409 protein-coding genes, 6 tRNA genes, 1 other RNA gene, 1 pseudogene and 2 riboswitches (2 of these 419 running past the window's edge) are annotated in these 461,373 nt (G+C 30.0%); of the genes and pseudogenes, 181 read left to right on the forward strand and 236 right to left on the reverse strand.

Translation table 11 applies throughout. From position 1 onward, the window contains the following. Both Lupro_RS04505 and Lupro_RS04510 read right to left on the reverse strand, forming a co-directional pair. Nucleotides 1-651, reverse strand: the 5' portion of a protein-coding gene (locus Lupro_RS04505) for a potassium channel family protein (protein WP_068206666.1). The gene continues 345 nt to the left of window position 1, outside the view; the window shows 651 of its 996 coding nt (coding positions 1-651); it begins with the start codon at nucleotides 649-651; its stop codon lies off the left edge, out of view. Between the two features lie 6 nt (nucleotides 652-657). Next, complete coding sequence (locus tag Lupro_RS04510; protein ID WP_068206668.1) at nucleotides 658-885, reverse strand: PspC family transcriptional regulator; 228 nt, start codon at nucleotides 883-885, stop codon at nucleotides 658-660. A 105-nt stretch (nucleotides 886-990) separates the two neighbouring features. On the opposite strand from Lupro_RS04510, the gene uvrA reads away from it, so the two are divergent. The 9 genes from uvrA (at nucleotide 991) to Lupro_RS04555 (ending at nucleotide 13,859) form a co-directional block, all read left to right on the forward strand. Further along, on the forward strand, nucleotides 991-3,816 hold the full coding sequence (gene uvrA, locus Lupro_RS04515; RefSeq protein WP_068206670.1) for an excinuclease ABC subunit UvrA: 2,826 nt from the start codon (nucleotides 991-993) through the stop codon (nucleotides 3,814-3,816). A gap of 55 nt (nucleotides 3,817-3,871) precedes the next feature. After that, entirely contained in the window at nucleotides 3,872-4,582 is a 711-nt protein-coding gene (locus Lupro_RS04520; RefSeq protein ID WP_068206672.1) for an LOG family protein, read from the forward strand. A gap of 92 nt (nucleotides 4,583-4,674) precedes the next feature. Then, complete coding sequence (locus tag Lupro_RS04525; protein WP_068206674.1) at nucleotides 4,675-7,410, forward strand: gluzincin family metallopeptidase; 2,736 nt, start codon at nucleotides 4,675-4,677, stop codon at nucleotides 7,408-7,410. Between the two features lie 148 nt (nucleotides 7,411-7,558). Continuing rightward, nucleotides 7,559-10,009, forward strand: a complete 2,451-nt coding sequence (locus tag Lupro_RS04530; RefSeq protein ID WP_068206675.1) for an alpha-ketoacid dehydrogenase subunit alpha/beta — start codon at nucleotides 7,559-7,561, stop codon at nucleotides 10,007-10,009. Between the two features lie 202 nt (nucleotides 10,010-10,211). After that, nucleotides 10,212-10,442, forward strand: coding sequence for a 4Fe-4S dicluster domain-containing protein (locus Lupro_RS04535; protein ID WP_068206677.1), 231 nt, complete (start codon nucleotides 10,212-10,214; stop codon nucleotides 10,440-10,442). A gap of 19 nt (nucleotides 10,443-10,461) precedes the next feature. After that, nucleotides 10,462-11,541, forward strand: a complete 1,080-nt coding sequence (locus Lupro_RS04540; RefSeq protein WP_068206680.1) for a 3-methyl-2-oxobutanoate dehydrogenase subunit VorB — start codon at nucleotides 10,462-10,464, stop codon at nucleotides 11,539-11,541. Continuing rightward, complete coding sequence (locus tag Lupro_RS04545; protein ID WP_068206681.1) at nucleotides 11,541-12,314, forward strand: thiamine pyrophosphate-dependent enzyme; 774 nt, start codon at nucleotides 11,541-11,543, stop codon at nucleotides 12,312-12,314. The genes Lupro_RS04540 and Lupro_RS04545 overlap by 1 nt, the downstream gene beginning before the upstream one ends. Nucleotides 12,315-12,320: 6 nt before the next feature. Then, the gene (locus Lupro_RS04550) at nucleotides 12,321-12,890 is read left to right on the forward strand and encodes a 2-oxoacid:acceptor oxidoreductase family protein (protein ID WP_068206683.1); all 570 of its coding nucleotides are present in this window, start codon (nucleotides 12,321-12,323) and stop codon (nucleotides 12,888-12,890) included. A gap of 69 nt (nucleotides 12,891-12,959) precedes the next feature. Next, a complete protein-coding gene (locus Lupro_RS04555; protein WP_068206685.1) occupies nucleotides 12,960-13,859 on the forward strand; it encodes a TIGR01777 family oxidoreductase in 900 nt (299 codons plus the stop codon). A 52-nt stretch (nucleotides 13,860-13,911) separates the two neighbouring features. Here Lupro_RS04555 and dnaK read toward each other — a convergent pair whose 3' ends face one another. After that, nucleotides 13,912-15,822, reverse strand: a complete 1,911-nt coding sequence (gene dnaK / locus Lupro_RS04560) for a molecular chaperone DnaK (RefSeq protein ID WP_068206687.1) — start codon at nucleotides 15,820-15,822, stop codon at nucleotides 13,912-13,914. Nucleotides 15,823-16,043: 221 nt separating this feature from the next. On the opposite strand from dnaK, the gene Lupro_RS04565 reads away from it, so the two are divergent. Both Lupro_RS04565 and Lupro_RS04570 read left to right on the forward strand, forming a co-directional pair. After that, entirely contained in the window at nucleotides 16,044-17,468 is a 1,425-nt protein-coding gene (locus Lupro_RS04565; protein ID WP_068206688.1) for an L-serine ammonia-lyase, read from the forward strand. A 78-nt stretch (nucleotides 17,469-17,546) separates the two neighbouring features. Continuing rightward, the gene (locus Lupro_RS04570; RefSeq protein WP_068206690.1) at nucleotides 17,547-17,882 is read left to right on the forward strand and encodes a DUF2853 family protein; all 336 of its coding nucleotides are present in this window, start codon (nucleotides 17,547-17,549) and stop codon (nucleotides 17,880-17,882) included. 75 nt (nucleotides 17,883-17,957) lie between these two features. Here Lupro_RS04570 and yaaA read toward each other — a convergent pair whose 3' ends face one another. From yaaA to Lupro_RS04590, 4 genes are all read right to left on the reverse strand, one after another. Further along, on the reverse strand, nucleotides 17,958-18,716 hold the full coding sequence (yaaA, locus tag Lupro_RS04575) for a peroxide stress protein YaaA (RefSeq protein WP_068206692.1): 759 nt from the start codon (nucleotides 18,714-18,716) through the stop codon (nucleotides 17,958-17,960). Between the two features lie 95 nt (nucleotides 18,717-18,811). Next, on the reverse strand, nucleotides 18,812-19,438 hold the full coding sequence (locus Lupro_RS04580; protein WP_068206694.1) for a CatA-like O-acetyltransferase: 627 nt from the start codon (nucleotides 19,436-19,438) through the stop codon (nucleotides 18,812-18,814). A gap of 1 nt (nucleotide 19,439) precedes the next feature. After that, nucleotides 19,440-20,459, reverse strand: a complete 1,020-nt coding sequence (locus Lupro_RS04585) for an RluA family pseudouridine synthase (RefSeq protein WP_068206696.1) — start codon at nucleotides 20,457-20,459, stop codon at nucleotides 19,440-19,442. Next, complete coding sequence (locus tag Lupro_RS04590) at nucleotides 20,459-21,049, reverse strand: PASTA domain-containing protein (protein ID WP_068206698.1); 591 nt, start codon at nucleotides 21,047-21,049, stop codon at nucleotides 20,459-20,461. The genes Lupro_RS04585 and Lupro_RS04590 overlap by 1 nt, the downstream gene beginning before the upstream one ends. 237 nt (nucleotides 21,050-21,286) lie before the next feature. Between Lupro_RS04590 and Lupro_RS04595 the strand changes: the two genes are divergently transcribed. The 5 genes from Lupro_RS04595 to Lupro_RS04615 all read left to right on the forward strand — a co-directional run bounded on the left by Lupro_RS04595 (nucleotide 21,287) and on the right by Lupro_RS04615 (nucleotide 26,891). Continuing rightward, entirely contained in the window at nucleotides 21,287-22,714 is a 1,428-nt protein-coding gene (locus Lupro_RS04595) for a hypothetical protein (RefSeq protein WP_068206700.1), read from the forward strand. Between the two features lie 148 nt (nucleotides 22,715-22,862). Further along, nucleotides 22,863-23,840 (forward strand): D-alanine--D-alanine ligase, encoded by a 978-nt coding sequence (locus tag Lupro_RS04600; RefSeq protein WP_068206702.1) that lies wholly within the window; start codon nucleotides 22,863-22,865, stop codon nucleotides 23,838-23,840. Between the two features lie 2 nt (nucleotides 23,841-23,842). After that, nucleotides 23,843-24,298: a pantetheine-phosphate adenylyltransferase gene (gene coaD / locus Lupro_RS04605; RefSeq protein WP_068206704.1), complete on the forward strand. Its 456-nt coding sequence runs from the start codon at nucleotides 23,843-23,845 to the stop codon at nucleotides 24,296-24,298. A gap of 10 nt (nucleotides 24,299-24,308) precedes the next feature. After that, the gene (locus tag Lupro_RS04610; protein ID WP_068206706.1) at nucleotides 24,309-26,048 is read left to right on the forward strand and encodes a M14 family zinc carboxypeptidase; all 1,740 of its coding nucleotides are present in this window, start codon (nucleotides 24,309-24,311) and stop codon (nucleotides 26,046-26,048) included. Nucleotides 26,049-26,072: 24 nt separating this feature from the next. Further along, nucleotides 26,073-26,891, forward strand: a complete 819-nt coding sequence (locus Lupro_RS04615; protein ID WP_068206708.1) for a DUF1853 family protein — start codon at nucleotides 26,073-26,075, stop codon at nucleotides 26,889-26,891. A 12-nt stretch (nucleotides 26,892-26,903) separates the two neighbouring features. On the opposite strand, the gene Lupro_RS04620 is transcribed toward Lupro_RS04615, so the two are convergent. The 3 genes from Lupro_RS04620 to lpxD form a co-directional block, all read right to left on the reverse strand. Further along, on the reverse strand, nucleotides 26,904-27,566 hold the full coding sequence (locus tag Lupro_RS04620; protein ID WP_068206710.1) for a metal-dependent hydrolase: 663 nt from the start codon (nucleotides 27,564-27,566) through the stop codon (nucleotides 26,904-26,906). 127 nt (nucleotides 27,567-27,693) lie between these two features. Continuing rightward, nucleotides 27,694-27,996: a hypothetical protein gene (locus Lupro_RS04625; protein ID WP_068206712.1), complete on the reverse strand. Its 303-nt coding sequence runs from the start codon at nucleotides 27,994-27,996 to the stop codon at nucleotides 27,694-27,696. Between the two features lie 39 nt (nucleotides 27,997-28,035). Continuing rightward, on the reverse strand, nucleotides 28,036-29,028 hold the full coding sequence (lpxD, locus tag Lupro_RS04630) for a UDP-3-O-(3-hydroxymyristoyl)glucosamine N-acyltransferase (protein WP_068211443.1): 993 nt from the start codon (nucleotides 29,026-29,028) through the stop codon (nucleotides 28,036-28,038). A gap of 211 nt (nucleotides 29,029-29,239) precedes the next feature. On the opposite strand from lpxD, the gene Lupro_RS04635 reads away from it, so the two are divergent. The 8 genes from Lupro_RS04635 to Lupro_RS04665 all read left to right on the forward strand — a co-directional run bounded on the left by Lupro_RS04635 (nucleotide 29,240) and on the right by Lupro_RS04665 (nucleotide 37,892). Next, a complete protein-coding gene (locus Lupro_RS04635; protein ID WP_418001097.1) occupies nucleotides 29,240-30,937 on the forward strand; it encodes a DNA topoisomerase 3 in 1,698 nt (565 codons plus the stop codon). After that, the gene (locus tag Lupro_RS13930; RefSeq protein ID WP_418001098.1) at nucleotides 30,922-31,590 is read left to right on the forward strand and encodes a hypothetical protein; all 669 of its coding nucleotides are present in this window, start codon (nucleotides 30,922-30,924) and stop codon (nucleotides 31,588-31,590) included. Before Lupro_RS04635 ends, Lupro_RS13930 begins: the two co-directional genes overlap by 16 nt. Beyond that, the gene (locus Lupro_RS04640; protein ID WP_068206714.1) at nucleotides 31,571-32,158 is read left to right on the forward strand and encodes a pseudouridine synthase; all 588 of its coding nucleotides are present in this window, start codon (nucleotides 31,571-31,573) and stop codon (nucleotides 32,156-32,158) included. Before Lupro_RS13930 ends, Lupro_RS04640 begins: the two co-directional genes overlap by 20 nt. Before the next feature lie 129 nt (nucleotides 32,159-32,287). Continuing rightward, nucleotides 32,288-32,749 carry a (2Fe-2S)-binding protein gene (locus Lupro_RS04645; protein WP_068206716.1) on the forward strand — a complete coding sequence of 154 codons (462 nt, stop codon included), beginning with the start codon at nucleotides 32,288-32,290 and terminating at the stop codon, nucleotides 32,747-32,749. Continuing rightward, a complete protein-coding gene (locus Lupro_RS04650; protein WP_068206719.1) occupies nucleotides 32,746-34,935 on the forward strand; it encodes a xanthine dehydrogenase family protein molybdopterin-binding subunit in 2,190 nt (729 codons plus the stop codon). Before Lupro_RS04645 ends, Lupro_RS04650 begins: the two co-directional genes overlap by 4 nt. A gap of 6 nt (nucleotides 34,936-34,941) precedes the next feature. Continuing rightward, the gene (gene xdhC / locus Lupro_RS04655; protein WP_068206720.1) at nucleotides 34,942-35,703 is read left to right on the forward strand and encodes a xanthine dehydrogenase accessory protein XdhC; all 762 of its coding nucleotides are present in this window, start codon (nucleotides 34,942-34,944) and stop codon (nucleotides 35,701-35,703) included. Further along, nucleotides 35,693-36,322: an NTP transferase domain-containing protein gene (locus tag Lupro_RS04660; RefSeq protein WP_068206722.1), complete on the forward strand. Its 630-nt coding sequence runs from the start codon at nucleotides 35,693-35,695 to the stop codon at nucleotides 36,320-36,322. The genes xdhC and Lupro_RS04660 overlap by 11 nt, the downstream gene beginning before the upstream one ends. 73 nt (nucleotides 36,323-36,395) lie before the next feature. Then, the gene (locus Lupro_RS04665; protein ID WP_068206723.1) at nucleotides 36,396-37,892 is read left to right on the forward strand and encodes a M20/M25/M40 family metallo-hydrolase; all 1,497 of its coding nucleotides are present in this window, start codon (nucleotides 36,396-36,398) and stop codon (nucleotides 37,890-37,892) included. Here Lupro_RS04665 and Lupro_RS04670 read toward each other — a convergent pair. Both Lupro_RS04670 and Lupro_RS04675 read right to left on the reverse strand, forming a co-directional pair. After that, nucleotides 37,885-39,489: a SulP family inorganic anion transporter gene (locus Lupro_RS04670; protein ID WP_068206725.1), complete on the reverse strand. Its 1,605-nt coding sequence runs from the start codon at nucleotides 39,487-39,489 to the stop codon at nucleotides 37,885-37,887. The two genes, Lupro_RS04665 and Lupro_RS04670, sit on opposite strands and share 8 nt — an antisense overlap. Before the next feature lie 137 nt (nucleotides 39,490-39,626). Then, nucleotides 39,627-40,208, reverse strand: coding sequence for an NUDIX hydrolase (locus Lupro_RS04675; RefSeq protein WP_068211446.1), 582 nt, complete (start codon nucleotides 40,206-40,208; stop codon nucleotides 39,627-39,629). A 7-nt stretch (nucleotides 40,209-40,215) separates the two neighbouring features. On the opposite strand from Lupro_RS04675, the gene pyrE reads away from it, so the two are divergent. After that, nucleotides 40,216-40,857: an orotate phosphoribosyltransferase gene (gene pyrE, locus Lupro_RS04680; RefSeq protein WP_068206727.1), complete on the forward strand. Its 642-nt coding sequence runs from the start codon at nucleotides 40,216-40,218 to the stop codon at nucleotides 40,855-40,857. A 10-nt stretch (nucleotides 40,858-40,867) separates the two neighbouring features. Further along, entirely contained in the window at nucleotides 40,868-41,257 is a 390-nt protein-coding gene (locus Lupro_RS04685) for an orotate phosphoribosyltransferase (RefSeq protein ID WP_068206729.1), read from the forward strand. A gap of 10 nt (nucleotides 41,258-41,267) precedes the next feature. Here Lupro_RS04685 and Lupro_RS04690 read toward each other — a convergent pair whose 3' ends face one another. Further along, a complete protein-coding gene (locus tag Lupro_RS04690; protein ID WP_068206731.1) occupies nucleotides 41,268-42,005 on the reverse strand; it encodes a biotin--[acetyl-CoA-carboxylase] ligase in 738 nt (245 codons plus the stop codon). 86 nt (nucleotides 42,006-42,091) lie between these two features. Between Lupro_RS04690 and rsfS the strand changes: the two genes are divergently transcribed. Genes rsfS through Lupro_RS04725 form a run of 7 tightly spaced genes read left to right on the forward strand, consistent with a single transcriptional unit; the run spans nucleotide 42,092 to nucleotide 47,493 of the window. After that, complete coding sequence (gene rsfS, locus Lupro_RS04695; protein WP_068206734.1) at nucleotides 42,092-42,463, forward strand: ribosome silencing factor; 372 nt, start codon at nucleotides 42,092-42,094, stop codon at nucleotides 42,461-42,463. 32 nt (nucleotides 42,464-42,495) lie between these two features. Then, nucleotides 42,496-44,487 (forward strand): ATP-dependent zinc metalloprotease FtsH, encoded by a 1,992-nt coding sequence (gene ftsH / locus Lupro_RS04700; RefSeq protein WP_068206736.1) that lies wholly within the window; start codon nucleotides 42,496-42,498, stop codon nucleotides 44,485-44,487. Between the two features lie 43 nt (nucleotides 44,488-44,530). After that, nucleotides 44,531-45,118 (forward strand): LUD domain-containing protein, encoded by a 588-nt coding sequence (locus Lupro_RS04705; RefSeq protein WP_068206737.1) that lies wholly within the window; start codon nucleotides 44,531-44,533, stop codon nucleotides 45,116-45,118. A gap of 3 nt (nucleotides 45,119-45,121) precedes the next feature. Beyond that, complete coding sequence (locus Lupro_RS04710) at nucleotides 45,122-45,937, forward strand: phosphatidate cytidylyltransferase (protein ID WP_068206739.1); 816 nt, start codon at nucleotides 45,122-45,124, stop codon at nucleotides 45,935-45,937. A gap of 2 nt (nucleotides 45,938-45,939) precedes the next feature. Next, nucleotides 45,940-46,590 (forward strand): phosphatidylserine decarboxylase family protein, encoded by a 651-nt coding sequence (locus Lupro_RS04715; protein ID WP_068206741.1) that lies wholly within the window; start codon nucleotides 45,940-45,942, stop codon nucleotides 46,588-46,590. A 12-nt stretch (nucleotides 46,591-46,602) separates the two neighbouring features. Continuing rightward, a complete protein-coding gene (locus tag Lupro_RS04720; protein WP_068206743.1) occupies nucleotides 46,603-46,863 on the forward strand; it encodes an acyl-CoA-binding protein in 261 nt (86 codons plus the stop codon). A 15-nt stretch (nucleotides 46,864-46,878) separates the two neighbouring features. Next, nucleotides 46,879-47,493 carry a YceI family protein gene (locus Lupro_RS04725; RefSeq protein ID WP_068206745.1) on the forward strand — a complete coding sequence of 205 codons (615 nt, stop codon included), beginning with the start codon at nucleotides 46,879-46,881 and terminating at the stop codon, nucleotides 47,491-47,493. Nucleotides 47,494-47,648: 155 nt separating this feature from the next. On the opposite strand, the gene Lupro_RS04730 is transcribed toward Lupro_RS04725, so the two are convergent. The 5 genes from Lupro_RS04730 to Lupro_RS04750 form a co-directional block, all read right to left on the reverse strand. Continuing rightward, nucleotides 47,649-49,652 carry a DUF349 domain-containing protein gene (locus Lupro_RS04730; protein ID WP_082703856.1) on the reverse strand — a complete coding sequence of 668 codons (2,004 nt, stop codon included), beginning with the start codon at nucleotides 49,650-49,652 and terminating at the stop codon, nucleotides 47,649-47,651. A gap of 126 nt (nucleotides 49,653-49,778) precedes the next feature. Next, nucleotides 49,779-50,531, reverse strand: a complete 753-nt coding sequence (locus tag Lupro_RS04735) for a shikimate dehydrogenase family protein (RefSeq protein WP_068206747.1) — start codon at nucleotides 50,529-50,531, stop codon at nucleotides 49,779-49,781. Continuing rightward, nucleotides 50,509-51,540 carry a DUF368 domain-containing protein gene (locus Lupro_RS04740; protein ID WP_068206748.1) on the reverse strand — a complete coding sequence of 344 codons (1,032 nt, stop codon included), beginning with the start codon at nucleotides 51,538-51,540 and terminating at the stop codon, nucleotides 50,509-50,511. Before Lupro_RS04740 ends, Lupro_RS04735 begins: the two co-directional genes overlap by 23 nt. Before the next feature lie 2 nt (nucleotides 51,541-51,542). After that, on the reverse strand, nucleotides 51,543-52,478 hold the full coding sequence (locus Lupro_RS04745; RefSeq protein ID WP_068206751.1) for a polyprenyl-phosphate transporter: 936 nt from the start codon (nucleotides 52,476-52,478) through the stop codon (nucleotides 51,543-51,545). Between the two features lie 37 nt (nucleotides 52,479-52,515). Continuing rightward, nucleotides 52,516-53,913 carry a tetratricopeptide repeat protein gene (locus Lupro_RS04750; RefSeq protein WP_227807480.1) on the reverse strand — a complete coding sequence of 466 codons (1,398 nt, stop codon included), beginning with the start codon at nucleotides 53,911-53,913 and terminating at the stop codon, nucleotides 52,516-52,518. A gap of 137 nt (nucleotides 53,914-54,050) precedes the next feature. Between Lupro_RS04750 and pyrR the strand changes: the two genes are divergently transcribed. The 9 genes from pyrR to Lupro_RS04795 all read left to right on the forward strand — a co-directional run bounded on the left by pyrR (nucleotide 54,051) and on the right by Lupro_RS04795 (nucleotide 59,636). Next, complete coding sequence (pyrR, locus tag Lupro_RS04755) at nucleotides 54,051-54,590, forward strand: bifunctional pyr operon transcriptional regulator/uracil phosphoribosyltransferase PyrR (protein ID WP_068211455.1); 540 nt, start codon at nucleotides 54,051-54,053, stop codon at nucleotides 54,588-54,590. A 7-nt stretch (nucleotides 54,591-54,597) separates the two neighbouring features. Then, a complete protein-coding gene (locus tag Lupro_RS04760; protein ID WP_068206753.1) occupies nucleotides 54,598-55,527 on the forward strand; it encodes an aspartate carbamoyltransferase catalytic subunit in 930 nt (309 codons plus the stop codon). A gap of 5 nt (nucleotides 55,528-55,532) precedes the next feature. Continuing rightward, nucleotides 55,533-55,865 (forward strand): hypothetical protein, encoded by a 333-nt coding sequence (locus Lupro_RS04765; RefSeq protein ID WP_068206754.1) that lies wholly within the window; start codon nucleotides 55,533-55,535, stop codon nucleotides 55,863-55,865. A gap of 16 nt (nucleotides 55,866-55,881) precedes the next feature. Beyond that, on the forward strand, nucleotides 55,882-56,241 hold the full coding sequence (locus Lupro_RS04770) for a T9SS type A sorting domain-containing protein (RefSeq protein ID WP_068206757.1): 360 nt from the start codon (nucleotides 55,882-55,884) through the stop codon (nucleotides 56,239-56,241). Next, a complete protein-coding gene (locus tag Lupro_RS04775) occupies nucleotides 56,238-57,155 on the forward strand; it encodes a ribonuclease Z (protein ID WP_068206760.1) in 918 nt (305 codons plus the stop codon). Before Lupro_RS04770 ends, Lupro_RS04775 begins: the two co-directional genes overlap by 4 nt. Nucleotides 57,156-57,174: 19 nt before the next feature. Continuing rightward, nucleotides 57,175-57,801 (forward strand): class I SAM-dependent DNA methyltransferase, encoded by a 627-nt coding sequence (locus tag Lupro_RS04780; protein ID WP_068206763.1) that lies wholly within the window; start codon nucleotides 57,175-57,177, stop codon nucleotides 57,799-57,801. 2 nt (nucleotides 57,802-57,803) lie between these two features. Further along, nucleotides 57,804-58,322, forward strand: coding sequence for a GNAT family N-acetyltransferase (locus Lupro_RS04785; RefSeq protein WP_068206764.1), 519 nt, complete (start codon nucleotides 57,804-57,806; stop codon nucleotides 58,320-58,322). A gap of 139 nt (nucleotides 58,323-58,461) precedes the next feature. After that, nucleotides 58,462-59,358: a J domain-containing protein gene (locus Lupro_RS04790; RefSeq protein ID WP_068206766.1), complete on the forward strand. Its 897-nt coding sequence runs from the start codon at nucleotides 58,462-58,464 to the stop codon at nucleotides 59,356-59,358. Further along, a complete protein-coding gene (locus Lupro_RS04795; protein ID WP_068206767.1) occupies nucleotides 59,355-59,636 on the forward strand; it encodes a chaperone modulator CbpM in 282 nt (93 codons plus the stop codon). The genes Lupro_RS04790 and Lupro_RS04795 overlap by 4 nt, the downstream gene beginning before the upstream one ends. Before the next feature lie 32 nt (nucleotides 59,637-59,668). On the opposite strand, the gene Lupro_RS04800 is transcribed toward Lupro_RS04795, so the two are convergent. Further along, entirely contained in the window at nucleotides 59,669-60,028 is a 360-nt protein-coding gene (locus tag Lupro_RS04800) for a CoA-binding protein (protein WP_068206769.1), read from the reverse strand. Between the two features lie 87 nt (nucleotides 60,029-60,115). Between Lupro_RS04800 and Lupro_RS13830 the strand changes: the two genes are divergently transcribed. Beyond that, complete coding sequence (locus Lupro_RS13830) at nucleotides 60,116-60,244, forward strand: hypothetical protein (protein ID WP_257721006.1); 129 nt, start codon at nucleotides 60,116-60,118, stop codon at nucleotides 60,242-60,244. Between the two features lie 131 nt (nucleotides 60,245-60,375). Here the strand turns inward: Lupro_RS13830 and Lupro_RS04805 are convergent, their stop codons facing one another. The 4 genes from Lupro_RS04805 to Lupro_RS13910 all read right to left on the reverse strand — a co-directional run bounded on the left by Lupro_RS04805 (nucleotide 60,376) and on the right by Lupro_RS13910 (nucleotide 63,790). Beyond that, nucleotides 60,376-61,383: a 3-oxoacyl-ACP synthase III family protein gene (locus Lupro_RS04805; protein WP_068206771.1), complete on the reverse strand. Its 1,008-nt coding sequence runs from the start codon at nucleotides 61,381-61,383 to the stop codon at nucleotides 60,376-60,378. Nucleotides 61,384-61,499: 116 nt separating this feature from the next. Continuing rightward, nucleotides 61,500-62,201 carry a nitroreductase family protein gene (locus Lupro_RS04810; RefSeq protein WP_068206773.1) on the reverse strand — a complete coding sequence of 234 codons (702 nt, stop codon included), beginning with the start codon at nucleotides 62,199-62,201 and terminating at the stop codon, nucleotides 61,500-61,502. A 4-nt stretch (nucleotides 62,202-62,205) separates the two neighbouring features. Then, nucleotides 62,206-63,474, reverse strand: coding sequence for a GMC oxidoreductase (locus Lupro_RS04815; RefSeq protein WP_335339133.1), 1,269 nt, complete (start codon nucleotides 63,472-63,474; stop codon nucleotides 62,206-62,208). Beyond that, nucleotides 63,458-63,790, reverse strand: coding sequence for an FAD-dependent oxidoreductase (locus Lupro_RS13910; RefSeq protein ID WP_335339134.1), 333 nt, complete (start codon nucleotides 63,788-63,790; stop codon nucleotides 63,458-63,460). Before Lupro_RS13910 ends, Lupro_RS04815 begins: the two co-directional genes overlap by 17 nt. 133 nt (nucleotides 63,791-63,923) lie before the next feature. On the opposite strand from Lupro_RS13910, the gene htpG reads away from it, so the two are divergent. The 5 genes from htpG to Lupro_RS04840 all read left to right on the forward strand — a co-directional run bounded on the left by htpG (nucleotide 63,924) and on the right by Lupro_RS04840 (nucleotide 68,078). Next, complete coding sequence (htpG, locus tag Lupro_RS04820; RefSeq protein WP_068206775.1) at nucleotides 63,924-65,813, forward strand: molecular chaperone HtpG; 1,890 nt, start codon at nucleotides 63,924-63,926, stop codon at nucleotides 65,811-65,813. Nucleotides 65,814-65,944: 131 nt separating this feature from the next. Beyond that, entirely contained in the window at nucleotides 65,945-66,619 is a 675-nt protein-coding gene (locus Lupro_RS04825; RefSeq protein WP_068206777.1) for a hypothetical protein, read from the forward strand. 9 nt (nucleotides 66,620-66,628) lie between these two features. Next, nucleotides 66,629-67,012, forward strand: a complete 384-nt coding sequence (locus Lupro_RS04830) for an NUDIX hydrolase (RefSeq protein WP_068206779.1) — start codon at nucleotides 66,629-66,631, stop codon at nucleotides 67,010-67,012. Nucleotides 67,013-67,552: 540 nt separating this feature from the next. Then, nucleotides 67,553-67,792: a ribbon-helix-helix domain-containing protein gene (locus Lupro_RS04835; protein WP_068206781.1), complete on the forward strand. Its 240-nt coding sequence runs from the start codon at nucleotides 67,553-67,555 to the stop codon at nucleotides 67,790-67,792. Continuing rightward, the gene (locus Lupro_RS04840; RefSeq protein WP_068206782.1) at nucleotides 67,785-68,078 is read left to right on the forward strand and encodes a type II toxin-antitoxin system RelE/ParE family toxin; all 294 of its coding nucleotides are present in this window, start codon (nucleotides 67,785-67,787) and stop codon (nucleotides 68,076-68,078) included. The genes Lupro_RS04835 and Lupro_RS04840 overlap by 8 nt, the downstream gene beginning before the upstream one ends. Nucleotides 68,079-68,852: 774 nt before the next feature. Here the strand turns inward: Lupro_RS04840 and Lupro_RS13660 are convergent. Next, a complete protein-coding gene (locus tag Lupro_RS13660) occupies nucleotides 68,853-68,993 on the reverse strand; it encodes a hypothetical protein (RefSeq protein ID WP_227807481.1) in 141 nt (46 codons plus the stop codon). Between the two features lie 55 nt (nucleotides 68,994-69,048). Here Lupro_RS13660 and Lupro_RS13120 point away from each other — a divergent pair, with 55 nt between their 5' ends. After that, complete coding sequence (locus tag Lupro_RS13120; RefSeq protein WP_227807492.1) at nucleotides 69,049-69,663, forward strand: RluA family pseudouridine synthase; 615 nt, start codon at nucleotides 69,049-69,051, stop codon at nucleotides 69,661-69,663. Between the two features lie 10 nt (nucleotides 69,664-69,673). Here Lupro_RS13120 and Lupro_RS04850 read toward each other — a convergent pair whose 3' ends face one another. Beyond that, complete coding sequence (locus Lupro_RS04850) at nucleotides 69,674-70,462, reverse strand: S1/P1 nuclease (protein ID WP_099092392.1); 789 nt, start codon at nucleotides 70,460-70,462, stop codon at nucleotides 69,674-69,676. A 111-nt stretch (nucleotides 70,463-70,573) separates the two neighbouring features. Here Lupro_RS04850 and Lupro_RS04855 point away from each other — a divergent pair, with 111 nt between their 5' ends. From Lupro_RS04855 to Lupro_RS13125, 5 genes are all read left to right on the forward strand, one after another. After that, the gene (locus Lupro_RS04855; RefSeq protein ID WP_068206787.1) at nucleotides 70,574-71,434 is read left to right on the forward strand and encodes an SPFH domain-containing protein; all 861 of its coding nucleotides are present in this window, start codon (nucleotides 70,574-70,576) and stop codon (nucleotides 71,432-71,434) included. Nucleotides 71,435-71,515: 81 nt separating this feature from the next. Next, nucleotides 71,516-71,701, forward strand: a complete 186-nt coding sequence (locus Lupro_RS04860; RefSeq protein WP_068206789.1) for a DUF4177 domain-containing protein — start codon at nucleotides 71,516-71,518, stop codon at nucleotides 71,699-71,701. Next, nucleotides 71,698-72,210 carry a hypothetical protein gene (locus Lupro_RS04865; RefSeq protein WP_068206790.1) on the forward strand — a complete coding sequence of 171 codons (513 nt, stop codon included), beginning with the start codon at nucleotides 71,698-71,700 and terminating at the stop codon, nucleotides 72,208-72,210. Before Lupro_RS04860 ends, Lupro_RS04865 begins: the two co-directional genes overlap by 4 nt. Further along, entirely contained in the window at nucleotides 72,200-73,147 is a 948-nt protein-coding gene (locus tag Lupro_RS04870; RefSeq protein ID WP_068206791.1) for an alpha/beta hydrolase, read from the forward strand. The genes Lupro_RS04865 and Lupro_RS04870 overlap by 11 nt, the downstream gene beginning before the upstream one ends. Nucleotides 73,148-73,151: 4 nt before the next feature. Further along, nucleotides 73,152-73,322, forward strand: coding sequence for a type II toxin-antitoxin system antitoxin (locus Lupro_RS13125; protein WP_082703858.1), 171 nt, complete (start codon nucleotides 73,152-73,154; stop codon nucleotides 73,320-73,322). 14 nt (nucleotides 73,323-73,336) lie between these two features. On the opposite strand, the gene Lupro_RS04875 is transcribed toward Lupro_RS13125, so the two are convergent. Next, a complete protein-coding gene (locus tag Lupro_RS04875) occupies nucleotides 73,337-75,541 on the reverse strand; it encodes a S46 family peptidase (protein ID WP_227807482.1) in 2,205 nt (734 codons plus the stop codon). A gap of 103 nt (nucleotides 75,542-75,644) precedes the next feature. Here Lupro_RS04875 and Lupro_RS04880 point away from each other — a divergent pair, with 103 nt between their 5' ends. The 4 genes from Lupro_RS04880 (at nucleotide 75,645) to Lupro_RS04895 (ending at nucleotide 79,049) form a co-directional block, all read left to right on the forward strand. Further along, nucleotides 75,645-76,946, forward strand: a complete 1,302-nt coding sequence (locus Lupro_RS04880; RefSeq protein ID WP_068206792.1) for a DUF819 family protein — start codon at nucleotides 75,645-75,647, stop codon at nucleotides 76,944-76,946. A 43-nt stretch (nucleotides 76,947-76,989) separates the two neighbouring features. After that, nucleotides 76,990-77,688, forward strand: a complete 699-nt coding sequence (locus Lupro_RS04885; RefSeq protein ID WP_068206794.1) for a DUF4369 domain-containing protein — start codon at nucleotides 76,990-76,992, stop codon at nucleotides 77,686-77,688. 227 nt (nucleotides 77,689-77,915) lie between these two features. Then, the gene (locus Lupro_RS04890) at nucleotides 77,916-78,410 is read left to right on the forward strand and encodes an RNA polymerase sigma factor (RefSeq protein WP_068206796.1); all 495 of its coding nucleotides are present in this window, start codon (nucleotides 77,916-77,918) and stop codon (nucleotides 78,408-78,410) included. Nucleotides 78,411-78,413: 3 nt separating this feature from the next. After that, nucleotides 78,414-79,049, forward strand: a complete 636-nt coding sequence (locus tag Lupro_RS04895) for a hypothetical protein (protein WP_068206798.1) — start codon at nucleotides 78,414-78,416, stop codon at nucleotides 79,047-79,049. A 39-nt stretch (nucleotides 79,050-79,088) separates the two neighbouring features. Here Lupro_RS04895 and Lupro_RS04900 read toward each other — a convergent pair whose 3' ends face one another. Beyond that, nucleotides 79,089-79,889 (reverse strand): TIGR00266 family protein, encoded by an 801-nt coding sequence (locus tag Lupro_RS04900; RefSeq protein ID WP_068206799.1) that lies wholly within the window; start codon nucleotides 79,887-79,889, stop codon nucleotides 79,089-79,091. Nucleotides 79,890-79,903: 14 nt separating this feature from the next. After that, complete coding sequence (locus Lupro_RS04905) at nucleotides 79,904-80,365, reverse strand: DUF4442 domain-containing protein (RefSeq protein ID WP_068206802.1); 462 nt, start codon at nucleotides 80,363-80,365, stop codon at nucleotides 79,904-79,906. Nucleotides 80,366-80,520: 155 nt separating this feature from the next. On the opposite strand from Lupro_RS04905, the gene Lupro_RS04910 reads away from it, so the two are divergent. The 5 genes from Lupro_RS04910 to Lupro_RS04930 all read left to right on the forward strand — a co-directional run bounded on the left by Lupro_RS04910 (nucleotide 80,521) and on the right by Lupro_RS04930 (nucleotide 85,799). Beyond that, a complete protein-coding gene (locus tag Lupro_RS04910) occupies nucleotides 80,521-80,892 on the forward strand; it encodes a DUF4870 domain-containing protein (protein ID WP_068206803.1) in 372 nt (123 codons plus the stop codon). Between the two features lie 34 nt (nucleotides 80,893-80,926). Then, nucleotides 80,927-81,268 (forward strand): PadR family transcriptional regulator, encoded by a 342-nt coding sequence (locus Lupro_RS04915; RefSeq protein ID WP_068206805.1) that lies wholly within the window; start codon nucleotides 80,927-80,929, stop codon nucleotides 81,266-81,268. Next, complete coding sequence (locus tag Lupro_RS04920) at nucleotides 81,265-82,998, forward strand: PspC domain-containing protein (RefSeq protein ID WP_082703859.1); 1,734 nt, start codon at nucleotides 81,265-81,267, stop codon at nucleotides 82,996-82,998. Before Lupro_RS04915 ends, Lupro_RS04920 begins: the two co-directional genes overlap by 4 nt. A gap of 97 nt (nucleotides 82,999-83,095) precedes the next feature. Further along, nucleotides 83,096-83,818: a head GIN domain-containing protein gene (locus Lupro_RS04925; protein ID WP_068206807.1), complete on the forward strand. Its 723-nt coding sequence runs from the start codon at nucleotides 83,096-83,098 to the stop codon at nucleotides 83,816-83,818. Between the two features lie 187 nt (nucleotides 83,819-84,005). After that, nucleotides 84,006-85,799 carry a hypothetical protein gene (locus Lupro_RS04930; RefSeq protein ID WP_068206809.1) on the forward strand — a complete coding sequence of 598 codons (1,794 nt, stop codon included), beginning with the start codon at nucleotides 84,006-84,008 and terminating at the stop codon, nucleotides 85,797-85,799. Between the two features lie 49 nt (nucleotides 85,800-85,848). Here Lupro_RS04930 and Lupro_RS04935 read toward each other — a convergent pair whose 3' ends face one another. The 39 genes from Lupro_RS04935 to rpsL all read right to left on the reverse strand — a co-directional run bounded on the left by Lupro_RS04935 (nucleotide 85,849) and on the right by rpsL (nucleotide 110,979). Then, a complete protein-coding gene (locus Lupro_RS04935) occupies nucleotides 85,849-86,265 on the reverse strand; it encodes an RrF2 family transcriptional regulator (RefSeq protein ID WP_068206811.1) in 417 nt (138 codons plus the stop codon). A 30-nt stretch (nucleotides 86,266-86,295) separates the two neighbouring features. Further along, on the reverse strand, nucleotides 86,296-87,231 hold the full coding sequence (ctlX, locus tag Lupro_RS04940; RefSeq protein ID WP_068206813.1) for a citrulline utilization hydrolase CtlX: 936 nt from the start codon (nucleotides 87,229-87,231) through the stop codon (nucleotides 86,296-86,298). Between the two features lie 12 nt (nucleotides 87,232-87,243). Further along, nucleotides 87,244-88,200 (reverse strand): arginase, encoded by a 957-nt coding sequence (locus Lupro_RS04945; protein WP_068206815.1) that lies wholly within the window; start codon nucleotides 88,198-88,200, stop codon nucleotides 87,244-87,246. Nucleotides 88,201-88,315: 115 nt separating this feature from the next. Beyond that, nucleotides 88,316-89,602, reverse strand: a complete 1,287-nt coding sequence (locus tag Lupro_RS04950; RefSeq protein WP_068206818.1) for a citrate synthase — start codon at nucleotides 89,600-89,602, stop codon at nucleotides 88,316-88,318. A gap of 161 nt (nucleotides 89,603-89,763) precedes the next feature. Then, on the reverse strand, nucleotides 89,764-91,092 hold the full coding sequence (locus tag Lupro_RS04955; protein ID WP_068206820.1) for a citrate (Si)-synthase: 1,329 nt from the start codon (nucleotides 91,090-91,092) through the stop codon (nucleotides 89,764-89,766). Between the two features lie 257 nt (nucleotides 91,093-91,349). Then, entirely contained in the window at nucleotides 91,350-92,636 is a 1,287-nt protein-coding gene (gene eno / locus Lupro_RS04960) for a phosphopyruvate hydratase (RefSeq protein WP_068206821.1), read from the reverse strand. A gap of 144 nt (nucleotides 92,637-92,780) precedes the next feature. Further along, nucleotides 92,781-93,887 (reverse strand): glutamine-hydrolyzing carbamoyl-phosphate synthase small subunit, encoded by a 1,107-nt coding sequence (gene carA / locus Lupro_RS04965; protein WP_068206822.1) that lies wholly within the window; start codon nucleotides 93,885-93,887, stop codon nucleotides 92,781-92,783. 105 nt (nucleotides 93,888-93,992) lie between these two features. Beyond that, entirely contained in the window at nucleotides 93,993-94,460 is a 468-nt protein-coding gene (gene rplQ / locus Lupro_RS04970; RefSeq protein ID WP_068206823.1) for a 50S ribosomal protein L17, read from the reverse strand. 38 nt (nucleotides 94,461-94,498) lie between these two features. Continuing rightward, nucleotides 94,499-95,491, reverse strand: a complete 993-nt coding sequence (locus Lupro_RS04975) for a DNA-directed RNA polymerase subunit alpha (protein WP_068206825.1) — start codon at nucleotides 95,489-95,491, stop codon at nucleotides 94,499-94,501. A 22-nt stretch (nucleotides 95,492-95,513) separates the two neighbouring features. Further along, a complete protein-coding gene (gene rpsD, locus Lupro_RS04980) occupies nucleotides 95,514-96,119 on the reverse strand; it encodes a 30S ribosomal protein S4 (RefSeq protein ID WP_068206828.1) in 606 nt (201 codons plus the stop codon). 84 nt (nucleotides 96,120-96,203) lie between these two features. After that, a complete protein-coding gene (rpsK, locus tag Lupro_RS04985; protein ID WP_068206830.1) occupies nucleotides 96,204-96,587 on the reverse strand; it encodes a 30S ribosomal protein S11 in 384 nt (127 codons plus the stop codon). 12 nt (nucleotides 96,588-96,599) lie between these two features. Further along, the gene (gene rpsM / locus Lupro_RS04990; RefSeq protein WP_068206832.1) at nucleotides 96,600-96,974 is read right to left on the reverse strand and encodes a 30S ribosomal protein S13; all 375 of its coding nucleotides are present in this window, start codon (nucleotides 96,972-96,974) and stop codon (nucleotides 96,600-96,602) included. 2 nt (nucleotides 96,975-96,976) lie between these two features. Beyond that, a complete protein-coding gene (ykgO, locus tag Lupro_RS13130; protein WP_010137061.1) occupies nucleotides 96,977-97,093 on the reverse strand; it encodes a type B 50S ribosomal protein L36 in 117 nt (38 codons plus the stop codon). Nucleotides 97,094-97,103: 10 nt separating this feature from the next. Further along, on the reverse strand, nucleotides 97,104-97,319 hold the full coding sequence (gene infA / locus Lupro_RS04995) for a translation initiation factor IF-1 (protein ID WP_068206835.1): 216 nt from the start codon (nucleotides 97,317-97,319) through the stop codon (nucleotides 97,104-97,106). 4 nt (nucleotides 97,320-97,323) lie between these two features. Further along, nucleotides 97,324-98,658 (reverse strand): preprotein translocase subunit SecY, encoded by a 1,335-nt coding sequence (secY, locus tag Lupro_RS05000; RefSeq protein ID WP_068206837.1) that lies wholly within the window; start codon nucleotides 98,656-98,658, stop codon nucleotides 97,324-97,326. 12 nt (nucleotides 98,659-98,670) lie between these two features. Continuing rightward, on the reverse strand, nucleotides 98,671-99,123 hold the full coding sequence (rplO, locus tag Lupro_RS05005; RefSeq protein ID WP_068206839.1) for a 50S ribosomal protein L15: 453 nt from the start codon (nucleotides 99,121-99,123) through the stop codon (nucleotides 98,671-98,673). A 14-nt stretch (nucleotides 99,124-99,137) separates the two neighbouring features. Continuing rightward, nucleotides 99,138-99,320 (reverse strand): 50S ribosomal protein L30, encoded by a 183-nt coding sequence (gene rpmD / locus Lupro_RS05010; RefSeq protein ID WP_068206841.1) that lies wholly within the window; start codon nucleotides 99,318-99,320, stop codon nucleotides 99,138-99,140. Between the two features lie 12 nt (nucleotides 99,321-99,332). Beyond that, complete coding sequence (rpsE, locus tag Lupro_RS05015) at nucleotides 99,333-99,857, reverse strand: 30S ribosomal protein S5 (protein ID WP_068206843.1); 525 nt, start codon at nucleotides 99,855-99,857, stop codon at nucleotides 99,333-99,335. A 4-nt stretch (nucleotides 99,858-99,861) separates the two neighbouring features. After that, the gene (gene rplR, locus Lupro_RS05020; protein WP_068206845.1) at nucleotides 99,862-100,215 is read right to left on the reverse strand and encodes a 50S ribosomal protein L18; all 354 of its coding nucleotides are present in this window, start codon (nucleotides 100,213-100,215) and stop codon (nucleotides 99,862-99,864) included. Between the two features lie 17 nt (nucleotides 100,216-100,232). Further along, nucleotides 100,233-100,778, reverse strand: coding sequence for a 50S ribosomal protein L6 (rplF, locus tag Lupro_RS05025; protein WP_068206847.1), 546 nt, complete (start codon nucleotides 100,776-100,778; stop codon nucleotides 100,233-100,235). Between the two features lie 17 nt (nucleotides 100,779-100,795). Further along, nucleotides 100,796-101,194 carry a 30S ribosomal protein S8 gene (rpsH, locus tag Lupro_RS05030; RefSeq protein ID WP_068206849.1) on the reverse strand — a complete coding sequence of 133 codons (399 nt, stop codon included), beginning with the start codon at nucleotides 101,192-101,194 and terminating at the stop codon, nucleotides 100,796-100,798. Nucleotides 101,195-101,256: 62 nt separating this feature from the next. Beyond that, nucleotides 101,257-101,526 carry a 30S ribosomal protein S14 gene (gene rpsN / locus Lupro_RS05035; protein WP_068206851.1) on the reverse strand — a complete coding sequence of 90 codons (270 nt, stop codon included), beginning with the start codon at nucleotides 101,524-101,526 and terminating at the stop codon, nucleotides 101,257-101,259. A 2-nt stretch (nucleotides 101,527-101,528) separates the two neighbouring features. Further along, entirely contained in the window at nucleotides 101,529-102,080 is a 552-nt protein-coding gene (gene rplE, locus Lupro_RS05040) for a 50S ribosomal protein L5 (RefSeq protein WP_068206853.1), read from the reverse strand. Nucleotides 102,081-102,082: 2 nt separating this feature from the next. Beyond that, nucleotides 102,083-102,388: a 50S ribosomal protein L24 gene (gene rplX / locus Lupro_RS05045; RefSeq protein WP_068206855.1), complete on the reverse strand. Its 306-nt coding sequence runs from the start codon at nucleotides 102,386-102,388 to the stop codon at nucleotides 102,083-102,085. Between the two features lie 15 nt (nucleotides 102,389-102,403). Next, on the reverse strand, nucleotides 102,404-102,775 hold the full coding sequence (rplN, locus tag Lupro_RS05050; RefSeq protein ID WP_068206857.1) for a 50S ribosomal protein L14: 372 nt from the start codon (nucleotides 102,773-102,775) through the stop codon (nucleotides 102,404-102,406). A gap of 2 nt (nucleotides 102,776-102,777) precedes the next feature. After that, nucleotides 102,778-103,035, reverse strand: coding sequence for a 30S ribosomal protein S17 (gene rpsQ / locus Lupro_RS05055; RefSeq protein WP_068206859.1), 258 nt, complete (start codon nucleotides 103,033-103,035; stop codon nucleotides 102,778-102,780). Nucleotides 103,036-103,055: 20 nt separating this feature from the next. Beyond that, complete coding sequence (gene rpmC / locus Lupro_RS05060; RefSeq protein WP_068206862.1) at nucleotides 103,056-103,247, reverse strand: 50S ribosomal protein L29; 192 nt, start codon at nucleotides 103,245-103,247, stop codon at nucleotides 103,056-103,058. Nucleotides 103,248-103,261: 14 nt separating this feature from the next. Continuing rightward, nucleotides 103,262-103,690 carry a 50S ribosomal protein L16 gene (gene rplP, locus Lupro_RS05065; RefSeq protein ID WP_068206863.1) on the reverse strand — a complete coding sequence of 143 codons (429 nt, stop codon included), beginning with the start codon at nucleotides 103,688-103,690 and terminating at the stop codon, nucleotides 103,262-103,264. Nucleotides 103,691-103,713: 23 nt separating this feature from the next. Continuing rightward, a complete protein-coding gene (gene rpsC, locus Lupro_RS05070) occupies nucleotides 103,714-104,436 on the reverse strand; it encodes a 30S ribosomal protein S3 (RefSeq protein WP_068206865.1) in 723 nt (240 codons plus the stop codon). 13 nt (nucleotides 104,437-104,449) lie between these two features. Next, nucleotides 104,450-104,854 (reverse strand): 50S ribosomal protein L22, encoded by a 405-nt coding sequence (gene rplV, locus Lupro_RS05075; protein WP_068206867.1) that lies wholly within the window; start codon nucleotides 104,852-104,854, stop codon nucleotides 104,450-104,452. A 9-nt stretch (nucleotides 104,855-104,863) separates the two neighbouring features. Further along, entirely contained in the window at nucleotides 104,864-105,142 is a 279-nt protein-coding gene (gene rpsS / locus Lupro_RS05080) for a 30S ribosomal protein S19 (RefSeq protein ID WP_068206869.1), read from the reverse strand. Between the two features lie 9 nt (nucleotides 105,143-105,151). Then, the gene (gene rplB, locus Lupro_RS05085) at nucleotides 105,152-105,976 is read right to left on the reverse strand and encodes a 50S ribosomal protein L2 (protein ID WP_068206871.1); all 825 of its coding nucleotides are present in this window, start codon (nucleotides 105,974-105,976) and stop codon (nucleotides 105,152-105,154) included. Between the two features lie 12 nt (nucleotides 105,977-105,988). After that, nucleotides 105,989-106,279 (reverse strand): 50S ribosomal protein L23, encoded by a 291-nt coding sequence (rplW, locus tag Lupro_RS05090; RefSeq protein WP_068206873.1) that lies wholly within the window; start codon nucleotides 106,277-106,279, stop codon nucleotides 105,989-105,991. 10 nt (nucleotides 106,280-106,289) lie between these two features. Then, the gene (gene rplD, locus Lupro_RS05095; protein ID WP_068206876.1) at nucleotides 106,290-106,919 is read right to left on the reverse strand and encodes a 50S ribosomal protein L4; all 630 of its coding nucleotides are present in this window, start codon (nucleotides 106,917-106,919) and stop codon (nucleotides 106,290-106,292) included. Next, complete coding sequence (rplC, locus tag Lupro_RS05100; RefSeq protein ID WP_068206878.1) at nucleotides 106,919-107,536, reverse strand: 50S ribosomal protein L3; 618 nt, start codon at nucleotides 107,534-107,536, stop codon at nucleotides 106,919-106,921. Before rplC ends, rplD begins: the two co-directional genes overlap by 1 nt. Nucleotides 107,537-107,682: 146 nt before the next feature. Further along, nucleotides 107,683-107,988, reverse strand: coding sequence for a 30S ribosomal protein S10 (rpsJ, locus tag Lupro_RS05105; RefSeq protein WP_068206879.1), 306 nt, complete (start codon nucleotides 107,986-107,988; stop codon nucleotides 107,683-107,685). A 17-nt stretch (nucleotides 107,989-108,005) separates the two neighbouring features. Continuing rightward, complete coding sequence (gene fusA / locus Lupro_RS05110; RefSeq protein ID WP_068206881.1) at nucleotides 108,006-110,096, reverse strand: elongation factor G; 2,091 nt, start codon at nucleotides 110,094-110,096, stop codon at nucleotides 108,006-108,008. A 7-nt stretch (nucleotides 110,097-110,103) separates the two neighbouring features. Beyond that, a complete protein-coding gene (gene rpsG / locus Lupro_RS05115) occupies nucleotides 110,104-110,580 on the reverse strand; it encodes a 30S ribosomal protein S7 (RefSeq protein ID WP_068206883.1) in 477 nt (158 codons plus the stop codon). Between the two features lie 24 nt (nucleotides 110,581-110,604). Beyond that, the gene (gene rpsL, locus Lupro_RS05120; RefSeq protein ID WP_068206887.1) at nucleotides 110,605-110,979 is read right to left on the reverse strand and encodes a 30S ribosomal protein S12; all 375 of its coding nucleotides are present in this window, start codon (nucleotides 110,977-110,979) and stop codon (nucleotides 110,605-110,607) included. 163 nt (nucleotides 110,980-111,142) lie between these two features. Here rpsL and Lupro_RS05125 point away from each other — a divergent pair, with 163 nt between their 5' ends. The 10 genes from Lupro_RS05125 to rlmB all read left to right on the forward strand — a co-directional run bounded on the left by Lupro_RS05125 (nucleotide 111,143) and on the right by rlmB (nucleotide 130,578). Further along, complete coding sequence (locus Lupro_RS05125; RefSeq protein WP_144439110.1) at nucleotides 111,143-112,831, forward strand: BamA/TamA family outer membrane protein; 1,689 nt, start codon at nucleotides 111,143-111,145, stop codon at nucleotides 112,829-112,831. 451 nt (nucleotides 112,832-113,282) lie between these two features. After that, on the forward strand, nucleotides 113,283-116,492 hold the full coding sequence (locus Lupro_RS05130) for a SusC/RagA family TonB-linked outer membrane protein (RefSeq protein WP_068206890.1): 3,210 nt from the start codon (nucleotides 113,283-113,285) through the stop codon (nucleotides 116,490-116,492). A gap of 11 nt (nucleotides 116,493-116,503) precedes the next feature. After that, nucleotides 116,504-117,898: a SusD/RagB family nutrient-binding outer membrane lipoprotein gene (locus tag Lupro_RS05135; RefSeq protein ID WP_068206892.1), complete on the forward strand. Its 1,395-nt coding sequence runs from the start codon at nucleotides 116,504-116,506 to the stop codon at nucleotides 117,896-117,898. Between the two features lie 169 nt (nucleotides 117,899-118,067). Next, nucleotides 118,068-121,169 carry a SusC/RagA family TonB-linked outer membrane protein gene (locus tag Lupro_RS05140; RefSeq protein WP_068206894.1) on the forward strand — a complete coding sequence of 1,034 codons (3,102 nt, stop codon included), beginning with the start codon at nucleotides 118,068-118,070 and terminating at the stop codon, nucleotides 121,167-121,169. A gap of 17 nt (nucleotides 121,170-121,186) precedes the next feature. Then, entirely contained in the window at nucleotides 121,187-122,656 is a 1,470-nt protein-coding gene (locus Lupro_RS05145; RefSeq protein WP_144439111.1) for a RagB/SusD family nutrient uptake outer membrane protein, read from the forward strand. 298 nt (nucleotides 122,657-122,954) lie between these two features. Further along, nucleotides 122,955-126,179, forward strand: a complete 3,225-nt coding sequence (locus Lupro_RS05150; protein WP_068211461.1) for a SusC/RagA family TonB-linked outer membrane protein — start codon at nucleotides 122,955-122,957, stop codon at nucleotides 126,177-126,179. A gap of 25 nt (nucleotides 126,180-126,204) precedes the next feature. After that, nucleotides 126,205-127,914: a SusD/RagB family nutrient-binding outer membrane lipoprotein gene (locus Lupro_RS05155; RefSeq protein ID WP_068206898.1), complete on the forward strand. Its 1,710-nt coding sequence runs from the start codon at nucleotides 126,205-126,207 to the stop codon at nucleotides 127,912-127,914. Between the two features lie 15 nt (nucleotides 127,915-127,929). Next, complete coding sequence (locus Lupro_RS05160) at nucleotides 127,930-128,829, forward strand: hypothetical protein (protein WP_068206900.1); 900 nt, start codon at nucleotides 127,930-127,932, stop codon at nucleotides 128,827-128,829. 145 nt (nucleotides 128,830-128,974) lie between these two features. Continuing rightward, on the forward strand, nucleotides 128,975-129,670 hold the full coding sequence (locus tag Lupro_RS05165) for a hypothetical protein (protein ID WP_068206902.1): 696 nt from the start codon (nucleotides 128,975-128,977) through the stop codon (nucleotides 129,668-129,670). Nucleotides 129,671-129,834: 164 nt separating this feature from the next. Then, on the forward strand, nucleotides 129,835-130,578 hold the full coding sequence (rlmB, locus tag Lupro_RS05170; protein WP_068206905.1) for a 23S rRNA (guanosine(2251)-2'-O)-methyltransferase RlmB: 744 nt from the start codon (nucleotides 129,835-129,837) through the stop codon (nucleotides 130,576-130,578). Nucleotides 130,579-130,754: 176 nt separating this feature from the next. Here rlmB and Lupro_RS13665 read toward each other — a convergent pair whose 3' ends face one another. After that, nucleotides 130,755-130,973 carry a rhomboid family intramembrane serine protease gene (locus Lupro_RS13665; protein ID WP_237049956.1) on the reverse strand — a complete coding sequence of 73 codons (219 nt, stop codon included), beginning with the start codon at nucleotides 130,971-130,973 and terminating at the stop codon, nucleotides 130,755-130,757. Nucleotides 130,974-131,011: 38 nt separating this feature from the next. Continuing rightward, entirely contained in the window at nucleotides 131,012-131,419 is a 408-nt protein-coding gene (locus Lupro_RS13670) for a rhomboid family intramembrane serine protease (protein WP_227807483.1), read from the reverse strand. Nucleotides 131,420-131,526: 107 nt separating this feature from the next. Here Lupro_RS13670 and Lupro_RS05180 point away from each other — a divergent pair, with 107 nt between their 5' ends. Continuing rightward, a complete protein-coding gene (locus Lupro_RS05180) occupies nucleotides 131,527-132,801 on the forward strand; it encodes a replication-associated recombination protein A (RefSeq protein ID WP_068206906.1) in 1,275 nt (424 codons plus the stop codon). Here the strand turns inward: Lupro_RS05180 and Lupro_RS05185 are convergent. Both Lupro_RS05185 and Lupro_RS05190 read right to left on the reverse strand, forming a co-directional pair. After that, the gene (locus Lupro_RS05185; RefSeq protein WP_068206908.1) at nucleotides 132,798-133,694 is read right to left on the reverse strand and encodes a hypothetical protein; all 897 of its coding nucleotides are present in this window, start codon (nucleotides 133,692-133,694) and stop codon (nucleotides 132,798-132,800) included. The two genes, Lupro_RS05180 and Lupro_RS05185, sit on opposite strands and share 4 nt — an antisense overlap. Before the next feature lie 78 nt (nucleotides 133,695-133,772). Beyond that, nucleotides 133,773-134,453 (reverse strand): YjjG family noncanonical pyrimidine nucleotidase, encoded by a 681-nt coding sequence (locus tag Lupro_RS05190; protein ID WP_068206910.1) that lies wholly within the window; start codon nucleotides 134,451-134,453, stop codon nucleotides 133,773-133,775. Between the two features lie 76 nt (nucleotides 134,454-134,529). Here Lupro_RS05190 and Lupro_RS05195 point away from each other — a divergent pair, with 76 nt between their 5' ends. The 5 genes from Lupro_RS05195 to Lupro_RS05215 all read left to right on the forward strand — a co-directional run bounded on the left by Lupro_RS05195 (nucleotide 134,530) and on the right by Lupro_RS05215 (nucleotide 137,724). Continuing rightward, nucleotides 134,530-135,657: a glycosyltransferase gene (locus Lupro_RS05195; RefSeq protein WP_068206911.1), complete on the forward strand. Its 1,128-nt coding sequence runs from the start codon at nucleotides 134,530-134,532 to the stop codon at nucleotides 135,655-135,657. After that, nucleotides 135,654-136,373 carry an MATE family efflux transporter gene (locus Lupro_RS05200; protein ID WP_068206913.1) on the forward strand — a complete coding sequence of 240 codons (720 nt, stop codon included), beginning with the start codon at nucleotides 135,654-135,656 and terminating at the stop codon, nucleotides 136,371-136,373. Before Lupro_RS05195 ends, Lupro_RS05200 begins: the two co-directional genes overlap by 4 nt. Nucleotides 136,374-136,528: 155 nt before the next feature. Continuing rightward, nucleotides 136,529-136,921, forward strand: a complete 393-nt coding sequence (locus Lupro_RS05205; protein ID WP_144439112.1) for an MATE family efflux transporter — start codon at nucleotides 136,529-136,531, stop codon at nucleotides 136,919-136,921. Next, nucleotides 136,918-137,172 (forward strand): hypothetical protein, encoded by a 255-nt coding sequence (locus Lupro_RS05210; RefSeq protein ID WP_068206917.1) that lies wholly within the window; start codon nucleotides 136,918-136,920, stop codon nucleotides 137,170-137,172. Before Lupro_RS05205 ends, Lupro_RS05210 begins: the two co-directional genes overlap by 4 nt. Before the next feature lie 24 nt (nucleotides 137,173-137,196). Then, entirely contained in the window at nucleotides 137,197-137,724 is a 528-nt protein-coding gene (locus tag Lupro_RS05215) for a class I SAM-dependent methyltransferase (RefSeq protein WP_227807494.1), read from the forward strand. Here Lupro_RS05215 and Lupro_RS05220 read toward each other — a convergent pair. The 3 genes from Lupro_RS05220 to radC are packed head-to-tail and all read right to left on the reverse strand — an operon-like array spanning nucleotide 137,705 to nucleotide 140,619. Beyond that, the gene (locus tag Lupro_RS05220; RefSeq protein WP_068206921.1) at nucleotides 137,705-138,598 is read right to left on the reverse strand and encodes a hypothetical protein; all 894 of its coding nucleotides are present in this window, start codon (nucleotides 138,596-138,598) and stop codon (nucleotides 137,705-137,707) included. The genes Lupro_RS05215 and Lupro_RS05220 overlap by 20 nt on opposite strands. Then, the gene (locus tag Lupro_RS05225) at nucleotides 138,598-139,893 is read right to left on the reverse strand and encodes a DUF7033 domain-containing protein (protein WP_068206923.1); all 1,296 of its coding nucleotides are present in this window, start codon (nucleotides 139,891-139,893) and stop codon (nucleotides 138,598-138,600) included. The genes Lupro_RS05220 and Lupro_RS05225 overlap by 1 nt, the downstream gene beginning before the upstream one ends. Nucleotides 139,894-139,920: 27 nt before the next feature. Next, a complete protein-coding gene (radC, locus tag Lupro_RS05230) occupies nucleotides 139,921-140,619 on the reverse strand; it encodes a RadC family protein (protein WP_068206925.1) in 699 nt (232 codons plus the stop codon). A gap of 55 nt (nucleotides 140,620-140,674) precedes the next feature. Here radC and trkA point away from each other — a divergent pair, with 55 nt between their 5' ends. Both trkA and Lupro_RS05240 read left to right on the forward strand, forming a co-directional pair. Then, nucleotides 140,675-142,021 carry a Trk system potassium transporter TrkA gene (gene trkA / locus Lupro_RS05235; protein WP_068206927.1) on the forward strand — a complete coding sequence of 449 codons (1,347 nt, stop codon included), beginning with the start codon at nucleotides 140,675-140,677 and terminating at the stop codon, nucleotides 142,019-142,021. A gap of 3 nt (nucleotides 142,022-142,024) precedes the next feature. Beyond that, nucleotides 142,025-143,524 (forward strand): TrkH family potassium uptake protein, encoded by a 1,500-nt coding sequence (locus Lupro_RS05240; RefSeq protein WP_068206929.1) that lies wholly within the window; start codon nucleotides 142,025-142,027, stop codon nucleotides 143,522-143,524. 14 nt (nucleotides 143,525-143,538) lie between these two features. Here the strand turns inward: Lupro_RS05240 and Lupro_RS05245 are convergent, their stop codons facing one another. From Lupro_RS05245 to Lupro_RS05260, 4 genes are all read right to left on the reverse strand, one after another. Continuing rightward, nucleotides 143,539-143,856, reverse strand: a complete 318-nt coding sequence (locus Lupro_RS05245) for a metal-sulfur cluster assembly factor (protein ID WP_158499553.1) — start codon at nucleotides 143,854-143,856, stop codon at nucleotides 143,539-143,541. Then, nucleotides 143,849-145,138, reverse strand: coding sequence for a hypothetical protein (locus Lupro_RS05250; protein ID WP_068206933.1), 1,290 nt, complete (start codon nucleotides 145,136-145,138; stop codon nucleotides 143,849-143,851). Before Lupro_RS05250 ends, Lupro_RS05245 begins: the two co-directional genes overlap by 8 nt. A gap of 3 nt (nucleotides 145,139-145,141) precedes the next feature. Continuing rightward, a complete protein-coding gene (locus Lupro_RS05255; protein ID WP_068206934.1) occupies nucleotides 145,142-145,684 on the reverse strand; it encodes a DUF2249 domain-containing protein in 543 nt (180 codons plus the stop codon). Nucleotides 145,685-145,759: 75 nt separating this feature from the next. Further along, nucleotides 145,760-147,130, reverse strand: a complete 1,371-nt coding sequence (locus Lupro_RS05260) for a UDP-N-acetylmuramate--L-alanine ligase (protein ID WP_068206937.1) — start codon at nucleotides 147,128-147,130, stop codon at nucleotides 145,760-145,762. 114 nt (nucleotides 147,131-147,244) lie between these two features. Here Lupro_RS05260 and Lupro_RS05265 point away from each other — a divergent pair, with 114 nt between their 5' ends. Beyond that, nucleotides 147,245-153,931, forward strand: a complete 6,687-nt coding sequence (locus Lupro_RS05265) for an alpha-2-macroglobulin family protein (protein WP_068206938.1) — start codon at nucleotides 147,245-147,247, stop codon at nucleotides 153,929-153,931. Here Lupro_RS05265 and Lupro_RS05270 read toward each other — a convergent pair whose 3' ends face one another. Continuing rightward, a complete protein-coding gene (locus Lupro_RS05270; protein WP_099092393.1) occupies nucleotides 153,932-155,515 on the reverse strand; it encodes a beta-N-acetylhexosaminidase in 1,584 nt (527 codons plus the stop codon). It abuts the gene before it with no gap. Nucleotides 155,516-155,666: 151 nt separating this feature from the next. On the opposite strand from Lupro_RS05270, the gene kdsA reads away from it, so the two are divergent. After that, entirely contained in the window at nucleotides 155,667-156,485 is an 819-nt protein-coding gene (gene kdsA, locus Lupro_RS05275) for a 3-deoxy-8-phosphooctulonate synthase (protein WP_068206942.1), read from the forward strand. A 48-nt stretch (nucleotides 156,486-156,533) separates the two neighbouring features. Here the strand turns inward: kdsA and Lupro_RS05280 are convergent, their stop codons facing one another. Together Lupro_RS05280 and Lupro_RS05285 are read right to left on the reverse strand one after the other, a co-directional pair. Then, on the reverse strand, nucleotides 156,534-156,911 hold the full coding sequence (locus tag Lupro_RS05280) for a DUF1801 domain-containing protein (protein ID WP_068206944.1): 378 nt from the start codon (nucleotides 156,909-156,911) through the stop codon (nucleotides 156,534-156,536). A gap of 60 nt (nucleotides 156,912-156,971) precedes the next feature. Further along, a complete protein-coding gene (locus Lupro_RS05285) occupies nucleotides 156,972-159,521 on the reverse strand; it encodes an adenosylcobalamin-dependent ribonucleoside-diphosphate reductase (protein ID WP_068206946.1) in 2,550 nt (849 codons plus the stop codon). Between the two features lie 168 nt (nucleotides 159,522-159,689). Between Lupro_RS05285 and Lupro_RS05290 the strand changes: the two genes are divergently transcribed. After that, on the forward strand, nucleotides 159,690-160,250 hold the full coding sequence (locus Lupro_RS05290) for a hypothetical protein (protein ID WP_068206947.1): 561 nt from the start codon (nucleotides 159,690-159,692) through the stop codon (nucleotides 160,248-160,250). Between the two features lie 26 nt (nucleotides 160,251-160,276). Here the strand turns inward: Lupro_RS05290 and Lupro_RS05295 are convergent, their stop codons facing one another. Both Lupro_RS05295 and Lupro_RS05300 read right to left on the reverse strand, forming a co-directional pair. Further along, nucleotides 160,277-160,495, reverse strand: a complete 219-nt coding sequence (locus tag Lupro_RS05295; protein ID WP_068206950.1) for a DUF3820 family protein — start codon at nucleotides 160,493-160,495, stop codon at nucleotides 160,277-160,279. Continuing rightward, nucleotides 160,485-161,687 carry an NAD(P)-dependent oxidoreductase gene (locus tag Lupro_RS05300; protein WP_068206952.1) on the reverse strand — a complete coding sequence of 401 codons (1,203 nt, stop codon included), beginning with the start codon at nucleotides 161,685-161,687 and terminating at the stop codon, nucleotides 160,485-160,487. The genes Lupro_RS05295 and Lupro_RS05300 overlap by 11 nt, the downstream gene beginning before the upstream one ends. A gap of 125 nt (nucleotides 161,688-161,812) precedes the next feature. Here Lupro_RS05300 and ssrA point away from each other — a divergent pair. Both ssrA and Lupro_RS05310 read left to right on the forward strand, forming a co-directional pair. Further along, nucleotides 161,813-162,206, forward strand: a transfer-messenger RNA (tmRNA) gene (gene ssrA, locus Lupro_RS05305). A gap of 87 nt (nucleotides 162,207-162,293) precedes the next feature. Then, the gene (locus Lupro_RS05310) at nucleotides 162,294-163,562 is read left to right on the forward strand and encodes an MgtC/SapB family protein (RefSeq protein WP_068206954.1); all 1,269 of its coding nucleotides are present in this window, start codon (nucleotides 162,294-162,296) and stop codon (nucleotides 163,560-163,562) included. A 15-nt stretch (nucleotides 163,563-163,577) separates the two neighbouring features. Here Lupro_RS05310 and nagB read toward each other — a convergent pair whose 3' ends face one another. Further along, on the reverse strand, nucleotides 163,578-165,515 hold the full coding sequence (gene nagB / locus Lupro_RS05315; protein WP_068206956.1) for a glucosamine-6-phosphate deaminase: 1,938 nt from the start codon (nucleotides 165,513-165,515) through the stop codon (nucleotides 163,578-163,580). Nucleotides 165,516-165,756: 241 nt separating this feature from the next. On the opposite strand from nagB, the gene Lupro_RS05320 reads away from it, so the two are divergent. The 11 genes from Lupro_RS05320 (at nucleotide 165,757) to Lupro_RS05370 (ending at nucleotide 182,863) form a co-directional block, all read left to right on the forward strand. Next, the gene (locus tag Lupro_RS05320; RefSeq protein WP_068206958.1) at nucleotides 165,757-166,506 is read left to right on the forward strand and encodes a DeoR/GlpR family DNA-binding transcription regulator; all 750 of its coding nucleotides are present in this window, start codon (nucleotides 165,757-165,759) and stop codon (nucleotides 166,504-166,506) included. A gap of 133 nt (nucleotides 166,507-166,639) precedes the next feature. Continuing rightward, the gene (locus tag Lupro_RS05325; RefSeq protein ID WP_068206959.1) at nucleotides 166,640-169,582 is read left to right on the forward strand and encodes a TonB-dependent receptor domain-containing protein; all 2,943 of its coding nucleotides are present in this window, start codon (nucleotides 166,640-166,642) and stop codon (nucleotides 169,580-169,582) included. Nucleotides 169,583-169,592: 10 nt separating this feature from the next. Next, complete coding sequence (locus Lupro_RS05330; protein ID WP_068206961.1) at nucleotides 169,593-170,918, forward strand: RagB/SusD family nutrient uptake outer membrane protein; 1,326 nt, start codon at nucleotides 169,593-169,595, stop codon at nucleotides 170,916-170,918. 186 nt (nucleotides 170,919-171,104) lie between these two features. Further along, nucleotides 171,105-172,562 (forward strand): sodium:solute symporter, encoded by a 1,458-nt coding sequence (locus Lupro_RS05335; protein WP_068206963.1) that lies wholly within the window; start codon nucleotides 171,105-171,107, stop codon nucleotides 172,560-172,562. Continuing rightward, nucleotides 172,552-173,373 (forward strand): N-acetylmuramic acid 6-phosphate etherase, encoded by an 822-nt coding sequence (gene murQ / locus Lupro_RS05340; protein WP_068206965.1) that lies wholly within the window; start codon nucleotides 172,552-172,554, stop codon nucleotides 173,371-173,373. The genes Lupro_RS05335 and murQ overlap by 11 nt, the downstream gene beginning before the upstream one ends. A gap of 1 nt (nucleotide 173,374) precedes the next feature. Further along, entirely contained in the window at nucleotides 173,375-174,439 is a 1,065-nt protein-coding gene (locus tag Lupro_RS05345) for an anhydro-N-acetylmuramic acid kinase (protein ID WP_068206967.1), read from the forward strand. A 13-nt stretch (nucleotides 174,440-174,452) separates the two neighbouring features. Next, nucleotides 174,453-177,368, forward strand: coding sequence for an FAD-binding and (Fe-S)-binding domain-containing protein (locus tag Lupro_RS05350; protein ID WP_068206970.1), 2,916 nt, complete (start codon nucleotides 174,453-174,455; stop codon nucleotides 177,366-177,368). Further along, nucleotides 177,365-178,378: a dipeptide epimerase gene (locus Lupro_RS05355; RefSeq protein ID WP_068206972.1), complete on the forward strand. Its 1,014-nt coding sequence runs from the start codon at nucleotides 177,365-177,367 to the stop codon at nucleotides 178,376-178,378. The genes Lupro_RS05350 and Lupro_RS05355 overlap by 4 nt, the downstream gene beginning before the upstream one ends. A gap of 13 nt (nucleotides 178,379-178,391) precedes the next feature. After that, entirely contained in the window at nucleotides 178,392-181,313 is a 2,922-nt protein-coding gene (locus Lupro_RS05360; RefSeq protein ID WP_068206974.1) for a glycoside hydrolase family 3 N-terminal domain-containing protein, read from the forward strand. A 233-nt stretch (nucleotides 181,314-181,546) separates the two neighbouring features. After that, the gene (locus tag Lupro_RS05365) at nucleotides 181,547-181,780 is read left to right on the forward strand and encodes a uroporphyrinogen decarboxylase (RefSeq protein ID WP_068206976.1); all 234 of its coding nucleotides are present in this window, start codon (nucleotides 181,547-181,549) and stop codon (nucleotides 181,778-181,780) included. A 12-nt stretch (nucleotides 181,781-181,792) separates the two neighbouring features. Then, nucleotides 181,793-182,863 carry a glycosyltransferase gene (locus Lupro_RS05370; RefSeq protein ID WP_068206978.1) on the forward strand — a complete coding sequence of 357 codons (1,071 nt, stop codon included), beginning with the start codon at nucleotides 181,793-181,795 and terminating at the stop codon, nucleotides 182,861-182,863. Nucleotides 182,864-183,135: 272 nt separating this feature from the next. On the opposite strand, the gene Lupro_RS05375 is transcribed toward Lupro_RS05370, so the two are convergent. Together Lupro_RS05375 and Lupro_RS05380 are read right to left on the reverse strand one after the other, a co-directional pair. Further along, on the reverse strand, nucleotides 183,136-183,735 hold the full coding sequence (locus Lupro_RS05375; protein WP_068206980.1) for a glycosyltransferase family 2 protein: 600 nt from the start codon (nucleotides 183,733-183,735) through the stop codon (nucleotides 183,136-183,138). A gap of 1 nt (nucleotide 183,736) precedes the next feature. Then, nucleotides 183,737-184,429, reverse strand: coding sequence for a cell division ATP-binding protein FtsE (locus tag Lupro_RS05380; protein WP_068206982.1), 693 nt, complete (start codon nucleotides 184,427-184,429; stop codon nucleotides 183,737-183,739). A gap of 250 nt (nucleotides 184,430-184,679) precedes the next feature. On the opposite strand from Lupro_RS05380, the gene Lupro_RS05385 reads away from it, so the two are divergent. The 5 genes from Lupro_RS05385 to Lupro_RS05405 all read left to right on the forward strand — a co-directional run bounded on the left by Lupro_RS05385 (nucleotide 184,680) and on the right by Lupro_RS05405 (nucleotide 193,209). Next, a complete protein-coding gene (locus tag Lupro_RS05385) occupies nucleotides 184,680-187,697 on the forward strand; it encodes a tetratricopeptide repeat protein (RefSeq protein ID WP_068206984.1) in 3,018 nt (1,005 codons plus the stop codon). Nucleotides 187,698-187,719: 22 nt separating this feature from the next. Continuing rightward, nucleotides 187,720-189,450, forward strand: a complete 1,731-nt coding sequence (locus Lupro_RS05390; RefSeq protein ID WP_068206988.1) for a TonB-dependent receptor — start codon at nucleotides 187,720-187,722, stop codon at nucleotides 189,448-189,450. 63 nt (nucleotides 189,451-189,513) lie between these two features. After that, nucleotides 189,514-190,917, forward strand: a complete 1,404-nt coding sequence (locus Lupro_RS05395) for a M20/M25/M40 family metallo-hydrolase (protein ID WP_068206990.1) — start codon at nucleotides 189,514-189,516, stop codon at nucleotides 190,915-190,917. Then, nucleotides 190,914-192,530 carry an amidohydrolase gene (locus Lupro_RS05400; RefSeq protein WP_068206992.1) on the forward strand — a complete coding sequence of 539 codons (1,617 nt, stop codon included), beginning with the start codon at nucleotides 190,914-190,916 and terminating at the stop codon, nucleotides 192,528-192,530. Before Lupro_RS05395 ends, Lupro_RS05400 begins: the two co-directional genes overlap by 4 nt. Then, nucleotides 192,505-193,209, forward strand: coding sequence for a M15 family metallopeptidase (locus tag Lupro_RS05405; RefSeq protein ID WP_099092394.1), 705 nt, complete (start codon nucleotides 192,505-192,507; stop codon nucleotides 193,207-193,209). The genes Lupro_RS05400 and Lupro_RS05405 overlap by 26 nt, the downstream gene beginning before the upstream one ends. Before the next feature lie 22 nt (nucleotides 193,210-193,231). Here Lupro_RS05405 and trpA read toward each other — a convergent pair whose 3' ends face one another. The 12 genes from trpA to Lupro_RS05465 form a co-directional block, all read right to left on the reverse strand. Further along, entirely contained in the window at nucleotides 193,232-193,999 is a 768-nt protein-coding gene (gene trpA / locus Lupro_RS05410; RefSeq protein ID WP_068206995.1) for a tryptophan synthase subunit alpha, read from the reverse strand. Beyond that, on the reverse strand, nucleotides 193,992-195,176 hold the full coding sequence (trpB, locus tag Lupro_RS05415; protein ID WP_068206998.1) for a tryptophan synthase subunit beta: 1,185 nt from the start codon (nucleotides 195,174-195,176) through the stop codon (nucleotides 193,992-193,994). Before trpB ends, trpA begins: the two co-directional genes overlap by 8 nt. Further along, nucleotides 195,173-195,820: a phosphoribosylanthranilate isomerase gene (locus Lupro_RS05420; RefSeq protein ID WP_068207001.1), complete on the reverse strand. Its 648-nt coding sequence runs from the start codon at nucleotides 195,818-195,820 to the stop codon at nucleotides 195,173-195,175. The genes trpB and Lupro_RS05420 overlap by 4 nt, the downstream gene beginning before the upstream one ends. 229 nt (nucleotides 195,821-196,049) lie before the next feature. After that, complete coding sequence (trpC, locus tag Lupro_RS05425) at nucleotides 196,050-196,835, reverse strand: indole-3-glycerol phosphate synthase TrpC (RefSeq protein ID WP_068207004.1); 786 nt, start codon at nucleotides 196,833-196,835, stop codon at nucleotides 196,050-196,052. Between the two features lie 143 nt (nucleotides 196,836-196,978). Then, entirely contained in the window at nucleotides 196,979-197,182 is a 204-nt protein-coding gene (locus Lupro_RS05430; protein WP_227807484.1) for a GIY-YIG nuclease family protein, read from the reverse strand. 42 nt (nucleotides 197,183-197,224) lie between these two features. Beyond that, the gene (gene trpD / locus Lupro_RS05435) at nucleotides 197,225-198,235 is read right to left on the reverse strand and encodes an anthranilate phosphoribosyltransferase (protein WP_068207007.1); all 1,011 of its coding nucleotides are present in this window, start codon (nucleotides 198,233-198,235) and stop codon (nucleotides 197,225-197,227) included. A gap of 181 nt (nucleotides 198,236-198,416) precedes the next feature. Then, on the reverse strand, nucleotides 198,417-198,992 hold the full coding sequence (locus Lupro_RS05440) for an anthranilate synthase component II (protein ID WP_068211466.1): 576 nt from the start codon (nucleotides 198,990-198,992) through the stop codon (nucleotides 198,417-198,419). A 150-nt stretch (nucleotides 198,993-199,142) separates the two neighbouring features. Next, complete coding sequence (locus Lupro_RS05445; protein ID WP_068207019.1) at nucleotides 199,143-200,534, reverse strand: anthranilate synthase component I family protein; 1,392 nt, start codon at nucleotides 200,532-200,534, stop codon at nucleotides 199,143-199,145. A 197-nt stretch (nucleotides 200,535-200,731) separates the two neighbouring features. Next, nucleotides 200,732-202,315, reverse strand: coding sequence for an aspartate:alanine exchanger family transporter (locus Lupro_RS05450; protein ID WP_068207021.1), 1,584 nt, complete (start codon nucleotides 202,313-202,315; stop codon nucleotides 200,732-200,734). A 287-nt stretch (nucleotides 202,316-202,602) separates the two neighbouring features. Beyond that, nucleotides 202,603-203,550, reverse strand: coding sequence for a thioredoxin-disulfide reductase (gene trxB, locus Lupro_RS05455; protein WP_068207024.1), 948 nt, complete (start codon nucleotides 203,548-203,550; stop codon nucleotides 202,603-202,605). A gap of 101 nt (nucleotides 203,551-203,651) precedes the next feature. Then, on the reverse strand, nucleotides 203,652-205,391 hold the full coding sequence (locus Lupro_RS05460; protein WP_068207026.1) for a thiamine pyrophosphate-binding protein: 1,740 nt from the start codon (nucleotides 205,389-205,391) through the stop codon (nucleotides 203,652-203,654). 5 nt (nucleotides 205,392-205,396) lie between these two features. Beyond that, nucleotides 205,397-207,022, reverse strand: a complete 1,626-nt coding sequence (locus tag Lupro_RS05465) for an FAD-dependent oxidoreductase (RefSeq protein WP_068207028.1) — start codon at nucleotides 207,020-207,022, stop codon at nucleotides 205,397-205,399. A 148-nt stretch (nucleotides 207,023-207,170) separates the two neighbouring features. Between Lupro_RS05465 and Lupro_RS05470 the strand changes: the two genes are divergently transcribed. From Lupro_RS05470 to Lupro_RS05505, 8 genes are all read left to right on the forward strand, one after another. Beyond that, nucleotides 207,171-207,509, forward strand: coding sequence for a thioredoxin family protein (locus tag Lupro_RS05470; protein WP_068207031.1), 339 nt, complete (start codon nucleotides 207,171-207,173; stop codon nucleotides 207,507-207,509). A gap of 150 nt (nucleotides 207,510-207,659) precedes the next feature. After that, nucleotides 207,660-207,734, forward strand: a tRNA-Pro gene (locus tag Lupro_RS05475). 54 nt (nucleotides 207,735-207,788) lie between these two features. Further along, nucleotides 207,789-207,865, forward strand: a tRNA-Thr gene (locus tag Lupro_RS05480). 193 nt (nucleotides 207,866-208,058) lie between these two features. Further along, entirely contained in the window at nucleotides 208,059-208,664 is a 606-nt protein-coding gene (udk, locus tag Lupro_RS05485; protein ID WP_068207035.1) for a uridine kinase, read from the forward strand. Between the two features lie 33 nt (nucleotides 208,665-208,697). Continuing rightward, a complete protein-coding gene (locus Lupro_RS05490) occupies nucleotides 208,698-208,988 on the forward strand; it encodes an FtsB family cell division protein (protein WP_227807485.1) in 291 nt (96 codons plus the stop codon). 39 nt (nucleotides 208,989-209,027) lie between these two features. Then, the gene (locus Lupro_RS05495; protein ID WP_068207040.1) at nucleotides 209,028-210,383 is read left to right on the forward strand and encodes a methylmalonyl-CoA mutase subunit beta; all 1,356 of its coding nucleotides are present in this window, start codon (nucleotides 209,028-209,030) and stop codon (nucleotides 210,381-210,383) included. Then, nucleotides 210,373-212,433 (forward strand): methylmalonyl-CoA mutase, encoded by a 2,061-nt coding sequence (scpA, locus tag Lupro_RS05500; RefSeq protein ID WP_068207043.1) that lies wholly within the window; start codon nucleotides 210,373-210,375, stop codon nucleotides 212,431-212,433. Before Lupro_RS05495 ends, scpA begins: the two co-directional genes overlap by 11 nt. A 19-nt stretch (nucleotides 212,434-212,452) precedes the next feature. Then, nucleotides 212,453-213,028 carry a peroxiredoxin gene (locus Lupro_RS05505; protein WP_068207045.1) on the forward strand — a complete coding sequence of 192 codons (576 nt, stop codon included), beginning with the start codon at nucleotides 212,453-212,455 and terminating at the stop codon, nucleotides 213,026-213,028. On the opposite strand, the gene Lupro_RS13795 is transcribed toward Lupro_RS05505, so the two are convergent. After that, nucleotides 213,025-213,735 (reverse strand): MFS transporter, encoded by a 711-nt coding sequence (locus Lupro_RS13795; protein ID WP_250635751.1) that lies wholly within the window; start codon nucleotides 213,733-213,735, stop codon nucleotides 213,025-213,027. The two genes, Lupro_RS05505 and Lupro_RS13795, sit on opposite strands and share 4 nt — an antisense overlap. Next, nucleotides 213,621-214,259, reverse strand: coding sequence for an MFS transporter (locus Lupro_RS13800; protein ID WP_250635752.1), 639 nt, complete (start codon nucleotides 214,257-214,259; stop codon nucleotides 213,621-213,623). The genes Lupro_RS13795 and Lupro_RS13800 overlap by 115 nt, the downstream gene beginning before the upstream one ends. Before the next feature lie 252 nt (nucleotides 214,260-214,511). Here Lupro_RS13800 and Lupro_RS05515 point away from each other — a divergent pair, with 252 nt between their 5' ends. Then, complete coding sequence (locus Lupro_RS05515) at nucleotides 214,512-215,138, forward strand: DUF1684 domain-containing protein (protein ID WP_068207048.1); 627 nt, start codon at nucleotides 214,512-214,514, stop codon at nucleotides 215,136-215,138. A 160-nt stretch (nucleotides 215,139-215,298) separates the two neighbouring features. Here the strand turns inward: Lupro_RS05515 and Lupro_RS05520 are convergent, their stop codons facing one another. The 6 genes from Lupro_RS05520 to Lupro_RS05545 form a co-directional block, all read right to left on the reverse strand. After that, nucleotides 215,299-216,303 (reverse strand): outer membrane beta-barrel protein, encoded by a 1,005-nt coding sequence (locus tag Lupro_RS05520; protein WP_068207051.1) that lies wholly within the window; start codon nucleotides 216,301-216,303, stop codon nucleotides 215,299-215,301. A gap of 335 nt (nucleotides 216,304-216,638) precedes the next feature. Beyond that, on the reverse strand, nucleotides 216,639-217,880 hold the full coding sequence (locus Lupro_RS05525; protein ID WP_068207055.1) for an ammonium transporter: 1,242 nt from the start codon (nucleotides 217,878-217,880) through the stop codon (nucleotides 216,639-216,641). Between the two features lie 38 nt (nucleotides 217,881-217,918). Then, complete coding sequence (locus Lupro_RS05530) at nucleotides 217,919-218,257, reverse strand: P-II family nitrogen regulator (RefSeq protein ID WP_068207058.1); 339 nt, start codon at nucleotides 218,255-218,257, stop codon at nucleotides 217,919-217,921. A 305-nt stretch (nucleotides 218,258-218,562) separates the two neighbouring features. Next, nucleotides 218,563-218,934 (reverse strand): fluoride efflux transporter CrcB, encoded by a 372-nt coding sequence (gene crcB / locus Lupro_RS05535; RefSeq protein ID WP_068207062.1) that lies wholly within the window; start codon nucleotides 218,932-218,934, stop codon nucleotides 218,563-218,565. Between the two features lie 7 nt (nucleotides 218,935-218,941). Further along, nucleotides 218,942-219,904 (reverse strand): DoxX family protein, encoded by a 963-nt coding sequence (locus Lupro_RS05540; RefSeq protein WP_068207065.1) that lies wholly within the window; start codon nucleotides 219,902-219,904, stop codon nucleotides 218,942-218,944. A 2-nt stretch (nucleotides 219,905-219,906) separates the two neighbouring features. After that, nucleotides 219,907-220,449: a DUF1599 domain-containing protein gene (locus Lupro_RS05545; RefSeq protein ID WP_068207069.1), complete on the reverse strand. Its 543-nt coding sequence runs from the start codon at nucleotides 220,447-220,449 to the stop codon at nucleotides 219,907-219,909. A 65-nt stretch (nucleotides 220,450-220,514) separates the two neighbouring features. On the opposite strand from Lupro_RS05545, the gene Lupro_RS05550 reads away from it, so the two are divergent. The 4 genes from Lupro_RS05550 (at nucleotide 220,515) to cdaA (ending at nucleotide 223,531) form a co-directional block, all read left to right on the forward strand. Further along, complete coding sequence (locus Lupro_RS05550) at nucleotides 220,515-221,099, forward strand: LOG family protein (protein ID WP_068207071.1); 585 nt, start codon at nucleotides 220,515-220,517, stop codon at nucleotides 221,097-221,099. 71 nt (nucleotides 221,100-221,170) lie between these two features. Then, nucleotides 221,171-222,001, forward strand: coding sequence for a dihydropteroate synthase (folP, locus tag Lupro_RS05555; protein WP_227807486.1), 831 nt, complete (start codon nucleotides 221,171-221,173; stop codon nucleotides 221,999-222,001). Beyond that, nucleotides 222,001-222,711 carry a hypothetical protein gene (locus tag Lupro_RS05560; RefSeq protein ID WP_068207074.1) on the forward strand — a complete coding sequence of 237 codons (711 nt, stop codon included), beginning with the start codon at nucleotides 222,001-222,003 and terminating at the stop codon, nucleotides 222,709-222,711. Before folP ends, Lupro_RS05560 begins: the two co-directional genes overlap by 1 nt. 46 nt (nucleotides 222,712-222,757) lie before the next feature. Next, nucleotides 222,758-223,531, forward strand: coding sequence for a diadenylate cyclase CdaA (cdaA, locus tag Lupro_RS05565; RefSeq protein ID WP_068207078.1), 774 nt, complete (start codon nucleotides 222,758-222,760; stop codon nucleotides 223,529-223,531). Between the two features lie 149 nt (nucleotides 223,532-223,680). On the opposite strand, the gene Lupro_RS05570 is transcribed toward cdaA, so the two are convergent. The 5 genes from Lupro_RS05570 to truA all read right to left on the reverse strand — a co-directional run bounded on the left by Lupro_RS05570 (nucleotide 223,681) and on the right by truA (nucleotide 231,148). After that, nucleotides 223,681-226,350 carry a carboxypeptidase-like regulatory domain-containing protein gene (locus Lupro_RS05570; RefSeq protein WP_068207081.1) on the reverse strand — a complete coding sequence of 890 codons (2,670 nt, stop codon included), beginning with the start codon at nucleotides 226,348-226,350 and terminating at the stop codon, nucleotides 223,681-223,683. Continuing rightward, nucleotides 226,337-227,095: a GLPGLI family protein gene (locus Lupro_RS05575; protein ID WP_068207084.1), complete on the reverse strand. Its 759-nt coding sequence runs from the start codon at nucleotides 227,093-227,095 to the stop codon at nucleotides 226,337-226,339. The genes Lupro_RS05570 and Lupro_RS05575 overlap by 14 nt, the downstream gene beginning before the upstream one ends. Before the next feature lie 75 nt (nucleotides 227,096-227,170). After that, entirely contained in the window at nucleotides 227,171-227,518 is a 348-nt protein-coding gene (locus Lupro_RS05580; protein ID WP_068207087.1) for a hypothetical protein, read from the reverse strand. Between the two features lie 1,082 nt (nucleotides 227,519-228,600). Then, nucleotides 228,601-230,364: an ABC transporter ATP-binding protein gene (locus Lupro_RS05585; RefSeq protein WP_068207090.1), complete on the reverse strand. Its 1,764-nt coding sequence runs from the start codon at nucleotides 230,362-230,364 to the stop codon at nucleotides 228,601-228,603. Then, nucleotides 230,357-231,148, reverse strand: coding sequence for a tRNA pseudouridine(38-40) synthase TruA (gene truA / locus Lupro_RS05590; RefSeq protein ID WP_335339135.1), 792 nt, complete (start codon nucleotides 231,146-231,148; stop codon nucleotides 230,357-230,359). The genes Lupro_RS05585 and truA overlap by 8 nt, the downstream gene beginning before the upstream one ends. Nucleotides 231,149-231,175: 27 nt before the next feature. Between truA and Lupro_RS05595 the strand changes: the two genes are divergently transcribed. Beyond that, nucleotides 231,176-231,670 carry a metallophosphoesterase family protein gene (locus Lupro_RS05595; RefSeq protein ID WP_068207096.1) on the forward strand — a complete coding sequence of 165 codons (495 nt, stop codon included), beginning with the start codon at nucleotides 231,176-231,178 and terminating at the stop codon, nucleotides 231,668-231,670. Here the strand turns inward: Lupro_RS05595 and Lupro_RS05600 are convergent. The 3 genes from Lupro_RS05600 to Lupro_RS05610 form a co-directional block, all read right to left on the reverse strand. Further along, nucleotides 231,667-233,376, reverse strand: a complete 1,710-nt coding sequence (locus tag Lupro_RS05600; protein ID WP_068207099.1) for a tetratricopeptide repeat-containing sensor histidine kinase — start codon at nucleotides 233,374-233,376, stop codon at nucleotides 231,667-231,669. The genes Lupro_RS05595 and Lupro_RS05600 overlap by 4 nt on opposite strands. Nucleotides 233,377-233,395: 19 nt before the next feature. Then, nucleotides 233,396-234,106 (reverse strand): response regulator, encoded by a 711-nt coding sequence (locus tag Lupro_RS05605; protein WP_227807487.1) that lies wholly within the window; start codon nucleotides 234,104-234,106, stop codon nucleotides 233,396-233,398. Between the two features lie 100 nt (nucleotides 234,107-234,206). After that, entirely contained in the window at nucleotides 234,207-234,641 is a 435-nt protein-coding gene (locus tag Lupro_RS05610) for a DUF4293 domain-containing protein (protein WP_068207102.1), read from the reverse strand. A 220-nt stretch (nucleotides 234,642-234,861) separates the two neighbouring features. On the opposite strand from Lupro_RS05610, the gene rho reads away from it, so the two are divergent. Next, on the forward strand, nucleotides 234,862-236,592 hold the full coding sequence (gene rho, locus Lupro_RS05615; RefSeq protein ID WP_068207105.1) for a transcription termination factor Rho: 1,731 nt from the start codon (nucleotides 234,862-234,864) through the stop codon (nucleotides 236,590-236,592). 85 nt (nucleotides 236,593-236,677) lie between these two features. Here the strand turns inward: rho and Lupro_RS05620 are convergent, their stop codons facing one another. The 7 genes from Lupro_RS05620 to Lupro_RS05650 form a co-directional block, all read right to left on the reverse strand. After that, nucleotides 236,678-238,840, reverse strand: a complete 2,163-nt coding sequence (locus Lupro_RS05620; RefSeq protein WP_068207108.1) for a peptidylprolyl isomerase — start codon at nucleotides 238,838-238,840, stop codon at nucleotides 236,678-236,680. 121 nt (nucleotides 238,841-238,961) lie between these two features. Continuing rightward, complete coding sequence (locus Lupro_RS05625) at nucleotides 238,962-240,227, reverse strand: hemolysin family protein (RefSeq protein ID WP_082703862.1); 1,266 nt, start codon at nucleotides 240,225-240,227, stop codon at nucleotides 238,962-238,964. Further along, nucleotides 240,228-240,416 (reverse strand): hypothetical protein, encoded by a 189-nt coding sequence (locus Lupro_RS05630; RefSeq protein WP_068207111.1) that lies wholly within the window; start codon nucleotides 240,414-240,416, stop codon nucleotides 240,228-240,230. A 3-nt stretch (nucleotides 240,417-240,419) separates the two neighbouring features. Further along, a complete protein-coding gene (gene lptC, locus Lupro_RS05635) occupies nucleotides 240,420-240,980 on the reverse strand; it encodes an LPS export ABC transporter periplasmic protein LptC (protein ID WP_082703863.1) in 561 nt (186 codons plus the stop codon). Nucleotides 240,981-241,012: 32 nt separating this feature from the next. Beyond that, entirely contained in the window at nucleotides 241,013-242,383 is a 1,371-nt protein-coding gene (locus Lupro_RS05640; protein ID WP_068207113.1) for a tetratricopeptide repeat protein, read from the reverse strand. Nucleotides 242,384-242,400: 17 nt separating this feature from the next. Continuing rightward, the gene (locus tag Lupro_RS05645; protein ID WP_068207114.1) at nucleotides 242,401-243,684 is read right to left on the reverse strand and encodes a BamG family beta-barrel-assembly machinery protein; all 1,284 of its coding nucleotides are present in this window, start codon (nucleotides 243,682-243,684) and stop codon (nucleotides 242,401-242,403) included. A 3-nt stretch (nucleotides 243,685-243,687) separates the two neighbouring features. Next, entirely contained in the window at nucleotides 243,688-244,410 is a 723-nt protein-coding gene (locus Lupro_RS05650; protein ID WP_068207116.1) for a type III pantothenate kinase, read from the reverse strand. Nucleotides 244,411-244,506: 96 nt separating this feature from the next. On the opposite strand from Lupro_RS05650, the gene Lupro_RS05655 reads away from it, so the two are divergent. Next, nucleotides 244,507-244,579, forward strand: a tRNA-Phe gene (locus tag Lupro_RS05655). A gap of 56 nt (nucleotides 244,580-244,635) precedes the next feature. Here the strand turns inward: Lupro_RS05655 and Lupro_RS05660 are convergent. From Lupro_RS05660 to Lupro_RS05685, 6 genes are all read right to left on the reverse strand, one after another. Next, nucleotides 244,636-244,923: a hypothetical protein gene (locus Lupro_RS05660; RefSeq protein WP_068207118.1), complete on the reverse strand. Its 288-nt coding sequence runs from the start codon at nucleotides 244,921-244,923 to the stop codon at nucleotides 244,636-244,638. Between the two features lie 153 nt (nucleotides 244,924-245,076). Next, nucleotides 245,077-245,982 carry a pseudouridine synthase gene (locus tag Lupro_RS05665; RefSeq protein WP_068207120.1) on the reverse strand — a complete coding sequence of 302 codons (906 nt, stop codon included), beginning with the start codon at nucleotides 245,980-245,982 and terminating at the stop codon, nucleotides 245,077-245,079. Between the two features lie 56 nt (nucleotides 245,983-246,038). Further along, nucleotides 246,039-246,974, reverse strand: a complete 936-nt coding sequence (locus Lupro_RS05670) for a geranylgeranylglycerol-phosphate geranylgeranyltransferase (protein WP_068207123.1) — start codon at nucleotides 246,972-246,974, stop codon at nucleotides 246,039-246,041. A gap of 55 nt (nucleotides 246,975-247,029) precedes the next feature. Continuing rightward, complete coding sequence (locus Lupro_RS05675) at nucleotides 247,030-247,956, reverse strand: mevalonate kinase family protein (RefSeq protein ID WP_068207125.1); 927 nt, start codon at nucleotides 247,954-247,956, stop codon at nucleotides 247,030-247,032. A gap of 9 nt (nucleotides 247,957-247,965) precedes the next feature. Then, nucleotides 247,966-248,328 carry a four helix bundle protein gene (locus Lupro_RS05680; protein WP_227807496.1) on the reverse strand — a complete coding sequence of 121 codons (363 nt, stop codon included), beginning with the start codon at nucleotides 248,326-248,328 and terminating at the stop codon, nucleotides 247,966-247,968. Between the two features lie 27 nt (nucleotides 248,329-248,355). After that, nucleotides 248,356-249,525 (reverse strand): diphosphomevalonate decarboxylase, encoded by a 1,170-nt coding sequence (locus Lupro_RS05685; protein WP_082703864.1) that lies wholly within the window; start codon nucleotides 249,523-249,525, stop codon nucleotides 248,356-248,358. Between the two features lie 849 nt (nucleotides 249,526-250,374). Here Lupro_RS05685 and Lupro_RS05695 point away from each other — a divergent pair. Together Lupro_RS05695 and Lupro_RS05700 are read left to right on the forward strand one after the other, a co-directional pair. Beyond that, on the forward strand, nucleotides 250,375-250,983 hold the full coding sequence (locus tag Lupro_RS05695; RefSeq protein ID WP_068207135.1) for a thiamine diphosphokinase: 609 nt from the start codon (nucleotides 250,375-250,377) through the stop codon (nucleotides 250,981-250,983). Between the two features lie 12 nt (nucleotides 250,984-250,995). After that, nucleotides 250,996-251,232, forward strand: coding sequence for a hypothetical protein (locus Lupro_RS05700; protein WP_068207138.1), 237 nt, complete (start codon nucleotides 250,996-250,998; stop codon nucleotides 251,230-251,232). Nucleotides 251,233-251,356: 124 nt separating this feature from the next. On the opposite strand, the gene Lupro_RS05705 is transcribed toward Lupro_RS05700, so the two are convergent. The 4 genes from Lupro_RS05705 to Lupro_RS05720 all read right to left on the reverse strand — a co-directional run bounded on the left by Lupro_RS05705 (nucleotide 251,357) and on the right by Lupro_RS05720 (nucleotide 255,431). Beyond that, nucleotides 251,357-252,568 (reverse strand): BaiN/RdsA family NAD(P)/FAD-dependent oxidoreductase, encoded by a 1,212-nt coding sequence (locus Lupro_RS05705; protein WP_068207141.1) that lies wholly within the window; start codon nucleotides 252,566-252,568, stop codon nucleotides 251,357-251,359. A 124-nt stretch (nucleotides 252,569-252,692) separates the two neighbouring features. Then, on the reverse strand, nucleotides 252,693-253,622 hold the full coding sequence (locus Lupro_RS05710) for a GYDIA family GHMP kinase (protein WP_068207146.1): 930 nt from the start codon (nucleotides 253,620-253,622) through the stop codon (nucleotides 252,693-252,695). A gap of 109 nt (nucleotides 253,623-253,731) precedes the next feature. After that, nucleotides 253,732-254,064, reverse strand: a complete 333-nt coding sequence (locus tag Lupro_RS05715; RefSeq protein ID WP_068207149.1) for a GIY-YIG nuclease family protein — start codon at nucleotides 254,062-254,064, stop codon at nucleotides 253,732-253,734. Between the two features lie 92 nt (nucleotides 254,065-254,156). Further along, nucleotides 254,157-255,431 (reverse strand): hydroxymethylglutaryl-CoA reductase, degradative, encoded by a 1,275-nt coding sequence (locus Lupro_RS05720; RefSeq protein ID WP_068207151.1) that lies wholly within the window; start codon nucleotides 255,429-255,431, stop codon nucleotides 254,157-254,159. Nucleotides 255,432-255,580: 149 nt separating this feature from the next. Here Lupro_RS05720 and Lupro_RS05725 point away from each other — a divergent pair, with 149 nt between their 5' ends. The 5 genes from Lupro_RS05725 (at nucleotide 255,581) to Lupro_RS05745 (ending at nucleotide 263,611) form a co-directional block, all read left to right on the forward strand. Further along, complete coding sequence (locus tag Lupro_RS05725) at nucleotides 255,581-257,746, forward strand: S9 family peptidase (protein ID WP_068207154.1); 2,166 nt, start codon at nucleotides 255,581-255,583, stop codon at nucleotides 257,744-257,746. A gap of 15 nt (nucleotides 257,747-257,761) precedes the next feature. Beyond that, nucleotides 257,762-259,255, forward strand: a complete 1,494-nt coding sequence (locus Lupro_RS05730) for a peptide MFS transporter (protein WP_068207157.1) — start codon at nucleotides 257,762-257,764, stop codon at nucleotides 259,253-259,255. A gap of 82 nt (nucleotides 259,256-259,337) precedes the next feature. Beyond that, on the forward strand, nucleotides 259,338-260,816 hold the full coding sequence (locus tag Lupro_RS05735; protein ID WP_068207160.1) for an MFS transporter: 1,479 nt from the start codon (nucleotides 259,338-259,340) through the stop codon (nucleotides 260,814-260,816). Between the two features lie 120 nt (nucleotides 260,817-260,936). After that, entirely contained in the window at nucleotides 260,937-262,967 is a 2,031-nt protein-coding gene (locus Lupro_RS05740) for a peptide MFS transporter (RefSeq protein ID WP_068207163.1), read from the forward strand. A gap of 80 nt (nucleotides 262,968-263,047) precedes the next feature. Beyond that, complete coding sequence (locus tag Lupro_RS05745; RefSeq protein ID WP_068207166.1) at nucleotides 263,048-263,611, forward strand: thioredoxin family protein; 564 nt, start codon at nucleotides 263,048-263,050, stop codon at nucleotides 263,609-263,611. On the opposite strand, the gene Lupro_RS13780 is transcribed toward Lupro_RS05745, so the two are convergent. Further along, on the reverse strand, nucleotides 263,608-264,552 hold the full coding sequence (locus Lupro_RS13780) for a ComEC/Rec2 family competence protein (protein ID WP_237049962.1): 945 nt from the start codon (nucleotides 264,550-264,552) through the stop codon (nucleotides 263,608-263,610). The genes Lupro_RS05745 and Lupro_RS13780 overlap by 4 nt on opposite strands. A gap of 40 nt (nucleotides 264,553-264,592) precedes the next feature. Next, complete coding sequence (locus Lupro_RS13785) at nucleotides 264,593-265,660, reverse strand: ComEC/Rec2 family competence protein (protein ID WP_068207171.1); 1,068 nt, start codon at nucleotides 265,658-265,660, stop codon at nucleotides 264,593-264,595. A 98-nt stretch (nucleotides 265,661-265,758) separates the two neighbouring features. On the opposite strand from Lupro_RS13785, the gene Lupro_RS05760 reads away from it, so the two are divergent. Then, the gene (locus tag Lupro_RS05760) at nucleotides 265,759-266,646 is read left to right on the forward strand and encodes a hypothetical protein (protein WP_068207174.1); all 888 of its coding nucleotides are present in this window, start codon (nucleotides 265,759-265,761) and stop codon (nucleotides 266,644-266,646) included. Between the two features lie 162 nt (nucleotides 266,647-266,808). On the opposite strand, the gene Lupro_RS05765 is transcribed toward Lupro_RS05760, so the two are convergent. The 4 genes from Lupro_RS05765 to surE all read right to left on the reverse strand — a co-directional run bounded on the left by Lupro_RS05765 (nucleotide 266,809) and on the right by surE (nucleotide 269,594). Beyond that, complete coding sequence (locus Lupro_RS05765) at nucleotides 266,809-267,246, reverse strand: universal stress protein (protein WP_068207177.1); 438 nt, start codon at nucleotides 267,244-267,246, stop codon at nucleotides 266,809-266,811. Nucleotides 267,247-267,415: 169 nt separating this feature from the next. Continuing rightward, on the reverse strand, nucleotides 267,416-268,519 hold the full coding sequence (gene lpxB / locus Lupro_RS05770) for a lipid-A-disaccharide synthase (RefSeq protein ID WP_068207179.1): 1,104 nt from the start codon (nucleotides 268,517-268,519) through the stop codon (nucleotides 267,416-267,418). 9 nt (nucleotides 268,520-268,528) lie between these two features. Next, a complete protein-coding gene (locus Lupro_RS05775) occupies nucleotides 268,529-268,813 on the reverse strand; it encodes a hypothetical protein (RefSeq protein WP_068207182.1) in 285 nt (94 codons plus the stop codon). A gap of 16 nt (nucleotides 268,814-268,829) precedes the next feature. After that, nucleotides 268,830-269,594 (reverse strand): 5'/3'-nucleotidase SurE, encoded by a 765-nt coding sequence (surE, locus tag Lupro_RS05780; protein WP_068207184.1) that lies wholly within the window; start codon nucleotides 269,592-269,594, stop codon nucleotides 268,830-268,832. Between the two features lie 261 nt (nucleotides 269,595-269,855). Here surE and Lupro_RS05785 point away from each other — a divergent pair, with 261 nt between their 5' ends. The 14 genes and pseudogenes from Lupro_RS05785 to Lupro_RS05845 all read left to right on the forward strand — a co-directional run bounded on the left by Lupro_RS05785 (nucleotide 269,856) and on the right by Lupro_RS05845 (nucleotide 295,006). Next, entirely contained in the window at nucleotides 269,856-271,973 is a 2,118-nt protein-coding gene (locus Lupro_RS05785) for a carboxy terminal-processing peptidase (protein WP_068207187.1), read from the forward strand. Nucleotides 271,974-272,190: 217 nt separating this feature from the next. After that, nucleotides 272,191-272,970, forward strand: a complete 780-nt coding sequence (locus tag Lupro_RS05790; RefSeq protein WP_068207190.1) for a prolipoprotein diacylglyceryl transferase — start codon at nucleotides 272,191-272,193, stop codon at nucleotides 272,968-272,970. A gap of 4 nt (nucleotides 272,971-272,974) precedes the next feature. Then, complete coding sequence (locus Lupro_RS05795) at nucleotides 272,975-273,658, forward strand: putative metal-binding motif-containing protein (RefSeq protein ID WP_068207193.1); 684 nt, start codon at nucleotides 272,975-272,977, stop codon at nucleotides 273,656-273,658. Nucleotides 273,659-273,766: 108 nt separating this feature from the next. After that, on the forward strand, nucleotides 273,767-274,201 hold the full coding sequence (locus Lupro_RS05800) for a hypothetical protein (protein WP_068207196.1): 435 nt from the start codon (nucleotides 273,767-273,769) through the stop codon (nucleotides 274,199-274,201). A gap of 192 nt (nucleotides 274,202-274,393) precedes the next feature. After that, nucleotides 274,394-277,339 (forward strand): sensor histidine kinase, encoded by a 2,946-nt coding sequence (locus Lupro_RS05805; protein WP_068207199.1) that lies wholly within the window; start codon nucleotides 274,394-274,396, stop codon nucleotides 277,337-277,339. Continuing rightward, nucleotides 277,332-278,078, forward strand: coding sequence for a LytR/AlgR family response regulator transcription factor (locus Lupro_RS05810; RefSeq protein ID WP_068207202.1), 747 nt, complete (start codon nucleotides 277,332-277,334; stop codon nucleotides 278,076-278,078). The genes Lupro_RS05805 and Lupro_RS05810 overlap by 8 nt, the downstream gene beginning before the upstream one ends. A gap of 563 nt (nucleotides 278,079-278,641) precedes the next feature. After that, complete coding sequence (locus Lupro_RS05815; protein ID WP_068207207.1) at nucleotides 278,642-280,339, forward strand: hypothetical protein; 1,698 nt, start codon at nucleotides 278,642-278,644, stop codon at nucleotides 280,337-280,339. An 11-nt stretch (nucleotides 280,340-280,350) separates the two neighbouring features. Continuing rightward, a complete protein-coding gene (locus Lupro_RS05820) occupies nucleotides 280,351-286,383 on the forward strand; it encodes a hypothetical protein (RefSeq protein ID WP_068207210.1) in 6,033 nt (2,010 codons plus the stop codon). A gap of 11 nt (nucleotides 286,384-286,394) precedes the next feature. Beyond that, nucleotides 286,395-288,467 carry a fibronectin type III domain-containing protein gene (locus tag Lupro_RS05825; protein ID WP_068207213.1) on the forward strand — a complete coding sequence of 691 codons (2,073 nt, stop codon included), beginning with the start codon at nucleotides 286,395-286,397 and terminating at the stop codon, nucleotides 288,465-288,467. 1,820 nt (nucleotides 288,468-290,287) lie between these two features. Continuing rightward, nucleotides 290,288-290,509, forward strand: a pseudogene (locus Lupro_RS05830) (HU family DNA-binding protein); the annotation flags it as partial. A gap of 57 nt (nucleotides 290,510-290,566) precedes the next feature. Further along, entirely contained in the window at nucleotides 290,567-292,282 is a 1,716-nt protein-coding gene (locus tag Lupro_RS13835) for an HU family DNA-binding protein (RefSeq protein ID WP_082703930.1), read from the forward strand. A 14-nt stretch (nucleotides 292,283-292,296) separates the two neighbouring features. Beyond that, nucleotides 292,297-293,712 (forward strand): agmatine deiminase family protein, encoded by a 1,416-nt coding sequence (locus tag Lupro_RS05835; protein WP_068207217.1) that lies wholly within the window; start codon nucleotides 292,297-292,299, stop codon nucleotides 293,710-293,712. Nucleotides 293,713-293,814: 102 nt separating this feature from the next. After that, nucleotides 293,815-294,393 (forward strand): hypothetical protein, encoded by a 579-nt coding sequence (locus tag Lupro_RS05840; RefSeq protein ID WP_068207220.1) that lies wholly within the window; start codon nucleotides 293,815-293,817, stop codon nucleotides 294,391-294,393. Nucleotides 294,394-294,553: 160 nt separating this feature from the next. Continuing rightward, nucleotides 294,554-295,006, forward strand: coding sequence for an acyl-CoA thioesterase (locus Lupro_RS05845; RefSeq protein ID WP_068207224.1), 453 nt, complete (start codon nucleotides 294,554-294,556; stop codon nucleotides 295,004-295,006). Here Lupro_RS05845 and Lupro_RS05850 read toward each other — a convergent pair. Next, nucleotides 295,003-295,701 carry an MORN repeat-containing protein gene (locus Lupro_RS05850; RefSeq protein ID WP_068207227.1) on the reverse strand — a complete coding sequence of 233 codons (699 nt, stop codon included), beginning with the start codon at nucleotides 295,699-295,701 and terminating at the stop codon, nucleotides 295,003-295,005. The genes Lupro_RS05845 and Lupro_RS05850 overlap by 4 nt on opposite strands. Before the next feature lie 153 nt (nucleotides 295,702-295,854). On the opposite strand from Lupro_RS05850, the gene Lupro_RS05855 reads away from it, so the two are divergent. Further along, a complete protein-coding gene (locus Lupro_RS05855; protein ID WP_068207229.1) occupies nucleotides 295,855-296,463 on the forward strand; it encodes a hypothetical protein in 609 nt (202 codons plus the stop codon). A 116-nt stretch (nucleotides 296,464-296,579) separates the two neighbouring features. On the opposite strand, the gene Lupro_RS05860 is transcribed toward Lupro_RS05855, so the two are convergent. Then, nucleotides 296,580-296,661, reverse strand: a tRNA-Leu gene (locus Lupro_RS05860). A 123-nt stretch (nucleotides 296,662-296,784) separates the two neighbouring features. On the opposite strand from Lupro_RS05860, the gene Lupro_RS05865 reads away from it, so the two are divergent. After that, complete coding sequence (locus tag Lupro_RS05865; protein WP_068207232.1) at nucleotides 296,785-298,173, forward strand: dipeptidase; 1,389 nt, start codon at nucleotides 296,785-296,787, stop codon at nucleotides 298,171-298,173. A 209-nt stretch (nucleotides 298,174-298,382) separates the two neighbouring features. On the opposite strand, the gene Lupro_RS05870 is transcribed toward Lupro_RS05865, so the two are convergent. From Lupro_RS05870 to Lupro_RS05890, 5 genes are all read right to left on the reverse strand, one after another. Next, nucleotides 298,383-298,964: a PhnA domain-containing protein gene (locus Lupro_RS05870; RefSeq protein ID WP_068207235.1), complete on the reverse strand. Its 582-nt coding sequence runs from the start codon at nucleotides 298,962-298,964 to the stop codon at nucleotides 298,383-298,385. A gap of 345 nt (nucleotides 298,965-299,309) precedes the next feature. After that, a complete protein-coding gene (locus Lupro_RS05875) occupies nucleotides 299,310-301,550 on the reverse strand; it encodes a carboxypeptidase-like regulatory domain-containing protein (RefSeq protein WP_068207238.1) in 2,241 nt (746 codons plus the stop codon). A gap of 368 nt (nucleotides 301,551-301,918) precedes the next feature. Then, the gene (locus tag Lupro_RS05880; RefSeq protein WP_068207241.1) at nucleotides 301,919-303,235 is read right to left on the reverse strand and encodes a S28 family serine protease; all 1,317 of its coding nucleotides are present in this window, start codon (nucleotides 303,233-303,235) and stop codon (nucleotides 301,919-301,921) included. A 38-nt stretch (nucleotides 303,236-303,273) separates the two neighbouring features. After that, nucleotides 303,274-304,515, reverse strand: a complete 1,242-nt coding sequence (locus tag Lupro_RS05885; protein ID WP_068207244.1) for an NAD(P)/FAD-dependent oxidoreductase — start codon at nucleotides 304,513-304,515, stop codon at nucleotides 303,274-303,276. A 707-nt stretch (nucleotides 304,516-305,222) separates the two neighbouring features. Continuing rightward, nucleotides 305,223-306,809, reverse strand: a complete 1,587-nt coding sequence (locus tag Lupro_RS05890; protein WP_068207247.1) for an aldehyde dehydrogenase (NADP(+)) — start codon at nucleotides 306,807-306,809, stop codon at nucleotides 305,223-305,225. 799 nt (nucleotides 306,810-307,608) lie between these two features. Here Lupro_RS05890 and Lupro_RS05895 point away from each other — a divergent pair. Then, nucleotides 307,609-308,451 carry an AraC family transcriptional regulator gene (locus Lupro_RS05895; protein WP_068207250.1) on the forward strand — a complete coding sequence of 281 codons (843 nt, stop codon included), beginning with the start codon at nucleotides 307,609-307,611 and terminating at the stop codon, nucleotides 308,449-308,451. On the opposite strand, the gene Lupro_RS05900 is transcribed toward Lupro_RS05895, so the two are convergent. From Lupro_RS05900 to hemW, 4 genes are all read right to left on the reverse strand, one after another. Continuing rightward, complete coding sequence (locus Lupro_RS05900; RefSeq protein ID WP_068207253.1) at nucleotides 308,448-308,804, reverse strand: MmcQ/YjbR family DNA-binding protein; 357 nt, start codon at nucleotides 308,802-308,804, stop codon at nucleotides 308,448-308,450. The genes Lupro_RS05895 and Lupro_RS05900 overlap by 4 nt on opposite strands. Before the next feature lie 15 nt (nucleotides 308,805-308,819). Continuing rightward, nucleotides 308,820-309,416: a DUF4230 domain-containing protein gene (locus Lupro_RS05905; RefSeq protein ID WP_068207256.1), complete on the reverse strand. Its 597-nt coding sequence runs from the start codon at nucleotides 309,414-309,416 to the stop codon at nucleotides 308,820-308,822. A gap of 84 nt (nucleotides 309,417-309,500) precedes the next feature. Further along, the gene (locus Lupro_RS05910; protein WP_068207259.1) at nucleotides 309,501-309,878 is read right to left on the reverse strand and encodes an OsmC family protein; all 378 of its coding nucleotides are present in this window, start codon (nucleotides 309,876-309,878) and stop codon (nucleotides 309,501-309,503) included. Between the two features lie 73 nt (nucleotides 309,879-309,951). After that, nucleotides 309,952-311,085 (reverse strand): radical SAM family heme chaperone HemW, encoded by a 1,134-nt coding sequence (gene hemW / locus Lupro_RS05915; RefSeq protein ID WP_068207262.1) that lies wholly within the window; start codon nucleotides 311,083-311,085, stop codon nucleotides 309,952-309,954. Nucleotides 311,086-311,197: 112 nt separating this feature from the next. Here hemW and Lupro_RS05920 point away from each other — a divergent pair, with 112 nt between their 5' ends. Continuing rightward, nucleotides 311,198-311,485 carry an antibiotic biosynthesis monooxygenase gene (locus Lupro_RS05920; RefSeq protein ID WP_068207266.1) on the forward strand — a complete coding sequence of 96 codons (288 nt, stop codon included), beginning with the start codon at nucleotides 311,198-311,200 and terminating at the stop codon, nucleotides 311,483-311,485. Here the strand turns inward: Lupro_RS05920 and ruvC are convergent, their stop codons facing one another. Beyond that, a complete protein-coding gene (gene ruvC, locus Lupro_RS05925; protein WP_068207268.1) occupies nucleotides 311,486-312,040 on the reverse strand; it encodes a crossover junction endodeoxyribonuclease RuvC in 555 nt (184 codons plus the stop codon). Nucleotides 312,041-312,064: 24 nt separating this feature from the next. Here ruvC and Lupro_RS05930 point away from each other — a divergent pair, with 24 nt between their 5' ends. Continuing rightward, on the forward strand, nucleotides 312,065-313,027 hold the full coding sequence (locus tag Lupro_RS05930) for a lysylphosphatidylglycerol synthase transmembrane domain-containing protein (RefSeq protein WP_068207271.1): 963 nt from the start codon (nucleotides 312,065-312,067) through the stop codon (nucleotides 313,025-313,027). Then, nucleotides 313,024-314,151 (forward strand): glycosyltransferase family 2 protein, encoded by a 1,128-nt coding sequence (locus Lupro_RS05935; RefSeq protein WP_068207275.1) that lies wholly within the window; start codon nucleotides 313,024-313,026, stop codon nucleotides 314,149-314,151. The genes Lupro_RS05930 and Lupro_RS05935 overlap by 4 nt, the downstream gene beginning before the upstream one ends. A gap of 1 nt (nucleotide 314,152) precedes the next feature. Here the strand turns inward: Lupro_RS05935 and Lupro_RS13590 are convergent, their stop codons facing one another. Both Lupro_RS13590 and mnmC2 read right to left on the reverse strand, forming a co-directional pair. Continuing rightward, nucleotides 314,153-314,293 (reverse strand): hypothetical protein, encoded by a 141-nt coding sequence (locus tag Lupro_RS13590; RefSeq protein ID WP_169792337.1) that lies wholly within the window; start codon nucleotides 314,291-314,293, stop codon nucleotides 314,153-314,155. A gap of 19 nt (nucleotides 314,294-314,312) precedes the next feature. Next, complete coding sequence (gene mnmC2 / locus Lupro_RS05940) at nucleotides 314,313-314,972, reverse strand: tRNA (5-methylaminomethyl-2-thiouridine)(34)-methyltransferase MnmC2 (protein ID WP_068207277.1); 660 nt, start codon at nucleotides 314,970-314,972, stop codon at nucleotides 314,313-314,315. Between the two features lie 257 nt (nucleotides 314,973-315,229). Between mnmC2 and Lupro_RS05945 the strand changes: the two genes are divergently transcribed. The 3 genes from Lupro_RS05945 (at nucleotide 315,230) to nadB (ending at nucleotide 319,025) form a co-directional block, all read left to right on the forward strand. After that, nucleotides 315,230-316,282, forward strand: coding sequence for a branched-chain amino acid aminotransferase (locus tag Lupro_RS05945; RefSeq protein ID WP_068207280.1), 1,053 nt, complete (start codon nucleotides 315,230-315,232; stop codon nucleotides 316,280-316,282). Between the two features lie 122 nt (nucleotides 316,283-316,404). After that, entirely contained in the window at nucleotides 316,405-317,400 is a 996-nt protein-coding gene (nadA, locus tag Lupro_RS05950) for a quinolinate synthase NadA (protein WP_068207283.1), read from the forward strand. Between the two features lie 29 nt (nucleotides 317,401-317,429). Beyond that, nucleotides 317,430-319,025: an L-aspartate oxidase gene (gene nadB / locus Lupro_RS05955; protein WP_068207286.1), complete on the forward strand. Its 1,596-nt coding sequence runs from the start codon at nucleotides 317,430-317,432 to the stop codon at nucleotides 319,023-319,025. 218 nt (nucleotides 319,026-319,243) lie between these two features. Here nadB and Lupro_RS05960 read toward each other — a convergent pair whose 3' ends face one another. The 5 genes from Lupro_RS05960 to Lupro_RS05985 all read right to left on the reverse strand — a co-directional run bounded on the left by Lupro_RS05960 (nucleotide 319,244) and on the right by Lupro_RS05985 (nucleotide 324,191). After that, nucleotides 319,244-319,636: a pyrophosphohydrolase domain-containing protein gene (locus Lupro_RS05960; protein ID WP_068207288.1), complete on the reverse strand. Its 393-nt coding sequence runs from the start codon at nucleotides 319,634-319,636 to the stop codon at nucleotides 319,244-319,246. A 23-nt stretch (nucleotides 319,637-319,659) separates the two neighbouring features. Next, nucleotides 319,660-320,241, reverse strand: coding sequence for a hypothetical protein (locus Lupro_RS05965; RefSeq protein WP_068207290.1), 582 nt, complete (start codon nucleotides 320,239-320,241; stop codon nucleotides 319,660-319,662). Between the two features lie 40 nt (nucleotides 320,242-320,281). Then, nucleotides 320,282-321,001, reverse strand: coding sequence for an SDR family NAD(P)-dependent oxidoreductase (locus Lupro_RS05970; protein ID WP_227807488.1), 720 nt, complete (start codon nucleotides 320,999-321,001; stop codon nucleotides 320,282-320,284). Nucleotides 321,002-321,281: 280 nt separating this feature from the next. Next, nucleotides 321,282-322,148, reverse strand: coding sequence for a cation diffusion facilitator family transporter (locus tag Lupro_RS05980; RefSeq protein WP_068207300.1), 867 nt, complete (start codon nucleotides 322,146-322,148; stop codon nucleotides 321,282-321,284). Nucleotides 322,149-322,157: 9 nt separating this feature from the next. Next, nucleotides 322,158-324,191, reverse strand: coding sequence for a dipeptidyl-peptidase 3 family protein (locus Lupro_RS05985; RefSeq protein ID WP_068207302.1), 2,034 nt, complete (start codon nucleotides 324,189-324,191; stop codon nucleotides 322,158-322,160). A 93-nt stretch (nucleotides 324,192-324,284) separates the two neighbouring features. Between Lupro_RS05985 and Lupro_RS05990 the strand changes: the two genes are divergently transcribed. After that, nucleotides 324,285-325,295, forward strand: a complete 1,011-nt coding sequence (locus Lupro_RS05990; protein WP_068207305.1) for an SRPBCC family protein — start codon at nucleotides 324,285-324,287, stop codon at nucleotides 325,293-325,295. Nucleotides 325,296-325,305: 10 nt separating this feature from the next. On the opposite strand, the gene Lupro_RS05995 is transcribed toward Lupro_RS05990, so the two are convergent. Further along, nucleotides 325,306-325,869, reverse strand: coding sequence for a DNA-3-methyladenine glycosylase I (locus Lupro_RS05995; protein WP_068207308.1), 564 nt, complete (start codon nucleotides 325,867-325,869; stop codon nucleotides 325,306-325,308). A gap of 81 nt (nucleotides 325,870-325,950) precedes the next feature. Here Lupro_RS05995 and Lupro_RS06000 point away from each other — a divergent pair, with 81 nt between their 5' ends. Next, nucleotides 325,951-326,373: a DUF6146 family protein gene (locus tag Lupro_RS06000; RefSeq protein ID WP_068207311.1), complete on the forward strand. Its 423-nt coding sequence runs from the start codon at nucleotides 325,951-325,953 to the stop codon at nucleotides 326,371-326,373. Between the two features lie 157 nt (nucleotides 326,374-326,530). Here Lupro_RS06000 and pckA read toward each other — a convergent pair whose 3' ends face one another. Both pckA and Lupro_RS06010 read right to left on the reverse strand, forming a co-directional pair. After that, complete coding sequence (gene pckA, locus Lupro_RS06005) at nucleotides 326,531-328,153, reverse strand: phosphoenolpyruvate carboxykinase (ATP) (RefSeq protein WP_068207313.1); 1,623 nt, start codon at nucleotides 328,151-328,153, stop codon at nucleotides 326,531-326,533. Nucleotides 328,154-328,461: 308 nt separating this feature from the next. Then, on the reverse strand, nucleotides 328,462-328,827 hold the full coding sequence (locus tag Lupro_RS06010; protein ID WP_068207315.1) for a DUF423 domain-containing protein: 366 nt from the start codon (nucleotides 328,825-328,827) through the stop codon (nucleotides 328,462-328,464). 62 nt (nucleotides 328,828-328,889) lie between these two features. Here Lupro_RS06010 and Lupro_RS06015 point away from each other — a divergent pair, with 62 nt between their 5' ends. Both Lupro_RS06015 and Lupro_RS06020 read left to right on the forward strand, forming a co-directional pair. Beyond that, nucleotides 328,890-329,120, forward strand: coding sequence for a putative signal transducing protein (locus Lupro_RS06015; RefSeq protein ID WP_068207318.1), 231 nt, complete (start codon nucleotides 328,890-328,892; stop codon nucleotides 329,118-329,120). A gap of 76 nt (nucleotides 329,121-329,196) precedes the next feature. Beyond that, nucleotides 329,197-330,564, forward strand: coding sequence for a saccharopine dehydrogenase family protein (locus Lupro_RS06020; RefSeq protein ID WP_068207321.1), 1,368 nt, complete (start codon nucleotides 329,197-329,199; stop codon nucleotides 330,562-330,564). Between the two features lie 30 nt (nucleotides 330,565-330,594). On the opposite strand, the gene Lupro_RS06025 is transcribed toward Lupro_RS06020, so the two are convergent. Then, nucleotides 330,595-331,254, reverse strand: coding sequence for a tRNA1(Val) (adenine(37)-N6)-methyltransferase (locus Lupro_RS06025; RefSeq protein WP_227807489.1), 660 nt, complete (start codon nucleotides 331,252-331,254; stop codon nucleotides 330,595-330,597). 200 nt (nucleotides 331,255-331,454) lie between these two features. Between Lupro_RS06025 and Lupro_RS06030 the strand changes: the two genes are divergently transcribed. Continuing rightward, nucleotides 331,455-334,016 carry a M14 family zinc carboxypeptidase gene (locus Lupro_RS06030; protein WP_068207326.1) on the forward strand — a complete coding sequence of 854 codons (2,562 nt, stop codon included), beginning with the start codon at nucleotides 331,455-331,457 and terminating at the stop codon, nucleotides 334,014-334,016. Between the two features lie 41 nt (nucleotides 334,017-334,057). Here Lupro_RS06030 and Lupro_RS06035 read toward each other — a convergent pair. The 3 genes from Lupro_RS06035 to Lupro_RS06045 all read right to left on the reverse strand — a co-directional run bounded on the left by Lupro_RS06035 (nucleotide 334,058) and on the right by Lupro_RS06045 (nucleotide 335,361). After that, nucleotides 334,058-334,142, reverse strand: a tRNA-Ser gene (locus Lupro_RS06035). Between the two features lie 95 nt (nucleotides 334,143-334,237). Beyond that, nucleotides 334,238-334,765 (reverse strand): ribosome maturation factor RimM, encoded by a 528-nt coding sequence (gene rimM / locus Lupro_RS06040; RefSeq protein WP_068207329.1) that lies wholly within the window; start codon nucleotides 334,763-334,765, stop codon nucleotides 334,238-334,240. An 11-nt stretch (nucleotides 334,766-334,776) separates the two neighbouring features. Further along, nucleotides 334,777-335,361: a 30S ribosomal protein S16 gene (locus tag Lupro_RS06045; protein ID WP_068207331.1), complete on the reverse strand. Its 585-nt coding sequence runs from the start codon at nucleotides 335,359-335,361 to the stop codon at nucleotides 334,777-334,779. Between the two features lie 291 nt (nucleotides 335,362-335,652). Between Lupro_RS06045 and dnaE the strand changes: the two genes are divergently transcribed. The 4 genes from dnaE to Lupro_RS06065 are packed head-to-tail and all read left to right on the forward strand — an operon-like array spanning nucleotide 335,653 to nucleotide 343,153. Further along, complete coding sequence (gene dnaE, locus Lupro_RS06050) at nucleotides 335,653-340,173, forward strand: DNA polymerase III subunit alpha (RefSeq protein WP_068207334.1); 4,521 nt, start codon at nucleotides 335,653-335,655, stop codon at nucleotides 340,171-340,173. 13 nt (nucleotides 340,174-340,186) lie between these two features. Then, on the forward strand, nucleotides 340,187-341,287 hold the full coding sequence (locus Lupro_RS06055) for an acyloxyacyl hydrolase (protein ID WP_068211484.1): 1,101 nt from the start codon (nucleotides 340,187-340,189) through the stop codon (nucleotides 341,285-341,287). 10 nt (nucleotides 341,288-341,297) lie between these two features. Then, nucleotides 341,298-342,401, forward strand: a complete 1,104-nt coding sequence (locus Lupro_RS06060) for an acyloxyacyl hydrolase (RefSeq protein ID WP_068207337.1) — start codon at nucleotides 341,298-341,300, stop codon at nucleotides 342,399-342,401. Between the two features lie 8 nt (nucleotides 342,402-342,409). Next, nucleotides 342,410-343,153 (forward strand): head GIN domain-containing protein, encoded by a 744-nt coding sequence (locus Lupro_RS06065; protein WP_068207340.1) that lies wholly within the window; start codon nucleotides 342,410-342,412, stop codon nucleotides 343,151-343,153. Here Lupro_RS06065 and gldA read toward each other — a convergent pair. Then, nucleotides 343,146-344,039: a gliding motility-associated ABC transporter ATP-binding subunit GldA gene (gene gldA / locus Lupro_RS06070; RefSeq protein ID WP_068207342.1), complete on the reverse strand. Its 894-nt coding sequence runs from the start codon at nucleotides 344,037-344,039 to the stop codon at nucleotides 343,146-343,148. The two genes, Lupro_RS06065 and gldA, sit on opposite strands and share 8 nt — an antisense overlap. Nucleotides 344,040-344,129: 90 nt before the next feature. Between gldA and Lupro_RS13140 the strand changes: the two genes are divergently transcribed. Next, the gene (locus Lupro_RS13140; RefSeq protein ID WP_082703867.1) at nucleotides 344,130-344,288 is read left to right on the forward strand and encodes a YqaE/Pmp3 family membrane protein; all 159 of its coding nucleotides are present in this window, start codon (nucleotides 344,130-344,132) and stop codon (nucleotides 344,286-344,288) included. Further along, nucleotides 344,288-344,980, forward strand: coding sequence for a lipoyl(octanoyl) transferase LipB (gene lipB / locus Lupro_RS06075; RefSeq protein WP_068207345.1), 693 nt, complete (start codon nucleotides 344,288-344,290; stop codon nucleotides 344,978-344,980). The genes Lupro_RS13140 and lipB overlap by 1 nt, the downstream gene beginning before the upstream one ends. A gap of 205 nt (nucleotides 344,981-345,185) precedes the next feature. Here lipB and Lupro_RS06080 read toward each other — a convergent pair whose 3' ends face one another. Continuing rightward, the gene (locus Lupro_RS06080) at nucleotides 345,186-346,238 is read right to left on the reverse strand and encodes a nucleoid-associated protein (protein ID WP_068207348.1); all 1,053 of its coding nucleotides are present in this window, start codon (nucleotides 346,236-346,238) and stop codon (nucleotides 345,186-345,188) included. A gap of 55 nt (nucleotides 346,239-346,293) precedes the next feature. Beyond that, nucleotides 346,294-346,896: a ribonuclease HII gene (locus Lupro_RS06085; protein WP_068207350.1), complete on the reverse strand. Its 603-nt coding sequence runs from the start codon at nucleotides 346,894-346,896 to the stop codon at nucleotides 346,294-346,296. Between the two features lie 158 nt (nucleotides 346,897-347,054). Here Lupro_RS06085 and Lupro_RS13805 point away from each other — a divergent pair, with 158 nt between their 5' ends. After that, nucleotides 347,055-348,371, forward strand: a complete 1,317-nt coding sequence (locus Lupro_RS13805; RefSeq protein ID WP_068207353.1) for a putative porin — start codon at nucleotides 347,055-347,057, stop codon at nucleotides 348,369-348,371. After that, on the forward strand, nucleotides 348,371-349,315 hold the full coding sequence (locus Lupro_RS13810; RefSeq protein WP_257721009.1) for a putative porin: 945 nt from the start codon (nucleotides 348,371-348,373) through the stop codon (nucleotides 349,313-349,315). The genes Lupro_RS13805 and Lupro_RS13810 overlap by 1 nt, the downstream gene beginning before the upstream one ends. Before the next feature lie 165 nt (nucleotides 349,316-349,480). Here Lupro_RS13810 and Lupro_RS06100 read toward each other — a convergent pair whose 3' ends face one another. Continuing rightward, the gene (locus tag Lupro_RS06100; protein ID WP_068207359.1) at nucleotides 349,481-351,208 is read right to left on the reverse strand and encodes a Na+/H+ antiporter NhaC family protein; all 1,728 of its coding nucleotides are present in this window, start codon (nucleotides 351,206-351,208) and stop codon (nucleotides 349,481-349,483) included. A 108-nt stretch (nucleotides 351,209-351,316) separates the two neighbouring features. Further along, complete coding sequence (locus tag Lupro_RS06105; protein ID WP_068207363.1) at nucleotides 351,317-352,516, reverse strand: aminotransferase class I/II-fold pyridoxal phosphate-dependent enzyme; 1,200 nt, start codon at nucleotides 352,514-352,516, stop codon at nucleotides 351,317-351,319. Between the two features lie 155 nt (nucleotides 352,517-352,671). Between Lupro_RS06105 and Lupro_RS06110 the strand changes: the two genes are divergently transcribed. After that, nucleotides 352,672-353,145 (forward strand): Lrp/AsnC family transcriptional regulator, encoded by a 474-nt coding sequence (locus tag Lupro_RS06110; protein ID WP_068207367.1) that lies wholly within the window; start codon nucleotides 352,672-352,674, stop codon nucleotides 353,143-353,145. A gap of 2 nt (nucleotides 353,146-353,147) precedes the next feature. Here Lupro_RS06110 and Lupro_RS06115 read toward each other — a convergent pair whose 3' ends face one another. From Lupro_RS06115 to Lupro_RS06160, 10 genes are all read right to left on the reverse strand, one after another. Next, nucleotides 353,148-354,350: a T9SS type A sorting domain-containing protein gene (locus tag Lupro_RS06115; protein WP_144439113.1), complete on the reverse strand. Its 1,203-nt coding sequence runs from the start codon at nucleotides 354,348-354,350 to the stop codon at nucleotides 353,148-353,150. A 328-nt stretch (nucleotides 354,351-354,678) separates the two neighbouring features. Next, on the reverse strand, nucleotides 354,679-355,263 hold the full coding sequence (locus Lupro_RS06120; RefSeq protein WP_068207374.1) for a YceI family protein: 585 nt from the start codon (nucleotides 355,261-355,263) through the stop codon (nucleotides 354,679-354,681). Between the two features lie 95 nt (nucleotides 355,264-355,358). Continuing rightward, complete coding sequence (locus tag Lupro_RS06125) at nucleotides 355,359-357,365, reverse strand: DUF3857 domain-containing protein (protein ID WP_068207377.1); 2,007 nt, start codon at nucleotides 357,363-357,365, stop codon at nucleotides 355,359-355,361. Nucleotides 357,366-357,408: 43 nt separating this feature from the next. Further along, a complete protein-coding gene (locus tag Lupro_RS06130; RefSeq protein WP_068207379.1) occupies nucleotides 357,409-359,277 on the reverse strand; it encodes a DUF3857 domain-containing protein in 1,869 nt (622 codons plus the stop codon). A 51-nt stretch (nucleotides 359,278-359,328) separates the two neighbouring features. Further along, nucleotides 359,329-359,781 carry a D-aminoacyl-tRNA deacylase gene (gene dtd, locus Lupro_RS06135; protein WP_068207383.1) on the reverse strand — a complete coding sequence of 151 codons (453 nt, stop codon included), beginning with the start codon at nucleotides 359,779-359,781 and terminating at the stop codon, nucleotides 359,329-359,331. A gap of 5 nt (nucleotides 359,782-359,786) precedes the next feature. Further along, nucleotides 359,787-360,725 (reverse strand): ribosome small subunit-dependent GTPase A, encoded by a 939-nt coding sequence (rsgA, locus tag Lupro_RS06140; RefSeq protein ID WP_068211487.1) that lies wholly within the window; start codon nucleotides 360,723-360,725, stop codon nucleotides 359,787-359,789. Nucleotides 360,726-361,088: 363 nt separating this feature from the next. Then, nucleotides 361,089-362,165: a bifunctional 3-deoxy-7-phosphoheptulonate synthase/chorismate mutase type II gene (locus Lupro_RS06145; protein WP_068207385.1), complete on the reverse strand. Its 1,077-nt coding sequence runs from the start codon at nucleotides 362,163-362,165 to the stop codon at nucleotides 361,089-361,091. A gap of 154 nt (nucleotides 362,166-362,319) precedes the next feature. Then, nucleotides 362,320-363,168 (reverse strand): prephenate dehydrogenase, encoded by an 849-nt coding sequence (locus Lupro_RS06150; RefSeq protein ID WP_068207388.1) that lies wholly within the window; start codon nucleotides 363,166-363,168, stop codon nucleotides 362,320-362,322. Nucleotides 363,169-363,171: 3 nt separating this feature from the next. Further along, nucleotides 363,172-364,329: a pyridoxal phosphate-dependent aminotransferase gene (locus Lupro_RS06155; RefSeq protein WP_068207391.1), complete on the reverse strand. Its 1,158-nt coding sequence runs from the start codon at nucleotides 364,327-364,329 to the stop codon at nucleotides 363,172-363,174. After that, nucleotides 364,329-365,147: a prephenate dehydratase gene (locus Lupro_RS06160; protein WP_068207394.1), complete on the reverse strand. Its 819-nt coding sequence runs from the start codon at nucleotides 365,145-365,147 to the stop codon at nucleotides 364,329-364,331. The genes Lupro_RS06155 and Lupro_RS06160 overlap by 1 nt, the downstream gene beginning before the upstream one ends. Before the next feature lie 463 nt (nucleotides 365,148-365,610). On the opposite strand from Lupro_RS06160, the gene Lupro_RS06165 reads away from it, so the two are divergent. Together Lupro_RS06165 and Lupro_RS06170 are read left to right on the forward strand one after the other, a co-directional pair. Then, entirely contained in the window at nucleotides 365,611-366,993 is a 1,383-nt protein-coding gene (locus tag Lupro_RS06165; protein WP_068207397.1) for a capsule assembly Wzi family protein, read from the forward strand. Nucleotides 366,994-366,998: 5 nt separating this feature from the next. Next, nucleotides 366,999-367,736 carry a tyrosine-protein phosphatase gene (locus Lupro_RS06170; RefSeq protein ID WP_068207400.1) on the forward strand — a complete coding sequence of 246 codons (738 nt, stop codon included), beginning with the start codon at nucleotides 366,999-367,001 and terminating at the stop codon, nucleotides 367,734-367,736. A 332-nt stretch (nucleotides 367,737-368,068) separates the two neighbouring features. Here the strand turns inward: Lupro_RS06170 and Lupro_RS06175 are convergent, their stop codons facing one another. The 31 genes from Lupro_RS06175 to rfbA form a co-directional block, all read right to left on the reverse strand. Next, entirely contained in the window at nucleotides 368,069-369,259 is a 1,191-nt protein-coding gene (locus Lupro_RS06175) for an ATP-binding protein (protein ID WP_068207402.1), read from the reverse strand. 402 nt (nucleotides 369,260-369,661) lie between these two features. Further along, nucleotides 369,662-372,025 (reverse strand): GumC family protein, encoded by a 2,364-nt coding sequence (locus Lupro_RS06180; RefSeq protein ID WP_068207405.1) that lies wholly within the window; start codon nucleotides 372,023-372,025, stop codon nucleotides 369,662-369,664. Between the two features lie 11 nt (nucleotides 372,026-372,036). Further along, the gene (locus Lupro_RS06185) at nucleotides 372,037-372,798 is read right to left on the reverse strand and encodes a polysaccharide biosynthesis/export family protein (protein ID WP_068207408.1); all 762 of its coding nucleotides are present in this window, start codon (nucleotides 372,796-372,798) and stop codon (nucleotides 372,037-372,039) included. 127 nt (nucleotides 372,799-372,925) lie between these two features. After that, a complete protein-coding gene (locus Lupro_RS06190; protein WP_068207410.1) occupies nucleotides 372,926-374,821 on the reverse strand; it encodes a polysaccharide biosynthesis protein in 1,896 nt (631 codons plus the stop codon). A 1-nt stretch (nucleotide 374,822) separates the two neighbouring features. Continuing rightward, nucleotides 374,823-375,935, reverse strand: coding sequence for a DegT/DnrJ/EryC1/StrS family aminotransferase (locus Lupro_RS06195; protein ID WP_068207413.1), 1,113 nt, complete (start codon nucleotides 375,933-375,935; stop codon nucleotides 374,823-374,825). Nucleotides 375,936-378,223: 2,288 nt separating this feature from the next. Then, nucleotides 378,224-379,168, reverse strand: coding sequence for an MraY family glycosyltransferase (locus Lupro_RS06200; protein WP_068207416.1), 945 nt, complete (start codon nucleotides 379,166-379,168; stop codon nucleotides 378,224-378,226). Nucleotides 379,169-379,428: 260 nt separating this feature from the next. Further along, nucleotides 379,429-380,565, reverse strand: coding sequence for a glycosyltransferase (locus Lupro_RS06205; protein ID WP_068207419.1), 1,137 nt, complete (start codon nucleotides 380,563-380,565; stop codon nucleotides 379,429-379,431). Nucleotides 380,566-380,582: 17 nt separating this feature from the next. Next, nucleotides 380,583-381,449: a glycosyltransferase family 2 protein gene (locus Lupro_RS06210; RefSeq protein ID WP_068207422.1), complete on the reverse strand. Its 867-nt coding sequence runs from the start codon at nucleotides 381,447-381,449 to the stop codon at nucleotides 380,583-380,585. Continuing rightward, the gene (locus Lupro_RS06215) at nucleotides 381,449-382,528 is read right to left on the reverse strand and encodes an EpsG family protein (protein WP_082703869.1); all 1,080 of its coding nucleotides are present in this window, start codon (nucleotides 382,526-382,528) and stop codon (nucleotides 381,449-381,451) included. Before Lupro_RS06215 ends, Lupro_RS06210 begins: the two co-directional genes overlap by 1 nt. 6 nt (nucleotides 382,529-382,534) lie before the next feature. Next, nucleotides 382,535-383,665, reverse strand: coding sequence for a CapA family protein (locus Lupro_RS06220; protein ID WP_068207428.1), 1,131 nt, complete (start codon nucleotides 383,663-383,665; stop codon nucleotides 382,535-382,537). A 1-nt stretch (nucleotide 383,666) separates the two neighbouring features. Beyond that, a complete protein-coding gene (locus Lupro_RS06225) occupies nucleotides 383,667-384,827 on the reverse strand; it encodes a glycosyltransferase (protein WP_068207432.1) in 1,161 nt (386 codons plus the stop codon). Beyond that, entirely contained in the window at nucleotides 384,828-385,601 is a 774-nt protein-coding gene (locus Lupro_RS06230; RefSeq protein WP_068207435.1) for a class I SAM-dependent methyltransferase, read from the reverse strand. A 17-nt stretch (nucleotides 385,602-385,618) separates the two neighbouring features. Continuing rightward, nucleotides 385,619-386,557, reverse strand: coding sequence for an ATP-grasp fold amidoligase family protein (locus Lupro_RS06235; protein ID WP_068207438.1), 939 nt, complete (start codon nucleotides 386,555-386,557; stop codon nucleotides 385,619-385,621). A 4-nt stretch (nucleotides 386,558-386,561) separates the two neighbouring features. Continuing rightward, nucleotides 386,562-387,554: a glycosyltransferase family 2 protein gene (locus Lupro_RS06240; protein WP_158499554.1), complete on the reverse strand. Its 993-nt coding sequence runs from the start codon at nucleotides 387,552-387,554 to the stop codon at nucleotides 386,562-386,564. 45 nt (nucleotides 387,555-387,599) lie between these two features. Beyond that, nucleotides 387,600-388,766: an ATP-binding protein gene (locus Lupro_RS06245; protein WP_068207443.1), complete on the reverse strand. Its 1,167-nt coding sequence runs from the start codon at nucleotides 388,764-388,766 to the stop codon at nucleotides 387,600-387,602. A 235-nt stretch (nucleotides 388,767-389,001) separates the two neighbouring features. Continuing rightward, the gene (locus Lupro_RS06250; RefSeq protein WP_068207445.1) at nucleotides 389,002-389,982 is read right to left on the reverse strand and encodes a glycosyltransferase family 2 protein; all 981 of its coding nucleotides are present in this window, start codon (nucleotides 389,980-389,982) and stop codon (nucleotides 389,002-389,004) included. A gap of 1 nt (nucleotide 389,983) precedes the next feature. Then, nucleotides 389,984-390,631, reverse strand: coding sequence for an acetyltransferase (locus Lupro_RS06255; protein ID WP_068207448.1), 648 nt, complete (start codon nucleotides 390,629-390,631; stop codon nucleotides 389,984-389,986). Further along, nucleotides 390,625-391,707: a DegT/DnrJ/EryC1/StrS family aminotransferase gene (locus Lupro_RS06260; RefSeq protein ID WP_068207451.1), complete on the reverse strand. Its 1,083-nt coding sequence runs from the start codon at nucleotides 391,705-391,707 to the stop codon at nucleotides 390,625-390,627. Before Lupro_RS06260 ends, Lupro_RS06255 begins: the two co-directional genes overlap by 7 nt. Continuing rightward, nucleotides 391,704-393,143, reverse strand: coding sequence for a lipopolysaccharide biosynthesis protein (locus tag Lupro_RS06265; protein WP_068207455.1), 1,440 nt, complete (start codon nucleotides 393,141-393,143; stop codon nucleotides 391,704-391,706). Before Lupro_RS06265 ends, Lupro_RS06260 begins: the two co-directional genes overlap by 4 nt. A gap of 835 nt (nucleotides 393,144-393,978) precedes the next feature. Then, nucleotides 393,979-395,040 carry a PDDEXK nuclease domain-containing protein gene (locus Lupro_RS06270; RefSeq protein WP_068207457.1) on the reverse strand — a complete coding sequence of 354 codons (1,062 nt, stop codon included), beginning with the start codon at nucleotides 395,038-395,040 and terminating at the stop codon, nucleotides 393,979-393,981. 254 nt (nucleotides 395,041-395,294) lie between these two features. Further along, on the reverse strand, nucleotides 395,295-396,263 hold the full coding sequence (locus Lupro_RS06275) for a Gfo/Idh/MocA family oxidoreductase (RefSeq protein ID WP_068207460.1): 969 nt from the start codon (nucleotides 396,261-396,263) through the stop codon (nucleotides 395,295-395,297). A 1,303-nt stretch (nucleotides 396,264-397,566) separates the two neighbouring features. Beyond that, on the reverse strand, nucleotides 397,567-398,688 hold the full coding sequence (locus Lupro_RS06280; RefSeq protein ID WP_068207464.1) for an ATP-binding protein: 1,122 nt from the start codon (nucleotides 398,686-398,688) through the stop codon (nucleotides 397,567-397,569). Nucleotides 398,689-399,403: 715 nt separating this feature from the next. After that, the gene (locus Lupro_RS06285) at nucleotides 399,404-400,387 is read right to left on the reverse strand and encodes a Fic family protein (protein ID WP_068207467.1); all 984 of its coding nucleotides are present in this window, start codon (nucleotides 400,385-400,387) and stop codon (nucleotides 399,404-399,406) included. Between the two features lie 995 nt (nucleotides 400,388-401,382). Continuing rightward, on the reverse strand, nucleotides 401,383-402,579 hold the full coding sequence (locus Lupro_RS06290; RefSeq protein ID WP_068205741.1) for an IS4 family transposase: 1,197 nt from the start codon (nucleotides 402,577-402,579) through the stop codon (nucleotides 401,383-401,385). A 468-nt stretch (nucleotides 402,580-403,047) separates the two neighbouring features. Next, nucleotides 403,048-404,373, reverse strand: a complete 1,326-nt coding sequence (locus Lupro_RS06295) for a UDP-glucose dehydrogenase family protein (protein WP_068207470.1) — start codon at nucleotides 404,371-404,373, stop codon at nucleotides 403,048-403,050. A 102-nt stretch (nucleotides 404,374-404,475) separates the two neighbouring features. Then, nucleotides 404,476-404,691, reverse strand: a complete 216-nt coding sequence (locus Lupro_RS13145) for a four helix bundle protein (protein ID WP_227807497.1) — start codon at nucleotides 404,689-404,691, stop codon at nucleotides 404,476-404,478. Nucleotides 404,692-404,876: 185 nt separating this feature from the next. Further along, entirely contained in the window at nucleotides 404,877-406,160 is a 1,284-nt protein-coding gene (locus tag Lupro_RS06300) for a nucleotide sugar dehydrogenase (protein ID WP_068207472.1), read from the reverse strand. Between the two features lie 314 nt (nucleotides 406,161-406,474). Beyond that, nucleotides 406,475-407,485, reverse strand: a complete 1,011-nt coding sequence (gene rfbB, locus Lupro_RS06305; RefSeq protein WP_068207475.1) for a dTDP-glucose 4,6-dehydratase — start codon at nucleotides 407,483-407,485, stop codon at nucleotides 406,475-406,477. Nucleotides 407,486-407,728: 243 nt separating this feature from the next. Continuing rightward, complete coding sequence (rfbD, locus tag Lupro_RS06310) at nucleotides 407,729-408,589, reverse strand: dTDP-4-dehydrorhamnose reductase (RefSeq protein ID WP_068207476.1); 861 nt, start codon at nucleotides 408,587-408,589, stop codon at nucleotides 407,729-407,731. After that, nucleotides 408,590-409,156: a dTDP-4-dehydrorhamnose 3,5-epimerase gene (rfbC, locus tag Lupro_RS06315; protein WP_068207479.1), complete on the reverse strand. Its 567-nt coding sequence runs from the start codon at nucleotides 409,154-409,156 to the stop codon at nucleotides 408,590-408,592. Between the two features lie 163 nt (nucleotides 409,157-409,319). Then, nucleotides 409,320-410,195 (reverse strand): glucose-1-phosphate thymidylyltransferase RfbA, encoded by an 876-nt coding sequence (rfbA, locus tag Lupro_RS06320; protein WP_068207482.1) that lies wholly within the window; start codon nucleotides 410,193-410,195, stop codon nucleotides 409,320-409,322. A gap of 719 nt (nucleotides 410,196-410,914) precedes the next feature. On the opposite strand from rfbA, the gene Lupro_RS06325 reads away from it, so the two are divergent. Next, a complete protein-coding gene (locus Lupro_RS06325) occupies nucleotides 410,915-411,094 on the forward strand; it encodes a hypothetical protein (RefSeq protein WP_068207484.1) in 180 nt (59 codons plus the stop codon). A gap of 373 nt (nucleotides 411,095-411,467) precedes the next feature. Here Lupro_RS06325 and Lupro_RS06330 read toward each other — a convergent pair whose 3' ends face one another. From Lupro_RS06330 to thrA, 16 genes are all read right to left on the reverse strand, one after another. Further along, entirely contained in the window at nucleotides 411,468-412,085 is a 618-nt protein-coding gene (locus Lupro_RS06330; protein WP_068207487.1) for a hypothetical protein, read from the reverse strand. A gap of 249 nt (nucleotides 412,086-412,334) precedes the next feature. Further along, nucleotides 412,335-412,408: transfer RNA gene (locus Lupro_RS06335), tRNA-Asp, on the reverse strand. Nucleotides 412,409-412,473: 65 nt separating this feature from the next. Further along, nucleotides 412,474-413,397 carry a DUF58 domain-containing protein gene (locus Lupro_RS06340; RefSeq protein WP_179945748.1) on the reverse strand — a complete coding sequence of 308 codons (924 nt, stop codon included), beginning with the start codon at nucleotides 413,395-413,397 and terminating at the stop codon, nucleotides 412,474-412,476. 97 nt (nucleotides 413,398-413,494) lie between these two features. Next, nucleotides 413,495-413,812: a thioredoxin gene (trxA, locus tag Lupro_RS06345; protein ID WP_068207493.1), complete on the reverse strand. Its 318-nt coding sequence runs from the start codon at nucleotides 413,810-413,812 to the stop codon at nucleotides 413,495-413,497. A 116-nt stretch (nucleotides 413,813-413,928) separates the two neighbouring features. Further along, a complete protein-coding gene (gene metF / locus Lupro_RS06350; RefSeq protein WP_068207496.1) occupies nucleotides 413,929-414,882 on the reverse strand; it encodes a methylenetetrahydrofolate reductase [NAD(P)H] in 954 nt (317 codons plus the stop codon). A gap of 225 nt (nucleotides 414,883-415,107) precedes the next feature. Then, nucleotides 415,108-417,786 carry a methionine synthase gene (gene metH / locus Lupro_RS06355; protein WP_082703932.1) on the reverse strand — a complete coding sequence of 893 codons (2,679 nt, stop codon included), beginning with the start codon at nucleotides 417,784-417,786 and terminating at the stop codon, nucleotides 415,108-415,110. Nucleotides 417,787-417,852: 66 nt separating this feature from the next. After that, nucleotides 417,853-418,845 carry a homocysteine S-methyltransferase family protein gene (locus Lupro_RS06360; protein WP_068207501.1) on the reverse strand — a complete coding sequence of 331 codons (993 nt, stop codon included), beginning with the start codon at nucleotides 418,843-418,845 and terminating at the stop codon, nucleotides 417,853-417,855. A 213-nt stretch (nucleotides 418,846-419,058) separates the two neighbouring features. Continuing rightward, nucleotides 419,059-419,163: riboswitch (SAM riboswitch) on the reverse strand. A 77-nt stretch (nucleotides 419,164-419,240) separates the two neighbouring features. Next, nucleotides 419,241-419,816 carry a precorrin-2 dehydrogenase/sirohydrochlorin ferrochelatase family protein gene (locus Lupro_RS06365; protein ID WP_068207505.1) on the reverse strand — a complete coding sequence of 192 codons (576 nt, stop codon included), beginning with the start codon at nucleotides 419,814-419,816 and terminating at the stop codon, nucleotides 419,241-419,243. A 10-nt stretch (nucleotides 419,817-419,826) separates the two neighbouring features. Continuing rightward, a complete protein-coding gene (gene cobA, locus Lupro_RS06370) occupies nucleotides 419,827-420,597 on the reverse strand; it encodes a uroporphyrinogen-III C-methyltransferase (protein WP_068207509.1) in 771 nt (256 codons plus the stop codon). After that, nucleotides 420,575-422,677 (reverse strand): nitrite/sulfite reductase, encoded by a 2,103-nt coding sequence (locus Lupro_RS06375; RefSeq protein ID WP_068207513.1) that lies wholly within the window; start codon nucleotides 422,675-422,677, stop codon nucleotides 420,575-420,577. The genes cobA and Lupro_RS06375 overlap by 23 nt, the downstream gene beginning before the upstream one ends. A gap of 88 nt (nucleotides 422,678-422,765) precedes the next feature. Then, complete coding sequence (locus Lupro_RS06380) at nucleotides 422,766-424,013, reverse strand: sulfate adenylyltransferase subunit 1 (protein WP_068207516.1); 1,248 nt, start codon at nucleotides 424,011-424,013, stop codon at nucleotides 422,766-422,768. 100 nt (nucleotides 424,014-424,113) lie between these two features. Further along, the gene (gene cysD, locus Lupro_RS06385; protein ID WP_068207519.1) at nucleotides 424,114-425,013 is read right to left on the reverse strand and encodes a sulfate adenylyltransferase subunit CysD; all 900 of its coding nucleotides are present in this window, start codon (nucleotides 425,011-425,013) and stop codon (nucleotides 424,114-424,116) included. Between the two features lie 10 nt (nucleotides 425,014-425,023). Beyond that, nucleotides 425,024-425,641, reverse strand: coding sequence for a phosphoadenosine phosphosulfate reductase domain-containing protein (locus tag Lupro_RS06390; RefSeq protein WP_068207522.1), 618 nt, complete (start codon nucleotides 425,639-425,641; stop codon nucleotides 425,024-425,026). 11 nt (nucleotides 425,642-425,652) lie between these two features. Then, nucleotides 425,653-425,922: a DUF2061 domain-containing protein gene (locus Lupro_RS06395; protein WP_068207526.1), complete on the reverse strand. Its 270-nt coding sequence runs from the start codon at nucleotides 425,920-425,922 to the stop codon at nucleotides 425,653-425,655. A 121-nt stretch (nucleotides 425,923-426,043) separates the two neighbouring features. Beyond that, nucleotides 426,044-427,213, reverse strand: coding sequence for a trans-sulfuration enzyme family protein (locus Lupro_RS06400; RefSeq protein ID WP_068207529.1), 1,170 nt, complete (start codon nucleotides 427,211-427,213; stop codon nucleotides 426,044-426,046). A 333-nt stretch (nucleotides 427,214-427,546) separates the two neighbouring features. Further along, complete coding sequence (gene thrA / locus Lupro_RS06405; protein ID WP_418001099.1) at nucleotides 427,547-430,939, reverse strand: bifunctional aspartate kinase/homoserine dehydrogenase I; 3,393 nt, start codon at nucleotides 430,937-430,939, stop codon at nucleotides 427,547-427,549. Nucleotides 430,940-431,042: 103 nt separating this feature from the next. Next, nucleotides 431,043-431,143, reverse strand: a riboswitch (SAM riboswitch). Nucleotides 431,144-431,406: 263 nt separating this feature from the next. Here thrA and metK point away from each other — a divergent pair. The 4 genes from metK to Lupro_RS06425 all read left to right on the forward strand — a co-directional run bounded on the left by metK (nucleotide 431,407) and on the right by Lupro_RS06425 (nucleotide 436,087). After that, on the forward strand, nucleotides 431,407-432,663 hold the full coding sequence (gene metK, locus Lupro_RS06410; protein WP_068207537.1) for a methionine adenosyltransferase: 1,257 nt from the start codon (nucleotides 431,407-431,409) through the stop codon (nucleotides 432,661-432,663). Between the two features lie 27 nt (nucleotides 432,664-432,690). Beyond that, a complete protein-coding gene (locus Lupro_RS06415) occupies nucleotides 432,691-433,938 on the forward strand; it encodes a mechanosensitive ion channel family protein (protein WP_068207540.1) in 1,248 nt (415 codons plus the stop codon). Nucleotides 433,939-434,106: 168 nt separating this feature from the next. Beyond that, entirely contained in the window at nucleotides 434,107-434,784 is a 678-nt protein-coding gene (locus Lupro_RS06420) for a Crp/Fnr family transcriptional regulator (protein WP_068207542.1), read from the forward strand. A gap of 64 nt (nucleotides 434,785-434,848) precedes the next feature. Then, nucleotides 434,849-436,087, forward strand: coding sequence for a spondin domain-containing protein (locus Lupro_RS06425; protein WP_068207545.1), 1,239 nt, complete (start codon nucleotides 434,849-434,851; stop codon nucleotides 436,085-436,087). A 230-nt stretch (nucleotides 436,088-436,317) separates the two neighbouring features. Here the strand turns inward: Lupro_RS06425 and gltA are convergent, their stop codons facing one another. From gltA to Lupro_RS06455, 6 genes are all read right to left on the reverse strand, one after another. Beyond that, a complete protein-coding gene (gene gltA, locus Lupro_RS06430; protein WP_068207548.1) occupies nucleotides 436,318-437,811 on the reverse strand; it encodes an NADPH-dependent glutamate synthase in 1,494 nt (497 codons plus the stop codon). 33 nt (nucleotides 437,812-437,844) lie between these two features. After that, the gene (locus Lupro_RS06435; protein WP_068207551.1) at nucleotides 437,845-438,690 is read right to left on the reverse strand and encodes a sulfide/dihydroorotate dehydrogenase-like FAD/NAD-binding protein; all 846 of its coding nucleotides are present in this window, start codon (nucleotides 438,688-438,690) and stop codon (nucleotides 437,845-437,847) included. A gap of 306 nt (nucleotides 438,691-438,996) precedes the next feature. Next, nucleotides 438,997-439,320 carry a TraR/DksA family transcriptional regulator gene (locus Lupro_RS13695; RefSeq protein WP_068207554.1) on the reverse strand — a complete coding sequence of 108 codons (324 nt, stop codon included), beginning with the start codon at nucleotides 439,318-439,320 and terminating at the stop codon, nucleotides 438,997-438,999. A gap of 97 nt (nucleotides 439,321-439,417) precedes the next feature. Then, nucleotides 439,418-440,380, reverse strand: coding sequence for a YitT family protein (locus tag Lupro_RS06445; protein ID WP_068211490.1), 963 nt, complete (start codon nucleotides 440,378-440,380; stop codon nucleotides 439,418-439,420). A 324-nt stretch (nucleotides 440,381-440,704) separates the two neighbouring features. After that, on the reverse strand, nucleotides 440,705-443,371 hold the full coding sequence (locus tag Lupro_RS06450) for a carboxypeptidase-like regulatory domain-containing protein (RefSeq protein ID WP_068207559.1): 2,667 nt from the start codon (nucleotides 443,369-443,371) through the stop codon (nucleotides 440,705-440,707). Between the two features lie 18 nt (nucleotides 443,372-443,389). Next, a complete protein-coding gene (locus Lupro_RS06455) occupies nucleotides 443,390-444,250 on the reverse strand; it encodes a GLPGLI family protein (RefSeq protein ID WP_068207561.1) in 861 nt (286 codons plus the stop codon). Nucleotides 444,251-444,374: 124 nt separating this feature from the next. Here Lupro_RS06455 and Lupro_RS06460 point away from each other — a divergent pair, with 124 nt between their 5' ends. The 3 genes from Lupro_RS06460 to Lupro_RS06470 all read left to right on the forward strand — a co-directional run bounded on the left by Lupro_RS06460 (nucleotide 444,375) and on the right by Lupro_RS06470 (nucleotide 447,209). Then, nucleotides 444,375-445,844: a sensor histidine kinase gene (locus tag Lupro_RS06460; RefSeq protein ID WP_068207564.1), complete on the forward strand. Its 1,470-nt coding sequence runs from the start codon at nucleotides 444,375-444,377 to the stop codon at nucleotides 445,842-445,844. Continuing rightward, nucleotides 445,837-446,517, forward strand: coding sequence for a response regulator transcription factor (locus Lupro_RS06465; protein ID WP_068207566.1), 681 nt, complete (start codon nucleotides 445,837-445,839; stop codon nucleotides 446,515-446,517). Before Lupro_RS06460 ends, Lupro_RS06465 begins: the two co-directional genes overlap by 8 nt. Nucleotides 446,518-446,594: 77 nt before the next feature. Next, nucleotides 446,595-447,209: a deoxynucleoside kinase gene (locus Lupro_RS06470; protein WP_068207569.1), complete on the forward strand. Its 615-nt coding sequence runs from the start codon at nucleotides 446,595-446,597 to the stop codon at nucleotides 447,207-447,209. A gap of 81 nt (nucleotides 447,210-447,290) precedes the next feature. On the opposite strand, the gene Lupro_RS06475 is transcribed toward Lupro_RS06470, so the two are convergent. The 4 genes from Lupro_RS06475 to Lupro_RS06490 all read right to left on the reverse strand — a co-directional run bounded on the left by Lupro_RS06475 (nucleotide 447,291) and on the right by Lupro_RS06490 (nucleotide 453,958). Further along, the gene (locus Lupro_RS06475) at nucleotides 447,291-449,717 is read right to left on the reverse strand and encodes a sodium-translocating pyrophosphatase (RefSeq protein WP_068207572.1); all 2,427 of its coding nucleotides are present in this window, start codon (nucleotides 449,715-449,717) and stop codon (nucleotides 447,291-447,293) included. 108 nt (nucleotides 449,718-449,825) lie between these two features. After that, the gene (locus Lupro_RS06480; RefSeq protein WP_068207575.1) at nucleotides 449,826-450,353 is read right to left on the reverse strand and encodes an inorganic diphosphatase; all 528 of its coding nucleotides are present in this window, start codon (nucleotides 450,351-450,353) and stop codon (nucleotides 449,826-449,828) included. A 66-nt stretch (nucleotides 450,354-450,419) separates the two neighbouring features. After that, nucleotides 450,420-452,915, reverse strand: a complete 2,496-nt coding sequence (locus Lupro_RS06485) for a DUF5686 and carboxypeptidase-like regulatory domain-containing protein (RefSeq protein ID WP_068207578.1) — start codon at nucleotides 452,913-452,915, stop codon at nucleotides 450,420-450,422. 62 nt (nucleotides 452,916-452,977) lie between these two features. After that, complete coding sequence (locus Lupro_RS06490) at nucleotides 452,978-453,958, reverse strand: pyruvate dehydrogenase complex E1 component subunit beta (protein ID WP_068207582.1); 981 nt, start codon at nucleotides 453,956-453,958, stop codon at nucleotides 452,978-452,980. Nucleotides 453,959-454,133: 175 nt separating this feature from the next. On the opposite strand from Lupro_RS06490, the gene Lupro_RS06495 reads away from it, so the two are divergent. The 8 genes from Lupro_RS06495 (at nucleotide 454,134) to Lupro_RS06530 (ending at nucleotide 459,860) form a co-directional block, all read left to right on the forward strand. Next, nucleotides 454,134-454,880 carry an electron transfer flavoprotein subunit beta/FixA family protein gene (locus Lupro_RS06495; RefSeq protein WP_068207585.1) on the forward strand — a complete coding sequence of 249 codons (747 nt, stop codon included), beginning with the start codon at nucleotides 454,134-454,136 and terminating at the stop codon, nucleotides 454,878-454,880. Nucleotides 454,881-454,975: 95 nt separating this feature from the next. Beyond that, nucleotides 454,976-455,938: an electron transfer flavoprotein subunit alpha/FixB family protein gene (locus Lupro_RS06500; RefSeq protein WP_068207588.1), complete on the forward strand. Its 963-nt coding sequence runs from the start codon at nucleotides 454,976-454,978 to the stop codon at nucleotides 455,936-455,938. Nucleotides 455,939-456,028: 90 nt separating this feature from the next. Next, nucleotides 456,029-456,634 (forward strand): bifunctional nuclease family protein, encoded by a 606-nt coding sequence (locus tag Lupro_RS06505; RefSeq protein ID WP_068207590.1) that lies wholly within the window; start codon nucleotides 456,029-456,031, stop codon nucleotides 456,632-456,634. A 3-nt stretch (nucleotides 456,635-456,637) separates the two neighbouring features. Further along, entirely contained in the window at nucleotides 456,638-457,879 is a 1,242-nt protein-coding gene (locus tag Lupro_RS06510) for a nucleoside permease (RefSeq protein ID WP_068207592.1), read from the forward strand. A gap of 37 nt (nucleotides 457,880-457,916) precedes the next feature. After that, entirely contained in the window at nucleotides 457,917-458,741 is an 825-nt protein-coding gene (locus Lupro_RS06515; protein ID WP_068207595.1) for a thymidylate synthase, read from the forward strand. 29 nt (nucleotides 458,742-458,770) lie between these two features. Continuing rightward, nucleotides 458,771-458,983, forward strand: coding sequence for a hypothetical protein (locus Lupro_RS06520; protein WP_068207598.1), 213 nt, complete (start codon nucleotides 458,771-458,773; stop codon nucleotides 458,981-458,983). Nucleotides 458,984-458,994: 11 nt separating this feature from the next. Beyond that, on the forward strand, nucleotides 458,995-459,369 hold the full coding sequence (locus Lupro_RS06525; protein ID WP_068207601.1) for a 2TM domain-containing protein: 375 nt from the start codon (nucleotides 458,995-458,997) through the stop codon (nucleotides 459,367-459,369). 8 nt (nucleotides 459,370-459,377) lie between these two features. Next, nucleotides 459,378-459,860 carry a dihydrofolate reductase gene (locus Lupro_RS06530; protein WP_068207604.1) on the forward strand — a complete coding sequence of 161 codons (483 nt, stop codon included), beginning with the start codon at nucleotides 459,378-459,380 and terminating at the stop codon, nucleotides 459,858-459,860. Here the strand turns inward: Lupro_RS06530 and sppA are convergent. Further along, a protein-coding gene (sppA, locus tag Lupro_RS06535; protein WP_068207608.1) for a signal peptide peptidase SppA crosses the window boundary here: on the reverse strand, nucleotides 459,857-461,373 show its 3' portion. Its footprint extends 238 nt past the window's final position; 1,517 of the gene's 1,755 nt are visible here — the last part of the coding sequence; the start codon falls outside the window, past its right edge; it ends in the stop codon at nucleotides 459,857-459,859. The two genes, Lupro_RS06530 and sppA, sit on opposite strands and share 4 nt — an antisense overlap.

Raw genomic sequence — 461,373 nt, forward strand, 5'->3', positions numbered from 1 at the left:
TGCAATCATTAATTTACTACACGAAGATTCATTTGAAGCTCTACTAATTATTGTAAAATCTTTATTTATTTGTCTCGCCGAGAGTACAACAAACAAATTATCAGCATCAGACGGTAACGCTGTAATTAAACTTTTAGCATTTTCGAGTGCTGCTTTTTCAAGTGCTTCATCTCCTGTAGCATCTCCTTCTATATAAAGTATATTATTGCGGTCTAACTCCTCCAACAATTCCTTGTCTTTTTCAATTACAACGTAAGGCATATTAAATTTTTTGAGTTTTACAACCGCCTGCCTACCATTACGCCCATAGCCGCACACAACAGTATGATTCTTTAATTTTTGAATTTTTTGTTGCATTTTTTTATATTTTAAAAGTTGGAAAAAATTATCTTTTGCTAAATATTCTGTTAAAGCTGTTACTGAATATCCATAAACAGCAATACTTAAAATAATCAATATAATTGTAAATATTTTTTCATTTTGGTTTAATTCGTGAAGTGTACCAAACCCAACGGTTGACATTGTAATTATTGTCATATAAATTGAATCTACAAGTGTCTCATTTGAAATAATTACAAAACCTATGATACCTATAGCTAATACGGTGATTAACAATAATATTGAAATATATAATTTTGTTTTTACAACCATAATTATTTATAAATCAAAAACAGAATTCCTCTTGGTGTAAATCATATCTTTCAAACGCAATAAAAAAGCCAATGTTAAGTAAATTCCGAAGGAAAACCCTAAAGTAACAAACGAAATATAAATAAAAAATAAGCGGACATTTGAAACACTTATCCCCAACTTATCTGCAAATCTAGAAGACACCGCAAAACCGTGTTTCTCAAAATAATGTCGTAAAGAATCTATCCATTTCATCTCAAAAAAATTTAACGCAATATACTAATTTTCAAAATAAAGAAGTACGTGTTTTACCTAATTTGTAGTTTCTATTTTTTAACTTTGCAACTTTCTAAAAAATAAATGGCAAAACCCAATGAATATATTGAAATTCAGGGAGCACGAGTTCACAATTTAAAAAATATTGATGTTCGTATTCCTAGAGAGAAGCTTGTTGTTATTACAGGCTTAAGCGGTAGCGGAAAATCTTCATTAGCATTTGACACAATATACGCTGAAGGACAACGTAGGTACATTGAAACTTTTTCTGCTTATGCTCGTCAGTTTTTAGGAAGTTTAGAAAGACCCGATGTTGATAAAATTGATGGGCTTTCTCCCGTTATTTCAATTGAACAAAAAACCACAAATAAAAGTCCGCGCTCTACAGTAGGTACTATTACTGAAATTTACGATTTCTTAAGATTGTTTTACGCCCGTGCAGCTGATGCTTATTCTTACAATACCAATAAAAAAATGGTAAGCTACAGTAATGAGCAAATAAAAGAACTTATTTTAAATACTTATCAAGAAAAAAAGATAGTAATTCTTGCTCCAGTAGTAAAATCTAGGAAAGGACACTATCGAGAACTTTTTGAGCAAATAGCAAAGCAGGGGTTTGTACGAGTACGTACCGATGGTGAAATAAAAGAAATTGAAAAAGGAATGCGCTTAGATCGCTATAAAACACATGATATTGAAATTGTAATTGATCGTTTGTCCGTAAATAAGTCTTCAGAAAAAAGACTTGAAGAAACCATTACAACTGCTTTATACTCAGGTAATAATGTATTAATGGTTTTAGAGCACAATACAAACATCCCTCGTTACTTTAGTAGTGATTTAATGTGCCCTGAAACTGGTATATCATATCCAAATCCTGAACCAAATAATTTCTCATTCAATTCTCCTAAAGGAGCTTGTAAAGTATGTAACGGACTTGGGAAGGTAAATAAAATTAATATTCAAAAGGTTATTCCTAATAAGTCTATTTCCATTAAAAGTGGAGGAATTATACCGCTTGGAGAACAAAAAAACAGTTGGATTTTTAAACAACTACAATTAATTGCAGAACGTTACAAATTTCAATTAAGTGATGCCATTTCTAAAATACCAACTGAAGCTTTAACCATAATTTTACACGGAGGGAATGAAAAATTTAAGATTGCTTCAAAAACAATGGGTATTACAAGAAGTTATGAAATTGATTTTGAAGGAATTATTAGTTTTATAGAAAATCAATATAAATTAAGTGAATCTACTTCCATAAAACGCTGGGCTAAAGACTTTATGGATGAAGTGCCTTGTGAATCTTGCCAAGGTAAAAGACTTAAAAAAGAAGCTTTGTTCTTTAAAATTAATGATAAAAATATTTCAGAATTAGCACAACTTGATATTTCTGAACTTGCTTTTTGGTTTCATACAATTGAAGAAAAATTGACCGAAAAACAACTTAAAATAGCCTCTGAAATAATAAAAGAAATTCGCACCAGAATTCAATTTTTATTAAATGTAGGTTTAGATTATTTAACATTAGACAGAAGTTCAAAATCACTTTCTGGTGGTGAAGCTCAACGCATAAGGCTTGCAACTCAAATTGGTTCTCAATTAGTTGGAGTTCTTTACATTTTAGACGAACCAAGTATAGGACTTCATCAACGAGACAATAAAAAGTTAATTAATTCACTATTAAATTTAAGAGATGTTGGTAATTCTGTAATTGTTGTAGAACATGACAAAGAAATGATAGAACATGCAGATTTTGTACTTGATATAGGCCCTGGAGCAGGACACCATGGTGGAGAAATAGTTAGCGAAGGCACTTTTGAAGAACTTAAACAACACAATACATTAACTGCTAATTATTTAAATGGCACAAAAAAAATTGAAATTCCTAAAAAAAGAAGAAAAGGAAATGGGCATACAATTACATTATCTGGTGCAACAGGAAATAATTTAAAAAACATTAGTGTCGATTTCCCTCTAGGGAAACTTATTTGTGTTACAGGGGTTTCAGGAAGTGGAAAATCAACACTAATAAATGAAACGCTGTATCCAATTTTAAACAAATATATCTATAGAGGCGTTAAAAAACCTATGCCCTATAAATCAATTAAAGGATTAGAACACATAGACAAAGTAATTGCTATTGATCAATCACCAATTGGAAGAACACCACGCTCAAACCCAGCAACTTATACAGGTGTTTTTAGTGAAATTAGAAACTTATACGCTAAAACAAGTGAAGCAGCAATAAGAGGTTATAAACCTGGGAGGTTTTCTTTCAACGTTAAAGGTGGAAGGTGTGAAACCTGCCAAGGTGGTGGTGTAAGAGTTATTGAAATGAGTTTTTTGCCCGATGTTCACGTTGAATGCGAAACCTGCCAAGGAAAGCGTTTTAACAGAGAAACATTAGAAATTAGATACAAAGGAAAATCAATTTCAGATGTATTAAATATGACCATTGATGATGCTGTATCTTTTTTTGAAAATATCCCTAAAATTCACAGGAAATTAAAAACCATTCATAGTGTTGGTTTAGGATATATAACACTTGGGCAACAATCTACAACTTTATCAGGGGGTGAAGCGCAGCGCATAAAGCTAGCTTCAGAATTATCTAAAAGAGATACTGGGAATACATTTTATATTTTAGACGAGCCAACAACTGGGCTACATTTTGAAGATATACGCGTTTTAATGATAGTGCTAAATAAACTAGTCAACAAGGGAAATACCGTACTTATAATTGAACATAATTTAGACGTTATAAAGCTAGCGGATTACGTGATTGATATTGGTATGGAAGGTGGGAAAAATGGTGGACAACTAATTTGTTTTGGAACCCCAGAAAAAGTTAGTAAGCATAAAAAAAGTTATACTGCACAATTCTTAAAAAAAGAATTAAATTAGCCAATTATTTAATACTTAATATTTTTACTCAGTTTAACATTGACAATCAAAATATATGACTCCTAACGAAGATAAAAAAATACGAGAAAAGTTTAAACAAAAAACTTGGAATGAAATTAAAACCAATGATTCTTGGGCTATATTTAAAATTATGGCCGAATTTGTTGAAGGATTTGAACGTTTAGGAAAAATTGGCCCATGCGTAACCATCTTTGGTTCTGCACGCACAAAGCCAGATCATAAATATTATAAATTAGCTGAAAACATCGCTTTTGAATTAACCCAAAATGGTTACGGAGTAGTAACTGGTGGTGGACCTGGAATTATGGAAGCTGGTAATAAAGGTGCTGCACGTGGAAAAGGAATTTCTGTAGGTTTAAACATTGAATTACCTTTTGAACAACATGACAATCCGTATATAGATTCTGATAAAAGCTTAGATTTTGATTACTTTTTTGTACGCAAAGTAATGTTTGTAAAATACTCTCAGGGATTTGTTGTTATGCCTGGAGGTTTTGGAACAATGGACGAACTTTTTGAAGCAATAACCTTAATTCAAACTAAAAAAATAGGGAAATTTCCTATTGTTTTGGTTGGAAGAAAATATTGGGCTGGATTAATGGATTGGATTAAAAACACATTAATTGAAGAAGGAACTATTAGCCCAAAGGATTTAGATTTAATCTCAATTGTTGATACTGAAGATGAGGTTTTAGAAGTAATTGATACTTTTTATAAAAAATATAGTTTAAGCCCTAACTTCTAATTTTAAGTCTTTTGAAAAAAAATGTATTTATAAGTATACTAACTTGTATTATTTGTTTGAATATTTCCTATTCTCAAACCAATAATATTAAAATGTCAGTAACTTTAAATACAAATACTAATGTACTTAATATTACTCAAAAAACAGTTTTTTATAATAAATCTGATAGTATTCTAAACGTTATTTACTTCCATAATTGGGCCAATGCTTATAGAGATAAACAAACACCTCTAGCCAAACGTTTTGTTGAAAACTATTCAAAATCCTTTCATTTTGCAAAAGAGAAACAACGTGGCAGTACAACAATAAATAACATTTCAATAAATTACAATATTGCTAGTTGGGAAATTTCCAAAGAAAATCCAGATATCCTAAAAATTAATTTAACTGAATCTCTAAAACCAACCGATTCCGTAAAAATAATTGCAACTTATTCTGTGAAACTCCCAAAAGATAAGTTTACCAAATACGGCGCTAATACTGTTAGCTATAATTTAAAATATTGGTACTTATCTCCTGCTATTTTCAGCAATGAAGCAGGATGGAAAACATATAATAATTTGGATATGGATGATTTGTATATCAATTACACAAATTATTATATAAAAATTAACGTACCAAAAGAATATGTTGTAAATACTGATTTAAAATCAACGAATAAAATCAATAACAATTTTAATAGTTATATTTTAACAGGGAAACAAAAATTAGATGTTGAATTAAACATTACCAAAGAAAATGATTTTACTACATTCCATTCAAATCCTGTTTCTATAACAACCAACCTTGACTCAGATAAGTTAAACGGAGTTCTTAAAACTCTTATCATAAATAGAGAATTAAATTTTATTCAATCTTACTTAGGTAAATTCCCTTACAAAAAATTACTTATCAATAAAATTGAATACGATAAAAATCCTGTATATGGATTTAACCAATTACCAGCATTTTTAGCTCCATTTAGTGATACTTTTGAATGGGATATAAAGTTCTTTAAAGTGCTTTCTAAAAAATATATTCATACCATTTTTTTGTTTAACCAACGAGAAGATGCTTGGCTAGCTGACGGTTTACAGACATATTTAATGATGAAATATGTTGAAAAATATTATCCCGAAATAAAAGCTCTTGGCAATATTTCAAACCTTTGGGGTATTAAAAATTTTAGTTTAGCAAAACTTCATTTTAATGATAAGTATCATTTTGTTTATCAATTTGCTGCACGTAAAAATTTAGACCAGACTTTAACAACTCAAACAGATTCACTATCTAATTTCAATCGGAAAATAGTTAATAAATACAAAGCTGGTTTAGGAATAAAGTTTTTAGAGAATTATTTAGGCGATACAACTATAACAAATGCAATTATTAATTTTTCAAAAAAATATGCTCATAAAAAAGTCAATAGTTCCCAATTTATAAATTCCATTACAACAACAAAAGATATTTCATGGTTTAAAAATGATTATTTAAAAACCAGTAAAAAAATAGATTATACTATAAAAAAAATAATTAAAAAAGGTGATTCACTCCAAGTAACTATTTCAAATAAACGAAATTTTACAGCTCCAATTGAATTATACGGAATTAAAGACAAAAAAATAGTTTATAAAAAATGGCTTACAAGTATTGATTCAATTTCAAAAGTTATGATTCCTAAAAATGGTTTTGATAAACTTTCTCTAAATTATGAATCACTTTTGCCCGAATACAATTTAAGAAACAACTGGAAAAATATTGACAAAAAATTATTTAACAAACCTATTCAGTTAAAGTTTCTAAAAGATGCTGAAGACCCTTATTACAATCAACTTTTTTATACTCCTGTTTATAGGTATAATTATTACGACGGTTTAGTTTTAGGCTTGGCAGTTTCAAATAAAACAATTTTAAGAAAAACCTTTTCATATAAACTTACCCCATCATATAGCACAAAAAGTAAGTCTTTTTCTGGGTCATACTCCTTTCTCTATGAATATTTGCCCGAAAACAAAAAAGTAAATAAATTTTCGTTTGGGGTAGCAGGAAGCAATTATCACTATGCAAAAAATTTAACTTACAATACCGTAAAACCATTTGCATATCTTGAATTTCGCAGAAAAAGCCTAAGAGATGTTGGAAATAATGCCATTGTAGCCTCTTATACTCTTGTAGATAGAGAAAAATTACCCACACAAACAGAAAACCTTGAAACTTATAACTATAAAGTATTTAGTTTAAGTTATGGCTATTCAAGACCTGAGATTATCAATGATTTTAGATTTTCAACCGGATTACAAATTTCAAGGAAGTTTAGCAAGCTTTCATTAACAGCAAGATATCGAAAACTTACAGACACCAATAGGCAATTTGACTTTCGATTTTTTACTGGAGCTTTTTTATCAAATAATACAGAATCCTCTTTTTTTGATTTTTCTTTAGATAGGCCAAGTGACTATTTATTCCAATATGATTATTTGGGCAGATCTGAAACTTCAGGTTTTTTTAGACAACAAATTATTATCAATGAAGGAGCTTTTAAATCAAGATTACCCGTTACCTACGCTAATCAATGGATGACAACTATGAATATGAGTATTGGAATGTGGCGATGGGTAGAAGTATACAGTGATGTAGGCTTTGTTAAAAACAAAAACACTAAAGTGTATTTCGCCTATGGAAATGGCGTTAGACTTAATTTTATTCAAGATATTTTAGAAGTTTATTTTCCTTTTTATTCTAATTTAGGATGGGAAATTTCTCAACAAAGTTATAGCTCTAAAATTAGATTTGTTTTAGTAATAAAACCTAAAAGAATTTTTAATTTTATAAAAAGGGGATTTTACTAATATTATAGATTCTATTTCTGCTTTTTGAATTATTCCTATTATTATTGAGTTTTTTATATTAAATATCTATTATATTTCATTCATACAACTCCATTTTTAAATATCATTTAAAAACAGTAACTTTGCAAAACTAAAAAACATCAAAAATATGAATGTAAAACCTTCATCTACAAACTTAGAACCATTATCATTTAAACAATTTAAAGATGAAGTATTGCATGATTATAAAATTGCCGTTTTAAGCAGAGAATGTAGCCTTTTAGGTCGTAGAGAAGTTTTAACAGGCAAAGCAAAATTTGGTATTTTTGGTGATGGAAAAGAAGTACCTCAACTAGCTATGGCAAAAGCCTTTAAAAAAGGTGATTTTAGATCTGGTTACTACAGAGATCAAACCTTTATGATGGCTATTGGAGAATTAACTCCTCAACAATTTTTTGCAGGTCTTTATGCCAATCCTAATATAAAAGATGATCCAATGTCTGGTGGCCGACAAATGGGTGGACATTTTTCAACACATAGTTTAGATGAAGATGGGCATTTTAAAAATTTAACAGAACAATACAACTCGAGTGGAGATATTTCTCCAACAGCAGGTCAAATGCCACGCATGCTAGGCATTGCCTATGCTTCAAAACTTTTTAGAAATCTTTCTGAATTAAAAAATTCGAAATTTTCTAATAATGGAAATGAAGTGTCTTGGGGAACTATAGGAAATGCAAGCACTTCAGAAGGAGTATTTTTTGAAACTATTAATGCCGCAGGCGTTCTACAAGTACCTATGGTTATAAGTGTTTGGGATGATGCTTATGGTATTTCAGTACCGGCTAAATACCAAACAACAAAAGAGAGTATCTCTGAAATTTTAAAAGGATTTCAAAGAGAAAAAAATGTAAAAGGATATGAAATTTTTATAGTTGAAGGTTGGGACTATCCAAATTTAATAGAAGTATATAACAAAGCATCAAAAATAGCACGCGAAGAACACGTTCCCATATTAATACACGTAAAAGATTTAACACAACCTCAAGGGCATTCAACTTCAGGCTCCCATGAACGTTATAAATCTAAAGAACGTTTAATTTGGGAAAAACAACATGATTGTATTGTTAAAATGCGTGATTGGATTCTTGAATTTGAATTATCTGATGAAAATAATAACAAACTTAGATTTGTAACTTCTGAAGAAGAATTAATAAGCCTTGAAAAAGAAGCTAAAAGAGAAGTAAGTAAAGCTAAAAGAGAAGCTTGGAACAGTTTTCTAAATCCAATAAAAGAAGAAAAAAATACACTTATTAAATTACTTCAAAACCTTTCAGAAAAAAGTAATAATAAAGCCTTTATTTTAAAATTAAAAAGTGATTTAACAACAATTCTTGAACCAACAAGAAAAGATATAGTATCTACTGCTAAAAAAGCTATTATTTATGTTAGAAATGAGGTTTTTACTGAAAAAACTCAATTGCAAAATTGGATAACTAATTATATTGAGCTACAACAACCTAAATTCAGTTCACACCTATACAGCCAAACAGATAATAATACAAGTTCCGTTAAAGAAATTTTACCTACTTATGATGACAATGCTGAATTGGTAGATGGTAGAATTATTATTAAAGATAATTTTGATATGCTATTTTCTAAATTTAACAATGTGTTTATTTTTGGTGAAGATACAGGCAATATTGGAGATGTTAATCAAGGCTTAGTTGGGCTTCAAGAAAAATACGGTAAACTTCGAGTTTCTGATACAGGAATAAGAGAGGCTACAATTATTGGGCAAGGTATTGGAATGGCTTTAAGAGGCTTACGACCAATAGCTGAGATTCAATATTTAGATTATTTGCTATATGGATTACAAATTTTAAGCGATGATTTAGCAACACTACATTACAGAACTGTAGGTAAACAAAAAGCTCCACTTATAGTTAGAACACGTGGACACAGATTAGAAGGTATTTGGCACTCTGGATCTCCAATGGGTGCTATAGTACATCTTTTACGAGGAATGAATATTTTGGTTCCAAGAAATATGACAAAAGCTGCTGGATTTTATAACACATTACTAGAATGTGATGAACCTGCGTTGATTGTAGAAAATTTAAATGGGTATAGATTAAAAGAAAAATTACCTAATAATTTAGGTGAGTTTAGAACTCCTATTGGTGTTGTTGAAACAGTAAAGAAGGGAACTGACATTACAGTTGTTTCGTATGGATCTACTTTAAAAATTGTTCAAGATGTTGTTCAAGATTTAGCTGAAGTTGATATTGATATTGAAATTATTGATGTACAAAGTTTACTTCCTTTTGACAAGAAACATGAAATTGTAACTAGCGTTAAAAAAACAAACAGATTAATTGTTATTGATGAAGATGTACCAGGAGGAGCCTCTGCTTATATACTGAATGAAATACTTGATAAACAAAATGCGTATAACTTTTTAGACAGTAAACCTACCACCTTAACTTCTAAACCTCACAGGGCTGCTTATGGTACTGATGGTGATTACTTTTCTAAACCCAATGCAGAAGCTATTTTTGAAGCTATTTATAGCATTATGAACGAAGTAAATCCTTCCAAATACAAAAAATTATATTAACACCACTTACATACTACAGAAAGTAAACATTAAAATAGCTAAACAGTTGTTTTTGCAACAATTGTTTCCTTCATAAAAAAAATTACTTAAATTTTATGATAATTATCACAGATTGATAAATATCATAGTTATTTTAATAAATAAGCAATAACTTTGAGGATAATAAAATTACAAGGTTATATTCATATATAAAATTATTAAAATGGCAAAAGTTAAAGGTGCAATTGTAGTTGATACTGAAACTTGTAAAGGTTGTGAAGTTTGTATACCTGTTTGTCCTGAAAACGTGATAAGTATGTCTACAGAAGTTAACAGAAAAGGTTATCATTATGCCTATATGAGCAACCCTGAAGTTTGTACTGGGTGTACAAATTGTGGTATAGTTTGTCCTGATAGGGCAATATCAGTATACAGAGTTAAAGTATCTGCATAATCTAATTAAATTATTTACAATGTCGGAGTTAAAATTAATGAAAGGAAATGAAGCATTAGCTGAAGCTGCAATTAGATGTGGAGCAGATGCTTATTTTGGTTATCCTATTACACCTCAAACAGAGGTAATTGAATATTTAATGACTGAACAACCTGAAAAAAGAACAGGGATGGTTGTTTTGCAAGCTGAAAGTGAATTAGCAGCCATAAATATGGTTTATGGTGCTGCCAGCACAGGAAAAAGAGTAATGACCTCTTCTTCAAGTCCTGGAATTTCACTAAAATTAGAAGGTATTTCATATTTAGCAGGTGCAGAACTACCTGCCGTAATTGTTAATGTTGTACGTGGTGGGCCTGGACTAGGAACCATTCAACCATCACAAGCAGATTACTTTCAATCTGTAAAAGGTGGTGGTCACGGTGATTATAAATTATATGTTTTAGCCCCTTCGTCTGTACAAGAAATGTCAGATTTTGTTGAAGATGCTTTTGATATTGCATTTAAGTATAGAGCTCCTGTTTTAATTCTTTCTGATGGATTGATTGGTCAAATGATGGAAAAAGTTAATTTAAAAGATCAAAAAGAAAGAATGTCTAACGAAGAACTTATTGAAAAATATGGAAGTTGGGCAACAACAGGTAAAAAAGGAAGAGAGCGAAATATAATTACATCTCTTGATTTACAATCTGAAAAAATGGAAGCTAGAGTTCATAGATTGATGAAAAAATATGAGCAAATGGAAAAAGAAGATCTTCGGTATGAAGAAATATTATGTGATGATGCCGAATACTTAATTGTAGCTTATGGATCAAGTGCTCGTATTTCCCAAAAAGCAGTTGAATTAGCTCGTAAAAAAGGAATAAAAGTTGGATTATTACGTCCAATTACGCTGTTTCCATTTCCAAAAAAGCAATTATTCCAACTAGCTGATCAAGTAAAAGGAATTTTAAGTGTAGAACTAAATATGGGACAAATGGTAGAAGATGTTAAACTTTCTGTTGAATTTAAAGTACCCGTAGAACACTTTGGACGAACTGGAGGAATTATTCATACTCCTGAAGAAATTTTAGAAGCTTTAGAACAAAAAATTATAAAATAATGGATGTATTAGACATTATAAAACCTGAGAATCAAGTATTTTGTAAAACAAAATTAATGACAGATACTCCACTGTCGTACTGTCCAGGTTGCGGTCATGGTACCGCTCATAACTTAACCATGGAAGTTATTGACGAGATGGGAATTGCAGAAGATACAATTGGTGTTGCACCTGTTGGATGTTCAGTACTAGCATACGACTTTATGAATATAGATATGACACAAGCAGCTCATGGACGTGCCCCTGCTGTTGCAACTGCAATTTCAAGGTGCTGGCCTGAAAAATATGTGTTTACCTATCAAGGTGATGGCGATTTAGCTGCTATAGGTACAGCCGAAACCATACATGCATGTAATAGAGGTGAAAATATTGTAATTATATTTGTGAATAATGGGATTTATGGTATGACAGGTGGACAAATGGCTCCTACTACTCTAGAAGGAATGAAATCGTCAACCTCTCCTTATGGCCGTGAAATTGCAACAATGGGATCTCCCTTAAAAATTACTGAATTAATTGCAAATCTTCCTGGAGTTTATTACGTTACTCGACAAGCTGTACATACACACAAACATGCACGCAAAGCAAAAAAGGCAATTAGAAAAGCTTTTGAAAATATTAAATTGAAAAAAGGGATTTCTTTTGTTGAGATTGTTTCAAACTGTAATTCAGGTTGGAAAATGACACCTAACGATGCCAATATTTGGATGGAAGAAAATATGTTTCCTTATTTTCAACTTGGTGACATCAAAGTAAATGGTAAATTAAAATAAAATATTATGACAGAAGAAATTATTATAGCAGGTTTTGGTGGTCAAGGTGTATTATCAATGGGTAAAATCTTAGCTTATTCTGGTATAATGCAAGATGAAGAAGTGAGTTGGATGCCTTCTTATGGCCCTGAAATGCGTGGTGGGACAGCAAATGTTACGGTTATTTTAAGTGACGAAAGAATAAGTTCTCCTTACTTAAAAATATTTGACACTGCAATTATTTTGAATCAACAGTCTATGGATAAGTTTGAAAAAACAGTTAAACCAGGAGGCATTTTAATTTATGATCCAAATGGAATTACACATCACCCAACACGAAACGACATACAAATTTTTCAAATTGAAGGAAATAAATTAGCCTCTGAAATGGGAAATAAAAAAATATTTAATATGATTGTATTGGGAGGTTTTTTAAAAATTAAACCTATAGTTAAATTAGAGAACGTTATTGAAGGTATTAAAAAATCATTACCTGAACGTTATCACCACTTGATACCATTAAATAAAGAAGCTATAAAAAAAGGAATGAGTAGTATAAACCCCTATAAAGTTGAAGAGCAACTACAGAACACTTAGTTTAACTATTCAACATTTTTAAACTCGATTATTTTTTCTATATTCTAAAACAAAATAATCGAGTTTTTTATGTATTCAATTTTAATTACTGGTGGTACAGGGTTGGTGGGTAAACACCTCGGCCTTTTATTACAATCCAAAGGCTATCATGTTAATATTTTAAGTAGAAAACACAGTGAAAAAACCAATGTGTTTTATTGGAATGTAAACAAAAATCACATTGATGCCGAAGCAATTACAAACATAGATTACATTATTCATTTAGCAGGTGCAGGAATTGCAAACAAACGCTGGAGTAAATTAAGAAAAAAAGAATTAATTGATAGTAGAGTAAAAACCACAAATCTTTTATATCAAAAAGTAAGAGAATTAAATCCTCATCTAAAAGGTTTTATTGCTGCATCTGGTATAGGTTATTACGGTGCTACTACCTCCTCTAAAATTTTCACAGAAAAAGATGAGAATGGAGATGATTTTTTAAGTTTAATCTGTAAACTTTGGGAAAAGGCTTCAACTAAATTCAATACACTAACTATCAGAACTATTATTTTTAGAACTGGAATTGTATTTTCAAAGAATGATGGAGCTCTTCAAAAAATTAAAAAACCTTTAAAACTAGGGTTCGGTTCTCCAATTGGAAGTGGCAATCAATTTATGCCTTGGATACATATTGATGATTTATGTAATATGTATATTGAAGCTATTGAAAACCCTAAATTAAATGGTATTTATAACGCAGTAGCTCCCGAACACATCACAAATACATTTTTAACACTAGAACTTGCTAAAATACTTAAGAAGAAAATTTGGCTGCCAAATATACCTAGCTTAGTATTCAAAATTTTATTTGGCGAAATGTCTATAATTTTGCTGAAAGGAAGTCGTGTTTGCTCAGATAAAATATCAAAAACAGAATTTAATTTTAGGTTTCCAAACTTAAAATCTGCTCTACTTAACCTATCTAAGTAAAAAAAACGCCCCCAATATGAGAGCGTTTTTTAAATATTTCTAAAAAAGAAGTTTATTCTTCTTTTACTTCTTCAAAATCTACATCTTCAACATTATCACCTTCATCTTTTGATTCTGTACTACCAGCATCACCTGCAGGAGCTCCTTGAGTTTGTGCTTCTTGTTCAGCTTTATACATTTCTTCACTAGCTGATTTCCAAGCTTCATTAATTTTTTCCATTGCAGCATCAATTTGTGCAACATCTTTACTTTCATGAGCTTTTTTCAACTCAGTAAGCGCAGCTTCAATTGGATCTTTTTTATCAGCTGATAATTTATCACCAAACTCTTTTAATTGTTTTTCTGTTTGAAAAATCATAGAGTCTGCTCCATTAATTTTATCAGCAATTTCTTTTGCTTTTTTATCAGCTTCAGCATTTGCCTCAGCATCAGCCTTCATTTTTTTAATTTCTTCCTCAGTTAAACCTGATGAAGCCTCAATTCTAATTTCTTGAGATTTCCCAGTTGCTTTATCTGACGCAGATACCTTAATAATACCATTAGCATCAATATCAAAAGTAACTTCAATTTGAGGAACACCTCTTTGTGCTGGTGGAATTCCATCTAAATGAAATTTACCAATTGTTTTATTATCTGCTGCCATAGCACGATCACCTTGTAATACGTGAATTTCTACTGATGGCTGATTATCTACCGCAGTTGAAAATACCTGAGATTTTTTTGTAGGTATAGTTGTATTTGCATCAATCAATTTGGTCATAACACCACCCATAGTTTCAATACCTAATGAAAGTGGAGTAACATCTAACAACAATACATCTTTTACATCACCTGTTAAAACTCCTCCTTGAATTGCTGCTCCAATTGCTACAACTTCATCTGGATTTACACCTTTATGAGGTTCTTTTCCAAAATATTTTTTCACATCCTCTTGAATAATTGGAATACGTGTTGAACCTCCAACTAAAATAACTTCATCAATATCGGCAGTAGTAAGTCCTGCATCTTTCAATGCTTTTTCAACTGGTGCCATAGAACGTTTAACCAAACTATCTGATAATTGTTCAAATTTTGCTCTTGTTAAAGTTCTAACTAAGTGTTTTGGCCCACTTGCTGTTGCAGTAACATAAGGTAAGTTAACTTCTGTTTTAGTAGCTGACGATAGTTCAATCTTTGCTTTTTCAGCAGCTTCTTTTAAACGTTGTAAAGCCATTGGATCTTTACGTAAATCTATATTTTCTTCTTTATTAAATTCGTCTGCTAACCAATCAATAATCACTTGATCAAAATCATCTCCACCTAAATGCGTATCTCCATTAGTAGAAAGCACTTCAAAAACACCATCTCCAACTTCTAATATTGAAATATCAAAAGTACCACCACCTAAATCGTAAACGGCTATTTTTTCATCTTTTCCTTTCTTATCAATCCCGTAAGCTAATGCAGCTGCAGTAGGTTCGTTTATTATACGACTCACTTTTAATCCAGCAATTTCACCTGCTTCTTTAGTTGCTTGACGCTGTGCATCATTAAAATATGCTGGTACTGTTATTACCGCTTCGCTAACAGTTGTTCCTAAATAATCTTCAGCTGTTTTTTTCATTTTTTGAAGAACCATAGCTGAAATTTCTTGAGGCGTATATAATCTTCCATCAATATCTACACGTGGAGTATCATTATCTCCTTTAACTACTTTATATGGAACTCTATCTGCTTCCATTTTAGACTCAGAATATTTATTTCCCATAAAACGTTTTATTGAATAAATCGTTTTTAAAGGATTGGTAACAGCTTGACGTTTTGCTGGATCACCAACTTTTCTTTCTCCACCTTCAATAAATGCAACAATTGATGGTGTAGTTCTTTTACCTTCTGCATTAGGAATTACCACTGGCTCATTTCCTTCCATTACAGAAACACAAGAGTTGGTTGTTCCTAAATCAATTCCTATAATTTTACTCATAATAATATATTTTTAATTTTATTTTTTATTTTTTATTTAACAGTATCAATTATTCAATGATTATGCCATTAAAAAAAATATGTCAAGTTGTCACAATGTATAAGATTCACCAAGTAGTTTGTCATAAAAAAATACTTATATAGTAATAAACTTATTAATTTGGCATTTATCATCTAATTCAAAAGTATATATTTACACACTTAAAACACAAAAACTAACTAATGGAATGTATTTCTGTTTTTGATATGCTTAAAATTGGAATTGGCCCCTCTAGTTCCCATACTTTGGGACCATGGAGAGCTGCTGAAAGGTGGATTAATCATTTAAAAAAAGTAAATCTTTTTAATAATATCACCACTGTTAAAGTAGATTTGTATGGTTCTTTGTCGTTGACTGGAAAAGGGCATGCATCTGATTTGGCGATATTATTAGGGTTATCAGGATATGATCCTGAATACATTAAAACTGACGAAATAAATTCTATTATAAGTTATATTAAAAAAACTAAAAAAATTGATTTTGGAAAATTGAATAGTATTGATTTCAATCCTGATACTGACATTATATTTAATGAAGAATTTTTACCCTTTCATCCAAATGGTATAACTTTTACAGGATTTAAAAAAAATGTTAAAATATCATCTGACACCTACTATTCAATAGGAGGAGGTTTTGTTGTTCGTTCAGCTTTAATTCACTCAAAAGAAAACATTAAAATTCTCCAAACATTTCCATTTCCTATACAAACAGCTAAAGAACTGGAAGTTTATTGTAAAAAAGAACAATTAAAAATTTCAGAAATTGTATTAGAAAATGAAAAATCATTAAGAACAGAATCTGAGATTAATTGTGAAATAAAACGGATATGGAATGTAATGTTAGAAAGTATGTACACTGGCTGCCATACAGAAGGTTCACTACCTGGCGGATTGAATGTTAGACGAAGAGCATTTGATATTCATAAAAAATTAATAGGTAATTCCGTATACAATTGTTCATCTGAATGGATAAAAACTATTAGAAATACACAAGTTAAATTTCGGCAAATTTTAAAATGGGTAAGCTGTTTTGCCTTAAGTGTTAACGAGGTAAATGCTTCATTGGGAAGGGTTGTTACTGCTCCAACTAATGGAAGTGCCGGTGTAATTCCTGCCGTATTAATGTATTATCTTGTTATAGAAAATCATAAAGCAAGTTTTAAACACATTAAGCAATTTTTGTTAGTTGCAGGAGAAATAGGAAGTATTTTTAAGAAAGGTGCTACTATTTCTGCAGCTATGGGAGGCTGCCAAGCAGAAATTGGAGTTTCATCTGCAATGGCTGCAGGAGCTTTAACTGAACTTTTAGGTGGCACACCTGAACAGGTTTTAATGGCTAGTGAAATTGCAATGGAGCATCATTTAGGGTTAACTTGTGATCCCATTGGAGGTTTGGTACAAATACCCTGTATTGAGCGTAATGCTATGGGGGCAATTAAAGCTATAAACGCAGCTGAATTAGCTTTAGAATCTGATATTCAACATGCAAAAGTGCCTTTAGATAATGTAATTTCTACTATGTGGCAAACTGCAAAAGATATGAATGCGAAATACAAAGAAACTTCAAAAGGGGGCTTGGCAGTAAGTGTAAATATATCAGATTGTTAAAATAAATTTCCTGCTACTATTAATATTCTTTATATTTGAATATATAAACATATTTATTAATAAAAAAATTCGTTACTCATGAGTAAATTTGATGAAAAAATAGCACTTTATCAAGGTGCAATGAAAGACTTAGGAATTAGCTTTGATGCTGATTTATTTGCTAAAGTTACTAAAGGATTAGGACCTTCTATATATAAAAAAGATGCTGAAACTGTATCTGGATCGGATGCTAAAGAATTAGGAACTGTAAAAAATAATTTTCTAATTAAAAAATTAGGACTTTCAGATGGCGTAAAATTAGATAATGCTATTGACACAGTTATGGAAAAAATGGGGAAATCTAACAGAAACAAATACAGAGCTATTGTTTACTATTTATTAGTGAAAGAACTAGGACAAGAATCTAAATATTAAAAAAATAACATTCTTACTAACAAAAAAACCTGTGAAAAGCAGGTTTTTATATTTCTAAAAGGTAATATTTACAAATTATCGTGTAAAAACTAATTCACTTTCTGAAGATAAATTAGCATCAAAAGCATAACCTTCATAATTGAAACCTTTTAAATCTTCTGTCTTCTCAATATTATAATCTATAATATAACGAACCATTAATCCTCTCGCTTTTTTAGCAAAAAAACTAATTATTTTTAATTTTTCATTTTTATAATCTTTAAAAATGGGTGTAACAACTGGTACTTTTAACAGCTTAGGTTTTACAACCTTAAAATATTCGTTACTTGCTAAATTTACAAATACCTCATCATCAACTAATTCTTTATTTAAAGCATTGGTTATTGTTTCACCCCAAAATTGATATAAACTTTCTGTTTCCCCAACTTTTAATTTTGTTCCCATTTCTAAACGATAGGGCTGTATCAAATCTAAAGGTTTTAGTAAACCATATTGACCTGATAAAATTCTTAATTTATTTTGAAGTTGTATTATTTGTTCTGGCAAAAGAGAATACGCATCTAATCCTAAATATACATCTCCTTTAAATGCAAATACCGCTTGTTTGGCATTTTCCAATGAAAATGGCAATTGCCAATTTTGATTTCGCTCCCAGTTTAATTCTGCTAGTTTTGGAGATATTTTCATTAACTCTGATAGCTCTTTAGGAGATTCTTTTTTCAAAACTTTATTTAATTTTTCAGCTTCATTTAAAAAAATTCCTTGTGTGAATTTAGCTGTTGGAACTTTTGTTTGAAAATCAAGTGATTTGGCAGGAGATATTACTATTTTCATTTTAAATTTAATTTACACGATAAAATTAAAATTATTTATTAAAATATTTACACAATTTAAATACTTTAAAATTATTTTACAATAACAAAACTCTATTATAAGTTTTGAATGTAGTTTTCCATTTTTTCTAGAAGTAACGCAACATGATAACCATCCATTAGAGCATGGTGAACTTCAACAGAAAAAGCTATTTTTTTTCTATCTCCATCCTTAAAAAATTTCCCAAAAACTAATTTCGGAATTCCTTTTTCCCCTTCATCTCCTTTCCTTGCATGCTTAAATCCGGTAAATGATATCCATGGTAATGTTGAACAATGTACTAAATCTAAAGCATTTAATGCGGGATTAAAATCTATTCCTTTTTGGTGATTTTCAATTACTTTTTTCCCTCTTTCAACAAATATTTCTAGAGATTTTTCAGCGTTAAAATAACAAAAGGAGAAGGTATTATCATCATTTAAAACTGTAGAGCCAATATTAATTTCATCAAATTTAACAACTTTATTATTGTAAATTCTTAATTTGAATTCTTCAATTTGGTTTACACATTTTACGGCTATAAATATACAGGCTAATGAAAATGATAATTGATTTTTCTTACAATAGTTATACAGGTTTGTAACATCTAAATTTGAAGTAATATTAAAAAAGGGGTCTTTATACGTTTTAAAAAATTGATATTGCGATTTACGATACCAATTATCAACATCAAACTCTTTCATATTAATCTTTTTGATTTATAGTATAATTCCTCCATTTTTCAATGCATTGCCTCATATCTTCTGGAATTTCAGAATTAAATTGTATAAATTTTTTAGTTATTGGATGCTCAAATCCTAGTGTTTTTGCGTGTAATGCTTGTCGTGGCAAAATTTTAAAGCAATTATCAACAAACTGCTTGTATTTTGTGAAAGTTGTTCCTTTTAAAATTTCATTTCCTCCATAGCGCTCATCATTAAATAAAGTATGACCAATATGTTTAAAATGAGCTCTAATTTGATGAGTTCTTCCTGTCTCTAATTTGCATTGCACTAACGTAACATAACTAAAACGTTCTAAAACTTTATAATGTGTTACTGCATGTTTTCCAAATTCACCATTTGGAAAAACACTCATTTGCAACCTATTTTTTAAACTTCTTCCTATATTTCCTTCAATAGTTCCTTCGTCTTCATCAATACTTCCCCAAACTAATGCGTAGTACAATCTTTCCGTAGTTCTGTCAAAAAATTGTTTTGACAAATGAGCCATAGCATATTCTGTTTTTGCAATCACTAACAAACCACTGGTATCTTTATCAATTCTATGAACTAAACCAGGGCGTTCATTAGAATTATTAGGTAAATTTTCAATATGATAAATCAATCCATTTACCAATGTACCAGAGTAATTACCATGACCGGGATGTACAACCATTCCGGCAGGTTTATTAACTACCAATACTTGGTCATCTTCAAATAAAATATCTAATGGAATATTTTCTGCAACTAATAAATTTTCATGAGGCGGATGTGCCAAAACAACACGTACTATATCTTTTGGTTTTACTTTATAATTAGATTTTACAGGAATCTCATTTACCAAAACATTCCCTGCTTTTGCTGCTAGTTGAATTTTATTTCTAGTTGTATTTTCAATAAAATTCATTAAAAATTTGTCAACACGCAATGGTTCTTGCCCATCATTTGCAACATATCTAAAGTGCTCATAAAATTCTTCTTGTTGTGGTTCTTCAGTATTCATTAATTTTCTCTCTTCATATTTTGTATATATCTCCCTGTACCTCTACCATCACCTAATTTTAAATTGATTACTGAGTTTTTAGGTATTTTATCTCCAGCCTTTAATTCTTTCCCTTTAAATCTTAATCCTCTAATTACATCTTTAGCTATGTCTGAAACATACATTGCTTTTGGGCTAATTTTAAATCCAATTGCTAATAATTGTGATGTTGCCTGCCTTTTTGTTTTTCCATATAAATCTGGAATTTCAACATTTGCATATCCTGATGGATTTAAGGTTAAGTATATTTTTCTATTTTCTTTTACAAAATCACCTACACTAGGGCTCTGTTCAATAACTGATTTTTTAGGGTAATTAGGATTATAACTTGCAGAATCAACAACTACATAATTTAAATCGAGTTCTTGCAACTTAGTTTCAACCTTCTCCAAACTCATTTTCTCTAAATTGGGTACTTCAATTTTTTGGTTGTGATTTGTTATCATCGTTAACCATTTCATCATCACAAAAATTAACACAGCTATACTCAAAACTGCAATCACTAGTTGCTTTAAAAATAGTTTAGATTTTAAAAATTGAAATAGACTCATTTTCTTTTTTTAAGATTTTCAGCAAAGATACTTTATAATAATCAACTTACAAAAACGTAAATAATTGCTTAAGATTACAAATTATTCATTCAAAAAAATTAAAAATACTCATAAAATAAGAGATTCCTTAAATTAATAGCAAATTGAGATGAAATATAAAAACCATTTTTTTGTAAGTATTCATTTATTTGAGCGACTCAAACAAGGATTAACTAAATATCTAAAACTCAAATTTACATGAAAAACAAACGTAATTATGTTGCTGTTAACCTACTAACTATTGGAGTATTAGCAACTTTAATGGCTTGCTCAAATGACAATTCAACTTTAATTCCTCAATTTCAATCAAAATCGGTAAATAGTACCGCCAACTATACTGACATGACTTTATTTAGAGGAAGCAAAAGTTCTACAACTGGTGCTATATATGAAGTTTTACCAGGACCTGCAGTTATTAACCCAGCAATGAGTCCAACTCCCTTTTCTAACAATATTCAAAGTACTGAAGGTGCTTATGAAATAGAAGTAGATGATATTGTTGATGTAGATGCTACAACATCTACCGATGCTGTAAAATTTGTTAATATAACATTTACTGCAAACGATGGAAAAAAATTTAAAATTGACCAAATTAATATCATTCATAAACCTGAAGGTGCTGGAGATCATTCCTTTTTTGGAGGTGTAGGTTTAAATAAAATGATGCACGGAGATACTGGAATTGGCACAGCATTAATGCCTAAAATGCTTGCATACATTACACTTTGGGGACTTGTTGACCTCAAAGATGCCTCAACTGGTGAAGTAGTTGCTTCTAATAGAATTATTCACATTATGACCGCCTCAAATGTTAGAAACTCTAATTTAGAAATGATTCCAGAAGTTGTGTTAGATAAATCTGACCACGATACTTGGATGTCTCAAACACATGTAATTCTTATACCGCAAGATATGGACGGGAATTTTTCCCCTGTTCCAGGAACTGATCACGGTTTTATTCATATGATGTGGGAAAATGTAGAGCTCACAAAAGAAACAAGAGATTGGAAAAAAGTATATGAAATATTACCTGGACCTGCAGTAATAAACGAAGCAATGAACCCTACTCCTTTTTCAAATAAAGTTGCTTTTGGAGCTGGTTCATACTCTTTTAATGTTATTGATAATTCTGAAGAAGATTCAGAAAACTCTGAAGATTTAATAAAAAATGTTGCTATTAAATATCAAAGACCAAACGGTGAAATGTTTATAATTGATGATATTCAAATAATACATAAAACCAATGGTAGTGGAGACCACCCTTATTTTGGAGGTGTTGGACTTGATAAAGTTATGCATGGAAATACAGGAATTGGAACCAACTTAATGCCAAAATTAACCTCTTATATTACTTTATGGGGTATTGCAGATTTAAAGGATGGAAATGGAAATGTAATTGCACCTAATAGACTAGTTCATATCATGGTGTCTTCAAGATCAAGAAGCTCAGACTTAAAATTATCTACATCTACAGATATTGATTCAACTGATAAATCTCCTAACAATATTGAAACTCATATTATTATACCTCCATTAGATTTAGAAGGAAATATGTCTCCCGTATCAGGAACTGGACATGGCTTTTTACACCTTATGTTTGAAAATGTAAACCTAACAGAAAACTAATATATCCAATACTACTAAGAGAATACAACCTCCGAAAGAGCTTTTAGTCTTTCGGAGGTTTTTTTATGTTTTAATAATCCTGTACCAACATTTTCTAGAACCTAAATAGATTTTATGTAAGTTTGTAATTACAAGTTATAAACATAAAATGAAAAAAAATATTGCCATAATAATGGGCGGTTATTCTTCAGAAGCTAATATTTCATTGAAGAGTGGTACCGTTGTTTATGAAAACATTTCAAAAGAAATCTACAATACATACAAGGTTCATATACTCAAAAACAAATGGGTATTAGTTGATGATAACAATCAGGAATTCCCTATAAACAAACACGATTTCACCGCTGAAATTAATCGTAAAAAAATAAGCTTTGATTGTGTTTTTAATGCTATTCATGGGCATCCTGGTGAAGATGGAACTCTTTTAGCCTATTTTAAGTTAATTGGTTTAAAACATACATCTGCTCCATTTTACCAAATGGCTTTAACTTTTAACAAGCGTGATTGTTTAAGCGTGGTAAAACAATATGGAATTAAAACGGCAACTTCGTATTATATTGATAAAGGTGATGAAATTAACATCCATGAAATCGTTTCCAAAGTTGGTCTACCTTGTTTTGTAAAACCTAACAATGCTGGCTCTAGTTTTGGAATTTCTAAGCCTAAAACAACTGAAGAAATAACACCTGCCATTGAAAAAGCATTTAAAGAAGATACACAAATTTTAATTGAAGAATTTTTGGATGGTCCTGAAATTACTATTGGTGTTTTAAATTTCAAAGGGGAAATTAAAGTATTACCAATGACCGAAATTGTAACCGAAAATGATTTTTTTGATTACGAAGCAAAATATTTAGGGAAAAGTGAAGAAATTACACCTGCAAGAATTTCAGATGAAATACATAAAAAATTAAAAAAAACAGCATCTCAAGTTTATAAAATATTAAATATGAGTGGTTTTTCCCGTGCAGAATACATTTTAGTAAATAACGAACCTTATTTTTTAGAAATAAATACAGTTCCCGGTTTAACAGATGCAAGTTTAATTCCGCAACAAGCTGCTGCGGCAGGTATTAGTTTAGAAGAACTTTTTCATAACGCCATTGAAATGGCTTTAAATAATTAAGTATGAGAAGAGCAATTTTCCCAGGATCATTTGATCCAATTACCCTAGGCCATGTTGATATTATTAACAGAGCATTGCCATTATTTGATGAAATTATTATTGCAATTGGTATCAATGCAGATAAAAAATATATGTTTTCTCTTGAAAAACGTATATTTTTTATCAAAGAAAATTATAAGAATGAACCAAAAATTAAAGTTGAAACATATTCAGGTTTAACTACTGAGTTTTGCAAAAAATTAGATGTTGATTTCATTTTAAGAGGATTACGAAATCCTGCAGATTTTGAATTTGAAAAAGCAATAGCACAAACCAATAGAAAAATGTCAACCATTGAAACTGTCTTTTTACTAACTTCTGCAGAAACATCATATATAAGTTCAAGTATAGTACGTGACATTTTAAGAAATGGTGGAAATGTTAAAGACTTTGTTCCTAAAAGTGTTACTACCAACTAATTTTTAGTTTATGAAAAAAATTGGTTTCCTTATTTTAGTGCTTCTGCTTTCTTGTGCTAATCCATCTCCATCAAAAAAAAATGATTTTATAACTACATTTGAAAAATCAAATGGAACAGAAACAGCAACTTATTTTGAAACTATTGCATATTACAAAAAGTTAGCAAATTCATACCCGGAAATTTCAATCCAAGAAATTGGAACTACAGATAGTGGCTACCCTTTGCATCTAGTAATTTTTAGCTCCTCCAAAGAGTTTGATTTTAACAAACTTCAACAAAAAAATAGTATCTTAATCAATAATGGAATCCACCCTGGAGAATCTGATGGTATTGATGCAACAATGCTTTTACTTAGAGATATTGTTCAAAACCCTGATAAAATAAAACGATTGAAAAACATAATTTTAGCAATTATTCCCATTTATAACGTAGGTGGTTCACTAAACAGAAATAGCACTACACGTACAAATCAAAATGGACCAAAAGTATATGGTTTTAGAGGAAATGCACGGAATTTTGATTTAAACAGAGATTTTATAAAAGCCGATACCAAAAACGCCAAATCTTTCGCTGAAATTTTTCATAAAGTTAACCCTGATATTTTTATAGATAATCATGTAAGTAATGGAGCCGATTACCAATACGCCATTACACATTTATTTACACAACACAACAAACTAGGCAATGATTTAGGTACTTTTATTGAACAAAAAATGAGACCCAAAATTGAAGCTTCCTTATTAAAAAAAGGTATTATTATAACACCATATGTAAATGTTTGGGGAAGCACACCCAAAAAAGGTTTTAGTCAGTTTTTTGATTCACCGAGATATTCAACTGGTTATACTACTTTATTCAACACTTTAGGAATGATGATTGAAACACATATGTTAAAACCATATAAACAACGTGTAGAACAAACCTATGCTTTAATGGAAACTTTGATAGATTTTACTCTTAAAAATGGTAGTAAAATAAAAAAACTCAGAAAAAATGCTACTGCCAAAATTTTAGAAAAAGAAATGTATCCTATCTCATATGAAGTAGATAAAAGCACTTTTGAAACTTTTCAATTTAAGGGATATGAATCAAGTTATATCAATAGTAAAGTTACTACAGGCAAACGTTTATTTTATAACCAAACAAAACCATATACAAAACCCGTAAAATATTACAATCAGTTTATAGCTTCAACTAAAATTAAAATACCAAAAGCATATATTTTAAAAAATGGTTGGTGGAGAGTTTTAGAGCGTTTAAACAATAATAACATTAAATATACTCGTTTTAAAAAAGATACTGTAATTTCAGTAAGTGAACAACTTATAAAAAATTATAAAACTCGTAAAACTGCCTACGAAGGCCATTATCCTCACTACAACACAACAACAATAACCACCAAAAAACAGGTGCAATTTAACAAGGGTGATGTTTATATTCCTACAAACCAAAATGGTATTCGCTATATGATAGAAACTTTGGAATCAGCAGCTACTGACTCTTTTTTTAATTGGAATTTTTTTGATACAATACTTCAACAAAAAGAAGGGTATTCTCCTTATGTTTTTGAAGATATTGCTGAACAATTTCTGATTGAAAATCCATCAGTTCAAAAAGCATTGGATCTAAAAATATTGAACGATGAGGATTTCGCAAAAAATGTGCAAGCACAATTAAATTTTATTTATAAAAATTCTCCTCATTACGAAACTGCACACTTAAAACTACCTATATATAAAGTGTTTTAATTTATTTTTTAACTTGTAGGTTCAATGGATTTAAATTCTAAAGAAATACAATTACAATATGAAGGGTTTTTACAAACTCCTTTATTATGGGAATCTGAGAATGTTTTCAACTTAGAACAGTTAAAACTCTTCAAAAAAAAGGTGTCTGTTTTTGAAGGAAATATTCAAAAAAAATTACGCCTAGGTAAACGAGTGGAACGTTTTGTTAGCAACGAACTAAACCAGTATAAAGCTATTACAATTTTAAAAGAAAACATTCAAATACAAGATGGCAATACAACTATTGGAGAAATTGATTGCCTTTTAAAACAACAGGAACAACCTATTCACCTTGAAATAGTTTATAAGTTTTATTTATATGATAAAACCGTTGGCTTAACCGAATTAGAGCATTGGATTGGTCCAAACAGGAAAGATAGCCTAGTAAAGAAACTAACAAAACTAAAAGAAAAACAATTACCGCTTCTTTTGAAACCTCAAACAAAACCAACTTTAGAAAAACTTAAAATTTACGTAAAAGAAATAAAACAATTGGTATATTTTAAAGCACAACTATTTATTCCTTATCAACTAAAAAATAATACATTTAAATTAATAAATAACAACTGTATTAAAGGTTTTTACATCTATTTTCAAGAACTTTCACAATTTTCAGAATGTAAATTTCACATGCCAACAAAAGTAAATTGGTTGCAAGAAACTCAAACATACGTAAATTGGCTTTCTTTTGAGAAGTTTGAACAAGCTATTGAAGTTTTTATGCTAAGTAAAACATCTCCATTGTGTTGGATGAAACAACCCAACGGAAAAATCTATAAAATTTTCATTGTGTGGTGGAGATAATGCTTAACCATTTTACACTCTCTTTTTATCAACAAAATAAGCTATTAATGCAAATAGGGCGTAACTAAACAACGCTGAAACAGTTAAAGATTTTAAATCTTCATTTGCAGGCAATACAAATATATTTAAGTAATTTATCAGCAGTAAAAATAATACAAAAACAATAGACACATAGCTACCTAATTTTGAAGTTGATTTTGTTTTTTTGAGGTAATAAAACAAGCCTAAAACCAATAAAAAAGCTTCAGAAAAATAGGTTAAAAATTTATTACTCCACAATCCCAAGCCAAATTTTGGTTCTCCATTTATCAATGGCAAATCAGGTGTGTGAACAATCAAATCTAAAAACCAATGGGATAGAACCGCCAATGCCATTATAAATGCAATACGCTTTTTATTCAATTTTTCCTTTGCAAAAACAAAAAAATACAACAGATAAAATACTATTGCCCATAGTAAAGAACCTAAAAGCCCATGTGTAAAAGGATAATAATCCATATAAAAACTATTAACGGCTGTAAAACCTTTTACAAACTTCAAATTTTCGATTCCCACTAAAGCAAAAGGGAAAAATAAAATATCCACAAACTGTACAGCAATAAAAAGCATTCCAAGTGAAGCATCTTTTTCTTTTCCTTTTAATGCAAACGCTGCTGCATAATGACCTACGAACATAATCTTAATTTTAAATTATACTTTTTATAGGGTTCAACGGGGTTTTATAAGATTTGTAAAATTCCATTTTTGAATAAAATATTCAGAAAATAAATTCAATTCTCATAATTGTTCAAATTTTAATTAATTAAGAATTGATTATAATAATAACTAAAATAATACTACTTAAGGTTGAAATTGAAAACCCTTTAATTAAATCATTTCTTTTTCTAATAATTGAAAGAATTAAAAGAGGTAATGGTATAATCAATAGTATTCCTAGAATGATGGAATAAATATTGTGAGTGATAAAAAAACTAAAACTGTAAATTATTTTAAATATTTCAAGCTGTCCTTGAGTTTCTTTTTCGATTATTATATTTACGATTATTATAAATACGATTATTAAAATAATGTGAATTACAGGTATTTTAATTTCTAATTTTTTCATTTCTTTTTCACATTCTATTATTTACAACTATTAGTAAAATTAACTTTTAATCATTTTTCTCAAAAGCACCCACTGTTTAAACATATCTCTAGCATCTGCTGCAGGATAACCAACAACCGTTTTACCAGCAGCAACATCATTCATAACTCCTGAACCTCCACCTACTACAGCGCCAGTATGAATAGTAACATGGTCTTTTATTGAAGAACTTCCTCCAATAATAACTCCATCACCTAAAGTAACCGAACCTGCCAAACCACTACTACCTGCCATAATACAAGAACGTCCTAATACACAATTATGTGCAATTTGCACTAGGTTATCTATCTTACAACCGTCACCTATTATTGTTGAACTAAATTTTGCCCTATCTACAGCAGAATTAGCACCAATTTCAACTTCATTTCCAATTATTACATTACCTATATGAGGTATTTTTATTAAACCTCTACCATCTTCACTTGGTCTATACCCAAATCCATCAGCTCCAATACTTACATTCGTATGAAAAATACAAAGACTTCCAATTTCACAACGTTCACGAATTACTGTGCCCGACCAAATAACAGTATTATTTCCAATCTTAGTTTCATCAAAAATGCAAACATTTGGGTATAAAACAACACCATCACCCAAAATAACATCTTTTCCCAAATAACAATTTGCGCCTATTTTACACCCACTACCTATAATGGCTGATTTATGAATAACCGCTGTTTCATGTATTTCAGTATCAAAATGTGGTGGACTAGGATTAAATAACTCTAAAATTTTTGCCATTGCTAAATCGGCATTTTTCACTTTAATCAACGCACGATTTTCTCCCGGCTCAACAACTAAATTATCATTAACAACTGCCACAGATGCATTTGATTTCTCCCATAAATGAAGATACTTTTTGCTTCCTATAAAAGTTATTTGATGTATACTTGCCTTTTGTAATTCTTCTGGCCCACTAATTTTTTGATTGGTTACTCCAATAATTTCACCTTTTAAAATTTCGTTGATTTCCTGTATTGTAAATAATTTCATTAATTTTAAATTGTTTTTTAAATCCAAAAACTGGACTTGTAAATTGCATTTGCTAAATATATTAATAATTTTATAGTGAAAAGCTATTTCTTCTTATCTAAATTATTAAGCTCTCTTAAAAAAATAAAAAATTGAACAAAAAATTCAACTATTCTAGCTACTTCATTTACGTCAAAATTCCGTATTTTGCAATTCTCAAATTAAATTTTAAATGAAGGTATGTATTGCTGAAAAGCCTAGTGTTGCTCGTGAAATTGCCACCGTATTAGGAGCTACTACTAAACGAGATGGTTATTTTGAAGGAAACGGTTATGCTGTAACCTACACCTTTGGACATTTATGTACCTTATTTGAACCTAATGATTACAAACCACATTGGAAAAGTTGGAATTTAAATAATTTACCAATGCTTCCTGAGATATTTCAAACCAAAGTTTCTGACAATCAAGGAATTCAAAAACAATTTAAGATTGTAAAAAACCTATTTGAAAAAGCCGATGTTATTATAAACTGTGGTGATGCGGGTCAGGAAGGTGAATTAATTCAACGTTGGGTTATTAATGAAGCCGGTTATAGAGGTAAAGTTGAGCGTTTATGGATTTCTTCACTTACTACAGAAGCAATTAAAGAAGGGTTTCAAAATTTAAAGCCTTCTGAAAATTATGATAATTTATACTATGCTGGATTCTCTAGAGCCATTGGAGATTGGCTTTTAGGAATAAATGCAACTAGATTATACACGCTAAAATATGGTGGTTATAAACAAGTATTATCTGTTGGAAGAGTTCAAACGCCTACGTTAGCAATGGTAGTGAACAGGTTTAAAGAAATTAATAATTTTACACCACAACATTATTGGGAATTACAAACATTGTATAGAGAGGTACTTTTTAATTATGAAGAAGGTCGTTTTTTTAAAAAAGAAGATGGTGAAATTTTAGCAAATAAAGTAAAAGAAAACAATTTTGAAATAGTCTCTATTACTAAAAAAGCAGGGAAAGAATATGCTCCTAAGTTATTTGATTTAACAGGTTTACAAGTATATTGCAATAATAAATTTGGTTTTTCAGCTGATGAAACCTTAAAAATAGTTCAGAAATTGTACGAGCAAAAAGTGGTTACATACCCAAGAGTTGACACCACTTTTTTACCAAATGACGTATATCCTAAAGTTGAAGGTATTTTAAAAAAATTAACAAATTACAGCACTTTAATTCAACCTTTATTCGGTAAAAAAATAAGGAAATCAACCAAAGTATTTAACGATAAAAAGGTGACCGATCATCACGCTATTATTCCAACAGGTGTACAAATTAATTTACAATACAATCAACAGCAAGTTTATAACATTATCACCAAACGCTTTATTGCCGTTTTTTACAATGATTGTAAGGTTTCAAATACTACCGTAATTGGTAAAGCTGCTGATATTCATTTTAAAACTACTGGAAAAGAAATTTTAGAAAAAGGGTGGCGAGTTGTATTTGATACCTCAACTTCACTTAGTACAGGTTCTTCCACTTCTAACAGCAATACAAAACTAGAAGAAAAAACAGAAAAAGGAATTTTACCAACATTCATAAAAGGTGAAAAAGGACCTCACAAACCTTCATTTTTAGAAAAACAAACAAAACCTCCAAATCAATTTTCAGAAGCAACACTTTTAAGAGCAATGGAAACTGCAGGTAAACAAGTTGATGATGAAGCTTTACGAGAATTGATGAAAGAAAACGGTATTGGGCGCCCTTCTACCCGAGCCAATATTATTGAAACACTGTTTAAACGAAATTATATTGAACGAAAAAAGAAACAATTATTGCCAACTCAAACAGGAATTCAATTGATTGAAATTATCCAAAATGAATTATTAAAATCGGCTGAATTAACTGGAAGATGGGAAAAAGATTGAAAGAAATTGAAAAAGGAACTTTTAATGCAGGAACATTTATCAAGAATATGAAAAAAATGGTAGATGATTTGGTTTATGAAGTTCGTTCAGAAACAGTAAAAATTAATATTTCTTACAACACTACCAGTAAATCCTCTTCTAAAAAAATAACTAAAAAAACTCTAGGAATTACATCTTATAAATGCCCAAAATGTAACAAAGGAAATATTTTAAAAGGCAATACCGCTTATGGTTGTAGCAACTTTAAAAACGGCTGTACTTTTAGGCTTCCTTATCGTTATTTAGATAAAAAAATATCTGAAAATCAATATGTACGGTTGCTAAATAAAGGATGCACTGTAAATTTAAAAGGCTTTAAAAAAGAAACTTATAAAGTTGAAGGATTGCTTAGATTTGATGAGAACTTCCAATTAAAATTAGAAGAAAAGAACACCTCAACTTCGCTCAGTAACCATAACGTTCCTGAAAAAATTAGCTGTCCTAAATGTAAAAAAGGAACAATATTGAAAGGTAAAACCGCCTATGGTTGCAGCAATTATAAAAATGGATGTGAATTTATTTTTCCTTTTGATAAAATTAGAGAAAAAGCAGGTGAAAAATCTCTTACTAAAGAATTGGTTTATAAAATTTTAAATGGAGAATACAAACAATAAACATCAACATTTTATTATCTTCAAACCGTATGGCTATTTAAGTCAGTTTACAAATAACCAAACCAAACGGACAAATAAAAAATTATTGGGTGAATTATATAATTTTCCTAAAAACACAATGGCAATTGGGCGTTTAGATGAACATTCAGAAGGATTATTACTACTTACTACTGATGGAAAAACAAGTGAATTTATTAGAAGTTCAAAAGTTGAAAAAGAATACTTTGCGCAAGTAGACGGAAATATTACCCAAGAAGCCATTCAAAAACTAAAAAATGGTGTAGAAATTAGTACTGAAACTGGTAAATACACAACAAAACCATGTTTAGTTTTTAAACTTGCACAATTACCACAACTTCCAAAAAGAGCAAAAAAGATTAGAGATGAGCGACACGGACCTACAAGTTGGATTTCTATTACACTTAAAGAAGGTAAATTTAGACAAGTACGCAAAATGACTGCTATTGTTGGTTTTCCAACCCTTCGTTTAGTTAGAATTAGAATTGGAACAATTCACATCAATAATATGATTGCAGGTAAAGTAATAGAAGTAAACTCTTTTAAATAACAACAAAAAACAATACTTTCCTTTTACAACTCATTATTAGTTAAATTTCTGTTAAACAAAAATTCAAAAAACACATTTGTAAAATAATTCTTAAATTGTTAAACTATTTAACAACTAATCAATTTTAACATGGTTACACTTCAAATTAATGGAGAAAAGTACACTATTGATGTAGCTCCAGATATGCCTTTACTTTGGGCAATTAGAGACGTTATTGGGCTTACAGGCACAAAATATGGCTGTGGAAAAGGTTTGTGTGGCTCTTGTAAAGTTTTATTAGACAATTCTCCTGTACAATCTTGTGTAATACCTGTTTCAGCTGCTGTTGGGAAAAACATTTTAACCATTGAGGGGACTTCTAAAAATTTACAATTATTACAAGAATCTTGGGTGGAATTAAACGTGCCTCAATGTGGATTTTGCCAACCCGGACAATTAATTGCTGCAACCGCTTTATTAGATAAAAATAAAAATCCTACCGATACAGATATTGAAGATGCTATGATTGGCAATATTTGCCGATGCGGCACCTACCAACGCATTAAAAAAGCGATTCACAAAACTGTTGAACTTAAAAACCAACACTCATGAATACTATAAAAAATATAAGTCGTAGAGCTTTTGTAAAAAGTATTGGTTTGGCTTCAAGTGGATTAATTTTAGCTTGCAATACTTCTGTTTTTTCTAATAAAGATGCTACTCAAAATAAAAATTTAACAGACTTTAATCCAAATTTATTTGTACAACTTAATTCTGACGGAAGTTTAATTTTAATTGCTTCACGATCTGAAATGGGAAATGGAGTTAGAACTTCATTAACATCAGTTATTGCCGATGAAATGGAGGCAGATTGGAGCAAAGTAACTGTAAAACAAGCAACTGGAAATGCTAAATATGGCGATCAAAATACCGATGGCTCTCGCAGTATTCGTTATTTATACGAAACTATGCGAAAAATGGGTGCTACAGCTAAAGCCATGTTAATTTCTGCGGCAGCAAAAAAATGGCAAGTTCCAGAAAGTGAATGCATCGCTGAAAATCATTTTATTATCCATACAAGTGGTAAAAAAATTGGTTACGGAGATTTGGTTGAAATTGCAAAAACTTTAGAAACCCCAACCAATTTAACACTTAAATCTTCTAAAGATTTTAAATACATTGGTAAAAACTTAAGAAGTATTGATGCCGAAGATTACGTACAAGGGAAAGCTATTTTTGGATTAGATAAACGATTGCCAAATATGAAATTTGCAGCAATAGCTCGTTGTCCAGTTACTTTTGGCACGGTAAAATCTTTCGATAAATCAGAAGCTTTAAAAATAGCTGGTGTTGAAGCTGTAATTGAAATTCCTAGAATTGAAAAAGCATTTGGTGCTCTTGGAGGTGTTGCAGTAATTGCTTCTAACACTTGGGCTGCATTTAAAGGGAAAGAAGCTTTAAAAATTGAATGGGATTTTGGCAATAACAAAAGTTATGATTCTAAAAAATATATGGCTAAAATTACTGCCAATGTTCACAAACAAGGCAAAGTAGCTAAAGATGTTGGTGCTATTAATAGTGCATTTAAAAATGCTGATAAAATTGTTGAAAGCACTTACCAATTACCTCATTTATCTCATGCTCCAATGGAAGTGCCAAATGCTGTAGCTTGGGTTCAAGGTGATAGTTGTGAGGTTTGGGCACCAACCCAAGCTCCACAAACAACCAGAAAAGAAGTGATTGACTATCTACAAACTTCTGAAGAAAAAGTAACCATTAATGTAACTTTATTAGGTGGTGGTTTTGGCAGGAAATCTAAACCCGATTATGTTGTAGAGGCTGTAATGCTCTCTAAGAAATTAAATACTCCAATTCAAGTAGTTTGGACACGTGAAGATGATATTAAACACGATTATTACCATACAGTAAGTGCACAATACTTAAAAGCTTCATTAGATAAAAATGGAAATGTAACAGGTTGGTTACACAGGTTTGCATTGCCTTCAATTGTATCAACATTTTCACCTAGAGTAGATTATGCTGCTGGATTTGAAATTGCAAGCGCTTCCAATGTCCCGTTTGATATTAAAAACATGAAAATTGAAGTGGGCAAAGCTCCTGCTATGGTTAGAATTGGATGGTTGCGTTCAGTTATTAATATCCCTCACGGATTTTCAGAAAATGTTTTTGCCGATGAATTAGCTATCGCCGCCAACAAAGACCCGCTTGAATTTAGATTAAATTTAATTGGAAAAGACAGGATTGAAGATACTCCAAACGAAATAAAATACAATACAGCACGACTTAAGAATGTGTTAAAAATTGCAGCTAAAAATGCTGAATGGGGTAAACCACTTCCTGAAAATCATGCATATGGCTTAGCAGTACATTACAGTTTTTATAGCTATGTAGCTTCTATAGTTGAAGTATCCGTAATTCATAAAAAAGTAAAAGTACACAATGTTTTTACTGCTATTGACTGTGGTACCGTGGTTAATAAAGATACTGTAAAAGCACAAATGGAAGGGTCAGCAATTTTTGGCATGTCATTAGCTTTTTACGGTAAAATTACAGCTAAAGATGGTGCTATTGAACAAAGTAATTACAACGATTATAAAATGATTAGAATGCATGAGATTCCGAAAGTTCATGTTGAAATTATTGAAAGCTCAGAAAAACCAACCGGTGTTGGAGAACCTGGCGTACCCGTAATTGCACCCGCAATAGTTAATGCCATTTTCAAGGCAACAGGAAAAAGATACCACAATTTACCGTTATCTGATTACGGATTAGTTTAGTATTTTATGAATAATTGGATAGAATTACTTTACAAATTTAAACAGAAAAAGCAACCCGTTGCATTGGTAACTATTACCAAAGTTCTTGGCTCTGCCCCTTGCAAAATATCATCAAAAATGATTGTTACCAAACAAAAGGAAATTTTTGGAACCATTGGTGGTGGTAAATTAGAGTTTCAAGTTATTGATGAGGCTGTAGTTGCAATTAACGAAAATAAAATAAAAGAATTTTCATATACTTTAGGCCCTGAGTTTGAACAATGTTGCGGTGGTAAAGTTGAATTAATTATTGAACCTATGAACCAAACTCCTGAATTATTTTTATTTGGTGCCGGGCATATTGGCATTGAATTATGTACTATTTTAAAAGATACTCCATTTAATATCACCTTATTAGATACTCGTAAAAACTGGAGAAATAATATTCAAATTGATAACAACATCACATTTTCTGATATTCCTTTTGATTTGTACAAACATAAAGTAAATTGGGGAGAAAACTGTTATGTTGTTATTATGACTCACGATCATAAACTAGATTTTGAAATAACAGCTTTAGCCTTACATTCTAAAACCAATTATATTGGCTTAATTGGGAGTAAAACCAAGAAGAACAAGTTCAATAATTTATTAAAAAAAGAGTTGAATTTTGAAGCTGGAATTTCACCTGTTCACTGTCCTGTTGGGTTAGATATTGGTGGTCATACTCCCAAAGAAATTGCCATAAGTATTGCAGCTGAATTATTGAAAGAGTACTATGAAAAATAAGACCACTTTTGTATTATTAGCTGGGGGGAAATCAGAAAGAATGGGCGTTGATAAAGGTTTACTAAAATACCAACAAACGTTTTGGATTTTAGAACAACTGTATAGAGTTTCAAAAACATCAATTTCTGAAGTTTATATTGGTTTAGGCTTTAATTATCAACATTATTTTGAAGCAATTCCTTGGTTAGAAAATGCGTTATTGAACCCTGTTAGTTTTAATAGTATAAACATAAGAGTTGTAATAAATAAACATCCTGAGTTAGGTTCATTTTCTACATTACAGACTATTTTAAAAATTTTGAATTCAACATCTAGCATTCTTTTAAATCATATTGATATTCCTATACTAAATACTCGTGAACTTGAACAAATTATTGACACTCAAAATTTAGTGGTAATTCCAACCTATAACACGGAAAGAGGTCATCCTGTTAAACTTCATCCTTCATTTTGGAGGACTTTAATTCCTATAAATTTAAAAAGTAAAAATGCCAGATTAGATTATCAACTTAAAAACCTTCCTGCTAAAGACATTTCATTTATAAAAGTTAATGATTGCTCTATAATTCAAAATTTAAACACCAAGAAAGAATGGATTTCATTTTTAAATAAAAAATAAAAACACAATTAAACAATGCTCACAATTTAAAATTATGTTGTAGTTTTAAATTCTAATTTTCAACCTTCACTCAATGAAAAAACTTGTTATTGCTTATTTTATATTAAGTGTCTTTTCTGGTTTTGCACAAGAAAGTACCCAGTTAAATACCCAACTAAAAAAATCTATTGAAGAACTTAAAGATTTTGTATCAATTCCAAATGATGCTTTAAATGAAAATGACATTCAACAAAATATAACATGGCTTACTACTAAATTTAAAGCGAGAGGTTTTAACACAAAAGTATTATCTACTGAAGGGTTACCTTTGTTTTTTGCTTCGTTGCCAATACAAGAAAATAAGCCAACCGTATTGTTTTATATGCATTTTGATGGGCAATCAGTAGATACATCTAAATGGGAACAAGATAATCCTTATGAAATAGTTTTAAAAAAACAAAGTAAAAATGGATGGGAGAAGCTGGATTGGAGTGAGTTAAACAAAACTGTTAATTATGATTGGAGGCTTTTTGGAAGATCTACTTCAGATGACAAAGGCCCTATTGTTATGTTACTTAATGCCATTGATTTACTCAAAAAAAATAACAAGAAAATTCCTTTTAACGTAAAAGTTATTTTAGATAGTGAAGAAGAAAAAAGTAGCAAACCTCTACCCAAAGCAGTAGCTGAAAATCGTGCTCTTTTAAATGCTGATTTTTTAATTATAAACGATGGTCCAGTACACCCTTCAAAAAAACCTACATTAGTATTTGGATGTAGAGGAATAACAACATTAACACTTACCACTTATGGGCCAATTACGCCACAGCATAGTGGGCATTACGGTAATTACGCTCCAAACCCTGTTTTTAAAATGGCGCACCTTTTAAGCAGTATGAAAGATACAAATGGAAAAGTTATTATCAATGGTTATTATGACGGTATTGCAATAGATAAAGCTACAGAGAGAATACTCAAAAGTGTACCTGATGATATTGTAACTCTACATAATACACTCGCCATAAAATCTCCTGAAACTGTTGGCCATTTTTACCAAGAATCTTTACAATACCCATCTTTAAATGTTCGAGGAATTTCATCAGGTTGGGTAGGAAAAAAATCAAGGACTATTGTACCCAATAAAGCAACTGCAGAAATTGATATACGGCTAGTTCCTGAAACAGATGGAAATAACTTAAAAAACTTAATAAAAAAACATATTAAAAATAAGGGCTATTATATTACTTCCAATGAACCTACACTAGATGAACGGAAAAAATATGCAAACATTATAACTATTAAAGAAGGCTCCGTTACCAAACCTTTTAGAACAGATTTAAATAACCCTTATGGTGTTTGGATTGATAACATTTTAAAATCAACTTTTAAAAAAGACGTTGTTAAAATTCGTATTATGGGAGGAACTGTACCTATTTCTCCGTTTATAAATGAATTAAAAATTCCTGCTTTTATTGTTCCTTTAGTAAATCCAGATAACAACCAACATAGCCCAAATGAAAATCTTGAAATTGGACAAATTGCTTATGGAATACAAACATTTTACGCTATTTTAAGCTCACCCATTAATTAAATGCTTCAGGGTTTTCTACAACGTGATATCTTGGGTCGTCAATATCATTTATAATAACCTCTTTAAATTTGGGATTGCTTTTATACAACAACTGTTTACTCTCTTCACTTAAATGTTTTAAATGAATTGTTTTCCCTGCTGATTGGTATTTTTTAACAATATTAGAAACAGCTTCTAATGCAGAATGATCACTAATTCGTGATTCAATAAAATCTATTTCAACATGCTTAGGATCATTTTTAATATCAAATTTTTCATTAAAGGCAGCTATTGAGCCAAAAAATAACGGCCCCCAAATTTCATACACTTTTGTACCATCATCTTTTATAGTTTTACGGGCTCTAATTCGTTTTGCATTTTCCCAAGAAAAAACCAATGCACTTACAATAACCCCAGCAATTACAGCAATTGCTAAATCAAAAATAACTGTTAATGCTGAAACCAATATCAACACAAATAAATCTGTTTTAGGGATTTTATTTATAATTCTAAAACTACTCCAAGCAAAAGTTCCAATTACAACCATAAACATAACTCCTACTAACGCAGAGATAGGTACTTGTTCAATATATGATGAACCAAATACTACAAAAAACAATAGCATTAAAGCAGCTACAATACCCGACAATCTTCCTCTACCTCCACCTTTAATATTTATAATAGACTGTCCAATCATAGCACAACCTCCCATTCCTCCAAATAAACCTGTAATAATATTTGCGCTACCTTGTGCAACACATTCCTTATTTCCATTACCACGAGTTTCAGTTAAATCATCAATTAAATTTAATGTCATTAATGATTCTATCAAACCTATTGCAGCTAAAATTAAAGCGTAAGGAAAAATAAATGTGATAGATTCCCAAGTAAATGGAATTTTTGAAAATGTCTCTAAATGTGGTGTTGGTAAGCCTCCTTTCAAGCCTTCTCCCCCACCATCTTTTATAAATGAACCAACAGTTGCAACATCTAAATTGGCTAAAATTGCAATAGTACTTACTACAATTATTGCTATTAACGCTTCTGGTAATTTTTGAGCTTTCTTAATTTTTGGTAATCCCCACATAATAATCATGGTTAAAGCAACCAATCCAATCATAATAAATAATTGATTTCCTTGTAGCCAAGTTTTATTTCCATTTACTGTTTTTTTAAACATTCCTAACTGGGAAACAAAAATAACAATAGCCAAGCCATTAACAAACCCCATCATAACAGGATGCGGTATTAAACGAACAAATTTACCTAATTTCAAAAGCCCGGCTAAAACCTGTATAATTCCCATTAAAATTACAGTTGCAAATAAATAATATAGCCCTAAATTCTCATTTGGATTTCCCATAGCATTTCCTTCTGCTACTAAACTAACCATTACAACAGCCAAGGCACCTGTAGCACCAGAAATCATTCCAGGTCTACCGCCAAAAATAGCCGTAATTAAACCAACCATAAATGCGGCATACAAACCCACTAAAGGGTCTACACCTGCCACAAAGGCAAAAGCAACCGCCTCAGGAACCAGTGCTAATGCTACTGTTACTCCTGAAAAAATATCATTTCTAACATTGGAAACTCGCTTTCTAATAAATTTAGCCATAGGTGTTTATTTACAAAAAGCGGCAAATATAGGCTAATTATATGAATTGATATAAAATAATTATGATTGATAACTATTTCATTTATTTCCGCTTAATTATCTGTAAATCTATTACATATAAACAATTAATATTTGTTTTAAAACAACTGTTTTATATTCTCGTATGTATTAAGAAGTGCTTTTTCTGTAGCAATTTCATCTTTAAAAACAACTTTTGTTATACCTTCCTCTGTTTGAGGAGTTAATTTACCCGTATAATTTGAATGCATTAAAAACCAATAGGTAATTTTTAAAATAAATTTTTCTTCTCTAACAAAAATATGATACGTAGTTTGTAATTGTTTTTCAATTTTTAAATCTGTAATTCCACATTCTTCTTCAACTTCTCTAACAGCGCATTGCTCAATAGATTCACCTTTTTCTAATTTTCCTTTTGGTAAATCCCATTTATTAAACCTGTAAATAAAGAGCACATCTTTAGTTGTATTTAAAACTTTACCTCCTGCAGCTTCCTGAATTGTAAAATTTAATTTAAATTGTTCCCAACATTTTTCAACATTATCACATAACAAGTAAATTTCTTTACAATTATCTTGAAAAAAATCTTCTACAATTTTTAAAACAGTAATACTTTTGAACTCTATTTTTTGAAAACCTGTTGAAATCTTCTTATTATCTGTCAAAATAATTGGACAGTCATTCACAAAAACTTTATACATTTGCATTATGGTTATGAACAAAGATACTGCAAAAAAAACTGCTGAAATTTTATTGCAAATAAAAGCTATTAAGTTGCAGCCAGAAGATCCATTTACTTGGGCATCAGGATGGAAATCGCCTATTTATTGTGATAATAGAACAACGTTATCTTATCCTAAAATAAGAACTTATTTAAGAGAAAATTTAGCTAAAATTATTGAAGATCAATACGGAAGACCTGATGTAATTGCTGGAGTAGCTACAGGTGCAATAGCTATTGGGGCTTTGATTGCCCAACAATTAAATATCCCTTTTATTTATGTAAGACCCGAACCCAAAAAACACGGTAGAAAAAATCAAATTGAAGGTTTTTTAGAAAAAAATAAAAATGTTGTTGTAGTTGAAGATTTAATCAGTACCGGAAAAAGCAGCCTAAATGCTGTTGCTGCTTTAAAAGAAGAGGGTGCTAATGTTAAAGGAATGGTTGCTATTTTTTCATACGGATTTGATTTTGCCGTAAATAACTTTAAAGCAGCTAATGTAAAATTAAATACTTTAAGTGATTTTAATCATTTATTGGAACAATCAATTGATAGTAACTATATTTCAAAAAATGAGTTAGAAACTCTTCAGCAGTGGAGAGAAAACCCGAGTAAATGGAAACAATAAACAGTTAAACATGAATTTAGAGAGCAAAAAATCAACTATTAACAAATCTCAAAAAGAATTCTTTGAATTTTTAAGCAATTTGGAAAATTTCAGACAACTAATGCCCGAGAATATCGAAAAATTTGAGGTAGATGGCGAATCATTTATTTTTAGTTTAAAAGGTATGCCAGAGATACGACTAGTTGTTAAAGAAAAACAAGAATTTGACAAAATTATTTTAGGAGCTGCAAGCAGTAAGTTAAATTTTACGTTAACAGCATTAATAAACAAAATTTCAGATAGTAGTTGTGAAAGTCAATTATTATTTGAAGGAGATTTTAACCCTATGATGGCTATGATGGTTAAAAAACCGCTTCAAAAATTTATAGACACTTTATCTGAAAAAGCTACAAATTTATAACAATGGTTTTTTAACGACTTGCAAATTTAATTTCTTTTAAGTCAAATTTGCAAGTTTTTTTGTTTGCTAACTCAACTAAAATTCTACCACTTTTACAAATATCAACTATTTTCCCAATAAATAATTCTCTTTTATTATTTTCAAATGTTGTAGGTTTTTGGTAATTAAAAAGTGATTGTAAATATATTTTTTTTAACTTTTTAAATTCTTTTTTTTCGACATAGTTAACATAAAACTTAATAGTTTGGACTAAGTTTTCTAATAAATCATCCATATTATAATCATTTCCTGATATATTTTTTAAAGAAGTAACATTCCCTATACTTTTAGAAAATACTTGTTGATGAACATTTAAACCAATACCAATAACTGATTGTTTAATAAAATTACCACTTAGTACGTTCTCAATTAAAATCCCAGCAACTTTATGATTTCCTGACAAAATGTCGTTAGGCCATTTAATTTTTAGAGGTGAACTAATACCCTTGTTTATAGATGCTAAAACACCCAAAGATACAGCCATACTTAAATAAAATTGATTTTCGACTTTAAAATCATTAAATTTAATTAAAATACTGAATGTTAGGTTTTTACCATTTTCAGACAACCAACTTGTACCCAATTGGCCTCTCCCTTTAGTTTGGTGTTTAGCTACTACAACAGTATAACTATCAAGAGCTATTTCATTTGCCAGCTTCTTAATGTAAGAATTTGTTGAATCAATGGCATTAAGTTTGATTATATTCATATAGAAATTAAAAATTTAACAAAGTTACTTAAATCTAAATTTATCATAAAAAAGTAATAACTTTGCAGCAATCTAAATAAAAATTAATGACAAAAAAAAATGTAAGTGCAGACGGCTTAATTGCAGTAATATTAAAGGCTATAGATGAAGTAAAAGGATTAGATATCCAACTATTAGATTTGAGAGAAATAGAGAACACTGTTTGTGATTATTTTATTATAAGTACAGGAACATCCAACACACATGTTAACGCCATTTCTAGTGCTATTCAAAAACAGGTTGGTAAAATAAGTAAAGAAAAACCTTGGCATGTTGAAGGGGAAGGAAATGCAGAATGGATTTTAATAGATTATGTTAACGTTGTGGTACACGTTTTTCAAAAACAAATACGTGACTATTATGATATTGAAAGTCTTTGGGGTGATGCCAAAATAACTGAAATAGCTTCAGCTAATTAAAAAGTTTTAAAAAAATTATTGAAATAAAAAATATGAATCCAAATAAAAAGAATACATCAAATAATAAAAACATAAAAACACCCAAATTTAATTTCTATTGGATATATGGAATTATTTTTGTGCTGTTTATTGGTTATCAGCTTTTTAATGATGGCAATATGTCTTCAAGAAATTTAAGTCAGAATGAATTTAAAACAATTCTTGATGCCAATGATATTGAGAAAATAATGATTGTTAATAGAGATATTGCAAATATTTACATCAAAAAAGAAGCATTAGAAAAAGAAAAATACAAAAAAGATAAAGGCTCTTTATATACTAGCAATTCTCCCTTATATTTTTATGACTTTGGAGATTTACAAAATTTTGAAAAAGAGTTAAAGGCTGAAAAAGAAGCTAAAAACCTCGATTTTGATACCTCTAACGTTGAGAGAACAAACCTTTTAGATCAAATATTCATGTATTTACCTTTTATTTTTTTAATTGGGTTGTGGATTTATTTTATGAGAAGAATGTCAGGTGGAGGCGCTGGTGGAGGTGGTCAAATTTTTAGCATTGGAAAATCTAAAGCAAAATTATTTGATCAAGATCAAAAGGTAAAAACTTCATTTAAAGATGTAGCAGGTTTAGAAGGCGCAAAAGAAGAAGTACAAGAAATTGTTGACTTTTTAAAAAGCCCTGATAAATACACATCACTTGGAGGTAAAATTCCAAAAGGAGCATTATTAGTTGGACCTCCAGGAACTGGTAAAACCTTATTAGCTAAAGCTGTAGCTGGGGAAGCACATGTCCCATTTTTCTCACTTTCTGGATCAGATTTTGTTGAAATGTTTGTTGGTGTTGGAGCGTCAAGAGTTCGTGATTTATTTAAGCAGGCTCAACAAAAAGCACCTTCTATTATTTTTATTGATGAAATTGATGCCGTTGGTAGGTCACGTGGAAAAAATAATATTACAGGAGGTAATGATGAACGAGAAAACACTTTAAATCAATTATTAACTGAAATGGATGGTTTTGGTACAGATACAAATGTAATTGTACTTGCAGCTACCAACCGAGCTGATGTATTAGATAAGGCATTGTTAAGAGCTGGGCGTTTTGACCGTCAAATTTATGTAGATTTACCAGATTTAAATGAACGTGCTGCTATTTTTAAAGTACATATTAAACCTTTAAAACTTAGTAAAGATGTTGATATAGATTTCCTTTCTCAGCAAACTCCGGGATTTTCTGGTGCTGATATTGCAAATTTATGTAATGAAGCTGCCCTTATTGCTGCTCGAAAAAGTAAAAAAGCTGTACATCATCAAGACTTTTTAGATGCTGTTGATAGAATTGTTGGAGGGCTTGAAAAGAAAAATAAAATTATAGCTCCAAAAGAAAAGAAGACTATTGCTTACCATGAAGCAGGCCATGCAACTGCCAGTTGGATGTTAGAGCATGCTGCACCACTAGTAAAAGTTACTATAGTGCCAAGAGGGCAATCATTAGGAGCTGCTTGGTATTTACCTGAAGAACGCCAAATTGTTCAATCTGAGCAAATGCTAGATGAAATGTGTGCAACACTTGCTGGTAGAGCTGCTGAGAAATTAATGTTCAATAAAATATCTACTGGAGCATTAAACGATTTAGAAAAGGTTACAAAACAAGCAAGGGCAATGGTTACAATTTATGGACTAAATGAGAAAATTGGTAATTTAACTTACTATGATTCATCTGGTCAATCAGACTATAATTTCACCAAACCATATAGCGAAAAAACAGCTCAAATAATTGATAAAGAAATTTCTAAAATTATTGAAGAACAATTTGAAAGAGCAGTTCAAATTCTATCTAAAAATAAAGACAAACTAACTACTTTGGCAGAATTATTACTTGAAAAAGAAGTAATATTTAAAAAGGATTTAGAAGTTATTTTTGGTAAAAGGCCCTTCAAAGAAGAAGAAAAAGAAATTATTGATAAAAAAACTGAAAATACAATTGATAAGACAAACTCTGAAAATTCATCAAAAACACAGGAGTAAATCCATATCTTTTTTATAATTTTGAAATTATTCAAAATAAATAATGAGTTTTTTAAAAAAATTATTTAATACCCCTAAAGAAAAAAAGGCTGAAGATCCAACTTTGGATTTAGAAAGTTTATCACTTGATCAACTATTTGTGAGAAATTTTTTAAAAAATAATGGTAAATTTCTCTATTGTACAACTTTAGATGAAGTGACTTTAAATTTAGCAAACATAATTGAAGAAAACTCTTGGGAAACTATTATTTGTAATGATTATGATTTACTAAAACTCACTAAAGCAATACCAATAAACATCGTTGAAACTAACAAAACCTCATTCCCTTTTTTTGTAAGTTGTGAACATTTAATTGCTGAAAATGGTAGTATCTTGTTTTCATCAAATCAACTAAAAGAATGCAAAATTTCTGAGTTAACTAAAAATTTTATTGTTTATGCAACTACAAGTCAATTAGTTAAAACAAACGGTGATGGCTTAACGGGTATTAAATCTAGATATCAAGGCAATATTCCAAGTAATATTAGTGCAATAAAAAATTACAATCCTAATTCTAAAAATATAGATTTCATGAATTATGGGAATACCAATGCAAAAAACTTATATTTGCTTTTGTTTGAAGATTTATAATTTATGGAAAACCTTTTAAAACGCGCACTTTCAGGACTTGTTTTTGTTAGTGTTTTAATATTCTCTATTTTATATAGTAAAATATCATTTATAGTACTTTTTTTTATTTTAATGATACTTTGCCTCTATGAATTTAAAAAAATGATTCAGCTTAAAAGCATCTTTCCATATATAATTGGAATACTCTTTTTTGTTTTCGGAAATATTTTGAACGTAGAAGATGTTCCTTCTAAAATGATTTTTGAATATGCAGGGGTTATGCTATTTTTAACTATTTTCATAACTTTTGCTTCTATATTATTTGCAAAAAAGGAAGAGGTTATAATTCATTTAGGAAAAATATTTTTATCAGTAATCTATATAGTGGTCCCCTTCACTTTAATTGTTCAAATACCATTTTTAAACGTTACATTTCATTATGTAAATACTACAATTTTAGGAGTTTTTATTTTAATATGGACAAATGACACCTTTGCTTTTTTGGTTGGGTCAAACATAGGAAAACATAAACTTTTAAAACGAATATCTCCCAATAAAACTATTGAAGGATTTGTTGGAGGCATGATTTTCACTTTCATTATGAGTTTAATTTTAGCAAAACAATTTATTACACTTTCATTAATACAATGGATTGTTATTGCCGGAATAGTTAGTATTTTTGGTGTTTTAGGAGATTTAATTGAGTCTATGTTCAAACGTCAGGCTGGAGTAAAAGACAGTAGTGATTTTATACCAGGACATGGTGGATTTTTAGATAGGTTTGATAGTGTTATTTTTGCTGCTCCGTTTATATTTATTTATTTACAATTAGTTCAATAATTATGTTTCATAAAGAAGGTTTTAAAATAATTTTGGTTGCCACTTTTACCCTCGCCATTGGGGTTATTTTGTTAGAAAATTTAATTTCAGTTGATTGGTTGAATAAATTATTGGCATTTACACTATTAATTTTCTATATTTTAATTTTACAATTCTTCAGAAACCCTAAAAGGAATACTATTTTAAATGATAATACCGTTATAGCTCCTGTTGATGGCAAAGTTGTTGTAATTGAAGAGGTTTTTGAAAGCGAATATTTTAAAGATAAAAGAATTCAAATTTCTATATTTATGTCACCTCTTAATGTCCATGTAACTAGGTATCCAATTAGTGGAAATATAACCTTTAGCAAATATCATCCAGGTAAATATTTAGTTGCCTGGCATCCAAAAGCTTCAGAAGAAAATGAGCGAACAACTATTGTTATTGATAACAACGTAATAGGTAAAATATTATACCGCCAAATTGCTGGAGCCGTTGCAAGAAGAATTGTTAATTATGCAAAAATAAACAACCAAGTTACACAAGGTGAAGATGCTGGATTTATTAAATTTGGATCAAGAGTAGATTTATTTTTACCATTAAATGCTAAAATTAATGTAAAACTAAACGACAAGGTTAAAGGTGGTGAACAAGTAATTGCTACGCTTTAATATTATTATATTATGAAAAAAAAATTAGATATTGAATTTAAAAAGGCATATAAAATTGCTTGCAATACAAAAATAAAACTTCCTCCAGATGTTATGCTTGCTTTTTACGCCAACTATAAACAGGCTACTAAAGGTAATAATTATGAACAACCATCAGGGAATATTGAATTGAGAAACTCTTTTAAATTAAATGCTTGGTTTCAATTAAGTCATGTCTCAGAGGATGAAGCAAAACAAGAATATATAAATCTCGTAAATAAATATTTAATTTAAACTATACTAACTATCATGAAAAAATTACATTTAATCAGTCTCTTATTACTAACAATAATAACTATTTCTTCTTGTAAGCAAAATGAAAAAAAAGCATCAGAACCTTCCAAAAAAGGGTATACTGTTGATTCTGGAAAAACAACTATTAATTGGATTGCTTACAAAACTACTAGCAAAACTCCAGTAAAAGGGCAATTTACAAAAGTAACGATTGAACAAGAAAAGAAAGCTACAACAGTTCTAAGTGCTCTAAATGGTTTAAAATTTAGCATTCCTGTAAATAGCCTATTTACAAAAGATACCATTAGAGATAAAAAATTAAAGAAATTCTTTTTTGGAACCATGAAAAATACGCTTGAAATTACAGGAGTTATAACCACTACTAATGAAAATTCTGGTACTGTAAGTTTAACTATGAATGAAATTACACAAGTATTACCAATAAGATATACTATTAATGACCAAACGGTTACAATTGAAGCAGTCATGAATCTAGATAATTGGAAAACTCAGTTAGCTCTAAAAGCTTTAAATGCTGCATGTAAAGATTTACATTCTGGTGATGATGGTATTTCTATGACGTGGAGCGAAGTTAAAATTGAAGTAACTACCAATTTAAAATATCAATAAAAATACGACACTACCCTAAAAGAGGCTGTCTGAAAAGCAATTATACTTGTCATTTTGAACAAAGTGAAAAATCTCAACATCTTGATATATAAGTGTTTAATTTCAAGAAGATTCTTCATTTACATTCAGAATGACACTTTTTAGACAGCCTCTTTTTAATAATCTAGTTTCTTCAAATACGCCAATTTAGATTTCCAAATTTCTAATTTTTCTTTATAAGCTCGAATGTTTTCCATTACGTTTTTTAATAGCGGATTATCTTTCGTCGCGTTTGAAATAAAACCTATATTATTTTCTAATTGTTGAATTTCTCTTATTGTTTCATCAATCTTTTTTCTAACAAAAAGCTGTTCGCCATTTAATTTTTTATAATTTTTTTGTTCTAAATAACTATTAATTAAATTCTCGAACTTAATCATTTCAACCTCTTTTACATCAATAGGATTTTCAGCTACAATTTTATCAATCAGTTTATTAAACTTAATTTCAATATGTTTCATTTCAAAGGGTACTCTTCCCAGTTTTCTCCAACTATTTACATATTCCTTAAGTTTATCTAATGTTATTTCTACTTTGTTTTCAATACTTTCTTTAATTTGCTTTAAAAGTTCTTTCTTCTTATTAAAAACTTCTAATTCTTCTTTACTTCCGGCGTCTTGTTCAGAATGTAGCCTGTCAAAATAATAATTACAGGCATCTTTAAATTCTTTCCATAATTTATCAGAATATTTACGAGGTACATGACCAATATTTTTCCAATCGGCCTGTATTTTTTTCATCACTTCTGTTGCAACATCCCAATCTTCACTATCTTTTAGTTCAAGAGCTTTTTCAATAAGTAATTTCTTTTTATTTAGATTTTCTAAATGCTCTTTTTTTACATCCTTAAAAAAATTATTCTTTTCAATATTAAATTTTCTTGTTGCAGCTTTAAACTTTGCCCAAATATCGTTGCTCTTTGCTCTTGGAACTTGACCAATTTTAAAAAACTTATTACGTAATTCTTCAATTTCATTTATACTTTTTTGCCAATCGCTTCTATTTTTGTTTCCTGAAGTATCAACAGCTTCAATTTCAGAAATAATTGACAACTTTTTTTCTGTATTTTCATCAAACTTACTTCTCAAATTTTTGAAAAAATCATGTCGCTTGTCATGTACTATTTTAGTTGCAGCACTAAAGCGTCCCCAAACCTCTTCTCTATGAGCACGATCAACAGGACCTATATCTTCTTTCCACATTTTATGCAGAATTTGTAACTCATTAAAGGCTAAATTTATATCGTCTAACTCAGCCAAAGCTTCTGCTTTAACAACTAATTTTAATTTTTCTTCATAATTATGCTTAAAATCTAAATCTCTTAAATCATTATTTAAATGTAATAAATCATAAAATCGCTCAACGTGGTGTTGGTATGTTCTCCAGGTATCATTATACTTTGCCTTAGGTATAGGGCCTGTAGAACGCCATTTATCTTGTATTTCTCTAAATCTTTTATACATTGTAGATCCATCAGCATTATCAATTAGCATTTTTAAATTTTCAATCAATTCTAATTTAACCTGTAAATTTTCATTTAATTGATTTTCTTGTTTTGCATAAAATTCATTCTTTTTTACTTTGTAATCGTAAAGGATACTATTATAAGTAGATTTTATTGGATTATCATATTGAAAATCAACAACATTACCTCCTTCTTCAATAAATTTAGATTTTTCATTTTTTAGAAGTGTCCCAAATTTAACATTGAAAGTGTTTTTAATTTTATTAACATTACTATGAATGCTTTGCACAGGATTTTCTTTAACTAATTTACTCAATTCTGCAACTAAATCTTCCAAACTAAAATTATCGTAATCTTTCATCTCAACACGTACATGCTCAATCGTTTCAGAACTTTCAGCAATTTTAGTATCTATCTCATCAATTGCTTTATTGGATACAATGGGTACTTCATTTTTAGTTTCTACAGATTCTAATATTTTTTCTGATTGAGAATCTGCATTATTATCATTATCTGTAGTATCAGCAACTTTCTCAGGTAATACTGCATCTTCTCTCTTTAGCTCATTTTTTGCTAAAGTTTCTTTAATTTCAGAATTTTGCAGTGTTAAATTACTCTTTTCTTTATTTGGTAATTTGTTGGTCTCGTCTAACATATAAGAATGTTTAAGGTTCGTTTAATTATAATCATTAATAATTTAAAATAGTAATTTGTTTGTAATTACTACTTCTTAATAAGATGATAAAACTTTTAAAAGTTGCGTAAATTTAAGGAATTCTTTTTATGAATTCCATATTTCCCAAGACTTTTCAGCTTGGAGTTCTAACATTTCATATCCGTTTTTTATAATGGCTCCCCTTTTTTTACCTTCTTTCAAAAATTTAGTTTCAGCAGGGTTATAGATTAAATCAAATAACAAGTGCTTATTTGTTATGTACTTATATGGAATATCTGGTAAATCTTCAATATTTGGGGAAGTACCTAAGGGTGTACAATTTATTATCACCGTATGCTTTGCCATTATATTTTCATTCAAATCTGAATACAAGAAATTATTTTCTAATTCTTTTCTAGAAACAAATTTATTTTCTATTTCCAATTTATTCAAAGCATAAGAAATTGCCTTAGAGGCTCCTCCTGTTCCTAAAATTAGTGCTTTTTTATGATGCTGCTTCAATATAGGTTTTATTGATTTTTGAAACCCATAAACATCTGTATTATAACCTATTAATTTATTTTCTGGAGTTACTTTTATGGTGTTAACAGCTCCAATTATTTGAGCTTCTTCTTCAACCTCATCTAAATATTTTATAATTGATTCTTTATAAGGAATTGTAACATTAAATCCTATAAAATCATCTTCTCTTTGGTACAGAATGAATGGGAATTCTTCAATTTCAGGAAGATCATAATTGTGGTATTTAAACGTATTTAAACCTAACTTCTCAAATTTTTCAGTAAAATATTTTTTTGAAAAAGAATAAGAAATATTCTTTCCTATCAAACCAAATTTATAACGTTTGTTCATCTTCATACTCTTTACGTTTTTGTCCAAATTTATCAATTAACAAAATAATTCCGAAGCCAATCAAAATATAAAAAATGGCAATCCAAGTTTCTTTTAGCGAAAAATCTGGAAAATATCTTTTAAAATTTTCAACAACTTCATTTCCTCTTGCATCTAATAATATTCTACCATTTACAACTTTATAAACAACTTTCTTCCAAGGCCAAACTATTCCTAAGGAACCTGTAATAAAACCAATAATAATTGCAGTAACAATTTGATGCCAACGCTTAAGTACATACCCTAAAATATGTGATGTAAATACCAAGCCAAAAACCGAACCTGCAGTAAATGATGTAATAATTTTTAGATATCTAATGCGCTCATCACTATTTATGAAACTAAAATCACCCGTAATTATTTCTGCAAAAGTTTTATATAACATGGTGACAGAATCAACTAATAGCAATACATAATTACCCAATAAAATTAAAATAAATGAGCCTGAAAGCCCTGGTAATGTCATTCCAGAAACACCAATAATTCCACAAGCAAATACAAACCATAAATTGTCATTTTCTTTTGCTGGATTCATAAAACTAATTGCAATACCTAATGCCGCTCCAATTGCCATTGCAACAATATTACTTATTTTCCAATCCCTAAAATCTTTTGAAATATAATAGATTGAACCCAGAATCATTCCAAAAAAAGAACTCCAAACATACAATTCGTAATATTCTAACAGATAATCTAGAACAAGAGAAACACTAAAATAGCTAAACGTACTTCCTCCAAAAACAAGCAATAAAAAAGTAGCATTTGTATAATAATAGAAACTTTTAAATCTGCCATTAATTAGTAATAAAAAGGCCTTATAATTTATTTTTCTAAAAGAGTAAATCATTTCTTCATAAAAGCCTAAAACAAAGGAAACTGTACCACCTGACACCCCTGGAACTTTATTAGCCGCACCCATAGAAAGTCCTTTTAAAAAAAGAAAAAACTTATCTAATATGGTACGTTCTCTAGCCATAATTATATATTATTTGAACTCTTATCGGCAATTTTTTCTAACAGAATAATTGTTAAAAAACCTACTATTACTAATATTATAGCTGCCAATATTTGAGAATTTCCTTCAAAAGAAAAAGGAGAAACACTTTGCTCATTAAATGGAACTTTAATTCCGTGAGAGTTAATACGCCAAGTTAATGTCTCTTTCCAAGGCCATATTTTATTTAATGAGCCTAAAATAAATCCTGTTAAAACAGCTAAGGTATAATTTCTATAATGATTAAATAACCACCTTAATACTTTTGAAAATGATAATAATCCAACTATTGCTCCAAAGGCAATTATTAATAATAATTTAAAATCTCTAGTATGAATTGCTTCTAGCACTGGTTTATAAGCTCCCAATAAAACCAGAATAAATGCGCCAGAAATTCCAGGTAAAATCATAGCACAAATTGCTAATGCTCCAGCCAAAAACATAAATAATGGAGAGGAGTTTTCAGAAATTAGAGGTTGTAATGTAGTTATGTAATAAGCTATTCCAGTACCCATCAATAAACTCACAATTGCCACACTATTCCATTTGTTAATTTGTCTTCCCACATACAAAATACTAGCTAAAACTAATCCAAAAAAGAATGACCAAACCATAATTGGTTTATGTTCTAACAACCAAGATATTAGTTTTGCCAATGATACAATACTAATAAAAATACCTGTGAGTAATGACGCTAAAAAATTTCCATTAACAGCATTCCATGCGGCTTTTACTCCTTTTGTTTTTAAGAGTTTTAATGTGCCTATATTTACTGAGCTAATTGAAGTTAATAACTCTTCGTAAATCCCTGATATAAAAGCAATTGTACCTCCTGAAACTCCTGGAACAACATCGGCTGCTCCCATTGCTATTCCTTTTAAAATAATTATAAAATAATGTCTAAATTTTCGTTGCTTCATTTGTCTTCAAAATGTTAATGTGACAAATGTAGTATTTTTATTGTGAAGTTTTTTTGAAACTATTTATAATGTTTTTTACCTTTTTCATTTTGTAAACTTCAGGAAAAAGTTCCTTTAATATTATTTGTTCTTCAAAATTAATAAACAGTGCTGAAGTTAAATAATTTTTACCTTTTATATCATTTTTAAATTTAAAACACAAGCCACTTAGCCTATATTCTATTTCAGCAAAATTTTTAAAATATGATTTTGATTTCAACAAGTATTTTAGTGCATCATCATATTCTCCTAAATAACATAGTACATCACTTAAACCCAGCCATATTGTAAGGTCAAAATCTTGTAGTAATAAACATTGTTTAAATGCATTTTCTGCTTCTTCAAAAAGATCAATATTCAAACATATCTCAGCATATTTGCGCCAATATTTTGAATTTTGTTCATCTATTTCTAGTGCTTTATTGATATGAAATAATGCCTTTCTGTACTTTTTTTCTTTTATATTTAAATTGGTAATTGCTATCCATCCTTTATCTAATAGAGGGTCTTCATGAACTGCTTTTTTATAAAATTGAATTGCTTGTGTTGATTTATTTAAATTTTCATAACATTCACCTATTCGCAAAAAAACGAATGATGTTGGGTCATCCAACTCTATCGTTATTTTATAATTGTCAATGGCTTCTTCAAAATTATTAAGTTGTTCTAATGTTTTTGCTTTTTCTAAATATGCTCCAACAAAAAATTCATCAATAAGTACCGCAAAATCAAAAGCTCGTAAGGCCTCTTTGTAGTTTTCTACAATAAAATATTGCCGTCCTAATTGATGCCAGGCAACTTCACTGTACGGGTCTTTATTTATATAATTATCTAAATAATCAATAGCTTCATTATGTTTATTTTGCATATCAAAACAATAAATGATGTTGTAAAGAGATGAATAATCTTCGAAATCAACTTCTAAACATTTTGCAAAATTCAGCCTAGCTTCATTAAAATCGTCTAAATACAAATATTCCATTCCAATCATTGATAAAATATCGGCCTCATCATCTGTATAAGTTAATGCAATTTTCAATAAATTTATTGCCTTTTTATGATTGTCACTTTTAGAGTATATTGCTGCTTGTTGCACATATATTTCATCATTGGTAGGTTCAATTGCCTGTAATTCTTTTAATAAACTTGAAGCACTTTCTGTTTCACCATCAAAAATCATTAGTTCGGCTTGTAGCAACTTTAATAAAACCGATTTAGGATGCTGGGTTAGTCCTAATTTTATGGCTTTTTTAGCTAAAGATATTTTAGCTGAGTCTATATAATAATGTATAATTTGTTCAAACTCTATTGAATCAAAAAAATAAACGCTATCAGTTTTAAGCATTGATTCAAATTTTAATAAGGGCATATTATTTTCTCTTGGAGTTAATGACATATAAAAGATATAGACAATTACTATAAAATAAAAGTACAAGAAGTTTCTAATGATTTTAGAATTAACTTCTAATGTTTTTAACAAATTAATTAACAAAATGCTGTATATTTGTATTCCGAACAATGTTTGGTATTACCATGAGTAAAAAAACACTACTTAACTCTAAAGAAATTCACATTATCTTACACCGATTAGCTTGTCAGTTAATTGAAAATCACAACAGCTTTGAAAAAACTGTTGTGATTGGAATTCAGCCAAGAGGAGTACATTTAGCGAAACGTTTAGTTTCTATTTTACAAAATGATTATAATATCTCTAAAGTTAAATTGGGGCAATTAGATATCACTTTCTACAGAGATGATTTTAGACGGCGTGAAGCCCCTTTAGAAGCTAGCAAAACAACGATCGATTTTATTATTGAAGGTAAAAACGTTGTTTTTATTGATGATGTGCTCTATTCAGGGCGAAGTATACGTGCAGCATTAACAGCCATTCAATCTTTTGGGAGACCTGAAAATATTGAACTTTTGGTATTAATTGATAGAAGATTCAGTCGCCATTTACCTATTCAACCAGATTATACAGGAAGGCAAGTAGATGTTATAAATAAAGAAAAAGTAACCGTTCATTGGAAAGAAAACGATAAGAAAGATGCAGTATATATTATAAATAATTAATTACACTATGAGCCAGTTAAGCGTACAACATCTTTTAGGAATAAAGCATTTAAAAGTTACTGATATTGATTTAATTTTTAAAACGGCTAATCACTTTAAAGAAGTTATCAATAGACCTATAAAAAAAGTACCTTCACTTAGAGACATAACCATAGCTAACTTATTTTTTGAAAATAGTACACGTACAAAACTATCTTTTGAACTAGCTGAAAAAAGATTATCTGCCGATATTATTAATTTCTCAGCCAGTCAGTCTTCTGTAAAAAAAGGCGAAACACTTATAGACACAGCCAACAATATACTATCTATGAAAGTTGATATTATTGTTATGCGACATCCCAATGTAGGCGCTTGTGATTTTTTATCAAAAAATGTGCACGCTAAAATAATAAATGCAGGAGACGGAACCCATGAACATCCAACACAAGCACTTTTAGATTCATACTCAATTCGTGAGAAATTAGGAACTGTTAAGGATAAAAAAATTGTAATTATAGGTGATATTTTACATTCTAGAGTTGCTCTTTCAAATATTTATGCCTTAAAATTACAAGGTGCAGAAGTTAAAGTTTGCGGCCCTAAAACTTTAATTCCAAAACACATTGAAAGTTTGGGAGTTAGTATTGAGTATAGTTTAAAAAAAGCTTTGGATTGGTGTGATGTTGCAAATGTTTTAAGAGTCCAAAATGAACGTATGAAAATTAATTATTTCCCTTCTACTAGAGAATATTCACAACTTTTTGGCATCAATAAAAAAATACTAGATTCACTAGATAAAAAAATTGTAATTATGCACCCTGGCCCAATAAACAGAGGGGTTGAGATTACAAGCGATGTTGCTGATGCTGATCAATCAATCATTTTAAATCAGGTTGAAAATGGCGTTGCCATACGTATGGCTGTTATCTATTTACTAGCACAACAAATAGTTCAATAAAATTTATGACAATAACTAAAACTGAAAAATACACACACATAAAACCAACCCAAAATTTGGTTAAAGACTTTCTTGTAGCGTTTGAAATTCGCTATCCTGAATTTAAAAAAGAACATTTAATTATTGATTTTTCTGAAAATTTTAACATAAAAATTGAAGAATTAACCTTATTTTTGAAAGTAAGTGTACAGCATCAAAAGAATGGCACAAGTTTTGTGCTAGTTTGTAGTGGAATAGATGTAGATAAAATTCCAGATGAATTAAGTGTTGTTCCAACATTAGCAGAAGCGATAGACATACTAGAAATGGATGCTATTGAACGAGATTTAGGATTTTAAAACAATTTGCTTATTGATGAAAAAACTACTTTTAATAACTTTTTTATTATTTTTTTCTTTTTCTTTTGCGCAGCAAAATAGGGAAAGGAGTATTGTTGTTTCTAAAAACGAACCTACACTAACATTATCATCCGTTACAGCATATCCAAATCCATTTAGATTAACTACTAGAATTAATTTTCGCTCTACTAAAAATCAATTAATTGAATTTAGTTTAAAAAATTTATTAGGGAAAACCGTATATCTTGAACAAATTAACGGTAAAATAGGCTATAATACAATACCTTTTAACCGTGCTAATTTAACCAAGGGCATGTATATTTACACACTCCAAACCGAAACTGAAATTATTTCAAAAAGATTAATTATTAGATGAGTTTAAAACTCACAATTTTAGGTTGTCATTCTGCTACACCAAGAGTAAACGCACATCCAACCTCTCAATTTTTAGAAATTAAAAATCATAATTTTTTAATTGATTGTGGAGAGGGAACACAAGTGCAACTTAGAAAACACAGCATTAAATTTTCTAAAATTAAACATATTTTCATATCTCATTTACATGGTGATCACTTTTTTGGACTAATTGGTTTAATTTCAACATTTAGATTGTTAAATCGTGAAACAGAATTGCATATTTATGCCCCTAAAGGATTGAAAGAAATTATTACCTTACAACTAAAACTTTCAAATTCATGGACAAGTTACCCTCTTTATTTCCATGAATTAACCTCTTTAAAAAGCAAACTAATTTTTGAAGATTCAAAAGTAGAAGTACATACAATTCCTCTAAACCATAGAATATATACTAATGGCTTTTTATTTAAAGAAAAATTAGGAGAACGCAAATTAAATATGACTGCTATAAATAAATATCCTGAAATTCAAATATGTGACTATCAAAACCTAAAAATAGGAAGAGATTATACACTACTTAATGGAAACATTATTAAAAATGAAGTTTTAACCTTAGCACCTTCAAAACCTAAAAGTTATGCTTTTTGCAGTGATACTTCGTATTTTCCTGAAATTTTACCTATTGTAAAAAATGTAAACTGTTTATATCACGAGACTACGTTTTTAAAAGATAAAGAAGAATTAGCAGAAACAACTAAGCATTCAACTGCTGAACAAGCGGCAAGTATTGCCAAACAAGCACACGTAGAACAATTAATGATAGGTCATTTTAGCAGTAGATACAAAGATAAAACCAATTTCTTACAAGAATCTAAAGCTATTTTTCCAAATACTATTTTAGCTGAAGAAGGTAAAACATTTGAAATTACATAAATTATACTTTTAAAATATTATGCAACATTTTGATAAGCAAGCCAAAAATTGGGATAATGACCCAATGAAAGTAAAAAGAGCTGAAATTTTCGCTAAAGAAATTCGAAATTATATTCATCCAAAAACAACTTGGAATGCTTTAGAATTTGGTTGTGGAACTGGATTACTAAGCTACCAATTAAAAGATGATTTTAAAACAATTACACTTGCTGATAATTCAAAAGGAATGATTGATGTCTTAAAAAATAAAATTGAAAAACAATCTCTTACAAATTTTAAACCTCTTTTAATTGATTTGCTAAAAGATGATTTAAATATTGGGAAATTTAATGTAGTTTATATGTTAATGACACTTCATCACATACTCGATTTGAACAAAGTTGCTAAAATATTTCATGCACTCATAAAAACTGATGGATATTTATGTATTGCAGATCTAGTTCAAGAAGATGGTTCTTTTCATGCTAACATCCCTAGTTTTGAGGGGCATAATGGGTTTGACAAAAACCAATTGTCTGAGCTCTTAAAAAATAGCGGATTTAAGATAGAATATTACGAAATATGCCACGTGATTGAAAAAAAAATAAATTCGAAAATTAAAAAATACCCGTTATTCTTAATGATTTGTAAAAAAGCACCTCTTTAGTAATGAGTTCTTATAAATCTTATAAAACGGAGAGGTTAATACTTGAACCGACTTCTAATAAAGATGCTGAATTTATTTTAGAACTGCTAAACACTCCAAAATGGATTAAATATATTGGAGATAGAAATGTTCATTCAATTGAAGATGCTAAAAATTATATTCAACATAAAATGCTTCCTCAATTGAAAAAACTAGGCTACGCCAACTATACAGTTATTACAAAATCAGCTAAAATAAAAATAGGCACTTGTGGTCTTTATAATAGAGAAGGTATAGATGGTATAGACATTGGATTTGCCTTTCTTCCAAAGTATGAAAATAATGGGTTTGCTTTTGAAGCTGCAAATAAGCTTATTAAAACAGCATTTGAAGAGCTTGCTATTCCAAAAATTAATGCAATTACCACAAAAAAGAATTTTCGCTCTCAAAAACTACTACTAAAACTAGGTCTTAAATTTAATGAAATTATAAAACTCCCAAATGACAATGAAAAATTACTACTTTATACATTAAACAAATGAAATTTACAATAGCATAAAAAAATTAAATTTTTGTAAAATTTTAAGATTTAAAGTGAATAGATAAACAAAATTTAATTTGTAACTTTCGACTAATTTCTTATTAAAAATTATTATAAATAAATTATAGACACATACTAAAATGGCATTTATAGATTATTATAAAATATTAGGTTTAAAAAAAAATGCAACAGAAAACGAAATAAAGAAAGCATATAGAAAACTAGCGAGAAAATACCACCCAGATTTAAATCCAAATAACAAAGAGGCAGAAAAAAAATTCAAAGCAGTTAATGAAGCTAACGAAGTTTTAAGCCATAAAGAAAATCGTAAAAAATATGATAAATACGGAAAAGATTGGGAACATGCTGAACATTTCGAAAAAGCACAAAAACAACAGCAACAATATCAAAGAAGTTCTCAGCAAAAGACCTATAGCGACTTTTCTGGTAGTGATTATTCCGATTTTTTTGAATCTATGTTTGGAGGAGGTTCTTCAAAAAGAAGTTCTGGCTCTGTAAAATTTAGAGGTCAAGACTATAATGCTGAATTACAACTAGATTTAAGAGATGTTTATAAAATCCATAAACGAACTTTAACTGTTAATGGTAAAAATATTAGACTTACTATACCTGCCGGAGTTAAAAATGGTCAAATTATCAAAATTAAAGGCCATGGAGGAGAAGGCATAAACGGCGGACCAAGAGGTGATTTACATATTAAATTTGTAATTAAAAATAATACAAAATTTAAGTTGGATAATCACAATTTACACCTAACTGTTGATTTAGATTTGTATAAAGCAGTATTGGGAGGTGAAGTTACTGTTGATACATTTGATGGAAAAGTAAAACTCAAAATAAAACCAGAAACCCAAAATGGGACAAAAGTAAAACTGAAAGGAAAAGGTTTTCCTATTTATAAAAAAGAAGGCTCTTTTGGTGATTTGTATATAACTTATCAAATAAAAATTCCAACCAATTTAACAAAAAGAGAAAATGAATTATTTACTGAACTTTCAAAATTAAGAACATCATGATTAAAGAAGATTTTATAACACTCGATAAATTGTGCTCTCTTTACAAAGTTAAAATGTCTTTTTTTAGCGATTTAAATGAAATAGGATTGATTGATATTTTAACTATTGAACGCACTCAGTGCATTCACCAAGATAAAATAGTGGATATTGAAAAAATGATACGAATGCATCACGATTTAAATGTTAATATAGAAGGGATAGATATTGTTTTTAACTTACTACAAAAAATTGAAGATTTGCAAAATGAATTAATTGCTGTAAAAAATAGATTATACTAGTCTATATTCTTTTTTTTAAAAGGCATTCTAAATTAATATGCTCCTATACTCAATAACACCAAGGTACAGGCTCTTTCAAAAGCAATATTATTTAGAGAAAGTATTTCTTCCAGCTCACTATTTTCAGTGCCAGGATTAAACAAAACACGTTTAGGGTTTAATTTCAATATGTAATCGTAATATTCAACCTGATTTTTTGCGCCTAAATATAAACTTACGGTATCAATATTCTTAAATATTTTTTTAGTTTTAAAAATATTAACACCACATATATTACCTTCTCTCCTTCCAACAGCCCTAACTTCATACTTATGTTCTACAAGTCTTTGGATTGCTATATATGAATATCTATTAGGGTTAATTGAGGCTCCTAACACTAAAGTTCTTTTCATTTGTTAAAATTAGTTAAAGTATGTAACACAATAATCCGTTTAGAGTCTATTAAGTAGAACAAAGCTAACATTTATAAAAATAAAATTATGAAATTACTCAACACACAAAACAATAAAATAGGCTATACCTATTTTGAATTATTAAATACTCCAGCACGTATTAACTGGAATAACAGAAGGCGCTATTCTAATTCAACACAGCATAAATTTATTTAATATTAGGTAGTAAAATAAAATATTAAAAAGGGTATACTTTGGTAATTATTTGAATTAATCAATCAAAATAATCCTTTTAAAAAAGCCTCTAAACTTGCATTTTGAGGCTTTTTATTATTTTATTTATTTGGTTACCATCTAATAATAACGCTACCCCAAGTAAATCCACTTCCAAAAGCTGCTAAAATAACTAAATCACCTTCGTTAATTTTTCCTTTTTCCCAAGCTTCAGTAAGAGCTATTATAATTGAAGCTGCTGTGGTATTACCATATTTCATAATATTATTATAAATCTGGTCATCAGTCAATTTAAATTTTCGTTGAACAAATTGAGATATTCGTAAATTTGCTTGATGAGGAATTAACATATTAATATCTGCTACGTCTAAATTATTAGATTTTAAACCCTCCATTATTGTTTCAGAAAAGCGAACAACAGCATGTTTAAATACAAATGTTCCGTTCATATATGGAAAATAACTTTCATCATTTTTATCATTGGCTGCAATTATTGCTGGAACCCAGTGCTTAATACTTGGTGCTAACACCGTTAATTCTTCCGCATGTTTTCCTTCTGAATGTAAATGAGTTGATAAAATTCCCTTAGTATTATCTTCTGTTCTTGACAACACAGCGGCTCCTGCCCCATCGCCAAAAATTACAGAAACTCCTCTACCTCTAGTAGTTTTATCTAAACCACCCGAATGGTATTCAGCACCAACTACTAGTATATTTTTATACATTCCTGTTTTTATAAACTGATCGGCTACTGACATGGCATAAATAAATCCTGAACATTGATTCCTAACATCCAATGCTCCAATGGTTCTCATGTCTAACATATCTTGCAATTGAACTCCTCCTCCAGGAAAATAATAATCTGGACTTAATGTTGCAAAAACTATAAAGTCTATATCATCTTTGGTTAACCCAGCTCTTTCAATAGCTATTCGAGATGCTTTAGCACCCATAACAGCAGAAGTATCTTCACTCCCCTCTTTTATCCATCTTCTTTCTTTAATACCAGTTCTCTCCTCAATCCATGCATCATTTGTATCCATTAGTTTGGATAAATCTTCATTTGTAACAATGTTATCAGGTACATAATAGCCGAGCCCTGTTATTTTTGAATTATACATACTACAATTTTAAAATTTATCTCAAACATACAAAATATACAAGTATTATCAACTATTAAACGTTGTATTAACATTCATTATTTTATTGATTTTATTAAATAACTTTTACAAGTTATTTAGTATACTTTCATTACTTCTTTGAGCGGTTTTCTTCCTATGTTAGGGACATAAGTTTTTTTAGCTATAAAACCTACTGGTAGTAACAAAAATGCTCTTTCATTATCTGGTCTTTCTAATATTTTTTCTAAAAACCGCATTGGGCTAGGCGTATGTGTTAAAGTTGCCAAACCTGCATTGTGAATTGCTGATATTAAAAACCCACATGCTAAACCAGCAGATTCATTCACATAATAATTTTGATGTTTATTACCATATTTGTCATATTCAAAGGGTCTTTTAAATACGGCTATTAAATAGGGTGCAGTTTCTAAAAAAGGTTTATTGGCATCAGTCCCTAAGTGTTTTAAATCTTCCAGCCATTCATCACTCATTCTAGCTTCATAACTTTTCTTTTCTTCTTCTTCAGCAGCAATTCTAATTTTCTTTTTCAAGGCTTCATTTTTAATAACACAAAATGTCCAAGGTTGTTTATTTGCTCCTGAGGGGGCGGTAGAGGCTGTTTTTATAATGTTTTCAATAACTTCTATAGGTACTTCTTTGTCTGAAAAATGACGTATAGATCTTCGCTTATTAAAATAATTATAATATTTCTTTGATCTATTAATTAGTTCTTCATTGGTATAAACTTCTTGCGTATATTTAACATGTTTAAATCCATCAACTAAAATGTAATCTTCTTTATTTATTTCATTATTCATAACTCTACTCTTTTTGTTCTTTTTTACTTTTATTAGGGATTTTACTCATGGCATATTCTGCTATTGCTGTAATTGTAAGTGATGGATTTACACCTGGATTAGCAGAAATCATTGAGCCATCACAAATTAGCATATTTTTATACCCAAAAACTTGACAATTTTTATCAATTACTCCAATTGTACTATTTTTACCCATAACAGCTCCGCCTAAAATATGTGCTGTTGTTGGTGTTCCCATAAGTACATCTGTAAAGTTAGCATACGTTAACCCATTAACTAATTCACCGTACTTTTTTCCCAATGAAATAGCTTCAGGAATAAAAGAGGTGGGCACTTCTCCTTCTTCCTTTTCTGTTTTCATTTTAGTGAATTTCCCTAATTTTATACGTAATGTACTATCTAACGTTTGCATAAATAATAAAACCGTTGTTCGTTGAGAGTAACTTGTTGTAAAAATAGTTTTTAATAATTTAATAGGATGTTTAAACAGTACACTTATAGTACCAAATACTCTTCCAAAGAAATATTTATGAGGAACATACGGTATTGTTAATATTCTAAAAAAACTTGAACCTTTACCATATCTAACAGCTTCTAAATGACTATTTTTATCAGTATGTAGAATTGAACCTATTGCGATTCCTTTTGAGTAATCTTTACTTTTTTTATTTGTTGAAGTAACTAATAATAAAGATTCACTGTTGGTACGTACATTTTTCCCAACACAGTTTGATAATTTTGGCAATGATTTTTCTTTCAATTTTAATAATAAAGGAACCGTCCCTAAAACACCTCCAGAAAAAACAACAGCTTTAGTAGTCACATTTCCTTTTTCTTTTTTACCAATGCTTGATTTATATTCAATTTTATAACCTTTACTACCATCATTAGTATCTAAAGTAGTTACATTAAACACTTCTTTCTCTGCAATAATTTTAACCCCTAACTGCTGAGCAAAATATAAATAATTTTTATCCAAGGTATTTTTTGCATTGTGGCGACAACCAGTCATACAAGCTCCGCAATAAATACATCCTGTTCTATTTGGCCCCTTCCCTTTAAAATAAGGGTCGTTAACTGTTGTTCCTTCTTCTCCAAAATAAACAGCTACTTTGGTTGGTTCAAATTTAGATTCTTTGTTAATTTCTTTCGCCACCTGTTTTAGTGATTTATCTGCTTCAAATAATGTAGGATTTACGGTTGCCCCTAACATTTTATATGCCGTTTTATAGAACGGATTTAACGTTGTTTTCCAATTATTTAAACTTGCCACTGCCCGAATTAAAAAAATTGGTTTTAGGAATAGGTAATGTATTTGCATACGTTAAAGAACCTCCACCAACACCAACACCTGACAGTATGGTTACATGATTTAAAAATGTCATTTTAAAAAATCCTTTTAACCCTAATTTAGGTTCCCATATCCATTTTTTAATTTGCTTATTCGTTTTTGGAAAATCACTTGATTTAAACCATTTCCCCTTTTCAATAACTAAAACTTTATATCCTTTTTCAGCCAATCGAAGAGCACTTACTGAACCTCCAAAACCACTACCAATTACCACGTAATCATAATCAAGCTTATTCATAAATACAACTACTTTTTGAATAAATGAATATATTATTTTTTTAAAAACATATGCCAGTTTGTCATAAATTTTTGTTTGGTATTTTTTTTGACTATCAATTAATATAAATTATTAAAATTAAAAAACTTAAAATATGGCAACAGGAAATATTAAAGTAACGGCTGAAAATATTTTTCCAATTATAAAAAAATTCTTGTATTCAGATCACGAAATATTTTTACGTGAACTAATTTCAAACGCAACCGATGCAACTTTAAAATTAAAACACTTATCAACCATTGGTGAAATAAAAGGTGATATTGGAGAACCAATAATTGAAATTAAAGTTGATAAAGACAAAAAAGAAATTAGAATTATTGACCAAGGGGTTGGTATGACTGGAGAAGAAGTTGAGAAGTATATTAATCAAATGGCTTTTTCTGGAGCTGAAGAATTTCTTGAAAAATATAAAGACAAAGTTGAAGATTCTGGAATTATTGGTCATTTTGGTCTCGGTTTTTATTCTTCATTTATGGTAGCTAAAAAGGTAGAAATTTTTACCAAATCTTACCAAAAAGGGGCAAAAGCAGTACGTTGGGAGTGTGATGGGAGTCCAGAATACACACTAGAGGAAACTAAAAGAAAAGAAAGAGGAACAGAAATAGTTTTACATATTGATGATGATTCTACAGAATTTTTAGAAGAACATAAAATTAATGAACTTTTAAATAAATACAATAAGTTTATGCCTATTCCAATTAAATTTGGAACACGTGAAGAAACTTTACCATTGGCAGAAGATGCACCTAAAGATGCAAAACCTGAAAAAATTACAGTAGATAATATTGTAAACAACCCTAATCCAGCTTGGACAAAAAGTCCGAATGATTTAAAAGATGAAGATTATAAAGCTTTTTACCGAGAATTGTATCCAATGCAATTTGAAGAGCCTTTATTTCACATACATTTAAATGTTGATTATCCGTTTCACTTAACAGGTATTTTATATTTTCCTAAACTTAGTAAAAATTTAGACCCTACAAAAGATAGAATTCAATTGTACCAAAATCAAGTATTTGTTACTGATAATGTAGAAGGAATTGTACCCGATTTTTTACAAATGTTACGTGGTGTAATTGATTCACCAGATATTCCTTTAAATGTGTCTCGCTCGTACTTACAATCAGATGCAGCGGTTAAAAAAATTGCAAGTTACATTACTAGAAAAGTAGCAGATAAATTAACTAGTTTATTTAAAAAAGATAGAAAAGCATTTGAGGAAAAATGGAATGATATTAAAGTTATTATTGAATACGGAATGCTTTCTGAAGATAAATTTTTCGAAAAATCAGATAAATTTGCTCTCTATCCAACTGTAGATAAAGAATATTTTGTTTGGAGTGAATTAGAAGAAAAAATTAAACCATCTCAAACAGATAAAGATGATAAATTAATTGTTTTATACGCTTCTGATGTTAAAGCGCAACACAGTTATATTGATGCTGCGAAAGAAAAAGGTTATACGGTATTATTATTGGATTCTCCTATTGTTTCTCATCTATTACAAAAATTAGAAGGAAGCAAAAAAGATGTTCAATTTGTTCGTGTAGATGCTGATCATATTGATAATTTAATTAAAAAAGAAGATACCAAAATAAGTAAACTTTCAGATGAGGAAAAAGAAAAGTTAAAACCTATTATTGAAAAAGTAATTCCTAAAGAAACTTATACCGTTCAATTAGAAGCTTTGGATTCTAATGCCAATCCTTTTATTATTACGCAACCTGAATTTATGCGACGTATGAAAGAAATGCAAGCAACTGGTGGAGGAGGAATGATGGGAATGGGTAATTTCCCTGAAATGTACAATTTAGTTGTTAATACCAATAACGATTTGGTTAGTGAAATTTTAAGCACTAAAACTAAAAAGAAACAAGAGCGTTTAATTCAACAGGCTTTTGATTTAGCAAAACTATCTCAAGGTCTTTTACAAGGTGAAGAATTAACCAATTTTATAAAACGCAGTTTTCAAATGGTAAAATAACCTTAAAATTAAACTATTTAACAAACAATTAATAAAAAGTCTCAATTAATATTGAGACTTTTTTTAGTATTTTTACTGCTTATAAAATTATTGGCATTTTTTTTGCACTAAAGTACCCAATGTAAATAGTTATGACGCAAAACTTCAAAATAGCAACTCTAGCCTTTTTAATTACGCTACTAAATTCTTTTGCCCTATTTTCTCAAATTGATAGTACAAAAACAATAAACAACGAAGTTGGTGTTACTATTTCAACAAACCAATTAAAAGCGAATCCATCAACCACAAAAACAAACCCAAATATTAATTTTAATATTAATAAAAAAATAAATACCAAAGCAATAAATCAACATTTAAAGAAATATTCTAATAACAACAACTCTAACATGCTTCTTGAAAATCGCCCTGAAGATAAAGACATTATAGGAGTAAAATATTGGAAAGGTAAAGATGTAACTCACAAAAGTTTAGCGAGCACTTATGGTTTAGGAACTGTAACCACCACTAGCCGAATTGTTAAAATTGAAACAAGAGATCACAGTTATATTGATGGTGATCGTATTAAAATTTATTTGAATGAACAGGTTATAAGTAATAATGTTGGTTTAAAAGGAAGCTATTTTGTAATTTATGTTAAACTAAAAGATGGCTATAACAGAATTGATTTTCAAGCATTAAACCAAGGTTTCTCAGGACCTAATACCGCTGAATTTAGTTTGTATGATGCCAATGGAAATTTACTATCTGATAGAGAATGGAATTTAACAACTGGGCAAACCGCTACATTAGGAGTTATAAAACAATAAATTATTTATATGGTTTTAGCTGCCTCAGGAATTATCATTCAAAATAAAAAAATTCTTCTTTTACAGCGCTCAAATTACACTGAAAATTACCCTGAATATTGGGGTTGCCCTGGTGGAAGAGCTAATAAAGGTGAAACTGCGGAACAAAATGTAATTAGAGAAGTAAAAGAAGAGTGCAATTTAAACTTCTATCCTACTTCAATTTTAAAAAAAGGTATTTGGCAAGACAGAAATTATTATCGTTTTTTGGGAAACTGGTCTGGAAAAATAAAAATTCAGGAATTAGAAGTGTTAGATTATAATTGGTTTTCTTATAATGAAGCCATCAAACTTCAATTATCCTTTGATTATAAAGAAGTTATAGAATTACTTTATAAAAAACAATTACTATAAGCTGTTATGTATGAATTAATATAAAACTAGGGTTTTAAGCCAATTTTAGTTAATTGTTTTATACTTGCGTTGGTTAAAATAAAAATAGCCGTTAAATAGCAAACTTAAAACTTGACACTTAACTACTATTTTCTTGTATTAGATGTGAGTTTCTTATTTAATCTACAGGAATCAATTCAGTTCCTCCTCCTGTTGTGCTTGGAAGTACATCAAACAATCTATATTTCCAATCGCTACAACCACATTCATTAATTGCTTTAACTCCAATGTTTAATTGCCCACTTTAATATGGTTTAACATCTTTATATGCAGAATAACTCTAATTTCTAACTTGACTATTGGGTATTAGCCATTCAAAAGTGAAATTAAAAGCGCTAATAGACCCTGCATTTTCTATATTTGTTGCGTTAAGTTCTTGAATTCAGAATCTATTATTTTAAAATTCATGTTGGCAACAATAATGATTGACATTCTAACTAATTTAATAAAATTTGGAGATGATGTTGTTTTGGTGTATATTTACATCAAAAATATAAAATTATGACAAGACAAAGTATTTCATTTACTGAGCCGAATGATAATTGGTTAAAGGCTCAAATTGAAAATAAAGAATATTCGAGTAAAAGTGAATTAGTTAATGATTTGATTAGACAAGCAAGAAAACAACAAGCTCAAATTGATTGGATTAGTTCCAAATTGGAAAGAGCTGAAAAAAGTGGATTTACTACAGATTCTAAAGAACATATTTTGGCTCAATCAAAATCCTTATTGAATGACTAATTTTAGGCTGAGTAATACGGCAAAAGAAGATTTAATAAGAATTCATCATTACGGAGTAAAAACATTTGGAGAAAAACAAGCGGATAAATACTTTGATTCGTTTTTTGAATATTTTGATAGAATATCAAAAAGTCCATATTCATTTGAATCCGTTGATTATATTAAAATAGGATATAGAAGATGTGTTTGTGGTTCTGATTCAATTTATTTTAGGATAAATGAAAATGATAAAGCTGTAGAAATTATGACAATAATTGGACGACAAGAGTTGAAAAATTTACTTTAAAAATTACAGTTGACAACAAATCATAAAATTTATGCTTAAATTTAGATTTAGTACGAACCGACAAACATTTTAACAAACCGAGGTTGCTATATTCGTGTAGCAACTTTATTTTTTTAAACTGTTTATTTTCATAAGAGTTGTTTTTAAATGTTACTATTTTTTTCTAAATGGATTTAAAAACCATTTCTATAGTAAACATATCTTCTATAAAAACAGCCGTTTTTTTAGTATATGACTGAATTAGGTTTCTACATTTACTTCTACTAAGTTCAGCAACCATACAGAAGTACTATTTAATAGTATATAAAAGGAAATTTATAGCAATTATTTAATTTTCATATAAGCAATTTACAGGTTTGGGGTTACAATCTTTTTCTCAGGTTAAATGTAAAAAAAAAAGACTTGTCAAAATTTTACACTATTTTTTTATTGAATTTTTAAAGTTTATGGTTTTTCCTTACTTTTAATCCTACAAATATGTACACTTTAACAATTAATTAGTAAATTAAAGCCTATGTAAGTGTAACTTTTTTATTTTAGTATCGTCTTTTAAATATAATAATGCTACAAAGTCTTAGTTTTACATAAGAGAAAACTATGTCAAGTTGAGTAAAATTATGAAAGGTTTTTAAATTGAAATCCCGTAATTTTCTAATATATAATTAAGATTATAACTAGCCAAAACTACATTATTAAAACTATTTATTCTCATACCGTACCTGAGGGAATTGAAAATATTCGATTACAAGAATATGCTCCTAAAATTTTTTACAACTACATCCCTTCAAATGCTGGAGTTAAAAAAGCTATTAAACAAGGTCGGTTTTTAGTTAATAAAAGTAAAGGTTTTACAGCAACTTGGATAAACTCTGGACAAGTAATAAAATTAATTGAAAATTCATCAACTAAACCCAAAGTTTATGAATTTAACTTAGATGTTATTTTTGAAGATGATTTTATAGCTGCAATAATAAAACCTGCCGGAATTACGGTTAGTGGTAATGCATTCAAAACAATAGCAAATGCATTAGCTTTTAACTTGAAAAAAAGCTCTCAACAAGACGCTTTAGACATTCCAACACCTGTTCACAGATTAGACAATCAAACTTCTGGGATATTGCTAATTGCCAAAACCAAAACGGCACAAATTGAGTTAGGAAAACAATTTACCAATCAAACTATTCAAAAAAAATATTATGCTATTTCCATTGGTAAAGTAACTAAAAACCAAAATATTACCTTAAGTATTGATGGTAAATTTGCTGAAACAAGTTTTGAGATTGTAAAGGTTGTGAAATCCTTGAAATTTAACGCATTAACTTGTCTAAAAATCTCTCCAAAAACAGGAAGAACACATCAAATTCGCATTCATTTAGCATCTATTGGTCATCCTATTTTAGGCGATAAATTGTATGGAAATAAAGAAACCCTTCACAAGGGTAAAGGGCTTTTTTTATGTGCCTCAGAAATACAATTTTCACATCCAAAAACATCAAAAATAATTCACCTAAAAATTAATATACCTCATAAATTTAAATCGGTATTCATTCGTGAAAGACGCCGTTGGAAAACTTACAATAATTAATAACAAATCATTAAGAAAACAAATCGTCTAAAACTTTTGCCAAACGAATTCCTCCTTTTTGTAATTGAGAGCGCACTAAAGCAAAATGATTGTACATATAAGCATAACGCAAATTTTCACCAACTTTAACAGAAGCATATGTTTTTATACTTAATTTATGAGTTTCGTTCACCCAATCAATAATGGATCCTTCTTCTAAAAATTTCACTTGCTCTTTTGAAATTTTATCAGCATTATCAGCAAGTTCCGTATAAGCCATACCAAACTGATTAATCATTTTAGTGTCCCAAACTGCATGTAAATTGGTGCCCGCGCCAAACCATTGAACTTGAATCATATTTCCTCCCTTATCTTCTTTTCTTCCAGCATGCATTGGCTGATGCAAATCTCCTATTAAATGAACCAATAGTTTTAAATAAAAAGCTTTTTCCTCTTTAGTACTGTTTTTATCCTTAATTACTTCTTTGCATTTTGCAATTCCAGTAACTAAATCTCCTTTTTTGTTTTTTATAGAATGCTGATAATCAACGTTAAAAGGCATATTTACATAATGCCAAGTATAAAATTCATCATAATGTCTATCTGATTTAATATCATCAGCAAAAGTTGAAACAAGCGCCAAACTTTGCCCATTTAATAATTCAGCTATTTTATGTTTCGTTTTATTTTTCAAATACTGATTGGCAATTTCTCCAATTGTTCTATGTCCTGTTTTTCCCCAATATGGATTAGCAGTACTAACCTGTGTAGTAACAATTAAAAGAACGACTATAAAACTAATTTTTTTTACAATTTTCATTTTTATAAATTTTTACAAAGTTACTTATAAAGTTTGTTAAAAATTTGGTAAAATTTAAAAAAAATTATATATCTTTATGATATTATTTTAATATCATTTAAATTCATTATTATGAATAAAGAAAAAATTATAAAAGTATCTAACGGTTATTTTATGCTTTCCCTTCTGGTTCTATTAATTGCTGGAGGTATTTTTAATATAATCAACTCAATCATCTGGTTATTTTTTAGTTGTTTTATCCTATCAATTATTCTCCTTCCTGGTTTCTTTTTGGTAAACCCAAATACTTCAAAAGTAATTTTACTTTTTGGCAAATACATTGGTACCGTAAAAGAAAATGGTTTTTACTGGGCAAATCCATTATATCGCAAAAGAGGAATTTCATTAAGAGCCAGCAACTTTGATAGTGAACGTGTAAAAGTTAATGACAAACTTGGAAATCCAATTATGATTAGTACCATTTTGGTTTGGAAAGTAAAAAACACTTTTAAAGCTGCATTTGATGTAGATAATTATGAAAATTTTGTACGTGTACAATCTGATGCTGCCGTTAGAAAATTAGCAAGTTTATATCCGTATGACAATTTTGAAGATGAAGGTATGGAAGAAGAAATTACGCTTAGAGCAAGTGTAAATGAAGTTAGTGAAGCCCTAGAAAAAGAACTTTCTGAACGATTGGACATGGCTGGAATTGAAGTTTTAGAAGCACGTATTGGATACTTAGCCTATGCCCAAGAAATTGCAGGCGCTATGTTAAAACGTCAACAAGCAACAGCTATTGTAGCTGCACGCCATAAAATAGTAGAAGGTGCAGTTAGTATGGTTGAAATGGCTTTAGATGAATTAAGCAAAAAAAATATTGTTACATTAGATGAAGAACGAAAAGCTGCAATGGTAAGCAATTTAATGGTAGTTCTTTGCTCTGACAAAGACACCATTCCAATAGTTAATACAGGAACTTTAAATCATTAACATGGTTGTTCAAGTTCTAACGGTGATTATTTTATTAATACTAAAATTGTCATCAATCTTTTTAATTTAAATTTACCATAAATGAAAGAGTATAAAATTGTGAAGCCTGAAAGCAGGTGGACTACTAAAGATAAAACTTTCGAAGATTTATTTAACAAGTATGCTTCCCAAGGTTGGCAAATTATTAGTATTTCTTATGCGCAATCTGGAAATATTCAAAAAGCGGTTTTGAAAGAAATAAAAATAGATAAACTTACTATATTATGAAAGTTTACTTGGAAAAACAACGGTTTAATCAACCACTAGTAATTGTAGGGTTATCAATAGCCTTTATTGTTATTGGTTTTTCTACTATGAAAGAATGGGAAACCATAGCGCAAAATAGCTTTACTGAAAAAATTGGAACATTAAGTGGCTTACTCATAATTATATTAGTTTCCTTACTTTTTCTAAACTTAAATCTTAAAACTAGAATTGATGAAAAAGGGATCTATTATCAATATAAACCACTACATTTTTCATTTAGACTAATTACTTGGGAAAGTATTTCTAAATGTTACATAAGAAATTATAATGGTATTTCTGAATATGGTGGATGGGGAATAAAATTTAGTTTTAGAAAAAATAGTGGACGAGCATTCACTACAAAAGGAAATATTGGGTTACAAATAGAATTGAAAGACGGACGTAAAATTTTGATTGGAACTCAAAAAAAAGAAGAATTACAAAGAGTTATTAATACATACCAACATAAAATCACAAGTAATGAAGCATAAATTTCACATCATAATTTTTAGTTTAGTTTCTTTTTTATCATTTGCTCAGGAAAAAAATTATAAAGAAACTTCCATTAACATTCCTACAAAGTCTGTAACACTAAAAGGAACATTATTAACAGCTATTTCAAATAAAAAAACTCCTTTAGTTATCATAATTCCAGGTTCTGGTCCAACAGACAGAGATGGCAATAATGCACAAATGAAAAATAATTCATTGAAGTTTTTAGCTGAAAGTTTAGCTAAAAATAATATTACTTCCTATAGATATGATAAAAGTGTACTTTCTTTCACCCCAAAAGATAAAACTCTTATTGATTCATTAACTTTTGAAACTTTTATTAATGAAGCTAAATCTGTGATTAAATACTTTAAAAAAAATAAAAATTATTCAAAAATAATAGTTGCAGGTCACAGTCAAGGAAGTTTAGTTGGTATGATTGCTACACATAATATTGCTGATGCATTTATTTCGTTGGAAGGTGCAGGAAGAACAATTGATAAAATTATTACAGAGCAAATAAATAAACAAGCTCCCTTTTTAAAAGATGAAACTGCCAGCGTTTTAAGTGAATTAAAAAAAGGAAATGTTGTTGAAAAATTTAACCCAATGCTAAATTCATTATTCAACAAACAAGTACAGCCCTTTTTAATTTCTTGGATAAAATACAATCCTCAACAAGAAATTAAAAAATTAACCATTCCAGTTTTAATAATAAATGGAACTAATGATATTCAAGTTTCTATTTCAGATGCTGAATTATTGCATAAAGCAAACTCTACATCAGAATTAGTATTAATTAAAAACATGAATCATATTTTTAAAGAAATAAATGGAGACATAAACGAGAACATGCTATCCTATACAAACCCTAATTTACCTATTATGAAAGAATTAGTAAATTCAATAACAACTTTTATAAAAAATAGCAACTAAAGATATGGCTAAGAAAAAAGCATTTGCCTTACGTATTAATGAAGATATGCTTAAAGCTATTGAAAAATGGGCAGCCGATGAGTTTAGATCCACTAACGGTCAGTTAGAATGGATGCTAAATAAGTGCCTAAAAGAAGCCAAAAGGCATCCTAAAAAACCTCTATCTAAAGAATAATTTGAATAATTATCTTATTTTTTTGGATGCACTAAAGTCATTTCGTCAATTAAATTTTTAGCACCTGCATATTTATCTATAATAAATAGCACATACCTAATATCTACCATAATGTTTCTACAAATAGCAGGGTCATAATTCATATCACTCATAGTTCCTTCCCAAACCCTATCAAAATTTAAACCTATTAAATTCCCATAAGCATCAATTGTTGGACTACCTGAATTTCCTCCTGTTGTATGATTGGTTCCTAAAAAATTCACAGCCATTTTCCCATTTTCACCATATTGTCCATAATCTTTTGATTTGTATAAATCTTGTAATTTTTGCGGCACATCAAATTCGTAATCATCTGGAACATACTTTTCTATTACACCTTCTAAATAACTAACTGGTTCATAATAAACAGCATCTCTTGGTTTGTAACCTCTAACTTGCCCGTAAGTTACTCTAAGTGTACCATTAGCATCTGGAAAAAACCTTTTAGTTGGAAATACTTCCATCAAGGCTTTCATATACTTTTTTTGAACTGCTGAAATTTGCATATTTAGCTGTTGAAATTTAGGTTCAATTTTATTATAAAAAGTAGTGTGTAATTCTTTTCCAAATTGATAACCTATATCTGCGTTTAATTTTTGTGAGACTTCTTTTCCTGAGCCAGATAATAATTCTTTAACACCTTCAAAAGATGTTATTTTAGAATTTGTATAAATATTATTTGTAATTTTTGTAAAAGAAGTATCTTTCATAACTGAAGGCACAAACTCTTTTGGTGTTTTTTTAGCGTATAAGCTAACTAATTTTTCAAATACTGGTTTATCTACCTCTGCACTATAATTTTTGAAAATTCCTTTTAGTTTGGCTAAAGTAGCTTCTCTTGATTTTTCAAAACCTTGTTCCCCACCTCTTAAGTAAGCTTGTTCAACTTGAAACATCCTGAAGGAAATACCCAATAATTCAACATTTCTATAAACAACTTCTACCCAGTAATCTCGAGCTAATGAGACGCTTTCAATTTCTTTATATAATTGTTTAAAATCAGGAAGCAATGTTTTGTAACCTTCTAAATCTTTTTCAATAACTATTTTAGAAAATTCTTTTTCCAGTTCACGCTTTTTTTCAATGGCGTTTGATTTTTTAATCCCTTGATTTTCTCCAATCCATTTTTTCCAATAGTTAGCAATTGAAGCAAATTTAGATGCGTATTTTATTTTTACAGCCTCGTTTTTACGCATATATGAATCTACTATTTTTAGAGCATTTTCTCTTATTTCAATTTTTGCAGGGTTTAAAACATTTACAATTTGGTCAATTCCTACTGCTGGTAAATACTCATTTGTACGACCAGGGAAACCAAAAACTAGTGTAAAATCGCCTTCTTCAACACCATCTAATGAAATTGGTAAATAATGATTGGGTGTATATGGCACATTCTCTTTTGAATATACTGCGGGTCTATTATTAGCATCCGCATAAATTCTAAACATAGAAAAATCACCTGTATGCCTAGGCCACATCCAATTATCTGTATCTGCTCCAAATTTACCAATTGCTGTTGGTGGAGCGCCTACCAAGCGTATATCTTTGTACACTTCAGTTATAAACAATAAATATTGATTGCCTTTATAAAATGACTTTACGTTTGCTTTTTGCCAAGTTTCTTTTGTTGCATTTGCAGTTACCTTATTAATATTTTGATTGATTAACTTCATTTTTGAAACTTCATCCATAGTATCTGAAACCCCTGCAAACACTTCTGAAGTTACATCATCTATTCTTTTAATAAAAGTAACCGTCATATTAGGGTTTGCCAATTCTTCCTTAAAACTCTTTGCCCAAAAGCCATTTTTTAAATAATCATTTTCAATAGATGAGTGTGACTGGATTGCTCCATAACCACAGTGATGATTTGTTAACAACAACCCTTTAGGTGAAATTATTTCAGAGGTACAACCTCCATTAAAATGTACAATTGCATCTTTTAAACTTGAATTGTTTACATCATAAATATCTTTTGCCGTTAATTTACTGCCTAATTGTTGCATTTCTTGCTCATTAATTCCTTCTAATAATGAAGGAATCCACATACCACCTTGAATATTTCTTGCATCTTGAACTATTGGTTCAACAGGGCTTATAACTATTTGTGTTGTTTCTTGTACAGTTTTACAAGAAACTGCCATAATGGCTATTAATAAATAAAGTTTTAAATTTTTCATTTCTTTATAATTTTACGTAACAAATATAGTTAACCATTCTCATATATTTAAGTTCAATATTCATTAAAAAAAATAGTATTTTAGCCAAAATTTTTAAACCCGTATGGATACAACGCCTTTTATTACACAAGATACAATTGCTTTTGGAATTATAATGCTAACTCTTGGTTTTGTTTTTTACACTTCTTCTAGCAAAAATAGCTTTTGGTTAAAATTTTATAAGATAATTCCTGCTCTTTTAATGGCGTATATGCTCCCTGCTATTTTTACATCAATAGGAATTATAGCTCCTGAATGGGAAACGATTAATGAAGCTGGAGTTATGGTAGATCACAAATCAAAATTATACTATGTAGCTAGTCGTTTTTTATTACCTGCATCTTTGGTATTAATGACTTTGAGTATGGATTTAAAAGCAGTTTTTAACTTAGGGCCAAAAGCTTTAATTATGTTTTTAACAGGTACCGTTGGAATTATTATTGGAGGCCCAATTGCAATTTTATTAATTTCATTAGTGTTTCCTGAAACTGTTGGAGGTGCTGGCCCTGATGCTGTATGGAGAGGATTAGCAACATTGGCAGGAAGTTGGATTGGCGGTGGGGCAAACCAAGCAGCCATGCTTGAGATTTATGAGTACAACCCTAAGAAATATGGAGGAATGGTACTGGTAGATATTATTGTTGCAAACTTATGGATGGCTATTTTATTAATTGGAATTGGAAAATCTAAAGCCATTGATAAATGGTTAAAGGCTGATACTTCTGCTATAGAAGAATTAAAAGAAAAGGTGTCTGCATATGCCTCAAAAGTTACTAGAAACCCTACTTTATCAGATTTAATAATTATTTTATCTATCGCATTTACCGTTGTAGGTTTTTCTCATTTTGGAGCAAACTCAATCTCGTCATTTTTAAAAGATAATTTTGAAGCTGTAAGTGACAAAAGTTCTGCCTTATCTTCTTTTGGTTCTCAATTTTTTTGGATGATAAGTATTGCAACTTTCATTGGAATTTTACTTTCATTTACAAAATTTAAAAAGTATGAAGGTGCTGGAGCAAGTAAAATTGGAAGTGTGTTTATTTACATATTAGTTGCAACCATAGGTATGAAAATGGATTTAGGAAAAATATTAGAAAACCCCGGTCTAATATTAATAGGGCTAGTTTGGATGACCATTCATGCGCTGTTATTAATTACAGTTGCAAAAATAATTAAAGCGCCTTTCTTCTTTTTAGCTGTTGGAAGCCAAGCAAATGTTGGTGGAGCTGCCTCTGCTCCTATTGTTGCTGCAGCTTTTCACCCTGCTTTAGCTAGTGTTGGAGTGCTACTTGCTGTTTTTGGCTATGTAGTTGGTACTTATGGCGCCATGTTAACCGCCGAATTAATGCGCATTGTTGCACCTTAAATTCATATAAAAAGTAGATATTTGTAAGTATAAAATAATTTTGATGAAAAAAATAATTAGTTGCATTGTTATTGTTAGCCTTTTAATTTCTTGCGGAGAAAGTAAAAAAGGAAGTTTAACTGTTAAAGGAAACATTCGTGGTTTAAAAAAAGGAACTGTGTATTTACAAAAATTCAAAGATACGTTACTGGTTTCTGTAGATTCAGTTCAATTAAATGGCGATAGTAATTTTATACTTGTTGATAATATTGAGAACCCTGAAATATATTACGTTACACTTAATAAAAATGCCAATCAAAAAATTCCCTTTTTTGGTGAGAAAGGCGAAATTACAATCACATCAAAACTTGATAAATTCCAAACTGCAGCTAAAATTTCAGGTTCTTTAAATCAAGAATTGTTAGACGAATATAATGCAATGGCAAAAAAATTTAGTGGAAAACAATTAGACCTAATTAAAGAGAAGTTTGAAGCACAAAAAAACAATGACACCGCCTTAATTTCAAAAATCAAGAAAGAGGAAACTAGTTTAATTAGACGAAAATATTATTACACTACAAACTTTGCCGTAAATAATGCTAAATTTGAGGTAGCTCCATACATTGCTTTAACTGAACTTTACTATGCAAACATTAAATTACTTGATACAGTGAACAATTCACTATCAAAAAAAGTAAAAGCTTCTAAGTATGGTAAAGAATTAAACGAGTTTATTGAAGGCATTAAAAAAAATGAAAAATAATAGTTGATACATAAAAATATAGGAGGCTGTCTAAAAAGTGTCATTCTGAATGTAAATGAAGAATCCCTTTGAAATTAAACACTTATATATCAAGATGTTGAGATTTTTCACTTTGTTCAAAATGACAAGTATAATTGCTTTTCAGACAGCCTATTTTTTATTTATATACTCAAACTGTAACATTTTAATCATAAAACACACCTATCAATAGCATACAAATTAACCTTGTGACCAAAGACCTTGAACATAAATTTATTTCTGAGTTTCAACAGCATCAGAATATAATTCATAAAGTTTGTAGAATTTACACAAATAATCAAGAAGCTCACAATGATTTGTTTCAAGAGATTGCCATACAACTTTGGAAAGCATATCCAAAATTTAGAGGAGACTCAAAAATAAGCACTTGGATGTATAGAATTGGTTTAAATACCGCAATTACATTGTATAGAAAATCTAAAAGAACTATAAAAACTCAAGATTTTGATAATGTTTTATTTCGTATCCAATCAACTAGTTATGATGATACAGAAGAAGAACAATTGAAGTTAATGTATAAAGCCATTTATCAATTATCAGATATCGATAAAGCATTGATTTTCTTGTACTTGGAGGATAAAAACTATAAAGAAATATCTGATACAATTGGTATTTCAGAAGTGAACGCAAGGGTGAAGATGAATAGAATTAAAACTCGATTAAGAACAATATTAAATCCGTAAATTATGGATGAATTAGATTTATTGAAAAAAGATTGGAAAAAGCAGGGTGAAAAATTTAATGAATTATCTTATAGTGAAATCTATAATTTAATTCATAAAAAATCATCTTCTGTTGTAAAATGGATCTTTATTATTTGTATTGCCGAATTTGTTTTTTGGGGACTAATTAGCTTACTAATTCCAGATAGTTTTTTAGAAATTTATGAAAAGTTACATCTTAAAACAATACTAAATATATTTTATGTTATCCATTATGTAGTAAGTGGTGTATTTTTATATTTATTTTATAAAAACTACAACTTAATATCTGTTATTGACAATACACGTTTATTAATGAAAAAGATAATAAAAACACGTAAAACTGTAAATTATTATGTGTATTATAATATTATTATGTCGGTCATCTTGTCACTTATTGTCAACTTTGTTATGTTTTCTAAACCTGACCTCTTAATGCAAGTTATGAATCCTAAAAATCTTGTAGTTAATACTGACAAATTTTTTACTATTATGCTAATTGCCCAAATTATTGGTTTAGCTGTAACCATTGGTTTGCTATGGCTCTATTATAGAATTATTTATGGTATTTTACTTCGGAAATTAAATAAAAATTTTAAAGAGTTAGAAACTTTAGAATAATATTTAACATACTAAAATATTTACTAATTTTAAAACTTACTATATTCTATTATCTCCATCTAATAAACTACCTATTCCTCCTAAAATACTACCTTCTCCTCTCGTTTTATTCCCCGTTTGAGGAGCTAAAGCTAAAATTCTGCCCGCCAACCTGCTAAAAGGTAAAGATTGCACATACACAATTCCTGGGCCTTTTAAAGTTGCGAAAAACAAGCCTTCACCTCCAAAAACTGTATTTTTAATTCCGCCAACAATCTCAATATCATAATCTATATCTTTTGTGAAACCAACTACACAACCGGTATCAACTTTTAAAACCTCTCCTGTTTTCAATATTTTTTTAGACATATTTCCTCCTGCATGAATAAAAGCCATTCCATCTCCTTCTAATTTTTCCATAATAAAACCTTCTCCTCCAAACAATCCTCTTCCCAAACGTTTTGAAAATTCAATACCTACACTAACTCCTTTAGCTGCACATAAAAATGCATCTTTCTGGCAAATAAACTTCCCTTCAACTTCACTTAAATCAATAGGTATAATTTTACCAGGATATGGAGCTGCAAATGAAACTCTCTTTTTGTTACTGCCAACATTTGAAAAAAGGGTCATAAACAAACCTTCCCCTGTTAATAACCTCTTACCTGCTGAAAATAGTTTACTCATAATCCCTTCTTCTTTATTAGAGCCATCTCCAAAAATAGTTTCCATCTCAATGGCATCATTCATCATCATAAAACTACCAGATTCAGCAATAACACTTTCTTTTGGGTCTAGTTCAATTTCAACAAATTGCATTTCTTCACCATAAATTTTATAATCTATTTCATGTGCATTCATAATTTTATTCTAGGTTATTTTTTAGATTTTAATTTTAAGCTCCACTCATATTTATAAGCTGAAACTTGATCGCCTTTTTCATCGATACCAACAGAATTCATTGAAATTGTTTGTCCTTCTCCTGTTTCAATAGTTCTTTTAAGAGCCTCATCAATCAAATTACCATCATTACAAGTAAATGTGATTAAACCAACCGCCTTCTTTGTAAAAGTTCCTGAATGATTGGTCACAAGCATAGAAATTTTTTGACCACTTTCACTAATTTTCTTGATAACAATAGCTCCTGTTGAAAGCTCTGAAGCCATTGATTGTACAGCAAAATACATAGAATTAAATGGATTTTGATTTATCCATTTGTATTTTACAGTTACAACTGCTTTTTCATTATCAATCTCTTTTAATTTCACTCCACACAAATACGCTGATGGTAATTTAAACATCAAAAATCGCTTCATATTTTTTACAGTAACTTCCATATAAGTTTGTACTAATTTTTCGACAAGTTAATTAAAATAATTGAGCGTAAATAACTATTTTTTTGTTAAAATTATGTTAAATTATAGTACTATGTATTGCACATTACTATCTTTTATACATATATTTGCATAGGAGATTACCATAATCGAAATTTATGATTACACAAAACGATAAAAATTATAGTTCATTAACTCATCTTAGTAGTTTTTCAGGGTGGTTTTTCCCATTTGGAAATATTATTGTACCACTAGTATTGTGGTCTGCAAAAAAAAATGAAAGTTCATACATTGACACTCATGGGAAATCAGCTGTTGACTTTCAGCTAAGTTTACTTTTATATGGATTTTTACTTACTTTATTATTCATACCAATTGTTATTTTTACTTTAGGATTGGGTTTAATAGCAATTATTGTAGGTGTTATACCTGCAATACTCTTAAAAATTGCCTTAATTATTATTGCAAGTATGAAAGCGAGTAATGGAGAGTTTTACAAATACCCATTTACCATAGAGTTTATTAAATAACTATATGCTTTTAAATTATTAAATCTCAAAACTTATGAAGATAGAAAACACAAAAGCTCAAATGCGAAAAGGAGTTTTAGAGTATTGCATACTTTCAATATTACAACATGGAGATGCTTACACTTCTGAAATTATATCGCATTTAAAAGATGCAAAATTACTGGTTGTTGAAGGAACTGTTTACCCTTTACTAACTAGATTAAAAAATGCAGGTTTACTCAGTTACCGCTGGGAAGAATCAACATCAGGACCACCAAGAAAATACTATGCATTAACAGAAACAGGTAACTTTTTTTTAAAAGAATTAAACACTACTTGGAGTGAACTTGTAAAAGCCGTAAACTTAGTAACTACCAATAAACCAACTACAAAATGAACAAGACAATAAATATAAACTTAGGAGGTATCTTTTTTCATATTGATGAATTAGCTTATCAAAAATTAAAACTTTATTTAGATGCCATTAGACGATCTTTAAGTGATGACCCTCAAGGAAGAGATGAAATTTTAAATGATATTGAACATAGAATTGGTGAATTGCTTTCAGAAAGAATTAAGAATGAACGTCAAGTTGTTAATGAAAATGACATAGATGAAATCACTAAAATAATGGGGAAACCTGAAGACTATATGGTTGATGAAGAAATTTTTGAAGAGGAACCAACATATCGTTCTAAAACTTCTTCAAAAAAATTATTTAGAGATGGTGATGATAAATTTTTGGGAGGTGTATGTTCTGGATTAGCACATTATTTTGGTATGGACGTAACCTGGATGCGCATTATTTGGCTTATTTTATTTTTTGGTTTTGGAGTTGGATTTTTAATATATCCATTATTATGGATATTAATTCCGGTAGCTGAAACTACAGCTGAAAAATTACAAATGAAAGGAGAACCTGTAAATATTAGTAATATTGAACGTAAAATTAGAGAGGAGTTTCAAGATGTTACATCACGTGTTAAAGAGGGTGTTAGCAACGTAACCCATAAAGTTAATAGCGAAGAATTTAAAAATAAAGCAAAATCTGGTATGCAAGAAATGGTAGATACATTGGGGAAAATTATTCTTGCTATTTTAACTATTTTTGGTAAAATTATTGGTGCACTTTTAATTTTTATTGCTTCAGCAACTTTAATTGGGTTAATATTTGGAGCTTTTTCTTGGGGTAGTGTAGAAATATTAGGCTTTGGAAAAGATTATGTAAACTACCCTCCATTTTTTTATAACTCTGTTGTTCCCTCTTGGATTTTAATCTTATTTACTTTTATTGCTATTGGAATTCCATTTATAATATTGTTTATGCTTGGATTAAAAATTATTTCAAACAACGTAAAATCATTTAGCACAACCACAAAATTATCGTTATTAGGAGTTTGGATTATCTCTTTACTAGGCTTAGGCTTTGCAGGTATTAATTTTGCAACACAAACAGCATATGATGGTGTTTTTATCCAAAAACAAGATTTAACAATAGCAACTGACACACTAGTTGTAAAAATGATTGGTGATGATAACCTTTCGAATAAAAGTGAGTTAAGAAGACGTTATGATTATGAAACGGTATATGATAATGACGTACAAAAACTTTATTCAACTAGAATAAATGTAGCTATTAAACCTACCGATAAAACAATTGCCTATATTAAAATAAGAAAAGAGTCTGAAGGTAAAAATCGTTTAGCTGCAAACAATGACGCAGAAACAATTGAATACCAATTCAATTTAGAGGGTAAAAACCTATTACTGAATGGTTATTTCTTATCAGATTTCAAAAATAAGTTTAAAAGTCAATCTGTTGATGTTATTATTTACTTACCTATTAACTCAATAATTTATTTAAATAATTCTACGAAAACTTATTTAGATGATGTAGATAATATTCAAGACATACTCAATAGAGATATGCCAAAACATTATTTTAAAATGACTGAGAATGGATTAGAATGTTTAGACTGTAACCTGGCTATTTATGGAAATAATTTTAAAAATAAAAACAACCATTTTAAATTAGACATTGATAAAAATGGTTTAAATATAAAAGTAAAAGACGGTGATAAAAATGCAGAAATTAAAATTGATGAGAACGGAATTAAAATTGAATAATTACAGTTCATACTCCTAATTCAACAACTCATATAAAAAAATTATGTATCTCTTTCACTTTAAAATACTTTTGAAGTAACAAACAAAATAACTCTATATGAAAACTTTAACAAAAATAACAGCATTACTTGTAATTTTATTGACAACTTCTTCATGTTTTTTAGATGGAATAACAGGTATTCGAGGAAACGGAAAAGTAATTTCTGAAGAACGCACAATTAATTCTGATTTTGATAAGATTAAAGTACAGCAAGGAATTAATTTATACATAACACAAGGAAATTCAACAGGTTTAGAGGTTGAAGCAGATGAGAATATAATTGGCTTGTTGATTACTGAAGTAAAAGACAATGAATTAAACATCTATTTTGAAAAAAATGTTTACAGAGCAAAAGCACGTGATGTTTATGTAACAGCTACTAATATTTCTAAAATAAAAACATCTAGTGGAGCTTCAGTAAAATCTGATGACATACTGCAAGTCAACTCATTAAATCTTAATGCCAGTAGTGGAAGTTCAATTAAAATCTATGTAAATGCTGAAGAAATAACTAGTTCAGCCTCAAGTGGTGCAAACATAGATATTTTTGGAAAAACGACATCTTTTTCAGCAACAGCCAGCAGCGGTAGTTCAATTGATGCTGACGAATTAAAAACTGTTATCGCTTATGCAAAAGCAAGTAGTGGAGCAAATATAGATTTAAATGTTTCAAAGAAACTTACAGCAAAAGCAAGTAGTGGTGGTGATATTGATTATGAAGGCAACCCTACTGATGTTAACAAAGACACCTCTTCAGGAGGTCGTGTTTCAGGAAGCTAATTCCAATTTATATATTAAATTGTTAAGCCAATTTCATTATTATAATGAGTTGGCTTTTTTTGTTTAAATTTGTAAAACTTAACCTCCATAATAAAAAAAATGTTAATATTGATAAAATATTAACAAAATTTAACTGCAAGTTGCATACATTTGCATTTAATTATTTTTATAAAATGTATAAAATATTATGCAAAAAAGAAACACTACACATTCATTTCATATCCCTGTTATGGGAATTGCCTTTACAATAGATAGTCCTATTAAAATAGCTAAATATGGTATTTCATCTGTTATTTCAATTGTAGACGACTTTCTAGTAGAAAAAATGAATGAATATTACTCAAATAAATTTAAGATTCCATACAAAGCTATCTCAACAAAAGATGAAGACTATAGAGCCAAAAGAATTACTTCATATTTAAATACTGTTGACACAATAGCAAAACGCACATTTGACAATCTAAAACAAAGTTTTGAAGACAAGAGCAGTGAGTTTGAAAAATATATTGATTTGCTCCCAGATTTTTCTGACTTAAAACAAAGTTTTATCAAAAAGTATGAAAAGAACACTTTAAAAGAAGATGTTAATCAATGGATTGAAAACAATTTGAAACTTGGTAGTATTGATGTAAATATCATGACAAAGCTTGATAAAGTAAACTATCATAAAAAAGAACAATTACCTTCAGAATTTAACGATGCGCATGCTGCTTTAAGAGGTTTTGCAAATAGTACCTTGGAATCATCTGTTGTACTTTCTGCTGGAATGAATCCAAGATTATACAGTTATTTTGAAAAATTTAACGACTTTTTCCCAAACAAAAACAATATTCTAAAAAAGAAAATTATTTTAAAGGTTAGTGATTATAGATCTGCACTAATTCAAGGTAAATTTTTAGCAAAAAAAGGATTATGGGTGTCGGAATACAGAATAGAATCTGGTTTAAATTGTGGTGGTCATGCATTTGCTTCTGATGGCTATTTAATGGGACCTATTTTAGAAGAGTTTAAAAACCATAAAGATGATTTAATAAATGAAGTTCATACTATTCTGGTTTCAGCTTTAGAAAACAAAGAAAAACATGTTCCTAATACTCCTTTAGATTTAAAAATTACCGCTCAAGGTGGTGTTGGCACATCGGAAGAACATGAATTTTTATTAGATAATTACAATATTGATTCTGTAGGTTGGGGAACTCCATTTTTATTGGTTCCTGAAGTAACTACTGTTGATTCTGAAACTATTAAAATATTAGAAAAAGCTACGGAGAAAGACTTGTACCTGAGTGATGTATCTCCTTTGGGTGTTCCTTTTAACAGCTTAAAAGGAAGTACAAACGAAATTATTAAACACCATAAAATTAAAAACAACAACCCTGGTAGCTCTTGCCCTAAAAAGTTTTTAGTTTCAAATACAACTTATACAAAACAGGCAATTTGTACTGCTTCAAAAAAATATCAAACAATAAAATTGAAGGAATTAAATGAAGCTTCAGATTCTAGTGATTATAAAGAACAGTTCAATAAAATTACAGCAAAAACTTGTTTATGTGAAGGTTTATCAAATGCTGCTCTAATTAAAAATAATATTGAACACAAAGGTGAAAAACAAGGTGTAGCAGTTTGCCCAGGCCCAAATATGGCTTATTTCTCTAAAGAACTCTCTTTAAAAGAAATGGTAAACCATATTTATGGGAAAGCGAACGTTATTGCTACTAATAATCGCCCACATATGTTTATTAAAGAGCTAACAATGTATATTGATTATTTTTCAAATAAAGTTGATGAGGTTAAAGACTCTGTTTCTAGAAAGCAAGAGAAATATTTAACTACTTTTCAAAATAATTTAAACGACGGTATTGAGTACTATCAAGATTTATTTTCCACATTTGAATCTAATAAAGATACTTTATTACATGAATTAGAGACTTTGAAAAAAGAATTATTTAATATTAAAATACCCATTTTAGTTAAAGTTTAAACAAAAAAGGTCTTTCAAATGAAAGGCCTTTTTTGTTTAATACAATTTGTTATTCTCCACAATGAAAGTTGGCAAGTGTTTTATTTTCAAGTATTTTTAAAGTACTATCTCTAACTTCTGCCATTAAAATACTTAAACTACAAAGTTCTTCATTAACACAATCATCACATTTTTCATAATAATTTAAACTAACGCAAGGCAACATAGCTATTGGACCTTCAAGCACCCTCATAATGGTCGCTATTTTTATTTCTTTTGGATCTTTTAATAAGTAATAACCTCCTCCTTTTCCTTTTTTAGAGGACAGAATCCCACTCTTTTTTAAAGTTAATAAAATACTCTCCAAGTATTTTTGAGATATGTTTTCAGCCTTTGAAATATCAGAAATTAATACAGGAACATTTTTTTCCTGCTTTGTAAGGTAGCTTAGTGCTTTAAGTCCGTATTTTGTTTTTTTAGAAAGCATTTATAAAAATACTAAATGTAAATTAGATTATCATGTTTTTGGTAAAAATACTTCAGCCATCATACATCTGGCACTTCCTCCTCCACACGCTTCAATAGTATCAAGAGAGCTTTGTATTATTTCTCCATGTTTTTTAAGTCTATTCATTTGTTGTTTTGTTAAACTTTTGTAGGCAGAACTTGACATAACCATATAACGTTGATTATTGCGTCCTATAACTTGCAACATGTTACCCGTAAAATAATGTACTTGATCTTCTGTAATTGTTATAATTTCTTTACCATCATCTTTCAAATGTTTAAGCAAGTTTTTACGTTCTTTTTTATCATTAATGCTATCAGCACAAATTACTGAAAAATTTTCACCTAAACACATCATAACATTTGTATGGTAAATGGGCACTCTTACATTTTCAATTGTTTGATAAGATATAAAAGGCACAGGTGTATATTCAAAATCTTCACAAAATTCTATTAATAAATCTTCAGAAGCACGGGGTGATAATGCACAATAGGCTTTTCTGTTAACGCGGTCTAGCAATAAACTACCCGTACCTTCTAGAAATAGTTTTTCGTCTTCAGCTGAAGTGTAATCAACAATATTTTCAATGTTAAAACCTTTCTGCTCTAAAATATCTAAAATATCTTCTCTTCTTTCTAAACGCCTGTTTTCTGCAAACATTGGATATAAGCCAATGTCACCATTTTCATGAAAAGAAATCCAATTATTAGGAAAAATTGAATCTGGTGTATCAGTTTCTTTTATATCTTCAATTAAGATTACTTGTACTCCAATTTCTCTTAATTTTTCTACAAAGTTATCAAATTCCTGTAATGCTTTAAGTTGTATGGTTTCAGGTGTTAAATTATCCAATACTTTTTGATAGTAATTATTAACTGAGGTTTGTTCATTCATTCTAAACAAAATAGGGCGAATCATCAAAACAGTATTTGTAATTTGCTGCATAACAAATGTTAATTAAAGCGTTTTTTTAATGGCTTCCGTTGTTTCTTTTAGAACTTTAAAAGCAGTTTCAGCCATTTTATTTCCTTTATTATCTAATGTCGGATTTATTTCTACAACTTCAAAACATGAAACTTTTTTGGTTTTAACAAAGGCTTTAATAATGTCTATAATTTCAAATTCATCAAATCCCTTTGATACTGGTGTACCTGTTCCTTTTGAAATTAAATCACTATCCATACTATCAACATCAAATGAAATATAAATATGGTCACAGTTACTTAATTTGTTAATAGCTTCATTTAAACAATTATCAAATCCTCTATATCGCATCTCAGAAACTGTATAATTTTTAATATTATGCTTTTTAATAATCGCTTCTTCTTCTTCTTCAATATCGCGTACTCCAAAATAAATAATATCGCTATGTTTTACCTTAGAACCGTTAACACCAATGTTTTTCATTTGATTCCAATAATTTTTGGTTTGCTCAACAACATCATTTATTTTGTAATCTAAATTATCATCATTCAAAGCTGCAGCTAATGGCATTCCGTGGATATTACCTGTGGGAGATGTATATGGAGAATGAATATCTGCGTGAGCATCTATCCAAATTACTCCCAACGTTTTTTCTGGAAATGCAATTTTAATTCCACTAATGGTTCCTAAAGCTGAGGAGTGATCTCCAGAGAGAATAATTGGGAAATTATTACTGTTTAAGTTTTTGGCAACACTTGTACTTAAACGTGTACAAACTTGTAAAACACTTCCAATTCTTTTAGCGAATGAATTATTTTCTTTATTATAAATTGTTTCATTTTCTGTTTCAATATCTTCAAACGGATAACAATTAAAATAATTATCATTCATATTTATAGCTGCAATTTCTATTGCATCAACTCCCATATCTGAACCACGAGTTCCTGCTCCAATATCAGATCTATTTTTAATAAGTTTAATTGTTTTCATTCAATATTTGTTTTACGAAAGTACTTAAAATTAAATTTATAATTAATTTTCAAAAAAACAGTCTTACTTTTTAGCAAGACTGTTTAATGGTTTATATATTATTAATATCGTAAGATTAACGTTCTTCAAATGATTTAAAAGGCCGTAAAGTTTCTCCAATATATAATTGACGTGGACGTCCAATTGGTTCTTTATTTTCACGCATTTCTTTCCATTGAGCAATCCAACCTGGTAAACGACCAATAGCAAACATTACAGTAAACATTTCAACAGGTACTCCTAAAGCTCTATATATAATTCCTGAATAAAAATCTACATTTGGATATAATTTACGTTCAGCAAAATATGGATCTTTCAATGCTACTTCTTCTAGATGTTTTGCAATTTCTAGAATAGGATCATTTAAGTTTAAGTCTTGAAATAACTCATCGGCTGCGTTTTTAATAATACGAGCTCTTGGATCAAAGTTTTTATAAACTCTATGTCCAAATCCCATTAAGCGAAATGGGTCATTTTTATCTTTAGCCTTATTTATAAATTTCTCAACATCACCACCGTCTTTTCTAATTTGCTCTAGCATTTCTAAAACTGCCTGATTTGCACCTCCGTGCAATCTCCCCCACAATGCAGATACTCCTGCTGAGATTGAAGCAAACAAACCTGCTTCAGAAGATCCAACAATACGCACTGTTGAAGTTGAGCAGTTTTGCTCGTGATCTTCATGTAAAATTAATAACTCATCCAATGCTTTAACTGCAATTGGATTAATTTTATATTCTTCAGTAGGTATTCTAAATAATAATTGCATTAAATTAGATATATAATCTAAAGAGTTGTCTGCATAATTTAATGGCAACCCATCATTTCTCCTATGTGCCCAAGATGCAAGAACAGGAAACTTTGCTAGTATTTTAACAATGGCCTGATACATTTCTTCTTTAGAATTTATATCAACAGTATTTGAGTTAAAAGCAGTCAATGCACTTGTTAAAGAGGATAGCATTCCCATTGGGTGAGCAACTTTAGGGAAACCATCTATAATATTTTTCATCTCTTCATTAATAAGTGAATGTGATTTTATATCATCTTCAAATTTTTTGAATTCAGATTTCGTAGGTAATTCTCCAAAAATTATTAAAAAGGCTACTTCTAAAAAACTTGCCTTTTTTGTTAATTCTTCTATTGCATATCCTCTATGGCGCAAAATTCCTTTCTCTCCATCTAAAAATGTAATTTTACTAGTACATGAACCTGTATTTTTAAATCCTGGATCAATTGTAATTACTCCTCCTGTAACTGTTCTTAATGATTTAATATCTATGGAAACCTCATTTTCAGACCCTCTAATAATAGGAAATTCATAAATTTTACCATCAAGTTCTAATTTTGCTATATCTGACATATTTTTATTTTATACTGTTTTGAATTTAATGTTTAAACTTACCAAATTTACGAAATATAATTGTGTTCAAAAAGTTTTTTTAAACAGTATTTACCCTAAAAAAACCTTGATGTTTATGGTTAAAACATCAAGGTTTTTTCTTGTTTATAAAACTATTATTTCTACTCTATTTCAGCCATCTCTTTTTTAATTCCAACCATTTCTTCAAGCATATCTGTTGTAACAGATTTAGGTCTTTCAAGTGCATAACCTAACGCCCTATCCCAAATAATATTTGATAACACACCAAATGATCTTCCTATTGAAAATAATACGGTGTAAAAATCATATTGAGTTACGCCATAATGCCATTGAACAACACCTGATTGAGCATCTACATTTGGCCATGGATTTTTTGCCTTTCCTTGTTCTCTCAAAATATCTGGTACAACTTTATAAAGAGCATCAACATATTTAAATAAATCATCATCTGGTAAGTTTTTTAAACAAAACTCTCGTTGAACAGTATATCTTGGATCGGTTTTACGTAAAACCGCATGTCCGTAACCAGGAATGACTTGACCTTTATTTAAAGTATCCCAAACATATTTTTTCATTTCTTCTTCTGAAGGTATTTTACCTCCCATTTGATCTTTAAGCCCTTGTAACCAACGTAATACCTCTTGGTTTGCTAAACCGTGTAATGGGCCTGCTAAACCATTAATCATAGCTGAAGTTGCATAATAAACATCTGACAATGAACTAGCCACTAAATGACCTGTATGTGCACTAACATTTCCGCTTTCGTGATCGGCATGTATTATAAAGTACATACGTGATACATCATCATACGGTTTATCTTTACCCATCATATAAGCAAAATTTCCACCTAAGTCTAAGTTAGGATCAGGGTATCTATGCCCATTTTCAGGATGATATAATTTGTTATAGATATAGGCTCCAATTAATGGCATTTTTGCAATTAGGTTTGTTGCATCTTCATAAGTAGAATCCCAATAATCCATTTTACTCATCCCTTTTCTATATTTAACATTAAAATGAGATTCTCTTTCTAAACTCATTACTGCTGCTGATAATATTGCCATTGGATGACTATTGCTAGGGAAGGCATCTATAACATCCCAAACATAATGAGGTACTATACGTCGATTTTTAAAATCAACTTTTAATTCTTCAACTTCTATTTCTGTAGGAATTTCCCCCGTTAATAGTAAAAAATATAAACCCTCTACATATGGCATATCTGCGCCTTCTGGTTTTGGTAATTTTTCCAAAACTTCTGGTAATGTAAAACCTCTATAACGTATCCCTTCAAATGGGTCTAAATAAGAAATATCTGTAACCAAACTTTTAATACCTCTCATACCTCCAATTGCTTGAGATACTGTCACTTGATCAATAACCTTATCTCCATATTCTTTCACTAACTTGGTAGTTCGTAATCGGTGTTCTTGAATTTTTTCATACAACTTATCTTTCAATGTACTCATGATATTTAATCTTTTAATAATTAATTTCACTCAAATTTACGACCCAAACACTCGAATAAAACTGATATTTATCATATTCATTTTGTAATGTAACAATAATCACTCTGAAAAACAGCAGTTTGCAACTTAACATACTGATTTAAATTTGATATTCAGGTATCTTTTATTCAAAAAAAAACCAGCAAAGAAAACTTCACTGGTTTTAAAATTTTATGAATCTTAACTTAAATTAAGATTAAAAATATGTTTTACTAATATTAAATTTTAAATGCTTTCATTTGAGGAAAAAAAGCTGTACTACCTAATTCTTCTTCAATACGAAGTAATTGATTATATTTTGAAATTCTATCGGTTCTAGATGCAGATCCCGTTTTAATTTGCCCCGTGTTTAATGCAACGGCTAAATCTGCAATAGTAGTATCTTCTGTTTCTCCAGAACGGTGTGAAATAACACAAGTATATCCTGCATTATGAGCCATATTAATAGCTGCAATAGTTTCTGTTAGGGTTCCAATCTGATTTAATTTTATTAAAATAGAGTTTGCTGATTTTTCCTCAATACCTCTTTCTAATCTTTCAACATTTGTTACAAATAAATCATCTCCTACTATTTGAACTTTTTCTCCAATAGCTTCTGTTAACAATTTCCATCCTTCCCAATCGTCTTCAGCCATACCATCTTCAATAGAAATTATTGGATATTTTTCAGATAATTCTTTCAAGTATGCAACTTGTTGTTCTGAATTTCTCACTGCTCCCTTTTCACCTTCAAATTTTCTGTAGTCATATTTTCCATCTACATAAAACTCTGATGATGCAGGATCTAAGGCAATCATAACTTCTTCACCAGCTTTATAACCCGCTTTAGTAATTGCTTTTATTACAGTTTCTAAAGCATCTTCAATATTTTCAAAATTTGGTGCAAAACCACCTTCATCTCCAACAGCAGTACTCAAACCTCTATCTTTTAATATTTTTTTAAGATTGTGGAAAATTTCAGTCCCCATCTTAATGGCTTCTGTAAAGTTATTAGCCAATACTGGCATAATCATAAATTCTTGAAATGATATAGGGGCATCTGAATGTGAACCTCCATTAATAATATTCATCATTGGAACTGGTAACGTATTTGCACTTACCCCTCCAACATATCTATACAATGGTAAGTCTAATTCATTTGCCGCAGCTTTAGCAACTGCTAATGAAACACCTAAAATTGCATTTGCTCCTAATTTTGATTTATTTGCTGTACCATCTAATTGAATCATTGCATTATCAATTAGATTTTGTTCAAAAACTGAAAATCCTAAAATTTCTTCAGCAATAATTTCATTTACATTTTTTACAGCTGTTAAAACTCCCTTTCCCATATAATCATTTCCACCATCACGTAATTCAACAGCTTCATGTTCTCCTGTTGAGGCTCCTGAAGGTACTGCTGCTCTACCTAAAACTCCGTTTTCTGTCACTACATCAACTTCTACTGTTGGATTTCCTCTTGAATCAAATATCTGACGTGCATGAACACTTATAATCATACTCATTTTACTATAATTTTAATGGTTATTTTCTTATTCAAAGTTACAAATAAAAAGGTTAAATTATCTTAGTTACAAAACCTTTTATACGATAACGTTTTCGTTTTAAAATTAAAAAACCACTAAGATACTATATTAGTGGTTTTTTATTTATTTTTTTGATTTTTTAATATTCTCTATGAACTGATCAAACAGATAGGATGAATCGTGTGGGCCTGGACTGGCTTCTGGGTGGTACTGAACTGAAAAACAATTTTTATTTATCATTTTCATACCTGCCAAAGTTTCATCATTTAAATGAATATGTGTTATCTCAAAATCTGGATGGTTTTCAACATCTTCTTTTTTCACTACAAAACCATGGTTTTGAGAGGTTATTTCTCCTTTTCCTGTTATTAAATTTTTAACAGGATGATTAATACCCCTATGTCCGTTATGCATTTTATAGGTGGTAATATTACTGGCCAAAGCAATTACCTGATGCCCCAAGCAAATACCAAATAAAGGTAAATTTCTTTTTATAATTTCTTTTGCTAAATTTTGAGCTTCTTTTAAAGGTTCTGGGTCACCTGGTCCATTTGACAGGAAAAATCCATCAGGGTTAAAGTCATTCATCTCTTTAAAAGAAGTATTAAATGGAAATACTTTAATATAACAATCTCTTTTTGCTAAATTTTTTAAAATATTCTTTTTTATACCTAAATCAAGTGCTGATATTTTATAGCTAGAATTTTCATCTCCAAAAAAATAAGGCTCTTTTGTAGAGACTTTCGAAGCTAATTCTAACCCTTTCATTTTAGGAGTTAATTTTAACTGTTCTTTTAAATTCTCAATATCAGTCTCTGTAGATATTACAGCATTCATAGCTCCTTTATCTCTAATGTATCGAACAACTGCTCTAGTATCTACGTTAGAGATGGCCATTATATTTTGTTTTTCAAAATAATTTTTAAGTGAATCTTGGGAGCCATATCGTGAATAATTGAAACTGAAATTTTTACAAACTAATCCTGAAATTTTAATTGTATCAGATTCATTTTCTTTTTCATTTACACCATAATTACCAATATGTGCATTTGTTGATAACATTATTTGTCCGAAATAGGATGGGTCAGTAAATACCTCTTGGTAACCCGTCATAGCAGTATTAAAACAAATTTCACCAAAAGAGGTACCATCTTTACCTATTGACATACCTTCGAACACGGTTCCATCAGCTAATAATAAAATTGCTTTTTTGTGTTTTGTATAGTTCATATATAAATTTACACTTATTAGTAATTAATAACTTCGTTTTCAAATATAAAAAAAAGGATAAACTATTTAAAGTCTATCCTTGTTAATGTTATTAAAGAGTTTTCATTAATTTGTTTCTTTATTTTCCTCAGTAGTTTCAATAGCTTTTTCAGATTTCTTAGTTTTACCTCTACGAGTGGTTTTCTTTTTCTTAGTCCCGTTAGGATTGTAAGTTGTATTATAATCAACTAATTCTACCATTGCCATAGGTGCATTATCTCCCTGACGATTTCCTAACTTAATAATACGAACATAACCTCCTGGTCTTTCAGCAACTTTAACAGAAACTTCTTTAAATAATTCAGTAACTGCATATTTATTTCTTAAGTAACTAAAAACAACTCTACGGTTATGGGTAGTATCATTTTTAGATTTTGTAATTAAAGGCTCAACAAATTGACGTAAGGCTTTTGCTTTAGCAACTGTTGTATTAATTCGTTTATGCTCAATTAAAGAACAAGCCATATTAGCAAACATAGCTTTTCTATGAGCTGTTTGTCTTCCTAAGTGATTAAATTTCTTTCCGTGTCTCATTTTCTATATCTTATCTTAATTAAAACTTTCGTTTTAAATTAATCTTTGTCTAATTTATATTTACCCAAATCCATTCCAAAGTTTAAACCTTTATTATGAACCAATTCATCTAGTTCGGTTAAAGATTTTTTACCAAAATTACGGAACTTCATCAAATCATTTTTGTTGAAAGATACTAAGTCTCCTAAAGTATCAACTTCAGCAGCTTTTAAACAGTTTAATGCTCTAACTGATAAATCCATGTCAACCAATTTAGTTTTAAGTAATTGGCGCATATGTAATGATTCTTCATCATAGGTTTCTGTTTGAGCTATCTCATCTGCTTCTAAAGTAATACGCTCATCTGAGAATAACATAAAGTGATGAATTAATATTTTGGCTGCTTCTGTTAAAGCATCTTTAGGTGTTATTGAGCCGTCAGTAGTAATATCAAATACTAATTTTTCATAATCTGTTTTTTGTTCTACACGAAAATTTTCAACAGCATATTTAACGTTGATTATTGGTGTAAAAATTGAGTCTGTAAAAATTGTACCCAATGCAACACCCGATTTTTTATTTTCTTCAGCAGGTACAAAACCTCTACCTTTCTCTATTGAAATTTCAAAATCTAATTTAACTGATTTTTCCATATTACAAAGAACTAAATCATGATTTAGTACTTGAAATCCTGAAATAAATTTCTGTAAATCACCAGCAGTTAATTGTTCTTGATTAGAAATAGAAATATTCACTATTTCTTTATCAGAATCCTCTATTTGTTTTTTAAAACGTACTTGCTTTAAATTCAGTATAATTTCAGTTACATCTTCAACAACACCTTTAATTGTTGAAAATTCATGTTCAATACCTTCAATACGAAGTGATGTTATTGCAAAACCCTCTAATGAAGATAGTAACACTCTTCTTAAAGCATTACCAACAGTTAAACCAAACCCAGGTTCTAACGGTCTAAATTCAAATCTACCACTAAAATCGGTAGAATCAATCATAATTACTTTATCGGGTTTCTGAAAATTTAAAATTGCCATAATTGAATTGGTATCTTTAAAATTATTTAGAGTATAACTCTACTATTAATTGTTCCTTAATATTTTCTGGAATTTGCATTCTTTCTGGTACACTTACAAAATTACCTTGTTTAGTCTCAGAATTCCAAGAAAGCCATTCGTAAACATCATTTCTATTAGCTAAAGAATTTTCAATAGCAGCCAATGATTTTGATTTTTCTCTTACAGCAACAACATCTCCAGCATTTAATGAAAATGAAGGAATATTTACTAACTCACCATTTACTGTAATATGACGATGAGAAACTAATTGGCGTGCTGCACTACGACTAGGTGCTATACCCAATCTATATACTACATTATCTAAGCGAGATTCACAAAGTTGTAATAAAATTTCACCTGTAATACCTTTACTACTAGATGCCTTTTTAAATAAATTTGAAAATTGTTTTTCTAAGATACCGTAAGTATATTTTGCTTTTTGCTTTTCGGCTAACTGGATTGCGTATTCAGATTTTTTTCCTCTACGTCTATTGTTTCCGTGTTGTCCTGGAGGATAGTTTCTTTTTTCAAAAGATTTATCTTCTCCAAAAATTGCTTCTCCGAATTTACGGGCAATTTTAGTTTTTGGTCCTGTATATCTTGCCATTTTTTATAGTTAAGTGATAGGGATTATGAATTAAGGCTAATCCTTCGATAATCTAAATCCTATCTGTTAAAATTTAAATAATTATTATACTCTTCTTCTTTTAGGAGGTCTACATCCATTGTGCGGTGCAGGAGTTACATCAATAATTTCAGAAACTTCAATTCCAAAATTATGAATAGATCTAATTGCTGATTCTCTTCCATTACCTGGTCCTTTCACATATACCTTTACTTTTCTCATTCCTGCTTCATGTGCTACTTTTGCACAATCTTCAGCAGCTAATTGAGCGGCATAAGGAGTGTTCTTCTTAGAACCCCTAAATCCCATTTTCCCAGCTGATGACCAAGAAATTACATCTCCTTTTTTATTAGTTAAAGATATAATTATATTGTTGAATGAAGCTGTGATATGTGCCTCACCAACTGTCTCAACAATAACTTTACGTTTTTTTGAACTTGCTTTCGCCATAATATTTAGTTATTATTTAGTTGCTTTTTTCTTGTTAGCTACAGTTTTACGCTTACCTTTTCTAGTTCTAGAATTATTTTTAGTTCTTTGACCTCTTAAAGGTAATCCAGATCTATGACGAATACCTCTATAACATCCAATATCCATTAAACGTTTAATGTTTATTTGAATTTCAGAACGTAATTCACCTTCAATTCTGTACTCTCCTACTTGCTCTCTAATGTCGTGAATTTCCTGATCAGTCCAATCTTGAACTTTTGTACCTTCATCAACTTTTGCTGTAGCTAAAATTTCTTTAGCTCTACTTTTACCTATTCCAAATATGTATGTTAAAGCTATTACACCTCTCTTGTTTTTTGGAATATCAATACCTGCTATTCTTGCCATAACTATCCTTGTCTTTGTTTAAATCTAGGATTCTTTTTATTGATTACATATAATCTGCCTTTTCTACGCACAATTTTGCACTCGGCACTTCTCTTTTTTATTGATGTTCTAACTTTCATCGTTTATACTTTAATATCTGTAAGTAATTCTTGCTTTTGTTAAATCATATGGGCTCATTTCTAACTTCACTTTATCACCTGGTAATAATTTAATGTAATGCATACGCATTTTACCTGAGATGTGAGCTGTTACAATATGCCCATTTTCCAACTCTACACGAAACATTGCATTTGACAATGCTTCTGTTATTGTACCATCTTGTTGTATTGCTGGTTGTTTTGCCATTTTATTATGCTAATGATTTTCTTTTAGTTCCTTTTTTCATTAAACCATCATAATGTCGATTTAATAAATGTGAGTTAATTTGTTGAATAGTATCAATAGCTACACCAACCATAATTAACAATGATGTTCCTCCATAAAATAAAGCCCAAGATTGTGTTAACCCAAAATTAATAACTATTGATGGTAAAATTGCCACTAAAGCTAAAAATAAAGATCCTGGAAATGTAATTAAAGATAAAATTCTATCCAATAACTCCCCTGTATCTTTCCCTGGTCTAATTCCAGGTATAAAACCTCCACTTCTTTTTAAATCATCTGCCATTTTATTGGTAGGTATTGTAATTGCGGTATAAAAATAACTAAATATTATAATTAAAAAAGCAAACAATAAATTATACCATAGGCCAAACATATTGGAAAACTCAATTCCAATAGTTTTTACGGTTTGATTGTCAGATCCTGCCATCAATGCAGGTGCAAACATAATTGCTTGTGCAAATATAATTGGCATTACACCTGATGAATTTAATTTTAGTGGAATATAATCTCTTGCCCCAGCTACATTCTTAATATTACCGGCTACAGTTTTTCTTGCATATTGAACCGGTATTCTACGAACTGCTGTAACTAAATAAACTGAAACTAGAATTACTAAAAGCCAAACTATTATTTCAATCAAAATCATTATTAATCCACCATTGGATGCTGTAACTTTTGAAACAGCTTCTTGTATAAAAGCACCTGGAAAACGAGCAATTATACCAATCATAATTAACAATGATATACCATTACCAATACCTTTATCTGTTATTTTTTCACCCAACCACATAGCAAAAATAGTTCCTGCAGTTAATACCACCATAGATGTTATCCAAAACATACTTCCGCTAATATAAAATGCTGATTCAGGAATTAACCTATATATATTAGCAATATAAGTAGGCCCTTGAACCATTGTAATAGCAATAGTTAACCAACGTGTAATTTGATTTATTTTTTTTCTTCCACTTTCACCATCTTTTTGTAGTTTTTGTAAATATGGAACCGCAATTCCCATTAATTGCACTACAATTGAAGCAGAAATATAAGGCATAATACCCAATGCTACTACTGATGCTTTTGCAAAAGCTCCACCAGTAAACATGTCTAACAATCCTAATATTCCACCACCGCTGGTTTGGTTTTTAAGAGCTGCCTGAGCAACAGAAATATCAATACCTGGAAGTGGTACCTGTGCGGCAAAACGATAAATTGCCATAAATCCAAGTGTTAATAGAATCTTATTTCTAAGTTCTTCTATACTCCAAATGTCTCTAATGGTTTGAATTAATTTTTTCATCTATAATAATTATTATAACGTTTCAGCTGAACCACCTGCTTTTTCAATAGCAGCCTTTGCAGTTGCAGTATATTTATGAACAGTTACATTTAATTTTGCTTTTAATTCTCCATCTCCTAGAATTTTAACTAGGTCATTTTTACCAGCCAAACGGTTCTCAATTAAAACATCTAATGTTACAGTATCTTTAATTATATTTTTATCAACCAATTCTTGTAATTTATGTAAGTTTACTCCTACATATTCTTTACGATTAATATTTGTAAAACCAAATTTAGGAACACGTCTTTGTAAAGGCATTTGACCTCCTTCAAAACCAACTTTTCTAGAGTATCCCGAACGAGATTTAGCTCCTTTATGACCTCTTGTTGCCGTACCTCCCTTTCCTGAACCTTGTCCTCTACCTACACGCTTACCTTGTGTTTTAACCGATCCTTTTGCAGGTTGTAAGTTATTTAATGTCATCTTTTTATAAAATATTATTTAATTTCTTCAATAGAAACTAAGTGTTTAACCGTATTTACCATTCCAATAATTGCTGGAGTAGCATCATGTTCAACAACTTGATTCATTTTATGCAAACCAAGCGCCTCAAGAGTTCTTTTCTGATTTTGAGGTCGTCTAATTTTACTTCGTACTTGTGTTACTTTTATTTTCGCCATCGTAATACTTTTTTAACCATTAAATACTTTTTCCAAAGAAATTCCTCTCTCTTTGGCAATCATACCTGCACTACGAAGCTGCAATAACGCATCAAATGTTGCTTTTACAACATTATGAGGGTTTGATGAACCTTGTGATTTTGAAAGTACATCATGTACTCCTACAGACTCCAGTACGGCACGTACTGCTCCACCAGCAATAACTCCAGTACCATGTGAAGCAGGCTTTAAAAACACTCTTGCTCCACCATATTTACCTTTTTGTTCATGAGGTAATGTTTTCTTGATAATTGGAATTCTAACTAAGTTTTTCTTAGCGTCTTCAATCGCTTTTGCAATTGCAGATGCCACATCTTTAGATTTACCTAATCCTTGGCCTACAACTCCATTCCCATTTCCAACCACAACAATAGCTGAGAAACCAAAAGCTCTACCACCCTTAGTTACTTTTGTAACTCTTTGCACACCAACTAGGTGATCTTGTAGTTCTAACCCGCTAGGTTTAACTCTTTCTACGTTTTTGTATTTATGATACATAATATTAAAATTTTAAACCTGCTTCTCTTGCAGCTTCTGCTAGAGCTTTAACTCTACCGTGATACAAAAATCCATTTCTGTCAAATGCAACTGTTTCAACACCTGCTTTAATTGCTTTTTCAGCGATATTTTTACCAACTAATTTTGCAACTTCTGACTTTGAACCTACTGATTCAATTTCTTTATCTCTTGATGATACAGATATTAAAGTAACACCCGATTTATCATCTACTAATTGAGCATACATTTCTTTATTACTTCTAAATACAGACAATCTAGGTCTAGAAGCTGTTCCAAAAATAATTTTTCTAATTCTATGCTTAATTCTTTGTCTTCTTTCAAGCTTTGATAATGCCATAATACTTTTCTATATTATTATGCAGATTTACCTGCTTTTCTTCTTAATAATTCTCCAACAAATTTAACTCCTTTTCCTTTGTAAGGCTCTGGTTTACGTAAAGAACGAATCTTAGCCGCAACAGCTCCTACAAGTTGTTTATCAAATGAAGTTAATTTAACAATTGGGTTTTTTCCTTTTTCTGATATAGTTTCAACTTTAACTTCAGGAGCAACATCTAAAACTATATTGTGTGAAAATCCTAGGGCTAAATCTAAAACTTGACCTTGATTACTAGCTCTATACCCTACACCAACAAGTTCTAATTCTTTAGTCCAACCTTTTGAAACACCAATAATCATATTGTTCAATAAAGCTCTATATAAACCATGCTTTGCTTTATGGCTTTTACTATCAGATGGCCGTTGTAAAGTAATTTTACCTTCTTCAACTTCAACCTTAATATCATCTGTAATTTCTTGAGATAACTCTCCCAATTTACCCTTTATAGTAACAATGTTCTCATTAATTTTAAATGTAACACCTTCTGGTAACGTAATTGGGTTATTTCCTATTCTTGACATCTTTGTTTAGTTCTTTATTAATATACGTAACATAAAACTTCTCCCCCAACATGTTCTTGACTAGCTTTTTTACCGGTCATAACACCATGTGATGTAGATACAATTGCTATTCCTAATCCGTTTAATACGCGAGGCATCTCATCTGCACCTACATATCTACGAACTCCTGGTGTACTTACACGTTGTAATTTTTTTATAACTGAAGCTTTTGTTGCTCTATCATATTTCAAAGCTATTTTAATTGTACCTTGTACATTATCGTCATCAAATTTATAGCTTAGTATATAACCTTGTTCAAATAAAATCTTGGTTATTTCTTTCTTAACTTTCGAAGCAGGAACTTCAACTACTCTATGCCCTGCCATTATAGAATTTCTAACTCTAGTTAGATAATCTGCAATTGGATCTGTAATCATATATATTAATTTACGGTCTTGGTTTTCAATAGTTATATTGAACCTAAAACCAATTTAAAATTTTACCAACTAGCTTTTCTTACTCCAGGTATTAAACCTTGGTTGGCCATTTCACGAAATGTTACACGTGATATTCCAAACTGTCTAATATACCCTTTTGGTCTTCCTGTTAATTTACAACGGTTGTGTAAACGTACTGGTGATGCATTTCTCGGAAGTTTTTGTAATGCTTCATAATCACCAGCTTCTTTTAAAGCTTTGCGTTTTTCAGCATACTTATCAACTAACTTTTGTCTTTTTACCTCACGGGCTTTCATTGATTCTTTAGCCATCCTTAATTCTTTTTAAACGGTAAACCTAATTCACTTAATAATGATTTTGCTTCTTTATCAGTTGAAGCAGATGTTACAAATGTAATATCCATACCACCTATTTTATTTACTTTATCAATATCAATTTCTGGGAAAATGATTTGTTCAGTAATACCTAAGTTGTAATTTCCTCTACCATCAAAACCATTTGCTTTGATTCCGTTAAAATCTCTTACACGAGGTAAAGATGCAGTTACCAATCTATCTAAAAATTCATACATTTTTACACCGCGTAAAGTTACTTTTACGCCAATTGGCATACCTTTACGTAATTTAAAAGCTGCAACATCTTTTTTAGATATGGTTGATATTGCTTTTTGACCAGATATTTTAGTCAATTCATCAACGGCATAATCAATTAATTTCTTATCAGCTACTGCAGCACCAACTCCTTTGCTAATTACAATTTTCTGTAACTTAGGAACTTGCATTACATTTTTATAACTGAATTCTTCAGTAAGAGCTTTTATAACTCTATTCTTATATTCTTCTTTAAGTCTTGGTATAATAGCCATAACTAAATTGCTTTATCAGTTTTTTTAGAAATCCTAACTTTTTTTCCGTCTTCCATTCTATAACTCACTTTTGTTACTTCTCCACCTTCTAGTAACATTAAATTTGAGATATGAATTGAAGCTTCTTTTTTCACAATTCCACCTTGTGGGTTTTGTGCGCTAGGTTTTGTATGCTTCGATATCAAATTGACACCCTCAACAATTGCTCTGTTTTTACTAAGGAAAATTTGAACTATTTTCCCTTCCTCTCCTTTATGGTCTCCCGCCATAACTCTAACTGTGTCTCCTGATTTTATCTTTAACTTCATCTTTATTATCGTTTATTAAAGCACTTCAGGTGCTAGTGATACAATTTTCATAAACTGTTTTTCCCGAAGTTCTCTAGCAACAGGTCCAAAAACACGTGTTCCTTTCATTTCACCAGAAGTTGCATCTAACAATACACAGGCATTGTCGTCAAATCTAATATAAGATCCATCTTTTCTTCTAATTTCTTTCTTCGTTCTAACAACTACTGCTTTAGAAACTTGACCTTTCTTAACAGTTCCGTTTGGTGTAGCATCTTTAATGGTTACAACAATTTTATCACCAATAGACGCATATCGTCTTTTAGTTCCTCCTAAAACGCGGATAACTAAAACTTCTTTTGCTCCAGTATTATCAGCTACTCTTAATCTTGATTCTGTTTGTAACATAATTATTTAGCTCTTTCTAGGATTTCTACTAATCTCCAACGTTTAGATTTACTCATTGGACGAGTTTCCATTATTCTAACAGTATCTCCAATATTGCAATCATTTGTTTCATCGTGCGCCACATATTTTTTTGTGCTTAACACGAATTTTCCGTACATAGGGTGTTTTACCTTCTTAACTTCAGAAACAACAATAGATTTCTCCATTTTGTTACTAGAAACTACACCTATTCTCTCTTTTCTAAGATTTCTTTTTTCCATCTTTATACTTCTGAATACAATTATTGTAATTCTCTTTTAGTTAATTCTGTAGCTACTCGTGCAACAGTTCTTCTAAGTGTTCTCAACTGCATTGGCGTTTCCAATGGTGAAATTGAATGAGCCATTTTTAGATCTGTATAACTTTTCTTTAAACTTCCAAGTTTTTCTTGTAACTCTTCAGTTGATAATTCTATAATTTCAGATTGTTTCATTATTAAATCAATTATTAAACGTTATCAAAATCTCTAGCTACTACAAGTTTCGTTTTAACAGGTAATTTTTGTGCTGCTAAACGTAAGGCTTCCTTTGCTATATGAGCGGGAACTCCTCCTACTTCAAATATTATTCTTCCTGGTTTAACTACGGCTACAAAATATTCTGGAGCTCCTTTACCTTTACCCATACGTACTTCTAAAGGCTTTTTGGTAATTGGTTTATCTGGAAATATTTTAATCCATAATTGACCTTCCCTTTTCATATGACGAGTTGCAGCAATACGAGCTGCTTCTATTTGTCGAGATGTAAGTAAGTTTTGATCTAAAGATTTGATACCAAACATTCCGTTTGAAAGTCGGTGTCCTCTTTGAGAATTTCCAGTCATATTCCCTTTCCCCTTCTGTACTTTACGATATTTAACTCTCTTTGGCTGTAACATTTTAACTTCTAAATATTAAAAATTTATTTTCTTCTACGATTTTGAGGTCTTTTTGAATTTCCTCTATCGCCGCCTTTTCCTTGTTTTTTAGAAAGGCCAACAAGTGGTGATAATTCTCTTTTACCATAAACTTCACCTTTCATAATCCATACTTTAACACCCAATCGGCCGTAGGTAGTATGAGCTTCTACAAGCGCATAATCAATGTCAGCTCTAAAAGTTGATAAAGGAATCCGTCCATCTTTATAATGTTCTGATCGTGCCATTTCTGCACCATTTAAACGACCTGAAATTTGTACCTTAATACCTTCTGCATTCATACGCATTGTAGCTGCAATTGCCATTTTTATAGCTCTTCTATATGAGATTCTATTCTCAATTTGTCGAGCAATACTAGCTGCTACTAAACGTGCATCTAGTTCTGGACGTTTAATTTCAAAAATATTAATTTGAACTTCTTTACCTGTAATTTTTTTAAGCTCTTCTTTTAACTTGTCTACCTCTTGCCCGCCTTTCCCAATAATAATACCGGGTCTAGCAGTAGTGATAGTAACGGTTACAAGTTTAAGTGTACGCTCAATAATTACATTTGAAACACTTGCTTTAGATAATCGGGCATGTATATACCTTCTTATTTTATCGTCTTCAGCAATTTTATCACCGTAGTTTCTTCCTCCATACCAGTTAGAATCCCATCCTCTGATAATTCCTAAACGATTTCCTATTGGATTTGTTTTTTGTCCCATTTTCTACTTATGATTAATTGCTAACATTTTTACTTCCTAAGATTAAAGTTACATGATTAGAACGTTTTCTAATACGATGTGCACGCCCTTGAGGTGCTGGTCTTAATCTTTTTAACATTCCTGCGCTATCTACATAGATTGATTTAACAAACAAACCTGCATCTTCAATATTTGCATCTTCATTTTTAGCTTGCCAATTTGCTATGGCACTCAATAATAATTTTTCTAAATTTATTGATGCTTCTTTTGAGTTAAATTTTAAAATTTGAAGTGCTTTTTCAACTTCAACTCCTCTAACCAAATCAGCAACTAAACGCATTTTTCTTGGTGATGTAGGACAACCTGTAAGCTTAGCAAAGGCTATTTGCTTCTTCTCCTCTTTTATCTGCTGTGCTCTTATTTTTTTACGAACTCCCATGATTACCTACTATTTTTTACCTTTATTTTTTGCACCTGCATGTCCTCTATAAGAACGTGTTGGTGAAAATTCTCCTAATTTATGCCCTACCATATTTTCAGTTACATATACTGGTACAAATTGACGACCATTGTGTACTGCTATAGTTTGACCTACAAAATCTGGTGTAATCATAGTGGCTCTAGACCAAGTTTTGATTACTGATTTCTTTCCTGACTCTAAATTTGTTAGAACTTTCTTTTCAAGTTTATGAAAAACATAAGGTCCTTTTTTTAATGAACGTGCCATATATATCAATTATTTTTTTCTACGTTCTATAATATATTTATTACTCGCCTTGGTCTTAGATCTTGTTTTGAATCCTTTAGCAGGTATTCCGTTTCTAGATCTTGGATGACCTCCTGAAGATTTACCTTCTCCACCTCCCATTGGGTGATCAACAGGGTTCATCACTACAGGTCTCGTTCTTGGTCTTCTTCCTAACCAACGAGTTCTACCAGCTTTACCTGAAACTAACAATTGATGATCTGAATTAGACACTACTCCTATTGTTGCACTACAAGTAACAAGAATTAATCTTGTCTCTCCTGAAGGTAATTTAATAGTTGCATATTTCCCATCTCTTGCCATTAACTGAGCAAAAGAACCTGCACTACGCGCTAAAACTGCTCCTTGTCCAGGGTGTAATTCTATACAAGAAATTGTTGTTCCTAATGGAATTTCACTCAACAACATCGTATTTCCAACATCAGGAGTAGCTCCTTCACCAGAAATAACTTTTTGTCCAACTTTTAATCCATTTTGTGCTATAATATATCTCTTATCTCCATCAGCATAATACAATAATGCTATAAACGCTGTACGATTTGGATCATACTCTATAGATTTTACTGTTGCTGGAACACCACTTTTATCTCTTTTAAAATCGATAATACGGTATTTTTGTTTGTGACCACCTCCCATATAGCGCATGGTCATTTTCCCACTATTATTTCGACCTCCAGATCTTTTTTTCGGAGCTAATAAACTTTTCTCCGGCTTATCAGTAGTAATGGTGTCGAACCCATTTACTACTCTAAAACGCTGACCTGGTGTTACTGGTTTTAATTTTCTAACTGACATTTTTACCTTATCTTATATATTGCTATAAAAATCAATATTATCTCCTTCTGCTAACTGAACTATCGCTTTTTTATAAGCACCTTTCATCGCATGTACCATTCCACTTTTAGTGAATTTAGTATTCCGTTGAACTGGATAGTTCATAGTTCTTACACTTTCAATCTCAACACCATATGCTTTTTCAACAGCGTTTTTAATTTCAAGTTTATTCGCTTTTTTATTCACAACAAAAGCATAACGATTGAATAACTCACTATCGTTTGTTGCTTTTTCCGTTATAATAGGTTTAATTAAAATATTCATACTCTGTTACCTATTTGCTTAAATTAGATTCAATACCTTCTAAAGAACTTTCTAAAAGGATTATTTTATTTGCATTTAATAATTCATAAGTGCTTAAACCTGTGTTTGTTACAGTTTTAGAACCTTTTAAATTACGCGATGACAAATATACATTTTTATTTGGTTCAGCAAACACAAATAAAGATTTTTTGTTTTCAATTTCAAAAGCTTTCAAAACTGCCGTAAAATATTTTGTTTTAGGAGCTTCAAAATTAAAATCTTCAACAACTACAATATTCTTATCATTTGCTTGAATACTTAGGGCCGACTTACGTGCCAATCTTTTTAAATTTTTATTCAATTTAAAAGAATAGTCTTTTGGTCTAGGCCCAAAAATTCTACCTCCACCTCTAAAAACAGGAGATTTTATACTACCTGCACGAGCTGTACCAGTACCTTTTTGCTTCTTAATCTTTCTGGTACTTCCAGAAATTTCTGCTCTCTCTTTAGCCTTGTGAGTTCCTTGTCTTTTATTAGCTAAATATTGCTTTACATCTAAATATACCGCATGTTTATTTGGCTCTATTCCATATACAGCATCAGAAAGTTCAACTTTTCTGCCTGTATCTTTTCCTTGTATGTCTAAAACTGCTACTTTCATTATTTCTGAACGATTACATAAGTGTTTTTATGACCCGGAATTGCTCCCTTAACCACAAGTAAATTCTTCTCAGGAACTACTTTTAAAACTCTTAAATTTTGAACTGTAACTTTATTTCCACCCATTCTTCCTGCCATACGCATTCCTTTAAATACTCGAGCAGGGTATGATGCAGCACCTATTGATCCTGGAGCTCTTAAACGGTTGTGTTGACCGTGAGTTGCTTGACCGACACCAGCAAAGCCGTGACGTTTTACAACACCTTGAAAACCTTTTCCTTTTGAAGTTGCTGATACATCAACAAATTCTCCTTCAGTAAAAAGATTAACTGTTATTTGATCTCCTAAATTGTACTCCTCATCAAAACCTTGAAATTCGATAACTTTTCTTTTGGCAGTAGTTCCAGCTTTTTTAAAGTGGCCATCTAAGGCTTTGTTGGAACTTTTTGCCTTTTTGTCATCGAAACCAAGTTGAAGGGCTGTATATCCATCAACTTCTTCGGTTCTGACTTGGGTAACTACGCATGGACCTGCTTCGATTACTGTACAAGGAATATTTTTCCCGTTTTCATCAAATAAGCTGGTCATTCCGATTTTTCTTCCTATTAACCCAGACATGTTTATTGTTTATTAATTAATTATTCTATTTTATTTCAAAAAAACAGGGTTAAAATACTTCAACCCTGAATGTATTTTTCCGTTTTTCCTTCGTCAATCGCTCCGGACATGTTATCAGAAGTTTTCTTCTGACATTGTTAAAGTTGTTAAACTTTAATTTCCACCTCAACTCCGCTTGGCAGTTCTAACTTCATTAAAGCATCAATAGTTTTTGATGATGAACTATAAATGTCTAATAATCTTTTATAAGAACACAATTGGAATTGTTCTCTAGATTTTTTGTTTACGTGTGGTGAACGCAACACCGTAAAAATCTTTTTATGAGTAGGTAATGGAATTGGCCCGTTTACTGATGCTCCTGTATTTTTTACAGTTTTTACGATTTTTTCAGCAGATTTATCTACTAAATTGTAATCGTACGATTTTAATTTTATTCTAATTTTTTGACTCATCGTTTATAATTTAGAGATTAACCCTTTGCTTTTTCAATTACTTCTTCAGAAATATTAGATGGAGTTTGAGCATAATGTGAAAACTCCATTGATGATGTTGCCCTACCTGATGATAATGTTCTTAGCGTTGTAACATACCCAAACATTTCTGATAGTGGTACAGTTGCTTTCACAACTTTAGCTCCAGATCTATCATCCATAGAGTTCACTTGTCCTCTACGACGATTTAAATCTCCAACAATATCACCCATATTTTCTTCAGGAGTTACAACTTCCAATTTCATAATTGGTTCAAGTATAACAGGTTTTGCCGCTTTTGCTGCTGCTTTATACCCCATCTTAGCTGCTAATTCAAAAGATAATTGATCTGAATCTACTGCGTGAAATGAACCATCAAATAATTCTATTTTTAAGCTATCCATTTCATAACCTGCTAATGGACCATTCTTCATTGCTGCTTTAAATCCTTTTTCAACAGAAGGAATAAATTCCTTAGGAACGTTACCTCCTTTTATAGAATTAACAAATACCAATCCTGGCTTATCATCGTCTGCAGGTCCAATTTTAAATTGAATATCAGCAAATTTACCTCTACCACCAGATTGTTTTTTATAAACTTCACGATGTTTTGTTTCAGTGGTAATAGCTTCTTTATATTCAACTTGAGGTTGCCCCTCATTAACTTCTACCTTAAATTCACGTTTTAAACGATCTACTAAAATTTCAAGGTGTAATTCACCCATACCTGAAATAATGGTTTGACCTGAAGCTTCATCAGTTTTCACTTGAAAAGTAGGATCTTCTTCAGCTAATTTTGCTAAAGCCATTCCTAATTTATCAACATCTGCTTTAGTCTTAGGTTCTACTGCTATACCAATTACTGGTTCAGGAAATGTCATAGATTCTAACACAATTGGGTGTTTTAAATCTGACATTGTATCTCCTGTTTTAATATCTTTAAAACCTACTGCTGCGCCTATATCACCTGCTTCAATTTTTGAAATTGGCTCTTGCTTATTAGAGTGCATCTGATATATTCGTGAGATACGTTCCTTTTTACCTGACCGCACATTTAACACATATGAACCTGCATCCAACACACCAGAATATACTCTAAAAAATGCCAATCTTCCAACAAATGGATCTGTTGCAATTTTAAAAGCTAATGCAGAGAAAGGTTCATTTACATTTGGCTTTCTAAAAGCAGGCTCTCCAGTATCTGGATCAGTCCCCTCAATAGCCTCTATATCTAAAGGTGATGGCAAGTATCTCATTACGGCGTCTAACATTGTTTGAACACCTTTATTCTTAAATGCAGAACCACACATCATAGGGATAATAGACATATCAATAGTTGCAGCACGTAATGCAGCAATTATTTCATCTTCGGTAATTGAATCTTCATCTTCAAAGAATTTCTCTAATAATTCTTCATCATATTCAGCTACAGCTTCAACTAGTTCACCACGACGTTTGTTAACCTCTTCAACTAACTCTGAAGGAATTTCAATTTCTTCATAGGTCATCCCCATATCTTCCTCATTCCAAATAATTGCTTTCTTTGAAATTAAATCTACAACACCCTTAAACTCATCTTCATCTCCAATAGGGACTTGTAAAGGAACAGGATTCCCACCTAACATTTCTTTAACTTGTTTACAAACGTTAAAGAAATCTGAACCTTGACGATCCATTTTATTCACAAACCCAAGTCTTGGAACTTTATACTTATCAGCTTGCCTCCAAACAGTTTCAGATTGTGGTTCAACACCATCAACAGCGCTAAACAAAGCAACCATCCCGTCTAAAACACGTAAAGAACGCTCTACCTCAACAGTAAAATCAACGTGACCTGGAGTATCAATAATATTTACTACATATTTTTCACCTCTATACGGCCACTCACAATGTGTAGCTGCAGAAGTAATTGTAATACCTCTTTCTTGTTCTTGCTCCATCCAATCCATAGTTGCAGCACCATCATGCACTTCTCCTATTTTATGTGAAACACCTGTATAATAAAGGATGCGCTCTGTACATGTTGTTTTACCAGCATCAATATGAGCCGCAATCCCTATATTTCTCGTATAATTTAAATCTCTTGCCATTATCTAATTAAAATCTAAGGTGAGAGAATGCTTTATTAGCATCAGCCATTTTATGAACATCAACCCTTTTCTTAACTGCAGCACCTTCTTCTTTTGCGGCAGCTAAAACTTCAGCTGCTAATCGTTGAGCCATTGATTTTTCATTACGTTTTCTTGAAAATTGAATCAACCATTTAATTGCAATAGACACTTTACGATCTGGTCTAATTTGCGATGGAATTTGAAAAGTTGCCCCACCAACTCTACGGCTACGAACCTCAACTTGTGGCATTACATTACTTAATGCATCTTTCCAAATTTCTAATGATGTTTTTTCCTCGTCTTGTTTTTTTTGCTCTACAATGTCCAATGCATCATAAAACACTTTAAAAGCTACAGACTTTTTACCATCCCACATTAAGTTATTTACAAAACGTGTTACCAATTGATCGTTAAATTTTGGATCTGGTAAAAGCACTCTTTTTTTCGCTGCTCTTTTTCTCATTTCTTTACATTAAAGTTCTTAAAATTACTTTTTAGGTGCTTTTGTACCATATTTAGAGCGACGCTGTGTTCTTCCATCAACACCTGCAGTATCTAATGCTCCACGAACAATATGATACCTAACTCCTGGTAAATCTTTAACCCTTCCACCTCTAACTAATACTATCGAGTGTTCTTGTAAATTATGTCCTTCTCCTGGAATATACGCATTCACTTCATTACCATTTGTTAACCTTACCCTTGCTACTTTACGCATTGCTGAGTTAGGTTTTTTTGGTGTAGTTGTGTATACACGTGTACATACTCCTCGTCTTTGAGGACAAGAATTTAAAGCAGCCGATTTACTCTTCTTAGTTATTTTGGTTCTTCCTTTTCGTACTAATTGCGAAATTGTTGGCATACTAAAATTTTGTTATTTATTACTTTTAAATTTATTAGCTCTTTTCAAAGAGTTTGCAAATGTACAAATATTTTTTTCTTAATCAAATATGATTTTATTTTATTTTTTTAAATGATTTTACACCGTTTATATCATGTATATTCACACCCTAAATTTTAATGATTTGAAAGCTATTTTTAAACTCTTAAACTTTACACTAATTTTTATCACTTCTTTCACTTCTGTTTATACTCAAAATTTTGAGCTAATAATTCAACCGAAAGACAGTACAAACACTTCTGTATTCAAATCTATGCCGTACGTCAAAACTCATAACACTTATAAAAATATGTTAGAGGAGATTAACAATATATCGGAAAAGTTAGCTGCTAAAGGTTATATAAACAATAGTTATAACTTAAATAGAAAAAAATCTACTTTTATATGTACATACACATTAAATAGTAAAATTAATACTATTAAAATTTATTACTCAAATAAATTTATTGATGAAACTATTTTAAAAAATTTAACTACCAACTACACTAATTTCTATTTTGAAATACCTATAAATACTGTTGAAAATTCTTTGAATTTTATCGTTGATTATTTTGAAAATAAAGGAGCTTCTTTCACTACAGCTTCATTAAGTAATTTTTCTCAACATGAAGATAAACTTATAGCAAGTCTTCAATTAAACATTTCACAAGAACGAAAAATTAATGCGACAGTAATAAAAGGGTATGAAAATTTTCCAAAAAAATACTTAAATCACTATTTAGATTTAAAACAAAATTATCCTTTTAGCTTAAATACTTTAAATAAAATAAGTGAGTTATTAAATACCATACCCTTTGTAACACAACTAAAAAACCCTGAAGTTCTTTTTACGAAAGATTCAACTACGCTATTTATTTATTTAAAAAAGAAAGCAACCAGTAAATTTGACGGCGTTATTGGTTTCTCTAATAAAAAAAATAGCAACAAAATAAATTTTAATGGTTACCTAGATTTTTATTTTGGAAATATCTTTAACAAAGGTGAATACATTGCTTTAAAATGGAGAAATAACGGAGATGACACACAAGCTCTAGATCTCAAATTTGAGTTACCTTATATATTCAACACTCCATTTACTATTGGTAGTAATTTTTCTATTTTCAAACAAGATTCTACATTTGTAAATACAAATTTAGATCTTAATATTAACTTTAGTATTAACAGGAATAATTTTGTAAATGCTGTACTGAGTAATCAAAGTTCAAATTTAACGTTACCTTTCAATACGTCAGATGAAATCAAAGCGTTTAAAAAAAAATTTGTTGGACTATCATACACCTACAAATTATCTAATCAATTACAACAATTTACCGCTAACAAACTTTTAATAAACTTGGGGTATTCTTTCGGAAAAAAAACAATTAAAAACGCTAAGGAAAATCAAAGAGTATTTCAACTTCACATTGAATATATTTTTAACATTGATAATAAAAATTCAGTTCTTGTAAGAAACAATAGTGAAATATTAAATGCAACAAATTTATTAGAAAACGAATTATATAGAATTGGAGGAACAAATTCTATAAGAGGCTTTGATGAGCAAAGTATTTTCACCTCTAAATACAATATTTCAAATATTGAATATCATTACAAACTTAACCAAGAATCATATATATATACTATTTCTGATATCGCTTTTGCAAAAGATGATATTCTAAATTCAAACTTAAAATTATATAGCTTTGGCTTAGGCTATTATTTTACTACCAATAACAGCATTTTAAATTTAAGTTATGCAGTTGGCAAAAGCAATTCAACACCCTTTAATTTTAATAATTCCAGAGTACATATTAAAATTACATACCCTTTTTAACTTTTGTCTAATCTTAAAAATGTGTATTTAACTAAAAAATAAACTAGTATTCTCTGATTTGTTTTTTTTAAACAATCAAATAGTACATCTCTACAATTTATTTTCTACAATTCAAAAGCCTCTATTTACAATTTTTAAATATATAATTTTACGCATTTATCTCTTCTTTTTATACTGATATTCCATGTCCCTTTTTTAATAAACTCACTACCTCATTAAAAGATAAAATATGTTTCCTAAGGTAACTCATGCTTTTTCTTTAGTTTCTTTTAGTAAATTGATTGATTTTCAATTAATAAACCACAAAAGTAAAACATCAGAATATTAAAGTATTACTTTATTTATATGGTAGTAATACTATCTTTTCTAGCTTGATACTTTAACATCAAAAGTTTGGAATATTAAGGTATTATTAAGAATTTTACGCCAATTAATTCAAATCACATTTATAATGAAAACAAAGTTAAATGGCTTTTTAACGCTATTATTAGCGTTATTGGTGCAAATTGCTTTTGCACAAGAGAAAACAGTTAGCGGTGTAGTTTCCGACGCGAGCGGACCACTACCAGGTGTAACTGTTTTAGTAAAAGGTACCACAATTGGTACACAAACTGATTTTGATGGAAATTATTCAATCCAAACAACCGTAGGAGCTACGCTACAATTTAGTTTTGTAGGTATGACTACCGTTGAAAAAGTGGTTGGCTCATCAAACTCTATCAACGTTACTATGGTTGAAAACGCTGAAATGCTTGACGAAGTTGTAGTAACTGCTTTAGGCATCAAACGTGACGAAAAATCATTGGGTTATTCAACTCAAAAAGTTGGTGGTGACGATATTAACACTGCTAAAAAAAACAACTTCGTAGATGGTTTATCTGGTAAAGTTGCAGGTATCCAAATTAAAAGATCTACAAATATGGGTGGTTCTACCAACGTAATTATACGTGGTATCACTTCATTAACAGGAAATAACCAAGCTTTATTTGTAATTGATGGTGTTCCTATTGATAACTCTAACACCAATGGAGGTGGGCAACAAACTGCAAGAGGTGGTTATGATTTTGGTAATGCTGCTTCTGATATCAATCCAGATGATATTGAATCTGTAAACGTATTAAAAGGTGCAGCAGCATCAGCTTTATACGGTTCTAGAGCTGCAAATGGTGTAATTATGATTACTACTAAAAAAGGAGCTAAAAAAGGAGAAAAGTTCAATATTACAATCAATAGTAATATTACTACTGGTACTATTGATAAATCTACTTTTCCTGAATATCAAGATCAATACGGTGCTGGTTACGGTCCTTTTTATGGCTCAACTGGTTACTTTGAAGATTATGATGTAAATGGTGACGGGGTTCTAGATTTAGTTACTCCATTAACAGAAGATGCTTCTTTTGGTGCTGCATTTGACCCTAATTTAATGGTATATCAATGGAATTCTTTAGATCCTGAATTACCTACTTATAAATTTGCATCTCCTTGGGTAGCGGCTAAAAACGGCCCAAGCACTTTCTTTAATACTGCTGTAACTGCTGTTAATACGCTAAGTATTAATGGTAATACTGAAAATGGAACTTACCGCTTCTCATATACTAATTTTGATCAAACTGGTATTATGCCAAATAGTACTATTGGTAAAGATAACTTTAGCTTTTCTGGATCATTTGATTTAAACGACAAATTAACTGTTACAGGTTCTGCAAACTACATTAAAACAAGAGCTATAGGTAGAAACCTAACAGGATATAGTGATAATATTAATACAAGTTTTAGACAATGGTGGCAAGTAAATGTTGATGTACAAGAACAACGTGATGCTTACTTCCAAACAAGAAGAAACGTTACTTGGAATTATAACAGTCCAACTAACTTAACTCCTATTTACTGGGATAACTTCTACTGGCAACGATATGAAAACTATGAAAATGATAATAGAAATCGTTTTATAGGTAACCTGTCTTTAAACTACAAATTAAATGATTGGATTAGCGTTTACGGTAGACTATCTGTTGATACTTACAATGAAATGCAAGAAACAAGAATTGCAATTGGAAGTTTAAATGTTCCTGAATACACAAGGTTTAACAGAGACTTTACAGAATACAACTATGACTTAATGTTAAATATTGATAAAGATTTAACAGATGACTTAAATTTAAAAGGTATTTTAGGTGCTAATATTAGACGTAATATCATAAATTCAATTTATGCTGCAACCAATGGTGGTTTGGTAGTTCCTAAATTATACTCTTTATCTAATTCTGTAAATTCAATTTCTGCACCAAGTGAATATGCAGGACGAATTGGTGTTGACGGTTATTATGGAAGTTTATCTCTTGGCTATAAAAATTTCTTATACCTAGATATAACCGGAAGAAATGATACTTCTTCAACATTACCTGCTGATAACAATAGTTATTTCTATTCTTCTGTTTCTTCAAGTTTTGTATTCTCTAAATTTATTGAGGCTGATTGGTTATCTTTTGGTAAATTTAGAATTAACTATGCAGAAGTTGGTAACGATGCCCCTTTTAATAGTTTAACAGATGCTTATGTTAAACCAGATCCATTTGGAACTGCAACATTATTCTCTGTATCTAGCACTAAAAGAAATGCCAATTTAAAACCTGAACAAACTACAAGTATTGAAGCTGGTTTACAAATGAAATTCTTAAGAAACAGATTAGGGTTCGATTTCTCTTACTATAAAACAAACACAAAAAATCAAATTGTACCAGTTGCAACAACAGGTGCTTCAGGATATACAAATAAATATGTAAATGCTGGAGAAATTGAAAATAAAGGTATTGAGTTTAGTTTAAATGCTACTCCCGTTAAAAATGATAATTTCTCATGGGGTATGAATATTAACTTCTCAAGAAACCGCAATAAAGTATTATCTTTATTTGAAGGTGTAGATAACTTACAACTAGGTAGTTTCCAAGGTGGTGTTACTTTAAATGCAACCGTTGGTGAACCTTATGGTATTCTTAAAGGTAGAGATTTTGTTTACTTAAATGGACAAAGAGTTATTGATGCTACTACTGGTAGATATGAAAGATCTGCAACATCAGACCAAAACATAGGTGATGTTAATCCTGACTACAATGCAGGTATTAGCAATATGCTTAAATATAAAAACTTAACTTTTAGCTTCTTAATTGACATTCAAAAAGGTGGAAGCTTATTCTCACTTGACCACTGGTACGGTGAAGGAACTGGTATTTACGCAAGCTCTGTAGGTACAAATGATTTAGGTAATCCTATCCGTGCCGATTTAGCAGATGGTGGTGGAATTATTTTAGATGGTGTAAATCCTGACGGATCTGTTAACACAACTAGAACTTATATGGGATGGTATGCAAATGCCTTTGGTTGGGCAAGAGCTCCACAAGCATTGCATGTTTATGATGCCTCTTATGTAAAGTTAAGAGAAATTGCTTTAACTTATGATTTACCTAGCGATATTCTAGCAAACTCTTTCTTTAAATCTGTGCAGTTCTCTATAACTGGATCAAACTTATGGATTATAAGTAAAAATTTACCTTATGCTGATCCAGAAACTGGTTTAAGTTCTGGTAATTTACAAGGATACCAAAGTGGTGTGATGCCAACTACTAAAGATGTAGGATTTAACGTTAAATTACAATTTTAATTAATAAAAAAATGAAAAAACTAATTTTTATATTAACACTAGTTGTCACATTTTCTTGTTCTTCAGACTTGACTGACATGAATATTGACACTAAAAATGCTACTACAGTGCCAGGGGAAACATTATTCTCTAACGCACAAAAGAACCTAGTAGATTATATGGTTAGCACAAACGTAAATGTAAATATTTATAAAATGTTTGCTCAGTATTGGACAGAAACAACTTATACTGATGAAGCTAACTATGATGTTCAAAACAGAGCTATTCCTAGAAATACTTGGAATAGATTATACAGAGATGTATTAAAAGATTTAGATGAATCATCTAAAATAATTACTGAAGAAGGAGACGGCGGGTTACCTACCGTAAAAGCTAATAAATTAGCCATTATTGAAATTATGAAAGTGTATACTTTTAAAGTATTGGTTGATACTTTTGGCAATATCCCTTATTCTGAAGCTTTAGATGCAGACAACGTAAATCCTGTTTATGATGATGCAGCTGGTATTTATTCAGATTTATTAGCAAGGTTAAATGCTGCAATTAGCGGTTTAAGTGCTAGTGCAGGTAGTTTTGATGGTGCCGATTTAATATACAATGGAAATGTTTCTAACTGGATTAAATTTGGAAACGCCATTAAATTAGAATTTGGTATTATGATGAATGATGCTTCTACTACAGCTTCAGGAGCTGCTGGTACATTCACATCAATTGCAGACAATGCTAATTTCCAATATTTAGATGCTACTCCTAACACAAACCCTATTTGGGTTGATTTGGTTCAAAGTGGCCGTTCAGATTTTGTTATTGCAAATACACTAGTTGATAAGATGATTGCCTTAAACGACCCTAGAATAACAGCTTATATGGCAGAAAATTTAGGTGCTGGAGTTTTTGTAGGTGGTCCTTATGCTGATAACAATAGCTTTTCAGCGTATACACATGTTAGTGATAAAGTACAGGCTCCTGATTTCCCAGGAACAATTTTTAGTTATTCACAAACCGAGTTATTAAAAGCAGAAGCTGTAAAAAAAGGATTATTGAGCGGTAGTGCCCAAACTTTTTACAATAACGGCGTAACTGCTTCTATTGAAACTTGGACAGGTGATTCTAGCTTAGCCGCTAGTTACTTAGCTAATGATGCTCCTTATGATGATGCCAACTGGCAAAATTCTATAGGAACACAAGCTTGGTTGGCTTTATACAATAGAGGTTTTGAAGCTTGGACAACTTGGAGAAGATTAAATTACCCAACCTTAAACACAGCGGTAATTTCAGGTCTTCCTGTACCAACAAGATTAACATACCCTGTGTCTGAACAAACACTAAATGGTGCAAATTATACCGCTGCTGCTGCTGCAATTGGAGGAGATAATTTAAGTACACCGTTATTTTGGGACAACTAGAGATTTAATCTATAACAACACTTAAAAGAGAGTATTTTTCAATACTCTCTTTTTTTTTACGCAACTATTTAAAATTAATCGCATCTTTAATAAGATGGTCAAACACTATCTTAATGTAAAAACTTGTAAAATAAGATTTTTACATCAATTAATTCAAACAATTTATATAATGAAAACAAAGTTTAATGGTTTTTTAACGCTTATTCTAGCGTTACTAGTGCAAATCACATTTGCACAAGAAAAAACTGTTACTGGTACAATTTCCGATGCAAGCGGGCCTTTACCTGGAGTAACAGTTATTGTAAAAGGTACCAATGTGGGTACACAATCAGATTTCGATGGGAATTACTCAATTCAAGTAAATTCTGGAGCTGTATTAAAATTCAGTTTTATGGGTATGCAAACTATTGAAAAAGCGGTAGGCTCTTCAAACGTTATTAATATAACCATGAAAGAAGATGCTGAAGCCTTAGATGAAGTTGTTGTTACTGGTGTGGCTGGGGCTACTTCAAAAAAGAAATTATCTGTAACCGTAGCAACTGTTACTGCAGAAGAGTTACAAAAAGTACCTGCAGGTTCTGCTGCAAGTGCATTACAAGGAAAGGTAGCTGGTATCACAGTAACAAATTTAGGGCGTCCTGGCCAAGGAGCTACAATACTATTACGTGGAGCAGCTAATTTTTACGGTTCTCAAGCACCATTAGTAATTTTGGATGGTATTTTTGTCGAAGGAGGTTTAGCTGATATCAACGTTGATGACATAGCATCCTTTGAAATTGTAAAAGGAGCATCTGCATCTTCTTTATATGGTTCTCGTGCAGGAAATGGTGTTATTGTAATTACTTCTAAGAGAGGTAAAATTGGAAAAACTCAAGTTACGTTTAGATCAGAAATTGGATATTCTGAAATAACTAATTTTGTTAAAACCAATCAGTCACACGGTTATGAATTAGCTTCAGACTGGGAGCAATTTAAAGGTCAGTACACAAAATATGAAGGCGTAACTTATGGTCCAAACTACCAAGGTGTTTATGCTGCTTCTGGTGATAACGCTGTTTTAGGCTCTAGAATAGAATCTGCAGACGGGTATGCTGACAATCCTTTTGGGGTTTACAATAATTTCCAAGATTTATTTTTTAAAAAAGGAACTAATTTAACCAATTATGCTTCTGTATCAAATGGTAATGACAAAGCTAGAGTTTTCTTCTCTTCTGAAAATACTGAAGTTGACGGTGTATTAGCTGAAACTGGAGGTTACACAAGAAATAGTGTTCGTTTAAATGCTGATTATTATATTAATGATTGGTTAAAGTTTAGTACAAGTAACTCATTTATTAAATTAAATGACAACAGTCCTGGTGGTGGTAATGATATTTACAGAATAGCTTCTCGTATATCTCCAGACGCCAATGTTACTCTTCCAAATCCTGATGGACAACCTTATTATTTTAAACCAGACCCTTGGGAAAGTGAAATTGACAACCCTTTATATGACTTATATTCCAGAGATGCTGCATCAAAACAGCAACGTTTCTTAGGTGGGTATAAATTAAATATTAATCTAACAAATAACTTAAGTGCTGAATTAGAATATTCTTTTGAAAATAACAATTACAGATATACTCGTAATAATAAATATGAAACATATACTACAACTGGGGATCCAATAGGTTTTGGATATAGTAAAGGTTCTTTATATAAAACAAGTTCTTTAGAGTTTTCTCAAAAAGCTCAAGCAACATTAAATTTTGTTGAACAATTTGGAGAACTAGACGTAAAAGCTAAATTGAGTTTCTTAGGTGAAGATAGAAACTATGAACAATTCAATGCTGCGGGTAATAATTATCTATACTCAGGACTTCCTACATTAGATAACTTTAACAATACTGATGTAACTGCTGGCTCTCACCAAGAAGATGAAAGAGCTCAAAACGTATTTGCTATTGCTGGTTTTGTTTATAAAGATCGTTATATTTTTGATGGTTTATTTAGACGCGATGGTTCTTCATTATTTGGTGAAAATCAAAGATGGAATAACTATTACAGAGTCTCTGCTGCTTATAGAATTACAAAGGACATAGAAATTCCTGGTGTTCAAGAATTAAAAATAAATATTGCTAGAGGTACATCTGGTCAACGCCCAGGTTTTTCATGGCAATATGAACAAACTGGAATTTCAGGAGGTGTTCTATCTACCAACAGAATTAAAGGAAATCCAGATTTAAAACCTTCTCTTACAACTGAAACTGAAATTGGATTAAATGCTTCTTTCTTAGATATATTTAATTTAGAATTTGCCTACTCTAATCAAGTGTCTTCAGATCAGTTTATGATTGTAAACCTTTTTGCTCCTGCTAACGCCGGTAAGAACAGACAATGGCAAAATGTTGGAGATTTAGAGTCTGACACTTATGAATTTACCTTAAGATCTAAGATTATTAATCAATCTGATATCACATGGAATGTAGGGGTTAACTTCACAAAATCAGATTCTAAAATAACCAAATTAAACGCTCCCGAACAACTTGTTGGTCCTAGTGGCTTATTCTTGCTTAGAGAAAACACTGAGTTTGGATCTATGTTTGGTAGAAAATTTGTTACTGATTTAGCAACAATGGAAAATCAATTACCTAGTGGTAGTAGCATTTCTGATTATAGTGTAAATAGCGATGGAGTTGTTGTTAAAACTTCAACAATTGGAACTGTTGATGAAGCTGCAATTATTGAAGTAGATGAAGATGGTGTTGCCGTATTTGAAAAAATTGGAAATCAAAATGCTGATTTTAGAATTGGTATTACTTCAAACTTCTCATATAAAGACTTCGACTTTTATATGCTTTGGGATTGGAAAGGTGGTGGAGATATCTATAACAGAAATGGACAATGGACAACTATTAGTGAACGTAACGCTATTGTTGACCAAGCAGGAAAACCAGATTCTGAAAAGAAAACAAGAGTTTACTATGGTTCTTTATATGATGTTAACCAAAATAATGCATTTTGGGTAGAAGATGGAACTTTTGTTAAATTAAGAGAAACTTCACTTGCTTACACATTAAATTCAACTAAATTAAAAAGTTTAGCAAATGGTTTCTTTAATGAAATTAAAATTAGCCTAATTGGTAGAAACTTATTAACTTTTACTGATTACAAAGGCTGGGATCCTGAAATTGCAAATTACGATAGTGCTACACAACAATATTTTAGTGTTGATTATGGTGTTTATCCAAACCAAACCTCATATTCATTATCCTTTCAATTTAAATTCTAATTAAAAACAATTAAAAAATGAAATATCTAAGAAAAATATTTTCTATCATGACATTGCTACTTATAATAGTATCTTGTCAAGATTTTTCTACGGACTTAAATGTAGAAAATTTAGAAAACCCGAATGATTTTATTCTTACTTCAGACCCTGTTGCTCTTTCTGCCACAGCCGGAAGTATTATCCAAAATTGGTTTTTGAGTGTACATAACTATGCCGGTCCAGGTGCAGCGTTAGCAACTATGGCAGATGTTTCTACTTGTTCTTGGGGTAACTTTGGAATGAGAGATACATCAAGCGAGCCTAGAGTTGCTTTTAATAACACTAGTTCATACAGTTACGCATACATAACTAATTCATATTTTAACGCTTTGTACTCTGTCCTTTCAGATTCAAATACAATCGCCTTAGCAATACAAAACGGAACGCAGTTCGAAAATCCTGAACAAATTGAAATGGTAGCTAAATTAGGACAAGCTTTATCTATTGGATATCTAGCATTAGTCTTTGATAAAGTATGGTTATCTGATGAAAATGGTTCTATTGAAGGTAGTGCTGGTGACGGAGCTTCTACGTATAGTGAAGCTATGACATTTGCTTTAGCAAAATTAGACCAAGCTATTGCTGTTGCACAAGCAAATAATGTCTCTATTCCTGAAACTTGGTTACCTGGTGGGGGTGGTAATAGTAGTTCTTTATTAGCTTTCATGAATAGCATGGGTGCTCGTATGTTAGTTGGTAATGTACGTAATAGCTCCCAAAAAAGTGCTATTGACTGGAATAGAGTACTTAACTATACAAACAATGGGCTAACAAGTGATTTCGAAATTTATATGGATGATGTTACTTGGTATGATTTAATCCCAAAAACTTATTTAGTTTACCCAGGTTGGGCTAGAGTTGATATGAGAGTTATCAATATGATGGATCCTAATACTCCTGATTACTGGGAGGATGATGTTACTTTTCAACCTGAATCAACTTCTAATGATGCAAGACTATTAACAGACTTCGGCTACTTAGGTTCAAATAACTTTAGACCTGAAAGAGGTATTTACCATTACAGCAGCTACAGGTATAGTAGATACGATAACTATATTACCGTGTGGACTACCAATGTTGTTGAATATTCAACTGCTGAAAATGATATGTATAAGGCTGAAGCCTTAGTTAATACAGGTAATGTTGCTGGTGCTGCGGCTATTATAAATGCAGGTACCAGAACCACTAGAGGTGGCTTACCTAATGTTGCCGCTGATATTGATGCTGTTAAAGATGCTATCCATTATGAAAGAATGATCGAATTTTCTTTCACAGGAATGGGACTTGGTTTCTTTGAAATGAGAAAAGAAGACCTTTTACAAAAAGGAACTCTTCTCCATTTCCCTGTGCCTGGTAAAGCTTTAGAATCTATCCCTGCTGAGAACTATACTTTTGGCGGTACTACAGGTACCCCTGGAGAAGACTATTCTACTGGAGGATGGAGATAATTAAATTAATATAAATTATACATAAAAACCACTTCAATTGAGGTGGTTTTTTATTTTTAAATTTTATTGTTAGTTTTTTGTAAGTATTTGTAAGTAATGGTATACTATAACAACTAATTCTTGTGGGGCATCCTACAACTAATTAGAGATGAACAAACTCCTTTTTTATAACTTTAAATTAACACTCATATAACTAAACACCTTATATTTTAACTAAATTCTTATTTTTTTATCTTTAAATTAGGATATATACTATAATTTTATGATTTTTGGAACAATTAATTCAAATAATTATACAATGAAAACAAAATTTAATGGTTTTTTAACGCTTATACTAGCGTTACTAGTGCAAATTACGTTTGCACAAGAAAAAACTGTTACCGGTACAATTTCCGATGCAAGCGGACCTTTACCTGGAGTAACAGTTATTGTAAAAGGTACCAATATGGGTACACAATCAGATTTCGATGGAAATTATTCAATTAAAGTTAACTCTGGGGCTGTACTACAATTCAGCTTTATGGGTATGCAAACTGTTGAAAAAACCGTTGGAACTTCTAATGTGATGAACATTACTATGCAAGAAGATGCACAAGCCTTAGAAGAAGTTGTTATTACTGGATTGGGTATCAAAAGGGGTAAACAAGCTTTAGGATACGCTGTATCAAAAGTTGACGCTAAAGACATTGAAGAAAAAGCCGAAGGAGACATTGCACGTGTTTTAACTGGAAAAGCTTCTGGTGTACAAATAACACAACAAAGTGGTATGTCAGGTTCTGGTACAAACATTATTATTAGAGGTATGAACTCTTTTAGTGGTAGTAACCAACCTTTATTTATTGTAGATGGAATTCCTTTTAGTAGTGATACTAATGCACAAGGAGATTTTATTGATGGTAATAATGGATCAAGTCGTTTCTTAGATCTTGACCCAAACAATATTGAAAGTGTAAACGTTTTAAAAGGTTTAGCCGCTGCAACACTTTACGGTACGCAAGGACGTAATGGTGTAATTCTTATTACTACCAAATCGGGAAGTAGTAAAGGGGCTGGCGCTAAAAAAACAGAAATTACAGTTTCAAGCTCATTATTTGCGAACGAAATTGCTTCAATGCCAAATTATCAAAATGAATATGGTGGTGGTTTCGATCAATCTTTTGGTTGGTTCTTTAGTAACTGGGGTCCTTCATTTTCTGAAGATGGTCCTGCTGGTTGGGGTAACCAAGCCGCAATTGATGAAAATGGAACATTAGCACATCCATACTCTACTGCAAGTGCAGCAACAGGAATTCCACAGGCTTTCCCTGAATTTGCAAATGCTCGTTATGAATGGAAACCTTATGATGGTGTTAAAGATTTCTTTAGACAAGGTATTATTAAAAGTAACAATGTAAATGTACGTGGTGCATCTTCAGATGGAAATGTTAGCTATAATGTAAATTACGGTAACTTAGACGATCAAGGTTTTACACCTGGTAACAGATTAAGACGTAATACATTTAGTATTGGTGGATCTGCTAAATTGTCAAATAAATTTACAGTAAATGGGACAATGAATTATACTAAAACCAACTTTAAAACTCCACCTGTTGCGGCAAGTTATGGTAGTAATGTTGGTGGTGAAAACGCTTCTATTTTTGGTAACTTATTTTATACACCAAGAAGTATTGACTTAATGGGGTTGCCATACCAAAACCCAATAACAGGAGAGTCTGTGTACTATAGACAAAACAATAGTATTCAACACCCTCTTTGGACGGTAAATAATGCTGGAAACACTCAAAATACAAATAGGGTTTTTGGAGGAATTTCTTTACTCTATGAATTAAATGACAATGTTCGTGTTAACTATAGATATGGATTTGATGTTTATAGTGAAAACAACTCAAATTATTCAAATAAAGGCGGTAAAACAGGTAGTGTTGCAAATCAATCTGGTATTTATCAAACTTGGAATAATACAAATACTATTGATGATCATAACTTAAGTGTTAGTGGTAATTATGATATCAATGATGATTTAGATATCTCTTTTTCAGTTGGTATAACATCAAGACGTGATGTGTATAATAGAAACGGAGTAAAAAGTGTAGGTCAACAAGTTTTTGGCGTGTTAAGACACTTTAACTTTGCCTCTCAAGATGAAATTCAATACTTTGAAGAGAGAAATATCTTAGGTGCTTATGCACAAGCTGAAATAGGTTACCAAGATTATTTATACTTAACATTAGCAGGTAGAAACGACTGGGTTTCTAATTTAACCGAAGCAAATAGATCTATTGGTTATCCTTCTGCAAGTATTTCATTTTTACCTTCTAAAATAATAGAATCATTAAGAGAAAGTACTGTGGTTAACTACTTAAAACTTAGAGCTGGGTACGGTACTTCTGCAAACTTCCCAACAGGATACCCTGTATCATCTACATTAAGTTTAGATACACAAGATTTTCAAGATGGTAGCGGTGTAGATGTAGTTACAAATTCAACAGGAGCTGTTTTAGGGAATACCAATTTAAAACCTGAGAGAATTGATGAAATAGAATTTGGTGTTGAAACTAGAATGTTTAATAATAGATTATCATTAGATTTTTCTTTATATTCTAAAAAAACAAAAGACCTTATAGTTTCAAGACCTTTAGATCCTTCTACAGGTTACACTTCAACAAGAACAAATGTTGGTGAAGTTAAAAATGACGGTGTTGAGGTTGATTTAGGGTATGATTGGTTTAAAAGTGATGATAGAGCTGGATTTAATTGGAATACCACTTTAAACTTTTCCGCAAATAAAGCAGTAGTAACTGATTTAGGATTGGATACTGACATTGTTGTATACGCAGGTTTTTCAACTCGTGGAAATGCTGCAATTAAAGGTGAACAGTTAGGAACAATGATTGGTTCAGCAATTGCTCGTGATGAAAATGGTAATTTAATGGTAAATTCAGCAGGTAGTTATGTTATCCAAAATGGAAATAACATTATTGGTAATGCAAATCCTGATTTTACTATGAACGTAGCTAACTCTATTGGTTATAAAAACTTTTCATTAGGTTTCTTATTTACGTGGATTCAAGGTGGAGATATGTATTCACAAACAATACAAACTTTAATAGGTAGGGGTGTTGTTAATGCTGATAACGTTGATCGTGCAAATTCTTTTATTTTACCAGGTGTTAATCCTGCTGGAGAACCTAATACTACTCAAATTAATAATTCAACTTATTTCTTTAGTAATGTGTTATACGGTCCAGATGAATTAGGGGTTTATGATGCAACAGTTTTTAGATTGCAAGAACTTACTTTAAGTTATAAATTACCAACAAAATACTTAGAAAAAACACCTTTTGGTGCTTTAAGTATTGCATTTACAGGGAATAACTTATGGTTTTATACGCCAAATATGCCGAAAAATACAAATTTCGATCCTAACGTAGCTGGACTTGGTGTAGGTAACGGTGCTGGTTTCGAATATTTAAACGGTCCTAGTGCAAGAAGATATGGTATGAGTATTAAAGCTTCTTTCTAATCAACAAAAAAAAAGATTTTATATTATGAAACAAATAAATTATTTAATTAAACTTATGTTTTTTTGCGGAGCGTTATTCTTAACCTCTTGTGAAACAACTGAACTGGATTTGACTGAAAATCCAAACGCGCTTACGCCAACGCAGGCAAATCCTGATTTCTTTATGAATGCTATTCAAGAAGATTTTGCAAGATTTGTTGAAACTTTTGGACGTAGAGGTGCTGAACTAACTCGTATAGATTACATGAACGGACGAGATTATACAAATGCTTATTCTCCTGCAAATTTTGATGGAGTTTGGAGATCAGCTTACACTGGAATGATGCAAGACATTAAAGTAATGAATGAAATAGCAACAGAGTCAAACTTAACACACCATATTGGTATGGGGCAAGTTTTTCAGGCTTACATTATGCTAACATTGGTTGATTTCTTTGGAGATGTTCCTTATACTGAAGCTCTTCTTGGTTCAGAAAATCTAAACCCTATCGCAGATTCAGGTGAAAGTGTTTATACTGCTGCATTAGGATTATTAGATGCTGCAATTGCTAATTTTGGTAGTGAAGCTGCTGCAGATCCACAATATGACTTTTTCTATGATGGTAATTGGTCACAATGGATAAAAGCGGCTAATACTATTAAAATGAAAGCATATATGGCTACAAGATTGGTAGATGGTAGTGCTTTAAGTAACTTTAATGCTATTGTAAGCTCAGGAAACTACATTTCAAATAAAGCAGATGATTTTCAATTTACTTGGGGAACCAATGAAATTCAACCAGACACTCGTCACCCTCGTTATTCAGGAAGTTATACTCCAACAGGTGGTGGAGACTATATGTCTAACTCTTTAATGGATTATATGACTGGAAAAGACGATGCTGCTTATAGTAACCCAATAAATTTTGATATCCGTACCTTATTTTATTTCTACAGACAAGTTAGTCAAACTCCTGGAATAGGTGGAGCACCTGCTGATGAAGAAACACTTGAGTGTGGTTTATATACAGCTCCTGCACATTATGATGGATACACTTATTGTGGTGTTCCTAAAGGATGGTGGGGTAGAGACCACGGAAATGATAACGGTATTCCGCCAGATGGATTCTTAAGAGCTTTAGTTGGTGTATACCCTGCTGGAGGTGCTTTAGATGATTTATCTTATGACTCTAAGAAAAACGGAGATGGAAATGGTGGTAATGGTATTACACCTGTAATGTTATCAAGCTGGACAGACTTTATGATTGCTGAAACTAAAATGTTTAATGGTGATGCGGCTGGAGCAAAAACAAGTATGTTTAATGGTATTGATAAATCTATTGATAAAGTAATTAATTTTGCACCTACTTCTGCTAGATTCAACTGGATTTTTGGTACTGCTGATGGTGGACCTGCTCTTGCACTTGCAAGTGATTATATTAGCTGGTTTAAATCTGATCTTGAAGCTGATTGGAATGCTGCTGATGCAAGTGGAAAATGGGACATTCTTGCCATGCAATACTTTGTTGCTTCGTATGGGAATGGTATTGATTCTTACAATTTTTATAGAAGAACAGGTTATCCAACAACATTACAACCTAATATAGAGCCTAACCCAGGAGGATTCATAAGATCATTCTTTTATCCTGCAAACTATGCAAATACAAATGCAAACGCATCTCAAAAAGATGGCGTAGGAGTACAAGTTTTCTGGGATACAAATGCCCCTTCACCTGGATTCCCAATTGCTAACTAATAAAAACTATTTAAAATGAAAAAAATAATAAATAAACTATTAATTATTGCGTTGGTTTTCTCAACAGTAATGAGTTGTAAAGATCCAGACAATGCAATATATGATGTTTTTGATGGCGTTTCTTACGGAGCTGTAATTAGAACACTTGATCGAGTTAGTACTAACTATAATATCTTTGATTTAAACTCACGTTTTGAAATTGTTGTTGAAGAACAAGATGAAGAATATGGAGGCCTTTTAGATAAGGTTAATGTATATGTAAGTTATACCGATAAAACTGATGACGGTGTAAATAACAGCAAAGCTGAAATATTACTTAAATCTATAGCTGCATCTGAATTTACTACAAGTGCAAATGGACTACCTTCTACCACTATTGCTGCAACATTTTCTGAAGCTTTAGCTGCATTAGGATTTACTATTGGTGATGGAAATTACAACGGTGGAGATGAATTTGATTTTAGATTGGAAGTTGTATTAACTGATGGTAGAAGTTTTAGTGCTGATGATGCAAGTGGAAGTTTGCAAGGCTCGTACTTTAAATCTCCATATGCGTATAATGTAGGAATCTTATGTATTCCAGATTCTCCAATTACAGGAGATTATGTAATAAACATGCAAGATTCTTACGGTGATGGATGGCAAGGTTCAAAAATAGTTTGCACTATTGATGGTGTTGAAAATTATGCTTTCCTTCCTGATTACTGGTCAACAGGTCTTGGACCATTCACAGATGGAACTGCAACAATTACAGTACCTGCTGGAGCATCTACAGTTGTATGGTCTTTTGTTGCTGGAGATTGGCCTAGTGAAGTCTCTTTTCAAATTATAGGCCCTAATAGTGGTAATGTAATTGGAGACTTTGGACCAAGTCCAGTTGAAGGTGAATTAGCTTTAAATTTATGTAACGAATAAAACATAAATTATATAAAATTTAAAAGACCACTTGCTAAAATACAAGTGGTCTTTTTTATTGTATAATAAACTTATTTACAGAACAATATCTTATTTTAACAATTTTATCATATATTTACCTTATAACCTTTTATTACCGTTAATAATGAAATCAAAATATTTATATTTGCTTCTTTTTATCTTTCCATTTATTTTAAATGCTCAAATAGCTTTTACATCAGCTTCTAGTTCGCAAGTTTATGATGGTAGGGCTAATGCCTCTGAATGGGATTATAGATTTAGAGATGCGCTTACAGATATGAGGTATAACACCAATAGAACATTCTCAGATTCTGAAAAGAAGTATATTATAGGTAATTCATACTATAATAAAATATTTATTTCGGGAAATATTTTATACGAAAATAAAGTCGCCTCAAAAGTTTATGCACTAAGGTATAATGCTTTTAGAGATGAAATTGAGGTAAGTAACGGTGACAAAATAGAATATGTAACTAGAGATCCTAAAATAAGTTGCATTATTGGTATACAGAAATACACCTTTCAGCCCTTTTTAAAAAACAAAAAGACTAAGGTTGGGTATTTAGTGACTATTTACCAAGGGAAAGATTTTACACTATTTGAACGTAAGGTTAAAAAATATAAAGCAGAAAAAAAAGCCAAAAATTCACTTACCACATCTATACCAGCTAAAATAGTTGACGTAGCAGAATTATACTTTTCAAATTCTAAAAGAATTGCTACTTATGTAAAACCTAAGAAGAAAGTATTACTTGAAAAAATTGCTGTTGAACAACGCTCTAAAATGAATACTTTTATAAAAAAAATAAATTTAATCTAAAATCTAAAAAGGATTTAATTTCTTTTTTCAAATACTATAATTCACTAATTTCAACCAATACCGCAACTATTGAATTATAACTACAGTTAACTTTTTAACTTATTTTCCTAGTTAGCTTAAAACTAATTTAGATGAATGTTGAAAAAATTATGTAGGTTTGTAACATGGAAAATGAAGTTTCAAAAATTTTTGGTTTAAGAGCAGTTATAGAGGCCATAAATTCAGGAAAAACAATAAGTAAAGTTTATTTACAAAAAGACTTAAGTGGTCATTTATTCTCTGAATTAAACACCCTTATTAAGCGACATAATATCGCCGTAAGTCATGTCCCTATCGAAAAATTAAACAGGCTTTCAAAAAATAGTAATCACCAAGGTGTTGCTGCTCAAATATCACCTATTGAGTTTGCTGATTTAGACACGCTAATAACAACAACTTTAGAAAAAACAGAAACTCCTTTATTCTTATTATTAGACCAAATTTCAGATGTTAGAAATTTTGGTGCAATTATACGAACTGCTGAATGTGCTGGTGTACACGGAATAATAATTCAAAAACAAGGAAATGCACCAATAAGTGCAGATACTGTTAAAACTTCAGCAGGTGCTGCATTTAAAATTCCAATTTGTAAAGTAGATCATATTAAAGATGCTATTTTTCAATTTCAAGCTGCTAATATTCAATTAGTTGCAGCTACAGAAAAAACTGAAAATTTAATTTATAATGTTGATTTAACGGTACCTACAGCAATTGTTATGGGGTCGGAAGAAAGAGGCATAAATCCGTCAATCTTAAAAATTGTAGATTCTAAAGCCAAACTTCCATTACTTGGTGAAATTGAATCTTTAAATGTATCTGTTGCCTGTGGCGCATTTTTGTATGAAACACTAAGACAACGTTTAGCATAATAAAAGCAGCGGTGATTCTCAAAATTTCACCTGAGCAAATTTAATTTTCTACTAAGCTTTTTTAATTTTCACCTGTGTAAAATTCATGTTTATAAAGCTAATTAACTCTTCATATATCTTAATAGTAGCCTTACTATTGCATAATTTAAACAATCATTAAAGCAACTTATTCTAATCTATTTAATATCTTCTTCAAAAACTTCCTCTGGAGGCGGATTATAATTTCCTTCATCATCAAATAAACTATCAAATTCATCATTCTTAGTAAAAACAAATTGTTTGGGCTTAGGTCCTTTATTTTTATAGATATAAGCTACTGCAAATCCAATTAAAAAGCCAGATAAATGACCTTCCCAAGATATTTTTTGCTGAATAGGAAAAATATACCATACCATACTTCCATATAAAAAAACCACTGTTAATGATAGAGCTATTAGTCTATAATATTTTCTAAAAACACCGCTAAAAAAATAAAACTAACCAAAAAATAAATAACACCACTTGCACCAATATGATAGGCAGGTCTTGCAAAAGTCCAAGTTAGAATACCCGTTAAAAAAAATCCAATTAGTAAAACTTTAGTTGCAATTTTATTATAGAAATAATACAAACATCCTAACATGACGGCCAAGGGAATTGAATTATTAAATAAATGTGTTGTATTGCTATGTATAAATGGTGAAAAGATGACACCCCTTAAACCTAAGAACGTTTTAGGATAAATACCATACTTGTTAAAGTTCAATCCAAATTTTATTTCAATATAATAGACAATCCAAATTGAAAAAATTGCCAAAAAAGGAATTAGGATATAATTTTGTTGAAATTTAGATTTTTTCATTTAGGCTAAATATACTTTACACAATCAAATATAAGTCCAATTAATTGGTTTCTGAAAAATTGTCAGTAACAATATAAATAAGTTCAATTATTTCTTACTTTTACGCTATGAATGAACCTTTAGCTGAACGTATTCGACCAAAAACACTAGCAGATTACATAAGTCAGCAACATTTGGTTGGTAAGAATGGAGCTTTAACACAACACATTAAACGAGGTATTATTCCTTCATTAATATTTTGGGGACCTCCTGGCATTGGAAAAACAACGCTAGCAAATATTATTGCTAAAGAATCTAAACGTCCTTTTTACACTTTAAGTGCCATAAGTTCGGGTGTTAAAGATGTGCGAGATGTTATTTCAAAAGCAAAACAAAGTGGCGGTTTATTTACAACTAAAAACCCTATTCTATTTATTGATGAAATACATAGGTTTAGTAAATCTCAACAAGACTCTTTATTAGGAGCAGTTGAAAAAGGTTGGGTAACATTAATTGGAGCAACAACTGAAAATCCAAGCTTTGAAGTAATCCCTGCCCTCCTATCGCGCTGCCAAGTATATGTATTAAATTCTTTTAGTAAAACTGATTTAGAAAATTTATTAGAACGTGCACTAAAAGAAGATAAAATAATTGCTACAAAAAAAATTAAAATTCAAGAAACAGAAGCACTGTTAAGAATTTCAGGTGGTGATGCACGAAAATTGTTAAATATTTTTGAATTAATTGTAAATTCTGAAGATAGCCCTATTACAATTACAAACAATTTAGTTCTTAATAAGGTACAGCAAAATACTGTTTTATACGATAAAGCAGGTGAGCAACATTACGACATTGTATCTGCTTTTATAAAGTCTATTAGAGGAAGTGACCCAAATGCTGCTGTTTATTGGCTTGCTAGAATGATTGAAGGTGGAGAAGATGCTAAATTTATTGCTAGAAGACTACTTATTTTAGCTTCTGAAGATATTGGGAATGCAAACCCAACAGCACTAATTTTAGCAAATAATACTTTTCAGGCTGTAATAACCATTGGTTTTCCTGAATCAAGAATTATATTAAGCCAGTGTGCTATATATTTGGCTTCATCTCCCAAAAGTAATGCTTCGTATGAAGCTATTGGAAATGCCCAAAATATAGTTAAAGAAACAGGAAATTTAGCTGTGCCGCTCGCCTTGAGAAATGCACCTACAAAATTAATGAAGGAATTAGATTATGGCAAAAATTACAAGTACGCTCATAATTATGAAAATAATTTTACAACCCAAGAATTTTTACCAAAAGAAATAAAAGAAACTAAATTATTTGAACCTGGTAATAATGTACGGGAAAATGCGATAAGAGACTACTTAAAAAAATGTTGGAAAGATAAATATAACTACTAATTCTCTCTTTTAATAGTTTTTACTCCTTTCTCACTGTCTATTTTTAAATTTCCGTTACTATCTATTTCAAGCAGTTGAGGTTGCTTAAAAGCTACCCATTTTATAATAAATACAGTTGGTTTTGACGTTTTATAAATAGTGGCAAACTCAAAATTTTCATCACCACCAACAACAGAAAAGCTGTTTTCTTTTTTTGAAATTGTACTTAATCCCCAACGCTCAAAAATATAATTTCCTACAAGTGTATTGTGCGGTTTTAAAAAGATTTCAGTTTTTTTAACTTTAGCAACAGTATTAATATCTTTTTTTAAATTTGGTATGGCTCTTACTACAACTATCTCTTTTTTATCCGCATTTTTTTTCTTCATTTCTTTTTCAATCACTTCTTTCTTAACTTTAACAGACTCAGACTGGGCTACTATTTTTTCTTCTATTGTGTTTTTAGGCTTATCCTTTTCAATAGGTTGATAGCTATAATTTAAATTATTAATTTCTTCAAAAGCATTTCTGATAGCTTTATAAAACGCAGTTTTAAAATCTTTTTCTTTAGATTTAACAACTTGAGTTTCAAAAATTGTTTTATCATAACAATCTACTAATTGTATTTTTAATTTAGTAGTAAACATATTTGATTCATCTACTACATTTCCTGTTAATGTTGAACAATTATTTGTAATTATTTCCTTTGGCATTATATCACTTAATAAAAAGGTATTGAATCCTGCTTTATTAAATAAAAATTTAGTTAAAGAGTTTAACTGATATTGATTTGTTTTAGTCTGAAATTCAAACCTATTTGGAACAATAACATATTTATAATTATTTACACTTTTTTGAGCAAACATTGTTGTAGTAAACAATACAATACTTAAATAAAATATTCTTTTTTTCATAATTCAAATTTAGACTATTCAATTATTTTAATAAACGAATACAATAAATGTACTCATTTTAAACATTGATAATAAATATTATAAATATTCTTTTATTTCTATTAGTTGGTACACACTTTTAATGTTGGCTCCAACTGGTTGTTTTTCATAGTTAAAATAAATGGCGTCTATTCCATTTTCAATAGCTCCCATAATATCAGCTTCCCAATTATCACCAATCATAATTGACTCTTTTGAAGTTGCTTTTGCTTTATCTAAAGCATATTCAAAAATTATAGGATTTGGTTTTTTTACGCCTGCATCTTCAGAAGTAATTATGTTATCAAAGTATTTACTTAAACCCGAATTCTCTAACTTTTTGTACTGAACTTCGTTAAAACCATTGGTAATTATATGTAGTTTATAGTTAGGGTATAAATGCTCTAAAATTTCATAAGCACCTTCAAAAAGTTTATTGTTATTGGGCAAAACCTCAATATAATCTACTGATAAACAATCTATTAATTCATTATCTACCTTGTAGTTAATTTTAACAAAAGTATCTTTTAATCTTCCAACTCTCAGTTCCTCTTTGGTGATTTTCTCATTTCTATACAGTCGCCAATAATTCTGATTAATACCTCTATAGTAATTTAAGAACTTCTGAAGATCAACTCCTACTCTATGTTTTTTAAAAATAGTTTCAAAAGCAATATCTGAATTTGCTTCAAAATCCCACAATGTATGATCTAAATCAAAAAAAATATGTTTTATTTTCATTTAGTAAAAATATAAATTTATTAAACAATGAAAACTAATATAGTGCTTATATTTGTTAAATAAATTTATCTAATTTTTGAAAAAGAAATTACATATATTATTTTTAAGTAGCTGGTACCCTACAAGAGTTTCACCAACAAGAGGTGATTTTGTTCAAAGACATGCTGAAGCTGTAGCAACTTTACACAAGGTTACCATTGTACATCTTATAAGTGACAAAAGATTGAGAGGCAAAATTGAATTATCTGAAACAAAAAATAATAATATTGAAACTAAAATTATTTATGTCCCACACACTAAGAATCCTGCATATAAATTTATGCTGTTTTTTAATACATACTTAAAAACTATTAAAAGAATTGATTTTTTCGACATTGTTCACCTTAATGTTACATTTCCAGTTGGTGTAATTGCCTTGTATTTAAAATGGTTAAAAAAAAAGCCATTTATTATATCTGAACATTGGACTGGTTATCAGAAACAAAACATTAAATCAATAGGGATTTTAAGAAAGCTTGTAACTAAAATAATAGTAAAAAATGCTTCATTTGTTTGCCCTGTAACTAAAAATTTACAAAATAATATGATGATTTTTGGACTAAAAGGAAACTATTGCCCCGTGCCCAATGTAGTGGATACTAACTATTTTAATATTTCTGAAAATATTATTAAAAAATTTACAGTAACCCATATTTCACATATGGGAAATGAGCATAAAAATGTTGAGGGAATACTAAATGTAATCTCAAAATTAGAATCAAAAATTCCACATTTAAAATTTAATCTTATTGGAGAAAATTCTGAAAAATATATTTCTCTAATTCATAAATTGAGAATTAAAAATGTTACTATCATAGATCAAATTCCAAATATCGAAATCGGGAATTATTTAAATAAATCTTCCGTTTTTGTTTTATTCAGTAATTATGAAAATTTACCTTGTGTTATTTTAGAATCATTTGCTTGTGGCACACCCGTTATTTCAACAAATGTTGGAGGGATTAGCGAATACTTCCCTAAGAATTTTGGTTATTTAATTAAGCCTAAAGATGAAATATCATTAGAAAATACTATTTTAAAAATCTATAATAAAAAATTAAACTACAATAAAAAATTAATGCATAACTACGCCTTAGATAACTTTGGAGTGCAAATTATTAGTTTGGAATTTACTAAACTTTACACTAAAACTTTAAGCAATTGAGAGGGATCCAACAATTTATATTAAATTTTCTAAACAGATCAGGAGGTTATATTTTTGGTGCTACCATAATTTCTAGATTACTTTCATTTTCTGCATCTTGGATTGCACTACAATTAATACCAAATAAAGAGTTGGGTGTTGTTTTGTTTGCTTTTAATATTATTGGTTTTATAATTCCATTTGGAGGCTTAGGATTACACCAAGGATTATTAAGATATGGAGCTCTTTTAAAAACAGAAGAAGAAAAAAATAGTTTATTTATGTATGTACTTAAAAATGGTATAATCTCCTCTTTTTTTCTTGTAGTTCTAGTTATAATAAGTAGTTTTTTTATACCATTTCAGTTTGAAAACACAGGTTACTATGTAGCCTTTCTATCACTCGTAATTATACCTCATTATTTACTCTCAATCATAAAAATTCAATTCAGATTAAAACACAACAATAAAACTTTATCTTACATAGAAATAACTTACAATGTTTTATTAATAATTACAGTTTCAATATTATGCTATCTTTTTAATGCTAAGGGTTATGCTTTTGCTTTGTTTGTTACACCTTACTTAACTATATTATTTTTTATTAAAAAACTTAACATTAATCGTTCAAAAAAACAGTACTTAATTTTACAAATTTTGCTTTTTGGAAATACGGTATATTTGCTAGTTTATCAGTTAGTATTGGACAATTTCTTTTTGCTATTGATATCTTATTAATTGGTTATTTATTAAACGATGCGGAAGCCATAACACAATACAAATATGTTTCACTAATTCCTTTTAGTTTATTACTTCTTTCTAAAACATTTATTACAACCGATTTTGTTACTTTTACTGAAAAGATATATGATAAAAATTACATAAACAATTATATGAAAAGATACATGCTGTTTTTTACATTTATAAGTTTTGGAATCTGCGGAATATCTTTTCTTTTCTCTCAAGAACTATTATCTTTATTAGATTCTTCTTTTGCCCAATATTATGATACTTTTTTAATTTTAATTGTAGGTATTTGTGGAATTCTAATTTTTAGAGGACTCTATGGTAACTTACTTTCTTCAATTGGGAAAGTGCATATCAATTATTATATTGGAAGTGTTGCTTTACTATTAAATAGTATTAGTAATTATTATTTAATTCCAAAATATGGTATTCTAGGTGCTGCTTTAACTTCAGCTTTTATCATGTGGTTTACAGGTATTATTTCGTATGTTTGGTTTCTAATACTTTATAAAAAATTTAACCGTGTAGCTTATAAATGACGAAAATAAATAAAATTATAAAAACTATTTTTTTACTCTTTAAAAAACTGAGTTTCATAAATCTTATTCTTGAAAATGATGCTGTTTGGAAAAATTACCTTGTAAAAAATCATACATCTAAAACTTCACTACCTATTATTGAAATTAATGATTTAATACCAAATTTTAATGGAACATTAGAGGTGTTTTCATTTTTAGGAGGTGGATCATTACCAACTGATATTCTTTTATTAAAAGAATTAAGCAAATAAATTAAAGATTGTTCCTATTTTGAAATTGGTACTTGGAGAGGAGAAAGTGTAATTAATGTAGCCTCAACTTCAAAGGAGTGTTACACTTTAAATTTAAGCAAACAGGATATACTGGAATTAGGTTTGTCAAAAAAATATGCAGATTTACATGGTTTTTTTTCAAAAAATAATAAAAACATAAAACATCTCACTGGAAATTCTCTAAATTATGATTTTGGTGCACTAAACAAAAAATTTGATTTAATTTTTATAGATGGAAATCACAAATATAAATACACAAAAAATGATACCGAAAAGATTTTCAAACACTTGGTTCACGAAAATTCTATTGTAGTCTGGCACGATTATGCCTACAACCCTGAAACTGTTAGGCATGAAGTCCTTTCTGCAATTTTAGATGGTATTCCAAATAAATATAAGGAAAATATTTATCACGTCTCAAATACTTTATGTGCAATTTATACCAATAGAACACTAAAAACATCTAAATTTGAATACCCAATTACTCCAAATAAAATATTCAATATTACTCTTAAAATTGAAGACTTTTAAATAATCTAAAAGGCCTTTCATATAAAAAATAAGTTTCTTTAACTGCTCCAAAACTTCTAAAAAAATTAGCTACACCAAGAATCATTGAACCTTCAAAATCAAATATATAATTTGAGTTTGCATATTTTTTTAGTAGTGTATCAATTAAGAAACTATTTGCTTGCAATTGTTTTCCTTCTAAAGTAACTACTGAAAATAAATAACTTATTCTCTTATCATCTTTCAAAAAAATAGCACCTCCTACTAATTTATCCTGCTTATTATAAACGCCTAATAAAAAACCTTTATCATTCTTTTGAATATATTCAGTTAATAATTTTAATTTTTTATAATTTATATCAGAAATTTTTAGGTGAGAATAATTTTCTTTAGCTATTATTTCTAATTCAGAGAATAAACAATTTTTAATAATTAACTTATTTTTTTTACCAATATTAATACTCTGTTTTCTATTGTTTTTATACTTATTAAGCAAATCTTTATAAGTATTATTCAAAGGTAAAATATAATTTATTCGCTTTTTAGATTTTAAAAAACTTATCCCATTTCCTGAATTTAGCTGAATGGTTATTTTTTTAAATTTATTTGGAATAAAATTTATAAATCTCTGAATCAATCCCTCACTTATTTCCCTTTTTGAAAAAACTCCCAATTGTTGTGTCCAAGCAGGTGGATAGATGTATTTAATAAAATATTTTCTTTTCCAAGGTAATGGCATTACAGCTTCGTAATCATTCAAAACCAGCACATCCCAATTGTCTGCAACAATGTCTAAATACCAACTGTATGCATAAATATTTGAGTTTATTGAATTTTTAATACAAGTATTGTATTTTGCTATAGCTATTTCATTTCTCTTATAATAATGAATCATCAATCAATAACAACTTTTTTGTAGATAGTTTTCCAACCTTTCCAATATTCATTTTCACTCAAAGTTTCATTATGAAATAAGGTAATAAAAGTGCCATTTACTTTTTTCACTTCTTCTTTTAGTTTCATAATTTTATTTAAACTTTCTTCATTTGAGAGTTTCATATATTCTTTTAGAGTTACATCCATAATAGCAAAAGGAAATATTTTTAAAGGTGTTTGAATTTCAAAATCTAAATCGTAAAAATAAAAAGGGGTACAAGTACTTGCTCTAAACCCTACAACCTTAGCATAGCCCATAGTATAATCTTCCTCAATATCTAAATCAATTAAATTTTGATAAGTTTCAGGAATACTCAATCTTAAATAATGCTGACGTGAAAATGTAATGGGAGTATTGATAATATTTTCCAGTCGCAATTTTTCTTTTTTAAGTTTCTCCGCGTTTTTAACAGTAAAATACGAGGGATGCAATCCTACTTTTGCATAATCTGCTACCGACTTTATTAACGATTTAAATTTGTTACTTGAAGATGATATATTTTTATCAAACGTAGTATAATCTCCTATTAAAAAGAAAAACAAGGTAGTAACATCATATTCTTTTTTAATTTCTAGCAATTCATTAAATGTGTTAAAGGGGTCTGGTCTAAAGTTTAAAATTGACAATAATCGATACCAAAAATTAAATAGCCTTACATGAAAAATGTCATTTAAAAAACCTCCAAAAGTTCTAACAACACCCTTATGTTTATATGCAAATGCATTGTCTACATCAATAGTAGAAATTAATTTATACTCTCTTTCTTTATAATTGTAGTTTGGAAATTTTATTTTTAGTTGTTCTAAAAATTTATACGCCCAAATATCAATAACTGGTTTTTCTATAAACCCATTTTTAACAGCTAAACTTTCTTCAGCCGGAAATCGTTCATGCTTGTCTTGAACATGAGGCAAATACTCTTCATATCTACTCATTAAATAAAATCCTGCTGCAAAAATATCAAATGGTATACTTGACGTTTCTCCTGCTGCGAAAAAGCATGGAACTTTATCCCATTTTGAAACTGTTATATCTATATCGTTAATGCCTTGCTCAAATAAAAGGTCATGACTTCTAATAAAAAATTCCGACCCCAAAGGTGTTTTTGAATATGTGATTTTTGGGCCACTATGTGCTACAAATTCATCAACTTTAGTTGTAAACACAACAGGTATTTGCAATATTCTAACAAAATAATGTTTAAATATATAATTAAGACGAGGTGTAATTTTATGGGTATAAACAAGTAACATTTACAATTAATAAGATTTGTACACCAATTACATTAAATTTTCATCGGCAAAGCTAAAGTACGCATTTTCTGTAATAATTAAATGGTCTAATACTTTTATATCTAAGGTTTCACCTGCTTGTTTTATTTTTTTGGTAATTGATTTATCTGCATTGCTTGCCTCTAGTTTTCCTGATGGATGATTATGACATAAAATAAGTGCTGTTGCGTATAACTCTATGGCCTTTTTAAATACCAATCTAACATCAACCAAAGTAGCTGAGAGCCCTCCTTTACTTAACAAATTTTTAAATAATACTTTATTAGAATTGTTTAAGTATAATACCCAAAATTCTTCATGCTGTAATTCTCCTATCAATGGTTGCATTATACTGAAAACAGCTTTACTACTTGTTATTTTCCGAACTTCTAATGCTTCCTCTAATCGTCTTCTGCGTCCTATTTCTAAGGCTGTTATTATTGAAATTGCTTTTGCCTCTCCAATTCCTTTAAACTTTGTTAAATCAGAAACTAACAATTTCCCTAACTTGTTTAAATTATTATCAATAGTAGCTAAAATTCTTTTTGATAATGCAACGGCACTTTCATTTCTGTTTCCAGAACCAATTAAAATAGCAATTAACTCGGCATCAGATAATGCTTGTTTTCCTTTTAAAAGTAATTTTTCTCTAGGTCTATCATCTTCAGCCCAAAACTTAATAGATAATGGTTTATTTTCATATTCCATAAACAATTTTTTTTTCAAAGATAAGTGTAATATCTTAGCCCCAAATATTTTACTCATGAAAATTATTATTGTTGGTGCAGGAGATGTTGGTTTTCATTTAGCAAAGCTTCTTTCTTTTGAATCACAAGACATTTACTTAATTGATATGGATGCTGAAAAGCTTGAGTATGCAAGTAGCCATTTTGACGTTATAACAAAAAAAGGTGATGCAACTTCAGTAAAATTACTAAAAGAAGTAAACATTGATAAATCTGATATTTTTTTAGCAGTTACCGAATCTCAAAACACCAATTTCACATTGGCCGTAATTGCAAAAAAATTAGGAGCAAAAAAAACAATTGCTAGAATAAGCAGTCATGAATTCACTAAGAATAATGAAGTTGATTTTAAAGAGCTAGGTATTGATTTTATGATATCTCCAGGTGAATTAGCCGCTGAAGAAATTAAAATGTTATTACACCAATCTGCTTTTAACGATACCATTGAATTTGAAAACGGTACACTTAATATTTTAGGAAGCACTTTAGAATACAACTCTCCTCTTATAGGTCTAACAGTTGAAGAAGCTCGCCATAAATTTTTTGACGTAGCATTTATTACCATTGCTATAAAACCTGAAAATAGCACTGAAACTATTATTCCAAGAGGCAACACCAAATACAGTGCTTTTGATCAAGTTTATTTTTCTATTCCTAAAAATAGTATAAAAAAATTGTATAAACTTATGGGGAAAACACCTTTTGGTGTTAAAGATGTTATGATTTTAGGAGGTAGTAAAATTGGTGTTAAAGCCGCAAGAAATTTATGTGATGGAAATTTTAACACCAAACTAATTGAAATAGATAAAGAAAGAGCTAAAGAAATTGCAGAAAAACTACCAAATGCATTAATTATTAAAGGTGATGGTAGAAATGTAGAGCTTTTAGACGAAGAAAATATAAGTGAAATGGATGCCTTTATTGCAGTAACTGGAAATTCTGAAACCAATATAATGACTTGTTTAGTTGCTAAATCAAAAGGGGTAAAAAAAACAATTGCACTGGTTGAGAATATGGACTATATTAACATTTCGCAAACTATTGGAATTGATACTTTAATTAATAAAAAGCTACTAGCTGCCAGTGCCATTTTTAAACATGTGCGTAAAGGTGATGTTCTAAAATTAGCCAACTTACATAACATTGATGCAGAAGTACTAGAGTTTAATGTGAAAGAAGATTCTGCTGTAACAAAAAAATTAATAAAAGATATTAAATTAACCAAAAAAGCTGTTTTTGCTGGTGTAATTAGAGATGGAATTGCTTTAATGACTTTTGGTGATTTTCAAATTTTAGCTGGTGATAAAGCCGTTGTTTTTTGTTTACCTGAAGCAATTTATAATGTTGAAAAATTATTTAACTAGTTAATGAAAAATATCAACATCAAAATTATCATTAGTTTTTTAGGTTTAACATCTATGCTTAACGGAGTTTTTATGTTAATTGCTGTTCCGTTTAGTATGTATCATAATGAGCCTGCACAAACAGGGATTTTACTGGCTGGTTTAACAACAATTTTAGTTGGATTTTTATTGTGGTTTTTTAATAGAAACGCTCCAAAAAATTTACAAAAAAAAGAAGGGTATCTCATTGTTACATTAGGCTGGTTAATGCTTACAATTACAGGCACACTACCTTATTTATTTTCAGGCGCCATCCCCAATTTTACCAATGCTATTTTTGAGACAATTTCAGGTTACTCTACAACTGGATCTTCTATTTTAACCAATATAGAATCTATGCCAAAAGGAATTTTGTTTTGGCGTAGTGCAACACATTGGATTGGAGGAATGGGAATTATTGTTTTAACTGTTGCTATTTTACCTTTGTTAGGTATTGGAGGAATGCAATTATTTATGGCTGAGGCTCCTGGACCTTCCGCTGATAAAATGCACCCAAGAATAACAGAAACAGCAAAAAGACTTTGGTTAATTTATTTTTTACTAACATTTACTGAGTTTTTTCTACTAAAAATAGCTGGAATGACTTGGTTTGATGCCATAAATCATGCCATGGCAACTTTAAGTACTGGTGGATTCTCTACAAAAAATGCAAGCATCGCTCATTGGAATGGAGCGCCTATAATTCAATACATTATAACTATTTTTATGTTTATAGCAGGTGCAAACTTTGTATTAACTTATTTTGCTTTAAAAGGAAAGCTTCGCAAAGTTTTTCAAAGTGAAGAATTTAAGTATTACTTTTTTGGTGTACTTACACTCACCATTTTAATCTCTATTTTAATAGTAAATTATCAAGATCCTAACTTAGTAACTACTATTAATCATCCAAAGCCATGGGGAGAAACTGAAAGTGCTTTTAGGCATGCGGTTTTTCAAGTTACCTCTATTTTAACAACTACCGGATTTGTTTCAGCCGATTTTACAATGTGGAATTCTTTTGCAACCATGCTCATGTTCTCTCTCTTTTTTATTGGGGGTTCTGCTGGTTCAACTAGTGGTGGTGTTAAAATTGTTCGTCATATTATTATGATAAAAAATAGCTTGTTTGAATTTAAGAAATTATTACACCCAAATGCTATTATTCCCGTTCGCTATGATGGAACTGGAGTTCCAAAAAATATTATTTTTAATATTTTAGCCTTTTTTGTGTTGTATATGGGTATTTTTATTTCTAGTTCTGTTCTGTTAACTTTCTTCGGGTTAGATTTTGAATCTGCTTTTGGCGCAGCAGCTTCTTCATTAGGAAATATAGGCCCTGCAATAGGTTCTGTTAGTCCTGTAGATAATTTTGCACATTTATCTATAGGAGCAAAATGGATTTGTTCTTTTTTAATGTTAATTGGTAGATTAGAATTATTTACCGTATTAATTTTATTAACTCCATTCTTTTGGAGGAAAAATTAAACTCAAAATTCTTATTACAAGCCCAATATTCTTTTTCCCTCCTCGCTAACCATTGCTGTATTCCATTGTGGGTGAAAAACCACATCAATATCAATGGTAAAATTGGGATATTTTTGTTTAATTGTTTCTTGTATATTGGTTTTAATTGTGTCTCCTAAAGGGCAAGATGGTGTTGAGAAAGTCATTACAACATTAATTTTTTTATCCCCATCGTAGTACAATTCATAAATTAAACCTAAATCAACAATGTTAATTTCAATTTCAGGATCCATCACATTCTTAAGTAATTCTAATGTGTTTAACTCAAATTGAGCTATTTCTTGTTTATTCATTTTCATTATTTTTTACTTTATGAAAAATTATTTTTAATACGTTTATATTATAAAGTATTGATACTGCTAGAAGTGAGTAGCTTCCAATTTTAATTATACCATTGTTATTCATTAAAAAGCCAATTGGTATTGTCACTAAAAAAAACAAATACAAATAAAATTGAATAGTTGCTATTTGTTTTGAATACAATTCTCTAGGTAATGGTGTTTTTACTTTACCTACTAAACTTTTGTACTTTTCTAACCAAATAATAAATGGTAATGTTTTATATGTTTGTCCTAAAATTAAAGTAGTTATAAACCCAAATATTATTGAAAACCCATAGAGTACAATAACTCTAGACAATATTTCAAATTTAAGATTAAAACCAACCAAAACCACCAAACTGATTATTATTGGAAGAAAAATACTTGCAATTGCCAACATAGAATATTGCATACCTACATCTAATTTTTTACGAATTCTCTTTTTATAAGATTCATAAATAAATGAAATAAATAGCAATACGCCTACTACTATTAAAACCCAACATACAACAGTAAATAACACATTTTGTACTAAGAACCAATTTGAAATTAGCCCTATCAATCCCATATTTAATAAAATAAAAGAAATATCAAGTTTTTTATATTTTAAATTATGAGAAATTAAAAACATGGGTAACAATGTAGAGCCTACTCCTATAATTAACATTAAAAACCAGCCTATTAATCCAACAGTTGCATGAATTTTTAAATAATGTAAATGAATTACCGTTAAAAACCCAAACTTAAAGTTTAAGGCTATAATTGTTCCTATTAATTCAGTTACTGCTAACCACAAAATAGCTGCAATTATAAATTTTGATGAAGTATTTTTTATTGCTGATTTTTTATACGAAAGCAATACATTTACAACAAACAAAAGCAATGAAAAAAACATCAGTAAGGCAGCATAAATTAACAGTGTAGAAAATGCTCCAATCCAAAAGGAATACGTTAAAAATATAATGCTTACCGCCGATATCCAAAAAGTAAATTTTGCCAATTTCTCACTATATAATGAGGTTTCAAAAACTACTGGAATTAGCTGGTACAAAGCACCAAAAACAATCATAGTTGCCCAACCTAAAACAGCCATGTGAGTTATTGCAATTAGTTTCGTATTAAAATAGGCTTCAAATAAATTTGCATTGGCTAATAAAATTAAAATGGCCAAAACAAAAAGGTTGATAGCACCAAAAATAAAATGAGGTACTACTACACTACTATTAGGTGCATTATTGGTTTGTAAACTATTCAAAATTTAATTTCTAAAAATAATTAACTGTAAATGGTTTTCTGATTGCTTTCTATACAATATTTCAAAGCCTCTAGCTTTTAATTCTGGCAGTAAAAATTGAGGTGCTTTTTTATGCTCAACAAATAATGCGTGCCCTTGCGGTAGCAGCTCTATTTCTTGTAATATTGTAGTCATAGGCTCAGGCATTTCTAACTGTCGAACGTCAATAGTTTTTATTTTTCCTTCAAAAAAATGTAATTTTTCATCAAAATTTTCACCTAAATCTACACCTTCTAAATTTACATTTTTCTTATACTCTACGTTATTTTCTTTTTTAAAAAAAGTATGTACAACACCTACCTCTGGTCTTTCTGTCCAAGTTTTAAAACCCTGTTTTTCTAATTTATTTATCAAAGGAATTGGCTCAAAGGAATTTATTATTTGAAGTGTTTCTTCTAATTTTAGGTTTTTAATAGCTACCATTATCTCGTTAAAAGGATCGTTTCCACCTTCAATAATTGGGCGAACTTCTAAACTTACTAAGTTCGTATTTAAATTTTTTGTCATTTTTATAGTTTTAGACTACAAATTTAATTATATAAATGCATTTAAACATATAACTATTGATATTTTAAGATAAATTTATCTTTTATTATTGTCCTCTATGTGTTGTGCAAGTTTATCAAAGTCTAAGCCTCCATAATTTCCTGAACTCATTAAAAGCAACGCTGAATTATTAAAGCTTTTAGAAAATAGAAATTCTCTAAATTCAGTTGGATTTGTATAAACAATTAAATCATCTCTTTCAAAAGCGTCTTTAATTTGTATAGATGAAATTTTTTCTAATTGTTTCATCTCAAGTGCATGTGGAGAATAAAACACAACTGCTTCATCAGCACTATTTAAAGCACTTTTATATTCTTGTAAAAATTCGCTATTTAAACTACTGTAGGTGTGTAACTCTAAACAGGCTACAACATTTCTATTTTTATATTGATTTTTAACCGCATTTGTAGTTGCCTTTACTTTACTTGGTGAATGCGCAAAATCTTTAAAAACAACGGTAGATTCATTCTCTAAAATTTTCTCTAACCTTTTATTTGCTCCTTTAAAACTAGAAATTGCTTCATAAAAATCATCTTCACCTATGCCCATATGCAAACAAATCCATTGTGCACCTGCTATATTTTGTAAATTATGTTTTCCAAAAATTTCTAAAGGCATCATTCCTAATGAAGTTTGCATATACGTTATACCATTATTTATAGTATGGTTAGGTGTTTTATATGGGTATAATTTAATTTGATTATCTGCTTGTTCAACAATTTTTTTTAAAACTTCATCCTCTTCATTATAAACTAAAATTCCACCATTGGTAATGGTTTTAATAAATTCAGAAAACTGTTTGACGTAATTCTCAAAAGTTGGAAAAACATTGATATGATCCCAAGCTATTCCACTCAATAAGGCAATATTTGGTTTATACAAATGAAATTTAGGTCTCAAATCTATTGGACTTGTTAAATATTCATCTCCTTCAAGTACTATAAATTCGTTTTCATTCGTTAAATGCACCATGGTATCAAACCCCTCTAGCTGCGCTCCAACCATAAAATCAACCTCTTTACCACAATAATTTAACACGTGTAAAATAATAGCGGTAATTGTAGTTTTTCCGTGTGAGCCACCTATTACCACACGTGTTTTATTTTTAGATTGTTCATATAAAAATTCAGGATATGAATATATTTTAAGTCCTAATTCCTGAGCTTTTAGCAACTCTGGGTTATTAGATTTCGCATGCATACCAAGAATTATTGCATTTAACTTATTACTTATCTTTTCAGGAAACCAACCCATTTTGTTGGGTAATAATCCCTTGGCTTCTAATCTAGATTTTGATGGTTCAAAAATAGCATCATCACTTCCTGTGACCATATATCCTTTTTCTTGTAGTGCAATTGCTAAATTATGCATAGCACTTCCTCCAATGGCAATAAAATGTATATTCATATACTTCTTTTTAAAAACAATTCAAATGTAAGAATTCCTGTAAAATAATTTTATTCATTCAAGTTAAAATTGGGTATAACTTTTGTTATCTTTATTTTGTTAAATTGTATCTCTATGAAAAAAATTATTTTTTTTATTTTATCAACTGTATTATTTGTTTCTCTTTTAAATGCACAAGTTAAAGCCAATACGTACTCAAATTTATGGAAAGAAGTTCAAAAATATGAGCTTAAAAACTTACCCAAATCTGCTTTAAAAATTACTGATAACATCTACATAAAGGCAAAAGAAGAAAATAATTCACCACAGCTTATAAAAGCACTTATTTACCAGTCTAAATTTGCGTTAATTTTAAAAGAAAATGCACATTTAAAAGTTATTTTGAAGATAAAAAATGAAATTACAAAAGCGACAACTCCTACAAAAAACATATTGGAAAGTATTTTAGGCGACTTGTATTGGCAATATTACCAACAAAATAGATGGAAATTTTATAACCGTACCCAAACAAATTCAAAAATAGATTCAACAGATTTTAGGACTTGGGATTTACAAACGTTGTTTGTAGCAGCGCACAAGCACTATCAAAATTCTTTAAAAAATAGTGACTTACTAAAAAGTATAAACCTTAAACAGTTTAATAACATTCTTTCTCTTATCAAAAATTCTAAAAAATTTAGACCTACCCTGTATGATTTTATAGCACATAGAGCCATCAATTTTTATAAAAATGAAGAAGGTTATCTAACACGTCCTGCTTATAAGTTTGAAATAGAAAATAACCATCTTTTAGGAAATATCGAAGAATTTATTAATACAACTGTTATTACAAAAGATAGCTTATCGCAACACTTACATGCCGTTAAATTATATCAAGATTTATCATTATTTCATTTAAACGATAAAAATCCGACTGCCCTTATAAATTTAACATTAAGTCGACTTCACTTTATAAGAAAAAATGCTGTTTTTGAGAATAAAGATAGCATTTATTTAAACACTCTTTTAAACTTAAAAAACCTCTACAAAAAATACGAATCCTCAAGTGAAATAAGCTTTGAAATTGCACAAATGTACTATGAGTTAGCAAATAAATACACCCCTAAAATTAATTCTAAAAATCAATTTAAGCGACAAGATGCCCTTAAAGAATGTGAACAAGCAATTGCGTTATTTCCCAAAGCTTCTGGCACGCAAAAATGCATTGTCTTAAAAAATAAGATACTGCAAATGCACTTGGTTATTACTGCTGAAAAATACATTTCTATAAATACACTATCTCGGCTATTGGTTGAATATAAAAACATAAGTAACCTCTATTTTACAGCTGTAAGAATTAGTGAAAAGCAACAAAAAGAATTTTTTAAAATATATAATGATTCTACCAGAATTGCCTTTATAAAAAAGCTCAAAGTAGCAAAAAAATGGAACGCAAGTTTAAAAAATGAAAATGACTATCAACTTCACAAAACTGAAATTTTATTCCCTAAGTTACCTCAGGGAAGGTATCTTGTACTTGCTACTCCAAACAACCACAAACTACTTCTTAATAAAGCAATTGCTTTTAACACCGTTCAAATAACAAATTTGGCGTTAATTGAGGATAACAACAACGGTGAATATCATTATCAAATTGTAGATAGAAATACTGGTAAACCTCTTAAAAAAGTAAAAATAAATTTAAAAAATTACAATACCGGCAAATACAACAAAACGCTAAATAAAACTTTTACAACAAACAAATTTGGTCAGTTTTTGTACAAAAGTAAAAAGGATTATAACAACATTGTGATTACTGTAAATCACGGTAATGATACCGCAACTTTTGGTGATTATTATTTTTATAAACATCGCAAAAGAAAGTATCAAAACAATAATGATGAAATTATAATTAAACCTTTTTTATTTACAGATAGAAGTATTTATAGACCGGGACAAACTGTGTACTTTAAAGGAATTTTTATTAAGAAAAAGGGAAACCATACAAGTCTTTTCACCAATGAGTTTGTAGAAATTATTTTAGAAGACCCAAACGGTGAAGATGTGAAGCAGTTAAATTTAAAAATTAATGAATTTGGGAGTATTTCTGGTGAGTTTAAACTTCCTTTATCTGGCTTAACTGGTGAATACACCTTTTACATAGATGAGAGCTATGAATACGATAGTAAATTTTATGACAATGAAGATTATTACTTTGAAAATGAATACGATTTTACCATCGCTGTTGAAGAATATAAACGTCCAAAATTTGAAACTACATTCAATCCGGTAAAAGAAACTTATAAGCTAAATGACAGCATAACCGTAAAGGGAACTGCAGCTGCTTTTTCAGGAAGTAAAATTAGTCATGCAAAAGTAATCTATCGCGTAGTTAGAACTGCTAACTTACCCTCTTGGCACAATTGGCAGGCTTCCAGTTACTTTAATTCTACAAAACTAGAAATAACTCACGGAGAAACAGAAACAGATGAAAATGGCTTGTATAACATAACTTTTAAAGCTATTCCTGATTTAGAAATACCCAAGGAAAAGTTGCCTACTTTTAACTACAAAGTTTTTGCCGATGTTACTGATATTAACGGAGAAACTCATAGTACGGAAACTACCGTTAAAGTTGGATATCACTCGCTTACCATTTCTGCAAACATAGATTCAAAAATCGACCAAATTAAAACAGCTAATGTACTCTCTATCTCATCTTATAATTTAAATGGCGAATTTGTTCCTGCAAAAGGAGCCATCAAAATTTACAAATTAAAATCCCCTCAAAGTCCTCTTCGGAAAAGACCTTGGAATGCTCCAGATTATCAATTATTTACTGAGAATGAATTTCGTAACTATTTTCCACATGACCCTTATACCGATACTGAAAGTGTAGAAAAAAATTGGAAAAAAGGAATACTGGTTTTTGAAAGCAACTTTGATACCAGAAAATCTAAAAAAATAATTCTAGAAAATATAAAAGAATGGATTACCGGAAAATATGTAATTATTGCCGAAGGAAATGATACGTTTGGACAACAAGTTATAGATAAAAAGCGCTTTTCTGTTTTCAATAGTAGTAACCCTCAAGTATCTGATAATAAATTATTTGAAATTAATATCAATAAATTTATTTACAGTGCTAATGAAATGGTTCAACTTCAACTAGGCTCAGCATCAAAAAATATTTCTGTTACTGTTGAGATTGAAAAACAACATCGTATTATCACTCGTTACATTATTCATTTAAATAACGAAATAAAAACAATAAACATCCCTGTTTACAAAGAAGATGAAGGTGGGTTTGCAATTAAATATCATTACGTAAACTACAATAGTTTTGAAAACGGAAGTATAAATATCAATGTTCCGTATACACAAAACAACTTGCAAATTGAAACGCTCACCTTTAGAGATAAAATACAACCTGGTAGTAAACAAACTTGGAGTTTTAAAATAAAAGGAAGCCATAACAATAAAGTTGCGGCAGAGATTTTAGCTTCTATGTATGATGCCTCTTTAGATAAATTCAAAAGTCATAATTGGAATTTTAATCCTGTTACTAAGTACAGCTACTATTCATATACACAAAGTAACGCAAGTAAAAGTTTTGGGACTAAAATTTTTATGTTAAGAAACAAAGCTTTTAAATACTACTCCTTTTTTCAGCAACAATATGACGCACTGAATTGGTTTGGTTTTAGTTTTAGTAATAACAGATACACCAACCGACATTATTTAGTGAAAACAAAGAAAGCCGTTAAAAGCGAACGTACAAAATACGATAAAATAATTCGTGGAACCGTAACCGATGAAAGTGGACCTTTGCCAGGTGTAAACATAACTATTAGTGGAACTAGCTTTGGTACACAAACCGATTTTGACGGAAACTACTCTATTAAAGTGAAAAGTGGCGATCAACTGGTTTTTAGTTTTGTAGGAATGATAACCTCTTCAAAAATTGTAGGAAATCAATCTAGAATTGACATACAACTTAAAGCGTCAGAAGAAGCTTTAGATGAAGTGGTGGTTACTGCACTGGGAATAGAAAAGAACAATAAAGCACTCGGTTACTCAATTTCAACTGTTTTTTCAGAAAAAATTTCTGCAATCGATGATATTGAAACTATTTTAGCAGGAAAAGTTTCTGGTGTTCAAATTTTGGGAGCAGTAGGTGCTTCAGAAAAAATTACAATAAGGGGACTGAGCAGTGTTAAAATTAAAAACAAACTCCTATTTATTGTTGATGGCATACCTGTAGAAGATTTTGACATCGACGCAAACGAACTTGCCGCTTTGCGTATTTTAAAAGGTGCTGAAGCCGTTGCTTTATATGGTACCAAGGCTATTAATGGTGTGGTTATTATCCGCACCAAAAAAGGGCAACAAAAACTTGATTTGCAGCTTTCTAAAGTAAATACTCGAAAAAATTTCAATGAAACTGCCTTTTTTTACCCAAACTTAAAAACCGACGAAAAAGGAAATCTAATATTTAATTTTACAGCTCCAGAGGCTTTAACTCGATGGAAATTACAGTTATTGGCACACACTAAAAATATAGCTTTTGCTACAAAAACGTTAACTACAGTTACTCAAAAAGAATTAATGGTTTTACCAAACCCTCCACGTTTTTTACGAGAAGGAGATAAAATTATATTCTCTAGTAAAATTTCAAATTTAACAACTAAAAGTCTTAACGGCTTTGCCAAACTAGAATTAACAGATGCCATTACTGGTAAAATAATTAATAAACAATTAGAAAATAGGTTAACAACTCAAAATTTTAAAATGAACGCCAATGGAAACACAAACGTTAGTTGGAAACTTTCAATTCCTAAAGGAACACAAGCTGTACAATATAAAATTATTGCAAAAGCAGGTGACTTTAGTGATGGCGAACAAAATATATTACCTGTCCTTTCAAATAGAATGTTAATTACAGAAACATTACCTATGTGGGTTAGCGGCAATCAAACAAAAACATTTTCTTTAGATAAATTAAAAAAGAATACCTCAACCACACTTAGCAATCATAAATTAACATTAGAAATAACTTCAAATCCTGCTTGGTATGCAATACAAAGTTTACCCTATTTAATGGAGTATCCTTATGAATGTGCTGAACAAACTTTTTCTCGTTATTATGCAAATGCTTTAGCAAATCACATTCTAAGCTCAAATTTGCGAATTAAAGAAGTATTTAATCAATGGAAAACTAGTGGTGCTTTAATTTCTAATTTAGAAAAAAATCAGGAGCTAAAATCTATTATAATTCAGGAAACACCGTGGGTGCGTGATGCACAAAGTGAAACTGAACAAAAAAAGCGTATTGCTTTACTATTTGATTTAAATAAAATGAATAATGAAGTGCAAGCTACTATTAACAAATTAGAAGAAATGCAGTTTAACAATGGTGGATTTCCTTGGTTTAAAGGAAATAAATACCCTAATCGCTATATCACTCAACATATTACAACTGGTTTTGGTCATTTAAAAAAATTAGGTGTTCTAAATACCTTAGCTAAAAAACGAATTCAAAAAATAAATAAAATAACCTTAAAAGCTATTCATTTTTTAGATGGAGAACTATTGAATGATTATAATAAATTGCTGAGAGAAGCTAAAAAAAGAAGAGAAAAAGCAAAAACCAAGCAAAAAGGAATACAGGTTGAAGCCGATTATTTAGCAAAAAGACATGTTAGTTATTTACAATTAAACTATTTGTATATGCGAAGTTTTTATTCAACACTAAAAATTCCTAAAAATATCCAAACAGCAATAAATTATTACACGCAACAATCTGGTAACTATTGGAATGATTTTAATTTGTATTCCAAAGGATTAATTGCTTTAATTCAACATAGAAATAATAATAAAACCATTGCTACTTCTATTTTAAAATCATTAAAAGAAAATAGTATAAGCAGTGACGAATTAGGGATGTATTGGAAAGAAAATACTGCAAGTTGGTATTGGTATCAAGCTCCAATAGAAACACAATCATTACTTATTGAAGTTTTTTCAGAAATTGAAAACAATACATCCACAATTGATAAATTAAAAGTGTGGCTATTAAAAAATAAGCAAACAAACAGATGGGAAACAACAAAAGCAACTACAGAAGCTGTTTATGCATTATTACTTCAAGGAAGTGATTGGTTATCAATAAATGAAGCGTTAGACGTTTATGTTGGAGCAAAAAATGTTAATTCTTCAAAATTAGAAAATGTACAAATTGAAGCTGGTACTGGTTATTTCAAAACTTCATGGAATGGTGCAGAAATTACGTCAGACATGGGTAAAGTTACTATTAAAAACAACAATAGAGGAATTGCTTGGGGAGGTTTGTATTGGCAATATTTTGAAGATTTAGACAAAATCACATCGGCAAAAACACCGCTTAAACTGAGTAAAAAATTGTTTCTAAAAACAAATTCAAATACTGGAAAATTATTAACTAAAATTACGGCTAAATCAGCATTAAAAGTTGGAGATTTAATTACCGTAAGAATTGAATTAAAAGTTGATAGAAATATGGAGTTCCTTCACATGAAGGATATGCGGGCTAGTGGGTTGGAACCTGTAAATGTATTGTCTAAATACAAATGGCAAGATGGTTTAGGTTATTATGAAAGTACCAAAGATGCTTCAACAAACTTCTTTTTTGAAAATTTACCGAAAGGTGTATATGTTTTTGAATATGATTTACGTGTAAATAATGCTGGAAACTTTAGCAACGGAATTACAACCATTCAAAGTATGTATGCTCCTGAATTTAGTAGCCATAGTAAAGGTATTAGATTGAACGTTGAAAATTAATTACATTTTCTCCTTTTTTTCATCCCAATCAATCAATGATGAAGGATAAAAGTTAATTTTCATTATTTTTAATCGCTTGGCATGTTTTTGTAATCTTATTTTATAATCGTCCCAAACTCTTAAAGAATCTGGTGTCCATCCAATTTCTGCGTGTCCAATAATTCGAGGAAAAATCATCAATTCTAGCTCCTTCATATTTGTAACGGTTTCCGTCCACAATGGTGATTCTATTCCTAAAATATCTTTTTTAGTGATTCCTGAAATTAAGGTTGACGGATTCCAGTTATATGCTTTATCAATATCAACATACCCTGCCCATTTCAAACCAAGTTTTGTAACAGAATCATATTTCATATCTAAATAAGTTCTGTCACTTGGAGATAGAATAATTTTCGCATTTTTTGATACACCTTTTAACGCATTTTTAGGTCTTCCCCAATATTGAACTATGGTTGCTGGTTTTAGAGCTGCACTCACAATTTCATCCCATCCTATTACCTTTTTTTTATTAGCAATTACTATTTCTTGTACTCTATTTATAAAAGGAATATAATCTTCAATTTTTGTTGAATGTGATTCATCTCCTCCAATATGAATATACGGACCTGGTGTTATTTCCGATAATTCTCTAATTACATCATTTACAAATCTATAGGTAATTTCTTTATTGGTACATAAGGTACTAAACCCAACTTTCATTCCTGTATATAGTTTTGTTGCTTTCCCATCGCAATTCAATTCTGGGTACGATACTAAAGCGGCATTTGTATGTCCTGGCATATCAATCTCAGGAATAACCGTTATATATCTTTGCTGTGCATACTTTACAATTTCTTTATAATCTTCTTGTGTATAAAAACCGCCTTTACCACCTCCAACTTCAGTTGAGCCTCCATAAGTTGTTAAATTTGGCCAAGATTTAATTTCAATTCGCCATCCTTGATCATCAGACAAGTGTAAATGAAGTACATTTAATTTGTACATTGCTATCATATCTATATATTTTTTTACATCTTCCTTCTTAAAAAAATGTCGAGTTACATCTAACATAGCACCTCTATACGTAAATTGTGGGTAGTCGTAAATTTCACCAGAAGCAATAAACCACTTTCTGTTTTGGTAATCAGCTGCTTCAATTTCAGAAGGGAAAATTTGACGAAGTGTTTGAACTCCTCTAAAAATACCTTTGGCAGTATTTGCCTTTATAATTATATGTTTTTCAGTAATATTTAAAGAATAGCCTTCATCACCATAATTAGATTCTTGCGTTGTAATTACTAAATAAATACTATTTGAAATTGCTTTTTTTGAAGTTGTTTGTACTTCTAAATTAAAACCTGTAGCTGGTTTTAATAAATTTGCTAAATATTTTCCGTTTTCTAGTAATTTTTTTGAATCTCCTTTTATTAAAATTTTAGTGTTCCTTGTCAATTCAAAAGAACTTCCTGTAGGCTTCACAGAAACAGGTTTCGGCAATAGCACTTCATTTAAAAGATTCATTTTAGGATTTTCTTTGCATGACGTTAATAATGCTACTAGAAAAAAGATAGTAATTGTATTTAAATACTTTGTAAGGGTCATCATATTTTTAAATTTCTTGAATCTCAAAAATAAGTAAAATAATACTATAAAAATGTCTCTTGTAATTTTTAAAATTTAGTTACATCTTCAATATTAAACGTTCGTACCTTTAAAAAACTCAAAAAAACTGTACATTTGCCTAAAATAAATGACCATGAATTTAAACCTAATTCCCAACATAAAACATACGGATAGCAATAACTTTTTTTTATTAGCAGGCCCTTGTGCCATTGAAGGTGAAGAAATGGCCTTACATATTGCTGAACATATTTTAAAAGTGACTGATAAACTAAAAATACCATTTATTTTTAAGGGAAGTTTTAAAAAAGCCAATCGTTCTAGAATTGATAGTTTTACAGGTATTGGAGATGAAAAAGCATTGAAAATTTTAAAAAAAGTTACTACAACTTTTAATATCCCAACAGTAACTGATATACATAATGTTACTGACGCTGCAAAAGCTGCTGAATATGTAGATGTATTACAAATACCTGCTTTTTTAGTTCGTCAAACAGATTTAGTTGTTGCTGCTGCAAAAACTGGGAAAGTTGTAAATTTAAAAAAAGGACAGTTTATGAGTCCTTCTGCTATGAAACATGCGGTGCAAAAAGTAAAAGATAGTGGTAATGAAAAAGTTTGGATTACCGATAGAGGAACAATGTTTGGCTACCAAGATATGATTGTTGATTATAGAGGGATTCCCGAAATGCAACAATTTGCTCCAACTATTTTAGATATTACACACTCATTACAACAACCAAATCAAAATAGTGGTGTTACAGGTGGTAAACCTGAATTAATAGAAACTATAGCCAGAGCAGGTGTTGCTGTTGGCGTTGACGGGTTGTTTTTAGAAACTCATTTTAATCCTTCAATAGCAAAAAGTGATGGCGCAAACATGCTAAACCTTAAATATTTAGAAAACTTATTAAGTAACTTAGTTGCTATTAAAAAAACTATAAATACACTATAACTACCTGTATTTAAAAATATTAGCACATTTAACAACACAAAACTACGTTTAAATTACCCAAGCTCTTCTACTATTATCTAAAAATACTGTTGCATCTTTTAATAATTCAACAAATTGAAATTCATCAAAATCTTCTATTTTTTTAACCTGAAGAGAACGAACTTGTTTACGATTATTATTATTTTTAAGTTGAACATGTTTTTTTTCTAACAAAATACCCTGCACAAAAGCCACATCAACGTAATTTCTTCCTTTTAAAATATTTAGGTACAACATTGGCTTATTGTTATACTCATAATAGGGAACTTTATATTTATACTTTTCTTTAATATGTGGTAGTGTTTTAAAAATTACGCTACGCACATACAACATAATCTCTTGATATGGTTCTTCTTGATTTAAAATATGTTGTTCAACTGGGCTCATAAAAAAACACCAATAAGATATGTATTTTTATTGATGTTTTTTGTTTAACCAGAAAATATATTATCCGCATTTAGAGTGCCCACAATTTTTACACTTTAAACAACCCTCTTCGTAAATTAAACCTTCCGGATCTCCACATTCAGGGCATTTTTTATCAACAGCTTGGGTACCATCTGTCACAAATTGTTTAAGTGTACGTGCAATACCATTTTTCCAAGTATTAATGTTTTCATCATACATATTCAGATTGTTAATCAAATCTACCACATAAGGTATTGGCATTCCATGACGTAGTACTCCTGAAATTAGTTTGGCGTAATTCCAATATTCTTTATCAAAAGTTCGTGATAACCCCTCTAAAGTTACCTTATATCCCTGCTTATCTAAAAATTGAAAATCGTAACGAGATATTCCGTTTTCATCTCTATTTTTTATAACCCATCCTTTTTCTAACCAAGTTGGTAAAATAAATGCGTCTTCCATTTTTCCTGTAAATACTTCATAAGGTCTATTATTTATCAATCCAACAACAGCTACCCATTTATCATAATCATTTTGAAATCTCACTACCTTAGCCTCTATTTTTTTAGGTCGCTTAGGAAATTTGGTATCGGCATAACAATCCTCTTTTTTTGATTCCTTTTTATCATCGTTAGCAACCAAAATACCACTACGTGAACCGTCTCTATAAACTGTAATTCCTTTCAATCCTTTTTTCCAAGATTCTATATAAATATCTCCTACTGTTTCTACAGAAACATCTGAAGCTAAATTAATTGTAGAACTAATTGAGTGTGTAGTATATTTTTGAACTAATGCCTGCATTTCAATTCTTTTCACCCAATCTATCTCTGGCGCAGTTGCACCGTTATAAGGGCTTTCTTTATAATCCGTTTTACCTGTTACTTCCATCCATTTTTTTAACTTAGGGTGGTAAACCTCAAACTCTTCATAAGCATCTCCTAAATCATCTACATACGCTATTTTGGCATTATCATCATCTTGATTTACCTTCCTTCTTCTTTTATAAGACAACAGGAAAACAGGTTCAATTCCTGATGATGTTTGTGCCAACATACTTAAGCTTCCAGTTGGAGCAACGGTACTAATTGAAATATTTCTTCTGCCATATTTCATCATTCTTTTATAAATTGAAGGGAATTCTTTTTCAATCATTTGCACAAACTCAGAAAAATTTTCAATTTCAGGATTGAATGCTTCAAATTTTCCACGAGTTATTGCCATATCAATACTGCAATCAAATTCAGCTTTAAATTTGGTTTTCATTATTTCATCAACAACTGCAATGGCTTCATTTGTGTCAAATTTCTCACCTAAAGCAGCCATTGTATCGGCCAAAGCTGTAAAGCCTAAACCTGTTCTTCTACCTTGTTTACCTGTTTTATATAATAATTTCCAAGTATCAATTTCAACCTGTTTAATATTAAGAGGTTCTTTATCGTGCATTATTTTATTAAAAATCTTATCAACAGCTTCCAATTCTAAATCAACTAAATCATCCATCAATCGTTGTGATTCATAGGCTATTTTATATAATTTTTTAAAATTGAATTTGGCTTTTTCAGTAAAGGGGTTTTCAACAAAACTATATAAATTAATTGCTATTAGGCGACAACTATCTCCTCCTTGCATTGCTATTTCTGAACAAGGATTTGTAGAGCTATTTTTAAATCCGGGATATATTGATGACGTTGAATAAAAATGCTGACGATCCCAAAATATCAAACCCGGTTCTGCGGTGTTATGAGCACTTTTAATTATGGTATTCCACAATTCTTTTGCTTTAATTGTTTTAGTATATTGAGGGGTTTTACTATCAATTGGCCAACGTAAGGTAAAATCATCATCATTTACAACAGCAATCATAAATTCATCTGATAAACGAAGCGATATATTGGCTCCTGTAATTTTAGATAAATCTTGTTTTACAGTCACAAAATCTTCAATATCAGGATGTGCAATATCCATTGTTAACATCAATGCCCCTCTCCTACCATTTTGAGCAACTTCTCTGGTGGTATTTGAAAAACGATTCATAAATGAAACAGCTCCAGTAGTACTTCCTGCAGCATTTGAAACTGATGCTCCATTTGGTCTTAAATTTGACAAATCAACACCTACTCCACAACGACGTTTAAATAGTTGTGCTAGTTGCTGGTCTGTATAAAAAATTCCCCCATAAGAATCGTATACTGGAGGTACTACAACACAATTTGACAAAGAAGCAATTGTATTATTATTACCTAAAGATGACATTACACTTCCTTGAGGTATTATATATTTAAAATCTTTAAACATCTCTAAAATGGCTTCTTCTGATAAGAATTCACGTTTTTTACCATAAGCAGATAAACCTTCTGTACTCTTTTCTTTTCCAAAATATTTTTTTTCAATGCGGGCAAATTCAACTGCCATTCTTTGATGCATATCATGAGGAGTGGCTTCTAAAAATTCACCCTTCTTATTCTTCATCGCATACTTGTTAATCCAAGTAGTTGCGGCAAGCTCATCGCCATTAAAATAAGCTAAAGAACTCTCTAGCACCTCTTTATATGTAAATATTTTTGAAAAGATTAGTTGTTCTGCCATTGTAAAAATTGTTTTTGTTTGGTGAATTTTGAGTTACTAAAATTATTGAATATTTAAACCTATTTCATCTTCTATTGAAATTAGTTAATAACATTTCATTGTTGAAAACTCAAAAATTTTACGTTATTAATTTTTTGTAGATTTAAGGAATTCTAATTTTAAAATTTTTTGAATACAAAAATTCACAATTTATCTTTAGGTGGAGTAACAGGAATTATTGTTGGTTTTTTAGGAATTATTTTTATATACTTCATCCATTTTATTCTGAATCAATACCTTTCTGCTTCAGAAGGAGTAGCTCTATTACCTATTTCATTTTTTCAACTATTATTAGTTGCTATTTGTTTTATATATATATTATTTTCTTACATTTTAATTGTGCTTATTAATAAGAAGCGAAAAAAACATGAGGTAAAAAAATGGAATTCAAATGCAAAACAAATTAGACGTATTTATTTAATTCACCTAATTTTTGGTGGAATTATTCTCTATTATATCTTAGTTGTAGGTGATTTAAAATTAATTATACCAACTTCTCTAATACTGTATGGAATTGCAAGCGTTTTAGCTAATAAATTCACAAGAGGGGCTACAAGAGTTTTAGGATTTCTATTTCTCTTAAATGGGGTTTTAGCATTTATTTATCCTAATTATTCATTTATTTTATGGGGTATTTCTTTTGGTATTTATCATATTTGTTACGGCATCATTTATAATAACAAAATATAAATGTTCAATTAAAACCCTTTAATTTCTTATTCTCTTAATTTACGAACCAAACCTTCCAATCCATTCAACTGTATTTCATAAACTAAATGTAGCATTTCTCCAAATTTTCCAGAGGGAAACCCTTTATTATGGTACCATACAATGTAATGTTCAGGCAAATCTATTAAATACTTCCCTTTATATTTCCCATAAGGCATTTTGGTGTTTGCCAATTTTTCTAACAAATGCTGTTGGTTATTCTCCATCAACAAAATCTTGTAAATAACTAAACCTTTGAGTTAATTTCCCATTTTCTGTCATTTTGGCTCTTTCCAAAACACCATCTTTATCATTGTTGAAAAAAGCAGGAATAACATATTTGGCAAAACTAATTCCAAACCCTTCAGAAGCATCTTTAGGAAGTTCACACGGTAAATTATCAACCGCCATAACAGCAATTGCATTTTCATCTTTAAAATCTACTTCTTCTTCAGTTTTAGGATTGTAGCCATAATTTGGCTCAGCAATTGTTGAAGGTCTTATAGTAGATGCAACGGGTCCATCAATATCACAACTTATATCTGCTACCACTTTTATATTAAAATTAGCAGATTTAGCATCTTCACGTGTAAATATATACGGAGATCCAACACCAAAAAAGTGACAAGCAATATACATATCGGCCACTTTGGCAAAACGCATGAAGTCTCCTTTATAGTCTTGAGGGTTCTTAAAGAAATCTTCTTCATTAATAATCTTACCATCTTTTCTTTTGTTATAATCTAACACATCAATCTGTACATATACAGGCTCATTAAAAGTTTGTGTCAAAAATTCTTCAACTGAAACTTCTTTCATCCCCATTCCATCTAACATTTCTTTAGCGCCATTACTAACCCTACCTTTTCCTGTTAAAACAATTTTAATGTTTGGAAGTTGTAGTTTTTTCAATTCACTAATCAACATTTTTTGATCGTGTAACACCTCAGCCTTTGGTAAATTATACAACTCAAATTTCAAACCATAGGTTCTAAATCCGTTGTAAGCACCAACAATACCGGCATATCTTCCAAAAGCAACCAATCGTATACCTTTTTCATTTGTTATGGTCTCATGGTCATACAATTCAATGTTTTTATTTAAAATAGCTCTTAATAATTTTCTATTATATGCTTGCTTTTTTATAGTGTGGGAAAAGAAAAAATATTTTTTATTAGGTATCAGGTTTTCAATCGGAACTTCTTTTACCCCCAATAGAACATCGCAATCTGACACATCATTCACAACTTCTATTCCTTCTTTTTTATAGGCTTCATCAGAAAAAAAACGACTGTCAGAACTTTCAACTTTAATTTCTAATTTTGGATATTTAAGAAGTAATTCTTTACATTTTTCTGGAGATAATACAACTCTTTTATCTGGAGGATTTTTCCTTTCCTTAATAATTCCTATCTTCATAAATAACTGGTATAAATTTTGATACGAATATATTGTGAATTAAAGAATATAACAAGTAATTGGTTTAACATATTTTTTATAAATTTGCCCTCCTTCTTTTAGGGGGTAATGTTCTTTGAATTATTGGGGACGATTGGTTTTGACTGCAAGATCAATTAAAGTAGAAGCATGCCGAGTAATGAAATAGCACTCGTAAATCTCAATTTCAACATTTTAAACGGCGAAGATAACTACGCTTTAGCTGCTTAATCCGAATTACAGTAGGATGAGCCTCGTTGCACAAGGTGCAAAAGCTAAATGCCTCTTGAAAGCCTTGGTTAGCGGCGGTCAGCTAAGAGGCATCGTAAAAGTTAACATAGATTTGCTAAGGTTTCGATAGCATTTTGAAACTAAAGAAACTAAGCTTAAAGTGGGTGGTTTTCAATCATCTTTAAGTCTAAAACCAAATGAAAACTAAGCATGTAGAAACTATTTTGGTTGCTTGTTTGGACCCGGGTTCGATTCCCGGCGTCTCCACTATTATTTAAATTAAAGCCATTTTTTACAGGTTTCTTTAACTAATTCTATTCTAATTTTATATACCTTTATCTCTAAATTTTAGATTTAATGGATTTTTTTAAAAGCATACCTCAAGATTTTATCAATTTTTTTTTAGTCACTATTTTTTCTCTTCTAATAGGTTTGGAACAGAGAAAAATTCACGAAAAACAAAAAAATGAAGTCTTATTTGGTACAGATAGAACTTTCGCTCTCGTTGGTATTTTAGGTTTTGTACTATATACTTTAAACCCTATTACATATATTCCCTTTTTAACTGGATTTGTAACATTAACTATTCTATTAGCTATTTTTTATAATTATAAACTAATGAAAACGTCCTTAGCCGGATTTACTTCAATAATTGCAGTGCTTTTAACTTATACCATTACACCTATAATTTATACTCAACCTCATTGGATGGTTTTATCCATAATTGTTGGAATTCTAATTTTGTTAGAAATTAAAGAAGATTTGTTTAAAATTTCACAAAAGATAAGTAATACTGAGTTTATTACACTTGCAAAATTTATTATAATTGCAGGAATTATTCTACCAATACTTCCAAATGAACCCATTTTTTCTTTTATTAGTATATCACCCTACAAATTTTGGTTAGCAATTGTTGCTGTTTCAACTATATCATATATTAGTTATTTATTGCAAAAATATGTATTTCAAAATGCAGGATTATTACTAACAGGTATTTTAGGTGGAATGTACAGTAGCACTGCAACTACAATAGTTCTTGCTCGAAAAAGTAAAGACGGTTCTTCTGCATCTAAAATTGTTGCCAGTATTTTATTTGCAACTGCCATGATGTATATTCGCTTATTCGTTTTGGCCTTTATTTTTAATAAAACAGTAGCGCAATCTCTAGTGTATTTTTTTATTCCATTAACCTTTTTTAGTATTCTTTTAGCTTTATTTTTCAACTCTAAAGACAATGTTAATGAAGTTAACCAAAAGCAAATAACTTACAAAAACCCTTTAGAATTTAAAACTGCTTTTATATTTGGGTTATTATTTGTTGTTTTTGCAATGGTTACAGATTTAGTACTTAAATATTACGGAAATTCTGGTGTAAAAATACTATCCGTAATTGTTGGAGTTACCGATATTGATCCGTTTATATTAAATTTATTTCAAACAAAAAATAATTCACTTACAATCACTTTAATTGTTCAAGCAACAATATTGGCTACCATAAGCAATGCTTTAATTAAGATGGGATATGCACTGTTTTTTGGAAATAAGAAAATAGCGTCTAAAATTATTTTTGGGTTTTTAGCTATTATTTTTTTTAGTATCCTTTTATTACTAATAGTTCGGGTTTAATTCAAAAAATAACACTTAAAAATGCCACCTCACAAATGCTTCTATTGCAGCATAATCAGCCAAACCTAATTCTTTATATTTTTCTGCCGTTTTTGTATTTCTATCTTCAGCACGCATCCAAAACTCTCTAATGTCACTACCTTGAAACATCACACCATCTTTTTGTGATTGATGAAAGAATATGGCTTTTCTTTTCTTTAACACTTGATCTGGGCTCATTGGTACAGCCATATCAATTTCGTGAATTTCCCATTCCTGCCAAGCTCCTTTGTATAACCATACCCAACAGTTATTCATAAACGATTTTGATTTTAGTATTGCTAAAGATTCAAAAAGCGCATTTAAACTCACTCTATGTGTTCCATGTGGATCAGCTAAATCACCTGCCGCATATATTTGATGTGGTTTGATATCTTCAATAATTTTACACATTATTTTAATATCTTCTTTTCCTAACGGATTTTTTTTGATGCCTCCCGTTTCATAAAAAGGTAAATTTAAAAAGTGTACGTTTTTATCAGGCACACCTAAATATCTTGTAGCAGCTAAAGATTCTCTTTTTCTTATCAACCCCTTAAGTTTTCTAACTTCAATAGTATCAATTACATTTTCTTTTTTAGATTTTATTTGCTCAATGAGAGTTGAAATAAAAGTGTCATCTTTTTTACAACTCATTTCTTTTGATACTTCTGCAAATTTCAAAGCTTCATAATCAGAAACAGCTATATTTCCAGAAGTTTGATACGCTATATGAACTTCGTGTCCTTGAGTCACTAATCTATCAAAAGTACCCCCCATTGATATTACATCATCATCTGGATGTGGACTAAAAATTAAAACTCTCTTTTTAGTTGGAATTGCTCTTTCAGGTCTTGAAGTATCATCAGCATTTGGTTTACCTCCCGGCCAACCCGTAATGGTATGCTGTACTTTATTGAACATTTTAATGTTTAAGTCGTATGATGAACCTTCTTCTGCCAATAAACTAGACATTCCATTATCATTGTAATCTTCATCTATTAATTTCAGAATTGATTTTCCTGTTTTTTGACACAGCCAAATAATTGCTTTACTACTCAATTTATCATCCCAAATACATGGCCCAACTAACCAAGGAGTATTTATTCTTGTTAATTCTGAAGCAGCCTCTTCATCCAATACAAATGTTGTGTTTTTATGATGCTGTAAATACGTTGCTGGTACTTTTGACGACACTTCGCCTTCAATTGTCTTTTTTATTACCAAAGATTTGTTATGCCCCCAAGCTAACAAAATAATTCTTTTAGCTTTTCTAACAGTTCTTATACCCATTGTTATTGCTTTCTTTGGAACATTATCTATTCCTAAAAAAGCAGATGCAGCATCAGCTCTTGTTATATAATCTAACGTAATACTTCTTGTTTCAGAATTAAAATGAGAGCCTGGTTCATTAAAACCAATATGCCCTGTTCTCCCTATTCCTAACAATTGTAAATCGATACCTCCATTATCTTCAATCATTTTTTCGTACGCAATACAATATTGGTGTAATTCATTACTTTTAACTGTACCATTTGGTATGTGTACATTTTCAGGCAATATATCAACATGATTAAACAAATGCTCGTGCATAAAATAAAAATAACTCTGAATATTACTTTTATCCATTGGATAATATTCGTCTAAATTAAAGGTAATAACATTTGAAAAACTTAAGCCCTCTTCTTTATGCATCCTAACTAACTCTTCATAAACTTTTATAGGAGATGATCCAGTTGCCAAACCCAATACGCATTTTTTCCCTTCTTTTTGTTTGCGTAAAATCAAATCAGCTATTTCCAGAGCAACAGTTTTAGATCCAATATTAGAGTTTGAAAAAATTACATTATGTATTTTTTCAAATCTAGTATCTTCAAATTTACCCGCTTCTTGGTATTTTATATTTTTTAGATAAGCCTGTTGAGTATCTTTCATTATTCCTTTTATTTATTTTGTAAAAATAAAAATAAAAATGCTTTAAAAAAAGATTTTATGCATTTTTATGCATTTTTGTGCACTAAAATTTATCATCCTCTCCAATTCAAATCCATCTCAACCTCATAAAATTTCACTTAATTCTATATTCCTAAATTTATTATTAAATAAAGAACAATATAAAAAGTAAAAAATATTTTGCATATTTGTGCTTGTTAATACAATTAACAACGTATACAGCATGCTAAAAGAAGAAAGACACCATTATATATTAGATAAGATTAAGTTAAGTAGAAAAGTCTTATCTGCCGATTTAAGTATTGAATTAAAAGTTTCTGAAGACACTATTCGAAGAGATTTAAACGAGCTATCTTCCAAAAAGTTAATTAAGAAAGTCCACGGAGGAGCATTGCCAATTGATAACCTAGCTTCATCATATTTAGAAAGAAGTAATTTTAACTTAGAAGAAAAAAATATCATTGCAAAAAAAGCTTTAAGCTTAATAAAGGACGGTCAAGTTATTATTATGAGTGGAAGCACCACCAACCTACAATTGGCAAAAATTATACCTTCAGATATTAATGCTACCATTTACACCTATAGCCTACCTATTGCTCTTGAGTTAACCAAACACCCCTCAATTGAAATTATATTTATTGGAGGGAAATTATACAAACCCGCACAAGTTACTATTGGCTTAGATGTGGTATCTTTTATATCTCAATTAAGAACAGATTTATGTTTTATGGGTACTGAAGGCATTAATGTTTCAAGCGGAATGACAGAACCTAACTGGGAAGTTTCTCACATAAAAAAGTGTATGATTTCTGCCAGTGATAAAGTTATTGTGCTTTGTACCCAAAATAAAATAAATAAAATTAAACGATATGCAGTAGCTCCTATTCATAAAATAGACACTATTGTCACTAATATTGATCCTTCCGATTCAATTTTTAATGAATTTAAAGAAAAAGGTGTCAAAACCCTTTGAAAAACTTACAAAAACATAAGCAAATGCTGTTTTATGCTGTTTTAAATGTTAAATTTTGCATTTTTTTAACAATTTATTAACGTAATTAAGAAAAAAATGCTAGTTTTGGGTGTTTAACATAAATAAATACCAAATGAGAAGTATTTTTACACGCATTAATTTAATTATTACTGCTCTACTATTTAGTAGTCTAAGTGTTTTTTCCCAAGAAATCGAAATCACCGGAACAGTAACTGACGAATATGGTTCTCCTATCCCAGGAGCAAACATTATTGTTGTTGGTGAAAAAACAGGCGCTCAAACCGATTTTAATGGTAACTACACCATAACAGCTAATATAGGGCAAGAATTGAAATGTTCGTATCTAGGAATGAAACCTACTACGAAGAAAATTGAAAACAAAAATCCAATTAATTTTAAATTAGTTGAAGATTTACTAAACTTAGATGAAGTTATCGTCACTGGAACTTCAGGAATTTCCACAAAAAAACAACTCGGGTCTGCAATATCAACCTTAGGGGCTGATGATTTAAGTGATTCGAAAGCTGTTGTGAGTATTGGAGAAGCATTGCAAGGACAAATTGCAGGAGCACAAATTAGTAGAAACTCAGGAAATCCTTCTGGTGGTGTTTCTATCAAATTAAGAGGTGCAAGTACATTGGTTGGTAGTTCAGACCCATTATACATAATTGATGGAGTTATTACCAACAATAGCTCTTCTGCTTTAATTAATTTAGGAGGTTATACTCAAAATAGGTTGGTTGATATTAATCCTGACGACATTGAACGTATTGAAGTTCTTAAAGGGGCTGCCGCCGCTGCTATTTATGGCTCTAGAGCTAGTAATGGAGTAGTTCAAATTTTTACTAAAAGAGGAAAAATAGGCGAACCTAGAATTACTTACTCTACAAGTTTTAATGTTAATAACTTGAGAAAAGCATTGCCTTACAATGATGCTCAATTAAAATGGGATGGAAATACAGCTGTACCTGCAACTCGTTATAACTATCAAGACTATATCTTTAACACAGCTTACGGCTTTGAAAATTCTTTAAACATTAATGGAGGTACTGAAAAAACAAAATATTCTTTTTCTGCTTCGCAGTATAAAAATGATGGTATTGTTAGAAATACTGATTTTGACAGAAAAACATTACGTATAAGATTAGATCAAGAATTATATGATTGGCTTTCTATTTCAGCAGGATCATTTGTTTCATTCAACAAAAGTACTGACATGCCAAATGGTACAAACTACGGCCCTATTACAAGTCTTATTTTTGCTGATAACTTAAACAATCCTGAGCCTGATGAATTTGGAAATTATCCAAATATAGGCTGGATGGCAAATCCGTATGAAGCAATTGACAGGGTTGAAGCCACAACAACAAACTTTAGATCTATTAATGATATTCAACTTAAATTAACACCTTTTGAAGGCTTTAGATTTAATTATACTTTAGGATATGACCATTCTAATTCGGAAGGGTTAATTTATATTCCAAACGGATTTAACACAAAGGCAAATGGTTTGTCTCAAAAAGCTACAATCAGTTCTGATTTGTTAAATAGTGATATTAATATGAGTTATCAGTTTGATATAAGTGATGATTTGAAATCTACTACTGGTGCTGGATACAGTTACCAATATGAAGAAAGACAAATTTTTGGTGTTACCAATAATTTGGTTAGTGCCATTGATGGTGTAATTGTAACAGACCCTTCATCTGCAGCTTCAGGTGTAGATTATAGAACTCAGGCTTCTTTTTGGGGAGGGTATTTACAACAAAGTTTTGGATATAAAGACAAATTATTTCTTACACTTGCAGGAAGATTGGATGGGGCTTCTACTTTTGGAGTAGATGAACGTCAACAATTCTACCCTAAAGTAAGTTCTTCTTATGCTATTTCTGATGAAGATTTCTGGGAAAATGCATTAGGAAATACTTTTGATTCTTTTAAAATACGTGCTGCTTGGGGACAAGCTGGTAACTTAACTGCTTTAGATCCTTTTCAAATTTATACAAACTACAATAGTTCTGTATATAACGGAAATATTGGTTTTATACCTTCAACAACACAAGGTAATTCTAACTTAAAACCTGAAAGGCAAACCGAAACAGAATTTGGATTTGATGCTTCTATGTTTAACAATAGATTAAGTATTGAATTCTCTTACTACAGTCAAGAAGTTCAAGATTTATTAGTAAACCGCCCTTTATCACCTTCAACAGGTTTTGATCAACAGTTTGCAAATGTTGCAAATATGACAAACAAAGGATTTGAAATACTATTAAAAGGTACTCCTTTAAGAGGTGAAAATTTAAACTGGTCAATTACTAGTACTTTTAGTCGTAATAGAAATATTGTTTCAGATGTTGAAGGGTTTAGACAAGGATTAGGTATGTTTGGTACTTCAGTAGCTCAAGATGGTGAAGCAATTGGTGTATTTTATGGAACTTATTTCGCAAGAGATAACAATGGAACAATTTTGTTAAATGCAGACGGAAAAGTACAAAAAGCTAGAGGCCACTACGAAGGAAATACACCTGTTCAAGATTACGATGCAAACGGTCAGCCTTCTGGAACTATATTGAGAAAAATTATTGGAGATCCAAATCCAGATTTTGTAGCATCTATTACTAATGAATTTGAATATAAAAACTTTGGTTTTAGATTTCAATGGGATATTTCTAAAGGAAATGATGTAATGAGTTGGGACAAACGTATGGGGTATCTTTTTGCTGGTGGAAAAGCTACAGCTGATGAATTAAATGGTATTATACCGAAAGGAAATTCAATTGCTAACTTTGGTATTTTTGAATCATTTATTGAAGATGGATCTTATATTAAACTTAGAGAAGTTGCACTTACTTATAATTTAAAATTAAACAAAAATTATATTAAAAATGTTAAATTCACATTAAGTGGAACAAACTTAATATCAATTGATAATTATTATGGATTTGATCCAGAGGTAAATACTCAAGGGCAAACCAATGGAGTAACAGGACAGGATATGGCAAACGTACCTATTCCTGCAGTATATAAATTTGGTGTAATCTTTAATTTTTAAATAAAGAACAATGAAAAAATTAATTAAAATATTTATAGTTGTAATTGGCGTACTGTCTTTTACAGCTTGTGAAACAGATTTTAACAATATAAATCAGCCTGCAGAAGACCAAGTGTTAACTACTAAAGCTGGTTTGCTAGGTGTATCTGTTGGTATGTCACAACATTTTGCAACTTCAACGTTGGCACCAATTGTTGAAATTCCTGGATTAACAACAAGAGAATTAGGAAACACATTAACATATGTAACTCCCGGAGAGTTAGTGGCTGGTGGAACTTTATTAAACAGTGATAATGCTGGTGTTACTAGATTATGGTCTCGTTTATTAAGAGATAAGGGAATGGCTGAATCTATATTAGCAAATATAGATAATGTAGAAATGGAACCTGGAACAAAAGCAGGTCTTAGTGCTTATGCAAAATGGTTTAAAGCGATGACTTTAGGTTATTTAATCCAAAATTTTGAACAAGCACCTATCAATAACGATCCTAATGGCGCTTCTGTTTTTAGTACTAGAGCCGAAGTTTTAAGTGAATGCATCAGTTTGTTAGAAAGTGCTAAAGCAGATTTGGCTTCAACTACTATTTCAGCAGAATTTTTAGCATATCTTCCTAATTTAGATTTACAAAATGTAGTAAATGCATTTTTAGCTAGATACAATTTATTTGCAGGGAATTATACTGCTGCAATAGCTGCTGCAAATGCTGTAAATTCATCGTCAATGTCAGAATGGTGGTATGATGGGGTTACATCTGAAAACCCTGTATGGAGTTTTGCCGTTTTTAATGATCCTGACACAAAACCTCAAGATAATTTTGGTTTAACTGGCAGCTATATTCCTGAAGCTGGTGATGGAAGGATTACATTCTACCTATCTCCTGTTGATGAAACTGAAACTGACTTTGGATTCCATGATGTTGACAATGCAGTAGGTTTTTTCTCTACCGCTTCAACTTCAATTCCAATTTATTTACCAGGTGAAATGTTATTGATTAAAGCAGAAGCTTATGCAATGTCAAATGATTTACCTAATGCAGTTTTAAACTTAAACTTGGTTAGAGAAAAAACCAATGATGTGTTTGGTGTAAATGCAGCTTTAGGCCCTTGGACTGGAAATGCAAACAGCCAAACCGATATTATGGATGAAATATTTAAAAATAGATCCATAGAGTTATTTATGAGTGGAATGCGATTTGAAGATTCAAGACGAATTCATCCAAATTTGAATATTCCTGCTAACGGAGACTACTTTATTGAACGTAATAGAAATTATTATCCCTATCCTTTTAATGAAAGGGAAAATAATCCTAATATACCCGCTGATCCAAGTATTTAATAAAATTTTTGTTTTATGTAATTGATAAATGGGGGAATCAAAGAGATTTGTTTACCCCCCTTTTATTCTTTTAAACTAAAAATTAAAAACAAACCTTTACTACTAATTAATTTCTCTAATAAAAGTTGTTAAATTTGTAACCTCCATCTACACATTCAATTTCATGCAAATATTTAACATAAATAAATGAATTCAACACTAATTTTAATAGTTATTACATCGTATTTCGGTCTTCTAATGTTGATTTCTCATTTTGCTTCAAAAAATAGGAGTGACAATTCTTTTTTTACCGGAGATAGAGAATCTCCTTGGCAATTGGTTTCTTTTGGAATGGTTGGAGCTGCATTATCTGGTGTAACTTTTGTCTCAATACCAGGAATGGTAGGAAATAATTATTTTTACTATTTACAATTTGTTTTTGGAAACGTAGTTGGGTACATTTTTATAACCTATGTTCTTATACCTATTTATTATGAATTAAAATTAGTATCTATATACACCTATTTAGAAACAAGATTTGGAATAAAAACATACAAAACCGGATCTTTATTTTTCCTAGTATCACAATCGTTTGGCGCTGCTCTTCGACTACTATTAGCTGCTAAAATTATACAATATGCCGTTTCAGATGCTTTTCATGTCCCTTTTTATCTAACAGTAATCATTATTTTATTGTTAATTTGGTTTTACACAAATAAATCTGGAATTAAAACAATTGTTTGGACAGATACGCTTCAAACTTTCTTCTTAATTTTAGCTGCCATTATTGCAATATATACTGTTAAAAATGCTTTGAACCTCAGTTTTACTGAAACAATTTCATCTGTAATACACCATAAATACTTTAAGGTTTTTGATTGGGATTTTAATTCTGGAAGCAATTTTTTTAAACAATTTATTTCAGGAATATTAATTGCTGTTGCAATGATGGGATTAGATCAAAATATGATGCAAAAAACACTTACTTGCAAAAATAAAAAAGAAGCACAAAATAATGCATTAACATTTAGCTTAATTTTAGCTGTAACTCAATTTTTATTTTTGGGTTTAGGTATAATGCTCTATTTATATGCTGATAAATTTGGTATTAAGTTAGAGGTGGAAAACGGAAAATTTATAAATACAGATAGCCTATTCCCTATGCTATCACTAAATTATTTTGGTATTATTGCTAGTATTAGCTTTATCTTAGGTATTACAGCTGCATCATTTTCAAGTGTAGATTCAGCATTAACAGCATTAACAACCTCTTTTACACACGATTTTTTAGCAATACAAAACAAAACTTCAAAAGAAAAAAAACAATTAAAAAATGTTGTTCTTTTTGGTTTTTCAGTTTTAATTTTTATAATAGTAATGTCATTTTCAAACAGTAAAGGCGATATTATTTCAACTATTTTTAAAGTGGCTGGCTATACTTATGGTCCACTTTTAGGACTCTATTTATTTGGTATTTTTACCAAAATTAAAATTAAAGATACTTTAGTACCTTACGTATGCATTTTAATGCCTTTTGTAACATACTATTTAAATTACTTTTTAATATCTAAATTTTCATTTGACTTAGGTTTTATGAATATACTAGTAAATGCATTATTAACAATTTTATGTTTAACCATCATAAAAAAACAACATGAAGAATAAACCCACAACTGAACAATCATCTAATTACAACAATCTTGAAAAAATGGACACATTTGAGTTACTCTCAAATATCAATGCTGAAGATAAAACCGTGCCCCTTGCTATTGAAAAAGTAATTCCCTCTATTGAAAAATTGGTAAATATTATTTATGCTAAAATGAAAGATGGAGGAAGGCTTTTTTATATTGGAGCTGGCACAAGTGGAAGACTTGGAGTATTAGATGCCTCAGAATGCCCTCCAACTTATGGTGTCTCAGACAATTGGGTTATTGGCCTTATTGCCGGAGGCGATATTGCACTTAGAAAAGCTGTTGAAAATGCTGAAGATGATACTACTCTTGCTTGGAAAGATTTACAAGAGTATAATATTACTGATAAAGATGTTTTAGTTGGAATTGCGGCTTCTGGAACAACTCCTTATGTTATTGGCGGACTTCAAAGAGCCAAACAACATAATATAACTACCGGTTGCATTACTTGTAATAAAAATAGTCCTCTTTCTCATGTTGCTGAATATCCAATTGAAATAGTTGTTGGACCTGAATTTGTTACTGGAAGCACAAGAATGAAAGCAGGAACTGCACAAAAACTTGTGTTAAATATGATCTCAACTTCAGTAATGATTAAGTTAGGAAGAGTAAAAGATAACAAAATGGTTCACATGCAACTATCTAATACTAAATTAGTAAACCGAGGAGTACTAATGTTAATGGACGAACTACTTATTGATGAAGATTTAGCCTCTATGCTTTTGGAAAAACATAAAAGTGTGAAAAATGTTTTAGATCTTTATAAAAGTGAATTTTTATGATATGAAAAGTACTGTCAAACATATAATTGGTGTTATGAGTGGCACCTCATTAGACGGAATTGATATTGCTTATGTTAAAATTAATTATAACAATAATTTTACTTTTGAAATTTTAAAGGCAACTACTATTTCTTATTCTAAAAATTGGAAATCAACTTTAAAAAATGGTTTCCATTTATCAGGAGAAGCGCTTACCAAACTAGATGCTGATTACGGAATATTTTTAGGTGAAATAATTCAAAATTTTATTACAGAAAATAAAATTGAAAATTTAAATTTTATTGCTTCTCATGGACATACAATATACCACAATCCTGATAAAAATTACACACTTCAAATAGGTAATGGCCCTCAAATAACTGCTATTACTGGCATTAAAACCATTTGCGATTTTAGAGTACAAGATATAGCCCTTGGCGGACAAGGTGCTCCTTTAGTACCAATAGGCGATAAATTATTATTTTCTGATTATGATTATTGTTTAAACTTAGGCGGATTTGCCAATATTTCATTTGAAGAAAATAAAAATCGTATTGCTTTTGATATTTGCCCTGTTAACATTGTTTTAAATCATTATGTTTCCTCTTTAAATATTGAATATGATGACAAGGGAGCTATTGCTTCAACCGGAAATATTGATAAACGTTTATTAAACGAACTAAATGCCTTACCATTTTATAATGATGCGAAACCTAAATCGTTAGGTTATGAATTTATTGTAGAAACTATTTTTCCTATGATAGATAAATACAACCTTAAAATCAACCATATTTTAAGAACTTTTATTGAACACGTAGCTATACAAATTACAAAAAAAATTGATTCAAGTGCCAAAAAGGTGGTATTGGTTGCTGGTGGTGGAGCTTACAACACATTTCTTATTAATCGCATTCAATTCTACACTAAAACTCAACTAATAATCCCAGAAGACACTATCATAAATTATAAAGAAGCCTTGGTTTTTGCCTTGCTTGGATTTTTAAAAGATGAAGGTCAAAATAATTGTTTGAAAAGTGTTACTGGAGCTAGTAAAAACCATTGTAGCGGTGTTGTTTTCAATCCGTAATAAAACACATGTAATGTCTTCAAAAAAAGTAGATTTAAGTAAACTCGAAAATTTAGTATCAGGTGAAGTTCATTTTGATAACTTATATAAAAGCATTTATGCTACAGATGCTTCAGTATATCGAAAAATTCCTTTGGGTGTAGTCTTCCCAAAAAACAAACAAGATATAAAAACAATTATTCAATTTGCAACCAAAAATAACTTAACCTTAATTCCAAGAGCTGCAGGTACTTCATTGGCTGGACAATGTGTTGGTGATGGTTTAATAATTGATATCTCAAAACATTTTACTAAAATTTTAACTTTTGATGAGCATAAAAAAACTGTTACTGTTCAACCCGGAATTATTAGAGATGAACTTAACAATTACTTAAAACCTTACGGATTATTTTTTGCCCCAAATACTTCAACCAGTAACAGGTGTATGATTGGTGGTATGGTTGGTAATAATTCATCAGGAACAACTTCTATAAAATATGGTGTAACACGAGATAAAATTATTGAGCTAAAAACTATTTTAAGTGATGGATCTGAAGCAGTATTTAATGAATTAACTACTTCAGAATTTAGTCAAAAAAAAATTGGAAACTCGTTAGAAAACACTATCTACAAATCACTTTTTAACGAATTAAGCAACAAAGAAATTCAGCTAGAAATTTTAAAAGAGTTTCCTAAAAAAAGTATTCACCGCAGAAATAATGGTTATCCTGTTGATGAATTATTAAAATTTGAACTTTTTGGTGGTGAAAACACTACCATAAATGTTGGTAAACTACTAACTGGAAGCGAAGGAACCTTAGCTTTTACAACTGAAATTACATTGCAGTTAGACAACTTACCTCCACCAAAAAATGTTATGATTGCCGCACATTTTAACAGTATTCAAGAAAGTATGGAGGCTGTGGTAACGGCTATGAAACACAACTTGTACACGTGTGAATTGATGGATAAAACTATTTTAGACTGTACCAAAAACAACAGGGAACAATTAAAAAATAGATTTTTTGTAGAGGGAGATCCAAAAGCAATATTAATGCTTGAAATTTGTACAAATTCTAACGAAGAATCAAACAAATTAGCAGATAGATTAATTTCAAACTTAAAAGAAAATAATTTAGGTTATGCCTATCCTAAATTAATAAATAACAACATTCATAAAGCCTTCAATTTACGAAAAGCAGGTTTGGGTTTGTTAGGAAATATTGTTGGAGATAACAAAGCTGTTGCTTGTATTGAAGATACAGCTGTAGAAGTAAACGATTTACCAAACTATATTTCAGAATTTACCCAAATGATGGATGAATTTAAACAAGAAGCAGTGTATTATGCACATGCTGGTGCTGGTGAAATTCATTTACGTCCTATTTTAAATTTAAAGAAAAAAGAAGATGTTGCTTTATTTCGGGAAATAACTACAAAAACGGCTAAATTAGTTAAAAAATATGGCGGTTCATTTAGTGGTGAACACGGTGATGGTATTGTAAGAGCCGAATTTATTCCACAAATGATTGGTGTAAAAAATTACGAGCTTTTAAAACGTATTAAACAAACATTTGACCCAAATAACATATTCAATAAAGGTAAAATTGTAAATCCTTTTCCTATGGATAAAAATTTGCGCTATGAAGTTGATAGAGTTGAACCAACAATTGAAACTATCCAAGATTTCTCAGATAGTTTAGGAATTTTAAGAGCTACAGAAAAATGTAACGGCTCAGGTGATTGCAGAAAACTTCCTGAAGCCGGTGGCACCATGTGCCCAAGCTATAGAGCCACCAAAAACGAAAAAGACACTACACGTGCAAGAGCAAATGCCTTACGTGAATTCTTGACAAATTCAACCAAAAAAAATAAATTCAATCACAAAGAATTATACGATGTTTTTGATTTGTGTTTAAGTTGCAAAGCCTGTGCAAGTGAATGCCCTAGCAACGTAGATGTTGCCGCTTTAAAAGCCGAATTTCTACATCAATACTACAAAGAAAATGGCATTCCGTTTAGAACTCAACTTTTTGCCAATAATGTAAAATGGAATAAACTAGGAAGCCTCACTCCTACTTTTACTAATTTGGTGCTAAATACAAAACTTACAAAAAAATTGATGGGAATAGCTCTTAAAAGAAGTATTCCTAAATTGGCTAAAACTACTGTTTACAAATGGTATAAAAAATATAAAAACGGCCTGTTAAATCAACCTGTTAAATTTGGTGAAGTTTATCTTTTTGTTGATGAGTTTACCAATTATTACGATGCTAATATTGGAATAGATACTATTAAATTATTAACCAAACTAGGCTATAAAGTAAACATAACTAAACATGAAGAAAGTGGACGAAGTTTTATATCAAAAGGCATTTTAGATAAGGCTAAAGAAAAAGCTAATTTTAATGTAAATTTCTTTAAAAATAAAATCACTAAACAAACTCCTTTAATTGGTATAGAACCTTCTGCAATTTTAACTTTTAGAGATGAATATCTAAGACTGGCTGATGATAAAAATAGTGCAAAAGAAATTGCACAAAATACATTTACCATTGAAGAATTTGTAAAACAAGAATATCTAAAAAATAACATTACTGCTAGTAGTTTTACAACAGCAAACAAAACGTTAAAAATTCATGGTCACTGTCAACAAAAATCATTGAGCGGAACTGAACCTACATTTCAAATGCTTTCTATCCCTAAAAATTACAAAGTAACCATCATAAATTCAGGATGTTGTGGAATGGCTGGTTCTTTTGGTTATGAAAAAGAACACTACAAAATTAGTATGCAGGTTGGTGAAGATACATTATTTCCAAAAATAAGAAATACTGAAGTCGATACAATTATTGCAGCTTCAGGCACCAGTTGTAGACATCAAATTAAAGATGGTACAGATAGAATTTCTAAACACCCTGTTACATTATTAAAAGAAGCATTAAAATGAAACTTGTAATACGAACATATAATTTACAACTAAAGCACCCTTTTACAATTTCAAGAGGTACAAGAACTGAAATTCCTTCAATAATAATAGAACTTCAAGAAAATGGCATTTCGGGGTTTGGTGAAGCAACTGCAAACCCGTATTACAATACTTTTGTTGAACAATTTGAAAAGGAACTAATTGCTAAACGTAAAATTATTGAAATTACTTCTGAAAAAACACCAGAAGAATTTTGGGATTATTTGTTTCCTTACTTTAATAATAACATGTTTTTATTATGTGCATTAGATGAAGCTTATACAGATTTATTTACCCATAAAAAAAATATGAAATTGTATGAATACTGGAATCTTGAGCCTAAAAAAAACATACAATCAAATTTCACTATTGGTATTGATACCGTAGAAAACATGATAGGCAAAATGAAAGAAATGCCTTGGCCTATATATAAAATTAAGTTAGGAACAAAAGACGATCTTAAAATTGTAGCAGAGTTAAGAAAACACTCCAATGCTATTTTTAGAATTGATGCTAATTGCGGTTGGAGCCCAACTGAAACTATAAATAATTCCGTTGAGTTAAAAAAATTAGGAGTAGAATTTATTGAACAACCACTACCCGCAAATGACTGGAAAGGCGCTAAAGAAGTATTTAACCATTCTTATTTGCCCATTATTGCAGATGAAAGTTGTATTATAGAAAGTGATGTAGAGAAATGCTATAATCATTTTCATGGTGTGAATGTAAAATTAATGAAATGTGGTGGTTTAACACCTGCAAAGAGAATGATAACCAAAGCTAAATCTTTAGGTTTAAAAACTATGGTTGGTTGCATGACAGAATCTTCCGTAGGAATTTCGGCAATTGCACATTTAACACCTTTGTTAGATTATGTTGATATGGACGGCGCATTATTATTAAAAACAGATATAGCTTCTGGAGTAAAATTAAAAAATGGGAATATTGTATTTTCTGAATTAAATGGAACTGGAGCAAGTTTAAAAAATTAAAAAATAGTATACCATGAGAAAAATAGTAACACTAAGTATCTTTCTAATGTTTGCAACAAGTTACGGACAACAAATAGATCCGTTACTTAGTTCTGATGTTAATAAACAGGAAAAGTGGGTTGAAAATAGAATGAGTAAACTAACATTGAATGAGAAAATAGGTCAACTTTTTATGATTCAAGCTTATTCTAATAAGGGTAAAAAGCATACAGCTTTTATCAAAAAAATGATAAGAAAATATCATATTGGCGGTTTAATTTTTATGCAGGGAACTCCTAAAAAGGAGGTTAAACTAACTAATTTATATCAAACAAAGTCTAAAATTCCATTACTTATTGCTATTGATGGTGAATGGGGATTAAATATGCGCTTAAAAAACTCTTTTCGTTTCCCTTGGAATATGACTTTAGGTGCAATTCAAGATAATGAACTAATAGAAGAATTTGGAAAACAAGTTGGTCTTCATTGTAAAAGAATAGGGATTAATGTAAACTTTGCTCCTGTTGTAGATATTAATACAAATCCGAAAAACCCTATTATTGGAAATCGTTCATTTGGAGAAAATAAACACAATGTTACTAAAAAAGCAATGGCGTTTATTAGAGGAATGCAAAGTGTTGGTGTATTGGCAAATGCAAAACATTTCCCTGGTCATGGAGATACTTCTACAGATTCTCACAAAACACTTCCTTACTTAGATTTTACGCTAGAAAGATTAGATTCTATTGAATTGTTTCCATACAAACAACTTTTTAAAACCAATTTAGCAAGTGTAATGGTTGCACACTTAAATGTACCATCATTAGAACCAAAACCAGGCGTTCCAACTTCAATCTCCTATAAAGTTATAACGGAGCTTCTAAAAGAAAAAATGGGTTTTAAGGGTTTAATTTTCACTGATGCTTTAAATATGAAAGGCGCTGCAAACTATGCAAAACCTGGAGATATAGATTTAGCTGCGTTTGTTGCTGGAAATGACATACTATTAATTCCTGAAGATGTAAAATCAGCCGTAAAAAAAATAAAAATAGCACTTAAAAAGAAATTATTTACTGAAAAACGTTTAAATGAATCTGTTAGAAAAATATTGAAAGCTAAATATTGGGCTAAACTCCATGAGTTTACCCCTATAAAAGAGACTCATATTACTGAAGACATTATAACAATAAAAGATAAATTATTATACAAGTCTTTAATGAAAGCTGCAATAACAGTTATAAAAAACAATGAAGGAGTACTTCCTATCAAAGAGCTTTCAAACAACAAAATAGCTTATGTAAAATTGGGAGATTCAGACAATTTTACATTTACAAATACCTTAAAAAAATACACACAAGTTGATATTATTTCAGATGAAAACATAGCGGGCTTACTTCAAAAATTAAAATCATACAATACCATTATCATTGGTTACCACAAATCGAATGAAAGTCCTTGGAAAAGTTATAAAATGAGTAAAGAAGAAATAACATGGCTAGAAGAAATCTCTAAAAATCACCATGTTATTTTAGATATTTTTGCAAGCCCTTATACTCTTTTAGATATAACTTCCAATATTAATACAACTGATGCTATCATAGTATCATACCAAAACAGTAAAGAATCTCAGGAAATTTCAGCTGAAATAATTTTTGGTGCTCATGAAGCAAAAGGGAAATTACCTGTTTCAATTAAAAATATTTTTCCTGAAGGGACTGGATTATCTACTCCAAATTTAATGAGGTTATCTTATACTATTCCTGAAGAAGTTGATATGAGTAGCAAATTAATTCAAAGAATAGATTCTTTAACCACTATTGTTGTAGACTCTTTAATGGCTCCAGGTGGACAAGTATTAGTTGCTCGCTATGGAAAAGTAATATACCACAAGAGTTTTGGCTACCAAACTTATAATAAAAAACAGAAAGTAAAGTTGACAGATTTATACGATTTAGCTTCAGTTACAAAAATTTTGGGTGGTTTACCAATGATTATGAAAAGTGAAGAAAAAGGTTTGATTAAATTAAAAACAACACTAGGTGAAATGCTACCTTATTTAAAAGAATCAAATAAAGATACAATTACATTAAAAGAAGTATTATCTCATGTTGCTAAAATTAAAGCTTGGATTCCCTATTACTTAGAAACTGTTGATAGTGTAACAAAAATTCCTTTTCATAATTTATATAGGAAACAAAAAAGTGATGAATTTTCAATAAAAATTGCACGAAATTTATACTTAAAAAATTCATATACAGATACTATTTATAAAAAAATTGCTGAAGCTCCTCAAAGAAAATTAGAAGGTTACAAGTATAGTGGCTTAGTTTTTTACTTATTTAAAAAATATATTGAAAACACTTACCATGGTAAAATGGATGTATTAAACAGTAAATACTTTTACAGCCAACTTGGTGCTACAACACTTGGCTATAATCCTCTCAAAAAATTTAAAAAAGAAAAAATAGCTCCAACTGAAGTTGATGATTATTACAGACATCAAGTTTTACAAGGAGATGTACATGACATGGGAGCAGCCATGATGGGAGGAGTTAGTGGTAATGCAGGTTTATTTTCTAACTCAAATGACGTTGCTAAAATAATGCAAATGTATTTACAAAAAGGATTTTATGGAGGTAAAAGATATTTAGAATCTAAAACAATAGACAAATTTAATCATAGCTATTACGCAAATGATAGTATTAGAAGAGGTCTTGGGTTTGACAAACCAAGCTTGAATCCAGAAGTTAAGGCAAGTAGCAAGTACGCATCCTCAAATAGCTTTGGCCATAGTGGATTTACAGGCACTTATACGTGGGTAGATCCAGATAACGGTATTTTATATGTTTTTTTATCTAATAGAGTTTATCCAACAATGAGTAATAATAAATTAGGAGAACAAGACATCAGAACAAAAATTCAAGACTTAATTTATGAAGCAATTTTAAATAATTAACAAAAAAAATAAAAATGTTATTTAACAAACTTTTATGCTGTTTTAAGTAATTTTTAACAAATTATAGCATTTTAAATTATTTTTTTTTGTATATTTGCAATGGTAAGTTTCATAGCTTGCCATCTTTTTCATAGCAATTTTCCTCACTCATTTATGAGTGAGGTTTCTTTTTTATAGACCTTTTGTATTGTTTTTATGAGTACCTTTGCCCTCCTTATTTAAAAAATAAAAATATGATTTTTGGCATTTCACTTACAGATTGGGTTGGATATTTGGCTTCTTTAATACTCATTATTTCATTTATGATGAAAAATGTAAAAAAATTGAGAATTATCAATTCTATTGGTGCAGCTTTGTTTGTTGTTTATGGTATAATGTTAACCTTTTCTTGGCCTATTATTATAACAAATCAATTTATTCTATTTGCTAATATTTATTATCTTTCCAAAAACAGTTCCACTACTTAATACAAATATCTTATGAAAAGAGTTATAGTTTCAGTAACAAATGATTTGGTAACAGATCAACGAGTTCATAAAATGTGTACTACTCTTTCTCAAATGAATTTTGATATTACATTAATTGGAAGAAAGTTAAAGAATAGTAAAGAGATTTTTAGAGACTATAAAACAACTCGAATGAAACTTGTATTCAATAAAGGGTTTTTATTTTATGCTGAATACAACGTGCGCTTGTTTTTAAAATTACTATTTCTCAAAAAGGGAATTTTGTTGGCTAATGATTTAGATACTTTGTTGCCAAATTATTTAGTATCGAAACTAAAAAAGGTTCAGCTAGTTTTTGACAGTCATGAACTGTTTTCTGAATTACCATCCATACAGGGTAGATATCCACAAAAAGTATGGAAAATACTAGAAAAATGGTTGGTCCCTAAACAAAAAAACTTCATAACAGTTTCGAACTCAATAGCCAATTGGTTTAAAAAAAATTACAACGTTAAACCTTTGGTTATAAAAAATTTACCAACATCAAAAAATAATCCTTTTACAGAATCAAAAAATAACTATATTCTTTACCAAGGAGCACTAAATAAAGGTAGAGGTTTACTGGCATTGATAGAGGCTATGCAAAAAATTGATATCCCTCTAAAAATTGCAGGAGATGGTCCCTTTAAATCCGAAATTCAAAAAAAAATAATTGAATTTAAAGTTGAAAATAAAGTAAAATTAATAGGGAATATTCAACCTGAATATTTATTTACTATTACCCAAAAGGCAACATTAGGTATTAGTTTAGAAGAAGATTTAGGTTTAAGTTATAGGTATTCTCTTCCAAACAAATTATTTGATTACATCCAAGCTAAAACGCCTGTAGTGGCAACTTATTTACCTGAGATTAAACAAGTAGTTAAAAACTACAAGATTGGTGAAATTATTAAAAATCATTCTCCAAATGAAATAGCTAAAACCATTAATAAAGTTCTTAAAAATGGAAAATATTTTTATCAAATCCCATTAGAAAAAGCCGCCAAAGAATTAATTTGGAAAAATCAAGAACCAATAATATCAAGCATTTTTAAAAACATCTAGATAACTGACATACAGTAATTTATAGGTTTGAAAAATAAATATCGAAGGTTTTCCTAATACTATTTTTTTTTCAAAATACATATGATACTTCGAATATATTTTAGCTAAAATTCTTTTAAAAATTCTAATTTTTCTATAACTAGAAATAAGTACTATTTGCTTTACTAATTTATCATTTGTATTCAGTAAAAACAACGCATTTTCAATGGCTTTTTTTGTTTTTTCTAAAAAAACCTTATTCTCCTCTATCCCTAAATGATATACTGGATTATTTATAACACAAATCTGATTTTTAGTAAATTGAAGAAAAAACGAGTATCAACAAAACCATATTTCTCTTTTAAAATTGGGAAATTTCTCTTTTTAGCTACTATTTTTTTTATAGCAAAATTAGCCCCTCTAGCGTGTAATATTGGCTTATTTTTTCTTTTTTCAAAATTAATTTCTTCTTTTTCCTTTCCGTATATCCACCTCAATAAGTGTGGTTGAGGTTTTGTTTCATCATACACAATATTTCCTGTAATAATTTCTTTAGTAGTAAACTCCATTTGTTTCTTATAAATTGAAAGAAAATTGAAAGCTACTGGCAGTACATCTGCATCTAAAAACAACAACCAATTGTAAGAAGCTCGTGCAATTAAAAAATTTCTATTTGCCGCATTTCCAATATTAATTTCTTGCTGAATCAGTTTTATTTGTGAGTTATTTAATTTGCTAATAAATTCAGAGTTTCGTTTTATATAATATTTATTTGAAGCATCATCAGAGAGTATAATTTCCCAACAACAGTCAATAGTTTTTAATTGATTAAGTAGGTTTTCAACCAAAAGTTGCACCTCATAATTATAAACAGGAATTAAAATAGAAAGCATGTTAATTTATAGTGCTTTTTTGCTGCACTACTTCAAACAGTTCTCCACCTTCACATTTAATAGTTCTGTACGGGAACTTTAAAATAAGCGCATAATCATGGGTAGCCATTAGTATGGTTTTTCCACTATCGTGAATTTCTTTTAAAACATTCATAACATCAACAGAAGTCGCAGGGTCTAGATTTCCTGAAGGTTCATCAGCCAAAATTAAATCTGGGTTATTTAGCAATGCTCTTGCAATTGCTACACGTTGCTGTTCACCTCCCGATAATTGAAATGGCATTTTAAAATCCTTAGTCTCCATTCCTACCTTAGCTAATACTTCATTAATTTTATCTTTTATTTTAGTTTTATCTTTCCAACCTGTTGCTCTTAAAACAAATAACAAGTTATCAAATACGCTTCTATCATTCAATAATTTAAAATCTTGGAATACAATTCCAATTTTACGACGTAAAAAGGGTATTTCTTTTTCTTTCAAATTATTAAGATTGAAGCCTACAATGCTACCTTTTCCATTTTCAAGAGGTAAATCTCCATATAATGTTTTCATTAAACTACTTTTACCACTCCCTGTTTTACCTATTAAATACACAAATTCACCTCTGTTAATACTTAAATTAACATCTGATAAAACTAAATTTTCTCTTTGGAAAATTTGTGCATTTTGCAATGATAGTATTACCTCAGCCATAAAAAAAATAGATTTTTAACAAATCTAATTATTTAAATGTTAAGTATCAACATCTTTCCAATTAATAATAAAATACTTTATTACCTTATACGTTTAGCTTAACTCTTAACCTATTTATTCATAGTTAGATTAGAAAAACAGAAATAGTTATTGTTATAACTTTTTAATAAAAATATTTTTTATCAAATGCAATTTCACCAAAAAACTACGTTATTAGAATATAGTTTATAAACTTTCAATTTTAATTAAAATGACATATAAAAAAATTGTTCTCTCTTTTCTTGTGTTCTTTATTACTATCTCAATAGCTGCCCAAAAAACAGCAATTTATACCAACTCACTTTCAGAATATAACCACGCAATTGAATTGTACCAAAATAAAGCTTTCTTAGCTGCTCAAAAAATATTCAATCAAATTAAATCTCAATTCGATAATTCATCAGAGTTAAAAGCTAACTGTGAATATTACGCTGCCAATTGTGCAATTCGTTTAGAGCAACCAGATGCAGACGATTTAATGCAACAATATGTAGATAAATACCCTACAAGTACAAAACGCAATAGTGCTTTTATAGACGTCGCAAATTATTATTTCAAAATTGGCAAATATTCTTATGCTGCAAAATGGTTTTCGAGAGTAAATACCACAAATTTAACCTTGAGAAAAGAAGAAGATTTTAACTTTAAATATGCCTATTCTTTATTTGCTAATAAAGCATATAGCAAATCCAAAGAGTACTTTTTATCATTATTAGATTCACAAAAATATGGTGCACAAGCCAAATATTATTATGGATATATTGCATACAAACAAGATGATTATGATACTGCAGGTACTTATTTAGGTGAAGTTGCTAATGATAAAACTTTTAAAACAAAAGTTTCCTACTATTTAGCAGACATGAATTTTAAATTAGGAAAGTTTGAAAAAGCCATTGAATATGGGTTACCTCTTCTTCAAAAAGCTAAACGAATAGAACATTCTGAAATTTCAAAAATTATTGGGGAGAGTTATTTTAACCTACAAAAATACAAGGAAGCTATTTCTTATTTAAAAAATTACAAAGGAAAACGTGGTAAATGGAATAATACCGATTATTATTTTTTAGGATACGCTTATTACAAACTAAACGATTTTGAAAATGCTATAACATATTTCAACAAAATTATTGGAGGAAAAAATGCTGTAACACAAAATGCTTATTATCATTTAGCTGAATGCTACTTAAAATTAGATAAAAAGCAAGAAGCTTTAAATGCTTTTAGAAATGCTGCTCATATGAAATACAAACCAACCATTCAAAAAGATGCTTGGTTAAATTATGCAAAATTAAGTTACGAAATAGGAAATCCATACAAAAGCGTACCAGAAATATTACAAGAATATATTGAATTGTACCCAAATTCTGCACATAAAAATGAAATTAATGAGCTTATTATAAGTGCTTATATTACCTCTAAAGATTACGAAGGTGCCTTAGAATATTTAGAAAATAAGAAAAGCACAAAAGAGAGAACTTTATTCCAAAAAGTGGCATTTTATAGGGGGACAGAACTTTTTATTGAAGGTAATTACGATTTGGCGATAGAAAATTTTAAAAGCTCACTTACCATACCTTTAGATCCAATATTTACAGCTAGAGCAACTTTCTGGAAAGGAGAATCTAATTATAGATTACATAATTTTACAGATGCATTGGCTGATTTTAAAAAGTTTTACTCAACTAATGAAGCTCCAAAAACCCTAGAATTTAAAACTATAAATTACAATTTAGGGTATGTCTATTTCAAACAAAAAAAATATAGCAATGCCATAGCTGCATTTAAAAAGTATACAAAACAAAATATAGATGATACTATAAAACTTAATGATAGTTATTTAAGAATTGGTGATAGCTATTTTGCTAGTAGCAATTATTCAAATGCTATTATTTATTACAATAAAGCTATTAAATTGAATGGTGTTGATAGTGATTATGCTCAATTTCAAAAAGCAATTAGCTACGGGCTAACGGGTAATGAAAACGCTAAAATAACAACCCTAAACGCCTTCTTAAATACGTATTTAAAATCTACTTATAGAGATGATGCGCTATTTGTTTTAGGAAATTCTTACGTTAAAAAGAATAAAAGCAAACTTGCTTTAGAAAATTTTGATGAAATAATTATCAACTTTAAAAGAAGTCCTTTGGTTTCAAAAGCATTGTTAAAAAAAGGATTGATATTTTACAACACGAACCAAAATGAGGAAGCGTTAGCAAGTTATAAAAGTATTGTTAAACGTTTTCCAAATTCAGATGAAGCCAAACAAGCTGTTAAAAATGCGCGTCAAATTTATGTAGATTTAGGCAAGGTTGATGAATATGCTACTTGGGTTAAAACTTTAGATTTTGTGAATGTTTCAAATGCTGAATTAGACAACGACACGTACGAATCTGCAGAAAAACAATACCTTCAAAACAATCATAAAAAATCAATACTAAGTTTTAAAAAATATTTAGAAAATTTCCCAAAAGGTTTGCACTCTTTACAAGCTAATTTTTATTTGGCACAATCATTATTTTCAGCAAATAAACATACAGAAGCCATTTCCTATTACAGTTACGTTATAAACCAAGAAAGAAATGAATTTACTGAAAATGCACTTTCAAGTTTATCTCAAATTTATCTAGAAAATAATAATTGGAACAAAGCAATCCCAATTTTAGAACGATTGGAGAATGAAGCCAATTCATCTCAAAACATCACTTTTGCACAATCTAACTTAATGAAAGGTTATTACGAAAGTAAAAACTATTCCAAAGCAGTAGATTATGCAGAGTTGGTATTAAAAAATTCTAAAATAGAAAATCGCATTAAGTCTGATGCTTACATTATAATTGCACGTTCAGCCATAAAAACCAACAATAAAAATAAAGCTCGAGATGCTTATAAAAAAGTTGAAGAAATTGCAGAAGGAAAATTAAAGGCTGAAGCTTTGTATTATGATGCCTACTTTGAAAACAGTGATGGTAGCTATCGTGTTTCAAATAAAATTATTCAAAAAATTGCTGCAGATTATGCTGCTTACAAATATTGGGCTGCAAAAGGTTTGATAATAATGGCCAATAATTATTACGAGCTAAAAGATGCTTATCAGGCAACATATATATTAGAAAGTGTATTAAAAAACTTCACAGAGTTTAAGGATGTTGTTGAAGAAGCAACAAAAGATCTTAGCCGTATAAAAACCGAACTAGCCAAAACTAACGAGTCTGTAAAAAATTAATAATAAAAATAAACCAATAAACATGCGTAAGCTTCTTATAACCTCATTTACACTATTAATCGCTGGTTTTTCTTTTTCACAAGAAACTAAAAAAGACACCTTGAAAACGGAAGAAATAATTGTTGTAAAACCATATACCCCAAAAATATCAGATGCGTTCAAAATTAAATCTAATCCAATTATTGAAACAACAAATAAAATTCAAAAGGAAACTGTAAATTACCGTATATTTTCAATTCCGGTTGCGTCTACCTTTACCCCTTCAAAAGGCAAAGCAAAAGGTGTTGTTAGAGAACCTAAAGAGCGCCTTTTTGAAAATTATATTTCAGGTGGCTTTGGTAACTTTACAAGCCCATTATTTGAAGCATATCTACACTCAGGAGATATTAGATATAATGATTTTGGTATCTTTATAAACCATTTTTCATCAGAAGGAGGTATTAAAGATATACTGCTAAATAATAATTTTTCTAATACCCGAATTGATATGTACTACAAACAATTTGAACGGGATTATAACTGGCAATTAAATGCAGGCGTTCAACGCGACCAATACAATTATTACGGCTTATCAAAAGATAGTACATTTGATGAAACGTTTATAAATTCTTTAGATGAAGAACAAATATATAAGAATTTTTATGTGGGAGGGAAAATTAATTTTGAAGATTCCTTTTTTAAAGGAGCAACAGTTGAAATATACAATTTCTCAGATAATTTTAACAGCAATGAATTTCGACTTTTAGCCAAGCCAACATTTGAATTTCCTATTTCAACAGAATTAATAAATAGTGAATTTTTAATTGATTTTGTAGCAGGTAAGTTTAAGCAAAACTACCTAACATCAAGTGATTTAAACCATAGCTTCTTAAATTTAGGCTTTAGTCCTAACCTTGAAGTATTACGCGATAATTTAACTGTGAATTTAGGCGCTAAACTTTACTATACAAACGACTTAGAGCATAAAACAAGTGATTTTTACGCCTACCCGAACGTAACAGCTTCTTATAAAATGATTGATGAAGTTTTAATTATAGTTGCAGGTGTTACCGGAGATTTAACTCAAAATACTTATAAATATTTTGCTGATGAAAACGCTTTTATTTCTCCAACTTTAAACGTACAACAAACAGATAAACAATACAAAGCATTTGCTGGTGCTAAAGGAAAACTAGCTACCAATATTGGTTATAATTTTAATGTAAGTCATACTTCTGAAAAAAATAAACCCTTGTTTATTCAAAATCAGACTAAAACTGATGGAATAATTTCTGTTGAAAAATCTTATGAAGCTGGAAATTCATTTAATGTTATTTATGATGATGTAAAAACGTTATCTGTTTTCAGCGAAATTACTATAGATGCTTCTGATGAATTTGATTTTAGTGCTACACTAACCTACTCTAACTTTACAACTAACACTCAGTTTCAAGCTTGGAATTTACCAACTATAAAAGCAACTATTTCGGCTAATTATCAAAATAAAAACTGGTTTGCCGGAGCTAAATTATTTTACCGTGGTGAAACGTATGGATTTGTAATTCCTTATGGGGTTTTGCCTGAAAATGGCACTGTTATTCAAAATCAATCTTACATGGATTTAAATTTAAATGGAGGTTATATTTTCTCAAACAGATTAACCGCTTTTGCGAAAATTAACAATGCACTAGGAGAAAAATATTATACATTTGTAAACTACCAAGTTCAATCATTACAAATATTGGCTGGAATTACGTACAAATTTGATTTGTAATAGAAGTTCATTTTATTAAAACTTTTTTATGTAGTTTTAACAAACTATAAAAACTACTACAAAATGAAAAATATTTTTATTGCAATAAGTATATTTATTGCTTTAATTTCTTGTTCTAAAACTAAACCTAATAAACAATCTCAACAAGTAGTTAACAAACAAGATTCAATTACCATTAAACAATTATTTAACACCTCTTTAACCAACGGAGAAAGTTATGAATGGTTACGAGATTTAACATCCAATATTGGAGGGCGTTTATCTGGTTCTCCAGAAGCTCAACAAGCTGTTGAATGGGGAGAAAAGTTAATGAAAAACTTAAATTTTGATAACGTTTGGCTACAACCTGTTATGGTTCCTCATTGGGTTCGTGGAGAAAAAGAAGAAGCCTATTTTACAAGTAATAATGTTAAATTTAATGTGCCAATTTGTGCTTTAGGAGGTTCTATTGCAACTCCTAAAGAGGGTGTTTTAGGCGAAGTTATTGAAGTTAACAGCTTGGAAGAAGCCGAAAAGTTAGGCGAAAAGTTAAAAGGGAAAATTGTTTTTTTTAATCGCCCTTTTGATGCTACTTTAATTGAAACTTTTAGAGCTTATGGTGGCTGTGTAGATCAACGTGTTAATGGAGCAAAAGTTTCTGGAAAATATGGAGTTTTAGGTGTTATTGTTCGCTCTATGACTTCAAGTATTGATGATATTCCACATACTGGAAGTATGGGCTATGGAGATTTACCTGATACCGAAAAGGTGCCAACAGCAGCAATTAGTACTAAAGCTGCAGACCTATTGAGTAAAAAATTAAAAGAAAATCCAACCTTAAGGTTTTACTTCAAACAAGGTTGTAAAACATTACCAGATGCCCCTTCTTATAACGTTATTGGTGAAATTGTTGGAAGCGATTATCCCAATAAATATATAACAATTGGCGGGCATTTAGATTCTTGGGATTTGGGTGAAGGAGCTCATGACGATGGTGCAGGTATTGTGCAGTCTATTGAAGTGCTACGTTTACTTAAATTAAATAATATACAACCTAAACATACTATTAGAGTAGTTTTATTTATGAATGAAGAAAATGGTTTAAGAGGTGGTAAAAAATATGCCGAAGAAGCCAAAAAGAATAATGAAAATCACATTGCAGCTTTAGAATCAGATTCGGGTGGATTTACACCAAGAGGCTTTTCATTTGATGCTTCCGAAAAAAATTACAACCTATTTATGAGTTGGAAATCATTACTTGCTCCGTATGGATTGCACGATATTAAAAAAGGACATGGAGGTGCTGATATTAGCCCTTTAAAATCTGAAACAATCTCTTTATTTGGTTACAAACCAGATTCACAACGGTATTTTGATTATCATCATACCGCTATTGATACTTTTGACAAAGTTAATAAAAGGGAATTAGAACTAGGAGCAGCATCAATGGCTTCACTTATTTATTTATTAGATACCTATTTAAAATGAAAAAAATAATTGTAGTATTTTTAATTACCATGACCATTTCGTGTTCAAAAAAAGAACAAGTTGACACCATTGTTATAAATGCCAACGTTTATACTGTAAATAAAAACTTTGATAAAGCTCAAGCTTTTGCCATTAAAAATGGTAAAATTATTGATGTAGGTACCACTCTTGAAATTGAATCAAAATATGCTTCAACATTTATCAACGATGTAAAAGGTAAAACAATAGTTCCTGGCTTTATAGATGCCCATTGCCACTTTTTTGGATTAGGTTTGCAACAACAAAAGGTAGATTTAACTGGCACAACTAGTTTTAATGATGTTGTACAGCGTATTGTTGATTTTCAAAAAGAAAAAAAAGCAGCCTACATTACCGGACATGGTTGGGATCAAAATGATTGGGAAATTAAAAAATTCCCAACAAAAGATAAATTAGATCAGTTATTTCCAAATACACCAATTGCAATTCGTAGAATTGATGGCCATGCACTACTAGCAAACCAAGCAGCAATAGATTTGGCAAAAGTTACCATTAACACTCCTTTTTCGGGTGGAGAAATACTACAAAAAAACGGTAAACTTACGGGTATATTTATTGATAACCCTATGAATTTAATTGATAAAACAATACCAAACCCTTCAAGAAAAGAACAAATTCAAGCATTAAAAGATGCGGAAGAAATTTGTTTTTTTTATGGTTTAACAACTGTTGACGATGCCGGATTATCAAAAAAAACTGTTGACTTAATTGATAGTTTACAACAAGCCAACGAACTAAAAATTCGTATTTATGCTATGATTTCTAACAGCCCTAAAAATTTAGATTATTATTTACCAAAAGGGATTATAAAAACTGACAGATTGAATGTGCGATCTATAAAAGTATATGCAGATGGTGCTTTAGGTTCTCGTGGAGCAGCCATGAAAAAATCGTATTCAGATAAACACAATCATTTTGGAGCTCTTGTAACACCTATAGGCGAATTACAAAATATTGCTAAGAGAATTGTAAAATCAGATTATCAAATGAATACACATGCCATAGGAGATTCAGCAAACTATGTGATGTTAAAAACGTATAACGAAATTTTAAAAGGTAAAAAAGATAGGCGATGGAGAATTGAACACGCTCAAATTATTGATATGAACGATTTTAATTATTTTGATAATATTTTACCTTCAATTCAACCAACACATGCCACATCTGATATGTATTGGGCAAAAGACAGAATTGGTGCTGAGCGTATGAAAGGAGCTTACGCTTATAAAGAATTATTAAAACATTATGGAAAAGTTGCATTGGGAACAGATTTTCCTGTAGAAAAAGTAAGTCCTTTTTTAACTTTTTATGCTGCAGTTACACGAAAAGATTTAAATAATTTTCCTGAAAACGGTTTCCAAATGGAAAATGCGTTAACACGTGAAGAAACATTAAAAGGGATGACTATTTGGGCTGCCTATGCTAATTTTGAAGAGAATGAAAAAGGGAGTATTGAAACTGGTAAAATGGCAGATTTTATAATTCTCAATAAAAATATTATGGAAATTGAAACCTCAAAAATTCCATCTATAAAAGTTGAAGAAACTTATGTTAATGGTGAACGTGTTAAATAAAATATTAAAACATACTATTTTATGCATTCTTCTCTTTGTAGTAGGGAAAGGCTTTGCTCAACAATTACCTAAAGGATTTGTAGATATAAAAACCGTAATTCCAGCCATAGAATTAGAAATTCGATATGCTGGAAATCATAATTTTATTGGCAAACCAATAGATGGGTATAATGTTCCAAAAGCCATAATTACGGTTGAAGCAGCCAATATGTTAAAAAAAATTCAGTTAGCACTTAAAAAGCAACATTTAGGACTAAAAATTTATGATGCATACCGCCCACAAAAAGCAGTAAATCATTTTGTTAAATGGGCTAAAAACTTGAATGACACTCTAAATAAAGAAGAATTTTATCCAAACGTTAAAAAGAAAAATTTATTTAAAGAAGAATACATTGCTTCTCGTTCTGGACACAGCAGAGGTAGTACCGTTGATATTACCATTATTGATTTATCTACTGATGAAAAAAAAGCATTGGATATGGGAAGTCCTTATGATTTTTTTGGTAAAGAATCTTGGGTTTCAAATCAAAATTTAACCTCAAAACAACTACAAAACAGGAAAATTTTACAAGAGTTAATGCGAAAGTATAATTTTAAAAATTACCCAAAAGAATGGTGGCACTTTACACTGCGGAATGAACCGTACCCAGATACCTATTTCAACTTTTCAGTTGAATAAAAAAGCCTTAAAGTTTAACTCATTATGCTAAAATTTTAGTTACAAAACTAGGGATTTCTGCTACTCCTTTTTCTTGTAAAAAACGAATAAAGGCCGAACCTATAATTGCTCCATTCATATACTCACATACCTTATTAAAGGTTGCTTTATTTGAAATACCAAAACCTACAATTAAGGTACTTTTTAAATTCATTTTTTTAATTCTCTTAAAATAGGCTATTTGCTTTTCTGAAATTTCTCCTTTAGCACCTGTAATTGAGGAAGATGCTACTACATAAATAAAAGCATTGGTAATTTTATCAATTTTTCTAATACGCTCTTCTGAAGTTTGTGGTGTTATTAAAAATACATTTGAAATTCCATAATTTGCAAATAAAGCTTGGTAATGAGATTCGTATTCAAGCATCGGTAAATCAGGAATAATTACAGTTTCTATACCGCAGTCTTTACATTTTTGACAAAATTTAGCTTCACCATATTTTATAACCTGATTTAAGTAACCCATTAAAACTAAAGGGGTGTTAACAGTCTCTTTTATTGCTTCCAACTGATTAAAAATAAGATCTAAATTCATTCCATTCTTCAATGCTACAGAACTACTATGTTGTATTGTTGGTCCATCAGCCAATGGATCTGAGTACGGCAAACCAACTTCAATAAAATCTACACCATTACTTTCCAATTTTTTAATAATTTGTTCAGTATCATTTAATTTTGGAAAACCTGCAGTAAAAAATACTGAACATAAATTATGCTGTTTCACTTTAAATAAACTAGTTAACTTACTCATCTTTTAAATGTGTTATATAGGTTTCTAAATCTTTATCACCTCTTCCAGATAAATTAATTACAATTACCTGATCTTTTGTTAATTTCATTTTGGACAAAACAGCTAGTGCATGAGCCGATTCTAATGCTGGAATAATTCCTTCAATTTTTGTTAACTCATACGCAGCATTTAACGCTTCTTTGTCTGTTGCATTCATAAATATAGCACGTTCACTTTCGTGTAAAAAAGCATGCAAAGGACCAATTCCAGGATAATCCAATCCTGCTGAAATAGAATAGGGTTCTATTACTTGCCCATATTCATCTTGCATTAATATGGTTTTACTTCCATGTAAAACACCAACTTCTCCTAGTTGAGAAGTTGCTGCCGATTGCCCACTATGCACACCTAAACCTGCAGCTTCAACAGCAATTAACTGTACATTTTTAGTGTCTAAATAATGGTAAAAAGCACCTGCTGCATTACTTCCGCCACCTACACAAGCAATTACCATGTCTGGATTTTCATTCCCTGTTTGCGCTAATAATTGTTCCTTAATTTCTTTACTAATTATAGATTGCAAACGAGCCACCATATCTGGATATGGATGTGGACCAACAACAGAACCTATTAAATAATAGGTGTCTTCAGGATTCCCAATCCAATCTCTAATGGCTTCATTTGTGGCATCTTTCAATGTTTTACTACCACTTATTGCAGGCACAACTGTTGCGCCCAACATTTTCATTCGGGCTACATTTGGTGCTTGTCGTTTTATATCAACTTCTCCCATAAAAACAATACATTCTAAATCCATTAAAGCACAAACAGTTGCTGTTGCAACACCGTGTTGACCAGCACCTGTTTCGGCAATAATTCGTTTTTTTCCTAAATATTTTGCAACCAATATTTGTCCGATAGTATTATTAATTTTATGTGCACCTGTATGGCATAAATCTTCTCTTTTTAAATAAATAGTAGCTCCATATTTTTCAGATAAGCGTTTCGCAAAATACAAAGGTGTTGGCCGCCCAACGTAGTTATCTAACAGCTCTTTAAATTCATTTTTAAAAGAATCTGATGCTAATATTTTTAAATAATTATCTTCTAATTCTTTTACATTTGGAAACAATAGTTCTGGTATAAATGCACCTCCAAACTGACCGTAATAGCCATTTTTATCTACAAAAAAACTCATATTAAGTTATGTTTAAATTCTTTAATATTTTTAATATTTTTTAAAGCAGGTTCTATTTCAAAACCACTATTTATATCGACACCTTTAAAAGCAGGATGTATTATTTTTTTTATATCCTCAGCATCATCTTTTGAAATACCTCCACTTAATAAAAATGGCACCTTACCTTTATAGTTTTGAAGTATTTCCCAATTAAATTTGATACCATTTCCTCCATAATTTGTTCCTTTGGTATCAAACAGAAAATATTCACAAAATTTTTGAAACTTTTTTGTAATGCTGAAATCAAAGTTTTCATCTACTGAAAATGCTTTGATAATTTTTAATTTATGAGATTCTGAAACAATCTTTCGACTGCGCTCAAGATGACTATTTAGAATTTCATTACAATAATTAGGAGTTTCATTTCCGTGCAACTGTACAAAATCTAATTTATATTTTTCAACAGTAGCAATTACTTTTTCAATAGTTTCATTTACAAAAACACCTACTTTTTTTGTTTCCGAAGGAAATTTAATCTGCGGAAATTCTGTAACAAAACGCTTAGATTTATGATAGAAGATAAACCCTACAAAATCTGGTTTCAAAGCTAATAAGCTCGAAACATTCTCTACATCTCGCATTCCGCAAACTTTAATTTTCATTTTTGTTTTTGTTTTTTGTTTAACTGTTTAATAGTTAATTTCATTTATCATTCCTGCGAAGGCAGGAATCTATTTATTGCTAATTGTGGATTCATCCTTCCACAGGAATGACATTCTTTTTTAGATTCTTTTTTAGATTCTTTTTATTCATTTCGACTCCGCTCAGTGACCAAATGGAATGACATTTTTTTACAAATACACCATTCAGTGCATACATATTTACATTCTTTTACTTAATTTGACTTATAAATTCTTGACAAGCATAGCCTGGATTTTCAGTTTTCATAAAATTTTCGCCAATTAAAAAACCTTGAAATCCATATTCTTTTAAGCCAACAATAACTCTTGGGTCACTCAGTCCGCTTTCAGAAACTTTAATACAACTCTTTGGTATTTGATTTGCCAATTCAATTGAGCGCTCTAAATTAACCTCAAAAGTTTTTAAACTTCTATTATTAATCCCTATTATTTTATGGTCGAGTTCAATTTTGTCTAATTCTTCTATATTGTGTACTTCATACAATACTTCTAAACCTAAATCTTCAGCTAATTTTCCATAATTTTTCAATTCTTGTTTTGTTAAACAAGCAGCTATTAACAAAATAGCATCTGCTCCAATGGCTTTAGCTTCTACAATTTGAAATCCGTCAACAATAAAATCTTTTCTTAAAATTGGAGTGGTTTCATTCACCGTTCTTGCTTGGATTACATCTAAAATACTTCCTCCAAAAAAATGAATATCGGTTAAAATAGATTGAGCTGCAACCTTAGCTTCTAAATAACCATGAGTAACATCAATTATAGTTGCTTTGTCATTAATAATTCCTTTTGAGGGTGATTGTCTTTTAAATTCAGCTATAATTCCTGTTGAACTTTTAACTGTTAAAGCTTTTTTTAATGAAATTGGTGTGCGCTTAAAATTAGGGCTTTTAACTAATTTTTCTATCGAAACCTCTTTCATTAATTGTGCTACTTCTTTCTTTTTATGTGCTATTATTTTATCTAAAATGTTCATTTTTATACTTAATTGGTAATTCTTAAATTATATTCATTTTCGTCACCCTGAACTTGTTTCAGGGTCTCATCCAAATTGTAGTGTTTTTAAAGTAGGGTTCATTTCCTTAATTAAATTTATTTTCCAGTCGTGATGCTAATTTTTTAATTTTTTTCTCTTAAAATTGCTTGATTTATATCCGTAAATTCTTCGAAATATATTAAATCTTTCACATTATATTTTGATGTAAACTTTGAACCTAATCCATTTTTATGCTGGTTTATTCTTTCTTTTAAGTTTGATGTCATACCAATATAAAAGGTTGTTCTATATTCATTCACTAATATGTAAACATAACTTAATTTCATATTCTCATTAGATGTGATGCTGAAACAAGTTCAGCATGACGTTTATAGTTGAATCTGCTCTTTAAAATTTTTAATCAACTTCGTTAAACATTGTTTTGCTTTTAAACTAACTAAAGATTCTTTTGCTTCTTCAAAAGCTGTATCAAAAGATTTATTTTTATCTATTATTTTTAATGCAAATGCGGCATTTGCCAATACTGCATTATTTTGTGCTTCAGTTCCTTTTCCGTCTAAAATTGACATAAATATTTTGGCGGAGGTTGCTACAGAGTTTCCTCCAAAAATTTCTGATTGCTGTAATCTTTTTAATCCTAAATTTTCAGGTGTTATTAATTGTTCGTTTTCTTTGGTAAATAATTTGAAAGAACTTGTTAATGAAATTTCATCGTAACCATCTAAACTATAAACTATTCCGTAATTTTTTGAGGTTTCTTGCAATAAATAATTGTAAATTCTGGCAACTTCTAGATTAAAAACACCTACCAATTGATTTTGTGGATTGCTTGGATTTACCAACGGCCCTAACATATTAAAAAAAGTTTTTAAACCTAATTCTTTACGAACCGGACCAACAGCTTTCATAGCCGGATGAAATAATGGTGCGTGTAAAAAACAAATATTCGCATCTTCTATTTGACGCTTTAATGTTGCTTCATCATTGGTAAATTTATACCCTAAATATTCTAACATATTAGATGATCCACTTACTGAAGACACTCCGTAATTGCCATGTTTAGCCACTTTATTTCCTGTGCCTGCAACCACAAATGATGTTAACGTTGAAATGTTGAATGTGTTTTTGCCATCACCACCTGTACCACATAAATCAATAGTGTTAAACTCCGACAAATCTATTTTTACTGCCAATTCTAATAATGCCTCTCTAAAACCGGCTAACTCCTCTACAGAGATTGGTCGCATCATAAAAACGGTTAAAAAGGAAGCTATTTGTGATGTATTATAGGTTTCATTTGCTATTTGAATAAGCACTTCTTTAGCTTCTTGTTTTGTTAAACGCTGTTGTTCAAATAATTTGTTTAAAATATTTTTCATTATATTTTTTTGTGTTATGGTGATTGAGCGGAGTCGAAATCTTAACTGTTATAATTTTACTTCGACTCCACTCAGTAGCCAATTCTATACATTCGTTATTTATTAAATATCTCGACTCCGCTCGATATGACATACTCTTCCACTCAGTTCAGTAAGCATATTCATAATTTTCAATTGTTATTTATTTATTTTCTTCTATAAAATTACGAACTATTTGTTCTCCTAAAGGTGTTAAAATTGACTCAGGATGATATTGTACGGCACTTATATTATATGTTTTATGTTGTAAAGACATAATATCATCAAATTCGTCTACTGCTGTTATTTCTAATTCTGGCGGAAAATCTTTTTTAGATGCTATCCACGAATGATACCTTGCTGCTTCAAATTTAGCGGGAATTCCCTTATAAATTGAAGCATCCTTATTGGTTACTTTCATAGTTGTTGCTACACCGTGAAAAACCGAATCTAAATTTTCTAGCGAACCACCAAATACCTCTGTAATTGCTTGTAACCCCAAACAAACTCCAAAAATTGGTTTTTTACCTGCATAGGTTTTTATAACTTCTTTTAAAATTCCGGCTTCATCAGGAATTCCTGGACCCGGTGATAACATAATTAAATCGTATTTATTAATAGCCTCAACAGCTATTTCGTTGTTTCTATAAACTGTTGGATATTTCCCAGTAATATTTTCAACTAAATGAACTAGATTATAGGTAAATGAATCGTAATTATCTATGATTACTATTTTCATATTTTGTCTTTTTATCTTTTTATTCTTTTTTTGCGTTAGGGATTGAAGCTTTGTTTGAGCTCTTTTTGTTTTTTCAACAAAAAAGCGAGTGCGCAAAGCCCGACCTTCCTTTTCTCTCGATTGAAGTCGAGAGAAAAGGAAGGTAACGCCCTAAATATTTTTTGCCATAAGTAATGCTTTTTTTAAAGCGGCTAACTTATTATTTACTTCTTGTAACTCTCCTTCTTCGCTAGAATTTATAACAATTCCTGCACCTGCCTGATAAAACAAGGTGTTATTTTTACTTACAAACGAGCGAATGGCAATTGCTAAATTTACTGAATTATTGAGTCCAATAAAGCCTACTGCACCGCCGTAAAACCCTCGAGTTTGATTTTCGTAGGTATCAATTAATTCCATTGCTTTGTATTTTGGCGCACCACTTAACGTGCCTGCCGGAAACGTATCTCCCACAATTTCAATGGCATTGCCAATTGGTTTTCCTTCTACAGTTGAAACCAAATGAATAACGTGGCTGAAATACTGAACTTCTTTAAAAACCTCAACCTGTACATTACTGGCATGTTTACTTAAATCGTTACGCGCTAAATCTACCAACATTACGTGTTCTGCATTTTCTTTGGTGTCTTTAGCTAATTTTTCACCCAATAAAATATCTTTAGCCATATCTCCTGTTCTTCTAAAAGTTCCTGCAATTGGGTTGATAATGGCTTTTTCTTTGTTGATTTTAATTTGAGCTTCAGGTGATGAGCCCATTAATTTAAAACTTCCATAATCAAAATAAAACAAATAAGGTGATGGGTTTATAGAACGTAACGCTCTGTACACATTAAATTCATCTCCTGAAAATTTTTGCTGAAACTGACGTGATAATACTAGTTGAAAAACATCGCCTCGTTTACAGTGTTGCTTTGCCTTTGCTACATTATTTTTATAATCTACATCCGTACAATTGGAAGATTCATTTCCTTTTGTCTCAAATTTATACAAGCCATAGGTTCGTGCATTTATCAATGTTTGAATTTCTGCTATTCTTGATATTTCTCCTTCTTCAATATTTTCAATAAGTGTTAATTCATCGTTAAAATGGTTAATTGCAATGATGAATTTAAAAAAACTAAATTGAAAATCTGGTATTTCTGAAGGTGCTTTTTTGGCATTTAATTGAATGGTTTCAAAATACTGAATTGAGTTGTAGGATATATAACCATAAAAACCATTGTACGATTTTATTGATTCTTCACAATCTACTTTTATAGTTTTACGGTATTCTTCAAAAATATTATAAAAATCACGATTTATTTCTTTTGCATCGAGTTCTTTATCTTTATAATTGTATGTAAACGTATTATTATCAGCTTTTAATGTAATAATTGGTTCAATACAAATAAAGGTAAAACTTTCTTCTTTACTATGATAATCAGAACTTTCTAGCAATAAACTATTGGCATATTTATCTCTAATTTTAGAATACATGCCAACTGGTGTAATTGTATCAGATAATTGTTTTTTGGTGATTGTTTTAAATTTAATTTTCTTCATTTTTGTTGAAATAAAAAAGGACTTATCGCGAGATAAGTCCTTTTGTTATATAGTTTAGTATAAATATAATAGTTTGGCTCGCTTATTGTTTAAGAGAGTTCCACCACCAATTCATATTTAAATTATTTGTCTTCATTATTGTTGCAAATGTAAGATAGATTTTTTAATGACCAAAAATAAATTGATGTTTTTTAATTTTATACAATACTTAAAATCTGAATTACAATTATTAATAACACCATTGCAATTGGATAAACCGTTGCATAAGCTACTGCAGGAGCATCCGTATCAACCATATTATCAACAGCTGCTAATCCCGGCGTACTTGTCATACTTCCTGTTAATGTTCCTAGTAATGTAAGTAAATTCATTTTGAAAAAATACTTCGCAAAAATAGTGGTAATAATCATTGGGATTAAGGTAATTAAAGCTCCATATAAAAATAACTCAATACCATAATTTTGGAAAGTAGCTTCAATACTAGAGCCTGCACTTGTACCAACAGCTGCTAAAAAGAAAAGCAATCCAAATTGCCGTAAAATTTGATTAGCAGCACCAGTCATTGTCCACATAATTGGTCCTGTTTTTCCTGTTCTTCCCAAAATAAGTGCCAACAATAAAATTCCACCTGTTAAACCTAAACTAAATGAAAAGTCACCAAAATTTATACTTAATTTACCTACTAAAATTCCTAAAATAATTCCGAATGAAATAGGGAAAAAGTCGGTATTGGAAAGTTGGCTATCATCATCTCCAAAAATACCAGCAACTTTTTTCATATTCTCTTTAGATGAAATTACCATAATTTTATCACCAAATTGTAGTTTTGAAGAAGGACTGGGAGAAATATTAATTCCTGAACGTCTAATTCTTGTAACAGTTGCATGATATTTGTTTAATAAATGCAATTGCCCTAATGTTTTTTTAACTACTTCTTTATTGGTAACTAATACTAGCCTTACATCAAAATTTGAACTTAGTGGAATTGTTTTTTTTGTTTGTGGGCCAATTAGAAGTTTAACACGTTCAATAGCTTCTTCAGTTCCAACTGCTTTAATAATATCACCTTTATTAAAAATGGTATGTGGTTCAGGTACAAGGGTTATATTATCATGTAAAATTCTAGAAATAACAGCTTTTGTCATAAAACGAACATCAATTTCCTCAAAACTTTTACCAATTACATTTTCATTTTCAACTATAAAATGTCGTTGTATAATTTCAGGGTATTCAGTAGCTATTTCTTGTTTATATTTTGTTTCTTCATCACTTATTTTTACGCCTATAAATTTGGGTAAAAGACTTACAAAAATAATAACTCCTATTACTCCAAATGGATAGCCAATACCATAGCCAATAGATGCTAATGATGAGCCTGTTACATCAATAGCAACTGCTAAACCAGGTGTACTTGTTAAAGCTCCACTTAATAAACCAATGCTTAAGTTTTTATCAACACCTCCAACATAGTAAATTAAGAAAGTTATAAATCCAGCACTTATAACAAGAATGCTTGCTAAAGAAGCCAAATCTCTACCATTTTTTTTGAATGATTCAAAAAAACTTGGCCCCGCTTGTATACCAACAGTAAAAATAAACAAAACCAGCCCTATAAATTGAAAGTCTTTTGGAACAACAATTCCATAATGACCAAAAAACAAAGCCACAAATATAACTGCTGATACATCTAAAGAAATTCCTTTAATTTTAATTCTACCTATTATAAAGCCAATTAAAATAATTAAAAATAGCACGAAATAACTGTTATTAAACAAACTCATTTTGATAAATTTTTAACAAAATTACGCACTTATTTAATTCAATGGATTTAATATACCTAAAAATAACGAAAACGTTTCCTTTTAAAACAAAAAGCCGAAGCAAATGTTTCGGCTTTGTTCTATTTTAATAATTTTTATAGAGATTCGTAGATAGCTACATATACATGGAACGATAAAACGCTAATTATCAAACACAAATAAGTCTCTACTGCGCTCAACCTAACAGTAACAAAGAGAGTTACTAAATTAGTAATATAAAATTATCTACTGATCTCAAAATTTGTATTTTAAATTAAAGATCCTAAATATCGTTCAGCATCTAGGGCTGCCATACAACCTGTGCCTGCAGCAGTTACAGCCTGTCGGTATTCTTTATCCTGCACATCTCCCGCAGCAAACACGCCTGGCAAATTAGTTTTTGTAGATTTGCCCTTTGTAATTAAATAGCCTGTTTCATCCATTTCTAACACATCTTTAAATATATCGGTATTTGGCTTGTGACCAATGGCAATAAAAACTCCTGTTACATCAATTACTTCTTTTTCTTTAGTTATGTTATTAATTGCTCTAACACCTGTAACTACATTATCTCCTAAAATTTCGTCAATTTCAGTATTAAATTTAACTTCTAAATTTGGAGTGTTTTTAACTCTTTTTTGCATTGCTTTTGAAGCGCGCATATAGTCTTTACGGACTAAAACTGTAACTTTTTTACAAATATTTGCCAAATAAGTTGCTTCTTCTGCCGCAGTATCACCCGCGCCAACTACAACAACATCTTGACCTTTATAAAAGAAACCATCACAAGTTGCACAAGCTGAAACTCCTCCACCAATTAAACGTTGTTCACTTTCTAAGCCTAAATATTTTGCTGTAGCTCCTGTTGTAATAATTACTGTTTCTGCTTCTATTTGAATTGATTCATCAACTGTTACTTTGTGAATTCCTCCAACTTCATTGCTAAAATCTACTTTTGTAACCATTCCAAAACGAACTTCGGTACCAAAACGTTCAGCTTGATTTTTTAAATCTTCCATCATTGCTGTTCCGTCAGTTCCATTAGGATAACCAGGGAAATTATCAACCTCAGTAGTTGTTGTTAATTGGCCTCCCATTTGCATTCCTGTATACATTACAGGTTTTAAATCGGCTCTAGAAGCATAAATTGCTGCTGTATATCCAGCAGGACCAGAACCAATTATCAAACATTTTATTCTCTCTATAGTATCAGACATATTTTTTTATTTTTATAATGAACAAATTTATAGCAATTTATTATAATTTAACACCTTTGATTATAATTTTTCACAATGATAATATAAGAATTTTTAATATCTTATTTTTCTAATAAATGTCTTTTCATAGCCCTTCCAATAAATCTCATTTTTTCTTTAAAACTAAATCTAGCCAAATTAACTTTTACAACACCTTTGGTCATAAAGGTTTTTTTAGAATAGTCAATCGCCACATCAACAATTACAGGAATATTTTTTGCCGCTTCTTGAAATGCTTTTTGTATTACTTCCTCAATTTTTGCGTCATTTTCCATATTTAAATAAGTAGCGCCACAAGCATCTGCAATTCCTTTAATATTTACATTTCCTATAACTGATGCTACTTTTCGCTTCAAAGGAATTTTTTGAAATTGAGATATTTGACCTAGTTCGCCATCGTGAAAAACAAAATAAACTACCCCTTTTTTGTAAGTTGTTGCTGTTAACGTTTCCATACCTGTCATTAAAAATCCTCCATCTCCCACAATACCAACAACTTTATTTGCTGGATTCATAAATTTCACTCCAATAGCAGCAGGCACACAAAATCCCATACAGTTAAAATCGGTAGGAGATACAAAATGCCTAGATTTATTTATTGGTAATAGTTCGGCAGCTAAATAAGTATGTTTTCCATCATCAACTACAAAATAAGTATCATCATCAGTATATTTTGTCAACGCTTCAAAAAAGAACCCTGGAGAAACCCTATTCTCTAATTTCTTTTCTTTCCACTCATTAAAATATTTTTCTTTTTCTTCTTTAATTGTTTTTGTTAAAGCAGCAGATTTTTTTGATTTTATTGTGGTCATTTTTCCTAACTCTTCTACCAATAATTTTAGTGTTTCTTCAGCATCTCCTTTAATACTTACTTTTGTTTGGTAATTTTTATTGAAGACTTCAGAATTGATATCAATATGAATTAAATTTTCAGGAACTTTCACCCCATAACTACCGGTGCCTATTTCAGAAAACCGAACACCAACAGCTAGCATTGCATCGCAATTTTTAAATGCTTTTTGTGAAGCTGGCACCGAATTTGGTCCAAACCCGAAACCTGTATGATACTTGTTTGAAGCAGGAAACGAAGCTTTCCCTTGCAATGTTGTTGCTACTGGCGCTTCTAATAATTCAGCAATTTTTTCTGTATATTTTACGGCATTGGCAGCTCCCCACCCAACATATATTCCTGGATTTGAAGCTTCAGAAAGTAACTTTGCAGCCTGCTTTATTTGTTGTTTTTCTATAATAGGGTTTTGATAATTTTTTACATAGTTTAGAAGTTCTTTCACTTCACCTTTAAACATTTGAACCTCCATAGGAATTTCAATAAATACAGGCCCAGGCTCACCTGAAATTGCTATTTCATACGCTTTATAAATAGTAGAAATTATATCATTATGTGTTTCAATCTTAAAATAAGCTTTGGTAATTTCTTTGACTAAATTTGCTTGATTTAATTGATGCAATTGGTAATGTCTTCCACTATCCTGACGTGTTCCTCCCGAAAAAATTAACATAGGTATCCCATCTAAAAAAGCCTCACCAATACCACTCATAGCATTTGTTGTTCCAGCAGCAGGAACAATCATTAAAGTTCCAATACTCTTTGAAGTACAAGAAACCCCCAAAGCCATAAAAGAAGCTCCTCCCTCGTGTGTTACCAAAACAGGTTCAATTTGTTTTGAATTATTTAATTCATCATACAACTCTATATTATGAACTCCTGGTACACCAAAAGTATATTTTACGCCTATTTGTTCTAAAGCGTAAACTGCTAAATTTGCTCCTGTTCTTTTCATGTTAGTTAGTTATCTGTTATGTGTTTTGCTGCTTTTTGTGCTGTAAAAATACAAGTTGCTAAAAATGTTCCTTCCAACGCTCTTTTTCCATGAGATCCTCCTCCTCCAAATCCGGCTGCTTCACCAACGGCATACAAATTTTTAAAACTATTGTTTGAATCTTTATTTTTTGAAATTTTTAGCACTTGAGAGTTCAAATTTGTTTGAATTCCTCCTAAACTTTTCCTCGACAAAATAAATTCTCTAATTGCAATTAAAGGATACGATTTTTTCTGATTTAATTTTTGTGGTTTTAAGGTGCGCTTTCTATCACCCTTGTATTCACGCGTATGCATAATTCGCCTTATTTGATCATCATTCCATATATTTTTACCTCTTTCAAAATTAGCATCGTAACTTTCAATAGATTCTCTTAGGGTATCAATATTAATATCATTTTCACCTGTTAATGCATTCATTTTTTTAGCTAACTCCTCTACACTATTTGCAGTAATATAATTAGGCGAATCTTTCTCCAAACTTTTTATTAAATGCTTATTTCCTTTTAATACTGAATACAAAAATGAAATTATCTTTTTGTTTTTAATTCCTTCATTAAATTCTGACCCTGAAACACCTAATTCTTTATAGGCTATTTTTTCATTTAAAATTTGCCAAGAATATTGCTTTTCTTGTTCACATATTTTTGTAACCAAATAACGCGTATCAAATGATGTTACCAATGGCATTGGCCCCATACGTTCTCCTTTATAGTTTAACCATAAAGCAGATTTTGGTGGTACTAAACTCAATCCATGATTTTCTCTTTTGGGATACGGATGTGGTATTCCAGCCGCATAATTCCACATTAAATTTAAGTTGGTAACGTTTCCTCCCATATCACTAACTTTATCGTGAATTAGGCCATCAGAAAATTGGTGAGATCCATTTAAAATGACATTTGGAGGTGTTCTCCATTCTTTATGCCAATGACTCCTCACTTTTTTCATATTTCCATTAATTCCACCGGTAGCAATAACCACATTTTCAGCTTCACAACTAAAAGGTTCATTGTCTTTTTCATCAATACCTTTAATTGAAATAATAGTTTCATTTTCTATTTCAAAATCTGCTGCTTTATGCTGAAAGTAAACTTGTAAATTTTTATTATTTGGATGCTCTTCTATATGTTTAAGCAAAGCCGCTATTAAACCATGTCCTGTACCCCACACCATATGAAAACGAGGAACTGAATTACCAGGTTGAAGCAACCCTCTTTCAACCCAATGAACAACAGGAAAAAATTTAACTTTTTTAGAACTTACCCACTCGTAAATTTTATGTGTAGATTCTAAAAATTCATTCGCCCATTTTTTACCCCAAACTTCATGTTGATCAAATTCAGCAAATGAAAACCAATCTTTTTTAGCTTGTTCTACGCTATCTTTAATTTTTGATAAACGTTGCTGACGTGAATTAATAAAAAACATACCACCAAAAGATTCCTTTGCTAAACCTCCAAAGTTTTTTTCAAAATCACGTTCAATTATAATAACTGTTTTATTCGCATTTATTAGTTCTATTGCAGTAGTAATTCCTGCAATACCTCCTCCAATTATAACTGTATTTGCCTTGTATGTTTTTGGTTCCATAATTTAATTCACACTATTTCTATGAGTTTTTATACTTTCCTTCCACAAATGTAAATTTAATATTAAATATATAAATCCGTACCTTTGTTTATAATTATTGATAATGTTCTTTTTCTCCTAGTTTTAACCATTATTTCCACCTTACAAAATGAACAAAACAAAAACCATAACTTCTTTAGAGGAACTAGATAAAATTTTAAAATCAGAAACTGCCGTTTTATTGTATTTCAATACTATTTCTTGTAACGTTGGAGAATCTTTAGAACCGAAAGTTAAAAATTTAATTGATGTGAATTTTCCCAAAATTAATTTTTATAATATTGATTTAAACTTTTCTCCGAAAATAGCTGCAAAATATAATGCTTTTGTAGAACCTACTATATTAATTTTTTTTGACGGGAAAGAAACCATACGGAAAAGCCGAAATATTAGCATCTATGAATTGCATAAAACTATTGATAGGTTATATCAATTAATTTTCGAATAATTACTTGTAAAATATATTTTTAGTTTTATATTTGCACACCGAAATTATTTAGGGTGTAGCACTATATCAAGTACGGCATAAACTACACTCTGAAAATTAGTATAAAAGCAGTTTTAATATTGTAAAATAATTCAGACTCCTTTTAAAACTCGGGGTGTAGCGTAGCCCGGTTATCGCGCCGCGTTTGGGACGCGGAGGTCGCAGGTTCGAATCCTGCCACCCCGACAATAGTTCTATTATTCCCAGCCTTGTAAATGGTAGAACATCTAAAAATTAAAAGCCGATGTAGCTCAGCTGGCTAGAGCAGCTGATTTGTAATCAGCAGGTCGTGGGTTCGAGTCCCTCCATCGGCTCCAAAATCCTCTTCAAATGAAGAGGATTTTTCATTCTAAAACACTCCTTTAGAATTTTTAAAAAAAATGTAACGTAAAATTCATGTTTTTCCTTCAAACTAAAATAATTCAAATTACTCACAAAAAATAATAAAAATTGTTTTCCTCAATTATATATTCATTAAATTTGTAATAAATATTAATCCATTTTATTTATATGTTAATTATTGGAATCGCCGGAGGAACTGGAAGTGGAAAAACTACTGTAGTGAATCAAATTTTAAATGAGTTACCTGATGATGAAGTTTGTGTTATTTCTCAAGATTCATACTACAACGCCACAACAAATTTATCATACGAAGAACGCACTAAAATTAATTTTGATCACCCAAAAGCTATTGATTTTGATTTGCTTGTTAAACACTTAACTCAATTAAAAAAAGGTGAAATTATTGAACAGCCTGTGTATTCTTTTGTAACGCATAATCGCACTGAAGATACTCATATTACACATCCCAAAAAAGTAATTATTGTTGAAGGTATTTTGATTTTTAACAGCAAGCGATTACGAGATTTATTTGATATAAAAATATTTGTACATGCTGATGCCGACGAACGTTTAATTAGACGAACAAGAAGAGATATTGAAGAGCGCGGACGTGACATAAACGAAGTTTTAAGCCGCTACCAAAACACCTTAAAACCTATGCATCAGCAATTTATAGAGCCAACTAAAAATTATGCTGATATTATTATTCCAAACGACAGATACAATACCGTGGCGGTAGATATCGTTAGAACTGTTATAAGTAATAAGCTTTAATTTATGACTTTTAAGCAATTCAAAAATAAACCAATGGTAAAAATTATCACGAATAAATACGTGATAATTCTTTCAATATTTATTGTTTGGATGGTTTTTTTAGATGAGAATTCAATGCTTAATCACAGAGAGTTTAACAAAGAAATAAACAAGCTTAAAAATGAAAAAAAATATTACAAAACACAAATTAAACAAGATAGAGAACTTATAAATAAGCTTAAAAACAATACCGAATTGGAAAAGTTTGCCAGAGAAGAATATCACATGAAAAAAGAAAATGAAGAAATATACCTTATAGAATATGATACATTAGTTAAAAATTAACTGCGTTCTATTTAAAATTTATTTAAATAAATTAGACTTATGAGTACCTTTATAACTAAAGATTTTGAACCTAGTTCAGCCAAAGCTTGGAAACAAAAAATTCAAGTAGATTTAAAAGGTGCTGATTATAATAATACCCTTTTAACCAAAACCAATGAAGGTATTACTATAAAACCTTTCTATCACTCAGATAACTTTGAAAAATTAAATATTCCAACTCCCAAAAAAGATTTTAAAGTTTGCCAAAAAATACTCATATCAACAGAAGATGAAGCTAATATATTAGCAATTGATGCAATAAACAGAGGCGCTAATGCCTTAAAATTTATTGCTAAGAAACCTTTCAATACTAATAAATTATTTAAAAATTTATTAAATAAAGGTATTGAATTTCACTTTCATTTTCATTATTTATCAAAAGATTTTACAACTAATATTACTAAATTACTCAAAGAAGAAATTGTTTTTTATAACGTAGATATAATTGGTAACATAGCTAGAAATGGTAATTGGTTTACTTCATTAAACAACGACTTTGAAATTGTAGAAAAATTAATCAAAGAGAACACTAAGGAATATGTACTTGGTGTAAATGCTAATCTATACCAAAACGCAGGTGCAAATACTGTTCAACAAATTGCTTATGCTTTAGCCCATGCAAATGAATATTTAAACAAATTTAATGGAGACGTTGCTTCTAAAATTCAATTTAACTTTTCAATAGGTCCAAATTATTTTTTTGAAATTGCCAAGATTAGAGCATTTAGATATCTATACAATTTAATTTCAGAAGAATACAACACTACTGCAATTGCTAAAATTTTTGCTGAACCAAGTTTACGAAACAAAACAATATATGATTATAACGTAAATATGCTACGCACAACAACTGAAAGCATGAGTGCAATTTTAGGAGGTGCAAATACCATTTCTAATGGTTCATACGATGTGTTATTTCATAACTCAAATGAGTTTGGAAACAGAATTGCAAGAAATCAATTACTAATTTTAAAAGAAGAAAGTTATTTTAAAAATGCACATTATTTTGCAACCGATTCATACTATATTGAAACTATCACCAAACAACTAGCTGAAAAAGCATTAATTATTTTTAAAGATATTGAAAAAAGTGGTGGCTTTTTACAACAATTAAAAGAGGGAACAATACAGCGAAAAATAAAAGAAAATGCAGAGAAAGAACAAGCTCAATTTGATTCAGGTGAATTAATTTTAGTAGGAACTAATAAATACCTGAATAATCAGGATAAAATGAAACTCAATCTACAAATAAATACCTTTGTTAAACACAACCCAAAGAAAACACTTATAATTCCTATAATACCAAGGCGTTTATCAGAAAAAATTGAACAAAAAAGGCTAAAAAATGAAGCGTAAAGATTTTTCACAGCTAACCATAAAAAGTCAAAACAAAAAAGATATTTATTTTGACCATGAAAATTACATTGCTGGTATTGCTCCAAATTTGAGAGGTCCATATTCAACAATGTATGTTCGTCGCCCTTGGACTATACGTCAATATGCTGGTTTTTCTACTGCTGAAGAAAGTAATGCTTTTTACAGAAGAAATTTAGACGCAGGACAAAAAGGATTGTCTGTTGCTTTCGATTTGGCTACACATCGCGGTTACGATTCTGATCACGAACGTGTTCAAGGAGATGTTGGCAAAGCAGGTGTTGCCATAGACTCTGTTGAAGATATGAAGGTGCTTTTTGATCAAATTCCATTAGATAAAATGTCGGTTTCTATGACAATGAATGGTGCTGTATTACCAATTTTAGCATTTTATATAGTTGCAGCAAAAGAACAAGGTGTAGAAGAAAAATTATTGACCGGCACTATACAAAATGATATTTTGAAAGAATTTATGGTGCGTAATACATACATATACCCACCTGCGCCTTCAATGAAAATTATTGCGGATATTTTTGCATATACCAGTAAAAATATGCCTAAATTTAATTCTATCTCTATTTCTGGTTACCATATGCAAGAAGCAGGAGCAACACCTGAAATTGAATTAGCATATACTTTAGCCGATGGTTTAGAATATATAAAAACAGGTATTGCTAGCGGTATGGAAATAGATTCTTTTGCTCCACGTCTTTCATTTTTTTGGGCAATAGGAATGGATCATTTTAGTGAAATTGCCAAATTACGTGCAGCACGAATGCTTTGGGCAAAAATTATAAAACAATTCAATCCTAAAAACCCTAAATCGTTGGCTTTGCGTACACATTGTCAAACAAGCGGTTGGAGCTTAACAGAGCAAGATCCTTTTAACAATGTGGCAAGAACAACAATTGAGGCTATGGCCGCAGCTTTAGGTGGTACTCAAAGTTTACATACAAATGCCCTAGATGAAGCCATCGCTTTACCTACTGATTTTTCAGCTAGAATAGCAAGAAATACACAAATTTACATCCAAGAAGAAACCAACATTACAAAAACTGTTGACCCTTGGGCTGGTGCTACTTTTATTGAAAAACGAACAGAAGAAATGGTAAATACCGCATGGAAACTATTACAAGAAGTTGAAGAATTAGGTGGTATGACAAAAGCTATTGAACTTGGTATTCCTAAAATGCGAATTGAAGAAGCCTCTGCAAAAAAACAAGCAAAAATTGATAGCAACCAAGATATTATTGTTGGTGTTAATAAATTTAAACTTAAACAAGAAGATCCTTTGCAAATTTTAGAGGTTGACAATAATGCAGTAAGAAACTCTCAAATTAAACGGCTAAATGAATTAAAAGCAACTAGGAATAAAAAAGAAGTTCATGAAGCATTACTAAATTTAACAGCTTGCGCAAAATCAGGTAAAGAAAATTTATTAAATTTGGCTGTTAAGGCAGCAGAAAAAAGAGCTACTTTAGGAGAAATTTCGGATGCTTTAGAAAAAGTGTTTGGAAGGTATAAAGCAACCATCAAATCAATTTCTGGAGTGTATAGTAAAGAGATTAAAAATGATTCAGCATTTAAGGAAGCAAAACAATTGGCAAATAAATTTGCTGAATTAGAAGGAAGGCGTCCAAGAATTATGATTTCTAAATTAGGACAAGATGGGCATGACCGTGGTGCAAAAGTAGTTTCTACAGGCTACGCTGATTTAGGTTTTGATGTTGATATTGGCCCTTTATTTCAAACACCCAAAGAAGCTGTAAAACAAGCTATTGAAAATGACGTTCATATACTTGGTATATCTTCATTGGCTGCAGGTCATAAAACATTAATTCCACAGGTAATAACAGAGTTAAAAAATTATGGGCGCGAAGATATTTTAGTAATTGTTGGCGGTGTAATACCTGTACAAGATTATCAATTTTTATTTGATGCTGGTGTTGTTGGTATTTATGGTCCAGGAACCAAAATTTCAAAAGCTGCTATTGAAATTTTAAACATACTTATTGACAGTGTAGCAGAATAACTTTAAAACTAAAAAAAAAATGAAAAACTTACTTAAGTTAACAATAATATTAGCAATATCAATCTCAAGTTTTGCACAAAATAAAATTGAACTGAACTTAGGAGATTCTGTTCCAGAATTTTCTGGTTTAAGCGATAATGGAGAAATCTGGAACTCAACCAATAATGCAAAAACTAGTTTTTTAGTGGTTTACTTTTATCCGGCTGCTATGACTGGAGGCTGTACCAAACAAGCTTGTGCTTATAGAGATGAGAAAGCTACTTTTGATAAAATGGGTGTTACCGTTATTGGTGTTAGTGGTGATGAAATAGAAAATTTAAAACACTTTAAAGAATCATACCAATTAAATTTTCCTTTATTATCTGATGCAAAGGGAACAATTGCAAAAATATTTGGTGTACCAACCAAAGCTGGAGGTTCTATTACAAGAGAGTTCAACGGCGAAAATTTTTTGTTAAAAAGAGGTGTTACAGCTTCAAGATGGACTTTTGTTTTAGATAAAAATAAAAAAATTATTTATAAAAATGCTAATGTTAACGCTGCTGAAGATAGTAAAAAAGTAAAAGAGGTTATTAAAAATTACACCAATTATTAAACTGGCTCAGTAACTTTTTGGGAAGTAACTAATGTTCGTCTTAACCACAACATTAATACCACGGCAATAAAACCCAAGCTTCCCATTAAATACCAATTTACAGCAAAGCCAAATCTTGCAATTACCTCCATACCTGTTTTGGCACTAAAAATATGCGCCATAGAAAAGGCCATAGTATATAACGCTAAATAACGCCCCTCTTTTCCTATAGGTGCCCTATTCATTGCAAAATTATTTGTAAATGGAAATGCTAACATTTCTCCTAATGTTATTAGTAACATACTCACTACCAAAACACCTCCCCAGGTAGAAACATCTAAAACCAAAAAACTCAAAGCAAATAGCACTAAACTCCATGTTATAACTTTTAGTTTGTTTAATAATTTTTTTTCTATATAATGAATTAAAGGCATTTCCAATAAAAAAATTAAAAAGCCATTAATTGCCATTATTAATCCTATCTCAACTTCAGTTAAATGGTGAACATTTTTATAATACAATGGCATTGTAGTAAAAAGTTGTAAAAATATAAAGCCCATTAAAAAAACTACTACTAAAAAAATCCAGTACGGTTTATCTTTATATACTGATGTTATTTGAATTTCATTTTCAGAATTTTGATTGTTTTTTTTAGGATGATATTTTTTTGTTTCAAAACCATTCTCATTAATAATATTGCCACAATGCAGGTAATTCCATCTACCCAAAAAAGACCTGAATAATCCAATGTTGCAATTATTATACCTCCTAAGAAAGGTCCAAATGAAAACCCTAAATTTATTGCTAAACGTATTAAAGTTAAAGATCGTGTTTGATTTTCAGGCTTACTATACGCTTTTAAAGAAACAAACATGGCAGGTCTAAATGTATCAGCAATAGCCATTGTAATAAACATACCTATTACAAAACCAACAAAAGTAGTTATAAATTGTAGGCTAATGAACAGAAACCCTGTAGTTAACAAACTCCAAAACATAACCTTGTAAAAACCTATTTTATCTGTTAGTTTTCCTCCTAAATAAGAACCTAACAATGACCCCAAACCAAAACTTGACATAATCCAACCTACTTGAGATAACGATAATTTTAAGTTTTCTGTTAAATACAATGATAAAAAAGGCAATACCATTGTACCGGCTCTATTTATAAATGTAATTAATGCCAACCACCAAACTTCTTTTGATAATCCTTTAAATGAATTTTGGTAATTGCTAACTATTTTTTTTAACATACCGTAAAAGTAGAAAAACCCGACTTAAAAGTTAGGTTAAAATGAATTGATATTATTTATTCTTGAATAATTAGTACATATTAACCCTGTGATTTTTTTAAAAACCCACTTCTTAACATCTTTTTATTGGTGTAATTATTCATAAAATTTCTTTCAACACCTACCAGAATTACAAAAAACCTCCAACTTATAAAATTTTTCTTTAACTCGTAATATTTTGTACTTTTGGTAGCAAAGTTTATCTTTATCTTTATGAAAAAAATATTTTTTGTTTTAGCCGTTGTCTTTTTATTTTTTAATTGCTCACCTAAGAAAGTTTCTTATGAAGACGAAATTAAGCTTTTTCAATACAAACTAAATACTGAATTTGCTGATGCAGAAAAGTCTCCTTTAACAGCAGGAGATTTAAAAACTTTTAAAACCTTAGATTTTTTTGAAATTGATAAAAATTTCAAAGTAGAAGCTGAATTTGAGTTAACCCCTAATACTCCAGTGTTTGAAATGCAAACCAATACAGATCGTTTGCCTTTATATAGAAAATATGGTATTGCTCGCTTCACTTTGAATGGAGAAAAATTTGAGTTAAATATTTATCAAAGTCTAGATTTAATGTCTAATCCAGAGTTTGAAGATTATCTATTTTTACCTTTTAATGATACTACAAATGGCAAAAGCAGTTATGGAGGCGGTAGATATTTAGATTTAGAATTCCCTCCAAAGGAAAGCAAAACTATTGTGATAGATTTTAACAAAGCTTACAACCCATATTGTGCATATAACACGAAATATTCATGTCCTATTCCTCCTTCAGAAAATAATTTACCTATTGATATACCTGTTGGGGTTAAAGCTTACAAAAAAATAAAAAGTCCTGTCTAGAATTGCTAAACAGGACTTAAATAAACCAAATATTAATTACCTTAAGTATTGCTAAAAAATTAATTTTTTAGTGTTAACTAACTACTTATATATAGAATTATGTATAGAAAATATTTTGTGAAATGTATCTCCTTTTTATTTGGCATTAAATAAATCGATTTTAGAAAGAGTATATAACTGCAATTAAGAAAGATGATAATTTATCGGAGGTAAGTCCGTCAGCATTAATGTAAGGCATTTTATCTCCCCTGTCTAATCTTATTTCAGGCTTAATCGTTAAGTTTTCTACCGAATAGCTTCCTGTAAGGGTTAAAGCAGTTACACTTGAATCATCATTTATCATATCTGACATAACTGAAAAATATTCTCCTCTTAGTCCAATTTTGAATTCCTCAGAAACAGCCAATTTCGGGTATAGGGCAGCTCCATAAAATCCATTACCATCATTATCTGCATATGCTGCATTTATTCCTAAGAAGAAAGAATCCAATACATCAAAACCACCTGTATAATCTACTTCAAAACCAAGAACCTCACCATCGTCATAATAGAAATTCAAAAATTGATCTGAATACCCTAATTGAACTCCAACCGAATATGTACCTGTTAAGTTATTATTCGTATCGGTAACATTCATAAACGCAAGCATCAAACTAAAATCATCAGACAAAGAAAAATCTGCTTTTACTCCAACATGTGAGAAAGGGCCGCTAGAAAATAAATATGAAGTACTATAGTTAAAGTTTCCCACAGGGGAAATAACCTCGTACCCTAAATAGGTATTAAATCTACCCATTGTAAGAGTTGTACCTTCAGAAACTTTCCAATAAGCATACAACTGATTCAGATTGAATCCTCCAGTTGCAGATTCACCCCGTGGTCCAAAAGTTATATCAGCAACTACACCAGTCTTCTCACCCTCATAAGTAGTAATGATATTTGCCATTCCTAATGCAAAACCTAATTCGTCTGCAAATGATGTTCCAAAAGATTGTACAGCATTATCCGAGGCACTTAAATTGGTTTGATAATAAGCATCTATTGATCCACTTATGCTAACTTTTTTCCCTTTGATTTCTTCTTGAGCAAAAACTGGTGATACCAAAGAAAGTATTGACAAATAAAATATTTTTTTTAGGTAATTTTTATTTAAAATTGTTTTCATGTTCTTGATTTTTTTTAGTTTTTATTGCTTTTATTTTTTGAAATTTTATCAGCCATCAATGTCGATATGAACGAGAATAAAGATATTCACCTCTATACCGTGTAAATTAATATTCAAAGCTCCAACTTCTTCTTTTTCTTTCTTATCCAATTTAATTTCTTCGGTATAAATAATAATCCTGTTTTTTTAATTGTAATCATACTTTTAACATTTACAGTCTATTAATTTTTCCCAATATTATCCCATTTAAGTGGTTTTTCACTTAGCTTAATTTTTAAAAATAAAATGGAATTAAATGCTTTCTGTAAAAATTTTGAAAGTCTTAAATCGCTTATTTAATGTTGATTTAAACCAAAATCTGGATAAGCGTCCATACCATGTTCATGCATATCCAATCCTTCTTGTTCCTCTATTTTAGAAACTCTAATACCCGTAGTAACTTTTAGAGTTTTAATAATAATATATGAAGAAACTATACAAAAAGCACCAATTGAAATAACTCCAATGAATTGATTTCCTAATTGTTCCCAACCTGCTAACTTCCCAAAAATTCCCACTGCTAAAGTGCCCCAAATTCCACAGATTAAATGGACTGCTATTGCACCTACTGGATCATCTAATTTTAATTTATCAAGTAATCCAACACCAATAACAATTAAAACTCCTGAAATAGCTCCAATAACAATTGCATCTGTAACACTCATAACATCTGCTCCTGCGGTAATACCAACCAAACCACCTAGTATACCATTCAAAAACATTGATAAATCATATTGTTTATATTTAAATAACGACACTAAAAATGCCGATAAACCACCTGTTGCTGCAGCTAAACAAGTTGTAACTAAAACTAATGAAGTAGCAGCTGGATTTGCTGAAAGCACAGACCCTCCATTAAACCCAAACCAACCCAGCCATAAAAGGAATACTCCTGTTGTTGCAAAAGGCATGTTATGTCCAGGAATTACACCAATAGAGCCATCTTTTTTAAATTTCCCTATTCTAGCTCCCAATAACCAAACTGCAATTAAAGCAGCCCAACCGCCAACAGAATGCACTAATGTTGAACCGGCAAAATCGTAAAACCCAAGTTTATCTAACCAACCTGTCCCCCATTTCCAAGAGCCCGTTATTGGATACACAATTCCTACATAAATAATTGTAAAAATCATAAATGCACCTAATTTTATTCTTTCAGCTACAGCGCCAGAAACTATTGTTGCAGCTGTTGCTGCAAACATTCCTTGAAATAAAAAATCTGTCCAGTACGTATAGCCACCATTTGCATACTCAATTGTTAATCCGTTTTCAGGAATTGACAATCCAAATAAGTCCATAAAATAATTTGGTAAAACACCCGCTATAAACGTACCCGGATACATTAAATTAAACCCAACCAATGCGTACAGCACCATCCCAATTGAAATAATAAATACGTTTTTGAATAATATGTTTATCGTGTTTTTTTGTCTTGTTAATCCTATTTCTAATAATGAAAATCCTAAATGCATTAAAAAAACCAATGCTGTGCAAATCATCATCCAAACATTGTTTACCGTAAATAATGTGTTCTCCATAATAAATAAATAAATAAATAAATAAATAATAGTTGTTTTTAATTTAATGAGTTTGCCCCTTTTTCTTTTGTTCTTATTCGATATGCCTCTATAACATCTGACACAAATATTTTTCCATCTCCAACATTTCCAGTGAAGGCCGACTTCAATAAGGCATCTACCGTTCTATCTAAAAATGCTTCAGAAACAACAATAGATAAAAACCTCCGCTGTATATCTGATGTACTATAACTTACCCCTCGATACACATGACCCTGCTTCTCATTTCCAACTCCAGTTACGTCCCAGTAGCTAAAAAAATTAACTTCAATTTGGTGTAAAGCTTCCTTAACTTCACTAAATTTTGATTTTCTAATAATTGCTTCAATTTTTTTCATAATTAAAATGATTTTTTTATTAATTTCTCATCAAAAGTATGAATATATATTTTTACCCCCAATATTTTCAGGGGTATGTATTGTATTTTTGTTATTATTTGTGTTTTAACCCTATTTTTTTAAGGGTATTAAAATTTTAGTAGTGTATTTTTACGATATGTAATTATTTTTTAGGGGGTAAAATAAAAAAATGAAGGCATTACAGTATTTAACCCCATAAAAAAGGGGGTACAAAATAACTTTAACCCATTTATGTTGCATTTAAAATAGATAGGTTAAAAAAATAATATTGAAGAATAAGTTACTTAGAAAAGTTTTGAAAGATACAACCCAACAAACACAGCTGAAAATCCCAAAACTAAAGACAATAATGTGTAAGGTAGAAAACTAAAATAATCTCCATTTTTTATGAGTAAATGATTTTCATAAGCAAAAGTAGAAAAAGTTGTAAATCCTCCACAAAAACCAGTTGCAAGTAATAAAGATTGAGTTTGTGACATATTTGAAGTTTTACTTAAATACCCTAAAATAAAACCAATTAATAAACTTCCCAGCACGTTGGAAAACATGGTTCCATAAGGTATCGCTGTTTCAAGGTTGTTTAACCATCTACTTGTATAATATCTGGCTACACTACCAAAACCTCCCCCTATAAATACCAATAAAGCTTGTTTCATGTTTCTATTAAAATTTTATGGCATCAACATCTACCCAGTTCCATTTACCTGTTACTGTTCCTTTTTGCAATGTTATAATTCCTGGATTTGCCCTTATAATGGTTTTCAAAGTTGTTTCATCACAAAACAACATATCAAAATTGAGATGAAACTTCTCTTTTATGGATAAATAATCATCTCGTAAAGAAGATGATAACATGTAAACTTTATAGCCTTTTTCTATGGCTTTATCTGTTACATTTTTAATTGTAGTAAAACCCTCAATATCGCTTTTATCAAGATTATAAGCTATAACTAACATTACATTATCTGCGCTTAAAATAGCTTCTGTTAAATCTTCTCCATTTTCAGATTCTAGAAAAAAATCATGTACTGGAGGAAGTTCATCTCCAATATATTCCATTCCTTCTGGTATGTTTTTACCAATAGCATAAGGTCTAAAATCAATTATTGGTAAATGCACTAATACGTAATAAATAATATATAGGAATATAAAAAAAGATAAAAAAGATGTCCATTTTACTATAGTTAAACTAAACAAAGGCTTTATTAATTTATATTTAAAAACCAATACTAAAATGAACGCTATTAAAACTATATTTTTATAAAATGTATCCCAAGAGGATAATTTAACAGCGTCTCCAAAGCAGCCACAATCCGTTACCTTATCGTAATAAGCTGAGTACCAAGTTAAAAATAAAAACACCAAAATTATGCCTAACAAACACCAAACTGTAAGTTTAGGCAGGTACCCTAAAAGTAAAAATACACCAAGCATTATTTCTACCAGTATTAAAAAAATAGAAAAAGGCAAGGCATAAGGAATTAAAAACTCTAAATTCAATACGTCTGCTCCAAAATATTCTTGAAATTTATATGCTGAACCTAAAGGATCTATTAATTTAACAAAACCTGAGAAAATAAATGTAATTGCGACTAAAAAACGTAATATTTGGACTGTTATTTTCATAATTAAGTAGTTTCATTTATATGAATTAGCGCAAAAACCGCATAATTTATCATATCCTGATAATTTGCATCAATACCCTCAGATACAATTGTTTTCCCTTTATTATCTTCTATTTGTTTTACACGCAACAATTTTTGTAAAATCAAATCGGTTAAAGAACTCACTCTCATATCTCTCCAAGCCTCACCATAATCATGGTTTTTATCTTCCATTAATTGCTTTGCTATAGCCACATGTTTATCATACAATTCTATGGCCTCTTCTTTAGATAAATCTGGTTGTTCTACCACTCCTTTTTCAAGTTGAATTAAAGCCATGATTGAATAATTAATAATACCAATAAATTCTGAAACTTCTCCTTCATCTACTTTTCTTGTAGAATTTTGTTGCAATTGACGAATACGTTGCGCTTTAATAAAAATCTGATCTGTTAATGATGGCAATCTCAATATACGCCAAGCACTTCCGTAATCTTTTAGCTTATTTATATATAATGAACGACATTTTTCAATAACATCGTTATATTGTTTTGAAGTTTGTTGCATGTAACTTTAATTATTTCCGTAAATTTCGAACAAATTTAAGGAATTAAAAAATCTAATATCTATTTATGAAGAAAATTGCAGTTTTTTGTGGCTCTAGCCTTGGCTTCAATGAAAAATACAAGAACGATGCTATAAAATTAGGAAATTATTTTATTAAACATAATATAGGCTTAGTATATGGTGGTGGAAAAATTGGCATGATGGGCATTTTAGCCGACACTATGCTGAAGGAAAAAGGTGAAGTTATAGGTGTAATTCCGGGGTTATTACGTCATGAAGAAGTAGCTCATTCAGAAATTTCAGAGATGATTGTTACCAAAACAATGAGTAAACGAAAAGTAAAAATTAGCAAATTAGTTGATGGATACATTGCCTTACCTGGTGGTTTTGGTACGTTGGATGAAATTTTTGAGGCTCTAACTTTAAGCCAGCTTGGTATTGAACAAAAACCCGTTGGTATTTTAAATACAAATGGCTTCTTTAACCATTTAATTAAACAATTGGATGTTATGGTAACTGAAGGGTATTTGAAGCAATCTAATAAAGAAATGTTAATTGTAAGCAACTCTGTAGAAGAATTAATTACTAAAATGTACCATTATAAAGCTCCTGAAATAACCAAAGTAATTCACAAAGTGGTTCGTTCATAAAACGAGTATCACAAACTTTGAAACATTATAAGAATAGTAAATGTTACCTATAAAAAAGATTACACAAACGTATGAAGAGTATTAATTGTAACGGTTCATTAATAAATTTAGACACTCCAAAAATAATGGGAATTCTAAATATTACTCCTGATTCTTTTTTTGATGGAGGAAAATATAACGATCCAATTAATATTCTAAATCATGTTGATAAAATGCTAAATGAAGGTGCTACTTTTATTGATGTTGGCGCCTATTCTTCTCGCCCTGGAGCAAAACACATTTCAGAAGAAGAAGAATTAAACCGAATTTTACCAGTTATAAAACTTCTTAAAAGTAACTTTCCAAATATCCTTCTTTCTGTAGATACTTTTAGAAGTAATATTGCCAAACAATGTGTAAATAATGGAGCTTGTATGGTGAATGATATTTCAGCTGGAAATTTAGATACGGCCATGTTTTCAACTATTGCCAAATTACAAGTGCCTTATATAATTATGCACATGCAAGGCTCTCCACAAAATATGCAAGAGAATCCGAAATATCATGACGTTGTAAAAGATGTCCTTTTTTTCTTTTCAAAAAAAATACAAAAATTATATTCTTTGGGAATAAATGATGTTATTGCTGATGTTGGTTTTGGTTTTGGAAAAACAATAACACAAAACTATGAATTGCTAAAACAACTGGATTTGTTTCAAAATTTAGAAGTTCCAATTCTTACAGGACTTTCAAGAAAATCTATGTTGTTCAAACCTTTAAAAATTTCTCAAACTAACGCCTTAAATGCTACAACAGTTGCCAACACCATAGCGTTGTTAAAAGGGGCAAACATATTACGTGTTCACGATATAAAAGAAGCTATGGAAACTATTAAAATTGTTGAATTGTTAAATACTAATTAATGAAAAAAATAATATTACTTTTAGTTACTTTAGCATTGTTAGGTTGTGCTAAAAAAGAAGTTCAACTTCCCACATTGGCTGAAAAAGGATTGCATGAACTTTTTAATCACTCTGAAGTTTGGATATTCTTTGAAGTGAAGAATCATGATACTATTGCAGATGTAAATAGAAAAAACACCATAAGTACCACGCATTGGATTTTTAATATTGATAAAAGACTCCCTTTAAAAGCAATAATTCCGTCTATTCGTAAATTACAATATAAACATGCAAACTCAATTCATTCAGAAGAAGGAATGCATAATTATTTTAGTTATGCAGATACACTCTCAAAAAAACTTTCGTTTTTGAAATTTGATGGTATTATTTTTAAAACAGATAGCCTTTTATCTAAATATTTTATAAAAGAAAACCCTACAAAATACGTAAATTATAATAATATAAACCTCACTTTCAATCCTAATAATACTTGGATTAACGATGCGAAAATGGAGCGAGACGAATTAAAAACTACACTACTTGAATTTATTGATTTTTCTTCAGAAGGAAAAAAAACAATGTTGCATTTAAACTTCAATGAAAACTTATTGTATCAAGATTATTTATTTTACAAAACAATGATTCATAATTTTAAGAATAAATACATTGAAATAAATAAAATTGAATTTATTTTTAATCCAACTAAGGTACCTGATTGCGGTTGTGAATAGCTATTGAATATGCAATCTTTTTCCTACTTTTACAAAAACAACATAAATGCTCGATTTTTTAGACTTTTCTTTTTTAGATGCTTTAGACATTATTTTAGTTGCCATACTACTTTATTATGTTTATAAATTATTAAAAGGAACTGTTGCTATTAATATTTTTATTGGCATTGCTTTGGTAATATTTATATGGAAAATTACGGAGGCGCTTCAAATGAAAATGTTAAGTGGTTTACTAGGAGCTTTAATTAGTTTAGGAGCCATCGCCATACTTATTGTTTTTCAGCCTGAAGTTCGAAAATTTTTATTAATGTTAGGCTCTACAAATTTCACTAACAAAAGAAATTTTTTAAAACAACTAAATTTTTTAAAAACCGAAATCCAAACTACTACTGATGTAGAATCTATTGTAACAGCTTGTGAAGAGATGGCTTCAACTAAAACAGGAGCTCTAATAGTTTTAGAGCGTACCCAAAATTTAGATTTTGTGAAATTTTCCGGTGATAAAATGAATATAGAAATTAATAAACCCATTATAAAAAGTATTTTTTATAAAAATAGTCCTCTACACGATGGTGCTATTATTATTAAAGAAAATTTTATTATTGCCGCAAGAGTTATTTTACCGCTCTCTAACAAAAAATTACCTGCACGATTTGGTTTACGCCATAAAGCGGCTATAGGAATTTCTGAAAAAACCGATGCTCTTTGCTTGGTTGTTTCAGAAGAAACGGGACAAATGTCTTACATTAAAGATGGTGAATTTGTGTTGTTTAAAAACAGTAATGAGCTTATTGAAACTATTAGATATGATTTAAATTAGCGCAGTTATTATATAGAAAATAGAAGTTTAATTGTTATTGTTTTCGGATTAAAAGTTAAAATAGTAGAAAAGAACAAAACTTTGGATTTAGCTCTTAATTGCTATCAATTTTATACCGTATTGATAGCCGTTGTTGATACTCCATCATGTTAAAATCTATACTCCAACTTTAAAAGCAAAAACCTTTCAAGTAATCTAAATTCTGTTGTTGATGTGCCTATATCACTTATAGAAAATGTTCTAAATGTTTGTGTATTAAATAAGTTTTTACCTGTAAGTGCTATAGCTAGTTTGTTCTTTTTTATGGTATATCTTACATCAAAGTCCAAAAAATAATAGGTGTTGTTTTCTTTGTCGAGATTGCCAAAAAAGTAGTGTTCTGATTGAAATTGCATATTATATTTGTCATTAAATACAAATGACAAATCCAAGAAACTTACATTATCTGTAAAAGAATTATTAATTGTAGATGTTTCAATTTTATTGGTGTTCCATTTTGTGCCAATATGATAGTTGAAAATTCCTTTAAAACCAGAACGCAACTCTAAACCATAATTGTAATTGTTAGATGTAACTTCTCGTAATTCAGAATTATTTACAATATTTTTATAATTTGATTTTGAAAAACCAACATCTAATTTTAAATTAGATGATATTTTCTTGAAATAATAATCAAATTTTGAAGAAACACTTAATAATTCTTGGTCTTTTATGACTATTCTTTCCGATTGTGTAAAATTTTGATTGATTAAGGTATTACTTGAAAAGAAATCGAAATTTTTGTTATAAAAAACAAAAGTATTTGCAAAAAACCGGTCACTCCAATTCCCTAATTGATAATTAAAAAGTAGCGTAGACGCATTTAATTGACTAAATGTGCCTATTCCTTTTGAAAACGAACGAAAACCCGTTAGCACAAAATCATTATAAACATCCAAAATTTTTGCATTTGTAGTATTGTAAGAATAGGATGAAATAATTTTATTATTGCCATTTATTTTCCAATCTAAACCAATGCTTGGGTTTACAAAAAAAGGATTTTGATTTTCTGAAAAAGCATTAAATTCTAATTTATTGAATAATTGATGAAAACCTAATTTGCCTGTTATTGCAAAATCTTTGATTTTATAGCGATATTTTGTTTTTAAATATAAATCATTAGTTTGATGTTCTGTATTATTTTTAAAATCGTTTGGTGTTTCAAGAATTGTAAAATTTTCAAATAAGGTAAAAATTGTGTTTAGTTTGTCTTTTCTAAATTCATTACCAAATTGCAATTCCAATAAATCTCCGTTTATCTTTCTATCTAATAAATGGGCTTCAAAACCTGCAAATTGCATTTGATTTTCACTTTGTTGCTGTACATTATTAGCATTTGTAGAACTCGGAAATAAATCTTGATAGAAAAATTGGTTTATGCTATAATTTTGTGGTGTTTTTTCATTAATAAATCTTCCTGTAAGCAAAAACACTTTTTTGTCTTTAAACTTGTTTGAATACGTTATTTTTTGGTCAAAAAGTGTGTTGTCAGATTGCAGGTTTTCAATGGTAGATGTGCCATTAAAAACTAAATTGGATTGTTCATTTGTATTTCCACTATTAAATTTAGTAGTACTTTCTAGCATTTTAGTTTTTGAAATATTATAAGTGAAATCAATTTTACCGAAACCTATAGTTTTTTTATTCCTTAATTTAGAATCTTCGGTATTTGAAAAATTAGTTCCGTTTGCAGTTACATTATTAACAGAGTTTCTAAAAAAATATTGTTCATCCCAATTTAAAAAACCAAGTGTTTTGATTTTTAGTTTTTTTGTTGGATTAAAAATGACATTTAATGATAATAATTCTGCATTATTAAAATTAGTCCTACTTTTTTTAAAATTTAACGAGGTTTCAGATAAATCAATCAAATTTCTTACTTGTTGATTATCTCCAATACTTGCAGGTTCGTTAAATCGAAAAGGTCTAACCAAATTGTCAATATCGCCTGTTGCATCATTACCAATATTATTAAGATTAGTTAGAAAGTAAAATTTATTTTTCTTTCCAAAATTCATCAAATTACCAAGTAATTCATATCTATTATTAAAATCTGAACCAATTTTTATATTTCCAAACCAAATACGTTTTGATTTTTCGTTTAGTTTAAGGTTTAATGCCACTTTATTACTTTCTTCAACACCTTTTAACAAACGATTATTTGAATAATTTTTTAAAACTTCTACTTCTTCAATTGGATATGCAGGCATATTTTTAGATAGAATTTTGTAACCTTTTTCAAAAAGGTCATCGCCATCTATCATTAATTTCTCAATCTCTTGATTTCCTATTTTTATAGTCCCTTCTGCATTAATGTTTAATCCGGGTATTGTCTTTAACAAATCTTCAATGGTTTGCTCATTCCCTTTTTCATAGTATTTTGTTTTAAATATAACGGTATCTTTTTTTATAGACATTGGTAGTTCTGCCTGAATAATTACTTCATCTAATTCAAAAGATTTTTCTTTTAAAATCACATCTATTTTAATCTCTTTTTGCATTCCATCAATTTCTACAATAACGGTTTTACTTTCAAAACCTAACGAGGAAAAAGTTAGATTAAATTTGCCTTTATTAGTTATTATAGAGTAATAACCTTTTTTATCTGAGAAAGTATATTTATAAATCTTTTTTTTTATACTATCTTGAATTATAATATTTACAGATGACAATATACTGCCTTCACCATTAAGTATTTTACCAGTTATTATAGTTTGACCGTAAAATTTCAAAGTAAAAACAAAAAATAATATTTGGAATATATTATTAATTTTTATCATCTAAAATATCATTAAAATTCAATTCAATACCTGTTCTTTTTATTTCTATTTTTACAGAAATACCTCTTGGAAATTTTGTTTTGATTTTGTTTTTTAAATCTACTTTATCAATGTTTTTTCTATTTTTTAAATATTCTGACAAACTAATGTTAGTTGATTTATTAATTTCTTCATTGATTTTGGTAAAATCATATTGAAAAGGAATTTTAATTTTATTAAATTGAAAAATAACCTCTTTTGTTTCATCATATGCTTCTATAATTAAACCTGGCAAACCATTTAATTTCCAAGGTCCGTAAGAAACAGGAATAGTTGGTGCATACCAAGCATAATAAACTCTCCCTCTAAAATTGGTTTTTGCTTGTAAGCAAGTTATATTATTAAAAATTTTAGTTTTTGATAAAATTTCCCATTTTAATTGAGGTATTTTTTCATAAGAAAAATAGTTTTCTTCTGCTTTATTATGATTTTCAAATAGTAAACTCTTATTTTTATTAATATAGACTACATTAGTAGTAGTGTCAATCATAATTGTATTAGTTTCAAAGGGATTTTCAGAACTTTCGTAAATTCCTTTATCTTTTACCTTATATGAAAATAATGAATTTTCATTATCAAAAAACAAGGAAGAATTATATTCAATATTAGTACCAAAACTTAGAAATGTTTTGTACTCAATCTTTCCATTATTTTGAGAATAAACAGTAAATGATAGTAAAATTAAGAATGTAGTTATTGATTTCATTACATAGTGTTTTAGTTAATTGAAAAAAGGAATGTTTATTGTATTAAAGCAATAAACATTCTAAAATTTAAAATGTTATTTTAAAGCAGCTAATGCCTGTGCTTTCAACCTTTTGATTGTTGCACCTATCTCATCACAAGGTATTCCACTTGCAGAAACAGTTGCTGAGGCATATGTAGATCCTACGCCAACACTTACAGTTACTGATACAGATGCAGTACATTCGTCATCAGAAATATCTAACTGACTAGTATTAAAAGAATTGAAATCTTCAAAAGAATTAAAGTTAATATTCATAACAGTTGTTTCTGTTTCTGACATTGTTTTTACTTCTAATTTAACGTTTTCAACTGGATTTACATTTGAAGCAAATGCAAATGAAACGGTTAGTAATAATACTACTGATAATAATAAATTTTTCATAATGAAATAATTTAGTTGCTCTTTAAGGTCTTGAGCAGTTAGTTTTCGACCATTTTTCGGTAATCATCCAAAATTTGCATTCGTTTTACTTATCTCAGTTCAGTCTCTTTTTTTGGCGAGTTATTCTAAAACCGTCTTTCGTTTACGATTTTATTTTTGTTTTGAACTGCTTATTTTCAGCCGAATACGTCTTTCAGATGGCTACCTACATTTGATAAAACAACTATATAGTATATGTTTACAACTATGTAGTGTCTTTTTATTTTGTAAAAACTGCGAGGTGTATTACTTTTGTAATACTATCCTCTGTTTGTTATAGTAGCTATGTCATAGTTAGTGGTTTTAGGTTAAACAATGTATTCGCATATTTTGTTCTTAAAATGTTACAAACAGAGGATTTTATTTTTTTGGATACAATAATTAGATTCCTGCCTACGCAGGAATGACAAATATTTCAAAAAGTAACATGAATTTACAACAATTATTCCTTTCATTTTTGCAATTTTTTTGGAGTTTGTATCTTTTTTCTGGTTAAATGTAAAAAAAAAAAAAAAGACTTGGCAAAATTTTATTTTCTTTTATATGCTATATGTCAAAAGTTTATGGTTTTTGCATACTAAAGTAAGGAGAAAGCCTACTTTTAAGAAAATTTGTAGAGGTAAGTAGATAGTTTCATACGATTAATTTAATAAATTCTATTTGTATGTGTCAGGTCGAGCGCAGTCGAGACCTATTTATGTGTGATATAGTTCTCGACTGCGCTCGAACAGACAAATTATTTTTCATTACACTTTTATATTCAGTGTTTTACCATTTCAAATTTAGATGTAGTTATCTACTGACCTCTATAAATTTGTAGTTAATTATTTAATATCCTAAGTTCAACATAAAGATTTCTGATTATTAATTATTTACAAATGTTGTCGCAAAAAAAGGCTGTCATTCCTGCAAACCTACCTGTAGGCAGATAGATGCAGGAATCTAAATGCATCCTAATTTATGAATTTCTTGTCTTCAATAGGATGTAGAACAAGTTATTAACATCAGACTATATTGCCAGATTGATTACTTAAAAACATCAACTAAGCCACTTCGCTTGCGAATTGCATATCGTACAAATTTTTATAGTAGCCGTTTTTATGTAACAACTCTAAGTGAGAGCCCTGCTCCACAATTCTACCTTTGTCCATCACTATAATTTTATCAGCTTTTTTAACAGTAGTTAACCTATGCGCTATAATTATAGAAGTTTGGTGCCTCGTAATTTTATCAGTTGCTTGCTGAATTAATTTTTCAGAATAAGAGTCTATAGATGATGTTGCTTCGTCTAAAATTAATATGCTTGGCTTACTAACATAGGCACGTAAAAAGGCAATTAATTGCCGTTGTCCAGATGATAGCATTGCCCCTCTTTCTTTTACATTGTAATGGTAATTATTAGGCAAACTCATAATAAATTCGTGAATTCCTATTTCTTTGGCTGCGTTTTTTACTTCGTCTAACGTAATAGTTTCATTACTTAAAATAATATTATTAAAAATTGAATCTGAAAACAAAAACACATCTTGTAAAACAACTGCTATTTTCTTTCTCAATGATTTTAAGGTATATTGTTTAATATTTTGATTATCCACACATATTTCACCTTCATTAATTTCATAAAAACGATTTATTAAATTGATAATGGTAGATTTTCCTGCTCCTGTTGCACCAACTATAGCAACTGTTTCTCCTGCATTAACATTAAATGATATTCCTTTTAAAACTTCTTCACCTTCAATATAACTAAAATGTACATTTTTAAATGCAATGTTACCCTTAAAATCTTTAGCCTCAACTTTACCTGTTTTATCAATTTGACTATGAGTGTCTAAAACTTCAAAAACTCGATCACCAGCTACCATTCCCATTTGAAGTGTATTAAACTTATCGGCTATTTGGCGTAGTGGTCTAAATAACATTTGAGACATCATAATAAATGCAATAATCTGTCCGGCATCTGTTATTCCTTCATTTACAATATCTAAACTTCCATACCACACCAATAAACCAACGGCAATTGATGATAAAATTTCTGCTATTGGAAAGAAAATTGAATAATACCAAACAGTTCGTACATGTGCTTTTTTGTGCTTATTATTAATTTTTATAAAATTTTCATATTCAATTTTTTCACGGTTAAAAAGCTGAACTATATTCATACCTGTAACCCGCTCTTGTACAAAACCATTTAAATTGGCAACTTGTATTCTAACTTCTTGAAAGGCCGATTTTATAGCTATTTGAAATAATTTAGTAGCGTAAATTAAAATAGGAAGTATTATAAAAGCAATGAATGCTAATTTCCAGTTCATCCATAACATTACAATTGCAACCACAAACATTTTGAGTAAATCACTTATAATCATAAACAACCCTTGCCCAAAAAATTGCGCTATGGTTTCAGTATCTGACACTAATCGTGTAACTAATTTCCCTACGGAAGAATTATCAAAATAAGACATTTTAAACTGCAACATATGTTTTTGCAATTGAATCCTTATATCTTTAATAATATGCTGTCCCATCCAATTTACAATGTAAATAAATAAAAACTGTAAAATCACTTCTGCAAGTAAAAACAAAATCATTAATAAAGAATAATTTAAAAGGCCTTCTTTATCTTTATTCTCAAAATAAATCATGACAATTTTTTGCAATAAAATTGGTTTTGCTACTGAAACAATTGACATTAAAATTGCTGAAATAGTACTAACAATAAATTGCCATTTATACCTAGCTGCAAAACCCATTAAACGCTTAAATATTTTTGCGTCAAAAGCGTTCCCTGTAACTTTCTTACTCATTCATAAAAATTGTTTTTGGATAGGTAACGCTTGTTAAAAACAACCCTTGAGACGGTGCAGAAGTCCCTGCGTTACATCTATCTCTACTTTCAATTATTTGTTTAAAATCTTCCAATGTTATTTTATTATTGCCAACATCAAGTAATGTTCCTACAATTGCCCTCACCATATTTCTTAAAAATCTATCTGCTGTAATATGAAAAGTTAGCATTTTATCTGTTACAATCCATACTGCTTTTTTAATTTCACAATTATATGTTTTAACATTAGAATTGGCACGTGCAAAACTTTTAAAATTAGTGTAATTTAATAAAATTTTTGCCGCTTCATTCATTTTAATAATATTTAACTTTTTATTAGTAAGCTGCCAAGTAGTTTCAGTTAAAAAAGGATTTCTTCCTAAAAAAATACGATATTCATAACTTCTACTAGTTGCATCAAAACGTGCATGAGCATTTTTAGAAACTTTTGAAATATTATTTATAACAATATCATTTGGCAATAAGGAATTTAATCTATAAATTATATCTTTAATATCAATTTCATCATCAAAATCTACATGTGCAAAAAGCCGTTCAGCATGCACACCTGTATCTGTTCTTCCAGCACCAACCACATTTATTTCTGTTCGGAAAATAGTTGTAAAAGCATTGTTTATTAATTCCTGAATACTAATAGCATTTGGTTGTAGTTGCCAACCATGATAATTTGTTCCTTTATATGATAATTCAATAAAATATCTCAATTGAAATGTTATTTTTGTACAGCTGCAAATATACATCATATTTGTTATTTTGGATTTTATTTACTTATGAAAAAAATATTATTACTTTCTGATACCCATGGCTTTATTGATAGCCAAATATTAAAATTTATAAAAAAAGCCGATGAGGTTTGGCACGCTGGTGATATAGGGTCTCTTGAAGTTATTGACACTATTAAAAAAGTAAAACCTTTAAGAGCTGTTTATGGTAATATTGATAATGCTTTGATAAGAACTGAATACCCATTAGATGCTATATTTACCATTGAGAAAGTAAGCGTTTGGATAACACATATTGGCGGATATCCAAATAGATATGATCAAAGAATTAAAGAAAAGATTATAAAAAACCCTCCTCAATTATTTATTAGTGGGCATTCTCATATTTTAAAAGTGATTTTTGACAAAAAACTTAATTTATTACATATAAATCCAGGTGCAGTAGGAAAATATGGATTTCACAAAATAAGAACTATGGTTCGGTTTGAAATTCATGAAGGAACTATTTCTAATTTAGAAATTATAGAGTTAAACAACGTTTAATACACAATTGGAACTGAAATGAAAATTCGTGTCCCTGAGTTTGATGATACTATATTTATCAACCCTCCAAGAACGTGAATTCTAGCTTCTATTTGGCTTAATCCAATCCCTTTTTTATTACGTACTTTATCTACATCAAATCCTTTACCATCATCAAAAATAACAACTTGCAGATTCCCATTTAGCTGTTCTAATTTAATAACACCATTCTGGGCTTTGCTATGCTTTAACATATTATTCACTATTTCATTGATAATGTTAAAGAGTTTAATTTCAAAATTTTGGTTAAATCTGGTAATATTTTTTGAATTAACACTTATTTTCAAAGTAGAGTTTGAAGCTTTTTCACACAAATCTTGAACTGCTACAGTTAATCCAAATTTTAATAAAACTGATGATATTAATTTATGTGACAAATCTCTAATTTGATCTGCGGCGTCAGAAATAATAGCTTGAGACTTATCAATTTCAATGGGCGTACTATCCTTTAATTGCTTTTTACTTGCGTATAAATGTAAACTTGCAGCCGATAATAATGCACTAACATTATCATGTAAAACCGAAGCTATTTGTCTACGCTCTTCTATTCTACCGTCTAATGTTGCAACTAAAATTTTAGATTGGGCATCGCTTTTTACTTTTTCAATAGCACTATTATAAATAAGTTGCTCTTGTGCTATTTGAAGTTTATAATTTTTTTTGGAAAGTCTGTATAATTTAAAAATTATATAAATAACCAGTAATAAAATAACAGAAGCAATGCTCAACCCAAATGTCCAATATTCCGCTTTCAATCGTTTATTTTTTTCTATTTGAGCTTCTTTTTCTTTTTTAGCAACCTTATACTTAGATTCTATCTCTGCTATTTCTTTATACTTTAATTCTTGTTTTAAAGAATCATCAATAACCGAATATTTATCCTGATATTCATACGCTTTTTTATAATCATCTAAAGCACTGTATGCATAGGCCATATTTATGTAGGCTGATCGTCTTGTCTTTTTATCAAGTTCATTTTTCCCATTTCCTACAATTGACAAAGCCTTTTGAAACATTTTTAAAGACTCTTTATATTTACCTTGCATATAATATATACCGCCTAAATTATTTATAATTCCAGCCTCAATATCCAAATTACCGAGAATTTTTTGATAATTTGCAGCAATTTTTGAATGCTCAATGGCTTTATTATAATTAGCTTTCAAGTAATAAACACCAGATAAATTAGCATGTATTTTAGCTTTTAGATCTTCTTTATTTTTAATTTTTTTACCAATCTCAATCGCTTTAATATAATTAACCAATGCACTGTCAACAATACCATCTAACTGAAAGTTTCCTCCTTTCTTAAAATAAATATATTGAAGTGTTTCGTAATCTGATTTAATTAGTGGAATTATTTTACTGTAGTTTAAATTTGATTTTTTAAAATCGCCATTATCGCGTAAAATATCTGCTAACATTCTATGGCTATTAATAATAGCAACTGTATCTTTTTGATTTTCAACTTCATCAATTACTTTGTATAATTGCTGAAGAGCTTCCTTGGTTTTTCCTTGATTAATTAACTCTTTTATAGCAATTAATTTTTTATTTTTTAAATCAATTGAGAATTCAATTGGATGATTTAAATTATCTGCAGAAACACTTGCTATTAAAATTAAATTAATAAAAATTATAAATAATGCTCGTTTTAGAAACTTCATTATGTGATTTTAATGAAAATTAAACAATATTGTTTTTAACTGCATAAATAGCTAAACCTACTACATTTTTAACATTTAATTTACTAATTAAATTTTTTCTGTGTGTTTCAACTGTGTTTATGCTAATATGAAGTAATTTACTAATTTCTTTTGAGCTATATTGTTCAGCAATTAATTTCAAAACTTCTATTTCACGTGGAGTTAACGAACTAAAAAAAGAACTTTCTATAGATTCTCTATTACTTTTTATGGCATTATTTGTAAAAGTTGCAATTAACTTATCTTGAATACTTTTACTAAAATATTGCTTGCCTTTATAAACTACATTTATAGCTTCAATAATATTTTCGGCTGCACATTTTTTTGCTAAAAAACCACTAGCTCCAATTTTTAGAACTTCTTTAATAAGTTTGGTATCATCATAGCTTGATAATATAATAACTTTTTGCTGTAAGCCTTTTTTAAAAAAATATTGCAGTACGCCAACCCCGTCAATTTTTGGCATATTGATATCTAAAATTAGAATATCTGCAGTGTTTTTTTTAAACCAGTCAATCACATCTTCGCCATTAAGCGAATAACCAACAACTTCTATGTTTTTTTCGGATCCCAACACTGCAATAATACCATCTATTAATAGTTGATGATCGTCTGCAATATAAACTTTTATCTTTTCCAATATTTTCCCTGTTCCAAATTTATGACTAAATAACACAAAATTTATACCCAAAAGTAGTGAAATTTATTTCTAACTGTAAACCGTTATAAAAAAACCATTTCAAATTAAATTGAAATGGTTTTTTTGCACTAAATACACTAAGATAAAAGGTTTACCGTAATCTATCAACAGATTTTACAAGTTCTTCATCCTTCTTAATAGCCTTATTTGCAATTACTACAAATAAAATTGTTAAAATTGGAATAAACAACCCAATACCTTTCTCAGAAATTTTAATTTCTCCAGATAAGTTTTGTGAAAAATATACGATGATACCTAATAAAATAAAATTGGTCAAAATTGCTAATCGGCCTAACACAAATTGTAATTGCCTCTTTTTAAATTGAAAAATAGCAATAAATGTTAAAGCAGCTGAAACAAAAAATAGTATAGCCATTATTTTTAATGGTACACTTTCTGTTCGAAAGGAATCTATAACAAAAAAGCTAATTCCTTTATCATCAACCCAAAGATTAAATACAAATATTAACCCTCCTGAAAGGAGTGTTGCTAAAAGTAAATAAACAGATTGTATTCTTTGAATCATACCTAATAAAATAATTAAAAGCAAAAATACATTTTCTTTTTTAAAGAATAAAGATTACATATATAAAATAATTTCATATATTTGCGATGTTCCTATTACTTAGCGGTAAAGGAAAGCTACAACTAAAACAACTTGATTACCTCAAAGTTTAATTCACAAAAATTATTTAAAGAATAATTAAGATAGTCTTACATATTAATAATAATTACAACTAAACATAATGTTTGAAATTTCCCAATTAAAGGAGAAAACTCTTGTAGAGTTACAAGAAATCGCAAAAACTATTGGAGCTAAGAAGTTTAGTCAATTAAAAAAACTAGACTTAGTTTATTTAATACTTGACATTCAAGCCTCAACCCCAGCAAAAGTCATTAAAAATACACCTTCATCTAATGATGGTAAACCAAGACGAAGAAGAATTCAAAAAAAACCAAATGTTGCTAAAGTCAACAAGGTAACTGATAAAGATAATGCCCAAAAAGAACTTGCTTTAGAGGTTAATAAGGTAGAAGAACCTACAAAAAAAAGACCTGAACAAAAAAGAGAGGTGAAGGAACCTCAAAAAACAAATACGAAACAGCCTATTGTTAAACGTGAGGTTAAAAAACCTGAAAACAATACTACTCCTGTAGTTGATCAAACAAATCAACAAGAGAAAAAAGACCAAAAGGAAACTACTATCCAGCAGCATAACAAACCCAAACAACAAAATCATCCTAAGCAGGTAAATCATCCTAAACAAGTAAATCACCCTAAACAACAAAGACCAAATAATAGAGATAACAAAGGTCAACGTATTAATAATGGGAATAGATACAGGGATCCTGATTATGAATTTGATGGTATTATAGAAAGTGAAGGGGTTTTAGAAATGATGCCTGATGGTTATGGTTTTTTACGCTCTTCAGATTATAACTATTTATCTTCACCCGATGATATTTATTTATCTCAATCTCAAGTAAAATTATTTGGTTTAAAAACTGGTGATACAGTAAAAGGTGTAGTTAGACCTCCTAAAGAAGGGGAAAAATATTTTCCATTAATCCGTGTATCAAAAATTAATGGATTAAATCCTAATGTTGTTAGAGATCGTGTTTCATTTGAACATTTAACACCTCTATTCCCTGAAGAAAAATTTAATTTAGCTGGTAAATCTAGTACTTTATCAACACGAATTATTGATTTGTTTTCTCCAATAGGAAAAGGACAGAGAGGAATGATTGTTTCCCAACCAAAAACTGGTAAAACAATGTTACTTAAAGATATTGCAAATTCAATCGCTGCAAATCATCCTGATGTTTATCAAATTATTTTATTGATTGATGAAAGACCAGAGGAAGTAACTGATATGCAACGAAGTGTTAGAGGTGAAGTTGTTGCTTCAACCTTTGATGAGCCTGCAGACAAACACGTAAGAGTTGCCAATATTGTTTTAGAAAAAGCAAAACGCTTAGTTGAATGTGGACATGACGTTGTTATATTATTAGATTCAATAACACGTTTAGCAAGAGCTTACAATACTGTAGCTCCTGCTTCAGGTAAAATTTTATCTGGTGGTATTGATGCTAATGCTTTACACAAACCAAAACGTTTTTTTGGTGCAGCTCGTAACATTGAAAATGGAGGTTCTCTAACAATTATTGCTACTGCATTAACTGAAACTGGCTCAAAAATGGATGAAGTGATTTTTGAAGAATTTAAAGGAACAGGTAATATGGAACTTCAATTAGAAAGAAATATTTCTAACCGTAGAATCTACCCAGCCATTGATCTTGTTAAATCTAGCACTCGTAGAGATGATTTACTGTTAGATTCTAAAACTGTTAAACGTATGTGGGTACTACGAAAATACTTAGCTGATATGAACCCTGTTGAAGCAATGGAGTTTATTAAAGATAAAATACAGTTTTCAACTTCAAATGAAGAGTTTCTAATTTCAATGAACGGATAAAATTATTCTCAAACTCCAAATTATTCTATAAAAAAAAACCTGTTCATTTTAATGAACAGGTTTTTTTTATATATAACTTTTCTTTCTAAAAGAATTTACTTCTATTATCAACTACATCAGCTGTTTCTTTTAACACTTTAAATATTTGATATGTTTTAGCTTTAAGTATATTAGCCTTCCTTTTACTAAAAGTATTATAGTTTTCCAATTTAGTTGGAACTTCTCGTTTTATTACTTTAACAACAAATACCCCTTTGTCTCCTTCAATTTTATCTGATATTTCATTTATTGGTAGAGTTGACATTGCTCCTACAACAAAAGGCTCATTTCCTACACCAGAAATTAATGGACTTGCTAAAGTTACTGATGATGCCACGCGTACATTTGTATTACTATTTTTAGCTATCTCATCTAATGTACCTCCATTCATTTTTTCTTTAATTATAGCTGCTTTTTTCTCTTTTGTTAACTTTGAAAGAACTTCTTGAATAATTGAAGAACTCATAACCAAATCTCCTTCTTCAGTTTTATCACTTAGCACAACTACAGCATAGCTTCTTTTACCTGTAACTTCAATATCAAAACGTTTTGAATCTCCAGGGTCCCTTTCATCGTTAAAAGCCCAAGTAACTATTTGTCGTTGAGTACCTATCCCTGGAACGTTTTCATCTAATTCTTTTAAATTAACTGCTAATTGAACTTTATAATCTAATTCTTTTGCTAAATCATCTATATTTTTACCTTCATCTAAATTGGCAGCTAATGTTTCTGCTTTCTCAAAAATAGTGTTTTCTGTTGCTTCAGAAGGTTCAATTAAACGAGCAAAAGTTGCTAATCTTACCGCTTTTTTAGGTTTCGTTTGGTCGTTTATTTTAATTATGTGATAACCAAATGCTGTTTCAACAATTTTTATACTTCCTTTTTTATTTTTAAAAATAAAATTTGCAAAATCCTTATCAAAACTTGCTGAAAAGGCTTGATCTTTTCTTACCCAACCTATAGATCCTCCTTTTCCTTTTGTTCCGTCAGAATTTATCTTATCAGCAATCTCAACAAACTTAGACTTGTTGTTTTTTACAATTGCAAAAATACTATCTGCTGTTTTTTTAGCTGCTTCTTTAGTTTTTGTTGAAGTTGATCTTGTTGCTCCTTTATAAGGAACTATGATATGACTCGATTTTACAGAATCTGGCAATTGTAAAATTTCAACAATTTTAGATATTTTGTAGTAGCCATTATCTTTGTAAGGTCCAACAACATCTCCTAAAGAACCCTCAAAAATTGCTTCCGAAATATTTGCTGGAACTTGGTTTTTAAACTTATAGCTGTTATCTATTGATAAATCAGATTTGTTATCATTTAAAAACTCTTCATAATTGGTAGTAGTTTTAAACCCTTTTACTTTTACCGTGGTTTTAGCAGCGTTGCTATATTCTTCTCTATCATTAATAAAACTAGCTACAACATTTTTAATATCTTCTTCATCAGCTTTAGACGGTTCTATATCAAATTTTACATATTTCAAAGTACGTGTAGCCTCTGATTTGAAAATTTTAGAAGTTTTCTCAATATAATCTTTTATTTCACTTTTTGTAACAGTTACCAAACTATCGGGAACTGATGTGTATGGAACAAATACATATTTTGCGTCTATTTTGGTGTTGTTAAACATATAATCTCTTTCGCCTTCTTTTAACGAAGCTCCAAGACCATCTTTTACCAAAGATGTATAGGCTAACCTTTGTAAATTTTGTTTGATACTTTTTTCTGTTGCTAACCAATTAGACCAAGCCTTTGTGTTCCCTGCTTCAGCCTCATCTTTCATATTAGCAATATATTCTTTAAGTTTTTCTTGATCAAAAAGATTTATATCATTTTTAAATAGAGGTGAATTTTGAATTTCTGGTAGTGCAATCATTGCATCCCATATGTCTTTCTCTCCTACTACTATTCCGGCCTTTTCTAGCTCAGATTCAAATATTTTATCACTTAACATGGAATTCCATACAGCATTTACTGCTTGCATTTGAGTTGCTCTACCTCTGCTTTGTGATCTATAAACTTCAACCTGCCTTGCAAACTCTTCTCTATCTATATTTTCACCGTTAATTTCACCGATTGAATTGACTTTACTTGAGCTAAAAAAACTTTGAATTGACGATGGATCAAGTACAAATGCAAAAAGTGCTAACCCTACTATTAGGATTAAGAACATTGAACGATCTCTAATTTTTGATAAAATTGCCATTATATTATTTCTTTTTATTTCTTTTATTACAGTGAGCGAAAATACAATTAAGTATTTAATTATGAAAGTGAAATAATTATAATTAACGGTAAAAACGAAGTATTTTAACTATTATACATAATTAATCTATTTTGTCTAATATTTTTAGGTAAACTTCCTTTATTTTTGAGGCATCTACCTTTAACATTTTAAAATATAAATTATCTATTTCTATAATTTCATCTTGTTTTGGAATATCTTCATTATGATAAACTATAAAACCTCCTAAAGTTTCATAGGCTTCATTTTCTTCTAAATTTAAATTGTAAGTTTCATTAAGATAATCTACTTCCAAACGTGCTGAAAACTCAAATTCTCTATTATTAATTTTATTTTCAAGCAAATTAACCGTATCGTGTTCATCTATAATTTCCCCAAATAATTCTTCTACAACATCTTCAATGGTAATAATACCTGAAGTTCCTCCAAATTCGTCCAAAACAACTGAAATACTTTTCTTCTTTTTTATTAAAATATTTAATACGTCATTTATCATCATACTTTCTGGTACAAAATCTACAGCTAGTATAATTGACCTAATATTTGTAGGCTTTTTAAATAATTCAAAAGCATGAGCATAACCTAACACATCATCTAATGAGTTATTATACACTAAAATTTTGGAATAACCCGTTTCAATAAATAGTTTTTTTAAATTTTCAATAGTTTCATTAATATCAACAGCAACAATTTCAGTACGTGGTATCATAATTTCACGTGCTTTAACATTATCGAAGACTAATGCATTTTGAAAAATTTGAATTTCTGAATCTACTTCATCTTCATTTTTGGTGTTTTCTAACTGCTTCGTAATATAATTCCCTAATTCTTCTTTACTAAACGCAGTTTTATTTTTAACTTTAGGAGAGTTAAAAAAAGTTGTTAAAAAATAATCTGAAATAAGTGTAATAAAATCTGATATAAAATGAAAAATAATAAAAAAGAAGTAAGCTAAAGGCGCAAAAATTAGAAGGGCTTCATTTGCATAGATTCTAAATATTGCTTTCGGTAAAAATTCAGCAGTTACTAAAATTACAATTGTTGAAATTGTGGTTTGAATTAATAATATTGAAAACTCGTTTAATTGATTTAGTGGTAAAAACTGAAGCAAAAGTTTCCCCATAAAGAAGCTATAAATTACTAAAGTAATATTATTACCAACAAGCATTGTGGTAATAAATTTAGAAGATTTTAACGTTAATTTATTCAATATTTTTGAAGTAAAGCCTTCTTTCTTTTTTTCTATTTCAATTTGGAATTTATTTGCTGAAATATATGCTATTTCCATCCCCGAAAAAAAGGCAGAAAGCAATATAGAAATTAATATAACCGCAATTTGAAATTCCATTTATTTTTTATTTCTATTTTCAAATTTTTTTCTAAATCGTTTTCTAAAAAAATACATAAAAATAGCTAAAACAGAAAACAATAATAATAAATACGCTTTTTGAGTACCCCAATTTATAATGGTTTCAATAATAAATACAATTGCTATAATTAAATAACCATATTCAAATATTTTCCAAATTTTTTGCATTTTTTAATCTTTAATATTAATAATACCACTTTGATTTTTAACCCACCACTTTTTTAAATCTTCAGAAGCTTCAAACCCTGTTCCGCTAATTGTATCAGTTGGTGTATAAAATATAAATTTCTCTTCCGTAAAATAATAATGTGTTTTTTGATCCCAATAAATTTGATTTGTTGTTAACTTATTTTTTTGGGCATAATTAATAATTATCACATTATTTTCTATCTCAGATACTGCTGTTTTTTTATAACTTTTGGCATAATCTCCTTCAATAGTAACTGAGTCTCCATTTTTTTCAATAGATGTAATTTTTATCCCTTTTGGAAATTCAGAGTATGGATGAAGGCTTCTATTACTAAAATCAAGCATTAGTGGTGCTCTCATTCTAATATCAATTCTTCCTGAATCTGTATGTCTTAGGTTTATGTTATATGCCTCTCCAATTGGCAGGTTTTTATCAGCTAAAAAATCTCTCACTTCTTTTGGATCATTTGTACATGAAAAAAACATTGCTACTGTTAACACAATAGCAATGTTTATAATTTTATTTACAACTGATTTTGTCATTTGACAAATATATCAATTATACTGTTTTAAATCTAATCTTTTGAACGAACTCTCACTGTTTCATTTATCCAACACCCTATTTTATGAGGAGTCCCTGGTTTAACACCAGCCACAAATAAATCTTTTTTAGAAGGCATATTTTCTGAATAGGCTCTAATATATTTATTAGCTAATCTACTAATACTTGGATCTATAGATTTTGCTTTTACTGCTTTGTTATACGCTGCAACGTATACCATTCTTTTTGAAACTACATCTGTTCCACAAGAATTAGCACTTGACGCATACATAGAGGCAATTATTAAATAAGCCTTACCCATAGTTGGTGCATTTTTTAAAGCTCTATACGCATAGTTTCTAGCTTCACTTTTTCTTCCTTTTTTACTTAAAATTTGGGAAACTTTCAACAAAAATCCTGCTTTTTTGTATGAATCTGTTTCTTCTTCAATGGCTTTTTTAAAATAATCCATCGCTTTATTAGTTTCGCCATTTTTTAATAAGAAGCCTGCATAATATACATAGGCACTAGAAGATGGATCTGCTTCAACATAAGCCTCAACTAATGTATCATAAAATGGGTCTTCTGTACATTCTTTGTTATACATTCTTGATACGGCTCTTTTCAACCAAATTTTATCATTTTTATTTTTTTCATAGTTCTTTTTATTTAAAGGAATTAAATTTTCACAAGTTGAAATAGCTGATAATTTAGCATCTAACCCTCCTTCAACAATAGATAAGTTTGTAAGTATTTGTTGATATATTTTTCTTTTTTTCTTATCTTTAGAACTTAATGTTGTAGAATCTTTAGCGTTAATTGCCTCTATTTTTTTTGAGTATGCTGCTCTTTTTAATTCTAATCCTTCTCCTACTTCATCATACGTGTCAAAAACTTTTTGAGGGTTATTATCTTTATATTTATTCAAAATAATATCAAAATATTTGTACAAATTTTTAGGAGACACCTCTGTTGGGTCTTCTTTAAAAGATTTTTCAATCCAACTATACACATCTTCTTCTGATGCTCCCTGTTCAGCCTTAAACGTAGCAATTTTATCATATATTTTTGCTGCATCTTTAGGGAAATATTTTAACCTTTGGTTATACACTCTCATAACCAAATCGGCAGCAGCAGCTTTCTCACTTTCTGGAGCATTTTCAAGTTTGTGCTCAGCAATTTTAATACCATACTTATATATGTTAACTGAAAGTTGAGGGCAATTATCCATACACCACATCCAATTTTCAAAGGCATTATCATATTTTTTAGCTTTAAAATCTCCTTTAAAGAGATTGTATTTCATTAATTTCTCTCTATCTATTTCAGATTGTTCTTGAGAAAACAACATTGTTGTTGAAATTAATACAAATAATAAAGCTAAAATTTGTTTCATTTTTTTCATCTTCTTATCATTTTTAATTAAAATATTTCTATCTTTTTAAACCACTTATCATTTAGCGAAAGACTTAATCTAAAGTTGAAATAATTTTCTTGCACTAAACCATCGGTTGTTTTACCTCTTTTACCAAATTCAAATCCAAGATTAATATTTGATAATTGTTGACTCAATGGTAATCCTACTCCAAAAGATATGCCAAAATCATCAACGGCTGTAAAATCTACTCCATTTCCCACAGCATCAACTAATAATCCTGTTTTTTCAAATTTCAATCCCGCTCTATATGTAACTCTTTCCCAATAACTTGAAATAGAATTAAATTTGGGGATATAAAATCCTCCAATTGCCATTTTACTATATTTATCGTACTTTATTTTTGAATAGCTATTAAAAATACTACCCTGTAATTCTAATGCATTTTGAAAACTATAATCTGCACCTATAAACCATTTATACTCTTTTCCAACACCTATTCCTAAACTAGTTTTTACAGGAGATTTTAAATAACCTACACTCTCTACACTTAGTATAGTATCCCGAGGCGATTCAAATGATGCTATAGATACTGAATATAAATACTCATTTCCTTCTGTATCTATGGTATTACTTAATTCAAAGCTAGCCCCTAAATTTAAATCTACTTTTTTATTTAAAGCAGTTTTATATTGAAATCCTACATCTAAAGAATAACCTTTCACATTAGATCGTGTTTCATATTTAGTAGCCAGTGAAGCTCCTTCTTGTTGGTTAATTATACTATTTTCAATTTTACCAAACACATAGTTTCCTTGCAAACCTACACTAAATCCTTTAAATGCTTTGTAACCAAAGTTTAAAAAAACTCTATTGGTACCTCCATCACCATTATATAATGTAGCTTCTTTTAAAATATTCTCATTATCAAAAACACTTGAAACTAAAGAGTAGCCAACTGAAGAATTAGGCAACAATCCAAAAGACATTCCCGCTTTATCTCCTATTGGGACTCCAAAGGCCAAGTAAGAAAGGTACGTTGTACCCGCTTTTTGCTTATCATTACCATCTTTAGCACTCATATTTATATTTTCAAAAGCCAGCGTATAATTTGTAAACGACAAAAAAGCCACAGCTGCTGGATTAGAGAAATTCAAGTGATATGCATCATTAAAAGCAACTCCAATTCCTCCCATACTCAGCTGTTCAACGGTATTTATATTGTTTTTATCTCCAATTCCAAAAAAAGAATAAGCTGATGTATTATTTTTTTGTGCAAAACTAAAAACCGAAACAAATAGTGTTATTATTACTATTATTTTTCTTGTCATTTATTATAAATTATAGGTCAAAATTGCGTTTAATCCTTCCAATAAAAAAATAGGATTGGCAAATATGCTATTTTTTAATCTATTTGCCAAGAGTTTTGTATCACCTCCTGTTAAAACTACTGTTAAATCTTTATTTTTTTTTCTATACTGATTAATAAAACTATCGATTTCATTTATAGTACCTTTAACCACTCCTAAATGAATACAAGAATCTGTTGATTGTCCAATTAATTGATTGGTGTATTTTGGTTCTAAAAGAGGTAAATTTTTTGTGAATTTATTTAAAGATTTATACCTCATTTGTATTCCTGGAGAAATTGCTCCTCCAAAGTAACAACTATTCATATTAATGTAATCATAAGTAATGCATGTACCTGCATCAATTACCAATACATTTTTATTAGAATATAATTTGACGGCTGCAGAAACTAAAGCTACCCTATCCATTCCTAAAGTTTTTGGTGTAGAATATTTGTTAATAAACGGAATTTTTGTTTCAGAGGTCAGTTCAATTAAGTTAATTATAGCATGTAGCTTCGAAATTTGTGTTTTTTTAATGTTACCTACTGATGAAATTATTGCGTTTCTACATTCAAACTTATTTATAAGTTCTACAACTTTAATTACAATATTTTCTTTGGTAATACTTTCAGAGTGAATGAGTTTGCCTTTTTTAAAAACGGCAATTTTAATTCTCGTATTCCCAACGTCTATTATTAAGTTCATCCTTATTTATTAAACAGTTCAAAAATACAACAGATTTTTTTAAAATTGTTTTGTTATGTATAAAAAATACATTTATATTTGCACCCGCTATGAAATGGTACCTTAGCTCAGTTGGTAGAGCAAAGGACTGAAAATCCTTGTGTCCCTGGTTCGATTCCTGGAGGTACCACAAAAAACCCGAACAAATTGTTCGGGTTTTTTAGTTAAAAATTATTTTATATTTTGCTATAAATCTATTTCTAAATCTACATCATCTATTTTTAGTTCATCTTCTATTTCGGGAGGTAGCACATCTTCCTCTTCATGGCTCTCCATACTATCTACCAACTCATCACTTATTTTAACAAGATAAATGGTGCTATCTGTTCTAACCTCTACAGCTTCAACGTACTTACCTTTAGGATTTATAAATTTAATAACATCTCTTATCCCATACCCATCTGGAAATTTTTCAACCAGTAAGTCTAAAATTTCAGGAGTTAATTTTTTATAATCTACAATTATTCTGTTCAAAGCAAATTGATTTTAATAAAATATTTCAATCCAAATATATAAAAAAATTTGAATCAAAAGCTATTTAATAATATGAAGTTAATACTTTTTAACCAACTGCTATTTAGCGTTTTAAATAAAGTGAAAATTAGAATACGTTGTTAATCATTAAAATTAGAGCATTTTTAATGTGTTAATTTCCATTTCTGTAAGGTGTCTCCAATGACCTCTTGGTAAATCTTTTTTAGTTAAGCCCGCAAAAATTACACGATCCAACTTCACTACGCTATAATTAAAATGTTCAAAAATTCTTCTTACAATTCTATTTCTTCCTGAATGAATTTTAACACCTATTTCGCTTTTTGGCTGATTAATAATATATGAAATCTCATCAACCAAAACTCTTTTCTCGTCTAAAATAAACCCGTCTGCAATTTTTTGTAAATCACGCATTGATAGCTTTTTATCTAATGATGCATGGTATAATTTTTGAATATTGTGTTTGGGGTGCGTCAATTTTTTTGCCAACTCCCCATCATTTGTAAACAATAATAAGCCTGTAGTATTTCGGTCTAATCTACCAACTGGATAAATGCGTTCTTTTGAGGCATTTGCCACTAGTTCCATAACGGTTTTACGCCCTCTATCATCATCCATTGTTGTTATAAAATTTTTTGGCTTATTTAATAATACATAGCGCTTCTTTTCAGGACTTATTAAACTTCCATCAAACCTCACTTCATCTGTAGGTGAAACTTTAAACCCCATTTCAGTTACTATTTTACCATTAACTGAAGCACTTCCTGATTTTATATAAACATCTGCTTCTCTTCTAGAACAAATACCTGAATTAGAGATGTATTTATTTAAACGAATACTCTCATTTTCTGAAGAGTTTTCTGGTTGTTTTTTAGTTGAAATTTTTTCCTTATCAGAAGTAACTCTTTTTTTTCTAGAAATAGGATTATTTTTGAAATTTTTAGAAAACTTCTTTTTATCATTAAACTTTTTAACTGAACTATTTTGAGAAGTTTTTTTACTTTGTTGTCGTCCTCTCGACGAGTTTTTACTTGAATTCATTTTTTATATTTTTTGCAAAAATAGCTTATTCAATTGACACTTAAATAAATATTTACTTATTTAAGTAGTATTTTATCAATTATTATTGAATAATCTATAAATGCCAAACTAAACACGCCTGCAACAATCAACAATTTTAAAATTAAATGTAATAATACATAATTGCGCTTACTGTTGCTTAACCACAGTACAACTACAAATACCAGAAGAACAACTATACTTGAGTAAAAAAAATATTTCATCCCTCCAATTTCAGGATATCTTAGTAAAAAATAAATTGGATTTAAGGTTAAAAGAGTTAAAAGAGTAATGAGTATTTTAGTGAAATATTCGCCATATTTTACAGGTATCGTTTGATAATTATGTATAAAATCTCCTTTAATTTTTTCCAAATCTTTTATCAATTCCCTTATCAATAAAATAAAAAATAAAAATGCTGCATGTGTAAAAATTATTTCAGAAAAATTTTTATAATACACAAAAATAGCAAAGAAAGGTAGTAATGCTAAAATAGCAGCTGAAAATAACCCAGTTAAAGGGTATTTTTTTAACTTATGTGAATACAACCAGATTAAAAAAATATATACAGAAAAAAACAAGGCAGCTCTCCAAGAAACCAATAGGGCAATTACAACACCAATGAAGTTAAACAAAAAATAAATTGTTAATTTTGTTTTTTGATCAACTATACTATCAATTTTTGATTTTAAAGGTCTGTTTATTTTATCCGTTTCAGCATCATAAAAATTATTTATAATGTATCCAGAAGCAATTACACAAACTGTTGAAAGCACAATAAAATACAAGTTTATGTCAAGTAAAACATATCGTAATGATTTTTCTGGAGAGAAAATAAATATTGAAGCTAAATATTGGGCTATTACAATTAATAATATATTGTAACCCCTAACTACAGAAAACAAACTCAACGCCTTTATATAAAAAGGAGCCTGCTTTTTACTGTTATTTTTAGAAATTTCTAATAAATCCATAAAAAATAAGAAAGTGTAACAATATAAACACCTTATTTATGTAAATAATAAAGTGCTAAAATCTATAAACTAATTCTAGTTTATAATCTTTTAAAATATTCTTAGTTTTAATATAATCTTCTGTAAAACCTAAAATATAACCACCACCACCTGAACCACAAAGCTTCAAATAATAATCATTAGAATCAATTCCTTTTTGCCAAACGTTATGAAAGGTTTGTGGAATCATTGGTTTAAAATTTTCAAGTACTACTTTTGATAATTGTTTTACATTACCAAACAGCGATTTTACATTTCCTCCTAAAAAATCATCAATACAGGCATCAGTATATTTTGCAAAATCTTCATTTAACATTTTCCGAAAACCTTCGTTCTTCATTTTATTCATAAAAATGGTAACCATTGGTTCAGTTTCGCCAACCATTTCTGAATCTAATAAAAATACAGCTCCTTTTCCTTCTTTTTGAGATGGAATTCCGGTTGGTTCTAAATTATCTTTTGAATTGATTAGAATTGGTAAACTTAAATATGAATTCAAAGGGTCTAAACCAGAACTTTTCCCATGAAAATAAGATTCCATAAAAGAAAAAATCTGTTTTAATTTTAGTAATTTTTCACGTGTTAAATTTTCTAGAACCGTAATTTTATCATTGGCATACTTATCGTAAATTGAAGCTACCAAAGCACCTGAACTACCTACGCCATAACCCTGCGGAATACTAGAATCAAAATACATTCCCTCATCTAAATCTGCTTTTAAGTCTTGTAGCCTTAATGAAACTAACTCTTGATTTGAAGTTGCTAAGTATTCGTAGAAATTTTGTAATTTTTTATTTGATTTTTTTACTTCTTCTGTTAAAATAGCTGCTTTTTTTAAAGCACCTTGATAACTATTGTATGGTATTGCTAAACCTTTGGAGTCTTTTATAATACCGTACTCACCGAAGAGTAAAATTTTTGCGTAAAAAAGTGGTCCTTTCATAAAATTTAATTAAAAATGAAAAATTAACCTTTTAGAAGATTTAACAATACTAACTAATAACTTCAATATTTCAGTTGATTTTATTTTATATTCTTTAAATGTATTTTCATTAATAAATTTTGTTTTAAAAAGCAACTCCAACCAATATCCCGTTTCGTTTGCTTCTTTTAAACTTATTGACATTTTACTACTAAAATCAGCCTTGCTTTGGGCAAATTCTGCCTCTCTAACATTTGCTCCAATTGAAGTCCCCGATTTTAATAATTGTCTGGACATCACAAATTCTTTTTTATTCTCTACCAAATCTTTATAAAGAGATACAATGTCAATCGCAAATTGAAAACTCTTATTCTTAATTAGATTTTCTTTTATCATAAACAAATTATTAATTATTCACTTTTAATTATTAATTATTTGTTTAGCTCCTTGTCCAACCCTATCGCAAATATAATGATTTTCTTGACACAATGGCACTAGCTCTTTTATTATAAAATTGTTAATCCTTTCTTTTTCGTTTTCAGGATACAACACATGAACATTGGCTCCAGCATCTAAGGTAAAGCAAATATTAGCATTTGCTTTATTTCTAAATTCCCATATTTTATGAATAATTTTTAAAGTATTTGGTTTCATTAGTATAAAATATGGATTGCTTGTCATCATCATTGCATGTAATGTTAGTGCTTCACTTTCCACCAAACTACTAAATTCTTTTAAATTTCCGGTTTGAAGAATTTTTGACAATTTTGATATATTTTCATTTGCCTGTAAAAAGCGTTGTTGTGCAAATGGATGATTGTGCATTAATTGATGCCCAACAGTACTTGACACTTGTTTTTCACCTTCATCAACTAGCAAAATGGTATCGTGATAATTTTTGAAATTTTTGTGCATTTTATACGGAAATTTTATCCCAAATAAATTTGAACTTCCTTTAATATCTGAATGATTTCCCCAAACAATTAATTCACCTTCAATACTTCTACACGCGCTTCCTGAACCTAAACGCGCTAAAAATGATGCTTTTTTATTGAAATAATCATCTGTCATCACAGGGTTTAGTTCTTTCTCCAAACTCATAATACACAAAGCCAACGCACTCATTCCACTTGCGGATGATGCAATACCACTACTGTGAGGAAAAGAATTACGTGATTTTATTACAAAATCATATTGCTTTAAAAACGGAACATATTGTTCTATTCTTTCAAAGAATTTTTGAATTTTAGGTTTGAAATCTTCTTTTTTCTCTCCTTCGAAATAAATATCAAAGTTAAAACTTCGACTCCGCTCAGCCTTCTCCAATTCGTCATGCTGAACTTGTTTCAGCATCTCATTATAAGAACCTGCACTTCGACTCCGCTCAGTGTCCAAATTTGTATATTCTAACGTAGTTAACGTAAAACAAGCATCTAACGTAAAACTAATGGAAGTATTTTCAGGAATTTGAGGTTCTTTTTTTCCCCAATATTTTACCAAAGCAATATTACTTGGCGTTTTCCAAGTGAAACTCCCTTCAGCAGCTTTTGTAGTATCAAAATTAGTTAGAATAAAGTCAGATTCAATCAAAATAAAAATTTTGAGCAAAGATAATTGTTTTAAGGTGCACAAATTATTTTATGTCACATTTTTTTATAGACCAATTACCTATTTACACCCTTATTCAAACAATTTTAAGGATTGTTTACAATTTAGCTCTAAATTTGTTAAATAGGTAACTTAATTTGTCAACTATCGAAAAAATAAACTATTCAATTTAAAATCATTTTACATTTGAAAAAGTTTAATTTAAAATTTAGTTATTATGTTTTTATCAATTCTAAATGATGGCGGCCCCGCTTTTATGTATCTACTTTTATTAATTTTAATTTTAGTTATCATCTTAATTGTTAAAGGTTTTCTAAAAAAAAGAAATCTTCAAAAAACAATAAATTTAGTTAATCATTTCACCTTATTTGCTGTTGTTTGGGGTTTTTATGCCAAATTTTAGGCTTAATAAGTGCTTTTGACGCTATTGAAATAGTAAAAGATTTCGCCTGCTATACTGGCTAGAGGCTTAAAAATAAGCTTTCTAACACCTGCCTTCGGATTATATATTTTTCTAGTTGGTAGATTGGGAATTATCACCCTTATATGGATGCAAAAAGATTAATTTTATAGAGGTCAGTAGCTAGTTTCATACAATTAATTTAATAAATTCTATTTGTTTGTGTCAGGTCGAGCACAGTCGAGACCTATTTATGTGTGATATAGTTCTCGACTGCGCTCGAACAGACAAATTATTTTTCATTACACTTTTTATATTCAGTGTTTTACCATTTCAAATTTATATGTAGTTATCTACTAACCTATAAAATTTTATTAAAAATTTAAGAATTATTTAATATTTAGGTGTCTTTTTCGTTATTTTTGTAATCTATGAAAACGAAAAAGGCATTTATTTTACTAAATGGTTCAGCACCTAGTTACCTTCCTGATTTATCTGAATATGAAATTGTTTGTGCTATTGATGGTGCTTATAACTACTTTGAAGCAAACAACATTGTACCAGATTTAGTTACTGGCGATTTTGATTCTATTAACTCAATACCTACCTCTATTGAAGTTTTAAAAACACCCAATCAAAATTTTACCGATTTTGAAAAAGCATTACAAATATTAAAACAACGTGGTTTTTATCATATTGATGTTTATGGTGGAAGTGGCAAAGAACATGACCATTTTTTAGGCAATATAAGTACTGCCTTACAATGGAAAATAGGTTTAAATATTACTTTTTTTGATGACTTTGGAAAATACTTTTTTATTGAAGAAAGTATCTATTTGACAAATATAATTGGGAAAAACATCTCATTAATTCCACTACCAATTGCAAGTGGAGTTGTAACCGAAGGATTATTATACCCTATTAAAAATGAAACATTAACCTTTGGTGAACGTATTGGAACTAGAAATAAAGCATCTGAAAATGAAGTTGAAATTTCTCTTGAAAAAGGCGATTTACTTATTTATATTAGTCATAATTAAACCTCATTAAAATTGAATAGAAAACTAAAACTCATTTGGGATTTCAGAGGAAGAGATGCTGAAAAAACTGCTGAACATCAAGCAATTCACCTAAAAGAATTTGCTTTACAAGAAAAACTACCTTTTTACGAAAGTAACTTTACACAACTTTCTGAAAATTACAGCATTGCATATATAATTGTAGATGAATCTCACATGAAAATTTATAGAGATGCTTTAAAACCACATAGAGGTGAAGTAGCAGATTAGTTATAGGTTATAAAAATTAGTTATTTCCAAATCTGTCATTCTGAACTTGATTCAGAATCTAAATATCTGGGTAATATTATTTGTAAGAACCTGAAATAAATTCAGGTTAACGTATGATTTACTACTAACCTCCAACTGAATTAGCTACAACCCACCCACCAGTCCACGCATTTTGAAAATTAAATCCACCAGTAATTGCATCAATATTTAAAATTTCACCTGCAAAAAATAAGTTTTTGTGTAGCTTACTTTCAAAACGTTTAAAATTTATTTCTTTTAAATCTATCCCTCCAGCCGTTACAAACTCCTCTTTAAACGTACTTTTACCATGCACTTTAAAAGTACACTTCGTTAGTTGTTTTGCCAGCGCCTCTAATTGTTTATTATTTAATTGTGCCCATTGAGAGTTTGAAGATATTTGAGCTGCAATTACTAGTTTCTCCCATAAACGTTTTGAAATTACTTCAAAAACGGATCGTAAAATAACTTGTTTTCTAGCATGCTCTTTTTTAGTTGATTTTAATGTTTCTAAAACAGTTTCTAATTTTTTAGACAACCAATTAACTTCTATTTCAAACTGATATTCTTTTTGGTGAAATTCTAATGCTCCCCAAGCTGATAGTTTTAAAATTCCAGGTCCGCTTAAACCCCAATGTGTAATTAATAAAGGACCTTGTTCATCAAGTTTTGAATTCAATACTTTTACTGAGGCCATTGGCACTGAAGTTCCAGGAATATCTTTCAACCTATTATCTTCAATATTGAAAGTAAATAATGAAGGAACTGGTTGAATAACTTTATGCCCTAATGCTGAAACCATTTGCCATACTTTTGAATTGCTTCCTGAAGCAACCAATAAATAATCGGCTATAAATTCATTAGAATTCGTTTTTACTATAAATGTATCTTCCTCTTTTTTAATTGCTTCAACTCTTGTACTTGTTTTTACTTTAACTCCTGCCTTTTGTGCACTTTCCAAAAAACAATCAATAATAGTTTGAGAAGAATTTGATACTGGAAAAACTCGATTGTCATCTTCTATTTTTAAGGGAACTTCTCTATTTTCAAACCATTCCATAGTATCACCTGTCATAAATTGATGAAATGGGCCACGCAACTCTTTTTTACCTCTTGGATAAAATTCAACTAATTCTTGAGGTGTAAAACATGCGTGTGTTACATTGCAACGTCCGCCACCACTTACTTTTAACTTTTGTAATACATTATTGCTTCCTTCTAAAATAGTAACTTCCATTTCTGGATTTAATTCTGCCGCGTTTATGGCAGCAAAAAAACCTGCTGCTCCACCTCCAATTATGATTAATTTTTTCTTCATATTAACTAGGTATCCTTTTTCTATTGATAAAAAAGAAACAAAAAAATCTAGGTTTACGGTGATTGAGCGGAGCCGAAATCACTTTCTTAATAGTTTACGGCTTCGACTCCGCTCAGCCACCAAATTATAAAATTAATTCTTTATAAGGTATTACCGTATGAAATCCTTTTTCATTAAAGTAATTGGTTGTATCTGTGTTACCTGTTGCCAAAATAAAATCACCTCCCCAAGCTCCCAAGCTTTTAGTTTGTCCAAAATAATCAGAAAATAATAATTCTTGAACAGTTTTTATTTGAATTGTTTTTGAAACAATTTGCTCATGTTCAATTAGTAGCTTTTCAAAATCTTTTAAGTTATTACAAGCTACAAACTCTTGTGTTAAATTTGAAATCTGATTTATTTCTGAAGTTAAATTTCCTTTTAATTCATTAAATCGCTGAATACCTTCTCTACTATTTTGTTTTTTATTTAAATACACAAAAAATAAGTTTTCTTTAAATGAAGGATTGAAATTCACTTTTTCTATAATTGGCTCAAATTCATTTTTAGCATATAAAATTGGTGTATTATTTTGAGCACAAGCAATATCGTAACCACTTCCTCCAAAAGTTTTCTCTAATAACTCATAAGGATTAATTTTTGCCCAATTGGCAATATTATTTAGTAAAGTTGAAGAGGTTCCCAATCCCCAATTATTAGGAAATGTTAGGTTTGTTTTCACTAAAAATCCTGTTGCTGACTTTAAAAAAGACGGATTTAATTTTTGAGCTTCTTTTAAAATCTTAGCTAAATTCTCAGCTAATTTATCATTCCCTCCATCTTTTCCAGATTCAAAAGTAGCACTTGCTAAACGTAGTTTTGGTAAATCAAAAATAGCTTCAAGCCAACATTTACCTTCATTTGTAAAACTGTTCCAAATTAATTGAGGTTCATTAATTGGTTCAACCATTAAATCTTGACCACAAGTTGTTGGAACAGCCAATGCTTTTGCGCCTTCCAATACAAAATATTCGCCTGTTAATAATAATTTTCCGTTGCTGTAAAATGCTTTCATTAGTTATTATCTATTCATTTGTGACAACCAATAGAATCAAAGCCAAAACCTTAAATAATTTCGATTCCGATCAATGACCATATCAAATTAATTCTATCCTTCATCTATATTATTCCGGTGACTGAGCGGAGTCGAAGTCATTATTATCTGAATGTGTTTCATTTTGACAAACAGCAAACTTCACTAAATCACTGTAATTATTTTTGATTAATGCTTCTTTCTTATTCCTACTCCAACCTTGAACTTGTTTTTCTTTATAAAAAGCATCATCAATTCTTTGAAATTCTTCATAATACAACAATTTTATAGGTAATCTTCTTGCTGTATAATTTGCTCCAACTCCATTTTGATGTTGTTGCAAACGTAATTCTAAATCTTGAGTACTCCCCGTATAATAAGTTCCATCTGAGCATTTCAATATGTACATAAAACCTTTTTTCATAGTTTTTTAATATATTGGCTTCGACTCCGCTCAGCCACCAGTTCACTTCAAAATTCAATTCCTTTTTAACATCGTTTTGGCTTCGACTCCGCTCAGCCGCCAGTCAACTTATTATACGCTTCAACAACCGCATTATGTGTTACTGTTTTATTTTCAAAATAATTGATTAAGAATGCTTTTTCTTCTTCGCTAGCACCTAATTGTTTAATAATATTTGTTAAGTGCATTTTCATATGTCCTTTTTGGATTCCTGTAGTGGTTAATGCTCTTAAAGCTGCAAAATTTTGTGCTAGTCCTGCTACAGCAATAATTTCCATTAATTCCTTTGCTGAAGGGTTTCCAAGTAATTCTAGCGCTAATTTTGATAATGGATGTAATTTTGTTAATCCACCAACAGTTCCTAATGCTAAAGGAATTTCAATCCAAAATTTAAAAGTGCCATTTTCAATAGATGCATTGGTTAAACTCTTATATTTTCCGCTTTTTGAAGCGTATGCATGAGCTCCGGCTTCAATAGCTCTAAAATCGTTTCCTGTTGCTAAAACCACGGCATCAACTCCATTCATAATCCCTTTGTTATGCGTAACTGCTCTATGAGGTTCTGCATTTGCAATTTGTATTGCTTGGACAAATTTTTGAGATAATATCTCAGCATTTTCTGCATATAAATCGTCAACCTTGCAACTAACCTCAGCACGGACCAAACATTCAGGAACGTAGTTAGATAAAATACTCATTACTATTTGAGTGTCCTCTTTTTTAAATTCATTTGAAATAGCTTCTAAACATGAATTTATAAAATTTGCCCCCATACTATCAACCGTTTCAAAAGTAACATGTAATTGATAATAGTTTGCTAAATCTTCTGTTTTATCTCTCAATTCTATCTCTAAAATTCCTCCACCACGTTTACGCATATTTTTGGTAATTTCTTCAGTAACAGAAAATAATGCACTCTTTTTCGAAGAGAAATAATCATAAAGTTCCTGCTTATTACCTTCATACATAAAATGAACTTGTCCAATTTTGGTAGTTGAAATCACTTTTGCTTTAAATCCGTCACGTGTACTCCAAAACTTAGCAACCAATGAAGCTGCAGCTACTACCGAGCTTTCCTCTATAACCATTGGAATTGCATATATTTTTCCATTAATTACAAAATTAGGTGCTATAGCAAATGGCATATAAAAATTAGAAATGGTATTTTCTATAAAATCATCGTGTAAATTTTGTAATACTTCATTTGAGTTCCAATATTGCTTTAAAATTTCTTTATTTTTTTTAGCTTCATTAAAAAAATTTGAGGCTAACCAATCTATTTTTTCTAACTTACTTAATTTTGAAAATCCATTAACAGCTTTAGACATTCTTATCTTATTATTTATATTTCGACAAAGATAAATTATTAAATACAAAAATAGATGAATAACATAAATGTCAATTTTTATGATATTTTTCAGGTCTGTTTTGCTAAATTTTTCTTAAACTTGGGGCTTATTTAAAGAAATCATAATTAATGAAAAAAATATTTGTATTTTTTATAGCTATAACTTCCTTAGCAACTGCACAAAAACAACATATTACTTTAGAAGAAATTTGGAATGGCTCGTTTAGAACTGAACGTATGAATGAGTTAAACTCTATGAATGGTGATTTTTATACACTCTTGAATTTTAATAGAAAAACTAGAAGCACTTCAATAGACAAATATAGTTATGAAACTTTAGAAAAAGTAAGAACTATTGTTGATAGCAACGATTTAAACAATTTAAAATATTTTGAAAATTATTCCTTCAACAACAATGAAACTAAATTAATTTTAGGTGTTGATATTGAACCTATTTACCGAAGATCAACTTTAGGAATATTTTATGTTTACGATATTGCATCAAAATCTTTACAATTAATAGATAAAGATAAAATACAAGAACCTACATTTTCACCCGACAGTAAAAAAGTTGCTTACGCAAAAAACAACAATCTTTTTATTAAAAATTTAGAAACTAATAAGGTTACTCAAATAACTTTTGATGGGTTAAAAAATAACATTATTAATGGTATTAGCGATTGGGTTTATGAAGAAGAATTTGAATTTGTCCGTGCTTTTAAATGGAGTAACGATAGCAAAAACATTGCATTTTTACGCTTTGATGAAACCGAAGTCCCAACATTTTCTATGGATATTTATGGCAATACATTATATCCTACTCAACAAGTTTTTAAATATCCTAAAGCAGGTGAAAATAATTCAGTAGTTACTTTAAAATTATACAACACTACAACTGCCAAAACTACTAAAATTGATTTAGGTAATTATGAATATATTCCAAGGTTTACGTGGACGAATGATATCAATATTTTATGTGCTACAACTTTAAACCGACATCAAAATAATTTAAAATTGTATTTTATAAATACCGTTAATTTTTCATCAAAAGTGGTTTTCAATGAAACCGATAAAGCCTATGTTGATGTTAATGATAATTTAACCTTTTTAAATGATAACAGTTTTATTTGGACTAGTGAAAAAGACGGATTTAATCATATTTACCACTATACTAAAAATGGTAAATTAATAAACCAAGTTACCAACGGAAATTGGGAAGTAACTGATTTTTATGGAGTAAATGAAAAAACAAAAACTATTTTCTATCAATCTACTGAAGATGGTTCCATAAACAGAACTATTTATGCGATAAAGTTAAATGGTAAAAACAAAAAACGATTAACAAACCCTTCAGGTACAAATAGTGCATCTTTTAGTAAAAATTTTAACTTTTTTATCAATACTTTTTCCGATGCTAATACACCCCCAATTTATAACTTGTACAATGGAAGTGGAGAATTAATAAAAGAAGTTTTAAATAACAACGCACTTTTAGAAAAATTAAGCACGTATAATTTAGCAAAAAAAGAATTCTTTACTTTAAAAACAGGAAATGGAGCATTTAATGCGTGGATGTTAAAGCCTTTAAATTTTGATGCAAATAAAGAATATCCTTTGTTTATGACTCAATATTCTGGTCCGGGCTCACAATCAGTTAGTAATAAATGGAATAGTGCAAACGATTACTGGCACAAATTATTAGCCGAAAAAGGATATGTTATTGTTTGTGTGGATGGAAGAGGAACTGGATTTAAAGGTGCTAATTTTAAAAAAATCACCTATAAAGAGTTAGGTAAATATGAAGTTTTAGATCAAATTGAAGCTGCAAAAGAATTAGGTAAATTGCCTTTTATTGATGCAAATGAAATTGGAATTTGGGGTTGGAGTTATGGTGGGTTTATGTCTTCAAACTGTTTGCTAAAGGGAAATGATGTTTTTAAAATGGCCATTGCTGTTGCTCCAGTTATTAGCTGGCGATTTTACGATTCAATTTATACAGAACGATATATGCAAACACCTCAAGAAAACCCAAATGGCTATGATGAAAACTCACCATTAAATTACGTAAATCTACTGAACGGTAATTTTTTATTAGTGCACGGAAGTGGTGATGATAATGTTCATTTTCAAAATTCTATGAGAATGTCAAATGCTTTAATTGAAGCTAACAAACCTTTTGATCAAGCTTTTTATCCAGATAGAACACATGGTATTTACAGAGGTAAAAATACAAGGCTTCATCTTTATAATAAAATGACTAAATTTATCGAGCAAAATTTAAAAAAAACTAAATAATTAACAAATTAGATTATGAAAGAAATACCATTTAGAAAACATCATCCAAAAGGACTTTATACTTTATTTGCTACAGAAATGTGGGAACGGTTTAGTTACTATGGAATGCGAGCACTGCTAACCTTGTACTTAACTGCTGAATTAGTTAATGATGGTTTTGGCCTAGATAGAGAAGCTGCCCTAGAAATTTACGCAATATTTACAGGATTGGTATATTTAACTCCTATTTTAGGAGGCTGGGTTTCTGATAAATTATTAGGGCAACGTAAAACTGTTTATATTGGAGGTTTAGTAATGGCTGTTGGTCAATTCTTATTGGCATCTAGTTCTTTTTTAGACCACTCTCTTTCTCCTGATTCTAGAATATCTTTATTTAATTTTGGATTGGGTGTTTTAATTATTGGTAATGGATTTTTTAAACCAAATATTTCTACTGTTGTTGGTGAATTTTACAATGATAATGATCCTATGAAAGATGCCGGATTTAATATCTTCTATTTAGGTATTAACTTAGGTGCAATTTTAGGAACTTTTATTGCTGGTGGTTTAGGAGAAAGTGTTAATTGGGGCTACGGGTTTTTAGCCGCTGGTATTGGGATGCTTATTGGTGTACTTTGGTTAAACTGGAAAGAGACTACTCTAGAACATTACGGTTTACCTCCTAATAATAAAAATGGAAAAGTAAAACTTGATGGACAAGATTGGTCAACTATTATTATATACGTAGTTTCCTTAATTGCGGGTACATTAGGACTTATATTCTTATGGGGATTTTTACCTGATGGTATTAAAACAGGAATTACTTATGTTGGCTTTGCAGCTATTTTTATTAGCTTATTTTATGTTATTTTCAAAGGAACCAATGGCGCTCACGAATGGAGCCGAATGGCTGTAATTATTGTTTTAGCTATTTTTAACATTGTATTTTGGGCTGGTTTTGAACAAGCTGGTGGAACTTTTAGTTTATTTGCAAAAGAAAATACGGATAGAATAATGTTTGGCTGGGAAATGCCAGCAACTTGGTTTCAGAATGTAAATTCATTTGCCATCTTAATTTTTGCTTCCTTATTTTCAATAATGTGGATATGGTTAGATAAAAAAGGGTGGAATCCTAGAACACCTATTAAATTTGCACTTGGTTTATTTTTAGGTGCTGCGGCTTTTTGGGTAATGACACAAGCTTCTAATGCTGCTGAAGGTGGTAATTTAGTATCTCCTTGGTGGTTGGTTTCAGTATATGTTCTACTAACTTTAGGTGAATTAATGTTATCTCCTATAGGTTTATCAATGATTACTAAATTGGCACCAACAAAACTAGTTTCGGTTGTAATGGGATTATGGATGGCAAGTTTTGCTGCTGGTAATTATATGGCTGGTATGTTAGAAAGTATTTTACACAAATACGATTTTGAATTGTACCCGTTTATTACTATGGTAATGTTAGTCTCTGGGGTAGCATTATTAACTATATCTCCTTTACTTAATAAAGCAATGAAAGGAATTCACTAATATGTTAAAAAATTAAGAATCATATATAAAAAGCTCAAGTAATAATTATTACTTGAGCTTTTTTATTTTAAAACAAAAATTTATGAGTACAGAAAACAAAGACCTAGGCTTTATTGGCCTTTTAAAATCATTCACACAACCTTTTTGGATTGCTAGTGTAATGGAACTATTTGAACGTTGGGCATGGTATGGCTTATTTGCTGTTTTGGCTTTATACTTAACTGGGTCAACAGACGAAGGTGGGCTAGGATTTACACATATTGAAAGGGGTGAAATAATGTCTTATGTAACTTTCATTCTGTATTTATTACCAATTATCACAGGTGCAATCTCAGATAAAATAGGTTACAAATTATCGCTAATAATTGCTTATTTATTACTTGGTTTTGGGTATTATTTTATGGGAGATGTTACATCATATACCGCTGTTTTTATCATGTTTCTAATCGTAGCAGTTGGTGCTGCTATGTTTAAACCTGTTGCTTCAGCAATTGTTACTAAATCTACTGATAAACGTAATTCATCTTTTGGGTTTGGCGTTTTTTATATGATGGTAAATATTGGTGGGTTTTTTGGACCATTATTTTCTGGTAAATTAAGAGATGAATATGGTTGGAAAATTGTTTTTGTTATGGCTGCTTGTGCAATAGCTGTTAATTTACTTTTAGTATTATTCTTTTTTAAAGAACCTAATAGAGAAAAAACAGAAGATTCTTTTGGGAGTACCATTAAAAAATCTTTAATAAACATCTTGGAAGCTCTTTCTGATATGAAACTTACAATGCTTTTATTAATTATGGTAGGTTTTTGGTTAATGTTTAATCAACTTTTTTATACACTTCCTGTATTTATTGAAGAGTGGGTAAATACAAAACCATTATATGAATCGTTACACAGTACATTACCTGGCATTGCTGATTTCTACAAAAACAAAGATGGAGGAATTAATCCTGAACAAATTGTTAATATGGATGCCTTTTTTATTGTTATACTACAAATGATAATTTCTACCATTATTCTTAAATGGAAACCTATTAGCGCTATGATGACTGGTATTACAATTGCAATTATAGGTATTGCGCTTTCCTTTTATACAGATAATATTTTCTACACAATAATTGGTATTTTAATTTTCGCTATTGGCGAAATGACATCCAATCCTAAATTTTCAGATTATATTGCCAAAATTTCGCCAAAAGGTAAAGAAGCATTGTACATGGGAACTTATTTTTTACCAATTGCAGTAGCAAATTTCTTAACCAAATGGATTACGGGAGATTTATATGCAAATATGTCCGATAAGGTAATTATCGTTCGTGAAGAATTAGCTAAAAGAAGCATTGAATTACCTGAAATAACATTAGAATATACTAAAAATAATTTTTATACTGAAGCTGCCCAAAAATTACAAATGGGTGCAGATGAGATGACTACTTTTCTATGGAACACGTACCATCCTGGAAATATTTGGTACGTTATTGCAGGTATAGGTTTACTTACCATTATTGGTCTTTTTATTTACAATGCCATAATTAATAAAAAAATAAAAATAGCTTCATAAAAAAATGCCTCATTGAGTGCAGTTGAAATGTATTTATTATTAACAAATTAGATTTTTTAACTCCGCTCAAAATGACAGTTGAGGTCACATTTTCAATTTTTTAAACTAATTTATAATTTAATGAATACATCTTCAAACGATTTTTTCAAAACTCAAGTATTAGGCCATCCTGCCGGACTTTTTGTATTGTTTTTTACAGAAATGTGGGAACGTTTTTCTTTTTATGGAATGCGAGCCCTCTTGGTGTTATTTTTAGTAAGCGCCTTAGGAATTGGTGGCTGGGACTGGCCAAGAGAAAATGCTTTAGCTCTGTACGGAACTTACTTAGCGTTATTGTATTTAACCCCAATAATTGGTGGAACTTTAGCCGATAAATATTTAGGAAACCGCAAAGCCATTATTATTGGCGCATTAATTATGACACTAGGTCATGCCAGTATGGCAATTGAATCAAATTCATTTTTTTTATATTTAGGATTAGGACTGTTAGTTATTGGTACCGGTTTTTTTAAACCAAACATGAGTTCATTTATTTCAATTTTATACAAAGACTTCCCTGAAAAAAAAGATGGTGCTTATACTATTTTTTACATGGGCGTTAATGCAGGTGCTTTTCTTGGAATTATGTTGTGTGGATATTTAGGTGAAATTTTAGGATGGAGCTGGGGATTTGGATTGGCTGGAATATTTATGTTACTAGGTTTGTTGCAGTTTACATTGGCACAAGGTATTTTTGGCGAAGTTGGTAAAAAACCAAATAAAGAAAATACAACTATTGAAGCTGATAATCATACTGAAATTGAAGACAAATTAAATCCGTTTACTTTACTAGATAAAATTTTAATTGTTTTTATTGCTGTAACAGGTTTAACTTGGATTATTAACGATCCTCTTTCTAAAATTGAAGATTTCAATTTGTTAAGTTTTGGAGGTACTGATTATGCTGGTCATACTATTCTTATTACTTTAATTTTATTTATTTATCTACTGGGTTCTAGAATTGTACGCTATAGCCCAATAACAAGAGACAAAATGTTTGCTGTGGTTATTTTTGCCTTCTTTATTATTTTCTTTTGGGCTTCATTTGAACAAGCTGGTGGCTCTATGAGTATATTTGCAAAAGATTACACAAGTCGAATTTTATCTGGAAAATCGGCATTACTTTTTAATATTATCGATATTATTATTACTGTTGTACCCATAGTAATTATTACATACGTCTTATTTTTATTATTTAAACAAACCTTCAAAAAATATTTTCTATCAAATCTAATTCTAGGATTTAGCTTTGTTTTAATTTGGGGAATTGTAGCTTGGAAAATTTACAATAACTTCAATACTTTTTCTTATGAAATTAACTACCAAACATATCAAATACCTAAAAAAAATGTTGATGGTGAAGAAATTCTAAAAGAGTTTCCTATTACTTCTAAAACTTTAATACCTGAAAATGCAATTCTAATCAACAACAAAACTGTAATCAGATCATCTAATGATTTTGTTAAAAACGATAAAATTTCTATTATTGATATTGATAAAAAAGGCGTAAATTATAAATACTTAACTACTAACGAAGCTAGTAAAGTTAATACAACTATTGCTGCAACAGTTGTTCGAAAAAAGGATAATGAAATTCAAATCCCTGCAACTTGGTTTTTAATTTTAAACTCCTTATTTATCATTGCTTTTGCCCCTTTATTTTCTAAGTGGTGGGAAAGTAAATACAATCCGAAACCTGCCAATAAATATGCTATCGGATTATTTTTCTTAGGTATTGGATTTGCTTTTTTAGCTTTTGGAGCTTCAGGAATTCCTCAAGGTGCAAAAACAGCATCAGTAAGTATCATTTGGCTAATTCTCGCTTATTTATTTCATACGTTGGGAGAACTTTGCGTTTCACCTGTTGGTCTTTCTTATGTCAGTAAATTAGTACCTCCTAGAATGATAGCATTTATGTTTGGGGTTTGGTATTTAGCTTTAGCCATTGGCAATAAAGCATCGGGTAAAATGGGATCAATGATTGATGATATAACAGCAAAATACGATATTTCAACTTTCTTTTTGATTTTTACATTTGTTCCCATTTTTATTGGTATTATTGCCCTATTATTAAATCCTGTACTAAAAAAATTAATGCATGGTGTTAAATAATTAAAAATTATTTTTAATTTCGGAATCATTTTTGTTAATAACATGAAAAATATTCGTCTAACCCTAAAAACAAATACCTAATGAAAAAAATATATATCGTATTAACTTTGGCACTTGCCATTGGTGTTTTTTATTCTTTTTCGGCGAAAAAAGAAGAAAAGGCTAAAATTAATTGGATGACACTAGAAGAAGCCGTTGAAGCTCAAAAAACAGTACCTAAAAAAATTATTATGGATGCCTTTACAATTTGGTGTGGCCCTTGTAAAATGTTAGATAAAAATACTTTTAACAATAATGATGTTGCCAATTTTATTAATAAAAATTATTATGCTGTAAAATTTAATGCTGAAGGAAACGAGGTTATTAAATTCAAAGGAAAAACTTATACAAATCCCAATTTTAGGTCTAATACTACTGGGAGAAACAGTTCTCACCAATTATCTAGTTATTTTGGTGTAAGAGCCTATCCAACTATCTTGTTTTTAGATGAAGAAGCAAATCCTATTGCTCCAATTACTGGGTATAAAACACCTCGGCAACTAGAGCTATTCCTAAAGTTTTTTACATCTGTTGATGTTAAAAATATAACTCAAGAAGCCTGGGAAGACTATAAAACCAATTTTGTTCCAAAATTTAAAAACTAATATAAAGGTTCCTTTAATATAAATGCTCCTTTTTGCTTTGTATAGTAAAAAGGAGTTTTATTTTTAAAACAGGTTTCTTCCCATTTAGTTATATAGCTTTTATAATTTGACCCATCAGCAACCAATAATTTCGGTTTTAACTTTTGAAGCAATCTTTCTACATTAATTTTTGGAGATTGCCTTAATAATATGATAGATGGTTTTACTGATTTAAAGTTATATATTTCTAAACTATCAACAATTAAAATAGTTTCTTTATGAAACTTAATTAAATTGTTAACTTGTTTTTGCTGCTGTACCCTTTTAATTCCTGCACCAACCAAATACGTTGTAATTATATTATTTGTTTTATGTAATGAATCTTTTGAATAGAGCGTTAAATCACTTCCAAAGCGCTTGGTTATCAAGCTATTTCTAGTGACATTAAAAACAATAAATTCACTTGTAGACTGCAATTTATATTTTTCGAAAATAACAATTAATTGAATTGCTATTACAGAAACTAACACGAAGGCTAAACGATGAAAACTCCTTTTTTCTATCCACTTCATTGTGCCAAATATGAACACATAAAACAACAACATTAATACTAGTGAAAATGAGATATTTTGAATTACAAAATCTTCTTGTTGTGCAATCCAACTAACAAAATTATTCATTGCATAAATTACATAGCTATAAAAATCTCCTATGAATTGAGGTAATATTTCAAAAACCGAAAGTAATATAACTATAATTCCAACCAATAAAATAATTCCTAAAAATGGAATTATTATCAAGTTAGACATAAAAAACAATCCGGGAAATTGATGAAAATAATACAAACTTAAAGGTAAAACTCCTAGTTGAGCAGCAATAGATACTGTAAATAATTGCCACATTTTAGTAGGCAACCATAATTTTGGCTTCCATATACTATATAATTTTGGCTGAATCCACACAATGGCAAAAACCGCCAAATAACTTAACTGAAAACCAACTTCAAATAAATAAGTAAGGGTTAAACAACAATAAAATAAAAATAGAAACAATCAACGAATTATAAATGTTTGAACGCCTATTTAACTGCAAACCAATTGTTAATACTGTAAACATAGTAACTGCCCTAACAACTGAAGCCGATAAACCTGCAATTACTGCATATACCCAAAGTATTAAAACAATTAGTACCGTTGCTATAAATTTTCCGTTTTTAAAATTATGAATTGGTTTACATATAAACATTAACAGCAATAAAATAATACCAATGTGCAATCCTGAAACAGCTAAAATATGAATGGCTCCAGCACTTATATAACTCTGTAATAAATCTTTAGTAATTGAATTTCTTTGCCCTAACAATAATGCGGTAATAACAGCGAGTTCATCTTTTTTAAATTCTTTCTTTTTTAATGATTTAATTATCTCATTTCTAATTTTTGCAGCAAGCCCTCTAAGTGTTGAATTCGTTTTTTGAGATACTAAAAACTCATGTTTATAAAGGTTTATTTGATGATAAATTTGGTGATTTTTTAGGTATTTTTTATAATTAAAACTGTAAGGGTTTAACGGCTCTCTTATATTTTTAAATGATGTTCCAACTAATAAACCTGTATCTATTTCTAATAGATTATTAATACTATCCTTTTGAATGTTTACTAAAATTTTTCCAATCGCTTTTTCTCCTTCTAATTGTAAAACTGTAGCTTCATATTTGTTATAAAAATCTGTTGGCTTTAATATTTTACTAATTTTTATTTGTATTGTTACTTGCTTTTCTAAACTAAATTTTGTAGAATTAGCATAATGTAATTTACTATTTAACAAGTTTTTATAGGTCACAGAGCTTATTCCAATAAAAAAAGAAATTAAAAACACCAATAGTGTAAAACTAAAAGACGGTTGCAATTCTTTATTTGCTTTAAAATATGCGAATAGTAGTGTACCTATTAATAACGTAAGTATTTCAACCAAGTAGATTGGCTTAATAAACACCAAATCTCCAACAATAATACCAAGTATTAACCAAAAAGTGAGTTGTACAGGTACAAACTTTAAAAACTTTATCATAGCGCAATAAAATTACTAAAAAATTTACTAAAATGATTTATATCACCAGGAACTATTACAATATGAGGTAATTTTGAACAATCATTAAATTTAAAATTATGAAAAAATTAATTTTCAGTAGCATTACAATTCTTATTATTACATTTAATTCAGTTGGGCAAGACCTATCTCCATATCTTAAAATTGGAGAAAGTAGTGAAACTATGGATCAAATTTCTGATAACGTTATTAATACTTTAAAAAACAATTCTTTTACCATTTTAGGAACTTATAATCCTGAAAACAAAAGTTCTTTAAAAGTTATAGCTTTCACTAGAGCTGATTTAAAAAACACTGTAGTTAAAGTATTAGACAGAGGCGCTCTTGCTGCCGTTTTTAAAATTGGATTGGTTCAAAAAAATGGTAAAGTAACTATTTCTTACACAAATCCAGAATATTTTTTAAGAGCTTATTTAAGAGACAATTACAGCACTTTTAAACATGTTTTTCAAAAATTTAGCACTGACTTAAAGGCCGCTTTATCAAGTATAGGAACTGATTTTACTCCTTTTGGCGGAACTATAAAAGCTGATAAATTAAAAAATTATCACTATAAAATAATGATGCCTTACTTTACAGATCCAATTGAACTGAATGAATATGCTTCTTTTGAAGAAGGTTTAAGAATAATTGAAAATAATTTAAAAGCAAAAAAAGGACAAACTGTTTTAGTGTATAAATTAATATATAAACAAGATAAAGTTGCTGTATTTGGCGTTGGTTTACAAAGTAAAGAAGATGGTGAAGCCGATTTTTTACCTACAATTGGTGAAGCCAATATTGCCGCAATGCCTTATGAAATAATTTTACAAGGGAAAAAAGCTACCATGCTTCATGGAAAATACAGACTTGCCTTATCTTGGCCTGAATTAACTATGGGAACTTTTATGAAAATTATGAGTACTCCTGGCAATATTGAAGACACCTTAGAAGGTATTTGCAACTAAAGTATAAACACATCATATAAAAGAGGCTGTCTAAAAAGTGTCATTCTGAATGTAAATGAAGAATCTCCTTGAAATTAAACACTTATATATCAAAATGTTGAGATTTTCACTTTGTTCAAAATGACAAGTATAATTGCTTTTCAGACAACCTCTTTTAGCTAATTAAAAATTATAATTTTGAGGTAATATTAATAATGGGACTTTTAAATTATTAAGTATTTTTTTTTCTAAACTTACCGCAAATAAATTTTCAAGAAAATTATGAGTATGATGCCCTATCACAAATAAATCTGGTTGCCAATAATCAATAGCATTGTTAATTTCTTCCAATGGTTGCCCAACAAGTTCTATATCCTTAATTTCAATTTCAGGGTGTTTCTTCTTTATACTTTTAACCAATTTAATGGCATTTTCTTTTTCAAATTGCTCTAATTCATACGGAAAAACACCACCATCAATATTCCCAATTGCATATCTAATTACATAAATAAGTTCCAATTTTGCATTTAATTCTTTTGCTAACTTTATGGCATAATTTACAGCATTTTGTGCAGATTCACTTCCGTCAATACCTACTAAAATATTTTTAATTGTTTCCATAATACCGTGATTTTAAACACTTAAATTTACAACATTCATGTCTTATTTAAAAGAAAAAAACAATTTAAAATTACCTAAACAAAAGAAAAAGAGGTATTTAAACTTTTGTGTAAACCCTATTTATTACTCTAATAATTTAGTTAACTCTCGTAAAAAAATTGTAATAGTATTAGCTTATAATTAATTCAGCCACTTTTTTTGAAGCTCCTTTTCCTCCTAATTTTTTTTCTAAATCAAAATAATTTAAAAATATTAAAGCTCTTTGGTATCCATCTAATATTTTGTGAAGTTCTTTTTCTAAATTTTTCTCATTAAATTCATTTTGAATCAATTCTTTTACTACTTCTTTATCCATAATCAAATTCACCAATGAAATATATTTCAAATCAATTAATCTCTTTCCTATTTGATAGGAAATCCAACTTGTTTTATAGCATACAATTTCTGGTACTTTAAACAAGGCTGTTTCTAAAGTTGCAGTACCTGAAGTTACAATTGCTGCGTAGGAAACAGACAGTAAATCATAGGTTTTATTACTTATAAATTTCACATTCTCTTTGGCTATAAATTGCTTGTAAAATTTAAAATCTTGACTTGGAGCTCCTGCAATTACAAATTGATAATCTTTAAATTTATCGGCCATTTTTAACATCATCGAAAGCATTTTTTTAATTTCTTGCTTTCTACTTCCGGGCAATAATGCGATAATTGGTTTGTTAGATAAATGATGTTCCTTTTTAAAAGTTTCTTCATCAACTTGCTTTCTATTTGAAATTGCGTCAATTAATGGGTGACCAACAAAATGTACTGGGAAATTGTGTTTCTTTTCATAAAAGTCTTTTTCAAAAGGTAAAATCACATACATCTCATCAACATCTCGTTTGATCTGTTTTATCCTATTTTCTTTCCAAGCCCAAATTTGTGGTGAAATATAGTAATGAACTTTAATTTTTTCTTTTTTAGCAAATTTGGCAATTCGCATATTAAAACCCGGATAATCTATTAGTATTAATGCATCTGGTTTAAAATTTAAAATATCTTTTTTACAAACATTAATATTTTTATAAATGGTACGTAAATTCATTACAACCTCAGCAAACCCCATAAAAGCTAACTCTTTATAATGCTTTACCATAACACCTCCTACTTCTTGCATTAAATCTCCTCCCCAAAATCTAATTTCAGCCTGTTTATCTTTTTCAATAATTGCTTTCATTAAATTTGCTCCGTGTAAATCACCTGAGGCTTCTCCAGAAATAATATAATACTTCATTTTATAAAATTAAAAAGAAAACAAGGTTAAAAAAAACACTATTAATGCTATTAAAAAAGTTTCTAATAAAACACCTCTAGCTCGATAAATTTGTTTCTTTTTTAGAAATACAAAAAATACAAAAAAATTAGCAATTGCACCTAAAACTAAAACTTTTCCTTCTAGATTACCATCTTTTATTAATTCTAAACTTTTGTAAAAATTAAAATTTGAAAAGAATTCTATAAAAATAAAACACCCAAAAGAAGTTGCTATTAAAGCAACAACAAAACCAATTAAAAGTTCTTTTTTCATAATTTGTGAAATAAAATTACAAGTCCCAATTATTTAACTTAGGTATAAAATAATGTGCAGTTAGATCGAACTGTACTGGTACTATAGAAATATAATTGTTTGCCAATGCCCATTCATCAGTATCTTCACCTTTATCCATATTTACAAACTTCCCTGTTAGCCAATAATAAACTCGCCCCTGTGGGTTTGTTCTTCTATCAAATTCTTCAACCCAGTTTGCACGTGCCTGTCTACAAACTTTAACTCCTTCAAAAGTAGCATTATTTGGAAAGTTTACATTGAGTACAACTCCATCTGGCAAACTATTTTCTAATACATTTAACGCAATTTTTTTTATGTATTTTTTTAAGGGTTCAAAATTTGCGTTCCACGAATAATCTAACAATGAAAATCCTATGGCAGGAATTCCTTCAACACCTGCTTCTACAGCCGCACTCATTGTACCTGAATAAATTACATTAATTGAAGAGTTTGACCCATGGTTAATACCCGAAACACACAAATCTGGCTTTCTGTCTAAAATTTCACTTACTGCTAGTTTTACACAATCGGCAGGTGTTCCTGTTGATTTGTATTCTTGTTGTGGGCCATCATCAATCTTAACTTTATTGCAATATAAAGTTTCATTAATAGTAACTGCGTGTCCCATACCACTTTGCGGACTGTCAGGTGCAACTACAACCACATCACCAATCTGGTTCATAACAGCAATTAATGTTCTAATTCCTGGTGCTGTTATACCATCATCATTCACAACTAAAATTAAAGGTTTTTTATTCATAAACTGAAAATTAAGTAACAAAACTACATTATTTAATTGGGTTTTATTTAATTAAACTTTAACATTTTGTGAAGATTTTTCATTATTATTATTCTTAATATTGTGTAAATTAAATTCCTCCACAGTAATGGAGTATTTGTGAATTATTAAATACTTTTTGAAGAATCTATAAAAAAAAGTTAAATTACACTCCTATTCAAAATAATGGCACTATTTTGGTAGATAACAAACTACTTAATTATAAAATTGATTAGACAGATGATGAATAGAAAATTTAAACTAATATTGCCAATACTTTTTGTTTTTAGCTTATTTACAAGCTTTCAAACAAGTGAAAATACAATTAATACAGATCCAAAAGACAAACTTTTAATTACTATTTTAAGGTATGTACTTACAGAAGGACACTATAAACCTCAAAAAATTGATGATGCTTTTTCTGAAAAAGTATATACTCGTTTTTTAGAGGGATTAGACCCTTCTAAACGTTATTTTTTACAATCTGATATTGATGAATTTTCAAAGTACAAAACTCAAATTGATGATCAAATTAATAGTGAAGATTTGTCATTCTTTGTTTTAGTTTATAATCGATTTAAACAACGGGTTCATGAATCTGAATCTTTTTACAAACAACTATTAGCGCATAAATTTAATTTTGACAAGAATGAAACTATAGATGTAGCTTATAAAAATTTAACTTATGCCAAAAATTCAGATGAAATAATAAACACTTGGCGTAAGCAGTTAAAGTTCAGTACATTATCTAGATTATATGATAAAATAGCTGCTGAAAACGACAAGAAAAAGGAAGATAAAACATATCGCGTAAAATCATTTGACATTCTTGAAAAAGAAGCTAGAGAAGCAACATTAGAAAATATGAGTGATTATTTTCAACGTGTTGAAGAGTTAACTTACTCTGATTGGTTTTCATCCTATATAAATAGTATTGCTGAAGAATTTGACCCACACACAACCTACTTTGACCCAACGGTGAAGAAACGCTTTGATATTTCAATGGCCGGAAAATTGGAGGGAATTGGCGCAAGACTTACAAAGAAAAATGATTATACCAAAGTAATTGAACTAATTTCTGGTGGCCCAGCTTGGAAACAAGGAGACTTAGAGGTTGGAGATTTAATTTTAAAAGTAGCACAAGGTAATGAAAAGCCAGTTGATATTGTTGGAATGCGTTTAGACGATGCCATTGAATTTATAAAAGGGAAAAAAGGTACCGAGGTTAAACTTACGCTTAAAAAATTAGACGGAACAATTAAAGTAATATCAATTATAAGAGATGTTGTTGAACTAGAGGAAACATTTGTTAAATCAAGTATTGTAAAAAAAGAAGGAAGAACATTTGGAGTTATTAATTTACCTAAATTTTATATTGATTTTGATGAAAAAAACTATAGAAATTCCGCAACAGATATGGCTCAAGAAATTGAACGCTTAAAGAAAGAAAATATTGAAGGCATAGTTCTTGATTTAAGAAATAATGGTGGTGGGTCTTTAAAAACAGCTATAGAGATTTCTGGTTTATTTATTAATAAAGGACCTGTTGTTCAAGTAAAATATAGAGATAGAAAACCTAACGTTAAAAGAGATATAGACCCTAGAATGCAGTGGAATGGCCCTTTGGTAGTATTGGTTAACGAATTATCAGCTTCTGCATCAGAAATTTTTGCTGCTGCAATGCAAGATTATGGTAGAGCTGTAATTATTGGAGGAAAACAAACTTATGGTAAAGGAACTGTACAAAGTGTTTTAGACCTTAACAGATATCATAATTTAAATGAGGATATTGGAGCTTTAAAAATGACTATTCAAAAGTTTTATAGAATTAATGGTGGTTCTACACAACTAGAAGGTGTACACTCTGACATTATGTTACCAGACAGATATACTTATATGAATATTGGTGAACGTGACTTAGAAAATCCCTTAAAATTTGACAAAGTTGAACCTGCCAACTATACCTTTTGGAATAATTATGAAAATTTTAACCAAACAATTAACAGAAGTAAGAAACGAATTTCCAATAATAACTACTTTAAATTAATTGATCAGAATGCAAAGTGGCTGAAAAAATCTCAGGATGATACAGTTATATATTTGAATTATAAAGCCTATGAAAAAGATTTAGAATATCACAAAAATCAATCTTTAAAATATAAAGCTATTGGTGATTACACCTCTAATTTAACATATACATCCCCTCTATATGAAAAAGTGTTGTTACAAAACGATAAGGATTTAGCTGAAAAACGTGAAGCTTGGCATAAAAATTTAAAAAATGATATTTATGTTGAAGAAGCATTAAACGTTTTAAGTGATTTAAAAATAAAACCACAAGATCAATTAGTTAAAAATTAAACTTTACTTTTTTTAAAACAACGTTTATTTCTCTCAAAAAACCCTCAAAAAACATGATTTGTTTTTTGAGGGTTTTTTATTCTGTTGAAAGAAAAAAGAACTATACATTACAACCCTAAATTTAAAAACTTTATCGAATCAAAAGGTTAGTTAATCTAATAGCTATTTTTTAAAGCACCCTTTCTTAATAAGTTTGTTTTACAAATAGCAAACCCACATGCATCCAGAATTGTTTAATTTTTATTTACCTTTTTACACCCATAATGTAACTGTTTACACCTATGCATTTTGCATTGTTATTGGTACATTATTAGCCTCGCTTTATACAAAATGGAGAGCAAAAAAAGACTTAAACATAATTAACCTACCAAACACATTTTTCTACATTATTTTTATAGCTGGTTTTATTGGTGGAAAATTATTTTTCTACTTAGAAAGGCCTGTACATTTTTGGAGTAACCCAAAATTGATGCTCGATAATTTTTCTGGCGGATTTGTATTTTATGGTTCGTTTATAACCACTATTCCAATTGTTATTTGGTATTTAAAAAAGCGAAAAATATCGGTATTACCAATGCTAGATATTTTAGCAATTACCACCATAATAGTACATAGTATTGGTAGAATTGGTTGCTTTAATGCTGGTTGCTGTTATGGTTCCCCAACAAATAGCTTATTTGGTATTGTGTTTCCTACATCAAATAATGTAGCTGTACATCCAACTCAATTATACGAAGCAACTACCTTAATTTTATTAGCAATTTTGCTTCTTTATATAAAAAAACATCAACAATTTAAAGGGCAATTATTCTTGCTTTATATTGGAATGTATGCAATTTCAAGAGCAATATTAGAACTTTTTAGAGGAGATAAAAGAGGTTTTATTATTGAAGAAATTCTATCTCACTCTCAATTTATAGCGCTACTAATCTTACTTACATCATTATTCTTTTACAAAAAATTAAAAACGAAAAACAAATTAATCCTTAATAACTAAAAAAATGAAAAAAAGTATTTTAAACATTGGAGTACCTATAACTTTATTAATAATAGCCATATTTATAATTGGGCCAGCCTGTACGGGAGATCCAGACGAATATAGCTACAATTGGTGGCCTGATACAGATTTAGATGGATTTGGAGATTCATATGAAAATCCGGTTGTAGCAACCAATAATAATGCTCCTTCAAACTATGTAAGAGACAATTCAGACTGTGATGACAGTAATGCAACTATATATCCAGAAGCAACTGAAATACCAGATAATACTATTGATGAAGATTGTAATGACTTATATGGGTATACTTTTTATGCAGACAAAGATGGTGATGGCTTTGGAGCTGGAAGTCCAGTGATTCTTGATTTAGATTTAGGTGCTAATACACCCGATAATTATGCAACTAACGATGCTGATTGTGATGATGACAATGCTGCGATAAATCCTTTAGCTGATGAAATTGCAGGAAATGGTATAGATGACAATTGCGATGGAAATATAGATGTTGTTGAATATTATATTGATGCTGATGGTGATGGTTATGGATCAACTGCCTTTGCTGCAGCACAAGGTGTTACCAACAACATAGATTGTGATGATACAAACGATGAAATTCACCCGTATGCACAGGAGAAGAACAACGGTATTGATGATGATTGTGATGGTTTGATTGATGAAGGATATTAAAATATAAAGTACTATATAAATTCGTTGTGTATAATTATTAAAAACTAATTACGCGCAACGGGTATTTTATTGACAAAGAGCATAACAACAATTTAAAATTAAATAAAAATGAAAAAATTACTAAAAACACTCTTATTATTTACAGTAACATGCGCACTTATAAATTGTGATAACGACAACGGTAATGCAGCAAACGAAACGGCATGTAATTATGAAGGTTTTACTTTTTTAGATACTAATGACAATACACAAACTTTAATACCAGAAACAGATTTAGTAACAGATTTTTTTCCAAATAATGGCGGCCCAGGAATTGCAGCAGTAGAAATTTATGGAGGAAACCCTTTTGTAGTATTTACAACAAATGCAGTTACTGTAGGAGCTACTGAAAATATAAATTTACTTATCAATGGTAATACATATCCAGTTACAGTTACTTGTCAAAGAGCTGGTACTTTAGTAGGAGAAGAATTTAGGTTTGATGTAACTGCTAACAATGTTGAAGCAGAATATTGCGTTGTAATTGATAGTGTAAATCCTTAACAATTAAGTTAGAAATAAACTGAAAGCCCTAAAACAGTGTAGGTTTTAAATTTAGAAATTAAAACCTAAAAAGGGTAAATAATTTTAAAAGAAAAAACGGTGATAAAAATTGTAAATTTACCAACATCAGAAGATGTTTATTCAAAAAAAACTAAAAAATAATCTATAAGAAGAATTAATTAAACTTGCTATTTGAAACACAAGAAACTCCATAGTACTATTATTTTCACATTATTAATATGGGGTTTTTTTTCTGTTCATACTATATTTTTAAAGAAGTCAGAAAGTATAGTAAAAAAAGGAATTGCATTTTTTATGTTACTTTTTACTTTTACTATTTCATTTGCTCAAAAATATACCAATTACACAACAAAGAACGGTTTACCTAGCAATCATATTTACACCATTTTACAAGATTCCGATGATTTTATTTGGTTTTTAACCGATAAAGGAATGGTGAAATTTAATGGTAACAATTTTAAAGTATTTACCACAAAGCAAGGCTTACCTAATAATGATGCATGGGATGGTTTTACAACACCCGACAGTAAACTTTGGTACTTATCAAAAGCTTCAAAACTTGGCTATATAGAAAATGACAGTGTGCATTCTTTTCCAAATAATGATGATGAGAAAATAATAAATCCTATTTTTTCAAGCCAAATTGGAAATAATGTTTACCCAACAGGACCTAAAAATACGTATAAACTTATTAATGGAAAATGGGAAGTGCAAGAATTTAACAAGACTAAAATTATAGATAAAACAATCATTTACAACAAAAAAATAAGTCAAATTTCAATTAATTTCAAACAAGACACTTTAAATATTATTAATAAAAAAAATACTATTATTAAACAGATTGCTGTACGCAACTTATTGAAACACCTTTCTGTAAGAGGGCAAATTACCGATAGTTTATTTACTTGGGTTTCAGAAAAAGAGTATTTAATTTTAAACCTTAATACATTAAAATTAAAGAATTTCTTATTTAAAGATGAAATAGGATTAGAAACTGTAAAACACGCACGTATTAATTTAATAAACAACAAATTACAAATAACAGGGGCTGGATTTGTTGGGTTTTTAGACGATAAACTACATATTAAAGATCCTTTTTACTTTCCGAGTGAACTAAAATCACACTTTGCTTTAATTGATAAAAATAACGCTATTTGGTTTGCTACTTTTTCAAACGGAGTTTACAAACTTCCTTATGTGAAACGCACTGTTAGTTATTCATTAAACAATCAAAAAACCGGGAGATTAAGTGTTACAAATAACGGAATTTATACAACTTGCTTTAATAAAGGGTTTTATAAAATGGATACAGTAACAAATAAATTTAACCTTTTTTTAAAAGAAGAAGAATTCCCTTTTAGAGTTAAAGAAATTAAAGAACTAAACACCGTGTTTTTTCCCTCAAATTATAAACTACGTTATTTCAAAAATAAAAAACTAACAACAGTTGATTATAGAAAATCAGGTGAATTTTTAAATGGTGTTGCTAACCAACTCATTTATCACAATACGAATTTATACAGTATATTTGCTTTTGGGGTTAATAAACTAAACACCAAAACTTTTACAATAGAAAAAGAATATTTACAATCTGGCTGTAACTATTTATTTGCTTTTAACAACCAGTTATTAATTGCTACTAATAATGGTTTAAAAGAATTAAAAAACGATCGTATAATTGACGTGAAATTAAACAATAATCATTTTAACAAATCTATTTTATCTTTAAATAAAATTTCTTCTCACCAGTTTTTAATAAATACGGATGGTTTTGGGAGTTACATTTCCAATTTTAATACCATAACTCAATTACCAAATTCTGAATTTTTAACCGTTGAAAATGCTTTTATTGATACTAATGATATTTGGTTAGCTACCAATGAAGGGATTTTAAAATACACCAAAATTAAGGAAACATACAAATTCATAAAAAAATTAAATTCAAACAATGGCCTTCCTTCAAATATTGTTAATGATATTTTAATTCGTAAAAATAAAATTATAGCGAGTACCAATAATGGTATTGTAATACTTCCAAAAGACCAAGAAAATATATCACAATTTTTAACCATATATTTAGAAAACGCTAACTATAATAATCAAAAAATAACAGGGGAAAATTCAACTTTCAACTATAAAAATGATAACACTATTACATTTTCAGTTTCAAGTATAAATTTTGATGAAAATGTTTCAAAATTAAATTACAACTACAAACTATCACCCGTTCAAAAAAACTGGATTAATACCACATCTACAACTATAAACTTTACTGATTTACCGCCAAACAACTATAATTTAGAACTAGAAGCACAGGGGATTACTAAAAATTACACATTTAGAATAACACCTTTATGGTATCAACACACTATTTCAAAAATTGGAATTTCACTACTAATATTAGTGTTTTTAAGCTTTTTATTACTCAAAATTAGAAATAGAGAATTAGCTAAAAAAACAGCAAAATTAAATACACAAAAACAATTAGCTGAATATGAGTTGCATGCGTTACGATCACAAATGAACCCTCACTTTGTGTTTAATTCCCTAAATGCTATTCAATATTACATCACAAAAAATGAAATTGAATTATCTGAAAAATATTTAGTGCGATTTTCTAGATTGATTCGTAAATTCTTCGATTTTTCAAGAGACAAATTTATAACTTTAGAACAGGAAATTTCTTTACTAAAAAATTACTTAGAAGTTGAAAAAATGCGTTTTGGCAAAGATTTCAACTACAAATTTAACATTGATAAAACACTAAATTTAAACGAACAAAAAATCCCCACAATGCTTTTACAACCCATTGTTGAAAATGCGGTTAATCACGGTTTATTTCATAATGAAGGTAAAGGGTTAATTAAAATTGAATTTTTAAAAAACCCTTTGCATGATTTTGTTGTAAAAATATCAGACAATGGTGTTGGGCTTAAAAAAGCCAAAGAAATAAGAGAAAACTCGATAAAAACACACATTTCAAAATCTAGTGAAATCATTCAAAACAGAATAGAATTATTGAACCAATCTAAAGCGTGGTTTATAACGTATTCTATTCAAGAATTGCAAAATTCAACGGGTACAATTGTTCAACTAACTTTTACAAATAATGAGTAATACTATACAAGCAATAATTGTTGATGACGAAAAAAATGCCTTGGAAAGTTTAGCTTTAAAAGTGTCTAAATATTTCCCAAACATTAATATAACCCATAAATTTCAAAACCCACAAAAAGCAGTTGAAGAAATAAACAAAAACCATCCACATATTTTATTTTTAGATATTGAAATGCCTGTTTTAAGTGGTTTTGACGTGTTGTCTAAAATTGAAAATCCTAATTTTGAAATTATTTTTGTAACCGCTTATAACGAATATGCTATTGACGCCATAAAACATTGTGCCATTGGTTATATTGTAAAACCTATAGATAATGATGAATTAAAAGCTGCTATTGAAAATGCTTTAAAGAATATTAATCAAAAAAGTGCTTTAGAAAAAAACAGACAACTTTTAGAAAACTTAGTCTCAAATGGCAACTCAGTTATTGTAATTCCTACTCAAAAAGGGTTGAGCTTTATAAAAACCGATGCTATTATTCGTTTTGAAGGCATAGATGGTTATACTAAAATTATTTTAACAAATAAAACTACTATTTTAAGTTCGTATAGTATTGGAAAATTCACTAAAACAACTGCTTTACACAATTTTTACTTAGTGCATAAATCTCATTTTATTAATATAAGTTTTATTAAAGAATATTTAAATGAAGGTTATATTGTATTAACTAATAATGATAAAATTCCAGTTTCAAAAATAAGACGCATCGAGTTTTTAGAAAAAATTAGAAACAATTAATTATCACTTAAGTCCTCTTTATATTACACTTTCAATATACGTTTAAGAAGTCCTAAACGCTTTTAGCAATTTAAAAATAAAACCACAACATCAATTAACTAAAAGTTAATGGCGTTTTGTTGTGTTAACTATATATTTAAGAACACCAAAACTGCTATTGAGCTTTAAAACAACACCATAAAATAATTTTAAAATAATTTCGTATAATTGTAATAACAATCTCTAATTAGAAATTAAAAAACTGCTAAATAGGGTAACAAAATTAAATGATGGTTGATATATACCTAAACAATCATAAACAAATTACTAACTAAAAAATCTACTAATGAAAAAAATTATAACTCTTCTGTTTTTGTGACAAAAATTATATATAGATGGAAAATTATAGACTTTCATCTTCTTATACAATAACTAATTCTCATAATCTAATCAAACAGTTATTTTATCGAATGACTATTTTATTTTAAACAATACAACTATATTTTTGAATTTACCTTTAGAACAATTTCAATATAATAGGTAACAAAATTGAAATAAAATTTATATAATTAAAAAAACGAACCTTGAATACTATTAAATATAATTTAGTAATAGTGCTACTTTTTATTAGTGCTATAATATTTGCCCAAGAAAAAGAAAGAGCGATAACTCTTAACGGAAATATTGGTCTTTTTTATGATACGTATAATTATTCCGAACAAAATTATCCAACTTTTAGACCAAGATATCTAGACAACGAATTAAGGTTAAACATTAATGCTACCCTGCAAATTGGAGAATACCTGTCAATTCCTTTTGGAATAAGTATTAGCAATCAAAAAACATTGTATAATTTACCTGAACTACCCGAAGAAAATTTAATAGATTTTATCCAAAACCCCAGAAATAATATTAGTATTAATCCTGAATATAAATGGATAAAAGGTTATTTAGGAACACAAACACCTAGTTATTCAGAGCTTACAACAGGAGATACTCCTATTTTTGGAATAGGAATAGAATTAAATCCAGAAAAGTTTATTTTTTCAGCAAACTATGGTTTATCACAACGAGCTATTGAATCTGATTTATTCCTAAATATAATTGGAGCATATAAACAGGAAATACTAGCAACAAGAATAGGTTATGGTAAAATTGAAGGCACAAAAATTACATTAAATTTTGTAAAAGTAAAGGATGATATAAATTCAGTTATTAATACACCTCTATATGATACTCCTATTGAAGGACTTACAACCTCTTCATTAATTGAGCTTAAAATAAAAGAAAAATTATTATTTAAAACGGAAACCGCTGCGTCAATTTTCACAACCAACTTAAACAATTCTTTTTCAATAAACAACCCTACAATTGAATCTCTTAATAATATTATTACAATAAATGCAAGCAGTAAAGGGGATATTTCTCATGTTTCTTCATTAGATTATATTTCTAAAAAAATTACAGTTGGTGGTGAAATAAGATATATCGGTTCTGGCTTTGTTCCTGTTGGCTACAGAAATATTGAAAAAGATGTTCTAGATTATAAAATAAAATCGAGCTTTAAATTATTTAAAGATAAAACATCAATTAATGGAATGTTTGGTATTCGAAGAAATAATGTTAAAAACACCAATTTACAAAGTACAAAGCGAGTAATAAGTAATATTAACGTGTTTTCACAAGTAAGTGAAACTTTTTCAATAAATGCAAATTATTCAAATTTTGGATTTAATAATAACGAAATAAATAATTTAATTAGAATTGAAATGATTAATAACTCCTTTTCATTATCTCCCTCCTATAAATTTAAATCTGAAAAAATAAATCATCAAATTAATGTAAATGGAAGCCTTAATATTTTTGATCAATTTGATGCTATTAGCAATTCATTTGTAGCTACTAAATCAAAAAATTTAAGTTTAAACTATAATTTAATGTTCCAAGAAATACCCTTAAATATTAATTTTATTAGCTTATTTTTTAATAATGAAATGCCCTTAAGTACCATAAAAATGAGCAACTACGGAACAACTGTTAGTTATAAGTTTTTTGATAAAAAATTAAGTCCATCACTTGGATTAAACCTATCAAATATTACGCGCGATAACTTTACAACAGACCATAGGTTTAGCATCCGTTTTAAAGCAAAATATAAAATAACAAAAAAACTTCAATTTAATTTATCATATAGATTGAATAACTACAAATATGGTTCCTCAAGACCCAATGCTATTACAAATGAACAGAGAATGCAATTTGCATTTTTACAAAAATTTTAAAATTGATACACATGAAAAAAATAAATATTTTATTCGCTATATTTCTAGGTATTTTCTTAAAAGTAAATGCCCAAGAAATTACAATTAATTTAGATGTAGATTCCAATCCAAATCCTGAAATTTCAGAATGGGTTGACAGAACTGAATTAGCACTACTAACAATTGTTAATACTAATGAAAAATATGTAGATTTTGAATATAAAATTCAAACTAAAATATTTAAAGACGGTGAATTAGTTGTTGAAACTAAAACAAGTCAAATGCCAATTATGTATTTACCTTTTGGTTCTGAAACATTCTTAGCAGATGAAATTGTACCTTATAATGCCTTGAGATTTTATGGGAATATAGAAAAAACAGTAATTCAAACCGGGTTACTACCTGCTGGAAATTATTCTTTTTGTGTTTCTATTATTGATTTAGAAGGAAAACCGTTAACAAGGCTAGAAAGTGTTTGTAAACCAATGTTAATTACAGATTATCAATTACCTGAATTAATTTCACCAATTGAAAACACCACAATTTTAGCACAAAACCTACCTTCAACCATATTTACTTGGTCTCCTATTGCTCCAACTCCTCCAGGCGATGAGGGTATAAAATACATTATTGCAATTAGTGAAGTTAAAGGTAAACAAACTCCCGCACGAGCATTTGATGTAAACTACCCTATAGTTGAAGAAGAAATAATAGCTGGCACACAATTTAACTGGCCAACAGATATTGATACACCTGATGAAGATACACAATATGTTTGGAGTATTAAACCCGTAACCTTTAATGATAATCCTTACAAATCTGGTGAAAATAATTTTATTAAAGTAGGTACTTTTAATGTAAAAATAAATAATCGCTCTAGTGAAAACGGAGAAGATGATAAAATCGTTTATGGAGATTCTGAAAATACAACCAATAAAAACAATAAACAAAATGAGTCTTGTGAATGTTTCAATGGTGATGTAATTGATGCGTCCTTTTTACCACTAAATTTATTTAATAATCCTAGCGGAAAAACAGTAATTGAAGTTTCAGGTTTATTAACATTACAAAATATGATAAGATCTTGTATGTCTAATGTACCTGAAGCTAAAGGAAATCCTGCATACAGTTTTGGAAATTGGCAATTTAAAACTCGTATTGGTTTTGATGCCACACATACACCTGATCTTGATACTTTTACATCTAGTGGCGATGTAGGAAGTCACACTTTTAACACGCACGCTTTAATTATGGCTTGCGAAAAAACAGAGCAATTACAAATAGAAGTTACCGTAGTTAACAAACTACTAAATTATAAATGCACCATGGTATTTTTCAAAGATATACCAGAAGAATTTCTGAATGAAATTTATAATGAAAAAGATAATTGCAATTGTGAAGAAAACACCACTCCAGAACCACTAGTTTTTATAGCTCAATCAGACGCACAAACAAGCCCCTTAAAAATGCAACTTATAGATTATGAATCCTATAAAAACTATGTATTGGGTTGTGCAAATAACCCTGAAAATTTTACAATAAATGCAACAATTGATTGGGGTGACGGTACACCGCTAATATATTCAGCAAGTCCAAATACAGAACATACGTATCTTTCTATTGATGATATGCCTGCTACCATTGAATTATTATTTGAATTAAAACCTTTGAGTGTAACAACTAAAAATCAAATAAGTGAAACAACCGAAAATCAAACCTGTATTGTTAACTATGAAGTACCAATAACTGAAAATTTCAAAAATGGAATAGAAATATCTAGCGATTGTAATTGTACTAATTTAAGTTTAACCGAACCTGAATTAAATATTTTTCAAACTGAACCTGAAAATAATCCACGTAATTTAACATTAGGAGGAGTAACAGCTTATCGTGATTACTTGTTATCCTGTAATGAAAATTACAGTCTAGAAACACACAGTATAACCGTAACTTTAAATTGGGATGAAGAACATAGTAACCAATCCATTGTTAATGAAGGCCCTTTTATACACGAATATGCCATAGATCACGAAATACCTGAAGAAATTTGTGCAACTTTTACAATTGCCCCGCTGTTTCCTGAAGATGGAGATGATGAACCTAGCTGTATAACTGTTAAATGTATTGCAGTCTCTCCAGAATTATTAGCACTTAATACGGGGCCTGTTGGAACAGGAGATTTAGCTTTAGGTGAAAGTATTTTTGCTGGAGAACATGTAAACGGACAAGGAGAATTTGAAATTATAACAACAACGCTAGAAGGTGATGCTCCAGGACCATATTCTGGAACAGGAACTGTATATATTGATTGGATAAAATCTGACATGACTGTTGAATTTACTGACATAACTATTGATGGCAATAATAATTTAGTTTCAGGGTTTATAACAGCTCAAGTTCATGACACCGCACCTACCTATCCTTTTGCTTGGGCAGGAGGAATTGCATTAAATAATATTAATGTAGAAAGCATTATAAATTGGGTAGAAAACACTACAGGCCAAGAAATAGATTATGACCCTGCAATAGGTTCAATAATGCCCGTAAAAGTTCCTTTAGGTTTAAATTTTCCTAGTGGAGATCAGTTAGCAATCACTGAAATGGTTTTTAGAGCTGATAAATCTGAATTTAATTTAATAGCAGCCAAAACAACACCTCCAGATTGGGGAGACACTCAATTAATTGGTTTTAAAGCTTTAAACATACAGTATCACCCTAATTCACCTGAGTTTCCACCTGAAAGATTGGAACTTGTTGAAGATATAACTGTTGGGAATATCAATGAAAAAATAACATTCACATTTAGAGCTCCTTCTGCAAATAATCCAGGATGTTATATTGAATGGGATGAATTTGGGTTTTCAGCCTATGGCGTTGAATTAGATGCTAATTTTACACGTGAATGGTTAATTCCATTACCTGATGATGGTACTTCAAAAGCAAAAGCAAATTTAGTTGCTACAGGAAGTGCTTGGGGAGATTTAATTTTTATTGGAAATCTAGAAGAATCTGTTATATCAAGTACAATCCCTGAGCCAGACTCAGGAGTCCCAACAGATTCAGGTTCTCATGATTTCATCATTTTAGCCAATAATATTTCTTATGATTGGTCTGATGTTGCAAATGCTCCAGCAATTGATTTCCCTCCAATTTACACTGGTGAAACAACTAACTTATTTAGAGGTTTCCATATGGAAGAGCTCACTTTAAAGTTCTCACCAAACAAAATGAATACTCCAAACGGAGATCCCATTGAAATAAGCATAAATGATATGATTATTGATGATACAGGAATTACACTAGAAGCTGAAATTGAAAACTTGGTAGTTTTTGGAGATGCTGAAATTGGTGATATGGCCGCAAGTATAGATCGTGTTTATTTAGAAATTTTATCCAGTAGTTTTGTTGAAGCTGGTGTTGAAGGTAGAATAGCAATACCTGTAAGTGATGGAAATAGTTTAGATGACTCATTAGCTTATACCGCACTTTTTAATGTACCTCTTGATCCTGCAGCAAATAAAAACTTTCAAATTACTTTAACTCCAGATCAACCTATAAATGCAGATTTATTAAAAGGAACCTTCAATTTAGATGATACATCCAACCTCTCAGGTTATTTTGATAAAGACAAAAAAACATTCACTATGGAATTAAATGGTGATTTTACTTGGGAAGATGCAGAAATAGGCCCTGTAAAAGAAATTAATTTAGAAATTGGGTTTGAAGGTGTTGGCTTTGATTACGACTCTAGCCTTACTTCAAATAAATTAACTTTTGACTCTGGTGAATGGTCATTTGCAAGTCCACAAAAGCGAATGGCAAACTTTCCAGTTACCATTGATAATATAGATTACACAACAATGACTGCAACCGGAAACCAACTATTACACGGAAAACTTAATTTTGATGTGATTTTTAATTTATCATCAAAAATTGGAGGAATGACCACCTTAGGTGCTGAATTTTCAATAAATGATGATTCTGGTAGTGGCGGAAAAAAGTTTGTTCCAAATTTTATTGGAGGAGTCATAGATTCCATCGCAATTCAAGCTGATATGGCTGCCGTTAAAATAAAAGGAGCCATTGGATTTAGAAATGACGATCCTGTTTTTGGAGATGGATTTATAGGAACACTTAGTGCCGAATTTAAAGGCCCAGGAATAAAAGTTGATGCTTTAGCAGAATTTGGAAACACAACCTATTTAAGTATGAGTAGATACAGATACTGGAGAGTAGAAGCTGAAGCAACATTTCCTGCTCCAGGAATAACATTCTTACCTGGTATGGCATTCCGTGGTTTTGGAGGTGGCGCATTTAAAAATATGGAAGCAACCCTATCAGGAAATACCTATACGTTTACACCAAAAAAATCTTCCTTCGGTTTTAGAGCAAAAGCAGTAATGGCTACCACACCAAAAGAAGAAACATTCAACGCTGATGTTGGTTTATTAGGAACATTCTCTAATAGTGGAGGTATGACTTATATTGGTTTTACAGGTGATTTTTATGTTGGTGCTGGCTTTGCTAAACGAAACAATGCTAAAATTGATGGAACGCTTACTGTAGATTATGATTTCCCACAAAAACACTTTAATATGAGTGCTAGTGTAAATGTAAATGCATCACCTATTACAACCCCTAGCCCAATGAGTTTAGTGCTAGATATTAATGGAAAAACGAATTTATGGTATTTTAAATTTGGAGAACCTGCCAATTTAAATACTGTAAACGTATTTGGTGTTAGTTTGTATGAATATTTAATGTTTGGAAATTCTATTCCTTACCCAGGCGGTTTTACAAATACATTTAAAACAAATTATTACAATGCCGTTGGTGTTTATCCAAGTGCAGGAGGAGCAGCAACTGGAGGTGTAGGTAGTAATACAGCAGCTGGAAAAGGATTTGCTCTTGGAATAGGTTTTATGTTTGATAAAAGTGGTGAAAAACAATTGACAGATTACAATAATGGTAACAAAAAACATGTATTAAGTTTTGCATTAGCAGCTGGAGCAGAATTACACCTTTCGTATATGGAGTATTTAGGAAGTTGTGGAGGCTATACTCCTGTTGGCATTAATGGTTGGCGTGCAAAAGGTAGTTTAGGAATGTATGGTATGGCTGCAGCAGGTGTAAAAAAATATAAAAGAAATGGATCCGTTAAATGGAATACAACCGTTGCAAGTTTAGCCGCTGGTGCTTGGATTACAGGTGAATTTCCTAATCCGTATTATGTAGCTGGTGCTATTGATGGTTCAATTACAGTTTTTGATTTAATTTCTTTTAACTTTCACAAAGATTTTGAAAAAGGAACTTCTTGTGGAAATGGTAGTGCAGGAACTGGTGCTCCTGTAACGCAAGGTGATGCTGCTGCTGATCAAGAAAATGCTTTAATACAATATATCCATCCTGAGAATTCGTTTAATTTCCCTATTGATGAACCTCTTGCGGTGAAGTTTGGGTTAAATCCTGATGAAGTTTTTGATGTTTCAGAACAACAAGCAAATGGTACTGTTATCATGCGCACATTTAAAATGGTTGTAACTAAAAATTTACAGATTAAAGATGATGCAACAGGAGTTTGGTCTGGGGTAAGTTTAACAACAAACGAAAATAATTTAGGCGAATATTTATACACTAAAACAGCTCCTATTACTGTTACGGCATCAGCTCAATTAAATTCATTTCCTCCAGGAGGAGGAGCTGGAAATTTGCCAGTTGCTACCACAGCAGCCTCAGGTGTTTATACTGCTCCTGCAAATTATACACCCGTAACTATACCTGCATCCAAAACAACAGTAAACTTATCTCAATTAGTTATTTATCCTGCCCCAGAAATATCTAATGACTATGATGATTTACCTCCTGATCCAGCTCCAATTGTAAATTCACTTACTGCTGATAAAAACTATAAATTTACCGTAACTGCTACTCTAAAAGAGTGGAATGGTTCAAACTGGGTAAATGCTCTTAAAAATAATGGAACTCCTGTAAGCCAAACAATTATTAAACAATTTAGAACTGGAGACGCAAGTTTAACAGCAAACAATATTCTATATAATTACTAAAAATAATACCTATGAAACTTCTTAATCAAATATTAATAATAGGCATTTTTATAAATATTTCTTTTGTAAAAGCCCAAGAAAAACCAATAAGCAAAATTAAAGTTGCCGCACGTTATACAACACAAGGAGTAGAATTGCGTTTTTTCCCTGATAGAAAAAATATTTTAGACTTAGGTCTTCAATCTGGGTTTATTTTAGAAAGAGCCGAAGGGAATTCAAAAAAATTCACTGAAATTACAAGAACAAAGCCTTTTTCTGAAGAAGAATGGGCAATTGCAATGCAACAAGCAAAAACAGAAGAAGAAAAAATACAAATTGAAATATCACAAGATTTTTATATCTCTAGTAAAGAAAAAAAGGGAGGAAACCTTGATTTTACTAAAGGTATTGCAAATTTAAAACAACAAAAAGCAGATGAAGATTTTCAATTTATGGTATCTATTTTAACTGCTATAAAAAATGCAGATGCTGCTAAAGGTTTAGGTCTTGCTTACGTAGATACAAATGTTCTATTGGGAAAGAAATATACCTATAAAGTGAAACTTGTCGGAAATTCATCCATCTATAAAATTGAATCTGTTCCTGTAACGCTTCAAACAACAAACAATAAATCTGCTTATAAAAATAAGGTATATATAAAAACTGGAGATACTAAATTAGGTTTTATTTGGGAAGACCATCCTTATTTATCAGGTGTTGACATTGAACGTAAAATAAACGGCAAGTTCAAAAAACTAAATGATGCCCCAATTTACACTGTTAGAGGAAAAAACTATAAAGGAGTTAAACGTAATGGTTTTAGTGAAGATAGTTTGGTGAATTATCAAAAATATACTTACCTATTTTATGCTCAAACCATTTTTGGTGAACGTGTTAAATTTGCAGAAGTAACCGGTATGCCCCGTGATTTAACACCTCCGCAAAAACCATTTTTAAAACAACCAAAACACATAAAACCAAACGAAGTTCTTATTGAATGGGAAATGAAAGCTCCTATTGCTAAAGATTTTAAAGGTTTTGCCATTTCAAGGTCTAATAAAAATGATGGATATTTTTCATTAATTAATGATAAATTACTACCTAGTACCGCTAGAAAATTTATTGATAAAAGCTTTATCAAAGGAAAAAGTAATTATTACTTAATTCAAGCTTTAGATACAGCCAATAATGTAAGTTCTTCATTTCCAATTTCGGTAACACTTATAGATTCTATCCCTCCAGTAAAGCCAATTTTTATAGATGGAAAAATTGATTCCACTGGTGTTGTTACCATTAACATACAAAAAAATAAAGAACCTGATTTAATGGGTTACAGACTCTACAGATCAAATAGTCCTAAACATGAGTTTTCTCCAATACAAGAAGGCTTTTTATCATTAGACAGTCTTAAAAATAACGTACAAACCGTTTTTAGTGATACGATTACACTTAAATCATTAACTCCTTATATTTATTATAGAGCCGAAGCCTTAGATTTTAACCATAATACCTCTAAGTTTTCGGATATTTTAAAAGTAAAAAGACCAGATATAATTCCACCTACAACGCCTGTATTTAAAAAAGTAAAAGTAGGTGAAGATTTTGTTGAACTCGGATTTTCTTTAAGTAAAAGTCGTGATGTGAAACAGCAACTTCTTTATCGTAAATTAAACCTTAAAGATAAATGGGAACTACTTACAACTTTAAAAAATAATCAAAAAACGTATATTGATAAAAATGTAGAAAAAGGAACTAAATATTATTACACATTGCAAGCTATTGATGACAGTGATAACAAATCTGAGTTCGCAATTCTAGTTATGGGAAAACCTTATGATACTGGTGTTCGCCCTCCAGTTGAAGATTTAAGAATACAACAAAATAAAAACGACATAATTATTACTTGGAAATATCAACTCAAAAACAAACAAACACTATTTTTAATTTATAAACAAAATAAAAATGGTGATTTGGTTCAATACAAAAACACAAGCGAGTTGTTTTTTAAAGAAAAATCAGCTAATAAACCTGCTGTTTATGCCGTAAAAGTTATTACAAAAGATGGTGGTAAATCTAAAATTAGCAAACTAATTAGCATTCAATAAATCATCCTTTTTTATTTTTGGGCTTATAAAAATAACCTATTACTAAAAAATAGACTTAACTAAACATTTTATCAACATCAAACTCTTGTTAAAAAAGAGTTTGATGTTGATTCCTATAAAACAAACTTGTTAGCCATAAACAAAAAAACTACACCTTAAAATAATTTTGTACATTGTAACACTTGTTACACTAAAATAGTGGCTTCTTTTGAAATAAAAAAACCACTAAATAAGGTAACAAAATTAAATGATGTTGATATATACCAAAACAACAATAAACAAATTACTAACTAAAAAATCTACTAATGAAAAAAATTATAGCTCTTCTGTTTTTCGGAATTAGTTTAATTACCTATTCACAAAAGGATAACAGTAAACTGAACACTAATTCCTCAACTCCATTTTTCGTTGGCTTAGCTTCAGGTATTTCAACTCCTTCAGCAAGTTTTAGCGATGATAGTTTTGCTGCAAACGGTAGCTTTATTCATATCTCTGGAGCATATTATTTTTCAAATTTTGGAATAGGTGTTTCTTTTGGGCAAATATCAAATCCAACCAGTAGCAATTTTAACAATTCAACAAATTCACTTGACATCCCAATAATAAATACTTCTGAAAACTGGAAGCAAATCTATTATGGAATTGGGCCAGAATATAAAACAAACTTTGGAAGTTTTAGTGCTACATTTTCCTCCAAAATAGGTTTACAATCGGTTAATTCTGTTGAGCTTCAAAGTAGTTCAAACGTTAATAATATAGATATTTTTACTCCTGTAATAATAATGAAATCAGATAAAAACTCAAGTTTATCTTACTTTTCAACAGGTATAAAATTAGGTTATAACCTAAGCCAAAATTTTAATCTTTCTGTAACAGCCAATTATATGTCTGCACTTTCTAATGGAATTACCCTTTCAAGAAGCAAAATTACAGACACCAATAGAAATGGCATTATTGATGCTGAAGATTTAAAATTTGCTACTGGGTCAGCAACTATAGATTATGAAACATCAACACAAAACATAAAACCACAAACTACTAATTTTGGAATTGGATTGAGTTATTCTTTTGGTTCCAAAAAAGGATACGATTATTATGAAGCAAAGGATGATGAAAATAACAGTACTAAAGCCATAAACCATGATGCTAGTAGAAATAACAACACAAACTCTATTGTGGCTCCTGAATCTAAAGGTGACGGAAATGATGACAAAAATAACGGTACTAGAGCCATAAACCATGATGCTAGTAGAAGTAATAACACAAACTCTATTACTGCTCCTGAATCTAAAGGTGATGGAAATGATGACAAAAATAATGGTACTAGAGCCATAAACCATGATGCTAGTAGAAATAACAACACAAACTCTATTGTGGCTCCTGAATCTAAAGGTGACGGAAATGGTAATAGCACAACTAAAAGAGGGAAAAGAAAAGCAAAAAAAGAATGCTTAGAAAATGGAGGCTCTTTTTGGGAAAGCAGTGATGGATCTTACCATTGTATGATGAAATTATCTACATCTAAACAAGAAGGAAATACAACCAATGAACTATTTAGAAGCAAAAAAAGAAAATGCTTTAAAGCTGGCGGACAATGGGTTACAAATCCTCACGGTTCGTTTTGTTGGAATCCTTCTCAACAAACTGCTAAAGTTGAAGTAAATACTGGAGATAACACTAACTCCTTGTTAAGAGGTATTAAAAAAGAAAAAAATAAACTAGACGAAGATAGTGATGGTGATGGATTATCAGTTGGTTTAGAAATATCAGATAATGCAGATAACGATTGTGACGATAGGGATAGTTCTTCTTTAAAAAGAATGAATAAAGCAGAATTAATTGATGCGATGGCTAAAGATGCTAATTTATCTAAAGCGGATGCCAAAAGAGCACTTGAAGCTTTAACAGCTAACTTATCAAAGTCCTTAAAAAAGGGTAACTCGGTACAATTAATTGGTTTTGGGAATTCTATCTCAGCAAGAGCTGCTAGAACTGGTAGAAATCCTCAAACTGGAGCAACAATTAAAATTGCTGATTATAAAAATCCTAAAAGGATAAATAATTCTCAAGATACTCAAGTTAATAGTGGTAAAACCCAAATGAATAAAGGCGAATTAGTGGATGCTATTGCAAAAGATGCTAATTTATCTAAAGCCGATGCAAAGAAAGCTTTAAATGCTTTCGAGTCTATAGTATCTAAAAAATTAAATACTGGAAAATGTATAAAATTAATTGTACCCGTTGCAATAAATAAAAGAATTAAAGAAGGGGGTAAAACAATTGGTGCTAGTCAAGGAAACAATCTGAACGAAGATGAAGAATTAAACCTAAAACGAAAGCGCCCAGGAAGAACGAAATATTCAAATATTACCTTAAAAAGAAATCAAGTTAAGGATGGTGAAAGCAACGGTACTAGAGCCATAAACCATGATGCAAGTAGAAGTAATAACACAAATTCTATTACTGCTCCTGAATCTAAAGGTGATGGAAATGATAACAAAAATAACGGTACTAGAGCCATAAACCATGATGCAAGTAGAAGTAATAACACAAACTCTATTACTGCTCCTGAATCTAAAGGTGATGGAAATGATGACAAAAATAATGGTACTAGAGCCATAAACCATGATGCTAGTAGAAATAACAACACAAACTCTATTGTGGCTCCTGAATCTAAAGGTGACGGAAATGGTAATAGCACAACTAAAAGAGGTAAAAGAAAAGCAAAAAAAGAATGCTTAGAAAATGGAGGCTCTTTTTGGGAAAGCAGTGATGGATCATACCATTGTATGATGAAATTATCTACATCTAAACAAGAAGGAAATACAACCAATGAACTATTTAGAAGCAAAAAAAGAAAATGCTTTAAGGCTGGTGGAAAATGGGTTACAAATTCTCACGGTTCGTTTTGTTGGAATCCTTCTCAACAAACTGCTAAAGTTGAAGTAAATACTGGAGATAACATTAATTTGCCATTAAGACGTTATGCAACAGAACGCAAAAAAAAGTTTAAAACTAAAGTACCAAGAAAAAATCAACATTCAAATAATAATCTTTCTGGTTACACTACAGAATCAACCATGATATTTGTTAAAGTAGATGAAACTTCTTTAAGGCAGTCTAATACTAAAATTCATAAAGACAATTCTGTTCAAGATAATGACAAAAGAATGTCAAAAAGAACTTTACGAGCTAGAAATGGATACAGAGAAAGAGTACAAGCACGAACACTTAGAACTGCTGATAAAAGATATCGTGATGAAAGAGTGAAAGCACGAACACTTAGAACTAGTGACAAGAGATACAGAGCTAAACGTGATGAAAGAGTAAAAGCACGAACACTTAGAACTAGAGACAAAAGATATAGTAATAAACGTGATGAAAGAGTACAAGCACGAACACTAAGAACTGCTGATAAAAGATATAGAGAGAGAATTAGAGATAATAACGTACGAGATAAAAAAAATACAATTCAGAATAAAAAACCTATAAAAATTACAACAAAAGAAAATAACAAGGTAATTCCTTCAAATGATTTAGATACTCGATATTTAAAGGTTCAAAATTATCAAACTATTCAAATTTCAAAAAGTAAATTTCAATTAACTGCACCACTTTTAATTAGCAAAAATCAAACTGACCTTATAAGTTATAATTGGACTGTTAAAAATAAAACCCAAAATAAAGTAGCTAAATTTACCGGGGAAACCATTCATTATAATTTTGATGTTAGTGGTACTTATGAAATTGAAATAACCCCTGTGGTTAACCATAAAAATTTGAATTCATACCATATCAGTATTATTTGCAATTAATAAATAATATTTTTATGAAATTAAAATTAAGTATTACACTACTTATTTTATTCACTTCTTGGGTTTGTTATGGTCAAATTTCAAACCCAAGACATCCCGCAGAATGGGAAGAAATAAGCAGTGTTATTATGGAATTTCGCTACTTTAAAAAACCAAACGAAAGTTGGGATAAAGCTTTAGATCCTTTTATAAAAACAGCAAAAGCATGTATTGAAGAGAAAATAAATTTTTATATTATAAAACCAACTGAAAATAGCAAGTATTCTCATCAAATGGATTTAGATTCCATTTTTAAAAATAAAAATATTAGCTCACCTTTTGTGCATATTATTTCGAAAGATACTATCTCAGGTTCTTATCCTTGGACAAGAGACCATGGTATGAATTTTGTTTATAAAAACGATGTTGAAAAAGGTTATTTGTATAATTTTTTTGAAGATTATACAGGCAATTTTATAGCAGAACAATTTAACTATCCTAGTGCTATTATAACTCCAGAAAACAATAACGATTATTATACAGATGGCGGTAATTTTTTAACAGATGGACACGGAACATTTAATATCGCTGCAACAGATATCACAGAAGATTTACCAACTAGTTTAAAGTTGAAATATGATTACTTTTATCAATATTTTGGCATACAGAAAACGTTAAATGTACTTGTTCCTTTTGTTCATGTAGATTATTTTTTAAAACTAATTAACGAAGAAACTGCTATTATATCTTATATCCCTAATAATAATTATGACATATCAATAGATGAATATTATGATCATCAATATTATATAGACCAAGCAGCCATTTCAATATCTCAATATTTAAAATCTGCTTTTGGTAGAGAACTGAAACTCATCCCTATCCAAAATGCACCAACAACCTATGATAAAAAAACAGAAACTGTTTTACACACTTCAAAAGCGACTTATACAAACTCTTTAATTTTAAACAAAACTGTTTTAGTACCTCAATATAGTATAGAACCTTTTGATTCGTTAGCAATAAATACATATAAAAAAGTGATGCCTGGCTATAAAATAGTTGGTGTAAATTGTAGACTGTACGGACAATTTTCGGGTGCAATACATTGTTTAACACATGAAATTTATGCAAACAATCCTATTTATATAAAACACAAATGGTATCAAGACATTGTAAAAAATAATTTAAACGGATTTCCAATTAGTATTGTCTCAAAATCACCAAGCGGCATAAAAAAAGCAATCTTATTTTGGAAAACTAGTCAAACTATGCCGTATAAATCTCTTCAAATGAAAAATGTTAAAAATGATATTTTTGAAGCTATTATTCCTACTGCAAATAGTGGCATAACTATTAGTTACTATATACAAGTTCAAAATAATAACGGTAAAACAATTCAAAAACCAATGGTTGCTCCAAAATATTCCTATAGGTTTACTGTTGAATAATGCATGTTTTTGGTTACAGAAAATATTTTTAGATAAACAAGGGTAACAAAAATACTACATTATGTATATAAGGTTGAATATTGATTTTAAAAACAATTAGAAATGAAAACAATTTTACTTATTATTTTAACAACAGTTTTATTTGTTAGTTGCGATAATGATAACGACCCAACAAACAATGTGTGTGATGACAACTACGTAAACACATTAATAACAGATGCTTTTTCTGCAACAAATGGCTATGATGACTTACCAGAATTTATGGATTTAAAAACACACCAATACCGAATAAAAATAAATGCAGATGGTGAAATTTGTAGTGTTGGTTATCAAAACCCAAGCACTTGGACGGGTAATTATATTATTGAAATAATTAATGAAACTACAAATGCATCCTACTCTGGTACACATTCTTTTTCACAAGCACAACTAGATTACCAAAGCATTACTCCTGTTGCTGTAAGTTCAGGAGATATAATTAAAGTGATGCGAACAATAGCTAACAGCACCTCACTTAACGAAACAGTTGGTAGAATATTAAGAAAATCAGATTTTACAAACGTTCCATATCCAATAACACAAGGAAATGTTGAATTTTTAAGTTCTGATTTTTATGGATCAGGAGGACCTGTGCCAAATTTTGGGCAGCCGTATATTCCTTTAGGATTTAAAGTGAATTAAATAAGCTACATAGAGATTAAAAATAAATAATAATATTCCATCCTTTTAAAAATAAGTCATATTATTCGTCCCCACTTTTTTTAGTTCAATGAAATTTCATTTTTAGAAAGCTTCCTTTTTACTTAAATTCATGTAATTTAGCAGTCCTAAAAAAATAAATTTGAATTTCGAAATTACTTTCAATACAAAATGGTCAGATTTTGACCCAAACAGGCATATGCGTCACACGGCTTACAATGATTATGCTGCTGAAGTTAGAGTGCGTTTTTTTCAAGCGCATGGCCTTTCAATAACAGAGTTTGCAAAATTAAATATTGGCCCTATTTTATTTAAAGAAGAAACCTCTTTTTTTAAAGAAATTCACATCGGCGAAAATATTACTGTTAAAATGGAATTAGAAGGTGTTTCTAATGGTATTGAACGTTGGCGTTTTAACCATCAAATATTCAACGAAAAAGGAGAACTCTCTGCGGAAATAAAGGTGTATGGAGCTTGGATAGATTTAGTAAAACGCAAACTAACTGCTCCTCCTCAAAAATTTGTTACAATTTTTGAGAACTTACCTAAGACAAGCAATTTTAAAAAAATTGAATTAAGAAAAAAGAACCTTTAATTATTTAAAATAAGTTCCCACTCTCCTGGTGTATTAATTATAAATGCGAAAATAACATCAAATGTCATTGTTTTTAACTTATTTGAAGTAGTGTAATTTAATTTACACTCAAATGGGTACGTAATATTTTCATAGCCAACATAATTAGGTGTTTCTATTCTATTGCCATTCGTACTGTCTAATCTAATATTTGAAATACTTGTATTATAACTCCCATTTTGCATAAACTTAATTTTTACTTTATTCGTTACAAAACTATCACTTTCCTGTACCTTTCTAAAAGTATAACGATCTACACCTCTATTCCATTTCACACTATAATCTGGTATTTTAGCCTTACCAATATATCTGTCATTTTTCCAAATACCAATTCTAATTGAATCACTACCATTTACCTTAAATACTAATTTTCCCTTTCCATTCATTAATCCATTTTTAAATTGTCCTTCATAATAATTTCCAGAAGCAAATGTTAATACACCCTTACCATTGGGAAGTCCTTTTTTAAAAGAGCCCTTGTATGTATTAATTCCTTTAGCAACACCTTTACCATGAGCTAAACCTTTTTTACATTTACCTAAATATTGTTCTTGAATTCCCTTTTTTAAGACTTTACAATCTGATTTTTTTTGAGCAAATAATATAAAAATACCACCAAAAAAGATAAAAATTAATAATGCAATTTTATTTTTCATACTTTTCATGTTTAATTCTACTTTAAAAGTAGAAAATAAAACCTAATTATTTTACGAACACCTAACTATTCTTAGTTAAATTAATGTTAATCTATAATAATAATTATTACCTTTAAATTTTAGTTCTTAATTTTATCCTACATTTTAATTTATATGAAATCACTTATCTCCATACTTATTTTTATTCTATTTTTTAGTACTACTCTTTTTTCACAACAAAGAGGAAATCATGGGAATTCTTCACAGAAAGCAATGCCACAGAAAATAAATCCTAAAAATATGGCTGGAATTATATCTTATGATTTTGATGAAGTGATAAAAAAGTTAAAAATTAAAGAAACGCCTATCAAAAATATTGTTTCAAAGGCAATCACAACTCATAACAATAAAATAAACGAGCTAAAAACATTTAACTACGAAATATTTAACAATGTAAAATCCTTTTTAACAAAAAAAAGAAATGAAGCCAAATTAAGCCGTGATTTTACTATTATGACAGAGGCTAGAATGAAAGCAAATGAAATGTTAGCTCCTATAAGAGATAAAGTTATTACACAAAAAAGCATTTTAAATACCACACTAAAAAAGGAACTCTCTGAAAAACAATTTAAGAAGTGGCTAAAGTATCAACAAGGAAAACTTAAAGAGTTAAAACCTAAAAATACTCAACAAAGCATGCAAAGTGCACAAAACAGACAGCAAATACAAAGAAATGGACAAAGAAACAGACAAAGACAAAGTATGAATGGAAGACGTTACTAATTCATTGTATAATTATTAAACTATCTATTCCAAAAAAAGTTTCTCAACTAGAGAAGCTTTTTTTGTGTAACTAGGTTTTTTCAACAAAAAAAGCTCCTCATTTCTGAAGAGCTTTGTGCGGGCGGAGAGACTCGAACTCTCACACCTTGCGGCACTAGATCCTAAGTCTAGCGTGTCTACCAATTCCACCACGCCCGCTTAATTATTGTGGGTGCAAATATACACAATACTTTAAAATTGCAAAGCAGTTATTAAATATTTTTTCATTGATTCAAATCCAAATAAAATTGCTTAATTTTGGTTAACTAAAATTAAAATTTAATGGAAAATATAAAAGCATACGTTACTCAGCACAAAGATCGGTTTATTAATGAACTTATTGAATTGTTAAAAATACCATCAATAAGTGCTGATTCAGCCTACAGTCAAGATGTATTAAATACGGCAGATGCAGTAAAAAAAGCACTTTTAACAGCTGGATGTGATACCGTTGAAATTTGTGAAACCCCTGGTTATCCTATTGTATACGGAGAAAAAATAATTGACAATAACTTACCTACCGTTCTTGTTTATGGGCATTATGATGTTCAACCTGCTGATCCAATTGAACTTTGGGATTCTCCTCCTTTTGAACCCGTTATTAAAAAAACTGAAATACATCCTGATGGTGCAATTTTTGCACGTGGCTCTTGTGATGATAAAGGTCAAATGTATATGCATGTAAAAGCATTAGAGTACATGGTTAACAATAATAATTTGCCTTGTAATGTGAAATTTATGATTGAAGGTGAAGAAGAAATAGGCTCAACAAGTTTAGCTTGGTTTGTAGAGCGTAATCAAGAAAAATTGGCTAATGATGTAATTTTAATTTCTGACACTGGTATGATTTCAAATACACAACCATCTATAACTACTGGTTTAAGAGGCTTAAGCTATGTTGAAGTTGAAGTAACAGGCCCAAATAGAGATTTACATTCTGGGCTATATGGAGGAGCTGTTGCAAACCCAATCAATATTTTAACAAAAATGATTGCTTCATTACACGATGAAAATAACCACATTACCATTCCCGGATTTTATGATAAAGTTGAAGAATTATCAACTGAGGAAAGAGCCGAAATGGCAAAAGCTCCCTTCTCGTTAGAGGCGTATAAAAAAGCACTTGATATTGATGAAGTTTATGGAGAAACTGGTTACACTACCAACGAACGAAATTCAATTCGACCAACCTTAGATGTTAATGGAATTTGGGGTGGATATACTGGTGAAGGTGCAAAAACGGTTATTGCAAGTAAAGCACATGCCAAAATTTCTATGCGCTTGGTTCCAAACCAAGATTGGAAAGAAATTACTGAGTTATTCACAAACCATTTCATAAATATTGCTCCAAAAGCAGTTAAAATTAAAGTTACACCTCATCATGGTGGACAAGGTTATGTAACTCCAATCAACAATATTGGCTATAAAGCCGCAAGCAAAGCTTATGAAAAAACCTTTGGTATTACACCAATACCTCAACGATCTGGCGGTAGTATTCCTATTGTAGCCTTATTTGAAAAAGAATTAAAAAGTAAAACTATTTTAATGGGATTTGGTTTAGATAGTGATGCTATCCACTCTCCAAACGAGCATTTTGGCATTTTTAATTACTTAAAAGGAATTGAAACAATTCCGCTATTTTTTAAGTACTTTACAGAAATGAGTAAGTAAATTTTTATTTAGAGCATAGCCAATAAATTACAAGATCCATTTATTACACACCAAAAAGAGGCTGTCTGAAAAGCAATTATACTTGTCATTTTGAACAAAGTGAAAAATCTCAACATCTTGATATATAAGTGTTTAATTTCAAGGAGATTCTTCATTTACATTCAGAATGACACTTTTCAGACAGCCTCTTTAACTTTATACTTTAAAACTTATATTTTCTTCACGTATTTAGTTACAATCACAATTTGAGTAGGTCCAACTTTACCTTCAATATACTCAGCATTATCTCTGTCCAATGTAATTCTCCTCACTGCAGTTCCCTGCTTGGCAATTAGGCTAGATCCTTTTACTTTTAAATCTTTAATAAGCACAACAGAATCTCCTGATTGTAAAACAACACCATTAACATCTCTGTGTACAATTTTATTTTCATCTTCCTCTGCTCCTTCTCCTGTTGCTTTAGCCCATTCTAAATTTTCTTTATCCAAATACAACATATCCAACAAATCTTGCGGCCAACCTTCTGCTCTTAAACGGGATAGCATTCTCCAAGCAACCACCTGAACAGCAGTAACTTCACTCCACATACTGTCGTTTAAACAGCGCCAGTGATTTGCATCAACACTCTCAGGGTTCTCAAGTTGATCAATACACATTTCACATGCAAAAATACTGTCATCAACCGTTCCCTTTGGAGCTGGAGGCACTTTGTAAACTCCTAATTTTTTAGTACTTCCACATAATTCACAACATCCACCACTTCGTTTTTCTAATGTTTCATTCACACTCATTTTTTTGATTTTAAGATTGTAAAAGTACACTTTAAAAACAATTTTGCAAATTACCCTTTAGTACTTGTTTTTTGGGCGTTACTTTTTTTTTGATAACAAAAAAAGAAGTCGGGCTATTCGTTACAAATCCTCGCTATTGCTGTGGGTTTTTCACTGCTATCCCTAACGCAATTATGAACTTTAAAAAATTGAAAATGCTATAAAAATTTAGATAGCGAAAAGAGCAGCAAAAAAAAACAGACAATTCCAAACAGATATCTTTTTTAAAAAAGCCATAAAAAAATGATGAATAAAAAAATGCTCCTCTAAAAAATGGCACTAGTATTAAATTTAATTTTGAAAATCTTAAATAATTATTTTCCCTAGTAGTTGTTTCTCTTTAATATTATCTAAAATTAATAATTTTGTCTCTTTCGTTTCATTCGTTTTTCCATAATTTTTATATACGGTATATTTTAAAATAACAGGGGCTTTACTTTGTTGTACTTTACTTTCAATATTAATTTGCCATTCACCCTTTGCAGCATCAATTAACAAAAATTCTTCGGTATTAAAACCTTGTGTTTTCTCTTCATACAATCGTATTTCATTTGCTAGTTTAGTATGTGACCATGAAAAAAACTTTTTTTGTGGATTTACAAATTGTAATTCAAATTCAGCTTCATTATCATTGTATTCAAAAACAATACGAGCATCATAATCCATTTCCTTTAAATAATTATCTAAAACACCACTTATATCTAATTCTTTTTTATGTTTTAAAAGCAATCCTCTCATTTCATTTGTAACAACTTTTTGAATCCCAGAAAAATCAACTCCCAAATAACCATTATTTTGAATTTTTTTATAAATATCCAATGCTTTCTGATTATAGCCTGTTTCTTGATAAATAAGAGCTAAATCTCTATACGCTTGCGCATCTCTAGGTTTTAACTTCGCTATCTTTTCAAAAATTTGTTTGGCTAAGAAAAAATCTTGTTGTTGTTCATATTTATAAGCTATTAACCTTAAAACCTCTATATTATCTACATTAATTTCTAAACAATTTAAAAGTATTTTAGATGCTAATTCCTTGTTGCCATATTGCAATATAAAATCTGAAATATTTACAAAATACAAAGGGTTATTTAAATAATTTATACGTTGTTTTAAATAATGGGCATAAACTTCATTTAACGTTTGAAATTCTTTTAATTCTTCAATATATTTTTCATTAACAGTGGTGCTAATCAAAGATAAATTTTCAGTAAAATCATTATTTTTTACCAAAGCTGTATTTTCTGAATTTTTAGATTTTTTTCCTGCCAAAGAAGATTTTGTGCTAATTAAAATAACACCATTACTTCCTTCACTTCCCCATCTATTAGTTGCAGCCAATCCCTTTAATATTGTTATTTTATCTATATTATTGGGGTTAATAAAATTAGTTAATTCTGTTCCTCTACCTACTGAACTTGATCTACGTACAGGAGTACCATCAATTATTATAAGAGGAAAAACATTTAACAAAATAGAATTTGCTCTAAATACCATTTGACTTATATCATCATTTTGTCCGTAATGTCTTACTCCTGAAAACTTTCCATGAATAGAAATATTGTCATCTCTTCCTTCTGGCAAATCGTCACCACCTATAGATTGTACTGCATAACCTAGTTTTTTCTTTGCTGTTTTTCCATAGCCTACATCTATAGTTTCTTCTTTTCTAGCTCCTTTCACAACAACCTCTTCTAACTCGTTCTCATCATTTGACAATAAAATTTCAATAAGCGGAGATTCTCCAACTACAATTTCTTTAGTGAGCTTCCCTAAGTAACTAATTGTTAAAATATCACCTTGTTTTGCATTTATCTTAAATTCACCTTTTTCGTTTGTTATAGCACCTGCTGAGTTCCCATTAACTACAATAGTAGCTCCAACTAGCGCTCCATCTGAGCTATAAACTATTCCGCTTACTTCATCAGTGCTAACTTCTTTTGTAAATGCATTTTCTGGCTCTTTATGTGTGCTATTAATTGTTAATTCTACTTTTTTAACATCTTTAATGTTTAACATTGACAACGCTTTTTTAACATCAATTTTCCTCAAATTTATGTACTTCCCTTTTGTCAAGTGGCTTTGTTTTATTAATACTCTAAAATTTGCTTTTTCACTACTATTAATAATGTGCGTTACCGTATTAGTATTAAGAGTAAGTCTATCTAAAGTTTCAATACCATCAGTAAATAAGAATACAATATCAGATTTTTTATGTTCTAACAACACATCAAAATATGCTACTCCATCATAATTTATTTTTAACAAAGTTTCTTTTAGTTGTGACCAATTAGCGTTTTCAATGGTGAAATATTTTTGCAAATCAATACTGTTACTAAACACTATTAATTCAACTTTTGCATTTGGAACATTCTTAAAATAATTAGTTAAAAAATTTAATTCTTTTGCTACATCTTTACCTTGCATAGACAAAGAAGAGTCCCAATAAATAGTAATTTTTTGTACTGGTAGTGTTGCATTTATATTATGCGCTTGTAATAAGGTTATTGTTAAAACATAAGATAAAAAAACGGTAATTATTTTTTTCATAGCTTTTTATATTTAATTAAAGTACTAAAAATAAAGTAATTGTAAATTTCGAGTTTAAATAAACTAATGTTCGTCTGTTCAAGTGATTTTTCGTAATAAAATGGAGAAAAATAGTATTGAGAACCATATAAAAGTTCTATTCGCTATACTAATTCACGAACTCCTGTGGTAAAATTCACTTGAATTGACGGTTTTTATCAAAATGCACAACGGGTTAAAAATAGGCATTATTAAATTAAAAATATAAGCGCTTCAAAAATAATACCGTGAAAAATATGAATAGCTTTTGTAAAAAGGTTAAAGAAATTTACTGGATATTATTTTACAAAAATTGATTTTGTTAAATAGTTCATTTTATAGTTGGATTCTTACAAAGGATAAATAGTAACACTATAGCCTAACCAATTTTGTAATTTATCATAAATTAATTGTTTGTCTTTAGTTGAAAAATCTTTAATTCTAGTTTTATGAGACCCTCCTTTTAATACCATTTTAAGAAAATTAACATGAGGTTTTGGATTAGGCGCGCAAGCTCCCCAAGTATCGTACTCTCCATAGATATATAAAATTTTATTTCCCTGATTTTCTACATAATCACGAACTTTTTTTATATAAGTTGAATTAAAATCTAAATCAACATTTTTAGGTGCAAAACGTAAATTTGTAGGTTCATAAACCTCTTTAATTAAATCTTTTACTGGTGTTATATCAAAACCATAAAAACCTAATTCTGTTAAATGCTGATAATATGAAGGTAATAAATCGTAATATGTTTTATCATTATAAAAGTCTATTCCTACAATTTTATTTAAGTAATTAAATTGTTCTTTTGCTGAAGCATTTTCAACTGTAATTTCATCACATTTCCCACCCCATTGCCAAAAAGAAAATGGAAATTCTAGTACTGCATACTCTAAGGCTTCTTCAGGTGAAACCTTGGTAAAACTCATCTTATTTTCTGTTGCATATTTTAAAATTTCATTCAACACAGAGTCTCTATTTTTTAAAATTAATCGTTGAAATTGAGTAATTTTATTTCTACACTCATCACTACCAATTTTATTTATATGTTCCTGAGTTCTAATATCTTCTTGTCCGTTTATTAAAGGTGTCACATAAGGTACAGCTACGGCCACATCATAGGGGTATTTAAATTTATAAATTAGAACTGTTTCGCCTCCTTTGCTAATTCCTGTTGAAATCCATTTACTTTTATACAGTGTCTTTAGTTTTGTTACCAATTGATGGTAATCTTCAACTGCTTGGTCATTTTTTAAATACTTCCAAGGAATTGAATCTGGACGAGATTTACCATAAAAACGATATTCTACCTGTACCTGATTTCCTTTAAGTATTTTACTTAATTCATATGTTCTTGGGTATGCACTATAACCTTCTGTAACTAAAACAGTTGGTTTTTGAATATCAACATGTGACAAATACACATAATGTTTAAACGTTCCTACACTTATATCATTATGATCCAATGGCTCATTTATAATTAGTTGAAATGCTTTTGTGAAGTGATCTTTCGCTTCTATTTTAGTAATTTCAGCATTTGGAAAAAGATTTTCTAATTTTTGTTGAAAAGTTAATATTTCAATAGGTTCAAGTTTTACAACTCTACAGCCAACAACCAAAAAACTTACAACAAAAAATAGGATAAGAGTTTTATAAAACTTCATAGTTCTTTATTAACATAAAATAATTTGTAAAACAATCTTTAATTAAATCTTTCCAATGAAAAAGGTTCTAAATTTAAAGATGTTTTTTTATCTGAAATAATTTCTGAAATTAATTTACCTGTTGCTTGGCCTTGACTCCAGCCCATCATTGCATGACCAGTTGCAAAATTCACATTTTTTAATGATTTTACTTTTCCTATAAAAGGTAAACCATCAGGTGATACAGGTCGGAAACCATAATCTGCATCTTTTATTTCTTCTTCTGAAATTTTAATATTCGGGTAAAATACAGTAGCATTTTTAGCTATTTGTTCTACCCTTATTTTATTAATTTTGGTATTTATTCCTGCAATTTCCATGGTTCCTCCAAAACGGGTGAACCCATCCATAGGTGAAACGGCAGTATTGAGTTCTGATAATATCGCAGGATAATTAATCCCTGTTTTTCTGTAGAGATTAATACGGTAACCTTTTCCTGCTTGTACTAAAAGTTTAACCCCTAGTTTTTTGGCAACAATAGAACTCCACGAGCCTGAAGCTACAACAAGTTCATCAAAATCAAGTTGTTGCTTATCTGTAATTAAATGTGTTATTTTTTGGCTATTTATTTCAAAATCTATCACTTTTTCGTTTAAATAAAACCGAACACCTTTTGATTTAAGGTAATAATGCATTTTTTTCATAAAATCATCTGGTGTTGTATGTGCATCATCTAAATAATAAAAAGCTCCCTCCGCTTTCATTTCCGGTTCCATCTCTTTCAATTCGCGCTTGCTAATGTGCTTTACATCAAGCCCTTGTTTTTTGGCTAAATCAGCTAAACGAGCTTCTTTATCTTCAAATTTTGAAGTTTGGTAACTCATTAACAATCCTTTTCTTTCAAATTGAAAATCAAATATGCCACTATCTTTTATTTCCTGAAAGAGATCTCTACTTAAAATTGTAAAATCTTTTATCACTGGAGCTGAAGATTTTACGTGTTTTGCTGTAGCAAATTTATTAAAATTCCAAGCCCATCTAAATAAATCTAAATCAAAACGAGGTTTTAAATAAAATGGACTTGCTTGGTTAAACATCATTTTTATTCCAGAGGCAACCATTCCAGGCGCTGCCAAAGGGGTTACATGACTAGGTGAAATATATCCCGCGTTTACAAATGAAGCACCTGATGTTATATCAAATTGGTCAATAACTGAAACTTCATGGCCTTCTTTTAACAAATAGTAAGCAGAATTTAATCCTATAATTCCACCACCAATAATTACAACCTTTTTACTCATAATTTACAATACTTAAAATCCATGTGCATACGAATTATCATTATCATCAATAATAATAGTATTAAATCTATATATTTTTGCCCCAACCTTGAACTGTTGGAATAATACATTGTATACCGTTCAACTCTATTTTTTTACAATTTTACCAATAAACTTTGAACCAATAAAACTTTCATGAATATATTCTTCACTTACCTTTAAATTACTATAAAAATACAATTGTACAATATGTGTAAAAGTTCCTCTACTACGGACAGATTAAACCATTACTTTTTCTCCTTAAAAAACGGCATTTCCTCTAGATGAAGATGAATTAAAAAGATTTTCAGTCCACATAAGATGTAAAAACACCTATTATTTTTTTAATATTGTTTCTAATAATTTGAGGATACTAAATTAATTTAGTTGCTGTAAAATTATGAACTCGACCAAAATTTTCTTGAGAATCAATTATTGCATAATAATTTCCACCATAAGCTACACCAAAAGTAATTTCTCCTAATTCAGGGTCATAATAGTTATTTTTTTTTAGTTAAAAACAATGCTGCATTTGATAATTTTATCCAATCTACTTTATCTTTTGTTTGCTAATATTCAACCTCAATTAATCTAGCAGATGCTTCCATTTTTACTTTCCATAGTATTTTAGAAATTCTTAAATCAACAAGTATATGCATCTATGCATGAAAAAATGTTTCTACTCCTTTTTAGGATATACTATCTTTAGTTAATTTACCATCTACCAAACGTAAAATTCCCAAAGGGTTTTCATTTTTTAGCTCATTTGGAAGTAATTCATTTGGCCAACTCTGAAAACTAAAAGGACGAACCCAACGTTTAATTGAATGAATACCAACTGCTGTAAATCTACTATCTGTTGAGGCAGGGTAAGGACCTCCATGCACCATTGAAGGGCAAACTTCAACTCCTGTTGGAACTCCATTAAAAATAATACGCCCCACTCTATTTTGAAGTTCACTTACAATAGCTGGATAATTTTTAATTTCATTATTTTCAGATAAAATGGTTCCTGTTAACTGTCCTTCCAATTTTGAAATTATTACTTCTAGTTGTTGTATATTTTCACATTGAACAACCATTGAAAATGGGCCAAATACTTCTTGATGTAATGTGGTATTTGTCAAAAAAGTTGCTCCTTCAACTGTTGTAATTATCTGCCTACCAAAATTTTTTGACACCTCATTATTTATTGTTGCTGTAGTTTGTAATCCATGTTGTGCTATCATTTTTGCTTTGTTACTTTCATAAGCTCCAATAATATTTGGATGCAACATACATGAAGGTTCTATTTTTACAATTTCTTTAGATAATGTTTTTATGAAATTAGACAAGCTATCTCCTTTTACCCCTAAAATTAGCCCTGGATTTGTGCAAAATTGCCCTGAACCAAGCGTTATAGAATTTGCATAAATTTTAGCCCATTTTTTTCCTTCATTTTTAATTGCATTTGGTAAAATTATAACAGGGTTTATACTGCCCATCTCAGCAAAAACAGGAATTGGCTCTTTCCGTTTTGCTGCCATATCATACAATGCCCTACCACCATTAATGCTACCTGTAAATCCAACTGCTTTTATCTGTGGGTGCTTAACTAATATCTCTCCTATTTCAATTCCACTACTGTTTAAATTAGAAAACACTCCATTTGGCATTGCTGTTTTTTCAGCAGCTTTAATAATTGCAGATGCTACTAATTCTCCTGTACCGGCATGCATTGGATGTGATTTTACAACTACAGGACAACCTGCAGCAAATGCGGCAGCAGTATCACCTCCAGCGGTTGAATATGCTAATGGAAAATTACTTGCTCCAAAAACTACGATTGGGCCTAATGGAACATCCATTTTACGAATATCAACCTTTGGAATTGGGAGCCTGTTTGGTTGAGCTGTATCAATAGTTGCTTCAACCCAAGAACCTTCTTTTACTAAATTTGCGAAAGCGCGTAATTGAAAAAGAGTTCTTCCTCGCTCACCAATTGCTCTTCCTTCTGGCAATCCTGTTTCTGAACAATATGTTTGTATTAGTTCATCACCTAATGCTTCAATTTCAGTTGCTATTTCATTTAAAAATTCACTTTTTTTAGTACCTGAAGTTGTTCTAAAAATTTTGAAAGCTTTGGTGGCTAATTCTACTGCTTTTTCAATTTCAATTGTAGAAGCTTCTGAATAAATTATTTCATTTTCGGCATTTGTTTGTGGATTAAATGTTTTAAATGTTACATTTCCTATTGAAGATAAAACATTTCCTATGTAATTCTTTCCTGTAATCATTTAGGTCATTTTTTAATTATTAATTTTAATTATTCCGAAATTAATAGTGTAAACGCTTCTGATTACACTCGAATTAATTCTTATAAATTCTTGTAATTTGGAAACGTTGTTGAGGTAGTAATTCCTTTTCATTATAATTGCCAAAATATTATTGCACTCCTCTCCAATTAATTATAATATTAACTCTCTAACCTCTTCGTATCCAATTCTTGTTGTTAATTCTGCTAACTTTATAATTTTGTACTAATTTAGTATTTATATCTAGTTTTAACAAGGGCAAAAGCCAATTATAAATTGCGGTAGCTCTCGTTGTTTTAGTTGCTTTTATAATTTACAAATGGTTCCACTTCAACTAGAGATACTCATAACAATCTTGCTGCCCAGCCATCAACAAATAAGCTTTCTAAAGCCAACATATACACACCACATGAAGTTTTGAAACAATTTTCAAAACAAAACTTCATTCTCGTAACAGTAAAAATATCTAGTATAAATTCTTTAACTGCAACAACATACAGGCAGTCAATACTTCAAATGTATCCAGTGTATCTTAAATACCATAGCCCATTGGAGTATTATAAATCAGAACTAGTAAGGTGGTACTACCTACTCTTTTTTTAAATAAGTTACAGTTTATCAAGCACCTACATATATGCTTTCCTACTTGTTTTGATTACTTTCTTTATTTAAATTTATTACAACTTTATTTTACCTCTTATTTTTTATTAATTATTTATATTATATTACCTTAAATTTTGTATTTTCGAAATAATTAGATTAATATTCGCATATCTATTTCATGAAAGTTTTACCTTTTAAAATTCCAAAACCTGAAAACGTAACTTTATATATACAAAATTATGAAGGAGAATCTTTTTATGAAAAATTACACCAACACAAAGAAATTCAAATAAGTGTAATTATTAAAGGTGAAGGCTCATATATTATAGGTGATTGTGTTGGGGAGTTTAAACCTAATGATATTTTTGTTATTGGAGAAGATTTACCCCACGTTTTTAAAAGAGATATTGCCTACGGAAAAGATACAAAGATGATTACTTTATTTTTCTCAAAAAATGCTTTTGGTAATACTTTTTTTAGTTTGCCTGAGTTTGAACATTTTCATTCGTTTTTTGATAATGCTGTTTTGGGATTTGAAGTGCTTTCAAATAAAAAAAAACTAGCTCAAATTTTATCAGAAATAAATACCCTTTCTAAATATGAGCAATTTATTTCATTTATAGAAATTCTAAATTCAATATCAAGAGGTGAAAAACACACTTTATCTTCTCTAATAAATTTAAAAAAATACGGTGACGCTGAAGGAAAAAGAATGAGTGATATTTTTCAATACACCATGAATAATTATCATACCGAAATTAGCCTACATCAAGTTGCTAACATTGCAAATATGACACCAAATGCTTTTTGTAGGTATTTTAAACAACGTACTAACAAAACTTTTGTGAATTTTTTAATTGATATACGTATTGGAAGTGCTTGTAAATTATTGACTAAAAATAACGATTTAAATATTACTGAAATTTCTTATAAATCTGGTTTTAATAATTTAGCAAATTTCAACAGAAAGTTTAAAGCTATAAAAGGTGTTACACCTTCAGAATACAGAAAAAAGCACTAAATAAATCCTAGCTCACTTTGTGTTTTTTTGGTCAATCCATTAACGACTAAATTGTATGAATAATCTATCAATTCTTTTATAAAATGGGTAGGTAAATCACCCTCAATAATAATGGTGTTCCAATGTTTTTTATTCATATGGAACCCTTCAATAACATCATTATATTGTACTCTTAATTCAATTGATTTTTCAGGGTCACACTTTAAATTAACTGTTGAAGGTTGCTGGTCTAACCCTAACAATGCAAACATTTTTCCTGCAACTTTAAAAACCAACGTTTTTTTATCAAAAGGAAAACTTTCTGTCGCATATTTTTTCGATAAACAATAATCTCTAAATACTTCAATATTCATAATATTGTACTAGTTTTATGCCTCTGAAATTGGTATTACTAGCTGTGCGTAATTTAATTTCCAACCAGAAGTTTCTAATAATTTCTCAATCATTAGAATGGTATCTAAGGCTTCTTTATTAGCTGTATTTAACAATCCGCTTTCAGGAATTTTATCAATAATAAACGCTTTAGATTCTTTATTTAATTCTGTTAAATCTTCAGCATTAAATTTATTAAATATTCCATCTTTTTTGTCGTAATATCTCACATCAGTCTCTACAGTTAAAACCTTTGGTTTCGGGAAATGAGTAAGTATAATTTCCAAATCTTTATTATTAGCTTCTAACTTTATTTGAGATAAGTCAAATCCAATATGGACTTTTGCATTAATCAATAAAATGGCCTTTTTTTTACTTGTAATAATATTTAAAAAATGATTTTTGGTATTTTCATAATGATAAATTTCAGCAAAATCACCTTCAACAGTAATTAATTTACAAACACTTTTAATTTTTTCTATTAAAATTATAGATTGTGTTTCAATTTTTTGAAGTGAGTTTTTTTTATTAAAAAAAGAAATTCCCCAATATGAAAGTAATGCTCCAAGTACAATTCCTAAAAGTAGTTCCATAATTGTTAAAGGTACTAAAAAATTTGATTTTTAAATATAAAAAAAGCAGCTAAAAAGCTGCTTTGCATAAGGGTTTTATAGCTATTAGTCTTTTAAAACTGAGCTTAAATTTGTAATTACATTAAATGTTGGTGGCTCTGCTAAGTGACGTTTAACAGGGCATTGAGCAACTACATTTTTAATGGTATTTTTATATTTTTCAGGGAAACTAGCTGGCAAATCAACAATAATATCAATGTCTTTTACCATGTTTGTCATTTGATTGTAATTCATTCTTTGCGTTATTTCTACCTCATCAATTGGCAATCCTCTTTGCTGCATAAATGCTTTAACATAAACCGCTGAGCACATACCTGCAGTTGCTAAAAATATTAAAAAAGGAGATTCATTCATTGTAATTTCTTTTCCATTTATGAATGGAACAATCCTACCGCTTTTGTCAAATTTTATTTTTAAATCCATAATTTACTTATTTTTTATTTGGCAAATTTATCACAACAATAAGTGCTGTTGTGTAACTAAAACTACATATAGATTACAGATTTATTTTAAACAAATCACTTGCAATTCCATCTACTAAAAATTTTCCTTTTTTTGTGGTAATCAATGTGTTATTAGCTGCTAATTCAAGCAAACCTCTTTTAATAAAAGGTTGCGTATTTTTTTTTAGATGTTGTAAATAATTTTTGCCAAAATCTTTTTCAACCTTCTGATAAGAAACACCCCAAATGGTTCGTAAACCAGTCATAATATATTCATTGAATAAATTATTTACAGACAGTTTTTCAATTTCATTTGGCAATTTATCTTCTGTTAGTGCTTTTACATATTTTGCATTGTTTGATACATTCCAAGACCTTTCACTACCATTAAAAGAGTGTGCAGAAGGGCCAATACCCATATATTTTTCTCCTAACCAATATGAGGTATTATGTTTTGAAAAATAATTTTGTTTCCCAAAATTAGAAATTTCATAGTGTACAAATTCATTTTTTTCTGTTTCTGAAACAAGTATCTTAAAATGCTCTAAAGCTAAATTTTCATCGAGCGGAGGAACTTTTCCTTTTTGTATAAAACTATGTAATGCTGTTTTTTCTTCAACTGTTAGCGCATAACTTGAAATGTGAGAAATTCCAAATTTAAATGCTAGTTTTAAATTTTCTAACCATTTTTTACTACTCATATTTGGTACTCCGTAAATTAAATCAATGGTAATATTGTCAAAATAGCGAATTGCTATTTCTAAACTTTTTTTTGATTCTTCAGCTGTATGGGCTCTATTCATAAACTTTAAATCATCATTAAAAAAAGATTGAATACCTATACTTAACCTATTTACAGGTAGCTTCGCCAAATCCTTTATTTTTTTTTCAGATAAGTCATCGGGGTTTGCTTCCAAAGTAATTTCAGCATCAGTAACAACCTTATAATTTTTATAAATGACAGAAAATATTGATTCTAACTCCTTTGCTGTTAACAATGAGGGTGTTCCTCCTCCAACATAAATAGTGTTTATTTTTTCGTGTTCAAATTCCTTTTTTCTGAATACTAATTCCTTTTTAATAGCAGCCAACATCTCTTCTTTATTTTTCAAGGAAGTTGAAAAATGAAAATCACAATAATAGCATGCTTGCTTACAAAATGGTATGTGTAAATATATTCCTGCCAAAGCTTAAATTATAAGTTGTTAAATGTACGCTATTAAAAAAAAATAAAAAAAGTAATTTTTGTTACTTATTTACTGGAAATTGTATTGTAAATTTGGGTAAAACAACAATGTTATGTACACACATATTGTATCATTTAAGGTAAAAGAAGGGGAAGGTATTACTTTTGTAGAATTACAGAAATTTGAAGAATTAACAGAAGCAAAACCTGCTGGATTAGATCACTTTCATATTTTTAAAGACAGAAATGAAAAAAACAGATATTTTTTGGTTGAATATTGGAATTCTAAAGAAGATAAAGACAGAGTAGAAAGTTCAAAAGAACATCACCTTTTTCACGAACACAGAAAATTAATTATAGATCAAAAATATGAAACGTATGAGTGTGATGTAATTATCTAATTACTTCTTAACTCTTTTTCCATTTTGTTTAACAAAGGCTTCCCAGCCTGTATAGTTTTTTGCTGAAGCTACTTTTCCACTATTGTAGAAATGACATACTGCTGCAGCCAAGCCGTCTGTTGCATCTAAATTTTTAGGTAACTCTTTAATTTTAAATAAATTTTGAAGCATTTTCGCAACTTGCTCTTTACTTGCATTACCATTGCCTGTAATGGCCATTTTAATTTTTTTTGGAGAATACTCTGTAATAGGCACTTCTCTTGATAAACCTGCAGCCATAGCAACCCCCTGAGCTCTTCCTAACTTTAACATTGACTGTACATTTTTCCCAAAAAATGGTGCTTCTATTGCTATTTCATCTGGATGATAGGTTTCAATTAATTGAATGGTTCTTTCAAAAATCAATTTTAACTTCACGTAATGATCACTGTATTTTTTTAATGACAGCTCATTTAACTGCATTAATTCCATTTTTTTGTTTACAATCTTAATCAATCCAAACCCCATAATGGTAGTTCCTGGATCTATTCCTAATATGATTTTTTCTAAGCTCAATTATTTGTTTATTTGTAAAACCAAATGTACAATATCTCTAAGAAACATAAAGATTATATTCTTTTACTAGTTAAATTAGTAATTGTATTTGGTTCTTTATACTTTATTTATCATAAATTGGTTAATAATAAACTCTTATCATTTTCAGAATTACAGCAACAAATCACAGTATTATTTTCTAAAAACATATGGGCATTACTATTAATACTTTTATTTACTGATGTAAATTGGCTTCTAGAAACATACAAATGGAAAGTAATAGTTTCTGTTGAAAAAAAAATTACTTTTTTTGAGGCTTTTGAACAAAGTTTTGCTTCACTTACAGCCTCTTTAATTACTCCCAATAAAATTGGTGAGTATGGAGCTAAAGCACTCTTTTTTAAAAAGAAATATCGAAAAAAAATTGTTCTCTTAAATTTTCTTGGAAATATGAGTCAGTTAGCTGTCACAACCTTTTTTGGCTTTATTGGAATAACCTATTTTCTACTCTATTTTACTATTAATATTCCTTATTTTAATAGTAAAAAACTAGTGCTAATTATTGCTATAACAATCATTTTATTTTTAATTATAAAAAAAATAAGATTCTTTAAATCTGTTAAAATATATGTAACTAAAATATCTATTTATTTAAAACAAATTCCTAAAGTTATTTACGTTAAAACAATTGGATTTGCTTTATTACGCTATATTGTTTTTACCCATCAATTTTATTTTTTACTAAAACTATTTAGTGTTGAAACTAATTATATCACTTTAATAAACTTACTTTTTTGTATGTATTTTATTGCGTCTATCATTCCTAGTTTAACTATTTTTGATTGGGCTATTAAAGGTTCGGTTGCAATATGGGTTTTTAGCTTTATTGAGCTAAATGAGCTTACTATTATTACAGTTACATTGCTAATGTGGCTTCTTAATTTTGCCATCCCGGCACTTTTAGGAAGTGTTTTTATATTCAATTTTAGATTCGTAGAAGAAAAATGATATACTTTTTAATTTTAATAACTATAATTTATTTAGCATTAATTACATCATTCATTATTGGATTTAATAAAACTGAAACTATTTACCTTAAAAATATCACACCTAAAAATACATTTTCAATTGTAATTCCATTTAGAAATGAAAGTCACAACCTCCCTAAGTTGCTGCAATCACTCTCTACTATTAATTACCCCAAAAGTTTATTTGAAATTATTTTAGTAAATGACCATTCTACAGATAATTTTAAGCCTATTATTACTGATTTTGAAGCAAAATACCCTACTGTAAATTTAAAGTTAATCAACAATTTTATAAAATCAAATTCTCCTAAAAAAGACGCTATAAATACAGCCATTGAGCAATCTGATTTTGAGTGGATTGTAACCACCGATGCCGATTGTATTGTACCAACAAATTGGCTACTAGCATTTAACCAATTTATTTTAGAAAAAAAACCATTATTTATTAGCGCTCCAGTAAAATTTATAGAACAACATTCTTTTCTTTTCTATTTTCAAAATTTAAATTTCATAAGTTTAGTAGGAAGCACCATTGGAGGTTTTGGCATTCAAAAACCCTTTATGTGCAATGGTGCCAATTTATGTTACCGCAAAGCTATATTTAGTAAAGTTAACGGATTTGAAGGCGCTACAAAAATAGCAAGTGGTGATGATGTTTTTTTGTTAGAAAAGATACATCAATTATTTCCACATAAAGCCCTGTTTTTAAAATCTACAGATTCCATTGTGCAAACTAGTGCTGAAAATAACTTAAAATCATTCTTCAATCAACAAATAAGATGGGCTTCAAAAACTACAGCTTACAAATATAATTTTACGAAATTTATTGGTATCACCATATTTTTATTAAATTTTGTTCTGGTTTCACTACTAATTACCGCCGTTATAAAACCAACTCTTTGGAAGTATTTATTTCTTTTATTTTTTATAAAATTATGTATTGATTTTATATTAATTTACAAGACCTCTTTATTTTTAAAAACTCAAAAAAAAATAAAATACTACCTCGTAATATCTTTGTTGTATCCATTTTTTGTAGTTTTTATAGGAATAACTTCCTTCTTCAAAAATTATGAGTGGAAAGGTAGAGTTTTTAAGAATTAATTTATTTTTTGGAATTAAATAAACCCGAAATTAATGCTTCTGCGTTAAACCATAAAAAGATAATAATTGCTAATAAAATAACTAAAAAAAGACCTCGTTTGTAATTTGGTTTTTTACGTTTTTTAAATCGTTGTTGTTCCATAATTTTATTGAATGAATTTTTATTTTGTAGCTCTAAGCATTTCTCTTTTTCCAGGAGGACCAGCCAATCTTTCGACTACAAATCCAACCGATTGCATAGCTCTTCTAACACTACCTTTAGCACTATATGTTACCAAAACACCACCTTTTCTCAATGCTTTATACATTATTTTAAATATATCCTCTGTCCATAATTCAGGTTGTACTCTTGCTCCAAAAGCATCAAAGTAAATTAAATTATAACAATTGTCATCAGTTATTTCATTAAAAAACTGTTTCCGTTTAGTCAATGAAAATTTTTCCGAAATCGTATTTTTCAGTTCCCACTCTTGTTGGTGCATTTTTGCAAAAATAGCACTAAAATTATCAGCTTTCAATGCTGAAACATAATTTAATTGTTCAATTTCTTTAGTTAAAATAGGGTAAGCCTCTACTCCAACATAATCTACTGTTAAATCTCTTCTCTCACACTCTAAAAAAGTAACAAAACTATTCAAACCTGTACCAAAACCTATTTCCAAAATTGAAATTACATCGTTTGAAAAAAGAGACAATCCGTTTTTAATAAAAACATGCTTAGCTTCCTGTATTGCTCCATACTTTGAATGATACTGTTCATCCCATTCAGGTAAATGAATAGTAGTAGAACCATCATTTGTAATAATTATTTTTCTGTCCAACGCTTAAAATATTATAAAATTTAACTATAAAACACTATATATAATATAATTACCTTTGAAATACTAAAATTATATTTTTATCAAAAAAGGAATAATAATTCCAATAAGCGGTAATTCTGCAATTTAATTTTACCCATTTTACATATATAATTATTTTTAGTCAAAGATATTAAAAATTAAGCATTAACATTCGGCTATTTTCTTCCTCCAAATTAAAAAAAATAAGTAATTTTGTTTAAACTAAATTTCCATGAATTATGGCTTTACACATTGAAAAAATAGCAAAATCTAGAATTTCTGAAGTTGATTTTAACAATTTACAATTTGGTCATGAGTTTACAGACCATATGTTTGAGTGTGATTTTGAAGATGGCGAATGGCAAAATCCTGTAATTAAACCTTATCAACCTATTCTTTTCGACCCATCTGCAAAGGTATTTCATTATGGTCAAGCAGTTTTTGAAGGAATGAAAGCTTATAAGGATGACGATGATAAAATTTGGTTATTTAGACCTGAACAAAATCAAGAACGTATAAATATTTCGGCTGAAAGGCTGGATATGCCCAGTTTTCCAAAAGATTTATTCTTTGAAGGATTAACAACTTTATTGAAAATTGACAGTGAATGGATTCAAAAAGGAGAAGGAAATTCACTTTATATTAGACCATTTATAATTGCTACAGAGCATGGCATTTCAGCATCGGCTTCTAACAGGTATAAATTTATGATTATTTGTTCACCCGTACAAGCTTATTATGCAGGTGAAGTGAGAGTGGTAATAGCCGATAAATACAGTAGATCTGCAAATGGTGGGGTTGGCTACGCTAAAGCTGCTGGTAATTATGCAGGCTCATTTTACCCAGCCAGACTGGCTCGAGAAAAAGGATTTCAACAAGTTGTTTGGACAGATTCATGTACTCATGAATATTTAGAAGAAGCAGGTGTTATGAACGTATTTTTTAGAATAAATAACACACTGCTAACGGCACCAACTAGTGATAGAATTTTAGATGGAATTACTAGAAAAAGTATCATCCAATTTTTAGAAAGTGAAGGTATTGATATTGAAGTTAGACCTATAAAAGTAACCGAAATTGTAGAAGCTGCTCGCAAAGGTGAATTATTAGAAATGTTTGGAGCAGGTACTGCTGCTGTGGTAAGTCCTATTTTAGGTTTTTCCCATCAAGGTGAAAATTTTGAATTGCCTAAAGTTGAAAATAGTTATGCTAGCTTTATTAAAAAAAGCATTACGGCTATACAGCAAAACAAAGCTGAAGATAAATTTGGATGGAGATACGAAGTGAAATAATTGATTTGAAACTAGTTTTGTCAAAAATCAATAGTTTTCTTAATTTAGCAAACACAAAAACAATCGGATATTAATCCGATTGTTTGGTATAAAATTTGGTCTTAATACCACAAATTCAATTTATGACAATACTAGAAAAAGCTAAAGAAGAGCTTAAACAAAAAGGTTTTTTAGATATAGAACCTCCTAAAAGTATTAACTACATTAAAGAAATAAAAAAATTACGTAAAAAAAAGAATGCCGTCATTCTTGCTCATTACTACCAAGAAGATGCCATACAAGATATTGCAGATTTTGTTGGTGACAGTTTGGCTTTAGCCCAACAAGCAGCAAAAACCGATGCAGATATTATTGTTTTTGCTGGAGTCCATTTTATGGCAGAAACTGCTAAAATATTAAACCCTTCTAAAAAAGTTTTATTACCCGATTTAAAAGCAGGATGCTCATTGGCTGATTCTTGTCCGCCAAATGAATTTGCCGCTTTCAAAAAAAAACACCCAAACCATATCGTAGTTTCTTATGTGAATACATCCGCAGAAATTAAAGCTTTAACTGATATTGTTTGTACATCTTCAAATGCTGAAAAAATTATTAATTCTATTCCAAAAGATCAATCTATAATTTTTGCCCCAGATAGAAATTTAGGAAGCTGGTTAATTAAAAAAACAGGTAGAGATATGCTACTTTGGGATGGTGCCTGTATGGTACACGAAGCTTTTTCTATTGAAAAAATATTAGACTTGTATGCTAAAAATCCAGATGCTGAAATTATTGCACATCCTGAATCTCAAGCACATTTATTAAAAGTTGCCAAATATGTTGGTTCAACTTCTGGACTGCTAAGTTATGTACAAAAAAGCAAGGCAAAAACATTTATTGTAGCTACTGAAGTTGGTATTTTACACAAAATGCGCCAATTAGTTCCTAATAAAATTTTAATTCCTGCTCCTGTTGATGATGATAATTGTAACTGCAGTGAGTGTTTTTATATGAAAATGAATACTATGAAAAAATTGTATTTATGTTTAAAATACGAATTACCTAGTGTTGAAGTGAATGCAACATTAAGTAAAAAAGCATTGGTTTCCATAGAGCGAATGTTGGAGCTTTCTAAATAAAAAATACCACAAATGAATGCTGAAAAAAAATACATAAAACCGATTTTTTAATAATTGGTTCAGGAATTGCAGGATTATCATTTGCTTTAAAAATTGCTAGTCATTTTAAAAACGCTTCAATAACAATAGTTACAAAAAGTGAAAAAAATGAGTGTAATACAAAATATGCCCAAGGAGGAATTGCAACTGTATGGAACAAAACTGTAGATTCATTTGAACAACATATTAAAGATACACTAGTTGCAGGAGATGGTCTTTGTGATGAGGGAGTTGTTAAAATGGTTATAGAAGAAGCTCCGGAAAGAATTTTAGAACTTATAGAATGGGGGACTAACTTTGATAAAAATAAAGAACAATTCTCATTAGGAAGAGAAGGTGGGCATTCCCAATTTAGAATTTTACACCATAAAGATATCACGGGTGCAGAAATTGAAAGAGCCTTAATTGAACAAGTTGAAAAAAATGAGAATATTCATTTTTTAGAACATCATTTTGCTATTGATCTTATTACTGAACATCAAGTCACAAAAAAAAGAATTACTAGAAAAGAAAAAACAACTTGTTATGGTGCTTATGTTTTAGATGAATATAAAAATATTGTGAAAACATTTGCCGCCAAAGTTACGATGTTGGCAACAGGAGGAAACGGACAAGTATACAGCACAACAACAAACCCTATTGTTGCAACTGGTGATGGTATTGCTATGGCATACAGAGCAAAAGCTGAAATTTCTGAGGTAGAATTCATTCAATTTCACCCCACAGCGTTGTATAATCCTGGAGAATACCCTGCTTTTTTAATTTCAGAGGCTGTACGTGGCGAGGGTGCTATTTTGAGAGATTATTTTGGTGAACGCTTTATGCAAAAATACGATGAACGCGAAGAATTAGCCTCACGTGATATTGTTGCAAGAGCCATTGATAGTGAACTAAAAAAGAGTGGTTCTCCTCATGTTTATTTAGATTGCACACATATACCCTACGAAAAATTTAAAAAGCATTTTCCAAATATTACAGAAAAATGCTTGAGTATAGGTATTGATGTTAGAGAAGATTATATTCCTGTATCTCCTGCGCAACATTATATTTGTGGCGGTGTTAGTATTAGTAAAAAAGCTAAAACTTCTATAAAAAATTTGTATGCGTCTGGTGAAGTTACAAGATCAGGTCTTCACGGAGCAAATAGACTTGCTTCCAATTCTTTATTAGAAGGTCTTGTTTTTTCTCACAATGCATTTAAAAATTTAACGAAAAGGTTTCCTAAAATTGAATTACCAAATCATATTCCCGAATGGAATGATAGCGGCGTTGTGAAAAATATGGAGAAAATTTTAATTACACATGATAGAAATGAAGTTAAAACAATTATGAGTAATTATGTAGGAATAGTTCGGTCAAATGAACGGTTATTACGTGCTGAAAAAAGATTACTTAATTTATACGAAGACAATAAGCGATTGTATAATCATTCTGAACTTTCCGTTGATTTGTGTGAATTGCGAAATTTAATAACTACCGCTTACTTAATTACGCAGTTTTCAAAAAATAGAAAAGAAAACAGAGGGGGTTTTTACAATGCAGATTTAATGAGGCTGTCTAAAAAGTGTCATTCTGAATGTAAATGAAGAATCTCCTTGAAATTAAACACTTATATATCAAGGTGTTGAGATTTTTTACTTTGTTCAAAATGACAAGTATAATTGCTTTTTAGACAGCCTCATTAATATTATTTAACCCACTATCTGTACGTTTTAATAGTTTTCAATTAATTAAAACTACTATCTATATTAAAGTTTTAAAATAACCCTTTTCAAGTTAAAACTTCAACTCACTTAAAATTTTGTTAAGGTTTTTGATCTAAAATCTCTTTAATTTTTGGTTTAAAATAATTTGGGCCTTTCATAACTTTACCATCCTCTCGGTAAATTGGCTCACCATTTACTCCTAATTTACTCATATTACTACGTTGTATTTCATTAAAAACGGTCTCTATTTTGTGTTGCATTCCGTGCTCTAAAATAGTGCCACATAAAATATATAACATATCTCCTAAAGCATCTGCCACCTCAACAAGGTCATTATTTTTAGCTGCTTCTAAATATTCTTCATTCTCTTCTGCCATTAAATCAAATCGTAATTTTAATTTACTATCTGATAAGTTTGCAATTGGTTCGTGTTGAATTCCTAATCCAAATGCTTCATGAAATTCTTGCACTGCTTTTAATTTATTTTTCATTTTGTATTTTAGTTAATTGAATTTTAATTTATTCGTAAGAAATAGATTGGAAACCCTAATAAGTTTTCTTTTTTGACAATTCTAAAACCAAATTTTTGATACAATTGAACATTGTACATTGCAGCTGCATCAATTAAAACTGGTAGTGTGTTTTTATTAAAATAATTTTTTACATTTAACATTAAACGCGCAGCAGTTACCCCTCCTTTAAATTCATTTTCAACTCCAAAAATAACAGGTCTAATGTGCTTCTCTTTTGGATAGTTCCTCGCAGTAAGTTTTTGACGTTTTAAAACCTTATAAATATTTGTAATACCAACACATTTAGTTACTAAATGAATATCTAATAGTATTGTTTTTAGTGTTATTTTTTCTTTGTGTGAATATTTAATTAAAAGGCATCCTTTTTTATTGCCTGATATAAATATTTCACCAAAAAGCATTGATCTTTCAAACAAGTAGCCCATCAAAACACGCATATGTTTTATTCTATTTTCACCATATCCAACTAATAAATTAATTGTGCTTTTATTCTTATCTGGTTCAAAGGCTGAAATTAATATATCTACAACAAGTTGCTTGTCTTTATAGGTTGCTTTAGTCAATTTAATTAAGCTTAATGAGATTTTTAATTTATTTTAACATTTATAAAAACTTCTGTAATAATAACGAAGGAACATTTTTTAATAGCAATGCAACTAGCCACCAGCGTTTGGTTATATAAGCTTTCTTCTTTTTCTTTTTTATTGCTCTATAAATTTGTTTTGTCGCTTTTTCTGTAGTTGACATCCAAAATGTTTTTCCTATTGCCATGGAAGTATCTACAAATCCGGGTTGAATATCTGTTACTATAATATTCGCTTTACTCCTTTTTCCTTTCATCCAAAGTGACTCTAAATAATTTGCCTGAAAGGCTTTTGAAGCAAAATACGCTGGCACATGACGATTGCCTCTAATTGAAGCAATTGATGAAATCCCTACCAAATGCCCATACCCTTGTTTTCTAAACAAGTTATATGCTAATCCATAAATTTTAGTTGCAGCAATTACATTGGTTTGTAGTATTGGAAATTCTTTATCCCATTCTAATTTGTAATTTGGATTTCCTACGCCTGAACTAAATACAATTAAATCGATTGTTTTTAACTCATTTTCCAACTCAGAAAACAGTACTTCACACGATTTTAAATTTGTAATATCCTGTATTTTAACTATGTATTTATTGGGATTTGTTTCTTTAATTTGCTGTAATAATTTTTCTCTTCTGCCAGTAATTACAACTTTATAATTATCAGCTACTAATAATTTAGCAAGTTCTTTTCCAATTCCTGAAGTTGCTCCAATAATTAATGCGTTTTTCATCATAAATTTATGTACTTTTGGTGTTAAATATACACATTTATATGTTTAGTAAAGGACAATTAATTTTTGCAGCTCTTTTTGTAGTTGTATTTACTATTTCAATGATTTGGAGTTATCGAAAGGATATTAAAATTCATAGAAAATATTATAAAAATACATTTATTATAATAATTGCAATTTTTCTTATTATTGCCATATTTACTTTAATTACATTTTCTTTACACTAAAAAACCACTTTAAAAATTGAAATGGTTTTTCCTTAAATTTAATGATACTTCTACAATTAGTTAGGTTCTATATGAATTAGAACATCACCTATACTTTCAATTGTTGATTTTAATTTGTCTTTAAGTTTATGGGCTAATTCATGACCTTCTTCAACAGTAATGGTACCATCAACAACAGCGTGTAAATCAACATGGTATTTCATTCCTGATTTACGAATTAAACATTTTTCAGTATCTAAAATTCCTTCAACTGTTAAAGATATTTTACGTATTTCGGTTATTAAATCATCGTGCAAATTTTCATCCATTATTTCACCTAAAGCAGGTCTAAAAATTAAATAACTGTTGTACAAAATAAATACTGCAGCAAAAAATGCGGCATATATATCTGCATTTTTAAATGCTTCCCCAAATAAAAGCGCCAAAGAAATCCCTATAAATGCAGTTACTGAAGTAATTGCATCACTTCTATGATGCCAAGCATCGGCTTTTAAAGAAGAGCTATTGGTTTCAATACTTTTTTTTACAACAAAGCGATAGGATATCTCTTTCCAAATAATTATAATTCCTAAAATTATTAGTGTCCATGGTTTTGGTAATTCACGTGGCTTACCAAGGTGGATAATTCCTTCATATACAATTATGGTTGCTGAAGTAACTAAAAACCCAACTACCAAAAATGTAACTAAAGGCTCTGCCTTTCCATGACCATAAGGATGGTTTTTATCGGCAGGTTTATTAGCATATTTTAAACCCAATAACACCAAAATTGAAGCAAAAATATCTGTGGTAGATTCAATTGCATCTGCAATTAAAGCATATGAATTCCCTAAAACACCTGCCAAACCCTTAATAATTGCTAAAAGAATATTTCCAACAATACTAAAATAAGAGGCCTTTATGGCTGTCTGGTTTTTACTCATTAAGCTTTTTTAATTCGTATCTGGTAACGTGGTATACCGTTTTGCATAATCTAACATTTGTGCTGCAAAGCCTGTAGGTTGCGTTACCTTAATGGCTGTTATATTACCCGCAGCATCTTTCTCAGCAACTAGTACAGGGTTTACAAATCCACTATATGGAGCCGATTTAAATTTACTGTTACGTTCTAATACTTCTTTGTGCATTGCTTGATCTACCTTAACTCCATACGTTTCAACCAATGCTTTTCCTGCTTCAAAATCTCCTTCAGATTTGATGCGTTGTATTTCTCTTAATAAATCTCCAAACAACGTTCTCAATTTGTCATAATCTCTAATTACAAAGTAGGTTTTATTATTTTTTACCACTTTTTCAATTACATTCTCTTTTTTACCTTTCTCAAAAGCCCAAGAAGCTACCAATTGTCTGTTTCTCATATGAGCCTCTTCAATATCATCTCCTAAATTTAAACGAATTAATTGTGTAATTAAACCATTTCTAATATATCCATCATAAGCCGCTTTTCCTATTCCTACTGCATTTGGTGAAAGCTTCATTTCAACCAATTTTTCATCAGGTAAGTAATATAAACCTACTAAATCTGCTCGTGCTTCTTCTAAGGTTGAAGAATAATTTTTTAAGGTCTCTTTTGGTTGACCAACACCTGGATTAATTTTACCACTAGCATGCCCTATTACTTCATGTAAAGCTGTATGCAGTTTGTCAGCTAAATGCCCGTATTTTATTTCTGCATTAACTTCCGCTTCATCAAAAGCAAACTCTTTCAATTTATCTGTTCCACCAGCTTGATTGTAGGCTTCAATTAGGTTTCCTAATGAAACTGATTTTGATCCATGTTGCTGACGAATCCAATTATTATTTGGTAAATTAACACCAATAGGTGTTGAAGGTGAGGCATCTCCGGCTTCTGAAGCCACATTCACTGTTTTGTATGAAACACCTACAACATTTTTCTTTTTATGATTTTCATCAATTGTTGAATTATCTTCAAACCACTGTGCATTTTTTGATACAACTGCCATTTTTTTTGACATATCAAAATCTTTAATTTGAACTATTGTTTCATACGATCCTCTAAATGCTTTTGGATCGTTGTAAACTTCAATAAAACCATTTATATAGTCAATATCACCTTCGGTACTTGTTGCCCAAACAATATTATAATCATCCCAAATTTTTAAATCTCCCGTTTTATAATATTCAATTAATAAGTTCAGAGCTTTCGCTTGTTTGTCATTTTCGGCTACAGTAACGGCTTTTCCTAACCAATAAACAATTTTTTCAATAGCTTTATCATACATTCCACCAACTTTCCAAACTTTCTCCACTATGGTGCCATCCTCCTTTTTTATCAATTTAGAGTTCAATCCATATTCAATTGGTGTTGTATCATTTTTATCAATTTTTGAAGCATAAAAAGCATCAACATCATGTTCTGTTATATTTGGTGAATAAAAATTAATGGCTGAACCTTTCAACAACCCTTTAGAAGCGTCTAAATTTACTTTCTTTGCATCAGCATCATTAAAAATAACATCATACGCCTCTCCTGTAAGTTTTGTATTGGTTTCTTTTAATAAAACATCAAAATATTCCTGTGAAAATGCTGGTTTAAATTTATCATTTGAATAGTGGTGATGTATTCCATTTGAAAACCATATTCTTTTTAAATAGGTTTCAAAATTTTTCCAATCATCTGTTGTTTTGTCTCCTTTATAGTTAGTGTAAATATGCTCTAATGCACGTCTTATTTTTAAGTTATGTCTATAATTTTGATCGTACATAATATCTCTACCAACCATACCTGCCTGAGATAAATAATATACCAACTCTTTTTGTTTTAATGAAAGCTCATTGAAACCAGGAATTTGATATCGCAATATTTTTACATCTGCAAATTGTTCAACTTCATAATTAAATGGTGTTTGAACTTCTTTATTGTTTTTATCCTCTTTTGAATTATTTGAACAAGAAAACAAAAGTGATGTCATCAATATCACGACTAAGAAATATTTAATTTTCATTTTATTATTTATTTAATTTTAAGCATCAAATTTAATAATTTTAAAATGATTATCTTAGTAATTTAGCAACAAGCTAACTTAAAACTGATACTAATGAGGTTTCTAAAATACATTTTTTATTTACTGCTTATTCTAATAATTGGAGTATCTATTTACATTGCCACTTTAGATGGAAGTTACAACATTAAACAATCAAAAGTAATAAAAGCACCTATTGAAGTGGTTTTTAATGTTGTAAATGATTTTAGAAGTTGGCAAAACTGGGGGACTTGGTTTGAAATAGATTCAACAATTGTAGCTTCTTTTCCCAAAGTTACTTCAGGAGTTGGTGCATCGTACTCTTGGAGTGGAGCAGGTAGTAATGGCTCTATAAAAACTTTATCATTGATTCCGAACAAAGAAATTATCCAACAAATTGATTTTGGAACTGGAAGCACTTCTGAAGTTTACTGGCTATTTAACAATAGCAATAATGGCACTAAAATTACTTGGGGAATGAAAGGTAAAAGTAATTTTATGGAAAAATTACACTGGCTAACTCAGGGTGGTATTGAAAAAAATATGACACCTATATACAATAGAGGTCTTGCACTATTAAATAATTACATTTTAAAAGAATTAGAGAAACATGCTATTGAAATTAAAGGCGTGGTATATTTCGGTGGCGGATATTATTTATACCAAACTACCTCTAGTAAAATAAATGACTTTGAATTTAAAATGAAAAAAATGCTTACAAAAATTCTTAATTATATGAAAAACAATAATATTAATGCTTCTGGAAAACCATTTACCATAACACACAAATGGGATGAAGAAAATCAAACAACCATGTTTTCTACTTGTGTTCCAATTAAGGAGCGAATTATTACTACTGAAGATATTTTAACAGGATTTTTAAAACCTCAAAAAACGTTTAAAACAATTCTTAAAGGCGATTACAAATTTTCTTTTGAAGCTTGGCAAGCAACCTTTAAAGCTATAAATGAGCAGGGATTTGTCAAAAAACAAGATGGTGAGCCTTTTGAAGTTTATACTGTTGGCCCTCGTGAAAATGTAAACCCTTCAAAATGGATTACAGAAATTTATGTACCTATAAAATAATTCTAAAAAATTACACTTCATTATATCTAAAACAAGTAATTAAATGGTCATTCACCATCCCTGTAGCTTGCATATAAGCATATATTACTGTTGCCCCTACAAACTTAAATCCACGGTTTTTTAAATCTTTAGAAATCCTATTTGAAAGTGCTGTTGTAGCCGGAACTTCTCGTAAATTTCTCCAATTATTAACAATAGGTTTACCATTGGTAAAACTCCATATATAATTTGAAAACGACTCAAATTCTTGCTGAATTTTCATAAAGGCAATAGCATTTGAAATGGTTGCTTTTATTTTTAATTTATTTCTAATAATTCCTGCATTTTGAATTAATTTTTCAAATTCAGATTCATTATAGGTTGCTATTTTTTTATAATTAAAATTATCAAAAGCTTTTCTAAAGTTCTCTCGTTTTTTTAAAATTGTAATCCAGCTTAAACCTGCTTGAAAAGTTTCTAAAACTAAAAATTCAAACAATTTGGCATCATCATAAACAGGTACACCCCACTCCGTATCATGATATGCTATATAAAGCGGATTTTCTCCACACCAACTACAACGTATTTTACTCATAACTATTTATAAATTAGTTTTTCAAGTTATCATAAAAAAGTTGTATATTAAAACTGGAATGATTTTTGTCCCTTAAATTTTATGAAACAACCAATTATGAGAACTTTAATTTACTTTCTAACAATTAGTTTATTTATTATTGGCTGTTCTTCAACTACAAAAACAACAACAAACAATGCTAAATTACCTGATGAAGCTGTAAGAATTGCAAATGACAGCTTAGAATATGAAATTATTATTATAGATATTGGATTTAAACTATACTTAAATACAATTGCGAAACCTGCTAATTATTACTCTCAAAAATTTTACGAAACTAAAAATCAATTTTATGTTACCAAATGGAACATTAGAGCAAGAAATCCTTTAAGATATGATGATTCTATTTATGAGAATATAATAGATTATGATTTTAATATTGATTATGGACTTGATGTAAACTACAAACTTTACAATTATTTTAAATTTGTTGAATACAAATATAAACAGCGATTTTTTAACTAAAAAGAGGCTGTCTAAAAAGTGTCATTCTGAATGTAAATGAAGAACCTCCTTGAAATTAAACACTTATATATCAAGGTGTTGAGATTTTTCACTTTGTTCAAAATGACAAGTATAATTGCTTTTTAGACAGCCTCTTTTAATATTTCTAAGTTTTTACTTATAATTGAGGGCCAGCATTTACCAATGCTTTTCCGTCTTCATTATCGGTATATTTTTTGAAATTATCAATAAATAAACCCGCTAATTTTTTTGCTTTTTCATTCCATTCATTCTTATTTTCATAAGTATCTCTTGGATCTAAAATAGCTGAATTAACCTCTGCCAATTCAAGTGGAACTTCTAAATTAAATATTGGTATTGTTTTTGTTTCAGCTCTTTCAATTGAACCATCTAAAATACGATCAATAATTGCTCTTGTATCTTTAATTGAAATTCTTTTTCCTGAGCCATTCCACCCTGTATTTACTAAATAGGCAGTTGTATTGTGTGCATCCATTTTTTCGACTAATTCATGTCCATATTTAGTAGGATGTAATGATAAAAAAGCTTCTCCAAAACAGGCAGAAAATGTAGGAGTTGGCTCGTTAACACCTCTTTCTGTACCTGCTAATTTTGCGGTAAATCCAGATAGAAAGTGATACTTAGTTTGTTCATGAGTTAACTTAGAAACTGGAGGCATAACCCCAAATGCATCAGCTGTTAAAAAAATAACTTTAGATGCATGACCCGCTTTAGATACAGGCTTTACAATATTTTCAATATGATATATTGGATACGAAACACGTGTATTTTGTGTTACTGAACCATCAGAAAAATCAATTTTGCCATTGGCATCAACCGTAACATTTTCTAATAGTGCATCTTTTTTTATAGCTCCATAAATTTCTGGCTCGGCATTTTTGTCTAAACTAATTGTTTTGGCATAGCAGCCTCCTTCAAAATTAAAAACACCTTCATTATCCCAACCATGCTCATCATCACCAATCAACTCACGTTTAGGATCTGTTGATAACGTTGTTTTTCCTGTTCCTGACAGTCCAAAAAATACGGCTACATCTCCATCTTTCCCTTTATTTGCTGAGCAATGCATAGATGCAATACCTTGCAAAGGAAGGTAATAATTCATCATTGCAAACATTCCTTTTTTCATTTCTCCACCATACCAAGTTCCTCCAATTACTTGCATTTTCTCTGTCAAATTAAATACCGTAAAATTTTCAGAATTCAAACCCTGCCTTTTCCAATTTGGGTTTGTAGCTTTTGAGCCATTTAGTACCACAAAATCTGGTTCACCAAAATTCTCTAATTCTTCAACAGTTGGACGAACAAACATATTTTTAACAAAATGTGCTTGCCAAGCAACTTCCATTATAAATCGTACTTTTAAACGTGTATCTTCATTAGCACCACAAAAAGCATCAACAACATATAATTTTTTATTTGAAAGTTGTGTAGCAACTAGGCCTTTCAATTCATTCCAAACGGCTTGAGAAGTGGGTTTGTTATCATTTTTTGCTTTTTCAGAAGTCCACCAAATAGTATCTTTAGTAATAGCATCTTCAACAATAAATTTATCTTTAGGTGAACGACCTGTAAATATTCCAGTTTTAACGTTTACAGCACCAAGTTCTGTTAAATATCCTTTTTCAAAACCTTCTAAATTTGGATCTAATTCTTTTTCATAGAGTTCCTCATATGAAGGATTATAACTAATCTCTTTAATACCTTTAATCCCTAAATTCTTTAGAGAAATAAGAATTGATTTTTTAATAACTTTCATTATTTTTTATATGGACGTTAATATTTATACTAATTTCTATTCAAATTTACATATAAATCAATGGTACTAATAATGATATTTGTCATGAAAATTTATTATTTACTAAAACGTTTTCATTTATTCAACCACTTAATTCTCAATACATTAATTTAGTTTTAAAATTTTACTTATTTTACGAAAACGTTTTCGGTGAAAATAAAAAAAAACTTTTTACCTTTACTATTCTATAAAAATTTTGGCTAAAATATACTTATTTACTTAAGGCAACAAACATTATTTAATTGATTTCTTATTAATTATTAAAATTTCTATTTCTTCAAAAAAGAGAATGTTATTTTTAACCAACCTAAAATAAAAAAAACACCTCCTAACGGAGTTACAAACCAAATACTTTTAGCATTTACACCTAAAGTTATTGCATATATTGATCCTGAAAAGAATAAAACACCTATAAAAAACAGGTAGCTTATACCATTTTTAGTTTTCTCGTTAAATTTTGAATACGTATTCACAAATAACAATACAATTACATGATACATTTGATAGCGAATTGCTGTTTCAAAACTTTTTAATTCCGTAACGCTTAAAATTTCTTTTAAACTATGAGCTCCAAAAGCTCCTAAAATAATTGTTAATGCTCCTATTAATGATGTAATTATTAAGTTTTTATTCATTTTTTATAAGGTATAATTGTAGTAAAAGTAATAATTTGTATATTTAATATAAATTCAAAAATATGAAAAATAATTCTGACACACTGGTTACCGTATTAACTGCAAGTTTAATTCATGAAATACACATTGCAAAAGCACTTTTAGCCAATGAAGGAATAAACAGTTTTATTTTTGATGAAAATATCACAACCACTATAGGAACTGCTTTTGTTGATGGCTACAAACTTAAAGTAAATGCTCGTGATTTTGACAATGCCAAACAACTATTATTAGACTTAAATACTGATGAATAATTAATAATATTATCTCCTAAATTAATATTTTAAATTTGTATTTTCGTCAATCAAATAAATCCTTAAACACACTAAAATGAGAAACATTTTGTTAATTGGTGCAGGTAGATCTTCTTCATCTTTAATAACGTATTTACTTAATAAATCTTTTGTTGAAAATTTACATATCACTATTGCTGATATTACATTAAAAAATGCTGAAAATAGAATTCTAAATCATAAAAATGGTACTGCCTTAGAATTAGACATTTTTAATGAGACCGAGAGACAGACGGCTATTAAACAGGCAGATATTGTAATTTCAATGCTACCAGCACATTTGCATTTAAATATTGCTAAAGACTGCTTAACCTTTGGGAAAAATATGGTTACAGCTTCTTACATTTCTAAAGAAATGAAAGCTTTAAATGATGAAGCTGTTGAAAAGAACTTAATTTTCATGAATGAAATTGGCTTAGACCCAGGAATAGATCATATGAGTGCCATGCAAGTAATAGATTCAATTAGAGAAAAAGGAGGTAAAATGCTACTTTTTGAATCGTTTACTGGTGGCTTAGTTGCTCCTGAAAGTGACGATAATTTATGGAATTATAAATTTACTTGGAACCCTAGAAATGTTGTTTTAGCAGGGCAAGGTGGTGCTGCTAAATTTTTACAAGAAGGAAGATATAAATACATACCGTATCACAAATTATTTAGACGTACAGAAATATTACATATTGATGGATACGGTAAATTTGAAGCGTATGCCAACAGAGATTCTTTAAAGTATAAAAGTGTTTACAATTTAGATACTATTTTAACCTTATACAGAGGAACTATTAGAAGGGTTGGTTATTCTAGAGCCTGGAATATTTTTGTGCAACTGGGAATGACTGATGATAGTTACACTATTGAAGATTCTGAAAATATGAGTTATCGCGATTTTACAAATTCTTTTTTACCGTACAACCCCAATGATTCTGTTGAATTAAAACTACGTCACTGTTTAAAAATTGATCAAGATGATATTATTTGGGAGAAACTACTTGAATTAAATATTTTTAGCCCCACAAAAAAAATTGCATTAAAAAATGCAACTCCTGCTCAAATACTTGAAAAAATACTGAAAGATAGCTGGACTTTAAAAGAAGATGACAAAGATATGATTGTGATGCAACATCTTTTTGGTTACGAATTAAATGGAATAAAACACCAAATTGAGAGCAGTATGGTTTGCATAGGAGACAATCAAACGTATACAGCAATGGCTAAAACAGTTGGTTTACCTGTTGCCATTGCAACTTTAAAAATTCTAAATAAAGAAATTAAAACTCCTGGTGTGCAAATTCCAATTAATAAAGAAGTTTACGAGCCTATTTTAAAAGAATTAAAAGAAAACGGAATAATATTCAAAGAGAAAAATGTGCCTTATTACGGTTACAACCTTGAATCTCTTAATTAAAACAGCAAAAGGATTTTTATTTGTTAAATACTACATTTTTAAATAAAAATCCTTTACTAATTCAATATATTTTGGAGTGTATTTATGACGTTTAATTTCAATAATTAATTCGTCTTTTTCTATAATTTTTTTAGAAAATGAAAGTTGCAATAAACTTCTTTTTATTACAGAATTTTCAGTTCCTTTTACATGGGTAATTCTATGGGGTAATAACTTATGTTGCTTGGCAATTTCAATAAAACTACTTTCTTCTTCATAGGGAATAACAAAAGCGCAACTTCCTTTTTTAGATAATAACTTAGAAACTCCCAAAAGCAGCTCTGTGTAAGTTAAACTTTCCGTATGCCTTGCCATGGCTCTTTCTTTTGGCAATTCTTTGTAAGTTGATGTATAAAATGGAGGGTTGGAGATAATAAAATCGTATTTATCATCAATTTCATCAGCAAATTCTTGTAGTGATGCATGGTAACAAAATAATCGATCTCCCCAATCACTATTTTCAAAATTTTCTACGGTTTCTTCATATGCTTCGCCATTTAATTCAACAGCATCAATAGTTTCAGCAATGGAACGTTGAGCCAGTATCAAGGCAATAAGTCCTGTTCCTGAACCAACATCTAAAATAGTATTTACTTCATCTTGTAGTTGTGCCCAAGCCCCTAATAAAACACCATCAGTTCCTACTTTCATAGCTGTTTTATTTTGTTGAATTGTAAATTGTTTAAAGTAAAAAGGTTTGTTCATATAAAGTTTAAGTACTAAATTTCAAAGTTCAAAGTTATACTATTTAAATAAAAAATCTTTTTTTTTATATTTTGTTTTATACTTATTAGTAAATTTATACTCAATTCTTTTAATTTAAATTATTCTTTCATTTATTTTTTATTCTTATGGGAAAATTAAAACAACTTTCAATTATTGTATTCCTTCTAATACAAAGTTTTGCTAACTCTCAAAATTATTATTTTAAAGAATACCAACCTTTTAACAAAAATATTCCAACTCCCGAAGAGTTTTTAGGATATCAAATAGGTGATTATCACACACGTCATGATTTAATTGTTGCATACCTGGAAAAACTAGCTTCACTTTCTAATAGGGTTTCTATTGAAGTTTATGGAAAAACAACTGAAAACAGAAAATTGTTGGTGCTAACAATTACTAGTTTAAAAAATCATAAAAATCTAGCTTCTTTAAAGGAAAAACACCTACAAGTTGTTAGTGAGAAAACGAATGTTACTGATTATAATAATTTGCCTATTTTTATAAATTTAGCATACAATGTGCATGGCAATGAGCCCTCTAGCAGTGAAGCCGCATTGTTAGCGGCTTATACATTAGTTGCTTCAGAAAATCCTAAAATAAAAGAATACCTTGACAAAACTATTATTTTCCTTGATCCAACAATAAACCCTGATGGTAGAGACCGCTACACAAATTGGGTAAATCGCTACAAAGGAAATCCTTTGATAGCCGATAAATTTGATATTGAACACAATGAAGTTTGGCCTAAAGGAAGAACCAATCACTATTTATTTGATTTAAATAGAGATTTACTGTTAGCCGTTCAACCAGAAAGTAATGCTCGGTTAAAATGGTTTCATCAATGGTATCCTAATGTGGTTACTGATTTTCATGAAATGAGTACTACTAGCACCTACTTTTTTGAACCAAAACCTCTATCTGCTTCTTTAAACCCCGTTACTCCAAATGAAAATTACACTTCGTTAACTTTAACTTTTGCTAAACAATTTAGTGCAGATTTAGATAAAATAGGATCCCTGTACTTTACCAAAGAGAGATACGATGCTACATACCCAGGTTATGGTTCAACTTATGGAGATTTACAAGGCTCATTAGCTTTGCTATTTGAGCAAGCAGCCTCAAGAGGGCTTGTACAGGAAACTACAACAGGAAACTTGTCTTTTGCCTTCACAATTAGAAATCAATACGTTTCAACTTTTGCAACTATAAAGGCAGCTATTAAAAATAAAAAATTGCTATATACGTACCAAAATAATTTTTTTAAGAAAGCTATTGAACAAGCTTCAAAAAGCAAAGTGAAAGGATATATTTTTGGAGATAATTATGATAAAAACAGAAATAAAGCATTTGTTGATTTATTATTAAAACACCAAATTAAAGTATATCCTATAACTAAAAATAAGACTGTAAACAACAAAGTCTATAAAAAAGGAAATGCTTTTATTGTTCCCACCAAACAAAAAGAATATTTAATGATTCGAACTATGTTTGAAACTTACAAAAAATACAGAGATAGTGTTTTTTATGATGCATCCTCTTGGTCTGTAGCGAATTTTTATAATATGAAATATGGTACATTACTGAAAAATCCTATTTTAAAAAATGAAATAACTTTAGCGTCAAATAACATTACTACCCATAATTTTGCACTGAGTAATTATGCTTATTTAATTTCATGGGATGATTATTACTCCCCAGCTATTTTATATAAACTACAGCAAAAAGGCGTAATTGTAAAAACGGCTATGCAACCCATTACAACCATAGCTAATGGCACTAAAAAATATTTTGACAGAGGTTCTTTATTAATTCCTGTTAGCATTCAAAACATGACTAAAGATACGCTATTTTCAATTTTAAATACTGTAAGTAAACAACATTCAATTCAAATATATACTGTTAATACAGGGTATAGTTTGAAAGGAATTGACATAGGTAGCACTAATTTTGTAACCTTAAAGCAACCTAAAGTTATGATGATTGTTGAAGGAGGTACATCTTCGTATGAAGTTGGTGAAGTATGGCATTTATTTGAACAACGTATGCAAATGCCAATAGTAAAAGTGCCTGAAAGAATTTTTAACAGGACTGATTTACAAAGATATAATGTTATTATTTTAGTCTCTGGAAATTACGAACAATTAAGTAAAAAAATTAAAGACAAATTAAAACAGTGGGTGGCTCAAGGAAACACTTTAATAACTACAAGAGCAGCAAGTTCTTGGGTTATTAAAAATGAAATTGTAGCTGAAAGCTTGCTTAAAACAGTGAAAGATTCTACAAAAATAAGGATTGATTATGCTAATTCTAGAGGTGTTATAGGTAAACAAAATATAGGAGGTGCTATTTTTAAAATTAATTTAGACTTAACACATCCTATAGCTTATGGGTATCACGATAAGGAAATGCCTATTTACAAAAATAACAAAGTGTTTTTAAACCCAAGCAAAAGTCGGTTTTCAACAGTTGCTAAATACACCCAAAACCCACATATTGATGGCTATGTAACTCCATACAATATTAATAATTATATAAAAAAATCTGCGGCTATTATTGTGAGTGAAATTGGAAATGGAAGAGTTGTATTATTTGCTGACAATCCAAATTTTAGAGGAGCTTGGTATGGAACCAATAAATTATTTATGAATGCCGTCTTTTTTGGTAATTTAATTAAAGTTCCTTATTAATTTCTGTATATAAAACCTATTACTTAGAGTCTTCTATTTTGCAGAGAGGAAGGGATTCGAACCCTCGATACGTTGCCGTATACACACTTTCCAGGCGTGCGCCTTCGACCACTCGGCCACCTCTCTATTTTTTAATTGCAAGTCATTTTTTACTATAACAATTAATATTTTTTAAGAAATAAGATTTCTTTGTTATTTCACAGCTTGTAATGCTACAAATTTTACGCTAAATACAAATCAATTAAACCTTCAGGAGTTTCAACAATAATTTTATTATTGTCTCTATCAACTTTTTTAATAAAATGATCAATCATAGGAATAAAAATTGTTGTACCATTAGCATTTACTTCAAATAATGCTTGTGCTGTGGTATCGTTTACTCCTGTAATTACACCAACATATCCAAAATTAACATCTTCAATATCAAAATTGATTATTTCATGATAGTAAAATTTATTTCCTGTTAATTTTGGTAAAAATTCTAAAGGCATATAAATTTCCCCTCCTAAAACTTCATTAGCTTCCTCTTCACTACTAATATCTTCAAGTTTAAGTCGAAGTTGATTTCCTTTTTGAAGTAAACTTTTTTCAATAAAAAAAGGAACCAAATCATTGCCTAAAGCAACAAATATTGATTCCAAATTTTGATATAATTCAGGTTCATCAGTGTCTAATTTAACAACTACTTCCCCTTTAAAACTATGTTTCCGTACGATTTTGCCTAAATAAAAACAATCTTCTTTACGCATTATCGCAACAATTACTCTGTTTTCCCGTCTTCTGATGCTGCAGCTTGTGCGTCATCAATTGTTTGAGGGGTTTCTTCAACTACTTCTTCTGTTGCAGCTTTTTCTGCGGCCTTAGCATCAGCTTCAGCTTTAATTGCAGCATTTTCGGTTTCTTGGGCAGCAGCTAAACGCTCTTCATTTATTTTTACTTCAGCAGCTAATGCAGTTGCTTTTGCTTCAGCTTCAGCTTTTGATAAACCTTCTTTTTTAGCCGTAAGTTTTGCTTCTTTTTCTGCTATCCAAGCTTGAAATTTTTCTTCAGCTTGCTCTTCTGTTAACGCTCCTTTCCTAACACCACCTACTAAGTGATTTTTTAGCATAGCTCCTTTATAAGATAAAATTGCTTTTGCTGTGTCAGTTGGTTGAGCTCCATTTTGCAACCATTTTACGGCTCCATCAACATCTAAATCAATAGAAGCAGGATTTGTATTAGGATTGTAAGTCCCAATTTTTTCTAAATACTTACCATCTCTTTTAGCACGTGCATCTGCAGCTACTATCCAATAAAATGGTTTTCCTTTTTTACCGTGTCTTTGTAATCTAATTTTTACTGGCATTTGTTTAAAATTTTAAGGTACGAAACCTTGATTATTAATTAAGTGCGCAAATATAGTGAGATATTTTCAATTAAACACATTATCTTTCAGCTTATTTTACTGCTCTATAAACACTTTTATAAATATAGCGTATGGCAAGCCTACAAACTGAATATCAATTAGTTCGGTAAAAAACAACTCAATATTAAAACTAAATTAAATTTGTTAATAAAAAAGCTGCTGTTAAGAATTGTTAAATCTTTTAAATTCATACTTTTAAAAACTCATACTTTCGCAAAAATATTCTAGTACATGTTTTTAATATTTGACACAGAAACCACTGGTTTACCAAAAAAATGGGATGCCCCAATTACCGATACTGATAATTGGCCACGATGTGTGCAAATAGCATGGCAACTGCACAACATATACGGAGAGTTAATTGAACAGCAAGATTTTTTAATAATCCCTGAAGATTACAACATTCCCTATGATGCTGAACAAATACATGGTATTTCTACCCAACTAGCAAAAGAAAAAGGAGAAGACTTAGAAAAAGTTTTGTATTTCTTTAATAAAGCACTTTCTAAATCAAAATTCGTAGTTGGTCAAAATGTGAAATTTGATTTAAACATTATGGGATGTGAATTTCATAGAAAAGGAATTAGCACCAACCTAAATCAAATGCCAGTTTTAGACACTTGTACTGAAAAAACAGCTAGTTTGTGTCAACTTCAAGGAGGTAGGTATGGAAAGTTTAAACTACCAACCCTAACCGAGTTACATCAACATTTATTCAACACACCTTTTAGTGAAGCCCATAATGCAACTGCCGATGTTGAAGCTACTACACGTTGCTTTTTAGAATTAATTAGGCGACGTAATTATACCTTTGAACAATTAGATGTTCCTAATGATTATTTTCAAAATTTTGACGCTAAAAATCCAACAACTATAGATGTTATTGGCTTAAAACATGTAAACCTTAAAAAAGAAAGTGAAAAATTAAAAAAAGAAAAACTTGAAACAGAAGTTGAAACCTTTAAAGAATTAGGCAATGCCATTGAAGAACTTCAAGGTGTTCATTTTTCACATTTACATTGTCACTCGCAATTTTCTGTGTTACAATCTACCTCAAGTGTAAGTAACCTTATAAACTCAGCAATAAAAAATAACATGCCAGCGGTAGCTTTAACCGATACTGGAAATATGATGGGCGCCTTTTATTTTATTGAAGAAGCTTTAAATTCTAACAAAGATAAAATAGCCTATAATAAAAAAATAGAAGATGCAAAAAAAGCACTTCTAGAAATTGCAAAAAAAGAAACAAAAGAAGTAAGTGAAGTAAGTGAAGTAAGTGAAGTAAGTGAAGTAAGTGAAGTAAGTGAAGTAAGTGAAACTAAAAAAGAAAAAATAGATCTATCATTTGCTACTAAAGAGCCTAAAACATTATTTAAACCCATTTTAGGTTGTGAATTTAATGTTTGTGAAAATCATACTGATAGAACGCACAAAGACAATGGTTATCAAATTGTTTTTTTAGCAAAAAATAAAAATGGCTATCATAATTTGGCTAAGATGTCTTCTCTTTCGCATACAGATGGATTTTATTATGTGCCTAGAATTGATAAACATATTATTGAGCAATACAAAGAAGATTTAATTGTTTTATCAGGAAATTTATACGGTGAAATACCTAGTAAAATATTAAACATTGGTGAAAAACAGGCTGAAGAAGCACTACTTTGGTGGAAAGAACAATTTGGAGAAGATTTTTATTTGGAAGTCATGCGGCATCAGCAAGAAAATGAAAACCACGTAAATGATGTTCTTATACAATTTTCTAAAAAACACAATGTAAAACTAATTGCTACCAACAATACATTTTACACCACTGAAGATGAGGCTGAAGCTCATGATATTTTACTGTGTGTAAAAGACAATGAAAAAGTAGCAACTCCAAAAGGAAGAGGTAGAGGTTATAGATACGGTTTACCAAATAACGAATACTATTTTAAGTCGCAAGAACAAATGAAAAAGTTGTTCGCTAACTTACCAGAAGCAATTTATAACACCCAAGAAATAGTAGATAAAATAGAAATATACTCCTTAAAAAGAGATGTACTACTTCCTAAATTCAATATTCCTGAACGCTTTATCAATCCTAAAGACGCCATTGATGGTGGTGTACGAGGTGAAAACACCTACTTAAAATATTTAACTTTTGAAGGTGCTAAAAAACGATATGGTGAAAAATTAGACAAAAACATTCAAGAACGATTAGACTTTGAACTTTCTATTATTGAAATGACAGGCTATCCTGGGTACTTCTTAATTGTTTGGGATTTTATTTTAGAAGCTCGTAAAATGGGTGTTTCTGTAGGGCCTGGTCGTGGTTCAGCAGCTGGTTCAGCAGTTGCTTATTGCTTATGGATTACCAATATTGACCCTATAAAATACAATTTACTTTTTGAGCGTTTCTTAAATCCTGATCGTGTATCTCTTCCTGATATTGATATAGACTTTGACGATGAAGGTAGACAAAAAGTAATCGATTTTGTTATTAATAAATATGGTGCAAGCCAGGTAGCTCAAATTATTACCTACGGAACTATGGCAGCCAAATCTTCCATAAGAGATACTGCACGAGCACTTGACTTACCTTTATCTGATGCAGATAGAATTGCTAAATTAATTCCGCTAATAAAATTAAAAGATATTTTTGGTGATGATAAAAAAAGCAAAGCAAAAGTTAATGGTTTAAGAAGTGAAGAATTTGACAATATTAGCGAATTAAGAACCATTGCTGAAGGTGATGATTTGCAAGCTGTTACCATTAAACAAGCAATTGCTTTAGAAGGGTCTGTTAGAAACACCGGAACTCATGCTTGTGGTGTTATTATTACACCTGAAAAAATAACGAACTTAGTTCCTGTTGCTACCGCCAAAGATAGTGACATGTATGTCACACAATTTGACAATAATGTGGTTGAAGATGCAGGGTTACTAAAAATGGATTTTCTAGGGCTAAAAACCCTAACACTTATAAAAGACGCAGTAAAAATTATAAAAGCAATTCATGGTATAGAATTAATTCCAGATGATTTTCCTCTAGACGACCCTAAAACATACGAACTTTTTCAAAAAGGAGAAACTATTGGTGTTTTCCAATATGAATCTCCTGGTATGCAAAAGCATATGAAAGCCTTAAAACCCACTGAGTTTGCCGATTTAATTGCTATGAATGCGCTCTATAGACCGGGTCCAATGGAGTACATTCCTCTATTCATTATGCGAAAACATGGTGAAGAAGCTATTGAATACGATTTACCTGAAATGGAAGAGTATTTAAAGGAAACTTATGGCGTTACTGTTTATCAAGAACAAGTAATGCTACTCTCCCAAAAAATAGCTGGCTTCACCAAAGGTGAAGCTGATAAGTTACGTAAAGCTATGGGTAAAAAAATATTCTCTATGCTTACTGAGTTAAAACCTAAATTTATCAAGGGAGGAAAAGCAAATAAGCATCCTGAAGAAATTTTAGAAAAAATTTGGAAAGATTGGGAAGCTTTTGCAGCCTATGCATTTAATAAGTCTCACTCTACATGTTACGCTTACATTGCCTACCAAACAGCCTATTTAAAAGCACATTACCCTTCTGAATTTATGGCAGCTGTATTGTCTAACAATATGAATGACATTAAGCAAGTGACCTTTTTTATGGAAGAATGTAAACGTGCAGGAATATCTGTATTAGGACCCGATGTTAACGAATCATACCTGAAATTTGCTGTAAATAAAGAAGGAGCCATTAGATTTGGAATGGGAGCCATAAAAGGTGTTGGAGCATCTGCTGTTGAAGCTATTGTAGAAGAGCGTAAAAAAAATGGCCCTTATACTTCTATTTTTGATATAACCAAACGTGTAGATTTACGTGCCGCAAACAAAAGAGCATTTGATGGCTTGGTAATGGCTGGTGCTCTTGATTCTTTCAAAAATGTACATCGTGCTCAATACTATCAATTGGATGAAAAAGGTGTCACTTTTATTGAAAGAGCACTTCGGTTTGGAAATAAATATCAGGAAAATAAAAATTCAGCACAAATTTCTATGTTTGGAGAAGCATCAGAGATTCAATTTCCAGAACCCGAAATACCCGCTGCTGAAAAATGGGGAATGATGGAAGAGTTATCTAAAGAAAAAGAAATGGTTGGTATTTATATTTCTGGGCACCCATTAGATGATTTTAAAAATGAAGTGAAGTTTTTTAGCAATACATCTGTATCGGTTTTTAAAGAAGACTTAAATAAATACGTAGGTGCTAATTTTACTTTTTCTGGAATTTTATCAAATGTTCAACACAGAACTTCTCAAAATGGCAATAAATGGGCCTCTTTTGTTGTTGTAGATTATAGCGATAGCCATGAGTTTAGAATTTTTAAAGAAAGTTATTTAAAATTCAGACCCTTTTTAATTGAAAATGAATTTCGTCAAATTAAAGTAAACATTAGTCCAGGTTGGATTAACAAAGAAGGAAAAAAAAGTGAGCCAAGAATAAATTTTTTAGATATTCAAATTTTACAAGATGTATTAGAAAAGCAATCTAAAAAAATAACCCTTCAATTAGATATTAATAAAATAAATAAAGAATCAATTCAAAAACTAAATAAACTCCTAAAAGAAAATGAAGGATCTGTTCCATTGGATTTTTTAGTCTATGATTTAACCGAAAAAATGAAATTAACTTTACACAGTAGATCTACAAAAGTAAAAGTAGATAATGAGTTTTTAAAAGTGTTAGAAGATGAAGAAATACGTTTTAAACTCAATTAAAAATAAATTGTTTATGAGAAAAATATTTGTTGGAATTTTATTTTTTAATATGGCTATTTGTTTCAGTCAATCAAAATCTTCTTACATTCAAGCCAATTCTTTTTATGGAAACATTATTGCCCACAATTCTGATGCTTATGCTTTTTTACAAGGGCACCCAACAGGTTTTTTTATAAGTTATAACAAACGGTCTTACGGAGAAGAAGCATGGCAAGAGCGCTATAATTATCCAGACTTTGGTTATTCTTTTGGGTATCAAGATTATCATTCTGAAATTTTAGGGAAATTATATTCCATTTATGGGCATTATAATTTTTATTTTTTCAATAGAGAAGCCAAAAATCAGCTAATTTTTAGAGCAGGAATTGGCTTGGCATACAATACAAATCCGTACGATAAAGAAACTAATAATAAAAATACTGCTTTTGGAAGTTCTTTAAATTCAAGTACCTATTTTAAATTGTATTTTCAAAGAGAACATTTACTAAATAATTTGGGTGTGAATGCCGGATTAACTTTTGTTCATGCCTCTAATTCTAATATTAAATCTCCTAATTCTGGTGTTAATATTTGGGCATTTACCTTAGGGTTAAACTATGATTTAAGTTCTGAAGAACAACCTATAAATTATATTCCTTCTACAGAAAGTAAGTATTTTAAGGAGCCTATTAAATTTAATTTTGCCATTAGAGGTGGTGTTAATGAAGCTGAAATAATAGGTAGTGGCGTTAAACCTTTTTACGTTGTATCTGCTTATGCCGATAAAAGATTAAATAGAAAATCTGCCATACAAATTGGAGCCGAATTGTATATTTCACCTATGTTAAAGGAGTTTTACAATTTAAACCTAACCATACCACATACCAACCTAAAAGAAACAGATAGTTTTTCTAGAATAGGTGTTTTTATTGGTCATGAATTATTTATAAATAAAATATCTATAGAAACACAATTGGGATATTATGTGAAATATCCTTTTGAATACGATGGAAGAATTTATGAAACATTAGGTTTAAAAAGGTATTTTAACCAAAAATGGTTTGCCTCTGTTAGGCTAAAAGCACATGCTGCAAACGCCGAAACCGTTGAATTTGGAGTTGGCGTCAGATTATAAAAAATCTCTTATGAAAAATTACCTTTTTTTGTTTTTTGTGTTTTTTTATAGTTTTTTGAGTTTCGCTCAAAATTTCACCAAAAGCAACAGCTATTTACAAACAGATTTTTTTTATGGAAAACTTATTGAACACGATAAAAAACTTAAAACCGCTATCCAAAATAACCCTTATGGTTTTATGTTAAGTTGGAATACTAAAAATACAGAAAATTCAACATTTAATACACGCTATAATTTTCCTGAAAGAGGCTATACCTTCTTATATGAAAATTTTAATTCAACAGTTTTAGGTGAAGCCTATGGAGCTTATAGACATTATACCTATAATTTAACTCCCCAAAAAAAACAGCAACTAAACCTTACAAGTGCTTTTGGCCTGGCCTATACAACAAAGCCTTATAACCGTATTCGCAATAATCAAAACGTTGCTTTCGGATCAAAATTATTGGTGTCTGCATATCTAAAATTACAATACTTTACTTTTTTTACCAATACTAATTTTGGACTTCGTGCTGGCTTAAGCTTAATACATTTCTCAAATATTAGCTTTAAAAGTCCTAATTTAGGCATAAACACAGTAGCCTTTAACTTAGGTATAAATTATAAATTAAAGGCTATCGAAGTTCCTGTTTACAAAAAAATAGACTCCAAAAATAAAATACGTTCCACAATACGTTACAACCTAATTCTTAGAGGTGGTTATAATGAATCTTTAGAAATTGATAGTGGTTTATTTCCTTTTTACACCATCACTTTTTATGGTAGTAAAATTATTAATAGCTATTCAGCTATAACAGCTGGTATTGACTTTTTTAATTCACCATTCCTTAAAAACTACATTGAAGATATTAATAAAAATGAAGGAAAAACGTACAATGAAACTAATTACAAAAGAGCTGGTGTTTTTATAGGACATGAACTAATTCAAAATAATTTTGCTTTTATTTCACAAATTGGATATACTTTTTATTATCCTTTTCCATACGTAAGCAGGGTTTATGAACGTTTTGGTTTTAAATATAATTTAAGTAACCACTTCTTTTCTGAAATTACAATGAAAGTGAATTTATTTAGAGCAGAATCTCTTGAATTTGGTATTGGATATAAATTTTAAATTAAATAATGAAAAAATTAGCATACATAAGTTGTTTTATAGTACTAATAAGCTGTAACAAAGAAAATGTGAGTAATTGTTTACAAACGGCAGGAGAAATTGTACAACAAGAAATTACGGTTGACTCTTTTGATAAAATTTTAGTCAACAAAAGAGTTGAATTAATTATAACAGATGGCCCCGTTCAAAAGGTTGTGATAGAAACCGGTAAAAATTTATTGCCAGATGTTGAGGTAAAAGTAGTAAACAAACAATTAATTTTAACCAATAACAACACCTGTAATTTTTTTAGAGACTACGGACTAACAAAAATACACGTAACCTCTCCAAACATTAACACTATTAGAAACGCTTCTGAGCAACGTGTTATTTCAAATGGAACACTTACCTATCCTTTGTTATACCTTCGATCTTCTGGAGAGAAAAAGAAGTTTTTGGCCACTGGAGATTGGCACTTAACTATTGAAAATGAAAAAGTGATTATTTGGGGTAATGGTGTAGCCAATTTTTATATAAATGGTAGTTCTAACAATTTAGATATAGGTTTTACAGATGGAGATACTCGTTTTGAAGGTAAAAATTTTATAGTACAAAATATTGATGTAAAAAATGTTAGCTCTAACGATATTATAATTTACCCAGTAGAGAGTTTAACTGGCAGCATACACTCCGTTGGAGATGTAATATCATACAACAGGCCTCCAATAGTTGATGTAGAAATTTTAAGTAATGGAGCGTTAATTTTTAAGTAGTTAAAGATCTAAACAAACTTTCTAAGTTTTTATTTATAGTTACTAACCTTAATATTTTAAGTCCGTTTTCATGTGCAAAATCAAAAACTTTTGAACGCATATCTTCAGTGGTATCAAAAGTTAAAATCCAACTAGTACTAAAACTGTTATCAGCTGATTTTAAATGAGGAATACCTACTATAAATTGTTTTTCAACTTTAAAATCAAATTCAACTTCTATAATTTGTTCTTGATTTTTTTTCAGTTCAAGTAAATTTTTATCAGCAACTATCTCTCCTTTATTTATTAAAATAACACGGTCACATATAGCTTCTACTTCTTGCATAATATGTGTTGAGAATAGTATCGTTTTCTCTTTGCCTTCCTCTTTTATTAAATGTCTAATTTCAACTAGTTGATTAGGATCTAAACCCGTTGTAGGTTCATCTAAAATTAATACTTCTGGCTTGTGTATTAATGCCGCTGCCAAACCAACTCTTTGCCTGTACCCTTTAGAAAGTTGATTTATTTTTTTATGCGCTTCAGAAGTTAGTCCAACTTTAGCAATTATTTCCTTAACTTCATTTTTAGGTGTTTTATAAATTGAAGCATTAAATAGCAAGTATTCTTTAACGTACATTTCTAAATAAAGTGGGTTGTGCTCAGGCAAGTAACCAATTCTTTTTTGTGCTTCAAGTTTTTGAGTAACAATATCAAAATCACTAACCAAAACCGTGCCTTCAGAAGCTTTTAAATAACCCGTAATAATTTTCATTAAGGTAGATTTTCCTGCGCCATTTGGACCTAGAAATCCAACAATCTCCCCTTTCTTAATTGTAAAATTTACTGCTTTTAATGCAATTTGATTCCCATACAATTTGGTTATATTTTTTACTTCAATAGACATTTAACAAAAATACATTTTAATTACAATTTACCTCCTATAGTTAACGTTGTATCCTAAATATATTTTACAGACCTTTGTCAAAAATTACAAATGGGTTGTTTAAGAGTCATATTCTGTGTTATTTTCCCTCCACTGGCAGTAGTTGATAAAGGTTGTGGGTCTATTGTAATTGTATTTATTTTAACGTGTTTAGGATGGATACCTGGAGTTATTGCAGCTTTAATTATTAATAACAATCCTAATAACTAATGCAACAAATTAAATTATTAGACTTAGGTATAAAAAACTACAAAGAAACTTGGGACTACCAAGAAACACTTTTTCAAAGTACCATTCAACTAAAAATTGAAAATCGGAAAAATAACACCAACGACAAAACTCCTAATTATTTTATTTTTGTAGAACACCCTCACGTATATACCTTAGGGAAAAGTGGTGATATTAACAATTTATTACTCACCGAAACACAATTAACTGAAAAAGGAATCGCTTTTTATAAAAGTAATCGTGGAGGCGATATAACGTACCACGGTCCCGGACAAATTATTGGGTACCCCATTTTAGATTTAGATAATTTTTTTGGAGACATCCACAAATACCTGCGTTTTTTAGAAGAAGTAATTATTAGAACTTTGGCTGAATACCATATAAAAGGTGAACGTAGTGAAGGTGAAACTGGTGTTTGGCTTGATGTTGGCACCCCTTTTGCTCGTAAAATTTGTGCTATGGGAGTTCGAACTAGCAGATGGGTAACTATGCACGGCTTTGCGTTAAATGTGACTACTAATTTAGGTTATTTTGATCATATTATTCCCTGTGGAATTCGAGGAAAGGCCGTAACGTCTATGGAAGTTGAATTGAATAGAAAAATACCTTTTAAAGAAATAAAAGCTAAAATTTTAAAGCATTTTAAGGAATTGTTTGAGGTTGAGTTTAACTAATTAGCATTCCTGCAAAGGCAGGAATGACAGAAGCAAAAAAACTTTTCAACTCATTAAGTTTTATACTCGAATGAACCTTCACAAAATGTACTATCTCATTCTTAATAAACAAGATTACCACAACATTTTATCAAAAACTTCGCAATAACAGAGAACGTTTAACTTTGAAATAAATAACCACAAACTGAGAATTGAGAACTTGATATTAATTCTCTTCGTTAAAATACACTTTATAAAATTTCATTTTTTTCTCTTCATCATACCCTTTTTCTAAATATTCATTTGCCGCATCTGGTGCGTCTATATCTAGTTTAATTTGGATATTTGTATCTAATTTAATTTCTGTTTTAATCTTTTGTTTTTGTTTTTTTAATACAATATCAGATACCGCAAATTGGTTTCGCACCAATACATTATTTACTGTTTCAAATTGTTTTTTATAATCGTCAAACAAGGGTATAAACTCTTCATTTTCATTAAAAACTTCCTCTTTAAAGCTGTTGATATTTACCAATTCATTTTCTTTAAAAAAATCAACTGTTTTAGCTAAAAATTTACTTTTTTCATAAACACCAAAATCTTCTTTTATAATTTCTTCTGAAAAATCTTTACACATTTCTATGTAATTTTGTGTATGCTGGTTGTTATCATCAGCATATTTTACATTTAAAAAGTTATTTAACCAGTATTGAGCATCATAATTATTTGTATCAACACTTAACACCACTTTCCCTTCTGTATCTGATGAATTGATAATTAAACAACCTTTATCTAGTTTTTTGGTGCTAATTCCTTTTTGAACAAACACGTCTAAACTCCCTTTTTCCATAAAGGTTTGAAAGAAGTTAATTTTATTTTCAATTTTAAAAATACCAATAGCTTGTGTTAGTACTTCTTTATATTCTATATCTTCAAACAGCGCAATAATAACATCCCCAATTTTTATTTGTGCAGAGTTAGATTGCTCAAATAAGTGATTTACAATGTGTTTTGAGACATCAATAAACGCAGTTTCATCTTCAAAAATTTGTGATGAATAGTTGTTAAGTTCATTTAACTCAATGTTTGCATGGTGATTGAATCGAAAACTCTCCGTTACGTTTCCAAAGGGTTTTAATAAAAAAGGCTTCATTAGCTCGTAACTTTCTTCGTCAAAGGTTATTGTATTTTCCGAAAAAATATTGGTAGCACTATTAAACTTGTTTCCAACTTTATGGATAATGAATTTTGAAATTGCTGCTCGGTTTCTTTTAATCATCAGTTACATTTTTAACAAACGCAAATGTATTATTTTATGATGATTTTTAGGCTAATTACAACTCTAATTTTAACTGTTGTGGCAATAATTTAAATGATTTTCTGTGATAGTTGGTAATCCCAAATTCTCGAATAGCATTTCGGTGCTGTTTTGTAGGGTACCCTTTATTTTTTTTCCAAAAATACTGAGGAAATTCTTCATCTAATTTTTGCATAAACTCATCTCTATACGTTTTTGCTAGTATTGAGGCTGCAGCAATACTCATGAATTTAGCATCACCTTTTACAATTGTTGTGTGTGGAATATTTTTATAAGCGTTAAACTTATTACCGTCAACAATAATATGCTCAGGTGTTATTTGCAGTTTTTCAATGGCTTTATGCATGGCCAAAATAGATGCTTGTAAAATATTTATTTTATCAATGGTATCTTCAAAAACATACGACACTTTAAAAGCTAAGGCATTTTCTTCTATAAATGGACGTACTAAGTTTCGTTGCTTTTCTGTTAACTGCTTTGAATCGTTTAATAATGGGTGCTTAAAATTATTAGGTAAAATAACTGCTGCAGCAACTACTGGACCAGCCAAACATCCTCTTCCCGCTTCATCTGTACCAACTTCTATTTTATTTTTTAAATAATATTTTTTTAGTCCCATAAATTAAAAACAACACACAAAATTAAAATTAATTATTAAACCAACTACTTTTATTAAATACATCTAATTCAATTTTATTTTTTAAATTGGTACCTGCAATTTTGTAGACCCCATTTCGTTCAAATATTTTACCTTTGCATCTTATCTTTACGTTTCTTATGAAGAAAATATTTTTTGTAACATTGTTTGTCTTTTTTATTTTTAATGTGTCAGCACAAAGAAAATTGTTATCAAGAGCAGAAGGAAGATTATTTGAAAATGACACCACTTCATTTAATGAAGAGGTACAAATTAAATTAGATGGTTTAACAAAATATACCGATTATAAAATTATTTCAATTAATAACGATACCACGCTTATTGATACTACATTAACGTTAAAGAAGTATTTTAAATTTAATTACCTTCGAAAAGATAATTTTGAATTATTACCATTTCACAATCAGGGACAAACTTTTAATAAACTGGGATATAACTTTCAAAACAACTCTTTATTTCCAACAATTGGCGCTAATGCCAAACAATTTAATTACTATAAAATTGAAGATATTTATTATTACAATGTTCCTACCCCAACTTCAGAAATATTATACAGAAGTGGTTTAGAACAAGGTCAGGTTTTAGATGCATTTTTAACTATGAATACTTCCAAACAGTTTAATTTTTCTCTAGCTTATAAAGGTTTGCGATCACTAGGTAAATATAGAAACACCTTGGCAAGCCACGGAAATTTTAGGGCAACTTTTAACTACCATACCAAAAATGAAAAATATTTTGTTAGAGGTCATTTTTCTTCTTTTGATTTAACAAACAATGAAAATGGTGGTTTAACAGAAGAAGCTATCCTGAATTTTGAAAGTAACGACCCTAATTATATTGATAGAGCAAGATTGGAAGTGAATTTTATAGATACTGAAAATTTACTAGAAGGAAAACGTTATTACATGGAGCAACTATTTACTGTTTTTTCCAAAAATAATAATATTGAAAAACACAATACTGTTATTTTAAACAAGCTAAAAAAATACAATGCTGTACTAACTCAAATTGAGAATTTAAAAAAAGATACTACCCTCTCTAAGAATAAAACCAAAAGAAAGGTTCCAAAAAAACGAAAAAAGCCTATCTTAAATCTAAAAACTTCAATTACAAAACAACTTGCCATTCCAACTAAAAACAATGTAACGACTGATTCTTTAAGCATTGCTAAACTAGACTCCATTAAAAAAATAAACAGTATTAAAATTGATTCTCTGTTAATAATAGCATCTAAAATTAAAACGGATTCAACTCAATTAATTACTTTGAATAAAAAATCATATCTCGATGTTAAATTGGGACATACTTTTATGTATGAGACCAAACATTATCGTTTTAAACAAGCTTCAGTAACTCCTATTTTTGGAGAGGCTTTTAATTCAACCATAAACGACCATACTTCATATCAAAAATCAAATAATCAATTTTTCTCCTAATAAATTCACCATACACAGGTGAACTAAAAGTTAAAACAACCTATTTTACGTATAACTATCATTACAACAGTATATTATATTATGACAACCAAACTATCTCAGATAAATTAAAAGGAAATGCTATTGCCGCTGGTGCCGATTGGAAAATAAAGTTTGGTAATATTTATTTAAATGCTGATGCCTCTTCAATTATTGCCGGAGATATAACTGGAAATTCTATCAAAGCCAATGCTCTGTTTAAAAAAGATAGTATTTATAGTGTTAAAGGATTTGCTGAATTAACTTCAAAAACTCCCGATTTTAATACCCTTTTGTATCAAAGTGATTATGTAGATTACAATTGGCAAAACAATTTTAACAATGAAAATATTTCACTTGTTGGTGTTGAATTTAAGTACCCTAAATGGGGAACTATAAAAGCCAGTTATAACTTAGTTGATAACTACACCTATTTTGATGAAAACTCAAAACCTGTACAGGCTACAGAAACGTTGAATTACATCAAAGTAAAAGCCAATGCTAAAGTTAGTTATAAAAAATTTACATTAGACAATACCGTAATGTACCAAAAAGTTTCAAAAGGCGAATCGTTTTTTAGAGTTCCTGAATTGGTTACAAGAAACACACTATATTATGCCAGCTATGTATTTAAAGGGAAACCTATGTACTTACAAACAGGAGTGACTTTTAAATATTTTACTTCATATAACATAAATGCTTATAACCCTTTACTAAGTGAATTTGTATTGCAAAACGAAACCGAAATTGGAGATTTTCCAATATTAGATTTTTTTGTAAATGCACAAATTCGCAGAACTCGTATCTATTTTAAAGTTGAAAACTTTGGAGCAGGTTTTACCGGCAGAAATTATTATTCAGCACCTAATTATCCTTACAGAGATTTAACGGTTCGGTTTGGTTTAGTTTGGAATTGGTTTATATAAAAAACTTTTATTCATAAAAATAATCCTCCAAATATTTATAAACAAGTGCTATTAAACCCGTTGTGTTTTTTAATTTATTTGACACAAATGAATATCAGTCCGAGTTATTTTTGATAGAAAATTGTAAATTTATAAACGAAATAGCTACAACAAGCTATTGAGCTATTATTTAGCAACTAACTTCTTTATTTTTATTTTAAAAGCTGCAAAAAACAACGTCATAATTGGACTTAGCCAGTTAAAAATAGCATACACAAAATAATCTGCAACACCTACGCCTAAAACACTAGATTGGTAAGCACCTCCTGTATTCCAAGGAACCAATGTTGAAGTTACTGTCCCTGAATCTTCCAATGTTCTACTCAAATTTTCTGGAGCTAGCCCCTTATCTTTGAAGGCTTTTGCATACATTTTACCTGGAACAACTATTGCTAAATACTGGTCTGATGCTGTTGCATTTAACGTAATACAACTAAAAACTGTACTGGCAAATAATCCAAAAATAGAATCAAACATATTTAGAATTGAACTACTTATTTTGGCTAAAGCACCTATGGCATCCATAACCCCACCAAAAGTCATTGCACAAATTATTAGCCAAATTGTTCCCAACATTCCTCCCATTCCTTTAGCTTCAAACAATCCATTAAGCCTCTCATCTTCCGTTTGTATTGAAGTTTCAACCGTCAAAGCATTCATTACCGAAAAGTAAGCCGATTGTAAAAAATTTGTTGGTAATGCATTTAAATTTATAGTACCTATTTCTTTTCCATCTTTAAAAATAGTTGTTGTTTCTGAAAATTTGTCAGTTACAGAAGTTTTTGATGATAGAAGATTAAAAACAATAGGTTTTGACATTGTAACTCCTTCTTCTTTAGAAATTAATGTATACACCCCTGGTGACTGATAATTATTATTTGACACATTATCCCAAGATACATAATCTTTAAATTCACTAGAAACCTTTGTTACGTCATATCTCAATCCTTGATCCCATATAATAGCACTTTGAAAAATAGTTGCAAAAATACCACCTAAAAGTGCCCCAATAATTAAAGCTATTAATGGTGATGTTTTTCTAATTATTAATAAAATTACAATAGCAGGAACAATAAAAAGCCAAGGTGTTACATTAAACGAAGCTTTGATACCAGCTAGCATTTTTTCAGTATTAACACTTCCTGTAGCATCAATATTAAACCCTATAATTACAAATACAATTAACGTAATTATAATTGTTGGAACCGTAGTGTAGGTCATATATTTTATATGCTCAAAAAGTTCTCCTCCTGCTACAGCTGGAGCCAAGTTTGTTGTATCAGATAATGGAGACATTTTATCTCCAAAGTAAGCCCCAGACAATACGGCTCCGGCAGTCATTCCTGCAGGAACACCTAATGCATTTCCAATTCCCATAAGTGCAATACCAACAGTTGCCGATGTTGTCCAAGAACTACCCGTTGCAATTGATACTATACAGCAAATTACAAGTGATGCTGCTAAAAACACTGTTGGATTTAAAATTTGTAAACCATAGTAAATCATTGAAGGTATAATGCCGCTTATTAACCAAGTACCAGCCAAAGCCCCTACCATTAATAAAATGATAATAGCACTGGATGTAGATTTCACATTTTCACCTACTTCTTCAAGCATTAATTTATAGGGGACTTTATTTAAAAACCCTACAATTGCAGCTACTGCTGCCCCCATTAATAAGATAAACTGATTACTACCACTTAGTGCATCATCTCCGTAAGCATATACATTAAAAGCTAACATTCCTATAAGAGCAACAATTGGAATTAGTGCCTCCCATATACTTAATTCTTTATTTTCTATTATTTTTAGGTCTCCAACTTTTATTTCTGATAAGTTTTTATCTTCTTGCATTCTTACATTTTTAGGAATGTAATAATACACAAATTTGAACCTTTTTGCAACTAAAAAATCCCATTCAAAATTAGAATGGGATTTTTTTATAATATAAAGAGTTGTTAATTATAGTACTCCTATTTCTGTCATACATTTATGCATTGCTCTATATGTACGTTCAATATCATTATCTAACCCAATTGAAAAACGAATAATTCCATCAGAAAGCCCCATTTCAACTTGTTCTTCTTCAGGAATTTCAGAAGAAGTGCTTGTTCCTGGCGCGCTAAATAATGTTTTATAAAACCCTAAACTAACGGCTAAATAACCTAAGTTATTATGTTGCATTAACTCCATTAATTCATTGGCTTTTTTCAAGGTTCCAACATCAATTGTCATAATTCCTCCAAAGCCATATTCTTCATTGTACATTGTTTTAAAAAGCTCGTGATCACTGTGACTTTTTAAACCTGGATACACCACTTTTAAACCATCTTTTTCAAAATGTTCTGCCAAATACAAGGCATTTTCACTATGCTTTTTCATTCTAATATGCAATGTTCGCAAGTTTTTCAAAATACTTGCTGAACGGAAACTATCCATTACAGGACCTAACAACATAGCTGCTCCATCGTTTACACTTCTTAAACTATCTATAAATTCTTGTGAAGCACAAACAACACCTCCTACAGTATCGTTTGTTCCATTAATAAATTTTGTTAAACTGTGAATTGTGATATCTGCTCCTAATTTTTGTGGAGAAATTATTAAAGGGGTAAATGTATTATCTACCACCAATAATATGTTGTGCTTTTTTGCAATTTTTGATAATGCTGTTACATTAGCAACTTCTAATAGCGGATTACTAATTGATTCACAATAAATCATTTTTGTTGTAGAAGTAATTGCTGCTTCAATTTTTTCCAACGAAGTAATATCAACAAAAGAAGTTGTAATATTTAATTTTGGTATAAAGTTTTTTAAAAATGCATACGTACCACCATAAATGGTTCTACTTGAAACAATATGATCTCCTGCTCCACAAACTTGCAATAATACTGAAGTTATTGCTCCCATACCCGATGCTGCTACATTAGCAGTTTCTGTAAATTCCATAGCCGCCAAAGCTTCATTTAGGTATAAATTACTTGGACTGGTATGGCGTGAATATAAATAACACCCCTCTGCATGTCCTTCAAAAGTATCAAGCATTGTTTTGGCATGTAAAAATGTATATGTTGCTGAATCTGAAATTGAAGGATTTACACCTCCAAACTCTCCAAAATATTGTAAATCTTGAATGTTATTTGCTGGTTTATTGCTCATGACTAAAATTTTTATATTATAAAATTACAAAACAACCACTTAATAAACTGAATTATTTACTAATATCAGTTATTTTTACTATATATTTTAATAAATACAGTTATAACAACTTTATACTTCTATTATTTTACTTATTTTTAGCAAAAAATACTAATATGATAAAACTAGACGTAACAGATAAAAACATTTTAAAATTACTTCAAGTAAATTCAAAAGCCAACATCAAAGAAATTGCACTAAAAATTGGTTTAACACAAACTCCTACCTATGAACGTATTAAAAGGCTGGAAAAGCACGGTGTAATTCAACAATATATAGCTGTATTAAATAAAGAAAAATTAGGGTACACCATTGAGGTGTTTTGCCAAGTTACCCTATTGGTACACTCTAAAGAATTGATTCGAAAATTTGAGATTGCAGTAAATAAAATGGATGAAGTTATTGAATGTTTTCATATAGCTGGCAACTACGATTATTTGTTGAAAGTAATTGTAAAAGATATGAAAAGCTATCAGCTTTTTTTAAAAAACAAATTAGCTATTTTAGATTCTGTTGGGAATGTTCAAAGTACTTTTGTAATGTCTTCAACAAAAAAAACAGGAATCCTTAAATTTAGTGAAGATACTTGAAATTAATACTTTTTAAATTTAATGCTCTTTGTTTTTATTTTAAAAATATAATTCCCTTTAAGAAGGTTTTCTATATTAACTGTGATTATATGCTGTGTATGGTTTACTATTTTAATTTTAGAAGTCAACTCCTGACCAAGCATATTGTAAATTTTAAACTCTTTTATAGCTATAGAATCTGCTTCAATTGTAACTAAATTACTTCCCGGATTTGGATACACGTTAAATTTATTTTTAGCTGCAATTTCTTCAGAAGATAAAGAGCTACTTGAAAATGTATTGTTTAAGGCATTTGCTACTTTAACCCAACCCGTTGAGTCATTTCTAAGTCGCGTTTTTTCCTGTTCTAAGTGCATAAAACGCCCGTTAGTTACAGTAGCATTTGCATTGCAATAATTAGAACTTGCATTTATTAATCTTCCTTGCGTATTGTAAAACCCTCGCAACCTTGTCCAAGATAAATCTATATGAGCTAATTTAAATGTTAGTACGGCATCTTCATTTTCTATATTGGTTTTAAAAATTGAAATATAATCAGGAGATGGCGTTAGTTGAGTTCCATTACTGAGAATAATATAGGGGTCGGATGTTAGTTTACTAAATCCGTGAAGCTGAATAAAATGAGATTCGTTAAATGTATTAAAAATAACAGCTGTTGTTGTTTGAAATATAGTAGAAACATTGTGAGAAAGATCTGAAATCCTATAATTTTCGGAGCTTCCTGAACATACTGTTGTAGTTCCGTCACAGCTAGAATAATTACTGTTGTTACACCTACTAGTGCCGCTTAAAGCAAAAAACAATGCCTCTGTTTTCATAAATACAAAAACACCTTCTTTCCCTGTGTTAAAATCTTTTTTTGGATGTGGAGATTGAATTACCAATGATTTCGTGTAATTTGGATAATAAACATAGGTTCCCCAATAATTTGCACTATTTGTTTTTAACATATAATACGTACTGTTTTCAATGCCCGTAGTATCAACAAATTTCACCAAATTGTAGCCTATTGCATTGGCTGTATCTGATGCTTTTGCATAATTTTGATTAAATAAATTGGCTAAAATACCACTCCAAGAGTTTTGTTGTGTTAAAGTTGGGTGTGCGTAATTATTTCCTGAATTTCCTGGCATATTTGTTATTATAGTAGCTATTTCATCAAAAAGACTTCCTGAAGTGTTGACTATTTGTGCCCTAGTAAACAAATTTGTACTAAAAAGAAATATCAATAATATGAAGCCAACTCTATTCAAACAATATGCAATTATAATATATTAATTAAAGGTAACAAAAGGTTGATATATAAGTTCCTTTTTTAGTGGTAATTATTATTTTAGAAATCAATAGATAACTACATCTAAATTTGAAATGGTAAAACACGGAATATAAAAAGTGTAATGCAAAATAAGTTGTCTGTTCGAGCGCAGTCGAGAACTATATCACACATAGATAGGTCTCGACTGCGCTCGTACCAAACACAAACAAATAGAATTTATTAAATTAATCGTATGAAACTATCAACTGAGCTCTATATTATTTAACTGCAACAATAACCACTTGTAGATCAAATTCATTATTAATAAATTTTTCTTTAAGATTATTAAAAAATGTTTTCGATTTGTATTTTACATTAAAATCTGCTCTGTTTACTTGAAATGTTTCACTTGTTAAAGTCACTGTATCTGCTGTTTCCGTAATAGTTACAGGAAACGTAAGTTGCTTCGTAATTCCTTTAATAGTCATATTTCCTGTTATCATCATTTTCCCTTCTATTGTTTTGCTATCTGTAATTTCAAATTTAGAAGTAGGAAATGCAGCAACATCAAAAAAATCATCTGACTTTAAATGCCTTTCTAATTTTGCACTTCCGCCAGCATCCTTAATTGTTAACATATTGGCTATAAAATAACCTCCTTTTATTGTTCCATTGTCCATTTTCAACGCTCCAGACTCTAAAGTAATAGTGCCATGATGAGAACCTGTAGGTTTGTAACCCTTCCAGTTTATTGTTGAGTTTGAAATATCTGTAGTATAATTTACTTTTTCTTGAGCATTAGATGTTGTATACAACAATGTAATTAAAGTAAAAGCTGCTATAAATAATTTTGTTATTTTCATTGTTTTTAATTTTGTTAGTACTTATTGCAATAGTACTAAAAATTAATTATTTATAACTATTCTAAATTACTTTTAGCTATTTTTTAACAATAAGCTTACACCTTCTTTAACACTACTTGTTCTAAATTTTTACTTACAATAATTTTATAAAACTCCTTAATTTCATCATAATTTAATACTGGGTAAATGGCTGTATTCATTTTAAGTTTTGACATTATCATCATTATATTTCCTTGCGTTTTTACATTAAAAATATATACACCATAATCATTAGGCAAACCAATGGCTATACTTTCAGGAACTGATTCTATAATATACCCTTCAGGAATGGTAATTCTCACCATATTTTTCTCAATAAATGGTGTACCAAAATCTATTGGGTATTCTCTTTTATCTAGTTGAAATGGGTTTTTTGTTTGAGAATTAAAAAATAAAGGCTTAAAATACATTCTATCTCCAACTAGTTCAATTAAATCTTCCGATGAAAATTTAAACATTTCAACAACTGGTTTATTACCACCTGTTTTATTTATTATTCTAAAATCAGCTATTTCTATAGCTTCATTTTCTTTTTCTAGTTTTTCTATAATGGTTTCATCTTTTATTTTTGCATATTTTTTTCTATAGCTAAGTGCCTGCATATTCATGTGATTGGTTCTTTGCATGCCCTCAACATAACCTTCACTATCAATAGAAATATTGGTGTTTTTATTATCTACAGCATGTTTTGCAGGAATTAAATCTACCCATAGAGAAGTACCATCTTCTTTTACCAACCTACCTCTCCAATTAATAACCCTATATGGTAAAACATTGGGCATACTGTATTCTTCAGAAGCATCTAATAATATAATTTCTTCATTTATTTCAACAGCCGAAATTACATAGTTAAAACCTTTTGAGGTTGGAAATAACGGAACTCCATGATTTCTTGTACTTACTAAAACAGGATTAGCATTTAACCCTCCTTCTCTTAACATTGAAACTAATATTAAGTTAATTTCGGCCACATTTCCAATCCCTTCTTTGTAGGCTTTTTTAACTCCAACATCTGTGTATTTACCATAAGTACCATTCCATTTAACCTTAGATTTTACAAATTCTAAAATAAGGTTTATTCTTTTTAATTTATCGCTAGTTGTAGCTATAATTGGAGTTAAATCTTCTTTAAAATATGCTTTTTTAGAAAGTTCTAATCCAAAAACACTTGACTTATTAATTTTATTACACACACTTTCCCAAGTTGAAGAATAGTTTTTAACTCTCGATCCTGGGAACTCAGTATAAGAAAGCTCTAACGATAAAGCAGATCTATAATTTTCTATATTACTTATATAGTTTTCTTCTTCTAAAGCAGGAATATTTTTATCTCTAACAGTATAAATAATCTCTCGTAAATCTACCTCATTAGTTTCTCTTACTGTTGAAATTCTACGTGAGTCAACTTGACGCCTGTAAGAAAATTGAATTGTCCTGTTATTCATACTCTGCACAACATGAACTGGTAAATAACCCTTTAAATGCCTTTTAAATTTAAAATATTCAGGAATTTTCACTTCAACATTAAGCTGCTTTATTGGTATTTTATGTTGAAGTTCTATTTCATCAATATATGAATAATAGGGCGAATATATTTTGTATTTCCATTCAACTATAGCGCCTTTTTTAATGTTTGGCATCGTAAATTTATAGACTATGGTGTTTTTGGTTTTATTTTCTTTAAAAAGTTGATTTTTAGCTAGTTTTTCTTTGACTATTTTATTGTTTTCTAAGTTATAGGTATTCGCCTTTAATGATGTCATTTTTTCTGAAGGACCATCTTTGTACAAACCAATTACTTTAGTCGCATAATCAAAACCTTCTTTATTGTACAACTTAATTCTTTCATAAACTTCTGTTACTAAAGTCCAACCTCTTTCTCCATCATACGTATAATGAATTTTTCTTTCTTTATACAAATAAGCTGCATTTGCAGTAGAATCATTTGGGTAATATTGCTCTCGTAATTCTTCTTTAGAAATTTCTCCAAAATTAAAATTTTGAGCCTTTGGCTTATTCAATATTAATATTACAACCAATGTAAATAATAAACTCTTTTTCATAAATTAGTATTTTTTAAAATTATTTTTAAATTATCATATTTTTTTATTTTTTTCTAAATTTCCTATAAGCATCATATTCATCTTTTGAGAATTTACCTTCTTCTATTTGTAGAGTTCTTTTATAGAGATATGTTACTTCATCAATTTTGGTAAGCTCTATTGAGTACGTTCCAAATTTTGTCTTTATTTCAATATTTTCAGGTATATATTCCACTAAAAATGTGCTGGGCAATTTAATTTCTACCTCATCTATGTCTAAAAATCCTCTTGAAATTTCAAATGGTAATTTTCTGTTTCTAACTCTTTTTGGAACATATGAGTTTTTATTAAATGCATTGATAGGAATTAGCATCTGTTTCCCTGCAAACAACGCGTAATCTTCAGCAGTAAACTCAAGGTTTTCTTCGTATTTAACTTCACTTTTATTATTAAACACACTTATGTTTAAAAATTGTATGTTGTTTATATTTGCTAAATATTCTTTGAATAATTCTTTTAACTCTTTTGCTGATTTTCCTTCAGCTTCCTTTAAATTATCATTGTATTGAGTTCCTGATGATTCAATTGAAACAGAAGCTTTCATTGTTCCTTTGGCATCAATTGCGTAGTTACCTTTAGAAAATTGTAAATTTCCTGTAGTTTCATACTTTTTAGTACGTTTTAAAACGCCTCCCTCTGGCTTAACAACTATTACATCTCTGTCATCAGTAAAATTTGCTATATATCCAAAAGGAACTTCCTGGCTCGTACATTCTAACCAAATATCATTATTGTCAATTGGTACATTTAAGATTACGTGGTTTCCTTGAATATTAGGCGAATTAAAATCCATGTTTATTTTTTCATAACCTCCGTATAATTCAGTAAAATAAGATTTAACACCAACAACATCAAGCAGTGACTTTGTATAGTTTGTTAAAGCTTTGCAGTCTCCATAACCTAAATTATCTACGTCTCTAGCTATCATAGGCCTTAAGCCGCCTATTCCAACTTGAACACTTATATATCTTGTTTTATCTTGTACATATTTGTAAACAATTTTTGCTTTTTCAATAGGGCTATTAACACCTTGTACCAATTGCTTTATTTTTTTCTTTGTTTCTTCTGGTAATCCACCTACACCACTATAAAAATTAATGTGTTCCCACTTTCCTAACTCTTTCCAGTTATTGGCCTCTCCTGTAATTCCTTCAGCATAAAATTTATTCAAAACAAATTGAACATTGGGTCTTGTTTTTTTTAATGATGGACATAAGGGTTCATGTTTTAAAGGTTCAATATTTGATAGTGTATAAAGAATTTGATTCTCTTTAACTTCTTTTTTTATAGTAAACTTTTCAAAATTATTTTCTTTGACTTGAAGATTTAATTCATTTGCATAAATGATAGTATATGTGGCTGAAACTAACCCTGTACTATAGAAATTTATAGGATTCCATTTTCTAATAAAAGCGGTGTTAGGAGAATTTACTTCATACTCATAATATATGGTATACGGATAAGCTGTTGGAATATGTTCATAGTACAACATCCTATTATCGGCATACAATGTACCTCCAGCTACTTGGCTAACATCTTTGTATTCTTTATTCTTTACTTTTTTAATTTCTTTCCCAGAAGCATCATAAATAATAGTTTCAATATTTTTAATTTTTCTTGTTTTGTCAAAACCAACAGCAACATATCTAAATTTATCTCCTAATTTATTTAAAATAGTAACTGCTTTTTTTACTTTAACAGTCATTAATTTCTGATTTTGAATTTCAACAAACACATCGTCAAACACTACCACAGCATTGGCATTTAGTTTTAAATTTTCAGGTATCTGATTGCTATTGAAATTATAATTTTGTGAATATACAACACAAGTTAAGAGAAGCGTACAAAGTAAGGTAAGAGCTTTTTTTTTCATAGAAATTTTATTTCTCTATAAAAATAAAAAAATAATACTAAAAAAGTTGATTTACTCTCTTTTTTTTGAATCTATAATTATAGTAACAGGCCCCTCATTAACCAGCGTCACTTTCATATCGGCACCAAACGTACCTGTTCCAACCTTTTTTCCGAGTTGCATTTCAAATTGCGTTATAAATTCTTTATATAATGGAATCGCAATTGTTGGTTTTGCTGCTTTAATATAAGAAGGTCTATTTCCTTTTTTGGTACTTGCCTGTAAGGTAAACTGACTTACAATAATAGCATCTCCCTTATTGGTTACTAATGAATTATTCATTATGCCATTTTCATCATTAAAAATACGAAGATTCACTATTTTTTTTGAAAGCCATTTAATATCTTCTTTGGAATCTGCAGCTTCAATTCCCAATAAAATTAAAAGTCCGCTATTCATTGCACTCACAACAGTATTTTCAATAGTAACTGAAGCCTCTGAAACTCTTTGAATTACAACTCTCATAATTATTAATTATAAATATCCGTTCTATAATGTTCTTCATCACCCGCAATTATTTGCAAATAGCTATTGTACCTAGAAAGTGCAATTTCATTTTTTTTGAGTGCTTCTTTAACAGCACAATTAGGCTCGTTAATATGCAAGCAATTATTGTATTTACATTTTGAGCTTAGTTTGAAAAACTCTACAAAATAATGCCCTATTTCTTGAGGTTCAAAATCTACCACTCCAAAGCCTTTAATACCAGGTGTATCAATTATAAAACCTCCAAAACTCAGTTCAAACATTTCAGCAAAAGTGGTGGTATGCAACCCTTGCTTGTGTTGCTTTGAAATTTCAGCTGTTTTTAAGTTTAATGATGGTTCCATAGCATTAATCAACGTTGTTTTTCCAACACCTGAATGCCCCGAGAACATCGTAGTTTTACCTTTCATTAAGGCAATTATTTTATCAATATTAATATTTTTTGTTGCTGAAACATCAATACAGGTATAGCCTATTGAAGTATAAACATTTTCTAATGCTTTCTTTTCTTCCAATAAGCCACTAGAGTACATATCTATTTTATTAAAAAGAATAACCACAGGAATACTATACGCTTCTGCAGTAGCTAAAAAGCGATCTATAAACCCTGTTGAAGTTGGTGGACTATCTAATGTTACTAATAAAAAAGCTGTATCTATGTTAGCTGCAATAATATGAGTTTGCTTAGATAGGTTTACAGATTTACGAATGATGTAATTTTTTCTTTCAAAAATTTTGTTGATAACACCTGTTTCTTTTCCCTGTTCAAATTCAAAATTTACGTAATCGCCTACTGCAACTGGATTGGTACTTTTTATTCCTTTAATTCTAAATTTCCCCTTTAGTCTACAATCTATTTTTTTACCATTTTCAATATAAATGGTATACCAACTTCCTGTAGATTTTGTAACAACTCCTTTCACTAATAACATAAATTATTTGGCATCGTATTCGCCATTAATGCAACAAATATAGTTTAAATTTACCTATGTATTAATTTCAGTTTATGAATCTTTAAAACTAAAACTTAGCTAAAAATAACAACTTCAAATGATGCTATTCTTACTTCAAAAATTAACATGATTGCTGTTATCAATTAAAATTTAGCTATTGTTACTGGTGTTGTTGAAGAAAATTTAGGAGAAAGTAATGGGAAGATATTTTAGTACTCTCTATCTTTTTTAAGCTATTAAAACTTCCATTTATTAAATGATGTCACACTTAATAAACTTTATGTGACATCATTTAAAGTAATAGCTTACAACACTTTTTAGAAGACTTCTATTTTATTTTACTTTGTGTTGAATATTGATAGATTCTACATGAATAGTTCTAAATATTTCTTCAACAAACTCTTTTCTCAGCCCTTTTTCTTCACCATATTCTATCATTTTCATTAAAATATCAGACCATCTTCCACTTTGTAAAATAGCTACATTCTCTTGTTTCTTTAACCGTCCTATTTGTTCAGCAATTCCCATTCTATCACCTAAAATATCAACAATATTGCTATCTATTAAATCCAATTCTTTTCTATGCATATTTAATTTTCGCTGAAAGTCTTCTTTGGTACTACTCACTTCACGAATTTTTAAATCTTTCGTTATCTGATTTAATTGAGCTGGCGTTACTTGCTGTTTGGCATCACTCCAAGCATTGTCAGGATCAATATGTGTTTCAATCATAAATCCATCATAATTTAAATCTAGTCCTGTTTGCGAAACATCTAAAAGTGTATCTCTTCTTCCACAAATATGTGAAGGATCTAAAATCAATGGTAAATCTGGAAACTCTTTTTTAAGTTGAATAGCAATATGCCATTTTGGTTTATTACGGTAATGCAACGAATTGTATGTTGAAAAACCTCTATGAATTACACCTAATTGCGTAATTCCTGCTGTTTTAAAACGCTCTACAGCACCTAACCACAATGCTAAATCTGGATTTACTGGGTTTTTAACCAACACAGGCTTATCTACCCCTTTTAAAGCATCTGCTATTTCTTGAACTACAAATGGATTCACCGTAGTTCGTGCTCCAATCCATAAAATATCTACATCGTGTTTTAAAGCTAGCTCTACATGATTCGCATTCCCAACCTCTGTAGTAATCAACATTCCTGTTTCTTCTTTTACTTTTTGTAACCAAGGTAAACCTATTTCACCAACTCCTTCAAACCCTCCCGGTCGTGTTCTTGGTTTCCAAATACCCGCTCTAAACACATTTGTATCTGTATTTTTAAGTTCATGAGCTGTTTTTAAAACTTGCTCTTCTGTTTCTGCACTGCAAGGTCCTGCAATTACAATAGGGTGAGATAAGTTCATATCATCTAACCATTTCCTATTTTCTTTTTTAATTTCCATGTTAATACGTTTCTTTATTTAGTTGTCTTATTTTTTTTAAAATTTATTTTCTTTCAAATCCAAACCCGCTAGCCGACATCTGCGTAACAGCTAGCCCATAGCTATCGCTTTGTTGTGCTAAAAATGTTCACTGAACATTTTTTTACGCTCTGTCCTATTCTATTCCGTTTAAAATTGTTTTAATATAATTGGTATTGTTCATTATTTCTTTTAATGCTTCATCATTGTTATTTTCTATGTGTAATTTAAATTCTTTTAAATTTTTAATATACTCATCTAATGAGCGTATAATATTTTCTTTATTTTGAAGAAAAATTGGTGCCCAAGTAGTTGCTGAACTTTTTGCCAATCTCACTGTTGAAGCAAAACCAGTACTTGCCATATCAAAAATATGTTGTTCGTTCTTTTCAATTCCCAACACTGTTTTTCCCAACATAAATGAGCTCACATGTGATAAGTGAGAAACATAGGCTATATGTCTATCATGCTCCTCTGGATTCATCATTTTAATACGCATGTTTAGCTGTTTAAATAAACTCAACGCCTTGTCTAAAATTTTCCAATCACTCTTTTCTGTTTCACATAAAATATTCACCTTTTCATCAAATAAATTTAAAATAGCAGCCTCAGGGCCTGAAAATTCAGTACCGGCAAGCGGGTGCGCAGCCACGTAATTTTTTCTGTTTGGATGCTTTGAAACTTCTTTACAAATTTCATTTTTTACTGAACCTACATCAAAAACTAAGGTGTTTTTAGAAACATTATCTAATACTTTTTTAATAACCTTTGGAATTACATCTACAGGAACGGCAACAATTACAACTGAAGCATCTGAGATTTCAGAAAAATTGGTTTCAGCATCAATAACACCTAATGATAATGCTTTTTTTACATGAGTTGCATCTGCATCAATTCCATACACTTTATAGCCATTTCGCTTTTTTAAATCTAAGGCTAAAGAACCTCCTATTAAACCCAATCCTATAACAACTAATTTTTCCATTTTTTAATTATTTTTTGTTGTTAATCTTGTTAACACTTCTTTTAAAACTGCTGAATTAACACATAATGATGCTCTAATATAACCCTCTCCATTCGTACCAAATACTGTTCCTGGCGTTATAAAAACTTCCTTTTCATACAATAGCTTATCTGTAAACGACTCTGCTTTTTCTCCATTTGGCAATTTTGCCCAAACAAATAAGCCTCCAATATTTTTAGCATACGTACATCCTAAAGCATCAAAAATTTTCCAGACCAACTCCCTTCTTTTTCTGTAAATGCTATTTTGCTCTTCAAACCAATTTGCCGGTAGTTTTAGGGCTTCAATTGCTCCTTTTTGAATTCCTAAAAACATGCCTGAATCCATATTGCTTTTTACCTGTAATATTGTTTTAATAATTTCTGAAGTTCCTACAACCATGCCAACTCTCCAACCCGCCATATTAAATGTTTTACTAAGCGAGTTTAACTCAATAGCCACTTCTTTTGCACCGTCTACTTGCAAAATACTTTGTGGATTTTCATTTAAAATAAAACTGTAAGGGTTGTCGTTAACCACTAAAATATGGTGCTTTTTAGCAAATGCAATTAATTGTTCAAAAGCTAATTTTGAAGCAGTGGCTCCTGTAGGCATATGCGGATAATTAACCCACATAATTTTAACTTTTGACAAGTCTTCTTTTTCAATTTCCGAAAAATTTGGCAACCAATTATTGTGTTCACTTAAATTATAATAAACAGGTGCAGCTTCAACCAATTTTGTAACTGATGCATAGGTTGGATACCCTGGATTTGGAATCAATACTTTATCTCCTTTATTTAAAAAAGCCATTGAAATATGCATTATTCCTTCCTTAGAACCCATTAATGGTAAAATTTCAGTATTCGGATTTAGCTTAACATTGTAATTTGTTTTGTAAAAATCTGCAATTCCCAATCTAAATTCTGGTATTCCTTGGTAGCTTTGGTATTTATGAACTCCATCTATTTGCATAGCGTTTTTTAGTGCTGCTACTACCTCTAAAGGTGGTTGTAAATCGGGGCTTCCTATCGCTATATTTATAATTGGCTTTCCTGTAGCAATCAAGCCTGCTATTTCTCTCAATTTCTTTGAGAAGTAGTATTCTTTTACTTGCTTTAATCTATCTGCTTTTGGTATCATTATCTTTTTCCTTTTGAGTATTCACCCAATATTTTTAACATTTCAACTTTATTTTTAATCTCATTTAAAGCATCGTAATAATCTGCATAACTATCAAAAGTAAAATCGGCAAAAAAAGCGTATTTCCAAGGAGTTTCAATTACAGGCATCGATTGTATTTTAGAAAGATTCAAATGATGTTTTGCCAAAATGGTTAAAACTTCAGCTAAACTTCCTGCTTTATGACTTGTAATAAATTTTATGGAAGCCTTATTTGCTGAAACACTGCTTTTAGTTTCTGAATTGGTTAAAATAAAAAAACGGGTGGCATTTTCTTTTATCGTTTGAATTTCAGGGGCTATAATTTTTAAATTATATGTTTCAGCAGCCAATGTACTTGCTATTGCTCCAACATTTTTTAGCTTATTTTCTTGTATTCTTTTGGCAACAACCGCAGTATCTTTATCTTCTATTAATTTAATATGCGGATAATCTTTAAAAAACTTATGACACTGCAACAATGCCATTGGATGTGAATACACCTCTTTAATATCTTCTATATGCTGACCTTTTAAAGCCATTAAATTATGACAAATAGGTAAATGGTATTCTCCACAAATTGAAAGTTGATGTTCATCAATTAATGCATAGTTTGGTAAAATTGCACCGGCAATTGAATTTTCTATAGCCATAATTACAACCTCAGCCTTTTTACTATGTAATAAACTAGGCATTTCACTAAACGACAAGCTCTCAACCAAATCAACATTCTTACCAAAATATTGTGCTGCTACAATGTGGTGAAACGACCCTTTAATTCCCTGTATTGCTACCTTCATTATTTATTTTTTAACCAAAAAAAAATCCCGAAATATTTCGAGACTTTATTAATTATTTTATTTAAAAAACACATACGAAGCCTCATCTCTTATTGCTAAAATAAAAGTAAAAATAGAAGCTATTCCAAGTGTTATTTGTTCTCATTATCAGTAATTAGACGACAAATCTATACATTAATTTTAAAAAAACAACTTTTTTTTAAAAAAATAAATTTACATTATTGTTTTTTCAATAAAAGATAGTAAAAAATAATTAATTACTAATAAAAACTCATTAATATTCGTTATTATTAATATTTAAATCTAATTATATGTGTAATAAATAATTTAATACCCTTTTTACTTTCAGCAACGATACTCTTAAAAATATGGTTTCTCTCCAATAGCGTATCAAAAAGGAATAAATAACGCTAAATACTATTTCCTATATTTAACTACCTTTGCCAAAATTTTGTTTTATTAAATGAAAAACATTCACTCACTTATTCTCTTTGTTATTTTTCACTCTTTTGCTCTGTGTAACAAAGGTTATTCTCAAAGTAAAGAAGTCAATTATTTAATAGCACTTAGTTCAAATGCCTCAGCTAAAAACACATTACCTTTTTGGCTTACTGCTAATAAGTATGGCGCAATTCCAACTAGTAATGCTATTTTACTAAACACCGCATTGTTTACCAATTTTAAAAAATCAGATACCAATTTTGATTTTTCATACAAGGCCTCTTTAACTGGGTTTGTTGCTGATAAAAACAATCTTTTTGTCAATGAGCTTTACGGTAGTTTTCGTTATAAAGGCTGGCAATTAGATGCTGGAAGTAAAAATGATGATATTTTATGGGAAGGTCTTTCTTCTTCAAATGGAAATATTATAAAATCTATCAATACTAGAGCTTTCCCCGGTGTTAATTTTAAAACAATGAGGTACTTACAACTCCCTTTTGCTAAAAAATGGTTATCTGCTAAGGCAAATTTTGCAGCATATTTTTTAAACGATAAACGGGTGGTTAACAATGCTCGTTTACACCATAAAAGCCTCTATTTAAAATCTATTTTAAACTCAAAATTATCGCTAATAACAGGCTTGGATCACTATGTACAATGGGGAGGAACCTCTGATGAATACGGTAAAATGCCTTCAAGTTTTAAAGATTATTTAAAAATAGTTTTTGGAAGTGCAGGAGGATCAAACGCTGCACTTGGAGAACAAATTAATGCCTTGGGAAATACTGTTGGTGCTTACACTATACAGCTAAATTACAAAGGTGTAAATACCAACTGGAATTTTTATTGGTCGCACCCTTTTGAAGATAGATCGGGTAGAGAACTTTTAAATTACCCTGATGCTTTATATGGTTTATTTTTAGATTTTAAAAAGCCTAATTCCTTTGTAACACATTTAGTAACAGAGCTTACCTACACCAAAAATATGAGTGGTTTTTTAAATATTAGCGGTGGCGATAACTATTTTAACAATACTATTTACAATAGTGGGTGGACTTATTTTGGAAATACCATTGGCTCTCCTTTTTTCCCTCCCAAACCCCCTGTTGATGGTATAACAAACGGTATTATTGGTGGGTACAATCGGTTTGTTTCGTACCATGTTGGCATTAAAGGTGTTCTTAATCAACATATTACTTATAAAGCAAATGCCAGTTACACTGCTTATGCCGGTTGGTTTAACAATCCTATTAATGAAGATCAATTTTCTTCTAGTATTGAATTTAATCTACATTTTGATAATATTCCCTTAATTATTTCTCTAGGTAGTGCAGTAGATTTTGGAACATTTTTACCCAACAATATTGGTGGATTTATTAAGTTAACTAAAAGCGGAATTTTTTAATTTTTATGCTATCATTTTTTAAAAATAAAGTTTCAATTACAACACTCTTCACTAATGAGTTTGTTGACATACATTCTCATTTGTTGCCTGGCATTGATGATGGCTCAAAAAATATGGATGAAACCATTGCCCTTATAAAAAAAATGCGCGGTTATGGTATTCAAAATTTTATAATTACTCCTCATATTATGGAGGGTGTTTGGGAAAATTCAATAGACACCATTTTACCAAAATTAACAGCCTTAAAAAGCGAATTAGAATCACATAATTTAACTGATATTTCAATACGTGCTGCCGCAGAATATATGTTAGATAGTAATTTTAACCGCTTGCTAGAACAACAACAATTACTACCTCTCAAAGACACTAAAATTCTGATTGAAATGTCGTATATAAATCCTCCTGTAAATTTATATGAAATTCTCTTTAACATTCAAATAGCAGGCTACCAACCTATTTTGGCGCATCCTGAACGGTATTCATTCTTCCATAAAAAACACAACGAATATGCAAAATTAAAAGAGGCAGGTTGCCTGTTTCAACTTAACCTACTATCACTTTCAAACTACTACGGAAAAGATACACACAAAATTGCATTACGACTTTTAGAAGATAATTTAATTGATTTTGTAGGTACAGATACTCATGCGAATAGACATTTAAGCTACCTAGAAAGTATTAACAACCCTAAGATTTTAAAATTAATTGCTCCTATTTTTAAAAACAATGCTGAATTTAAGTGAAATACCTGCTCTAAATAAACAAATATGTTATCTTGTAGTTTGGGGTCTTGCAGTCAGGCGGTGGAGTTATTGAAGGATTCGCTTTTTAAAATAATTCTCGATACTATTTTTCTTCATTCCTTTTCGAAAAATTATTTGAACTGACAAAATGTAGCGTCATTACGAGGAGCTAGCGACGTGGTAATCTTTTGATTTATAGTTTTGAACATGAGATTGCTTCCTTGCACTCGCAATGACGGTTTCTCACTTTTTATCCTGAGCGGAGCCGAAGGGCTCACTTCTCACTTCTCACTCTTCACTTTTTATCCTGAGCGGAGCCGAAGGGCTCACTTCTAATACAAAAACCCAAATAACCATAATGGAATTTTATTTGAATTACCATATTCTATGTTATCTAATACAAGAAAGCTATTTTTAATGTGTTTAATTTGTTTTGTTGTTTTGTTAGTTCCACCTATTTCAATTGTATATTTTCTATCGATTAAAAAATCACCTTCATCTACATATTCTACTTGGTGTTTATAATTTACCTGATTTATAAAAAAGGTTTCACGTAAATTACCTACGTTGCTATTTAAATTTGAAAAGGTAAATTGCAAGTTGGTATTTTCAAGATATATTTTAGATGGTTTTTGTAGCTGGGTAATTCCTTTAGCATCTTTGTATAAATTTTTTGTGAGATGAGCTTCCTGAAGAAAAAACAAATAACTTACCAAGGTATTTCTATTAATTTCAATACGTTCGCTTAGCTTTTTAACATTAGGCATAAAGGGAACCGATTCAGCAATAATTTGTAATAATTGCTTTATTTTTATAACATAACCAATATCTACTTTTCTAAGCAAGGGCAATTCAATCTCTAAAATAAGATTAATTACTTCTTCTATGCGCTGATGATAAAGCTTTTTGCTTTCTTGAAAAAAAGGATAATATCCTGTTTTTAAATACGTCTCAAAATACTGAAAGGGTTTAATTTGTTTGTTAATTTTTTGTGCTATCTCTACATGATTTGATACAATTTCTTTAAAAGAAAATGCTGGCAAATCCATTTGTAACTCTAAATTAAGAAATTCTCTATAGGAGAGGCCTTGCATAGTATACATGATTGCTCTTCGGCTAAGGTCAGCACGAGCATTTAAAATTTCTAACAATGAAGAACCAGTAAAAACAATTTTTAGCTCAGGGTAATCATCGTAGATATTTTTTATTTCTTGCGCCCAATTTGGGTACTTGTGTACTTCATCTATAAAAAGAAATTGCCCTCCTTTTTTTACAAATTCATCTGTCAAATTAGTTAATTTATTTTCAGCAAACCATATATTATCTAAACTTATATAAAGACTTAAACTAAGTGGAAGGTTTTTTTTGATGTATTGTAAAAGGAGGGTTGTTTTACCAACGCCTCTTGCTCCTCTAATACCAATAAGCCGAGTGCTCCAATCAATTTCATGCATGATACTACGCACAAATTTGAGGGAGGTAGCATTTAATTTTCTGTTGAATTTTTCTATTATATTATCCATTACTGCTTACCACAATAAGCAAATATACATAAAATATGCTTATTGACGTAATTAGTGTTTTATGTATTGTTACTCTTTTTTTATTTCTATTTTTCCCTTTTGTCCTAAGCGGAGCCGAAGGGCTTACTTTTTAAAACAGTTCTCCATACTATTTTTCTTCATTCCATTTCGAAAAATTACTTGAACTGACAAAATGTAGCGTCATTACGAGGAGCTAAGCGACGTGGTAATCTTTTGATTTATAGTTTTGAACATGAGATTGCTTCCTTGCACTCGCAATGACGGTTTCTCACTTTTTATCCTGAGCGCAGTCGAAGGGCTCACTTCTCACTCTTCACTCTTCACTCCTCACTTCTCACTCCTCACTTCTCACCCTGAGCGGAGCCGAAGGGCTTACCTCTCTCAACTCCATATTCTCTTCCACCAAGGTTTTTTAGAGATGGATTCATTATAACCGTATCCGTAGCCATAACCGTAACCATAACCTTTTTCTGAATCGGTATTGTTAATTAAAATAGACATATTTGGCAAGCGTTTATTTTCATACATTATTTTAGGAAAATCTAACAATCGTTTATCTAAATAATCGGCTCTTACCACGTAAATAAATAAATCTGCATGATGCCCTAGTAACAATGTATCTGTAACTACATACGTTGGTGCCGTGTCTACAATTACATAATCATAGTTTTCTTTACCATAGGCTAGTACTTCCTCAAAACGCCCGTTCATTAACAATTCTGATGGGTTAGGCGCCATAATTCCAGACTCTAATATATCGAAATTGAATTTTTGAATATGCTCAATAACCTCCGTTACTTTTAAATTAGTATCCATCAAAAAATGAGACAATCCTTTAACTGATTTTGGCACACCTAAATACTCGGCAATTTTTGGTTTTCGAATATCTGCACCTATCAACAATACTTTTTTATTTGATAAAGCCAGCACAGAAGCTAAATTAATGGCAATAAATGTTTTTCCTTCACTAGCAATAGTTGAAGTAACAAAAATAGTTTTTGCCCCTTCTTTAACTCCAGAAAGCATAAAGTTTACATTTGTTCTTAACAGTCTAAAAGACTCAGCAACACTTCCCCTATCTAAATCTGTTACCACCACTTTGTGTTCAGACTTCGTTCTAGGTATTTCTCCTAAAATTGGTGCTTTCACAACTGCTTCTACATCTTTACGGGTATGCACCTTATTATCTAGCAAAAACAATAAGTATATCCAACTAAACGGCACAATTAACCCTACTAATAGCGCCGCTAAATATACCATTCTCCTTTTAGGTTCAACAGGGGCATTACTACCATAAGCTTTATCTATAATTTTAGCATTGGGTAATGTTACCGCCAATGAAATAGCATTTTCTTCTCTTTTTTGTAGTAAATACAAATACAGCGACTCCATAATTTGTTGCTGACGTTGAATATCTCTGTATTCTTTTTCTTGTCTGGGAACAGCTTTTATTTTTGAGTTAATTCTATGTTCCTGACTTTTAAGTGTATTTAGTGTTATTGCCAATGATGATTTTAAATTAAGCAGACTTTGTATTATCCCCCCGTGTAATTGTTCAATTTGATCTTCTAAATTTATAATTACAGGATTTTGTTTGCTTGAACTTTTTAATATTCTATTGCGTTCTAAAAACAATTCATTATATTTTAAAATACTCTCACTTATAGAACCATCTGTTAATCCTAAATTAGCTGGTATTAATTCTTCAATACTATTGGTAATAAACTCATTCATATAATCTACCAGCTTTAACTGTGTAGTAATATCGAGTATTCTGTTTTCAAGTTCAGCATTGGTTTGTAAAATTAAGGATGCTTCAGAGGCAATATCTGTGAGTTTATTCTTTGTTTTAAATACTTCAACACCTTTATCAACAGCCGATAATTCTTTGGTAATTATTTCCAATCTTCTATTTATAAATTTATTGGTGTTTTTTGCAATTACACTTTTATCTTCAACAGCATCATTATTATATTGGGTAACTAAATTATCTAAAATTGCTTGTGCTTTTAATTTAACCGGATCTTTTAATGTTAATTTAATAACACTTGAATTTTTATTTGCTGGTTGAATTTGGATCTTACTTGTATATAAATCAATTACATTTTTTAGTGAGCTTATTTTAACAATTACTTCATCTCCAGCTTTAACTTTATTTATATTTTTAGGTGTAATTATAATATCTCCTATATTGGTACTCATATTCTCTCCAAAAGCATGTTCAGCCATTTTGTTTCCGTCTGCATCTTCAATTACAAAATTTGTTGGAGATACTATTTTAACTTTAAATAAGGTATCTAAATTGTAAAATTTAAAATCTTTTCTAAAAAAGTTAATTTTAAAAGGAACACTATTTGTGTACATTTCAGATTCTATAACTCTTCCTTGTATAAAATAAGTAACATTAATACCTAAATCTTTTACCACTCTTTCTAATAAAGTTCTAGATTTTAATAACTCTATCTCATTGTCTAAAGAGGTTTTAGAGTTTCCTATAAGTCCTAAATCTTCAAAAGCCGATAGTTCTGAAGCTAATCCACCATTATCTTTATCGTCAATTAATATGGTTGTGGATACTTCATATTGATTTGCGGTATACCTCAAATAAAAAAAGGCTAATGACACCGCTAAAACAACACCTACTACAAACCATTTCCAGTGATACAAATACTTTTCAATTTCTTCACGTATATTAATGGATTCGTTATTAAAGTTGATAGAATTTATTGGGTTTTCTTCTTGCATATCACTAATTTTTATCGAGTAAGTATTGCTATTAAAGAAATTACGGTAGATATGGAAGAAATAATGATTCCTGCATTGGCTCCAACAGCCGAAGAATTAATTTTTGCTTTATTTGGTTCTACATAAATAACATCATTTTGTGCTAAATAAAAATAAGGAGAGTTCAATAATTTTTTGTTCGATAAATCCATCGTAATTAGTTTCCTTTTCCCCTCTTCTTCTCGCACAATAATAACTGTTTTTCTCTTCCCTTGAATACTTAAATCTCCTGCCAAACCAATAGCTCCCAAAATTGAAATTCGCTCGTTTGGTACGGTGTAAGTACCTGGCGATTTTACCTCTCCCAATACGGTAATTTTAAAATTGATTAATCTAACATTTACAACTGGATTTTTAATATAGCTACTCAATAGTTGGGTTAAATTATTGGTTATTTGTTTATTAGAAAAGCCTTCTACTTTTATTTTTCCAAGTACTGGAAAATTTATATTCCCATCTACATCTACCAAATACGTTAGTTGTTTTGAACTTGTAGCACCCGCTGATTCGTATAAATTAAATGGAGTAGCAGCTTCAGTGTCTATAGCAGAGACATTGATTTTTAGAATATCTCCCTTTTGTATTTTTGGCTCAAATGCTGCAATGGTTTCATTTTCAATTACACCGTCAACATCTTGGAAATACACTATTTTTTTTGTTGAAACGCAAGATGTAACTGTGAGTACAACACTTAAAATTAACAGGTATTTAATAAACATATTTTTCATTTGCATTTTTCAACTTATTATATTTATAATTGGGATATTTTAAAGGGTAACAATATACAATTTTTAGTTGTTATTTACTTTTCTTTTTTTTGAAGTTTGAAGTTGTTTTAGTTTTATAAAACACCCTTTACTCTTAGTTTATTGCTTTATCTAACATTTCATACTTTGAATTATTCGAAATAAATTCAGGTACAATTTCTTTCATTTTAACCACTATTAACTCAAAATTTAATTCGTTGTTAAAATTACACAATTCATTAATTTGCTTAGTTACCAAAGATGATTCTATCTTTTTAACTGTTGCAATCATTATTTTATCATGGTAAGTTGCTGTGGTATTTTCTCCATTACCCAACAATTCTTCTTTAATTTTTTCACCAGGGCGCAATCCCGTAATTTGAATATCTATATCTTCAGGATGGTTTAATCCAGAGAGGCGAATCATATTCAAAGCTAAGTCGTATATTTTAATAGATTCTCCCATATCAAACACAAAAATTTCACCTCCACTTCCCATAGCTCCAGCTTCTAATACCAATTGGCAGGCTTCAGGAATGGTCATAAAATAGCGTGTAATTTCTTTATGTGTTACCGTTAAAGGGCCTCCATTTTTTATTTGTGATTGAAAAATAGGAATTACAGAACCGTTAGACCCCAATACATTTCCAAACCGTGTAGTTATAAATTTTGTTTTCCCTTTATTATTAACAGCGTTTATATACATTTCAGCAATTCGTTTGGTAGCTCCCATAACATTTGTTGGGTTTACCGCCTTATCTGTAGATACCATTACAAATTTATCAACAGTATACTTTATTGCTAAATCTGCCATTATTTTTGTACCCATTACATTTACCCGCACCGCCTCATAAGGGTTGTCTTCCATAAGAGGCACATGCTTATAAGCTGCTGCATGAAAAATAATTGTTGGTTGATATTCTTGTACAATACTTTCCATTCTTTTTTTAGTTCGAATATCTGCAACAATGGCTGTTATATTTTGTGTTTTTTTATGAATAAAATACTGCTGTAAATTATACAATTCAGATTCTGACTGATCAATTAAAATAAGCTTTTGGTACTTAAAATTAGTTATTTGCCTCGCTATTTCACTTCCTATTGAACCGGCAGCTCCTGTAATTAGTACTACTTTATTGTTAAATTCTTTTTTTAAAATTGAATTGTCTAAGGCTATTGGATCTCTTCCCAATAAATCTTCAATATGAACCGATTTAATTTGCTGAGGGTTTAATTTATTTTCAATCCAATTTTTTACAGGAGGTACAATTTTAACTTTAACAGAAAGTGATGATAACTTATCTACAATTTCAATTAAACGAAGTGGTTTTATTTTTTGAATGGAAATAATAATTTCATCTATTTTTTTTTCAAGCACAAATTTTGGTGTTATATTTTTTAATTCATACACCTTCAATCCGTTAATTTGTTTGCCTCTTTTATTGTTGTCATCATCCATAAAACCAACTACTTGAATGTCATTATCTTTATCTTCTGTCAATACTGAGTAGGTTAATAAACCTGCATCACCAGCTCCGTAAATTAAGATTCGTTTGTTCGATTTAATATCAGAAATCAAGTACCTGTAAATTTCTTTAAACAAATACCTACTTACAATTAATGCAATGGTATTTAATAAAAAGTGAATGACTAAAATTGACAAAGGAATTGTAAACTTAGCTATCAGATTAAAGTTTCGATTTAAAATTACAAAGCCTCCTAATAAGGCTAACATAAGCATATTTGCTAAAAAAACATGGATAGCATCTTTAACTCCTGTATGTCTAATAATACCTTTGTAGGATCCTATTATTAAAAAACTTACTAAAGCTGCTGTAATTACATACGGCAATTGAACTAGCAAAGCCGATCTGTCAAAATTTAATGTGAAATTAAATCGAATAAAATATGCCAAAAAGAATGTATTGGTAACAATATAAATATCAATTATCAATACAAGCCACCTAGGTGCATTTTTACTTATTAGTTTTTTTAATCCTTTTTTTAGCATCCTAAAAATCTTTTAGAACCCCTACAATTCTATTCAACTCTTCCTCAGTAATATTAGAACCACTTGGTAAACAAAGCCCCTTTTCAAATAGTTCTTCTGAAATTCCATTCTTATAACTTAGGCAATTTTTAAATACTGGCTGCAAGTGCATTGGCTTCCACAATGGCCTACACTCAATATTTTGATGCGATAAAGATACACGAATTTTTTCTCTTATGCTGTACGAATCGGTTAAAACACAGGTTAGCCACCTGTTTGAAGTATAACCAACAGGTTCTTCTAAAAATTGAAAGCGCGTGTGTTTTAAGGTTTTTTTATAAAAATTAAATATTCGTCTCCTTGCTTTAACTCTTTCTTCCAATACTTCTAACTGTCCTCGCCCAATTCCCGCAAGTACATTACTCATTCTATAATTATAACCAATGTGCGAATGTTGGTAATGCGGTGCTTCATCTCTCGCCTGCGTTGCTAAAAATATAGCCTTGTCTTTGGTTTTATCATCTTTGCAAATTAGTGCTCCTCCTCCAGATGTTGTGATTATTTTATTACCATTGAACGATAAAATTCCATAATCGCCAAAAGTTCCACATTGCTGCTTGTTTACCATACTTCCTAAAGCACTTGCTGCATCCTCAATAATTGGAATTTCATATTTTTTACCAATTGCTTTAATTTTCTCCACATTATACGGCATTCCATATAAGTGAACTGCAATAATGGCTTTTGGTTTTTTGCCCGCCTCCATACGCTCATTAATGGCTTTTTCTAACAAAACTGGGCACATGTTCCAAGTTTCTGACTCACTGTCTATAAAAACAGGTGTAGCTCCTACATACGTAATTGAGTTTGCAGTTGCCGAAAATGTAAAACTTTGGCACAATACCTCATCTCCCTGTTGCACTTTCAATAATACCAATGCCAAATGGATGGCCGCCGTACCCGAACTTAATGCTACTACCTTCTTTTTACCTTTTAAATATTTTTCAATCCCTCTTTCAAATTCAGTAATATTTATTCCCACGGGAGCTATCCAATTGGTATCAAATGCTTCTTGTATGTATTTTTGTTCTCCGCCACCCATATGAGGAGGCGATAGCCAAACTTTCTTATTCATTCTTATTTTTCAATTTCGGCGTGAAAGTACTATATTTTTTTATTATAACTATTCTAAATTGTAGCCCTACAACGTTAATTTTAAAACGTATATCGTTTGTAATTATTTCATTTTTTTAATGAAGTTCTTTTTGTGCCTGCTATTATCTTATAAATAAGGGGTTATCTTGGTTTTGCAGTCGTGCAGTCTTGGGGTCTTGCGGTCGTGCAGTCGAGTTGATAATGATGAAATAAGCTCTTTTTTTAATTTAATTCGTTACCGCTAATTTGTTTCAGAATTTGTTATTGTCAATACAAAATTAGGGTTGGAGCTATTTAGAAACAGCTTGCTTTGTTGTTTCTCTATGCGAAATGACGTATAAATTCGTTGTTAAAAATGTAAATTACCTGCCTACTGGCAAAGCAGGCTTGAAATAACAATAGGAATCAAATACAACATAAAACTGCTGTCAGTTCGAGTGCCGTAATGAAATGAAGCTGTATCGAGAACTAATTATTTGAAATAACCATTTCTCTCTTTTACTTACTATCCTTTTTGCATTGTCCAATACTTTTTCATTGATAAAAAGTATTCAAAAATCTAGGCTTACGATACTTTCCCTAAATTTTTTATTCAATTTCTAAATTTCAGAAACTCGCTTTAGTAGTTTTTAACTGTTTTTACAATTCGTAAAGCTCTAACAGTCTGAAATTTGTTGCGAAATTTTCATCGCAAATTTTACGCTAAAGTCTCGATAGGCCGCTTGAATAATTACCAGCATCCTATACAAACATAGGATGACGGATGGGTTCGTCTGTTCTAGTGCCGTAATGAAATGAAGGTGTATCGAGAACTAATTATTTGAAATAACCATTTCTTTCTTTTACTTACTGTCCTTTCTTACATTGTCCAATACTTTTTCATTGATAAAAAGTATTCAAAAATCTAGGCTTACGATACTTTCCCTAAATTTTTTATTCAATTTCTAAATTTCAGAAACTCGCCTTAGTAGTTTTTAACTGGTTTTATAATGCGTAAAGCTCTAACAGTCTGAAATTTATTGCGAAATTTTCATCGCAAATTTTACGCTAAAGTCTCGATAGGCCGCTTGAATAATTATCAGCATCCTATACAAACATAGGATGACGGATGGGTTCGTCTGTTCTAGTGCCGTAATGAAATGAAGGTGTATCGAGAACTAATTATTTGAAATAACCATTTCTCTCTTTTACTTACTATCCTTTTTGCATTGTCCAATACTTTTTCATTGATAAAAAGTATTCAAAAATCTAGGCTTACGATACTTTCCCTAAATTTTTTATTCAATTTCTAAATTTCAGAAACTCGCTTTAGTAGTTTTTAACTGTTTTATAATTCGTAAAGCTCTAACAGTCTGAAATTTGTTACGAAATTTTCATCGCAAATTTTACGCTAAAGTCTCGATAGGCCGTTTGAATAATTACCAGCATCCTATACAAACATAGGATGACGGATGGGTTCGTCTGTTCAAGTGCCGTAATGAAATGAAGGTATATCGAGAACTAATTATTTGAAATAAACATTTTTTCTTTTACTTACTATCCTTTTTGCATTGCCCAATACTTTTTCATTGATAAAAAGTATTCAAAAATCTAGGCTTACGATACTTTCCCTAAATTTTTTATTCAATTTCTAAATTTCAGAAACTCGCCTTAGTAGTTTTTAACTGGTTTTATAATGCGTAAAGCTCTAACAGTCTGAAATTTATTGCGAAATTTTCATCGCAAATTTTACGCTAAAGTCTCGATAGGCCGCTTGAATAATTATCAGCATCCTATACAAACATAGGATGACGGATGGGTTCGTCTGTTCTAGTGCCGTAGTGAAACGAAGGTGTATCGAGAACTAATTATTTGAAATAACCATTTCTCTCTTTTACTTACTATCCTTTTTGCATTGTCCAATACTTTTTCATTGATAAAAAGTATTCAAAAATCTAGGCTTACGATACTTTCCCTAAATTTTTTATTCAATTTCTAAATTTCAGAAACTCGCTTTAGTGGTTTTTAACTGTTTTTACAATTCGTAAAGCTCTAACAGTCTGAAATTTATTGCGAAATTTTCATCGCAAATTTTACGCTAAAGTCTCGATAGGCCGTTTGAATAATTACCAGCATCTTATACAAACATAGGATGACGGATGGGTTCGTCTGTTCTAGTGCCGCAGTGGAATGAAGGTGTATCGAGAATTATTCACCTTACAAACTACTTCTCGATACAATTTTCTCCGAAAATCACCTGCCTACCGGCAAGGCAGGCTCGAAGTGACACTACTTTTTTAAAGTATTAAATACGAATAGGTAACAAATAGCCATGCTTAAAACAATAGCTACTACAATGCCCAACTGTGCTATAAATGCCAATTGATAACTATAAATTACCACAACATTTAGTAGCAACTGAACCAACGCATACACACCTGCTACTTTTAAATGAGACCAATGTGCTTTATCAACCAATTTTTGGTAGATATGATGCCTGTGTGCTTGTGTAATAGATTCTTTTAAACACATACGGTATAAAATGGTTAATACACCATCTACACCATAAACCAATACCAAAAGTACCAATACAGGAGCTTGTAAATGAACTATGAATTTTAAAACTAAAAACAGTATTAACATTGCTATGGTAATACTTCCTATATCACCAGCAAAAAAACGGGCTTTTTTTCTAAAATTATAATAGCCAAAAACCAGCAGTGCTATTATGCTAAACACAATAAGCCGACTGTCTATAAACTGTTCTTTTACATTTATAAAAAATAAGCCTCCTAAAACAGCTAAACTATACAAACCCGTAATACCATTAATGCCATCCATAAAATTATAGGTATTAACAAAACCTACCCCAATTACTAACAATAAAGCGAGTAACCAAATAGGATGCTGATGCATTTGAAGTTCTATCAACAATAGAAATACTGCTATAAACTGAAAAGGCAATCTAATTTTAGGACTTAACGATATTAAATCATCTAAAAAACTTAGTAAGGCAATAAGTGAAACTCCTGCAATAAAATAGGGGTATTGAAATTTAGAGCTGATAAAAAAGAGAAGTATGGCTATATAAAAAAGAATACCTCCACCTCTAATAGTAGGTAAAGTATGTGAGCTTCTAAAGTTTGGGTTGTCAACTATGTTGTATTTTTGGGCTAGTTTAATATAAATCACTGCACAAAATATTAAACTTAATGTACTAATTATATATTCCATTTATATATTCCATATTTTTATTCTCGTTAATATAAAAAACCAAATAACCAAAGCGGTATAGTGGTTCCTGTTCCATTTTCAATAGTATCTTTTACAAGAAAAGAGTTTGAAATTCCTTTTAGTTGTGACTTGCTTTTATTTTTATCTCCTATTTCAAAAGTATAAGTGTCATCTACAGTAATATTTCATTTAAACTAACCGTACCTAAAGTATTGCTACTATTATAAGGTACCTGAAAGTAACAAATAGTTTATTGCCTTTTACTTTAATAAATTCTTATAAAATTTCAACCATTCATTTGAAACATAGTTAGCAGTAAAATTCTTGGTGACATACTCAAGTCCTTTCTCTCCAAAAGTTCTTATTAAATTAATATCAGTTGCAAGTAATTTCATTTTTTCAGTTAATTCTATTACATCTCCAACTTTATGTCTTAAACCTGTTTCATTATTAATAATTGTATCTCTCAAACCATAAGTATCGCTACAAATAACACCCAGTTTACAACTTGATGCTTCAATAATACTTGTGCCAAAACCTTCTCTATAGCTAGGCAAACAAAACACATCACCTGCTTGCATTAATCTTTCTGGATTAGTTGTTCCTCCATAATACATAAAATGCTCTTTATTTGCTATTATCTTACTTACATCATTTATACAATTACCCTCATCATAACCAACAACTAATAAAAATATTTTTTTGTTAGTTGCTAATAATGATTTAAATGAATTTGCCAAATCAATGATTCCTTTATCTTTCTTAATTCTACCCATAAATAGAAATACGATAACTTCATCATCAATTTTAAATTCATTTCTTAGTTGTTTTCTTATCGTTAGATTTTGAAAAAACCTAGAAGTGTCAACACCACTAATTGACCCTTTACCTAGTACTGATGAGTTAAGTTTAGTTACAACACCTTCTTTTATCAAAAAATCTCTTTGTGAATTACTATCAACCAAGACTTCTGTATTAAGTGTAACAATTAATTTATCAAATAGTTTTAACAAATATCTAAAAACTCCTGTTTTTGTATACCATACTTGTCCTGTGAAAATATGAATTCTATTTGGAGTTTTAGATATTTTACCCGCAAGAGCACTTACTAACCCAGCCTTAGGCGCCAATGAATGGACGGCTTCAAATTGCATTATATTTATATAATTCGCTAAACTAATAACAGACTGAATATCTTTAATTATACTTATTTTTCGCTCAATACGAATTGATTTTATTTCTTTTAAATGAAAATGTTTTATACTTTGTTTGTCTTCTTCTGAAAAATTACCAACTAAATAAATATCGTACTCTTTTGCTAGGACCTTTATATGATGTTCTAAAAAAAATCTAGTGGTTAGTATTGAAGATACAACAAAACAAATTCTCTTCTTCATAATTTTATTTTAAAAATTTATTCAATCTTTGTTGATTTTATACACTCTATTTCAAATCTAACCTTATCATAATAATCTTCATTATTAATAAGACTATTTCTTCTTTTAAGGAGTAATTCTAATTGATTTATTCTCTTTAAAATTTTTATAATGAAGGATTTTAAGTGCGATTTAAACACTAATTTATTTTTATCTCTTTTTCCATACTTCCTGTACATTTGTCTTTCATTTTTATAAGCTATCAATAACTTCTCAGAAGTAGCATTATTTTCCTCTCTGTAATAATAGAGTGGCTCTTGTAACAAATAAATATTAAAATCATTTTTGCTACTAGCCCTCAACCATAACTCATAATCTTGTGCTATCTTTAAGGTTGTATCATATGGGTTTCGCGTAAACCAACTCTTACGACCAATAATTGCTGCATGAACTACACCGCATCCTTTTTTATTTAACACTTCATCAAAAGATATTGTGGTGTTATAATGCCAACGTACACCAATAAGTTTTAAATCATTTGTTACGGAAAACAACCCTGTAGTCACCAAATCTATTTCGGGGTATTGCTCTAAAATTTTTAGCTGTTTTTCTATACGTGTAGGCGACATTAAATCATCAGCATCCATACGTGCAATAATATCAAATTTTGCCAATTGCACAATTTCATTCAATCGCGTAGCCAATTTTTTATTTTCCCCATCAGAATACACTCGTACTCTGGTGTCTTGTACCGATTTTGCTATTTCAAGTGAGCCATCAGTAGAGCCGTCATCTATTAAAATAAGCTCCCAATATTGATGTGTTTGTGCAAAAACCGAGCGAATAGCATCAGCCAAATATTTTTCAGCATTGTAAAAAGGAAGGCCTATGGTTACTGGTGTCATTAAATTAAATTTAGTATTTGAGGGTTTACAATATACGGGTTTAAGCTTGCCATTTCACCTATAAAAATATAGAAAAAGAATATATGCACCACTATAAAAAACACAAAAACCAATGCTATTTCTTTTTGCTGAAGGCTTTTAAAAATAATAGGCCAAATAAACATGGCTGTTAGTATGTAATAAAGTGCCAAACGTGTCATTTCTATGTAAGCTCCTGAAAAATACACAATTACATAAACCATTGTACCAAACAAAAACATATTTAAATATACATCATACGTTTTTTTAAATCTAGTTAGTATTTTTGGTCTAATAAGTACAAAAAATAACGAAAGTAAGGTAAAAGCCAATGTTAAATAAGCACCTCCTGTAGCTTCTATGTCTTGGTATTTTGCATATTGTTCACTAAATAAGGTCATGTAACCCATAAACACATTGAAAAAAGCGATGACTACCACCGTAGCCATTATTAAAAAGAAGAATAGTTTGGTGCTAAACTTTGTTCTAAACAAAAAATACAAGGGAATACCAAAAATAACCGATTTATGAAAAAATGAAGCTATTAAAATCCAAAATACATATTTTTTAAATTTTCCTTGTACTAAAAATACAATGGCATACACAAAAACACCTGCTGCTAACGCTTGCCTTGCTCCGTTAAATACATAGGTATAAATACCAAAAGTTATAAAAACAAAAATAGAAATAGCCCTATTTTCTGATAGCTTATATATGCCTTTTAACTGAAAAAACAATACTACAGAAGCGGTAACCAGTAAAATAGCTACATATTGATGGGAAAACAAGGAAGCTATATATTCTAAAAACCGATAGCCAATTTCTATACGGGTATGTTGAGTCATCAACTCCATAAAACTAAGGTACTGCCTTTCAAATCGGTTGGCATACATATTGGTATCACTCCCCACACTTATACTTCTAAACCCTGCAAATAAGGTAAGCGCTATAAAAATAAGCACTTTGTAATAGTTACTAATTTTTTTAGATTTGTCTTTTGTGTTTTCACTTATAAAAGCAAGAAAAACAACCAACACTAATATGATAAAATAAGGAGTCACTACTAATTATGATTTATTTTTAAGAAGGGTTTGTATAACCTCATTATGTGATTCGCAACGAATTAAATTCTGTGTTATTTCCAACTGTTTTTTTGAGTATAAACCTTTTATAATTCTATTGTTAAGTATCCTATTTAACTTATTTAAAACCCTCCCCAAACCAAATAAATGTGGTAAGTACAACGCTTTTTTAGCTTCACAAAAAGCACTCCAACTATTTTCAATAAAATCTTCTTTTTTAATTTCCTGCTTTCTTTTAGCAATACTGTTAAGCACTTGTTTACTTTCTAAAGCATTCATTAGTGTGATTCCTGAATTGGTAGCACAAATAGGGATGTATTTGACTGATGGATTTTTACTAAGTGTAATTTGAACCAACAAACCGTTGTTCCAATTACTATCATTTTCTCGGTATCCAAACACGGTATTTCCTTGTCCGTACAAAATAGTCCCGTTTTTATACACTTCTTCTGTACCAATTACATGACTGTGTTGGCAGGTTATAAAATTGACTCCTGCATCAATCATTTTTCTGCATTTTTTTTGTAGCAACGGACTTGGATATTTATAATATTCAATACCTCCGTGGAATAAAACAATTAAATAATCTACTTGTTTTTTAAATGCTTTAATAGCTTCAAAATCATCTAACACATCCAGTAAATTTGCACCGGCTTCATTTTTATAGGCTGCATTAAACTCGTGCTCTGCAAATGCCATGATACCAATTTTCCAGCCGTTTTTTTCAATAATCAACGGTTTTTTGGCTTTTTGCTGGTTGATACCTGCTCCTACCGTTGCTATATTGTTGTTTTTACAAATTTCTAAGGTGCTTTTAACACCTAGTGTACCACAATCTTTACTATGGTTATTTGCTAAACCCAAAGCGGTAAAGCCTACGTTGGTAAATAGGTTTATAAAAGAAGGCGTTCCTTTTAAAATAGGCCCCGTTTTACTTACTTTGGTACAAGTATTGGTGAGTGCAAATTCTAAATTTCCTGCCAATACATCGGCATTTTGTAGTATTGGAAGTACATTGTTAAACAAGCCTTTGGTGTTGGCAGTTTTAAAAAAATGCTCGGTATCTTTGGTTGGACATATATCTCCGCATAATACTATTTGAGTCTCTTTTTTCATATTAACTTTTGTACAAATTTTCTAGTTGTTTTGTATTTCCAACAATATCAAAACCCAATGTTTTTATGTTGCGTAAAATTGCTTCTTTGTTTGTGTTCTTTTTATCTTTTGCGGCTAAAATAGCCGTTGCCCACTTAGGCGCTTCAAAGGTATTTAAAAATGTAACCAAATTTAACTGCATATCCACACTTTTTGGAAAGCCTTTATACAATATACAAGGTGTACCTGCTGCTTGTGCTTCAACTGCAACCAAGCCAAACCCTTCTTTTAGTGCCGGCGCTACAAACACATCTAACGCATTCATAAGTACAGGCACATCATTTCTATTTCCTAAATGTATTACTTTTTTGGTAAGCTGATACTCTTTTATTTTCTGATTTATTTCTTGCATATAAGCTGCATCATCTATTCGCCCTGCAAAAACAAAATAAAAATCTATATGTTGAGCTTGTAATTCTTTTAAAACTTCCAACATAAATGCTACATTTTTATGACGAACTAAGCGCCCTACATTTCCCAATAACAGTGTTTTATTGCTACTAGTAAGTGATTTTTTAAATGCGGTTACTTGCTGTGCTGTTACTTGTTGAAAGTTATGTACAGCTACTGCATTGTTAATAACTACCGTTTTATTTTTAGTTACCAAACTATTATAAAACAGGCTTTTATTAGCTTCTACGGAAGCACCCCAATAATTAGTTGCAAAAAAATGAATGAGTATTTTTTGAAAGAATAACTCCATAGTTTCAAACAATACACGCAGTTTAGAACCTCTAAATTTTAAATTGGCATGAGAATGCACAATTATTTTAGAAGCTCCCGCCAGTTTTGCTGCCAACGCAATAATACCCGATTTTGCGTTTAAATGAATGTGTACCACATTAGGTTTTCCCAATTCGTTGTATATTTTTTTAAACCTACGTATGTAGTGTAACGGCCCTAAATCCCATTGTGTAGCAATGTGTTTTATGGTGGCTCCTTTTGCTAAAATTTCATTGTCAAAATCACCTTTTACAATACCTTCTTTTAATTTGTAATTTATTAAAAAATCAAATTGTATATCTGGTGAAATATGCCTAAAAATATCCATGAGCATTACCTCAGCACCACCTCGGTTCATAGCGCCTGTAACATGCAATACTTTTAATTTATTTTTTGACATTTAAATAGTGGTTTTCAACCGTTTTTTACATTGCACATAAATTCGTTGGCATTGACTTTCATCTTTTACATAAAAAAGCTTTTTTTTATAATAATTGTACAACCAATTATTGCATTTTTTATGATTGAGTATAAAAACCTTATTGGCAAAAATTCGCATTAACCATTTTCGTTTTGCACTTATTTTTTCAAAAGGAATTACTTCTAATATTTCAAAATGTTTTTCAAGTTCATCAGTAAGTGTTTTAACAGAAAAATGCCTGAAATGATGTGGTGCTACCGGTACATTTTTATGAGGTACGGTAAGATGTAAAATTCCATTATTTTCCAAAATATTGTACACACCTTTTAAAAACTGTTCGGCATTTTTAGGCTCAATATGCTCATAAACTTCCATTAATGTGGCTACATGGTATTTTTGAGGTAATTTATCTTCAATAATATTTGCAGTAATAAACTCAATGTCTAGTTCATAATTCAAAGCCTTTGCTAATTGAATAGGACGATTTGAATAATCAACTCCGGTTACTTTAACATTGGGAAACTTTAAACACAACTCTCTAGATAGTCTTCCTTCGCCACAACCAATATCAATAATTGATTTTACATTGTTATTTTTAGCAATTTTTTGAAGCAATAACTCTACCGCAGAAGCATAATTTAATCCCCAATCAAACAGGTAAACCATAGAAAAATATTGTTTAAACTGTACTGCATAATGGTACGGAAATTTATAAAAATTATCTTGTACTTGTTGTTCTTGTGATAAATTCATTTTTTATTACTCTTAAATTATATGGTTTTTTGTTTAGGTAAAATAAGCATTTCGCCCCATATTTTATCGTATTTTTGGGGCTTAAAATCGGGCATACCGCTTGCAGGAAAAAAGGTTAATTCTCCAAAGATAATTTTTTTATTTACTTCGTAAAAATCAACTCTTGTATAGGGAAACTCTGATGCTAAATCATTTGCAATAACAAGCATTTCATTAAACCCGCAAGGCTTTGGTATTTGTACCTCTGGCAAAGGTGTTAAATCTTTTCCAAAAGGCGCCAACTTCCAATTTAAATCGTAAAAATTTTGAGCATGTTTTTTTTGACCTCTACCATTGTTTGCTTGAATAAATTGTGCTTTTCCGTTAAAACAATGAAATTTATAATCCATTAAAGCACCGCTTTTGTCTTCCAAATAGTGTTCACATACTAATTGTGGTTTTATATTTTTATACACCCACTCTCTACCATTCCAAAAAATATTGTGTTTTAACCAGCTTTTTAAAATACGTTTCCACAAAAACCAATTTATGGTGGTTTTATCTTTTACTATTAAATTCCAACCACTGCCATGGCTTGCTTTTAGTACAAATTTGTTGGGTAATTTTTTTAAATCAATATCCGCTACATTATCGTACACTTGTATTAACTTGTTTAGCAAATGTGCATAGCCCTTTTGTTTTAAATAAGCTCTTACTTCAAATTTATCGGCTGCTATAGGCATTGTTGGATTGCGGTAATACAATTTTAACCATTGCATTTTTTCACTAAATAAGGTTGGATTTTTTAAATTTGGATAGCTCCCAGAATACGCGTAATACATATTGGTTACGGCCTCTATATCAGTGTATTTTTTTAGTGCTTTTTGTCCTTTTAATCGCACAAATTCTGTCCAAACATAATACAGCAGTAAATTGTTATTCTTTAATTGAGTAAGTATGTTACGTAATTTTTTCATGTTGTTATTGTTTAAAAAACCGATACACACTTCGTATTGCCAACCAACAATTTTGTTTCATTTTAGCTAATATATCACCCTTTAAGGTCTTATAAAATAATTTTGATTGCCAACGTAAAGGCTTGTTGCTTTCAATATAGTTCAACTGGTCTGCATGTAAACGCTCTTTTATTAATTCTAATGCTTTGGGTTTTAACTTTGTTGGCACCTTATCATACATTCCGGCCAATACATTTAGTTGTTGCCTTAAAAACTCCTCTTTATAGGTTTGGTATATCTTATGTTGTTCTAAGTACGCTTTGGTTTTGTCCATTACCGTAGCCAAATCAAACAAACGCTCATCTGCTTTATGTGTGGTGGCTTGTAGCTGTTGCCTGTAATAACTCAACCGTTCTGGTAGTAGCGCAATGGCATTTAATTGCGTTATTAATTGCCAATGTACCGGAATATCTTGCCGTGTTAGCCCTTTTGGAAATGAAATGTTTATTTCTTTTGCAACCGCTGTTTTAATTAATTTAATCCACGTAAAAGCTGGGCGTTGTAATAAGGCTATTTTATTAGTTTCAGCAATGTTTAACAATGTTGAAGGCACTTGTTTTTTTATTTGAATTTCAGTAGGATTCCAAAAGGTAATATAATCCCAAAGTACCATGTCTGCATCTTCACTTTCGGCTAATTGATAGGCTTTTTCTAGCATCGTAACGTCAAATAAATCGTCACCATCTACAAAAGTAACATACTTTCCTGTTGCCAGTGCCAAAGCTTCATTACGTGCAACGGCTAAACCTTCGTTATTCGGTTTCGCAGTTACCTTTATACGCGCATCATTTTGGGCATACTGGTTTAAAATTTCCAACGAACTGTCGGTAGAACCATCATCTATACAAATAATTTCTATATTTTTAAGTGTTTGGTTTACAATACAATCTAAACTGCTACGCAGGTATTGTTCTACATTGTACACTGACATGGTTATGGAAACTAGTGGTTGTTTCATTTGTTTGTTTCTTTCTTTACGCATTTAAAAGTGGTTATAATCACGTTATAAATAATCTTCTAAAAAAGCATTGTTTTTCCAATTAAAAACTTGATTGTTATTAGTTCTTTTTTGTTCTTGAACACCTGCGTAAAGTACAAATGCTTCATTTTCATGGCTTAGTTTTTTCCAATAGTTAATATTTTTAAACCAATTACTCATAAAGGTTTTACCAAATTTAATTTCTATAGGTATTGTTTTATTATAGGTATCTATTATTAAATCTATTTCATGTCCTGTTTTATCTCTCCAATAAAATAACGGTGGAATAATTGCTTTATTGGCATAATATTTAACCAAATCAATAACCACCATGGTTTCAAAAAGTGCTCCTTTAAATGGGTTGTTTTCTAGATGTTCTGGTTTGTTAATTCTTAATAATGAGCAAGCCAAACCAACATCGTAAAAATATAATTTTGGTCTTTTTACTATTGTTTTTTTGTAGTTTTTGTGGTGTGCCTTTAGCAGGTAAATAACAAAACTACTTTCTAAAATACCAATCCAAGATTTTATTGTTTTTAAATTTACACCTACATCAATACTTATAGCATTTAAATTGAGTTCTTGTGCTGTTTGCCCAGCTAAAACTTGCATAAATTTCTCAAATATTAAAAGGTTATTAATATTTTTTATTTGCCTTACATCTCTTTCTATATAGGTTCTTATATAATTAGGATACCAATCTGATGGATTTATATTTTGGTCATAAACCGGAGGGTAAAATCCATTTAATATATAATCAAAATCTGTTTGTTTACTAAATTTGGTTTTTGAGAGTTCTCTAACCGAGAATGGCAATAATGTTATAAAACCCACTCTACCTGCTAGGGTTTGTGCTATATTTTCTTGTAATAGAAAATTATTAGAGCCCGTTAAAATAAATAACCCTTTTTGAGTGTTGTTATCTATAATTTCTTGAAGGTAAGAAAACAACGAAGGAACACGTTGTATTTCATCTAAAATTGCACCGTTAGGTAAGTTTTCTAAAAAGCCTCTTGGATCTTCTATGGCGTAATTTCGTGTATCTAAGTTTTCTAACGATAGGTATTCTTTTTTGTTAAATACCGCTTTAACTAAAGTAGTTTTACCAGATTGTCTTGGACCAATAACGGCAACAACTTTAAATGACTGTGCTAATTGAATTAACTTTGTTTGTGCTTCTCTACGAATCATATTACAAAAATATGGAAAAATATGGAATCAGATTACATTTTTATCAAGTTTATTGATTCGTTGTTATAAGAGCTTATTTGATTGTTTCTTATTCAATTTATACTAGTTTGATATGTTTAAGCTTTCTGTTACGTAAGTATTGTTCTACATTGTAAACTGACATGGTTATGGAAACTTTTGATAGTCTTTTTGGCATACAAGATACTGTACTTTTACAATTATAATATTTCTTTGTTTACTTTTTAAACTTTAAACATATTAAATACCTATCTATAAGCTGAATAATTGGAATTACAATAGGAACTTTATTTGATATATTTAATAAAATGCTTCTCAAGTAATCTTTGTTTTCTAATAAAATTTCATCCATTATTCTACAAGATTTTATATCCTTTGCTTTACTGGCTATTAAGTATCTTAGCTTAGCTCTTAAATATAAAGCTTCTTTTACATAATCTTTACTCGATATATTAAAATATTCAATTATAAAAATAAAACCATAAAAGTAATGCTTTCTAAGATTCCATTGACAAGTAGAGTGAGATGCACTGTTAGGTAAAATTCTATAAACTGCTGTATATTCATTTAATATAGCAATCTTACTATAATATGAAACATAAATCCAAATATTATAATCTAGAATTGAAATTTCATCTTTATTTTTTTCATATAAATCTATAAATTCATAGATTAATGAACTCCGAACTAATACTGTTAATGTAGCAATAACACCTTTTTTTCCTAAAATAACATCTTTAAAATCACATGTTTCTATATCGTGTTTTAGTTTTTTTTCTTTTTTTATAATTCCTGTAGTTTGATTAAGATTTTTTCTTAATGTGCTAACAATACCATAATCTTTATTCTTTTTTAGAAAATCTACCTGCTTATGCAACTTGTAAGAATCTATCCAATAGTCATCACCTTCGCAAATTGCAATATATCTCCCTCTAGATTTACTAACAGACCAAGAAAAATTTTTAGATATACCCTTATTTTGTATGTGATTATAATATCTAATCTCTATTTTACCCTTATAATTGCTAATTATTTTTTTTGCGATTTCATCAGTATTATCAGATGATGCATCATTAGAAATAATTAATTCAACTTCAAAGTTATTTTTTTGCATCAAAACCCCTTCAATGGCTTGTTCAATATATTTTTCATGATTATAAGTAATCATGATTACACTAACCATAGGGGTTTTACTCATTTTAAAAATTTAAGGGTTCTTTTGTTTTAACTACTTTTGCAGGTATACCCATTGCAATTGAATTATCTGGTATATTTTTTGTTACCACAGCACCTGCACCAATTGTAACATTTTTTCCAATTTTTACATTGGGTAATATAGTAACATTTGTTCCTATAAAAGTAAACTTATCAATAAAGCAATTACCTGAAATATTAACACCTGGGCAAATTTCAACAAAATCTTCAATTTTTGTATCATGGCCTATGGTACAAGATAAGTTTATTAAAACACCTTTTCCTATTTTAATGCTATTTGTTAAAATGGTGTTTGTCATAATATTAACACCTTCTTCAATCTTATTATCGTAATTACCTATTACAGCTAAAGGACTAATACTAGATGTATATTCTCCACCTAAGCTCACAAATTTTCTATATAACTGATAACGTGACTTCGGGTTTCCTAAACCTATGGTAAATTGTATACCATTTTTACTAAAAAAATCTTTAACCTGATTTTCATTTTTAAGTATTGGAAATATGTTATAAAGAAAATCACCAACATCATCATTTACATCATCATAGAATGCAACTGCATCCACTTGGTTTTGTTGATAAAATATTTCTAACACTTCTTTAGCAAATCCTTTTGCTCCAATTATTAACATAACACACTATTATTTATAATATTAGAAATCTTAGTTATTTCGTTTTCTTTTAATTCCTTATATAGAGGTAAACATAGTACCCGAGAAGCAATACTTTCTGATATTAGCATTTTTTTGTTATCAACAACATAGTTTAACGTATTTAGAGAGGGATAAAAATAACGCCTTGGGAAAATTTGTTCATCATTTAATAGTTGTTGCACTTCTAATAACATTACTTCACTTTTAAAAATTACAGGATAATAGCTATAATTCCATTGAGTATTTTCTCTAATTTTCAGCTTTTGTAACCTTGTAAAATCTAAATGTGCATTGTAAAAATTAACTACTTTTTTTCTGCCTTTTAATATGATATCCATATAGGGTAATACTGTCAAGCCCATTGCCGCTTGTAGCTCAGACATTTTTCCGTTAATACCCAAACCATGAAATGATGTTGCTGTTTTATGTCCAAAATTATGGCTGTAAAACAACTTATGAAATAATTTTTTATTGGCAGAAAAAATGGCACCTCCTTCGCCTGTATGAAAAAGTTTGGTTGCATGAAAGCTACAAGTACTTACGTCTCCATAGTCAAAAATAGATTTACCCTTATAAGTTACGCCAAAAGTATGTGCAGCATCGTAAATTACTTTTAAATGATGTTTTTTAGCAATAGCTTCAATAGCTTCAATATTACAAGGGTTTCCAAATACATGAGTTGCCAAAATAGCCGTTGTTTTAGAAGTTATTGCTGCTTCAATTTTGGTTTCATCTATCGTTAAATAATCTGGGTGAATATCTACAAAAACAGGTGTGCAATTTTCCCAAACAATAGCTGCCGTAGTTGCTACATAGCTAAAAGGAGTTGTTATAATCTCTCCACCTTTTCCTAAATTTTTTAAAGCTATTTGCAAAGGAATTGTTCCATTGTTTGTTAAAAGCAAATTAGATACTGATAAATATTTTTTTAAACTATCTTCTAGTTCTAACACGAGCTCACCACGATTAGTCAACCATTCATTTTTCCAAATGCGTTTTAATTGCTTTTGATATTCAGCTATTGGTGGAAAAAAAGTTTTAGTAACGTTAATCATAGTTTTTTTATAATATTTATAAGTTCAGTTAAAGAATTTAACTTAAATAGATAAGATAAAGGTATATAAAAAACAAATGCCATAAAACCACCTATTAACAAACGAACTAAATCATATTTAAACAATTTAATTACGGCATAATCAATCCCATATACTAATATACCTGTTATTAATGCTAAAGCTAAAATAGGTAGGATATCTTTAACCTGTTCAAAAGTAGAATAATTAATAAATTTACCTGAATAATATGTATTTACAAAAAATGCTAGTAGAGATACTAAGACACTCCCATATAGCAACCCATAAATACCAAATTGAAAAGCAATAACAATTACTATGATAGTTATTGTTTTCTTTATAACTTCTAACTTTAAAAATAAATCACTTCTTCCTTTTACATTAAGGATATTTAAATTATACGCATGAATAGGGTATAAAATACCTGTAAATATTAAGATTTGAAAATATGGAACCGCAGGTAACCATTTTTCTGTAAACAAAAAGCGAAATAAAGGTTCTGCCAAAACACCCAAAACTATTAGTGTAGGAGCTACAATAAAAACAATCATTTGCATAATTTTTTTATAAACACTTTTTAATTGTACATCATCATCTTGTATTTTCGCAAATAAAGGATAACTAACCTTTCCTATCACAGCTGAAATACTACCAACGGGGAAGAGTTGTAAACTATTAGCTCGTTGATAGTAACCTACTTTTGCTATTGGGAAAAATTTTCCTATGATGATAGCATAAGCATTTGTAAAAATAGTATCTAAAATACCTGATAACGTCAGTTTATAACCAAAATTAAAATGATATATAAATTTTTCTTTACTAAACACCCAAGAAGGAGTCCATTTAGACCAATACCACAATTGTAAGGTACTTACAATTGATTGTGTCAATATTTGCCCTACTAAACTCCATACTCCATATCCTGAATAAGCCATATAAATTCCAACACCACCACTCACAATGAGCGATGGTACTGCTACTATCATTTGAGTTTTGAAATCCATTAGTTTAGTTAATCGTGTTAACTGAATCATAGAGAAAGCATTTATAATAAAAGTAATAGCATACCAACGCACAATATTTGTCAATATATCTTGGTTATAAAAATTGGCTATGTATGGTGCAATTGCAAATATTATAGCATAAATTACAACACTACCACCTAAATTAAAAAAAAAAACAGTAGAATAGTCTTCTTGGTTTGGGTTTTTGGAACGTATTAATGAGGAGCCCAAACCAGCATTCATCAATATTGTTCCTATACCCATAAAGACTGAAATCATTGCTATAAGCCCAAACTCTTCAGGTAATAATAAGCGAGCTAAGATAACAGAAACCACAAATGCTATCCCCTGTGTACTAAACTGCTGCAAGAAAGTCCAAAAAACTCCAGAAAGGGCCTTTTTCTTTAATGACATTTTTTGATAATTCCATTTAAATAATTCATCAAAATCTACTTTTATATAATTTTATCGTGCCCTATCTCTTTATTCCCTCTACGGTCTAAAATTTTAGGGAGTTCTATTAGCTGTACGTTATCCATTGTTGTATTTTAAGATTACCTAACACTCTCTAAAACGGTTTGTAACGGGTTTTGGTACACTTGTATAAATTGTTTGTAATTGGAATAAAACTGTATTCCTGAGCTTTTACCAGTATTATTTTTTCCATGGGGTTGGTTTTAATTTGGTAAATTTAATATTTTTTAGGGGTTTAGTCTTCTTTAACGTTAAATTTTAGTTTTTTTATCACTTTTGTAACTGTTTTATGTGTTTTTTGAGATAGATTGAAGGGGTTGAGGGGTCTTGCGGTCGGGTTGTCTTGCAAGCTCACTTTTCAAAACTATTCTCAATACTATTTTTCTTCATTCCATTTCAAAAAACAACTTGAACTGACATTTTCCTTTTCACTCTTCACTCTTCACTCTTCACTCTTCACTTCTCACTTTTTATCCTGAGCGTAGCCAAAGGGCTCACTTTTCAAAACTGTTCTCGATACTATTTTTCTTCATTCCATTTCGAAAAACAACTTGAACTGACATTTTCCTTTTCACTCTTCACTTTTCACTCTTCACTTTTTACTTTTCACTTTTTATCCTGAGCGTAGCCGAAGGGCTCACTTTTCACTTTTTACTCTTCACCCCTCTCTTTTCACTTTTCACTTTTTATCCTGAGCGTAGCCGAAGGGCTCACTTTTTACTTTATACTTTACGCTCTGCCCTCCTCTTTGGGGGCTAGGGGGCTTTTTCAATTTTTATTCATCTCCTTTATTTTCAATCAATTGTTTTAGTTCTTGTTTGCTAGGCAATACTGTTTGATATTTGCTAGCAAATATTTGTTCATTGTTTTCGGGCAAGGTTATCTCAACTAATGTTTCATTCTTTTTTTTACATAGAATTATTCCGATTGTTTTATTTTCATTTTCAAGTTTTACTTTCCGGTCATAATAATTAACATACATTTGCATTTGTCCTAAATCTTGATGTGTAATTTCTCCTATTTTCAAATCTACCAATACAAAACATTGTAAAATTCTATTATAGAAAACTAAATCTACTCTAAAATGTTTATCATCAAAAGTAAAACGAACTTGTCGCCCTACAAATGTATATCCTTTCCCAAATTCAAGTAAAAAATGTTCTAATTTATCTATGATTTTTTGTTCCAATTCAGTTTCAGAATATTTACTTTCTTCCGGAAAGCCTAAAAACTCAAGAATATAGGGATCTTTAACGGTATCTTTTGGTTTTTCAATTATTTGTCCTTTCTCAGATAATTTTTTAACACCTTTTTTATCTCTGCTCAATGCCAACCTTTCAAATAAGGCTGTGCCAAATTGTCGTTGTAGTTCTCTTAAACTCCAGCTATTATTTATTGCTTCAATTTCATAAAACTTTCTTTCGTCAGGATTATCAACCCTAACCAAGAATAGATAATGAGACCAACTTAATTGAAAGTCAATGCTATCAGAAATCCGAGGCACTGTTTCGGATTTTTTATTGGTAAATTCCGCAGACAGTGTTTGCGTTTTTGAATAAACTACATAAAATTGACGCATTTGCTCAAGATTCCTTTGTGAAAAACCACGACCAAACTCTTTACTTAACTTTTCCGAAAGGCCTTTCAGTATCTTTTTACCGTATTTTGCTCTTATTTTTCCTTTTTGCTCTTCTTCAACAATAATTTTACCAATCTCAAAATAGGTATAAACCATTGTTTTATTCACCCTCTGAATTACTGATTTACGAGCAATACTAAGCAATTGAACAACTTTATTGTAAAAATCTACATTTATATTTTCTTTAATTTTAGACATCTAAAATAGTTATTATTCTATTTTGTTATTCAATAATAGTTACTAAATCTTTAGTTGATTTTCTCACTTTTTATCCTGAGCATAGCCGAAGGGCTCACTTTTCACTTTTTACTCTTCACCCCTCACTTTTCACTTTTCACTTTTCACTTTTCACTTTTCACTTTTCACTTTTCACTCTTCACTCTTCACTTTTTATCCTGAGCGGAGCCGAAGGGCTCACTTCTCACTTCTCATCCCGAGCGTAGCCGAAGGGCTCACTTCTCAAACGGGTGCTTTGCCAATGGTTTTTTTACAAAAGGATGGTATTCGCCTTTTGCGCCTATTGGTTTGGCATGGCGTATGGCATGTACAATTTCTATGGCTTGGCGTGGCGCTTCTAATCCGTAGCCGTTGCCTTTTAATATTTCTTGATATGAGGTGGTGTGTAAATTGGTAAAACCACCGCTAAATTCTAATTCTTCGCCTTCAATGGTGATAGAGCGATAGGTACGTTGCCCTTTGGCTTTTATTTCATCGGGCAAAACATCGTAATTAATGGCTAAAAACCAACGAACTCTGGCTTTTTCAAATTCTAAATAACCAGCAGAACGGTCGTGTGTGTTTATATGAACTATGTTTTGTTTTAAATCTCCAAATATCCACGAGAGCATATCAAAAAAATGCACGCCTATATTGGTAGCAATGCCTCCAGATTTTGACACATCGCCTTTCCACGAAGTGTAATACCAATGGCCACGCGATGTTAAGTAGGTTAAATCTACATTGTATATTTTATCTTTGGGTCCGTTAGCAATTTTTTGTTTTAGCGCAATAATGCTAGGATGTACCCGCAACTGTAAAATATTGTAAATTTTATTACCTGTTTCTTGCTCTATCTTTCCTAAAGCATCCATATTCCAAGGGTTTAACACCAACGGTTTTTCGCAAATGGCATCTGCACCTTGTCGTAATGCAAAGCGAATATGTGCATCGTGCAAGTAATTGGGTGTGCATATACTTACGTAGTTTAACGGAATGTTTTGCTCGTGTGTGAGTTTAGAGATATGACGGTCAAAGCGTTCAAACTCGGTAAAAAAATCGGCATTTGGGAAATAACTATCAATAATACCTACACTATCAAACTTATCTAAAGCAGCTACCAAGTTATTGTTGGTTTCCTTTATGGCTTTCATATGACGTGGTGCTATATAACCACTGGCGCCTATCAATGCGAAATTTTTCATGGATACTTCCTTTTTATAGGATTATTTTCTATTGAGTCAAATTTAGTTTTTTATTATGATATCTACTGATTTATTTTGAGGGTTTTTTTAAACAGGTTGTTGAAGGGTCTTGCGGTCGTGTGGTCGTGTAGTCGAGGGGTTGTGTGGTCGTGCAGTCGAGGGGTTGTGGGTTTTCATTGATAAAAAGTATTCAAAAATCTAGGCTTACGATACTTTCCCTAAATTTTTTATTCAATTTCTAAATTTCAGAAACTCGCTTTAGTAGTTTTCAACTGTTTTTATAATTCGTAAAGCTCTAACAGTCTGAAATTTTTTGCGAAATTTTCATCGCAAATTTTACGCTAAAGTCTCGATAGGCCGCTTGAATAATTACCAGCATTGTAAACGTAACGAAACAATCTTATAATTGGAACTACAACACAACAGATTACCGCGTCGCTATCGCGTCTCGTAATGACCGATGGGTTCGTCTGTTCTAGTGCCGTAATGAAATGAAGCTGTATCAAGAACTAATTATTTGAAATAACCTTTTCTCTCTTTTACTTACTGTCCTTTTTTGCATTGTCCAATACTTTTTCATTGATAAAAAGTATTCAAAAATCTAGGCTTACGATACTTTCCCTAAATTTTTTATTCAATTTCTAAATTTCAGAAACTCGCTTTAGTGGTTTTTATCTGGTTTTATAATGCGTAAAGCTCTAACAGTCTGAAATTTGTTGCGAAATTTTCATCACAAATTTTACGCTAAAGTCTCGATAGGCCACTTGAATAATTACCATCTTTACGAACGTAATGAAGCAATCTTATAATTGGAACTACAACACAACAGATTACCGCGTCGCTATCGCGTCTCGTAATGACCGATGGGTTCATCTGTTCGAGTGCCGTAATGAAATGAAGCTGTATCAAGAACTAATTATTTGAAATAACCATTTCTTTCTTTTACTTACTGTCCTTTCTTACATTGTCCAATACTTTTTCATTGATAAAAAGTATTCAAAAATCTAGGCTTACGATACTTTCCCTAAATTTTTTATTCAATTTCTAAATTTCAGAAACTCGCTTTACTGGTTTTTATCTGGTTTTATAATGCGTAAAGCTCAAACAGTCTGAAATTTTTTGCAAAATTTTCATCGCAAATTTTACGCTAAAGTCTCGATGGCCGTTTGAATAATTACCAGCATTGCAAACGTAATGAAGCAATCTTATAATTGGAACTACAACACAACAGATTACCGCGTCGCTATCGCGTCTCGTAATGACGAAAAAAAATTATATTGTTATGCTGAAAATGATAAATGGTTTAATTTATAAATGTTTCATAGTTACCAGTAGTTATTACTTTAAAGTCATAATTATCATAAGCTTTTTGGAAAGCAATAGGGATTTTTGTTTTTTTATTTTTATTCCATTTAAATTCATAGGCAAATAACTTTCCTTCACGCTCTTCTATATAATCAATTTCTTGTCCTGAATGCGTTCTCCAAAAAAACTTATTACTATATATTTTATGGTACTCACAATATTTTACTCGTTCGCTAATAAGATAATTTTCCCATAGTGCACCTACATCATTTCTTAAACTTATAGGGTTATAGTTGGCTATTAGCGAATTTCTTACTCCATTATCGTAAAAATATATTTTATGTGATTTTTTTAATTCATTTCTTAAATTTCTGCTAAATGAACTCAATTTAAAAACAACAAAAGATTGTTCTAATAAATTTATATAAGACTCAACTGTTTCACTGTTTAAACCAACCGTTTGCCCTAATTCATGGTAAGAGACTTGATTGCCAACCTGAAAAGATATTGCTTGTAACAGTTTAATTATTTTGTCAGATTTCTTAATTCTATTCCATTCTAAAATATCTTTATATAAATAACTATTTGTTAATTGTTGTAATATCTCTTTTTCATTACCTGCATTATTAATCACATCGGGATATGAACCGTAAATTAATCTATGATTTAACATTTTTAATTCGTTTAACAAATGATGTTGATTTACCAATTCACCAAATGATATTGGGTATAGTTGATGTTCAAACTTTCTACCCGTGAGTGGTTCGTTTATGTTATTAGATAACTCAAAAGATGAAGAGCCTGTTGCAATTAATTGAATATGTTTTAACTCATCTGTTATTAATTTAAGTTTAACACCAATATCTTCTATTCGTTGAGCTTCGTCAACAATAACAATTTTATAATTTCCTATAATAGCTTTTAGCCTTGTAGCAGAAGGCTGATTAAATAGTTCTCTATCTTCAATATTATCAGCATTTATCCATAAAACACCTTTTTCTTGCTTTGAAAGCTCTTTTAACAATGTCGTTTTTCCAACTTGTCGAGGTCCTAACAGAATAATTGCTTTGCCTTTATACAATTGTTTTTTGATTTTTTTTAATAATATGCGCTCTATCATACTACAAATGTATTAATTTTTCGATTACAATATGAATATTTATATTAATTTTTCGATTACAGTCGGTATAGTTATTAAATAATTATGGAGATAGATTATCTGAGGAGTATTGCGGTCAAACGTAGAGTGAAGACATTTTTTTTAAATTCTTGTCCTTTCTTACATTGTCCAATACTTTTTCATTGATAAAAAGTATTCAAAAATCTAGGCTTATGATACTTTCCCTAAATTTTTTATTCAATTTCTAAATTTCAGAAACTCGCTTTGGTAGTTTTTAACTGTTTTTATAATTCGTAAAGCTCTAACAGTCTGAAATTTTTTGCGAAATTTTCATCGCAAATTTTACGCTAAAGTCTCGATAGGCCGCTTGAATAATTACCAGCATCTTATACAAACATAGGATGACGGATGGGTTCGTCTGTTCTAGTGCCGTAATGAAATGAAGCTGTATCGAGAACTAATTATTTGAAATAACCATTTCTTTCTTTTACTTACTGTCCTTTTTTGCATTGTCCAATACTTTTTCATTGATAAAAAGTATTCAAAAATCTAGGCTTACGATACTTTCCCTAAATTTTTTATTCAATTTCTAAATTTCAGAAACTCGCTTTGGTAGTTTTTAACGAGTTTGCATATGGTTAGTTGCGGGTTTAAAACTGTACTTTTCCACTGTTTGCTAATCCGTTTAAAAGTAGTTATTTCTATTTATTCTAATTTAGTAATTGGCTATATGCGGTGTTGTACCTAGTTTTAATCTATATTTTGTTTTATTCTTTTCTCCTATTTTTTCAAATAGATTCATTTCAACTCCTTTTTTCAAGTCTCTACTAGCAGTAGCGGAAGAAATATCTTTAAAAATATCCATATAATCTTTTCTGGCAAAATCAATTTTGTTGAGGGAAACAAAATAATCAAGTCTATCTTTTTCATTCAATATTCTATTATTATATTTTAGTAAATCACTAATTGAAGTGTTAATGACATTTAACATATACTCAATAAATTTTGTTGATTTTCCAGATTTATCACTTTCAGATAATGCTCTATAATATTTTTCTTGGTCTTTACTAATAAGTGTCTCAAATGGGATATACTCAAAAACTGGATATTTTTCCATTAGTATCAACGTTTGCCATAATCTGCCCATCCTACCATTACCATCAAGGAAAGGGTGAATAAATTCCATTTCGTAGTGAAAGACACAACTTTTAATCAATGCTATTTCTTCTGACTTTTTCAGATATTGAAAAAGATCTTTCATTAAGTACGGAACGTTTTTATGAGGTGGTGCTAAATGTTCTACTTTAGATCCTTTAACAATTCCGACTCCTTGTTTTCTATACTTTCCTACATTCTCAACAAGATTATTCATTAAAGTAGAATGTGCTTTTAAGAATGATTTTTCGTTATATGGATTGAATTTTTCTAAGTTTTTGTAAATTTCAATTGCATTAAGTACTTCTTTAATATCTTTTTGAGGTCCAATTACTCTTTTGTTTTCTAATAAGGCAGTTATTTGTTCCTCAGTTAATGTATTTCCCTCAATTTTTAATGAAGAATGAATCGTTTTAATTTTATTCTGTTTTCTCAGTGTAGTGGAAGGTTTGTTTAAATAATTTGCATTAATTTCTCCTATTTTTTCTGAAATAGAAGAAATTAACTTTAAAATATTTGATGTAATATCATAAGGTGGTTTCATTTTAATACTATCATTTGATACTATCAAAGGTAGTGTCTTTTTTCTTTATTATGAATTTATAAGGGTCTTTTTTTTATTGGGTACAACTATTTTTATGATGCGTAAAGCTCTAAAAGTCTGAAATTTGCTGCGAAATTTTCATCGCAAATTTTACGCTAAAGTCTCGATAGGCCGTTTGAATAATTACCAGCATTGCAAACATAACGAAACAATCTTATAATTGGAACTACAACACAACAGATTACCGCGTCGCTCTCGCGTCTCGTAATGACGGATGGATTAGTCTGTTCGAGTGCCGTAGTGAAATGAAGGTGTATCGAGAACTAATTATTTGAAATAACTTTTTCTCTCTTTTACTTACTGTCCTTTTTTGCATTGTCCAATACTTTTTCATTGATAAAAAGTATTCAAAAATCTAGGCTTACAATACTTTCCCTAAATTTTTTATTCAATTTCTAAATTTCAGAAACTCGCTTTACTGGTTTTTAACTGTTTTTATAATTCGTAAAGCTCTAACAGTCTGAAATTTGTTACGAAATTTTCATCGCAAATTTTACGCTAAAGTCTCGATAGGCCGTTTGAATAATTACCAGCATTGCAAACGTAACGAAACAATCTTATAATTGGAACTACAACACAATAGATTACCGCGTCGCTATCGCGTCTCGTAATGACGGATGGATTAGTCTGTTCGAGTGCCGTAGTGAAATGAAGGTGTATCGAGAACTAATTATTTGAAATAACTTTTTCTCTCTTTTACTTACTGTCCTTTTTTGCATTGTCCAATACTTTTTCATTGATAAAAAGTATTCAAAAATCTAGGCTTACAATACTTTCCCTAAATTTTTTATTCAATTTCTAAATTTCAGAAACTCGCTTTACTGGTTTTTAACTGTTTTTCATTAGTGTCCGATAAAACTACGAATTTTAATTAAACCCATCTTTGATCCCAATAAATACGCTTTATATTTTTCTTTTTGATTTAGCAAGGTGTCTTACTTAAAAAGTTGCAGTTGTATATCTGGAGGTTTAGATGTTAGTTCCCACCATTGTTTGTTTGGATTTTCGAGAAATTTAAACAGATCAATGTAGGTCATCAGATGAAATCTCATCACAGAAATCATATTTGAATATGCCCATTTCCGTTTGATTTTTCGTTGAATAACTAGTATAATGAGTTGAATAATTAATGCTGACCATATCTGAATTTCTATTGCATTTTGATTATCTCCAAGAAAATATTTAAGAGGGAAGTTCTGCTTAAGTCTTTTAAACATTGTTTCAATCTGCCATCTGTGTTTGTATATATCGGCTACTTGGTCTGGAGATATTTCTACATTATTGGTGATAAACTCATACACTTTTTCTTGTGTAGCATCCCAATAAGCAACTCTTCTTATTTGAATAGATGTATCGTCTTTTTTTATCAATATAAGTTCATCTTTTAGCACTGCATCACTTGTTTTGTCTGCTAAATCAAATTCTTTAATGCTTTTATAGACAGCATTGTCTTTTTGGCGAGTTACAAAGTAAATATCATTTAAAGTCCACTCTAAATATTGGAGATAATCATTGTATGCTTTATCAAAAACTACAAAAGAATCTTTCTCTAAATTTAACTCTTTTAAAAAGGTGTGGTCGTGAGTAGCAGCACTGCTAAAACGTATCAGACAAGGTACATCTTCCAAAGCATTTATCATTGTGTGCATCTTGATACCTCCTTTCTTTTTGCCATTAAGAGGATTACGACCAACTCCTTTTAAAATATCACTAAATAGGCTGATTGTGGTAGAATCTACAATTTTTAAATTCTTTATTGTTGGTTTTAATGGACTGCTGTCCGATAAAAACGGAGCATAGCGTTGCAATAGTTTTGAATAAATTGCGCCAAAGACTTCACTGGTTCTCTTCCTGTTGGCATCTGATAATGTACTTCGTTTTGGAAAATGTTTTAGGTTTAAATGACTGATACGTCCTTCACAGGCTAATAAAACGGTCGACAACTCTCTAAGTGAGGATACTCCGCTCATTGTGGCATATAGCATCGTGACTAAATGGTCGTAGGTTTTGAACTTTTTATAATATCTGTCGCTATTATAGGTTTTGGCTGTCCGAGTAATATCTTCTTGTGGGATATACTTTAAAATTTGTTTAATTATGGGAGTTCCGCTAAAGTGTGTACTTTTGTTCATATCTCAATTTTGTAGTAAAAATCAAGATATAAATAAAGCAGGAAATCCAAAATGGAAATCCTGCTTTTAAAAATGTTTATCGGACACTAATAACTGTTTTTATAATTCGTAAAGCTCTAACAGTCTGAAATTTGCTGCGAAATTTTCATCGCAAATTTTACGCTAAAGTCTCGATAGGCCGTTTGAATAATTACCAGCATTGCAAACGTAACGAAACAATCTTATAATTGGAACTACAACACAATAGATTACCACGTCGCTCTCACGTCTCGTAATGACGGTTTTTACATCTCACCCTGAGCACAGCCGAAGGGCTCACTTCTCACTTCTCACTTCTCACTTCTCACTTCTCACTTCTCACTTCTCACTTCTCACTTCTCACTTCTCACTTCTCACTTCTCACCCTGAGCGCAGCCGAAGGGCTCACTTCTCACTTCTCACCTCTCACCCTGAGCGCAGCCGAAGGACTTACTTTTTCCCTATTTGATAGTACTCAAACCCTTTCGTTTCTAAATTAAAAACATTGTATTGGTTACGGCCATCAAAAATGATAGGATTTTTAAGTAGTTTTTTAATCTCGGTAAAATCTGGAGAACGGAATTCTTTCCACTCGGTTAAAAGCACCAGAGCATCAGCATTTTCTAAGGCTTGGTATTTTGAATTAACATAATTTACTTTAGCCATGTTTTTTAAGTAAAAGTTTTTTGCTTCACCCATTGCTTTTGGATCGTATGCCAAAATAGATGCTCCTTTTTTTATCAACTCTTTGATAACATAAATGGCTGGTGCTTCACGCATATCATCGGTTCCAGGTTTAAATGCTAATCCCCAAACACCAAAGATTTTTCCCGATAAATTCTCACCAAAACGTTGTGTAATTTTTTGAGCAATCACTAGTTTCTGAGCATTGTTAACTTCCTCTACACTACTAATTAATTTTGCTTCGTAGTTATGCTCTAGTGCTATTTTTTGAAGTGCTTTTACATCTTTAGGAAAACATGAGCCTCCATAACCACAACCCGGATAAATAAAGTTATAGCCTATTCTTTCATCTGAACCAATTCCTATGCGAACCATATTAGCATCTGCTCCTACTTTTTCACATATATTGGCAATCTCGTTCATAAATGAAATTTTGGTTGCTAACATTGCATTCGCCGCATATTTGGTCATTTCTGCCGAGCGTATATCCATTACTATAAAACGATCGTGCGACATACAAAATGGTGCATATAATTGCTTCATTTTTTCTATGGCAGTTGCTGTTTCTGCACCAATAATAACACGATCTGGCTTCATAAAATCGTTGATTGCTGCACCTTCTTTTAAAAATTCAGGGTTTGATACTACATCAAAAGGAATTGCTTCACCTCGTATATTTAATTCTTTTTGAATGGTTATTTTTACTTTATCGGCCGTACCAACTGGCACCGTAGATTTATCGACTACAACCAATGACTTTTGCATATTTTCTCCAATAGATTTTGCAACTTCCAATACATATTGAAGGTCTGCTGAGCCATCATTACCCATAGGAGTTCCTACTGCAATAAATACAATTTCAGTATCTTTTATGGCTGTTTTTAAATCTGTTGTAAATAATAAATTCCCTTTTTTTGAATTTTTTAAAACCATGGGTTCTAAACCTGGTTCATATATAGGAATTATTCCTTGTTGAAGGTTTTTAATTTTTTGGACATCTATATCTACACAGGTTACTTTATTTCCCATTTCCGAAAAACAAGTTCCTGATACCAACCCTACATACCCTGTGCCTATTACTGTTATGTTCATTTTTTGTTTATTACTTTGGCTAAGACTAAATTACTAGTTCTAGATAAGAATCTTCGTTTTGCTCTTAATTTTTTTTCAATATTTTTTTCTCAATGCGCTTATTCACTTTTGCAAACTTATTAATTCTTCTATAATATCTGACGAATTTTCACTGTTAATAAATTCCCTTTCTTTGGCTATTCTTACTTGTGTTTCTAATTCAAAAGCAGAACCTAAACTAATTTCTAAAAACCGTCCAAAATCTTTTTCTGAATTTCTTGATGCTCCTTCAGCAATATTTGAAGGTATTGAAACAGCAGCTCGTGTTATTTGAAAAATTAACGTAAATTCTCGCTCTTAGGAAATTTACCTACAATTTTGTAAATCTCATTTACTATTTTCATACCATCAATCCACACATCGTACTTTCTAAAATTCCTCATAGCATTTTATTTAACGAAGATGAAAATCTAAATATCAACTCCAAACAAGAGTTTTAGTTTTGATCTTAGTTCACCCCTCTTTTACAGCTTTCCATCAACTTGGCATTTCAATACTCCTTTTACATCATAAACAACGCTTTTTTTGTTAAGGTAATTAGAAAAATCTAAGTGTAAAAACTCTTGGTGAGCAACTGCCAATACAACTCCGTCAAATGTTGCTTTTGGCATAGTATTAAGTGTTTTAATACCGTACTCTTTAAATACTTCATCTGGGTTTGCCCAAGGATCAAAAACAGTTACCTCAATTCCAAAATCTTCTAAATTTTTAATTACATCAACTACTTTTGTATTTCTAACATCTGGGCAATTTTCTTTAAAGGTAATTCCCAATACTAAAATTTTAGCAGCTTTTATTTTTATATCATTTTTAACAAACAACTTTATAACTTCTGATGCTACATAATGCCCCATACTATCATTCATCCTTCTTCCCGCTAAAATAATTTCAGGATGATACCCAACTTCTTGTGCTTTTTGCGCTAAATAATACGGATCTACGCCTATACAGTGCCCTCCAACCAAACCGGGTTTAAATGGTAAAAAATTCCATTTTGTGCCAGCAGCTTCTAATACGGCATTGGTATCAATGTTTAGTAAATTAAAAATTTTAGCCAACTCATTTACAAAGGCAATATTAATATCTCGCTGTGAGTTTTCAATTACTTTTGCGGCTTCAGCAACTTTTATTGAAGGTGCTAAATGGGTACCTGCTGTTATTACCGATGCATATAATTGGTTTATCTCTTCTCCTATTTCAGGTGTTGAACCCGAAGTTACTTTTAATATTTTTTCAACCGTATGTTTTTTATCTCCCGGATTAATTCGTTCAGGAGAATAGCCAGCAAAAAAATCGGTATTAAACATTAGTGCTGATTTTTTTTCTAAAATTGGGATGCAAACTTCTTCAGTAGCTCCTGGATACACGGTAGATTCATAAATAACCACATCGTTTTTCTTTAAAACACTTCCAACCGTTTCACTAGATTTTACTAAGGGTGTTAAATCTGGCTTATTATTACTATCAACTGGAGTAGGCACCGTAATTATATAATAATTGCATTGTTCAATATCTTGAATATTGGTAGTGCAATACAGCCCTTTTACTGTTGAGGTAGCTTTTACCAATACTTTTTGTAGCATTTCATTTTCAATTTCTAAGGTTGTATCAATACCTTTTTTTAGTTCTTCAACACGTTTTTTATTAATGTCAAACCCAATTACTGAATATTTAGTAGCAAATAAACGAGCCAAGGGCAATCCTACATATCCTAGTCCAATAATTGCAATTTTAATTTCTTTTTCCATTTATTTTCTATACTTATTTTAATACACTTAGGTATTGTTTACGTTTCGCTTATTAAAACTGTTCTCGATACTATTTTTCTTCATTCCATTTCTAAAAATTACTCGAACTGACAAAATGTAGCGTCATTACGAGGAGCTAGCGACGTGGTAATCTTTTTCTTTATAGTTTTGAACATGAGATTGCTTCGTTGCACTCGCAATGACGGCTTCTCACTTCTCACTTTTCATCCTGAGCGTAGCCGAAGGGCTCACTTCTCACTTCTCACTTCTCGCTTCTCACTTCTCACCTTTCATCCTGAGCGGAGCCGAAGGGCTCACTTATATTTTTCCAAATACCATTTAACTGTTTTTAATATCCCTGAATCAAAATTCTCATCAGCTTTCCATCCCAATTCATTTTCAATTTTAGTAGCATCAATGGCATATCTATAATCATGACCTGCTCTATCTGCTACATAGGTAATTTGATTTTTATACGTTTTCCCTTTTTGAGGGACTAAATTATCTAACAATTCACAAATTTTAGTTACAATATAGTTGTTATTTTGTTCGTTTTCACCTCCAATATTATACACTTCTCCAGATTTACCATTATGAAAAGCTAAATCAATTCCCTTACAATGATCTAGCACATACAACCAATCTCTAATATTTGTTCCATCACCATAAACAGGTATGTTTTCTCCTGCCAATGCCTTTCTAATTACGGTAGGTATTAATTTTTCGTCGTGCTGTTTTGGACCGTAATTATTTGAACAGTTGGTAATTACAGTGTTCATACCATAGGTGTGGTGGTAACTACGCACAATCATATCACTACCTGCTTTTGATGCGCTGTAAGGTGAGTTGGGTGCATAGGGTGTTTTTTCTGTAAACAAACCGGTTTCCCCTAAACTACCATACACTTCGTCTGTTGATACGTGTAAAAATTTATTTGCTTCAAATCCTTTTTTATAAACAAATGGTTTTTCCATCCAGTATTTATAGGCCACATCTAACAGCGTAAATGTGCCTTTCACATTGGTTTTAATAAAAATTTCAGGACCATCAATAGAATTATCTACATGAGATTCAGCCGCTAAATGAATGACTCCATGAATGTAATAATGATGAAAAACACGTTCTATTAAATCTCTATCGCAAATATCTCCATGTACAAAAGTATAATTTGGTGCTTTCTCTACTGCTTTTAAGTTTTCTGAATTTCCTGCGTAGGTTAACAAATCTATATTTACAATATTATAATCTGGGTATTTTTTTACTAAATATTCTATTAAATTAGATCCTATAAATCCGGCACCTCCTGTAACTAATATTGATTTCATATTCTATGCTATTTATTCCTTTTATATTTGGTGTATCTAACTAACAAATACTTCTTTTATTGCTTGAAAATACTTATTCTATTATTGCCTCTTTAAAAAAGTTAAAGGTAAAATTTTTAAAAAGAAAGACAAAGACTTTAAGTTGTTATTTTAGAGGGCAAAAGTACTACAGTTAAAGAGATGCATACCTGTTTGGCTGGTATTGTGCCGTTAAGTTTAAACACAAAACACCTGTTTTTATTTCTATTTGAATTGTGTTATACAAATTTTAAGAGCCTCTTTCCAATGGGAAATTTTTACATCAAATACTTTTTGAATTTTATGCGAATCAAGCAAACTAAATTTAGGTCTTTTTGCTACTGTTTTGAATTGCGCTGTAGTAACAGGTACTATTTTACAGTTGTTTTTAGAAATTTTTACGATCTCTTCAGCAAATTGAAACCAACTACATGCTCCCTCATTTGCATAGTGGTAAATTTGAGCTCCTTTACCTTTAATTAAAGGTGTTATTTGCAAAATAACCTTTGCTAAATCACAAGCATACGTTGGTGAACCAATTTGATCTGAAATTACTGAAATACTTTCTTTTTCTGCACTTAGCTTTCGTATTGTTTTTACAAAGTTTTTACCAAATGATGAGTACAACCAAGCTGTTCTTATTATTACAGCATTTGGCGGATTTACCTTTAATAGTGCGCGCTCTCCATTTAATTTACTAGTTCCGTATACGTTTTGAGGGTTTGTATTCTCTTTTTCTGTATAAGGTGTGTTTGAATTCCCATCAAAAACATAATCGGTTGAAATATGAATTAATTTCAACTGCTGTGCCTTAGCTATTTCAGCTAAATTTTTAACGGCTAAATGGTTAATTTTATTTGCTAAGTCTGGTTCATCTTCAGCTTTATCAACATTCGTATATGCGGCACAGTTTATAAGTACTTCAATTTTGTTTTTTGAGATAAAAGCTGAAACAGCTTTGAAATTGGTAATATCTAACTCGCTTTTATCTGTAAAAAAAAAGTTGTAGTTTAAAAAAACATTTTCTAAACTGGCTAATGCTAACCCTAATTGCCCTTTTGAGCCTGTAACAAGCACATTTATCATTTAATACGTTTTGTTATTCTCAAAAATATCTGCATTTTTAAATAGAGGTTGCGCTTTATCTTTTTCAGAAATAATAAGTTCTTTTTCATCTAATTTCCAATCAATTCCTAAAAAATTATCATTGTATATAATTCCTCTTTCTGCTTCTTGATTGTAATAATTATCTACTTTGTACATAAAAATAACCTCATCACTTAATCCTACATACCCATGAGCAAAGCCTCTTGGGATAAATAGCTGATATTTGTTCTCTTCACTAATTTCAATAGCGATGTATTTCCCAAAAGTTGGAGCATTTTTTCTAATATCTACAACAACATCTAGTACGCTTCCTTTTACAACCCGTACCAATTTAGATTGCGCAAAAGGAGGCAATTGGTAGTGCAACCCTCTTAATACTCCTTTTGTTGATTTTGCTTCATTATCTTGGCAAAAATTGACTGGGTAACCTATAAAGTTTTCAAATGTATTTTTTTTAAAAGATTCAAAAAAATAACCTCTGTCATCATTAAAAACAGTGGGTTTACACAAAACGACTTCAGGAATTTCAGTTTTTATAAATTTCATAGAATAAAAGTTTAAAAGAAAAGAGGTTTAAGCTTATTTTTTTGAATTTTTGATGCTCTTTAACCTAAAATATTTATTAATAGATCAACTTCTTCCCTTTATCAAAAGAGTTTTTATATTTATAATTAAAAATCGCTACTTAAATTGCAATCTTATACTTTTTTTAATCTTTAAGCAAATTCAACAAATACTGTCCGTATTCATTTTTTTTCAATGGTTCTGCTAATTTTCTTAATTGATTTGCATTGATATACCCTTTGTCAAAGGCAATTTCTTCAATACAAGCCACTTTTAGCCCTTGTCTCTTTTCAATTGTTTGGATAAAATTTGACGCTTCTAACAAAGAATCTTGCGTACCGGTGTCTAACCAAGCATACCCACGTCCCATCATTTTCATTGTTAACTTATTTTGTTTTAAATAGGTTTGGTTTACAGCAGTTATTTCCAATTCACCTCTTGCACTAGGCTTTATGTTTTTTGCAATTTTAACCACACTATTAGGGTAAAAATACAACCCAACTACTGCATAATCACTTTTAGGTTGTTTTGGTTTTTCTTCAATGCTTAGTACATTTCCGTTTTTATCAAATTCGGCTACGCCATACCTTTCAGGGTCTTGTACATAATAGCCAAAAATTGATGCTTTCTTTTTGTTTAAAACCGTATTTACAGCATCACTAAACAATTTTTCAATTCCTGCTCCATAAAAAATATTATCTCCTAAAATTAAACAAACATCGTCTTCTCCAATAAATGAATCACCTAAAATAAATGCTTGTGCTAACCCGTCTGGTGATGGTTGTTCTTTATATGAAAATTGCATTCCTAAATCACTTCCATCTCCCAATAATTTTTTAAAATTAGGCAAATCTTGTGGTGTAGAAATAATCAATACTTCTTTTATTCCTGAAAGCATTAATACTGAGAGTGGATAATAAATCATTGGTTTATCATAGATTGCCAATAATTGTTTGGAAGTTCCTTTTGTAATTGGATACAATCGGGTACCTGTACCTCCTGCTAAAATAATTCCTTTCATCGCTGTATATTTACTACTTTAAACTTATTGGATACCTCAAATTATTTCCAACAAATTGCTTATACTGCGAAAATAATGATTTAATATTTAATTTTAGTTTATAAATTTAAACGATTTAAAAAGTTCTAATCTAATTCTATTTAGAAAAGCAGTAAATTTAGTTAGGTGTTTAAAAATTATGCGCCAAAACATTTTTGCTTAAAACCATACAAATTAAAACTGAATTTTAACATACAAATTATCTAAATACGATATTAAAACTTCCCTCATTCAGCATATTTCTATTAATAACCTTACTTGTTTTAACTTCACTTAAAAACCCTAAAAACCTACCGTTTAATTGGAAAAAAGAGACGCTAAAACATTCTATTCATTTTTCTAAATTCAATATGAAGATTACTAATATAAATGTAAAAACAAGTGTAATTTACGGTACTTTACATCCTTAAAACAAATTTAAAACCCGCTTAATTAACTAATAACTAGCTACATATAACGTTTTAAATTTGCATTTTTTAAAAAAATGTGTTATATTAAGCATCTGCCAAAACCTATTAGTTTAAAACTCCAGATAACTTTTTAGTGTTTAATTACACCATAACCAAAGAGTATAATTTTATAAAAACAGCACAATTTTAGGTCTTTTCTTTTAAAGACTTAAGAGTACTTTGGGGAGTTATTAACAATAATGATTGTACAATTTAAATAACTATAACATTATGGAAGAATTAGATTTAAACAACATGAAATTACCACTTTCTAAAAAAAGATTTAGCAAATTGAGAAATGCTATTAGAACAGGACGTGTAAAATGGATGGAAATGTCAGAAGAATTAATGTACTCTTATCAAGATTTTTGGAAGTCTGAGAAATATAAAAATATGGAAAAAATAGATTAATAATTATTGTTTTTGGATTATTTTTATTGAGCAGAATACGTATTATTTTTGAATATACATGAACTTTAAAATTTAGATTTGGAAAATATATCAGCACCTTAGAACTTAGTTTTAAGTGGGATATTCCTATTCTTGAAACTATTCAAGTTCTAAATGTTTGTTTAATTGTCATGAACATAACTTCTAAAGAAATAATCACCTAAAATAACGTTCTTTGTAGTGTTGATGAAGTTGTTTTTTAAAATTTTAACTAAAAAATTACGTATGCAACAAGTTACCAATAGTTCATATAATTCCAAAGGCTACTGGAAGTTTAAAACAAACCCAATAGCCTTTAGTATTACCTTAATCTAAAACCTTATTTATTACAAGTTTAATTGTTGTCGAAAATAATTCCATCACAAGATTTTCCGCTAGTATAGTAAAGAGCATCTATCTGATTTTTAGTATACATTTTTTTATATTTTTTTGCGAATTTCATTAAATCTTGCTCTATACTATTGTTTATTAAGCCCGCAGTAAATGCAGATTTCCACTTAATTCCTCCTTTTTTACTTTTAGCAACTCTAAATTCATTGTAAGGTTCACACATTACATACGTTGGAATACCATTTAACCGGTGAACTGTTGCCTTTTGCTTAGTTTCTGAAGTTGGTTCATCAGTAAATTTAATAGCCGTAACATTTTTCCCACTAGTGTAAATTACCGCATCAATTTGTTTATTATCTTTTGTCGCTTTTTTAACAATTCCTTTTATAAACTTACCAACTTTAGTAGAGATACTATTATTAATCAACCCTCCTGTTAAATAACTTGACCAGTTAATACTTTGTCCTTTACCATAAACAATTTCGTAAGGTCTAACTGGTTCATTTAAAATGTACGCCTCTACTCCATTTACGACATATACTTCTGCAAAATACTTCTTTTGAGCTAGAGAATTGAAAGTAAGAAAGATTGTTAATACTATTAAAGTAACGTTTTTTTTCATAATGATTTATTTTAAATTTTAATGTTTGTTATTTTATTTATTTAAAAATGAATTGCCATTTTTTAAATTAAAATATTTAAAAGTTCGCTAAATTAACAAATAATTTACCAATACATACCCCTATAAATAATTTAGAATAAATCTAAAAAAAGCCGAAGAATTTAAGTGCTTTAAAGCAACCCACTATTTATACTAAAAAGAAAAAAGCCTTGCAAACTCAATGTTTATAAGGCTTTGAAAAATTAAAAGCGGTCTGGACGGGACTCGAACCCGCGACCCCCTGCGTGACAGGCAGGTATTCTAACCAGCTGAACTACCAGACCGTTGCTCTTAGCGGATGCAAATATAATAGCGTTTTTTGTATTTGCAAAGGTTTTTTTAATAAATATTATAAAAATCGCTTTCTACTTATTAAATACGAAACTAATATCTCGGAAAACCCTTTGTGAATATCTACTGGAACATAATCAATTTTGTACTGCATACATTTCAACTTCAGGCTTTTAAAATAGTTTTCAACTTCTGTTTTGTACTGTTTCTTTATAGAGGAAGCATACAAGTTTATCTGTTCTCCTGTTTCAACATCAACAAATTTATTTAGGGTATTTTTAAAATCAAAATTCAATTCTAATTTGCCATCATAGGTATGAAACAAAACTACTTCATGTTTATTGTACTTTAAATGACGTAAGGCTTCAAATAACTCATGTTCATTTTTAGTTGTTTGAAACATATCTGTAAACAAAAAAATTAATGATCTTCTGTGAATATTTTCTGCTATTTCATGTAAAACCTTATACGTATTAGTTGATGCTTTAGATTTATTAGTTAACAAGCTTTTTAATTCGTTAATTAACATTCTCCTATGCCTTTCACTCCCTTTTGCAGGTGCGTAATACTCATATTTATCACTGTAAATACTCAATCCTACAGCATCTCTTTGGTGTTTCAAAATTTCCATTAACGAGACAGAAGCAATTACTGAAAATGCTATTTTTGACACGTTATTTACAGTAGGGTTTTTAACTATTGGGAAATGCATTGAAGCCGAATTATCAATAATTAAATGGCAGCGTAAATTGGTTTCTTCTTCGTAACGCTTTGTAAATAATTTTTTTGTTTTTGCATATAATTTCCAATCGATATGACGCGTGCTTTCTCCTTTATTATACAACCTATGCTCAGCAAATTCAACTGAAAACCCATGAAACGGACTTTTATGCATCCCTGTAATAAACCCTTCAACTACTTGATTTGCTAACAACTCAAGATTATCTATTTCAGAATTATTTTTTTCTATTAAAGGACTCATTTTTATTTTATTAACACTGGTAAATATAGTGTTTTAACAGAAAAGGCTTGACAATTTGTCAAGCCTTTTCTTCAAAAAATTAAAAAGTTACGATTTTCTATAGATGTGCATTTATTTTTTGTTCATACACTGATTTTGGTGCAACTCCTACTTGTTTTTCAACAACTTCCCCATTTTTAAAAACTAAAACTGTAGGTATATTTCTAACTCCGTATTTAGCAGCAAATTGTTGGTGTGCATCAACATCAACTTTTGCTATAATTGCTTTCCCTTCGTATTCTGAGTGTAATTGCTCCATAATAGGACCCACCATTCTACAAGGCCCACACCATGCTGCCCAAAAATCAACCATTACTGGTTTATCTGATTTTAAAACTACTTCGTCAAAAGTTGCATCTGTTACTTCTAATGCCATAATCTATATTTTTTAATATTAATTTTTCTAAGTTACATGCAAAAGTAATCAAATATTTCACTATAGCAATTTAACTTACATTACTTTTATTTATGATACTATTATTAAAAGTAATTTTAAAAAACTTTGGAAGCTATTTCTTTTATATTATCCGATTTGCCCATAGAGTAAAAATGTACTACAGGCACACCTGCAGCAACCAATTCTTTTGATTGTTGTATAGCCCATTCAACACCTACTTGTCTTACTTCTTTATTATCCTTGCACTTTTCAATTTCACGAATTAATATTTCAGGCAAATCCAATTTAAATACTTGAGGTAATATTTGTAAATGACGTTTTATAGCAACTGGTTTAATGCCTGGAATTATAGGTACGGTAATTCCAATATTGCGTGCCTTTTTAACAAAATCAAAATACTTTTTATTATCAAAAAACATTTGAGTTACCACATAATCGGCTCCTGCATCTACTTTTTCCTTTAATCTTCTTAAATCTGTCTCTAAACTGGGAGATTCTAAATGTTTTTCAGGATATCCTGCTACTCCAATACAAAAATTAGAATTATAAGGTGTTTCTATTATTTCATGTAAATATTTTCCTTTATTTAAATTGTTAATTTGTTTTACCAACTCCGACGCATATTGATGGCCTCCTTTTGTAGCTTTAAAGTATTGTTCATGCTTCATAGCATCACCACGCAAAGCCATCACATTATCTAACCCTAAGTAATGGCAATCTACCAACACATATTCTGTTTCTTCTTTGGTAAAACCCCCACAAAGCACATGAGGAATTGCATCTACATTGTATTTATATTTCAACGAAGCACAAATACCAACCGTTCCAGGTCGCATACGTGTAATTTTACGATCTAGCAAATCTCCTTTTTGAATGTAAATATGTTCTTCTCTTGAGGTGGTTACATCAATAAAAGGAGGGTTAAATTCCATTAACGGATCAATATTATTGTACAATTCCTGTATATTTTGTCCTTTTTGTGGTGGCACTATTTCAAAAGAAAATAGTGTTTTTCCATTGGCTTGTTCTATGTGTTCTGTAACTTTCATTTTATAATTATTATGGCGTTCCCTTTCAGGTCGCGCTATCCGTTATATCTTTTTTTCCGTTTCCCTCAAAAAAGGATACCACTGCTATCGCTAACGCACTGTGTTTGTTAATTTCAATTCATATTAAAATATATGCCTTCAACAAGTGCAGAATAACATTGCTTCGCAAACTACCTTCTTAGTCAAAACAGCGTTTATTTATTTTCACTTATACCATTAGATGCCTTATTCTGCCAAATTTGGACTCAACCATTTTTTAGCAGTTTCAACATCCATTTTTTTTCTAATAGCAAAAGCTTTAACTTGCTCTAATGTTATTTTTCCCAATCCAAAATATTTTGCTTTTTCATTTGCAAAATAATATCCTGAAACGGATGCTGCAGGCCACATTGCCAAACTATCTGTTAGCTCAACACCAATAGTTTCTTTTACTTTCAACAGTTTCCAAATTGTCAATTTCTCTGTATGATCCGGACAAGCAGGATATCCTGGAGCAGGTCTAATTCCTTTGTATTCTTCTTTTATCAATTCTTGGTTAGACAATGTTTCTGAGGTTGCGTATCCCCAATATTTTGTACGTACTTCTTTGTGTAAATATTCGGCAAAAGCCTCTGCCAACCTATCAGCCAATGATTTTATAAGTATTGAGTTATAATCATCGTGATCTTTTTCAAATTCGGCAGCCAATTCAGCCGTTCCAAAACCTGTAGACACACAAAAACTTCCTACATAATCTTCAATTCCCGTTTCCTTTGGAGCTATAAAATCTGCCAAAGCTATATTAGGAATGCCTTCTTTCTTTTTTAATTGTTGACGTAAAGTTCTAAATTCAACTTGTGGCTTATCTCTATGTTCATTCGTATAAACTTCAATATTATCTTCAACAGCGTTAGCAGGGAAAATTCCAAATACAGCTTTGGCTTTTAATAACTTTTCATCGAGTATTTTCTGCAATAAAATTTTTGCGTCTTTAAATAAATTGGTAGCCTCTTCTCCCACAACTTCATCGGTTAAAATTGCAGGGTATTTTCCATGTAATTCCCAAGTTCTAAAAAACGGACTCCAATCTATATAATCTAATAGCTTTGATAAGTCAAAATCATCGATAACCTGAGTTCCAATAAAATTTGGCTTGTGTATTTTTGTTAAATTCCAATCAATTTTAAACTTGTTTTTTCTGGCTTCAGTTAACGTTAAATATTCTTTTCGTTTAGAACGATTTAAAAATCCGTTACGAACTTTAACATAATCTTCTTTTATATCTCCAATATACTTCTGGTTAAATCTTTTATTTAATAAATCGCCCACAACTGTAACAGCTCTTGAAGCATCGTGCACATGTACTACAGCGTTTTTATATTGTGGATCAATTTTAACTGCTGTATGTGCTTTTGAGGTTGTTGCACCTCCAATTAACAAAGGAACTTTAAAATTTTGACGTTCCATTTCTTTGGCTAAGTACACCATTTCATCTAATGAAGGTGTTATTAAACCACTTAAACCTATAATATCAACTTTTTGAGCTTTTGCAGTTTCAATTATTTTTTCAGGCGCAACCATAACTCCTAAATCCAAAATATCATAATTATTACAGCCTAAAACCACTCCTACAATATTTTTACCAATATCATGCACATCGCCTTTTACAGTTGCCAATAAAATTTTACCATTTGTTTGAATTACTCCACCCTTATTTGCTTCAATAAACGGCAATAAATAAGCAACTGCTTTTTTCATTACACGAGCAGATTTTACCACTTGCGGTAAAAACATTTTCCCTTCTCCAAATAAATCTCCTACTACGTTCATACCAAGCATTAAATTGCCTTCAATAACTTCTATTGGCTGTGATGCATTTTTTCTTGCTTCTTCAACATCTTCTAAAATAAATTCATCTATACCTCTTACCAAGGCATGTGTAATTCTATTTTGTACTGGCTTTTCTCTCCAAGATAAATCAACTTTTTGTACCGCTTTTGAACCTTTTACGGTTTCAGCAAAGGTTAATAATCTCTCAGTAGCATCTTCTCTTCTATCTAAAATTACATCTTCAACATGGGTTAATAAATCTTTCGGAATTTCATCATACACTTCAAGCATCGCCGGATTTACAATTCCTATATTCATTCCTGCTTTTATAGCGTAGTATAAAAATACGGAATGCATTGCCTCTCTTACACCATTATTCCCACGAAATGAAAAAGACACATTACTTACACCTCCGCTAACACTTGCATTTGGTAAATTTGTACGAACCCAACGTGTTGCCTCTATAAAATCAATGGCATTTTTTTTGTGTTCTTCCATTCCTGTTGCCACAGGAAATACATTTAAATCGAAAATAATATCTTCTGATGGAAAGCCAATTTTATTTACTAAAATTTCATACGAACGTTTGGCTATTTCAATTCTACGTTGGTAATTATCTGCTTGTCCAACTTCATCAAAAGCCATTACAATTACTGCGGATCCGTACATTTTAATAAGTTGTGCATGGTGTATAAATGCTTCTTCTCCTTCTTTTAAACTAATAGAATTTACCACACATTTACCTTGTGCTACTTGTAAACCAGCTTCAATAATTTCCCATTTAGAACTATCAATCATTATAGGAACTCTGGCAATATCTGGTTCGGCAGCAATTAAGTTCATAAAACGAACCATTGCTTTTTTACCATCAATTAAACCATCATCCATATTAATATCAATTATTTGAGCTCCACCTTCAACTTGATGACGTGCAACTGCCAAGGCCTCATCAAATTTTTCCTCTTTAATCAATCTTAAAAACTTACGAGAACCCGCAACATTGGTACGTTCACCAACATTTATAAAATTGCTGTTTTGGCTCAATATTAAAGGTTCTAACCCTGCAAGTTTTAAATATTTTTCTTTTTTATTCATTTTTTTATGATCAGATTCTAAATTAGGTTCAGAACGACGTATCAATTAATTTATATCCTTTTAAACTCAAACTATTTTTCTAGGCTTATATTTAGCAGCTATTTCTGAAATTGCTTTGATATGTACTGGTGTTGTTCCACAACAGCCTCCTATTATATTGATTAAATTCTTTTTTAAATACTCTTCAATTTGCATAGCCATTTCTTTAGGGGTTTCATCATATTCTCCAAAATGATTCGGCAAACCTGCATTTGGATGTGCAGATATTCCAAATGGCGTTTTATTGGCTATTGCTTCTAAATGCGGCTGTAACATATTAGCTCCTAAAGCGCAGTTAAAACCTATAGTTAAAAGTGGAATATGTGATACTGAAATTAAAAAGGCTTCTGCTGTTTGACCTGATAAGGTTCTTCCACTGGCATCTGTAATAGTACCGCTCACCATAATTGGAATATCTATATTTTGCTCACTTTTAATTTCTTCAATTGCAAATAAAGCGGCCTTTGCATTTAGTGTGTCAAAAACGGTTTCAACCATTAATAAATCTACCCCTCCATCTATCAACGCTTCTGCTTGTTGTTTGTAGGCTGTTTTTAAATCGTTAAAAGTTACCGCTCTATAACCAGGGTCATTTACATCTGGAGACATACTTGCTGTTTTATTTGTTGGCCCTATAGAACCGGCTACAAAACGAGGTTTTAAAGGGTTTTTAGCCGTGTATTCTTGCGCCGCTTCTTTAGCTATTTTAGCAGATTGGAAATTAATTTCATAAACATATTCTTCCATTTCATAATCAGCCATAGCAATGGTAGTTCCAGAAAATGTATTGGTTTCAATAATATCGGCACCTGCTTCTAAATATTTTTTATGAATTTCTTTAATAGCTGCTGGTTGCGTAATGGAAAGCATATCATTATTTCCTTTTACCGAAACATGAAAATCTTTAAACTGTTCACCTCTATAATCTTCTTCAGAAAATTTATAGGCTTGTAACATGGTTCCCATAGCTCCATCTAATACTAAAATTCGTTTTTTTATTTCTTCTTGAATTGTGCTCATCTTTATTATTTTGCTCCTTTTGATGTTGCAGTTGTCCTGTTTTACTGTTTATTACTATATTTCTTACTCTTTGTTTTGCGTTAGGGATTGCAGCATTGTTTGAGCTCTTTTTGTTTTTTAACAAAAAAGCGAGTGCGCAAAGCCCGACCGTTTACGGTAACGCCCAAATAAATAGTATTAAAAAAGAAGAAGTTTTCTATGTGAAGTTTTCTTGTGTTATCTTCCCACTAATATGCGGTAGAATGTAGCACCTTCTCTATAAATAAAGGGTTGCTAAGGCTTCAACAGGTCTATTCCCTCTGCCTTTCTTAATAACTAATTATCAGTTTATTTATGAACTTGACTGCAAATAAACGGAATATGCTGTTTATTTACAAGTGAAATTAGATTTTTATCTATTTAATTAACAATGTTTTAGTTAATTTGTTTAGCTGCAACACTTTATTTGAAAAGTTATCTTTTAGCGTTTCTCTGTATAAATCGAGATTTTCTGTTAATTCGTTAATATTATTGGGAATTACTTCTTCAAAATATTGCCGTAATCGTTTGGTTAGTATTGGTGATTTACCGTTGGTAGAAATGGCTATTTTTACGTTGCCTTTGGTTACAATTCCTCCCAAATAAAAATCGCACAACTTTGGTGTATCAGCAACATTTACCAGTATGTTTTTTGCTTTGGAATCTGTGTAAATTTGTTTGTTCACTTCACTATTATTGGTTGCTGCAATAACAATGTGTTGTTTGTGTAAAAGGCTTTTATCATATTCGCCAAACATTATTGGTGTATTGTGCTTTAAGGCTATTTTTTTTAGTTTACTTGTAAAACTTTTGGCAACTACCAATACTTTTGCATGTGGACTAGATTTTAACAGGAAGTGTAATTTTTCATAAGCCACTTTGCCTCCTCCTACAATTAAAACATTTAATTGTGAAACTTTTAAAAAAATTGGATATAATTCGTTTTGTTCCATTTTCTGTTTTTTATAAAAGTTCTAAATTTATTTTTTCATAAAAAGAACGCAGCTTAATACTTTCTTTAACAACTTCGCCTATAACAATTACTGCTGGAGAACCTAATTGCTTTTCTTTTACCACCTCAATAATAGTATTTATAGTTCCTAATCCTATCTTTTCACTAGTAGTAGTTCCGTTTTGAATAATTGCGGTTGGAACGTTCTCTTTATGGAATTTTTTAAAAACGGCAACAATTTCTTTCAGCTTGCTCATTCCCATTAAAATAACTACTGTTGCAGTTGATTGGGCTGCTAAACTCAAATCTTGAGACAATTTATCTTCTGAAGTAGTTCCTGTAATTACCCAAAAACTTTCAGAAACACCTCTTTTGGTTAACGAGATTCCCTGACTTGAAGGTACAGCCATTGTAGAAGAAATTCCTGAAATAACTTTGGTTTCAATGCCAAAAGATGCGATATAGTCTATTTCTTCGGCTCCACGACCAAATATAAATGGGTCTCCTCCTTTTAAACGAACTACATTGCCATATTGAAAAGCATTTTTTACCATCAATTCATTTATTTCATTTTGTGAATAGCTATGAAAACCATTTCGCTTTCCAACAAATATTCGTTTCGCATTTTTTGAAATGTATTTTAACAATTCTCTATTTATCAACGCATCGTATAAAACAACGGTTGCTTTTTCTAATGCTTTTACACCTTTAACAGTAATTAAATCTGGATCACCTGGTCCAGCTCCAATAAGGGTAACTTTAGGCTTGTTGGTTGTTTCCATTACTTCGTGTTTTAGTTCTATAAGTAGTTACTTTTTTATAAAAAAACGCTGCATCTTGTACGTATTTAGTAGTAAACTCTTTTGAAGGTTTATTCTTTTTTATTTGATAAACAAATTCAGAAAATGGAGTCTCTAATTTAATTTTATCACTAAACAATTTTTCAAATTCAGTAATAATTATTGCTTGTGTATTTGTTTTTTCTTCTTTAGTTAATAGTAATGCTTTGGCTGTATTCACCATACTTGTATACGCATAATACGCACTGTCAGAAAACTGATTTAATTGAAGAGACGCTTTGGCTTGTTCTATTTTTTCTTCACTCTCAAATAATAGGGTTGCTACCAAATCTATTACTACTCCTGCACATTCACCAATACCAACCGTATTTATATACTGCTCATTACTTCCCCAATCCATAAAATCTTTTTGCTGTAAGTTAGACGTATCTGCTAATGGTTTTAAAAGCTTGTAAAAATAATGCTCTTGCTTTCTGTCGTAATACTTTAAAAACGTTTCTTTATCCTCCTTTTTTGTTTCAAAATCATTAAGTAAATAACGCAATGCTTCAGGACCTCTTTTACTTGGAATTTTTATTACTTTATCTGAAAATCTTCCTTTTCCATTTCCAATAATTCCACCACCAAGTAATACTTGCAATGCTGGTGCAACTAAATTTCCTGATTTAATAGCCATTCCTTGAAAACCTATATGAGCCATCGCATGTTGCCCACAAGCATTCATACAACCGCTAATTTTTATAGTAATGTCTTTATTATTTTTATAATGAGGGTATTCATTGGTCAAAACTTTTTCAAGTTCTTTGGTTATTCCTGTACTGCTTGCTATTCCTAAATTACATGTATCTGTACCTGGGCAAGCTGTAATATCTACTAAACTATTATATCCTGTTTCTGCAAAACCTAACTTCTTTAATTCAACATAAAAAAAAGGCAATAATTCTTCTTTTACATGACGAATTAATATATTTTGCCTTAATGATAAGCGCAATTCATTGGCTGCGTACTTTTTTATTAAATGAGCTAATAAACGTGCTTTATCTGTATAAAAATTGCCTAAATGAATTTTAATACCAATAGCAAACAATCCTTGTTGTTTTTGTGGAATTACATTGGTTTCCTTCCACAAATTATAAGTCTCCATATTTTTTATTTTAACTGAAGGTATTTTTATTTCAGGTAAAATAATTTCTTTATCAAATTTAGCTGTATCAATTTTATAGGTTTGATTTGAAAGTGCTTTATGCTCCTCTTTAACCAGTTTAACAAACGCTACCAAACCAATTTGCTGTACTAAAAATTTCAATCTGGCTCGTGATCTTTTAGTTCGTTCACCATATCTATCAAACACCCGTAAAACAGCTTCTATTAATGGGATAATTTTATCTACTGAAATAAATTCACACATTACATTTGCCGGCCTTGGTTGCGAACCCAAGCCTCCTCCAATCAGTATTTTAAACCCTTTTTCACCTTTATTTAGTTTCGCTATAAAGCCTAAATCGTTTATAAAACTCAACGCCGTATCTTCATCAGTCCCAGAAAATGAAATTTTAAATTTTCGTCCCATTTCTTGACATATAGGGTTTCTTAAAAAGAATTCAAAAACAGCTTGAGCGTAAGGAGATACATCAAAAGGTTCTTTTATGTCAATTCCAGCAGTTTCTGAAGCTGTAACATTACGAACTGTATTTCCACAAGCTTCTCGTAAGGTAATTTCATCCTGTTCCAATTCAGCCCATAACTCGGGTGTTTTCTCTAAACTCACATGGTGAATTTGAATGTCTTGCCGCGTTGTAATATGCAATCTTCCTCTTGAATATGTATCTGAAACCTCTGCAATTCTATGCAGTTGTTCACTTGAAACTTTTCCGTAGGGAAGTTTAATACGAATCATTTGCACGCCAAACTGACGTTGCCCATAAATACCGCGAGCAAGTCGTAAACTTCTAAAACGTGCTTCGTCAATTTTTCCTTCGTAATAAAGGGCTATTTTATTTTCTAAATCTAGAATATCCTTAGAAATAATAGGGTTTTCAATTTCAGATTTGAAATTTTTCATACTATTTAATTTTTATAATTGGCAACAAGAATCCCTACTTCATAAAAAATATGAAGTGTTTCTACATCCAAAATTTTATTTTTTAATTTTACCTTATAAAACCAACACCAACGGTATTATTTGTTTGAGAATCTATTAAAATAAAGGCTCCGTTTGTTCTGTGTTCTTTAAATGAATCGAAAAAAATAGGTTTATTTAGTTGTAATGATACAGAAGCAATATCGTTCATTTGCAAACTAGAAATATTGGTTTTAACACCTGAAAAATCTGTTTCAATTTTATTGTTTATAGCACTTACTTTAGCTAACACTTTATGAACTCCATGTTGTAATATATACTTAGCTCCTGCTGTTAGTTCTTTGTTACACATCCATGATAGAGTTGCTGTAAATTGTTTTTCAATTTTAGGTAATTCGTTTACTTTTACAATCATATCACCTCTGCTAACATTCACATCATTTTCCAATACTACTGAAATTGAAGATCTACGAGCTGCACTGTTGTATTTTTTTCCATTAAAGTTAATTTCTTTAACCCTTGTTTTTGTTTTTGATGGTAATACAACCACTTCATCACCAACTTTTATTTCACCTCCATATACTTTCCCTGCATAACCTCTATAATCATGAAATTCTGCTGTTTTTGGCCTAATTACATATTGAACTGGAAATCGCATTTTCCCATTGTTATAGATATCTTTTGTATCTAATTTTTCTAAATGTTCCAGTAAAGTTTGTCCTTTATACCATGTCATTATAGTTGATGACTCAACAACATTATCACCTTTTAAAGCACTAACAGGAATAAATGTAATATTTTGATTTTCATAATCACTTTTTGCAACTAGCTTTTGAAAATCACTTTTTATTTCATTGTATCTTTCTTCAGAAAAAGCTACCAAATCCATTTTATTAATAGCTACAATTACATCTTTAATACGAAGCAAATTATTGATAAAAAAGTGACGATACGTTTGTTCTATAACACCGTGTCTTGCATCAATTAATATAATAGCAGCTTGAGATGTTGAGGCTCCTGTTACCATATTTCTGGTGTATTCTACATGGCCTGGAGTATCGGCAATTATATAGCTTCTTGTATTTGTTGAAAAATAGATATGAGCTACATCAATTGTAATACCTTGTTCACGCTCTGCAACTAAACCATCAGTGGCTAATGAAAAATCTAAATAGTCATAGCCTTTTTGTTTGCTACTACGTTCTATGGCTTCTAGTTTGTCTTCTGTTAATGATTTTGTGTCGTATAATAATCTACCTATTAAGGTGCTTTTACCATCATCTACACTTCCTGCTGTTGCTATTTTTAAAACTTCCATTCTTTATATTATTATGAGGTTCTGAAACTACACTTCGACAAGCTCAGTATGACATTTTCAGAATGACATTATTCATATTTAATTGTTAATTATCAATTGCCTAAAAGTACCCTTGTTGTTTTCGTTTTTCCATTGCAGATTCAGAACGTTTATCGTCAATTCGAGCACCACGTTCTGAAATACTTGAATCTCTAATTTCAGCAACAACCTCACTAATTGTTGCAGCATAAGAATCTACCGCTGCGGTACAACTCATATCACCCACCGTTCTAAAACGAACCATGCGTTCTTCTACTTCTTCTTCTTCATCTTTATACACAAAATCTGAGTGAGACCAAATCATTCCATCACGAATAAAAACAGCTCGTTTATGTGCAAAGTAAATTGAAGGAATCTCTAAATTTTCATTTTCAATATAAGTCCAAACATCTAATTCAGTCCAATTTGAAATTGGGAAAACACGTACATTTTGTCCCAAATCAATATTTCCATTTAACATATCAAATAGTTCTGGTCGTTGATTTTTTTCATCCCATTGACCAAAGTCATCACGTACTGAAAATATACGTTCTTTAGCTCTTGCTTTTTCCTCATCTCTACGAGCACCTCCAATACAAGCATCAAATTTAAATTCTTCAATTGCATCTAAAAGTGTAGTAGTTTGTAGCATATTTCTACTTGAATACCTTCCTGTTTCTTCTTTTACTTTTCCTTGATCAATAGAATCTTGAACATTTCTAACAATTAATTCTAAGCCTAATTCTTCAACTAATTTATCTCTAAATGCAATCGTTTCTGGAAAATTATGTCCTGTATCAATATGCATTAAAGGAAATGGTATTTTAGCCGGATAAAAGGCTTTTTCAGCCAATCTAACTAAGGTAATTGAATCTTTTCCTCCTGAAAACAACAATACAGGTTTTTCAAATTGTGCAGCAACTTCTCTCATAATGTAAATTGCTTCGTTTTCTAAATCGTTAATATGTAATTTATCTGTCATTTTTACGGTTTTATGAGTGCAATCCACATTCTCTATTTTCTAAAACTTTTGTTGGGTCAAAATAAGTAAACTCATTTGGGAGCTCATTTACTTTTAAGTAACTGTCTAACTGTTCATCTGTCCAATGATAAAACGGACTCACTTTTAGAATTCCGTTTTTACTTAATGAAACAACACCAATACTATTTCTAAAAGCGGTTTGCCCTTTGCGTAAATTGGTAAACCAAACATCAGGTTTATGCTCTTTCATTGCTCTATTAAAGGGTTCTAATTTAACTTGCTCAGTAAATAATATATGTAAAGGGTCATCTATTTGAGGTATTCCAATAGTTACATCTCTATGTGCTGAAGTTTGTTTTGGTACGTATAAATGAATGTTTAAATTTAGTGTATCAATCAATTCATTTGCATGAGCGTATGTTTGAGGTGTATTATAACCCGTATCGCACCATATGACCTTCAAATTTGCATCAACGTTAACACAAGCGTGTAAAATTGCTACTTCATAAGGCCTAAAATTAGTGGTAACTATTGGGTTCTTAGCTATACTTAATGCCCAAGAAATTATTTGCTCTGGCGTTCTATCTTGTAATTCTTTATTTAGTTTTTCTATATTTAAATCTTTCATTATCAATTATTTTAATGCTTGCCCCATTTTATTAAATTCCAAACTCTCTCGTGAAAAAAGTAAAGGACCATTTTAGTTACAACTTCAACCAACCCTATTGATAATGCCATTGTAATTTTACCCGTTATAAACCAAGAAATTAAAATGGTATCAATGGTACCAACTATTCTCCAACTTATTGCTTTAACAATGCTACGTGTTGCCGTCTCTGAATTTTTAACAGCTTTGAAACTCTTTTCAGATTTTGTATTGCTTGAAGTGAAAATTTGATCTATTATCATTTTATTGTTTCTCCTTTTGTAGCGGCAAACTTACATGTTTTTTATTACTCTAGCAAGTCGATAGGGTAATAGTTTTAATGAGTGTGAAAATTTTACACATTACTCTAAATAACCATAAAATTTAACTATTTAGCGCTTGATTAATATCATTTATTATATCTGAAATATGTTCTAAACCAACTGAAATTCGAACCAAACCAGGCGTAATTCCTGCTGCCAATTGTTCTTCTTTTGACAATTTACTATGCGTTGTAGATGCAGGATGCGTAACTATAGTTCTAGTGTCACCCAAATTTGCTGATAATGAGCACATTTTAATGGTATTTAAAAAGTTTTTACCAGCTTCTAATCCTCCTTTTACTTCTATAGCCAAAATATTCCCCCCTAATTTCATTTGCTTTTTAGCAATTTTAAACTGAGGATGCGATTTTAAAAATGGATATTTTACTGTCGAAACTTCTGCATGATTTTCTAAAAATTTAGCTAATTCTAATGCGTTTTCACAATGTTTTTCAAGGCGTACTGCCAAAGTTTCCAAACTTTTAGACAATACCCAAGCATTAAAAGGCGATAACGCCGGACCTGTATTACGAGAAAATAAATAGATTTCTCTAATCAACTCTTTACTTCCAACTACAACTCCACCTAAAACGCGCCCTTGACCGTCCATTAATTTGGTTGCTGAATGTATTACTAAATTGGCTCCATATTTAATAGGTTGTTGTATGTATGGCGTTGCAAAACAATTATCTATTACCAGTAACAAATTGTATTTTTTAGCAATGTTACCTAACAGCTCTAAGTCAATAATATCAACACCTGGGTTTGTAGGAGATTCAGCATATAAAATTTTGGTTGTAGGTTGAATTAAACTTTCTATTTCATCAGGATTATTGATATCAAAATAAGAAGTTGTAATATTCCATTTTGGAAAATAGTTGGTAAATAAGGTATGCGTTGAACCAAAAACAGAACGAGCAGAAACAATATGATCTCCACTATTTAACAATGCTGCAAACGTAGAAAATACTGCAGCCATACCAGTTGCAAAAGCGTAACCATCTTCTGCGCCTTCCATTTGCACCACTTTTTGAACAAATTCTGTAGTATTTGGGTTGCTAAAACGAGAGTAAATATTGCGCTCTTTTTCTTCTGTAAACGAGGCTCTCATTTCTTCAGCATTTTCAAAAACAAAACTTGAAGTTAAATATAAAGGTGTTGAATGTTCTTGAAATTGTGAACGTTCTAATTGTGTTCTAATTGCGTCTGTTTCAAAATGATGTTTACTCATAATATTTAGTATTTGTTGTTCTATCTGTTTTATTATTTACTTTTATTAAAACGAAGACTTGATTTTTGCTCCTTATTCTATTTAATCTTCGTTGTTTCCCTTTTGCTTTCCAACAAAGAGATTACTACAGTTGTGCTATTTCAACTCCACTCAGCAACCACTCCTTCTCAATGCTAGCACTCTTCCATCTTTCTTTAGTCTTCTCTTGGGCGTTCCCTTTCAGGTCGCGCTATTCGTTATACCTTTTTTTTCATTTTATTTCAAAAAAGGGTGCCACTACTATCGCTAACGCATTACCAACCTAACAGGTTTTAAAAAACTATTAAGTACATTTTAACTCTTATCTGCTAACCTTAAAATATCTCCAAAAACACCCCTGGCAGTAACTGCAGCACCCGCACCTGCTCCTTGAATAACCAACGGTTTCTCACCATAAGATTCTGTATAAATTTCAAAAATAGCATCGGCTCCTTGTAATTGACCTAAAGCACTATTAGCAGGAACAGAAATTAATTTCACTTCTAAATTTCCTTTTTCTTGCTGTAAATCACCTGATAAATCACCTATATATCGAAGCACATGATTTTCTTTCTGACGGTTCTTTATACGTTGATAGTATGCGTCCATTGTATTTAAATTATCTAAAAATTCTATCGCTGTTCCTTCTCTTAAATTTTCCGGAATTAAATTTTGAATTTTAACATCTTCAAATTCATTTTGTAAATCTAGTTCACGTGCTAAAATCAGCAATTTTCTTCCTACATCATTTCCACATAAATCTTCACGAGGATCTGGTTCTGTATATCCATGTCCTATCGCCTCTTGTAAAATTTCAGAAAATGGTCTGTCTTGAACCGAAAAATTATTAAATAAATAACTCAATGAGCCCGAAAAAACACCACGTATTCTTGTAATATTTTCGCCTGAATCATGTAATAATTTAATGGTTTCAATTAATGGTAATCCTGCACCAACATTGGTTTCGTATAAATATGATTTTTTGTTTTCTGTAATTTTTTCTCGAAGCAATTTATATTCAGAATAACTAACCGTATTGGCTATTTTGTTTGATGAAATTAAATCGAATCCATTTTCTATAAGGTCTAAATAATTTTTAACAAACTCACTACTTGCAGTATTATCAATGGCAATTAAATTTTCTAAATGATGTTTTTCAGCAAAATTTATAACATCATTTATCGTGTAATTTTTTAAAGAATTCTCTTCAAATTTACTTTCCCAATTGGTTGAAATTCCATTTTTATTTAGCAAAATAGTAGTTGAATTTGCAACAGCAAAAATAGTTAGCTTTATATTTTTACGCTTTAAAATATTTTGTTGGCTCTTAAAAATTTGTGCTATTAAAGTTCCTCCAACCAACCCTTTTCCAAAAATAGCAATGTTAATATTTTTAGAAACGCCAAATATTTCACCGTGAATTACATTTGTGGCTTTATGTAAATCTGTTCTTTTTACCACCAAGCAAACATTTTCTCCTGTAATCGTATTGTTTATTAATATAGGTGTTATATTATTTTTTATTAATGCGCTATAAGGCTGATTAAATGAATACAAACTTTGGCCTATAATTGATATTACCGAAACATTTTTAGTACTATAAATTTGACTAATATCCTTACTTTCAAATTCTTTTTCAAACTCTTTTTCTAATGTAATTTTTGCTTTATTTCCATCTTTAGCATCTACAATAAAACCTATCCCTCTTTCTGAAGAACCTTGAGAAATAATACTAACACTAATATTTTCTTTAGCTAACGCACCAAAAATTCGCCCATCAACTCCAACTTTTCCTAATAAACCTCTACCAACTATATTTACCAAGGCAACTTCTTCTTGAACTGATAATGATTTAATACCGCCTCTTTCAGTTTCAGAACTAATTAAAGTACCTTGATTATCTAGGTCAAACGTATTTAAAATTCGCAATGGAATATTTTTTTCAATTAATGGAATAATTGTTTTTGCATGTAAAATATCTGTGCCAAAATTTGCCATTTCATTGGCTTCTTGATAGGTTAGTTTTTCTATTTTCTTTGCATTCTCAACCAAATCTGGATTTGCGGTGTAAATTCCATTTAAATGTGTATAATTTTGAAGTTCCTCTGCATTTAAAAAATTAGCTATCAAAGCGGCTGTATAATTACTTCCGTTTCTTCCCAAGGTGGTGGTTTCTCCTTGTAAATTAGAAGCTATAAAACCGGCTATTATTTGAGTTGTACCACTGTTATTCTTGTTAAAATATTCAATTACGTTTTCTTTTGAAATACTGTGAAGAGGTTGTGCTTTTCCAAATGTATTATTGGTTTTTATAAGTGTACGTGTATCTACAAAGTTAGCTTTAACACCTTGCTTGTTTAATAAAAAAGCAATTAATTTCCCCGATAAAATTTCTCCTTGAGAAAGCACTTGATCTTTTATCTTTGGACTATAATCACCAAGTAAGCTTACACCTTTAAAAGTTTCTTCTAGTAATTTAAACTCCTTAGAAAAATCAATCGTTTCATCAATTACTGTTTGGTAGCCTTTAAGTGCTTCAAACTCTTCTTCATAGGGTAAATTATTTTTTGCTTTTTCTAAAATAGCTTCTAAGTAATCTGTTGTTTTTCCCCTAGCAGAAACAACAACAGTTATGTTCTCCCCTTCATTTATTTTATTTTTAATTATAGCTAACGTATTGTTTAATCCAATCCCATTTGCTAATGATTTTCCTCCAAACTTTATAACTTTCATTTTATTATTTCTATGGCTTTTCTTAAAAATTGGTGCTATTATATTTTCTAATTGTTGATATTCTATTAAAAAAGCATCGTGCCCATGTACTGAATTAATTTCGTTATACGTAACATTCGGATTTAGCAATGCTAATTTTTTTTGTGTTTCTCTATTTTCTTCAGCAGTAAAAAACAAATCAGAATCTACCCCAACAATATGAATATTCGCTTTAATTGAGTTTAATATATTTTCATCTCTACCCTTAGTAACATCAATTGTTTTTAATAACTGATTCATTAATTTATAGGCAGATAACTGAAAACGTTCTTGCAGTTTATTACCGTGATGCAACAACCAACTTTCAACATTAAAAATTTCTAAGTCTTCATTTTTTGAGCGTTGAAAACGTTCTTTAAAAGATTCAGGAGTTCTATAGCACAACATGGCATGCATGCGAGCATCATGAACCGGATTACTTGAATTTGTTAAAAATTGTTCTTGTATTTGACAATTCGCAATAAGCCAGTCTGTTGATTTCCAATCTGTTGCAACAACAATCAAATGTTTAGTAACTTCAGGATTTAATACCGCCATTTCCCAAGCAATACCACCGCCTAACGAGCCACCTACAATAGCAAACAACTCTTTGATGTGTAATTTTTGAAGTCCAATCAAAAATAATTGAGCAATATCTTTGGCTATAAAATCTTTATAATTTTCAATTACACATCCATCATATCCATTTCCTGGAATATTAAAAGCTATTACTGTATACTTTTCTGTATCTATAACTTTGTTTTCTCCAACAACATCTTTCCACCACCCATTTTCACCAGCTACATTAGAGTTTCCTGTTAGCGCATGATTTATTAGAACAATGGGTGCTGAATGTAATTTTTTGCCAAATAACTGATAAGAAAGTGTAATCTCTTTATTAACTTTTCCTTTTTCAGAAATAAAGTTGTGTATTGTTATGTATTTTAATTGACTCATCAATTTTTATTAATAAATTATCAACACCAAAATAGTTGGCTTGATGTACTTAAATAAAATTGTTATGAAAAAAATACAGGGAATTACGTGAAGTAATTGTGTTTGGTTATCTATCCATATTGGTAGAATTTAGCACCTTCTCTATAAAATAAAGGGTTGCTAAGGCTTCACAGGGTCCATTCCCTCTGCCTTTCTTGATAACAATAGTCAATAAGTGTATGAACTAAAGCGCAAATTAACGTATTAATTTTTTCTCACACAAAACTTTTTAATGCTTTTTAAAATAAAAATCATTTTTGTTTTTTATGATTTTAAGTTTTTGTAAATTTGCAATCAATTATTTGAGAGGAAGGATTTGAACTGATTGCAACCTCATAAAAAAATGCTAAAGCAGTAATTATTTACTTCTTTAGACGACCAAAGCAATCAAATTTGACCTCTTTAATTTAATAAAACAACTTAAAATTATGTCATATTTATTTACGTCAGAATCTGTTTCAGAAGGACATCCCGATAAAGTTGCTGATCAAATTTCAGATGCTTTAGTTGATAATTTTTTAGCTTTTGATAAAAACTCTAAAATTGCTTGTGAGACTTTAGTTACTACAGGGCAAGTTATATTAGCTGGTGAAGTAAAATCTAACACATATTTAGATGTTCAAAAAATAGCTAGAGATGTTATTAACAAAATTGGTTATACCAAAAGTGAATACATGTTTGATGGAAATTCATGCGGGGTATTTTCTTCAATTCACGAGCAATCAAAAGATATCAATCAAGGAGTTGATAGAGATTCCAAAGAACAACAAGGGGCAGGTGACCAAGGAATGATGTTTGGCTATGCAACCAAAGAAACTGAAAATTTTATGCCGTTAGCGTTGGATTTAAGTCATAAAATATTAGTAGAGTTGGCTGAATTACGAAGAGAAAACAACGAAATTACTTATTTACGCCCAGACTCTAAAAGTCAGGTTACTATTGAATATACTGATGACAATGTACCTTTTAGAATTAAAGACATTGTAGTTTCAACACAACACGATGATTTTGGTCCTAATGATGAAGCAATGTTAGCCAAAATTAAAAGCGATATTATTGCTATTTTAATTCCAAGAGTACTAACAAAATTACCCGATTCTATAAAAACACTTTTTAATGATACCATTGTGTATCATGTAAATCCAACTGGTAAATTTGTAATTGGTGGGCCACACGGAGATACAGGCTTAACAGGAAGAAAAATTATTGTTGATACTTACGGAGGAAAAGGAGCTCACGGTGGTGGTGCTTTCTCAGGAAAAGACCCAAGTAAAGTAGATAGAAGCGCTGCTTACGCTACACGTCATATTGCAAAAAATTTAGTGGCTGCTGGCGTTGCTAATGAAGTTTTAATTCAAGTTTCCTACGCTATTGGTGTGGTAGAGCCTATGGGTATTTACGTAAATACTTATGGAACTTCAAATGTAAAAGAGTCAGATGGTGAAATTGCCAAAATTGTAAGTTCTATTTTTGATATGCGCCCTTTTGCAATTGAAAAACGTTTAAAATTACGCCAACCAATGTATTTAGAAACTGCTGCTTACGGGCATATGGGTAGAGAAAATGAAATTGTTACCAAAACATTTAAAAATGTAGATGGTACTGAAAAAGTACTAGATGTTGAATTATTTACTTGGGAAAAACTAGATTATGTAGAGAAAGTAAAAGATGCTTTTGGGTTGTAATATATTTAATTAACTATTTTTTTACTTATGAGTTTTGATTTTACAAATTGGGTAGACAACCTATTGGTTAACGTTTTAAATATGAATGCTAACACTATTTATATTCCAAGAACAATCATTTTATTTTTATTACTCATTGTGCTGTGCTTATTTGTATGGTGGTTAAGTAAAAAAATACTTAATTATATCATCCCTAAAGTAACCTTAAAAACGAAAACCCTTTGGGATGATATAATTTTTAATAAAAAAGTAATAAACTCGGTATCAAATCTTTTACCTGCAATTTTATTCAATAATTATGCGCCCATAATATTTGCCGATTTTCAGTTTATAGTACCCTTTTTAACAGGTATAACTACTATTTTTATTATTTTTGTAACTGTTGATATATTCAATTCTCTTTTGAATTCTGCAACTGAAATTCTTTCTAATATTGAACGATTTAAAGACAAACCTCTTTATAGTTTTAGTCAATTAGGTAAAATAGTAGTGTACTCAATTGCTGCTATCCTAATAATTTCGATTATAATTGACAAAAATCCTTTGTTTTTACTTAGTGGTATTGGTGCCATGGCAGCAATTATACTATTAATTTTTAAAGATAGTATATTAGGGTTTGTAGCTAGTATTCAGCTTTCAGGAAATAATATGGTGCGTGTTGGTGACTGGGTTACCGTATCAAATTATGGGGCAGATGGTGATGTTATTGAAATTAATTTAACCACTATTAAAGTACAAAATTTTGATAAAACCATTACTACTATACCTACTTATGCATTTATTTCTGATTCATTTACAAATTGGAGAGGTATGGAAGAATCAGGAGGTAGGCGTATTAAAAGAGCCATAAATATTAAAATTGATAGTATTAAATTTTGCTCAAATGAAATGTTAGAGCGATATAAAAAATACCATCTAATACGTAATTACATCCAAAAAAAACAAAAAGAAATTGATGATTACAATTCTAAAAATTCTATCGACAAAGTTGAATTAATAAATGGTAGACATTTAACAAATATAGGAGTGTTTAGAGCTTATGTTGAAGCTTACTTAAAAAGCAATCCAAACATAAATAACAATATGACTTGTATGGTTAGGCAATTACCTCCAACTGAATACGGCGTTCCAATTGAAATTTATGCCTTTAGTAAAAATAAAGATTGGACAAAATACGAAGCTATTATGGCTGATATTTTTGATCATTTGTTTGCTGCAACTAAAAACTTTGATCTTAAAATTTTTGAAAGGCCTTCAACAGGTGATTTTAAATAAAATAACCTTTCAAATTAAAAAAATTATACGATATAGCAAAATCATTCTTTTATTAAACATAATTGAAGTGGTTTTTGTGTAAGTTAAATAACTTATTTTAGACTTTATTAGAATGTTATAATTTTTTACTGCTTTAAAAAAAATTACAGACACTATCAATAATTACTCATGGATAATAAAATTTGGTATTTAGAGGAAGTTAACTTGTTTAAAATTATATGCCCTCATTACTATGCTGATTACAAAGAAAGTCATGAATTTGATTCTTACTCTAAAAAAGAATTTATCTATTTTACAGATGAACCTTCTACTAAAGTTTATTTAATAGATAAAGGAAAAGTTAAAATTGCATATTACACAGACGAAGGGAATGAAGTTGTAAAAGCAATACTTTCAAAAGGTGAAATATTTGGAGAAAAAACAATTTTAGGAGAAACAAAGCATAATGAATTTGCCCAATCAATTGAAAAAAACACCTCAATTTGTTCAATATCTGTTGGTGAACTTGAAAACTTAATGTTAGAAAACAGAAATTTAAGTCTAAAATTATACAAATTTATTGGTTTGCGAATGAAACGTTTAGAAAGACGATTAGAAATTATATTATTTAAAGATGTAAGAAAAAGAACCATAGAATTTATTCAAGAACTAAAAGATGAATACGGAAAAGAACTCTTAAATGGAGAAATTTTAATTAAACACCCTTACTCACAAAAAGAAATTGCGACGCTTATTGGTACTTCAAGACCTTCATTAAATATCATTTTAAATAATTTAAAAGAAGAAGGTTATTTATCCTTTAATGGAAAGGAAATAATTTTAAAAAAATTCAAAAGTGTTAGATAGCTAACACTTTAGTTTTAGAACACACCATAATTTTGCTGTATTATTAATTTAAAACAATTTAATTATGAAACGTATTTTTAAACTCTTATCTATTGCCCTACTTTTAACATTTATAGTATCATGTAACGATGATGAAGACAATTTAATTTCAAAAAGTTTTACCGTTACTATTGAAAATGTATTTGAAGTAAAAGATTATTTTAATTCAGGTACAATTTCTGAATCTGGTATTGCGCCTGGAACTAGCACTTCTTTTTCTTTTAATGCTGGTAAAGGTCATTATTTACAATTCGGAACAATGTTTGTAAAATCAAACGATTTATTTTACGCACCAAGCGATACTGGGATTGCTTTATATGATAGTAATGGAAACGCAACTACTGGAAACATAACCTCACAAATTAAACTTTGGGATGCTGGAACTGAAGTAAATGAAACTCCAGGAATGGGAACAAATCAACCAATAAATCAATCGGGACCAAATACTGGAACTGATGAAAATGGTAGTGTGCATATTGTAAATGATGGTTTTACATATCCTTCTATTGAAGATGTAATCTCTGTTATGATTACACATGACGGAGGAACATTATTTACAGTAACTATAAATAACATATCAGATACATCCACTTTAGATACACCTTTAGCTCCTGGAACTTGGGTAGTACATTCCGAAAACCAAAAACCTATGTTTACTGAAGGAAATACAGCTTCTCTAGGTTTAGAAAAATTAGCTGAAGATGGCGATAATGCTACAATGGATACAAATTTAAGTTCTAAAAGCGGATTCGTTTCACCATTTGCTCCAGGAGCATATTCTATTGGAACTATAAATGAAATTTTTACAACTAGAAATACTGCGAACACTGCTTTAGAAAATTTAGCTGAAGATGGTAACCCTTCAGGATTTATGAATATTTTTAATACTCCTAAAGGAAGTTCATCGGCAGGAGCATTATTTCCAAACAATTCCTATTCGTTTACTTTTACTGCAAATGAAGGAGATAGTTTATCTTTTGGATTGATGTTGGTGCAATCAAATGATTGGTTTTTTGGAATAGATAATATTACTTTATTTCCCAATGGAATAGCACTATCTGGAGATATTACAAATATAATAAAATTATATGATGTAGGGACTGAAGTTGATGAATTTGCAGGAGCAGGAAATAATCAACCTGTGAGACAAACTGGAGCAAATGTTGGAGATTCAGAAAATGGCAATGTAATTGAAGAATCTAATTTTAGTGCAAATGTTCCAACTATTTCAACTATGATAAAAGTGAGTATAACTTCAAACTAATAAAAAAGTGTTAATGTCTCTTTTTTTTGCTTTATTCAGTCTTAATATTCTCACATAAAGTGTCACTATTTTGTAAATATTAATTTTAGTTTTCACTAATTATTAATGAAGTTAATTTACATTAAAAAAACTTCAAATCCCTTTCTTAAATAAATTTAAGCTATATTTTAAATAAAAAAGTCGAGTTCAATTAACTCGACTTTTAAAGTTTATTATAATAACGTATTAATTTAAACCTCTGCTAAAATTGTTTCATTTATGTATTTGTGCATTCCTTGAGCTGCTTTTCTACCATCACCCATAGCAAGAATAACAGTTGCCCCACCTCTAACAATATCTCCACCGGCAAACAAACCTGGTATAGAAGTCATCATATTTTCATCAACTTTAATTGTATTCCATTTTGTTACTTCTAAATCTGGCATACTTTGTTGAATTATTGGGTTTGGAGAAACACCTACTGCAATTATAACACTATCAACATCAATATCATATTCTGACCCTTCAATAGGTTGTGGGCGTCTTCTACCAGAAGCGTCTGGTTCTCCTAACTGCATTTTTTGAACTCTCATTTTAGTAACCATGCCATTTACATTTGCAAAATATTCAATTGGCGAGGCAAGATTTATAAATTCAATACCTTCTTCAATGGCATGCTTAACTTCTTCTGCTCTTGCTGGCATTTCCTCTTGAGAACGACGATACACAATCATGGCTCTTTCAGCTCCCATTCTTTTAGCCGTTCTAACAGAATCCATGGCTGTATTACCACCTCCAACAATGACCACATTTTTACCCGTATGAACAGGTGTATCAAAATTAGCATCTGCGCCATTCATTAAATTAACCCGAGTCAAAAATTCATTAGCACTTTGAATACCATTAAAATTCTCACCCGGAATATTCATAAAGTTAGGTAGTCCAGCTCCAGATGCAACAAAGAATGCTTTAAAACCTTCGTTTTTCAAATCATTTATACTAGCAGTTTTTCCAACAATAAAATTGGTGATAAATTTCACACCCATTTGCTTTATTGTGTTGATTTCAAAATCAACAATATCTTTTGGTAGCCTAAATTCTGGAATTCCGTATTTTAAAACGCCACCCAAATCGTGCAATGCTTCAAAAACAGTTACATCATAACCAAATTTGGCCAATTCTCCAGCAACCGTTAATCCTGCAGGTCCTGACCCAATCACAGCCATTTTTATACCATTTGGGGAAGCTAATTCTGGAATAGAAGAATTACCACTCTCTCGTTCATAATCTGCAGCAAATCTTTCTAGATAACCAATGGCAGACCCTTCCTTGCTTAACTTTTTAACATACACACATTGAGCTTCGCACTGTATTTCTTGAGGGCAAACCCTTCCACAAATTGCTGGTAAAGAATTGTTTTCTTTTAACACTTTTGCAGCACCTAAAATATCTCCACTTTCAATATATTTAACAAACTTAGGGATATTGGTACCTACAGGGCAACCAGATACACAAGTTGGCACAACACAATCTAAACAGCGAGATGATTCACTCACTGCCATTTCTAAAGTTAATCCTTTGTTAACTTCTATATTGCTTTTATTTCGAACATTTGGATCAGCCTCTGGCATATGAACCCTAACAACATTTGTGCGTTCTTTACTTTTTATTTCTTTACGTAACTTATTTCGCCATTCGGCTTTACGCTCAGCTTTGTAATATTCTTTATCTAATTCTTTTGTCATCTTAATACACTCTAGTTTTGTAAATACTTTGGTTTAAACTAATGCAGGTGTTGCTTCTAACGATTTTAAATAATCTCTGTACCCTTCTGCTTCTTTCGTTTTATAGGCTTTTAACCTATTTAACATTTCATCAAAATTAACTTTATGTGCATCAAATTCAGGGCCGCTAACACAAACAAATTCTGTTTTTCCACCAACAGAAACTCTACAAGCTCCACACATTCCTGTACCATCAACCATAATGGTGTTTAAACTTGCAACGGTTGGGATATTGTATTTTTTTGTTGTTAGTGCAGCAAACTTCATCATAACAGCAGGTCCAATAACTACTGCCTCATTTACTTTTTCTCTTTGAATAACCTCTTCCATTCCTTGAGTTACCAAACCTTTTGTACCTAAAGAACCATCATCTGTCATAATAATTAATTCATCTGAATATGCTCTCATTTCATCTTCCAAAATAACAAGGTCTTTTGTTCTTGCGGCAATAACAGTTATCACTCTATTTCCTGCTAATTTCATTGCTTGTACTATTGGGAATAATGGGGCAACACCAACACCACCTCCAGCACATAAAACTGTACCAATCTTTGCAATATGTGTTGCTGTTCCTAAAGGTCCAACTACATCTAATAGCATTTCGCCTGCATTCATAGCACATAATTTATGTGAAGAAACTCCAACCCTTTGGACTATTACTGTAATTGTTCCTTGCTCCATATCTGCATCTGCAATTGTTAACGGAATTCTTTCTCCATTTTTATCAATTCTTAAAATGATGAAGTTACCCGCTTTTCTACTTTTAGCAATATAAGGTGCTTCAATAACCAACCTTGCTACATTTTCAGAGAGGAATTCTTTTTTAACTATTTTAAACATATTTTTATACTTTACTATTAATAATAGAAAAAACACATTTTTTTAAAAACGGTGTTATTCCTTTTATTTTTATGTGTATAAAGTTACGCTAAGGGAAAAGGTAAAAACTTGAGTAATATCAGTTTTTAATTGAAAGAGTACGATTTATTTTAATATCAAAAAAAGGTGTAAAAAAAGTAGAAATGAGTATTTTTTTTATTAAAAAATCATCAAATAGTTAAATTTAAATTTATTAAACATCTATTTCTTTAAAAAAATTGAATTAAAAAAATTGAAAACTATTTAAAACACAAAATAAATATCTTTTTATTGTGCGCAATTAACACAGAATAAGCTCTCTGGTCTGATTAAAATTCTTCCCAACGGTATTGATTTTTTGCATTTTAAACAAATACCAAATTCATTGCTTCCCAACTGGGAAAAGACACGTTGAAGATTTCTTAATTTACTTTCGGCTTGTCTTAATGAAGCTTCCACTACACTTTTATTATTGATAGCATCCATACGAGAAACACGACCAATAGCACAATCTGGGGCAATAGGTTTTGTTAGTTCTTTATATTCTTTAATTAATTTTTCAGTTAAAGATATTTGACTAAGAAGTTTTTGTTTAATATCTATGTCTTCCACAAATCAAATATAATTATTAATTTAAAAATTTAGTGCAAAACAGCTTATAGTTACTAGAGCCATAAATATTAATACTTTGTACTAACTTAAATATGGTTTATTTAAGAGGTCGTTTTTTTATCATACCTCCTTTAGCATCTTTTATACTGTGCATTACAATAAAAGCATCTTTATCTATTTTATCTATTTCAGTGTGTAATTTTGCTAATTCTAACCTTGTTATTAGCGTATAAAGTATGTCAATTTCTTTTAAAGTATCACCTCGTTTACCAAATCCTCGTTTACCAGAATAAATGGTACAACCTCTTCCCATATTTTCAATAATTGCTAACCTAATATCTTCATTTCTATCAGAAATTATGGTAACACCCACGTATTCTTCAATACCCGAAACCACAAAATCTATAGTTTTTGAAGCTGACAAATAGGTTAATATAGCGTATAAAGCAATTTCCATAGAAAAAACATACGCAGCAATTCCGAAAATAAGAATGTTAAATATTAAAATAACATCTCCAATTGTTAAGGCTGTTTTCCTACTTATATAAACAGCAAGTACTTCTGTTCCGTCAATTACAGAACCTCCACGTATTGCCAATCCAATTCCCATTCCTAAAAAGAAACCTCCAAAAACTGCAATTAATAATTTATCATCTGTAATAACAAGAAAAGGTATAAAATGTACTGAAATTGCTAATAAAATAATTGCAAAAACACTTCTAACAGCAAACTGTTTACTAATGGTAGAATATCCCATAAGTATAAATGGAAGGTTTATAACAATAATTAATATTGATAGCGATATTCCTGTTAATTCAGTGATAATAAGTGAAATTCCCATGACTCCTCCATCAATAAAAGAATTTGGGAGTAGAAATCCATTTAAACCAAAAGTAGCTGATACTACCCCTATTAAAATGAAAAAACTATCACGAATTAAATGTGAAATTTCAACTTTAGTATTGGTAATTTCTTTCTCTAATTCATTTAATGGAATTTGTTTGTTTTTCAATTTTCGTTTTATAACCTCATTTATAATATATTGGAAAATTGATGTCATATTTTTTTTCTTTAATGCTAATTTATTAGTTTGTGATTTTTGTTCAATCAAGCTGTTGAACTATCAGCTTCTATCTTTTTCAATTCTAGAATTTATTCAGTTTTCAAATTTGCTTTCTATTTTAAATTTAAAACACTTTCAAATTTAGCTTATTCTACTATAAAAAAACCCTCTCTAACTAATTAAGATTAAATAAGGCTTATTTTGCGTAAAGGTAGAATACTTTGATAAGGCTCAGCACAAGCTATTTGTTTTAGCTCTTTTACAGTTGTTTTCACAACTGTAAAAAGCGAGTAGTGATAACCCAATTCGCAGGGTAACGCCCTATAAAATATATTTTATTGAAAGTAGATAAATTCTTGGCTGAATAAAATACAACGATGTAGTGTTACTATCAGAAATTTCATTATAACTATCTGTATTCATAGAGGTATTATTTGTTAAATTAGTTACTGAGAGTTTAAATTCCCACTTGCTATCTTTTTGCTGATAATACAAATTAGCATTTAAAAATGAATACGTGTTTTTAACCGTATTTTCATCATTTTTATACTTATAATAACTATAATCTGTCGTTAAAATAAAGTTTGTTAGAAATCCTATTTCCATATTTGCAAAAGGCCTATCCGTTGTACTTCCTGTATTTGAATACTTTGAAAATGATTTTTGATAGCCTATCTCGAAATTAGGTGCATCTTTAAATTTACTAGCAACACTAACCTGATAATTATGCGAAAGTGTTTTAGATTTTATTTGCCTATTATTTACAATATTATTAAATATTGAATTATTAACACTTGCCCTTAAATTAGTTTTAAGTTTACTATATGTTTTTCCATATCTAAAAGAGGCTGAAAATGTTTCATCTGCAAGGTTTGAATTAACTGGAAATGAAACTCTATCTGCACCCAACAATTGAGTGCTATTTTTTATTTCATCAATTTTTTTAGTGTAGTTTACAGATGCATGAATATTGGTAAATGAAAACATGCTAAAACTAAAATAACTTAGTGAATATTTATGGTACAATGCGTTTTCCAATTCTCTATTCCCTTGTGTTAACAACCTATAATTAGATAAAATATAAGCTTCTGCTATTTTGTTAATATCAGGAAATTGTGTAGATATTGAATAGTTAAAACGTAAACTTTCAGATGATTTAAGCTGTAAACGCGCATATACATCTGGTAATAATTTAATTTTATCTCTTTTAATTTTAGCATCTAGTTGAGTGTCTTTTGTTTGGTAATAATGCAAACTCACACCTGGATTAAATGTAAAAATGCCCGATACCATTTTATAATGAACTCCTAAAAATAAATCGGTAAAATTATAATCAACATTATTGTTTAAAACCGCATTGCTAAAATTTAAAACACTTCCATTTTCCAAATTTTGTGAAATAGTAGAGGTTAAGTTTTGTTTACTTAATAAAGTTCCCAACGTTAAATTAATATTGCTTTTTGGAGTTAGTAAATAATAGTAGTCTAATTTAGCATCAAGCCTATTGGTAGTTACTTTTTTATTTTGAATAATATCAATAATGGTTTCAGAATTATTAGAAGGAATTATTAAAAAAGGCTGTATTGTAACTAAAGAATTGTAAAACGGTTTATCTTTTTCATATTTGTGTTGCAATTCAGCTGAAAATATATTTTTATCGTTTATGGTGTAGTACAAATTAAAATTCTGACTTAATGTAACTGGTGTTTCTTCTTTATTTGTGTTAATATCACCACTAATTGTAGAAGCTACACTATTTAACTCCGTCTGTTTTGAAAGTTTTCCAAAAATATCATAATCAATATGTAAGTTGTTACTCGGGTTGTAGTTAGTACTCAATTTTAACATTCCCAGTGTATTTCCCTGAATAGTTAACGTTCTGTTTTTATCCTCTAAATTTGTGTTATTGTAAATTGTGTTTGATTGTGTTAACATTATTGTTTTAGAATCATTTACAATAGCAAAACCATTAAAATCTACAGTTTTTTTAGGGGCAAAACTAAAATTTAATGCTCCAAATTTAGAGATTATTTCTTGTGCTCTATTATTTTGAGCAGTCATAAACCCTGTTCCTCCAGACGAAACGTTAAAATTAGTTCCCGTACCACTCATTCCACTTCTTAATCCACCTGTAAATCTAAAGTAATCTCGCATAGTAAATGGTGCTACACCAATACTATTTACATCTGCCAATACATTGATGCTTTTTTCAGGACTGTAGTAAAATAGCTTAGGTTTTACAATATACTTTTCATCATCACCTAATCCTGTATTTATTTCACCAAACCAGAATCTTTTTTTCCCTTGTTTTAATTTAATGTTAATGGCTATATTATCTTCATTATTAGTAACATTCCTCATTCCAGCAACCTCATTGTAATTTTTTAGAATTTGAACTTTATCAATTGCTGAAGCTGGTATATTTTGAGTAGCCAATTTGGAATCTCCATCAAAAAACGCTTTACCTTCAACTAATATTTTTTGAACCTTTTTCCCTTCAACTTCAACTTCTCCATTTTCATCAATATCAACTCCGGGTAATTTTTTAAGAACATCTCCTAATTTTTTTTCTTTTCCTGAAGTAAATGAATCTACATTATAAACAATAGTATCTCCAACTATTTTTACTGGCATCTCGTAAGTAATTTCAACTTCTTTTAATGATTCACTCAACTCTTTTAAAACTATATCTTTTATTAAATCTTTTGAAGAATCCTCAATATTAATATCAATACTCTTTGTATCAAAACCCAAATAGCTCACTTTTAAAGTATATGCTTGGTTTTGTTCTAAACTTAACTTATAATTTCCTTTTGAATCTGTAATTGAATATGATTGTAAAAATTTTGTTCCCTTTTTAAAGGCTATTACATTTGCCATTTCTAAAGGGTTTCCTGCTTCACTTTTTATTGTACCTTCAAGTTTTATATTTTGAGCCAAAGCAATAAATGGTAGTGTAATTAACCCTAAAATTATTATTTTTCTCATTTTTAGTTATTAAGTATGTTATCCTCTAATTCTAAAATGACCTCCACTACCACTTTTTTTACGCTCATTTCTAAATCTTTCACGCATTTCTTTTGTTTTATCCTCTACCATTTTATCATATTCTTTTTGTGTAACAACTTTTCCTTTTTTAGGTTCTCTTATCGTTGATTTCTCTTTCGGATTCATGACTATTTTAGTACATAATATTTGTGTATTTCCATCACTTATTTCTAAAATTAAACCTGGTAAACCCCAATACTCTCCCGGACCATGGCTAACAGGAATGTTAAGTGTATACCATGCCGTTACAATGGTTAATTCCATTATGTTTTCTTTTGAATCTTCTTTTTTATCTTGATTATTATTTCTTCTTCCAAAGCTAAAATTAGCACTTCTTATAGGCCGTTCAACAACTGTAGTAGCTTTAAAACACAAATTTTCACCAATCATTTTTGTTTCTTGCTCCATTTTCCAATTATAGCTTATTAGTGTATCTTTAATTAAAAATTTTTTACCACTAAATTCGCTTTCTTTTGCAGATGTTTTGGTTTGTATGTTTTTATAATAATTTCCTGATGCTCCTCCCATCATCATAAATCGCATTCCTCTACGACTATTTCCTGTTTGATCTAATTTTTTTTCTTCTTTATAGATTGAAGCTGTTTTATTGAATGTTAAAATATAGGTTTTCTCTAATTGGCTTTTCATTCTTTCTTTGATTCTTTTAATTCTGTCTGCAGGAATTCCGGACCCCGAAAAATCCATATCAAATGAAGATTTTGTTAGATATGTAGCTTTTCCTTGAAAATCTTGGGCATTGATAGTATTAACAATTAAAAACAGCATTCCTAAAATGCTTTTATACTTTAATATTCTCATTTTTATACGTTTTCAATTAAATAGATTGCAAATATAAATGCTATTGCTATAAATTTCAGTTAATTAGTGTTAACGATTGTTAAGCTATGTGGATAATACAATATATGTACTTAACTTTGAAAATATGAATAAAAGAAACTACAAATGGGTTGTTTATTTTATAACTATTACTATAATTACAACAATTATTGTACAAGTATATTGGAATTATAGAGAGTATAAAATTAATAAGCAAAACTTAATTGGTAAAGTTCAATTAAGTTTAGATAATGCTGTTGAAGCCTACTTTGTAAACCTAACCAAATCTGGAATTATTACATTTACTTCCTTAGATTCTTTAAACTCAAAAGAAAAAATAGATACTATTATTGTTCGTACAAATTCTAGAAGAGGTTTTAGAAAAAAAATAGATAGTACTTTACAAAATATCGCAAAGCTTGAAAATAAAAAGCCTTTATTAATAAAACGTGCTAGAAACAGATTGTTTCCTTTTTTTACACAAAATAAACATTTGCCTAAAAATATTGATAGCCTAATATCAAAAGTTTTTATTTCAATTTCAAGAGATACATTAGACTTACAAAAACTAGATTCTTATTTAAAAAAAGAGTTTAAGCGAAACAATATAAATGTTAAATACGGTTTAAAATATAACTATCATCAAAGGCATTTTGAAGATAGTATTACTAACAAAACTATTGAATATAAGCTCCAAAATTTCCCTAAAAAACACTTAAAAACAATATCAAATTCAACATATTTACCACATAGAAGTAAATTAGAACTATTTTTTACCAATGAAACAGCAATACTCTTAAGAAATTCGTTTATTAGTATTTTACTGTCATTATTATTGTCTGCCAGTATTATAGCAAGCTTAGTTTATTTATTAAAAACCATTTATAAACAAAAACAATTAGCTGAAGTAAAAAACGACCTAATTAGTAATATTACGCACGAATTTAAAACACCTATTGCAACTATTTCTACAGCCTTGGAAGCTCTGAAAAATTTTAATGCGTTAGATGATAAAAAGAAATCTGAAGAATATATATCAATAGCGAATTCACAAGTTACTAAATTGAACTTAATGGTTGAGAAAATTTTAGAAACTGCCATATTAAACCAAGAAGAGTTGGTGCTAAATAAGCAGCCAATTCATCTCGCTAAATTATTAGAATCAATCCTTGAAAAATATAAAATTATAAATACAAAAAAAACTTTCGAATTTAAAAATTCTTTTGGTGAAATTATTTTAAATTTAGATAAATTTCATTTTGAAAATGCCATTGGAAATATTATAGATAACGCCATCAAATACGGTGGTAATAAAATTTTAATAACGTTAATTTCTAAAAACAATAAACCCGTTATTTTAATTAAAGACAATGGAGATGGAATTCATAAAACTCAAAAAGATAAAGTTTTTGAACAATTTTACAGAATATCAGAAGGAAATACTCACAATGTAAAAGGCTTTGGCATTGGCTTGTATTACACCAAAAAAATTATTGAAAAACACGGTGGATATATCCATATTATATATGATAACAATAATAACACTTTATTTGAAATTGAATTGCTAAATGAATAAACCAATTAAAATATTATTAGCAGAGGATGAACCTTCATTAGGTCAAATAATTAAAGAAAGTTTGGAAACAAGGAATTTTGAAGTACTCCTTTGTGCTAATGGAGAGGAGGCTTATAACGTTTATAAAACTGAAAATCCTCTATTATTGGTTTTAGATGTAATGATGCCTAAAAAAGATGGTTTTACTCTTGCAAAAGAAATTAGAAGAGAAAACCCAACTATTCCTATTATATTTTTAACTGCCAAATCTCAAACCAAAGATGTAGTAGAAGGGTTTAACATAGGAGGGAATGACTATTTAAAAAAACCCTTTAGCATGGAAGAATTAATAGTTCGTATAAATGCACTTTTAAAAAGAGGTGAAAATGAATTAAATATTGAATCAATTGCCTTAGGTAAATTTATTTTCAACCTTAAAAAACAAACACTTCAATTAAATGCTAAAATTGAAACTTTAACACATCGTGAAGCGAATTTATTATATTACTTAATAAAAAATAAAAATCAAATATTAGAGCGTTCTTTTATTTTAAAAAAACTATGGGGTAATGATGATTTCTTCAATGCCCGAAGTATGGATGTGTTTATTACTAAGCTTCGAAAAAAATTAAAAGACGATACTTCAATTCAAATTATAAATGTTCGTAGTTACGGTTATAAATTAATTTATTAACAGTTTTTGTTTGAGTATAAAAAAACCAAAAAAAAATAATTAACTTGTGCTTTTAAAAATTTACATAAAAATTTGATATGCACGTAGCAATTGCTGGTAACATAGGAGCAGGTAAAACAACTTTAACAAAACTTTTAGCAAAACATTACAAATGGGAACCCCACTATGAGTCTGTAGATGAAAACCCATATTTAGACGACTTTTATGGAGAAATGGAACGTTGGTCGTTTAATTTACAAGTTTACTTTTTAAATAGTAGGTTTCGTCAAATATTAGAAATTAGAGAAACAGGTAAAAATTTAATTCAGGATAGAACTATTTACGAGGATGCACGAATTTTTGCTCCAAACTTACATGCTATGGGCTTAATGCCTAATAGAGATTTTAAAAATTATGAATCGCTGTTTGAATTGATGGAACGATTAGTAACTCCACCAGATTTATTAATTTATTTACGAGCTTCTATACCTACATTGGTTGGTCAAATTCATAAAAGAGGACGTGATTATGAAAACTCAATAAGTATTGATTATTTAAGTAGATTAAATGAACGCTATGAAGCCTGGATTTCAAAATACACAAAAGGAAAACTTTTAATTATTGATGTTGACAACTTAAATTTTGTTGATAACCAAGAAGATTTAGGCTCTGTTATTGATAAAATTGATGCACAAATAAATGGACTATTTTAATTTTTTTAGGCTATAAAATTAGGCTATATATAAAAACAAAAAACTCGCCAATGGCGAGTTTTTTATATATTAAATTGTTAATTAATTCTCGTTAACAATTTCTTCTATTTCCTCTTTTATTACATTAACACCTTTCATTGTTTCTAACTGTGCTTTCACTTCGTCTTCTGTTCCTTCAAAAACTTTTTCTTCAATAATTGTTTTTCCATTTTCAGTAATTGTTGTAATTACGGTTGCTTTAACAGTACCATCATCGTTTATATTCATAGCAACCTCTACCTGCTTAAATGATTCATTTACAACTACTTCTGTAGCTGCTTTTTCATTTGAATAGGCAGTAATCTCAACAGCATCTAATGCTATACTTGGTGCAATTACCAAAGCAACCACCGACATTAATTTCAATAAAATATTTAAAGATGGTCCTGAGGTATCTTTAAAAGGGTCTCCAACAGTATCTCCTACTACAGCAGATTTATGAGTATCTGTACCTTTAAGTCCTTTTTCTTCAATCATTTTCTTAGCATTATCCCAAGCTCCTCCAGCATTTGATTGAAAAATTGCCATTAACACACCTGTTGTAGTTACACCAGCCAACAAACCGCCTAACATCTCTGGACCTCCTAGACCAAACCATTTACCTCCAAAACCAACAAGTACAGGAGCTGCTAAAGCTAACAAGCCCGGTAAAACCATTTCTTTTATAGAAGCTTTTGTTGAAATATCAACACATTTATCATACTCCGCTACTCCTTCAGCAGCATCAAATATTTTTCTATCTTCTTCTGATGCTTTTGACATATCAGAATCATATTTACGCATTACTTTCAAAGCTGCTGTTAAAGCAGGTATATCTCTAAACTGACGTCTAACTTCTTCAATCATAGCCATTGCCGCTCTACCAACAGCATTCATTGCCAATGCAGAAAATACGAATGGTAACATTCCTCCAACTAATAAGCCGGCCATAATTTGTGGTTTTGAAACATCTATTGAAGTAACATTAGCTGTTTGCATAAAAGCTGCAAATAATGCCAAAGCAGTTAAAGCTGCAGAAGCAATAGCAAATCCTTTTCCAATAGCTGCAGTTGTATTACCAACAGCATCTAATTTATCAGTGCGCTCACGTACTTCTTTTGGCAATTCCGCCATTTCTGCTATACCACCTGCATTGTCAGAAATTGGACCATAAGCATCAACAGCTAACTGAATTCCTGTATTTGCTAACATCCCTACAGCAGCAATTGCAATACCATATAAACCTGCAAAGTGATGTGAAACTAATATGGCAGCAGCAATTAATAAAATTGGAACTGCTGTTGACATCATTCCAACACCTAAACCAGCAATTATATTTGTTGCTGCACCCGTTTCAGATTGTCTTACAATATCGTTTACTGGTTTTTTACCTGTTCCTGTATAATATTCTGTAATTTTACCAACACCCAAACCTGCTGCTAAACCTGCAATAGTTGCATAAAAAACACCAATAGAAGTATATTCAAATCCACTGAAAGACCAAGATGCAGGAAGCATTTGATCAATAATAAAATAAGAAGCAATAACCATTAAACCTGCTGAACCAAATTCACCTATATTTAATGCTGTTTGAGGATTTCCCCCATCTTTCACTCTCACAAAGAAAGTTCCAATAATTGACATTACAATTCCAACAGCTGCTAACGCTAACGGTAAATAAACAGGCCCCAACCCATCAAAACCGTTTTCTTTAAAAATAGGCAATGCAACAAAAGCACCTCCTAAAACCATAGTACCAATAATTGAGCCTACGTACGATTCAAATAAATCTGCTCCCATACCGGCAACATCTCCAACATTATCTCCCACATTATCTGCAATGGTTGCAGGGTTTAGAGGATGATCTTCTGGAATACCCGCTTCAACTTTACCAACTAAATCGGCTCCAACGTCGGCTGCTTTTGTGTAAATACCGCCACCTACACGTGCAAATAGAGCTATTGATGAAGCTCCTAATGAAAATCCAGAAAGTACATTAAGTATTTTTGTAATATCCCATCCTTGTCCACTATAAAACATAAATAATGTGCTCAACCCTAAAACACCTAGTCCTACAACACCTAAACCCATTACTGAGCCTCCTGCAAAAGCAACTTCTAAAGCTTTCTCTAATGATGTTCTTGCCGCCTGTGTTGTTCTAACATTTGCTTTTGTAGCAGCTTTCATCCCTATAAAACCAGCTAATGCAGAGCAAATTGCACCTATTACAAATGATAAGGCTACCATTCCATGAGAACCTTCTTCATAAGTTCCTTTAAAAAACAATAAAATTGCAACCGCTACAACAAAGATAGCAAGCACCTTGTATTCAGCCTTTAAAAAGGACATTGCTCCATCGGCAATATGTTTGGCAATTTGAGCCATTCGTTTATTTCCTACTTCTTGTTTAGTTACCCAAGCATTTTTAAAAAATACAAATGCCAATGCTAAAATTCCAAAAAGTGGTAAATAATTTACTATTAATTCCATTTATTTATTTTTGTTTAATTAGTTAAATTTTTATGCGGCTAAAATTAGTAAAATATTACAGATAAAAAAAACCACCTTAATTGTTTTAATAAGGTGGTTTTTTTATTTTTAAATTGTAAATGTTCTCTTTTTTTTATGTTCGCTTAACTCGTAACGCTCTGTACATTTATCTACAATTTCATAAGCTTCATTAACATCTCCCCAACCGCCAACATCTACTTTTTTTTCTTCTAAATCTTTATACACTTGAAAAAAATGTTCAATTTCTTTTACTTGATGAGGATTCATATCTGAAATATCATTTAACTGATTCCATATTGGATCAGAAATTGGTACGCAAATTATTTTTTCGTCGGGGCCTTTTTCATCAGTCATATGAAATACTCCTATTGCTTTCACTTCCATTACGCACATTGGAAATGTAGGTTCTGTTCCCAGCACCAAAACATCTAACGGGTCTTTATCTAGTGCTAATGTTTCAGGTATAAAACCATAATCTCCAGGGTACATCATTGAGGAAAATAACATTCTGTCAAATCTAATTTTATTCAACACAAAATCATATTCATATTTGTTTCTACTCCCTTTTGGTATTTCAATTAATACATCAAACGTTTTACCATTTTTTAAACTCATTTTCTTTTATTTTTTTTTGCAAAAGTACATAATTCACAATGCACAATTATTTATTTTTTATAAATTTTAGAAATAAAAACCAAAGGCTCCTTTTACTGTAAAATTATTTGCTCCAGGTATTTCTTTATAGTTCCCTCTCCAACTAAAATCTATTCTAAAAACTTTAAATATATTTCCAATTCCTACACTATACTCATAATAACCTTTTGTTGGAGCTATATAATTAATAGTACTTGAAGCATTTAATACTTTATTCTCATCTGAGACACTTCCTAAAACTCCCTTTACTCCAATAATTTCTCTTAAGTTCAATTTTCTTAGTAATGGGATTCTCGAAAATAACCTTCCATTAAAATTGTGTTCTATGTGTAAAGATGCATACGTATCTGTTACAAACTCATAGTAATTTAATAATGCATAGGTATTTTCGATTGTAAAATACGATTGGTTACCCGGCACAACACTTAACAAGCCTAATGGTACTTCTCCAAATATTTTTCCTGCTTCAAAAGTGGTAAACATTCTACCAAACCCACCAATTAAAATTGGCTGACGATAATAAAACTGTACTTTTTGATAATCAAAATCACTATTAAACACTCCTTTTATTCCTCTTGAATAGTTTAAAAACAGCGTTGAATAAGTGTCTGTAACTTCATTTCGTTCTACTCCATAACCTATTGTTTTTCGGTTTGGTCTATATCTTATCGAGAAATTTAATTCAGATTGTGTTAGTTCAGATTTCTTATTATTATTTTCTTTATCAATCCAATAATCTAAATTAAACGTTTCTGGTGAAGCTGATTTTAAAGTTCTAAAGGAAGCTCCTAACTTAAATTCTAAATTATGTTTTGATTCTATAGACATATAAATATTAGATAAATTAATAGACGTTAACTTACTATTATCTCCACTTGCAAAAAATGAAGAGGAAGCAAAACTTCGTCCTAAAATATCATTTGTTGTTGTTAAACTAACGCCTATTTGTTCTATATCTCGCCTATTTCCTCCTCCAATTATAAATCTACTTTTTGGATCTAGCATCCATTTTCCTGAAACTCCATATTTAAATTTATTGTCTTTAAATCCATAAGCAGTATATGCTTGAATTCGCCAAGTATCATTACTTCCAAAAAATGTTCGTCCGCCAATGCGCAATCTCATTCCTTCTACATCATTTTTTCCAAATGTGGAATAAATTGGTCCAAAATCAAAATTATTAAGCTCTATATAGCCCGAACCTAAAATAGAAATTAGGTTATAAATTTGCTTAAACTTCGGAACCGTTTTTAAGGTATCTAACATTTTATAAATACCTTGTTCATTTTTATTTAATTTCTCTTGTCTATTTAAATTCCAGTAATCTGCAGTTTTATTATAAATATTAGCATCATAAACGTTTACTTCTTTAGAATAAAATTTTGCTTCTTTAACTTCATTAAATTTATAGTCTTTATACATGGTAGTTCTTCTACCATACATTCCTTTTGATTTTTCTTTTTTATTTAAACTAAAATCTGACAGCATATAATCTCGTTTCAATAAAAATATTGAATCGTTTAATACTTCAAACTCTTGTTCAATATAAATATCTTTCACCCAATTAATATTTGCACTTCTAGTTGCCTGCATATTAATTTCTTTTACAGCAAAAGTGGTATCATTAACCCAAAAATCACCTTTAAATGTTAATTCGTTTTTTCTGCGTGGATAGTATAAAATATTATAACACCATTTATTATCTATAAATGCACTATCTCTTAAAACATAATTATAGGTTGAAACTCCTGCGGCTTTTGAAATTGGACTTACAAAACTTTTATCAAAAATTTTAATGTAGCTATCATAAATATTATAATCTACGTATAAATCTTTAATAAATGCTATTACATTTTGATTTGTATCAAATCCTGAATTTTTGTTTGCTATTAAATCTTCACGTAATCTTCTTCCTCCTTTATTTTTACCATAAGATTTATAAACTGATTCATTAATAAATATTGGTAAAAAGGATTTTCCTGTAATTCTTGATGTATCAACTCCTTCAAAAACAAACTCCATTCCTTTAAATAGTTTGCTTTTTTTCATAACACTATCAATATTATTTAAATCAAATTCTAATTTTTCATATTTTTTATATTCGTATTGATCAAATAAATAAATTCCGTTTTGACGTTTTTTAGCCCATATTTTTTTTAAAATTGCAATTGCAGGATTTCCTTTTTTCTTAACTTTACCTGAATAAATAAATACTTCTTTTAATTGTGAAGCCGATTCTTTTAAGGTAATTATTAAATTAAAATCTCTACTTTTTATTGGAATTATTTTGGTTTCATAACCTAAAAAAGAAACTTCTATTTTAGTATATGTTTTATTAGATTCTAAGTAAAATTTTCCATTTTCATCTGAAACTGTTCCTGTATTTGAGCCCACAAAAATAATGTTCGCAAAAGGAACTGTTTCGTTGTGTTCATCTTTAACAACACCACTTACTTTTACTTGGGCAAAACCCATTGAGTAAATAAGTAACAATACAAGATTTATAAAACTAGCTTTTTTCATTATCATAAAAAAATCCTTTCAAGATTGACTTGAAAGGAACTTATAACGCAAATTTTATACCATTATTTTACGTACATAACCTCTTTAACGGCATTTACAACATCATTAGAGTTTGGTAACCATTCTTCTAATAATACTGGTGAATATGGTGCTGGTGTATCAGCAGTAGTAATTCTTTTAATTGGAGCATCTAAAAAATCAAATACATTTTCTTGTACTTGGAATGTAATTTCAGAAGAAATACTGGCAAATGGCCACGATTCCTCTAAAATAACCAATCTGTTTGTTTTTTTAACGGAAGTAAAAATTGCTTCAAAATCCATTGGTCTTATCGTACGCATATCTAATATTTCAACAGAAATTCCTTCTTTTTCTAAAATATCAGCTGCTTTGTAAGCTTCTTTAATTATTTTTCCAAAAGAAACAATTGTTACATCATTACCCTCTCTTTTTATGTCAGCAACACCAATTGGAATGATATATTCTCCTTCAGGAATTTCCATTTTGTCACCATACATTTGTTCTGATTCCATAAAAATAACAGGATCATCATCTCTAATTGCAGCTTTTAGTAAACCTTTTGCATCGTACGGGTTTGAAGGAATAATTACTTTTAATCCCGGTGTGTTAGCATACCAATTTTCAAAGGCTTGTGAATGGGTAGCACCTAATTGCCCTGCAGAACCTGTTGGGCCTCTAAATACAATTGGACAATTTAATTGCCCGCCAGACATTTGTCTTATTTTTGCAGCATTATTTATAATTTGATCTATTCCTACCAAAGAAAAATTAAAAGTCATAAACTCAACAATTGGTCTGTTTCCATTCATAGCAGCACCTACTGAAATACCCGTAAACCCTAATTCTGCAATTGGAGTATCTATAACTCGTTTTGCACCAAATTCATCTAACATTCCTTTTGAAGCTTTGTAAGCTCCATTATACTCAGCAACCTCTTCACCTATTAAGAAAACAGATTCATCTCTACGCATTTCTTCGCTCATTGCTTCACATATAGCTTCTCTAAACTGTATCGTCTTCATTTTATCTAATTTTAAGATTTGCAAAAGTAAGCATTTCTAATATTAGAATCAACAAATATTGTATTTTATAAAATTTTACTATGCGCGCATAGTATTTTAAAAAAAAGTAGTATATTCGTACCAAATATTTAAAAGAGATTTAATTTTACATCAAATATTTAAAATAAGTAATAGTATGAAAATATTAGTTTGTATTAGTCACGTTCCAGATACCACTTCAAAGATAAATTTCACTGAAAATGATTCTAAATTTGATACCAATGGCGTGCAATTTGTTATAAACCCTTTTGATGAGTTTGCCTTAACAAGGGCAATGTGGTTTAAAGAGAAACAAGGTGCTACTGTAACGGTAGTAAATGTTGGAACAATTACTTCTGAACCTACTTTACGTAAAGCATTAGCTATAGGTGCAGACAATGCAATTAGAGTAAATACTGAAGCTACTGACGGTTTTGCTGTTGCTAAAGAGCTAGCTGAAGTTGTTAAAAACGGCGGTTATGATTTGATACTTGCGGGAAGAGAGTCTATAGATTACAATGGTGAAATGGTTCCTGGAATGCTTGCAACTATTTTAGACTACAATTTTGTAAATGCTTGTATTCAACTTGATATTGATGGAGATAAAGCTACTGTTTCTCGTGAAATTGACGGAGGAAAAGAAGTGCTTACATCAAATTTACCTTTAATTATTGCAGGACAAAAAGGGTTGGTTGAAGAAAAAGATTTACGTATTCCCAATATGCGAGGAATAATGATGGCCCGTAAAAAACCTTTAACTGTTGTAGAACCTATAAATAGCACTCCAGCAACTTCAATTGTATCATTTGAAAAACAGGCTGCTAAATCTGCTTGTAAAATTGTAGATGCCGATAATGTAGAGGAACTTATTAGTTTACTACACAATGAAGCTAAAGTAATATAATCATTAATTTATGTGAATTTGTTTAATTGTTGAACTGTGTAAAATTGACACAAAAACAACTAAATGAATAAACGATTCAACAAATCTAGAAAAATATGTCAGTTTTAGTTTTTGCCGAAACATCGGAAGGGAAATTTAAAAAATCTAATTTTGAAGCAACTTCATACGGAAAAAAAGTTGCAGAACAACTAGGAACCAATATTGTAGTGTTAACCATAAATTCAAGTGAACCTACACAGTTATACAAATACGGAGCTGAAAAAGTTCTAAACGTATTAAACGATAATTTAAAAACTTTCAATGCCAAAGTTTATGCTGATGTTATTAAACAAGCAGCTGAAAAAGAAAGTGCACAAGTAATAATTGTTGATTCAAGTGCAAATGGATTGTATCTAGCTCCTATAGTTGCTGTAGATTTAAATGCAGGTTACGCAAGTAATGTGGTAGCTTTACCAAGTTCTGTATCACCATTTACCATTAAAAGAAAGACTTTTTCAAACAAAGCATTTAACAATACACAAATAACTACTGAAATTAAGGTAATTGGTTTGGCAAAAAATTCTTATGGTTTGCATGAAAACGAAGTTTCAGGGACTCTCGAAGAATTTTCTCCTTCACTAATTGAAAGCACTCTTATTTCACAATCTGTAGAGCAAACTACAGGCAAAGTAACCATAGCTGATGCGGATATTGTTGTTTCAGGTGGTAGAGGATTAAAAGGTCCTGAGAACTGGGGAATTATAGAAGATTTAGCAGCCGTATTAGGTGCAGCTACAGCTTGTTCTAAACCAGTATCTGATTTAGGTTGGAGACCTCATAGTGAGCACGTTGGACAAACAGGGAAACCCGTAGCCGCAAACTTATATATTGCTATAGGTATTTCAGGAGCAATTCAACATTTGGCTGGAGTTAATTCATCTAAAGTAAAAGTTGTTATTAACACAGACCCTGAAGCCCCTTTCTTTAAAGCGGCTGATTACGGAATAGTTGGGGATGCTTTTGAAGTAGTTCCAAAATTAATTGAAAAGTTAAAAGAATTTAAAGCAAATAACGCATAATTTTATTAAATTGTGCCTCTTAACAAGGCTGTCTAATGATTGGACATCAAAGTCCTTTGATTAGATAGCCTTTTTTGCTAATTTTAACTTATGAGTAGTTTAGTTCGTTTAAATATTAAAGGGATATCGTATAGCCAAACACAAAGTGGAGCTTATGCATTGGTTCTTAGCGAGGTGGATGGTCCAAGAACATTACCCATTGTTATTGGTGCTTTTGAAGCTCAATCAATAGCAATTGCACTTGAAAAAGAAATTAAACCTCCTCGCCCACTAACTCATGACCTTTTTAAAACTTTTGCAGATAGATTTCACATTGTTATTAAACAAGTTATAATTCATAAATTGGTTGACGGAATATTCTTTTCAAGTTTAATTTGTGAACGAGATAAAATTGAAGAAATTATAGACACCAGAACTTCTGATGCCATTGCATTGGCAACTCGTTTTAATGCTCCAATTTTTACCTATGAAAATATATTAGACCAAGCTGGTATTTATTTAAAAATGAAAGATGACTTAGCTACTGAAAATAGCCCATTAAGTATTGAAAATTTAATAGATGATGAACCTGCAAAAGAAAGTTCATTTTCAAAAGATACTTTAAAGCAATTAAATAAAAAACTAAATGAAGCTATTGAACAAGAAAATTACGAATTAGCTGCAAAAATTAGAGATGAAATAAATAAAAGAACTTAAAATATGAATATAAAATTACGCTTAACCATTTTAAATTTTTTAGAATTATTTGTTTTTGGAGCTTGGCTTATATCATTGGGTGGCTATTTAGGAGGGCAACTTCATTTTGAAGGAATACAAATTGGTAAAATATTTACAACGTTAGGTATAGCCTCACTAGTAATGCCGGGAATTGTAGGTATTATTGCAGATAAATATCTCAATGCCCAAAAACTATTAGGAATATTACATATTATTGGCGCAGGATTTATGTTTTTCTTAGCACAAACAAAAGATTTTGATACTTTCTTTTGGATGATGTTAGGCTACTTAACTGTATATATGCCAACACTTGGCTTAGTTAACACTGTTTCTTACAGTATTTTAACCTCAAACAAACTTGATATCATAAAAGTATTTCCTAAAATCCGTGTTTGGGGAACAATTGGATTTATAGTTGCAGAAGTAGCTGTTGGAACCCTTGGTTGGGCACAAAACAATATGCAATTTTATTTTGCAATGGGAATTTCACTTTTAATGGGAATATATGCATTTACCATTCCTAATGTACCTTTATCAAAATCTGAAAACAAGTCTTTAATACAACGTTTGGGATTGGATGCTTTTGTGTTATTTAAAGAGTACAAAATGGCTGTATTCTTTATATTTGCGACTTTACTAGGAGTTGTTTTGCAAATTTCAAATGCTTGGGCATCTGAATTTTTAAGAAGTTTTACTGCTGATTATCCCAATTCGTTTGCCGTAACAAATTCTAATACTATAATTGCCCTATCTCAAGTTTCTGAAACATTGTTTATTTTAACAATTCCTTTTTTCTTAAAAAGGTTTGGCATTAAAACTGTAATGATTATGAGTATGCTTGCATGGTTTTTACGTTTTGGATTATTTGGTGTGGCAGCACCAGAAGGTATAGGTTTAGGATATCTAATTATGTCTATGGTAGTTTATGGAGCTGCGTTTGATTTCTTCAATATATCGGGTTCTTTATTTATAGAAACTGAAACAGACAGTAAATATAGAGGAAGTGCTCAAGGTTTATTTGTGCTGTTAACCAACGGTGTTGGAGCTGTTTTAGGTGGTATGGGTAGTGGTTTTGTAGTACAACATTTCACTACAGAAACAGGCAGAGATTGGCTAAGTATTTGGCTCGTATTTGCAGCTTATGCATTAATTTTAGCCATTGTATTTCGTCTTATTTTTAAATACAAACACAACCCTGAAGTTATTAAAGAAATTAAGCACTAAGTGTAAAATAAATTTCGTTTTAAGAAGTTAGTTTAATATGAAACAATATTTAGATTTAATAAAGCACGTTAGAGATAACGGAATTATTAAAGAAGATAGAACCGGAACCGGAACAAAAAGTGTTTTTGGATACCAAATGCGTTTTGATTTAAGCAAAGGATTTCCAATGCTAACAACAAAAAAATTACATTTAAAATCTATTATTTATGAATTATTATGGTTTCTTAAAGGAGACACGAATATAAAATATCTAAATGAAAATGGTGTGAAAATTTGGGATGCTTGGGCCGATGAAAATGGCGATTTAGGGCCTGTTTATGGACATCAATGGCGCAATTGGAACAGTGAGGGAATAGATCAAATTAAAGAAGTAATTGAAACAATTAAAACAAACCCTGATAGTAGAAGAATGATAATCTCAGCTTGGAATCCAAGTGTTTTACCCGATACTACTATTTCTTTTGCTGAAAATGTTTCAAACAATAAGGCTGCTTTACCTCCTTGCCATGCTTTTTTTCAGTTTTATGTTACTGAAGGAAAATTATCTTGTCAATTATATCAACGTAGCGCTGATATTTTTTTAGGAGTTCCTTTTAATATTGCTTCATATGCATTATTAACACTTATGATGGCACAAGTTTGTAACTTAAAACCTGGTGACTTTATACATACATTTGGTGATGCTCACATTTATAACAATCATAAAGAACAAATAGACTTGCAATTATCTCGTGAACCAAGAGAATTACCTAAAATGGAAATTAACCCAAAAATTAATAATATCTTTGATTTTTCATTTGAGGATTTTAATTTAGTTAATTACAATCCCTATCCGCATATTAAAGGAACTGTATCTGTATAAATAAATTTAAAAAAGTTATAATTAGAAAAATGGACGCTCTACAATTAAAAAATAAAATAATTCAAAGAATCATTGAAATTGATGATGTGAATCTATTAAAATCTATTGAATTAATTTTCAATACTTCTGATAAGAATATTTCAAAATTTATCTCATTTATTCACGAAAACGTACAAGAAGAAAATTTAAGGGAAACTGAAGATTTTACAGCTTATATAAAAGAGTGGGTTAAAAGTATGTAAATTCAATTTCCATGGATGATAAATACGAAGTATACGAAAATGCTCGAAATCGCATAAAGCAAAAAAAGCGATTGTATTTTCATTTTGTATTTTTTTTAATTGGATCTGTATTTTTTATTGTACTCAATAAAGTTTTAAAAATTGGTGAAACTCTTTTCGAAAATTGGTTTGTTTGGGCAATACTTTTATGGTTATTTTTCTTAATAGTTCATTTTATAAACGTTTTTATTACCAATCGATTTATGGGTAAGGAATGGGAACGAAAACAACTAGATAAACTTGTTCTAAAACAGAAACAAAAAATTGCACAACTTGAAAAAAAAATAACTTCCAACACTCACCAAACTTCAGAATTTAAAAAAAAGGAAGATACTTTAAACAATTAAACAACAGAATGATAACCATTATTGCTGCAGTAGCTGAGAATAACGCTTTAGGAAAAGACAATAAATTGATATGGCATTTGCCCGCCGATTTAAAACGATTTAAAAAAGTAACAGCCAATCACCATGTAATTATGGGGAGAAAAACTTTTGAATCTTTAGGAAAGCCTCTTCCTAACAGAACTAATATAATTGTTACACGCAACACTAATTTTACAGCACAAAATTGTATCGTAGTAAACTCTTTACAGCAAGCTCTCGAATCTGTAAAAAATGATGAAAGTCCTTTTATTTTAGGTGGTGCTGAAATTTACAAACAAGCTATTAAAATTGCTGATAAACTTGATATAACCTTTGTTCATCACAAATTTGAAGCCGATGTTTTTTTTCCAGAAATAAACAAATCAATATGGAAAGAAACTTCAAGAAAAAATTTTAAGGCAGATGAAAAAAACAACTACAATTATAGCTTTGTAACTTTTGAACGAATTTAATTAATTGTTATAACAAAAGGCAATCTTGTTTGAATACCTCTTAGCTTTGAAAATTGTTTAACTGTTTGATAGATTTTGAAATTACTTTCACCTAATTCTTCTAGTATAATTTTGTTTTTAGATTTTACGAAAGGGAAATTACTTAATTTATCTTCTAAATCAACTTTATAACTTGGATAATTCCGAGTTTTATAATCTGTTATTTCAGCCAACTCAGCGGCATACAAAATAGCATCATTTAAATTACCTAATTCATCAACCAATCCTTTATTTAAAGCTTCAACTCCAGACCAAACTCTACCTTGAGCAATGCTATCAACAGCTTGTTTGCTCATATTTCTTCCTTTAGCAACTCTTTCTAAAAATATATTATAAATATTCTCAACACCTTCTGCTGTCACCAATCTAAACTTAGTTGACATAGGTTCAAAAACACTATAATTTGCTCCTGTATTGGTGCTTACTTGCTCTGCATTAATTCCTATATTTTTTGCTAGTTTACTAAAATTTGGAAGAATCCCAAAAACACCAATTGAACCTGTAATTGTAGTTGGTTCAGCAAAAATTCGGTCAGCATTACAAGATATATAGTATCCTCCTGATGCAGCCAAATTGCCCATAGATACAACTAAAGGTAATTTTTCTTTTGTCAATTCTAATTCTCTCCAAATCAACTCTGATGCTAAGGCACTACCTCCTGGTGAATTAACTCTCAACACAATTGCCTTCACTTTTTTATCTTTTCTTGCTTTTTTTAATGCTTTAATAATTAAGTACTGTCCTATTTTATCTTCATCTCCTTTGCCATAAATAATTTCACCTTGTGCATAAATAACGGCTATTTTATGAGGTGCAGTAGATAAAACTCGACCCTTTCCTTTTGAAATATAATTAGAAAGAGAAATTTTATTTAAATCATCATCTTTTGAAATTCCAGAAATTTTCTTTAATTTATCAACATATTCGTCTTCGTAAATAGCAGCATCAATAATATTATTTTCAATAGCTAACTTGGGTGTTCTAGCCAATAAATTATCTGCAATTTTGTTTAACTCAGTTATTGTTACACCTCTATTAGCAGAAATATCAACTAACATTTCATTCCAAATAGACTTTAAAAACGAAGATATTTGTTCTCTATTATTCTCACTCATTTCATTATATAGAAAAGGCTCAACAGCACTTTTATATTTTCCATGCCGTATTACTTCCATTTTAACACCTGTTTTCTCTTGTAAATCTTTATAAAATAACACTTCAGAAGACAATCCCTTAAAATCAATTCCACCTACTGGATTTACAAAAATAGAATCAGCAACAGAACTTAAATAATAAGATTTCTGATCATAAAAATCGGCATAAGCAAATATAAATTTGCCCGATTCCTTAAACTCAAAAAGTTTATCTCTAATAGCCTGCGTTTGAGCAATACCAGCATTAACACCTAGAGTTGAAATACTTATTCCTTTAATTTTATCATCTGTTTTAGCATTTTCAATTGCATTAATAACGG

This window comes from Lutibacter profundi (assembly GCF_001543325.1).
GTDB lineage: Bacteria > Bacteroidota > Bacteroidia > Flavobacteriales > Flavobacteriaceae > Lutibacter > Lutibacter profundi.

What these genes read in the sequence shown, in the direction of transcription:
- Lupro_RS04510 (WP_068206668.1), bottom strand. Translation starts at nt 885, where the DNA reads ATGAAATGGATAGATTCTTTACGACATTATTTTGAGAAACACGGTTTT.
- uvrA (WP_068206670.1), top strand. Translation starts at nt 991, where the DNA reads ATGGCAAAACCCAATGAATATATTGAAATTCAGGGAGCACGAGTTCAC.
- Lupro_RS04520 (WP_068206672.1), top strand. Translation starts at nt 3,872, where the DNA reads ATGACTCCTAACGAAGATAAAAAAATACGAGAAAAGTTTAAACAAAAA.
- Lupro_RS04525 (WP_068206674.1), top strand. Translation starts at nt 4,675, where the DNA reads ATGTCAGTAACTTTAAATACAAATACTAATGTACTTAATATTACTCAA.
- Lupro_RS04530 (WP_068206675.1), top strand. Translation starts at nt 7,559, where the DNA reads ATGAATGTAAAACCTTCATCTACAAACTTAGAACCATTATCATTTAAA.
- Lupro_RS04535 (WP_068206677.1), top strand. Translation starts at nt 10,212, where the DNA reads ATGGCAAAAGTTAAAGGTGCAATTGTAGTTGATACTGAAACTTGTAAA.
- Lupro_RS04540 (WP_068206680.1), top strand. Translation starts at nt 10,462, where the DNA reads ATGTCGGAGTTAAAATTAATGAAAGGAAATGAAGCATTAGCTGAAGCT.
- Lupro_RS04545 (WP_068206681.1), top strand. Translation starts at nt 11,541, where the DNA reads ATGGATGTATTAGACATTATAAAACCTGAGAATCAAGTATTTTGTAAA.
- Lupro_RS04550 (WP_068206683.1), top strand. Translation starts at nt 12,321, where the DNA reads ATGACAGAAGAAATTATTATAGCAGGTTTTGGTGGTCAAGGTGTATTA.
- Lupro_RS04555 (WP_068206685.1), top strand. Translation starts at nt 12,960, where the DNA reads ATGTATTCAATTTTAATTACTGGTGGTACAGGGTTGGTGGGTAAACAC.
- dnaK (WP_068206687.1), bottom strand. Translation starts at nt 15,822, where the DNA reads ATGAGTAAAATTATAGGAATTGATTTAGGAACAACCAACTCTTGTGTT.
- Lupro_RS04565 (WP_068206688.1), top strand. Translation starts at nt 16,044, where the DNA reads ATGGAATGTATTTCTGTTTTTGATATGCTTAAAATTGGAATTGGCCCC.
- Lupro_RS04570 (WP_068206690.1), top strand. Translation starts at nt 17,547, where the DNA reads ATGAGTAAATTTGATGAAAAAATAGCACTTTATCAAGGTGCAATGAAA.
- yaaA (WP_068206692.1), bottom strand. Translation starts at nt 18,716, where the DNA reads ATGAAAATAGTAATATCTCCTGCCAAATCACTTGATTTTCAAACAAAA.
- Lupro_RS04580 (WP_068206694.1), bottom strand. Translation starts at nt 19,438, where the DNA reads ATGAAAGAGTTTGATGTTGATAATTGGTATCGTAAATCGCAATATCAA.
- Lupro_RS04585 (WP_068206696.1), bottom strand. Translation starts at nt 20,459, where the DNA reads ATGAATACTGAAGAACCACAACAAGAAGAATTTTATGAGCACTTTAGA.
- Lupro_RS04590 (WP_068206698.1), bottom strand. Translation starts at nt 21,049, where the DNA reads ATGAGTCTATTTCAATTTTTAAAATCTAAACTATTTTTAAAGCAACTA.
- Lupro_RS04595 (WP_068206700.1), top strand. Translation starts at nt 21,287, where the DNA reads ATGAAAAACAAACGTAATTATGTTGCTGTTAACCTACTAACTATTGGA.
- Lupro_RS04600 (WP_068206702.1), top strand. Translation starts at nt 22,863, where the DNA reads ATGAAAAAAAATATTGCCATAATAATGGGCGGTTATTCTTCAGAAGCT.
- coaD (WP_068206704.1), top strand. Translation starts at nt 23,843, where the DNA reads ATGAGAAGAGCAATTTTCCCAGGATCATTTGATCCAATTACCCTAGGC.
- Lupro_RS04610 (WP_068206706.1), top strand. Translation starts at nt 24,309, where the DNA reads ATGAAAAAAATTGGTTTCCTTATTTTAGTGCTTCTGCTTTCTTGTGCT.
- Lupro_RS04615 (WP_068206708.1), top strand. Translation starts at nt 26,073, where the DNA reads ATGGATTTAAATTCTAAAGAAATACAATTACAATATGAAGGGTTTTTA.
- Lupro_RS04620 (WP_068206710.1), bottom strand. Translation starts at nt 27,566, where the DNA reads ATGTTCGTAGGTCATTATGCAGCAGCGTTTGCATTAAAAGGAAAAGAA.
- Lupro_RS04625 (WP_068206712.1), bottom strand. Translation starts at nt 27,996, where the DNA reads ATGAAAAAATTAGAAATTAAAATACCTGTAATTCACATTATTTTAATA.
- lpxD (WP_068211443.1), bottom strand. Translation starts at nt 29,028, where the DNA reads ATGAAATTATTTACAATACAGGAAATCAACGAAATTTTAAAAGGTGAA.
- Lupro_RS04635 (WP_418001097.1), top strand. Translation starts at nt 29,240, where the DNA reads ATGAAGGTATGTATTGCTGAAAAGCCTAGTGTTGCTCGTGAAATTGCC.
- Lupro_RS13930 (WP_418001098.1), top strand. Translation starts at nt 30,922, where the DNA reads ATGGGAAAAAGATTGAAAGAAATTGAAAAAGGAACTTTTAATGCAGGA.
- Lupro_RS04640 (WP_068206714.1), top strand. Translation starts at nt 31,571, where the DNA reads ATGGAGAATACAAACAATAAACATCAACATTTTATTATCTTCAAACCG.
- Lupro_RS04645 (WP_068206716.1), top strand. Translation starts at nt 32,288, where the DNA reads ATGGTTACACTTCAAATTAATGGAGAAAAGTACACTATTGATGTAGCT.
- Lupro_RS04650 (WP_068206719.1), top strand. Translation starts at nt 32,746, where the DNA reads ATGAATACTATAAAAAATATAAGTCGTAGAGCTTTTGTAAAAAGTATT.
- xdhC (WP_068206720.1), top strand. Translation starts at nt 34,942, where the DNA reads ATGAATAATTGGATAGAATTACTTTACAAATTTAAACAGAAAAAGCAA.
- Lupro_RS04660 (WP_068206722.1), top strand. Translation starts at nt 35,693, where the DNA reads ATGAAAAATAAGACCACTTTTGTATTATTAGCTGGGGGGAAATCAGAA.
- Lupro_RS04665 (WP_068206723.1), top strand. Translation starts at nt 36,396, where the DNA reads ATGAAAAAACTTGTTATTGCTTATTTTATATTAAGTGTCTTTTCTGGT.
- Lupro_RS04670 (WP_068206725.1), bottom strand. Translation starts at nt 39,489, where the DNA reads ATGGCTAAATTTATTAGAAAGCGAGTTTCCAATGTTAGAAATGATATT.
- Lupro_RS04675 (WP_068211446.1), bottom strand. Translation starts at nt 40,208, where the DNA reads ATGTATAAAGTTTTTGTGAATGACTGTCCAATTATTTTGACAGATAAT.
- pyrE (WP_068206727.1), top strand. Translation starts at nt 40,216, where the DNA reads ATGGTTATGAACAAAGATACTGCAAAAAAAACTGCTGAAATTTTATTG.
- Lupro_RS04685 (WP_068206729.1), top strand. Translation starts at nt 40,868, where the DNA reads ATGAATTTAGAGAGCAAAAAATCAACTATTAACAAATCTCAAAAAGAA.
- Lupro_RS04690 (WP_068206731.1), bottom strand. Translation starts at nt 42,005, where the DNA reads ATGAATATAATCAAACTTAATGCCATTGATTCAACAAATTCTTACATT.
- rsfS (WP_068206734.1), top strand. Translation starts at nt 42,092, where the DNA reads ATGACAAAAAAAAATGTAAGTGCAGACGGCTTAATTGCAGTAATATTA.
- ftsH (WP_068206736.1), top strand. Translation starts at nt 42,496, where the DNA reads ATGAATCCAAATAAAAAGAATACATCAAATAATAAAAACATAAAAACA.
- Lupro_RS04705 (WP_068206737.1), top strand. Translation starts at nt 44,531, where the DNA reads ATGAGTTTTTTAAAAAAATTATTTAATACCCCTAAAGAAAAAAAGGCT.
- Lupro_RS04710 (WP_068206739.1), top strand. Translation starts at nt 45,122, where the DNA reads ATGGAAAACCTTTTAAAACGCGCACTTTCAGGACTTGTTTTTGTTAGT.
- Lupro_RS04715 (WP_068206741.1), top strand. Translation starts at nt 45,940, where the DNA reads ATGTTTCATAAAGAAGGTTTTAAAATAATTTTGGTTGCCACTTTTACC.
- Lupro_RS04720 (WP_068206743.1), top strand. Translation starts at nt 46,603, where the DNA reads ATGAAAAAAAAATTAGATATTGAATTTAAAAAGGCATATAAAATTGCT.
- Lupro_RS04725 (WP_068206745.1), top strand. Translation starts at nt 46,879, where the DNA reads ATGAAAAAATTACATTTAATCAGTCTCTTATTACTAACAATAATAACT.
- Lupro_RS04730 (WP_082703856.1), bottom strand. Translation starts at nt 49,652, where the DNA reads ATGTTAGACGAGACCAACAAATTACCAAATAAAGAAAAGAGTAATTTA.
- Lupro_RS04735 (WP_068206747.1), bottom strand. Translation starts at nt 50,531, where the DNA reads ATGAAGATGAACAAACGTTATAAATTTGGTTTGATAGGAAAGAATATT.
- Lupro_RS04740 (WP_068206748.1), bottom strand. Translation starts at nt 51,540, where the DNA reads ATGGCTAGAGAACGTACCATATTAGATAAGTTTTTTCTTTTTTTAAAA.
- Lupro_RS04745 (WP_068206751.1), bottom strand. Translation starts at nt 52,478, where the DNA reads ATGAAGCAACGAAAATTTAGACATTATTTTATAATTATTTTAAAAGGA.
- Lupro_RS04750 (WP_227807480.1), bottom strand. Translation starts at nt 53,913, where the DNA reads ATGTCATTAACTCCAAGAGAAAATAATATGCCCTTATTAAAATTTGAA.
- pyrR (WP_068211455.1), top strand. Translation starts at nt 54,051, where the DNA reads ATGAGTAAAAAAACACTACTTAACTCTAAAGAAATTCACATTATCTTA.
- Lupro_RS04760 (WP_068206753.1), top strand. Translation starts at nt 54,598, where the DNA reads ATGAGCCAGTTAAGCGTACAACATCTTTTAGGAATAAAGCATTTAAAA.
- Lupro_RS04765 (WP_068206754.1), top strand. Translation starts at nt 55,533, where the DNA reads ATGACAATAACTAAAACTGAAAAATACACACACATAAAACCAACCCAA.
- Lupro_RS04770 (WP_068206757.1), top strand. Translation starts at nt 55,882, where the DNA reads ATGAAAAAACTACTTTTAATAACTTTTTTATTATTTTTTTCTTTTTCT.
- Lupro_RS04775 (WP_068206760.1), top strand. Translation starts at nt 56,238, where the DNA reads ATGAGTTTAAAACTCACAATTTTAGGTTGTCATTCTGCTACACCAAGA.
- Lupro_RS04780 (WP_068206763.1), top strand. Translation starts at nt 57,175, where the DNA reads ATGCAACATTTTGATAAGCAAGCCAAAAATTGGGATAATGACCCAATG.
- Lupro_RS04785 (WP_068206764.1), top strand. Translation starts at nt 57,804, where the DNA reads ATGAGTTCTTATAAATCTTATAAAACGGAGAGGTTAATACTTGAACCG.
- Lupro_RS04790 (WP_068206766.1), top strand. Translation starts at nt 58,462, where the DNA reads ATGGCATTTATAGATTATTATAAAATATTAGGTTTAAAAAAAAATGCA.
- Lupro_RS04795 (WP_068206767.1), top strand. Translation starts at nt 59,355, where the DNA reads ATGATTAAAGAAGATTTTATAACACTCGATAAATTGTGCTCTCTTTAC.
- Lupro_RS04800 (WP_068206769.1), bottom strand. Translation starts at nt 60,028, where the DNA reads ATGAAAAGAACTTTAGTGTTAGGAGCCTCAATTAACCCTAATAGATAT.
- Lupro_RS13830 (WP_257721006.1), top strand. Translation starts at nt 60,116, where the DNA reads ATGAAATTACTCAACACACAAAACAATAAAATAGGCTATACCTATTTT.
- Lupro_RS04805 (WP_068206771.1), bottom strand. Translation starts at nt 61,383, where the DNA reads ATGTATAATTCAAAAATAACAGGGCTCGGCTATTATGTACCTGATAAC.
- Lupro_RS04810 (WP_068206773.1), bottom strand. Translation starts at nt 62,201, where the DNA reads ATGAATAATGAAATAAATAAAGAAGATTACATTTTAGTTGATGGATTT.
- Lupro_RS13910 (WP_335339134.1), bottom strand. Translation starts at nt 63,790, where the DNA reads ATGAATAAGCTTGATTATGATTACGTGGTAATTGGTAGTGGTTTTGGA.
- htpG (WP_068206775.1), top strand. Translation starts at nt 63,924, where the DNA reads ATGGCAACAGGAAATATTAAAGTAACGGCTGAAAATATTTTTCCAATT.
- Lupro_RS04825 (WP_068206777.1), top strand. Translation starts at nt 65,945, where the DNA reads ATGACGCAAAACTTCAAAATAGCAACTCTAGCCTTTTTAATTACGCTA.
- Lupro_RS04830 (WP_068206779.1), top strand. Translation starts at nt 66,629, where the DNA reads ATGGTTTTAGCTGCCTCAGGAATTATCATTCAAAATAAAAAAATTCTT.
- Lupro_RS04835 (WP_068206781.1), top strand. Translation starts at nt 67,553, where the DNA reads ATGACAAGACAAAGTATTTCATTTACTGAGCCGAATGATAATTGGTTA.
- Lupro_RS04840 (WP_068206782.1), top strand. Translation starts at nt 67,785, where the DNA reads ATGACTAATTTTAGGCTGAGTAATACGGCAAAAGAAGATTTAATAAGA.
- Lupro_RS04850 (WP_099092392.1), bottom strand. Translation starts at nt 70,462, where the DNA reads ATGAAAATTGTAAAAAAAATTAGTTTTATAGTCGTTCTTTTAATTGTT.
- Lupro_RS04855 (WP_068206787.1), top strand. Translation starts at nt 70,574, where the DNA reads ATGAATAAAGAAAAAATTATAAAAGTATCTAACGGTTATTTTATGCTT.
- Lupro_RS04860 (WP_068206789.1), top strand. Translation starts at nt 71,516, where the DNA reads ATGAAAGAGTATAAAATTGTGAAGCCTGAAAGCAGGTGGACTACTAAA.
- Lupro_RS04865 (WP_068206790.1), top strand. Translation starts at nt 71,698, where the DNA reads ATGAAAGTTTACTTGGAAAAACAACGGTTTAATCAACCACTAGTAATT.
- Lupro_RS04870 (WP_068206791.1), top strand. Translation starts at nt 72,200, where the DNA reads ATGAAGCATAAATTTCACATCATAATTTTTAGTTTAGTTTCTTTTTTA.
- Lupro_RS13125 (WP_082703858.1), top strand. Translation starts at nt 73,152, where the DNA reads ATGGCTAAGAAAAAAGCATTTGCCTTACGTATTAATGAAGATATGCTT.
- Lupro_RS04875 (WP_227807482.1), bottom strand. Translation starts at nt 75,541, where the DNA reads ATGAAAAATTTAAAACTTTATTTATTAATAGCCATTATGGCAGTTTCT.
- Lupro_RS04880 (WP_068206792.1), top strand. Translation starts at nt 75,645, where the DNA reads ATGGATACAACGCCTTTTATTACACAAGATACAATTGCTTTTGGAATT.
- Lupro_RS04885 (WP_068206794.1), top strand. Translation starts at nt 76,990, where the DNA reads ATGAAAAAAATAATTAGTTGCATTGTTATTGTTAGCCTTTTAATTTCT.
- Lupro_RS04895 (WP_068206798.1), top strand. Translation starts at nt 78,414, where the DNA reads ATGGATGAATTAGATTTATTGAAAAAAGATTGGAAAAAGCAGGGTGAA.
- Lupro_RS04900 (WP_068206799.1), bottom strand. Translation starts at nt 79,889, where the DNA reads ATGAATGCACATGAAATAGATTATAAAATTTATGGTGAAGAAATGCAA.
- Lupro_RS04905 (WP_068206802.1), bottom strand. Translation starts at nt 80,365, where the DNA reads ATGGAAGTTACTGTAAAAAATATGAAGCGATTTTTGATGTTTAAATTA.
- Lupro_RS04910 (WP_068206803.1), top strand. Translation starts at nt 80,521, where the DNA reads ATGATTACACAAAACGATAAAAATTATAGTTCATTAACTCATCTTAGT.
- Lupro_RS04915 (WP_068206805.1), top strand. Translation starts at nt 80,927, where the DNA reads ATGAAGATAGAAAACACAAAAGCTCAAATGCGAAAAGGAGTTTTAGAG.
- Lupro_RS04920 (WP_082703859.1), top strand. Translation starts at nt 81,265, where the DNA reads ATGAACAAGACAATAAATATAAACTTAGGAGGTATCTTTTTTCATATT.
- Lupro_RS04925 (WP_068206807.1), top strand. Translation starts at nt 83,096, where the DNA reads ATGAAAACTTTAACAAAAATAACAGCATTACTTGTAATTTTATTGACA.
- Lupro_RS04930 (WP_068206809.1), top strand. Translation starts at nt 84,006, where the DNA reads ATGCAAAAAAGAAACACTACACATTCATTTCATATCCCTGTTATGGGA.
- Lupro_RS04935 (WP_068206811.1), bottom strand. Translation starts at nt 86,265, where the DNA reads ATGCTTTCTAAAAAAACAAAATACGGACTTAAAGCACTAAGCTACCTT.
- ctlX (WP_068206813.1), bottom strand. Translation starts at nt 87,231, where the DNA reads ATGCAGCAAATTACAAATACTGTTTTGATGATTCGCCCTATTTTGTTT.
- Lupro_RS04945 (WP_068206815.1), bottom strand. Translation starts at nt 88,200, where the DNA reads ATGAAAACAATTAAACTTATTAAAAATAGATCTGATATTGGAGCAGGA.
- Lupro_RS04950 (WP_068206818.1), bottom strand. Translation starts at nt 89,602, where the DNA reads ATGTCAGATATAGCAAAATTAGAACTTGATGGTAAAATTTATGAATTT.
- Lupro_RS04955 (WP_068206820.1), bottom strand. Translation starts at nt 91,092, where the DNA reads ATGAGTACATTGAAAGATAAGTTGTATGAAAAAATTCAAGAACACCGA.
- eno (WP_068206821.1), bottom strand. Translation starts at nt 92,636, where the DNA reads ATGAGTATGATTATAAGTGTTCATGCACGTCAGATATTTGATTCAAGA.
- carA (WP_068206822.1), bottom strand. Translation starts at nt 93,887, where the DNA reads ATGAACTATACAAAACACAAAAAAGCAATTTTATTATTAGCTGATGGA.
- rplQ (WP_068206823.1), bottom strand. Translation starts at nt 94,460, where the DNA reads ATGAGACACGGAAAGAAATTTAATCACTTAGGAAGACAAACAGCTCAT.
- Lupro_RS04975 (WP_068206825.1), bottom strand. Translation starts at nt 95,491, where the DNA reads ATGGCAATTTTAAATTTTCAGAAACCCGATAAAGTAATTATGATTGAT.
- rpsD (WP_068206828.1), bottom strand. Translation starts at nt 96,119, where the DNA reads ATGGCAAGATATACAGGACCAAAAACTAAAATTGCCCGTAAATTCGGA.
- rpsK (WP_068206830.1), bottom strand. Translation starts at nt 96,587, where the DNA reads ATGGCGAAAGCAAGTTCAAAAAAACGTAAAGTTATTGTTGAGACAGTT.
- rpsM (WP_068206832.1), bottom strand. Translation starts at nt 96,974, where the DNA reads ATGGCAAGAATAGCAGGTATTGATATTCCAAAAAACAAGAGAGGTGTA.
- ykgO (WP_010137061.1), bottom strand. Translation starts at nt 97,093, where the DNA reads ATGAAAGTTAGAACATCAATAAAAAAGAGAAGTGCCGAGTGCAAAATT.
- infA (WP_068206835.1), bottom strand. Translation starts at nt 97,319, where the DNA reads ATGGCAAAACAACCAGCAATACAACAAGATGGTACAATAACAGAAGCA.
- secY (WP_068206837.1), bottom strand. Translation starts at nt 98,658, where the DNA reads ATGAAAAAATTAATTCAAACCATTAGAGACATTTGGAGTATAGAAGAA.
- rplO (WP_068206839.1), bottom strand. Translation starts at nt 99,123, where the DNA reads ATGACATTAAATAACTTACAACCTGCAAAAGGATCGGTTAAAACACAA.
- rpmD (WP_068206841.1), bottom strand. Translation starts at nt 99,320, where the DNA reads ATGGCGAAAATAAAAGTAACACAAGTACGAAGTAAAATTAGACGACCT.
- rpsE (WP_068206843.1), bottom strand. Translation starts at nt 99,857, where the DNA reads ATGTATCATAAATACAAAAACGTAGAAAGAGTTAAACCTAGCGGGTTA.
- rplR (WP_068206845.1), bottom strand. Translation starts at nt 100,215, where the DNA reads ATGGCATTATCAAAGCTTGAAAGAAGACAAAGAATTAAGCATAGAATT.
- rplF (WP_068206847.1), bottom strand. Translation starts at nt 100,778, where the DNA reads ATGTCAAGAATAGGAAATAACCCAATTACGTTACCAGAAGGTGTTACA.
- rpsH (WP_068206849.1), bottom strand. Translation starts at nt 101,194, where the DNA reads ATGATTACAGATCCAATTGCAGATTATCTAACTAGAGTTAGAAATTCT.
- rpsN (WP_068206851.1), bottom strand. Translation starts at nt 101,526, where the DNA reads ATGGCTAAAGAATCAATGAAAGCCCGTGAGGTAAAAAGACAAAAGTTA.
- rplE (WP_068206853.1), bottom strand. Translation starts at nt 102,080, where the DNA reads ATGGCTATTATACCAAGACTTAAAGAAGAATATAAGAATAGAGTTATA.
- rplX (WP_068206855.1), bottom strand. Translation starts at nt 102,388, where the DNA reads ATGAAGTTAAAGATAAAATCAGGAGACACAGTTAGAGTTATGGCGGGA.
- rplN (WP_068206857.1), bottom strand. Translation starts at nt 102,775, where the DNA reads ATGTTACAAACAGAATCAAGATTAAGAGTAGCTGATAATACTGGAGCA.
- rpsQ (WP_068206859.1), bottom strand. Translation starts at nt 103,035, where the DNA reads ATGGAAAAAAGAAATCTTAGAAAAGAGAGAATAGGTGTAGTTTCTAGT.
- rpmC (WP_068206862.1), bottom strand. Translation starts at nt 103,247, where the DNA reads ATGAAACAATCTGAAATTATAGAATTATCAACTGAAGAGTTACAAGAA.
- rplP (WP_068206863.1), bottom strand. Translation starts at nt 103,690, where the DNA reads ATGTTACAGCCAAAGAGAGTTAAATATCGTAAAGTACAGAAGGGGAAA.
- rpsC (WP_068206865.1), bottom strand. Translation starts at nt 104,436, where the DNA reads ATGGGACAAAAAACAAATCCAATAGGAAATCGTTTAGGAATTATCAGA.
- rplV (WP_068206867.1), bottom strand. Translation starts at nt 104,854, where the DNA reads ATGGGAGTTCGTAAAAAAATAAGAGCACAGCAGATAAAAGAGGAGAAG.
- rpsS (WP_068206869.1), bottom strand. Translation starts at nt 105,142, where the DNA reads ATGGCACGTTCATTAAAAAAAGGACCTTATGTTTTTCATAAACTTGAA.
- rplB (WP_068206871.1), bottom strand. Translation starts at nt 105,976, where the DNA reads ATGTCAGTTAGAAAATTAAAACCAGTAACACCAGGTCAGCGTTTTAGA.
- rplW (WP_068206873.1), bottom strand. Translation starts at nt 106,279, where the DNA reads ATGAATATTTTAATTAAACCTATTATAACGGAAAAAGCAACAAACGAT.
- rplD (WP_068206876.1), bottom strand. Translation starts at nt 106,919, where the DNA reads ATGAAAGTAGCAGTTTTAGACATACAAGGAAAAGATACAGGCAGAAAA.
- rplC (WP_068206878.1), bottom strand. Translation starts at nt 107,536, where the DNA reads ATGTCTGGGTTAATAGGAAGAAAAATCGGAATGACCAGCTTATTTGAT.
- rpsJ (WP_068206879.1), bottom strand. Translation starts at nt 107,988, where the DNA reads ATGAGTCAAAAAATTAGAATAAAATTAAAATCGTACGATTACAATTTA.
- fusA (WP_068206881.1), bottom strand. Translation starts at nt 110,096, where the DNA reads ATGGCAAGAGATTTAAATTATACGAGAAATATAGGGATTGCGGCTCAT.
- rpsG (WP_068206883.1), bottom strand. Translation starts at nt 110,580, where the DNA reads ATGAGAAAAAGAGCAGCGAAAAAAAGAGTGCTTTTACCAGATCCAAAA.
- rpsL (WP_068206887.1), bottom strand. Translation starts at nt 110,979, where the DNA reads ATGCCAACAATTTCGCAATTAGTACGAAAAGGAAGAACCAAAATAACT.
- Lupro_RS05130 (WP_068206890.1), top strand. Translation starts at nt 113,283, where the DNA reads ATGAAAACAAAGTTAAATGGCTTTTTAACGCTATTATTAGCGTTATTG.
- Lupro_RS05135 (WP_068206892.1), top strand. Translation starts at nt 116,504, where the DNA reads ATGAAAAAACTAATTTTTATATTAACACTAGTTGTCACATTTTCTTGT.
- Lupro_RS05140 (WP_068206894.1), top strand. Translation starts at nt 118,068, where the DNA reads ATGAAAACAAAGTTTAATGGTTTTTTAACGCTTATTCTAGCGTTACTA.
- Lupro_RS05145 (WP_144439111.1), top strand. Translation starts at nt 121,187, where the DNA reads ATGAAATATCTAAGAAAAATATTTTCTATCATGACATTGCTACTTATA.
- Lupro_RS05150 (WP_068211461.1), top strand. Translation starts at nt 122,955, where the DNA reads ATGAAAACAAAATTTAATGGTTTTTTAACGCTTATACTAGCGTTACTA.
- Lupro_RS05155 (WP_068206898.1), top strand. Translation starts at nt 126,205, where the DNA reads ATGAAACAAATAAATTATTTAATTAAACTTATGTTTTTTTGCGGAGCG.
- Lupro_RS05160 (WP_068206900.1), top strand. Translation starts at nt 127,930, where the DNA reads ATGAAAAAAATAATAAATAAACTATTAATTATTGCGTTGGTTTTCTCA.
- Lupro_RS05165 (WP_068206902.1), top strand. Translation starts at nt 128,975, where the DNA reads ATGAAATCAAAATATTTATATTTGCTTCTTTTTATCTTTCCATTTATT.
- rlmB (WP_068206905.1), top strand. Translation starts at nt 129,835, where the DNA reads ATGGAAAATGAAGTTTCAAAAATTTTTGGTTTAAGAGCAGTTATAGAG.
- Lupro_RS13665 (WP_237049956.1), bottom strand. Translation starts at nt 130,973, where the DNA reads ATGGTATGGTATATTTTTCCTATTCAGCAAAAAATATCTTGGGAAGGT.
- Lupro_RS13670 (WP_227807483.1), bottom strand. Translation starts at nt 131,419, where the DNA reads ATGAAAAAATCTAAATTTCAACAAAATTATATCCTAATTCCTTTTTTG.
- Lupro_RS05180 (WP_068206906.1), top strand. Translation starts at nt 131,527, where the DNA reads ATGAATGAACCTTTAGCTGAACGTATTCGACCAAAAACACTAGCAGAT.
- Lupro_RS05185 (WP_068206908.1), bottom strand. Translation starts at nt 133,694, where the DNA reads ATGAAAAAAAGAATATTTTATTTAAGTATTGTATTGTTTACTACAACA.
- Lupro_RS05190 (WP_068206910.1), bottom strand. Translation starts at nt 134,453, where the DNA reads ATGAAAATAAAACATATTTTTTTTGATTTAGATCATACATTGTGGGAT.
- Lupro_RS05205 (WP_144439112.1), top strand. Translation starts at nt 136,529, where the DNA reads ATGAAAAGATACATGCTGTTTTTTACATTTATAAGTTTTGGAATCTGC.
- Lupro_RS05210 (WP_068206917.1), top strand. Translation starts at nt 136,918, where the DNA reads ATGACGAAAATAAATAAAATTATAAAAACTATTTTTTTACTCTTTAAA.
- Lupro_RS05220 (WP_068206921.1), bottom strand. Translation starts at nt 138,598, where the DNA reads ATGATTCATTATTATAAGAGAAATGAAATAGCTATAGCAAAATACAAT.
- Lupro_RS05225 (WP_068206923.1), bottom strand. Translation starts at nt 139,893, where the DNA reads ATGTTACTTGTTTATACCCATAAAATTACACCTCGTCTTAATTATATA.
- radC (WP_068206925.1), bottom strand. Translation starts at nt 140,619, where the DNA reads ATGGAATATGAAAATAAACCATTATCTATTAAGTTTTGGGCTGAAGAT.
- trkA (WP_068206927.1), top strand. Translation starts at nt 140,675, where the DNA reads ATGAAAATTATTATTGTTGGTGCAGGAGATGTTGGTTTTCATTTAGCA.
- Lupro_RS05240 (WP_068206929.1), top strand. Translation starts at nt 142,025, where the DNA reads ATGAAAAATATCAACATCAAAATTATCATTAGTTTTTTAGGTTTAACA.
- Lupro_RS05245 (WP_158499553.1), bottom strand. Translation starts at nt 143,856, where the DNA reads ATGAATAAACAAGAAATAGCTCAATTTGAGTTAAACACATTAGAATTA.
- Lupro_RS05255 (WP_068206934.1), bottom strand. Translation starts at nt 145,684, where the DNA reads ATGACAAAAAATTTAAATACGAACTTAGTAAGTTTAGAAGTTCGCCCA.
- Lupro_RS05260 (WP_068206937.1), bottom strand. Translation starts at nt 147,130, where the DNA reads ATGAATATACATTTTATTGCCATTGGAGGAAGTGCTATGCATAATTTA.
- Lupro_RS05265 (WP_068206938.1), top strand. Translation starts at nt 147,245, where the DNA reads ATGAAAAAAATTATTTTTTTTATTTTATCAACTGTATTATTTGTTTCT.
- Lupro_RS05270 (WP_099092393.1), bottom strand. Translation starts at nt 155,515, where the DNA reads ATGATGACCCTTACAAAGTATTTAAATACAATTACTATCTTTTTTCTA.
- kdsA (WP_068206942.1), top strand. Translation starts at nt 155,667, where the DNA reads ATGAATTTAAACCTAATTCCCAACATAAAACATACGGATAGCAATAAC.
- Lupro_RS05280 (WP_068206944.1), bottom strand. Translation starts at nt 156,911, where the DNA reads ATGAGCCCAGTTGAACAACATATTTTAAATCAAGAAGAACCATATCAA.
- Lupro_RS05285 (WP_068206946.1), bottom strand. Translation starts at nt 159,521, where the DNA reads ATGGCAGAACAACTAATCTTTTCAAAAATATTTACATATAAAGAGGTG.
- Lupro_RS05295 (WP_068206950.1), bottom strand. Translation starts at nt 160,495, where the DNA reads ATGGAGAATAACCAACAGCATTTGTTAGAAAAATTGGCAAACACCAAA.
- Lupro_RS05300 (WP_068206952.1), bottom strand. Translation starts at nt 161,687, where the DNA reads ATGAAGATAGGAATTATTAAGGAAAGGAAAAATCCTCCAGATAAAAGA.
- Lupro_RS05310 (WP_068206954.1), top strand. Translation starts at nt 162,294, where the DNA reads ATGGATTTTTTTAAAAGCATACCTCAAGATTTTATCAATTTTTTTTTA.
- nagB (WP_068206956.1), bottom strand. Translation starts at nt 165,515, where the DNA reads ATGAAAGATACTCAACAGGCTTATCTAAAAAATATAAAATACCAAGAA.
- Lupro_RS05320 (WP_068206958.1), top strand. Translation starts at nt 165,757, where the DNA reads ATGCTAAAAGAAGAAAGACACCATTATATATTAGATAAGATTAAGTTA.
- Lupro_RS05325 (WP_068206959.1), top strand. Translation starts at nt 166,640, where the DNA reads ATGAGAAGTATTTTTACACGCATTAATTTAATTATTACTGCTCTACTA.
- Lupro_RS05330 (WP_068206961.1), top strand. Translation starts at nt 169,593, where the DNA reads ATGAAAAAATTAATTAAAATATTTATAGTTGTAATTGGCGTACTGTCT.
- Lupro_RS05335 (WP_068206963.1), top strand. Translation starts at nt 171,105, where the DNA reads ATGAATTCAACACTAATTTTAATAGTTATTACATCGTATTTCGGTCTT.
- murQ (WP_068206965.1), top strand. Translation starts at nt 172,552, where the DNA reads ATGAAGAATAAACCCACAACTGAACAATCATCTAATTACAACAATCTT.
- Lupro_RS05345 (WP_068206967.1), top strand. Translation starts at nt 173,375, where the DNA reads ATGAAAAGTACTGTCAAACATATAATTGGTGTTATGAGTGGCACCTCA.
- Lupro_RS05350 (WP_068206970.1), top strand. Translation starts at nt 174,453, where the DNA reads ATGTCTTCAAAAAAAGTAGATTTAAGTAAACTCGAAAATTTAGTATCA.
- Lupro_RS05355 (WP_068206972.1), top strand. Translation starts at nt 177,365, where the DNA reads ATGAAACTTGTAATACGAACATATAATTTACAACTAAAGCACCCTTTT.
- Lupro_RS05360 (WP_068206974.1), top strand. Translation starts at nt 178,392, where the DNA reads ATGAGAAAAATAGTAACACTAAGTATCTTTCTAATGTTTGCAACAAGT.
- Lupro_RS05365 (WP_068206976.1), top strand. Translation starts at nt 181,547, where the DNA reads ATGATTTTTGGCATTTCACTTACAGATTGGGTTGGATATTTGGCTTCT.
- Lupro_RS05370 (WP_068206978.1), top strand. Translation starts at nt 181,793, where the DNA reads ATGAAAAGAGTTATAGTTTCAGTAACAAATGATTTGGTAACAGATCAA.
- Lupro_RS05375 (WP_068206980.1), bottom strand. Translation starts at nt 183,735, where the DNA reads ATGCTTTCTATTTTAATTCCTGTTTATAATTATGAGGTGCAACTTTTG.
- Lupro_RS05380 (WP_068206982.1), bottom strand. Translation starts at nt 184,429, where the DNA reads ATGGCTGAGGTAATACTATCATTGCAAAATGCACAAATTTTCCAAAGA.
- Lupro_RS05385 (WP_068206984.1), top strand. Translation starts at nt 184,680, where the DNA reads ATGACATATAAAAAAATTGTTCTCTCTTTTCTTGTGTTCTTTATTACT.
- Lupro_RS05390 (WP_068206988.1), top strand. Translation starts at nt 187,720, where the DNA reads ATGCGTAAGCTTCTTATAACCTCATTTACACTATTAATCGCTGGTTTT.
- Lupro_RS05395 (WP_068206990.1), top strand. Translation starts at nt 189,514, where the DNA reads ATGAAAAATATTTTTATTGCAATAAGTATATTTATTGCTTTAATTTCT.
- Lupro_RS05400 (WP_068206992.1), top strand. Translation starts at nt 190,914, where the DNA reads ATGAAAAAAATAATTGTAGTATTTTTAATTACCATGACCATTTCGTGT.
- Lupro_RS05405 (WP_099092394.1), top strand. Translation starts at nt 192,505, where the DNA reads ATGTTAATGGTGAACGTGTTAAATAAAATATTAAAACATACTATTTTA.
- trpA (WP_068206995.1), bottom strand. Translation starts at nt 193,999, where the DNA reads ATGAGTAAGTTAACTAGTTTATTTAAAGTGAAACAGCATAATTTATGT.
- trpB (WP_068206998.1), bottom strand. Translation starts at nt 195,176, where the DNA reads ATGAGTTTTTTTGTAGATAAAAATGGCTATTACGGTCAGTTTGGAGGT.
- Lupro_RS05420 (WP_068207001.1), bottom strand. Translation starts at nt 195,820, where the DNA reads ATGAAAATTAAAGTTTGCGGAATGCGAGATGTAGAGAATGTTTCGAGC.
- trpC (WP_068207004.1), bottom strand. Translation starts at nt 196,835, where the DNA reads ATGAACATTTTAGATAAAATAATAGCACATAAAAAGAAAGAAGTAGCA.
- Lupro_RS05430 (WP_227807484.1), bottom strand. Translation starts at nt 197,182, where the DNA reads ATGAAATTAAGTTATGTTTACATATTAGTGAATGAATATAGAACAACC.
- trpD (WP_068207007.1), bottom strand. Translation starts at nt 198,235, where the DNA reads ATGAAAAATATTTTAAACAAATTATTTGAACAACAGCGTTTAACAAAA.
- Lupro_RS05440 (WP_068211466.1), bottom strand. Translation starts at nt 198,992, where the DNA reads ATGAAAATAGTAATCATAGATAATTACGATTCATTTACCTATAATCTA.
- Lupro_RS05445 (WP_068207019.1), bottom strand. Translation starts at nt 200,534, where the DNA reads ATGAAGAAAATTAAATTTAAAACAATCACCAAAAAACAATTATCTGAT.
- Lupro_RS05450 (WP_068207021.1), bottom strand. Translation starts at nt 202,315, where the DNA reads ATGAGTTTGTTTAATAACAGTTATTTCGTGCTATTTTTAATTATTTTA.
- trxB (WP_068207024.1), bottom strand. Translation starts at nt 203,550, where the DNA reads ATGTCTGATACTATAGAGAGAATAAAATGTTTGATAATTGGTTCTGGT.
- Lupro_RS05460 (WP_068207026.1), bottom strand. Translation starts at nt 205,391, where the DNA reads ATGAAAAGAACAGGAGCAAATTTAGCAGTTTACGCTTTAGAACAAATA.
- Lupro_RS05465 (WP_068207028.1), bottom strand. Translation starts at nt 207,022, where the DNA reads ATGGAACCAAAAACATACAAGGCAAATACAGTTATAATTGGAGGAGGT.
- Lupro_RS05470 (WP_068207031.1), top strand. Translation starts at nt 207,171, where the DNA reads ATGAACAAAACAAAAACCATAACTTCTTTAGAGGAACTAGATAAAATT.
- udk (WP_068207035.1), top strand. Translation starts at nt 208,059, where the DNA reads ATGTTAATTATTGGAATCGCCGGAGGAACTGGAAGTGGAAAAACTACT.
- Lupro_RS05490 (WP_227807485.1), top strand. Translation starts at nt 208,698, where the DNA reads ATGGTAAAAATTATCACGAATAAATACGTGATAATTCTTTCAATATTT.
- Lupro_RS05495 (WP_068207040.1), top strand. Translation starts at nt 209,028, where the DNA reads ATGAGTACCTTTATAACTAAAGATTTTGAACCTAGTTCAGCCAAAGCT.
- scpA (WP_068207043.1), top strand. Translation starts at nt 210,373, where the DNA reads ATGAAGCGTAAAGATTTTTCACAGCTAACCATAAAAAGTCAAAACAAA.
- Lupro_RS05505 (WP_068207045.1), top strand. Translation starts at nt 212,453, where the DNA reads ATGAAAAACTTACTTAAGTTAACAATAATATTAGCAATATCAATCTCA.
- Lupro_RS13800 (WP_250635752.1), bottom strand. Translation starts at nt 214,259, where the DNA reads ATGTTAAAAAAAATAGTTAGCAATTACCAAAATTCATTTAAAGGATTA.
- Lupro_RS05515 (WP_068207048.1), top strand. Translation starts at nt 214,512, where the DNA reads ATGAAAAAAATATTTTTTGTTTTAGCCGTTGTCTTTTTATTTTTTAAT.
- Lupro_RS05520 (WP_068207051.1), bottom strand. Translation starts at nt 216,303, where the DNA reads ATGAAAACAATTTTAAATAAAAATTACCTAAAAAAAATATTTTATTTG.
- Lupro_RS05525 (WP_068207055.1), bottom strand. Translation starts at nt 217,880, where the DNA reads ATGGAGAACACATTATTTACGGTAAACAATGTTTGGATGATGATTTGC.
- Lupro_RS05530 (WP_068207058.1), bottom strand. Translation starts at nt 218,257, where the DNA reads ATGAAAAAAATTGAAGCAATTATTAGAAAATCAAAATTTAGTGAAGTT.
- crcB (WP_068207062.1), bottom strand. Translation starts at nt 218,934, where the DNA reads ATGAAACAAGCTTTATTGGTATTTATAGGGGGAGGTTTTGGTAGTGTA.
- Lupro_RS05540 (WP_068207065.1), bottom strand. Translation starts at nt 219,904, where the DNA reads ATGAAAATAACAGTCCAAATATTACGTTTTTTAGTCGCAATTACATTT.
- Lupro_RS05545 (WP_068207069.1), bottom strand. Translation starts at nt 220,449, where the DNA reads ATGCAACAAACTTCAAAACAATATAACGATGTTATTGAAAAATGTCGT.
- Lupro_RS05550 (WP_068207071.1), top strand. Translation starts at nt 220,515, where the DNA reads ATGAAGAAAATTGCAGTTTTTTGTGGCTCTAGCCTTGGCTTCAATGAA.
- folP (WP_227807486.1), top strand. Translation starts at nt 221,171, where the DNA reads ATGAAGAGTATTAATTGTAACGGTTCATTAATAAATTTAGACACTCCA.
- Lupro_RS05560 (WP_068207074.1), top strand. Translation starts at nt 222,001, where the DNA reads ATGAAAAAAATAATATTACTTTTAGTTACTTTAGCATTGTTAGGTTGT.
- cdaA (WP_068207078.1), top strand. Translation starts at nt 222,758, where the DNA reads ATGCTCGATTTTTTAGACTTTTCTTTTTTAGATGCTTTAGACATTATT.
- Lupro_RS05570 (WP_068207081.1), bottom strand. Translation starts at nt 226,350, where the DNA reads ATGATAAAAATTAATAATATATTCCAAATATTATTTTTTGTTTTTACT.
- Lupro_RS05575 (WP_068207084.1), bottom strand. Translation starts at nt 227,095, where the DNA reads ATGAAATCAATAACTACATTCTTAATTTTACTATCATTTACTGTTTAT.
- Lupro_RS05580 (WP_068207087.1), bottom strand. Translation starts at nt 227,518, where the DNA reads ATGAAAAATTTATTATTATCAGTAGTATTATTACTAACCGTTTCATTT.
- Lupro_RS05585 (WP_068207090.1), bottom strand. Translation starts at nt 230,364, where the DNA reads ATGAGTAAGAAAGTTACAGGGAACGCTTTTGACGCAAAAATATTTAAG.
- truA (WP_335339135.1), bottom strand. Translation starts at nt 231,148, where the DNA reads ATGATGTATATTTGCAGCTGTACAAAAATAACATTTCAATTGAGATAT.
- Lupro_RS05595 (WP_068207096.1), top strand. Translation starts at nt 231,176, where the DNA reads ATGAAAAAAATATTATTACTTTCTGATACCCATGGCTTTATTGATAGC.
- Lupro_RS05600 (WP_068207099.1), bottom strand. Translation starts at nt 233,376, where the DNA reads ATGAAGTTTCTAAAACGAGCATTATTTATAATTTTTATTAATTTAATT.
- Lupro_RS05610 (WP_068207102.1), bottom strand. Translation starts at nt 234,641, where the DNA reads ATGATTCAAAGAATACAATCTGTTTATTTACTTTTAGCAACACTCCTT.
- rho (WP_068207105.1), top strand. Translation starts at nt 234,862, where the DNA reads ATGTTTGAAATTTCCCAATTAAAGGAGAAAACTCTTGTAGAGTTACAA.
- Lupro_RS05620 (WP_068207108.1), bottom strand. Translation starts at nt 238,840, where the DNA reads ATGGCAATTTTATCAAAAATTAGAGATCGTTCAATGTTCTTAATCCTA.
- Lupro_RS05625 (WP_082703862.1), bottom strand. Translation starts at nt 240,227, where the DNA reads ATGGAATTTCAAATTGCGGTTATATTAATTTCTATATTGCTTTCTGCC.
- Lupro_RS05630 (WP_068207111.1), bottom strand. Translation starts at nt 240,416, where the DNA reads ATGCAAAAAATTTGGAAAATATTTGAATATGGTTATTTAATTATAGCA.
- lptC (WP_082703863.1), bottom strand. Translation starts at nt 240,980, where the DNA reads ATGACAAAATCAGTTGTAAATAAAATTATAAACATTGCTATTGTGTTA.
- Lupro_RS05640 (WP_068207113.1), bottom strand. Translation starts at nt 242,383, where the DNA reads ATGAAAAAAATGAAACAAATTTTAGCTTTATTATTTGTATTAATTTCA.
- Lupro_RS05645 (WP_068207114.1), bottom strand. Translation starts at nt 243,684, where the DNA reads ATGACAAGAAAAATAATAGTAATAATAACACTATTTGTTTCGGTTTTT.
- Lupro_RS05650 (WP_068207116.1), bottom strand. Translation starts at nt 244,410, where the DNA reads ATGAACTTAATAATAGACGTTGGGAATACGAGAATTAAAATTGCCGTT.
- Lupro_RS05665 (WP_068207120.1), bottom strand. Translation starts at nt 245,982, where the DNA reads ATGAATTCAAGTAAAAACTCGTCGAGAGGACGACAACAAAGTAAAAAA.
- Lupro_RS05670 (WP_068207123.1), bottom strand. Translation starts at nt 246,974, where the DNA reads ATGGATTTATTAGAAATTTCTAAAAATAACAGTAAAAAGCAGGCTCCT.
- Lupro_RS05675 (WP_068207125.1), bottom strand. Translation starts at nt 247,956, where the DNA reads ATGAAAGGACCACTTTTTTACGCAAAAATTTTACTCTTCGGTGAGTAC.
- Lupro_RS05695 (WP_068207135.1), top strand. Translation starts at nt 250,375, where the DNA reads ATGAAAACGAAAAAGGCATTTATTTTACTAAATGGTTCAGCACCTAGT.
- Lupro_RS05705 (WP_068207141.1), bottom strand. Translation starts at nt 252,568, where the DNA reads ATGAAGAAAAAATTAATCATAATTGGAGGTGGAGCAGCAGGTTTTTTT.
- Lupro_RS05710 (WP_068207146.1), bottom strand. Translation starts at nt 253,622, where the DNA reads ATGAAAGCATTTTACAGCAACGGAAAATTATTATTAACAGGCGAATAT.
- Lupro_RS05715 (WP_068207149.1), bottom strand. Translation starts at nt 254,064, where the DNA reads ATGAAAAAAGGTTTTATGTACATATTGAAATGCTCAGATGGAACTTAT.
- Lupro_RS05720 (WP_068207151.1), bottom strand. Translation starts at nt 255,431, where the DNA reads ATGTCTAAAGCTGTTAATGGATTTTCAAAATTAAGTAAGTTAGAAAAA.
- Lupro_RS05725 (WP_068207154.1), top strand. Translation starts at nt 255,581, where the DNA reads ATGAAAAAAATATTTGTATTTTTTATAGCTATAACTTCCTTAGCAACT.
- Lupro_RS05730 (WP_068207157.1), top strand. Translation starts at nt 257,762, where the DNA reads ATGAAAGAAATACCATTTAGAAAACATCATCCAAAAGGACTTTATACT.
- Lupro_RS05735 (WP_068207160.1), top strand. Translation starts at nt 259,338, where the DNA reads ATGAGTACAGAAAACAAAGACCTAGGCTTTATTGGCCTTTTAAAATCA.
- Lupro_RS05740 (WP_068207163.1), top strand. Translation starts at nt 260,937, where the DNA reads ATGAATACATCTTCAAACGATTTTTTCAAAACTCAAGTATTAGGCCAT.
- Lupro_RS05745 (WP_068207166.1), top strand. Translation starts at nt 263,048, where the DNA reads ATGAAAAAAATATATATCGTATTAACTTTGGCACTTGCCATTGGTGTT.
- Lupro_RS13785 (WP_068207171.1), bottom strand. Translation starts at nt 265,660, where the DNA reads ATGATAAAGTTTTTAAAGTTTGTACCTGTACAACTCACTTTTTGGTTA.
- Lupro_RS05760 (WP_068207174.1), top strand. Translation starts at nt 265,759, where the DNA reads ATGAAAAAATTAATTTTCAGTAGCATTACAATTCTTATTATTACATTT.
- Lupro_RS05765 (WP_068207177.1), bottom strand. Translation starts at nt 267,246, where the DNA reads ATGGAAACAATTAAAAATATTTTAGTAGGTATTGACGGAAGTGAATCT.
- lpxB (WP_068207179.1), bottom strand. Translation starts at nt 268,519, where the DNA reads ATGAAGTATTATATTATTTCTGGAGAAGCCTCAGGTGATTTACACGGA.
- Lupro_RS05775 (WP_068207182.1), bottom strand. Translation starts at nt 268,813, where the DNA reads ATGAAAAAAGAACTTTTAATTGGTTTTGTTGTTGCTTTAATAGCAACT.
- surE (WP_068207184.1), bottom strand. Translation starts at nt 269,594, where the DNA reads ATGAATAAAAAACCTTTAATTTTAGTTGTGAATGATGATGGTATAACA.
- Lupro_RS05785 (WP_068207187.1), top strand. Translation starts at nt 269,856, where the DNA reads ATGAATAGAAAATTTAAACTAATATTGCCAATACTTTTTGTTTTTAGC.
- Lupro_RS05790 (WP_068207190.1), top strand. Translation starts at nt 272,191, where the DNA reads ATGCATCCAGAATTGTTTAATTTTTATTTACCTTTTTACACCCATAAT.
- Lupro_RS05795 (WP_068207193.1), top strand. Translation starts at nt 272,975, where the DNA reads ATGAAAAAAAGTATTTTAAACATTGGAGTACCTATAACTTTATTAATA.
- Lupro_RS05800 (WP_068207196.1), top strand. Translation starts at nt 273,767, where the DNA reads ATGAAAAAATTACTAAAAACACTCTTATTATTTACAGTAACATGCGCA.
- Lupro_RS05810 (WP_068207202.1), top strand. Translation starts at nt 277,332, where the DNA reads ATGAGTAATACTATACAAGCAATAATTGTTGATGACGAAAAAAATGCC.
- Lupro_RS05820 (WP_068207210.1), top strand. Translation starts at nt 280,351, where the DNA reads ATGAAAAAAATAAATATTTTATTCGCTATATTTCTAGGTATTTTCTTA.
- Lupro_RS05825 (WP_068207213.1), top strand. Translation starts at nt 286,395, where the DNA reads ATGAAACTTCTTAATCAAATATTAATAATAGGCATTTTTATAAATATT.
- Lupro_RS13835 (WP_082703930.1), top strand. Translation starts at nt 290,567, where the DNA reads ATGAATAAAGGCGAATTAGTGGATGCTATTGCAAAAGATGCTAATTTA.
- Lupro_RS05835 (WP_068207217.1), top strand. Translation starts at nt 292,297, where the DNA reads ATGAAATTAAAATTAAGTATTACACTACTTATTTTATTCACTTCTTGG.
- Lupro_RS05840 (WP_068207220.1), top strand. Translation starts at nt 293,815, where the DNA reads ATGAAAACAATTTTACTTATTATTTTAACAACAGTTTTATTTGTTAGT.
- Lupro_RS05850 (WP_068207227.1), bottom strand. Translation starts at nt 295,701, where the DNA reads ATGAAAAATAAAATTGCATTATTAATTTTTATCTTTTTTGGTGGTATT.
- Lupro_RS05855 (WP_068207229.1), top strand. Translation starts at nt 295,855, where the DNA reads ATGAAATCACTTATCTCCATACTTATTTTTATTCTATTTTTTAGTACT.
- Lupro_RS05865 (WP_068207232.1), top strand. Translation starts at nt 296,785, where the DNA reads ATGGAAAATATAAAAGCATACGTTACTCAGCACAAAGATCGGTTTATT.
- Lupro_RS05870 (WP_068207235.1), bottom strand. Translation starts at nt 298,964, where the DNA reads ATGAGTGTGAATGAAACATTAGAAAAACGAAGTGGTGGATGTTGTGAA.
- Lupro_RS05875 (WP_068207238.1), bottom strand. Translation starts at nt 301,550, where the DNA reads ATGAAAAAAATAATTACCGTTTTTTTATCTTATGTTTTAACAATAACC.
- Lupro_RS05880 (WP_068207241.1), bottom strand. Translation starts at nt 303,235, where the DNA reads ATGAAGTTTTATAAAACTCTTATCCTATTTTTTGTTGTAAGTTTTTTG.
- Lupro_RS05885 (WP_068207244.1), bottom strand. Translation starts at nt 304,515, where the DNA reads ATGAGTAAAAAGGTTGTAATTATTGGTGGTGGAATTATAGGATTAAAT.
- Lupro_RS05890 (WP_068207247.1), bottom strand. Translation starts at nt 306,809, where the DNA reads ATGATTACAGGAAAGAATTACATAGGAAATGTTTTATCTTCAATAGGA.
- Lupro_RS05895 (WP_068207250.1), top strand. Translation starts at nt 307,609, where the DNA reads ATGAAAGTTTTACCTTTTAAAATTCCAAAACCTGAAAACGTAACTTTA.
- Lupro_RS05900 (WP_068207253.1), bottom strand. Translation starts at nt 308,804, where the DNA reads ATGAATATTGAAGTATTTAGAGATTATTGTTTATCGAAAAAATATGCG.
- Lupro_RS05905 (WP_068207256.1), bottom strand. Translation starts at nt 309,416, where the DNA reads ATGGAACTACTTTTAGGAATTGTACTTGGAGCATTACTTTCATATTGG.
- Lupro_RS05910 (WP_068207259.1), bottom strand. Translation starts at nt 309,878, where the DNA reads ATGGATTTAAAAATAAAATTTGACAAAAGCGGTAGGATTGTTCCATTC.
- Lupro_RS05920 (WP_068207266.1), top strand. Translation starts at nt 311,198, where the DNA reads ATGTACACACATATTGTATCATTTAAGGTAAAAGAAGGGGAAGGTATT.
- Lupro_RS05930 (WP_068207271.1), top strand. Translation starts at nt 312,065, where the DNA reads ATGTACAATATCTCTAAGAAACATAAAGATTATATTCTTTTACTAGTT.
- Lupro_RS05935 (WP_068207275.1), top strand. Translation starts at nt 313,024, where the DNA reads ATGATATACTTTTTAATTTTAATAACTATAATTTATTTAGCATTAATT.
- Lupro_RS13590 (WP_169792337.1), bottom strand. Translation starts at nt 314,293, where the DNA reads ATGGAACAACAACGATTTAAAAAACGTAAAAAACCAAATTACAAACGA.
- Lupro_RS05945 (WP_068207280.1), top strand. Translation starts at nt 315,230, where the DNA reads ATGGCTTTACACATTGAAAAAATAGCAAAATCTAGAATTTCTGAAGTT.
- nadA (WP_068207283.1), top strand. Translation starts at nt 316,405, where the DNA reads ATGACAATACTAGAAAAAGCTAAAGAAGAGCTTAAACAAAAAGGTTTT.
- Lupro_RS05960 (WP_068207288.1), bottom strand. Translation starts at nt 319,636, where the DNA reads ATGAAAAATAAATTAAAAGCAGTGCAAGAATTTCATGAAGCATTTGGA.
- Lupro_RS05970 (WP_227807488.1), bottom strand. Translation starts at nt 321,001, where the DNA reads ATGATGAAAAACGCATTAATTATTGGAGCAACTTCAGGAATTGGAAAA.
- Lupro_RS05980 (WP_068207300.1), bottom strand. Translation starts at nt 322,148, where the DNA reads ATGAGTAAAAACCAGACAGCCATAAAGGCCTCTTATTTTAGTATTGTT.
- Lupro_RS05985 (WP_068207302.1), bottom strand. Translation starts at nt 324,191, where the DNA reads ATGAAAATTAAATATTTCTTAGTCGTGATATTGATGACATCACTTTTG.
- Lupro_RS05990 (WP_068207305.1), top strand. Translation starts at nt 324,285, where the DNA reads ATGAGGTTTCTAAAATACATTTTTTATTTACTGCTTATTCTAATAATT.
- Lupro_RS05995 (WP_068207308.1), bottom strand. Translation starts at nt 325,869, where the DNA reads ATGAGTAAAATACGTTGTAGTTGGTGTGGAGAAAATCCGCTTTATATA.
- Lupro_RS06000 (WP_068207311.1), top strand. Translation starts at nt 325,951, where the DNA reads ATGAAACAACCAATTATGAGAACTTTAATTTACTTTCTAACAATTAGT.
- pckA (WP_068207313.1), bottom strand. Translation starts at nt 328,153, where the DNA reads ATGAAAGTTATTAAAAAATCAATTCTTATTTCTCTAAAGAATTTAGGG.
- Lupro_RS06010 (WP_068207315.1), bottom strand. Translation starts at nt 328,827, where the DNA reads ATGAATAAAAACTTAATAATTACATCATTAATAGGAGCATTAACAATT.
- Lupro_RS06015 (WP_068207318.1), top strand. Translation starts at nt 328,890, where the DNA reads ATGAAAAATAATTCTGACACACTGGTTACCGTATTAACTGCAAGTTTA.
- Lupro_RS06020 (WP_068207321.1), top strand. Translation starts at nt 329,197, where the DNA reads ATGAGAAACATTTTGTTAATTGGTGCAGGTAGATCTTCTTCATCTTTA.
- Lupro_RS06025 (WP_227807489.1), bottom strand. Translation starts at nt 331,254, where the DNA reads ATGAAAGTAGGAACTGATGGTGTTTTATTAGGGGCTTGGGCACAACTA.
- Lupro_RS06030 (WP_068207326.1), top strand. Translation starts at nt 331,455, where the DNA reads ATGGGAAAATTAAAACAACTTTCAATTATTGTATTCCTTCTAATACAA.
- rimM (WP_068207329.1), bottom strand. Translation starts at nt 334,765, where the DNA reads ATGCGTAAAGAAGATTGTTTTTATTTAGGCAAAATCGTACGGAAACAT.
- Lupro_RS06045 (WP_068207331.1), bottom strand. Translation starts at nt 335,361, where the DNA reads ATGCCAGTAAAAATTAGATTACAAAGACACGGTAAAAAAGGAAAACCA.
- dnaE (WP_068207334.1), top strand. Translation starts at nt 335,653, where the DNA reads ATGTTTTTAATATTTGACACAGAAACCACTGGTTTACCAAAAAAATGG.
- Lupro_RS06055 (WP_068211484.1), top strand. Translation starts at nt 340,187, where the DNA reads ATGAGAAAAATATTTGTTGGAATTTTATTTTTTAATATGGCTATTTGT.
- Lupro_RS06060 (WP_068207337.1), top strand. Translation starts at nt 341,298, where the DNA reads ATGAAAAATTACCTTTTTTTGTTTTTTGTGTTTTTTTATAGTTTTTTG.
- Lupro_RS06065 (WP_068207340.1), top strand. Translation starts at nt 342,410, where the DNA reads ATGAAAAAATTAGCATACATAAGTTGTTTTATAGTACTAATAAGCTGT.
- gldA (WP_068207342.1), bottom strand. Translation starts at nt 344,039, where the DNA reads ATGTCTATTGAAGTAAAAAATATAACCAAATTGTATGGGAATCAAATT.
- Lupro_RS13140 (WP_082703867.1), top strand. Translation starts at nt 344,130, where the DNA reads ATGGGTTGTTTAAGAGTCATATTCTGTGTTATTTTCCCTCCACTGGCA.
- lipB (WP_068207345.1), top strand. Translation starts at nt 344,288, where the DNA reads ATGCAACAAATTAAATTATTAGACTTAGGTATAAAAAACTACAAAGAA.
- Lupro_RS06080 (WP_068207348.1), bottom strand. Translation starts at nt 346,238, where the DNA reads ATGATTAAAAGAAACCGAGCAGCAATTTCAAAATTCATTATCCATAAA.
- Lupro_RS06085 (WP_068207350.1), bottom strand. Translation starts at nt 346,896, where the DNA reads ATGGGACTAAAAAAATATTATTTAAAAAATAAAATAGAAGTTGGTACA.
- Lupro_RS13805 (WP_068207353.1), top strand. Translation starts at nt 347,055, where the DNA reads ATGAAGAAAATATTTTTTGTAACATTGTTTGTCTTTTTTATTTTTAAT.
- Lupro_RS06100 (WP_068207359.1), bottom strand. Translation starts at nt 351,208, where the DNA reads ATGCAAGAAGATAAAAACTTATCAGAAATAAAAGTTGGAGACCTAAAA.
- Lupro_RS06105 (WP_068207363.1), bottom strand. Translation starts at nt 352,516, where the DNA reads ATGAGCAATAAACCAGCAAATAACATTCAAGATTTACAATATTTTGGA.
- Lupro_RS06110 (WP_068207367.1), top strand. Translation starts at nt 352,672, where the DNA reads ATGATAAAACTAGACGTAACAGATAAAAACATTTTAAAATTACTTCAA.
- Lupro_RS06120 (WP_068207374.1), bottom strand. Translation starts at nt 355,263, where the DNA reads ATGAAAATAACAAAATTATTTATAGCAGCTTTTACTTTAATTACATTG.
- Lupro_RS06125 (WP_068207377.1), bottom strand. Translation starts at nt 357,365, where the DNA reads ATGAAAAAGAGTTTATTATTTACATTGGTTGTAATATTAATATTGAAT.
- Lupro_RS06130 (WP_068207379.1), bottom strand. Translation starts at nt 359,277, where the DNA reads ATGAAAAAAAAAGCTCTTACCTTACTTTGTACGCTTCTCTTAACTTGT.
- dtd (WP_068207383.1), bottom strand. Translation starts at nt 359,781, where the DNA reads ATGAGAGTTGTAATTCAAAGAGTTTCAGAGGCTTCAGTTACTATTGAA.
- Lupro_RS06145 (WP_068207385.1), bottom strand. Translation starts at nt 362,165, where the DNA reads ATGGAAATTAAAAAAGAAAATAGGAAATGGTTAGATGATATGAACTTA.
- Lupro_RS06150 (WP_068207388.1), bottom strand. Translation starts at nt 363,168, where the DNA reads ATGGAAAAATTAGTTGTTATAGGATTGGGTTTAATAGGAGGTTCTTTA.
- Lupro_RS06155 (WP_068207391.1), bottom strand. Translation starts at nt 364,329, where the DNA reads ATGATACCAAAAGCAGATAGATTAAAGCAAGTAAAAGAATACTACTTC.
- Lupro_RS06160 (WP_068207394.1), bottom strand. Translation starts at nt 365,147, where the DNA reads ATGAAGGTAGCAATACAGGGAATTAAAGGGTCGTTTCACCACATTGTA.
- Lupro_RS06165 (WP_068207397.1), top strand. Translation starts at nt 365,611, where the DNA reads ATGAAAAACATTCACTCACTTATTCTCTTTGTTATTTTTCACTCTTTT.
- Lupro_RS06170 (WP_068207400.1), top strand. Translation starts at nt 366,999, where the DNA reads ATGCTATCATTTTTTAAAAATAAAGTTTCAATTACAACACTCTTCACT.
- Lupro_RS06175 (WP_068207402.1), bottom strand. Translation starts at nt 369,259, where the DNA reads ATGGATAATATAATAGAAAAATTCAACAGAAAATTAAATGCTACCTCC.
- Lupro_RS06180 (WP_068207405.1), bottom strand. Translation starts at nt 372,025, where the DNA reads ATGCAAGAAGAAAACCCAATAAATTCTATCAACTTTAATAACGAATCC.
- Lupro_RS06185 (WP_068207408.1), bottom strand. Translation starts at nt 372,798, where the DNA reads ATGCAAATGAAAAATATGTTTATTAAATACCTGTTAATTTTAAGTGTT.
- Lupro_RS06190 (WP_068207410.1), bottom strand. Translation starts at nt 374,821, where the DNA reads ATGCTAAAAAAAGGATTAAAAAAACTAATAAGTAAAAATGCACCTAGG.
- Lupro_RS06195 (WP_068207413.1), bottom strand. Translation starts at nt 375,935, where the DNA reads ATGAATAAGAAAGTTTGGCTATCGCCTCCTCATATGGGTGGCGGAGAA.
- Lupro_RS06200 (WP_068207416.1), bottom strand. Translation starts at nt 379,168, where the DNA reads ATGGAATATATAATTAGTACATTAAGTTTAATATTTTGTGCAGTGATT.
- Lupro_RS06205 (WP_068207419.1), bottom strand. Translation starts at nt 380,565, where the DNA reads ATGAAGAAGAGAATTTGTTTTGTTGTATCTTCAATACTAACCACTAGA.
- Lupro_RS06210 (WP_068207422.1), bottom strand. Translation starts at nt 381,449, where the DNA reads ATGACACCAGTAACCATAGGCCTTCCTTTTTACAATGCTGAAAAATAT.
- Lupro_RS06220 (WP_068207428.1), bottom strand. Translation starts at nt 383,665, where the DNA reads ATGAAAAAAGAGACTCAAATAGTATTATGCGGAGATATATGTCCAACC.
- Lupro_RS06225 (WP_068207432.1), bottom strand. Translation starts at nt 384,827, where the DNA reads ATGTCAAAAAATAAATTAAAAGTATTGCATGTTACAGGCGCTATGAAC.
- Lupro_RS06230 (WP_068207435.1), bottom strand. Translation starts at nt 385,601, where the DNA reads ATGAATTTATCACAAGAACAACAAGTACAAGATAATTTTTATAAATTT.
- Lupro_RS06235 (WP_068207438.1), bottom strand. Translation starts at nt 386,557, where the DNA reads ATGAAAAAATTACGTAACATACTTACTCAATTAAAGAATAACAATTTA.
- Lupro_RS06240 (WP_158499554.1), bottom strand. Translation starts at nt 387,554, where the DNA reads ATGAAACAACCACTAGTTTCCATAACCATGTCAGTGTACAATGTAGAA.
- Lupro_RS06245 (WP_068207443.1), bottom strand. Translation starts at nt 388,766, where the DNA reads ATGATTCGTAGAGAAGCACAAACAAAGTTAATTCAATTAGCACAGTCA.
- Lupro_RS06250 (WP_068207445.1), bottom strand. Translation starts at nt 389,982, where the DNA reads ATGAGTAAAACCCCTATGGTTAGTGTAATCATGATTACTTATAATCAT.
- Lupro_RS06255 (WP_068207448.1), bottom strand. Translation starts at nt 390,631, where the DNA reads ATGTTAATAATTGGAGCAAAAGGATTTGCTAAAGAAGTGTTAGAAATA.
- Lupro_RS06260 (WP_068207451.1), bottom strand. Translation starts at nt 391,707, where the DNA reads ATGATTAACGTTACTAAAACTTTTTTTCCACCAATAGCTGAATATCAA.
- Lupro_RS06265 (WP_068207455.1), bottom strand. Translation starts at nt 393,143, where the DNA reads ATGTCATTAAAGAAAAAGGCCCTTTCTGGAGTTTTTTGGACTTTCTTG.
- Lupro_RS06270 (WP_068207457.1), bottom strand. Translation starts at nt 395,040, where the DNA reads ATGTCTAAAATTAAAGAAAATATAAATGTAGATTTTTACAATAAAGTT.
- Lupro_RS06275 (WP_068207460.1), bottom strand. Translation starts at nt 396,263, where the DNA reads ATGAAAAATTTCGCATTGATAGGCGCCAGTGGTTATATAGCACCACGT.
- Lupro_RS06280 (WP_068207464.1), bottom strand. Translation starts at nt 398,688, where the DNA reads ATGATAGAGCGCATATTATTAAAAAAAATCAAAAAACAATTGTATAAA.
- Lupro_RS06285 (WP_068207467.1), bottom strand. Translation starts at nt 400,387, where the DNA reads ATGAAACCACCTTATGATATTACATCAAATATTTTAAAGTTAATTTCT.
- Lupro_RS06290 (WP_068205741.1), bottom strand. Translation starts at nt 402,579, where the DNA reads ATGAACAAAAGTACACACTTTAGCGGAACTCCCATAATTAAACAAATT.
- Lupro_RS06295 (WP_068207470.1), bottom strand. Translation starts at nt 404,373, where the DNA reads ATGAACATAACAGTAATAGGCACAGGGTATGTAGGGTTGGTATCAGGA.
- Lupro_RS06300 (WP_068207472.1), bottom strand. Translation starts at nt 406,160, where the DNA reads ATGGAAAAAGAAATTAAAATTGCAATTATTGGACTAGGATATGTAGGA.
- rfbB (WP_068207475.1), bottom strand. Translation starts at nt 407,485, where the DNA reads ATGAAATCAATATTAGTTACAGGAGGTGCCGGATTTATAGGATCTAAT.
- rfbD (WP_068207476.1), bottom strand. Translation starts at nt 408,589, where the DNA reads ATGATAAATGTGCTTGTTACAGGCTCAAAAGGGCAATTAGGGTTAGCA.
- rfbC (WP_068207479.1), bottom strand. Translation starts at nt 409,156, where the DNA reads ATGAAATTTATAAAAACTGAAATTCCTGAAGTCGTTTTGTGTAAACCC.
- rfbA (WP_068207482.1), bottom strand. Translation starts at nt 410,195, where the DNA reads ATGAAAGGAATTATTTTAGCAGGAGGTACAGGTACCCGATTGTATCCA.
- Lupro_RS06325 (WP_068207484.1), top strand. Translation starts at nt 410,915, where the DNA reads ATGGAAGAATTAGATTTAAACAACATGAAATTACCACTTTCTAAAAAA.
- Lupro_RS06330 (WP_068207487.1), bottom strand. Translation starts at nt 412,085, where the DNA reads ATGAAAAAAAACGTTACTTTAATAGTATTAACAATCTTTCTTACTTTC.
- Lupro_RS06340 (WP_179945748.1), bottom strand. Translation starts at nt 413,397, where the DNA reads ATGAGTCCTTTAATAGAAAAAAATAATTCTGAAATAGATAATCTTGAG.
- trxA (WP_068207493.1), bottom strand. Translation starts at nt 413,812, where the DNA reads ATGGCATTAGAAGTAACAGATGCAACTTTTGACGAAGTAGTTTTAAAA.
- metF (WP_068207496.1), bottom strand. Translation starts at nt 414,882, where the DNA reads ATGAAAGTTACAGAACACATAGAACAAGCCAATGGAAAAACACTATTT.
- metH (WP_082703932.1), bottom strand. Translation starts at nt 417,786, where the DNA reads ATGAATAAAAAAGAAAAATATTTAAAACTTGCAGGGTTAGAACCTTTA.
- Lupro_RS06360 (WP_068207501.1), bottom strand. Translation starts at nt 418,845, where the DNA reads ATGAGCACAATTCAAGAAGAAATAAAAAAACGAATTTTAGTATTAGAT.
- Lupro_RS06365 (WP_068207505.1), bottom strand. Translation starts at nt 419,816, where the DNA reads ATGGAACAAAACGAATTATATCCAATTTTTTTAAAAGTTTCACAATTA.
- cobA (WP_068207509.1), bottom strand. Translation starts at nt 420,597, where the DNA reads ATGGAAACAACCAACAAGCCTAAAGTTACCCTTATTGGAGCTGGACCA.
- Lupro_RS06375 (WP_068207513.1), bottom strand. Translation starts at nt 422,677, where the DNA reads ATGAAAAATTTCAAATCTGAAATTGAAAACCCTATTATTTCTAAGGAT.
- Lupro_RS06380 (WP_068207516.1), bottom strand. Translation starts at nt 424,013, where the DNA reads ATGGAAGTTTTAAAAATAGCAACAGCAGGAAGTGTAGATGATGGTAAA.
- cysD (WP_068207519.1), bottom strand. Translation starts at nt 425,013, where the DNA reads ATGACAGATAAATTACATATTAACGATTTAGAAAACGAAGCAATTTAC.
- Lupro_RS06390 (WP_068207522.1), bottom strand. Translation starts at nt 425,641, where the DNA reads ATGAAAGATTTAAATATAGAAAAACTAAATAAAGAATTACAAGATAGA.
- Lupro_RS06395 (WP_068207526.1), bottom strand. Translation starts at nt 425,922, where the DNA reads ATGATAATAGATCAAATTTTCACTTCAAGCAATACAAAATCTGAAAAG.
- Lupro_RS06400 (WP_068207529.1), bottom strand. Translation starts at nt 427,213, where the DNA reads ATGAGTAAACATCATTTTGAAACAGACGCAATTAGAACACAATTAGAA.
- thrA (WP_418001099.1), bottom strand. Translation starts at nt 430,939, where the DNA reads ATGAGTCAATTAAAATACATAACAATACACAACTTTATTTCTGAAAAA.
- metK (WP_068207537.1), top strand. Translation starts at nt 431,407, where the DNA reads ATGTCATATTTATTTACGTCAGAATCTGTTTCAGAAGGACATCCCGAT.
- Lupro_RS06415 (WP_068207540.1), top strand. Translation starts at nt 432,691, where the DNA reads ATGAGTTTTGATTTTACAAATTGGGTAGACAACCTATTGGTTAACGTT.
- Lupro_RS06420 (WP_068207542.1), top strand. Translation starts at nt 434,107, where the DNA reads ATGGATAATAAAATTTGGTATTTAGAGGAAGTTAACTTGTTTAAAATT.
- Lupro_RS06425 (WP_068207545.1), top strand. Translation starts at nt 434,849, where the DNA reads ATGAAACGTATTTTTAAACTCTTATCTATTGCCCTACTTTTAACATTT.
- gltA (WP_068207548.1), bottom strand. Translation starts at nt 437,811, where the DNA reads ATGACAAAAGAATTAGATAAAGAATATTACAAAGCTGAGCGTAAAGCC.
- Lupro_RS06435 (WP_068207551.1), bottom strand. Translation starts at nt 438,690, where the DNA reads ATGTTTAAAATAGTTAAAAAAGAATTCCTCTCTGAAAATGTAGCAAGG.
- Lupro_RS06445 (WP_068211490.1), bottom strand. Translation starts at nt 440,380, where the DNA reads ATGACATCAATTTTCCAATATATTATAAATGAGGTTATAAAACGAAAA.
- Lupro_RS06450 (WP_068207559.1), bottom strand. Translation starts at nt 443,371, where the DNA reads ATGAGAAAAATAATAATTTTAGGGTTAATTACACTACCATTTATTGCT.
- Lupro_RS06455 (WP_068207561.1), bottom strand. Translation starts at nt 444,250, where the DNA reads ATGAGAATATTAAAGTATAAAAGCATTTTAGGAATGCTGTTTTTAATT.
- Lupro_RS06460 (WP_068207564.1), top strand. Translation starts at nt 444,375, where the DNA reads ATGAATAAAAGAAACTACAAATGGGTTGTTTATTTTATAACTATTACT.
- Lupro_RS06465 (WP_068207566.1), top strand. Translation starts at nt 445,837, where the DNA reads ATGAATAAACCAATTAAAATATTATTAGCAGAGGATGAACCTTCATTA.
- Lupro_RS06470 (WP_068207569.1), top strand. Translation starts at nt 446,595, where the DNA reads ATGCACGTAGCAATTGCTGGTAACATAGGAGCAGGTAAAACAACTTTA.
- Lupro_RS06475 (WP_068207572.1), bottom strand. Translation starts at nt 449,717, where the DNA reads ATGGAATTAATAGTAAATTATTTACCACTTTTTGGAATTTTAGCATTG.
- Lupro_RS06480 (WP_068207575.1), bottom strand. Translation starts at nt 450,353, where the DNA reads ATGAGTTTAAAAAATGGTAAAACGTTTGATGTATTAATTGAAATACCA.
- Lupro_RS06485 (WP_068207578.1), bottom strand. Translation starts at nt 452,915, where the DNA reads ATGAAAAAAGCTAGTTTTATAAATCTTGTATTGTTACTTATTTACTCA.
- Lupro_RS06490 (WP_068207582.1), bottom strand. Translation starts at nt 453,958, where the DNA reads ATGAAGACGATACAGTTTAGAGAAGCTATATGTGAAGCAATGAGCGAA.
- Lupro_RS06495 (WP_068207585.1), top strand. Translation starts at nt 454,134, where the DNA reads ATGAAAATATTAGTTTGTATTAGTCACGTTCCAGATACCACTTCAAAG.
- Lupro_RS06500 (WP_068207588.1), top strand. Translation starts at nt 454,976, where the DNA reads ATGTCAGTTTTAGTTTTTGCCGAAACATCGGAAGGGAAATTTAAAAAA.
- Lupro_RS06505 (WP_068207590.1), top strand. Translation starts at nt 456,029, where the DNA reads ATGAGTAGTTTAGTTCGTTTAAATATTAAAGGGATATCGTATAGCCAA.
- Lupro_RS06510 (WP_068207592.1), top strand. Translation starts at nt 456,638, where the DNA reads ATGAATATAAAATTACGCTTAACCATTTTAAATTTTTTAGAATTATTT.
- Lupro_RS06515 (WP_068207595.1), top strand. Translation starts at nt 457,917, where the DNA reads ATGAAACAATATTTAGATTTAATAAAGCACGTTAGAGATAACGGAATT.
- Lupro_RS06520 (WP_068207598.1), top strand. Translation starts at nt 458,771, where the DNA reads ATGGACGCTCTACAATTAAAAAATAAAATAATTCAAAGAATCATTGAA.
- Lupro_RS06525 (WP_068207601.1), top strand. Translation starts at nt 458,995, where the DNA reads ATGGATGATAAATACGAAGTATACGAAAATGCTCGAAATCGCATAAAG.
- Lupro_RS06530 (WP_068207604.1), top strand. Translation starts at nt 459,378, where the DNA reads ATGATAACCATTATTGCTGCAGTAGCTGAGAATAACGCTTTAGGAAAA.